Raw genomic sequence first — 461,373 nt, 5'->3', positions numbered from 1 at the left:
AATATCTATATTATTTTGATAGAAATTGACGTTTATATTTTAGTCACAGATGTTTATGTCTCAAATATTTACTTATTGATAAAGGTTTATGCATTAATTGACTTTAATAGATTAGCCATTTCAATTGCGCTAACTGCCGCTTCAGACCCTTTATTACCGGCTTTAGTTCCCGCTCTTTCTACAGCTTGTTCGATATTGTCAGTAGTTAAAATACCAAAAATAACAGGAATATCTGCTACGTCGTTCGCTTTAGAAACACCTTTTGAAACTTCATTACATACATAATCATAATGAGAAGTTGACCCTTTGATAACACAACCTAGAGTGATAACTGCATCGTATTCACCTTTTTGTGCTAACCTTTTAGCAACCAACGGAATTTCAAAAGCGCCTGGTACATATGCAACGTCAATATTGTTTTCCGGCACTTCGTGTCTAATTAACGTATCTTTCGCACCGTCTAATAATCTATTAGTGATAAAATCATTGAAACGACTGACTACAATTGCTACTTTTAAATCTGTGCCTATTAATTTACCTTCAAAATTCATACTTGCTTCCTCCTATAGTAAATGACCCATTTTAGTTTTTTTAGTTGTCATATAATTATGATTGTGTTCATTTTCAGGTACAATCAGTTCTATTCTTTTAGTGATGTTAATACCGTATTTTTCTAAACTTTTAAACTTTGTCGGATTGTTGCTCAATAGATTTACATTTTCGACGCCTAAATATTTAAGCATTGCAGCAGCGTCTTTATAATCTCGTAAATCTTCGTCAAATCCCAAAGCATTATTTGCCGTAACCGTATCATAACCTTGTTCGATTAATTCATAAGCTCTCAATTTATTAATCAAACCAATACCTCTACCCTCTTGGGGTAGATAAATTATTATGCCACCATGTTCCTCGATATATTTCATTGATTCCGCTAATTGTTCCCCACAATCACAACGTTGACTATGGAAAATATCACCTGTTAAACAAGATGAGTGGATACGTACATTTTCAGTTGTTCTTGGTTTGTCTTTAATGACTGCTACAAGTTCATCTCTTGAACTTGAAGTTGTAAAGCCAATCATTTTAAAGTCACCATATTCTGTTGGCATAGCTACTTCTGCTTTTGCCTCGATATGTGTTTCCTGAGCTTTTCTATATTCCACTAAATCATCTATAGAAATCATAACGAGACCATGTTCTTCACGGAAAGCTTGTAGTGAATCTCCTTTTGCCATAGTACCGTCATCATTCATTATTTCACAAATTAAAGCAGCAGGTTTTGCACCAGTTAGTTTAGCTAAGTCTACAGATGCTTCAGTATGACCGATTCTTTCCATTACGCCATTGTCCTTTGCAATTAATGGGAATAAATGACCAGGTCTGTTAAATGAACTCGCTTTAGCTTGTTCATCAATTAAAGCACGTGCAGTCAACATTCTTTCAGACGCACTAATACCTGTTGTTGTGTCTACATGATCGATACTAACTGTAAAATCTGTACCATACACGTCCGAATTATTTTTGACCATTGCATCCAATTCAAAATGATGCGCAATGTCATTACTAATTGGTGCACATATTAACCCTCGTGCATATTTTGCCATAAAGTTTACGGTATTATCTTGCATCCATTCTGTTACGGCAACTAAATCTCCTTCATTCTCTCTATCTTCATCATCTACAACAATAATACTTTTGCCACGTTTTAGCTCATCTAACGCTTGTTCGATATCATCTAAATGCATAAGACCCCTCCTAAAAGCCAAAAGCTTTTAATTTATCTTGTGTTAATGTGGAATTGTTGCTATTCATTATTTTATTCACATACTTAAAAAGCATATCTGTTTCTAAATGTACAGCATCTCCAACACGTTTATCATTTAAAATTGTTGATTTTCTAGTTTCTGGTATTAAATGAATATCAAAACTTTGCTCATTCAATTGGAAAATAGTTAAGCTTACTCCATCAACCGCAATTGAGCCCTGCTGTACCATTTCATTAATTGCTTGTGTCGTAGTTTTAATTGACACAATTTTTGAGTTATCAGTAGCTTTAATATTTGTAATAGTCCCTACTTCATCAACATGGCCTAATACAAAATGTCCTCCAAAACGACCGCTACCACTCATTGCACGTTCCAAATTAACTTCAGCGCCTTGATTCAACTTATTCAAGTATGTCTTATCTTCTGTGCCTTTGATTACTTGAACAGTAAAGCTAGCATTTGTAAATTCGGTAACAGTTAAGCAAGCACCATTAACGCTAATAGAATCACCAATGTGGATATCTTCTAATATTTTATGACAAGCAATCGACAGCTCAACAATTGTGCTTTTACTATTGCTTCGCTTTATCGTACCGACTTCTTCAACAATTCCAGTAAACATGTTAATTCACTTCTTTCGCAATTCTAATTTTATGTTGTCCTCAAGCATTCGAGAATTAACAATTTCAAAGTTTTGTACTTCTGATAATTCAAAAACATTGTCTGTTGAATAAAATTGATATTTACCAGAACCACCTATCACTTTCGGGGCATAGTAGATGATGAGGTTATTATATTCTTTAGCTTCTATAAACGTCGACGTGATTGTCGGGCCTGCTTCAACAAGCAATTTACCAATGCCACGACGATATAAATCTTCTAATATATATGTGATATCACAATCAGCCATGTAAACAATTATTACATTTGGCAACGTTGTTGTTAATGATTTATTTTCTGTATAAATCAATATAGGAGTTGAAACATCGTTAAATATTTGTAAATCAAAATCAATATTACCTGATTTTGATAGTATAACTTTAACAGGGTTTTTGCCATTCTCAATACGTGTTGTGTATTGTGGATTATCAGCAACTAAAGTTTCTCTGCCTGTAAGTACAGCATCATGTCTTTGTCTTAATTTAAAAACATCTTGCTTAACTAAGCTATTAGTTATCCATTGGCTTTGACCATTATCATTTGCCTGTTTACCATCAAGACTACATGAGACTTTTACTGTAATTTCAGGTTTGGCATGCTTTTTAGCTTTGAAAAAGTCATTACATAATTGTGCTGCTTCTTCATTATAACTAAATTCTACATCTATATCTGCCGCCATTAATATGTCGTCACTATCAGACATTAAAGTAGTATCTTTTACTGCATATACGACTTTTTTAATACCATATTCGATAATTTTATCGACACAAGGTGGCGTAGATCCATGGTGAGAACATGGCTCGAGTGAAACGTAAATTGTTGCTCCCTGAGCTTTGTCCTGCGCCATTTCTAATGCTTGTACTTCTGCATGTTTATCGCCATGTTTTAAGTGTGCACCTAGTCCGACGATACGACCGTCTTTAACAACTACCGCACCAACTGGCGGATTAATACCAGTTTGACCATCTACCATTTTGGCTAAGTCAACTGCATATTTTAAAAATTGACTCAAAAAATCACCTCATTAAAATAAAAACACACCTAAAAAGATAATTTTCAGGTGTGGGAATTTGTTTATAACTTTAAATAAGCATACTTATCCAATTTAAAAGTAGCTCAAAATAAACACTACGAGAGTGTTGTTATATATCATTCTTTCTCCCATCCAGACTTTAACTGTCGGCTCTAGAATCAAACTAGATCAGCCATAAATAAAAACAATATTTATGGGTCGCAGGCTTATATACTGCCGGTTAGGAATTACACCTTGCCCCGAAAGAATTTACTATGAAATTTTAATTAACGATTGAGTCATGTAACCTACATTTAAGTTACAAAATCATAATACTATATTTATTACACAAATACAATCCATATGAATTAAGTCAGGATTAAAATTTTAATTTCCTAAATTTTACGTCATACATTTCTATCAACAATTCGATGCTTATTAATGCTTAAACAACTGTTTTACTACCCCAACAGCTTGTTTAACAATCATCATAACACCATTTCTTGATTGATTAATCCCATTAGTTAGTTGCCCCAATGCATATACATCGTTTAACGTACCATATCTTGGGCTAATTACTTGATTAGTCTCGGGTATGATTTGAATACCACCTAGCGGATGCGCTTGAATTAATTGTCTGTTTTCTAAATTAATAACCAGTTGATCATCTGCATCTAAGTCTGCTAGATGTGTCTTTGAACCTGTTGCGTTAATTACAACATCATATTGTTCAAGTGTGTGCTGTGCATCATCAAATTGGAAATTAAATTTATCTTTGTCGTATGTTACATTTTTCAAATTAGGCTTAATGTTTATCAAGTTATTTTTAATTCCATGTATAATTAATTCTGCAGTTCTTGGTGGCATAGGATTTGAATTAGCTTTTAAAATACGTTGATATTTATTTAAAAATTCTATCTGATCAGCTCTAGAGAAACTATTCCAAATCCAATTCATATTTTCTTTAATGCCTTCTAATAAACTTTGAAATATACCCAATTCATCCGGATGATTTAAATCAAATTCTAATTGTTCGATGTGATTGTGTAGATTAACATCCAACATTTTTTCGACTTGAATATTATAATATTGGCACTCCAAATCAAACAGCTTCATTGCTTCTTCAAGTGGCACTGTCCCAAAATGTTGTCGTTTCAGTTCATTAAATTTATGTGGCGTCAGATATTTAAATTCAAGCTCCGGCATATTGCCTCTCACGCGTGGCAATATACCTCTTCTACTTGTAACAGTGATAGGTAAATTTGGATGATGTTCTGTCACATATCTGATTACATCTAAACTAGCTAGCCCGGTACCTATAACCGCAATACTGTCAGTGTCATCAACTTCATCTAAAGTATTATAAGTTGGATATGGAGATTGTATATATCCTTTAATCCCCTTTAGATTGTACGGGTCATGGTAAGAAAGCGTACCAATAGTCAAAAATACACAATCATATATACGACAAGAATTTATATCGTCAGAAGTGCAAATATTATATTTGAGTGCCGTTTCACCTATGTTTGATTCGATAAAAATTTCTTTAACTTCCTTTGATATTAAAGAAATATTGCTATATTCATTATGATACTTATTTAGATAGGATTTCATATAATGTCCGAATATAAAACGCGGTAAATATTCCGGATTCATATATTTAAATTCTTTTTGTTGTTCATACCATTCAAAGAATTCTTGTGGATTATCTAAATTTATAGACATTTGTCTTGCGGGTAAATTAATTAATAGTTGATCGCTATCATTTTGAAATGGTACACCTTGCCCCATATTGACAGCATTATCATATATATCAATATTTATATCTTTAAATTCTTCATATTTCACTATTTCTTTTAATAACGTTACTCCTGCTGTACCAGCACCTACTATTGCTATTCTCATTCATACACCTCATAACAATGTTAATTACTTATTTTTAAGATACTACATCTATAATATCATTTACTAACAGAATAATTTATTAAAAGTTAAAAAATTTTTTTAATGTATGATATTCTATATGAGTGATTAAATTAATAAACAGACTATTTCAACAAAATTTATTAGTTAAGAGGTTGAATTATGAAAGTTTTTAAATGTTTTACTTTGTTCCTAATATTTTGCTCAATTTTTTTAGCTGGTTGTGATTTACCCGGACTCAACGGCGGTCAATCTAAGAAAGATATAAAGATCACTGCCCTAGCAACAAGTGAGTCACAAATAATGGCTTATATGTTAAAAGATAAGATTGAACATGATTCAAATGGTAAATACACTGCCTCTATTATTAATAATTTAGGTTCTGCATCTATAGAACATAATGCTATCATTAATGGAAATGCAGAAGTATCAAGTACACGTTATACAGGTACAGACCTTATAGGTGCTCTAAATCATAAGCCGGTTCGAGATTCTAAAAGCGCAATGGATTTAACTCAAACATTGTTCAAAAAGAAGTTTAATCAAACATTCTTTAATTCTTATGGGTTTGAAAACACATTTGCTTTTATGGTAACTCAGGAAACTGCAAAAAAATATAATTTACATAAAGTTTCTGATTTAAAAAAAATTAAAGACGATGTCAAAGTTGGTACGGATACGACATGGATTAAGCGTGGCGGTGATGGTTATGGGCCATTCAAATCATATTACGGCTTTGGATTTAAACAACTAAAACCGATGCAAATTGGTCTAGTTTATGATGCATTGAAAAATAAAAAACTGGATGTCGCCTTAGGTTATACTACAGATGGTAGAATTTCTGCTTATCATTTAAAAGTGTTAAAAGATGATAGAAAATTCTTCCCACCATATGATGCTAGTCCACTAGCAACAAATAGTTTATTAAACAAACATCCAGGTGTGAAACAGTCTATCAAAGATTTAGAAAGTGAAGTTTCTACAGAAGAAATGCAAAAGTTAAACTACGAAGCCGATGGCAAAGGAACCGAACCTGCATTAGTTGCACAACAATTTTTAGAAAAACATCATTACTTTGATAAAAAATAGTACTTAAATATAAATTAAAATCATCTATAAGGGATGTGAAATAAATGAAATTTATTATTAAAGTATTCATTTCTACCTTACTACTATTTGCGTTAATTAATAATAAAAATAAAGCAAAATAATTTAAAAAGATTGTTCAAATCCAACGCATTTGAACAATCTTTTTATTGGGTAATTATAACAAAACAGAGGATAACCAAATAACGAATGGTTACCCTCAGCTATATAATATATAAATTATTATTTATCTTCGTCTTGATGCTTTTTATCATCTTTATAGACGAAATATTTATAATATTTACCTTCAGTCTTCATATTTTTATAAAAGTGTGCCATTAGGCTAGCATTGCTTTCAGCCCATTTAATGTCTGTTGCATATTGATGTTCACCTGGGTTTTGAGGATTCCATCTCATACTATACAGTGTATTTTGATCTTTCTTAGATAAGAAATGATCATGTATGAAAGCTGCGCCACCTTCAATTGCTTTTTCTGGTGAATCCCAACCGTGTTTTTTAGCATATTCCGATCCTGTTTTCACTGGTTCTTTGTCTAGTGCCCCAACACCGAAGAAGTTGTAATATTTCTTACCATCAATTTCTACACCGCTAGCTAATTCACTGTTTGCCGAACCCGTTTCTAAAATAGCGTGAGAAATTAAATATACTTCATTCACATGTTTATCTTTGGCTGCTTTAATAAAATCATTTGTGTGATTTAATAACATTGGATTATCAATCAACATGCGTTTAATTCTATTTTCATCAATACCTTGATACTTATCCAATTCTAAAAATTGATATTTTTGAGTATCACTATCAATAAATTTTTTACTGTCCATGGCACTTTTAATTTCTGTTGAAGACGCATCACGCCAAGATTTATTGTCCTTACTAGATACTTGCTGACTTGTATAATTATGTATTTGTTTTTTTGAAGCCTTTTCTAAAGTAACTTTTAAATTTTCAACTTTTTCTTGCTGTTTAACTTCTTTGAAAAATATTTGATCTGAAACCATTGAAAAGACTATACATGCAACAATACCTAAGATTATCAATAATCCAATTATTGATAATAGAGCGCCCTTTTTATGCTTTTTCATTTCTACACCTCTTAGGTTTTAATTGATTTATAGTTAATTTCTACATCTGCTAATAGAGTTTAACACTTATGATAGCAATGCACAATTTAATACAAACGTTGTTACAAATTCATAAAAAAAGTAATGAAATTTTAATTTCATTACTCTTGACTTTTATTGTAGTCCATCATTATAAAGCTTACTGCTTGCGATCTATTTTTATAATAGTAGCTGTTCAAATCGATGGAACCTTCAATTTCTCCATCTCGATAAAACATTTCGTTAGTCATGTTATTAATCATTACAAAATCTGATTTATCTTTAATAATATCTAAGTCATCGTGCCTAGAGAAAAAATGTTCTAAATTTAAATGCGCATAATCCATATTAACCCTCCTCTGTATTACAAACAAACTTTGACAAAATGATATATGTTTAAGTTAAGCAATTAATTTATGTGTATGTTGACATTATATTATATCTATTACTATTATTTAACACTTATTATGCAGATTTAGCAAATGAAAATTTCTCTTTTTTGAACTAAAATAAATATATCCGGAAATAAAAGTTGTAATTACACTAAATGAGGGTCAAAATGTTAAAAAAGGATGCACTTGCACAGCATCGGTATATTATTCATCATTTACTCCGTCGATACAACGTTACTTATGAATATGACGAATTTTTTCAATTACTGTTAATTCGTATGTGGCAACTTATCTTACAATACGATGCTTCTTTATCAACTTCTCTTCAATCATATTTATATAGCCGTCTAAGATACTATTTACTCGACTTATTTCGTATTTCCTCACGACAATTACTTACCACTGATATCACAACATGCAAAGATATACCATCAATTGATACTATCACTATGGTAGAAAATCAGTTATTGCTTAATCATTTTTTAACTACATTATCGTTAAATGAGCGTAAGTGGGTTCAACTAGCTTCTCAGGGTTATAAACAATATGAAATTGCCCAAAAAATGCACCGTTCTCTTTCTTCTATTAAATCATATAAAAAATCAACAAAAAATAAATTTTTTTCTTATTTTAATGATCGAAAGGAGTAATAAAAATGTCAGAGCATCAAGATTTATTATTTATTAAGACTAATGAAAGTAATAGTATGAGTACGCTGTGTCGTTATAAAACGCACGACTATATTTATCCTACAGTTATAAAAAATGTTTTATCTTACTATCTAGAGCTACACAATAAGTCTTTTACTACTCAAACCAAAATTGCTAAACGATTACTTAACATAAATAAATTGGTGCCTATATATATTCACAATCAACTAGTACTTTTCCCTATCAAACAAAAGCGCGCACCAATACAATATTATATTAATGCGCACTTTATCATCGGAATCAAAAGCAAACGCAATTTGCTTACGATTCAATTTGAAAACGGTCACTATTTAGTCGTCGATGAACAATTTTATACAGTTTTTAGAAAATGGCAAGAAAGTTGTACTTTAAAATCCTTACTAGCTCATAACATAGATAACTAATTATAAATTTCTGTTATGTCTATATTCTAATAATTTTTTAGTGAAATATGCCGTAACCTTGTGAAAACAATATAAACTAATAATAATTAGTAAAATAGACCCGATAAACGTTAGTATGACTATCGTTGTGGTTAATTGAACTTCTGGTTTTATAAAATATTGTACTGAAGATAAACTTGCCAAGAAGCCAAAAATAAAAACACCAATCAGCAATATATATGTGAATAATATACCTAATAGTAATGGGAGTAAATTATTAAATGACACGACCTTTTCTTTAAAAATGTATTCTTTTAAAAATTGATTTGAAAACCTTATTGGTTTGCGAGTATCAACTTGACTATCTCCGGTAGTTACCCTTTCCAGCACTTCGTTAAGTTCTTTCTTTTCTTTTTTAGTTAAAAACCACAATTGTTTTCTAACTTTCTGCTTAAAAATATTTACGCTCATTTTGTTACCTCTCTATTTAGCGAAACTTTCTCTCTTCTAAATCATATATTAAAACAATTTATGCTTCAATCTATATTTAATCAAATTTTGTGTACATTAATAATTTTTATTATTTTATAATTATAAAATCAACTTATTATTTCTTGATAATAAGCATCGATAATATCATAGATTTTGCTATCGTTGTGGTTAACTGTATATTGACGATACTTTTGGTTAACTAAAAATTCTGAAGGCGTTGTCCCCATTATGTTTTTAAAATCATTGAGAAAAGTCTTATATGAAGCATATCCATATTCACGCCATGTCGTGTCAGGAGAGCGATTTTCTAACAATTCTCTAGATACATTATAAATCTTCACTTTTTTAATGTATTTCATCAGCGTCATATTCATTTTACGCGAGAACTCACGAGATAAGTAACTTCGATTAACATAGAACAATTGAGCTAATGACGATAAACTTAATGGTCGTTTGTAATTTTCGTTAATAAATTGCACAATGTTTTTAATCAATTCACTAGATTGTGAATTGTTTTTTATTTCTTTTTGTTCAGTAGTTAATATTGACGCCGCACAGTTTATTAATTTAATCACACCAATATCACTATTAAAATAATCTTTTTCCATTACAGCTTTAAGTGTCTCAATATACGTTTTAATAACCAACGTGTCAGCATTTTCATTTTTAAATAGATTTTTACGATTAGCTAAAGAAAATCTATTATAGCTTTGATTGTTAATAGAGATACATGCTAAGATGCCATTTCTTTTGATTATGTAGTTGTCTTCGTAATCGAAAATAACGAAAACGTCACCTTTACCATAACTATTTTCCTCATAATATTTATTTAATTGTATCTGTCCCTCTATAACTAAAAAAACATTAACGCAATGAGGCGTGTTTAAATTATCCAATTCATCCTTGTTCATGTATATTTGATATAAGTAATTCACTCTCATCCCCTCCACTAAAAGTCATTAAATAAAAAATATTTTTATTTACCATTATGTACTAATTGTTTAATCTTAACATCTATAAATAAATGCTATAATTTTTTTATGTAATAAAAAAGCGCTAACTTCTTGAAGCTAGCGCTAAGTCCTTTTTTGATAATTATCAGCAACTGATTATTACAATTTATCATCTAATCATCAAAGTTATTATTCTAATAACCCTGTTTAATTATTCAGAGAATAATTAGTTTATAAGATTGATAATCCAGAAGCTTTTATATCTTTCGCAAAACCTTCTACTGTATCAACAGAAAGTTCATTAATGTCACGACCTAAATTATTGTTCACTTTTTTAACAACGTCACCAGGGCATGTAATAATGTCAGCACCAACTTCGTCTGCTTGGATGACATTGATTACTTCTCTACAGCTAGCCCATAGTAACTTAACGCCTTTTTTACTATGTGCAATTTCAACAGCTTCTTTAACCATTGGAATTGGATCTACACCAGTATCAGCGATACGTCCAGCAAAAACTGAAATGTATGTTGGCACACCTTCAGTTAACGCTTCAGTAATTTCTTTTACTTGGTCTAAAGTATAAACGGCAGTAATATTTAAACGTACATTATCTGCTGATAATTTTTTAATTAAAGAAATAGTGGATTCACCTTTAGTGTTAACAACCGGAATCTTAACAAATACATTATCACCATATTGTTTTAAGATTTCTGCTTCTTTTTCCATAGTTTCTAAATCGTCTGCAAAAACTTCAAAAGAAATAGAAGCATCAGGAATTTCTCGTACAGCCTCTTCAGCAAAAGCTTTATAGTCTGTTACGCCAGCCTTAGCCATTAAACTTGGGTTTGTAGTAAAACCATCAACCTCTTTGTTTTTGTACGCTGCTTTCATTTGTTCGATATCTGCACCATCTGCAAATACTTCAACATTTAATTTTGCCATTACTTATTCCTCCTGACTAAAATGATAATTTGAAAACAAATTATCTATAACGGTTTACTAACCATTTAAGTTATTTATACCATTAATAAGCCTAAAATTCTAATTTTTTGCTTATCTAATATCAAAATTATATTACAAATTCTTCGTTTATTATTAAGTATATATACCTTAGATATCTTTAACAAAACTACTATCCTCTTATTTAGTATATGATAATTACTATTCAATTTTAAGCAATATGTGTTATTATTAGCTAATGATATATAGTAGGAGGTAAATATGGCACGTTCAAAACTATATTTTTATTTATCTGCTGTGTTAATTATTATTAGTTTCTATTTCAATACACGTGACCCTTTATTAGGTCATCTATTTAATTCAATGATTAAATTAATTTTTGTTTGTAGTATTATCAATGCTGTTATACTAATCATTGCAATTATTTTAGCAGATAAGGCAATCAAACATTCCAAAGAAAGAACGGATTGGGTTAAAAAGCTTAGTAAATCACTGCCTTATATTTTATTAATCGTTATAATCATACATATTATAGCTGCATTAACTACATTTGGCATTATTTTCTAGTAAACACTACAAAAGTATAAATGCTTTTGTAGTGTTTATTTTTAAATGGAGGTATTTATGAAATGCAATATGTTTATATCTTTTTCGGGGGTGCGGTAGGTGCTCTATTAAGATATTTATTATCTCTTTGCAATAATAGCACCACTACGTTACCCATTGGAACTTTTATCGCTAACCTTATTGGTGCTTTGCTAATGGGCTTTCTTGGTACTCTTGCAATGGCTTATTTCCGTAATAACCCACAATTAAAAAAAGGAATTACGACTGGGTTTGTTGGTGCGTTGACCACTTTTTCTACTTTTCAATTTGAATTAATAACAATGTACAACCATCAAGCAATCGCTTTACTATTTATATATGGCATTAGCAGTTATATTCTTGGTATTTGTTTATGTTATGTTGGTGTTAAAATTGGAGGTAAATTATAATGTTGATAACATTATTGTGTGTATGCATAGGTGGTGGTATTGGTGCTGTAATTCGTGGTGGGATAACTGAAATATGTGTCAACAAGTTTCAAGGCCCTTTTCCAATAGCGACTTTTCTTGTTAATATACTTGGCAGTTTGTTTATTGGCATTATTTTAAGTCATTCTATGTATAATGCTTGGTTCAACACTTTTTTAGTTACAGGTATTTTAGGAGGATTAACCACTTTTTCTACATTAATATCTGAGCTTGTTAAAATGATTGAATCGGAAATTAATTTACCATTATTTATTAGTTATTCAATATTACAATATGGTGGTTGTTTTATATGCTGCTTAATAGGTTACAACTTATTTTAAAAAGCTAGTAAACTAATAACGTATGATTTATACGCTATAGTTACTAGCTTTTTTATTTACAACTATTAATTTTAGTGCCCAGAAAATTCGCTAGGGTTAGGACCGATACGTTTATCTTCGTTTAATTTATTTAATTTATTAATGTGATCATCATTAAGTTGAAAATCGAATACATCTAAGTTTTCTTCTATTCTAGAAGGAGTCACTGATTTAGGAATCACGACTACATCATTTTGGACATTCCAACGAATAATAACTTGAGCTGGTGTTTTACCTACTTCTTTAGCCACTTCTTTTACCACTTCATCATCTAAAATTTGAGCATTCATTAAGGGTGACCAAGATTCTGCCACTATACCTTGAACTTCTAAATATCTACGTAACTCATCTTGAGTCAAGTATGGATGAAATTCTACCTGATTAATTACTGGTTTGATAGACACTTGTGCTAATAGTGCTTCTAAATGCTGAGATGTGAAGTTACTAACGCCAATGTTTTTCACTTTGTCCTCTTTATATAAATCTTCCATGCCTTTCCATGTATCAATCATTAAGGCTTCATCAGTTCCTGGCCAATGCATTAAATATAAATCTAAGTAATCTAATCCTAATTTTTTAAGACTCGTTTCATATGCTTCTTGAACATTGTTACGCCCATAATCGGTTAACCACAGTTTAGAAGTAATAAATAAATCACTTCTATCTAACCCCGTAGCAGCTAAACCTTCAGCAATACCTTCTCCTACTTTATCTTCATTTTCATAAATCATGGCTGTATCAATACTTTTGTAACCACTTTTGATGGCATGTTTAACAGCCTCTTTACATTCATCGCTATTTTCAACTCTAAACGTACCTAAACCAAGTACTGGCATTTCATTACCGTTATAAAATTTTGTTGTTTGCATTATAATAACTCCTTCCAAGTTAAGTTACTAATATCATAATAAATTATGCCTTAATATCATATTAAAATGCTTAAAAAATAACTGAGCGTACAAGACGCCCAGTTAAAATATTAATTAAATGATTCAATTTTATCCATAATGTTCTGTAAATCTTCCACATTATATTGAATTCTACCGTGAAACACAAATTTATTGAAGAACTCATCTAGTTGTTCTGGCCCTACTAATACTTTACTACTTGACGATTGTGCATAATTAGAAATGGTAACTGCACCTTCATTTTTTGGATTAAAGTATAAAATAGTTGTTGGTGTGTATTTCAAGTCAAGTTGTCGTTGCAAATCACCGGCTAATTTTTCAACTGCTTCTAGGTGGTTAGAATAATTTACAAATGATAATGAATTTTTATCATCATTTTGGTCTAATACTAACGTTTGCGGTTCATTTTTGTCTAAATTAAGCGTATCAAATACTTGAGACATCATTGGTTGCTCTTCAAATTGCTGACTACTTATCCCACTGAAAACATGACCTTTTAATAATTGTGAATCGATAAGGTATAGACCTGTACGAGTCAATACTAAATGACTAATACGTTGTGCATCGTTGAATTCATTTCTTGGTAAAAAGATGTTAGCCATAATATGCATATCCTCAGGGCGAATACGTTTTTCATTTACTAAGCGTTCACGAATGCCAATAAGTCTCATATCTGTGACATATTCACTGTGATTTTTAGAGAATAATTTTAATGCATCTATTTCTCTGTCTTTAGAATTAACTGTAGCCTCATATTCTTCTTGTTGTTTAGTGACAGTCTTTTTATTCTCTATTCTTTCTTTTTCTAATTCCTCTGCGTGTTCATCATTCAATTTTTGTTGTTGTGATTGGTATTGTTCTTCTATTTTTTGTTGCGCTTTTTTCTTACTTCTTAAAGCAATTAAAAACAGAATAAAACAAATAATTGCTATTACGATAGCTACAATCAAACCGATTTGAATTGGCCCAAATGAATTCATAACAATTTCGCTCCTTTATATATCATTATTCTTCATTATATTAAAAATTGTTTAATCATTCGATAAAAATACAAATAAAACTGCAATGTATTTATTATACATTGACTGCATCTTTTAAGACGTTAACTTTATCTAATTTTTCCCAGGGTAATAATACATCCGTACGTCCAAAATGTCCGTAAGCAGCAGTTTGTTTATATATCGGTTGTTTTAAGTCTAGCATTTTGATGATACCCGCTGGTCTTAAATCAAAATGCGTTCTTACTGCTTCAACTAACTCAGTCTCACTTACTTGTCCTGTGCCAAAAGTATCAATAGATATTGATACTGGCTCAGCAACACCAATGGCATAAGCTAATTGAACTTCACATTTATCCGCTAAATCAGCAGCTACGATATTTTTTGCAACATATCTTGCTGCATAGGCAGCCGATCTATCAACTTTAGTTGGATCTTTACCACTAAAGCAGCCACCACCATGACGGGCATATCCTCCATAAGTATCAACGATAATCTTTCTTCCAGTTAAACCAGCATCCCCTTGCGGTCCACCTATAACAAAGCGACCTGTTGGGTTAATGTAGAATTTCGTATTTTCATCTAGTAATGCTTTAGGAACTGTTGGATAAATAACATGTTCTTTAATATCATTTTGAATTTGTGATAATTCTATATTATCGGCATGTTGAGTTGACACTACGATTGTGTCAATACGATTAGGCTGATCGTTTTCATCATATTCAACTGTTACTTGGACTTTACCATCAGGGCGTAAATATTTAATAATACCGTCTTTACGTGCATCAGACAATCGTTTAGCTAATTGGTGAGATAAGAAAATAGGTAAAGGCATATAAGTATCTGTTTCTTTTGTTGCATAACCAAACATTAATCCTTGGTCACCAGCACCTGTAGCTTCAATTTCCTCTTCAGAAATATCATTTCTATACTCTAAAGCCGTGTCTACACCTTGTGCAATATCTGCAGATTGTTCATCAATTGCCGTTAATACTGCCATTGTTTGACTATCATAACCATATTTAGCTCGAGTATAGCCTATGTTTTTAATCGTTTCACGGACTACTTTAGGGATATCAACATAAGTTGTTGTTGAAATTTCACCTGAAATAAGTGCCATTCCTGTTGTTACCGTCGTCTCACAAGCAACTCTTGCGTTAGGATCGTCTTTTAATATTTCGTCTAAAATTGCATCAGAAACTTGGTCCGCAATTTTGTCTGGGTGTCCTTCTGTTACTGATTCTGAAGTGAATAATCTTCTATTGTAAGTCATAAATTGCTCCTTTAGTTATTAAATTACGAAAATTCTCTTTTATGTGAGCTTAATAAAAAAAGAGCCTTCATCACTACAAAAATAGAGAGAAGGCTCAATACGTCCATTCGCTCTTATCGTTCAGACGATATATGTCTGCAAACGGTTTGGCACCTTCCTTCTTTAATAAATAAAGAAGAGGTTGCTGGGCTTCATTGGGTCCATGTCCCTCCGCCTCTCAGGATAAGAGAATCCGTTAGTAACTATACTACCTAAAGTGCATAATAATGTCAATTTTACAAAAACTAATTTTTTATAATAATTTTTATGGCATAATATAATGATTATGTTATACTCATTTAATGTAAAGGCTTACATAAAAATAGCGTTGGAGGGATTAAGTATGGCGATAGATACGTATACTTACACTAGTAAACTGGAAAATATTATTAATAAAACATCTTCTTTATTTCAATTATCGACTACAGAGTTATACTACAAGATGTTGGAAAAAAATGAAGGAGAACTAACTGAACTTGGTGCTATAAATGCCAGAACTGGTAAATACACTGGACGTTCCCCTAAAGATAAGTTTATTGTAACTGAACCTTCTTATAAAGATGATATCGATTGGGGTAATATCAACCAACCTATTGATGAAACAACGTTTTTAAATCTCTATACCAAAGTTTTAGATTACCTTGACGAACGTGATGAATTGTACATTTTCAATGGTTACGCTGGTAGTGACGAAGATTCACAATTAAATCTTACAGTCATTAATGAATTATCTTGGCATAATTTATTCGCTCAAAATATGTTTATTAAACCTAGCTCTAGCGAAGAGGCTAAAGAAATCAAAGCAGACTTCACTATCGTTTCCGCTCCTAGATTTAAAGCTGATCCAGAAGTTGACGGTACGAATTCAGAAACATTTATTATTACTTCATTCAAGCACAAGGTCATACTTATCGGTGGAACTGAATATGCAGGCGAAATGAAAAAAGGTATTTTTTCAGTAATGAACTATTTATTACCTAAAGATAATATTATGAGTATGCATTGTTCAGCCAACGTGGGTGAAAAAGGCGATGTAGCATTATTCTTCGGTTTATCAGGTACTGGTAAAACAACTTTATCTGCTGATCCTACTCGTAAATTAATCGGGGATGACGAGCATGGTTGGAATGACAACGGTATCTTTAATATTGAAGGTGGCTGTTACGCTAAAGCAATTAACCTTTCTAAGAAAAATGAACCTCAAATATACGATGCAATTAGATACGGTACGATTTTGGAAAATGTTGTAGTTGACAACGATGGTGACATCGATTTCGATGATAATTACTATACTGAAAACACACGTGCTGCATATCCAATCGATCATATTGAAAATATCGTTAAACCGTCTAAAGCTGCTCATCCTAATACAATTATTTTCTTAACAGCAGATGCATTTGGTGTACTACCACCTATTTCAAAATTAAATAAAGATCAGGCTATGTACCATTTCTTAAGTGGTTTTACTGCTAAACTTGCAGGAACTGAGCGTGGCGTTACTGAACCTGAACCATCATTCTCAACTTGTTTCGGTTCACCTTTCTTACCATTAGATGCAAAAGTTTACTCTGATATTTTAGGTGAATTAATAGACAAACATGAAGTTGATGTTTACTTAGTGAACACGGGTTGGACTGGCGGTAAATATGGCATAGGTCGTCGTATCAGTTTATCTTATACTCGTCAAATGGTTAACCAAGCTATTACGGGAGAATTAACTGAAGCTGAATATACTAAAGATGAAATATTTGGCTTAAATATTCCAGTAAGTGTTGAAGGTGTCCCTCAAACACTTTTAAATCCTATGAATGCTTGGAACGATAGCGAAGCTTATAAAGAACAAGCTCAAGATTTAATTGAACGTTTCAATCAAAATTTCGAAAAATTTGGCGCAGAGACAGCTGAACTTGCCGAAAAAGGCGGCTTCAAAAAATAATACATTTATATTAAAACAAGGCTATGATTAACCTCATAGCCTTGTTTTATGTTAATAGCTTATTATTCAATACGATAATCACAATTTAATTGATTGTTTTCGATATCTATCATCCATTGTTTAATTTGTGTTAATACTTTTTTTAATGCCATAGGTCTAGGCACATGTCCCTCTTTTTGTTGATAAACGATGCGATAATCGGCGCCTATTTGTGCTAATGACTGAGCTAAATATTGAGCTTGTTGAATATGTACCTGCTTATCTTGGTAACCATGTACAATCAAAATAGGTGGCGCATTATCCGTTATATTTTTAATGGCATCTCTTTTATCATATGCGCCCTTGTCCTTTTTAGGGTGACCCACCATTCTTCTCATCATGCCTCTTAAGTCTACGCGTTCTTTATACATTAAATGTATATCAGAGACACCGCCCCAAATAATAAAGCTATTTACTGGTAAGTCTTGGAAAGTTAATAAGCCTTGTAATCCACCACGTGAAAAACCAATCATATGAACGAACGCTTTAGGATAGCTTTGATTTAATATTTTCAGTAACGCAGTTACATCATTTAAATCATCACCGTAAAAGTCGTCTTTTCCTTCACTTCCATTATTACCACGATAGTATGGTGCAATCACTAAAGTCTCTGGGTCTGCAAATTGTAGTAAACGTGCTGCTCTCACCTTGCCTACCTGTCCTTTTCCACCGCGCAAATACATGACTATTCGTTTCACTTCACTCTTAGGTGTAGCCATTAATCCTTTTACACTGAAACCATCAACGAGATAGGTAATTTCTTCAAAAACATGTGAAGTAACATCAATAGGCATACGCTTTTTAGTTATAATATCCAAGTTCAATCACCCGTTCCAGACATTTTAATATTGTTGTGTCTTTAATTAAGAAACTTTGTTGGTGTTCAGGTATATCTGTAACAGCGCGATAAAGTTTGGGACCTTTAGTTTCTAAGTAATCTTGCTTTGTTTCTATATAATCAACTTTAGCAACATATACGTCTTTATAAAAGCTCGGTAAGTCATGTCGTTGAACGTAATATTGAGCAATATAATGCAATTCTAATACTACTGCCCCTGTTTCTTCATATAACTCTCGTTGTGCAGCTGTTATTGATGTTTCATTCGGCTCAATTTTACCGCCTGGAAACTCTATACCTCGACTACCATGGTACGTAAATAATAAATTATCTTTATAAATAGGTATAATTAGCACATGCTGCCCATTCGCCTTATCTTTATCTGTAGTAAAATTGAGAAACACCTTGTTATTATCTTTATCTAAATACTTAATAGTCATCAGACACCTCAAAATATGTTAAAATATTAATGCTTAAAACTCCATTGGAGGTCACATTATGAAAAAAGTTTTACTATTTCTTATTTATATTTATCAAAAATACATTTCTCCGTTAACACCAGCGACTTGTCGCTTCTATCCTACATGTTCAGCATATACTAAGGAAGCAATCGAAGTCTATGGTCCATTTAAAGGAAGTTGGTTAGGATTTAAACGAATTCTAAAATGTCACCCTTTTCATAAAAGTGGTTTTGACCCAGTACCTTTGAAAAAGGATCATAATAAAACTAATAAATAGCTGTTAATTTTGAGGCATTAATATGTGGAGGGTGAAACAATAACCTTCCATTTTTTACTATGCCCATATTTTCTGCAAAATCATGTGCAAAATAAAAACCCTCAGGTGTGATATCACTGGTATATGTTGCATATTGTGCTAACATAGCAGTAAAATATCTACTTAATCCGTATTCATACATGCCTCCTATAACAGTCCGCACGCCTAATTGACTCAATCTATCAATAGCGTCCAATACTTTATCGATCCCGCCTAAACGAAACGGCTTTAATACGACAACCCTAATATCATATTCTTTAATGATGTCTTCAATTGTTGCCAAAGATAAAGCTTTTTCATCTAATGCAACATTTAAAATATGTGTAATTGCCGTTTTGTCTATAGTTTGCAGTGATTTAAACGGTTCTTCGATATAAATAATGTTATAAGTGGAGACTTGTTCAAGTAGAGAAATATCGTTTAATGACAAAGATTCATTAGCATCAATAGCAACATCAAATCTAAACGGTAATAACATCAAATGCTCTAAATCTTGCAAAATATTTGTGGACCATTTCACTTTAATTCTTTCAGGTCTTGTTTCGGCAAGTTGCTTATACTTGATATTATTTAAACCACTAACAGTCGCACCATAACTTACACTTAACGCTTCTAATTTATTAAACATTTGAAAACATGCCATAATTATCGTACTTCTTGTAGCTGGATACTTATCAAGTCCTTTTAAAGTTAGTTTAATATCTTCGAAGGAATTTAACGTCATATCACGTACATTTTGGAACCATTCTTTAACTTTGCCAATTGCAACTGCTATTGTTTCATCAAAATACCAGTCGGTTTCAAAGGCATTACATTCTCCATAGAATCTTTGGTTATTGTCGGTCGTCAGTTCAATGATTAAGGCCTTGCGATGTCTCAAAGTAATTTTAGGCGTTACTATAGCTTGTTTAAAGTTTTCATCATAATAATAAAGCTTTAAATTGACTAATTTCATAGTTTAGCTCCTTACTAATCAGTAATTTTGCCTCTTTGTAATTTTCCAGTAGATGTGTACGGAAGTTTATCTACACGTTCATACCCTTTTGGTACTTTGTATTTTGCGAGATTACTTGCTAGATAATTGGCAAGCAAGTTATGATCGATTTCTTCATGAGCAACATAGTATAAATATGGTACTTGCCCCCACGTATTGTCTTCAATCCCTGTGCACATTGCATCTATAATGCCATCAAAATATTTAGCTTTAGATTCAATTTCATATGGGTAAATATTTTCTCCACCACTTATTATCAAATCTTTTCTACGATCATATACCATAACGTAGCCTTGTTCATCGATTTCCGCAATATCTCCTGTATTGAAAAAACCATCTTTAAAGACACCTTGTAATTCACTTGGGTATAGATAACCCTTCATGACGTTGTCGCCTTTTATCAATAATTCACCATGTCCCTTACTATCTGCATTTTTGATAGCCACTCGAACATTATCACTTGGTTTCCCAACCGTATCATAACGTTCGGCTAACATCTTAGGTGATGCCGTTAAAAATTGTGAACATGTTTCTGTCATACCGAAAGAATTATATATTGGTAATTCACATTGTAATGATTTATCGATTAATTGACGTGATAATTTGGCACCACCTAGTAAGATTTTTTCGATACTATATGGTTGAGTTAATCCTTCATCTAGTAGCCACTGCAATGTTTGTGGCACTAAAGAAAGATGTGTAGGTCGTTCATTGCGGATTATCTCTAGCATGTGTTGAGTGTCAAATTTTTGTTCAATACGTACCGTAAACCCTTGTATTATAGCTCTTAATATCACACTTAATCCAGAAATATGATAAATAGGTAATACAGATAACCATATTGTGTCATCATCGAAACCTAAACTTTGTTTACACCCTTGCGCACTAGCTAAATGATTGCCAAAAGTTTGAGGTACCGCTTTTTGAGGTCCAGTGGTACCAGATGTAAACATGATTGAAGCAATACGATTCAACTCAAATGAAGCTACTATATTATTTTTTGAATCATTTTTATTAATGATTTCATGTCCATCTATAATCATTATGTCATCTAAATCAAGCTCTAGCGTACTAACTATGATATCTACATCAATGGAAGCCATCTGATTTAAAATTTCATGCTTTGTTAGTCTTGTATTAATCATTGCTAATTCAATACCTGCTATCCAAGCAGCATTAATAATAATGACAGATTCTATACTATTGTTTATATATAATCCGATTCTTTTATTGTTAAGTTCAGTTAAATTTTTTGCTACTTTTAAAGCTAAATCATAAAATGCTTTAAATGTTAACTGCGTGTTCCCGTCATCAATAAAAATTTTATTGCCTTTGTTCTTAGCTTGTTGCTCTAACCAGAATTCCACTTTAACATACCTCCATATCTCTTATATTATAACTGTTTTAAGTTCAACTCGCAGTGTTTAAAACTAATATGTAATTATATTTATAAATGAGTTAACGAAATTAATTTACGACATACAGAAAACACTCTAACTATTAATTTCACTTTAATAGTTAGAGTGTTTTAAATTAGGTTTATTAATAGTACAGTCGCTTATTAATAAACACTGATAATTGAGCGTGGTAGTTTGGAAGGTAAACTACCATAACATATGCTAGTTTACTACAATGCACTACAATTGTAATGAACTATAAAAATTAATAAATAGCTCAGGAGAAAGCGAATATAAGAGAGAGATAAGTACATGTATTCTTGATGGGTAAAATTCAGTTTATTACTGAAAGTAGTCATGATGTTTATGTCTTACCTCACAACAAATATATACTGTTTTTTTTATAATGTATATACTCTTGTGTCTATAAGTAAAAAAGAGAATTCATAAAGTAAAAAACAACTAATTACTCCGTTTTTAATTTAAAAAAACAGGTTTAAGAAAATGCTATAACTAAATCAAAGTCGCTATTTTGATCTAGCATAGTGCAAAATTTCCTAAACCTGTTTCATACTAGGGAATATATTTTATGAAAATATTTATGTGTTCACCACACAAAACTATTGTAGCACTTTTATCCTTGCTTTAGAGTAATATCACTGACATAGTAAAAAAGTAAGATGATAAAGTAAAAAAGAGTCTTTTTATTATTAAACAGTTAAAAAGCTTTATAAACAAAGAAATAGAACAAAAGATATCATAAGTAGCTATACGATAAACTATTGTTCTAATTTCAAAAAATTATTAGTAGAGGTAAAATGGTGCGTTAACACCATAACTATATTATACTTTTATTTTCTTAAATATGTTAATTATTCTGTAATAAGTAAAATTCACACGAGATATTGTAAAAAATAAGTATTATATTAACTAACTGACTGTGATAAATAATTATTGCTATTTATACATTTCTATACTTATATTACTGTTATTGGTTAATAAATATTTTCTTATTTTTACTTATATGTTATTTAATTTTACTATTCCCTATATTTTATATAAAACCATATTTTCATTTGCTATAATTTTAAATGTCTTCTATTTATTGTTTTAGGAAGACGGAATGGTTTTTAGTACTATGCTTTCATAATTAAAAATAAAAAATTTGAAGTTATATTGGTTTATTCATACATTCATCTCAGTTCTACCATTAGCACCAATAAACCACTCAGAATTTTATTTTTTCACTAATCATTAGATTAGTGTTTTTTTTTTAAATAAGTTGTAACTATATTTTACTCTATATTGTCAATTTTTTGCTAATTCTCCAATGGAAATAGCAAATAGTATAAGAAGTTGATATAATCCATTTAGCTACTTTAATCAAATAGACTAGTAGTCATTTACTCTATGATATCTTACAGGGATGTTTTTATTCTCTTTAAACTTTTGAATATTCACTTTACATCTCCAAGTGAGCGCTAATTTAACCAATTAGCGCTTTTTTAATAACTTTGGCCGTAAAGTTAAATATTTTATATTTACAATAGAAAAGACATCTTAAATATGCTATAAGATGCACATAGTTCATAATTCTTCTTTTACTATTTTAAGTAAATAATTTACCACTTATCGTAAATTTCATGAACAATAGACGTGCTATCCTTATAATATAAACCTATTTTAATATGAAAAGAGAGATACTATGGATTACAATTATCAAATTCACGATTCTGATATTAATATAAAAGATAGCTTCAATAATATTCACATATTTTTTGTATTGTCAGGACATGTTTCATTTTATGACAAAGCTTATCTAGGTAAATTTCAAAAGCATGAATTTTTTATAATGGAACCCTATACCTCTCCTAATCTCCTTATAAATTCTGGTAAAGTTATAGAGCTAACTATAAATAAATTAAGTTTTAATAGGTTTTCATTATTTGGTTGGGACCAATTTTACCTTGATAAATCTAAAATTGAATATTATATCAAGAAAGAATTTCTTGAAACTGTTGTAGCAATTTATGAAAATGATCAATTCAATGCCGATATATGCATTATTAAATTAATTAACTATATTCGTTTAGGTAAATATTATAAAGAAAACACTTTAGAAAATGCTAACCCACTCATTAAAAAGGTATTAGATTACGTAAATAATCATTATAAAGAAGATATATCTTTAGCAGACATAGCCGATAACTTTTACGTTAATGCAAGCTATCTATCTAGAGTATTTTCAGAATCAATGAATATCTCTCTAATAAAATATATTAGAAAAATCAAAATATATAGACTAGCTGTAGAAATGTTAACGTCCAATTACAATGAATTATGGAAAAACTACGGTTATCGGTCACAGTCAACTTTTTTAAAAAATTTCCACCGTGTTTTCAATATGTCTCCTGATGAATTTGTTAATAAATATAAAACAACACAAACACCTAAAGAGTCTTTTCCAAATGAACTATATCTTCATTTAAAAGAATTAGTCTCTCATTATTCGACAGATTAAACCAAAACTGCCATATAGTCATGTGACTATATGGCAGTTTTTAATTATGACTATTTAGTTGCTTTCATTATCTCTTGAACAATGCTTATAACTTTATCTTGTTGTTGTAACGTTAAATCAGAACTAGATGGTAAACAAACACCACGTTCAAATATTGATTGCGCATTATCATTGTCTACAGATATGTAATCATATTTATTATATAATGGTTGCATATGCATTGGTTTCCATACTCTTCTCGCTTCTATATTATTATCAGCTAATTTATTAATAATTGTTGTAGGCGTTAACGTATTACTATTATTTGATAATAAAAATGCCGTTAACCATCTATTGGATTTTGTATTGGTTATTTCAGTTTGGAATGTAAGTACTTTAGACTTTAGATTTTCTTTGTATCTGTCAAAAATCGCTCTTCTAGCTTTAATTCTATCTTCTAGTACTTCTAATTGTCCTAGTCCAATACCGGCACATATATTACTTAAACGATAATTGTATCCCAATTCACTATGCTCGTAATAAGGAGCTTCATCCCTAGCTTGAGTCGCTAAAAACAATGCATGTTCCAATGCTTTACTATTATGAGATAATAGCATGCCTCCACCGCTCGTTGTAATAATTTTATTACCATTAAATGATAGTGTGCCAAAATCACCAATTATTCCACTCATCTTATTCCCATAACTAGATCCTAATGACTCTGCAGCATCTTCTATTAAAGGCACACCATACGCCTTACAAAGTGCTACTATTTCATCATATTGAGCAGTCTGTCCATACAAATTCACTACGATTACTGCCTTAGGTTTTTGACCCATTTTACTATATTTTTGAAATGCTTTTTCTAATGCTTTTGGACACATATTCCACGTAGCTAATTCAGAATCAATAAAAACTGGTTTAGCCTGTAAATATAAAATTGGATTAGCAGATGCACAAAAAGTTAATGTCGAACAGAATACGATATCATTTTTTCTAACACCACTTTCGATTAGTGCTAAGTGAATAGCTGCAGTTCCGCTGCTCAAAGCTAATGCCGCTTTAGCTCCGGTATATTTCTGTAACATTATCTCAAACTTGTTCACATTATCACCTAGAGGTGCTATCCAATTCTTTGCAAAAGCATCATTGATATATTCTTGTTCGCGCCCCCCCATATGTGGTCGAGATAAATAAATTTTGTCGTCTTTCATGATGTCTCACCTCTTAATTTTAGCTGGTGAACCATATACAGTACAATTATCTGCTATATGGTTAATAACGGTAGATCCTGCACCTACTGTCACGTTTTGGCCTATAGTAATATTTGGAATAACTGTCACACCTGCGCCTACTAAAGTACAACTATTTACGACTACATTACCTGTTAAAGTCGCATGCGGAGCAATGTGTACATAATGCTTAATATTTATATCATGTTCGATACAACACATCGTATTGATAACACAATGCTTACCAATACAAACGTCTGCATTAATCGTAACATTGGCCATTACAACAGTACCTTCATCAATACTTACGTTGGAACCGATAATAGCTGAAGGATGAATAATTGTTGCAAATTTAATGTCTATACTATCTAGTCGTCGAACTATTTGCTGTCGTGTCTTATTGTCTCCAATTGCGATAACAAAGTAATTATCTCGATTATATTTACTAATATTTTCTATATTATCGTATACCACATTATTAATATAGCCAGGTTGTGATATTGTATCATCAAGATAACCAGTAATATGGTAGTTGGGCAATCGTAAAATAATATCCTTGATTACTTTTGCATGACCACCATTACCTATCAACATAATATTGTTCATGATTTCGTACCTTTAAATTTATACATAGTTGTATGATTATATGCATTAACGTTTTTACGTAATAATACTTTTAAAATCGTTTTTACTATTATATATAAATCTAATTTCATAGATTGATTATTTACATACCACACATCATATTCAAATTTCTTTTCCCATGACAATGCGTTACGTCCTTTTACTTGAGCCAAACCAGTAATCCCAGGCTTTACACTGTGACGCTTTCTTTGCTCAGCATTATATAATTTTAAATATTCCATTAGTAGTGGCCTAGGTCCCACAATGCTTAAGTCCCCTTTTAAAACGTTATAAAGTTGAGGAAGCTCATCAATACTTGTACTTCGAATAAAGGAACCTATCTTTGTTTTGCGTAATTCATCAGGTAAAGGTACGCCATTTAAATCTTGTTGATTTGTCATTGTTCTAAACTTAATTAACGTGAAAGGCACTTCATTTTTACCTGGGCGTACTTGTTTATAAAATATAGGTTTTCCCATGGTGATTCGAATTAAAATCGAACATATTATTAATATAGGAGCTGTTAAAGACAAACCTACAACACTAATTATAATATCTAAAGTTCTCTTCCCCATTTCAATCACTCGCCTTTTTTAATTTTTTCAAAAATTTGTAATTGTTTAAGGACAACTTGATGTTCATCATAATATTCATGTGCTAAGTCATAACTTTTGGCTTTAAATTGGGCTAACAGCTTTGAATCATCAGCTAACGCCTCAATTTTAGTAGCTATATATTGGGGGGCATTTGTTGGAACTAAATATCCATTTTCATTATCAACAACTTCTTCTCTACACCCTCTTATATCAGTAGTGATAATAGCGTTTTTCATAGCCATAGCTTCAATAATAGATCTTGGCATGCCTTCTCTATATGACGGTAAACAAAAAATATCACTTAAGTATAAATAATCACGTATATTATCTAGTGCTCCTGTAAAAATGACGTTACTTAATTTTTTATAATTTTGGATAGCTTTATATGTTGATGTATCACGCTCACTATGATGAATGTCACCAATCATAAATACTTTAAAGTTTTTAAGTTTCAGCTTGTCTATTGCTTCTAATAAATCAATGATTCCTTTTTCTTCAACTAACCTACCAATAAAAGTAATAATTAAATCATCGTTTTTAATGTCATACTTTTGTTTGATTGATTCGATATCTTTATAATCCACTTTGTCATAATTAAATTTTCCTTCTAAATCAACGCCATTACTAATCCAGCGATAGTGATATGCATTTTTAAATGATAAGAAATGATTACGTGTCGCTAATTCATAATCTTCTCTACTTTGCGTAAATAAATAATCTGTACAAAATTTAGCCAAAAGCTTTTCTATTATAAAATAGAAGTAATAATATCTCTTTTTCATACCTTCATGAAAGTAAAAACCATGTGCCGTATAGATAATCGTGGGTACCTTAGCAATTTTAGCTGCAATCCTACCTAACACTGCAGCTATTGGTGTATGTACGTGTACTATATCCGGCTTAACTTGCTTTATTAATTTTATAAGTTGAAACAACGTAGTTATATTATTTTTTAAATTAATATTCCTATCGATATTTATATTATGATAGACAAGACCGTCACGAGTGACCATATCGAAATTTTTTTCCATTTTACAAACACAATGTACCTCGAAACCATTGTTAACGCACGTTTCATTTAACGCTTTTAACAGTTTGTTTTGAGTCATTTCAATAGCAGTAACTTGCATAATTATCATTGTTACAACCTCCAAAGATATTGAGTATCTTTAACATCATTGTCATCAATTATAGCTTTAACATCGCATATAACACCCTTATCTTTTATCAGATTTAAGTAACTTTGCTTTTGTTGTAAGTATAAATCATGTGCTACTGCAAATATAGCTACATCGGCTAGTGGAAGCACTTCAAAATCTATTAACTCAATGTTATAAATTTTTGCAGCCTCTTCTTTTTCTGCAACTGGGTCATGTGTATAAATTACTAAACCATATTCTTTTAGTTCTTTAATTACTTGAAGAACTTTTGTGTTTCTTAAATCAGGACAATTCTCTTTAAAAGTAAGACCATATACATTTACCTTAGCACCCTGAATCGCTATACCTTGCTTTATAAGTGCTTTAATAATATTTAAAGCGATAAATTTTGCGATATTATCGTTAATACGTCGTCCTGATAAAATAACTTCAGGATGATAACCTAAAGATTCTGCTTTGTAGGTTAAGTAATATGGGTCTACACCTATACAGTGACCGCCAACAAGACCCGGCTTGAAATTTAAGAAATTCCATTTTGTGCCAGCTGCTTTTAATACTTCTGCAGTATCAATATCTAATTGATTAAATATAATTGCTAATTCGTTCATGAGTGCTATATTGACATCTCGCTGAGTATTTTCAATCACTTTTGCCGCTTCTGCTACTTTTATTGAAGAAGCAGCATAAACACCTGCTTCAATAACCGAACCATACACCTCAGACATTACCTTTGTCGTCTGTTCATCCTGTCCAGCAACAATCTTTTTGATAGTTGTAAATCTATGCGTTGTATCACCTGGATTAATTCTTTCAGGCGAATAACCAACAAAAAAGTCTTCTCCACACACTAAATTAGAATGTTGTTCCAATATTGGTACACAAACTTCTTCGGTTGCTCCTGGATAAACTGTTGATTCAAATACGACAATCGAATCTTTGTTCAATACGTTTCCAACCGTTTCACTCGCTTTAATTAACGGCGTTAAATCCGGTTGATTATGTTCATCTATCGGAGTAGGAACGGCTACAATTATAAAATCAGCCTCAGTTAATTCATTTGGTTGATCGGTAAATTTAATATTTGCTTCTTTTAAATCATTTGTAGTAACTTCGTTTGTACAATCAATGTAATTTGTTAATTGTTCAATACGCTGTGTATTAATATCAAAACCTATGACTTTATTTTGCTTACCAAATGCGACAGCTACTGGTAGCCCTACATACCCTAACCCTACTACTGCAATATTCTTTTTCACTAACAACATCCTCTTCTTTATTTATAGTAATTTACGTACCAATCAATAAATTGACCTACACCTTCATCTACGCTTACTTGTGGTTTAAAATCAATATCCCGATATAAGTCGTCTACATTTGCATATGTTTCTGGTACATCACCCGGTTGTAATGCCATATAATTTTTAATAGCCTGCTTACCCAACTTACGTTCGATAGCCTCGATAAATTCCATTAAATTAACTGGTTTACTGTTGCCAATATTATATATTTTATATGGTGCGAATGATGTTGCAGGATCAGGTTTAGCACCATCCCAATCCTTATTGATGCTGGCCGGTTTGTTAACAAGTTTTGAGATTGATTCAACGATATCATCTACAAAAGTAAAATCACGCATCATTTTGCCATAATTGTATACATCAATTTTTTCTTCATTAATAATTGCTTGAGTAAATTTAAACAGCGCCATATCAGGACGTCCCCATGGCCCATATACAGTGAAAAACCTTAAACCCGTTGTTGGTAATTGGTAAAGTGAACTATACGTATGTGCCATTAACTCATTAGCCTTTTTCGTAGCAGCATAAATGCTTAATGGATGATTTACGCTATCATGGACGTTAAATGGTTGCTTTGTATTTGCACCATAAACTGAACTTGACGAAGCATAGATTAAATGCTCTATTTGATTATGTCGACAACACTCTAATACATTCATGAAGCCTTTTACATTAGCATCTATATATGTATGTGGATTTGTCAGACTATATCTCACACCAGCCTGTGCAGCTAAATTGATAACAACGGTAGGTCTTTCTTGTTTAAACGTATCATGTAGTTGTTCATAATCTGCGATGTCTTGTTGATAAAATTTAAAATTTTGTGTACCAATCATTTCTAAGCGACGCTCTTTTAAACTGACATCATAATAGTCATTTAAATTATCAATACCAATGACTGTCATATTTTTTGCTATTAACTTTTTTGCTAAGTGAGAACCAATAAAGCCGGCTACACCGGTAATTAATATGTTCATGTTATGTTACCTCCAATTTCTTTTTTGTTTTCATTGGCACGCCAGCTCCCAAATGCTGTGTTTTAAGGTTTTTATTCGCGACGGTACCTGCTGCAATTATTGTTCTGTCTTCTATGGTCACATTATTTAAGATTCTTGTTCCACAACCTATCCAAACATCGTCACCGATAATTACTGGCCCCTTATTAACAGCATTGTATTTAATCGGTAATAAGCTATCTTGCCAGGTATGTGACGAACTCAATATAGAAGAAGCATGTGCAATCGATACATCATTGCCTATCGTAATGCCACCGTAGCCATCTAAGTAGCACATATCATGAATACTTACGTTATTTCCGACTTCTATATTCTCTATATTTTTTAATGAAACATGCTTGCCAATAAAGACATTGTTACCCATCTTTTTACACAAGCTTGATACGATACAGTATCTAATTGCAAGTTGTATTTTAAAGTTTGTGCCTGTATTTAATTCATAGAGCATATACCGGAAGTCGACTGGAAATAACTTTAATACTTTGCTAATGGCTTTCAGAACTTTAAATCCCAAAAGTCTTACCTCCCCTTTTTGTAAAAAATGTAGTAATTTATAAACATCGTTAGCAACATCGCTACTTTATCCCTATGTCTCAAAGCAGTGCCATAATTGTATGTGCCGATAGCAAACGTAATAAACGTGCCATAAACCGTAATTAGAACTATTAAAATAGCTTTATTTTTAGTTTTCTTATATAAAACTAGCGCTAAAAACGTAGCCAATAAAATAACCCAAATATCAAACACCCCTATTACATCTGCTAACGTCTTAACTTCCCATGGAAATGGTTTTAACAAAAAATAAGTTACTTGCTTCATTTTAGTTTGTAGCCCATTAGATTCGTTGACTGAAATATAATCTGCCCTTGAGTTCAAATCTAAAGACTTGGTATGATCATCAGTATTAATAGTGTTTTGTACCTTTGCATCGTTAGAATTGAATATTACAACAACAAAGCTAGTGATAAATAACATCGCTAAAATGACCCTAGCTGACTTATATATATTTGATATAAAGATGAAATAACATGCTAACACTAACAACAATCCTAATAATCCTATATGAAAGATAGCACCAACTAATAAGGCAATTATGCTATAGAAAAAGTATGTTACATTTTTGGTTTTATGTAACTGTAATAAAGCGTATGTGAATAGCATAATAAACATGACAATGAACATTTCTCTCAATGTTATGACAGTGGTAAAGATATAGATCGGATATAAGGTATATAACGTGGCAGTTATCATTGACACTTTAGGATTATTAAAAACATTGTTACAAATTTTATATAGTAAAATAACTGTGATTGTATGGACTGAAATATTAACTAAACCCGGTATTAAAATATGAGGTTTCCCCAAAAAATAAATCATTGCTATAAATTGGGAATATGTTCTAGAGTTTTGAAATAGATCAATATTTGTAGAAAAAAGATAATGATAATAATAATTATCAGCTAACTTTTCAAAGCGTAAATCGTCGTTTCCAGAACCTGGCAAAATGTGTACATATTGGTGAATAATTAAGAAAATTACATATAACACCCATTGCACATAAACAAGTAATATCAACTTAGTATCATATCTTTTAACCAACATATAAGATAAAATTAATAAATTGAAAAAAATCAGAATTAAAAAATTACCATAACCTTGCAATAGAAAGACCATCAATAAAGCAAGTGACACTAAAGTAATAATTATTGATTTAATCCCCATGTTTAACTCCTCTAATGATAAAAATTGATATAAGTAGCTTCAAACTAACAACGGTAATTGCAAATAGTACAAATGCTAAAGTAGCACCAAATACTGAATAAACTGGTATTAACTTGACGCTGCTAAAAAGCACTGCTAGAACACTGATAATTTGAATAACAGTATTATACGTATATTTTTGAAAAGCATTGATAAATAAATCTAACAATATACTAGTATAAACAGCAAAACTGCTAGAAATAATAATAAGAAATTCCTTTTTAAAAGTTAAAAATTGTACGTTAAATAGGAGCTTAATTAACGGCTCTATGAAAAATGATACTAAAATTATTACAACGAACATTAGTATTGCGTTACTTGTTAATATCAAAAATAATAATCGTTTCAAAAATGGTTTGTTTAGTTTTTGATCTACAATACGTGGTAATAAAAAGTTATACATCGAAAAATAGAAAACATTTCCCACTGAGTAAATAATTATTAAACTACTAAACACACCTACATCGGCTAACGATTTATAATTTTCTAAAGCATATTTAGGAATATTCGTATTTAATGACGATAAAAATAGGGCAATGGATAGCGGAATTCCAAACTTTATTAATATTAAAAGTTGTCGCCAATTAAATGCTCTAATATTAAATTGTTTTCTATTGTTATAAGTCGCAAAAATAATAACAGTAATACTATAAATTAATAGAGGGAGGAATAAATTAACGCTAATGAAATATCCAACCATTATTAAACTAAGTTGAAAACATGAAAAGATGATTTTATAAAGTCCCACTTTCCAATGTAAATTTGACTTTATATAATAGCTATAATCAATTTCCATCAAGCTATCTGCAATTTTACTTAACGCTATTACAGCCATTAATTTATATAAATCACTCGTTATATCAGAAAAAAGATAAATTAACAAACCATATAACACAAATGTGAGTAACATATCGAACCATCTTGTAATATATATCATTGCTTTTTGTATATCTGGCTTAGTGACGATTAATGTGTTATATCCAAATGACATCAACAATAATATTGGTGCAATAACTGCAATACCATATGTATATGCACCAAGTTCAAACTTAGTACCCAATTTAATAATTAAGACGATTACGAGCCATTGTGTAAATCCAAAGACCAAATTACCTGATAAGTACAATAAAAATTTTTTATTCAAGATATGTCTCACTTCTTCTAGCAAAATCGATAATATCAATGTCACCTAATCCTATACGATCAATACACTGATATAGATTATTTGATTCATAGACCTTTGATTTTCCAATGTAAATTTTCTCGAATATTTGTTTAGGATGTATTTCATCTTCATTAAGTAATTCTTCAAATAACTTTTCACCAGGTCGAATGCCAGAGTATTCTATCTTAATATCGCTACTATTTTTACCACTTAGTTTGATTAAATTTTTAGCCAAATCGGTTATTTTTACTGGTTCTCCCATATCTAGTACAAAGATTTCTCCACCTCTTGCTAAAGCACCAGCTTGAAGTACTAACCTTGCGGCTTCTGGTATAGTCATAAAATAACGAGTCATGTCAGGATGTGTTACTGTCACTGGACCACCTTGTTCAATTTGTTTCTTAAACAAAGGAATTACCGATCCCCTAGAACCGAGTACATTCCCAAACCTTACTGCTACAAATTGCGTATTTGATTCCTCGTCATTAAGACTTTGCACTATCATTTCTGCTATACGCTTACTAGCACCCATTACGTTAGATGGGTTAACTGCCTTATCAGTCGAAATCATCACAAATTTTTTAACTTTTGCTCCTTTAGCAACTTCAGCAACATTTTTTGTACCAATAACATTATTTTTAAATGCTTCTTCAGCATTCATTTCCATTAATGGTACGTGTTTATGTGCAGCTGCATGATATATGGCATAAGGTTTATATTTGTTAATAATTTCGGTTATTTTTAACTTATTCTGAATGTCAGCTATAACTGGAACAATTTCTATTGTTTGAGCATGTTTATTGAATAGCTCTTGGTTTATTAAATAAATACTATTCTCACCATGCCCTAATAAAATTACTTTTTTAGGTTTGAAGTTACAAATTTGTCTACATATTTCAGAACCAATAGAACCACCTGCACCGGTAACTAATACAGTTTGGTTGGTTATGCCTTTAGCTATTTGTGCCATATCTAATTCCACAGGTTCTCGCCCTAACAAATCTTCGACGTCAACTTTTTTGAGTTGATTAACTTCAAGGTCGCCCGACAATACATCATTAATATTAGGCATCTTAAAAAGATCTATCCCAGCTTCATTACACATATCATTAATGGTAGCTAGTTTAGATTGTTCAAGTGACGGTATGGCTACAACTAACTTTTGAATTTTGTATTTATCAACTAACTCAGGAATTTGTTCAATTGTGCCTTGGACTTTAACTCCGTCTGTTAGCAACATTTTCTGTTTATTAAGGTTGTCATCCACTGCTAATATAGGTTCCATAGCCATATTTTTCATTTGTCTTAATAATAGTGAAGCACTTTGACCAGCACCGACGATAAGTGTTGGTTTCTTTTTTAATGGTCGACCTATAACCTTTTTATTATATATTCTCCAAAACATACGTGATCCACCAATAAAAATCAGGTGCAGCATCCATGTTATAAAGTACAGTCTTAAAAATAAGTGAGTCCATGTAATCAATGATAAAACTGCCACAGTAATTAATATTGATGTTGTAATTGCCCTAACAACAATCATTAATTCATTAATACTCGCATATTCCCAAGCTCTATGATATAAGCCAAAAAAGTAAGCCGTACTAAAATGTGAAACTAGTAAAATGAAAGAGCTTATAATTAATAAATTAAATGGATAACTTTCATAAAATGGTTCTAAAATAAAATAACCCAAAAATATGGAAAGTGAAACGATGAGTGAATCTATTGCAGTAAGAATGAATAAGCGTTGTCTAGTATTGAAATGTGTCATTCTATTCACCTCTACTTTTTGTCTAAATTTATCTCTGATTGGAAAAATTAATAGGTTGCTGCTTATCTATAGTTGAATTTTCAATTATTAATTGCGAATGGTTAAACATCGCTTCAATTTTGGGTTTCACTTTTTTTAATTTTCTATATTTAAATAATTTTTTAATTGCAAATGGTCTTAAAACACTATGATGCGCGTCGGAGGCAATAAAGTGTGTTAGGTCATAATGAATCATTTTTATTGAAATTTTTTGGATATTCTTTCCTGCATTTCCAAGTAATGAACCTGCAGTTAACTGACTTAAAGCCCCCATGTTTATTAAGTCATACAGAACATTCATATTATTAGCCAATACTTTATTCCTCTCTGGATGTGCAATAATAGGTATAAATTTCATCAATTGAAGTTCGTAAAATAATTGTTTGGTATATAAAGGAACCTCATTTGATGGAAATTCAATAAGTAAGTATTTCGAATCATTCAGCCCTGATATATTACCTTTTTCTATATCACTCACAATTTGATCTGTTAATCTAATTTCTTGTCCATGATATATATTTACACCAATTTTTTGAATTACTGAAATTTGTTGTACTTCTTTAATTAATGCCTTAACATCCTTAATATTATTAGTATATTTAGGACTTAAATGGTGTGGTGTAGCGATAATGCCTGTAACACCTTGTTCCTTAGCTTGTTGTAACAGCATAATTGTTTCTGTTATGTTTTTCGGTCCGTCATCTATATCGGGCAAAATGTGATTATGTATATCAATCATTGTTCATTTTTTCCATAGTAATAGTAGTAATGTGAAGTTTTATCTAAAGAAACTTTATTGAGTATAGCGCCTATAATTTTTGCACCTGCTGCTTCTAATAAATCTTTAGCTTTTTTAACTTCATCTCTATCATTTTTTTGAACATCAATAATTAAGATGCTATTTTGAGCTACTTGTGCAAATAGTTGAGCATCAGTTACTGCATTGATGGGCGGTGAATCAATTATTATAAAATCATAAACTTTTTCAAGTGTTTTAAAGATTTCAGTAAATCTTTTTGATCCAATCAATTCAGAAGGATTGGGAGGTACTACACCAGAAGTCAAAACATGTAATTTTTCGATTTCTGTAGTTTTAATCGCTTCTTCATAAGTTGCTTTTTTAATGATTAAATTAGACAGGCCCGCAGTATTAGATAAATTAAACACATAATGTTGTGATGGTTTACGCATGTCACCATCTATAATTAACGTTTTATAACCTGCTTGTGCATATGTTATACCAATATTTGATGATATTGTCGTTTTACCTGACAATGGTTTTTCAGAGGTGATTAACACGCTCTTTGTAGCATTAGAAAACATTATATTAGATCTAATCGTTTTGAACTTTTCACTAATTACGGATTTCGGATTATGTTGTACATATAATTTTGATGTATTAGTTACTCTTTTTTTAAACATTTTTGCCCTCTTCTCAATTATATTTTTGAATCAATCCAAGCACAGGAATATCTAAGTTTTCTTTTACATCTGCTTCATTTTTTATACGTTTATCAGTTATTTGCCTAATAATTACAATAATAATGGCTAGCATTATTCCACTTGTTAAGCCAATAGTAGTATTAATCAATAATTTAGGTGATACTTGTATTGCAGTATTATTTGCATTAGATAATATAGAAACATTATTTACATCCATAATCTTAGGTATTTCTTTTTGGAAAGTTTTAGCTACATTATTAGCGATTAACTCAGCCTCTTTTGCATCCTTGCTTTGTATAGCAATATTTAGAATTTGAGTATCCGTTTGATTAGTTACGGTTAACATTTTAGCTAGAGCATCCGCTTCGTATGATACGTTACTATCTTTAGCAACTTTCTCTAAAATTCTAGGGCTTTTAACAATTTCAGAATACGTATTTACCAATTGTAAATTTGATTGGATTTCTTGTACCTTATTATTAAAATTCAAAGGCTGTGATTGTTTTTCGTAAACTAATAATTGTGTTTTCGCTACATATTTATTATCAATAAAGTAATTCGTTACAATGATACTAATGATTAAGAAAAGCAATGGTAAAGTGATTAGCAAAACGATGTTCTTTTTAACTATTTTCCTAATTTCTAATAAATTTAAAGTACTATTCATATTGCCTCCTATAACTACAATTTAATGGTCATATTTGAGTTCTAAATTTATGTATCCAAACATGTCACACTCCTAACTTGCTTGTTGTTTCCATATATGCGAACATCGAATAAACATATTTAATTTCTAATTTAATTAATTAAAAATTAAATAGTAAATATAAACATAAAATATTTTAATGTTTATATACATTGGCATTATAGCACTATTTAAACTATGAAAATTAATTTTACAAAGCTAAGTAAAATTAGGTTATAAAAAAGTAAAAAAAAGGAAATGATTAACCGATATAGATAGTTAAAATGAGGCTTTATTTTAATAAAAGTGGCTGCAATTTTTAATTAATAGTAGGTGTAGTTTCAAACAAAAGTTAATGTTCATAATTGCTAAAAAGAGAGAAAAGATAATTACAATAATTGTATAAATTGAGTCATTGGTTAAATATTGATTAAATAAAAAAGACAATCGCAATAGCGATTGTCCCTTAACCCTATGTGTTACTAATGGAGATAAATGGTGTGTTAACACCTAAAATTATTATAACAACAATTTTTTCTTAAATGTTAAAACCTTTAATCTAAGCAAAAATTATATACATATAAGTAAAATATATACTTATGAATTGAGTATTTGTCGTTCTTCTTTTACTAATAAGCGTAAAGTTACGCACCATTATTTAATAAAGTTACTCGTTAAATAACTTATCTTGACCATTATTATTCATCAATCCCTTCAAAAATTCAACACCTACTGCGCTGATTCAGTTTGGATCTATAAATATCCCCCTCCCAAATAAATAAAAGAGCGGGAGATAAATCTACGTGATTATTTTAGATTATGCCTTCCCGCTTTATCAATGAATGTTAGATTTTTTCAAATTAGCACAAGTTCATTAGCAAATCAGTCATCCATTGCTTTGATCTTATATTTACATAAATTATTACTAAAGTCGTATACCCTTTATAACGTTACACTTCAGTTGGTTTTGTAGGTACGATAAATACACCTTGAATAATTGCGTCAGAAGAACCAGTACGGTTGTCCAATCTAAGAGCGACGTCTTTAACGTTCTCAGGTACAGTAACGTTATCTATAGAATATCTTCCTTCACTTGTTTTAGTAATTGCAGTAATCGTATTACCTAATTTATTTTTTTGGTCATGGAAGCCATATTCTAATTTGGTGTTTTCATCAACCTGACTTGTCATGACTAATATATTAAATTGTTTACCAGGTGCAAGTGCTCCTTCAGCTTTCAGGTTATAAAATAAATAACCTTTTGGTTTAAGTGTTAAAGAGCCATCTGCATTAAATGAATTAATTGGTGCTGTATTTAACGCTTGGAAATTTAAAAATTGTCCATCTTGGTTGTATTTAGCAAAATTCCCAATATGTTGAAAATTATCTGGTACAACTAACAAGTTTTCAGTTTTATTTTGAATACTATTTTCAGGTACTAACGTAAATAGTTTTACATGTGTATCAGTTGTACCTTGGCGATTATCTAAACGTAAAGCAAATTTCTTTGCACCTTGTGGAATAGTAAAGTTTTGTAATTTATATCGTCCGTCGTTTGTTTTAGGAATTTGCGTAATACCTACGATATAAGTATTATTTTCGCTCAGAACACCATATTCGAATTTAGTATTTTTGTCCACATTGTTAGCTACTAATGTTAAATTCACTCGCTTACCAGGCGCTAATTCCTTTTCAGTTTTCACATTATAGAATAAATAGCCATGTGGTTTTAATGTGACAGAACCGTCTGCATTAAGTGAATTAACAGGATCAGTATTTAATGATTGGAAACTTAAGAAATAACTATCATTCGATAATTTAGCATATTGGCTTAGATGTTCTTTATTAGATGGTACTGATAATAAACTGTTTTTTAGCGCAGATTGTGCAACTTCTTTAGTAAGATTATCTAATTGAGATTTTACCTGCTCAAATTGTTGCTCAGATAAATTATCAATGTTGACCGCTTCAAGTTTTGTTTTAAATCCTTCAGCATTTTCTTGAACAGTAGTTAATACTGGTGCTAATGTTTGAATATTATTGAGTAAATCTTGTTTTATATTAGTTACCGCTTGACTATTAAACTTACTTAATACTGAATCAAAGTTAATTTTTCCAAAACCTACATTAGCACCTGCTTTTGTTTCTAAATCTTTAGAATCACTAATGACATAACCCCATAATTTATCATTAGCTTTATCAAGAACTGCATCTTTCTTAAATGTTAATAAGAAATTCACTTCTCCACCAACTTTTGCTTTACCATCTGCAAATTTTTCATCTTCCTTGAACCAATAGAAACCTTTGCTATCTCTAACCAATACATCTTCGTATTCTTGACCATTCCAACGATATTTTGCTGTTACCTTATCTATCTTTCTATTTAGCGATTCGTTAGCTCTTAAGCCCCATTGTTCAAAGCGTTTTTGCCATTCCCACCATGCTCCATTATTATAGTCTGAAAATTGTAAAGTAGTTTTTCCTACTTGTATTTTTACAGTTTGTTGGCCGTTATTTTGTGTTACATTGTTATCTAACGTATACGTATTGTTTAAATTTTGGCTGGCTGAATCAGTTGTTAATTCTTTATATAGTTGGTCATTGTTACGACCTTCGATTAAATCATACATTGCCGTTAATAATTTGTTTAAACTATCAACATTGCTTGAACCAACCGTTCTACTATTCACATTCGCAGATATATTGTCATAATCTTTTCTATAAATATGATTCCAGTCACGTGAATGGAACCCCGAATGGCGTGTAACTTGACGTAGGAAGAATTTACGTTCTTCATCTGATAAATACTTACTGTTTTCTTCGATATATTTTAATACGTTAACATCTTTAGTATTAGCATTAACCGTTCTATGTTGAGGTGCACTCGGCCTAACTTCTTCTAAAGCGGTAGTAACACGTCGATTAATGTGTATTAATTTTGCTATTGCTTCAATGTATTGTTCTGGCGTAGTAATGCTCTCAGTCACTTGCGATAATTGACCTAAGTAATAGTCTTTACTCGTATCCTGAGCTGAGAAACCACGTATTTTATCATTAATTTTACTAGTTACATCTTGTTTTAACGTCGCTAGCGTACTAGCATTAAAATTTTGATCAAAATTTTGTTGACCTAAATTAAATTTCTTAAAAGCATAGTTGACGATTGCCATTGGGTTTTTATGTTCAGCATCGCTAAGTATGTAGCCCCAAACAGCGTCTTTACTCTTATCTAATACCGCATTCTTTTTAAGTTTAACAAGAAAATCTACTGCCCCACCTAAGTGTGCTTTAAAACCATGTTTTGCTTCTTCTTTAAACCAGTAAAAACCATCTTTATCTCTGTTGATAACTTCGTCATAAGATTTACCATTCCAACGATATTTTAATCTAACTTCTTTAATTTTATTATTCAAAGAATCATTCGTACGAATCCCCCAGTGATCAAACCTATGGTCCCATTTAAGCCACTTACCATTATGAGGATATGTTATTTGTACAATATTTTTACTTAGGCCTAGTTTAAGTGTTTGCTCCCCATCTTGTGTTTTTTCAAAATTATTATTTAACGTAAAGTGATTTAAATTTTTAGATATATTGTCATTTCTCAAATTAGTATAGTACTCATCACTATCTCTATTTGTAATTAAGCTTTGTAATGAGTCAGTTATATTTTTTATTTTTTGAACCTTTTGAGTTCCAACTTCACTTGTGTTCACATCATTAGTTACTGCAGAGTAGTTCTTGTCATAAATTTTTTGCCAATCTTTCGTCAAAATTGGCATTTCACGTGCTATTGCACGTAAATAAAATTGTCTCTCGTTTTCTGTTAAATGTTTACTATTTTGCTCTATATAATTAAATAAATCAATTTGCTTAGTTTGCGCATTGACTTGCTTTATTTCAACTTGAGTTTGTTTTAATACTGATTTAGAGGACTGTTGGCTTTGCTTTGTTACGTTCGTATTGTCTTGTACTTGATTTTTATTTTCTACAGGTGCTTGTGCAGTTTGTGGTTGATTAGCATTTGATGTCACTTGTGCACTAAGTTGCTTAACTTCACTACCTGTGTTGCTTTCTGTCAATATACTTTCAGAGCTTACTCTTTGCACATTCACAGCACTCACTGCAGAATCATTCACTTCCGACGAAGGTGTTTGTGCATCTGCGCTATTATTTTGTTGCATTGATACGTTATTTTGTTGTCCTTCTGCCGCCTGTACATTCTGTCCATAAAAAATGACACTTCCCACAACTATAGACGCAAGTCCAACACTAAATTTTCTAATTGAATATTTGTTGACCTTTCTTGATGCGTATTCTTGATTATATTCCAATTTAATCCTACTCCCTTTATTAAATTTTTGCCTAACTTAGGCAAATCAGAATTATATATACATTTAATGATTAATAAAAGATTCATTCGATGTTAAGTAAAATAATAGTGTGGAATAAGTAAAAAGAAAAAATACGTCACTATAAATATAACTAACAATTTTTATTATTTAAATTTGCTTAGGTGATTTTAAACATCAATTTCTCTTATATAAATGACGATATTAGTTATTAAATTATTTTTTGAATAAGGTATGTAAAATATTAATGTACTTTTTAGATAAATATATTAAGTTAATTTGGTAATAATTAAGCAACTGTAAATAAAAAACACCTATATTACCATAGGTGTTAATACAATTAAAATGCACTGCTAGCCAAACCTAGTGTGATAACCAATATACCAACAAACCAGTCTAATTGATTATTTTTACTTCTATAACTTTAGATAATCTTTTAATCTTATTTTTTAATTTTTAAATTTGTTATCATTTCTAATTACTTTTACATTCGTCTTCGTGCTTTCAAATAGCCCTACCGAAAATTTTGCGATCTTTTCATTAGAGAATGGTTTAACCTTGTCTAACGCTGTATCATAAAAATTTTGGTATTTTGTTGTTAGCATATTTAAGTAAATAATTAAATCAATAGCTAAGTCATCTATATTGCCATTATTCACTAAGTAACCATGATAGCCATTATCAATTAGATATGATGCTCCATTTTTAATATCATAAGCAATAACGAACGGATCATTAACAATACTTTCTTCAATTAAATTACTATTACAATCCCCTCAAATCTGGTTTTAAATGTATACTATGCGTCATAAATATTTATTCTGAACATCTAAAAGAAGTATTATTTTAAGTCAATTTAGTTGCTAAATTTGTAAAAACCAATATAATGTGGTTGATTAACATTATTTGAAATTAAATAGCATAAAATTTCTAATATTATAATTTAAATGAAGAACAATTTTTTGAATACAAAAACATAAAATCAAGGAGCTTAATCCAACATGGACTATGAAAAAGAAATTAAAAAGATGGGCTGGACAAGAAGAGAAGTAAAAAATAGAATCGCTGACATTACAGATGAAGAAATTGATGATGAAGATCTTAAACAACAAAATAAAAAAGATAATGCTCGCGAAAATGTAGCGGATGTTGTTGATTCATTTTTTAATAATGATAAAACATCTTAATTATTCTATAGATAAATCACATATGTATATATTAGTAACTGTACATAAAAACCATTGAAGTTATATTTGTAACTAATAACTACAATGGTTTTAATTTTATTTTTAAACTTATGTCTAAATGACTAATATTTTCAGTGTTAATTAATCTATTGTCTTTATAATTTGGCTTAGTATTTAAATTTGCTATAAAAATCTTTCAGTCATAATTCATATGAGTATAAATCTGACCATTGATATGTTTTAAATCTTTGTAAGTACCACTTTTATAAATTAATAATTTTCTAACTTTATTACCTTTCTCTTAAATCATAGTATGTGCTTTATTAAACTACATAATATGATTATTAACTACAGTGTAATCAGTGTCTCCAATAAATACATCCATGGGAAGATTTTATGTTGTGATGTTAAACTAATACCGCCCCTCTGTTCACCTCATATTTTACATCATCACAAATGCCATGACTTAAATCTTTAACTGCATGTACTTTTACTTTATTTCCGACATTTAACTTACTAAAATATAATGGGATCACTTATGTATGAAATTATTTTAACTTTACAACAATAATAAAAATTATATTCAAATAGATGTTTATGAAGATTAAACGTTCTTTTATTTATGCTCATTTATCCATTCATTTACTTCGGTCGTAATTGGTGCAAAATAAGTCGTAGTGCTCTGAGTATTAAATGATAAAATACCGATAAGTTCATCCGTATCTTTTAAGTATAAGCCACCTCCAGAACGACCTCCTTTAGAAGGTGATATATCAGTCCCTATTGTATCATGGTATTCGGCTACAATTTGACCGTCATATCTCACTTGATATTTTTCCCCTTTATTAAGCGGGTATCCTATTGTGTATACTTCACGACCAATATATTCCTCAATGTTGTCTATTGTTTTAATTTTAGGTGACTTGTCTTTCAAATAATAAAGCATACTTGTCGATGGCGATGTTCCTTTTACTAAGGCTAAATCCTTACCACCAGCTTTATTATTATTGTCATAATTAATACTTTCAGTAACTTCCATATAGGATAATGGATCTAAAATACCTGAATTAGCCGGGTAAACATAACCTAGAGATTCATTTTTACTTTCAAAGCCAACACAATGTCCCGCAGTTAAAAAAGTTTTCTCCGATAATGCTACAGCAGTACAATATCCATTATTTAATTGTAACTTAGACGTAAATAAATTATTTCCCTCAGTAGTATTAGTTGTTACGACACCCTGATTGTTAGCCTCAACTTTATTTCCAATAGAAAAAGTAAATGTTAATAAGATACACAAAATTATTAATTTACCTAAATTATTTATCATGATGTCACTCCTTGATGTTTTATTATATATATAATCGTTTTATATATTTTTATTTATATTTTAAAGTAAATAGTACACTTAATATATAAATACTGATAAACAAGTAAAGTATTGTCTGTCTAAAGTAAAAATAAAGCATACTTCGCATAGATTATGTCGTTCGCCTAACTATCAGATATCTTGTTATAAAGATAGATGTTGTATGTCACTAATAATAACCGAATATATTTCAAACCAAAAGATCACATGTATTTTCAAAATAAGAGGCTATATAGATATAAATTAACGACATATTAATACCAATAAATTAATAATTAGGTTTTTGTAAAGTTATTTATATATCATAGTCTCTTTGCTTTTGTGTTAATTTACAATATTTCGTTTTTTTAATATGCTAGTTGAACATCCATATGACTAATATTTTTTGCATTAATCAACTTATTATCACTATAATTAGGTTTCACTGATAAATCAGATATGAATATCTCTTCTCCATTCTTCATATGCGCATATATTTTTCCATTAGAATAATTTGAGTTTTTGTACAAATCTAATTTCTTAATTAATACTTTTCTTGTTTTATAATCAAGTTCTTGTATAGTTACATTTTCCCTATTAAATTGCATAATATTAGGTGCTGCTATCGTTTTACTTCCATCATCCTTAAACACTGTCAGTGGTATACTATAATTATCAACCATAGGTTCTTCAGAAGATATGGTCACCCCACCCTTTGTTTCATAACCTATACCTTTACATATTGGATAAGTAAACTCTTTTATAGCTTTAATATTAACTTTATCTCCAACATTTAATCTATCAAATAATTGCGAGTTATTTAAAAAAGAAGCAATCTTAACCTTTTGATTTTGATCTCCAGCTTCTATTACAATATTATCACCGTATTTTTTTATTATTGTTTGATCACTATAATCTAATAAGTCAGTGTTATAATAATTTTTTAAAACTTCTGATCTATATCTATTATTATCTTTTGCATGTAAGTCTAAATTATTAAACACAATAAATAAGCTTATTACAACAATTACAAACGAAAATTTATTTTTCATCTTCTACCTCCGATTCAACTGAGCTTTTTGAATAAATAATAAGATCTTCATAAACCTAACCATTAGTTGCAAGTATTTTATAATTATTTATTAGAATTAATCCATAAATTAACCCCAAATGTAATTGGTGCAAAACTTGTTTTTTGGCTACACTACCTGACAAGATACTTATCAATTTATCTGTTTCTATTAAATATAAACCCCTCTTTTATAATTTCATAGTTTTATTAAAAATTAAGTAAATAAAATAGAGTTTAAAGTAAAAAATAAATTATATAATATACGCCTACATATACATTGCTTTATTAGTATATGACACTAATTTAAGACAAATAATTTTTTAAAGTTTGTAATAAGTTAAAAATAATTACCCGAATATTAATACATTATTATAATAATTTTAGTTGTAATAGCAAAAAGTAAATAATCTTTTATTTACAAGTGAAAATTCTAGTAAATTAAACGTGTATAATTATTTGAGAAGATTCTTCTGTTATTCTTTTAACCTATAAATATTTAGTTTAGCTCATAAATGTGGTCAATATAAATTCAAGGGAACCTCCAGTGCCATATATTCACCTTTTTATGAGGAATACATGAATACCAATTAATAAACATGAAAATATGATTTTGTGATAAATTGAAAAAATTATAGAAAAATAGGATTCACTAAAAAAAATGATGCAATCGTAGCTAAGAATGACCTTACGAGGAAGTAAATAAAGATGTACACAAAATAACAACATGCCATAACGTGCCATTTATAAAGTGTTTTGATTCATAGATTAAGATTCACAAAGCACCTCACTTAACACTCAAAGCGTTAAAAAATTTATATGTATATGAAAAAAATAACCAATCAGTAACTAGCATGGTTAGAAAAATAGTTACTAATTGGAAAGCTTTATAAAAATCTATTTTTTAGTTCTCTTTTTTTGATAATAATTAGTTAGACTGATACCTGTAATAGCACAAGCTATCCCACTTAAAATTCTAGCAATCCAAATATTCAAAGATGTACTATCTAAAATCATTAATACAATATTACCAACAAAAACTGCAACACATATTAATAATAAAATTCTTAATGCAGACATACTAAACTCCTTCTTTTTTGAGCTACTAAACATATACAGATTACACAATTATATAACTTCAATAAAAACAAGAGTAAGCACCTTAGTGCCTACCCTTGCATTGTGTATGGCTATATTAAGAATAACAAAAGGGCAGGCATGGAACAATGCACCTACTCACTTCTTCATATGTATTTCTATATTTTGGCGAGCAATAGTAAGAATATTGTCTGCATCATTTATAACATAAAAAAATGACACCTCGTAAAGAGCTGTCTCATAATATAACATTAATTGAATCGATATTTTTCAAAATATAAGAATTATAAAATCTAATTTATGTCTAATAAGAAGCACTTGTGCAAAGCACAAGTGCTAAAGTTTTAATATAACTGAATTTTCAGTTATTTTTAAAGACTTTTAAGTATTAATTCAATAACATTTTCAATCATTTAAATCACCCCTTCGTTTAAAATAAAAAACATTATTCGATGTGATCAAAAACTAATTTCAAAATATTTTCTAATAAACCACCTAACATAATATCACCCCTTTGCATTAAATTATTTAATATGATAATATATTTAAATTAAAATTGCAAATATTTTAATTTTTAAAAAACAATTTTCTTCAAAAAAAATAATATTGTTATACAAATGAAAAAGCTTTAACAAAAAATAACATATAAATAATCTTTTCTAACTATTTACATGAACGTAGTTACAGATGGACAACATACATTTGCAAGATATCAAAACAAAATCTGTAGACCGTCCAATCATGATTCTTACAAAATAGCGGATAACTAAACGGATAAAATAAAATAAAATTAAAAGTGGTCAATTTGTCCGCTTGTTGACCAAAAAATATAGTGTTCACTTTTATTCATTTTTGACAAAATAAAAAGAACGCTGATATATCAACGTTCTTTCGATATCGAGGAGTATTCATTTTGATGTACTTTTACGACCTGGCAGAGAGTGAGAACATTTTCTTACTTTTTAACACAGTATAAAATAGTTTAACTAATTATAACTAAATTGACACGTAGAACATCCCGCCTATTAATTTAGGTGGGATTTTGACTTTCATATTTACTAAGTGCTATTATGAAAATGAATCTTTAGTTTCATTCATTTAATATACAATTTTTCAGGGAAAAAAATCATAAAAAAATAATGATAAATCTAATAATAACGGACAAAAAAATTAGCAATACCGAAACGAAAATGGATAATAGCCAGCAGATAATAAATAGTGCCGAGCATACAGGAACAAGAATTGTCCAAATTCAAAACAATGACACTAAAGTTATTGTATCTATTAACATCCAAACTTTTTACAAAAAAGACTTATCATTAGATTTGTCATCTACAAAACTAAAAAATAACCGATTCTTTTGTCGTAATCGATTTTGAAACAACTGGTTTAAATTATGATAACGATGAAATGATTCAATATGGTCTTGTAGAACTTAAATAAAGGGAAATTATTGATGAGTTTTCTGGTTATTTTAGGACAGTTATAGATAATATAGGCAAAAAATGGAGCTATTACGGAATTAAGTAATAAATATTTAAAGATAAGTCCATAATAAGTAAGAAAACTAAGGAACTTTTGAAAAACAAATAAAAAGATAAAACAATATTTAGTCATTATGGCCCTATTGATATTAAATTTTTGTTTTATAATCTATCAAATTTAGGTATTGAAAATAGTAAATTTAGAACGTTTGATACATTAAATTATGCAAGAAATTGTATGAATGAAACATCTAATCACAGATTAGAAACTTAAAAAAATAAATTCAAGTTAGACTCTGGACAACCTCATGATGCATTAAATAATGCTAGAGCTATAGGAAAACTTGCGTTATTACTACTGCTAGAGAAAATGAATAATTCTTAATGGGCATCCTATTATGTCTAATATATTTAAATTTAAGAGGTGCGATAATGATTACAATATTTTCAATACTACTCATATTAAGTTTTATATTCGCAATTTATAACATGTACAGATACTTTATGAAATCTAACGGACGTAACAAAGTTAATTTATATTGGTTAATTGGTTCATTATTATTATTGATAGTAATTGGAATTGTTACATTACAAGTAACTTAGGGCAGGCAACCCAACGGTGCCCTATATTTTTTTATCTTTATTAAGGTGAATTTGTAAAGTAGGTAATTCTATCATTTTTCACACTCATTAGTACTTTAGTAATTTTATCGTTCTCAATTCAATATGTAATCATTAATAAATCTATAACATCTTTCAATCCTTTATCTATAAGCATATCTGTAAGCCTTCTAACAACTCTTACTTTAAGTGTACATAGTAATATATTATTAATTGTTATGTTCTAATCATGATAATTATTCAAATGCTAGATGGAATAATAGGTCGATTCTATCAAAATAAATTAAAAATTTATTTCCTCATTTAGGAGGAATGACAACAAAAGCAATGCTTGGATACTAACGACACACCAAAAATACTTGCACGTTCAAAAACACAGAGCGATATATAATAAAACCCCGTCATAACAACATTTTTATAAATGTTGATTGACGAGGAATATCGAAATAGCGGAGAGTGAGGGATTTCAAAAACACTTTCACACCAATGCCTAAGGACTATTGGGGACGTTCCGAGGACGTTCAAAACAAACGCCCAAACCGGGATTATCCGTGTGAGTCCTTGGTTGGCCATCCGTATAATGAAAAGGAGTGATTAATATAACGCAACCATCGCAAGCAACCGTACAACGTATGTTTGATAATTTATGGAAGATTGGTGCGATTCAGCGAACTATAAAAAAGAAAGAGAAATTAAAATCAAAAACAAAATAACAAATAAAAATATACCCATCTATTAATTTAGGTGGTTTTTTTATTATTCGAAGTGATATTATACTATAGGTATAATTATCGAATAATATCTATAAACAATGTCTGTTATAGAAATCTGTAAATTAAATTTATATGGAGGAGTTATATGTCTCATAATTTTTTGATAGAAAATCTATATTCCTTATGGTGGATTATTTTAGCAGCAATGCTTGCGCCGATTTGTGCTCTTATAACGCGTAGATTTATACCTGATGTCATCTGGCTTTTAATATTTGGAATAATAATAGGTCCTTTTATGCTAGGATTTTCAGAATTCACAGAATCAATAGAAATAATACGTGAACTCGGTATGGGTTTTCTATTTTTACTAGCAGGTTTTGAAGTTAATACTTCTGATATGCGAAATAAGCAAGGAAAACAAGCTTTTCTTACTTGGATTATTAGTTTTTTATTTGCAATAGGTATTAGTTTTTTATTTACTAATGGTAATATTAATATTTCTATAGTTATTGCTATAGCTTGTACATCAACAGCGTTAGGTACGTTGTTACCAATTTTGAAAGACTCTAAAATAATAAATTCTAATTTAGGAAAATCTACAATAACTCACGGAGCGTATGGAGAGCTTTTACCGATTATCGCTATGTCATTATTACTTTCAGCATTTGCAACGTGGCAAGCTTCAATTATTTTAATATCATTCTCAATTATATCAATAATAGTAGTTGCATTACCTATTAGATTTATTCGTAAAACTCCTTTATTAGGAAAAGCAATTTTATCAGCATCAAATACGACTATGCAAACTACATTAAGAATGACAGTTTTTATTTTAATAACTCTAATGTTGCTTACAGCAGTTCTTAAGCTAGATATAGCCTTAGGAGCCTTTCTGGCAGGGATTTTGCTTAATGTAATTTTAAAGGCATTTTCTCCAAAGCAAGGTGAAGAAATTGCACATAAAATTGAAATAGTTGGTTTTAGTTTTTTAATCCCAGTTTTTTTCATTACTAGTGGAATGAACATTAACTTGTTAAAAGTACTTGGAAATTGGCAATTAGTTCTTATTCTATTTGCTTTCATTGCCATAACACGCGGGGCCATAGTTTATCTTAGGGAAAGATTTACAAATACGTATTCTAACCTAAATAGTAAAAAAGAACAGCTAGCTTTAAGTTTATACTCTGCTACTGGCTTGCCGATTATTGTAGCTGTAGCTGGAATAGCCGAAACTTCAAATCTAATTACCCCTGCCATATCAGGAGTAATGATTACAAGTGGTGCATTAACCGTATTAATCTTTCCACTTATAGCCAATCTTATTCTAAGACAAAAAAATTAAATTAAGTTACAGAACTAAGACTATAGTATAATAGATTTTTATAATTTATAATAATTAATATTATGGTTAAACACCCGCCTAGGATAGGCGGGTGTTTGCATATTTATATAGTGTTTTAGTAGTTTTTAATGTGAAGCCATCTATATCGTGTTTAAATTTTCTTAATAATTATAAAACATTTTACCTTATACTTATCTCTTTAATAACGAATGATATCACTTTGCATTAACTTAATAACTTAGTTACAACTTGCGCAACTTGTTTTGGAGATTGAGGGTTTTGTCCAGTAATTAGTCGGTTATCAACCTTCACATAGGGTCTAAATGGTATTTTTGATTTACTATAGCTTGCGCCGCGTTTTTTGAGTTGATCTTCTAACATAAATGGAACATTATTTTTACGATTAGCTAAAACTTCTTCTATATTTGAAAAACCAGTAAGTAATTTGTTATCTACAAAGTGACTTCCCTTATCATTTTTTACGTTTAATAAAGCAGCAATCCCATGACATACGGCAGCAACAATGCCACCGTGATTGTATACTTCATTTACGGCATTGTGTATGTGTTGGTTGTCAGGAAAATCAAACATAACACCATGCCCGCCTGTGAAATAGAGTACATCATATTCCTTAGGATTTGCGTAATCAATTGATTTGGAATTTTTTAATAAACCCATAAAGCGTTCATCTTTGTAATATTTTTTGGTCACGCGATCCAACATAAATATGTTTAGACTTACTGGGTCAATTGGTGTATTGCCACCTTTAATATTAAATAAATCCATTTGATATTCATCAGTGTTAAAGTAATCGTAAAAATGAACGAGCTCACCTAACCATAAACCAGTAGGTTTATCACTTTCTCCAAATTGTGCGCTGCTTGTATTTACTATCATTATCTTTTTCATTATTAATCCCCTCATAGTTATTTTAATAAAAGCGCCAAATGATTAAACATACTTGTAATAAGTAGAACTATTTTTTCGAGAATACTTTGTTGATACCTTCTTCAAATGTTGTGATTTCAAAATCAGGAAAACGTTCTTTAAATTTATTAGAATTAAATATATTATCATACTTGTAACGAGGCAGTAGTTCCATAAGCTCTTTAACTTGTTTATTGAATAGACTGCCTACTTTAAAAATCCACATTGGAACTACAGTATAGCTGACTTTTTTACCGGTAATCTTCTCAACTTTATTGACTAGACTTCTATAAGTAATATTAATGTCTGTAGGTAAATGCCATGTTTCTCCATATGCATCAGACGTATTTCCAAGTAATGCTAATGCACGACTAGCATCGGGTGTCCAAATAAGCGTACGTAAAACAGAATCACTTAACGGAACAATTGCTCGTTTGCCTTCTTTAACACGATTAAAGACCATAGAGTTTGTAATACTTTGTGTTAAATCTGGGCCATAAAACTCTGGTGCACGACCAATGACTGCATCTATTGATTCATCCTTCATAGCTGATAATAACATGTCAGCTATGTCTGCACGCACCTGTGATTTGCGTCCTCTTGGTATGAAAGGGCTATCTTCTACTTGAATATTATCGTTCTTTTCATACATATAAGTATTGTCAAAAAATGCTAATTTACTACTTGTTTCTTGGCAAGCTTTAATGACATTAGCCATAATCGTCGGAAATTGATTTTCCCACATTTCTGAATCGGCCGGTAAACCAACAGCAAAATAAACAATGTCACTGCCATCTACAGCTTTATAAGTATCTTCGTAGTTCATTAAATCAGCTGCTACTAATTCGTCTGATTCGTGAATCTTTTTTGGCTTTCTACCGACTAACCTAATTTCTTTAGTATAATTTTTATGAATTTCTTTTGCTATTTCTTGTCCAATTTGTCCATTACTTCCTAATACTGTTTGCATTATAAGTTCACTCCAAGTTATTAGTAATTAAATATAAAAAAAGTGAACCAACATACTTTGCTGGCTCACTTAACTACAAATTAAAGGTTATGTGTTAACCATACGTTGTAATATTAATGATTATTTTTCTTATTAATCCAAGATGTTGAAATGTCCATAGCTTCACGAGTTGCATTGGTTTGATCCAAATCATTCACCATAACAAAGTCATGAATCGCTCCTTGGAAACGTATTTGAGCTATTTCAACCCCAGCTTCTCTTAATTTATTTGCATAAGCTTCGCCTTCGTCACGTAATACGTCAGCTTCCGCATTTAAAATCATAGCAGGTGGTAATCCTTTAAGATCTTCAATAGAAGCACGTAGAGGAGATGCAGTGATTTCTGCTCTTTCTTCAGAATCCGTTGTATATTGATTCCAAAACCATTGCATACCTTCTTTAGTAAGATAGTAATTTTCAGCAAACTGGTTATATGATTCTGTATCAAATTCTGCATTTGTTACAGGGTAATATAACAGTTGTTGATTTATTGGTAACCCATCACGTTGTTTTGTCATGATAGTCATTATAGTAGCCATATTACCGCCAACTGAATCACCAGCAACTGTTAATTGGTTAACATCAAAATTTTTCTCTTCAGATACATCTATTAATTGTTGCAATACATCATAATTTTGTTCAATTGCTGTTGGATATTTAGCTTCAGGAGAGCGTGTGTATTCTGGGAATACTACTACAGAATTTGTTCTTACAGCTAATTCTCTTACTAATTTGTCATGCGTTCTTGCACTACCAAACACCCAACCAGCACCATGTATATAGTAAATTACTGGAAGTTTACCTTTCTCCCCTTCTGGACGAATAAAACGTACTGGTATGTCTCCCCATTTTTCAGTTGAAAAGGTTGTATCTTCAATATCTACATTATATTTATCAACGGGAGATGATTGTACTTCTTCTAGTAAATCTCTACCATCTTTAGGTTCTAATTCATAAATTCTTGGATGAGGTTTATTCACCTCACTAAATTCTTGTGCAGCCGACTCTAAAACTACTTTATTAGTCATAACAAATCTCCTTTACTGTTTAGATTATTATTCAATAATGGATAACACTGTTACATTATCCGTAAGTTTAAACATATAAACGTAACAATCAAAAATAAAGCTTATTTCTTACCTTTATTTCCAATATTTTTTCAAGAGAATAAGTAAGTCCTTTTAATCAATCTAAAGCACCTTCTAGTTCAGAAGCATAGTATCTCACAAGTTCTGTTTGGCTAACAGATAAAATACCTGTATCTAACATCAATCTTAAGTGATGAGAAACGGGTGGGCATGAAATCGGTAATAAATTAACCTTCATATATTGCATTTTTTACTTATTAGTTATTTCTATAAATCTCGTGATTTTAAATAGACGCTAAAACAAGTGATTACATAATATTATACTTAGCACTATACATTAATTGTTTTTTTAAACCCGTTACAATCTACGTTTATTGCAATGGAGTTTCTAAATTATTTAATTTTAATTATTTAAAGTTAATTCTTCAATAGTAGTTGGCGCGTGCGTTAATATTTCATAACCATCTTTAGTTACAAGAACAGTATCCGAATGTCTAAATCCTCCAATACCATCTAAATAAATACCTGGCTCAATCGAAATAACCATATTTTCTTGTAACACATCTTTAGACCCTTCGGCAATGAATGATCCTTCGTGATTATTAAGTCCTATACCATGGCCTGTACGATGACGTAAAGCATTTTTCAACCCATGATTATTTATCACTTCATTAGCTGCATTATCAACTTCTGCTGTTTTAACTCCAGGTTTAAGTTTTGCTAAAGCAGCTTCTCTTGCTTCCATCATGATTTGGAAAATTTCGCGTTCTTTATCACTAGGTTGTTCTACAAAAAATGTACGTTCATTCTCAGCTGCATAACCATCGACACGGAAGTAAGACATTGCAATATGAGGACCATTTTCCATTGTATCTTCTATATCTGGTACACCATGTGGCATAGCACTACCGGGAGCTGGCCATACTACTGTTAAAAGCTCACTTAAAATTGGATTGAATTTTTTCGCTTGCACCAATTCTTCTTGAATTTGGCCAGCAACTGCAAACATGCCTAAAATGTTATCCCCTTTTTTCGCTGAGTTTAACATATAAGCCATGGCGTCATCTGCAATTTTACATGTATGTCTAATTTGTTCAACTTCATACGGTGTTTTCACTTTACGCATTTCAGTAACTAAATCTAAAGAAATTAATTCGTTAGCTTCAATCTCAAAAAAGATACTTGCCTTAACGTTATTTTCAATACCTGTACGTGTGAAATCTTTGATAACTTGGTTAACATGATCAAACCAATTATCACCTTCAGGTGACGGATTATCCCAATAAGAAATTATATCAACATCGATATTACTTTCTTCGCCTAAATGTCTTTCTTCCATTTTTGGCACTACTAATTGAGGTTTACCTTCAAGTGGTACAATAATAAAGAATGGTCGCTCTTCAGGACTGTATGTGATATTGGTAAGATACCAAACGTCAAGCTCATCTGTAATAATATATGAATCTAAGTTATTTGCTTTCATTTGTTTGCGCAATTCTTGGAGTCTATTTTTCAATTCTTCTTTTACTATAATTATCACTCCTGTATATTAATTTATGATTACACATCCACATTATCGCTAATTATAATAATGAGTCAAAAATTTATATATTTATATGTAAAAAAATGACCATCCATCTGTTAATGTGAGTGGCGGAAAATTAATCGTAAAACTAATATAACTTTCTTAAATAGTAAAATAAGTAACCCTTTTTATTAACCCAAACCTTCAAAATATATAAAGCCCCCTACTAAAAGGAGGCAAATGTAATTAATAACTAAGGAGTTCGTCTAAACAGACACGTTTATTTCAACACATTTTTACGTGAAGTAAAAAAACCGCCACTTATAAAAGTAGCGTTACACACAATGCAGTTTCTAAAGTTTTACAACGTTTCTGTTTAAATAATAGGATTGGTAGTTATACATTGCACTCCATACGTCATACACACTGCTCAATGTTAATTCACGAAGGCATATCAATATATTATATTTCAAAACGCTTAGGACATGCAGATATAACTACTACCCTATCGACATATAGTCATTTATTAGAGGAAAGTCAAAAGCAAGAAGAAAGTAAAACGCTAGAAGGCTTGCGCCACATGTGATACAGAGATTTCATGTCAACAAAACCTTAATTTTGACATGGTTTTATTATTTTTTACGCCAATTTGACATGAGGATGACATTTTTTATGAAAGTCTGTATAAAGTAAAAACACCGAACCCTATTATAACAAGGTTTACGGTGTCTCAAGAAAGCTCAAAATATGTATTAGCGGAGAGTGAGGGATTCGAACCCTCGAGACGCTTGTGGCGCCTACACACTTTCCAGGCGTGCTCCTTCGGCCAACTCGGACAACTCTCCAAATATAAATATAAAAAAACAGAAGCGATTTTCACTTCTGTTTGTATGACCCCGACGGGACTCGAACCCGTGTTACCGCCGTGAAAGGGCGGTGTCTTAACCGCTTGACCACGGGGCCATGGCTCCACAGGTAGGACTCGAACCTACGACCGATCGGTTAACAGCCGATAGCTCTACCACTGAGCTACTGTGGATTAATATAAAATGGAGCGGGTGATGGGAATCGAACCCACAACATCAGCTTGGAAGGCTGAGGTTTTGCCATTAAACTACACCCGCTTTTAGCGATTATGGGCGGTTGATGGGAATCGAACCCACGAATGTCGGAACCACAATCCGATGCGTTAACCACTTCGCCACAACCGCCAAAGTTAAAAGTAATGGTTCAGGACAGAATCGAACTGCCGACACATGGAGCTTCAATCCATTGCTCTACCAACTGAGCTACTGAACCATAATGGCGGTCTCGACGGGAATCGAACCCGCGATCTCCTGCGTGACAGGCAGGCGTGTTAACCGCTACACTACGAGACCAAAATATGTAATTGCGGGAGGCGGATTTGAACCACCGACCTTCGGGTTATGAGCCCGACGAGCTACCGAACTGCTCCATCCCGCGATAATAATATTAATTTCTTGATTAATTGGCTTACCAAACTATAATACCATGTTTATCGCTATCAAGTCAATCATTATTTATTAATTATTTATAACAATAACCTGACTTGTTGGCTATAAATTTGTGCGATTTCTTAAGCCTTTTACAGTATATTAATATTCCGTCATATAGTCAATAACTTGCTTAAACTTTTTAGTGTAAAAAAGGATTATAACAATAATATTTTAATTTTAGTGGTTAATTTATGTTTTTTAAGTAAAATCGCTAGTTTTCAAAGCGTAAATCCTTAAAGTAATTACTATATTAAGTATTTCAAATGTTCTCCACTCTATTTGGACATTATTTTTTGGATGTGGTCTTGCAGTAAAATAAAAGTGGTAAATCCAGCATCAGCTATAAAGTGGCCACCATGTTGAGTTATTTTATAATTACCATTCAATGCTTTCATTAAGCGTTCGGTTTCTTTATATGAAATATATGCATCATCTTTTGCACATAATCCATAAAATTGTTTCGCTTTATTTTGAATAATGTCGTAATCAAGTCGTATATCATCAGATATTAAATTTCCACCACTATCTGACGCATCTTCTTTAAAACCTGAAATAATAAATACGCCCTCAATCTGCTCAATATCTTGTAATTCCAAATACTTTAGCGCAGCTAATGTACCATAGCCGTGCGTTACAAAATATGTGTCACCTTTATTAATATCCACTTGATCATCCATCTTATTTATCCATGATTGCAATGGATTGGAATAAGCGTCTTCCATATTAAATAATGTGACATTATATCCTTCTAATTGTAAATTATTACGTAACCATTCATACCAATGATTGGTTGCATTTCCTAGTTTTGAATGAACAATAATAATATCTGTCATGATATCCCCTTTTCAAATAAAATATGACTATTATGAATGTAAAAAAGTTGAAGTTGCCTATTATACCAAAAGTTATACGACAACCTCAACTTCGTTTTATAATTCTTCTAATATACTATTAACTGCTTCTTGTGCTTGCGCAACACAGTCTGGCAATCCTACCGCTTCAAATGGCGCTCCTGTAATGCGTAATCTTGGATATGTCGTTGCAATATGACTTTGTATCCCATTAATCTTATTAATATGACCTATATGATATTGTGGCATACTATTTGGCAATCTATTGACGATACTGAAATCAGGATCATCGTAAAATTTCATCATTTTACTTAAATCATTTCTAACGATGTCTACGATTTCTGAATCCGAATGATCTTGAACAACTGTATCTCCTGGTTTACCAATATATGCACGGATGAGCACCTTACCTTCAGGCGTAGTAAATGGCCATTTTTTACTTGTCCACGTACAAGCAGTGATACTTGTATTACTTGTTCGTGCAATTACAAATCCAGTACCTTCGTAGGTATTTTCAATATTTTGTTCATCAAATGCCATAACTACTGTAGCTACTGTAGTAGATTGCATTGTTTTAAAATAATCCAATGCCGGGTCTTCTTTAAACCAATTCATAAAGACTTCATGAGGCGTTGCAATTATTACCCCATCATAGTTTTTTTGATCATCGCCGAATACTAACTTATAATGCTGTTGTGACACAATGACATCATCTACAGGTGTTTTATATTGAATTTTAACACCCATATCCTCTACATAACTAGTTAATCCTTCAATAAAAGAGCTTAATCCATGACGAAATTGCTTAAACTGTCCTTTAGGTGAACCCGGATACAATTGACGTTGTTTAATTCGTTGTTCTTTTTCGTGTTTCATACCTTTAATTAAACTACCAAATTGTTCTTCCCGTCTTTTGAACTCGGGGAACGTGCTCATTAAACTTAAATCATCAATGTTTGTTCCATATATGCCGCCCATCAAAGGTTCAATTAAATTTTCTAATACTTCATCACCGAGTCTATCTCTAAAAAATGCACCAACTGAAATATCTTCACTCATTTTTGTTGGTTTTTTAATTAAATCTAAACTTGCTCGTATTTTCCCCTTTACCGATATTAGTTTTGTAGAGACAAAAGGTTTAATATCTGTAGGAATTCCCATAATAGAACCGCCAGGGATCGGATAAAGCTTATCTTTAGCGTAAATATATGATTGCCCTGTTTTATTAGTTATCAAGTCATCTTTTAATCCTATCTCTTCAGCTATCTCAGTCATTATTTTTTTACGACCTAAATAAGATTCTGGACCTAATTCAATTGTGTAACCATCTTTTCTATACGTTTGTATTTTACCACCTGCTCTATCAGTAGCTTCATAAATAGTTACGTCTATAGAAGGATTTTGCTTTTTAATAAAATATGCACTCGATAAGCCAGTGATACCAGCCCCAATTATCGCAACGCTTTTAACCACTAAAAATCACTCTACCTCTTAATATAAATTTTGTATTTCATCAACGATGGCACCAATAAACAATGGATTTGTGTCAGGCATTGCAGGTCGATAATAATTGGCACCTATTTCATCACATACTACTTTACATTCATAATCATTATCGAATAACACTTCTAAATGTTCACATACAAATCCTACCGGTGTATAGATGAAGTTTTTATAACCATGTTCTTTATATAAATCACGCGTTAAATCTTGAACATCTGGTCCTAACCATGGCGTACCAGTATTACCTTCTGATTGCCAACCTTCTGCAACATGTTTAATATTTGATTTTGAAGATAATAATTTTGCAGTTTCATGCAATTCATTTGGATATGGGTCATTTGATTTTTCAATCATTCCTTTAGGTAAACTATGAGCAGAAACAACTAAAACTGTTTCATCATGTTCTTCTTCAGGAATGTCATTTAATGTTTCATTAATTTTTTGAGTCCAATATTGTATGAATTTTTCTTGATGATAATAATGTTCTACATGCGTTAATTTAATACCATATTTGTCAGCTTCTTCTTTTGCTCTTTTATTATATGAGCCTACTGAAAAATTAGAGAAATGAGGTGCTAATACTACAGTGACAGCTTCATCAATGCCATCATCATGCATCTGTTTAACGCCCTCTTCAATATATGGTGTAATGTGTTTCAAACCAAGATATAATTTGAATTTCACTTCGCTATAAGTCTCATTCAATGCGTTACATAGTGCTTCTGCTTGTCTATCAGTCGTTCCAGCTAAAGGAGATAATCCCCCAATAAATTCATATCTCTCTTTTAAATCTTGTAGTTCAGCATCTGTTGGTCTCTTGCCATGTCTAATATCTGTGTAATAATCTTCAATATCACTATCTTTGTATGGAGTACCGTAAGCCATAACCAATAGTCCTACTGTTTTTACCATGCCTTATCATCCTTTGTATTAAACTTAAAAATTCATTTACCAATACTTATTTTAGATTATACCCTTTAACGGCGAGTATAATTGTGTACAAATTCCGTCACTTTTCTTAATGTTTCAGGTTTTACTTCAGGAAAAACTCCGTGACCTAAATTAAAGATGTGTTGGCCGTAATCCATTCCTTGATCTAATATATCTTTTAATCTACTTTCAATAACATCCCAGGGTGAAAGCAATAATGAAGGATCAAGATTACCTTGCAACGTTTTTGTTACATTTAAATCACTCGCTTCTTTTATTGATAATCTCCAATCTAGTCCTAAGACATCAATAGGTAAACTATTCCATTGATCTACTAGATGACTCGCACCTACGCCGAATAATATGACCGGGACATCATATTGTGACTTAATTCCTGAAATTAATTTAGTCATTGCAGGTTTTATATAGTATTCATAGTCTTGTACGTTTAATGCACCGACCCAAGAATCAAAGACTTGAATCAATTCTGCCCCCGCTTCAATTTGTGCTGATACGTATGAAATAGATACATTAACAAGATGATCCATTAAAGCGAACCATGTTTGTTCATCACTGTACATCATAGCTTTTGTGAAATTATAGTTTTTCGAAGGTCCCCCTTCAATCATATAACTCGCTAATGTAAACGGAGCACCAGTGAAACCAATTAATGGGACATTTAATTTTTCAGTCGTCAATAATTTAATTGTATCTAATACGTAAGGCACATCCCTTTTAGGATCAATGTGATTTAGCTTTTCTACGTCACTAAGTGACTTTATAGGATTATGAATCACTGGACCAATACCAGATTTAATTTCTACGTCAACACCAATGGGTTGTAGTGGTGTCATAATATCTTTATACAATACTGCGGCATCCGTATCATAATTATCTACGGGTAAATGCGTCACATAAGCACATAACTCAGGTTGATGTGTTATCTCAAATAAAGAATATTTTTCTTTTAACTTTCTATACTCAGGCTGCGACCTTCCTGCCTGACGCATAAACCATACCGGTGTGTGGTCGACTGGTTGACCCTTTATCATATTAAGTATTGTATTATTTTTATTATGCACCGTTAAATCCTCCTACATTATAATCATTCTTATTTATAATATCATATTGCGTAGCTGTCGTATTTCATTCTGCTTAAATGTCATAAAAATGCCATACTGTTCAAATTGTATAAATACAATTGCTTTGACTATTGTTTTCTTTTTTAAATCTATTATAATATTTACAAAGCATTATTTTTAAAATAATTAAATAAGTGTATTGTGTATATACCTTTTTTATTATAATCTTTAACACATGCTTATTAACTAAGGGGGATAAAAGTTATGAAAATGTATGCATCCTATGGTACTTTTGGTTATTTAAATCAAATTAGAATAAATAATCCAAACCATAATCTATTGCAATTTTCAACTTCCGATTCATCAGTAATAATTGAAGAAACTAATAATGAAACAGTGTTAAAAGAACCTATTGTTTATGATGTTATTGAATCTGAAGGTGAATTATATAAAGACGATTTTTATGCTGTTCTGTTCATTCCAACTACGGACGATCATGCATACCAATTAGAAAAAACGATTTTAGGTATATCTGCAGACTTTTCTCAGTTTGCTGGATTCAAATCTTACCGTTTCTTAAAACCAGGTGAAGGATTAACTTATAAAATATACTTTGGATTTAGTTCAAGAAGTGCTTACGAAACTTTTAAAAAGTCCACGCTATTTAATAAACACTTTGACAAAATATCATTAAGTCAATTTTTTGGTTCTAGTGGCCAATTTTCAAGTTATTTTGAACGTTTCTTATATCCTATTGATGACAATTAAAAAAGAAAATGTGGCTATTTATGATTTCGGCGTTATTCGCTTTAATCATAAATAGCCACTTTTTTAGTCTCTAAGTAACGTTTCTTGATATTTTAACTTCTTGATAACACTATTTATCGTTAACCAACCTACTATAAAAAATAGTATAGCCAAGTAAAATTGTGCAGGTTGTAAAACAATATACACAATACTATATATTATACCTACACCAATCATCAATCTGTACAGAAATTGTTCATAGCCTTTTATGACTTTACTGTCTGACACAGGCCATACTTGAGGCCATAAGCCGTAAGCTTGTTGTGTATAAAATTGTGCCATTTGTAAAATAATAATGTACATAAATAAAGCACCGATAATTGAAGTAATAAATATTTGATTTAACCAAACCATCAATACTAATGAAATAATAATTAATCTCAATATAATATTAAAGGCATCTTTTCCTCTAATAAAACTTCTATAAAATAAAAATAAATACATATGATTTTCATTAAAATATTTACTTTTCGGAATGCGTAATAATGGGTCTAAATAATTTCTTCTCACTGCAGTCTCTTTCAGCTGTTTTACATCTGTAAACATATTCACAAACTTGTAGTAATTCATACGATGTCGTGCTTCAGAATGTATCATTTTTTCCCAAGGATAAAGTTCTTTTTTATTAATATAGCGAATTATATATATCAGCGCGATTAAAATAATAATCGTCGCTATCGCTGAAAAACTTTTGATTTCTAATACTACATAATATCCAGATAGAAATATTATAAAGAGTAATAAGTGGATTGACCAACTTTCAAGTTTATATTTATACCATTGCCATTTCAAAACTAATCCAATAAAGGGATAAATTAATGCTAATAAAGCAAACATAATATAGAATATATAAGTTTGATGATTCAATACGTAAAACAATGGAAAGAACACAATAATCATTAATATTTGTAATGGTAAACGTAGAATATAACTATAAATTAAACTTTGTTGCATGTATTCAGACATATGTTTTTCAAACGGCAACAAGAACAACCTATCAGCATCTTTTAATAATGTTCTTATAGGAAATAAAGACGTAAGTGCTAATATAATCCCAACGATTAATGGAAAATTCAAATTTGAAGGAATTGACTTGAGAAACTGACCATAACCTAAAATAAATGCACCGAGTAAAATTAGTAAAAATATGCCAAAATGACCATTAAATATAAATTTATTATAATACTGTTTTTCTTTAGCAATTTCAAACTTTCTTGATTTGAAAAGCGATTGTGCTGAATAATTCATGATTGTTCCCCACCTTGAGTTACATGAATATAAATTTCATCTAAAGTTTTATCATGTAACCCAGTTTGTTGCCTCAATGATTCTAAGTCACCTATAGCTACTATTTTACCTTGATCTAATATAATAAATCTGTCGCAATATTTTTCCGCGGTAGCCAAAATATGAGTACTCATTAAAACGATTCTGTCTTCATTTTTCTTTTCAACCATCAAATCGAGCATTGATTGAATACCTAGTGGGTCTAATCCTAAAAATGGCTCATCGATAATATATAAATCCGGATCAACGATAAATGCACAAATAATCATCACTTTTTGCTTCATTCCTTTAGAAAAATGACTTGGAAAAATATTCAATTCATTTTCTAGACGAAATGTTTTTAATAGTGGTTGTGCGCGTTCCATTGCTGTTTCTTTACTTATATTATATGCCATTGCAGTCATATAAATATGCTCTTCTAATGTTAATTCTTCATATATTACAGGTGATTCAGGTATATAAGATAATTTTCTTCTATATTGTTCGACATCTTCTTTAATATTAATCTCAGAAATTGATAACTTTCCGTCCATAGGAGTTAATAAACCTAACATATGTTTAATTGTCGTACTTTTACCAGCACCGTTTAATCCTATTAAACCGACAATTTCGCCCGCTTGTAATTCAAAATTGATGTCATTAATTATTGGTTTTTTCCCGTAACCACCTGTTAAATTTTCAACTTTTACTGTCATTTGGCACCTCCATGCACTATATTGTATCAAAAATCACGTCTAAGTGATAAACATATAGATGATATATGACGTAGATTACCATAGAATGCTATAATAGTTCATAAGATTAATAAGAGGAGTGTAGATTTATGTCTGAAACAATTTTTAGCAAAATCATTACAGGAGAAATTCCAAGTTTCAAAGTATACGAAGATGACTATGTTTATGCTTTTTTAGATATTTCACAAGTGACAAAAGGTCATACTTTATTAGTGCCAAAAAAGCCTTCACCTAACATTTTCGAGACTGATTCAACAACAATGCAACACATAGGCGTAGCGTTGCCTAAAGTTGCTAACGCCATTAAAAAAGCCTTTAATCCAGACGGCTTAAATATCATTCAAAATAACGGAGAATTTGCAGATCAATCTGTATTCCATCTCCACTTCCACTTCTTGCCACGTTATGAAAATGATACTGATGGTTTTGGTTATAAATGGGAAACGCATGAAGAATCAATTAATGATGAGCAAAAAGCACAAATTGCAAAGGAAATTGCTACTCAATTTGACTAATTATGCTTAGTTCTTATAATTTAAGGGTAAGAGAAAAATATTAATAATTGAGATATAAGAAATGAGGAGAATATATATGAAAGCAACTCAAATTTTATTAGGGATTAGTGCTGGCGTTGCTACAGGTGTTGGTGTTGTACTAATGAATAGAGATAAACAAGACCACCAAAAAGGAGCTGGTATTGCTGGCCAACCTACTGGTGCAGAATCAGAACTGAATCGTGAAGTAAATACTATTAAGCAAAATGTTAATGATATCATTAACTATGTATCTCAAATTAAATCTGAAAGCACTGAATTTGGCAGCTCAATCGGAGATGAAGTTAAAGAATTAATTGGCAACTTCAAATCTGATATCAATCCAAATATCGAGCGTTTACAATCTCACATTGAAAACTTGCAAAATCGTGGCGAAGAAATTAGTCACGCATTCGACAAAGAAGATAAAGAAAACAAATAAATCACTTACTTTTAAATAGAGTTATAGACATTGTCTACTAGAGTTGTAATTGCTTTACGACCTTATCATTACGGTGTTTATAGACTCTATTTTTTGTTTTAAAATTACCTTGACGCAAGATCTAAATAGGTAGATAATACGTAAGTATAGTGAAGCAGTAAATGAATGCAAGGAGATAATGATGTATGTATTTATGTTCACGCCAAATTGATATTAACGCACGCTTTGGACTCCCAAGAATCGCATTTCTAAGCTTTGTGACCACAATAATCACATTCTTAGTAAGTTTCGAAATCATGCATTATTTTACAGATACGAGATTAACTGATAAATACTTTTTGATATTTTTAGTTATTGCGTTTATTTTATATCCAATCCATAAAGCAATACATTTAATATTCTTATTACCTTATTATAAATCTTTTAGAAAATATAAGCTTTTAAGACAAAAAAAAATTCCGTTTTATAATACTTATGTTAATACGCCTGTTAATAAATATTATTTTTGTGTCGATTTAGTAATGCCTTTTGTCGTAATTACAATTATTTGTACCTATTTGACATCTTTATTTCCACAATTTGGTCATTATCTTATGTTTATTTTGGCATTAAATATAGGTTATTCAGTAATGGATTTCTTATATTTAAAAATTATTATCTTTTCTAATGAAGGGTCATATATTGAGGAACATCAAACGGGTATTAATGTATTAAACTGGGTCGATACGAGACAAACTATGAAAGAAAGAAAATAAATCATTAAAATTAAGATGTTATGCAATTCTTCTCTCAATAAGATGCATAATATCTTTTTTATTGTCAACTTTCGTACTTTCCCCTAATACTATAGTCTTATATCTTGCCTTTATAATTGGTGATTATGCTATATTATGTTATATTTACGTTGTTATTATTACAAAAGGAGTTCCCAACTATGAAATCATTTAAAAAGATATTAATTCCTGTTGCTGCTAGTACAATCTTATTAGGTGCATGCGGTAATCATGCTACAGATTCAAAAGAAAATACACTTATTTCATCTAAAGCTGGTGACGTAAAAGTTTCAGATGTAATGAATAAATTGGGCGATGAGCAAATCGCTAACAGTTCTTTCCAAATTTTACTTAACAAATTATTAGCTGATAAATATAAAGATAAAGTAAATGCTCAAGACATTGATAAAGATATTAGCAAAGAAGAAAAACAATATGGTGGCAAAGATCAATTCGAAAGTATGCTTAAACAACAAAACATGACGTTAGACGACTACAAAGAACAGAAAAAATTGCAAGCCTATCAAAAACAATTACTTGCAGATAAAGTAAACCTTTCTGACAAAGAGATTAATGAAGATACTAAAAAGGGTTCTCATATTTTAATTAAAGTTAAAGAAAATAAAGACGACAAACAAGGTCTTTCTGATAAAGATGCGAAGAAAAAAGCAGAAGACATTCAAAAACAAGTGGAAAAAGACCCAGATAAATTTAGTGATATTGCTAAAAAAGAATCTCAAGACAAAACATCAGGTAAAAAAGGTGGTAGCTTAGGCTACGTTATTAAAGGTCAAATGGACAGCAAATTTGAAAAAGCCCTCTTTAAGCTAAAAGAAGGTCATGTTTCTAACATTGTAAAAACAGATTATGGTTATCATATTATTAAAGCAGATAAGGAATCTGACTTTAATAAAGAAAAAGGTAAACTTAAATCTAAATTAGTTCAAGAGAAAGTGCAAAAAGACCCTAAATTACTTACTGATGCATACAAGTCACTGCTTAAAGAATATAAAGTCGACTACAAAGACAGAGATATTAAAAAAGCGATTGAAGGATCAATATTAGATCCTAAAAAAATCAAACAACAACAGCAACAGCAGCAGCAACAGCAGCAACAACAATCAGCAGGTGGCGCTGCAGGTGGTACTGCAGGCGGCAACGCTACGATGTCTACAGGACAGTAAATATAGATAAATTAAATAAGACTACTTACTTCTATAATTAAGTAAGTAGTCTTATTTTTATGATAAAAAAAGAAGTGGCAGATACAATTATTATCTGCCACAATTTAATTAGTTATTAAGCTTTAGTCTAAAGATGTTGGTTTATAAAATTGACGATTTTCTAAACCAAAAATACGTTCAGTGAACTGGCCTTTGTCTGTCTTTTTATAAGCTTTTTCGAACATATTTATTTTAGCATCTATATTATCAATGAAGAATAATATTTCAGCCTCTTTTAAATGTGGTAATTTAGGCGAACCAAATTCCATTTTACCGTGGTGTGCTAAAATCATATGTCTTAATAATAATACTTCTTCGCCTTCAATCTTCAATTCTCTAGCTGCCTCAGCAACTTCCTCACTAGCAATTGATATATGCCCTAACAAATTACCTTCGACAGTATAAGTCGTTGCTACAGGGCCACTTAATTCTTTCACTTTACCTAAGTCATGTAAAATAATAGAGCTATATAATAAACTACGATTTAACAAAGGATAAATATCACAAATTGATTTCGCTACTTTTAGCATTGTTAATACATGATAACTTAAACCACTAGCAAAGTTATGATGATGTGAACTTGCCGCCGGAAATGTGAAAAATGCATCTTGATATTTACGAATTAAATGTCTTGTAATACGTTGTAAACTAGCATTTTCAATATCTAACATATAATGAGAAATTTCTTCTTGAATTTCGTCTGGTGTTAATGGCGCGCCATCAACAAAATCTTGCGTCTTAACGTTGTCTTCTTCTGTAGCTAATTTAAATTTATTGATTTTCATTTGCTTGCGACCACGATAATTAATTACATCTCCAGTTACATGTACGATTGTTTCTGGTATTAATAGTGCCATATCTTCTTTTGATACTGTCCAAAGTTTAGCTTCTATATCTCCACTTTTGTCCTGTAAATACAATGTCATGTAATCTTTACCTTGAGCTGTTACACCTTGCGTTGCTTTGTGAATTAGGAAGAAATGATCGACTGAATCTCCTGGATTTAACTTTTCTACATTTCGCATTATTTACCGCCTTCCTCTAATATTCCTCTAATTTGTTTAATGTAACGATCTGTTTAGATGATACACTTGAGTCTTTAACGCAAGTAAAGTATAAAATTTGATAACTTTGTGGTATTTTACGTAAGTAATCTATCATACGTTCTTTACGTTTTTTATCGAAATGAACAAATGCATCGTCGATAATGATTGGGAATGGATAATATGGTTTTAATGTCATTATTAAACTAAATCTTAAAGCGATATAGAGTAATTCTCTTGTAGATTGACTTAATTCAACCGGTAAATACATTTGACCATTTTGATGCTTAACCATTAAATCATCATTTGCATATGTGACTTGTACGTAACTGCCATTTGTTAAATGGTTGAAAATATTAGTTGCTTCCGTGATGACTTGAGGTAACCTTTTGTCTTTAATTTGTTGGATATGTTCGTCAACAAGTGTTTGTAAATAACTTAAACTAGCCCAGTCTTTTGCAGCATTATTTACTTTATTTTTTAAAATATGATATCTATGTCTTAAATCTGCTAACGTACTATCGGTTTCCATATGTGATATTTTCGAGTTAAGATCACTCACTTCAGCTTGCATACTTAAATATTGATCATTGTAATCGTCAACTTGTTTAGATAATACTTCGTCTTCATGTGCTAATTGTGCAGTCGTTTTCTGACTCAATTTTGAATTATCTTCGTAACTATAATTTTGGTTTTCAAGATATTTTGTGAGGTCATTAAAACGATTCAACTGTTGATGATAAATTTTATGATGTTCATGTTGTCTATAATAAGCTTCTTCGTCCGATACATTTACGAAAGCAAATAGTTCTGAAATAACGTTTTGATTTTCTTCTAAACGATGTTTTAATTGTTTGATTTCGTTGACAATTAAGTTAATTTGGTCGCTATTTCTAGTATACTTTTCAACATTAGTTCTTGCTGTATTTAACCACTGTCTGATGTCATGGAAGAAAGATAACGTATTAAACTGCGCTAGCTGATTTTTTGTAACTTCTTGGGCACGATTATAAAACGTATCTAATTCTTGTTTTAATTGTTGCTGTTGTTGTTTTAATTCTCCTACATGGTTATCAAACTCTTTTATTTTATTCATCGTATTAATACTATCTATGATTAATTCGTCCGAAATTTTATCTGATAAATATAAACTGGCTTTTACATCATTAATGTTTTGCTGAGCATTTTCAAAAGATTGTCTCGCTTGATCAATGCTATTTTTTAAGTAATATTCCTTTTTCTCAAGAGATTCTTTGTTTTTTACGGCGTTATGCCATTGATCTCTAATTCTGAACTGGTCATCTAAATCAAAGTCTAAATCATAATTATTTTCTAAATGATTGATTTGATACTCTAAATCTTTTATTTCTTTCGTAAATGTTTCACTATGATCAATCGTTCTTTGTTTAACAAAGAAAATTCCCACTATAAACACAACGGCTAATATTGCAAAAATAACACCAAATATCAGATTTGCGGAAACAAATGAAAAGATTGTCAAACCAATACTTATTAATGCTAATACGATTAAACTAATTCTCATCATGTTTTGCTTGCGTTGATTTTCTTGTTGTTCCACTTCAAAAGCATCTCTCATCTTTTGGAATAGATTATTTTTCTCTTGTAATTCAAATACTTGATGACTGTGTTGCTTTTTCTTTTCAAATGTTTCATCAGGTACGATATCAGATTCAAGTGCTGTAAGCTCAGAATTATTCGTTTCTGTATCAATTTTGTTTTCTTCTAAACTACGTTCTAATTGTTGCAAGTATGCAGATTGTTCTTGTTTTACTTTTATTTGGTCATTTACATGACTTTTCATTGCTTCGGAACTATCTACACCATGATAAACTTCTTGCCAACCTATATTAGATTTTAAGCCAATTTTTTCTCGTTCTTTGTCTTGAATATCTTTATCTATTGATTTTAAGTCCATTTCTTTTTGTTTAATTTCGTTTTCCTGTTGATACAGACTGTTAATCGCATCGATATCAGTTTGTTTTGCTACAGGAATATTATCATTCTCTTGTTCGAGTTGAGATAATTTTTCTTCTCTTAAACCGATATCTCTCTTTAAATTTTGAGTTTGAATCTTAGCAGCTTCATATCTGTCTATACCTTGTTCAGGGAACTTAATGGGTTCTATATTCAATGATGATTCTAAATATTTCCATTCTTGTGTTTGTTCATGAAGTGCTACTTCTTTTTGTTTTTCACTATGCATTTTCGATAATTGTGCTAAATTTTGCTTTAAATTATCTAAACGGCGTGAAGCTTTGTCTTTGTCATCTACATATCTTTTATATGCTGTTAATTTAGATTCTTCTTCACGAATTTGTTCTTCTAAATCACTTAATTGTTCAATTTGTTGATTTATTAAAGGATTACGTCCATTTTTTTTATAAATTTCATCTTTTTTCTGGTTTAGTGTTTCTCTCATACTCGTAAATTCTGTTGAACCTAGCGCCCCTGCCTGTAATAAATAATCTTGTAGTTGCGTTTCATTCATATTACGATGAATATCTTGTAAGCCTAAAACATTAAATGAAAATATACCTTGATATGTACGTTTAGAAATATAGTTTAATTGGTTTCTTAACCATTCTTCGTCTCTGATTGCACCATTAGGTAAATAGACTTTTACATCACCCGTAGCGCTACCTTTAATTCTTTCTACTTGTACTTCTGAGCCATCAGATTGTATTAATGTTAATTTACCACCATATTGGTTGCCTAACCTAGGCTCTAAACGTGGTTCATTTTCTTTTTTAGTAGGGAACCCAAATAATATCGAATGAATAAAAGCTTGAATCGTTGACTTTCCCGATTCATTCTCGCCGTATATTTCAGTAAAAGTATCATTAAAATCAATCTTACTCTCTATAAATTTACCGTATCCATATATTTCTAATGATTTTATTTTCAACTTATTCACCTCTCATATCGGTCTTTAATAGATTTTCGGCATGTTCAACTAGTGACCTTCTATCAAATTCATTGTAATTGTCGAGATACTTTGAAGCCTTAGGACTTAAATATAAATCTGACATTGCTTTTTCAAATACTGTATTATCTTCAATTAATTCTGTTGAAAATTCATTAACTAATGGATGCTTTTCTTCATAATTGTAATTCACTTCAAAATCTTCAATAAACACAAAATTGTGTTCGTTTTTTTCATAATCGGTAATCATTTCTTTAACTTGTACGAGATCTTGAGTAGGAACTGGCGTATCAGAGTTAATGTTAACCGTTAAACGATAGATTGACTTCCCTTGTTTTCTAACAGAGTCTTTAAAAGATTGGATAGCTTCATACAAACCTTGTTTGGATGTTTTATCAGTGTCTATTGTTGCTTCTTCAAATCTAATAAACTGTGTAGGAATAAATTTAGTCTCTAATCTAACGTTATCTCCTTCTACTAATAGAAAGCCCTTTTCTCCAAGCTCTTTAAAGTGTCTACCTTGAATGTTTCCTGGATATTGAATTTGAGGCATATCACTTAACTCTTGTCGTTCATGAATATGACCTAACGCCCAATATTGATATAACTTACTATTTAAATCTTCTAATATAAATTCAGTATAACGGTCACTCGCATTTGTTTTACTATAAGTGCCATGTAATATCCCTATATGGATACCTCTTTGACCTTGGCTAGTTGGATAAGCATCTATTTTATTTTCATAGCTCGCATCATTTTGATAACTAAATCCATGTAAAAATATTTCTTCGCCATTCTTTGTAATAGTTTGGTAAGTTTCCACATTTTCCGAAAATACAGAGACGTTTTCCGGCCATTCTGTGCCAATATTACTTGATAACGGATCATGATTACCATGGCATATGTAAACAAAAATTTGTTCTTTTTCTAACCTTTCAAATTGTTCTTTTAAAAATACTTCTGCTCTTAACGATCTATTTTCATTATCAAATAAATCCCCAGCAATAATTATAAAATCTACCGCTTCGTTTAAAGCATTATCGACTATTTTTCTAAAACTCTCATAAGCACTGTTCTGCATATCTTCAAATATTGACTGGCTTAAGTAACTTCTTGATTTAAATGGACTATCTAAATGTAAGTCAGCGCAATGAATAAATTTAACCATATAGTATAGTTCTCCTTTGTTCAAAGAGTGTATTTAAAGGTAACGTGTCAACAATGATATGTCGTTAACTTATGCTCACAGTTTGTTTTATCACGTACTTTTATCTTTATATTTTATCACACTATTTTCATATCAGTCGACACACAAAAAGCTACAATGCACAAAAGTGCATTGTAGCTTTAAATTAAATGTAATTTATCACTTAGTCAGCGTAAATTTCATCTAAAGGTTTAACGATAATTTGGTTAATTTCTTGGAAAATTTGGCTCATATTTTGTTCTGCAGCCATTAAATCAGAAATATTTGAATCATTTTCGATTTCTTGAGCTTGCTCTTGTGCTTTTTGAAGCTCTTCTTCACCGATTTCTTCACCTTGCATTTGTTTTTGTTGGAAACTTAATTGCGTTTCGCGGAATTCATCAAATAATTTTTTTGACTCTTCGTTTTCTTTAACTTTAGCATAAGCATTTTGGATTGCTTGGTATTCGTCGCTTTCTCTTAACGCTTGTTCTAATTGATTTGCATGATCGTATAAATTTACTGCCATTTATCTTCACTCCTTTTATATATATGTGTTTTAACCACATCGGTAATAACAATAACATACTTTATTAGGTTATACAAAAATAGCAATTACACCTTGTAATGCGCCGATAATACCACCTAGAATAAAGCCTAACAACATAATTAATTTTAGTTCTTTATTAGCAATGGCAATGATTAATCTCTCAATATAATCCAAATCAAAAGTATTTATTTGTTGCTCAACCATACCACTTAAATTAATTTTTTGCATGATTGGTGTAATATGACGACAAATGCTGTCTATAATACCGTTCGTTAATTTAACTGTAATATTATTTTCTAAATAGCTAATAAAGCCAGGCATCAGCTTATTTATAGGTGTATTAACTTGTTTATCAATATTGATATAATTAACAATTAGTGTTGCCATGGAGGCTTTCATACCATCAAATTTATTATCATCGAGTATTTCACTTAATTGCTGTTCTTTTAAACTTTCATATTCGTTGATTATAATTTCATACGCCATTGCTCTTGCTTTTGGATGACTTGTTAATCTAATTAATTCACTTTGGATACGTTCTGCTATACTTTCCTTCGACATAAACATTTGTAACATGCCTACAATCTTCCCTTTTTCATTAAAGAAGGTTTCTAACATAGAGGATATGTCCCGACTACCCTTTTCAGAATTCAAATAAATGTATGCACGATCAAATAACAATTCATGCAAGTTAGCGACTTTGTCATCGAGTAGCTGTTCAATTTCACTAGGAAGTAAATGAGATAGCTTTTCATTGTAGTTAGTTTGGTAATATTGCTTTAGTTTAAATGATATTAAGTCCACGGCTTTATCGTTAATAATCTGTGTATTATCTATATCTAATTTTAATAAAATATCTTGGATCGTAATATCATCACTTTTTAATTTGTATATTTGTTCTTTGATAAAATCTTCAATAGCTGTTCTTGATGATGGTGCATTTAATTTAGCATATATGACTTCTTCCGTTAATAAATGTTCTTCAATCACTTCGCCAATTTTAGACGCTATCTCTTCTCTTCTTTTAGGAATCAAACCTGGCGTAAATGGCACTCTTTTATTAAAAATATAATAAGTTTTAAACGGGTGAAATAACATTTTCACAGCAATGATATTTGTCACACCACCGATGAGTGCTCCTATGACAATCATGAATAAAATTATTAATAGTGCATGCATAAGTAATCTCCTTTTTTCTTCTCTTAAATAAGATTTGAATTAATCCTAATATTTGTACCACAATTTTAAAGAATTAAAAAACGTTACCACTTTTTAACTAGTTGTGGTAACGTCTTTTTACTAAATCATATTAAAAGTAATTTAGTCATACAATATCTACTGTGATTAAATTATTTAACATGGATTTTCGCAATATTGAATAATTCTTCTATCACAATTTTATTTTTATACGTGCATAAGTTCTTCTTTAGAAATTTTACCAAAATAAGTTTCAGCTTCTCTTAACTTAGAAGTACCAAATATAGGTTGCGTCTCTTGGTTTAATACACGATAAATATCGCTAACTTTGTTACTTTGTAAAATATAACCATTTCTACTATCTACAGTATTCCAATAAATATCACTAGTAGTAGAATGATTTGGATACGCACAATGACCTCTTGATATTGTTTGAACCATTTCTAAAGGGTCACAACCAAAAGCACTATTTAAGACGTCAGAATCTCTAAATAACGCACAAATTGATACACAAGTTGTCCAGTTTGGTAAAACACGCTCTTTTTCTATTTGAACTAATGTCTTTTTTGAAAGTCCGATTGTTTGGGCCATTGTATCTTGAGTATAACCCGCCTCAATACGTACCATTTTGAATTTTGTTTGAATCAAATCTGTAAAACTCTGTCTATCCATTTCTTTAATCTACCTTTCATAAAAGAATAATTTTATCCGGACACAAGAAATTGCAATAATACACGCTTCTTGAAACACAAATTACATCTTAATACATTATGAAACAAAATAAAAGAGTGAAATTTAATTTTCGTTATATTTTAATAATGTATGTGACATATGTGACGCTTAATCATATTGCTCTCATGCGTGAAATAATTAAAAATAACTGTGGTCCTATTTAAAATTTCATGTGATTTATTTTCTATCTCTTTACTTTTTACTCATTTTAACTAAAATAACTATCTATACATTATAGCGCATTATACAACACTTATCATTCAAAAATTTAAATTTGGCTATTTTTCATATCTGAGTGATATAATTTTACAGTTAGAATATTTTTACTTATAATTTGAATTACTTTGTAAATTAGGAGTGAAAGCAATGAATGACAAATTTATTTTATTAGCAACTTGTAAAGATAAAGTTGGTATCACTTCATTAATAGCGAACTTAATCGCTAAATATGATGCTAATATTTTACACTTAGATCATTTCACTGAATATAATAGTAACGATGATAATGAAGGTAAATTATATTTAAGATTTGAATTTAATAAGGTGCCAGAATTAAAACCAGAGTTAGAAAATGAATTGCATAAACATGGCATTGAATTTGAACTGTTTGATAGTTCAGTAAATACTAGAATTGCTCTATTCGTATCGAAAGAGGATCATGCGTTTAACGAAGTGTTATTAAGAATCGAACGCGGTGAAATACCCGCTGAAGTCGTATGCATTGTAAGTAACCATGAAAATAATCGTCGTTTTGCTGAAAATTTAAACATTCCATTTTACTATGTGCCAAACAATGATGAAAAATCAGTTGTCGAGGATAAAATATTAAAGATAGTTGCCGAGCATAATACAGATTTGATTGTATTAGCAAAGTATATGCAAATCTTAACAGACAATTTTGTTAGTCATTACAAACATAAAATAATTAACATACATCACTCATTTTTACCATCATTTATCGGTGCTAACCCATATAAACAAGCTTGGGAACGTGGCGTTAAATTTGTAGGTGCAACAAGCCACTATGTTACTTCTGACTTAGATGAAGGCCCAATTATCGAACAAGACGTTACACGAGTTAATCACCGCTACAACGTCAAAGATTTAAGAAAAATTGGCCGACATGTAGAATCAACTGTTTTAGCACAAGCTGTTGAATATCACGTACTACATAAAGTAATTGTGACAAATAATAATAAAACTGTAGTTTTCTCATAGGTAATATTATAAATAGCCTAACAGTAACATTTATCTGTTAGGCTATTTATATTTGCATAAATTATAGTTAAATCAATATATTAATTAAAGGTGTGCCGTTTGTGTTTTGCTATTTTTAATTTTCTTGTCTTCAGCTTTTGAAATGATTAATGCACATGCAGCATCTCCTGTTATATTCACGGAAGTTCTTGTCATATCAAGTAATCTATCAATCCCCAGAATAATACCAATTGCGGCAGGATTTAAATCAACAGCATTTAATACCATTGCTAACATAATTAATCCTACACCTGGTACACCCGCTGTACCAATAGAGGCTACTACTGCTATAACTACTACAGTAATTAATTGTAATACTGATAAGTGTGCACTAGAGATTTGAGCAATAAATATTGTAGCAACCCCTTGCATTATTGCAGTACCATCCATATTAATTGTGGCACCTAAAGGCTGAACAAAACTGGCTATTTCAGGTCTTACCCCCATCTTCTTCGTACAATTCATCGAAACTGGTAAAGCTGCATTTGAACTCGAAGCACTAAAGCCTAGAGTAATTGCAGGTAAAAAACCTTTAAAAAATGCCAATGGGCTATAATTACCTAAGAATTTCACAGCAGCACCATAAACTACAAAGAAATGTATTAATAATGCGGCTAAAACGATAACAAAATATAGCCCTAATTGCTTAATAGCTCCAAAGCCAGCACCTGTAAAGGCGTGAGCTACTAAACCAAATGTACCAATAGGTGCAAATAAATTCATAATCATTGTAATTATATACATTAACACCTCGTTCGATTGTTCAAAAAACCTATGAACTATCTGGGCTTTTGATCCAACCATAATAATACCTACACCAATAAAAATTGCAAAAGTGATTATTTGTAACATGTTTCCTTCAGACATAGCTTGCAGTGGATTTTTGGGAAATAAATTAATCAATGTTTGATCAAATGTTTGCTTAGCTGCAGAATCTTGACTCTCGTTTTGTTTATTTAACGTTTGCTGATATTTGGAAACATCTTTACTATTAAGTAAATCAGAATGACCATCACCAGGTTTGAAAATTAGAGCTAACGCTATACCGATACATATTGCAATAGCCGTAGTAGTTAAAAAGAATAATAGTGTCCTCACACCAATACCCCCTAGTAACTTTGGATCACCAACACCCACTACCCCTAGCACAATAGATACAAATACTACAGGCACTACTAACATAAATATTAAGTTTAAAAATATTTGTCCAACTACATTAAATACATATTTATCAATACTAGTTATAAAACTAGCTTGTGCATAAATATTACAAATAGAACCTACAGTTATACCTAAAATAAGTGCAATAACAATTTTAATACTAAGATTTTTTGTCTTCATTTCCAATCCCTCCTTGTTATTACCCCTTATTATATAGTAATTTTACATTTTTAACAGTATAAATATACGTATAACAAAAAAACCATGCATAAAAAATCAATACACGGTTGAATTATTTTATATTAACTTATTTTCCATCGCATAAATTGCTGCTTTTGTACGGTCAGTAACTTGTAATTTATTAAAAATATGACTAACATGCGTTTTAACTGTTTTTTCGGAAACGAAAAGGGTTGCCGCAATTTCTTTATTTGTCTTACCTTTGACCATCTCAGATAGCACTTCTATTTCTCTCTTAGATAATTTGTTCGTTACATGAGGTTTTTTATTCACGCTATCGATTACATTTTGCGCTTGAGGATGTATAATTTTTTCCCCTTTTAATACTTTATTAATAGAATTTATAAGTTGTTCAGGTTCTACATCCTTCAACTCATAGCCATCTGCACCTTTATTAATAGCTGATATTACATGTTCATCATCTATATAACTCGTTAACACTAATATTTTAATTTGAGGATATGTTGCTTTTAATTTTTCTGTAATTTCAATACCATTCATATTAGGCATTACTAAATCTAATAGTACAATATCAGGCAATTCATGCTCTTCTATGTAGTCTAAAAATGTTTGACCGTCTGAAAACCCCTCCATAACTTCTAATTCTTCTACTGTAGATAATAAAAATTCTAAACCCTGTCGAACGATATGATGATCATCTACTAGGATAATTCGATGCATATAAATCTTCCTTTCAGTCCACTTTAATTGGAATGATTAAATTAATTTTTGTTCCTTGCTCATAACTAGATTGAATATTAATTTTCCCATTTATCATTTTCACTCTTTGTCTCATATTATTAAGACCATGCGACACATGCTCTGTGTTGTGATTTATATTGAAACCAGACCCGTTATCTTCAAACTCTATATTTAAATAATTTTGCTGTTGTGATAGTTTTAAATATATTTCGTCAGTATGTGCATGTTTTTTAACATTATTAATTGCTTCCTGTAAAATACGATACACGTTTTCTTCAATTAAACTTGGCACGTTTATTAAACCATCAACCTGTACGTTTAAATTTAATTTCATCATTTCAGAATAGCTTGATAATGCGTTAATTAGTCCATGTTCTAACCCTATAGGTTTTAGTTGCCATATTAACGCACGCATCTCATTTACAGCTTGTTGACTAGTCGTCTCAATAGTATTAAATGCATTTTTAGACATTTCTTCTTTCGACATAGCTTTTGCTGCATGTGCGGTAAGTTTTACAGAAAATAACATCTGATTAACAGAATCGTGTAAATCACGCGCAAGTCTATTACGTTCGTTTATACGAGCCGCTTCTTTTTCCTGATCTGTTAGCCAAATGCGCTTAATTGCAGAACCGATTTGGAATGCGACAGACTCTAACAATTCTAAGTCCTCTTCACTATAGCTTTTCGTATAAGGTGTGGCAACATTTAATAAACCAAACTGCTCTCTACCAGATCTTAATGGTACTGTAGCATGATGAGTGATACCATCAGTTTCTTGATAATGTGCCTTAGTTGCCAAATTGATACGCGAGCAATTGATAATGTTAGATGCTTTAGTTAATTTTTCATTGCTGTATGCTTGTACACACCAACACGTGCCTTCTTGCATATATTGACAATTATTTTTTACTAGAGCTCCTGGCAGATTAGTATCAGAAACGAGCCCATGATTACCTTCATTATCTATGAAAAAAATCCATCCCGTAGTGAAGTCACTACCATCAATTAAAAATTTTAATGCGCCTTGCATCATATCATATGTTTCTGTTTCTTCATTTAAAAATTCGGCTATTTCCTTTAGTAACGCTAAACGCGTAGGTTTCTCCATTTTACCGCCCCAGTCATGAACACTTTTCAGTTAATTCATATTATACATTGTTAATTTTATTATTGAAAATAGTCCGTTAACTTTCTTATATATTTCCTGAAGTTAATTTTTTATACGATGTGAGTATGGTATGATAATAAAGAATATTGAGGAGGAAGTTATGAAATTTACAATCCCGCAAAGCTACAATAGCAAAACATTAAGAGAAATATTTCAAGAATTAAAATTACCAAAAAAAGACTTACATTTACTAAATATGTCAAAGAACATTACAATTAATGGTGAAGTGAGCAAGTTTACAACACATGTGTCGACTGGTGATAAAGTTGATATTCCCACGCCCGAAGAAAAAAGTAATTATCTACCAAGTTATAGATATGCTCAAATTTATTACGAAGATGATGACATCGCAGTGGTTATGAAACCAAAAGGGGTTAAAACGCATCCGAATGACTTAATGGAGAGTAATACATTAATGAACCATGTCATTTATACTATTGATAGTGATTATGTTGAGCCTATCCACCGTCTTGACCAAGAAACTGTAGGGTTACTTATCGTCGCTAAAAATCCAATAATTAAAAAAATATTAGATAAGATGCTTGAAGAAAATAAAATCGAGCGTATATACAAGGCCCACGTTCATAGTTTATTACCTATAAAAGCTCAAACTATCGATATGCCAATTGGTAAGGATAAGTTCCACCCTAACCGTAGAAGAATTTCCATTACAGGTCAACGTGCAATCACTCATATTATCGATTCAAAAATGATAGAAGAAAGTGTGTGCGAATTGGACTTAAAACTTGATACAGGACGTACGCATCAAATTCGTGTGCATTTAGCAGAAATTGGCCACCCTGTAATAGGTGATCCGCTTTATGGAAATTCGACTTTGAGACAATTGAAATTAAATAGTCATCAAATAGAATTTACACACCCGCTTACACAAGAATTTATTTCAGTCTCATTGGATGATAAATAAATTGTTCTATTAAAAACCGTTATCACATTGCTTAATGTGATAACGGTTTTACTTATCTATATAACAATTATTATTTGGGATTTACCATGTCTTCTGGTTTAATCCATTCTTCAAATTGTTCTTCAGTTACATAACCTGATTGAATTGCTGATGCTTTTAAAGTTAAACCTTCTTTATGTGCTTTTTTTGCAATTTGTGCAGCTTTTTCATAGCCAATATGTGGATTTAAAGCTGTTACTAACATTAATGATTGATTTAAGTAATTATCAATATTTTCTGAGATAGGCTCAATACCTACAGCACAATTATCATTAAACGTCTGCATTCCATCTGCTAATAAATAAATAGATTGTAATGTATTATGCATGATTACTGGTTTATAAACGTTCAACTCGAAATTACCTTGTGAACTTGCGATACCTACAGCTGCATCATTACCCATAACTTGAACGCCAACCATGGTTAACATTTCACATTGCGTTGGATTTACTTTACCAGGCATGATTGATGAACCCGGTTCATTTTCAGGAATTGAGATTTCAGCCAAACCAGCGCGAGGACCCGAAGCTAACCATCTAACATCATTTGCAATCTTAGTTAAATCAGCAGCTAAGGCTTTTAAAGTACCGTGTAATTGTACGACTTCGTCATGAGAAGTTAACGCATGGAATTTATTTTCTGATGACACGAAAGGATATCCAGTATTTTGTGAAATAAATTTTGCGACTTTATTACCAAATTCAGGATGTGCATTGATACCAGTACCAACCGCAGTTCCACCTATTGCTAAATTTAATATATGTGCTTTAGATTCATGTAATAAGGTTTCACATCTATCTAACATATATCTCCAACCACTAATTTCTTGGCCTAATCTAATAGGTGTCGCATCTTGTAAATGCGTACGCCCAATTTTAATGATTTCTTGGAATCGTTGTTCTTTATCTTTAAATGTATCTCTTAATGATTTCAAAGCTGGTTCAAGCTTCGTTTCAATTTCTGTATATAAAGCAACATGCATCGCCGTTGGAAATGTGTCGTTTGAGCTTTGTGATTTGTTTACATCATCATTAGGATGAATATCTGCTGCTTCATTTTGCTCTTCTAAGTATTGATTGGCAACATAACTTACAACTTCGTTTACGTTCATGTTACTTTGTGTACCACTTCCAGTTTGCCAAACAACTAATGGAAAATGTTCGTCTAACTCTTTATTTAAAATACGATCACAAGCATGCACAATTGCATCTTTTCTAACATCGGATAATTTACCTAATTCATGGTTAGCTAGAGCTGCACCTCTTTTTAATTGAGCGAAGCCATAAACAACTTCGATAGGCATACGTTCTTTACCGACAGGGAAATTTCTTTTACTACGCTCAGTTTGAGCTCCCCAATATTTATCGGCTGGTACTTCTATTTCTCCAAATGTATCATGTTCAATTCTTACAGACATAACGTGTCTCTCCCCCTGTGATTATCTTTATTCAGTCTTAGTATATCATTAATTAATTTAGTCGGGCAATGACATAATATAGCGTTTTCATAATACAAAGTAAATTATTTACTTTGTATAAAAAAACTAGCACAAGTTTGTGAAAAATAAATTTTCAAGTAACTGGTAACTAGTCAATTAGTTTTATTTAGTTTTTATCTGTTGCTACTGAATTAGCATAGAAATTTTTGGCTGCTTGAATAACACCAATAGCTGTTAATATTAACAGTATAGCCCCTATTATCATTGTTAAAGGACTTATTGTTATTAACACACCTAATATACCATCTAAATTGCTATAAAAGTTATTTAATGGTTTCATTAATAATACGGATATAACAATGCAACATATAACACTAATAATTACGCCTGTTTGATTTGATTTAATAAATGTTTTTGGGTTAACGTTATCTATTAGACCATTAGATAAGTTAATTTGCATTTTTATTACCTTGAATAAAATGGGTAAATATATCGCTCCAATTGCCATTGGAAAACCTTTAATTGAAATTAAATTAATAACGACAGCTGTAATCATTATGTATTTCCAATTTTTTGCTATCATTCTTATTTTCTCCTTAATCATAATAATGTTTTAATCATAACATATGCACAGCAAAATGATGACTGATTTTTACACTAAACAAAAACACTATTGATATAAGATCAATAGTGCTAAAAATTGGTTAGTCCATATCAGAACGCGTGTCTGCATCATGGGACTTATTGAGCTTGTCTTCATCATTTTCCTCAGAAATTTGTTCCATTTCTTTGCCTAATTCGACTAAATCTGAGTAATCATCAACCATTTCATTTTCGACGTTTTCATCGTCTTCATGTTGTTGATGTTTATTTTCATGAGTCATTATAATTCACCTCTCATAACTAACTCATTGTATTAAATTACGCAAATCTTGCAGTAAAATAATGACGTACGTCTTCAGGTAAACCTTCAGCAGCAGCTTCATCTAAAATAACATTAACCATTCTATGCGCTTTTAAATCTGCTGGTTCATAACTTGTTTTACCGTTTTCTTCATATAATTTATGCACCGCTTCTTTTTTATCGTTACCTGTAACAACTAAAAATACTTCACGTGCATTTAATAATCCTTGGCGAATACTCACATCTAAATTACCTGAACTATCAATTGAACCTACTTGTAAAATTAATTTACCTTTATTCTCTTTAGTTTTGATTTTATCGCCGATAAATGACTCTGTATCTTCACTAAATGAAATATTGTAAATTTGGCCTTCTGGTACGCCTAATGCATCATAATATGACTTAATGTCATCATAGTCTAAGATATTAATTTGACTAAAATCAACCGCATGTTTATCAACATTTTTCTTTAACTCGTCTAAAACAGGTGCATTATCTTTTGCAAGATGTATTCCAGCAATAGTTGTTGGATTATTATTGAATTGTTTTCTTAAAATATCTGCCACATATTCTGCTACGATATTTTCATTTTCTAAAACTTTAAAGTTCATTGCCATAGTGTTTACACTCCTTGTTATCCATTAAATATAGACGTTTACATTGCTTAACTAGTACCCTAGTTCATATTCAGATAAACGTATATTTTTTAACCGCCATTTATATCATGATTCCTTTTATCACTAAAGATAGCTTTATTATACAAGTCTTTAGTTCTCATTTCACTTATTTAGTTACAAGAATTACGTCAATTTAGGGAAATCTTGTTGTCTTAAAGCTTCATAGATTAAAATTGAGGCAGTATTAGACAAATTTAATGATCTAATATTGTCATTCATCGGCATTCTTAATGCAGTATCTTGGTATTTCTCTTTAACCCAATCAGGTAACCCAGTCGTCTCACGACCAAAGATAAAATAATGTTGTTGTTCAATATTTGAAAAATCAAAATTGGAGTACGTCTTTTCACCAAATTTTGTTAATAAATAATAATTACCTTCAGTTGCTTCGAAAAATGCTGAAATATTTTCATGATAAGTAATATTAACACTGTCCCAGTAATCAAGTCCTGCACGTTTTAACATTTTGTCATCTGTACTGAAGCCCAATGGTTTAATCAAATGTAAATGAGTATATGTTCCAGCGCATGTTCTAGCAATGCTACCCGTATTTCCGGGTATTTCAGGTTGAAATAATACGATATGGTTCGTCATATGGTTAACTCTCCTGTTCTAATCCTTTAATCATTTCTTGTTGAACTTCTTCTATTTCAGAAGCGTAATGTTCATTTATAAATTCAATCGCTTCTTCTCCTAATATTTGACCAATAGCCCAATAAGCTGTGCCTCTAATCATCGGTCTAGGATCATTAATGGCAACATCTTTTAAGTCAGGTATTGCCGTCGCTTCTTTAAAATGTGCTAATGCTAAAATCGCATTTCTTTGAATTGGCTTTTTACCCCTCCATGCACCAGCTAAATGTCCATAAGTATTTTTAAATTCTTTGTTATTCATTTTTAATAATGGTACTAATCTAGGCTTTAATATCTCGGGTTCTAAAACGATGTCGTCTTGTTGCGTATTAATGCCTTTATTTTTAGGACAAACCTGTTGGCAAGTATCGCAACCATATAATCTATTGCCAATTTTATAACGATATTCGTCTTGCATATAACCTTTGGTTTGAGTTAAGAAACTAATACATTTCTGACTATTTAGTTGCCCATCGCCAACTAATGCACCCGTAGGGCATCTATCAACACAAATAGTGCAATCACCACAACTATCTATCAAAGGATCGTCAGGTTCAAAAGGAATGCTTACTAACATCTCACCTAAATACGTCCATGTACCTAAATCAGGATTAATAACAAATCCATTACGCCCAGCAAATCCTAGTCCAGCTCTTTCGGCTACGGCGCGATCAGACAAGACACCCGTATCGACCATAGATTGAACTTCAACATCTGGCACCCTATCCTTTAAGTATTCGGCTAATTTATCTAACCTCTTTCTCATTATCGTATGATAATCTTGTCCCCATGAAGCTCTAGCAAACATGCCTCTTCTATCACCTTTTACGCTCTTAGGTGCGCCTTTTAGTTTGTTGGGGTATCCAACTGCAATGGCTATAATAGACCTAGCAGTTGGCAATGACAGTTTGGGTTCCGTACGTAAAGAAATATTTGATTCCTCAAAGCCAGAAGCATAACCTTTTTCATGATAATCTATAAGTTTTTGTTTTAATTCATCAAATGGATCTGCAGTTGTAAAACCTATACTATCTATACCTATCGAATGTGCATATGTAATGACATCTTGCTTTAATTGCTTAATATCCATTCACTCACTCCATATAAAAAACATACATATAATAGTGTAACACATCGTAAATATATATAGAATAAATGTATACATAGTTATCAGATAAAAAAGACATTAAAATCTTATGTTATATTCATAAGATATTAATGTCGTTATTAATAGCTAATTACAATACTCTCGCTAAGAAAGACTTTGTTCTTTCATGTTTTCTATTTTCAAACACTTCATTTGGTGTACCTGATTCTACTACAACACCATCTGCCATAAACACGACTTTATCACTTACGTCTTTTGCAAAGGACATCTCGTGTGTTACTACAACCATCGTCATGCCTTCCTTAGCTAAATCTTTCATTACCGCTAACACATCGCCAACTACTTCTGGGTCTAAAGCCGATGTAGGTTCATCAAATAACAATACTTTAGGGTTCATAGCCAGTGCTCTAGCTATAGCTACTCTTTGTTTCTGACCACCAGATAATTGAGCAGGATAAGCGTCTTCCTTATCTTCTAAACCTACTTTTTCTAATAATTTCAAACCTTCATTACGCAATTCATTCGTATTACCTTTTTTTAGTAATATTGGTGCTAGCAATACATTATCGATAACTTTTTTGTGTGGAAAGAGATTAAAATTTTGAAAGACCATACCCATTTTTTGACGCAATTGTTCTAATTGCGTATTTTTATCCATTAAATTATTACCTTCAAAAATTACTTCTCCACTTGTAGGCGTTTCTAATAAATTCATGCATCTCAACAAAGTACTCTTACCACTACCCGAAGGACCAATAATTGCGACTACTTCACCGCGTTCAACCGATAAATCTATACCTTTTAACACTTCATTTTGACCAAAGTTTTTCGTTAAATTTTTAATATTAATCACTAACTTTCAATCTCCCTTCAAAGAAGTACATTACACGAGACAATGTAAATGTAAGTACAAAATATAAGACCGCTGCTACTAATAATGGTGTGAATGGATCGAATGACGCACCTTGAACAACTTGGGCATTAAACATAATTTCACTTACACCAATTACTGAAATTATTGAAGATTCTTTTATAACCGTTACAAACTCATTACCTAAAGCAGGTAAAATATTTTTAATTGCCTGAGGTAAAATTACAGATTTCATAGTTTGACCGTACGATAAACCTAAACTTCTAGCCGCTTCCATTTGCCCTTTATCTACTGCATTTATACCTGCTCTAATAATCTCTGCTATGTATGCTGAACAATTAATAACGAGTGCAATCATCCCACAAATTAATGCCGATATATCAAGTCCAAGTACAGCGGTAGAACCAAAGTACACTAAAAATACTTGTACTAATAATGGTGTGCCTCTTAAAAATTCTATATATGCTGAAGCCAACCATTTTAGAGGTTTAAATTTACTCAATTTAAACAATGCAATAATCGCTCCAAATAAAGCGCCTAATACTACCCCAACTATAGATACTAAAATTGTATTACCTATACCTTTTAAGAAGAAACTACCATATTTAGTGAAGAAATTACCGTCATCTTTTTTCATAGCTTCTGCCGCTTTTTCTTTATATTCATCAATAAGATTGTTATCTTTCACCTCTTTGATCGTAGTATTTAATTGATTTTTCAAAGTTGGCGAATTTTTAGGTAATGCAATAGCAGTTTGCTTTTCTCCCTCTTTAAATTTCACACCGTTAGCAAATTTCAAATCTGGGTTTTGCTTTAAGTATGCTTCAGCAACAGGGCCTTCGATTACCATTCCGTCAATTTTACTACTTTTTAATGACATTATAACTTCCGGCACTCTTGTTAAGGATTGTACTTGTGCATTTTTGATTTCTTCATTTGCTATCGTTTCTTGTTGTGTTTGCTTTTGCGCACCAATTCTTTTATTAGTAAAGTCGTCTAAAGTTTTTAATTTATCCGCATTAGCTTCTTTAATAATCATTTTTTGTGTGACTGTCATATATGGGTTAGAAAAGTCAACTTCCTTTTCACGTTCAGGAGTCGGGGTCATGCCGGAAATAATCAAATCAATTTTCCCAGTTTTTATAGCTCCCAATAAACTATCAAATTGCATATTTACTATTTTTAACTTTAAATGATTATCTTTTGCTATTTTTTTAGCTAGTTCTATATCAATTCCTGCGTATTTAGTCTTACCATCAACATTATGTTCAAATTCATAAGGTGCATAATCTGCAGATAAACCTACTTTTAGCTCCCCTCTCTTTTTAATTTTATCCCACTGCTTATCTTCCGCAGCATGTGTTGTCGGATTAAGATAAAGATTTATGGAGCTTAATATTATTATAGTTGCCAACAAAATCTTCCCAATTACTTTCATAAGTAAAGACCCCTTTCTCAATTATTTTATTATTATACATAATAACGCAAATATATTCAATAACATTTTAAGTATCTTGTTTAACATGTCATAGGTTTTATAAAAGACTAGGCAGGTTATAGCTATAACCTGCCTAGTCTTTTATTGTTCTGGTATTTCAAATTTATACATTTCATCGCTGTATCGACTAATAAATCTTTTGCATAATTCATTGACAAAGAAACCTGCAACAAATGGAATAATGAAGTAACCAAAAACTAACAATATAATGTTCGTAGTAGCGTCTCCAGACATTCTATTGAAAGCGTTGATAGGCCCTACAAGACCAGTATAACCAAACCCGGCCGACATTGGTGTGCCTTGTATATTTATAAAATATGCAACCAAACCACATATAACACCATTTATTGTTAATGGAACGGCAATGATTAAATTTTTTAAATATACTGGAATCATCATTTTGGCAGCACCTATGATTAACACTAAATTTACACCAACAGAATTGACTCTTATTGAACCAAATAAAAAAGTGACACAAGCAGCAACGATACCCATATTCGCTGCGCCACTACCAAGACCACTCAAACCAATAGCTGTAGCAATTGCCACGAGTGAAATTGGCGTTACCATTAATAATGCATAAGTAACACAAATGAGTACCGACATTAACATTGGATTGAAGTCTGTAAAGGTATTAACAATATGACCAATCCCCTTAGTAATTTTTGACACATAAGGCAATGTATATAAACCTAAGATACCACTGACAACTGGAATTAACACTGGTAAAATGATCATTTCTAATGAACCTAATTTATTTTGCAATATTAAATATAAAAAACACGCTATAATTACCACAATAATTATATTAATAATATCTCCAATACCATTTAAAGATATGCCATCTCCTGAAAGTTTTATTGCACCACTACCAATCATGGCAGAAACACCCACTATCGTTGCACCTGCACCGCTAAATTTAAATTGATGGGCAGCTAATACACCAATAATGAATGCCATAAACGATTGTATAACTACGACAATTTCATAAGTTGTTTGTAATAGGTCGTTACCTTCTTTAAAGAACTTTAATAATTCACCTAATAAGGCGTTTGGAAGTAATGCTATAACTACACCTGCACCTACCGCATTTAAAATATTCATAAAAAATTGCTTTGGCGCAATATTTACTTTACTCATAAGTTTATCTCCTCTTTATGTAACTTAAAACTAATAATATTATATAACTTGTTAAACTACAATATTGAATTGTTTAGGTTATTAAAAGGTCTTTTGTACAAAAAAGCCCAAAGGCATCTTCAAATGCTTTGAGCTCTTTACTAAATTAAAAAGAAAGATTTGGTGGAGCTTTAGAGAAACATTTTGTGATATACAATAAATAAACAAAACCGACACAAGTCCATAATGAACCAAGAATTAACGCGTGTTTATCTAAACTAACAAATAAACTAATATCTAAAACGACACCGATGAATGGAATAATTAAATATGGTATCAATTTAACGCCGTTACGTTGTTTTAACTTTATGAAATAATGTGCGATAACTGCTAAGTTAACAAACGTAAATGAAATAAATGCACCAAAATTAATAAATGAAGTAGATGTGCTTATACTCATTAAAATACCGATAAGTCCAACTACCCCAATAAACATTAAATTAAATAATGGTGTTTGACTTCTTTTACCAACAAACCCAAAAATCTTCTTGTTTAAAACGCCATCTCTTCCCATTGCGTACAATAGTCTAGCTCCACTCGTTTGAGCAGATAGTCCAGAAGCAAATTGAGCTAAAATTAAGCCACTTAAGAATAGCGCTGATAAGAAGTTACCACCAACTATTTTCGCAATTTCAAAAGCTGCCGATTCAGTGTTTTGTATTGCATCGAAATTAGGTATCGTAATTGATAGTATATAGGCCACTACAATAAATAAAAATCCACCGATTAAAGTAATTAACATAATTGCACGTGGAATCGTTTTCTCAGGGTTTTTTGTTTCTTCAGCCAACGTCGTCACTGCGTCGAATCCTAAGAAGGAATAGCATGCGATCGAGGCGCCGGCTAAGACAGGTGTGATATGACTTTGTGGCAAGACAAAGACATTTTTACTCACTAGATGTCCTTCACCCATACCGTGTAATACGCTATAAACACATAAGATAATAAAAATAATAATAACTAATACTTGAAACACCATAATAAGTAAGTTCATAGTAGTCGTTGTATTAATACCTATAATGTTTATTAATGTAGTCACGATAATAAATATGACAATCCAACACCAGCTAGGTACTAATGGGAATGCAGTGCTTAAATATTCGGCGCCAATTAGCCAAATAACTAAAGGTAAAAATAAATAGTCAAGCAAAATTGTCCAACCAATCATAAAACCTAACGAATGATTCATACTTTTGGAAACGAATGTATATGCGGAGCCTGCTGATGGAAATGCTTTTGCCATTTGCCCATAACTAAATGCAGTAAATAACATAGCTATAGTTGCAAAAAAATATGCATATGGTACAAAACCATTAGTTGTTTCGAATAAAGTGCCATATGTTCCAAATACAATCATTGGTGCCATATAAGCTAAACCGAACATAATAACTTGATAAAGTGATAGAGACTGTTGTAATTTACCTTGTTCCATATTACACACGCTCCTTCGCTAGAGAGAGCTGTTCAAATATATTAGTATTTAAATTATTTACGTAATTCAAATCTGCATTTCTTTCAATATTTAAATTAACATCGACATGTTGTAATTGCGTTGAACTATCAAGTTTTAATAAAAACTTACCGTTATGGTCAACGACTGCACTGTGGCCAAAGAAGTTATGTTGTTTATTAATACCTACTTGGTTAGCTATCGCTACCGGCAATTCATTTTCGAGCGCTCTACTCATTAAATAGACATCCTGATGATGTTCATATGGTTGCATATTTGCTGTACAGATTAAAATCATTTCCGCCCCTTGAAGTTTTAATAAACGTGCAACTTCTGGAAATTCTAAATCATAACAAATCATCATACCTAGATAACCGAATTGAGTATTAAAAATTGGGTACTCTTCACCTTTACTAAATAGATTTTGTTCTTCCGCAAATAAATGTGTTTTTCGATATTTTGCTAAAACTTCACCATTATGATTTATGTATAACGAACTAATATAAAATGATTGACCGTTTTTTTCAGGAAACGAGATAACGGTATCTATATTATTTTTATTACAGCTTTGCTTAATTTTTAAAATTAAATCATCATCAACTGTAATTGCAGTATTTTCTAATGTTTGTTGATCAGTGACATATCCTGATAATGATAATTCTGGGAATAGTATAATCTTACTATCATTATTACTCGCATCTGTTAATAATTTACAAATATTCTTAACATTTGTAGTTAAATCCCCAACGTCAGGCTGTGTTTGTGCTAACGTTATTTTCATGATATTTCTCCCCTTTGTGTAAAAATAAAACTACCAATAATTAGTACAATCATCTACTTACAATTAATTTAGTGATTAATGAAATGCTTTAATTACTAAATTTTTAATTGTCTGAATTTTACTATAATTATTGGTAGTATAAAAAGAACCAGTTTCCCAAAAATTAAGGCACCAGTCCTAAGTATTATTTTTTTACACAACTTATTACTGTGCTTTCAAACCTAACTTTTCACGTAAAGTTCCTGTATGATATGACTTTTGAACTAGACCCCTTTCTTGTAAAATGGGTACTACTTTTTCAACAAATAAATTAAATTGAGTTGGTATTAATGGTGGCATAACATTAAACCCATCCGCTGCCCCTCTAGCAAACCATTCTTCCATATTATCTGCAATTTTCTCTGGCGTACCAACGATAATGTGGTGACCTCTAGCACCAGCCACCGATTTCATAACATCATCTAGTGTTAAGCTATGTTTTTTAGCATGCTCTTGTATAATTTCAATACGACTTTGGATACCATTTCCAGAGTCTAGATTAATTTGTTCAAATGGTATATTTAAATCATATCCACTAAGATCAATATCTCCTAAATAAGAAGATAATAATTTCAAACCAACTTCTGGTAATATTAAATTCTGCAACGATTCATAATTTGCTAAAGCCTCAGCTTCAGTATTACCAATTACTGGAAAAATACCAGGCATAATAACTACCTCTTGATCATTACCTCTCTCATGATGTACTTTTTCTCTAACATCATCGGCATATTTCACTGCCGCCTCTAAATCAGTTTGCGCTGTAAAAATAACTTCAGCTATTTTTGACGCAAATTCTATTCCTTTTTTAGAAGATCCAGCTTGAATCATTAATGGATGACCTTGAGGAGAACGTTCTATGTTTAATGGTCCTTTGACTTGGAAAAAATGACCATTATGATTTATTGCCTCTGGTTCTTCATCACTAATAAACTGTCCATTACTTTGATTTCTAGTAAATGTTACATTATCCCACGAATGCCATAATTTATGAGTTACATTAACAAATTCGGCAGCTTGATCATAACGTAAATCATGCTCCATATTTTGGGTGCCATTAAAGTTTTGAGCAGTATCATTTACCCCAGATGTTACTATATTCCATCCAGCTCTCCCATTACTAATATGATCTAAAGTTGAAAAATCACGAGCCAATGTAAATGGTTGAGAGAAAGTCGTAGAAGCAGTAACAATAAGACCAATATCTTTTGTTTCTCTTGAAATTACCGACATTAAATTAATAGGTTCATATCGGGTCATTAAATCCGGATGCGTTTTTTTATCAACGAATAACGCGTCAGAAATAAAAACAAAGTCAAAATTTGCGCGTTCTGCTGTCTTAACATTTTCGATAATATTTTCTAAGTCCATTGTGCCTTTTTTAGCTACATCTGGATGTCTCCAACTTGCCACGTGATGACCATAACCAGCCATGAAAAATCCTAACTTCATTCTTTTCAACTTTATTCCCCCTAAATCCTTACTATTCCGAGTTATTTAATAAAGTTTAAGGTACCATTTTCTAACCTATCAGTCAATATATTAATCAATGAGGAGTGAAAATTATAGAAAAATAACCTTTGACTGTATCGTGAGCAAGGTATCTGGTTTCAGAGAATTTAGAAGCTGCAATCTTTATTATTGGAAGCTTAAATAATATTTATCCTAACTTTCTTTTGCAAGTTTATCTAAATGCTGTTGTGAAGTAGGCGTCACTACTAAAATTTTTACGATAACTAGTTGATATTGTCATGGTTCACTAGCATCCAACTAAATAATTTAATGTGAGCTTTGCTTATTATTGTTCAATTTTCTAAATGTAGTGATAACGTCTCAGCCAATCTTTGAGAGTAAAGGCATTCAATGCATTTACACCTTCACTTGTTTTACTATACTGTTACTATTACTGAATTTAGCTTTCCTTTATACGCTTGTATTCAAATTTAGTGCTATCGCCAACATTGTCTGCAATGACTTTACTATTTATTTGCTTTTTAAATAGTAATTTTTCTATCGTTTTAAATTAAACAAAACACTTGGAAAAATAGTAACGTCTTTATACTAGTAAAAAACTTTATTTTTGAACTAATTTGAGTATTATATCATCTAATAACATAATAAATTAAACGTATCTTAATACTATTATTCAAATTAGCTGAAAATAAAATCTTAAACGTCCTGTTGACATTAAATAATATTAACTGTAATATAATTGAATATAAATTTAGAAAATTCAAAAACTTTAATCATTATAAGAACTCACCTATCATTACAAGTTATGAGTTCAATTTTTTTAAAATAAATCCTTAGTATTCTGATAGGGATATTAATACGTGTTATTTATTTTACTCAAAAGGAGTGTTTTTATGCAAAAAATTATTATATTTGCCCTAGCCGGTTTTCTAGCTGAATTGGTTGATGGTTCATTAGGTATGGGGTATGGTGCTTCAGCCTCATCCATACTACTAACATTTGGAATTACTCCAGCAATTGCATCTGCTACTGTTCATTTTTCAGAAATACTAACAACAGCTGCTGCGGGTACATCCCATTTGAAATTTAAAAATGTGCACAAGCCTTCTATTATAAAATTAGCAATACCAGGATCTATAACAGCCTTTATAGGTTCAATGTTTTTAAGTAATGTTAATAGTGATTTCATTAAACCAATAATCTCTACATTCTTATTATTACTTGGTGTCTACATAATTTATCAATTTTTATTTAAAAGTACTAAAAAACAAGGAAATGACTCAGGATTTAAGAAAATATCTAATTTTGTGCTATTACCACAAGCCGCAGTAGCAGGGTTTCTTGATTCCATCGGCGGTGGAGGCTGGGGACCTGTTAATACCCCGCTACTTCTTTCAAGTAAAAAAATTGAACCGCGCTATGTAATAGGTACAGTTTCGGCAAGTGAATTTTTTGTTACTCTATCATCATCACTTGGTTTTTTAATATTTCTAAATTGGGCTTCAATAAATTGGCTTTTAGTAATTGTATTAGCAATTGGTGGCGTTATAGCAGCACCAATATCTGCTTGGTTAGTTAAATTATTACCTATAAACATTCTTGCAATAGGTGTCGGCGGGCTAATAATTTATACAAATATTAGTTCTTTAACATCTATTTTTACAAATAATGCGAGTGCAATAATTACTGTCAAAATTATCGTCGTTATTACTTGGATATCATTAGTCTTAACTACAGCTTTAAGAAATAGAACTAAAGTTTCTACTACAAATTAACTAGTTATAAAATAACTTCAAATACAAAAAAGCCTCTTATATAGAGGCTTTTTGTATTTAAATATTAAAACCTCATATAAAAGAGGTTTTAAAGTAACAGTTTAATACCGATTTTCCAAATATATAATTGATGTAGATTTTATGCATACAAGGTTTCAAATTATGATTCTCAACTTAATAATTTTATATATCATTTTTAAAGTCACATTTTATAATACACTCGGTTACTTTGCACAGATAGCCTTATTTAAATAAGTCGTAAAATTCGTTAATAGCTTGTTTGTTATATTCTTTTGCTTCAAATGTCTCATAATCAGGGATTTCATTCTTAATAAATCTTAAAATGCTCTCCCCGATATTTTCAGGAGTATTTTCTGCTAACATACCGTAATCACCATATTTAAGTACAAACCTATTTGCAGGTATATCAGAAGCTAATACATTTACGTTTAAAGTCAATGCCTCTAATAAAACCATAGATTGCCCTTCATAGTGAGAAGTTAATACAAACAAATCACATCTTTTCATGATATTGAATGGATTAGATTTTTGACCGACTAAATAAACACTATCATCAAGATTCAGTTTATTTATTAAGTTATTAAGCAGCGCTTTTAAAGGCCCATCACCTAATATATATAGTTTAGCATTGGGATATTCTTTTACTACATCAGCAAAAGCTTTAATTAAAATATCAAAACCTTTTTCAGGTGATAATCTACCCATAGCCATGATGTTATAATTATCATCATTGAACTCGGCTGTTTTTATTGTATTATTTTGAATGAAACCTAGAACCTCTTTTCCATTTTGTTGGAAATAATCACTATTATCATTTACTAGATTACTAATTTTATCAAAATTTATTAAATTCATTGCTGAAGTAAATTTGTTTTTATCAGCAGCGAAACCAATATTTTTAATATTTATATCTTTAGTAACTTCCGAAACACTTACTAATTTATCGAACCTATGATACAGAGAAACAGCACCCTTTAAATTTGTATAGTGAGGTCTTCTACCACTTACAGTGCGTTGCATATCACTTTTTATATCACTGTGTAAGTAAATGATTTTTCTTTTTGCTTCAGTACCTAATAAAATTTTTGGCCAGAACATAGAATATCCACTATAATCAATAACGTAATCAAATTGCGAATTTCCAAATATTTTTCTTGATTCCCTTTTGTAGGAACTATCTGTATATAACAATTTTTCAATGAAACTGTTAAGTCCTCTGTTTTTTACAAATGTATCCCTATACTTTTCTGATAATGTAGCCAATAAAGGACCTTTACGAAGAAGAATTCTTACATTGTCATTTACTTCTTTTAAGTTAGTTAATATTTCTCTATCATTTGTATTGTTTAAAAAAATTGTAACATCGTATTTATCATAATCAATATTTTGTAATAAATTTATAGCAGCAGTAGTAATACCATTATTTTTCATACCACCAGGAAACATCAGTATATTTTCTTTATTTTTTAGAGTTTGATATTTTTTATCACTAAATATTTTATCTACTAAAACTTTAGTGACATTCCCATTTTCGTATGGTGTGTACGTAGATTTAAATAGTTCGTACTGCTTTTTATATTTATCTACTTCTTGGTCAATATTATTAATAGTTGTTATTAAATCATCTTCATTAGAAATCGAGGGACCTGGTAATTGATTTGGTTCTATATAAAATCCTCTATCATCTTCATATGTTTCATAATCAGGCACATAGAATACTATTGGTTTATTTGTGACTAAAAAGTCGAAGAAAATACTAGAATAGTCTGTTATTAACAAATCAACTATACTCAATAACTCATTTGTGTCAAATGTATCTGGTATCAAATAAGGTCTTAACTCATTATGTTTTATTGCATTATTATAAGTAAATGGATGTACTTTAATTAATATTTGATAACTTGTTGAATTTTGCATTTTTTGTAATAATTGGTAGATTTCTTCAATATCATCTTCTGCATTATGAACATCATTACCTCTCCACGTTGGTGCAAATAGTGCAACTTTCTCATTCTCAAGATACACATCATTATCTTTTAATTTTGCTATTATTTGCGCTTTATTAGAATTAATAGTTAAATCGATTCTAGGATATCCTATCTCAAATAATTCCCCATTAAGTAATCCATCTAATTTAAATGCCCTTTTAAAAATTTCCGTAGTATGTTTATTGGGACTTATTAATAAGTCTGAGCTCAAAAAATTTTTAATAATATTTTGACTTCCCAATAAATTATCCTCTACATCTAAGCCCATTAATTTTAAAGGAGTCCCATGCCATGTGTTTATGTATATTTGATCAGCTTTTTTTGTGAAGTAAGCAGGAAAAGTTGAGTTATTTAAAATGTATTTACTTTCTGTTAAATAATTTAAATATTCATCACTTTCCTTCACAATAAATTTTACATTTGAATAATTTCTAAATTCATTTCCAAACTTCATCTTTTTATCTTCCGTATCCACAACCCAAATGTGGTACAAATTTTTATAGGTAGCATTTTCTAATAAATGTAAAAAGACAGCATAAGGACTATCTGTCATACTCTGTCCGTCCCGGGATTGATATAAAACGTAATTACTATTTACTTTATTTGTCTTATAATATTTTGCATATTTTGTTATTTTCTTAACGTATGCACTTTTTTTAAGTGAGCCCAATGGTTCTTTGACAAATTTATATTTTCTCTTTATTTGATTTATTACTTTATTATTTTTAAAATTCAAAATATTACCTCACTTTCAGACAGAATAATTACCTAAAAACATTAAAAATACAATAATTTTTAGATAAATAACGATATCTATATATTAGCCTTATATTATTATAAAGTAAACAATATTTAAAATATTCGATATATTTAATTATGTCTACATATTAATTACTTTCATTTTTTACAATATATTAATATCAAAACAGTTCATTTTTAACCATGTTCCATTAGTGTTTCTTTGACCACAAAAAGAACAAAATATTTAAATTTAATGTTTTTATGAGGATAAAAAAAAGAAACCCTGTAATTACAGGGTTTCTAGAATATACTGATGTCTATAACACCAAAAGATACCGGTGGTCGGGTTTGAACCGACACTCCAATGAAGGAACGGGATTTTGAGTCCCGCGCGTCTGCCAATTCCGCCACACCGGCCCAATAAATAAAAAACTCCCAAATGGAAGCAATTATGGAGCGGAAGATAGGACTTACACCTATACCTTGTTCCGGGAAGGAACCTGTTCTAAGAGTTAAACTACTCCCGCATAAATTATAAAATTAAATGGAGCGGAAGATAGGACTTACACCTATACCTTGTTCCGGGAAGGAACCTGTTCTAAGAGTTAAACTACTCCCGCATAAATTATAAAAATTAAATGGAGCGGAAGATAGGACTTACACCTACACCTTGTTCCGGGAAGGAACCTGTTCTAAGAGTTAAACTACTCCCGCATAAATTATAAAAAATAAATGGAGCGGAAGATAGGACTTACACCTATACCTTGTTCCGGGAAGGAACCTGTTCTAAGAGTTAAACTACTCCCGCAAATCACATAGAGGCGGCAACCGGATTTGAACCGGTGATAAAGGTTTTGCAGACCTCTGCCTTACCACTTGGCTATGCCGCCAAATACTGGGCTAGCTGGATTCGAACCAGCGCGTGACGGAGTCAAAGTCCGTTGCCTTACCGCTTGGCTATAGCCCATTAATACTTAAGGGCGGCTGATGGGAATCGAACCCACGAATGTCGGAACCACAATCCGATGCGTTAACCACTTCGCCACAACCGCCATGGCAGGGGCAGTAGGAATCGAACCCACATCAAAGGTTTTGGAGACCTCTATTCTACCGTTGAAATATGCCCCTATTAAATTATAAATGGTGGAGGGGGGCAGATTCGAACTGCCGAACCCGAAGGAGCGGATTTACAGTCCGCCGCGTTTAGCCACTTCGCTACCCCTCCATATGATGCCGGCCAGAGGACTTGAACCCCCAACCTACTGATTACAAGTCAGTTGCTCTACCAGTTGAGCTAGGCCGGCTTGTTTGAATGGTTCAGGACAGAATCGAACTGCCGACACATGGAGCTTCAATCCATTGCTCTACCAACTGAGCTACTGAACCATAATGGCGGTCTCGACGGGAATCGAACCCGCGATCTCCTGCGTGACAGGCAGGCGTGTTAACCGCTACACTACGAGACCAAAATATGTAATTGCGGGAGGCGGATTTGAACCACCGACCTTCGGGTTATGAGCCCGACGAGCTACCGAACTGCTCCATCCCGCGATAATAATAAATAATTAATGGCGGAGGAAGAGGGATTCGAACCCCCGCGGGCCGTTAAGCCCCTGTCGGTTTTCAAGACCGATCCCTTCAGCCGGACTTGGGTATTCCTCCGTATTAATAAATAATTTTATTGAATTATAATGCTGAAAAAATAAATGGCGGAGGAAGAGGGATTCGAACCCCCGCGGGCCGTTAAGCCCCTGTCGGTTTTCAAGACCGATCCCTTCAGCCGGACTTGGGTATTCCTCCACAATTTAATGGACCTTGCAGGATTCGAACCTGCGACCGAACGGTTATGAGCCGTTAGCTCTGACCAACTGAGCTAAAGGTCCTAAATATAATTCATAATAAAATTTAGTGGCGGTGGAGGGGATCGAACCCCCGACCTCACGGGTATGAACCGTACGCTCTAGCCAGCTGAGCTACACCGCCGTTAAATATTTTCTTATATGGTGGAGACTAGCGGGATCGAACCGCTGACCTCCTGCGTGCAAAGCAGGCGCTCTCCCATCTGAGCTAAGCCCCCATATAGGTATTTTAATCGGGAAGACAGGATTCGAACCTACGACCCCTTGGTCCCAAACCAAGTGCTCTACCAAGCTGAGCTACTTCCCGTAAAATATATGAACGCGCCCGATAGGAGTCGAACCCATAACCTCTTGATCCGTAGTCAAACGCTCTATCCAGTTGAGCTACGGGCGCATATTTCACAAATGATGGTGCCGAGGACCGGAATCGAACCGGTACGGTAATTACTTACCGCAGGATTTTAAGTCCTGTGCGTCTGCCAGTTCCGCCACCCCGGCACAAAAGAAAAAATGGAGCAGAAGACGGGATTCGAACCCGCGACCCCGACCTTGGCAAGGTCGTATTCTACCGCTGAACTACTTCTGCATATGCGGGTGAAGGGAGTCGAACCCCCACGCCGTAAGGCGCTAGATCCTAAGTCTAGTGCGTCTGCCAATTCCGCCACACCCGCATGTAATGGTGAGCCATAGAGGATTCGAACCTCTGACCCTCTGATTAAAAGTCAGATGCTCTACCAACTGAGCTAATGGCTCATACATGGTGCCGGCCAGAGGACTTGAACCCCCAACCTACTGATTACAAGTCAGTTGCTCTACCAGTTGAGCTAGGCCGGCTAATATGTATAAAAGTAATATGGTGGAGAATGACGGGTTCGAACCGCCGACCCTCTGCTTGTAAGGCAGATGCTCTCCCAGCTGAGCTAATTCTCCGTTATATATTGCCTGGCAACGTCCTACTCTAGCGGGATGTAAATCCGACTACCATCGGCGCTAAGGAGCTTAACTTCTGTGTTCGGCATGGGAACAGGTGTGACCTCCTTGCCATTGTCACCAGACAATGATGTATAACATTTATACATTCAAAACTAGATAGTAAGTAAATATAAATCAACCAATCAAAACATTTAAAAATTGATTAAGTCTTCGATCGATTAGTATTCGTCAGCTCCACATGTCGCCATGCTTCCACCTCGAACCTATTAACCTCATCATCTTTGAGGGATCTTATAACCGAAGTTGGGAAATCTCATCTTGAGGGGGGCTTCATGCTTAGATGCTTTCAGCACTTATCCCGTCCATACATAGCTACCCAGCGATGCCGTTGGCACGACAACTGGTACACCAGAGGTATGTCCATCCCGGTCCTCTCGTACTAAGGACAGCTCCTCTCAAATTTCCTACGCCCACGACGGATAGGGACCGAACTGTCTCACGACGTTCTGAACCCAGCTCGCGTACCGCTTTAATGGGCGAACAGCCCAACCCTTGGGACCGACTACAGCCCCAGGATGCGATGAGCCGACATCGAGGTGCCAAACCTCCCCGTCGATGTGAACTCTTGGGGGAGATAAGCCTGTTATCCCCGGGGTAGCTTTTATCCGTTGAGCGATGGCCCTTCCATGCGGAACCACCGGATCACTAAGTCCGTCTTTCGACCCTGCTCGACTTGTAAGTCTCGCAGTCAAGCTCCCTTATGCCTTTACACTCTGTGAATGATTTCCAACCATTCTGAGGGAACCTTTGAGCGCCTCCGTTACTCTTTAGGAGGCGACCGCCCCAGTCAAACTGCCCATCTGACACTGTCTCCCACCATGCTAAATGGTGCGGGTTAGAAATCCAACACAGCGAGGGTAGTATCCCACCAACGCCTCCACGTAAACTAGCGTTCACGTTTCTAAGGCTCCTACCTATCCTGTACAAACTGTGCCGAATTTCAATATCAGACTGCAGTAAAGCTCCACGGGGTCTTTCCGTCCTGTCGCGGGTAACCTGCATCTTCACAGGTACTATGATTTCACCGAGTCTCTCGTTGAGACAGTGCCCAAATCGTTACGCCTTTCGTGCGGGTCGGAACTTACCCGACAAGGAATTTCGCTACCTTAGGACCGTTATAGTTACGGCCGCCGTTTACTGGGGCTTCGATTCGTAGCTTCGCAGAAGCTAACCACTCCTCTTAACCTTCCAGCACCGGGCAGGCGTCAGCCCCTATACATCACCTTACGGTTTAGCAGAGACCTGTGTTTTTGATAAACAGTCGCTTGGGCCTATTCACTGCGGCTCTCCCGGGCGTTAACCCTAGAGAGCACCCCTTCTCCCGAAGTTACGGGGTCATTTTGCCGAGTTCCTTAACGAGAGTTCGCTCGCTCACCTTAGAATTCTCATCTTGACTACCTGTGTCGGTTTGCGGTACGGGCACCTAATATTCTAGCTAGAGGCTTTTCTTGGCAGTGTGAAATCAACGACTCGAGGAAACAATTTCCTCTCCCCATCACAGCTTGACCTTATGAGTGCCGGATTTGCCTAACACTCAGTCTTACTGCTTGGACGTGCACTCCAACAGCACGCTTCGCCTATCCTACTGCGTCCCCCCATCGCTTAAAACGAATTTAGGTGGTACAGGAATATCAACCTGTTATCCATCGCCTACGCCTATCGGCCTCAGCTTAGGTCCCGACTAACCCAGAGCGGACGAGCCTTCCTCTGGAAACCTTAGTCAATCGGTGGACGGGATTCTCACCCGTCTTTCGCTACTCACACCGGCATTCTCACTTCTAAGCGCTCCACATGTCCTTGCGATCATGCTTCAACGCCCTTAGAACGCTCTCCTACCATTGTCCTACGGACAATCCACAGCTTCGGTAATATGTTTAGCCCCGGTACATTTTCGGCGCAGTGTCACTCGACTAGTGAGCTATTACGCACTCTTTAAATGATGGCTGCTTCTAAGCCAACATCCTAGTTGTCTGGGCAACGCCACATCCTTTTCCACTTAACATATATTTTGGGACCTTAGCTGGTGGTCTGGGCTGTTTCCCTTTCGAACACGGACCTTATCACCCATGTTCTGACTCCCAAGTTAAATTGATTGGCATTCGGAGTTTGTCTGAATTCGGTAACCCGATAAGGGCCCCTCGTCCAAACAGTGCTCTACCTCCAATAATCATCACTTGAGGCTAGCCCTAAAGCTATTTCGGAGAGAACCAGCTATCTCCAGGTTCGATTGGAATTTCTCCGCTACCCACAACTCATCCGCTCACTTTTCAACGTAAGTCGGTTCGGTCCTCCATTCAGTGTTACCTGAACTTCAACCTGGTCATGGGTAGATCACCTGGTTTCGGGTCTACGACCAAATACTCAACGCCCTATTCAGACTCGCTTTCGCTACGGCTCCACATTTCCTGCTTAACCTTGCATCAAATCGTAACTCGCCGGTTCATTCTACAAAAGGCACGCCATCACCCATTAACGGGCTCTGACTACTTGTAAGCACACGGTTTCAAGTTCTCTTTCACTCCCCTTCCGGGGTACTTTTCACCTTTCCCTCACGGTACTGGTTCACTATCGGTCACTAGAGAGTATTTAGCCTTGGGAGATGGTCCTCCCAGATTCCGACGGAATTTCACGTGCTCCGTCGTACTCAGGATCCACTCAAGAGTGTTATCGTTTTCGACTACAGGATTATTACCTTCTTTGATGCATCTTTCCAGATGCTTCGTCTAACAATAACTTTTGTAACTCCGTATAGAGTGTCCTACAACCCCAACAAGCAAGCTTGTTGGTTTGGGCTGTTCCCGTTTCGCTCGCCGCTACTCAGGGAATCGATTTTTCTTTCTCTTCCTCCGGGTACTAAGATGTTTCAGTTCTCCGGGTATGCCTTCAAACATGCTATGTATTCACATGTTGATTACACGACATGACTCGTGTAGGGTTTCCCCATTCGGAAATCTCTGGATCAACGCTTACTTACAGCTCCCCAAAGCATATCGTCGTTAGTAACGTCCTTCTTCGGCTTCTAGTGCCAAGGCATCCACCGTGCGCCCTTAATAACTTAATCTTTTTGGTTTTAAGTCAAACGCAACGTTTAACTCAAAACCCAAAATGTTATTAATCTGTGAGTGTTCTTTCGAACACTAGCGATTATTTTAGTTTGAATTCAAGCTTTTAAAAACTCTAATTCACTCGGTTTTGCTTGGTAAAATCTATTTTTACTTACTTATCTAGTTTTCAATGTACAATTTAATAAATGGTGGAGACTAGCGGGATCGAACCGCTGACCTCCTGCGTGCAAAGCAGGCGCTCTCCCATCTGAGCTAAGCCCCCAAATATTATGTGTTATTACTATAATGGTGGGCCTAAGTGGACTCGAACCACCGACCTCACGCTTATCAGGCGTGCGCTCTAACCAGCTGAGCTATAGGCCCATTTTCGTGTTGAAAACTCTATGAGCATTCAAAACTGAATACAATATGTCTACGTCATCCCTCTCATCTTCGTAGAAGATGTTCCGAATATATCCTTAGAAAGGAGGTGATCCAGCCGCACCTTCCGATACGGCTACCTTGTTACGACTTCACCCCAATCATTTGTCCCACCTTCGACGGCTAGCTCCATAATGGTTACTCCACCGGCTTCGGGTGTTACAAACTCTCGTGGTGTGACGGGCGGTGTGTACAAGACCCGGGAACGTATTCACCGTAGCATGCTGATCTACGATTACTAGCGATTCCAGCTTCATGTAGTCGAGTTGCAGACTACAATCCGAACTGAGAACAACTTTATGGGATTTGCATGACCTCGCGGTTTAGCTGCCCTTTGTATTGTCCATTGTAGCACGTGTGTAGCCCAAATCATAAGGGGCATGATGATTTGACGTCATCCCCACCTTCCTCCGGTTTGTCACCGGCAGTCAACTTAGAGTGCCCAACTTAATGATGGCAACTAAGCTTAAGGGTTGCGCTCGTTGCGGGACTTAACCCAACATCTCACGACACGAGCTGACGACAACCATGCACCACCTGTCACTTTGTCCCCCGAAGGGGAAAACTCTGTCTCCAGAGTGGTCAAAGGATGTCAAGATTTGGTAAGGTTCTTCGCGTTGCTTCGAATTAAACCACATGCTCCACCGCTTGTGCGGGTCCCCGTCAATTCCTTTGAGTTTCAACCTTGCGGTCGTACTCCCCAGGCGGAGTGCTTAATGCGTTAGCTGCAGCACTAAGGGGCGGAAACCCCCTAACACTTAGCACTCATCGTTTACGGCGTGGACTACCAGGGTATCTAATCCTGTTTGATCCCCACGCTTTCGCACATCAGCGTCAGTTACAGACCAGAAAGTCGCCTTCGCCACTGGTGTTCCTCCATATCTCTGCGCATTTCACCGCTACACATGGAATTCCACTTTCCTCTTCTGCACTCAAGTCTCCCAGTTTCCAATGACCCTCCACGGTTGAGCCGTGGGCTTTCACATCAGACTTAAGAAACCGCCTACGCGCGCTTTACGCCCAATAATTCCGGATAACGCTTGCCACCTACGTATTACCGCGGCTGCTGGCACGTAGTTAGCCGTGGCTTTCTGATTAGGTACCGTCAAGATGCGCACAGTTACTTACGCACATGTTCTTCCCTAATAACAGAGCTTTACGATCCGAAGACCTTCATCACTCACGCGGCGTTGCTCCGTCAGGCTTTCGCCCATTGCGGAAGATTCCCTACTGCTGCCTCCCGTAGGAGTCTGGACCGTGTCTCAGTTCCAGTGTGGCCGATCACCCTCTCAGGTCGGCTACGTATCGTTGCCTTGGTAAGCCGTTACCTTACCAACTAGCTAATACGGCGCGGGTCCATCTATAAGTGATAGCAAAACCATCTTTCACTGTAGAACCATGCGGTTCTACATGTTATCCGGCATTAGCTTCGGTTTCCCGAAGTTATTCCAGTCTTATAGGTAGGTTACCCACGTGTTACTCACCCGTCCGCCGCTAACGTCAAAGGAGCAAGCTCCTTATCTGTTCGCTCGACTTGCATGTATTAGGCACGCCGCCAGCGTTCATCCTGAGCCAGGATCAAACTCTCCATAAAAAATTATGATGTTTGATTAGCTCATAAAATACTAATTTGTGTGTTATCTCTAACACGTTTAAACCAACGATTATATCGTTGCGTTTGGAATTAACGTTGACATATTGCAATTCAGTTTTCAATGTTCATTTGTTGTGTTACAAGAAACGATTGTAACACTATTTTTTTATTGAGTCAATAATAAAATTATAAAATAATTTAAGTAATTTTATTCTGTCGTTAACTCAACATTTACAATTCTATATTGAATTCGTCTGTTACACAAGTACCAAATTTACACTAACAATCATTTTCTTTTTTTAAAATTCAAATCATTAAGCTGTACTTGTTTCGACGACTTTTATATAGTACCAATTTTACAAATCCTCGTCAATAAAAATGAAGAATAAATTTAGTTTATATTTACTTAATCAATAACCTATTGTAGTTAAAATGTAGTATCATATATTTTTGTGTAATAATATTATCTGTTTTCGGGGCTATATTGACTTATATCAAAAAAAAGAGAGGAATACATCCTCCCTCTCAAACTTATTATTAATAACCTTTATCTTGGCAATCTTTACAAACACCATAAATTTCCATGCGGTGATGTGATACATTAAATTCAGTTACGTGTTGAGCAAGTTGTTCAACTTCATCCAATTGAGGATAATGAAAATCGACAATTTTTCCGCAGTTTTCACAAATCACATGATAATGATTGTGTGTATTAAAATCGAATCTACTTGATGAATCCCCATAAGTTAATTCTTTTACAATACCTTTATCTTTAAAAACACGTAAATTATTATAAATTGTAGCAACACTTATATTAGGAAAATCTGGTGACAGTGCTTGATATATTTCATCAGCCGTTGGATGTGACTCTGCTGCAATCAAGAATTTTAAAATTGCTTGTCGTTGTGGTGTTATTCTTATGCCAGCTGTTCTTAATGAAGCAATTGAATCTTCTAATTGATGTTCAATGCTTTCCATTTCTGCACTCATTTTCCTCACCATCTTTCTATATAATAATTATTATTACTTAATACTAATATAACTGTTATAAGAGTAAAATGTCAATATTATTAGACTAATAAAGGTTAATATCCTTTGCTGATGTCTACTTCATTCTCAATTGTACCATCTTTATTGAGAAAAGATTTTAAATTATCTATAAATATATCTGTCACTTCATCACTATATTCAGTATTATTACCAGATATATGAGCCGTGATAGAAATGTTATCTATATCATAGAACTTACTATCTTGAGATAATGGTTCATTTTCAAAAACATCTAAATAAGCGTGTCTGATTATTTTATTCTGTAAGACTTCTATTATTACTTCATTTTTCACTACTGATCCACGTCCAACATTTATAAATAATGCCGTATCTTTCATCAATTCAAAATGTCTTTTTGACAATAGATGTGTCGTTTTTGTTGTTTGTGGCAAAGTATTAATAACTATATCCGCGTACCCAATCACTTGTTCAACTTCTTCCATATTATAAGTCTCATCGAAGTTATCGACTTGCTTGCCAGTTGTATTAACACCTATTATTCTTACGCCAAATGCTTTTGCTAACTGGGCAGTTCGCTGTGCAATGCTACCTGTTCCTAGGAACATAATACTTTGTCCTTTTAAGTTCTTGCCAGTAAGTCTACTATTATAATGTCTATTGATTTGGTTTTTAAATGAAGTACGCATGTTTTTATAATCTGCTAAAATATATCCAATGATAAACTCTGACATTTGTACTTCATGAGCACCTTTATTATTAGTTAAAATAATATTTCTACGTTGCAAATAATCCAATGGTAATTTTTCTACACCCGTGGCATACCAAGCTATCCATTTTAAATTAGGACATTCTTCTAAAAAGTCTTCTGTCAATTTACCTACTCCAAATAATATGTCTAAGTCTTTTTTATCTTGGTCAGCTATCTCATCTACCCCACTTGTAAAAACAAATTCAATATTAGGTAATCTTTCTTTTAATTTTTCTTCTTTTTCACCTAACCTTATTAAGCTTACTGCTTTCACTTATCTCACCCCAGTATGCTTTTTAATTCTTCCATTTGAGTTTTAACTTTAACCTTTCTGATGACATCTATAATTTCCCCATTTTCATCTATGATAAATGTTGTTCTGACTATCCCCATAGATTCTTTGCCAAACGATTTTTTTAACTGATATACACCGGTTGCTTTTGATAGCTTATATGCTTCATCTACTAATAAGTCAAAATTCAAATTATGTTTCGACTTAAAATTTAAGTGTTTCTTTTTAGAATCTCCACTTATACCATACACCTGTACATCTATATTATTAAATTCTTCTATATTATCTCTAAAGTCACAGGCTTCTGTCGTACAAGTTGGCGTATTATCACGCGGGTAAAAATATAAAATTGCCTTTTTACCAGCTAAATCCTTCTTTGAAATTGTAGTTCCATCTTGGTTTTCTAATTCAAATTCTGGAAATTGTTGTCCTTTTTGTAACATCTTCTCACCTATTTCTTTTAATAGTTAATTTTATGATACGATAATAGTTGAAAATATTAAATTAAAAGAGGTTGATATACATGAAATTCACAGAAAGCGAAAGACTTCAAAAATTCTCTGATGAATATATCTTAGGTGGTGTAAATTCACCTTCGCGTTCTTATAAAGCAGTCGGTGGTGGTGCACCCGTTATGATGAAGGAAGGTAAAGGTGCTTATCTTTTTGATGAGGATGGCAATAAATATATAGATTACCTTCAGGCTTATGGTCCAATAATTACTGGCCAAGCGCATCCACACATAACTAAAGCAATTCAAGAACAAGCAGCTAAAGGTGTACTGTATGGCACGCCTACACGTTTAGAAATTGACTTCGCTAAAAAATTGAGAGATGCTATTCCTTCATTAGAAAAAATTAGATTTGTAAACTCTGGTACGGAAGCTGTAATGACGACGATTCGTGTTGCACGTGCCTACACTAATAGAAATAAAATCATTAAATTTTCTGGTCAATATCATGGCCACTCTGATTTAGTACTTGTTGCAGCAGGAAGTGGCCCTTCTCAATTAGGCTCCCCCGATTCAGCAGGAGTACCAGAAAGTGTCGCTCGTGAAGTTATTACAGTACCTTATAATGACTTAGCTGCATATAAAGAAGCAATTGATTATTGGGGAGACGAAATAGCATGTGTATTAGTCGAGCCAATCGTCGGTAACTTTGGCATGGTAGAACCTCAGCCAGGTTTTTTAGAAGGCGTAAATAAAGTTTCTCATGATAATGGTACATTAGTAATATATGACGAGGTAATCACAGCCTTTCGTTTCCATTATGGCGCCGCGCAAGATTTATATAAAGTTTATCCAGACCTTACAGCATTTGGAAAAATTGTAGGTGGTGGCTTACCTATTGGTGGTTATGGCGGCAGACAAGATATTATGGAACATGTTGCACCTTTAGGTCCAGCATACCAAGCAGGTACAATGGCAGGTAATCCACTCTCAATGAAAGCCGGTATAGCATTATTAGAAGTTTTAGAACAGGATGGCGTTTACGAGCGTTTAGATAATTTAGGTAAACGATTAGAAGAAGGGTTATTAGCTCTAATCGAAAAGCATAAGATAAAAGCTACAATTAATAGAGTATACGGGTCACTTACTTTGTATTTCACTGATGAAAAAGTTACGCATTATGATCAAGCTGAAAATTCAGACGGAGACGCTTTCGCTAAGTTCTTTAAACTTATGTTACATCAAGGCATTAACTTAGCCCCTTCTAAGTATGAAGCATGGTTCTTAACAACAGAACATACAGAAAAAGATATTGACGCAACTTTACAGGCTGCCGATTATGCATTTAGTCAAATGAAATAAACTTGAATTTTATCGCTAATCATTGTATAACAAATATAATACATTAATTAAATATAATCCCGAAGGAGCGGTATTTTTGAAGTTAGGAGCTCGCGTTATAAAAACAGGTATAGCAGTTATACTTGCTTTGGCCATCGCTTCTTTTTTACCTAAAGAAGCAGGATTAAAATCCATTGCCGCTGTTAGTGCTGTTGTTGCCATGCAACCCAGTGTATACAGATCTATAAAGACAATTGCTGACCGAGCTAATGGGAATATAATCGGTGCTGTTTTGGCAGTACTGATGGTTACTGCTTTTGGTGACCATTTTGTCATTATGGGTGTTACTGTTGTACTATTAATTGCTATATTGTTCAGATTCAATCTAGCCCATGTTGCCACTTTAGCTAGTGTGACTGCACTAATAATTATGGGACAGCATACTGGTAACTTTTACGTATCTGCACTCTTTAGATTTATACTAGTTATGATTGGGGTACTTAGTTCCTCAATTGTAAACTTAATATTTCTGCCGCCAAAATTCGAGTCAAAGTTATATTACAACGCGTTAAACATTTCGACCGATATTTTTGTTTGGTTTAAATTAGTATTAAATGACACTTCAGAATATCACCAAATAAAAGAAGATAGAGGCTTAATAAGCAAACGTGTATTAAAACTCGAACAGATTTTTGAGTATTATGAAGAGGAACGGCCTTTCACAAAAAAACAACTTTATGCTCAAAATCGTAAAAAGATTCTTTTCAGAGAGATCGTACTCGTAACTCGTCAAGCATATTCAGTTTTAAAACGGATGAATCGTTATCAACATGACTTACACAGTTTAAATAATGAATTACTATTACAAATTAAATTAGATATTGATTCATTAACGGCATTTCACGAACAAATATTTGTTAGTTTATCTAAAAAAGCAAAATATGATGTAGATTTTGAAGATACTTCAGTAGAAAATCCTCAAAAGAAAGATTTAATGGATGCCTTTCAAAAACAATTAATTCAAAATCCTTATCAAACAGAATATTCGTACTCAAACATCATGCAAATAATCTCAGCCATAGAAGAATACCGTTACACACTAAGACATTTAGATAGATTGCGTATTAGTTTTTTCTCTTATCATCAAGACGACAATAAAATTGAATTATTGGAAGAAGATTTTGACTTATAAAAAAAGACTTCGATTTATTTCAAATCGAAGTCTTTTTTCTATAAATCTTGAATTTTATAAAGATGTTCATATGCGCCACGTTTGGCGATTAATTCTTTATGCGTTCCAGTCTCTACAATTTCTCCATTTTGCATTACAACAATTTTGTCGGCATGTGTAATAGTAGAAAGTCTATGTGCAACAATTAATGTTGTTCTATTTTCACTCAATACATTTAATGCATCTTGAATAATTGATTCACTTTCTAAATCGAGTGCACTAGTTGCCTCATCTAAGATAATAATAGGCGGATTGTTGAGGAATATACGAGCGATTGACACACGTTGTTTTTGTCCACCTGAAAGTTTAACCCCTCGCTCTCCAACTTCGGTATCGTACCCTTCAGATAAATTCATAATAAAGTCGTGTGCATTAGCCATTTTAGCCGCTTCAATCACTTCATCATCCGTTGCATTAGGTCTACCTAGTAATATATTTTCTTTAATAGTATCTGAGAATAATATATTATCTTGTTGAACCAGCCCTATTTGATTTCTTAGGCTTCCAGTAAGGTGATATTTTATATTAGTTCCATCAATCTCGATTGAACCTTCAGTTGCATCATAAAAACGTGGTATCAAGTTAATAAGTGTGGATTTACCTCCCCCACTCATTCCTACAAAGGCAACAGTTTGCCCTTTGTGAATATCTAAATTTATATCCTTCAATACTTTTTCTTCATCAGAGTTATACTTAAAACTCACTTGATTTAAACTAATATTACCTTGTTTAATTTCAATAGGCTGCGCACCTTTTTTATTTTTAATATCATAGTCTTCATCCATTAATTGGAACACACGGTCCATCGATGCAAAACTTTGAGTTAAAGTTGTGAATGAAGAAACTAATCTTCTTAATGGACCGAATAATTGTTCTAAATATCCCACAAACGCCGCAAGCGTACCAACAGTTATAGAACCAGTAATTGCTAAATAAGCACCTACACCTATAACTATAAGAGGTCCAATATCAGTCACAGTGTTAATTGCTGCAAATGAATTAGCATTCCATCTAGTATGTTTAAACGCTCTATTTAAAAAGTGTTTATTTCGTTGATCAAAATTTTTCGCTTCATTGTCTTCAATAGCGAAACTTTTAATAACAGACATTCCTTGAACACGTTCATGTAAAAACCCTTGTACTTCTGCTAATGCTTGAGATCTTTTACGCGTTAACTTTCTCAAACGACCAAAGAAGAAATATACTGTTAATATATAGAAAGGAAATATAACTACTGCAGCTAGTGTCAATTTAAAGTCTAATACGAACATAATTGATAAAGCGATAATGATTGTTACACAATCCAACCAAATGTTCATTAAACCGGTTAAAATAAAATCTTTAGTTTGTTCGACATCATTAATAACCCTCGAAATAACTTGCCCTACTTGATTATTCGCATAAAAACGCGCACTTAAAGCCTGTAAGTGATTGTATAGTTGCCTTCTAATATCATATAATATTTTGTTACTCGTCCATTGCGCTAAATACTGTCTTAAATATTCGATTGGTGGTCTAACAACAACAAATATAAATATCGCTATACCCATTGCGACGCCTAACCGCATAAACTTCTCATCATTCGTGATTGCTGAGTTATTAATAACATAGTCAATCACATATTTAATAAGTAACGGTATCAACATTGGTATACCGAATTTAAGAATACCTATTAATATAGTAGCAATGATTCGCCATTTATATGGTTTCACAAATGTCAAGTATCTGCGAATCATATAACATTCTCCCCCTTTATAATTACATAACAAATGAAAAAGCCTGAGTTGAAAACTCAACTAGGCTGATTCTAAATTTATAGAGCTATAAGTTTAGCTAGTGTAAATTTTAAATAACAAAAAGATTATATCAAACTTTGTTTTGTAAAATTTATAAACCCATAACACACTATAAAGGATATTAAGAATTTAAACATTAATTATGCTTAATAATTTCTAACTTTCTTATATCGTTCACGCCAAACTTTTATAAAATCAGGAGCAAACGGTCCTTTCTTTTGCTCAATCCACTGTTGCAAGATATCAACATTGCGACGCAAAATTTTATCAATATCTGACGAGTAGTTCATTTGATTCATATGTTGCTCATATTCATCTTCATCTAACAAATGATATTTGCCGTTAGGATAAACTTTTATATCCAAGTCATAATCGATATACTTTAACGCCTCTTCGTCGCATACAAAAGGTGAAGATAGATTACAATAATAATAAACGCCATCTTCTCTAAACATACAAATTACGTTAAACCAAAATTCTGAATGAAAATAGACAATTGCTGGTTCACGAGTAATCCAAGTACGACCATCACTTTCTGTTACTAAAGTATGGTCATTGCCACCAATTATCACATGATCCGTACCTTTTAATATAGTAGTTTCAGACCAAACACGATGTATATTACCGTCATGTTTATAACTTTGAATTTTTATTGTCTGACCTTCTTTAGGTATGGACTCTTTAACCATGCTCCACACCACCTTATCTTAATTTCACATTTTTGATTATAACATAACTGCTCACGGAACTCCGAATTTATCAATGTCCTTTTAAAAATTTATAAATCTTACTCATACTCACAGGAAAATTATATTGTTCTTTATCTTCAAATTTCATCCAATGCATACGTTCAGGCAAATTGACTTGTTGTTTATCAACTGTTGCTTCAGCCATAAATACTTCAATATCCCATTGTAAATGCGTAAACTGATGCTTTAATTTATAACTAGGTTTTGTTAAAAATGGAATATTCATACCCAATTCACTATTAACGTTAAATTGACTTGTAGCTTCATACATAGGAAATTCCCACATATTGTTCAATAGCTTTGCAGTACGTTGTTCTATAAGGTATTCACCTTGTTTATTTTTAACGATATAGACATGCTGTTTCACTGTTTTCTTTGAAACTTTAGTAGTTTTTACAGGTAACTCACTAACTGTACCTTTTTCAAATGCTTCACAATTATCCTGTACTGGGCAAAATAAGCATAGAGGAGATTTAGGCGTGCATACCATAGCTCCAAGTTCCATCATAGCCTGATTAAAGTCACCAGATCGTGCTTCAACATATGGTTGCAACTCTTGTTCAAATGCTTTCCGGGTTGACTGTAATTTAGTGTCTCTATCATCATTGTTCAATCTAGACCATACTCTAAAGACGTTCCCATCAACAGTTGCCAAAGGTTTATTAAATGCAATACTCATAACCGCGGCTTGCGTGTATGGACCAACACCTTTTAGTTTTCCGAACTGATCAGGATCATTAGGTACTTTACTATTATGATTTTGATAAACATCTTTTATAGCAGTATGGAAATTACGCGCCCTACTATAATATCCAAGCCCTTCCCATAGTTTGAGCACTTCATCTTCTTTCGCATCATTCAATGATTCAATCGTTGGAAAACGTTTAATAAATCTTAAATAGTAATCTATTACTGTTGCCACTTGTGTTTGTTGCAACATAATTTCACTAAGCCATATATAATATGGATTTTTAGTTTCCCTCCAAGGCATTTCACGTTGTTCAGCATCAAACCAACGTAATAAGTTATCTTTAAAAATTTTTTTATTGTACATTCATACACAACGCTTTCTATATTCTAATCGTTAGATTTTGGATTAATTTAAAAATCTGTTATTTTTAATAGTGGTAAACATTAATAATAGTATATAATAAAAATAAATAAGACACGAAATGAGTGACTTTTATGGATACAGGAACACATATCGTTATGGGGATTGGTTTAACTGCTCTTGCAACTCAAGATCCCGCAATGTCAGTATCTTTTGTTGCTACTGCTTCTACATTAATTGTAGGTTCATTAATACCAGATAGTGATACTGTTTTTAAATTAAAAGATAATGCCACTTATATATCAAATCATAGAGGTATAACTCATTCAATACCTTTTACAATATTGTGGCCATTATTAATAACATTAATAGTATTTACTTTCTTCAAACATCTAGATGCAACACATATTTGGATGTGGGCACAACTAGCCGTATTTTTACATGTCTTCGTTGATATTTTTAATTCTTATGGTACACAGGCTTTACGTCCTATTACAAATAAGTGGATACAACTCAGTGTTATAAACACCTTTGACCCAATCATATTTGTTCTATGGTGTATAGGTATCGCTTTATGGATTTTTGGTCTACACCCTTATATAGCTTTCTTTCCAATCTTCGTTATATTATTTATTTATTATATCGTAAGATTTCAAATGCAAAAAATCATCAAAGAAACAGCATTAAGACAAATTAAACAATCTCATAAGCCAGTAAAAATTTTCGTAGCGCCTACTATTAAATTTATGGAGTGGCGTGTTGCGATACAAACTGAAAACCATGACTACGTAGGTAGAAGTTATGGCAGAAACGTTGTGTTTAGTGATAAATCCGAGCATCATTCATTACCTAGCGATGAATTAATGCATTATGTTAAAAATGATAAAAACATCAAAACATTTTTAAACTTCTCTTCAATTTATCGATGGACTGCACAAAAACTAGACGATGGTTCAACGGAAATCAGATTAATTGATCTTCGTTATTTAAAAAATGGTCATTATTCATTTGTAGCTATTGTACATTTAAACAGAGACATGATTATTGATCATTCTTATATCGGTTGGGTATTCAGTGAAGAAAAATTACAGAAAAAATTATTTGCGAAATAAGTACATCATTAAAAACCACTTTTGTCATGTGTAGACAAAAGTGGTTTTTAATGATTATTTCTGAATTATCTCTTTTTCATTTTTCTTCGTAACATCAATGTTTTTATCTGGTTGGTTAGTTACATTATATTTCGCATATATAATCTTCCTTTTAAAAGCAAAAATGATAACACCTATAATACCTAGTGTGCAGTAGAAATATAGATGATAAGGAATATTATTCAAGCTTAAGGCACCAAAAACTACTGATTGCGATGAACCTTGAACTACATAAAAGACCGGATTTAACATTAATATATTCGTGAAAACAGATGTTTCTGATGACGGTATATATATAATTGGTAATAATAAGAACATGACAATAGCTAACACTATGAAAACATTTATAATTTTCCAGTTTAATAGCGTCATAAGACCTAACAATTTGCCAATTAAAACCATTAATATACCTAACATAATTACATAATAGAGCACCGCAAAAATAGAACTTTCGATATTTACTGGTGTACTAAAAATATAAATAATTAATATAATAAACAAAGAAGCAGTATAACTTAAGGCAATGCAAACTGTATCTATTAACGCAGGTGTATTAAACATTTTGCCAGTATAGTAACTTACGCCGTAACGTTGATATATTACATATACGCCTGTAAATAAAAATCCATACGTAATTAATGATACAAGCCTGTAGTACCAACGTGCTTGAACTAAATCAGGCGTTTTATTTAAATGAAACATCAAAATCATAATAGCTAGCAAAATTAAACTGGTAATGATTGGAATAACTAACCATTTCCACAGCAATTTCAATTGTGCAAATGAATGTTGAAGTAATTTCGGAAAATTTTTAAACAAGTAAATTAAATTATCTATCATTCTTTACACCTACAATTCTAAATATATCCATTTATTATTTTTAAAATCACCCATATAGTAGCCATTTCCTGATTTAGCTATCCAAAAATTACCTTGTATATCAAATTCTTTTTTTAATTTCTCTTGATTTTTCATCGGATAAACAAAACCTGTTAATTTATTACTATCGTCAAAAATCATTGAAATGGGCTGAGATGTAATGGGTACCACGAATCGATTATCTTTTCCTGTTTCAGGTACTAATTGCTCTGTTACTTTATTATGATTTTTGTGCAAATTACTATTGAAGAATTCATAATAATTTATGTAATTATTCTGCATATATGGCGCTAATTTTTTACCACTGTGCTTTTCGAAAAGACCAGCAGAATCAAAATATCGCAAATTATTTTTAGCAGTTTTATAATCTTTACCATCTACCACAATGCGATAATTATTATTATTTTCTCCTGTAATCGTTACAAAGGAATATTGTTTTAAATTTACCGTTCCTTTATGGTGCAAGCCTTGTAATTGAATTTTATTACTTAGAGCAATACCATAAGCTAATTTATCTTCATAAGGTTTTTTTTGCTCATTTTGAATATTGGCTTGGTCGACATTTTGAGCAAACTGTAATTTACCTAAATCATTAAACATCAACAAGGCCATAATAATGGCGCCGAATATTAAAGTAATGAAAATTACCCAGAATCGCCCTATTATTGCTGGCGCTTTGGCATGATTATATCTTTCAATTCGCTTAAAATTATAAGTTAGCTCAGGTATTTTGGACCTGCTTTTTTTCCAATCAACATCAAAACTTTCTTGTTGTTGCTTTGTTTCAAGTGAATTTCTATCTTTCTCATGCTCTTTAAATAACGGTACAACTTGATTGATGGATCCTTCTTTTCTTAATTGCCCATGAGATATCCAAGCAATATAGTTACTTGCTTGTTCAATTTTACTAATATCATCATCTATCATTACAATAGTTTGGTTATTATTTATGTATTCATCTGCTAAATCTAACGCCTTAATAAAGAATTCTTCGTTCAAATACTGCAATATTTGATTATAAATTAAAATATTCTTTTTAGAGAATTGGGATAAAGTAAATAATAACTGTGCATATTCGGCATCCGATAAGTCCAAAATTTTTGTTTGTTCTTTTTCTTGTAATTGTGCCTGTTCGATAATTTTTGCAGTGGTTTTATCTGTAACTTTATGTTGAAATAGCGTAATACGATGTTTAACAAACTCACTAACAAGAAATTGTTGTAATGGCTTATCAGCAATATCTGCAAAAAATATGTCAGTTTTACTTGCACGTTTGCCTTTATCAGGTTTTACCTCGCCACTAAGTATCCTCCCCACTAGACCTTTGGATGAATTTGGCTCACCAATAATTCCTAATGCTTCACCTTGATAGATGTGAAGACTAATATTGTTCAGCTCTATATCATCTGCGCCATAATTATAGGGCAAATACCATTTTTTATTCTTTTTATTTCTATAGTAATGTGTTACGTTAAGTAACTTTAAAATAATTGTACTGCCCATACTATCTTCTTCCTTCTACAATTTTAATAATGCAACTGGCAAACCTTCTTCTGGTTGCGTACTATTCAAACGGAACCCCCAAGCAAAGATTCCTTTTAATCTTTCTACTTTAAAATAATCGTCTGTGCCATCAACGAGTTTATAAATTTTACCCATTTCAATCTTTGAGCGATCAATAATATAACTCTCAGCGACAATTACTTTACTTTGATACACATCATATTCATTTAAAATACCATTCATTTCAGCTTTTCTCATTTTCTCTTTATAAATTTGAATTTCATGACGTAATTCTTGTTCACTCATTTCACTCAATTTCTTCTGTTCCATCTGAAATTCCACTCTCTTCTAATTTGTTTTTAATTTTATCATAGTTATAGCCTTTTCTCATAAGTGCTTCGACGGTTTTCATAACCACAGTACGACCATCGTATTTACGTCGATTTTTATTATAAACTTTTTCTAAATCCGCTTGCAATAATTGATCTATTTCATCATCTGATTGTGAAAAGTCTAGCTGTTTCATTACTTCATTAATTGTGTCGAAAGTATATCCTTTTTGCAATAAAGACTGCTTTAATTTATCTTTTTGTTTAATAATCGGCCCTTTTTTCTGTCGTAATATTTTCTCTGCTGTTTTTATAATTTGCTCAATAGATTGCTGTTCCTCAAATTTTTGCGTAAACTTTTCAACAATATCTTGCTCAATACCAAGTTGAGATAATTTTTGTTTATAGACCTCAGGACCTTTATCTGTAGTTTGTAACAGCGTATTTTTTAAACTTTCCGCATAATCCTCATGATTAATAAGTTTTTCTTTATAACAGTAATCAATGACATCTGCAATAACTGCTTCTGTAAATTCATTATCTTGCAAATACTTTACGATTTCTTGTTTTGTTCTCTTACGATATGAAATATATTGAATAGTTTTATTTAACGCTTGTCTATACTGCTCATACTTTTGAATTTGTTCCATATCAGACGGTTCTACTATTTGATCTTTTTTCAAATTAAAATGGACAAAAGTATCAATGTCGATACCCATTTCAAATTGTTCATCTAAATATAAATTAAACCGCTCTTTATTTTTCTTTTGAACTTCTATCCTAGTAATCTTTGGCATTGATTTTCACTCCACTATATTAGCATACCTTAAATTGTAGTGATTTAGAATAATTGTACTATAAAAGGTTTATTAACATAAGTACTTTGCTAACCATAAACATTAAAAATAAAAATTTTATTTTAGAATAAAAAGTGTCACTAAGAAAGATTAAAAAGCTTTCTTAGTGACACTTACTATTGTTGTATAATTTGATATATTTTATTAGACGCCAAGTTGTTGAATTGCTTCTTGATATTGATTGTTTGAAATGTAATCTTGCTGTTTCATTTTTTCCAGAGTGACCTTGACTCTATTTTTAAAATTATCCGACATATCATTAATATCATAAACGCTTGGAGCATTAATTTTGCTTGCTAACATCGCGCTTTGTAGCACTGTTATTCTAGGCAAGTTTTGGTTATTTACATTTGTAGTTGTACCGAAATAGTGATTAGCAGCACTTTCTACTGTGTACTCATTGTTGCCATAAAAAATATTGTTAACGTAAAAACTTAAAATTTGGTCTTTATCATATGTTTGTTCAACGCGATGTGCGATAAATAATTCTTTAAATTTTCTAGTAATACTTCTCTCATTATCAAAATAATGATTTTTAACTACTTGTTGTGTTATCGTACTTCCACCCTGAATACTCCTATCACTTAAGGTAGAAAATAAGGCTCTTGATGTGCCTTTAAAATCAAAACCTTTATGCTTATAAAATCTTTCGTCTTCTAATGCTATAAAAGCACCTTTAGTATAATTAGGCATGTCAGTGACTGATACGTAACTATCTTTATCTTTAATGGATTTTAAATCGTCTACATTAGAATTTAATGATAAAACATACATAACACCAATAAATATTCCAACAATAACAATTATCGTGGATGCTAATGTAAAAAATAAACTATTGCTCTTTTTTTTCTTTTTCTTTTTACTCACTGGTTCATAATAAGTGTTATGGTATGGCGTATTAGAAACTGGTCTTCTTGATCGCTTCATACTATTTTTATTCCGTTCGCTTCTTTTCATGCGCGGTCTCCTTTATTCATCTCACTCTATTATAAGTGAGTTTACCAATACTTTACATCTTTAGCTATACAAATCTTTAAAAATCAGTCCAAGGGTGTATTCGTATACCTGACTTCAATTGTAGTTATGTTTGTATAGGTAAAGGAACCTTAATATATATAAAATTCAATATGTTTTCACATCACTTATTTGTTTAACACTAAAAATTTTGAACTAATGATGTCACCTATTATCTTTAAGCAAAAATTATTATACACTAACTTTTTAGCATAAAAAAACAACCGAAATTAAATCATTTCGGTTGCTTTTCTTTAAGGTATTCAATTAAATATTTTTAGGTGGCTTATTTAAGTTGGTCTACAATAGCTTTATTAAAGTCATCTAAATCATCAGGCGTACGGCTAGTTACGATGTTTTTATCGACAACCACTGATTCATCTACAACTTGAGCACCTGCATTAGATAAATCTTTTCGCACATTTAATACTGCAGTTAACGTACGACCATTTAAATCATCTGTATCGATTAAAATTTGAGGTCCATGACAAATTGCAAATGTAGGTACATCATTTTTAGTAAAGTATTTAGCGAATGTACCATATCTTCCTTCTTCGTCACCTCTTAGGTGGTCAGGTGAAAATCCACCAGGAAGTAATAATCCATCATAATCTTCAGGTTTTGCATCTGCAATGCTTACGTCAACAGTAACTTTTTCACCGTGTTTACCAACAATTTCGCTATTTGCAGTGTCGCCAATAACTACTACCTCGTTACCTGATTCTTCAATTGCCTCTTTAGGGCTTGTATATTCTATATCTTCAAATTCATCTGTTAAAAGAACAGCTATTTTTTTTGCCATTAATAATCACCTTTCTCCTTCGTATGATATTTATATTATTACCAAGTAGAAAGAGTTTTAAACGTAATATTGTTGTTTATTTAAATTATTAATTTGATACTGATTTTACTTTCTCTTCAAGTTGGTCTAATAAACCAATCCATTCATCAATATCTTCAACCTTAACTTCATTAGGATTAACGTGGTCGATATCTTCCATAAATTTTTCAAGTCTTGCCTTAATTTGATCAATTGTTTGATTTTCATCCATGTTTAATTACTCCTTTATAACTAATAAATATATATTAACATGTGTTTGACAAATAAAGATATACTCTTAATAATATTAAGAGTATATCTTAGAGTTAAATAAGATTAAATATTATAATTTAACGTATTTTTATATGTATATTTATTTTATGCACCTTAAAATATAAATAAACCGTCGAAGGACTCTTTTAATTTAATGAATTATAATTCATTAAAATCTCAATCCATGCATCTACAAGATATAAAGAAAGAAGGATTTAAATGTCTACTTATTCAATTAATAAGAAACTTCCTATTGGTATAAATAACGACCCGTGGGAGCCTTATAATGATATAAATACGCACAATCAATTAACATTAAGTAATATTGAATTTACCACTACAAATTTATGTAATATGCGATGTAGCCACTGTGCAGTAGGATATACGTTGCAAACTAAAGATCCAGAACCTTTACCAATGGACCTAATTTATCGTAGATTAGATGAAATACCTAACTTGAAAACACTCTCTATAACTGGTGGGGAACCTATGTTTTCTAAAAAATCCATCAAAAATATAGTAAAACCTTTGTTAAAATATGCGCATAACCGCGGAATATACGTTCAGATGAATTCTAATTTGACGCTTCCCCAAGACCGTTATTTAGATATAGCAGCATATATTGATGTTATGCATATATCTCATAACTGGGGCACAATCGAAGAGTTTACAGACGTTGGCTTCGGTGCTATGACAAAACAACCGCCTTTAAAGTCAAAATTAAAATTGTATGATCAAATGCTAGATAATGCTTCTACTTTGTCGAAACAAGGTATGTTTGTTTCTGCCGAGACTATGCTAAACCAAAGTACGCTCCCCCATTTAGATAAAATACATAACGAAGTAGTAAAGGATATGAATTGTAGTCGACATGAAATTCACCCGATGTATCCGGCAGATTTTGCGAGTCAACTTAACGTATTATCATTACCAGAAATGAAGCGCGCCATCAATCATTTACTCGATATTCGTCACGAAGATGTATGGATGTTATTTGGTACTTTACCGATTTATCCATGTTTAAATGATGAAGATGATAAAATTTTACTTCAACGTTTAAGAAACGCTAATAATGTCACGACTAGAAACGATCCTGATGGCAGAAATAGACTCAATGTTAACGTTTTTACGGGCAATGTCATCGTCACTGATTTTGGAGATGAAAATGGTTCGATTTCAAACATTAAGAATGATAAATTGCCCGATGTTTTTGATCAATGGATTAATTCTTCATTAGCACAATCACTAAATTGTCATTGTTCTGAGTTTAGCTGTCTAGGACCAAATGTTTTAGTTAAAAATATGTACTATCCTACTACTGATTTCAAAGAAAAAGAAAAAGAGATGCACCAACTCTATCAAATGAAATAAACATCTTGAAAACAAATACAAAATAAATAGCCAATCTATGTTACTTTATCGTAAAAACATAGATTGGCTTGTTTATTTAATATAGAAATTGCTCTAATAGAATCAAAAGAAACATTTATGTATCTGTCCTCTTCTTGTTGGTCTTTCACATTCCAATAATATTATATTACCACACAATTATATCATTGAAATTTATTCATTATTTCTAGCTCCAGCTAAAAATTCAATTGATTGTTTGCTCTCTACACGTCTTTCTTTGCGTCTATTAACCCTAGCTGGCGCAGTTTCGTGGAACCAAACTTCTGTAGGCGTTTCAGGATAAACACTCGGAATGGTCGTTGGTTTCCCATCGTCATCTAGTGCAACGAAAGTTAAAAAACTTAATGCAGCTAATTGTTTTTCTTCTTTTATTACATCTTCGATAATAATTTGTACACATATCTCCATTGATGTACTGCCAGCATGAGACACCATTGCTTCGTATGAAAGTATGTCTCCTGATTTAATTGGTTGTAAAAAATCAACCGAATCAGTAGATGCAGTAACCACAGTAGTATTTGAATGTTTCATTGCACAAATAGCAGCAATTTCATCTACATTGGCCATTAATGTACCACCAAACATTGTATTTAAATGATTGGTATCTTGTGGAAATACTTGTCTCGCTTTGATACTTTTTGCTTCTGACATTGCCTTACTTTTTCTAGGTTCCATAAATATTCCCCTCATATTAACTATTTATTGTTATTCGGCCCAATTACCATTTTCAAAAACGAGTTCCTCGTCCCCATTTTGTTTAACACCATAAATCGTTAAATCACTACTACCTATCATGAAATCAACATGGACTAAAGAATCATTTAAGCCACTTGCTAGTTTTTCTTCAGTAGTCATTTCTGTACCATTTTCTATATTAAAACCATAAGCTGAACCTAGTGCAATGTGACAAGATGCATTTTCATCAAACAATGTATTATAGAAAATTGTATTTCTATTTGATATTGGAGAATCATCTGGTACTAATGCTACCTCTCCTAATCTTTTAGCACCTTCATCCGTATTTAATAAATTACGCAAAGCATCTTCTCCTTGCTCCGCTTTGTAATCAACAACAGCTCCATCTTTAAAAGTTAAAGTAAAACCATCAATGATATTACCATTATGACTAAGTGGTAATTTATTAGTTACATAACCTTCTACGCGATTACGATCTGGTGCGGTAAATACTTCTTCAGTTGGAATGTTAGCAACAAATGCTTGTCCTTTACCCGTATAACTAGTAGCATCGACCCACAAATGGCCTTTAGGTAACCCTATAGTTAAATCAGTACCTTCAGATTTGTAGCGAAGCGCACTATATTCTTTTTGTTGTAAACGTTGAGCATGTTTACTTAATTCTGCAACGTGTTGTTTCCAATTTTCAACTGGATTATTACCATCTACCCTAACAATATTTAATACTTCTTCAATTAATTTTTCATATGCTTCATCTTCGCTTAAATCTGGATAAACTTTTTGAGCCCAAGCTCTAGATGGATAAGCCGCAACAACCCATGGGTATTCATTTTTTTGTGTCGCTTCCATAACACCTTTTAATGCTTGTGAACTTTTTAATTGGAAAGTAGATATTTTTTTCTCATCAATGCCATTTAGTAGCTCTGGATCTTGTGTTATAAGTGCTAGATTAGCAGCATTTCTTCTAACATAATCCTTTCTACCTTCCACTTCATAAGATTTAACTTCATTATTCTCAAAATGTGTTATAGGTTCGTATTCAAATTTTAAACGTGTTAGCTTATCATCGCTATATATTACTTTAACGTCTGAAGCACCTCGTTGGTATGCCGCTTCAACTATGTATCGTGTTAATTCAACTGCATCGACGCTTGAGCGAATATAAACTGGTTGTCCTTCTTGCACATTCATACCAACCTCAACGAGTAATTGAGCATATTGTTGTAACTTATTTTGTAAATCAGACATTTAATCTACTCCTTATTTTCTAATTTGACCTAGTGCATCCGCGATAGCTGTTGCTTCACTTGGTGTGAATGATGACTTTGAAGTAACATATGCATGAATCTCTTTTACTTCATTCTCGTCAGCATCTTTAAATTGGGATGGGTCGATCACACTTTGGTTTACTAAATTTAATCTTTCCCTTATTTCTGTTATCATTTGTTCGTTATTTGATGCCATTAATTTCACCTCTTTATCAATTTATTTTATCAAAATATGGCACCTTGTAAAATTATTGGTCTATTAGTACTTTAGAAATACTAAAAAAACAGCTAAAATGGTAGAGTGAAGTAATTCTATGGAGGGAAATATATGGTTACAGTTGCATTTGTCTGTTTAGGCAATATATGTCGCTCACCTATGGCAGAAGCCATTATGAGGCAACGATTAAAGGACAGAAAAATCGAAGGCGTACGAGTAAAATCCCGTGGAACGGGTAAATGGAATCTAGGCGAGTCACCTCACGAAGGTACTCAACAAATTCTAGCAAGCCAAAATATTTCAGTTGATGGAATGATAAGTGAATTATTTACACATAATGACGACTTTGACTACATTATCGCTATGGATCAAAATAATGTAACAGACATCAAAAGAATTAACCCTAATATTCAAGGACAGTTGTTCAAATTACTAGAATTTAGTAATATGGAAGAGACGGATGTACCAGATCCATACTACACGAATAATTTTGAAGGTGTATTTGAAATGGTACAATCTGCTTGTGATAATTTAATTGATTATATCGTTAAAGATGCTAACTTAAGAGAGGGGTAACTCATAATGAACAATAAATTAATACCAGGAATTTTAATAGGTGCGTTTATCGGCGGAGCTGCTACACTAGCTGATAAATCAACGCGTCAATCTTTGAAACAATCTATCCAAGACGCTAAAGAAGGTAAACGTTCAAACGAACCTTCAGCAATTAGCAAAGTAAAAGACGAAGTACTATATTGGAAAGACGCTATTGAGGAAATCAGACGTAACAATCCTGAATTAGAACGTTCTCTAAAAGATGCAAAAGATACTTTTGTAGAGCGTAAAAATAAACGCTTAAACTAAGCAATGCATATATTATTAATATATGCCTAATTGATAATTAGACATATTAGACATAATAGTAACTAACGTTATCACATAAATGATTAATTTAAGTGGTAGCGTTTTGTTTTATAATTTACGGGATAATTAATGTGACTTTAAACTATTAACTTAGTTTTTCTATTCATTACATAACAGTCAGGGAATAGTTTTTTATTTTCAATGCTATTCAAATATGATTTTTACATATTTACCTCATTTTATTTTTAAAGTATATTATTAATTACAATGCAATATTAAAGGAGATTAGATATGTCAAAGAAAAAAGAAACCACTTCTAACTTTCTTAACTCTGTTAAAGAACAAGAGGACAAGAAACACCCAAAAGACAAGACAGAAAGTGGAAAATTAGAACAAGATCGTACATATATAGCACCTACAGAATTCCAATCGAAAGATACAAAAAAAGATAATCAAACCTTCTTTGTGTCACGTATAAACAAACCGGCGAAATATACTAAAAACCCAAACTTTTTTTCTTATTTGATTTATCGTATTGGTAAAGATGATGCGTCAGGATTATCTGCACAATTATCTTATTATTTCATGTTGTCACTTTTTCCAATGCTTATCTTCTTATTATCAATTGTACCTGTTGTAGGTGTTAAGCAGACAACAATACAAAAAATAATAAGCGAACACGTGCCATCTGATTATGCGAGTCAAGTATCATCTTTAATTGATGATATCATGGGCAATGCCAGTGGTGGTTTACTATCTATCGGTTTGATTTTAGCGCTTTGGTCTGCTTCAAATGGCATGACAGCGTTAATGAATTCATTTAATGTTGCATATGACATTGAAGATAGCCGTAATTTTATTGTCTCTAAATTACTTAGTGTTTTATTCACTTTAGCATTAGCAATTGTATTACCATTATCAATGGTATTGCCAGCATTTGGCGAACAGATAGGTTCTTTATTATTTGGGCCACTAGGCTTAGGTGGCGAAGTAAAATGGCTATTTGATTTATTACGTGTTATTTTACCATTAATCATTGTCTTCATTGCATTTATGTTGTTATATATGCTTGCACCAAATGTGAAAATTAAATTGTTATCTGTTATTCCAGGTTCAATTTTTGCTACCGTTGTGTTCCTAATCGGTTCTTATTTATTTGGTATTTATGTTTCTAATTTTAGCAATTACTCTAAAACTTATGGTAGTATCGCTGGTATCATTATTTTAATGTTTTGGTTATACATCACAGGATTTATTATTATTATTGGTGCTGAAATTAATGCTATTATTCATCAACGTAAAGTAATTCGAGGCATGACACCTGAAGAACGCTCTATGAAAGAAATTGAAGAAAATAAGAACAAAGAAGCTACTGAAAATTAATATCTTTCTAAATCAAAACACCCCAAACGACCATTGAAGTTGTTTGAGGTGTTTTGATATTTTATTGAATTAAATTATGTTGGAATGCGTAAATAACAGCTTGAGTTCTATCTTGTACTTCCAATTTGCTTAAAATATTACTTACGTGAGTTTTTACGGTCTTAATTGTAATGTGAGATGCACTCGCGATTTCTTGATTTGAATAACCTTTGGCGATGAGTAATAAAATCTCCATCTCTCTTTCAGTCAACATTTCATATAATTCTGCACGCTGTTTCATTCTATTACGCATTTTCACTAATACTTCTGCTTCAAAAACAGATTCATTATTTTGGGTCTTGCGAATGGCTTCGGCAATATCTTTAGCGCTCGTCGTTTTTAATATATAACTATCTACACCTGAATCTAAAGCACGATACACTTCATTATCCTCAATATAACTGGTTAACATCACAACTTTAATATAAGGTAAATCCTTTTTTACTTGAGCAGTAGCATCCACCCCATCCATATCATCCATTAATAAATCCATTAATATTAAATCGGGCTTTAGTTCATGCGCTAGTTGAATCGCTTCTTTACCTGATTTCCCTTCTCCTACTACTTCTATATCTGATTGTGTTGATAAATAACTTGATATCCCAATACGTACCATTTCATGATCATCAACAAACAACACTTTAATTGGCATCCAATTCCTCCTTGTCTAACGGTGCTTTTACTTCTATTCTTGTCCCTGAATCTGGTAGAGAAACAATATGGAATGTTGCACCTATCTCTAATGCACGTTCACGCATATTTTTTAATCCATAACTTTGTTCAGTATTTTCATCTACATTAAAACCTATTCCATTATCCTGAACACGTAATAATAGATAATCTGCTTGGTTAAATAACTCTATCGTAACTTTAGTTCCTTTTGAATGACGTAACGTATTAGAAATTGCTTCTTGCGTAATTCTGAATAAATGATCTTCGATTCCTTTAGGTACTGTAAAATCTTCGATATCATGTACGACCTTCATAGGAACTTTTTTTTGTAAATCGGTTACTAAATCTTTTATTCCCTCACCTAGAGATTTATCTTTTAAGCCTATAGGTCTTAAATGTAAGAGTAAAGCTCTCATTTCTAATTGAGAGTCTTGCACCATTTTTTCTAGAGTTGGAATTTGTTGATCTAACGGCGATGAGAGTTTAGTTTCTTTAATCGCAGATAACATCATACTAGCAGCAAATAGTTGTTGGCTCACAGAGTCATGTAATTCTCTAGCTAGTCGTTGACGTTCATCTTCAATGATTTTCTTAACTTTAACGTCATTCATATTATAAGATTCATTAGTTAAATTTTGTGTTTTCATTCTTAGTTTATGCACCTCTTGATTTAAAGGTACAAGTGTATGATATAACTCAATGGTTTCATTGTACAGTTCAATGTCTTGGTCGTTAATGCCGACAGTCTGACCCTCTATTGATCTTTCAATTTGTCGTTGTAACCAATGATTTTGTTGATTAATTTTATATGCTAAGACCGAACCGACGATAATACACAAAAATATAATAAGTAAGTTTAAAAATAAAAATACTGGTATCCCAAATATTTGTGTATAAAACATACCTTGAAAATACATAATATTAACAAAAACTTTGTCTATAAAAAAAAATGCAATTAGCGTACTATATACTAAGATCAACATCGAACCTATTGCTCTTATGTAGTGATTCATTTATAAATCACCTCTACATCACCAATAAATGTTGACAGATAAATGTTCACAGTATAGTTCTCTTCTTTAGTTTTTTCGACGATTTTGATGTTTTTATTTTCAACTTTATAAGATTGTTCATTTATAAAAGCATTACCATACAATGCAGTAAAGTGAAAATTAATATTATAATTTAAAGGCACAACTATTTGCGTACGACCTATAAGGTGTCTCACAACAATTGTATTATCTTCTTTAATGTTAGCGGCTTTAGTCATGTCAATATGGACATCACCTATACCATGTTGAATTTGTAAATCTTCCCATTTATAAACATATACCGGGGTATGTTGCTCTCCAAACCATTTTTGTTTAATAAAATCAGGAGAATCAACTTCCTCTTCTGCTGCAATAATCTTGAATGGTTTAAATTTATAGATTAAATATCTGATAATCAAAACAATTAAAAAGATAAATAAAATGATAATAGTATATTTATTGGATAATAAGGTAAAGGCTATTAACAAAGCCCCTATCCAAAAAGATAATAACCCTCTCACTTTGTGGAAATATACGTATCCTATATAAACTAAAATACACCCAAGTAAAAGCACAAGTAGAAAGCCAATTTTTTCAAAAAATATGTAGTAAAAATTGGCTATAATCATTAATGCTGTAAAAATTATTAACATTTCCGTCGATATATATTTGTGTGTCATGGTTCGCCACCCTTCTTTAAGCGACTAAACTTATGCGTTCTATAAAATCACATTCAGTTTCTGTATTGATTTTTTCTTCGGTTTGTTGTGATAAATTTGCTTCAATACGTGCATAGTCTGCTTCCATTTTATTAAGCATTACTTTTATTGAATCAATTTCATTATTTGCAATTTCTTGAGCACAATTAATATGCGTATAATCGATCATATCTATATACTTATTCTCTAGCTTTAGTGTCAAGCTGTCAATCATGTTACGTATACGTTCTTTTTTCTCAATTAAGTAAGCAATATAACTTTCTATACTTTCTAATTTTAAATCTAATCTTTCTTTGTAGGATTTTATCCCTACTTCATAAGTATTTTTACATATGTCATTTAAATAAGTCGTAATATAATTCATGAAACCACCTCATCATTGATTAGATTTCATTATAAAAAATTCCCGGAACCATTTTAATAGGCTCCGGAACCATCTTACATTAGGACTTTAGGCCTAAAATAGAAACTTAATCAATTTTGGTAGTTAGTAATGGGCCATCTTTTGTCACGATAACTGTGTGTTCAATTTGTGCTACAAAACTTTTATCTTTTGTTTCAAATGCCCACTCGTTTTTACCTTCAGATACATATGTAGCGTTTGAAGATATAAATGGTTCAACAGCTAATACTGTACCTTCTTTAAGTAATGTCTTATCTTTTGGATCAAAGTAATTCATCACATGGCTAGGTGCCTCGTGTAATGATTTACCAACACCATGACCAGTTAAATTTTTAATAACAGTAACACCATTTTTACGCGCAGTTGCATGTACTGCCCTTCCGATTTGGCTTAATTTTGTACCTGGTTTAACTTTTGTCATTGCTGCTTCAAATGCTTCTAGTGCTACATCGCACACTTTTTGTTTTAATGGATTATCTGCTTCTCCAACAACAAATGAAATACCAGTATCAGCATAATAGCCATTTTTAAGTGCAGATACATCAATATTGACTAGATCTCCTTCTCTTATCACTCTTTTACCTGGAATACCATGAGCCACTTCTTCATTGACACTAATACATGTTTGTCCTGGAAAGTTCTCGTCGTGTATTGGCGCAGATATCGCACCATGTTGTTCAAATAAATTTTTAGCAATATCATCAAGCTCTTTAGTTGTGATACCTACTACAGTTGCTTCTTGCATTTTATCTCTAACAAGCGCACATATGTAGCCAATATCTTTCAAAGCTGCTAATTCTTCTTCTGTTTTAACAATCATTTTATCCCGTTCCTTTTTTAAATAATTTATATTACTTATTATTATAGCAGAATTTTTTTGATATAATAATATACAGTATTTAAGCATATTTAGTTTAACATTAACGCATTTTAATTTACATACTTTGATAACAACTTAACTACATAATGGAGATTTTATTATGAATGATAAATGGTACAAAAGATTGGTTGGCGCAAGAACAATTAAAACAGGTTTGGCTACTTTTTTAACGGCATTATTTTGTATGCTCTTAAACTTAACGCCTATTTTCGCTATATTGACTGCTGTAGTCACAATCGAACCCACCGCAAAAGCTTCTTTAAAAAAGGGCTATAAACGTTTGCCTGCAACAGTTATTGGTGCATTATTTGCGGTAATTTTCACTTATGTTTTTGGAGATCAATCTCCTCTTTCTTACGCTTTTGCAGCAACACTTACTATATTGGTTTGTACTAAATTAAATTTACATGCTGGCACAACCGTAGCAACTTTAACTGCAGTTGCAATGATTCCTGGTATACATGAAGCTTATATTTTTAACTTTTTCTCAAGGCTCTTAACTGCTGTGATTGGATTAGGTACTGCTGCACTCGTTAATTTTATTATTTTACCACCAAAATACTATGATCAACTAGAAAAGCTACTACATGATACTGAAGAAAAAATGTATTCTTTATATAGTCAACGAATGCAAGAATTGCTATTAAGTCAATTTAAATCAGATACTTCAATTAAAAAATATAATAAACTAATAGAATCAACTCAAAAAATAGAATCTCTATTATCATTCCAATCCGATGAATTATCTTATCATAGATATGGTGAGGAAGAATGGATGAAGTTCAGAAAATTTCAAACATTAGCATCGACAGACAGATTATTTATTTCTCATTTATCTAATATTATCTACCTACCTAAAAAGCCAGTCATACATTTTGATAAAGATGAAAAGTTAGCAATGCTTAAAATTGCTAATAACATTAATCAAATTATTGCCACTGGTCATTTCGAAAGAGAAAAACAAAGTGCTTCTTTATTAAAAAATTCAGTTAAAAATTTAGATGAATTTGACGCCCTTCAACTTAAAAGTCATATAATATATGAGATATTGTTAATTTATCGTATTCTAGATGACAGGTACGCTTAACAACTATATTAATCAACTAAAAAGCCAAACAACGTTATTTAATACGTTGTTTGGCTTTTTTATATTTATTTATTTTTTTACTCGATCTACTATAACTTGTTTAGCCGCTTCTTCGATGTCATTATCGACTTCTACAGGTTCAAAGGGAATACTTTTACGTTCACAAGCCCTAGTTAATAAATAATCAGTTATTTCATGGTTTTTAGGTAAAATTGGTCCATGTAAATAAGTTCCTAATAAATTTTTATAATGAATACCTTCTTTACCATCATTATCGTTATTGCCAAAACCGTGCGTAACTTTGCCTAATGTACCAAAATCATGATAAGTTCTACCACCATGATTTTCAAATCCAACTATTGTACCGAACGTCTCGCTTTCAATAACGATATCGCCAGTCAATCTATCTTTTTGTGACTTAGTATAAAAGTCTAGAATGTTCAGGCCTTCTAATTCTGTACCATCTGGCGTAATATATTTACTACCTAAAAATTGATACCCACCACAAATAGTTAAACCAGGCATACCATCTTCAATAGCATCTTTAAGTATAGTTTTAATTTTACTTAATTCTTTTGTTGCAAGTGATTGCTCTCTATCACTCCCACCGCCGATAAAGAAAATATCACAATCATCTAGTGTTATTCCTTCAGTTTCGTTAATATCAATAACATTAACTTTTATATTTCTAAGTTTAGCTCTTTGACGAAGGGCAATGATATTGCCTATATCACTATATAAGTTTAATTTATCTGGCATAAAATGATATATGTTTAATTCATTCATACTATTTGTCCTCCTTAAATGAGCGGTTTAGTTGATCTAACATTGGTGATAAAGAGGTGTAGTTCGGTATGGCCACTGTGAAACTATTATAGTCCATAGACAGTGCAGTAGCCTTATAAATATCTTTTTCGACAATAATTGGCACTTCTACTGCAGCTAATTTCAATCGTAAATGTAGTTCTTCAGCTCTTGTACCTGTGACAATAATTACTTCGATAGATTGTCTAGAAAGCTTTTCAAAATCGGCGTCATAAATCCAAGAAGTGTCACGTCCATCAGCAGCATTATCATTTAAGCTTAAGACATAGACCTTATTGCCTTCAATTTGTTCACCAACTGATAAACTTGAATTCATACCAGCAGGGTTTTTAGCAAGATTTATCATCGCTTCTTTTTGTCTATTTTTAAAATACTGCATTCTACCATTATGTGACGTATAAGATTCAAAACCTTTACGAATTGATTCATCATTTAATCCTAATTCTTTTAACACAGAATATGCAGCTAATGCATTATAAGCATTGAAATCGCCAGCTATTTTCATGTCGAATTTAGCACTATTGACTTCCATATCAATGAACGGTGATAAATTAAAATTTGTAACTTCATACTTAGGTTGTTCACGCTTAAAGCCACATTCACAATGATAATGTCCTATTTGATTATAGTGTATATAATCATAGTGCAATAATCGTCCGCAATTAGGGCAATATTTACTTTCATTCATCGTACTTTGTTCAAACTCGTGCACATGCTTTTGCATACCGTAATATAATACGTTATCACTGGCTATTTTTAATCTACTTACAAATGGATCATCAGCATTTAACAATAATTTAATCCCCTTATTGCTTATCGCTTGAGCAATATTATTAACCATAATATCTATTTCACCAAAACGATCCATCTGGTCTCTGAAAAAGTTTGTCACTACCATCATTGTAGGGGTTACTTCACTTAAAACTTTTGGAATACTACCTTCATCTATTTCAATAATTGCTATTTTTGTATTTTTATTATTTTGTAAAATAAACGCCGAGGTAATACCAGCAGCCATATTGGCCCCTTCATTATTATGTATAATTTCGATATTATTTTCTCTTAACGTATAGCCTATCAAATTTGAAGTCGTTGTCTTTCCGTTGGTACCACTTATAAATACTATTTCATCTACTTTAGTAGCTAAAGTTCTTAATATGTTTTTATCTAATTTTCTCGCAACTTGTCCAGGTAAATCTGTGCCTTTTTTACCGGCAGCTCTACTAGCTTTACGTGCTAGTTTAGCTAAAGTTGTAGCTGTCCAATGTCTCATAAATAGCCTCCTTTTACTGCTCGCAAAAATATTATAACACGACTTTTTTTCTTTCTATACCATTCTCAATTAAAAAAATTTACCACAGACTAGATTATAATAATTATTATTTACTAATGAGAATAGATTTGCTATACTTAAAACAATTAAGTATAGGAGGCCTGTTACTTATGTTAAATAAAAAATTATTAGATGCATTAAATGAACAAATGAATCACGAATACTATGCAGCACATGCTTACATGGCTATGGCAGCTTATTGTGATAATAAATCTTACGAAGGTTTTGCTAATTTCTATATTCAGCAAGCTAAAGAAGAACGTTTTCACGGTAAAAAAATCTATGACTATATAAATGACCGTGGTGAACAAGCTGAGTTTTCAGCAATTTCTGCACCAAAATCGGAATTTAATAGTATTTTAGAAACGTTTGAAGATGGTTTAGCTCAAGAACAAGATGTTACTCGCAGATTTTATAACTTATCGGATATCGCAAATAAAGATAAAGATTATGCAACAATTTCTTTCTTAAATTGGTTCTTGGATGAACAAGTAGAAGAAGAATCTATGTTTGAAACACACATCGACTATTTGAAACGCATTGGCGATGACCATAACACTTTATATTTATACGAAAAAGAACTTGCCGCTCGCTCATTTGATGAAGAATAAAATTAATACATGTTCTAGTTGATAATTTTAATTAAGGCTGAACTTAGGTTATAGACTAAACTTATATGAAAATATAAGTAATTTACCTTGCCTATGTTCATCCTTATTTTTTATTATATAATAAATAACATGTTTTGCACTTGAAAATATAGTAAATCAATAAATGTTTTATTATATATTTACGAAAGGAAGTATTGTGATGATTGACAATGCATTTGTGGCTTTGGATTTTGAAACCGCTAATGGTAAAAGAACAAGTATCTGTTCAGTAGGCATGGTAAAAGTAGTTAATCACGAAATTGTAGAAACTTTTTATACTTTAGTTAATCCTAATGATTATTTTTCACAACAAAATATCGCTGTTCATGGTATTAAACCACAAGATGTCGAAGGTTCACCTTCTTTTACAGAAGTATATCCATATATGTTACATTTCATTGATAATTTACCTGTAGTCGCACATAACGCCGCATTTGATATGAATGTACTTCATGAAAGCCTAAAATCATGTGGCCAACAAACGCCTAATATGACTTATTTTTGTTCGTTACAATTAGCACGCCGAACGATAAATAATCATCGCTATGGCTTAAACCATATGATGCAGTTTTATAATTTAGACTTTCAAGGCCATCACGATGCATTAAATGATGCAAAGGCCTGTGCAATGATAACGTTTCGTTTGTTAAAACATTACGATGATTTAGCAACAATGCTTAACGTATACGGCAAACAACTTAAAGATAAAGATTAACTCTTATAGATAATCATATATTGTCATATTTTCATAAGTAGTTTTCTCTAAGTTTCCAACTGTGACCCCTACTAAACGAATAGGCACTTCTGGTTCTTTGAGATCTGTATATAAGGCGTAAGCAATATTATAAATATCTGTTTCTGAACGTACAGTTTCTCTTAAACTTTTTTGCTTCGAAAAAGTTTCAAACTTATACGTTTTAATTTTTACGGTGACAGTTTTTCCAGATTTGTGCAAATTAGCTAATCTGTTTGCCGTTTTCTCGCTTAATTCCCAGATTTTTTGTAAAATCTGTTCGTCGTCATTAACATCAGTAGCGAAAGTTCGCTCAGTACCTACAGATTTACGCACTCGAGTCTGTTTAACGGAATTATAATCTATGCCACGCGCTTTATTATATAAGCCATGACCTCTTTTACCAAATAATCTTATCAATTCACGCTCACTTTGATTATATAGATCTTGCCCCTTATAGATGTTATTTTCATGCATTTTTAGTTTTGAGGCCTTTCCCACCCCTGGAAAATCACCAATATCTAAATTCATTAGTATTTCATGTACATTATTGTAATCAATGACGGTTAAGGCATTTGGTTTATTCATGCCACTTGCTAATTTAGCCAAAAACTTATTATAAGATACGCCAGCTGAGGCAGTTAATCCCGTTTGTTCAGTTATATCGCGCCTTATATATTGCGCTATATGCGAAGCTGGCAAATCTTGTCGGACGAGATGTGTTATATCTAAATAAGCTTCATCTAATGATAATGGTTCAACTATTTCAGTATAACTTTTAAAAATTTCCATAATAATATTTGAGGCTTCCTTATATGCTTCAAATCTAGGTGTCACATAATAACCGTCGGGACATAATTTATGCGCTTGGGCCATTGGCATAGCTGAATGGACTCCGTATTTTCTCGCTTCATATGATGCAGTCGAGACGACACCACGACCACTTGCTTTGCCCCCTACAATTACTGGTTTTCCTTGAAGTTTTGGATTATCTCTCATTTCCACTTGAGCAAAAAAATAATCCATATCGATATGAATGATTCTTCGTTCATTCATTTGATTTCACCTCCCACATTTTTAAAATTTGCTTAATATTAGTATACTACTGCCTATTACAGTTCTAAACAAAAAAACTCCGCAAACGTCGTTATGACATTTTGGAGTTTCGATTTATATTTAACCTTAAATTTTATTTAATTTCTGCATTCACTTTAACTGGTGATTGAGTGTAATAATATATACCTTGCTCAGTATTTTCTACAAATTTAACGCTGCTATTTAATAGTCCAATTGTAAAGTATAAATCAAACATACAATATCCAATATGGAAACTACTGATAAAAATGATTGACGAATATGAGAAGAACATAAACGTAACTGTTAAAAGTAGAGTCAGTACAATTAATGGTGCTAACATAATAAGAATATATTGCCATTTTTTATAATATGTCTCGGGCATATGAGTTGAAATTAATCCATAATGATAATGGTAAGAAGGTTTTATCGCATTTTTTGCAAAAGTACGGAACAATATATTATGTATTAATTCATGGATGATAACGACACCGACTAAACCTAATATGCCGTAAATGATATTAAATAAAATATTTTGTTCAATGATGTGCGTATAGTAATATGCAATTTTATACGAGATTAAAATAGTCATCATAATTACAGCTACTTGCAAAATAACAAAACGTTCCATCATTTTTTTATTATCAAACAAACTAATTTTAAACACAATATATCCCTCCTAACATATTTATCAAATGTTTATACCTTGATTATAGATAGTGAATAAATAAAATTCAATCGAATATATTGCCTGTAATTCAATTTTAATAAACCCAGTTAATTTGCAACATTATACATATTTTGAAATATTTCATTATTTCAATTCAAATAAGGCAATCGTTTCTACGTGAGTCGTTTGTGGAAACATGTCTACAGGTGTAATTTCAATTAAATCATACTTTTCTTGTAACATTGTAGCATCACGTTGTTGAGTTGCTGGATTACACGAAATGTACACTATCCTTTGTGGCTTTAAAGTAAGTACTGTTTGAATAAAGGATTCATCGCACCCTTTTCTTGGTGGATCTACCATTACAACGTCTGGTTGAATTCCTTCTTGTTGCCATTTTAATATAGTATCCTCAGCCTTACCACAGACAAAAGTAGTATTTTCTAACTGGTTTAAAGTCGCATTTTGCTGTGCATCTGCAATTGCTTCGGGAACAACTTCGACACCATATACATGTTTAACTTGTGAAGCCATTGATAAACTAATAGTCCCAATACCACAGTATGTATCTAATACGATTTCGTTTCCAGATAGTTGTGCGTATTCAATTGCAAGTTGATACAATTTTTCAGTTTGGGCAGAGTTTATTTGATAAAATGAACGATCACTAATTTTAAATGTTACTTCAGATAAGCTATCTTCTATCTTATCTTTACCATATAACGTTATTGATTCATCCCCCATAATTACATTTGAATGCGTTTTATTTATGTTCTGTTTTATACTTGTCACATTAGGAAAAGCTTTTAGCAATTTTTCAATTATTGTTGGAGCTTGTTTAAACTTTTTACCATTAGTAACAAAAATAATCATTAAATCATCGCTATGATAGCCTGTACGAATAACTACATGTCGCATAAGCCCCTGTTTTTTATGCTCGCTATATATACTGACGTTTAAATCATTAAATAATTGCTTAACAACGTTCATCACTTGTTGATGTTGATTATCTTGAATCAAACATTCATCCATATCGATTATATCGTGACTACGTTGGCGGTAAAAACCCATTTTTACATTTTTGTCTTGAGTTAAACCAACTGGAATTTGAGATTTATTTCTATAACGCCAAGGGTTATCCATACCTACCGTATCGTGAATCGTTGTTTCTTTAAAATTACCTTTACGATGAAACAAATTAACAACTTGTTCTTTCTTCATTGCTAATTGCGCACTATAGCTCATATGTTGTAACTGGCACCCCCCACACTTAGTGTAATAAACACAAGGTGGCTCAATTCGCTCCTTACTTTCTTGTTTTACATTCATTAATTTACCAATAGCAAAATTCTTTTTAACTTTGATAATTTTATATTCAATTTCTTCGTCTATTAATGTATTAGGTACAAAAATGGGATAGTTATCAATTTTAACGACGCCGTGACCCTCATGTGTTAAATCAATAACTTTACCGTCTTTCACTTCATTTTTTTGAATAGTATTCAACTCATTCACTCCAAATTAAAAGAGGTTAGGCTGCAATGTGTTGTGACCTAACCTCAAATGATGATAATTTTTGCTTATTGCTCTGTTAATTCTTCATTTTTAACATCTTTCGGTGTAAATACTTCTATATGTTGTTTCAAATTTAAGAAATTACCTGGTAGCTTACCGCCATATTCTCCATCTACGTTCAATTGCATATCTGTAAAAGAAGAAATATTGATTGAGCTTGCCTTTTCATAATGTACTTTTGGGTGTTTTGTATGTTCTCCACGAGATGCCAATGTCATTATATGACCTAATTCTGCTAAATTTGCTTTTTCAACAATGATTAAAGTGAATTTACCGTCATCTAATTTAGCATCAGGGACTAGTTTTTCAAATCCAGCCATAGAATTTGTTAATCCTAATAAAAACAACATTGCTTCCCCTTGAAAGACTTCACCATCATATTCAATTCTAATATCTACGGCCTTCATTTGTGGCAACATCTCAAACCCTTTAATGTAGTATGCAAAAGGTCCTACAATTGATTTTAATTTACTAGGCGTTTCATAAGATACTTGTGTTAATTGACCACCAGCAGCCAAATTAATAAAATAACGACTGTTCATTTTACCTATATCTACCTTCGTAGAGTGTTGGTCAATAATTACATCTATAGCACTCATAATATCGCTAGGTAAGTGTAAGGCACGACCAAAATCATTAACTGTCCCCATCGGTATAATACCTAATTTAGGTCTGTTAGGTTGTTCTGCAATACCATTAACGACTTCATTTAATGTCCCATCGCCACCTGCAGCAATTAACACATCATATTGGCCTTCAAGTGAACGTTGCGCCTCAATTGTTGCGTCACCTATTTTTTCTGTTGCATATGCACTTGTTTCAAATCCTGCTTTTTCTAACTTTATTAGTACATCTGGTAACGTACGTTTAAATAGCTCTTTACCAGAAGTTGGATTATAAATTATTCTAGCTCTTTTTCTCATAGTTTATCCCTCAACTTAGTATACTCATCATCTATATTAAAGTATTTATAGTTCAGTTGAAAGCATTTAAATTATTCAATTTAATAATGCGTTGACTTTTTAATAAAATAAGTAACCTGCAAGCAATTTAAATTGCTTGCAGGCCCTAAATCTATCATTTAGTAACATTAAACAACTAACTAATATATTAGCGTTTATCTAGCTCTTGTTTTAATAGTTGATTGACTAGCTGTGGATTGGCTTGGCCTTTTGAGGCTTTCATAATTTGACCAACTAAGAAGCCCATAGCTTTGCCTTTGCCGTTTTTATAATCTTCTACTGATTGAGGATTATTATCTAAAGCTTCATTTACAAATTTAAGTAAAGTAGCTTCATCTGAAATTTGTACCAAACCTTTATCTTCCATAATTTGCTTAGCATCTCCACCATTTTCAGCCAGTTCAGGGAATACTTTTTTCGCAATTTTACTACTCATCGTACCGTCTTCAATTAACTTAATCATACCTGCTAAGTTTTCAGGTGTTAATTTAGTATCTTGTAGATCGATTTGATTTTTATTTAAATATTCGTTCACGCCACCCATTAACCAGTTTGAAGTTAATTTAATATCAGCGCCTTCTTTAACTGCACCTTCGAAGAAATCTGACATTTCTTTAGTCAATGTTAATACATGTGCATCATATGCAGGTAAACCATATTGAGACACGTATTTTTCTTTTCTTTCGTCTGGTAATTCAGGAATTGTCTGACGTACACGTTCTTTCCATTCTTCATCAACATAAAGTGGAACGATATCTGGTTCTGGGAAGTAACGATAATCATCTGAACCTTCCTTAACACGCATTAAAATTGTTTTACCGTTGGATTCATCAAAACGGCGTGTTTCTTGTAGGATTTCTCCGCCATTCAATAATTCTTCTTCTTGTCGTTTTTCTTCATATTCTAATCCTTTACGTACATAAGTAAATGAGTTCAAGTTTTTCAATTCAGCTTTTGTACCAAATTCTTTCTGTCCATACGGACGCAATGAAATATTCGCATCACAACGTAATGAACCCTCTTCCATTTTACAATCAGAAACACCAGTATATTGAATGATTGAACGCAATTTTTCAAGGTAAGCATATGCTTCTTGTGGTGAGCGAATGTCTGGCTCAGAAACAATCTCAATTAATGGCGTACCTTGTCTATTTAAGTCAACAAGTGAATAACCATCTTTGTGAGTTGATTTACCAGCATCTTCTTCCATATGCAAGCGTGTAATACCGATACGCTTCGTTTCACCATCAACTTCTATATCTATATATCCATTTTCACCTATTGGCTGATCAAATTGTGAGATTTGATATGCTTTTGGATTATCTGGATAGAAATAGTTTTTACGGTCAAACTTAGATTCAGTTGCGATATCCATATTTAAAGCCATAGATGCTCTCATAGCCCAATCAACAGCTCGTCTATTTACGACAGGTAAAACACCTGGGTAACCAAGGTCTATAACATTAGTGTTTGAGTTTGGTTTTGCACCAAAATGTGCTGGTGACGGAGAAAACATTTTTGAGTCTGTTTTTAATTCGACGTGGACTTCAAGTCCGATAACTGTTTCAAAATGCATTATTTCCACTCCTTATAATTTTTCGTATTTATCATGAAAGTTAAATTGTGTTTCATATTGATAAGCGACACGATATAACGTTTTCTCATCGAACGGTTTACCAATGATTTGTAAGCCAATAGGACGATTATTTGAAAGTCCACATGGTACTGAAATACCTGGTAAACCAGCTAGATTTACTGGAGTAGTTAATAAATCATTCGCATACATTGTTAATGGATCGTCAATTTCCTCACCAATATTAAATGCTGTAGTTGGTGTAGTTGGGCCAACAACAACATCATAATTTTCAAAGATACTATCAAAATCATTTTTAATTAAAGTTCTAACTTTTTGAGACTTTTTGTAAAAAGCATCATAATAACCAGAACTTAATGCAAATGTACCTAACAAGATACGACGTTTAACTTCTTCGCCAAATCCTTCACTTCTTGACATTTTATATAGTTCTTCTAAAGATTTTGCTTCAGTTGAATGGTAACCATATCTAATACCATCAAAACGAGATAAGTTTGATGATGCTTCAGATGATGCAATAACATAATATGATGGAATACCATATTTAGTATTAGGTAATGAAACTTCATCCACTGTAGCACCAAGTGATTTTAGCGTTTCAACTGCTTCTTTAACTGCAGATTTAACGTCCTCAGATACACCTTCGCCTAAATATTCTTTTGGCAACGCTACTTTTAAACCTTCAATATCTTTACCTATATCAACTGTATAGTCAGCTTCGCTTACAGGCGCACTTGTAGAATCATTTTCATCTACACCAGTGATGGCTTCTAATACTAAAGCATTATCCTTAACATTACGTGTTAACGGACCAATTTGGTCTAAAGAAGATGCGAACGCAACTAAACCAAAACGTGACACGCGACCATAAGTAGGTTTCATACCAACGATTCCGCAGTAAGCAGCTGGTTGTCGAATTGAACCACCAGTATCTGAACCTAAACTGAATGGTACTAAGCCTGCCGCAACTGCTGCAGCAGAACCACCTGAAGAACCGCCAGGCACTGCAGTGTGATCAAATGGGTTAACAGTTTTTTTATAATAAGATGTCTCTGTAGACCCACCCATCGCAAATTCATCCATGTTTAACTTTCCGATTAACACTGCATTTTCATTTTTTAATTTATTCATTACAGTTGATTCATAAATCGGTACAAAGCCTTCTAACATTTTACTTGCACATGTAGTTACTACACCTTCAGTAATGATATTGTCTTTGATACCCATAGGGATACCAAATAATTTACCTTCTATTTGACCTTTAGCTTGTAAGTCATCAAGTTCTTGTGCTTTAGCTAATGCATTTTCTTTATCAAGAGCAAGAAAAGATTTAACTGTTGGGTCTGTTTCTTCAATTGCGTTATAAATATCATTAACAATTTGTGATGGTGTTATTTCTTTACTTTCAATTAATTTAATTAGGTTTTCCACAGATTCGTAACGGATGGTCATTTTAAGCGTCCTCCTCATTCATGATAGATGGTACTTTAAACTGCCCATCTTCCGTTTCTTTCGCATTTTTTAATGCAAGCTCTTGAGGAATACCCTCTTGTGCTTTATCTTCACGTAAAACATTTTGTAAATCAAGTACATGATTTGTGGGTTCGATATCACTTGTGTTCGCTGAATCGATTTGATTTGCAAAGTTTAAAATTGTTTCTAGCGTTTCTTGCATTTCAGTTGTTTCATCTTCAGAAATTTGAAGTCTAGCTAAATTAGCTATATGTTTAACTTCTTCACGTGTAACTTTAGCCATTATATTAAAAAGCCTCCTTTTACTCATTCACTACAAAATTGTATCAAAATTTCACCTAAAAATCTAAATTTTTCGTTAAAAAGCGACGGATTATTAAAAGCTCAAAAACTTTATACAATTATATAGAAAAATATTAAACATAATTTTGTATATTACATTGAATATCTTAATATTTTAATATTAAAAACACGTCGCCACAAACTTTATGTGACAACGTGCCTATTCAGAAACTCTAATGCTTAATTACTATTTGTATAAATGTGAACTTTTGGCTTATCTTCGTCTTTAGATTTACTTATTAAAGCTTTCGGATTATTTCCATCTTTAATATGAATTTCGTATTCGTCAATATCATCAAAGTATTTATCCGCTTGTTGCGTAACATATTGTGTAATACCAATTGTTTCTGCTTTACTATAATAATCGATAGGTAAATCTACAGATAATGATTTTGCTTTTTTATTTTCAAATTTCACAGTTCCTACTGCTTGAGTGAAGTTATTAAAATAAGATTGTAAATTATCATTAAATTGTTTAAAGTTAGAATTTAAATTTTCATCAATATTACCAGCCTCATCTGATGGTAGTAATACAGATTTCTGACTAATATTTTTCCATTCATTAATACGCGTTTTACCTTTATCTGCAGTAGTCCCGGCAACAAATTCGCCAGGTATAATCGCATTCTCTCCAGATTGTTTATAAATTGCAAAGTGAATAGGAATGTTTTTCAAGTTTTTGTTTTCTCTTAATCTTGATAAAATCTCGCTAGCCATTTGTTTGCCTTGTTTTTTAATTTCATTATCGTCTAATTTCTTACTAAATGTATCCCCATCTTTTTCTTTTTGATAATAGTATGTACCATTCATCGCTAAACCAATTGTCATACCTTTTATTTTCTTACCTTTAGTATCGCCATCATCATAGAAGTCTTGCTCTAATATATTAGATAAATAAGCTGGAGAATTATTAGCAATTTTTTCAGGATTTGTTTCTCCATTATGAGATGGATTCAAACCTAAATTTTCACTTGCTTTTTTCTCTTTACGTTCAGAGCTGCTCATTTTATCAATTTCAGACTTAGTATACTTAGGTTTTAAATAAGCGTTTGTAGTGTCTTTATCTAAATATTGACCATCTTGATATAAATAATCTTTAGTTGGAAAGACTTGTTTACTCAAATCTAGCAAACCAGCTTCAAAATCCTCACCATTATAACTATTTGCCATATTATCTTGTAACAATCCACGGCTTTGGCTTTCTTTAAATGGCAATATTGTTCTGTAGTTATCGCCTTGAACATTTTTGTCTGTAGCTATCTTTTTAACTGAACCAGAATCATTTTTTGTAGCTTGTTTATTGTTTGTTGCATCTTTTTTCTCATTGTCATTAGTACCACATGCCGATAATAAAATTATTGCGGATAAAAATAATGTTAACGTCCGTTTCATGCAAGATCCCCTCTAATTAGAAATTTCATTTTGTTTATTTATAAAATCTTCTTCAGACCATACTGGAGTACGAAATTTTTCTGCTTTAGCTAATTTAGAACCAGCATCCGCACCTGCGATGACTAAATCGGTACGTTTAGTCACACTATTAGTCACTTTAGCACCTTGCAATTCTAACCACTCAGCCGCTTCGCTTCTTGTCATTTGTTGTAATTTACCTGTAAGTACAATCGTCTTATCTTTAAATTCTGGGTGCCCTTCTATTTCAGAAGTTCTTACTCCTTTGTATTCCATATTAACATGCTTTTGTTGTAATTTATCAATCAGTAAGCGAATATCATCATTTTCTAAATAAGTAACGATAGATTGAGCTAATTTATGACCAAAATCATGAATACCTACGAATTCTTCCTCGGTCACTTCAAAGAGACGTTCTATAGAACCATATTTTTCTGCTATGACTTGACTCGCTTTAACACCCAAATGACGGATGCCTAATCCAAACAACAAATGTTCCAAAGAATTATCTTTAGATTGTTCGATAGCTGAAAGTAAATTATCTACTTTTTTCTCACCCATACGTTCTAAAGGAAGTAAGTCTTCTTTAGTTAAATAATAAATATCTGCAACGTCCTTTATCTTATTATTTTCATAAAGTTGTTGAATAATCTTAGTACCTAAACCATCGATATTCATCGCTTGTCTAGAAACAAAATGAATTAATCCCTCAATCAATTGGGCCTGACATTTAGGATTGATACATCTTAAAGCTACTTCACCTTCAATTCTAACTAACTCATGGCCACAGCTAGGGCAATGCGTTGGCATATGGTAAGTTACTGCATCGTCTGGTCTTCTATCAATGATGCTGTGAATAACTTCAGGTATGATATCCCCCGCTTTTTTAATGACGACACTATCTCCGATTCGAATATCTTTCTCGTGTATTAAATCTTCGTTATGTAATGAAGCTCTAGAGACTGTTGTTCCTGCCACTCTAATAGGTTCTAAAATTGCGGTAGGCGTCACGACACCAGTACGACCAATGCTTAATTCTATATCTAACAGCTGTGTAACAACTTCCTCTGCTGGAAACTTGTAAGCAACAGCCCATCTTGGAGATTTTTGTGTATAACCCATCTCTTCTTGTTGCGATAAGTCATCAACCTTTATAACGATACCATCAATATCATAAGGCAATGATTCACGTTGCGTTGTCCAATATTCAATATAGTGTAATACTTCATCTATATTATTTAATTTTCTACGCTCTTGATTTGTTTTAAAACCTAAATCATCCAACTCTTTTAAAGCATCGTTTTGACTAACTGCAGCAAAATCAGTAAAATCATTAACGCTATATAAGAATACACTTAATTTACGTTTCGCAGCTAATCTAGCATCTAATTGTCTTAATGATCCTGCTGCGGCATTTCGAGGATTAGCAAATGGTTGCTCTTCATTTTTCTCTTTTTCTTCATTTAATTTAAAGAATGAAGAGCGTGGCATATAGGCTTCGCCACGTACTTCAAATGTTAATGGCTTATTAATTTTCAGTGGGATAGCATGAATCGTTTTTAAGTTCTCCGTGATATCTTCACCTGTAGTACCATCACCACGTGTTAATCCTTTGACAAATCTGCCATTCTCGTACTTTAGAGACACGGCTAGGCCATCAATTTTCAATTCACACATATAACTTACTTCGCCAATTTGTTCACGTATCCGTTGGTCAAACTTTCGTACATCTTCTTCGTTAAAAGCATTGCCCAAGCTTAACATCGGTGTATCGTGATTTACTTTTTCGAATGTAGATTGCGCTTTTCCACCAACACGTACAGTTGGGGAATCGTCAGTCTTATATTCTGGATGTTGTGCTTCAATATCAATTAATTCATGCAATAATTTGTCATACTCGCTGTCAGGTACGGTTGGATTATCTTTAACATAATACTCATAACTATATTGATTTAATAGTTTATGCAATTCATCCACACGCGCTTGAATATTTTCACCCATGCATTATTCCCCCTTTTTTTCGATTGGTGCAAATTGAGCTAATAAACGCTTAGGGCCTTCAGATTTGAAAATAATATCAAGCTCCACTGATCCATTTTTTTCTGAAACGTTACTCACCATGCCCTCGCCCCATGATTTATGGATCACTTTGTCTCCTACATTCCAACTAGTGTTACTTTGTTGTTTATTTGAGCGAACTTGTTTACTAAATCCTCTTTTTTCTGGCGTTTTAGTAGCGTTACTGAATTTACTAGATGCTTTACTCATACCTTTAACATCTTCTAATAGATTTTCAGGGATTTCTTTAAGGAAACGAGATGGTAAATTAGATTGAGAACGTCCAAATAACATTCTAGAAGTAGCATGTGTAATGTATAATTCTTCCTCTGCTCTTGTAATTGCTACATAGCAAATTCTACGCTCTTCTTCCATTTCATGATCATCGTCACTTTTTATAGCTCTAATATGAGGGAATAATGATTCTTCCATCCCCATTATAAAGACAACTGGAAACTCAAGACCTTTAGCCGAGTGCATTGTCATTAATGTCACACCATTTTCAATTTGTGTTTCATCAATATCAGCCACTAATGAGAGGTCAGTTAAGAAATTAATAAGGGATTGTTCTTCTAATGGTGTATTTTTTTCGTAATCTTTAGGTACAGACATAAACTCATCGATATTTTCAAGTCTACTACGAGATTCCAATGTTTGTTCTTTTTCTAACATTTCTCTATAGCCTGATTTTTGCATTATCTCTTCGACAATTTCACTTATTTCTAAAAATTCTTGTTCTTTAATTAAGTTTTGCATTAACTCATAAAAATTAATACATTCTTGCGTAACTTTTTTAGATAATCCAATGAAATCTACTTCGCCTAAAGCATCAAACATACTAATATCACTATCTACAGCATATTTCTGTATTTTTTCGACAGATGATGGACCTATACCTCTTTTTGGAACATTTATTATACGTTGTAAACTAATGTCATCGTTGCTATTAGCCACAATACGTAAATAACTTAAAATATCTTTAATCTCTTTTCTGTCATAGAACTTCTGTCCACCGACCATTGTGTATGGGATATTAGATTTCATAAATGTTTCTTCAAGTACACGAGATTGTGCATTTGTACGGTAAAGAATAGCCATATCTTTAAACTTTTTATTATTTTTTTGTTGTTTAATTATTTCTTTCACTACGTACTCGGCTTCATCACGTTCAGTCATCGCTTCATAGTAATGAATTTTTTCACCTTGTGTATTTCCTGTCCACAATCCTTTAGGCTTTCGTTCAGAATTGTTTTTAATCACTTCATTAGCAGCAGTTAGAATGGTTTTTGTAGAACGATAATTTTGTTCTAAAAAGATTGTTTTGGCTTCAGGATAATCTTCTTCGAACGATAAAATATTTTGAATATCAGCGCCACGCCATCCATAAATTGATTGATCTGAATCTCCTACTACACAAAGATTTTTAAATTTTCTTGCCAATAATTTTACTAATGTGTATTGTGCCTTGTTTGTATCTTGATATTCATCGACGTGTATATATTGAAATTTATTTTGATAATACTCCAACACCTCAGGTACACGTTCAAATAAATTAATTGTTGTCATAATTAAATCATCAAAGTCCAGTGCTTCATTACGTGATAATTGACGTTGATAACCTTTATAAACTGTGGCAACCATTTGAGAGTGATAATCGTTAGCTTCTTTTTGGGCATCCTCAGGTGTTTTTAATTCGTTTTTCAAGTTACTAATAGCGCCGATAAACATTCTTGGTTCAAAACGTTTACTATCGATATTTTCTGTTTTAAGTACGTCTTTAATTACTGATTTTTGATCTGTTGGGTCGATAATAGTGAAGTTACGTTCAATACCTATTCTATCTACATCCCTACGTAATATTCTCACACACATAGAGTGGAAAGTAGACATCCAAATAACTTGTGCTTCTTCGCCTACTAAGGTTTCGACTCTCTCTTTCATCTCACGTGCTGCTTTATTCGTAAAAGTGATCGCTAAAATATTATAGGGGGACACACTTTTTTCGTCTAATAAATAAGCAATGCGGTGTGTTAACACACGCGTCTTTCCAGATCCAGCACCGGCCATAATTAATAAGGGCCCTTCTGTAGCTCGAACTGCTTGGCTTTGTTCATCATTCATTTTATTTACTAACGCATTCATTTAGGTAACTCCTTTATTTTCACTGTTTTTAAAGCCTTTTTAATATCTTGATATATAATATCACCCACTATTATCGTATCGGCAATCTCCGCCATAGTGCGCGCTGAACTATAGTCCTCTATGCCACCACCATAAAATAACTGCGTTTCTGTCAGCATGTTTGCAGCAGCCTTTACCATATCTACATCACCCTGTTGACCACTGTACTCCAAATACATAACGGGTAATTTATACATTTCATTAACCATTTGTGCATAGGCTTCAATATCATCTGCTGTTAATGCAGTATTAGCTTGCGTTTTCTGTGCAACTTTACTGTCTTGATTTAATACGACATAGCCTTCAAACACAACTTCATCAAAGTCTATGACATGACCAAATTGTTTCAAAGCATTTAATAGTATGCCGTTATGATATGTAACATCTTGACTGTTCAAAACAGTCGGTACAAAATAAAAATCAAAGCCAGGCATGACACTTTCAATGTTTGAAATTTCTAATGCCAATGGCAAAGGGTATCTTCTAACTCGACTCATCAATTGAATGACGTTATCTTCAGTCACATTATCCGTACCACCTATCACTATGGCATCGGTATTTGACATACACAATTGTTCTAAATCCTCATCACTAATAGCTTTTGCAGGATCTAATTTAAATATATGTTTCCACTCTTTAATGTTATACATTATTTGTTACTCCTTCATATCGCATACATATAATTATATCATTTTTATTATTTGAGTTCTAAAATTGCTACAAAAAATCACCTTAATATTTAAGGTGATTTTCCACTTTTGATAATTATTTAATTCGTACGTTAATTAGGTATATTGTAATACGCTTCTATATTGGTATTCTCTTTTTTAAGAATTTTTGCTAACTCTGGTCCAACGTACCTAATATGCCATGCTTCATACGAGTATCCCGTTTCTTTTTCTTGACCTTTAGGATAACGAATAATAAAACCATATTCTGGAGCATGTTGTGCTAGCCATTTTCCTTCCTTAGACACGCCAAAATCTTTTTTAAAGTCTTTTATAGGCGCGTCAGTACCAACATCAAATGCTAATCCAGTTTGATGCTCGGAATGTCCTGGAATAGCTGTGTAATGTTTAGCTTGTTTCTCCCCTTCTTCTTTAACAAACTTTTTCATAATCTCTTGTTGTTCTTCATAACTCCTATATCCGCTCCGGAATTTTAAATCAATGTTCTCCTTTGTTGCAGCCGCTAACAATTTATTTAATTGCTTCTTAGCATGCTTATCTTCCCCCGGCTTATAGGAAGGAGGTAAAGCATAGTGTTTATTTACTATCACATGTCCATTAACCTTAGTAACACCGTGCACTTCTGTAATTATTGGCAAAACATTTTTAGATTTAACTATTTTATAATTTAAATTATTATCATCTACGTCTTGGCGAGTAAAGAAAAAGAAACAAACAAAAACAATAAAACTAATTATAAAAACGAGAGTCACGCCTCCAAAAAATTTCTTCACTACTGGAAACTTCCTTTCATAAATCGTACGTTATTTATCAAGCTAAATTATTTAAATTTAATATTTATAAAAATTGCTTACAATTATTATACGAAAAATACCATATTAAACAAGGGAAAAATAAATTTTTGTAAAATAAAAAACTGAGAGAGAAACTATGATTGTCCTCCCCCAGCTTTATAACGGTTTTGTTTAATTATATACAACCAACATCATTAGTAAGTTTTTATTTTACATTTAATATTGATTAATTAGTAGTTTCAATATTCATACGCTCTAATATCATCGTATATGCGTCATTACCCCATTGAAGTGATCTCTTCACACGTGAGATAGTTGCAGTAGACGCACCAGATTCTTGTTCTATTGTTGCGTAAGTATAGCCTTGCTTAATCATTTTAGCAACTTGTAATCTTTGAGATAAAGATTGTAGTTCATTGACAGTGCATAAATCATCAAAAAATTGATAACATTCTTCACGTGTCTCAAGAGTCAATATCGCATCAAATAACTCATCTAACGCTTGTCCTCTTAATTTTTCAATTTGCATAAAAACAACCCCTGTATATTTCAATTTAATCCAAGTTTAACGTACTAACGCATTAAAGTGTAGTAATTTCCCTTAAAAAATTAAAATAATCTCAAAAGCTTACTAAAATTACTGATATTAAGCTAATCCCGCTCTTTCGAAAATAGTATCTACTTGATTCAAATGATGTTTAGGATCGAAACAATCATCTAATTCTTCAGTAGTTAATAATTCAGTAATATCACTATCTTGTTCTACTAATTCTCTAAATGGTGTTTTAGTTTCCCAAGATTCCATCGCTTTAGGTTGAACCTTATCGTATGCTTCTTCACGAACCATACCTTTATTAATTAAAGCTAATAATACACGCTGAGAGAATATTAAACCGTAAGTTTCGTCTATATTCGCCGACATATTTTCCTCATAAACTGTTAATCTATCAACTATATTAGTAAAACGATTTAGACCATAGTCTAAGGCGATTGTTACATCGGGTAACATGATTCGTTCAGCGGATGAATGAGAAATATCTCTTTCATGCCAAAGTGGCACATTTTCGTATGCTGTAGTAATATAACCTCGAATAATACGTGATAAACCTGTGATGTTTTCTGATCCAATAGGATTACGTTTATGTGGCATTGCAGATGAACCTTTTTGTCCTTTAGCAAATGCTTCTTCTACCTCACGTGTTTCAGTTTTTTGTAAATTACGAATTTCTACAGCAAATTTTTCCATAGAGGTAGCAATTAATGCAAGTGTTGCGATGTAATATGCATGTCTGTCACGCTGTAAAGTTTGTGTAGAAACCGGCGCCGCTCCTATACCTAAACGTTCACATACATGCTCTTCAATTTCTGGAGGTATGTTGGCGAATGTGCCGACTGCCCCACTCATTTTACCTACTTCTATTTCTTCTCTAACACGCTTGAAGCGTTCTAAATTACGTTTCATTTCAGTGTACCAAAGTGCCATTTTAACACCAAACGTTGTAGGTTCGGCATGCACACCATGTGTACGCCCCATCATTAGAGTATATTTGTAATTTTGAGCTTTTTTAGCTAAAACATCGATAAAACGTTCTAAATCACTTTCTATAATTTCGTTGGCTTGCTTAATTACATAACTTAAAGCTGTATCAACCACATCTGTTGAAGTAAGTCCATAATGTACCCATTTACGTTCTTCTCCTAATGTTTCTGATACTTGTCGTGTAAAGGCCACAACATCGTGTCTTGTTTCTTGTTCTATTTCTTGTGCTCTAGCTACATCAACTTTCGCATTATCACGTATTTTTTGTACATCTTCTTGTGGTATGTATCCTAATTTGCTCCATGCTTCACAAGCCAAAATTTCTACTTCTAACCAAGCTTTATAACGGTTTTGATCAGTCCAAATATTAGACATTTCTTCTCTAGAATAACGTTCAATCATATTATTAAGCTCCAATCATTTATTATTTTTTAGTTACAAACAAGAAAACATGTACATTATAGAAAACTTTGCCTATAAAGTTCGTGTTTGTAAGTTCAATTTTAGTTTAACAGAATTAGTGACAAAAGTATAAAACTTTTAAGTTAACATTTCATAACAGCAAAAATGGCTGAGACACAAGAAATACGTTATCTCAACCATTAGCTGATTTAATTATTCTATTAGTTTACCGACAAATTCTATGTCTTGCCTTAAAACTTCAATATCTCCATTACTATTTTCTTTATAAACAGGTTTTTCAAACCGTTTAATAGGCATATATCCTAGTTCTTTCATACGCTGTAAGCAATCTTGAATTGTTTCATTATCTGCGACTTGAAATTTTTGTTGTTTTTTCATATAGATTCAACTTCATCCGTATCGTATTGTTTAAGTTTTTTAGTTTTTAAACCTTTAGCCCAGAAACCACCATGAATTGTACGTGGTTCATATGCAATAACGAAAGCTTTGGCGTCAATTTGCTTTATTGTTTCGATTAATTTAAATTCAAATTTTCTAGGCGTTAAAATTTGAACTACTAATCGATAACCATCTCTGCCATGTGCAGTGTAGTGTGTGACTCCATAGCCTAAATCTCTTAATTGTGTTGCTAAATCTAACTCATATTCAGAAGATGTTACATTGACGACTGTATAGCCAAGCGCCAATTTCTCTTCGATTTTCATTCCTACTATTATACCAATTGAGAAACCAAAAGCGTAAGCAACAATGTTTTGAATTTGATCTAAACTCGACATTACTAATCCTAACCCAACTACATAAACAAGTACTTCTACAAAACTCACGACCGCGGCAACGTAGCGATATCCTTTTAACGTTAAAATAGTACGCATAGTTAAACAAGTTACGTATGCAACATTTATTACAAATATTGCCAAAACCATTAACCATGGGTTTGATGCTATAACAGACATTAATCTTTCCTTCCTTCATCACATTAAAATCTAGATTATTTTATCAGCGTAATAATCATTTGTCACTATAAATTAATTTTTAGGCCAACTAAAACGCGTATATGCTAATTCTCTTTTATGTGCGTTTCTTACATAATGTTGCTCTATTATTTCTTTAGCATCACTAGACACTGTTCTATTTTCAAGGTAATCATCAATCTGTTCGTATGTTACACCTAGCGCTTCTTCATCTGGTAACTGTGGCTTGTCGTCCTCAAGATCAGCGGTTGGTGTTTTGTTATAAAGTTGCTTTGGTGCGTTTAAGTATTTTAATAATTGGCGGCCTTGTCGTTTATCCAGACCAAATAGTGGCGCAATATCAGCAGCTCCATCGCCATATTTAGTATAAAAACCAGTCACATTTTCAGCTGAATGGTCTGTACCAACTACAATACCTGATTGGTTTGCTGCAATTGCAAATTGAACCTTCATACGTTCTCTAGCCTTTTCATTTCCTTTTTGGAAATCTGTAAGAGTATAACCTGCATCTTTTAAAGAATTAATACCCTGGTCTACAGCCGGTTTAATGTTGACTGTAACAATTTCATCCGGTTCTATAAAATTAAGCGCTTCTTCCACTTCATCTGCATCTTTTTGTTGTCCATAAGGTAATTTCACAGCGATAAATTTACATTGTCTATGTTCATTTCTCAATTCAGTCACAGCTATTTGCAATAATTTCCCCATCAAAGTAGAATCTTGTCCTCCAGAAATACCTAATACGAGTGACTTTATAAATGAATGTGACTGCACATAATTTTTTATAAATTGTAAAATACTTCTCATTTCTACTTCATTATCAATTTCTGGCTTCACTTGCATTTCTCTAACAATAATGTCTTGTAAATTACTCATGTTCTTCCTCCATTTTTTTAACATGCTCTGCTACTTCAAAAATACGCTTATGTTTATTTTCCCAGCAAAGTGTACTTAAATCTACCGGATACTCTTGTGGATTTAGATAACGTTTATTTTCTTCCCAAAAATGAGACAAGCTATCTTGTAAATACGCTTGAGCCGTTTGTTCATCTGGTAAATTATATACTAATTCGCCATTTTTAAAAATATCATGATGTAAATCTTTAGCGATAAAAGACTTAATAAACTTCATTTTGTACGTATGTACTGGATGGAATAATTTCAATGGCGTTTCTTCATTAGGCTCTTCATTTTGTAATGTAATGTAGTCACCTTCAGCTTTTTGCGTTTTTTTATTTATAATTCGATAAACGTTTTTCTTGCCTGGTGTCGTTACTTTTTCAGCATTATTAGATAATTTAATTCTGTCTGAATAATTACCTTCTTCATCTTCAATAGCAACAAGCTTGTAAACGGCGCCTAATGCAGGTTGATCGTAGCCAGTAATTAATTTAGTACCTACACCCCAAGAATCTACTTTCGCACCCTGCGTTTTTAAACTAGAAATCGTTTCTTCGTCTAAATCATTTGAAACGATAATTTTAGCATTAGTAAAACCAGCTTCATCTAGCATGTTACGTGCTTCTTTTGATAAATAAGCAATATCCCCAGAGTCTAAGCGAATTCCTATAAAGTTAATTTTATCACCTAATTCTTTGGCTACTCTTATAGCATTGGGTACCCCAGACTTTAGGGTATGGAAAGTGTCCACTAAAAAGACACAATCTTTATGACGTTCGGCGTATTTTTTAAAAGCTACATATTCATCACCATATGCCTGTACCATAGCGTGTGCGTGTGTCCCAGACACTGGTATATTGAATAATTTACCTGCGCGAACATTGCTTGTAGAGTTAAATCCTCCTATATAAGCTGCTCTTGCTCCCCATAATGCCGCATCCGCTTCTTGGGCCCTACGTGTACCAAATTCCATCAAAATATCATTATTAGCAACATGTCTAATACGGCTAGCTTTGGTAGAAATTAATGTATGAAAGTTAACAATATTTAATAACATCGTTTCAATTAATTGTGCTTGAATTAATGGGGCTTCTACTCTAATTAATGGCTCGTTACCAAAACATAGTTCACCTTCTTGCATTGATCGTATGTTGCCGGTAAATTTTAAAGTTGCCAAATAATTTAAAAAATCCTCTTTATAACCGATTGATTTTAAATAATCTATATCAGTTTGTGAGAATTGAAAAGAATTAATATACTCAATTACACGCTTCAATCCATTAAATACTGCATATCCACTATTAAATGGCATATTTCTAAAATATAAATCAAAGACAGCGAGTCTTTCATGTATCCCATCATTCCAGTAAGTTTCTGCCATATTTATTTGATACAAATCATTGTGTAGTGTAAACGTGTCATCTTTATATTGGTACACGGGTAACCTCTCCAATCGACCTTTTTTCCCATTTTATCACAAACCAGGCCTTTAAAGCACCTTAATTAGTATAGATAAATGTAGCCGTTACCGTCACATATTTCCGACAAAATAATGACATTTTCTTTTATTATTATTTATCTTTTCTTACATGAATTATAATATGCTTGAGGTGTGAATATGTTAAACGAAGCAAAAAATTTTATTAAAACAATGTACACTGAATTAAATTTTAAACCTGATGATATTACACAAAGACTAATAGAAGTTGAAAACGAAATTAACAAAACTGGAACTTATCGTCATACAACACAAGAGCTTGAATACGGTGCAAAAATGGCGTGGCGTAATTCCAATCGCTGTATTGGTAGATTTTACTGGCAGTCGTTAACAGTAGAAGATGCTCGTCATATAGAAGAGGAAGATGATTTTATCGACAAAATAGAAAATCATATCATACAAGCTACAAATAACGGCAAAATTAAACCGTACATTACTATATTTCATCCAGAGCATCCACCAAAAATTTATAATAACCAATTAATACGTTATGCAGGTTATAATGATTGTGGTGATCCTGCAGAAAAAGAAGTCACTCGTTTAGCAGAACATTTAGGATGGACTAGTCAACATACACAATTCGATGTGTTGCCATTAATTTATAAATTACCAAACGGTGTCATGAACTATCACGACTATCCAAAAGAAATAATAAAAGAAATAAATATTGAACATGAACAATTCCCCAAATTAAAACAACTGGGTTTAAAATGGTATGCGGTACCAATAATTTCAAATATGGATTTAAAGATTGGTGGTATTACTTATCCCGCTGCACCATTTAACGGTTGGTACATGGTCAATGAAATAGCCGTTCGAAATTTCACCGACGTTTATCGCTATAATTTATTGGAAACTGTTGCACAAGCTTTTGAATTTGATACACTTAAAAATAATTCGTTCAATAAGGATCGTGCTTTAGTCGAATTAAATTACGCAGTGTACTATTCATTTAAACAGGCAGGCGTTTCTATTGTTGATCATTTAACTGCTTCAAGACAATTTGAAGTTTTTGAAAAAAACGAAGCAAAACAGCACAGAGAAGTGACAGGTAAATGGTCATGGCTAGTACCTTCGTTATCTCCAACGCTTGTTTCTAATTATCACCATGGTTATGCAAATGTTATGAAAGATCCAAATTTCCATTATAAAAAAGCACAATCATCCGGTTGTCCTTTTCATTAACACTATTTCATTGAACTTGAGGAGTAACAAATATGAATTTATATTATTTAGGGCCTAAAGGAACTTTTTCTTATTTAGCGGCTCAACAATATCAAACTGAAGAAGAAGCGACATATATTCCAAAATCTAATTTATACGAAGTTGTTAGTGCAGTATCAAAAGATAATAATGCCATTGCAGTCGTTCCAATAGAAAATTCAATTGAAGGTACGATTAACATAGTGGCTGATGGTTTAACTCATGAAAATATTTACGCTAAAGGCGAAATACATTTAGATATACAATTTGCACTTTATGGTAATGACCATGAAGATGCATCAAGCATTGAAAAAGTATATTCTATCGCCCCTGCAATAAGTCAAACAAGTAATTATATTCAACGTCATAACTTCGATTATAATTATGTGGATAGTACAATTAAAAGTTTGGAATATATCGCACCAGGTATTGGCGCAATCGCACCACTTGGAAGTGGTGAAGCTTATGGCTACTATCCTATCGAAAAAAACATTCAAGATTATCCACATAACGTTACACGCTTTTTAGTCGTAAGTAACGAGCCCCAACATATAGAAGATGCATCGGATACTATGTTACTTATCACGCCTGAATACGATAAGCCAGGTTTGTTAGCCAATATATTAAATACGTTTGCTTTATTTAATATCAACCTATCATGGATTGAATCTCGACCACTTAAAACACAATTAGGTATGTATCACTTTTTTGTTCAAGCCGACGTACCGATAGGGGCTAACTTGGATAAAGTTGTAACCATATTAACTACATTAGATTTCCAAGTAAAAATTATTGGTTCTTTCAACAAAATAAATTAAACTTAACCACAAAAAGCATGAGTAATTAAATTGAAATGAGAGTAATATAATAATACTTTAGTTGAATTCACAATATAGAGTTAAGACATTAAACATATGAATATAATGAATTATTGATTCTATTAATGAAATATACAAATCGGCTGAAGAGAAATTACAAAGGGATTTTTTAGCAACTTTGCATTCCTCCCCACTACGGTGTTATAATGTGATTAACAAGGAATCCAATATGGATACACCAATCCCCTCACTACCGCAAATAGTGAGGGGATTTTTTGGTGTGGCTATCTGTCGCCTATTTGTCTTTGCGATTACGCAGCCAATGCGTAAATAACGCAATAATACAACCGTTGATGACTGTGGTCATATTGTGAACAAGGATTTCCAACATGAATAACACCTCCTCCCACGTCAATTTGACGCCTGAGAGATAGGCGACTTCATTATTATATCATCTGTAATTACCCAGGTATATTTCATTGAGCGTGTACAAGAAATGATTATTTTATGCACACTCTTTTTTTATTAGAATTCAAAAAATAGACTACTTATCTCTTATTGAATTTAGGAAATGAGTAGCCTAGAAAATAGTGTTTTTATTAAATTACCTTTTTATAGAATCAGTGCCTAATCTAGCTTGCCTTTATTTTTGAAACCTAACTAATATTAATTCTCTTTATCGCCCGTTCATCTATATCTTGCATGATAAGTCGCTCAATATCTTCTGCATGAATTGTTTGCGATACTTCCGCAAAGTTATTTTGTACTATCGTCACATGCTTATGCTTCACATCATTATAATTTCTTACATGTACTGCGTCATATTTCATTTTGCCCTTAAATTCATTTTTATAAATATTTAAATTTTCCCCTGCTTGAGAAGGCTGCACTATTCCATCAAGATCTTTAGCGTTTTTACCGTCTTTAATACCTAAGTAACGTATGCCACCTTGGCAATTATCAAACAAGTTATGGTGAATATAAGTATCTTTGCATTTCAAAGGCGTTAATGCATAATGTTTTAAACCTTCAAAAACATTATACCGTATATGTACATTTTCATAATATTGATTATAACGACTTGCATGTGAGCCGATCGCACGATTCCATGGCTGCATATCATCAGTAGCTGAATTACCAAAATAACACTGTTCAATAATAACATTTTTGGTTATAGTTCCATCAGTGGCACCAAATTTGGGAAAAGCACCCTTAACTTGTATATCTAATTGGACCGCTTCAGAAAAGCTCCTATCTCCTTTTAAGTCGTTGAATCCGACAAAACGACAATCACTTATATGTAAACCATTAACACCACAGGCGTCTAAAGCATGTCCACCAACAACATCTTTAACTGTTACGCCATTAATTGTTATTTCTTGTGCATGACCAATACACATTGCCGTATTATTAAATGGACATGCTTTTCCATTCATATCTAAAATGCCTCCCTTTATCGTTATATAACTATTGCCATTATATCCATAATAACGATGAGGTCTTTTTCCGTTTTTTAATATCGCATCTTTACCTTGACGCTTTAAAACCGTATCTTTTTGCAGTTGTAAAGTAGTTCCCGCATAAATAACTAAAGCTTTCTTAATATAATATTCACCTTCAGGTACTGTAATTGTTGTACCGAAACGCTTTTTTGCAAAATTAAGTGCTTTTTGTAAAGCAGCTGTGTCTTTTTTAGCATTACACCCTTGTAAGCCAAATTCACGCGCGTCAATTTCCAAACCTAGCACCTCCCTATTTTATCTACCCAATTAACATTTCCTATTTTAACCGAAATAAACTCGATTATTATTACTATATGGGTTATGCTACTAACTATATTATTGTAAAACAATTTTAAATAATGAGGTGTAAATATTATCATGGCAAACAAGGCATTAATAGTAGTAGATTATTCAAACGATTTTGTAGCTGACAATGGTAATTTAACTTGCGGTCAACCAGCACAAAGATTAGAACCTTATATAGTTTCAAGAATTGATAATTATAATAATCAACAACAACCTATTTTCTTTATGATGGATTTACATTTTGAGGATAATCATCTGCATCCTGAAAGCAAACTATTTCCCCCACACAATATTATTGATACGCCTGGTCGTGAACTTTACGGCAAAGTAAATGACATCTATCAAAAGATTCAATTTAATGATTATGTACACTTTCTAGATAAGACACGCTATGATTCTTTTTGTGGCACACCATTAGATATAATGTTGCGTGAGCGTAATATTGACAGTATTGAAATAGTAGGTGTTTGCACCGATATATGTGTATTACATACTGCTATAACTGCCTATAATTTAGGCTATCATTTATTTATTTCATCACAAGGTGTCGCATCCTTTAATCAAACTGGTCACACTTGGGCATTAGAACATTTTAAAAATTCATTAGGTGCTCATGTAGAATATCAGTCTTAAATCATGCTAAAATGATAGAAACTAATTTTTTTAAGGAGAATTGATTTATGGCTAAAACTTATATTTTCGGACACAAAAGTCCAGATACTGATGCAATTTCATCAGCTATCATTATGTCAGATTTTGAAGCTCAAACTGGTAACAATGAAGCACAAGCTTTTCGTTTAGGCGAAGTTGGACCAGAAACACAATACGCTTTAGATTATTTTAAAGTTGAAACACCTGAACTACTTAATGATGATTTAGCAGATCAAAATGTTATTCTTGTTGACCATAATGAGTTCCAGCAAAGTGCTGACACTATTGCAAATGCTACAATTCAGCACGTGATTGATCACCATAGAATATCTAACTTTGAAACCGCTGCTCCTTTGTATTACCGTGCAGAACCAGTGGGTTGTACTGCAACAATCTTATACAAAATGTATCAAGAACGTGGCTTTGATATTAAACCTGAAATTGCTGGATTAATGATTTCTGCAATTATTTCTGATAGTTTATTATTTAAATCTCCAACATGTACTGAAGAAGACAAAGCTGCTGCCGAAGCATTAAAATCTATTGCTAATATCGATTTAGAATCATATGGCTTAGAAATGTTAAAAGCAGGAGCTTCTACGGTAGATAAAAGTGCCGAAGAATTATTATCGTTAGATGCCAAATCATTTAATATGGGCAATCATGTTGCACGTATTGGTCAAGTTAACACTGTTGATATCGACGAAGTATTCGACAGACATGAGGAACTTGAGAAAGCTATGTTAGCTGCAAATAATGAAGAAAACTATGACTTATTTGTACTTTTAGTTACAGACATTATTAATAGTAACTCTAAAATTTTAGTTATCGGTGATGATAAAGATAAAGTTGGCGAAGCATTTAATGTTACACTTGAAAATGGTACTGCCTTTTTACCTGGTGTAGTTTCAAGAAAGAAACAAGTTGTACCACAAATTACAGACGTATTGAGTTAATCATATTTATATTGTTTATAAATTCTGAATATGACTGGGGCATAGATATGTCCCAGTTTTTATAAATTTATACGTGTTATCTTATTTTCATACAGGAGGAATAATTTTGAACTCGGTCGAACAAACTTTTGAGCAAAGTAAGCAATATTTTAAAACGCATGCGACTAAAGATATTAAGTTTCGCAAAAAGCAATTAAAACTATTAAGCAAAAGTATTAAATATTTCGAAGCAGAGTTACTAGAAGCTTTTAATACTGATTTAGGTAAAAATAAAGTTGAAGCATACGCTACTGAAATTGGTTTCGTTTTAAAAAATATTAAGTTAGCACGCAAGGAGCTTAAAAATTGGACTAAGCGCAAGCAAGTAAATACTCCACTATTTATGTTTCCGGCAAAAAGTTACATTATGAATGAACCTTATGGTACCGTATTAATTATCGGACCTTTCAATTATCCTCTACAACTCGTAATAGAACCACTTATTGGTGCAATTGCTGCTGGTAATACTGCTATTATCAAACCGTCTGAATTTACGCCAAACATTACTAATGTCATTCGTAAAATAATTGAAGCAGTTTTTGATCCTGAGTATGTAGCTGTAATTGAAGGAGAAGCAGAAACGACAAAATTACTTACTACCTTACCTTTTGATTACATTTTCTTTACTGGAAGTGAGGAAGTTGGTCGTTCAGTATATCAAGCTGCTAGCCTAAATTTAACCCCTGTAACACTAGAACTAGGAGGCAAATCTCCTGTTATTATAGATGAATCTGCAAATATTAAAGTTGCAAGTGAGCGCATATGTTTTGGCAAATTCACTAATGCTGGTCAAACATGTATTGCACCTGACTATCTATTAGTCAAAAGGTCGATTAAGGAAGACTTAATAAATGCACTTAAAACGACTATCACTGAATTTTATGGCAAAGAAATACAACAGTCTAAAGACTTTGGTCGCATAGTTAATGAACGTCATTTTACAAGACTTACTACATTATTAAATGAGCAACAACATAATATTGTTTTCGGTGGTGATACCAATAAAGATAACCGCTATATTGCTCCAACAATTATAGATAATGTTGCTATTGACTCTAAAATTATGCAAGAAGAAATTTTCGGACCATTATTACCGATAATTACTTATGATGATTTTGACGCGGCATTGGAACTCATTCAATCTAAACCAAAACCTCTGAGCTTATATTTATTTAGCGAAGATGAAAATTCAACTGAACGCGTATTAAATGAATTATCATTTGGTGGCGGTGCAATAAATGACACATTAATGCACATTGCAAATCCCAACTTACCGTTTGGAGGCGTGGGAAACTCAGGTATCGGCCATTATCATGGTAAATATAGTTTTGATACTTTTAGTCATGCAAAATCTTATATTTTCAAAACAACGCGTTTAGAATCTAGCATTATCTTCCCACCTTACAAAGGTAAATTTAAATATATTAAAACATTCTTTAATAAATAACATTGAAACAAAACATAAAAATAGCAGCTCATGTAGAGCTGCTATTTTTATGTTTCAAGGATGACCTATTTCCTTCTTGAAATTATTCATTTTACTAACTTTATTGTAAAAATTTAACACATACCCCTTCTGCTGCTTCTGCATGATTATCAATTTGAGTTAATTCGCCTGTATTTTTATCTCTAGTGAATAATGTTAATGCATAGTCACCTTCTTGATGTGCACAAACTAAATAATCATCTGAGTTAGATATATTAAAGTCACGTGGGAATTCCCCACCACTATGCGTAATGTTAATTAATTCTAGAGACGAACCATCATTAGCTACTTTAAAAATTGCTATACTGTCGTGACCCCTATTACTTATATATAAAAACTGTTGATCTTGAGAAAGTCTAACTCCAGCTAATTTAGTATCTCCTGTAAAGTCGTCTGGTATAGTGCTGTGTCTTTCTACTTCTTTAAATTTTCCATCATGATAACTTACGACACTTACGATATTGGATAATTCATGAACGATATAAGCGTATTTATTATTACCATTAAATGTAATATGACGCGGTCCGTCACCAGGTTCAAACTGAGTCACTGCATATTCAGTTAATCCTTGTTGTCCATATTGATAAGTAACTACTCTATCAGATCCTAAGTCCATAGCAACTACATAATTATCAGGTGTTGTGTCTAATAAGTGTATATGAGGATGCTCTTGTCTTTCATTAGGACCTACAGGATAAGTATGCTGTAATTCTTGAATCAATTTGACTACTTTTCCTGAAGTTGTATCTAATTCATATATTCGAGCTAATCCTGCACCGTAAACAGATTCAAATAAAAATTGCCCATCTGGAGAAACTGACACATAACAGCCTGTACCAGCAGTAGATTCAAGACATTTATTAATCAAAGTTAATTTACCTTTATCGCCTATTTCAAAGCTTGCTACACCACAATCGTCTCCTTCACGTGTAATGGCATATAAATATGAGTTATATTGTACTAAGTATGTAGATGCTTCAATTTCATAGCCAGTTTCTGCTGTGGTAATTTGACCTTTTGCTTCATCTAGCTCAAAACGATAAATGCCTTTCCCTTCTTTTTTAGTATATGAACCAATATAACCTATTGTTGTCATGAAAACCCCTCCAATATTGATATAACTTCATTTTATTAAAGTTAGCTGAGAATAACAATTAATTAAATTTTATGTTTATCGTCTATCATTTATGATGCAACACTATGTTTTATCTGTTTATAGTAAATATCCGATGTTAAGCTGTGTAAGTTCAATTTTGTTAATGCTGATGATGCACTTATTTTGACGCCAATTGTTTTAGCTATCGCACATACTTTGGACTTAAATAAAAAAGTAATATTACCTATTTATCATTGCTAGTGACTTTATTGCAATATTTATAGCAATTGTATTCGTATTGTTAGCGCGCTAAACACCGCCTAGTACATACTAAAAAGTACTAAAAGAAGTACCGTATTTTTTTCCATTGAAGTATGCCTTTTCTTCTTTAATTTAGAAATTTTAGGTATTAATCACCTACTGGGTAATATACTTACATTTGCTGCTAGCCATAATTTACTTGTACACGTTATCGGTACTAGTTTCATGTCTAGCGTTTTTATCATCAGTGATAAATAACTTACACACTGTATTAATCGATTCGCTAACAATTAATCAAACCGACGTTTCTGAAAATACTCAAATAAGGCATGATTTATAATAGTGTAATTGGTTCATATTTAAGTCCTAAAATAACACCTATCGGCTCATTAGCTATTTACTGTGGTTGACATGTACTAACTAAAAATTCATTAAAATATCACAGTTGTCTTACTTTAAAACAGTTATTGTAATTACGCTACTAATATTATTTATCACTTTATTAAGCCGATACTTTACATTCATGCTTTTCGAACAGACTACACACAGACCAAGACATATCAAGATGTTTTGGTCTGTTTTTGGCAATGACTGATTATATAGAAATATGTATTTCTTTTTTATATTCATGTAAAAAATCACTTGCATTTAACAGAACATATGTTCTATTATTGTGTTGAGGTGATTTCGATGATTCCAGATCAATATAAACTAGAAAGCGATTATAGAAAAATCCCAAGAGAATATCTGTCTAAAGATATCCCTATGGGCAGAGGAATGGTTAAATGGGCACCCTTTGCCACATTGCCAGAACAATTTGAAACGATTCAAAACTATATAATTGATCAAAATAAAATAGACCGTCCCATTCTATCGGACGATCAATTAAATGAGTTAAATATACATTTGAATCAGTCTTTGCATAACGATCGACCTGTTCAGCTTGAATATTATCAAGAAGGATGGCTTAAATCATTATCGTTAACGGTGAATCATATCGATATGATAAATATGTATCTTACTGGGATAAAACATGATGACGGTGAAAACATTAAAATTTCTTTATTAGACATTACAAAAATTCAACAATTATAAATATTAATCAATATTAAACTTAATCAAACTCATATGATTTTAAATAGCCATGTAGGAGGAATAGAGTAGAGAATTGGCTTAGTGTATACGCAATTGCCTTAATGATTATAATGATAGACATTAAGATTATCGAAGACTTATACAAAAAAATAGAACACGTAACGTGTTCTATTTTTATAATTAATTATTAGCTTCAATATCTGATACGATTTCTTTTGTTTTGCTTTCGATGTCTTCAAAGTCTTTTTTGAAAATATAAGCAAATACCACTGCACCAACACCAGCTAAAAGTGATACAGTTAAGATTGTACCAAGTACAAATTTAATTAAACCTTTAATAAAATTCAACATTCTGATTCACCTCAATAATTTATTAACATCACTATCTTTAATGATAGCATACTTAAAAGCATCAATAAAAGTATACCTATTATTGGGAAATATATTCTAATAAAAAACATAATATTATATGATATGCTTACACTATTAATAATATACTTCTGTTAAAGATATAAGATTGAATACTTTATTTAACATTTATATAATATCATAATTTAAATGTGAGTGATATTATTAAAGATTTGAAGAACAATAAAAACGACTACTATACTAGTAGCCGTTTAATATTAGTAAGTTTTAGTTGTTCCACCATGCTGCGACTGCTGATTTAAATTGTTCATAATAATTACTCATAATATCACCTCATAGAGTTAATAATTAATTTATCATCGATGTTATAATCATCATATACACAACTATTAATAATAGCAATTAATATAAAATTACATTAAAGTTACAATATTGTTATATAAAGTGACATTAGGAGCGTTATCAATTATGCAAAATGTAAAATCAGATATAATGACCCACAGGGGTTCTCATTTTGACTTAGGCGTCAAAACTGCACAATGGATGCAACAAACCCCTCTTTTGAAGAACAGAGAAAAGGAATGGCGTAAACGTATGCCTCGGTTTGATATCCATATAAAAGAAACATACGAGATTTTTCAACATTATGCCCCTCATATTTGGGAAGAAATTATTGGAATGCAAGAAGTATTAAATTTGCCAACGAACCAAATGATATTAAACTTTGCACATTACCGTTTTACGCCATTAAAAAACAGTGGCTGTACCGTCTTTTTAGGTAATGATTACATGGTTCGCAATTACGATTACCATCCAGCAACGTATGATGCGCGCTATCTATTATTTAAACCGAATGATGGAGGGCTAGCACAATTAGGGCCTACTTCACGCGTAACCGGTCGCATGGATGGCATGAACGAGTCAGGATTAGTTATGGCATATAATTTTATGCATCGTAAACACCCTGGTGATGGTTTCGTATGCTATATGATAGGACGCTTAGTATTAGAATATTGCAAGGATGTTCCAGAAGCAATTCAATTATTAAAGTCATTACCACATAGAAGTTCTTTTAGCTATATTGTAATGGATAAAAATTTAAATCACGCTATTATTGAAGTAACACCAAGAACTATCGATGTGAGATATGATAAGACTTGCACTAATCATTTTAAGCTATTGACACATGAAAATAGAAATTATACGAAAGAATCAATTGAGCGTTTAGACAGATTAATTGCACAAGCTCCAGAACAAATTTCTAAGCACGAAGCCTTTAAACTTTTTAATAATCCTTCAAATGAAATATACAGTAAACTATTTAATAGCTGGTCTGGAACAATTCATACGAGTATGTATGAGCCACAATCCCTGTCAGCTTGGATTACATTAGGTGAAAATAAAGCGCCCACACAATTTAATTTTCAACAATGGCTAGAAGGACAGCCACTAGATCAGCATAGCTTTGAAGGCCAAATAGATACTAATCTAACTTTTGCAACATATTAATTAAAACATTATATTTAATCTACTATTCACTTTTCAATAAAACTGCTCTTTTCAAATTACACTTAGTCGTGTTTCCTTAGAAAAGAGCAGTTTTATATTTCATTTATTTAATAAAGATATTGCCATAGTCTGTATAAAATTCTAGAACATTATGGCTATTACCTACCTTACTATTTTTAAAGTATTTATTATCAACATGTGCTTTACCATTGTCAGGATTCAATTTCAGCAATGTGTCTTTAGGTTTCGTAGCATATGACATATGAATATTCCCTTTAGTCGTCGATGCTTTGATGTCAGATGTACTTTTCATTTCTTTTAAGTTAATACTCTTGTTTCGAGATAGTAGCACAGAATTTTTCATCAATGAGTTATTTACATCAATTTCTCTAGTTGTTTTAATATCACCATTTTTAATAATAGTGTTCCGCAAATACACTGGCGCAGATTTAGAACGATATTTTAAATTTTCAAACTGCGTATTTTTTATGTTCAAACCATCGCCACCATTGTAAGTAGTTTTGATGTTAACTTTACCTAATTTCAAGCCATTCATGTTGATCGTTTCAGAATTTAAATACATATTTAAGCGATTCTCCTGATTTTTAGGTACTGTAATAGTTAATTCACTTTCCATGCTTTTGAACGGGTTAAAGTTTAGACCATAATGATCTTCGTTGTTATTTTTTTCTTTAACAAATAATTTACCATCATGCTTATCAATTTCAACATCTTTTGTTCCTTTATAATTAATAGCCAATTTTTTACCGTGTATTACATTTACTTTAGCCAATTTTGTATTTACGTTTAAATTATTAATATCATTACCGTCAAGATTCTTATGTGCTTTATTGGTTTTATTATCTTGTTGTTCAAATGTAAACCATGAAATACAGGCAAATGAAAAACAGATGACAAATAAAACTAGTCCACTAATGAATAACTTCCTCATTTAGCCGCACTTCCCTTAATATTTTTTATATTCCAACGTAAATAACTCAAAATGATACGGTAAACTAATTCAGCTAGTTTTAAAATTAACACAAATAAGACGATGCCTAACCCTGTATACGAAAAAGCAAATAAATAATTACTTAAAGCCAAACTCACATTTCCATTTATCAAACCATGCACGATGAGTAAAATTGGTGAAATAAAGAATAACAGTGCAATTAATAATAATATAAACATAAAAAAAGCTACAAAAATCATTGGTATTAAAATAATGAGTAGCGATACAATACCCATACCTAATGATGCCATAATCGCTTTGAAAATCGTCTGAGCATTTGTTCTATATTCGGCATAACTAATAGCGTTTTGCGCCATTATTTCTTTCCCTAATGTTCTAGGAGATTCTAGTTCACCCACAATTTGGTACTCATTTTTCCCCCTTTGTTCCTCCTCAAAAAAGTATTCTTCATACTCATACATTTTATTGTCTCTAGCTTTTCTCGGTAAATGATTGAGTTCTTGTTCAAGTTCATTCAAAAAGGTAATTTTATCCACAATACCAACCGCCATTTAAATTTAGATTATATTTATATAGTTATATCTGATTAAGAATAAAAGTTAACTTCAAAGTTACTATGTAAATTACTTATTGTTTGTAAAACTCAAACTTTTTAATTTCCTCATGCTTAATAACCGCAGATAACTTAATACGATGCATTTTATCTATATATTGGATAAGTTTGTACCCTTTACCCAATTTACGTTCTGTATAATTACAGCCTAATTTACGCTTTAAATCCTCAAAAGAATCATTAATATGTACATTATCAATTGTTTTGATATCTTTATCTCCTGTGAGCGTAATACCCATAACAATCTTAGATTTCTTAGCGACTTTAATCACTAAATTAGGATGATTTATTTTATTATAAAAAGAATATCTATCAAGTTTTATTTTATTATTTTTCTCATATCCTAAGTGTTTAAATTTGTCTCCGACTGCAATATCATCTATTGTAAACGAAGATAAATCGGTCGATTTTTCATTTTTTATATGTACCCCAATCACTAATCCTACAATACTTAAAATAAGAAAAATTAAAGATATCGTTATTTTCATGTACAAATTCTTATTCATCAATATTTCACACTCCGACCTTATGTTTCAAATATAGCATAGCCCTTTTATTGTTGCATCCCTTAGCTCAACAAGTTAGTTTAAATCATTAATTTTTTAGGTAAAATAATTTCCCATAATATATTAATTTGCTATAATAACATCAATATCTAAAGGGGGTTACATAATGACAAGCTTAAAGACTTATTTTAATGATAGTCAGCCACTCAATGAGTATATTGAGCAAATGAGTGAAAATAAAGAAGATTTAATTACAATCTATAACTCTTTTTCACTTCCACAAGAAGATGATAGGCTGACAAAAATTAAGTCATTAAATTATAGTAAAGTGTTAGTTATAACGGAGGATTGGTGCGGAGATGCCATGATGAACCTTCCCATATTAAAAAGTATTACTGAACAATTAAATCTAGAAGTACGCGTGTTCCATCGCGATGATGATACTAATTTAATTGATCAATACTTAACTAATGGGACTGCGCGAAGTATTCCAATCTTTGTTTTTTTAAACGATGAGTACCAACAAGAAACGGTATGGGGGCCACGTGCTAGACAAGCACAAAAATTCGTTGAAGAAAGCCGCGCTAATTTGCCAAATAAAGATGATGCTTCCTATGAAGAGAAGTCGAATGAAGTTCATGCTATTATTACTAATCGTTATAAAACGGACTCACAGTTATGGAAAGCAGTTTATGATTCGATTGTAGAACAGTTACTCCATAAGTAACTTTCATAGCAATGCATCAAATAAGTATTATCATTTTCAAAATATAATAACAATAAAAAGACCCGTTAGAATATATAATCTAACGGGCCTCTTTATATTTAAATCTAAAATTTTTATATATCTTTTTTAGCCACATAAAATAAATTAATTACAAAAAGTATAATAATTGATGCACTAGAAATAAACCATTGCCAATGACTGAAAGTATAATCTCCAGACGTTGTTTTATCAGTTAAATAACTAAAAGGTATATATTTAAGTGAATCCTGAATATTATCCCCTATTTTAGGAATCATAGGTAAAAAAGGTTCAGCAAAAGGAACGATAAATACTAAAAAGATACCTAAAGTAAAGATTAATGCTGTTTTTGGCACAATTAATGAGAATAAGTATAACAATAATCCATAAAATAACTGGAAAATAATGTAGAAGACTAATAACTCAAAAAGCTTGTCAGTTTTTACATTTTTACCGTCACAAATATTTTGAATTACTAATACAAAAACAGTTAACAATGCCGTCATAATTATAGCAATTAAAATTATAGAAATAACTTTTGCTATTAAATAACTAATACGACTACTTTTCTTATTAAAATATAATTGAATTGTTCCTTGTGAAATATCACGTGTAATCGTTTTTATTACAAATAGTAAACCTACGATTGAGAAAAACCAACTTCCAATAGCTAAAATAGTATTCCCATTAACTTGATCTTGTTGTTGCATAAATAACGCTGTCATACCACCTAATGCAAGATAAGTTAATACAATAGCTAGATAAGTAAGTGGACTTCTCAAAATACTATAGATGTCATATTTTACCAATTGAATACTGTTCATTATTGGCCACCTTTCTGGTTAATATTAAAGTAAGTATCGCGTAACGAACTTTTACGTGTTTCAATATACGTTGGATACACTTCAATGCTCGCCAAACCTTTTAGTAATGATTGATAATTATTTTGTACTTTCAATATTATTTCACCTGTAGCTTGATCAGATTGAACGAAATCACTATGTTCACTAATATAAGATAAAGTGGTTTCAAAGTCAGAAGCATCTACTTTTACTACAGTTGAATCAGATGTTGTGCCCTGTTTCATGTTAACATCTTGAACAAATTGACCGTCTCTTAAAAATATAGCTCTATCACAAATCAACTCGATATCCTCTAATTTATGACTAGAGATGAGAATTTTCATATCTAAATCATTTACTAAAGATTGAATCGTGGTCAAAACATCAATTGAGCCATCTGGATCCATACCATTCGTAGGTTCATCTAAAATTAAATATTTAGGCTTGTTCATTAAAGAAACGGCGATTGCCAGTTTCTGTTTCATACCCATAGAATATTTTTTAACTTTTTTCTTAATATATTCGCGCATGCCAAAAGCATCTATAATATAATTGGCATACTGCTTATCAAATCCTTTACCTAGAACCTGAGCAAATAATTTCAAGTTATAGAGACCTGATTTATTATTGTATAATTTGGGATGTTCAATTAAATAACCTATATTTTCATCTCTAGCAGTATCAACTTGGCCTTTATAGTTAATAATATTGCCGTTCATAACTTTCATTAAAGTTGTTTTTCCGACACCATTTTTTCCTATTAAACCAACAATTTTACTCTCACCAAAATCAAATTCAATATGATCTAAGACATTGTTACTACCATAGGTTTTAGTTATATCTTGTAACTTCATAAGTTCCTCCTCGATGCATTGATTTGCTATTCAACACAGTTCACTATTATAAATTAAATCTCATTAATTTCAAATATACAATTAAAATTTATTAAAAAATTAATTGACTGTCTTACTTTCTGGCAATAATTTTTATCTGAATATACATACTATCATAAAAATAGTGCTAGCAATATAGAACCACTATCTTCTATATTATTAGCACCAGTTTTATTTTTTATTACGTTTTTTGAGTCGATCATTTCTTCTATTGATAAAAGCACAAATCATAAATAAAATTGCTGCAATAAGTAATTTTATACCTGAAGATTCATGTCCTGTAGATTGTAAATAATAACCTACTATAAAAACCACAATAGCGATGATGACAAATATTTTGGTTAAATGCTTCATTTTATTCACCTCAATCAACTTTATCTTATCAAATGCATTGATATTTTTAAAATGCAACAGCCAAAAAAAGATATGAGTTTAAAACGCTATTTAAATAAGTGAATTTCACCTAATGTCATATTTTATTATTTAGACCCATTCTTCTCAATATTGCCAAACTTCCAAATTAATGTGGAAATTAACCATGCAATGATAAATAATATGACTAATATATAGCCTAAATAGTCTAATTTGATTCCTTGTACATTAGACCAAAACGAATTATGTAAATGCAACTTATCAGCAATAATTTGCAATAATTCGATTAAACCAATGATTAATGCAGCAATTACTGAGATAGCGGTAATCGTAATATTATAGTAGATTTTGCGAATTGGATTATAAAAAGCCCAATTATAGGCAGACTTCATCAATATGCCATCTAATGTATCCAATAAACTCATGCCAGCCGCAAACAGAATAGGTAAAGCTAATATGCCCGCTAACGGTATGGCTTGTTGTGATGCGCCAGATGATAAAGCAAGCAATGCAATTTCACTTGCGGTATCAAAACCAAGACCAAATAAAAAGCCTAGCGGTAAAACATGCCAACTCTTACTTATAATTTTGAAATAAGATCCTACAAATCTCGTTATAAAACCTCTTGAAGCTAATAAGTCATCTATTTCATCATGTTTAATGCGCTGATATTGCATTTTCAAAAACAATTTAACTAATGAAATTAGGATGACTAAATTCAATATTCCTATTAGTAATAAAAAGAAACTTGATACTAGCGTACCAACCGTGCCTCCGATATCTTGAAAATGTGGCAATTCTTCTTTTGCCCATTTAACTGAAACACCTAATAGCACTGTCATTAAGAACACAACTGAAGAATGTCCAATAGAAAAATAAAATCCTACTCCAGCCGGATCTTTCTTTTGTTGTATTAATTTACGAACAGTATTGTCAATCGCTGCAATATGGTCGGCATCAAACGCATGTCTCAAACCTAAAGTATAGGCTAAAACGCCCATACCTATAAAAATTGGATATGCACTGCCGACACGCCATAAAATTCCAAAACCAATAATATGTAGTATTATGACTATTAATATATAAGGCAACCCGCTTAGATGATGATTTCTAAAACACTTCAAAAACGTTACCTTCTTTCTTATATTTATGTATTAAATGTCGCTAATATTATATATAAAAATTAAGCATAGCATTATTGTAATACGCCAATTACTTGTTCAACAAGTATTATTTTTAATTGTAAAATATTAATATAAAAGCCCTATTAAGACTAAGTTTAAATTAATTGTTTGCACTAGAATAAAAGTAATGCTACACTACAGTTGTATCCACAGATTATACTACACAAACCCCAAGTCTGATTGCGCCAGACTTGGGGTTTTTTGTGCAAGGCCACTACTTATCTTTCCATTTGTTTTCTAACCAAATTCGAAAAACAACTAGCACACTCCCTGATAATAAAGTTGCCATTGCATCTTGCCACCACGTCATATACTACACCTCCTACAAAATTTGACATGCAGGATTTCGATGGCCTATCCATATTCTAACACAAAAATAGAACATATGTTCGTATTTAAGGTGAGAAATTCTAAATTTTTAATTTAAATAGTGTGGACACTTTAACTTTAACTCATTTCAAGATAATATAAGTATTAAGAATGAAATAGTAAAAGAGAGGTTGAGTCCAACATGAATCCTTTAGCCTTAGACTTAAATGAACAATTATCTAATGCGAAACCGGAAATTGCAGATATGTTATCTGATCTTGGTAAGTTAATGTATTATCCAAAGGGTATTCTGTCGCAGTCCGCAGAAGCTAAATCAACACAATATAACGCTACAATAGGTATGGCTACATATAAAGACAGTAAAATGTATGCAGATACTTTAAATGATGTTTTTAACCATTTAGAGCCAGACGATATATTCCCTTATGCTCCACCTCAAGGTATAGAACCTTTACGTGATTTGTGGCAACAAAAAATGTTAAACGAAAATCCAGATTTGTCTCACACTTCAATGAGTCGTCCAATATTAACAAATGCTTTAACGCACGGTTTATCACTTATTGGTGATTTATTTGTAAATAGTCAAGATACAATTCTTTTACCAGAACATAACTGGGGCAATTATAAATTAGTTTATTCGACTAGACACGCTGCAGAAATCCAAACTTATTCTATCTTTGATGACGAAGGTCATTATTCAACAGAAGCTCTAGTTGAAACATTAGAAAACTATGACAAAGAAAAAGTTATCTTAATACTTAACTATCCAAATAATCCTACTGGTTATACGCCTACGAAAGATGAAGCTAATATAATAGTACAAGCTATTAAAAATTTGGCCGAGAGAGGCACTAATGTTATAGCTGTTGTCGATGATGCATATTATGGTCTATTCTATGAAGACGTATTTACACAATCTTTATTTACACCATTAACTAATTTACAATTAGATAATTTATTGCCAATTCGTTTAGACGGTGCGACTAAAGAATTTTTCGCCTGGGGACTACGCGTTGGTTTCTTAACTTTTGGCTTGCAAGACGAAAGAGCAAAATCTGTACTTGAAGCAAAAGTAAAAGGACTTGTCAGAAGTAATATATCAAGTGGTCCAATGCCATCTCAAAGTGCAATCAAATACGTTTTAGAAAATAACGAAAAATTTGATCAAGAAATTCAACACAATATAGATGTATTAGAGGAACGTTATAAAGTGACTAAAGAAGTTGTCTATGATGATAAGTATGCGACATCTTGGCAAGTTTACGACTTTAACTCTGGTTATTTTATGGCCCTAAAAGTACATGGCGTTGATCCAGAAGAATTACGCTTACGGCTTATCGAGCAATATTCTATTGGGATTATTGCGCTAAATAACACCGACATTCGTATCGCATTTAGTTGCGTAGAAAAAGACGATATTCCACACGTCTTTGATAGTATTGATAAAGCAATTAAAGATTTACAAAATGCTTAAATAATAAAAATACTGCGCTCAATGGTTATATAACCATTGAGCGCAGTATTTTTTATCTTTCTGATTTTAAAACTCTTGTCATTTCTTCAATTTTGCCCGCATGCAATGGTATATGAATTGCATTTAAAGTTAATAACTCATCTAAGCTATTACATCCAGCAATTGTTTCAGTTAACTTTTGTTCAAGTTGAACATCAGTTAAATTTTTAGCACGTTCAGGTAAATTTTTTATATTTTTAATAATTTCATCGATTGACGGAACATTCGAATTATCCCAATCTGCAGGACTAGTACCATAGCCAAATAGACTTGAATATAAAGCAACATCTACTTGGTTTTGTTCACTTAGTGATAAGGCCGATTCAAAAATAGTTAATACATGACCATATTGCCAGTGTAAAGTATTTGGAAATACGTCACTCTTATTATCAAGTACCTCTTCTACTCCCCACTTATCATATACAGATACTAAATAATTAACACCCATGTCGATTACATCATAAACTGTTTTATTTGTCATAATCTTGTCATCGTCCTTTCTGTAATTAGTAATTTTTAATAACACTAATTCTTATATTTCTTACAAACTTAATTCTACATCATATTAGTTTATTTTACCTTTTATAAAGTTTATAGCTTTATATATATTGTTAATTCCAAAGTTAAAATATATATTTGTGTAATATGTTTTGAATTATTATTAAAAAGATTATTACTTAACAATTAAGAAAATTGGATTTCCAAAAATTATTATGATTAGTAAGATATCATGAGCAATCATGTTCCAATTATTATCAAGATTATTGTTAAACCCTAAACCGTGCCTTATTTTATAAAATAGGCTTCTTTTTCACTTTTATTCTCCATAACATTTAACTCAATTACAGTGAATTCTATCATATAGATAATTATGAATCACATCTATACTTTAAGATGAACTTTACATATAATAGTTTGGATGGCAGTCGTCACAATTTATGACTTCAAAACAATGTTTTGCTCTACAAATACACGGATTTATATTTTACGACGCCGCTAAATTGGCATCAATAAAAAATTTGCTATCATAAACAAGTCTATAAATATTGCAGAAGTATTTTAACTTTTCTTTTGTAATCTACAATCAATCCCACAGTTCCATATCTATGGAGTGAAAATTAAATAAGCAAAGTACAATTCTGACTTATGACATTTCTTCTATTTTCTTTAGAAAAACAATATACATAAAGTTTCGTTTAATGTTCATTACTTAATAAAAAGCACTTTGAAAATAAAATCATTTCTAATTTCGGACATCAATGAATCGTGAATATGCTTCTTTTCATCACTATACCTTTATTTTATTCTTTTAATTTCTCCTTAGCTTTTTTAGGTATTTTAGATAAATGGACTTCTTTGTAATTTTTGACTTCTCCAACTTTATAATCTAATTCTAAGTAATGATTTCTTTTCAATTTTTTTGTAGCCATATATTTTAATTTCTTTTCTTTTCCATCCTTTTTGAATGCCTTACTTTTATATTTATATTCTTCAATTCCTTTACCCACGTTTTTTGTGCTTTCAGGGTAATCAATTTGAACATAATATTTCTCGTTTTTTATTAAAGGGTTAAAATTTGCAAGATTTCTCACGGTTTGATTATTTGTATGTGATTCAGCGTAATATTTCCACCCGTATAAAGCTAATAATATAATAATTATAATTGTTAAAATACTATAAAGTATTTTCATTGTTTAAACCTCCTAATGTTTTTCATAGTATCAAAATTAAAAAACTGTTTCCTTTGATTCATCTAACAAAATGGACAATAAATATGACATAATTGTCATGTTTTAAATACCAATTTAAAAAGCCCTCCACATTGGAGAGCTCACATAAAAATTAAAAATTATATTATTTTTTTGTAACTACATTATTATATTCTACTTTTCTAAAAATCCATCTTTATTCAAAAACGTGTTTTGAAAAGCAATAAGACTTTCTTTTACAAAATTACAATCTTTATCTTTGAAAAAAATTGCAGCTTCATGTTTTAACGGCAATCTATTTTTCAAAATTCCAATTCTATCTTTGAATAATTCTTCTACATTACCAAAAGTGATTATATCTTCATTTAAACAATCTGGTATTGTAAGAAGATCACTACCTATAAAGTAAGCAGCAAATAATTGATAAAAATCAATTTCATCAATTGAATCTAAGTATAGTAATTCTTTTCTTTTATCTCTTGGATTTTTAAATAAATTATAAAAGAACTTAGAAATGATATTTTTACGGTGATAAAATTTTAGTTCTGCTGACCTTTCATATGACAATAGTTTTAAATAACTATTTATATTTTTATTCAAATTCAAAAGTAACACCTCATTGATACACTTTACTTTTACCTACCCTTCTTTACCTTTGTTATAACTTATATGTTAGATTAACATGATTTTTTTATATTATTTAAATATGTAAAGCATGAATATCAATGGGAAAACTCCTATATTTTCAGTATTCTTCTATACATTGCATCGTTTTGTACCAAAACCCTATCCTCTATATGTATCTTTAATTTTAATATCATAAATAAAACGTTTTTTCTTACTTAACATCAAATATATGTAACCATAGGTCTCCTATATCCACATTATTATTAATCATAGATAGTAAATATTGATTACTTGTATCTAACACCTCTGGTAGTAAACTTTCAGATTCTGTACGAGCTCTTTCAATTGATTCCTCTTCCTCCAAATCACCACTTTTAACATGTTCTGCTGCATATTCAATCACACTTTATTCATAAAACATCTTTAAAGTTTGCTCTTTCATATTTTCTAAATAAGCACTCATAATTCATTTCCCTCTTATCTCAAAAATTCTTATTTTATGATATCATTATTTTTATTGATTGAATATTCAAATAATTATTATTAAGGAGTTTCAGACTATGATAAGAGCAATTTTATTTGATTTAGATGGAACAATTTTAGACAGACAATCTTCGCTAATAAAGTTTATTGATTATCAATATGACAAATTCATTGATCACTTAAATCATATTGATAAAAATGCTTTTAAAAGTAAATTTATTGAATTAGATCAAAATGGTTATGTTTGGAAAGATAAAGTTTACGCACAATTAATCGATATCTTTAATATTACTGGTTTAAGCGTTGATGATTTACTAGATAACTATATTAATAATTTTTGCAATCAGTGTTTACCATATCCTAACTTAAAAGAAACTTTAGATATATTTGCATCAAATGGTTACAAATTAGGCATTATCACAAATGGTAAATACCCCTTCCAATACAATAATATTAAATCGCTACAAATCGAACAATACCTGGATGTAGTTTTAGTTTCTGAAAAAGAAAGCATCAAAAAACCTGACCCTCTTATTTTTCAAAGAGCTGCTAAAAACTTAGATGTAGATTTATATGAGTGTCTGTTTGTTGGAGATAGTTTTAAAAACGATTATGAGGCATCTAGTTCAGCTGGAATGCATAGTATATATAGGTTAAACAATGAAAATGAAGTGCATAATGCGACTAATCACATTAAAAATTTGTATGAACTAACTGATATTGTAAAAAAGGCTAACGATCTTTTATAATATTCTCACCTTATAATATATTTCTACATAAAAATAACCACCTCAACGAGTAGCTGTGAAAAGTATGTTTTTATTAGATCGTAAATAAACATCTATTTGTCTATTTTAATATCCCAATTGTTTTTTAACGAACAAACAAATACGGTTAAGAATAAAAAAGCTACAATTAGGAATTATAATATTTTATTTATTGACGGTTATCTTAGTGGAGCATTAAGTATTTTAGGTCTTATTTTTATTACTTTAGTGTTACTATGCGCCACTATTTTATTCTCATATTTGATATTGAAGGGTGATTTCTCGCTTAAGGCTATTTTTTAAATATTAATTTCTATTGGTTTTATCATTGCAACATTATCTTTAAGCTCTGTTCCATTTATTGGCACTTTGATTGTCTTAGTAATAATTATTGTATTTATATCTTTCATTCTTAATTAAAGATAGTAACTTAAAAAGGACTGACAATCAGTTCTTTTTATTTACTTTAATATATTCAACAACTTATTAAACATCTCTCGAGTTATTTGTCTTAAACGCCAAATATACGTCCAACTTCTTTATAAGCCTTACCTTCTGCTAAAATCCAGAATATACAAAACTCTTTATCTGTAGCTACTTGTTCAACTATTGTTTCTAATTCATTTAAAAATATCGCAGCAACAACATTCATTTGCTCTATAGGCTTACTATCAACTTTGATATTCATATAAAAGAGATACAAGAAAAGTTACGCCATAAGGATATACAAACAACAATGAACATCTACAAAATCATATAAAAAAGACGCTTCCCAAAGGTTTAGTAACCTCATAGAAAACGTCTCAAAAGAATTGTTTTGAAATTGTTAGGTCATTCGAAAATGGTAAAAACTGTTAAATCAAAGTTTGACAGATATTTTACATCATACCTGGCATGCCGCCCATGCCTTGTTGTGGTTGTTCACTGTCACTTTTATCAGGAATGTTTGCTACAACTGCTTCAGTTGTTAAGAACATGGCAGCAACACTAGCAGCGTGTTGTAATGATGAACGTGATACTTTTGTTGGGTCAACAATACCTGCCTCAAGCATGTTTACCCATTCATTCGTAGCCGCATTAAATCCAACACCGACTTCTGCATTTTTAAGTCTTTCAACAATTATTGAACCTTCTAATCCAGCATTTTCTGCAATTTGTCTTACTGGCGATTCTAATGCTTTTAAGACGATATTGATACCAGTAGCAACATCACCTTCTGCCTCAATGTCATTTACTTTATCGTAAATATTCATAAATGCTGTTCCACCACCAGCTACAATACCTTCTTCTACTGCTGCTCTTGTAGAGTTTAATGCATCTTCAATACGTAATTTACGCTCTTTAAGTTCAGTTTCACTTGCTGCACCTACACGAATAACTGCAACACCGCCAGCTAATTTAGCTAAACGTTCTTGTAATTTTTCTTTATCAAATTCTGAATCAGTTTCTTCAATTTGTGATTTGATTTGGCTAACACGCGCATCAATGCTATTTTGATCTCCATCACCATTAACTACAGTTGTGTTGTCTTTAGTTACTTCTGCTTTGGTAGCAGTACCTAACATGTCTAATGAAGCTTCTTTAAGTTCTAAACCTAGATCATCAGTTATGACTTGCGCACCTGTTAAAATTGCTAAGTCTTCTAACATAGCTTTACGACGATCACCAAAACCTGGAGCTTTAACAGCAACAGCCGTAAATGTACCTCTCATACGGTTAAGTACGATGTTAGTTAAAGCGTCGCCTTCAACTTCATCTGCAATAATTAAAATTGGTCGATTTGATTGTACGACTTGTTCTAATAAAGGTAAAACGTCTTGGAATGAAGAAATCTTTTTGTCTGTAATTAATATATATGGATTATCTAATTCTGCAACCATTTTATCTGAATCTGTAACCATATATGGAGATTGGTAACCTCTATCAAATTGCATACCTTCAACGACTTCTAATTCTGTATTAAAACCATTTGACTCTTCAATCGTAATAACACCGTCGTTACCAACTTTTTCCATTGCTTCAGAAATGTATTTACCAATTTCTTCATCAGCTGCAGAAATTGATCCAACTTGTGCAATTTCGTTTTTATTTTCAACTTTTTGAGAGATATCGTGTAGTGCTTTGATTGCAACCTCAACTGCTTTATCGATACCTTGTCTAATACCTACTGGGTTTGCACCACTTGTAACGTTTTTTAAGCCTTCTTGAATCATTGCTTGGGCTAAAACTGTTGCAGTAGTAGTACCATCACCAGCTATTTCATTTGTTTTATTTGCTACTTCTTGAACTAATTTTGCCCCCATGTTCTCATATGGATCTTCTAATTCAATCTCTTTAGCAATTGTCACACCATCATTAGTGATTAATGGTGAAGTGTATTCTTTATCAAGTACCACGTTACGACCTTTTGGTCCAATTGTTACCTTTACTGCATTTGCTAATTTATCAACACCACGTAACATTGATTGACGTGCGTCTTCTGAAAATTTCAAATCTTTTGCCATAGTTTATTAAACCTCCGTCTTGTAAATAATTTATTTTGTAGTTACGCTTTATTTTTCAATAACAGCTAAGATGTCATCTTCATTTAAAATTAAATAAGTATCGTCGCCTCGTTTAACTTCCGTTCCAGCATATTGTTGGAATACGACGTTATCGCCTTCTTTTATTTCAGGAGCAACTCGAGTACCATTATCTAGTAATCGGCCTGCACCAACTGCAATTATTTTTCCTTCATTTGATTTTTCTTTAGCGCTATCTGTTAAGACAATACCACTTTTTGTTGTTTGTTCTTGTTCTACTTTTTCAATAATTACTCGGTTACCTAATGGTTTTAACATTATTTGTTCCTCCTTGTGTTTCATAACATTTAGCACTTATCTATATAGAGTGCTAATACAATTTTTATAATAATCAAATTTGGTCAATAATTCAAGTAAAAACTATTTCTTTATGCTTTATTTTGTGTAGCTCAATAATTTAAGCTAAAATAGTACATATTATTATTTTTGGAGGTTCACTATGTCTCGTTTATGGGTATCCATATTTACCTTAGTTATTTATGGACTTGCGCAAGTTGGTCCACTTATTTTAAAGGCTACAGGTGTTTTTGATAGTTTTAGTAACAAATCTCAAACTTACACTGTAATATTCAGCCAAGTTATTCTATTTATTATAGCTGCGATTATCATTACATTTTTACATAATAAAATTGCTAATCCAACTAAATTGGAATTACAAACTAAAGAACGTAAAAGATATATAGTCTTATGGGCAGTGGCTGGCTTTTTTATAGTCATGGTATATCAAATAGTTGCAGGTATGATTAATATTTATGTCTTAGGCGCACCACAGCAAAGCCCAAATACCGAAAGAATTATGGCTATTGCTAAAAAAGTACCATTATTTATCATATTAATTTCCGTCGTAGGCCCCATACTAGAAGAATATGTCTTCCGTAAAGTTATCTTTGGTGAATTATATAATCTCATTAAAGGAAATAAGGTAATTAAATTTATAATAGCCGGCGTTGTAAGTGCTACATTGTTTGCTTTTGCTCATAGCGATCCTTCATTCTTTATTATTTACTTTGGTATGGGATTAATCTTTGCAGGATTTTACGTCTATACAAAACGAATTTGGGTTCCTATTTTAATTCATGTATTTCAAAATGGTCTAGTAGTTATAATTCAAGTATTGATTGGCCCAGATAAAATTAAGGAAATGCAAAATGCAGCTTCATTTATCGTTCAATTCATTAATTAAAAAACATCTTAATTAATCCTTAATCGGATTAATTAAGATGTTTTTATTTTTTTAAATATTTATCTTTAGTTAATTTAACAATATAAGCAATGACGACACCAATAAAAATTATAGATATGGTTGCTACTAAAGCAAATAAAGCACGCTCAAACTTTAAATTATTTTTTCGGGCTTCACTTTCTTTTTTAGTTGTAGTCATTTCGTTGTCATCACTTTTTTGGTATTCATATGAACCCTGTGAGCGATTTTCTTTAGGTGATTTTAAATCTGGCATTGATCCAATTTCCCCTGTAATAAGTGCTAGTACTTGTTTATCTAAATTCTTATAATATGCATCAAATTTAATTGGATTAAAATATTGGAATTTAAAATAGTTTGTTCCTTTTTGTAATGAATTCAAGTATGAATTGTCCGAAAAAGTGTTTTTAGATACTACTTGATTAATTTGATTTTCTGAAACTGATTGTTTGTCTCTATCTAAACTTTTAACTTGCTTTACTACATATGGATTGTACTTAAATGATCCTGGAGCTTCTTTTTGAAGTTTATTCATGACGTTCTCATCATCTCTTTGATTATCGTATTGCTGGTTATTACTGTTCGGATTTGTATTGTTGTTTTTTTCATTATCATTATAATTTGAAGCACTATTATTGTTATACCAATAATAGCGTTGATTTTGGTTTTTATCTCTTTGTTGATTGTTATTATGCCAATGATAAGTTGTGTTGCCACCATTATTATAGTTATATGATGTATTATTGCCTGAACCATTATTTTTATTTTGGTTATTAGCTTTAGTATAATTTGAGCTATATCCTGATTGTCTATTATTATAATAGTTTTGTTCACTATTAGTGTTACGCCCATTTACATTATTATTGTAATTTGACTCTCCCTGGTAACTATTCCAGCTTGATTTACTTCCATAATTGTTTGAAGTCGCATTATTTGAATTGTTAGCTGGTGTATAATCAGAGCCATCACTAGTATTGGGATAACGATTTCCATTATTATTTTCAGGTGAACCTCCACCTGCTCCGCCACCGTTAGTCGGATTACTTCCTGTTGAATTATTACCTTGGTTGCCTCCTGATGAAGTATTGGAGGAACCTCCTTCACCAGATGCACCGTCGTCTACTCCACCACCTGCGTTATTATTACCAGTTGGATTGTTACCTTGATTGTCTCCCGCTGTATTATCTCCTGCTGAACCATTGGAGGCATCCTCTTCACCTGTACCTCCTCCTGCTCCGCCACCGTTAGTCGGATTATTACCTTGATTGTCTCCCGCTGTATTATCTCCTGCTGAACCATTGGAGGCATCCTCTTCACCTGTACCTCCTCCTGCTCCGCCACCGTTAGTTGGATTATTACCTTGATTGTCTCCTGCTGTATTATCTCCTGCTGAACCATTGGAGGCATCCTCTTCACCAGAACCTCCTCCTGCTCCGCCACTGTTAGTCGGATTATTACCTTGATTGTCTCCCGCTGTATTATCTCCCGCTGAAGCATTAGAGGCATCCTCTTCACCTGTACCTCCACCTGTACCAGCGTCATTTGCAGTATCACTATTCTCAGTAGCATCTTCGCTTTTGGCAAGATAATCAATATTATTTCGAGAATCTTCGTTGCTATCTTCTGCTACGTCGCTGTGATTGCTAGTATCACTATCATTATTACTCTTATTAGTACTTTTATCTGAATTGTTGTTATCTTGATTTTTGGGAGCAGTAGCATTTGAGGCATTACTGCTTGTATTCTCTACATTAGTGCCATCTGCTTGTTGGGTTTGGTTATTTGTGTTGGGATCTACTGAATTAACATCTGACAAGTTACTTTTAGTAGTGTTTTTACTATTATTTTCATCATTGGATAATGCCTTATTAGCACCATATATAGGCGAAGTGAACATTGATACACTTAAGCATAAAGCTACACTAGAAGTCATTAATTTTTTACGCTTATTATATTTCAACTCAATCACCTACCTATCTTTACAAGTTATTTAATACCAGTATATTAGAAATGCAGTTTATTTTCATCTTTAATTCGTAATTTGCAAAATAATATTAATATAAATGAAAATTAATGTAAAACATTATTTACTTTTATCAGTATATTTATTATACTAGGTATATATTATAAATAAAAATTAAGGAGCAATGAAACAATGGGAATTTTAAAAAACAATAAAAGTAACTTAACTTCATTTCAAAATGCAATAGAAAATAGACGTACTATTTACAATTTAGAACAAGAAATCTCAATATCAGATAAGCAATTAGAGGAAATTATTGCTCATGAAATTAATCATGTCCCTTCTTCTTTTAATTCTCAATCTACTCGAATCGTATTATTATTAAACGACAATAATGATAAGTTTTGGGAAATTGCAAAAGAAACACTTAAAAACAAAATGGGCTCTGACAGAGATTTCCAACCAACTGCGGACAAAATTGATAATTTTAAACATTCTTACGGTACGATTTTATTCTATGAAGATGAAGAAGTTATTGAAGGATTACAAAATCAAATGCCAAATTATGCAGAAAACTTTTCTGTGTGGTCTACACAAACAAATGCTATGCACCAATTTGCTATTTGGACAGCATTAAGTACAGAAGGTATCGGTGCTTCATTACAGCACTATAATCCTTTAGTTGATACTGCTGTAGCAAAAGCATTTGATATACCAAAAACTTGGAATTTAATGGCACAAATGCCATTTGGTAATATTAGACAAGAAGCAGGCGAAAAGTCATTTACTGATGTTGATGCACGTTTCTTAGTACGCAAATAATTATATATAGAGTACGAAGCCAAAACTCTTATTTAAGAGTTTTGGCTTTTTTGTTTATTATTTAAACACACAAGGTTGTCTTTTTGCATAAAGGGTAATTAAATAAGTATATTAATATACAATATAGCAAAGGGTGTAAATGATGAACATTAAAGTATTTCAACTTAAAATAGAACCAGCTGATGTAACTTATAATGAACAAAATATTAAATCATGGTTTAATAAACATATGCAACAAAATACAGATGTAGTCGTGTTACCAGAAATGTGGAATAATGGTTATGCATTATCACAACTTGATATTTTAGCTGATACTAATTTAAACCGTAGCTATGAATTTATTAAAAAATTAGCATTACAATATAATGTCGATATAGTAGCTGGATCTGTTTCTAACAAAAGAAATGGTCAAGTTTATAATACAGCATTTACCGTCCTCAAAGATGGTACTTTAGTAAATGTATATGACAAAGTACACCTTGTGCCGATGTTAAATGAGCCAGCATATTTAGCTCCTGGTGAAGCGGTACCAGAACCATACAAATTAAGTAATGGCGTGCAAAGTACACAAATCATTTGTTATGATTTAAGATTCCCTGAACTATTACGTTATCCTGCTGCTGAAGGTTGCGAAATTGCCTTTTATGTAGCTCAGTGGCCACAAGCAAGATTAAAACATTGGCAATCATTAATACAAGCACGTGCGATAGAAAATGATATGTATGTCGTAGGTTGTAATGCATGTGGTGACGATGGTAATACTCAATATGCGGGACATTCCATGGTTGTAAATCCAAATGGTGAAATTTTAGAAGAAGTTAGCGGAACTGAAAAATGTATTACTTTATCTTTAGATTTAGATAAAGTGAGACAACAGCGTAGTGCGATTCCAGTTTTTGAAAACAGACGAAAAGCTTTATATAAATAATAATAAAAAACCGTGAGCTTGGGAGGGACTCACGGTTTTTTTAACTTATTATTAAGGGAATGTTTTACAGTTATTTCTCTATCTATTTTTGGGGATGTTATTAATTATGAAAAAAATTTAGTGAATCTACCGTCAGTTAGAACGGCTTATTAAATGATGTTTACGATAGCTTACATGTTACTACTAAAATCGCCTCTGTTATAGGCAATTTAATAAATGACACTAGAATAAATTGTTTAATCAAAATAATAATGAATACAGTTCTTATAGGGAAAGCTTATTTTTAAGCGAAAATCAAACTGAGTCCAAAATTAATCCACTAAACCACCAATCGAGTCTATGATGTTTTTTGTCACAACAACAACTCCTTTAAACATATTACAAAGAATTAAAAATACTATCTAATCCATTGATAAATCTAATACTATATGAAGTATAATGATTATCAAGAATAGATTATTTACAAAACTTCTGCTCAAAAGCCTTGTAAATTCGAATAAATCACTAGTAAATATTATTCAAGTATTTAATATCTCTTTGTGATACAAGTACATTAAAACACGCTAGTACACTTTTGAGTTCAAAAATGCCCAACTCGTTATTTTTTATTCTTATCTGTTCATCATATGAATTTACATTAGTGCAAAATTTTTATGCTTACAGTTAGGCATATTTCTTAAACAGATAGGCATTATATCGCATAACACCTTTCTATGGAGTTATAATCAAATTAAGGAGAGAAGCCAAATGCTAAAGTCGATAGAAACCCGAATAGACACCTTTGCTAAGTACTTGCAAGAACGAAATAACTTAGATCACATCGCTTATTTAAAAATTCGCTTAGGCATGCAAGTCTTTGTCAGCAACATATTTAAAACGATTGTAGCATATGGTGTTTCAATCCTGTTTAATTTATTTTTATACACACTCACTGTTCATATAACTTATGCATTAATTAGATTTTTTGCGCACGGAGCTCATGCGAAATCTTCGTTATTATGTCACGTGCAAAATTTATTGTTATTTGTTTTTTTACCTTGGTTTGTAGTGTATACTCAAATAAGTGTTGAAATTATGTATTGTCTAGCAATAATTGGGCTCATTATCTTATGTATATATGCCCCTGCTGCAACTAAAAAGCAACCTATTCCAACTAAATTAAAAGGTAAGAAAAAAAGAAATACAGTAATACTTTCAGTAATTATTTTATTATTATCACTAGTTTTTATCGACCCTTATCAACAGCTAATATTATTAGGCATCATAATTATAGCTGTAGTACAACTACCAATATTTTTCCCTAAGGAGGAAGTTTAATTATGGATATTTTAAATAGCATCTTTTCATTTTTCGCGAAGTTTTTTGAAGTTTTAGGAGCTGTTTCAGGAGTTAACCCATGTAGTGGTTGGTTCGACGAACCTGAAGTACCAGAAGAACTTACAAAATTATACGAATAATTAACTGATTAGAGAGTGTGTATAAATATGACGTTTTTAAATTCGATTTATATCTCTATTTATCAACTTATAGTGTTATTTGGAGTTATTAAAATTATCGGTAATGTGACTTATAAAACAAGGGATTATATTTCTATTTTAGGAATTGTAATCCCTTCTACTTTATTATACTTTATTTTCAGTACACGAATTATACTTATACTTATAGTTTTCACCCTTATTTTTATGTACATAAGAAATAAATTTTTAGGTTTAATATTCGTTGTACTAACGTTTTTATTACTTTATATATCTAATTTTTTCTCTGTTTGGACGATGGCTTTATTAAAAAAATATAATTTATCAAGCTATCTTATGATAACTATTTACATAGTTGTCTTTACAATTATTGCTTTATTTTTAGCTATTATTACACGATATTTCATAAAAAAGTTGTCGCACTCGATATTATCTTTAAATAAGGTGTATTTGACTTTAATAGGAATAATTTTATTGGCTACTTTTTTAATCTTATATTTATATATGCCAAAAGAAGTTATTTCATATGGTGATTTTAAATACCTATCTGTTATTTATGTCATTTTAATAATTATTATTGCGATTCTTATTATTACAGTGTCATTCAGTATTGTGCGTGAAATTCAGTATAAAAGAAATATGAAAGAAATCGAAAATTATTATAAATATACGTTACAAATAGAGCAAATCAATAATGAAATGCGTAAGTTTAGACATGATTACGTTAATATTTTATCCACAATGTCAGATTACATTCGCGAGAATGATATAGACGGTTTGCGTAATTATTTCACTGCTGAAATATTACCTATGCAAGACAGTATGCAGATGAATGCCGTTAAGATTAATGGGATTGAAAATTTAAAAATCCGAGAAATTAAAGGCTTAGTAACAACAAAAATATTACAAGCGCAAGAAATGAACATTAGTATTAGCATTGAAGTAAACGAGCAAATAACCAAAATTGACATGCCTACTATCGACTTAAGTCGTATTATTGGTATTATAATCGATAATGCCATAGAAGCGTCAGAAAATATTGAAGAAGATCCGTTAATTCGTATTGCATTTTTAAAAAATAGCGACATTTCTGTTACCTTTATAGTAATGAATAAATGTGAAGATGATATACCTCGTGTCCACACCCTATTCCAAGAAAACTTCACTACTAAAAAAGGTAATAGTGGATTGGGATTATCGACTTTAAAAGAAATAACTGAATCTAAATCCAATGTATTATTAGATACGACTATTGAAAATAACTACTTTGTCCAAAAGGTTGAAATATTAAATACTTAATCATAAGGATGTGTAATAATGAAAATTTTCATATGTGAAGATGACACAAAACAACGTGAAAATATGACTTCAGTCATAAATAATTATATTATGATTGAAGAAAAACCTATGGAAATTGTTAAAGCAACAGGAGATCCTTATGAAATATTAGAAGAAGCGCGAAAGTTAGATGATATTGGATGTTACTTTTTAGATATTCAACTTGAAGCAGATATAAATGGAATTAAATTAGCAAGTGAAATACGTAAACACGATCCTGTGGGCAACATAATCTTTGTCACAAGTCATAGTGAATTAACTTATTTAACTTTTGTTTATAAAATTGCTGCTATGGATTTTATCTTCAAAGACGATCCAGACGAGTTAAGGACGCGTATTATAGATTGTATAGAAACAGCAGAAACGCGATTAAAACTATTATCAAAAGATAGCAATGTTGATACTATTGAACTCAAACAAGGTAGTAATTCTGTATATGTGCGTTATGATGAGGTGATGTTCTTTGAATCATCTTCTAAATCTCACAGACTGATCGCTCATTTAGATAATAGACAAATTGAATTTTATGGTAACTTAAAAGAACTTAGTCAACTAGATGACCGCTTCTTTAGATGTCATAATAGTTATGTTATCAATAAAAATAATGTCTCCGCAGTTAACACTAAAGACCGTATTATTTATTTTAATAATCAAGAGTTTTGTTTTGCTTCAGTACGAAACATTAAAAAGATTAAAAACACTTGAATTTACATAAAAAATCTTGTTTTCATCTGTTGAAAACAAGATTTTTTATTTACTATAACGCTTCACTATTATTAATTTCCGCTAAGGTTGGAATACTACCGATAGCACCATAATTTGTCGTTACTTTTGCTGCAACAAAATTACTAAATGCTAATATATCTTCACCTTGATGTTTCAATTCCTGAGTTAAATTTAAAGTCTCAAAGTTCAATATTTTGCTTAACATTGCACCTATAAATGCATCTCCTGCGCCTGTAGTATCAACTGCTTGTACTTTAAATCCTTCATGACTAATTTTAGTGCCATCCTTAAAGTATATTTCCGAACCGGCGGAACCTTTAGTATAAATTACAACTTCTACATCGTTTTGAAATAAACACGCTATCGCTTCTTCATCATTATTAATATCAGTAATGAAAGATAACTCCTCATCAGAAATTTTAATAATATTAGCATGTGGAATAAACTCTCTTATCGCAGCCTTGCATGCCTCTTCACTTTCCCATAAAGGTAATCTTACATTTGGATCAAAACAAATTATCCCTTTTTGTTGCTTAAATTTATCAATAATTGCTTTATGCGCTTCTTTCATTTCACTATCAACTAAATCTACTGAACAAAAATGTAAAATATCATTTTCATTTATCGGTAAATCTTTAATATTGTCACGATCATATAACATATCGGCAGAGGGTTTACGATAAAATGAAAAATCTCTTTCTCCTGACTTTGTTAGACTGACAAAAGCTAATGCAGTATTTGCTACATTTGTGCGTTTAATATAAGAAGTACCAACACCTAAATTATCCAGTGTTTCGACTATGATATCTCCGAAAGCATCTTCTCCTAATTGAGTTATCATTTCTGCTTGGCCACCTAATTTTTGAACCGTACTAGCCACGTTACATGGTGCCCCACCAACTTGTCTAGAAAATGTCTCTACATCTTTTAATTTAGAATCTGTAGTGTTAGGAATAAAATCGATTAAAGCTTCACCAATGGCATATAATTTACGCATAATTAACCCTCTTTCAATTCGTATTTAGTAAATTTCAAGTAAGCTTGACCTGACTCAGTAGAAGTCTTTATACCTGTTGCTTCATTATCCGGGAAAATTCTTGCAGTTAATACACGTTCGCCATTGTTACAAAAAATTTCTATACTAGAAGTATCAATAAAAATTTGTAATTGAGAAAGTTGTGTATCTAATATAGTACTTCTAGAAGTCCCCTCTACGGGAGAAGGTAATGGACCACTTTCACTTCTATCAAGTGTTATCATCTGTTCTCTTGTATTATATTTTATTAACGTAGATTGTTGACGTGAACTACGCAATTCAAAATATATTTCTGTCGCTTCATTTTCTAACACATCAATAATAAGTTCATATTGTCTTCCTTCATAAGGATGAAGCTGTCGCGTATATTTATTAGCGTAGCCTAATGCTGTTTCTTCATTAGAGCGTAATTGCTTTAATGTTTTAATAGGTCGTTGTTTTAATTTACCGTTTTCTATTGATAGTATTCTTGGAATTGTTAGACAATGTGCCCACTCTTCAATATCTGTAGGATAATTAATATCCGGCAAGCCCATCCAGCCTATTAAGATGCGTTGGCCATTTTCGTCGATAAAACTTTGTGGCGCATAAAAATCAAAACCATTATCTAATTCATTGAAATCAGCATGGTTCATAGTTAAATTTTCAACATCTAACTGACCAATTATGTATCCCGCTTGATAAATATTGTTGAATTTATGTCCGTCTGGCTCAATACCTTGAGGACAAAACATCAGTATGTCAAAACCATCTAAATTAAAATAATCTGGGCACTCCCACATATAACCAAATTCAGTCAATTTCGTTTCTAATTCACCCATAAACTGCCAGTGCACGATATCAGTTGAACGATAGAGTACGACCCTACCACTTTGCTGGATATTTTGGGCACCTATGATGGCGTAATAATCTTCTCCTCTTTTAAAGACTTTTGGGTCTCTAAAATGCTGCGTATAACCTTCAGGAGGTTGAGCAATTACAGGTTTGGGAAACTTGCTTAATGAGTTATCTTGATTAACTTTAGCAATCAATTGGCTAGCATGTCTTTGCCACGCTTCATCACGAGCATTACCTGTATACATATAGTATAAGTGATTATCATATTCAAAAGCACTTCCACTATATACACCGTGGCTGTCATTTTTAGTGTCAGGTTTTAATATTGGTCCATGTGGTTCAAAATGAACTAAATCTTTGCTTGTATAATTGTACCAATATTTCAAACCATGAACGGCCCCTAAAGGAAACCATTGATGTGAGATATGATATTCTCCATTAAAATAAATCAAACCATTAGGATCATTAAGCAATCCAGATTCTGGTTGGATATGAAAAGTTTGTCTATAGCTAGATTGTTTTACTTGAGCTTTTAATGCTTCTAACTTATCTTGAGGGACTTCCTCAAAATGTTGATAGCGCTCGTCTCTTGTCCACTCACGCATGGTAAGTTTGCCTCCTCAAAACAGAATTATCTTTATTTTATCATTCAAACGAAAATCGTCCCATACTAAAATCATTTATTATTTCATTAAAGCCATTTGTTATTTAAAGATAAAATAATTACTTCATATAAATTTATAAGTTAAATAGTACTTTTATTAGACTTGTTTATATTTATTAGACATATAGATACCGTAAAGTTATATAATATCATTCAATCAGACAATGGTGTTGTCTAAAAACCATTTGTTCATAATAATTAACTGATTAGAATACTATTTATACAAAATTTTACATTTACATTAGTGACAATTATGTACACTTTTAATTTATAGTGTACCATCATGGTTACACTTATAACACATGAATATAAAGAAAACCTGGTTATAAAAAATAACCAGGTCAATTGCTTATGCTTTTTGAATAGTGATTGTCCAAGAAGCATCATCTAATTGTTCATAGTTTGTTACTGGATAACCTTGTTCAGCAGCCCAATTTGGTATTGCTTCAGTTGCTTGAGTACAATCGAAATCAATTTTTAGTTCGTCTCCGTTATCCAAGGTTACCATTTTCTTTTGAGCTTCTATTAATGGGAACGGACAAACCATTCCTACTGTGCCTAATTCATGTACCATAATTTAATTTCCTCCTTATTATGTTGTTTGCGTTTGTCCACTTATATTGGCACTTTTTGCTGAGGTCGCTTGTGCCTTTTGAGCTTTTTTCATAGGCCTAATAAAGATAAAATAACTCATAAACCATGCACCTAGAATCATTGAAGCTAGAGCTATCCATCCTTGCCAAGACATTGTCGCAGTTGATACTAAACCATTACCAATTGAACAACCTCCTGCTACAGATGCACCAAATCCCATGAACGTACCTCCAAATACACTATTTCTAATTGTCTTTTTGTCCGGTAATCTCCATTTAAATTCTCTTGCACCTTTTGCTGCTATATATGAACCAAGGAATATACCTAAAACTAAAAATACGCCCCAGTCTAATAATTTAACATCTCCACTGACTAAAAATTGTACTAAATTAGCTGAAGGAGTCGTAATACCAAGTCCATCCATTCTACCTGTAGTTTCACTTACTGGCCAAGCCAACAACGCAATAATACCTACTAAAATGGCTGCTACGAAAGGATGATATTTCTTCTCAAATAAATAATAGCGTACACCTGTAAATTTACGTTTTAATGTTGGCACAGCAACTTTTGGCTTACGTAAAGTTTTCACTACGAAAAACAGTGTAATAATAACTAATAATAAAACCCAAACCCACATTGGAATACCGGTTGTTTGTGACATGCTAGCATTAACATTTGTTGGTTTGTTAATTTTATTCAATATAGGTAGTAATAAACCAAATTTAGTAACTGCTGAAGTGAACGCATATAAAGCTAAAGCTATCCAACTACCTATTAAACCTTCTCCGGCACGATACCATGTACCAGTAGCACATCCACCAGATAAAATCATTCCAACTCCAAAAATAAATGATCCAATAACCGTCCCTATTATAGGGTATGATTCTGTTGGTACTTTAACGATGCCTGTAGAAGTCAAAATAAGTAGTCCAATACTTTGTATGGATATGGCTATTAATAAGGCATAAAACATTTTATTACTCTTTTGAATATACATATCTCGGAAACCACCTGCTAAACAAAACCGTGTGCGTTGCATAACGAAGCCTAATAAAGCCCCTACGATGAGACCACTAAATACTAACCACACCAAATAAATCCCTCTTTTCCGATTAAATTAATAAGAATAATAATATTAGATTTGATCGTACTTTTCAAGACTATTTGTTTAATTGTAATAGTATTGTAATCAATTTTTTAGAATGGGTAAATTAGGTTGAAAAAATTATTGATAAATCATTACCAAATAAAAAAGCTACCTTTTTTAATGTCTAAAAGACAAAATCTCATAAGATAGCTTCAATATATTTAATTTATTTATCTCCATAATTACGCATAAAAAATAGTAATGATTGTAATTCAATACCTAAGTCTATATGATGTATTTGAACATCTGAAGGGGTATTAACTCTAGTTGGTGTAAAATTCAAAATACCTTTTACGCCAGATTGCACGAGTTGATCTGTTACTTGTTGCGCCGCATTTTCAGTAGTTGTAAGAATAACGACATCGATTTCTTCTTTTTTTAAAATGTTTTCTATATCGTTATAATGTTTTACCGTAACATTTCCAACTTTAGCACCTATAATATCCTCTCGAATATCAAAAGCCTCAGTAATTGTCATTTCATCGTGAATAGAAAAATTAAAATTCAACAATGCCTTACCTAAATTACCAACGCCCACAATGGCAATCTTAATTTCATTATTTTCATTTATTTCGTGTTTAAAAAAGTTCAACAGACTTTCTATATTATATCCGTATCCTTTTTTACCTAGTTCTCCAAAATATGAAAAATCTCGACGAATAGTTGCAGAATCTATATTTAGTCCTTCGCTAATCGTTTTAGAATTCACTCTGTCTATGCCTTTTGATTTTAAAGTATTCACAAATCTATAATATAAAGGTAAACGCTTTAATGTAGCACGAGGAATTTTATCACTTTGATGCGCCAAAATTAAGTCCCCCTATTATTACGAAAATATACAAAGCTATGAATGGAAGCAATTACTATAATATTATACATTAATAAAATATAAAAATAAACAATCGTAGTTTTATCTAACACTTATATAAGGTAAAATAGACATATTAGTGAGGTGCACAAAACATGATATTATTACAACTAAACGATATATCGAAATCTTTCGATGGTGAAGATATTTTTAATGATGTTAATGTAGAAATTAAGACTGGCGAGCGAATCGGTATTGTAGGTAGAAATGGCGCCGGAAAATCTACATTAATGAAAATCATTGCAGGTGTAGAGGGGTATGACGGCGGGCATATCTCAAAAATTAAAAATTTAAAGTTAGGTTACTTAACACAGCAAATGACCTTGAATACAACTTCTACTGTAATTCAAGAAATGTCCAAACCTTTTGAGCATATTAAAAAATTAGGCCAACAAATGAACCAAGAAACTGATTGGTTAGCGCAACATGCAGATGACTTTGATAGTGACAAATATAAAGTGCATCTTGAAAAATACGAAAGCCTATCAAATCAATTTGAACAATTAGAGGGCTATCAATACGAAAGTAAAATTAAAACTGTATTACATGGCTTGAACTTTGATGAAGCAGATTTTGACCGTCCAATAAATGATTTTAGTGGTGGCCAAAAGACGCGTTTATCATTAGCTCAAATGTTATTAAGTGAACCTGATTTACTGCTATTAGATGAGCCTACTAACCATCTCGATATGGAAACAACAGAATGGTTAGAGGGTTATTTAAACTACTTTAAAGGTGCTATTGTTATTATCAGTCACGACAGATACTTTCTAGATAAAATTGTTAATCAAATTTATGATGTGGCTTTAGGTGATGTCCAACATTACCAAGGAAACTATGCACAATTTATCGAACAACGTGACAAATATTATGCAAAACGAATGCAAGAATACGAAAAACAAAAAGCAGAGATTAAAAAACTTGAAACATTTGTCGATAAAAATATTGCTAGAGCCTCTACTTCGGGTATGGCCAAAAGTAGACGAAAGACTTTAGAAAAGATGCAAACTATAGATAAACCACTAATTGATGCTCGAAGCGCGAATATCACTTTTGACTTTGAGCGTAATACTGGTAATGATGTTTTTCATATTAAACAATTGGAAATTGGTTATGAAGAACCTATTACTGAACCTATTTCATTAGAAGTAACTAAGGGAGATCATATCGCAATTATTGGTCCAAATGGTATAGGTAAATCAACTCTTATTAAAACAATCGCCGAAAAGCAACACGCATTAGCCGGAGAAATAACAACTGGGGCCAATTTGAAGATTGGTTACTATGATCAAAAGCAAGCCGAATTTAAATCTACTAAAATGATTCTCGATTATGTATGGGATCAATATCCTACTATGAACGAGAAAGACATTAGGGCCGTTCTGGGCCGCTTCTTATTTGTACAAGAAGACGTTAAGAAAATGATTAACGATTTATCAGGTGGCGAAAAAGCAAGGCTTCAACTTGCGTTATTAATGTTAGAGCGCAATAACGTTTTAATCCTAGATGAACCTACTAACCACCTAGATATTGATTCGAAAGAAATGTTAGAACAAGCCTTACAAGATTTTGATGGTACAATTATTTTCGTCTCACATGATCGTTACTTTATTACTCAATTAGCTAATAAAATATTTGATCTAGATAGTGCAGGTGGCACTTTATATATCGGAGACTATCAGTATTACTTAGATAAAATCGCTGAAAAACATGCACTAGCTGCCCAACAAACAAACCTTGAACATACAAGTAACCAAGCGTTTGAAGCAAACAGTAATACTAATTCTTACCTCTCCCAAAAAGAACAGAAAAAAGAACAACGACAACGAGAGCGTAAAATAGCACAATATGAGAGCGATATTGAAACTTACGAAAATAAAATCGCTGAAATTGAGGAACAGTTACTAACACCAGAAATATACAACAACCCATCAAAATCAAATGAACTTGCGCTCGAAAAAGAAGAGACCGAACACAAATTAGAACATGCTATGAATAAATGGGAAAATTTACAGGAATCTTAACATATAAGTCACTTTATAAAAAATAGAGAAAATGAGTCACCTCATTTTCTCTATTTTTTTATCAACTTTTTTATTCACATCTTAACTACGTTAATAAAGGCTATCCACAAAGTTATCCTAGTTATCCACAATTAATATGTCACTATATATTTGCTACATTTTTCATTATTCCCCCTAATCCACAGCTTTTCCCATCACTTATCCACAGTTTATGCACTAATTGTTAATAAGTACGCACGTTCCCTATTGACATTCATATTATTATAAATTTCCTATAACCTTGCGTCAAAATATAATCAATGACACAATTAACCTATAGACTAGACATAAAAAAGGAGCAGTTACACCATGCCAACTATTCTTTGGCTTATACTCGCGTTAATAGTAGCTAGTATTTTATTAGTTATAATTACTGAAATTGTTAATAGCATTAAACTTAAAAATGAATTACCCACATTATGGGACAACATCAAACCGTTAGAAAAGTTTATCAGACCCAATAGCCGACATGATTATCAATATGAACTTTACAAAGACAATTATGATACAAACTTATTGATTGATGATAAAACTTGGAACGATTTAGATATGCCACAATTGTTTAGTATTATGAATTTTAACTTTACAGCAATTGGTGAAATGCGATTAGTATCTGCACTAAGACACATGAAAAAAATTAATAACGAAAAATTATTTCAAGTGTTTAATGAAAATGATGGTGTACGAAATTTTGTTGCTTATCATTTAGCTAAAATTGGTAAAACAATTTATCCAATTTTTCCAGATCAGCTTCAGCCAATAAAACGTAACTATTTTTACATGTTTTCTACATACTTGCCTTTAATAGCTATAATTATTACTTTATTAAATACTGGTTTAGGTATTATGTTACTAATATTAGTTTGTATATATAATATGGCCTTGAGTGGCATGTTAAAAAGAACTTATATAGAAGATTTAAATTCAATGTTTTATAATTCTTCCGTGGTCAATAAAGCTTATAAATTAAGTAAATCCGACGATTTACCAGACATCTCTGTAGATTTTAAACATTTTATTGTAGCGCGTCGTTTTAGTTGGCTACTGGGCAAGGCTTCTACTGACAATGACGCCTTTACGGTTATAGCATTTATTAAAATGCTTTTAATGCTCGATTATTTTCTGTTCCATTTAATTCAAGCGAGCTTTAAACGTTATGAAGACGAAGTACTAGCCTGTTATGACTATATTGCTATGTTAGATAATCATTATTCTGTTGCTTTATGGCGTAAGAGCTTAGACTCTTATTCAGTACCAAAAACAACTGAGGATAAGGTCGAATTTGACGATCTTGTTCATCCTCTTCTAAACAAAGCAGTACCAAATAGTTTAACTTTAGACTTTAATATGTTGCTTACAGGTTCTAATGCTTCCGGTAAATCAACATTTATGAAAGCTTTAGCCGTGAATTTATTATTAGCTCAAAGTGTTAATACTACTACGGCGAAGAAATTTGTCTATAAACCCGGTTTAATTTATACAGCAATGGTTAATCAAGATAGTATCACTTCTGGCGATAGCTATTTTATGAGTGAATTAAAATCAATTAATCGTCTCTTTAAAATTCCACAAAATCAAAATGTATATTGCTTTATAGATGAAATATTTAAAGGCACTAACACGACAGAACGAATCGCTGCCTCTGAATCAGTATTATCTCACCTCAATGACTCAGAGCAATTTACAATCATTGCAGCTACACATGATATAGAATTAGCAGATTTATTACAGCACAAATATCACAACTATCACTTTAATGAATCTATAAGGAATAATGAAATCCATTTTGACTTTACCATCAAGACCGGAAAAGCTGATACACGTAATGCGATAGAATTATTACGTATCACTGATTTCCCAGACTTTATTTACGAACGTGCAAAGCATAATGTTGGCAAAATATAAAATGAGTCCGTAACAAAAATATCATCGCCTGATAAATAAACGTCAATCGCTAATGAAATCATTTAGCAATTGACGTTTTTGTTGTTTTTATGAAATTTATAGCTCGTTACGGTACGCATTAGTTACCATTTTAAGGACTTATTTAGTATGAGAATTACGTTACGAAGTCTTTTACTTTACTTCTATTTTACCTATTCTGCGCTAATCATCCAAGTAACACCAAAAGGATCATTAAACAATCCGTATAAAGGGGACCATTCTGTTTCGCCTAATGGTATCGTTGCTACACAACCACCCTCAACTGCTTTATTGAAAAAAGCGATAGCTTTTTCTCTTTCTTCTATATTATTATAATCAAAATTAAATGCTACGATTGCACCACTGTTATTAATTTTCTTATTTTTCAACGTATCACTACAATAGAATGTTTCACCTAAAATCTCAAATGCAGCGTTCATAGTAAAATCGGCATAGACTTGATATTCCTCTGGTAAATCCCTAAACATTTCATGATCTCCACCAACGCGATTAATGTTTGTCGCACCTAAATGTTGTTCATAAAAATTTAAAGCAGCTAAGCTATTTTGAAAGTTAAAATATTGGATTGCTTTCATTGAATTTCGTCTCCTTCCAATAATAAATTAAATTTAATAATCACTAGTTATATAAATACCCATTTTAAAAAAATTTTACTTATAACTATGATTCTTTATTTAAATACTTATTAGACTTCGTCGACAAAATGTTCTAAGTCCAACCCACTATTACCATTTAATGTCATGTCTGCTCTAACGTTATTTAGATATAAATAATGCGCCGCCGCCCCTATCATCGCACCATTATCTGTGCATAATTTTGCTGATGGAATAGCTAAATGAATATTATGTGACCTACAAACTTTACTCAATTCTTTACGTAAACCGCTATTGCTAGCTACGCCTCCAGCTACGATTAACTCATTAACATTATATGTTTCACATGCTTGTACCGCTTTACCTACTAATACTTCCACTACACTATTTTGGAAACTGGTCGCCACATCTGCATCTATAATCGTTTCATTTTTTTGTCGTTGATTATGCAATGCATTGATGACTGCGCTTTTCAATCCACTAAAACTAAAATCGAAACTATCTTTTTCTAACCATACTCTTGGAAAATCATACGTATCGTTACCTGTATTGGCTAAGCGATCGATATGTGGCCCACCTGGATAATTCAAACCTAATGTACGAGCGACTTTATCATATGCTTCACCCACAGCGTCATCTCTCGTTTCGCCTATGATTTCGAAGCTTAAATGATCTTTCATATAAATAAGCTCGGTGTGTCCTCCTGAAACGATAAGTGCGATTAACGGAAAACTCATACCTTGTTCTAAATTATTAGCATAAATATGACCTGCGATATGATGTACTGGAATCAATGGTTTATTATAAGCATATGCCAAAGCTTTAGCAGCATTAATACCGACCAATAATGCTCCTATTAAACCTGGTCCTTGAGTTACTGCGATTGCATCAATATCATCCATTGTTACATGTGCTTCTTGTAAAGCGTTATCGATAGTAGTGGTAATCCCTTCGACGTGATGTCTACTTGCTACTTCAGGCACGACGCCTCCAAATCTCTTATGGCTCTCTATTTGGCTTAAAACTATATTACTTCTAATTTGATTGCCATTTTCTATGACACTAACGCTTGTTTCGTCACAGCTAGATTCAACAGCTAAAATTAATGTCTCGTTAGTCATTTAAATTCACCCACATCACTAATGCATCCTCGCCTTCTCCATAATAATTTTTACGCTTTCCACCATATTGGAAGCCTAAGTTTTCATATACATGTTGAGCTACATAGTTATCTACTCTTACTTCTAAACTTAAAGCTTCACATTTTTCTTCAACATAATCTATGACATATTTCAATAGCAATTGTCCTAAACCATATCCTCTATACTGTTCATCTATTGCAATTGTGGTGATTTGCGCATTATCTAAAACAACCCACAACCCTACATATCCTACTATACGTTCATCATATTCCATAACAAAATAAAATGCGAAATCATTTTTTTCTACTTCATAATAGAAAGTGTCTATTGTCCATGAACTACCATTAAAACTCTTACGCTCTATATCAAACACTTGTGGTACATCCGTCTTATCCATTAATCTAATATTTAACTTTTGTTCTGTTTCTCTAACCAATTACGTTCAGCCTCTGAAATTTTTAAATAATTTGGAACAAACTCATGAATATTAACGGGTGTTGAAATTAAAGATTTCATTACGTGTGCTTGAGGTAGGTTTGGGATAAAGTCACTGTCTATTAAATGCGCTAGTTTAGAAGTATCATTTCCAACAAAAACGTAAGGTCTTCCATATGAATGTAAGCAAGCTAGTAAATCCTCAATAGTTATATATTGGTCTTCCATAACAATGTTAAATTTATCATTATCATTACTATATACGCCTGCATATACCGCTTCTCGGCGAGCATCAAAGATGGGTACAATTAACTTATCTTGTTGTGTGACCGTTGCAGCTAATGCCGCTAGCGACGAAACACTATATAATGAAGCATTTAAAGCATAAGCAAGTGTTTTTGCCACAGTAACACCAATTCTTAGACCTGTATAAGAGCCTGGGCCATCTGCAACAACTATTGACTCAATATCATTTTTAGTCATGTTAGCCTCTTCTATAGCAGAAATGATTGCGGGCATTAATTGTACGGAATGATTAACTTTTTCATTATTATTAATTTCTGATAATATTTTATCATTATCCATAATTGCTACGGAAAGTGGTTGGTTAGATGTATCAATTAGAAGATAAATCACGTTCTACTGCCTCCTTAATTCGAGCATAATGAGTGCCACTTGCTTCAATAGTAATAGTTCGATCATCATTATTTGTAGTTTGAATATTAACGGTTAAATTATTAGATGGTAAATATGATGATATAAATTGACTCCATTCAATCACGGTAACGGCGTTATCTTCAAAATATTCGTCAAAACCTAAGTCTTCTTCAGATTCTTCTAGTCTATAACAATCCATATGATGAAACTTTAAATTCTTACCATTATAAGATTTAATAATGTTAAAAGTTGGAGAATTAATATTTCTTTTAACGCCTAACGCTTTTCCAATAAATTGACTTAATGTCGTCTTACCTGCACCTAAATCACCGTTTAGCAATATTATGTCGCCCGCGCTCAAATATCTAGTTAAACAATGGCCAAATGTTTCCATATCTTGTAAGTTATTAATACTTATCATGTCTCTACTCCTATTATTATTGTTACACTTGATTTATTAATATTTAATCTTCCTTTATGACAATATTTAGTTCAAATATTAGTACTTTTTATATTTAACTTCTACATTTTAACAAACTTTTCTTGATAATACTTTATTACTGACCAAGTTCTTTTTCATAAAAAATTGTGAGAATTGAAAGAAAATTGGCAACAATCATTGACACGACGTCTAACATGTAGTAAATTAAGTTTATCAAATTTTTAGATAATTCAAACAAATGATATAAAAACCATTCTTGAGGAAAGGAGCATAATAAAATGACTTATAATACAACAGTAAATCAACCAACAACAACAAATATTTTAGTCATTTTATTATGCTTATAGGACTGGAACTTTAGTATAGAAACTACTAAAAGTTTAAGTCCTATTTCTAGTTGAATGGGACTGGTAAGACGTCCCAATAATAATTGGGACGTCTTTTTATTTTCATTTTTTATGGGGGAATTCACATGAGAAGCGACATGATAAAAAAAGGAGATCAACAGGCACCAGCCCGAAGTCTTTTACATGCCACTGGGGCATTAGAAAAACCAACAGATATGAACAAACCTTTTGTAGCTATTTGTAACTCATATATAGACATTGTTCCAGGACATGTCCATTTAAGAGAGCTTGCTGATATCGCAAAGGAGGCAATAAGAGAAGCCGGTGCGATACCATTTGAATTCAATACCATTGGTGTTGACGACGGTATTGCAATGGGTCATATAGGAATGAGATATTCATTACCTTCAAGAGAAATAATTGCAGACGCTGCAGAAACAGTAATCAATGCACATTGGTTCGACGGTGTATTTTACATTCCAAACTGCGATAAAATCACACCAGGTATGTTGTTAGCATCAGTTAGAACAAACGTCCCTGCTGTCTTTTGTTCAGGTGGACCGATGAAAGCAGGATTATCTACAGAAGGTAAAGCTCTTACCCTATCGTCAATGTTCGAAGCTGTTGGAGCCTTTAAAGATGGATCAATTTCGAAAGAAGAATTTTTAGACATGGAACAAAATGCATGTCCCACATGTGGATCATGTTCTGGAATGTTTACAGCTAATTCCATGAACTGTTTGATGGAAGTATTAGGATTAGCTCTCCCATATAATGGCACTGCCTTAGCAGTCAGTGATCAACGTAGAGAGATGATTAGAGAAGCTGCATTTAGATTAGTCGATAATATTAAAAATGATATTAAACCTAAAGATATCGTCACTAAAGAAGCTATCGACGACGCATTCGCTTTAGATATGGCGATGGGTGGTTCTACAAATACTGTATTACACACATTAGCAATTGCTAACGAAGCAGGTATTGATTACGATTTAACACGTATTAATGAAATAGCTAAAAAAACACCTTACCTATCAAAAATTGCACCAAGCTCTTCATATTCAATGCATGATGTTCATGAAGCAGGCGGTGTTCCAGCAATAATTAATGAGCTCTTCAAAAAAGAAGGCACGTTACACCCTGATCGCATTACCGTAACTGGTAAAACATTGAGAGAAAACAACGAAGGGAAAGCAATATCTAATGCAGATGTAATCAGACATTTAGATAACCCTTATGATAAAGAAGGTGGCCTTTCTATCTTATACGGCAACCTAGCTCCAAAAGGTGCAGTTATTAAAGTCGGTGGTGTTGACCCTTCAATTAAAGTATTTAAAGGGAAAGCAATTTGCTTTAATTCACATGATGAAGCGGTTGAAGCAATAGATAATCACACTGTTCGTGAAGGTCATGTCGTCGTTATAAGATATGAAGGTCCTAAGGGCGGACCAGGCATGCCGGAAATGTTAGCCCCTACTTCTTCCATAGTAGGTAGAGGATTAGGCAAAGATGTTGCACTTATTACAGATGGTCGCTTTTCTGGCGCAACTAGAGGTATTGCGGTCGGACACATATCTCCTGAAGCAGCATCTGGTGGTCCAATTGGTTTAATAAGAGATGGAGATGACATCACAATAAACTTAATAGACCGAACATTAGAAGCTGAAGTGCCAACTGAAACTTTAGAAGCTAGAAAACAAGAATTAAACCCATTTAAAGCAAAAGTAAAAACTGGTTATCTTGCAAGATATACAGCATTAGTTACAAGTGCTAATACGGGTGGCATCATGCAAGTGCCTGAAAATCTCATTTAAGGAGTGAAGTAAAATGGCTAAACAAGCAGAAACGATTTACCAAGAGCAACCTGAAACTTTGGAACAAATCGAACCTAAAGAAGCTTATGAACAAACTGAGCTAGAAAACGAAACGATTACAGAAATGAAAACCGGTTCTGAATTGCTAGTTGACTCACTTGCCAACGAAGATGTAGATTTTATATTTGGTTATCCTGGTGGTGCGGTTTTGCCCCTATATGACACGTTTTATGATGCTAAAATTAAACACATTTTAGCAAGACATGAACAAGGTGCTACGCACGCAGCTGAAGGATATGCTCGTGTTTCTGGTAAACCAGGCGTTGTCGTTGTAACAAGTGGTCCAGGAGCTACCAATGCTATTACTGGAATTGCCGATGCTTATAGTGATTCCCTACCACTAGTAGTAATTACTGGTCAAGTTGCAACACCAGGGATTGGTAAAGATGCTTTCCAAGAAGCTGATTTATTATCGATGACTACACCCATTACAAAGCATAATTACCAAGTTAAAAATGTAAGCGACATTCCAAAGATCATTCACGAAGCATTCCATATTGCAAATACTGGTAGAAAAGGACCTGTAGTTATCGATTTTCCTAAGGATATGGGTATTTTATCTACAAATGCTGAACTATCTGAGGAACTTGATTTACCAGGTTATTCAATCCCTAATGAACCTAAATTTGATGAAATTCAAAAATTGCGTGACTATTTAAAAACAGCACATAAACCAGTTGTTTTGGCTGGTGCAGGTATTAACCACGCGAAAGCTAATGAGACACTTACAACATTTGTAAATCGTCATCAACTACCTGTTGTTTCAACTTTGTTAGGTCTCGGTTCTATACCATATGAACATCCCCTATTTTTAGGTATGGGTGGTATGCATGGTTCTTATGCAAGCAACATGGCGCTAACTGAATGTGATTTACTCATCAACTTCGGTAGTAGATTTGATGATAGGTTGGCAAGTAATCCTGATGAATTCGCACCTAATGCTAAAATTGTACATGTAGACATTGATCCTTCAGAAATCAATAAAATAATTGATACTGATCTCGGTATTGTTGCAGATTGTAAAGCAGTATTAGAAGCGTTATTGGCATTTGATAGTTATTCCATCAGACATGATGATTGGTTAAATACTTGTAATAGTAATAAAGCAACTCACCCATTCAAATATGGAGAAGAAGAAGATAACTTCTCTAAACCACAACGTACGATTGAGCACGTTGGCAAAATAACTGAAGGCGATGCAATTGTGACTACTGACGTTGGACAACATCAAATGTGGGTAGCTCAATATTATCCTTTTAAAACGCACGGTCAGTTAGTTACCAGTGGTGGCTTAGGAACAATGGGATTCGGTATTCCATCAGCAATCGGTGCTAAGTTAGCTCGTCCTGACAAAACAGTAGTTGCTTTTGTTGGAGACGGTGGCTTTCAAATGACTAACCAAGAACTTGCTATCTTGGGCGAATATAATTTAGATATTAAAGTTATAATAGTAAATAACGGTACTTTAGGTATGGTAAAACAATGGCAAGATAAATTCTTTAACCAAAGATTTTCTCATTCAGTATTTAATGATCAACCAGACTTTATTAAATTAGGCGAAGCTTATGGTGTTAAAGGTTATATGATAGATAACCCAAATAAATTAGAACAACAACTAGAAGAAGCCTTCTCACATGATGGTCCAGCTTTAATTGAAGTTAGAATCTCACCTGTTGAAGCTGTTACACCTATGGTCCCTTCTGGTAAACCTAATCATGAAATGGAGGGTTTATAATGAGAAGAACGTTTCGCACAAAAGTAAGAGATAAAGCTGGTACTTTGAATCGCTTAACAAGTATCTTTGTCAGGAGACAATTTAACATTGTCACATTGTCTGCCACACCAACAGTTGAAGAAGGCATCTCTGATATTACTTTCGTGGCAGAAGTGCCTGACAGTGACGTATTAAGAAATTTAATTACGCAGCTTGAAAAGCAAATTAATATTATAAGTGTTGAAGATATAACAGATACAAATACTTATAATAGAGAATTAGTACTCGTAAAATTACGCACACCTGATAACAATGAACAATTACAAAAGCTAATCCAACCGTATGATGCGCTAGTATCTATTCTGAAGGATGAAGAGCAATTTACTTATCTTCAAGCTTCAGGTCCACAATACACGATGGACAATTTAATAGATGACCTATCATCATACAACATAGAACAGATAGCAAGAACAGGTTCAGCAGGCATTATTTAATTTGTCTGAATATTGAGAAATTAATTTAACAAAACATGGAGGATTTTATTATGACAACAGTTTATTATGATCAATCAGTAACGAAAGATGTATTACAAGGAAAGAAAATTGCAGTTATCGGTTATGGTTCTCAAGGCCATGCTCATGCTCAAAACTTAAAAGATAATGGTTACGATGTAATCATCGGTATCCGCCCAGGTAACTCTTTCAATAAAGCAAAAGATGATGGCTTTGAAGTATATCCAGTGGACGAAGCAGCAAAACAAGCTGATGTAATCATGATTCTATTGCCTGATGAAATTCAAGGTAGAGTTTATGAAGAAGAAATCGAGCCTAACTTAGAAGAAAATAACGCGTTAGTATTTGCGCATGGATTTAATATTCATTTTAACGTAATCCAGCCGCCTTCAACAGTAGATGTATTTCTAATTGCGCCTAAAGGTCCAGGACATTTAGTACGTCGTACATTCACTGAAGGTAGCGCAGTGCCTGCCCTATTTGCTGTTGAACAAGATGCAAGCGGTGAAGCAAGAGACTTAGCATTAAGTTACGCAAAAGGTATCGGCGCAACACGTGCTGGTGTTATTGAAACTTCATTCGCTGAGGAAACTGAAACTGACCTATTCGGTGAACAAACAGTACTATGTGGTGGCGTAACAAAATTAATCCAATCCGGTTTCGAAACATTAGTAGAAGCAGGCTATCAGCCTGAAATTGCTTACTTCGAAGTATTACACGAAATGAAATTAATTGTAGACCTTATGTATGAAGGCGGTATGGAAAATATGCGTTATTCAATTTCAAATACAGCCGAATTTGGTGATTATGTATCAGGTCCACGCGTAATTACTCCTGACGTTAAAAATAACATGAAAGCTGTATTAAAAGATATTCAAGAAGGTAACTTTAGTGATCGATTCATTAAAGATAGCGAAAATAATTTTGAAGAATTCCATAAATTACGTGAAGAACAACATGGACATCAAATCGAGGCAGTTGGTCGTGATCTAAGAGAAATGATGCCATTTATTAAATCAAAAAGTATTCAAAAATAAGCAAGTATTACTTTAGTTAATTCGTAACTTCATCGTGACTATCACTTACTCACTAGAGTGTCAGTGATTAGTCATAGGTTATGAATTAAATATACTAAAAAGATCTTTTCGGGATAATAATATAGTTAGGAGATGTTTAAAATGAGTAGCCATATTCAAATTTTTGATACTACACTTAGAGATGGGGAACAAACACCAGGAGTCAACTTTTCTTTCGAAGAAAGGCTAAAGATAGCACAACAACTAGAAAAATGGGGCGTAGATATAATAGAAGCAGGCTTTCCCGCTTCCAGCACAGGAAGTTTTAAATCAGTTGAAGCCATTTCGAAAACATTAACAACTACAGCGGTTTGTGGTTTAGCACGTTGTGTCAAATCAGATGTTGATGCAGTTTATGAAGCAACTAAAGAAGCTGCAATTCCTAGAATTCACGTCTTCGTAGCAACTAGTCCAATACACCGTGATTCTAAATTAAAAATGACTCAAGATGAAGTGCTTGACTCTATTAAAGAGCATGTATCATATGCGAAGCAATATTTTGAAGTAGTACAATTTTCACCTGAAGACGCAACGCGTACGGAACCTGATTTCTTACTTAAAGCTGTCCAAACGGCTGTAGATGCTGGCGCAAGTGTTATCAATATACCAGATACTGTAGGATTCAGTTATCCAACTGAATATGGCAAAATTTTTAAAACATTATTAGAAACTATACAAAGTGATCATGAAGTCATTTACAGTGCACATTGCCATGACGACTTAGGATTAGCAGTTGCTAATAGTATGGCAGCCATTGAAAATGGTGCTAAACGTATTGAGGGTACTTTAAATGGTATTGGAGAACGTGCAGGTAATACGGCACTTGAAGAAGTTGCACTTGGCCTTTACGTTCGCCAAGATCATTATCAAAATCAATCAAAAATAAATTTAGCAGAAACGAAACAAACTTCTGATCTAATTGCACGATACGCTGGTATTCGAGTCCCTAAAAACAAAGCTATTGTCGGACAAAATGCATTTAGTCACGAATCTGGCATTCACCAAGATGGCGTTCTTAAAAACCCAGAAACTTATGAAATTATGACGCCTCAATTAGTAGGTGTTAAAACTACAGAACTCCCTTTAGGAAAACTATCCGGTAAACATGCATTTGCAGAAAAGCTTGATGTTTTAGGCTATGATGTTGAACCAGAAGAACAAAAAGTTTTATTCAAACAATTCAAAGAAATTGCAGATAAGAAAAAAGCTGTTACAGACAGAGATATTCACGCACTTATTCAAGGCACATCTCATGAGCAAAGTGCAAGTTATCAAGTGGAGACATTACAACTACAATTTGTCTCTAACGGGTTACAAAGTGCAGTAGTAGTTATTAAAGATAAAGATGGTAATACTTATCAAGATTCAAGTATTGGAACAGGCTCAATCGTCGCTGTGTATAACGCAGTAGACCGTATTTTCGATAGAGAAACTGAACTATTAGATTATACAATTGATTCGGTAACGGAAGGTTCCGATGCTCAAGCCGAAGTCCATGTTCAACTTAAAATTGGTGATCAAATTGTAACTGGCGTTGGTATTGATCATGACATCTTACTGGCTTCTTGTAAATCATATGTAGAAGCGCAAGCCAAATATGTAAATGAATCATCTAAGAAAGAAGGCATAAAGTCATGAGTTATAACATAGTTTCATTACCCGGAGATGGTATTGGACCTGAAATTATGAGTGGTTCGCTTGAAGTATTACAACTACTGAGCAAAAAATTTAATTTTGAATACACTATAGAGGAGCATGATTTTGGTGGCGTAGCCATTGATCATCATGGCTCACCTTTACCAGAAGACACATTAACAGCGTGTAAAAATGCCGATGCTATACTTTTAGGTTCTGTAGGTGGTCCTAAATGGACTGATCCTAATAATAGGCCCGAACAAGGTCTTTTAGGTATTAGAAAGACATTAGGTCTTTTTGCCAATATACGACCTACTACAGTAACTGATGGTACGAGTCATTTGTCCCCTATTAAAGAAGCAAAAGTAGCTGGAACAGATTTTGTTATAGTTCGTGAGTTAACCGGCGGTATTTATTTCGGTGAACCGAAACATTGGAATCAAGACCAAGCACTTGATTCATTAACATATACTAAACCTGAAATTGAACGTATCGCACATGTTGCATTTAAATTAGCTCAAAAGCGTAATAAAAAACTTACTTCAGTTGATAAGGAAAATGTTTTAGCATCAAGTAAATTATGGCGCCAAGTTATTAATAATGTTGCGCAAGATTATCCTGATGTGGAAGTAAATCATCTGCTTGTTGATGCTTGCGCAATGCATTTAATTACTAATCCTACTCAATTTGATGTTATTGTAACTGAAAATTTATTTGGAGATATATTGAGTGATGAAGCTTCAGTTATACCTGGTTCTCTAGGTTTATCACCTTCTGCTAGTTTTAGCGAACAAGGCACTAGACTTTATGAACCGATTCACGGTTCAGCGCCTGATATAGCAAACCAAAACAAAGCAAATCCTTTTGGTATGTTATTATCAGTGGCGATGTGTTTAAGAGAAAGTTTCGATGAAGAACAAGCTGCATCACACTTAGAGCGCGTAGTTTATCAACTTATAAAAGATAGCAAAACGACGAGTGATCTTGGAGGTCATTGTACTACTACAGAAGTCTTTCAATCTGTGAAAGCAAATATATAAAGGAGGAGATGTCATATGGGTAAAACACTATTCGATAAAGTTTGGAACAAACACGTTTTGACTGGGAAAGAAGGTTCCCCACAGTTATTATACATTGATTTACATTTAATTCATGAAGTTACATCTCCTCAAGCATTTGAAGGACTGAGACTTCAAAATAGAAAACTTAGAAGACCTGATTTAACTTATGCTACTTTGGATCATAACGTACCTACCGTTGATATTTTTAATATTAAGGATGAAATAGCAAATAAACAAATCACAACTTTGCAAGAAAATGCTAAAGCATTTGGCGTTCATATTTTTGATATGGGTTCTGATGAACAAGGTATCGTTCACATGGTTGGACCTGAAACTGGATTAACACAACCTGGTAAAACTATCGTTTGTGGCGATTCACATACTGCTACCCACGGTGCTTTCGGTGCCATAGCTTTTGGCATTGGTACAAGTGAGGTAGAACATGTTTTTGCAACTCAAACATTGTGGCAAACTAAACCTAAAAATCTTAAAATTGACGTTAATGGTAAACTTCCAACAGGTGTTTATGCAAAAGATATAATTCTATATCTAATTAATCAATATGGTGTAGATTTTGGTACAGGTTATGCTTTAGAATTTTCTGGAGAAACGATCCGTAACCTTTCTATGGAGGCACGTATGACAATTTGTAATATGGCTATAGAGGCAGGTGCAAAATATGGCATGATGCAACCTGATGATACTACTTTTGAATATGTAAAAGGTCGTCCATATGCTACAAATTATGAATATGATGTCGATGAATGGCGTGAGCTATATACTGATGACGACGCTCAATTTGATAAGGTTATTGAAATGGATGTTTCAGGATTAGAACCTCAAGTCACTTGGGGCACTAATCCAGAAATGGGTGTTAGTTTTAATACACCTTTCCCTGAGATTAAAAATGTTAATGATGAACGTGCTTATGACTATATGGGATTAAAACCAGGTCAAAAAGCCGAGGACATCGATTTAGGTTATGTATTTTTAGGCTCATGTACAAATGCTAGACTTTCTGATTTAGTTGAAGCAAGTCACATCGTGAAGGGAAATAAAGTTCATCCAAATATTACTGCTATTGTCGTTCCAGGTTCAAGAACTGTTAAGATTGAAGCAGAGAAATTAGGCATTGATAAGATATTTAAAGATGCAGGATTTGATTGGAGAGAACCAGGTTGTTCAATGTGTTTAGGTATGAACCCTGACCAAGTGCCAAATGGTGTGCATTGTGCCTCAACTAGTAATAGAAACTTTGAAGGTCGCCAAGGTAAAGGTGCCCGTACCCACCTAGTTTCCCCTGCTATGGCAGCAGCGGCAGCTATTAATGGTAAATTCGTAGATGTTAGAAAGGTGGTCGTTTAAGATGGATGTAAAACCGATAACAACTTATACTGGAAAAATTGTACCACTTTTCCATGACAATATTGACACTGACCAAATTATACCTAAAGTACATTTAAAAAGAATTTCTAAAACTGGCTTTGGCCCTTTCGCATTCGACGAATGGCGTTATTTAGATGATGGATCTGATAATCCAGATTTCAACCCTAATAAGCCTGAATATGAAAATGCCTCGATTCTTATAACTGGTGATAATTTCGGATGTGGTTCTAGTAGAGAGCATGCTGCTTGGGCAATCAAAGACTATGGTTTTGATATTATAATAGCTGGTAGTTATAGTGATATTTTCTATATGAATTGTACAAAAAACGGCATGCTACCTATAAGTTTAGATGAAGATGCTAGAAAACATTTAGCAACTTTCTCAGAAATCACCATAGATTTACCCAACCAAACCGTATCAACCCCTGAAAAATCTTACCATTTTGATATTGATGCTACTTGGAAAAACAAACTAGTCAATGGTTTAGATGACATAGCAGTTACACTGCAATATGAGGATGAAATTGCTGCTTATGAAAATGCAAAGACATTTCAATAAAGAAATTCAAAAGTAAAGGTGTGAAATTTATGACAGTTAAAACTACAGTGTCATCCAAAGATATTGATGAGGCTTTCTTAAATTTAAAAGATGTTGCAAAAGAAACCCCCTTACAAAAAGATCATTATCTTTCTCATAAATATGAATGTAACGTTTATTTAAAACGGGAAGATCTTCAATGGGTACGTTCATTTAAACTAAGAGGCGCTTATAATGCAATTATTGCTTTAAATGAGAAAGACCGACAAAATGGTATAACTTGCGCGAGTGCAGGTAATCACGCGCAAGGTGTAGCATACACAGCGAGTAAATTAAATTTAACTGCTGTAATCTTTATGCCTGTTACAACACCACTACAAAAAATAAATCAAGTAAAATTCTTTGGTGGATCTAATGTAGATATCGTTTTAACAGGTGATACTTTCGATGAATGTTTAAAAGAAGCACTCATATATACACAAGATTACGCAATGAATTTCATTGATCCTTTCAATAATATTTATACAATTGCAGGTCAAGGTACGATAGCTAAAGAGATTATTGAACAGTCTAAAAAAGATGACATAAACTTTGATTATTTATTTGCTGCTATTGGTGGCGGAGGCCTCATTTCAGGCGTTGGTACTTATTTTAAAGATCATTCTAAAGAAACATCGATTGTTGGTGTTGAACCAGCTGGCGCCAGTAGTATGTATGAATCAGTTGTCGTCAAAAACGAAATCGTCACATTACAAAATATTGAAAAATTTGTAGATGGTGCTTCTGTCGCACGTGTTGGAGAAATCACTTATGACATTTCACAAAAAGTTGTTGATGATTACGTGCAAGTGGATGAAGGTGCAGTTTGTTCTACAATTTTGGACATGTATTCTAAGCAAGCTATAATTGCAGAACCCGCTGGTGCATTAAGTGTATCTGCTTTAGAAAAATACAAATCTAAAATTAAAGGTAAGAATGTCGTCTGCATCGTAAGCGGTGGAAACAATGATATTAATAGAATGAAAGAGATTGAAGAGCGCTCATTACTCTTTGAGGAAATGAAACATTACTTCATTTTAAATTTCCCACAAAGACCTGGTGCTTTAAGAGAATTTGTAAATGATGTGCTTGGACCAAAAGATGATATTACTAAGTTTGAATACCTCAAAAAATCATCCCAAAACACTGGTACAGTTATTATCGGAATCCAACTATATAACCATAGTGACTTGGATAATTTAAAAACTAATGTTTCTGAATTTGATCCATCCAATATTTACATCAATGAAAATAAAATGCTTTATTCGTTATTAATTTAATTGAAAGGTTCTATATACGAAAGTGTATAGAACCTTTTTATATAGCGAAAGAATATATAATATAAGAAGATGCCATGAGACGCCATGAATATTAATTTTGTTTTATTCATAATACTTGCACATTCAATCAATTTTTCTGAGCCAAATACTTTTAATATTCTATTTACATTTTATATAAATAGACCTGTGGTCTTATAGTGTTTTAAATATTGTTATATGAGCTAAGCTTTTTAGATTGCTGAGTAACGTCTAAAGTTCCCCTCTTTAAGTTTAGTGGGACTTATACAGGTGTTATTCACCTGTGTTCCTTTATTAGCGGGATGTAAATCTGCTACCATCGACGCTAAGGCGCTTTTTGGGCTTGAGGCAAGCGGCTCGCATCTTTCCTCACTTGCATGCGTCGCTGACTTGCTTACCTCCTCGTAAGCGCGTGACGCGACGCCTTGAGTTCGTCAGCTTCAAACGCTTTCTCTACGCCAAAGTTTTAATATTCTATTTACATTTATATAAACAGACCTGCGGTCTTATAGTGTTTCAAAGATTATTTTGAGAAGTTAAGCTCCTTATTGGGCATAAAAAAAAAGAGACCTTTAGGTCTCTTGATTGCCTGGCAACGTCTAAAGTCCCACTCTTTAAGTTTAGTGGGACTTACACAGGTGTTATTCACCTGTGTTCCTTTATTAGCGGGATGTAAATCTGCTACCATCGACGCTAAGGCGCTTTTTGGGCTTGAGGCAAGCGGCTCGCATCTTTCCTCACTTGCATGCGTCACTGACTTGCTTACCTCCTCGTAAGCGCGTGACGCGACGCCTTGAGTTCGTCAGCTTCAAACGCTTTCTCTACGCCAAAGTTTTTAATATTTTATTTACATTTTGTATAAACAGACCTGCGGTCTTATAGTGTTTCAAAGATTATTTTGAGAAGTTAAGCTCCTTATTGGGCATAAAAAAAGAGACCTTTAGGTCTCTTGATTGCCTGGCAACGTCCTACTCTAGCGGGATGTAAATCCGACTACCATCGGCGCTAAGGAGCTTAACTTCTGTGTTCGGCATGGGAACAGGTGTGACCTCCTTGCCATTGTCACCAGACAATGATGTATAACATTTATACATTCAAAACTAGATAGTAAGTAAATATAAATTAACCAATCAAAACATTTAAAAATTGATTAAGTCTTCGATCGATTAGTATTCGTCAGCTCCACATGTCGCCATGCTTCCACCTCGAACCTATTAACCTCATCATCTTTGAGGGATCTTATAACCGAAGTTGGGAAATCTCATCTTGAGGGGGGCTTCATGCTTAGATGCTTTCAGCACTTATCCCGTCCATACATAGCTACCCAGCGATGCCGTTGGCACGACAACTGGTACACCAGAGGTATGTCCATCCCGGTCCTCTCGTACTAAGGACAGCTCCTCTCAAATTTCCTACGCCCACGACGGATAGGGACCGAACTGTCTCACGACGTTCTGAACCCAGCTCGCGTACCGCTTTAATGGGCGAACAGCCCAACCCTTGGGACCGACTACAGCCCCAGGATGCGATGAGCCGACATCGAGGTGCCAAACCTCCCCGTCGATGTGAACTCTTGGGGGAGATAAGCCTGTTATCCCCGGGGTAGCTTTTATCCGTTGAGCGATGGCCCTTCCATGCGGAACCACCGGATCACTAAGTCCGTCTTTCGACCCTGCTCGACTTGTAAGTCTCGCAGTCAAGCTCCCTTATGCCTTTACACTCTGTGAATGATTTCCAACCATTCTGAGGGAACCTTTGAGCGCCTCCGTTACTCTTTAGGAGGCGACCGCCCCAGTCAAACTGCCCATCTGACACTGTCTCCCACCATGCTAAATGGTGCGGGTTAGAAATCCAACACAGCGAGGGTAGTATCCCACCAACGCCTCCACGTAAACTAGCGTTCACGTTTCTAAGGCTCCTACCTATCCTGTACAAACTGTGCCGAATTTCAATATCAGACTGCAGTAAAGCTCCACGGGGTCTTTCCGTCCTGTCGCGGGTAACCTGCATCTTCACAGGTACTATGATTTCACCGAGTCTCTCGTTGAGACAGTGCCCAAATCGTTACGCCTTTCGTGCGGGTCGGAACTTACCCGACAAGGAATTTCGCTACCTTAGGACCGTTATAGTTACGGCCGCCGTTTACTGGGGCTTCGATTCGTAGCTTCGCAGAAGCTAACCACTCCTCTTAACCTTCCAGCACCGGGCAGGCGTCAGCCCCTATACATCACCTTACGGTTTAGCAGAGACCTGTGTTTTTGATAAACAGTCGCTTGGGCCTATTCACTGCGGCTCTCCCGGGCGTTAACCCTAGAGAGCACCCCTTCTCCCGAAGTTACGGGGTCATTTTGCCGAGTTCCTTAACGAGAGTTCGCTCGCTCACCTTAGAATTCTCATCTTGACTACCTGTGTCGGTTTGCGGTACGGGCACCTAATATTCTAGCTAGAGGCTTTTCTTGGCAGTGTGAAATCAACGACTCGAGGAAACAATTTCCTCTCCCCATCACAGCTTGACCTTATGAGTGCCGGATTTGCCTAACACTCAGTCTTACTGCTTGGACGTGCACTCCAACAGCACGCTTCGCCTATCCTACTGCGTCCCCCCATCGCTTAAAACGAATTTAGGTGGTACAGGAATATCAACCTGTTATCCATCGCCTACGCCTATCGGCCTCAGCTTAGGTCCCGACTAACCCAGAGCGGACGAGCCTTCCTCTGGAAACCTTAGTCAATCGGTGGACGGGATTCTCACCCGTCTTTCGCTACTCACACCGGCATTCTCACTTCTAAGCGCTCCACATGTCCTTGCGATCATGCTTCAACGCCCTTAGAACGCTCTCCTACCATTGTCCTACGGACAATCCACAGCTTCGGTAATATGTTTAGCCCCGGTACATTTTCGGCGCAGTGTCACTCGACTAGTGAGCTATTACGCACTCTTTAAATGATGGCTGCTTCTAAGCCAACATCCTAGTTGTCTGGGCAACGCCACATCCTTTTCCACTTAACATATATTTTGGGACCTTAGCTGGTGGTCTGGGCTGTTTCCCTTTCGAACACGGACCTTATCACCCATGTTCTGACTCCCAAGTTAAATTGATTGGCATTCGGAGTTTGTCTGAATTCGGTAACCCGATAAGGGCCCCTCGTCCAAACAGTGCTCTACCTCCAATAATCATCACTTGAGGCTAGCCCTAAAGCTATTTCGGAGAGAACCAGCTATCTCCAGGTTCGATTGGAATTTCTCCGCTACCCACAACTCATCCGCTCACTTTTCAACGTAAGTCGGTTCGGTCCTCCATTCAGTGTTACCTGAACTTCAACCTGGTCATGGGTAGATCACCTGGTTTCGGGTCTACGACCAAATACTCAACGCCCTATTCAGACTCGCTTTCGCTACGGCTCCACATTTCCTGCTTAACCTTGCATCAAATCGTAACTCGCCGGTTCATTCTACAAAAGGCACGCCATCACCCATTAACGGGCTCTGACTACTTGTAAGCACACGGTTTCAAGTTCTCTTTCACTCCCCTTCCGGGGTACTTTTCACCTTTCCCTCACGGTACTGGTTCACTATCGGTCACTAGAGAGTATTTAGCCTTGGGAGATGGTCCTCCCAGATTCCGACGGAATTTCACGTGCTCCGTCGTACTCAGGATCCACTCAAGAGTGCTATCGTTTTCGACTACAGGATTATTACCTTCTTTGATGCATCTTTCCAGATGCTTCGTCTAACAATAACTTTTGTAACTCCGTATAGAGTGTCCTACAACCCCAACAAGCAAGCTTGTTGGTTTGGGCTGTTCCCGTTTCGCTCGCCGCTACTCAGGGAATCGATTTTTCTTTCTCTTCCTCCGGGTACTAAGATGTTTCAGTTCTCCGGGTATGCCTTCAAACATGCTATGTATTCACATGTTGATTACACGACATGACTCGTGTAGGGTTTCCCCATTCGGAAATCTCTGGATCAACGCTTACTTACAGCTCCCCAAAGCATATCGTCGTTAGTAACGTCCTTCTTCGGCTTCTAGTGCCAAGGCATCCACCGTGCGCCCTTAATAACTTAATCTTTTTGTTTTTAAGTCAAACGCAATGTTTAACTCAAAACCCAAAATGTTATTAATCTGTGAGTGTTCTTTCGAACACTAGCGATTATTTTAGTTTGAATTCAAGCTTTTAAAAACTCTAATTCACTCGGTTTTGCTTGGTAAAATCTATTTTTACTTACTTATCTAGTTTTCAATGTACAATTAGAAGATGTTCCGAATATATCCTTAGAAAGGAGGTGATCCAGCCGCACCTTCCGATACGGCTACCTTGTTACGACTTCACCCCAATCATTTGTCCCACCTTCGACGGCTAGCTCCATAATGGTTACTCCACCGGCTTCGGGTGTTACAAACTCTCGTGGTGTGACGGGCGGTGTGTACAAGACCCGGGAACGTATTCACCGTAGCATGCTGATCTACGATTACTAGCGATTCCAGCTTCATGTAGTCGAGTTGCAGACTACAATCCGAACTGAGAACAACTTTATGGGATTTGCATGACCTCGCGGTTTAGCTGCCCTTTGTATTGTCCATTGTAGCACGTGTGTAGCCCAAATCATAAGGGGCATGATGATTTGACGTCATCCCCACCTTCCTCCGGTTTGTCACCGGCAGTCAACTTAGAGTGCCCAACTTAATGATGGCAACTAAGCTTAAGGGTTGCGCTCGTTGCGGGACTTAACCCAACATCTCACGACACGAGCTGACGACAACCATGCACCACCTGTCACTTTGTCCCCCGAAGGGGAAAACTCTGTCTCCAGAGTGGTCAAAGGATGTCAAGATTTGGTAAGGTTCTTCGCGTTGCTTCGAATTAAACCACATGCTCCACCGCTTGTGCGGGTCCCCGTCAATTCCTTTGAGTTTCAACCTTGCGGTCGTACTCCCCAGGCGGAGTGCTTAATGCGTTAGCTGCAGCACTAAGGGGCGGAAACCCCCTAACACTTAGCACTCATCGTTTACGGCGTGGACTACCAGGGTATCTAATCCTGTTTGATCCCCACGCTTTCGCACATCAGCGTCAGTTACAGACCAGAAAGTCGCCTTCGCCACTGGTGTTCCTCCATATCTCTGCGCATTTCACCGCTACACATGGAATTCCACTTTCCTCTTCTGCACTCAAGTCTCCCAGTTTCCAATGACCCTCCACGGTTGAGCCGTGGGCTTTCACATCAGACTTAAGAAACCGCCTACGCGCGCTTTACGCCCAATAATTCCGGATAACGCTTGCCACCTACGTATTACCGCGGCTGCTGGCACGTAGTTAGCCGTGGCTTTCTGATTAGGTACCGTCAAGATGCGCACAGTTACTTACGCACATGTTCTTCCCTAATAACAGAGCTTTACGATCCGAAGACCTTCATCACTCACGCGGCGTTGCTCCGTCAGGCTTTCGCCCATTGCGGAAGATTCCCTACTGCTGCCTCCCGTAGGAGTCTGGACCGTGTCTCAGTTCCAGTGTGGCCGATCACCCTCTCAGGTCGGCTACGTATCGTTGCCTTGGTAAGCCGTTACCTTACCAACTAGCTAATACGGCGCGGGTCCATCTATAAGTGATAGCAAAACCATCTTTCACTGTAGAACCATGCGGTTCTACATGTTATCCGGCATTAGCTTCGGTTTCCCGAAGTTATTCCAGTCTTATAGGTAGGTTACCCACGTGTTACTCACCCGTCCGCCGCTAACGTCAAAGGAGCAAGCTCCTTATCTGTTCGCTCGACTTGCATGTATTAGGCACGCCGCCAGCGTTCATCCTGAGCCAGGATCAAACTCTCCATAAAAAATTATGATGTTTGATTAGCTCATAAAATACTAATTTGTGTGTTATCTCTAACACGTTTAAACCAACGATTATATCGTTGCGTTTGGAATTAACGTTGACATATTGCAATTCAGTTTTCAATGTTCATAAAAATTATGATGTTTGATTAGCTCATAAAATACTAATTTGTGTGTTATCTCTAACACGTTTAAACCAACGATTATATCGTTGCGTTTGGAATTAACGTTGACATATTGCAATTCAGTTTTCAATGTTCATAAAATTTCTAAATGGAGCGGGTGATGGGAATCGAACCCACAACATCAGCTTGGAAGGCTGAGGTTTTGCCATTAAACTACACCCGCAAATATATAATTAATGTTTTTGATGCGGTCGAGAGGACTTGAACCTCCACGGGATTTCTCCCACTAGGCCCTCAACCTAGCGCGTCTGCCATTCCGCCACGACCGCTTGGCAAAACGGAAGTTATCAATTTAGAACATTATTAATTATACTGTAATTAAATGTTTATGTCAATAACTTTGTTGATTAAATTTTTGTAATAAGCAATTCTACTTTTTCGTAAATCGCTCTGTTTTTTCGACATTTATTATCATACGATATGACTCCCTTAAACGTCAATGTTTTTAAAATGATTTATTAATAATATTTTTCTTTAAAATTACTATATTACACATTGAGTGGTAAATTTATATATAATATAAAAAGATCCTCCGTAAAACAGGAAGATCTTTTGTATTTATTTCAATTTTTTTATTAACTCTAACTTACCTTTACACATACCGCATGCCATTTTTTTGTATTCACTTTTTTTATCCTCATAAATTGCTTACCACAATTCGTACATTGATATAAGTAATTTGCCCGTTCTTCATAATTTTTAGTTGGCGTACAATAACGCGGGGCCTTTACAGCAGAACTCAATATCTTAAAGTCTCTATCTATATGTTTGTATCCTTTGCCTTGTAAATGTAAATGATAGTGACATAGTTCATGTTTAATAATATCTTTAATAGCATCTATACCAAATTTCTCGTATTGTTTGAAATTTATTTCTATATTATGAGTGTCTAATAAATATCTTCCACCAGTAGTTCTAAGTCTCAAATTAAAATAGGCTTCATGATTGAACGTTTTATTAAAGTGAGTTAATGATAACTCTTCTACTAATGATTGTAATTCATCATTGTTCATTCGGATCAACCATTGATAATGATACTTTCCCTTTGTTTTCATCAATACCAATTATCCAAACGTCTACTATATCTCCTACACTTACAATTTCCATTGGATTTTTAACGAAGCGTTTTGATAATTTAGACACATGCACTAAACCATCTTGTTTTACTCCAATATCAACGAATGCTCCAAAATCGACTACATTTCTAACGGTGCCACTTAATTTCATTCCTTGATTTAAATCGTCTATTGAAAGAACATCAGATTTAAGAATTGGTGTATCAAAGTTATCTCTTGGGTCACGATTAGGTGCTATCAATGATTTCACTATATCTTCTAATGTAGGTAACCCAACATTAAGTCTAGATGCAACGTCTTGCTGGTCTATTTCATTTAATCTTGCTTTCAATTCTTGAGTACCTAGCTGGGATACATCAAAGCCAATTTCTTCTAATAGTTTATAAGTTACTCCATAACTTTCAGGATGGATTGAAGTATTATCCAATGGTTCTTCACCATTGGTAATACGTAGAAAACCAATACTTTGTTCAAAAGTCTTAGCCCCTAATCGTTTAACACTCGCTATTTCTTTATTATGTTTTATCAAACCATGCTCTTCTCGATATTTAATAATATTATCTGCAATGGTGCCTGATAAGCCTGAAACGTATTGTAATAAAGATTTCGATGCTGTATTAACATCAACTCCTACTTGGTTAACTGCTTTTTCAACAACGAAAGTAAGGGCACCTTCTAAAAACTTTTGATTTACATCATGTTGGTATTGGCCTACTCCAATCGATTTAGGGTCAATCTTCACTAATTCACTTAGAGGGTCTTGTACTCTACGCCCAATAGATACCGCGCTTCTTTCCTCAACTTGAAAATCTGGAAACTCTGCGCGTGCCACTTCTGAAGCAGAATAAACCGAAGCCCCTGCTTCATTTACAATGATAAATTGAACATTTAATTTATGTTGTTGAATTAAATTAGCAGTAAACTGTTCAGTTTCTCTGCTTGCCGTACCATTACCAATAGCAATTAATTCAATATCGTAATCATTGATAAACTGTAACATCGTAGTTTCTGCTTGTTGTTTTTTATTAACTGGTGGATGTGGGTATATGACACCTTTAGCTATAAATGTACCAAATGGATTAATAACTGCTAATTTACAACCTGTTCTGAAAGCTGGGTCCACACCTAAAATTTGTTTGCCTTTTAATGGTGGTTGTAATAATAAGTTGTTTAAATTTTCACTGAAAACATCAATCGCATGATTTTCAGCTCTTTCTGTTAAATCACCTCTAATCTCACGTTCAATAGATGGCATGATTAATCTTTTCAAACTATCTTGAATAGCTTCGTCTATAAGATAATCTACTTTATTACTTTTTTTCACTTCTTGTTGATAGATGAATTTATGTAAGTTTGCATGCTCCATATCTAGTTTAATGCTGACTATTTTTTCTTTCTCACCACGATTCATTGCTAAGACTCTATGATTTGCGATGCGTTTAATTGGTTCACTAAAGTCATAGTACATTTCAAATATTGCTTTTTCATCTTCGGCATTTTTTCTTTTTCGTGAAGTAATATTACCATTATGATATGTATCTTTTAGTATTTTACTACGATATTTGGGATTGTCAGATATTTGTTCTGCAATTATATCTTGTGCTCCTTTAATAGCGTCTTCAACAGAAGGAACCTCTTCGGAAATATATTGCTTTGCGGTAATTTCCAAGTCTTCTTGCGTAGGATTTTGTATCCAATGGGCTAATGGTTCTAGACCTTTACGCTTTGCCTCAGTTGCTCGTGTCTTTTTCTTTTGTTTAAATGGCCTATATAAATCTTCGACTCTTTGTAATTTAGTTTGATTTAAAATCTCTTGCTTTAATTCATCTGTCAATAAACCTTGTTCTTCAATATTATTAATGACTTCTTCTTTTCTTTTTAACAAATTGACCTTATATTGATACTCATCATTAATTTGTTTAATCTGAACTTCGTCTAGACCACCAGTTTGTTCTTTTCTATATCTTGCTATAAAAGGAACCGTATTTTTATCTTCTAACAATTGCAACACTGATGTTATTTGTTTTGTAGTGAAATTAAATTTTTGATGAATCGATTGAATTAAATTATTATCCATACTGTCCTCCACCTTATGTCTATATCTTAATTATATATTTTAACATATCATATAAATCTATAATATGTACGTTCCACATCGTCATAGAAAAACCCCTTTCACTAATCTACATTGTAAATTAAGAAAGGAGTTTTCATTATTTCTTTGCTGCATCTTGTAATTTTTTTATTGCTGTTCTTTGGAGGCGAGAAACATGCATTTGACTTAATCCAATGCGTTCCCCTGTTTCTTTTTGACTTAATCCTTCAATAAATGTACATTGAATGATCTCTCGTTCTCTTTCAGATAAAATGGGTAATATTTTTTCTAATATCATACGCTTTTCCGTTAAATCATAATTAGAATCTTGTTTGCCCATGATGTCTAATAAAGTAACCGTTGATCCATCTTTATCTGCTTCAATTGAATGATCTACACTAAGTGCATTATAACTTTGGCTCATTTCCATTGCTTCGAGCACTTCTTCATCACTTACTTCTAATCTTTGAGCTATTTCATCAATAGAAGGTGAGCGTTCTAATTCATTGGTTAATTCGTCACTGACCTTTTTTATGCGTGGCCCTATTTCTTTAATTCTTCTAGGAACATGAACGCTCCAAGTTTTATCACGGAGATAACGTTTTATTTCTCCAATTACTGTAGGCACTAAAAAAGCTTCGAATTTTCTATCAAAGGATAAATCAAAACGGTTTATTGCTCCAATTAAACCAACCATACCCACCTGAACTAAATCTTCGTGATGAGACTGACCTTTGGAATATTTGTAAGCTAATGATTCTATGAGTTTACGATAATGTTTAACTAACCTATCTTGAGCATCAGTATTTTCGTTGTTTTGATGCTCTTGTATCCATTTGTTGATCTGTTCAGGTGATACGTCATTAACCGATTTCGACTCTTTCGTCATCATTTCGCACCTGCTCTTTTTTTATATACTTTGTCATACTAATAGTTACCCCTGGATTTTTATCGACGGTAACTTCGTCCATTAATGATTCAATTAAGAATAAGCCTAAACCACCTTCTCTAAGAAAGTCAATATTTTCATTTTCTTGATATGGTCCAAGTTGTTCTTTTGTTTTTTCGTAATCAAAGCTTTCGCCTTGGTCTGAAATTACAATTCTAATTTTGTCATCAAAAATTTCAAAACAAAGATTAATCATACCTGTTTCAGCACCATCTTTATATGCATGTTTAACAGCATTAGTAACTGCTTCACTGACAGCTATCTTAGAATCTTCTATATCATCATAAGATGCACCCGCTCTAGAAAACACACCAGATAAAGTTAATCTTATTAAACTCACGTATTCTGCAGAAGCTGGTAGACGCATTTCAATATAGTCTTGTTTACTTTGCATGTTATTCAACCTCCGTTCCTTCATTAACATGCATTAAATCTTTTAACCCTGTTATATCAAACAAACGGCTAATACGATCAGAAGCACCGAATATATATAGTTCTTTATCATTTTGATTTAAGGCTTTTAACGTACCTACGAATAAACCCAAACCAGTGGAATCCATATAACTCACATTCTCTAAATTAACATGTATATCATGAGTGCCTTCTTGTCTTAGCGGCACTAAAACCTCTTCTAGTTCAGGTACTGTATATACATCTAATTCTCCGCCAACTTTAATCTCATAATGTTGTTCATGAGTTACTTTTTCAATATTAAGATTCATTATGCTACACTCCTAAAAATGTCTTATTTTGTTCTCTGTATACCCTTAGTTTACATTCACTAACCCAAAGTTATTCACTATTAATTGACTCGTTTAATAATTAAAATTGTTAAATCGTCGCGTTTCTTGGGATTTTGTATTTTTAAAATAGCTTCGTACAATAATTGCACAATATCTTGGGGATGCATATGTTTATATTTGTGAATCATATTTAATAAGTAACTTTTATCTAAAAATGTTCCTTCTTGGTCGCGAACTTCAGTAACGCCATCGGTAAATATTATTACTAAGTCATCTAAATAAACCGGTATCTCTTGTTGCTTATATCTTGTAAGTTGGCTAACGCCTAACACACGTCCTCGCACATCTATTTCTTCAAATTCTTGTGACTCTGCTCTATAGATATATCCAGGCTCATGTCCAGCCGAGCTACAATATAATAAATGATTCATCTCTTCATATAACCCATAAAACATAGTTACAAACATATTTTGATTAACATTTTTTTCGACAACTCGATTTAATCTTTTTAAACCATCACTCGGAAGTTGTGAATGACCATATGAGTCCATTCCGAACTTAATCATACTCATTGCTAGCGCAGCAGGTATTCCTTTACCTATCACATCAGCTACAGCAAAACTCATCGTACCATCTTTATGATCGATTAAATTGAAGTAATCTCCACTTACTTTTTGTGCAGCAACAGAAATAACACCTATTTGAATACTATCAAATTGAGGAATATCGGTTTTCAACATTGTTTGTTGTAACCTAGAGGCTAAATCTATTTCTTTGTCATGATATTGCATACGGTCAACGAGACGTTGATAATCTCTATAATTATAACCAAAACCTTTAACAATTTCTTCTAAAACTTCTAAAGAACCCAAAATTTCTGTTTGGTTTAAATCTAGCATGGTAATATATTCTTTGTGAATTTCAACGATTTCTTCTGGTAAAATATCTTTATTTACAACTTCATCAATATAAGAACTACATTCCTCAGCTAGTTCCTGTCTACCAGATGTTGTTAGACTTAAATCTATAAGATGTCTATACATTTTTTTAAATTCTTCCATGCTATTAAACCTCCTCTTAAACTTAATTTATTATGATGATAAATTCAGGTAATAAGCATATAGTTAATTAATTAAAAATAAATAGTGAACAAGAGACTCTTAAATATTAAAAAAGCTTTAGGATTTCCTAAAGCCTCATTACATAGACCCTTTTTAAGTGAAATTAACAGAACAATAATGGCTACTCATAAAATCGGTTTGATTTATACCATTTAACTTTATAAAAGGGATTTATTTGTGATTTCTAACATTATGTAATCCTAAACTAATATCAAGCGCATTATTGACTTCTTTCATTTTGTCTTCTGATAAATACGTTAATTTTTCTTTTAGTCTCTTTTTATCTAATGTTCTAATTTGTTCAAGAAGTATAACCGAATCCTTATCAAGTTTATACTTTTTCTTTTCTATTTCTACATGAGTCGGAATTTTAGCTTTATTAATCCTACCAGTAATCGCCGCGACAATTACGGTAGGACTATATTTATTACCAGTATCATTTTGTATAATGACAACGGGCCTTACTCCCCCTTGTTCAGACCCTTGAACTGGCGATAAATCAGCTAGATATACATCTCCTCTTCGCATCAATCACTAGTATTGTTCGAACTAAGAAAAGTTTCATTGCAATCACAAGCTTCACATTCAAAGGGAAAAGCTTCTGCTGCAAGGGAGAGATTCAAATCAGCCATTTGAGAATAGCCTTCTTTTAAAGATTGTTCTATATTATGGTTTCTACTTTGGTTAAAACTGGACATGAATAAAACCTCCGTATGACTTAAAAAATAGTTTAATTTGATTTGTGATTACATTAATAATAACAAATTTTAAAAACAGTGACTATACTATTTCAATAATTCATTGTGTATTTCTACACTACCGGAATCGTAATACACACGTGGCAACCTTCTACTTAAGTTACAAAGCACTTCATAATTAATCGTTTGTTGTTGTATAGCCAACATTTCAGCTGCTTGTGGAGAATCTGAGTGATGGTCCATCAAAATGACTTTGTCATTAACTTCTATATGATCAGGAATTTTAATTATTACTTGGTCCATGCATACTTTTCCGATGATACGACATTGTGTACCGTTAACATTTACATAAGCACCGGTCATTAAGCGTGCAAAACCATCTGCATAGCCTACAGGTAAAATACCTATTCTTGTATGTTCTGTTGCAGTATAAATGCTTCCATAACTAACTGAATCTCCAGGCTGTAAAGTTTTAGTTTGAACGATTTCAGTTACCCATTGTGCGCTAGGCTTAAGATGAACTTTAACATTTTCTTTAACATACGATGATGGATAATATCCATACAATGAAATACCAACACGGACAGCATTACAAAATTGTGTATCTTTCATTAATGCTCCAGCTGAATTTTGAGAATGAATATATTGTGGTTTATCCGCAGACTCTACCAGTTCTTCAAATTGTTGTTGTTGTTGATTCATTGAGTCTCCTGGTTCATCAGCACATGCAAAGTGAGTGAAAACGCCTTCGAATACTAAATTCGGTTCCTCGTTGATAGTTTCAATTGCATTGTTATATTCTTCTTTATCCTTTATACCTAATCTACCCATGCCAGTATCTAATTTGATATGCAACCATAATTCCTTTTTATTTTCATTTGAAATATGAGTAATAGCAGTTTTTAACCAACTTAGTGAAGGTACTGTTAAAGCTACACGATGCTGAATCGCTTTATTTATTTGTTCAACAGAAATCACACCTAAAACTAATATTTTGGCATTGACACCATGCATTCTTAATTCAATCGCTTCGTCCAATGTTGCAACGGCAAAAAATTCCACACCAATGTTCATTAGTTTTTTCGCAATTGGTATGCTCCCTAACCCATAGCCATTTGCTTTAACTACAGGCATGACTGTTTTTTTAGGATGTAATTTTTGAAAAATTTGATAGTTTGACGCAATTTCATTTAGGTTTACGTTCACATATGTAGATCGATAATATTTGTCCGCCATACATTATCTCCAACCTTCCCTAAGTTGATTTTTATACACTTATTAATTTAAGTTTATTAAAAATATAAATTTTTAGCCAAAGAACTGACTTTTAAATTTATATTTTATTTATATTCTAATATTACTTCACTCATTGCATAGGTCTCAGTATGTGTAATACTCACATGAACAACATAGTCTTTATGCTCAATACAAGGTTTACCTAAATCGTCATTAAAACAATCAATATCATGAAATGCTACCGTCTTTCCGAGTCCTGTACCTAGCGCTTTACTATATGCTTCTTTGCAAGCAAATCTACCTGCTAAAAACTCAATTTTACGTTTAGTATTAATAAACGTATTAAATTTTTCTATTTCTTGCTCTGACAAAATTCTATTAACAAACTTTTGTTGTCTTTTATACAAACTTTCAATACGTTGAATTTCTATTAAATCAATACCTATGCCATATATCATATAATAACGACCTACAATCTTTTCAATTTTATAAGTATTCTCGTGTAACGACTCTTATATGTTGCTTTATTATGTCTGCTTCTTGTTTCGTAACAAAATTTATTTCAGCGTTGCCAGCTGCAGTTGATAAGTTCACATTAGCTAAATTATACTTTCTCATAATGATGCCTTCATGGATATCAACATTTTGTATTCTAAATAAGGGTATATTTTTTGTAGTAATAAACCACAACCCTGTATGAACAACGATTTTATCATTATCTAATTTATATTTGAATATTAAAAATCGATAACGTGGTATTACTAAAGTACCAATGAGTATATTGAGTAGTAATACTATTATCCCAATGATACCAACCCACATAATCGTCTTCTTACTTAACCAATCTAACCACATTGTATCTACAATAAGTATTATTACTATTATTGCCAAAATAATAAAAGTTAGAATAGTTGATCGTAGCGCCATGACTCTTTTACCATTTAAATCCATCTGCTTAAAATCATTCATGCCACACACCTCTTAAATACCATTTTTTCAAACTTTGAACTGTGCTTGAATCTTCATATTTTAAACCAATCTTTTGCATTCCTGACGCCTTTGCAATAATGTATCTAAAAGTTGTCAGGTTGCTTCTTTTAAGGAAGGGTGTTTGAGTATTTTCCATACCTAAGATTTTGTCTCGTTTAAAATAGTTATTTTTAACACCTATTATCGAAACATTATGCACTACTATTTCTTCATTGTTTACTTTATATCCAGCATATTTCACATTTAATATTGCATTACTTATAAAGAACAATAACACAACACTCACAATAACAACTGACCAAGCAGACCAAAAATAAGTTCCAACAATCCCAATAATTAGTAATACGAAAAACTCTTTTATAAAGTAACGGTGCAAGCTTCTCAAAGGCATACCTTTTTCGGATTCATTAAACTCAAAATAAGGAACTAATCCTTTAATAATATTAAAAGCGTCTCTACGTTTAATAAATGGTAAAACCATTACTTTGCCATCGATAGTTTCATCGTCCAAATTTCTATCCATATCACTTGTAATTACAAAATGAATTGCAGTATAACCAAAAATTTTACGTAAAAAAGATTGATTTTCTATAACTGCTTGTACCCTATCTGTAGGAACAGTGATATTTTGAATTTTAAATAATCCATACGAAATATTAAGTTGGTTGTTCTCTTGAGTTAGCGTGTAATTAAAATAACGTACTATGGTAATGATTGTTCCAATAATATAACTTAATATAAGTATAGTAAAAACAATAATTATCACTATAATAGAAACCGCTTGTGCAATATGTTCTACCTTATTTGTAATAGCATTCCATGGGATAATATCTGAAAAACCACCTAAAATAGGCATTATAGCAGCAAAAGCTATACCGATTGCACCACTTGTCATCGCCATTAATAGTAAATTTTTAAAGCTTAATTTATAAAGTTGATCCGTTGAATTACTCGTAGTTTCAACATTATTGTCATTATCGCTCTGAAGTACTTCATCATTTACTACATTATCTTGTAGGCTCAACTGTTGCTGTTTAATGGCTTGTTGTATAAGTTGACTTTGTTTTTTAGAGACTGTATCTAATTCTATACCATCACTCGGTGTTTTTATTTGCAAGACAACTCCGCCAACGAGTTGATTGACTAATCCTTGAGTAGTGTCGACAGATTGAATACGTCGGATATTTAATTCTTTACGTTGTTTGGTAAAAACACCTGACGTTAATATAAAGTGATCTTTTTCAATCCAATATCTTGTCTTATAAACTTTTAATGAATGTATAATAAATGAAACTATAAAGATAATAGCTACTATGCCTGGATAAATATATGAAGTATAATTTTTAAAATCAAAGTCTTTTAAATTAAATACTAAGAAAATGATAACAAGGACAAAGTTTTGCTTTATCGCTTCTATAATACCTGAAATATAAGAAATTGGATGTAACTTTTGAGGTTTATACATCAAAATCTGCTCCTCTCAAATATGATAATATCGAAGTTTCAACTGTTTCAGCGTCCTTGTTTTGAATCAATGGTAAGTTAACAACATGACCTGCAGTGTGTATCGATGTTTTACTTAAACCTAATATATCTAGTACAGGATTACTTTTTCTATTAACTATTTGAGTTCTTTCAAATTTTACCAATTCAGTTTTCTTAAAGAAAAATTGCTTTGAAATTGCTACATAATCTGTCTCAATTTTATAAAAAGTGAATTTATATTTAATTACTGGTGTCACTACAAAATAAAAAACATCAACAACCATACCTACTATAACTATATAATGAATTGCATTCCACCAATTGTAATAATGCGTTAGTAAAATTAGGGCTATTCCTATAATGATACCAACTAATAGTAATAATCCTTCTGTTAAATAATAATATTTCAATACTTTTTTAGGGCTGCGATAATATATGTTATCACGTATCATTTTCTCAACTCTTTCAGCATGAATTTTGATTTTTATTATAACATAGTCATTAGACACCACTCACTACTCCTAAAAATTAATAACAAAACTATTTAATAAAAAAATCACCTCACATAAGTGAGATGATTAAACTTAAATTGCTATATATGATAAGTTAGACCTTATTTTTGGTGTTCGGCGAAAGTACGACCTTTCATCGGCTTTTTGTTGTCTTTTCTATCTGAAGTTCTATCTTTTTTACCTTTTTTATTAAACGCCGGTTTGCCACGACGACCTTTGTTGTCGAATTTGTTTCCACGTTTATTATTGTTGTTGTTGTTATTGCGACGTGGACCTTTAGCAGGGCGTCCTTTTCTTGCTAGTGGTTTTTCGAATGTAAGTTGCACTTCAACTTCATCGTTTGCTTCGACTAATTCTTGTAGTAATGAAGCAATTAATTCTACATCATTGTATTCTTCTAAAAGTTGACCAGCGATGCGTTGTAATCGAGGTTCATTGTCTTTAGACATCCAATTTTGTACTTTTTCTTTAATATCATTTTCACGCGCTTTTAATACTTCTTTACGATGTGGTGGACGTAAAGCATTCATTTGACGATCATTGGCTTGCTCAATCTGGCGGATATAATCCATTTCAATTGGGTTAACAAAAGTAACCGCAATACCTTCTTTACCGGCACGACCAGTACGACCTATTCTATGAGTATAACTTTCTGTATCTTGTGGAATATCAAAGTTATAAACATGACTTACGCCAGAAATATCTAATCCACGTGCAGCAACGTCTGTAGCTACTAAAATATCAATTTGGTCGTTTTTGAATTTTTTTAAGACTTCTAATCTTTTAGCTTGAGTAAAAATATCAATTTGGTCGTTTTTGAATTTTTTTAAGACTTCTAATCTTTTAGCTTGAGTAATATCACCATGTAAGCCTTCAGCTTTGTAGCCTTTAGATAACAATGCACTTGTTAATTCATCAACACGACGTTTAGTTCTACCGAAGACAATCGCTAACTCTGGTTGATGTACATCTAAGAAGTTAGTGAAAGTATCAAATTTCTCTAATTCTTTAACAATCGTATAATATTCATCAATTTGTGGATTTGACATTTTGTTGTCCATCGTTTTAACAATTTCAGGTGAATTCATAAATTGTTGTACTAAATTTTGGATGGCTTTAGGCATTGTAGCTGAAAACAACATAGTTTGACGTTGTTCAGCCGGTATTTTATCCATAATAAATCTCATATCATCAATAAAGCCCATGTTCATCATTTCATCTGCTTCATCCAATATTAATGTGTGGATACCAGTAGTTTTTAAAGTACGACGGTTTAAGTGGTCGATCACACGCCCTGGTGTACCTACTACGATTTGTGGCCCTTTTTTCAGAGCTTTAATTTGACGATCGATTGGCATTCCACCAAATACAGTAACTACTTGTACTTTTTGATCTTTACTAAACTCTTTTAATTGTTCAGCGACTTGCATAGCTAATTCTCTTGTAGGAGCTAAAATTAACGATTGAACGCCTTCTTTACCTACTACTTTTTCTATTAAAGGAATGCCAAAAGCTCCTGTTTTACCAGTACCTGTTTGAGCTTGTCCTAATACGTCTCTACCTGCTAAAGCAAGTGGAATACTATCTTTTTGAATTGGTGTGGCTTCTGTAAACCCCATTGATTCTAGGGTTTCTACTGTTTTAGCCGATATCCCTAATTCTTTAAAATTTTGCAATATAATTCTCCTTTATACTTCTATATTTCTCTTCATATATGTTCATTTAAGTTTCTTCAACTTCTTAATAGTACCACCTCAACAATATAATCGCAATAAAGCAAAATTACATAACTTTAATTAATTCATTATAGTGCTTCTTTCATTTTTTAAATTAATATTGCAGTTGTTGGGTTGTAAGCGGTTAATTATCTTTCTTATTTTCCTATCTAATTTCTTAAATATTTTTTTGAGGTTACTATTTATAATATTCATGAATAAATAAAAAATCACAACAGAATGATATTTCTGTTGTGATAAATATTATATTAAGGCTTCTACGACTTCTTCTAGCTTCATACCTCTAGAACCTTTAATTAAAATTTTGTCCTCGACTTGCACTATACCATTTAAATATTTAATTAATTGCACTTTGTCATCGAAATGTTTCGCCTGTTCTACTTTATTTTGGCCTTTATCATAAATATAAGCAGCTTCACTACCATAAGTAAATAAGAAACTAATACCTTTATTAGATAAATAACTGCCGACTTCTTCATGCATTAACTTACTGTCTTGCCCTAATTCTAATACATCGCCTAATACTAAAATCTTGCGTCCCGACATATTAGATAAAGTATCAATTGCCGCTTTCATACTTGTAGGACTTGCATTATAAGCATCGTTTATAACAACTAAGCCTTCGTCACTAATATGTTGTTCCATACGCATACCAGTGAGTTTTACTTGTTTTAAGTTATTATATATCGTTTCATAATCTAAATTTAATCTTTTTCCTACTGCTATAGCGATTGCTGCATTTTTCATATTATGTGTTCCTAGTATAGGCAAAGCATATTGTTCCGTGTCATTTATAGAAAAAGCAATACCTTCTGTAGCAAAGTCATCTATTTTACAAACATACGTATTGTTATTATCTAAACCTACGCTCGTCAATTTTACATCTTTCAATTTATCTACATGTGATTTTAATAATGGTTCATCACCATCATAAATAAACAAACCACCTTGCTTTAGTCCTAAAGTAATTTCAAACTTAGCTTGCGCGATACCTTCTCGTGAGCCTAAATCTTGCATATGTGATTCGCCAATATTTGTAATTATGGCAATATCGGGTTCTGCAATTTTAGATAATAGTTCAATTTCATGATATCCAGACATTCCCATTTCAAGAATGGAAATTTCAGTATCTTGGTCTAATTGCAAAATTGTAAGAGGCATGCCAATTTCATTATTATAATTACCGCGCGTTTTTTTAACTTTGAATTGAGGCTTTAACACACTTTCAATCATATCTTTAGTAGTGGTTTTGCCATTAGATCCTGTAACTGCAATTACTTGTGGGTTTACGTAACGTAAATAAGCTTGTGCTAGTTGTTGTAGAGCACTTAAAATATCATCTACCCAAATAATTGGACCGTTAATAGATTCATCAATAGCTTCACCTTTTTGATAAAAGCTTGCGCCTGCACCATCATTTAAAGCTTGTTTCACAAACTTATGACCATCAACGTTTTCTCCTTTAAAAGGAATGAATAACATTTTGCGCTCTATATGTCGTGAGTCTATCGTCACGCCAGTAATAGACTGATTTAAGAATTGCTTATCAATGTCACAATCAATCCATGCTTGTATTTGTTTTAATGTTACTTCGATCATAAATTATTCGCCTCAATTAATACTGTATTTATTTTTCTTCTTATCTTCATGTTTCTCTTTAGCTAACTCTATTAATTTTTTAATTAGGTCACCATATGGTACCCCCATGTTTTCCCATAGACTAGGGTACATACTAAATTCAGTGAAACCTGGCATTGCATTTGTTTCGTTGATGAAGACTTGATTATCTTCAGTAACGAAGAAGTCTGCACGTAATAAACCTGAACAATCAGTTGCTTTAAAAGCTTCTACCGCCATATTTCTTAATGTTAATTGTACTTCTTTATCCAAATCAGCAGGTATATCCAATCGAATCTTACCATCTTTATATTTAGACTTGTAATCATAAAATGCTACATCTTTTATAACTTCTCCAGGCCAAGTAGTTTCAGGGTAGTCATTTCCCAACACGGCAACTTCTATTTCACGTGCATCGATTCCTTGTTCGATAACAAGTTTGCGGTCAAATTGGAACGCTTCTTCGATACCTGTTTTTAATTCCTCTTCATTATTACATTTGCTTATACCTACACTAGAACCTAAGTTAGCAGGTTTAACAAACACGGGATATTCAAGTTTATCATGTACTAATTTTAAGATATTACCTTGGTACTTTTGGTATTCACTTCTTAAGAAGCTAACATATGGTAATTGAGGCAAACCTCTATGCGCAAATAATTGCTTCATCACTAATTTATCCATTGTACTTGATGCGGCTAATACACCATTACCAACGTATGGTAAATCTAATACTTCGAATAAGCCTTGCATAGTGCCGTCTTCACCATTGGGACCATGCAATAAAGGAAAGACTCCACTATATGGGCGTTGATTTTTTTCTGTGGATAGTAATCGAGATATATCTCCCGCTTCAGTGTCACTTAATCTTAAGTAATCTATGTCCGAAATTTCGTTAACGATATCTGTTTTCTTTTTCCATTGTCCATCGTTTGTAATATAAATGATATCTACGCGATAAACCTCTTTATCAATCGCATTCAGGACATTTTGAGCTGTTAAAATCGACACATCGTGTTCGGCACTTTTACCTCCATACAAGATACAAATATTTTCTTTAGCCATCTCTTTTGCCTCCAAATATTATTATTAAACTACATCATATCACGATTTAATATATCTTTGCATCGATTAAGTGAATAGTCATTTTTAAATTTAAATAATTAAATAATATGTAATTTACAAAGCTATACACGTTAAGATATATATAAATATAGTACAATAAATTTATTTAAACTTAACTACTGTTGTCCTAGCAATATAATAGAAAGTTAGGTAAAATCTAACTATATTACATAATTTAGAAATTATTTTAAGGAGTATGCAATGAGTAATTCACGTCGTTCAAAAGAACACAGTTGGTTGCGACGCGTCGATTGGATTTTAGTGGGCGTTATCGTGATATTAGCTATTATTAGTGTGAGTTTAATACATTCTGCTATGGGCGGAGGTCAATACAGCGCTAACTTTAGTGTGAGACAAATATTATATTATATATTAGGAGCTATTATTGCTGGCTTAATTATGATCGTCTCTCCTAAAAAGTTAATAAAGTACAGTTATTTATTGTATTTTATTTTATGTTTTGGATTGTTTGTATTGATTATCATTCCAGAAACACCTTTTACTCCTATAATCAATGGTGCCAAAAGTTGGTACAAGCTAGGTCCAATTAGTGTCCAACCTTCTGAATTTATGAAAATAGTATTGATATTAGCATTAGCCAAATTAGTAATGCAACATAATAAGTTTACTTTTAACAAATCGCTCGAAACAGATTTTAAATTATTACTTAAAATTATCGGTATATCATTATTACCAATGGCACTTATTTTATTACAGAATGACTTAGGTACTACACTAGTGCTTTGCGCTATCATAGTAGGTGTCATTATAGCTAGTGGCATTACGTGGAAATTATTAGCACCTGTCTTTTTAATAGTCATTACATTTGCGTCGAGTATCTTGCTAGCAATGATTTATAGACCTTCATTAATTGAAAGTTTATTAGGTGTTAAAACATATCAGTTAGGAAGAATAAGTTCTTGGTTAGATCCATATACTTATAGTAGCGGGGATGGTTATCATTTAACAGAATCTCTTAAAGCTATTGGCTCTGGTCAATTGTTAGGTAAAGGGTTTAATCATGGTGAAGTCTACATTCCAGAAAATCACACTGACTTTATCTTTTCAGTTGTAGGCGAAGAATTTGGTTTTATTGGTTCTGTCATTCTACTGCTTATTTTCTTAGGTTTAATCTTTCACCTAATACGATTAGCAACAAATGATGAAAATCCGTTTAATAAGCTATTCTTAATTGGTTTTGTCTCATTATTACTATTCCATATATTACAAAATATTGGTATGACAATTCAGTTACTACCTATTACTGGTATACCATTACCATTTATAAGTTATGGTGGTAGCTCATTATGGAGCCTGATGTGTGGGGTTGGTGTAGCACTCTCTATATATTACCATCAACCGAAACGATTTAATGAAGATACGACCAAGACGCCATTACGACAAAAAACTTCATAGGCAATAAAAAAAGGACTTAGCACTTCGCTAGGTCCTTTTTGACTATTTCAGTTCGTTAGTGGTCTTCACAGTAGTTGGTAAAGTATGCATAACTTCAAATCTTGATTTAGTTTTCTTTATGTTTACCCCTAATGATGATAATAGCTTAACTACGTTTTGTAATTTGTCGTTGTTCTTATTCATATCATCACTCCTGACTGTATGGCTTCTACTTCATCATACCCTATTTTATTATATGTTACTACACAAAATTGCAATTTTTTCCATTTTTTTGAATATTTTTTACAATGTAGTTCAATTTTTGTAAATTCTACAACATTTTAAAAGTTTATTGTATAACCCTTATCATATATTTCTTTTTCTATATTATTTAAATTAGCGGGCGTTTCAAAAGTAACTTGAACAGAACTATTTTGAACATCTACGTTAGTATGATAAACACCGATAATATTTAACAAATCTTTTTTTAATGCTGCTGCTTGTTCTAAAGTTTTTAAACCTGTAATAAAGATTACTTTTGTTTCCATCTTAATGCCTCTTTAGTCTTTCATTAATTTTTGAAAAGTAACTAGCAGTTCTTCCATAGCTGCTTCATTCTCACCATTTTCAATTTTTTCCATAATACAACTCTTCATATGATGATCCAATAATTTAGTTGCCACACTATTCAAAGCCGAACGCGTTGCTCTAATTTGGGTTAACACATCATCACAATAGACATCTTCATCTATCATACGATTAATTGCTTTTACCTGTCCTTCGATACGGTTTAAACGAGATTTTAAATTATTTTTAGTTTGTGTAGAGTGATGGGCTTGAGATACTCCAGTCATATTTACCCTCTCCTATTATATATTTAAGATTATCGTATACCCATAATGGGTATGAGTCAAATGATAAAAATTTCAACTCATGTTACAATGGCAAAGACTTTGTACGAATTAAATGTAATGTTACTTTGGGGGAATATATATGATGGAAACAACGTGGTCTATTGCACTTCATCATTCTAATGTCGTTTTAAACATTATATTTATAAGTGCATTTGCTTTAAATTTATTATTTGCTTTTACGATTATCTTTTTAGAGAGACGAACAGCGGGGTCCATTTGGGCTTGGCTGCTAGTACTTGTCTTAATACCTATTTTAGGTTTCGTCTTGTATTTATTATTTGGACGTCAAATACAGCGCAACCATATCTTTAAAATTGAAGAAAAAGATAAAATCGGTATCCAAATGATTGTTAATGAACAACTCGAAGCACTTAAAAATGATAATTTTTCAAAAGGTAATCATCAAATTGTTAAATTTAAAGACATGGTACAAATGCTACTTTATAATAACGCAGCCTTTTTAACGACAGATAATGATGTGACGATTTACACAGACGGCAGAAAAAAATTTGACGCACTACTTGAAGATATTCATAACGCTAAAGATTATATTCATATTCAATATTATATTTTCCGTCATGATAATTTAGGTAAAAGTGTTTTATCTGCATTAGAACAAAAACTAGATGAAGGTTTAGAAGTTAAAATGCTTTATGACGATATGGGATCAAGATCATTGTCAGTTAAAGATTTTAAAGCTTTTCGTAATAAAGGTGGACAAGTTGAGGCTTTTTTCCCATCTAAATTACCTTTAATTAATTTAAGAATGAATAATCGTAATCATAGAAAAATTGTCGTTATCGATGGCAAAATTGGTTATGTTGGTGGATTCAATGTAGGCGATGAATACTTAGGACTTAAAAAGAAATTTGGTTACTGGAGAGATACACATTTGCGTATTGTAGGTGATGCTGTCAACGCATTACAATTACGCTTTATGTTGGATTGGAACGCTCAGTCTACACGTTCTAATCTAAGCTACCAAGATCGTTATTTCCCTGATGTGAATTATGAAGGTAATATAGGTATTCAAATTGCATCAAGTGGCCCAGATGAAGAGTGGGAACAAATTAAATATGGTTATTTAAAAATGATTGCATCTGCCAAAAAAAGTATCTTCATACAAACACCTTATTTTATTCCTGACCAAGCATTTTTAGATGCAGTTAAAATAGCTGCGTTAGGTGGAGTTAATGTCAATGTAATGATTCCAGATAAACCGGACCATCCTTTTGTCTATTGGGCAACTTATAATAATGTTGCGAGTTTATTAGATGCTGGCGTCAATATATTTCATTATAGAGATGGATTTTTACATTCTAAGTGTGTCGTTATCGATGACGAAGTTGCCAGTGTCGGGACAACGAATATGGACCATAGAAGTTTTGCATTAAATTTTGAAATTAATGCATTTATGTATGATACATCACTCGCTAAACAATTACGCCATGCATTTGAAAAAGACTTATTAGTATCTTATAGACTAACGAAAGAAATATACGCGCAACGTAGCTTATGGATTAAGTTTAAAGAGGGCATCTCCCGATTACTGTCTCCTATTTTATAAATTAATGAGGTGAAGTATGTATGAAGCAAAAAGAAAAACTAAAAAGAGCACGCACGTTTATGACCAAATTTCATAGAAATGATTATTCTGGTCATGATATTGCACATATTCACAGAGTCGAACGGTTAGCACTATATATTGCAGACCGAGAACAACCTGTTAATACTTTTATAATAAACATGGCTTGCCTTCTACATGATACGGTTGATTCTAAGTTAACAAACATTGATGAAGCAGCTAAAAATCTTCGCACATTTTTAGCTTCGCTAGAAATTGAAAAAAATGAATGTGAAGCAATTTTACATATTATAAACAATATAAGCTATAACCATGCTCAAACTCATACTACGATGCTAACAAAAGAAGGCCAAATAGTTCGTGATGCTGATAGATTAGACGCTTTAGGCGCTATTGGAATTGCTAGAACTTTTCAGTTTGCTGGTGCGTTTAATGAGCCTATGTGGAGTAATGAAGTTGACTTCCCGTCCTTAATAAATGGTACGGTAAATTTAAATGATTTATCACCTTCTGCGATCAAGCATTTTTATGAAAAATTATTTAACTTAAAAGATTTAATGCATACTAAAACTGCAATGACACTAGCTAAAGAAAGACATAATTTTATGCAACAATTTGTACAACAATTTTTTTATGAATGGGAGTCATCAATTTAATATAAAAAACGTCTTTCAATTATTTGAAAGACGTTTTTTATAACGAAAGTATTATTTTTTCTTACCTTTTTTAGATACAACTTGTGTATTTTTAGCTTTATTGCCATCGCTACTGTTGTCATTTTTCATAGATTCTAACATTGGAGCTACTTCTCTTTTAGCAACTCTTGAATAATACATGTTTGCTAAATGTGTTTGGACAATTAAGAACGCGGCACTGACTGACCAGTATAGACCCAGAGCTGAAGCTGAACTTAATGAAATCCACACAATCATGATTGGAGAAATAACCATCATCATGTAACCCATTTGACGCTGTTCATTCGGCATGCTTAAACTTGATACATATGCTTGTAAGAAGTATAAAATACCAGCGATAACTGTTATCCAAATGTCTGGTTTTGATAAATCAAACCATAAGAAATTAGGATGATCAGTAAATCCGCCACCTGATGGGAACTTCAAGACAAAATATAATCCCATAATTACTGGCATTTGGATTAGAACTGGTAAACAACCCAACATACTTTTCATTGGATTCATATCATACTTTTTATAAACTTCCATCATTTCTTGGTTGGCAGCCATTTTCTCTTCTTGAGTACGAGAACGTTTAACCTTTTCTTGAACTGCATCGATATCAGGCTTAGCCACCTTCATTTTCTCACGCATCATATGACTATTTCTATAATTTGATAACATGAATGGTAATAAAACTAAACGAATAGCTACAACAATTACAATAATTGCTAAACCATAATCATTATTAAAATTCGTCCCTAACCAATGTATCAATTTATCCATCGGTTCAACAAATGTATTAAAGAAGAAACCATTTCTGTTGCTCGGTTTAGAGTAGTCACATCCTGCTAGAAAGACCATTACTCCCAAAAGTAAAGGTAATAGCGCTTTTTTCTTCATTTTTCCACCTCTAATGATATATTCACACAAAAATCATTTTATCATATTAGAGTATAAGTGAAAATCAAAAACATAATATTTTCACTATTAATCAATATATTGTAAAAATTGTCGAACTGTACTTTTTATATTGTTGCTTTTAGCTATAGCTGAAATCACTGAAACCCCGTTCGCTTTAGCTTTCATTACTTCTTTATAATTTTGTAATGAAATGCCACCAATACCAACCATTGGAAAATCTTTTAATTTTTCTTTTTCTCTGAGTTGAATAATCATTTCAGGTCCTACAGGTTCATTAGCATCCTCTTTGGAAAATGTTGGGAACATCGGGCCCACGCCTATATAATCAACATGTGATAAATCCGAATTATGATATTCATCTAAATTGCCAACACTTAATCCTATGATTTTATGTTTAAATTGATGAATAAATTTATCTATATTTTCATCGTCTTGTCCAACATGAATTCCATCTGCATCTATTGCCAACGCCAATGAAACGTCATCATTTACTATAAATGGTACATCATAAGAACGACATAAATTTTGTAACTTTACAGCGAGTTGCTCTTTGTCAGAACCAATTAATGCACCTTCACCTTTTTCTCTGAATTGAAACATTGTAATACCTGCATCTAGTGCTTCTTGTACAACATCCAAGATATTACGATTATCGCTTAAATCTTGTGTTCCACAAATAAAATATAGTCTTAAATCGCCTGGCTGAAACATTGTTTACACCTCTTCAATTTGACTTAGCTTTATATAGTCTGAATGATCAATACTGTATAATTTATCAATAAAGCGCGTTAAAAATGTTCCTGGCCCCTGTGCTATTACTTCATCTTCTGCTTGTTCAGCTGCAATGTTGTAAATTGATACTGCTTCTATCACATTATAGATATCTGGTGATAAACGTTTATTTAAAAAACTAGCGATAACGCCACCTAACAAACAACCAGCACCAGTAATCTTAGCTAAAAATGATGAGCCGTTGGATAACTTCACTATTTTATTTTCTTGGGCAATAATATCTTCTTTGCCTGTAATGACTATGGTCGTATTATATTTTTTTTGTGCACGTTGCGCAATATCTAACACATGTAAATCATCGTCACTATCTGTGCCTTTCATAGTAGCTCCTTCATCTATTAATGCTAATATTTCTGATGCATTACCTTTGATGACGGCTACATCAATTTTTGACAAAAACTGTTGACAAAATGACTTTCTAAAATTAGAAGCGCCTACTGCAACCGGGTCAAAGACTAGGGGTACCTCTGACTTATTAGCGATATGCGCTATTTTCAACATATCTTGACTTTGTGCCTTGTTAAGTGTACCTATATTAATTAACAATGCCGATGCAACTTTAAAGAAATCTTCGGCTTCTTCTGGTGCTTCGCTCATCGCCGGACTAGCTCCTAAGCTTAACAGCCCATTCGCAGTAAAGTTTTTCACAACATCGTTCGTATAACATACGACTAAAGGATTTTGTTGACGAATAGTATCCAAGTTATTCATCATCTAAGCCCTCCTTTTTCATATAAGCAAAGTGATTCACTGGACCCCGTCCTTCACCAATTTCAGGTGTATATTGTATGCTCATAGAAATAAATTTCTTCGCTTTTTGTACTGCATCATATATTGTTTTCCCTTTTGCTAATTCAGCAGTAATAACAGCTGAAAATGTGCAACCTGTCCCATGTGTATGAGGCGTATCAAAACGTGGTTCTGTAAATTTGTAAACTTCATCTTTTATAAATAAATAATCTGTAGAATTTTGTTCATCATCATTAGCATGACCACCTTTAATAACAACGCCTTTACTACCTATTTCATTTATAAAAATATGTCCAGCTTTGTATACATCAGTTTCATTTTTAATTGTTAATCCTGTAATTTCTTCTGCCTCAGGAATATTAGGCGTAGCTACAGTAGCAAGTGGTAATAAAATAGATTTCAAATTGTTTTTACCTTCGTCATCCATTAGTGAATCACCACTTTTAGCAAGCATTACTGGGTCAATTACATATGGAATTTCTGGGTGTTTGGATATATATGATTGTATTAATTCCATCATCGCTTTAGACGCAATCATACCTGTTTTTAAAGCTTGAGGTAATTCGTCATCATATACACTATCTAACTGTTCTTCCAACCATTGTGGAGTCAAATTGTGAATATGTTGAACGCCTTTTGTATTTTGCGCCACGATACTCGTTATAGCTGCCATGCCATATACACCACAGGCATGAAATGATTTTAAGTCTGCCATAACACCAGCGCCTCCCGTTGGGTCGGTTCCTGCAATCGTTAACGCTATCTTAGGTTTTTTCATATTTATTTACCTCCAAAATCCCATGATTCTTGAATATATGCCATATTAAAAAAGTTTTGTTCATGAACAGTACTTTGTAAATAACTTTCTTTAATACTATCTCGTTCTTGTTGTGATACATTTTCTGTTAATTTATCTAATAATTTATCAAAAACATTTACGAGTTCTTCCATTTCTGTACTATAAAATTCAAACCATTTTGCTAATATGCAATTTTTGTTTAAACTTTCATCTTTTAAAGCTTGGCGTGCGATATACTGATATACATAAGGGCAAGGTGCCATTGCTGCTATTGTGTGTGCAGCATTTTCTTTAACAAATGCATTATAATACATATGTTTAATGTAATGATCACCACTTGGTGGCCATACTTTCTCTTGCACTATTTCTTCATAATCTTCTCCAATATAATTAGCTATTATCTCGTGGGCTTCAACTTCACCATCTACAATAAATTGTATTTGTTCTACTAAAAATTTTACATCTTCCATAGTATTTACTTTAGGTATAAGTAATGCATAGATGTTTGCAAATTCTTTAAGATACGATGCGTCAGCTCTTAAGTAAAATCTTGCTGCTTCGGCTGATAAATCTCCAGCTAGCATGTGTTGAATGAAATTATCATTATATATATTTGCTAAAATGGGTTTAGCTGCTGTTCTTAACTCTTGTGAAAATGTCATTGCTAAAGTTCCTCCTAATAAAAAAAACTACATTCCTCGTAAGAATGTAGTCCTAACTAGGCGAAATTAAAAATTAAGCACATGTAGACTACTTTCCTACGTTGGTATTAACCAAATCAGGTCCTAAGGGTCTGATTTACATCATCTCAGCCAATGGCTCCCCTAGTAGTTTTATTATAATGTTTTCTTACTAAAGATAACAAATAGCCTTGAAATTTGCAAAAAATCAAGAAAAAAGCGCTACCTTTAATTAGGCAACGCTTAATATTATTAAATCATATTTTTTAATTTATAGGTAAATTATGCAGTTACCCATTGTGAAGCACCTTCAGTATTGTATAATTTCATTGCAGCTTTATCTTGTACTGATTCAGGTGCAGATGAAGCTGGTTGACCTTGATATTGAGAAGGTGCTACTGAGTCCCATGTAGTTTGTAAGAATTGATATTTACCTGATGCACCAGTTGATGCATTTGTTGCATGAATGTCGCCACCAGATTCACGTTGAGCGATTTGTTTTAAGTGACTGTTAACATTTACTGAAGAACCGCTGTCATCACTTGAACTTGAATCGTTTGAGCTTGAAGTAGATTCTTGTTGTGGCTGTTGAGTTTGCTCATTTTGAGGTGCTTGTTGTTGTTTAGGTTGTTCTTGTTGTTGAGTTTGAGCGCTTTGTTGTGATTGTTCTTGTTGTTGAGCTTGTCCACTTTGTTGTGGTTGCTCTTGTTGTTGAGCTTCTCCACCTTGTTGTGGTTGCTCTTGTTGTTGAGCTTCTCCACTTTGTTGTGGTTGAGCTTGTTGAGCATTACCAGCATCTTTATTATAACTCCAAGACCAGTTTTGACCATTTGAAGAAAATTGATAATTAGTATTATTTTGGTCAAAGTTTATATTATAAGAACCTTCTTGAACAGGTTTTGCATTTAATTCAGATGGATTATTTTGTGCTAAATGTGCTAAATGAGCATGGTTTGCTCCTGTTGTTTCAGCTGCATTTGCATGATGTCCTGTTGCTAAGCCTGTTACGCCTAATCCTAATGCTATAGTTGAAGTAAGTAATGTTTTTTTCATAATTAAAAAATCCTCCTAATAAGATAATTAGTTTTATCATCATTTCGCAAATACTACTCTAACATTCATAAAAATACTGTAGGTTACAGTGAAATAAAAAAAAAGGAGCATTTTTTACAACGCTATTACAACAATTTAGGAGAAATCAAAAACTTTAAAAGTTCAAATTTTCGCTCATGACAGTTTTGAAAATATACAGTACTTTATTTTAGTTGTAATTTTGACGTAATAAATCTGATTTTTCTGTATATAGTTTAGCCTCAGTTCCAACTTAAACAACGATAATTAAAGCTATTGCTATATTTAATTTTAAATAAGCAATAGCCTTTGCCAAGTATAATTAATAATAGGATTTGATGAGTTTAATATGATGGTTAATAAAATGATGGTTAGTTTAACAATGTGTTTGAAATTGAGGATAAATCATTTAAATTAAATAGATTAATTCAAGGAGAATATTAAATCAGCAGTTTCTTTATCATATAGTTCTACGTTTTGATTTTGATGATGCTTTTCTTTAGGAGACATAAATTTAATTGTTTCGATAATGATTTCTGTTCCATAATGCATTTGGCCGTCTTTTTCATATTTAGAAGATCGCATATGTCCAGTAATGCCTACGAGTGCTCCTTTTAATAAATATTGGTGGATATTTTTAGCATGATTACCAAAAGCCTTACAATATAAAAAATCACAATTTTGCTGTTCAGGCTTACGTTTATATGGCCTATCTACCGCGAGACAAAGTGTTGCATAATCTATTGTTTCTTTACTATAAAATTGTGGATCTTGTGTTAGTCGTCCTACGACAACTATATTATTTATCATGTTTCACCTCCTTGTAGTTATATCTTAGTTACATTAACGCTCAACGTCAAAATGCCGTTTTTTGTAAACGAAAGAAAAATAGACTACTATATTTTATAAAAATTGGCTTATCAAATTGAATTTACGTTATAATAACTACATAATCTTATTTATTGTAAAAGTTAAATTTGTTTAATGGATGTGAGGCAATGAAAACATTTAAAGCTGTCAGATTCCAAATTGTTTCAGAAAACGGTGGCGTAACTGAATACGAATTGGAAGATGGCGTAATTATTAATAAAGAAAATAGCGGTACTGGATGGTTATTAGAGCTTGTCATTCCAGATTATCACTACGACACAATGAAATCTTATATGGATAATGAAACTTTGTTAGATATTCGCGTAGTCATTACACGCCCATCAAATGATCCAGCTTTATTTGATGCGACTATTAAACATATCACGAAATTAAATGGGTCAATTTCAGTAGTTTTAGAATGTCATATTTATACTTTGAGACAAGTGTATGCTGAAAGTTTATTAGAACAATTAGTTGATGAAGGCCTAACTGGCGACGAACTTAAAACTTCATTTAATCGATTAATGCAATCTAAACCTCGTCTGAAAGACGAAAAATCAGATAAGCATTAATTAAAAATTAAATATAATTTATTATTATTCTCAAACAAAAAGAGCTTAACTTATAAAAAGTTAAGCTCTTTTTGTTATTTTGCGTCTTGCAATGCAAATGTTAATTCACAACTACATGCTACTTGTCCATCTACGGTTGCTTTAGCATTACCTTTACCGATAGGGCCTTTAATTTTAGTAATCTCTACTTCTAAAGTTAAAGTATCTCCAGGTACAACTTGGTGCTTAAAACGACATTTATCAATCCCTGCAAATAAAGCAAGTTTACCTTTATTATCTTCGTTATTTAACATCGCTACAGCTCCTGTTTGTGCTAAAGCTTCAGTAATAAGTACGCCAGGCATTACAGCATATTCTGGAAAATGCCCATTGAAAAATGGTTCGTTTCCGGATACTTGTTTAATACCAACACAACGTTTACCTTCTTCATATTCCACTACTTTATCAATTAATAAAAATGGTTGTCTATGTGGGATGATTTGTTTGATTTGATTATAATCGAAAATAGTTTCCATTTTATTAAATCCTCCAATAATCTATGTTTAGTTTAGTCGTTGACTCTTTCAATATTAGCGCCTAGCGAATTTAATTTACCATGTAAATTCACATAACCACGATCTAAATGTTTTAACTCAGTAACATGCGTAGTTCCTTCAGCAACTAATCCAGCTAAAATTAAGGCTGCCGCTGCACGTAAATCCGTAGCTTTCACTTGAGCGCCTTGAAGTTGGCTCTTACCTTGAATTTTTGCACTTCTACCTTCTACAGTAATGTTAGCGTTCATACGTTGGAATTCACCTACATGCATAAATCTATTTTCAAATACTGTTTCAGTCACAACTTTATTACCTTCTACCGTTAACAACAATGCCATCATTTGCGATTGCATATCCGTAGGGAATCCGGGATGTGGTAATGTTTTAACGTCTACAGGTTTTAAGTCACCTTCTGCGCTAACACGAATAGCATCATCAAAATACTCAAGGTTTACTCCCATTTCTTCTAATTTATATACTAAACTTGTCATATGTTCTTTAATAGCACCTTTAACCAATACATCTCCACGTGTGATTGCACCAGCTATTAATAAAGTGCCAGCTTCTATACGGTCAGGTATTATAGAATGTGTCACTCCATGAAGTTTATCTACGCCATTAATTGTGATTGTATCTGTACCTGCGCCTAAGACATTTCCACCCATTTCGTTAATGTAGTTTGCTAAATCAACAATCTCTGGTTCGCGTGCTACATTTTCTAAAACAGTTTTGCCTTTGGCTAATGAAGCAGCCATAATAATATTTTGGGTTGCGCCTACACTTGGAAAATCTAAATGTATTGTCGCACCTCTTAATCCGTTTTTAGCGTTAGCATAAATAAAGCCGCCATCCATATGGATATCAGCACCTAATTCTTCAAAGCCTTTGATATGTTGTTCTATAGGTCTAGATCCTATCGCACAACCTCCTGGTAAAGCAACTTTTGCATGACCTAAACGTGCTAATAAAGGTCCCATAACTAGAATGCTTGCTCTCATTTTACTCACATATTCATAAGGTGCTTCTTCAAATAAATCTTTAGTCGCATCAACAGTTACGGCTTCTCCATCTTTCTCATAAGTTACATCTGCGTTTAAAGTAGAAATTACATTATTAATCGTTTCTACGTCACTAAGTGCAGGGACATTATGTAATTGACTTATACCTTCCGATGCAAGTAAAGACGCAGTTAATACCGGTAATACTGCATTTTTAGCTCCTGACGCCTTTACTTCTCCTGTTAATCTATTGCTACTTTTTATAACTATCTTGTCCATCATTTATCCTCCACTTAAATTACAATTTCATCTCGTTTAATTTATGAATATTTTCTTTCATATAATTATATCTATATTCAAATTTAAATAACAACTATTTGGATTATTGCAACAAATATTTTACCTGTGTTGAAAATTGTAATAAATCTACAATAAAATTACTCACGGCTGTACCTAATAATATCGCTAAAAATATCATACATACTTGTACCTTTAAAGGTGCACCCTTTTTAAAAAATTGGTCCAATCTGAGTACATTTAGTGCCCAATAACTTAAACAAATACATACGACATGCAATATCAAATGTATAATTGCAAACTGACCTAAATACTCCATGTTAAATTCTCCTCATTCATCTCTATTAAAGTATTCTACACGAAAAATCCCCCAAAAGATACTTTTCATTTAAATAATATAGTGATTATTTTAAATATAACTTTAACCAATGATTTTATGCAAAGTCCACAATTTTTATCAATTTAATCTTTATAAATTTTAATGACAAAAAAAGAGAAGTTCCTGATTGGAACTTCTCTTGAATGAAATTATTTTAAGCTAGATACATAAAGTCTGTTATTTGCACGTTCTAGCGCACGTTCAGCTCTATGAACATCACCGCGATCTTGTTCACTATTTATATGCTCTTCGGCTTTTGTTTTAGCTGATTGAGCTCTTTCAACATCAATGTCTTTAGCAGCTTCAGCAGTTTGAACAATAATCGATAATTTATGTTGTCTTATTTCAACAAAACCTTCACTCACTGCGATAAATTCTGAACCATTATCAAAGTTAATTTTGACATATCCAGTTTTTAGCGCTGCTACGGTAGGAATATGGCCATACATGACACCAATCTCGCCAGCAGTAGTTTGTAATACAACTAACTCGACATCTTCCCTATCGTAAACTGAGCCATTAGGAGTGACAATATTTAGGCTTAATGTACTCATTATCCATACCTCCTAATTTTTTAAACTTCAACGCCCATATCTTTAGCTTTTTCTATTACATCATCCATACTTCCAACAAGTCTGAATGCATCTTCTGGAATATGGTCATATTTACCTTCAAGAATATCTTTGAAGTCCGCAACGGTACGTTTAACTGGAACATAAGAACCTTTTTGGCCAGTAAATTGTTCAGCAACGTGGAAGTTTTGAGATAAGAAGAATTGAATGCGACGTGCGCGTTCAACTGTTTGTTTATCTTCTTCAGATAATTCGTCCATACCTAAGATAGCAATAATATCTTGTAACTCACGATACTTTTGTAACGTTGATTGTACTTCACGTGCAACATCGTAATGCTCTTGTCCTACGATATTTGGTTCCAATGCCCTAGAAGTAGAAGCTAATGGATCAACTGCTGGATAAATACCCATTTCAGTTAATTTACGTTCTAAATTAGTAGTAGAATCCAAGTGAGCAAAAACGTTAGCTGGTGCTGGGTCAGTATAGTCGTCGGCAGGTACGAACACCGCTTGAATAGACGTTACAGATCCTTTATTCGTTGAAGTAATTCTTTCTTGTAATTGTCCCATTTCTGTACTTAAAGTTGGTTGGTAACCAACAGCTGAAGGCAATCTACCTAATAATGCTGATACTTCAGAACCGGCTTGTGTAAATCTGAAAATGTTGTCGATAAATAATAATACATCTTTACCTTCTTCATCACGGAAATACTCAGCCATAGTTAGTCCTGATAATGCAACACGCATACGTGCACCAGGTGGTTCGTTCATTTGTCCGAAAACCATAGCAGTCTTTTTAATAACTCCACTGTCGCTCATTTCAAAGTAAAGGTCGTTACCTTCACGTGTACGCTCTCCTACACCAGCAAAAACAGAAATACCACCATGTTCTTGTGCAATATTATTAATGAGTTCTTGAATTAAAACTGTTTTACCTACACCTGCACCACCGAAAAGTCCTATTTTACCGCCTTTAAGGTATGGTGCTAATAAATCTACTACTTTAATACCAGTTTCTAAAATTTCTACGTTTGTAGATAATTCATCAAAAGCTGGGGATTGTCTATGAATTGGGTCGCGACGAACTGAAGAATCAATCTCTTCATCCAAATCAATTACGTCGCCTAGTACGTTAAATACTCTACCTAATGTGGCGTCTCCAACTGGTACACTAATACTTCTACCAGTATCTTTAACTTCAGTACCACGTTTTACGCCTTCTGTTCCATCCATTGCAATAGTTCGAACTACGTCGTCGCCTAATTGAATAGCGACTTCTAATGTTAAAGATGTCGTTTCTTCGCCATTTTCAACATCTAAAACTAAAGCATTGTTAATTTCAGGCACTTCGTTATGTTCAAAACGAACGTCTACGACTGGCCCCATAATTTGGGTCACACGGCCTACTCCCATTTTTGTATCCTCCTTTAATTCTATTCAAGTGCAGCTGAACCACCGACAATTTCAGTAATTTGTTGGGTGATTTCTGCTTGTCTCGCTCTATTGTATTCTAATGATAAATCATCAATAAGATCTGATGCATTATCTGACGCATTTTTCATTGCAGTCATACGTGCTGCATGTTCACTTGCTTTTGCATCTAAGATTGTTCCGTATATTAAGCTTTCCACGTATTGAGGTAAAATTACGCTCAATATTGATTCTTTGTCAGGTTCAAATTCATAAGAAGACATTTGACCATGTCCAAGACTTGAATCTTCTGGAGATAATGGAAGTACCGTTTTCTTCGAAGGTTTATTTTCTAAAACATTGACAAAATGGCTGAAATAAATCGTTAATTCATCGATATCCTCATCACTATATAAATCAATCGCCTTTTCAGCAATGGCTTGAACGCTTTTGAAAGAAGGTTGATCTGGCACTTCCGTTAAAGAGTCATCAATGCGATATCCTTTATTAGTTAAAAAATCTACGCCAGTTTGACCTAATACCATTAATGAATAATCATCATTATCTTTATGATGTGAATCCATATCTTTAATTAGACTTTTCAATACATTGGCATTGTATGCCCCTGCTAAACCTTTGTCACTGGTAATGACTAAGTAACCACGTCTTTTAATTTCACGTTGTTGTAGCATTGGATGGTTTGAATGTTGATTTGCACCTGCTACTGCAGTAATTGCATCTTGCATTTTATCCATGTATGGTCTAAATAATTTTGTATTATCTTCCGCACGACGTAACTTAGAACTTGATACCATGTTCATCGCTTTGGTAATTTGTTTCATCTTTTTCGTGGATTTTATACGTGTATCAATTTCTTTAAGAGATCCCATTATCTCACCACCTTTTCATAACTCTTACTACTTATTCTGATTTACTAAAGCTTCTTTTGAATTCATTAATTGTTGTTTCAAATTTATCTGAATCAGGTAATCCACCAGTTGTTCTAATTTCTTCAAGTAATTCTGTTGCATTTGATTTTGCCCAAATGTTTAATTCACTTTCGAAACGTGTAATATCTTCAACTGGAATATCATCTAAGTGACCTTTAGTTAAAGCAAAAATAATTAATACTTGATTTTCTACAGGTAGTGGTTTGTTTTTGTCTTGTTTTAACACTTCTACAGTACGTTTACCACGTTCAAGCTTTTGTGCAGTATATTCGTCTAAATCTGAACCAAATTGTGCGAATGATTCTAACTCACGGAAAGATGCTAAATCTAAACGTAAAGTACCTGCTACTTTTTTCATAGCTTTAATTTGCGCCGAACCACCTACACGTGATACTGATTGTCCCGCGTTAATAGCAGGTCTTACACCAGAGAAGAATAAATCTGATTGTAAGAAGATTTGTCCATCAGTAATAGAAATAACGTTAGTAGGTACGTACGCAGAAATATCTCCTGCTTGAGTTTCAATAATTGGTAGCGCCGTAATTGAACCACCACCTAATTCGTCATTTAATTTGGCTGCTCTTTCTAACAATCTACTATGTAAGTAGAACACGTCACCTGGGTATGCTTCACGACCTGGTGGTCTACGTAATAATAGTGATAATTCTCGGTAAGCAGATGCTTGTTTAGTTAAGTCATCATAAACAATTAATACATCTTTTCCATCAAACATAAACTCTTCGCCAATCGTTACACCAGCATATGGAGCAATGTATAGTAATGGAGCCGGATCTGCAGCAGACGCAGATACAACGATTGTATAATCTAGAGCACCTTCTTGACGCAGTTTTTCAACATTAGCACGAACAGTTGAATCTTTTTGTCCAATAGCTACATAAATACAAATAGTGTCTTGGTCATGTTGATTTAAAATCGTATCTAATGCCACTGTCGTTTTACCAGTTTGACGGTCACCAATAATTAACTCACGTTGCCCTTTACCGATTGGTACTAATGCATCAATAGCTTTTATACCTGTTTGTAACGGTTGGTCTACTGATTTACGATCCATTACACCAGTAGCTTTTTTCTCTACGGGTCTTGTTTTAGTAGTATGGATTGGACCTTGTCCATCGATAGGTTGTCCTAATGGGTTAACTACTCTACCTATTAATTCGTCACCCACTGGGACTTCCATAATACGACCGGTGCGTTTTACTTCGTCGCCTTCTTTAATATCGTCATATGGTCCTAAAATAACAACACCAACGTTTGATTCTTCTAAGTTTTGAGCTAAGCCCAATACGCCGGTATTAAATTCTATGAGCTCTCCAGCCATTACATCGTTTAAACCATGAATTAAAGCAATGCCGTCACCAATTTGTAAGACTGTACCAACATCAGTTACAGACATTTCCGACTCATAATTTTCAATTTGTGAGCGTAGTAATGCACTGATCTCTTCAGCTTTAATGGCCATCTATGTCACTCCTTTGTTATTAATTAATGCACTTTTTTAAAATTTTTCTCTAATTGAGCTAAATCGTTCTGAATACTCGCATCCATTACCTTAGTCCCTACTTTCACACGTATACCACCGATTAATTGCTCGTTGATTTCGTTTTTAAGCAATACTTTAGATAATTTTGTTTGCTGTATTATTTTCTTTCCGATTTCATCTAATTCTTCATTTGATAAAGCATATACTGATTCTATAACTGCGTAATCTCGGTTATTGTGTTTATTATATAGATGGTTAAATGAACTATATACTTCACTAACCATTCCAAGATGTCTATTAGAAGCAAGTACTTTTAACATATTCAATAAGTAGTCATTTGCACTCGCAAATACCTTTTCAGCAAAATGAACGCGTTGTTCTTTATTTTTCTTAGGGTCAAGATCTAACTCTTTTAAAACTTGGATTTCAGATGAAACCGCATTTTCAACCTCAGAAAACTGTTCATAAACCACATCCAAATTATTAGCATCAAGAGAGGTGCCAAATAAAGCTTCAGCATATTTCATTGCTACTTTCGCCATTATTTATCCCCTGCCTCTTTAATGTACTTTTCAACCAATGATTTTTGGTCTTGTTCGCTGATTTCTTTTTGTAATACTTTAGAAGCAATAAGAACAGATAAATCCGACACTTGATTATTAATATCCGCAATAGCGCGTTCTTTTTCACTATTAATTTCATTTTGCGCCGTTTCGATCATACCATTAGCACGTACGTTAGCTTCATGAATAATTTCTTCATGTTGTTGACGTGCTTGAACTTTTGCTTCTTCTATCATTCTTTGAACCTCTTCTTGAGTTTCTTTTAACGTTTGTTTATTTTGTTCTTCTAACTTTTGTGCATTTAACTTAGCTTGTTCAGCGTCATCAATGTCTTTATTAATGTCACGTTCACGTTTGTCCATAACTTCTTTTAATGGGCCCCATGCGTATTTCTTTAATAATGCTAATAAAACAAGAAATGTTAATATAGTAACAAAAATAGTTCCCCATTGAACGCCATGTGCTTCAGCTGCACCAAGTACGAACGTATTTGTCGTAGCAGTCACTTAGCCTTACACTCCTTTCATGCATAATAACCATTTGCTTAATAGTAAAACGAAGGGCAAAGTCGTAACGACTTCGCCTATTTAAGTGTAATTACATGAACATTACAATGAATGAAATTACAAGACCAAGGATAGGTAACGCTTCAACTAAGCCGATACCGATAAACATAATTGACATTAATTGTCCACGAGCTTCTGGTTGACGTGCTACACCTTCTACTGTTCTTGAAACGATAAGACCATTACCGATACCTGCGCCTAATGCTGATAAACCAATTGCGATTGCTGCTGCGATTAAATTCATTTATAAATCCTCCTAAATTTTGTTTAAATTGTCTGTTAAATCAATTAATGGTCACTTTGTACTTTATGTGACATATAAACCATTGATAGCATAATAAAGATATATGCTTGGATAGAACCAATAAAGATTGAGAATGCTTGCCAAACAACTAATCCTGGTAAGCCAATAATCCAACCCCATGCCAAATGGTTTATTACTAACCCTGAAAGTAAAGTAAGTAATAACTCACCTGCATAAATATTACCGTACAAACGTAGACCTAACGTTAACGTTGAAGTAAACTCTTCGAACACGTTAATCGGTAATAAGAATATTGGCTTTGTATAATTGCCGAAATAGCTCTTGGTGCCTCTCATTTTAATGCCATAATAATGCGTCAACAATATTATGAGTGTCGAAAGTGTTAGAGTAACTGTTGCATCTGCAGTAGGTGATTTCCACCACAACGTATGTCCAGATACAACGGAAAATGGGAGTCCGAGCATGTTACTGACAAAAATAAATAATATCAATGTAACCGCTAGGAAGTGGAATTGCCCACCTTTCGACCAAGACATATTGCTCGATATAATACCTCTAACAAAGTCAAAAACCCACTCTATGAAGTTTTGCTTGCCTGTTGGTCGTTTTTGAAGATTACGCGTACAAATAATAGCTACTACAAATACAATAACCGCTGTAATAATCAACATCATTATGGATGATAAATTAAACACGATGTCTAAACCAAACACTTTCCAACTGACAAGAGGTTGCTTGTGTTGCATGCTTTTTTCACCTCTCTTAATCTTAAACTTTCTTCTTATGAATTAACGGTTTGAAAATAACTAAAACATAAGAAACTAACAAACCAACAATCACACCAAAAATATTAATATTATCTTTATAACAAGCCCATAATACACATGCTAAAATCGCCGTTAAATATCTCCAAATATTGCCCGTAGATATATGTATAGTTTCACTCTTTTTAGCCTTTGACAAATAATATTCGAAAGAAAAAGTATTTATTAGCGATCCTGCTGTCCCTATTATAAGTCCTAATATAAATGGTGAATTTGTGAAAAAAAACACAATAACCAATACAATAAGTGCATATATATAATATTTAATGTATTGATTGAAGATGATGTGAAAACGTTTCAATTTTGTGCCTCATTTCATTAATTCCTAATTTATGAAAACCGTTCCACTCATATAAATTTAATAATAATATAGCGCGTATAGCCTGTCAATTCTATTCAAATTGTTATTAAAAAATCTTAATTTATGTCATTGAATTGTCACAAATAAAGTTAAATATTAATATTTATATAAATGGTTCAGGCTTCTTATTTGTTAAACCAAAATAATATTTTATATTGTCACATATTCTTTTTGAAGCTTGACCGTCACCATACGGATTACGGGCATGACTCATTTGCTTATAATAACTCTCATCATCTAGCAACTGTACAGTAGCATTAAAAATGTGTTCTTCCTGAGTACCCACGATTTTTAAAGTACCAGCTTCAACGCCTTCAGGTCTTTCGGTTGTATCACGTAACACTAACACTGGTTTACCTAATGAGGGCGCTTCTTCTTGAACACCACCTGAATCTGTTAAAATTAAATACGCGTTATTAGCAAAATTATGAAAATCTATGACACCAAGTGGTTCGATTAATTCAATACGTTCATGATTACCTAAATACTGTTGTGCAATTGATCGCACCTTAGGATTTTTATGCATTGGATAAACAACAACAACGTCTTCGTATTGATCTACGACATTTTTGACCGCTTTAAAGATATGCTCCATAGGTTCGCCTATGTTTTCTCTTCTATGTGCAGTTAATAAAATGACACGCTTGTCTTTATGTTTTTGGATAATTTCCGAGTCGTAATCAACTTCAATCGTCGTATCCATTGCATCAATCGCAGTGTTACCAGTAACGACTATTGATGATTCATCTTTGTTTTCATTAATTAAATTACGGGCAGCATTATTGGTAGGAGCAAAGTTCAAGTCTGCCATTACTCCTACCATTTGCCTATTCATCTCTTCAGGGAAAGGTGCATATTTATTCCACGTTCTTAGTCCTGCTTCTACATGACCGATTGGAATTTGATTATACAATGCAGCTAAACTCCCCGCAAAAGTAGTCATAGTGTCACCGTGAACAAGAATCATATCTGGTTGTACTTTTTTAATGACACTTTCTAATTTCATTAACACCCTTGATGTGATTTCCGACAAAGTTTGTCCTTGCTGCATAATATCTAAGTCATAATCAGGTTTTATATGAAAAGTTTCAAGCACTCCATCTAACATTTCACGATGTTGTGCGGAAACTACAACTACGGGTTGTAACTGCTCAGTTTCTTTTAAAGTCTGTACTAGTGGTGCCATTTTTACTGCTTCTGGCCTAGTACCAAAAACAGTCATGATTTTTTTCATACCAATACACTCCCGGAGTTCTATTTTGTGCCAAATAAACGGTCACCAGCGTCGCCTAGACCTGGGATGATATATGCATGGTCATCTAATTTTTCATCTAATGCTGCGATATAAATATCAACGTCTTCATGAGCCGCTTTCATTTTTTCTACACCTTCTGGCGCTGCGATTAAGCACATAAAACGGATGTGTTTTGCTCCTCTTTTCTTAAGAGAATTAATTGCTTCAATTGCTGAAGAACCAGTAGCTAACATTGGGTCAACTACAACGATTTCTCTTTCTTCAATATCTTGAGGTAATTTAGCAAAGTATTCCACAGCTTCTAGTGTTTTAGGATCTCTATACAAGCCGATATGACCAATTCTGGCAGCTGGTACAAGGTTTAAAATACCTTGTGTCATTCCTAAACCTGCTCTTAAAATCGGTATGAATGCTAATTTTTTACCTGTTAAACGTTTCGCAATCATTTCAGTAACAGGTGTTTCTATTTTAACATCTTGTAATTCTAAATCTCTTGTAACTTCATATGCCATTAACATACCTACTTCGTCTACAAGTTCTCTGAATTCTTTCGTACCAGTGTGTACATCTCTAATGTAACTTAATTTGTGTTGGATTAATGGATGGTCAAAAACATGTACCTTGCCCATATTACATTTCCCTCCTATTTATTAATTATATAAAGGATATTTTGCTGTCAATTGTTTTACTCGATTTTTACCTTCTGATAATGCTTTTTCGTCTTCAGTATTATTAAGCACTAAGCTCATAATTTGAGCTACTTCTTTAAATGCTTGTTCATCAAAGCCACGAGTAGTCGCAGCAGGTGTGCCTAGTCTAATGCCACTTGTAACAAATGGTTTTTCTTGATCAAATGGAATTGTGTTTTTATTACATGTAATACCGATAGCATCAAGTGTTTCTTCAGCAACTTTACCTGTGATACCAATAGAAGATTTTACATCTACTGCTACTAAGTGATTGTCAGTACCTCCAGAAACTACACGGAAACCTTCTTTAGTAAGTGTATCTGCAAGTGTTTGTGCATTTTTAATAACTTGTTGCTGATACGCTTTAAAATCATCTTGTAACGCTTCTCCAAAAGCGATTGCCTTAGCTGCTACAACGTGTTCTAAAGGTCCACCTTGAATACCTGGGAAGATTTTTTTATCAATGTCTTTTTTATATTCTTCTTTACATAAAATCATACCGCCACGAGGGCCACGTAAAGTTTTATGTGTCGTTGTCGTAACGAAATCTGCATATTCAACTGGATTTTGATGTAATCCAACCGCTACTAAGCCTGCGATATGAGCCATATCTACCATTAACTTAGCCCCTACTTCGTCAGCGATTTCTTTAAAGCGTTTAAAATCAATTTCTCGCGAATATGCTGATGCACCCGCAACAATTAATTTTGGCTGATGCTTTTTAGCGATATTTAAAACTTCGTCATAATCAATTTGTTCAGTGTCTTTATCGACACCGTAATCAACGAAATTATAAAATTGTCCACTAAAGTTTACAGGAGCTCCGTGAGTTAAATGTCCGCCATGGCTTAAATTCATACCAAGTACTGTATCACCATATTCTAAAGCAACTAAATAAACAGCCATATTTGCTTGTGAACCAGAGTGTGGTTGAACATTAACATGTTCAGCACCAAATAGCTTTTTCGCACGATCGATTGCAATACTTTCAGAAACATCTACAAACTCACAACCACCATAATATCTTCTATTAGGATAACCTTCAGCATATTTATTAGTTAACACTGAACCTTGCGCTTCCATAACAGCTTCAGAGACAAAGTTTTCTGATGCAATAAGTTCGATATTGTTGTTTTGACGATTAAATTCGTTTTGGATTACTTCATAGATTTCTTGATCTTGCTTTTGGATAAATGACATTGGTATAGTTCCCTCACTTTTTAATTAATTGTATTTCGCTCGTTCGCCACCAATTTTTTTAGGTCTGGAAGATGCCACAGTCACAAAAGCCTCACCGACTTTTTTTGTATCAGTTCGCTCTGGTATAGCGACATGGTTAATATGCATGCCAATAAGTGTTTGGCCAATGTCAATACCTTTAGGTACAGAAATATATTCTACTACCATTGGATCATCTAATTGTTGATAAGCATATGTAGCCATACTGCCACCAGCATGAACATCTGGAACGACTGTAACTTCTTCCATCGTTAATGGGGTAAAATTAGACCGATCTATCGTTACAGCTCTATTAATATGTTCACATCCCTGATATACAAACGACACACCTATTTCTTGCTCAATTGACTTGAGTTGCGTGTATATCTTTTCAGCAACATCCATAGAACCTACAGAACCTATTTTTTCACCAATAATTTCAGAAGTTGAACAGCCTATGATACATAGTTCATTCGGTCTGAAAAAATTGCGATTTTTCAATTCTTCAAGTAACAATGCTAAATCCTGTTCCATTTTTACCCACCTCCTATAAAAGTAATATATATTTTCCCAAATCATACAACTTCAGAAAAAAAATATATAGCAAACTCGCTACACGTTAATATTATAACTTATTTTTCAGATAACTTATAGCAATTATACAAATTTATGCTTTCATTAATTTTTGTTTCAACTTCACTATTAATGCCGATAATTCATCAAAAATTGCTTCATAATCGTTTTTATTCCCACCAAAAGGGTCAGAAATATCGCCTTTTTCTCCCACAAATTCTTTTAAAGTATAAATATTTTTCTGCTCCCCATATTGATTAAATAATGAATTTTTATGCGTTTGCGACATTGTAAAAATATAGTCAGCCGCTAAATCATCACTTGTAAAAGATTGGGAGACACTACTTTCTGGCAAATGTTTTGCTGACAAAATCTCTTGGCTATTTTTAGAAATCGGATAACCATCTATAGCAAAAATACCTCTAGATTCAATGACACATCCTTCTATTTCTTGTTTAGCTATACTTTCTGCCAGTGGACTCCTACACGTATTGCCTGTACAAACAAAAATGATTCTCATAACTCATCTCCTTCTTTCTCTTGTTGGTTAGCTGCTTTCATTAACCTATTCATATAAGCATGGGATGCTTCTGTGTCGTCGAAACCATATATATAAGCTTGGCTGATGTTCGCATCATTATCAAGTCGATGTAAAATACTATATAAATTGTGATTAGCTTCTTTTAAATCTTCGCTATCAGCACAAAGTGAAATAAATGTTGCCGCTTTAGGTACTAAATCTTTCTTGTTTTCAGGCACTATAAAAGCCGTATGATTCCAATCGTTCAATTTTGTTGGCACTTTATTAAAATTCCGAATGATTGTAAGTGGTGTGTCTGGAGCATAGTGCTTATATTTCATCCCTGGCGCTATCGGTTTGTCACTATCGAAGTCGGCATACGCTTCTACGCTATTAGGGATTATTGTTTCAATCATTTGTTTAGTTACTGACCCCGGTCTAGCAATTTTAAAAGGGAACACGGTACAGTCTAAAACAGTGCTTTCTAGTCCTTCCTCACTTTGATCACCATTTATAATGCCGTCAACACGTCCATTTAAATCTTGATAAACATGTTCAAACAATGTTGGAGATGGCCTACCGCTTAAATTGGCACTTGGTGCTGCAATAGGTAAATCCACTTGCTGTAAGATATAACGCCCTACTGAATGACTGGGCATTCTTACTGCAATAGAAGCCAATCCACCGGATACGTGTTCACATAAATAGCCAGCCTTCAGAGGTACAATAAAAGAAATTGGCCCCGGCCAAAAATAACGCATTAACGTTAAAGTAGCTGCTGAAATATTTTCGGTAAAATTATCTAACTGTTTCATACTATGAATATGTACGATTAAAGGATTATCTGATGGTCTTCCTTTGGCTTCATAGATAGCTTTAACTGCTTTGTCATCTTTAGCATTGCCACCTAAGCCATAGACAGTTTCTGTTGGCAGGGCTATTAATCCACCCTCTTCATATATTGTCTTTATTTCTTGCATTTCTTCATTATTAGGTAAATGTGCATCAATATTTCTAAAATCCCATATTTTTGTATCCAACATTGTCACAACCTTTCAGGTTTATTTTAAAATAAAATAAAAAGTTATGCACCTACGTATGATACGCAGACACATAACTCTTACCAATTAAATGAAATGATCCTATCATTATTATTTATATCTTTAAAAACTTTAACGTCTATATTTGAATACATTGCTTTAATCATACTTTTTAGTGTTTCTCCTTGATCAAAACCTATTTCAAATACTACTTTAGCATTCTTATTTAATACTAAAGGTAAATCTTCTAAAATCGATTTGTATATTGCTAAGCCATTATCTTCAGCAAACAACGCACTATCCGGCTCGTATCTAACTACGGATGAAGTCATGATATTAACATCTTTTCTATCAATGTAAGGTGGATTAGAAATTAATCCATTTACGGTAATTTGTCGTTCAATTAATGGGGCTAAAGCATCCCCATGTAAAAATTTAACATCGGCGCGATGTTTATGCGCATTACTTTTAGCTACTTTTAAAGCTTCATAACTAATATCGGTAGCATAAACATCTAACGATTTATTTAACTTTTTCAGCATAACTGGAATATTGCCACTACCTGTGCCAATATCAACGATTTTGTCATTGTCATTTAATTCGTTTAAAAAATGCAACATGACTTCTTCAGTTTCAGGTCTGGGTATTAGACAATGTTTATTCACTCTAAATGTTTCACCATAAAAGCTTTGAAAGCCAACAATATACTGTATTGGTTCACCCTTATATAAGCGGTTAAAGGCATCTTTCATTATACTTCGTTGCGCAATCGTAGGCTCTTCATTATATTTCATAATCATTTCAGTACGATTCCAACCGAATAAATCCATTATTAACCAATCTACGCTTGAAACATCTAAATGCTTAGACTCACATTTCGCTTTAGCATCAGCTATAAACTCATTAAATTTCACCATTATTAAGTTCTTTCAATTTTTCGGTTTGCTCTGACATAGTTAGCGCGTCAATAATTTCATCTAACTTACCTTCCATAACTTGGTCTAATTTCTGTATTGTTAAACCAATGCGGTGATCAGTGACTCTGTTTTGAGGATAGTTATATGTTCTTATTCTTTCTGAACGATCTCCTGTACCAACTGCAGACTTACGTTCTGAAGCATATTTTGCTTCTTCTTCTTGTACTTTCATATCGTAAACACGCGCTTTTAATACTTTCATCGCTTTCTCTCGGTTTTTAATTTGAGATTTTTCATCTTGTGATGTCACTACTGTGCCTGTAGGCAAGTGTGTTATTCGTACCGCAGAGTCAGTAGTATTGACGTGCTGGCCACCTGCGCCACTTGAACGATAAGTATCAATTTTAATATCTTCATTACGTATTTCTATTTCTACATCTTCTGCTTCTGGTAGTACGGCAACAGTTGCAGTAGATGTGTGAATACGTCCACCTGATTCAGTTTCAGGTACTCGTTGAACTCGGTGTGCACCATTTTCATATTTTAATTTTGAATATGCACCCTGCCCTTGGATCATAACACTTATTTCTTTATAACCACCGTGGTCGCTATCATTCATTTCTACAACGTCCGTTTTGTATCCCAATGTTTCACTGTATCTAGAATACATTCTAAATAAATCACCAGCGAAAATAGCAGCTTCATCCCCACCTGCAGCAGCTCTGATTTCTAATATAACGTTTTTATCATCATTAGGGTCTTTAGGTATAAGTAAAAATTTCAATTCTTCTTCTAATTGAGGAATTCTTTCTTTCGAACTTTGTAATTCTTCTTTTAACATTTCAATCTCATCTTTATCTTTTGTATCATTTAACATTGTTTCAATTTCACCAATGTCTTCATTTACTTGTTTATAATCACGATAAACTTCTACAGTTTTTTGTAATTCCGCTTGCTCTTTGGAATAAGCTCTTAATTTTGATGAATCATTTACAACATCTGGGTCACTTAACAATTCATTAAGTTGTTCGTATCGTTCTTCTACTATATCTAATTGATCAAACACTATAGTTCCTCCTTATCATTATTGCTTGGGGCCACCACATGGTGAGCTCTACATCTAGGCTCATAACTTTCATTTGCACCTACTAATATTATTGGATCATCTATTTTAGCAGGGTTACCATCAATAAGTCTTTGCGTACGACTAGAAGAAGCACCACAAACAGCACATACAGCTTGTAATTTAGTAACAATTTCACTAACAGACAATAATTCTGGAATAGGCTTAAATGGTTTTCCTCTAAAATCCATGTCTAGGCCAGCAGTTATAACTCTATGCCCTTGAGACGCAAGTTGTTCCGCAATTTTCACTACTTCATCTTCAAAAAATTGCACTTCGTCAATGCCTATGATGCCTACGTCTGTCAAATCATGTCTTAATATTTCGGAAGCTGTCGAAATATTAAATGCCTCTATTGCATTCCCATTATGAGAGACTATTTTATCTTTATGATATCGATCGTCTATAGCAGGTTTAAAAACTACAACCTTTTGTTTAGCATATAAACCTCTACGTAAACGTCGTATTAATTCCTCTGATTTACCACTAAACATACTTCCAGTGATACATTCTATCCAACCAGAATGATAAGTTTCATACATAATGAGTCCATCCTTTTCAAAACATAATCGATTTATTATAGCATATTTTCACCACAGAAATCTGTACTTTAACAGTTGTTTTTTATTTATTGTTGAAAACTATGTTTAATTATTTAGTTATGTAAAATAGTAGAACCTTTCGATGACAAGGCTAACAAAAAAAGCACTCTCATATAGATATGAGAATGCTCTATGCCAACAATTATTCGTTGCTTGATTTGTAACCGAATTTCTTGTTGAAACGTTCCACACGTCCATCCGCAGCAGCGAATTTTTGACGTCCTGTGTAGAATGGATGTGAATCAGAAGATACGTCTAAACGAATAACTGGGTATTCATTTCCATCTTCCCACTCCATAGTTTCTGATGATGATTTTGTAGAACCACTTAAGAATTTAAAGTCTGTTGTAGTATCTAAAAAGATAACTTTGTGGTACTCAGGATGAGTATTTTGTTTCATAGTTTTCAGCTCCTTTGCCCTGAACCATCTGGCACAGAGTTGTTTGTGAGTTTTTTACCCAATACTAAATCATTATAATTGTTATACATGTAAAACGCAACCCTCTTTACAAAGTTTCATTTCATATGAGGACATAACAGCAATTAAATGATTTAAATAATAGGTTTCCCCGTCTTGGTACTTTCTTTTGCAGATTGCTGTAATTGTACAAAGAATTCATGATTATTATCAGTACGTTTCAATTTACGTATAAATCTTTCAGTAAAGTCTAATGAATCACTAAACATATTACGTAATTGCCATAACGATTCTAATTCTTTTGGCGAAATTAATAATTCCTCTTTTCTTGTAGAGCTTCGAGCTATATCTATCGCAGGAAAAATACGACGTTCAGCTAATTTGCGATCTAAGTGAAGCTCCATATTACCTGTACCTTTAAATTCTTCATATATCATATCATCCATACGAGAACCTGTATCAACAAGGGTAGTAGCTAAAATTGTTAAACTTCCGCCTGCTTCAATATTTCGCGCTGCACCAAAAAATGCTTTGGGCTTGTGTAATGAAGCCGGATCTAAACCACCAGATAAAGTTCGTCCACTTGGTGGTATGACTAAGTTGTATGCACGCGCTAATCTGGTAATGGAATCCATCAAAATAATGACATCTTTCCCAATTTCAACTAGTCTCTTAGCACGTTCTAACAATAATTCCGCAACTTTCACATGGTGTTGTGGTGGCTCATCGAATGTAGAATGGACAACTTCAGCAGATTCAACGGAACGTTCGATATCTGTAACCTCTTCAGGTCTCTCGCCGACAAGTAGTATGAACAATTCTGCATCTGGCTTATTAACTGCTATAGCATTTGCAATTTCTTTAAGTAATGAAGTTTTACCAGCCTTTGGTGGTGCAACAATTAACCCACGTTGGCCTAAACCAATAGGTGTAATTAAATCCATTATTCTCGTAGAATATTTAGTTTTTTCAGTTTCTAAAACTACACGTTCTTCAGGATATAAAGGGGTTAATGCCTGGAAGTGAGGTCTTTTTTTTACTTCTTCCGCATTTTCATCATTTACAAAGTCAACTTGTAGTAAACCATAATACTTTTCATTGTCTTTTGGTTTTCTAACCTTACCTGTAACTTTATCTCCGCGTTTTATTTCAAATCGTCGTATTTGACTCGCAGATATATAAATATCTTTTTCACCTTTTGAGTAATTAACAGTTCTTAGGAAACCATAACCATCCTGTTGGATGTCATCTAGTACTCCTTCCATATAGTAATTACCGTCTTTTTCCATTTGTGCTTCCATAATCGCTAACACAAGTTCTTTTTTATTTAATTTACTATAGTTTGTTAATTTTAAGGATTTTGCTTTTTGAGTGAGCTCTTTGGTAGTGTAATTTTTATATAATTCGTGGAATGACTCGTACTGAGGTGATGTACGTACTTTGTCAGGCATTATCTTGCACCCATTTCGTAAAAAAATTTATTTAAATAGCCTATTAGTTCACTATTCATCTAATCACTATAGCAAATTTTCTATTTAAATACAAAATGATTTTCAGTTATTGAAAAAATAAAAAGATATTGGGTCGAATAACAACCCAATATCTTTATTTACTATTTAGTTATAAAAACCTGCAATAGATTTAACTTCTAAGAATTCTTCAATACCATAGTCGCCCCATTCACGACCAATACCTGATTGTTTGTAGCCACCAAATGGTAGGTCCGGTTTACGGCCTGCTTCGTTAATTTCAACTGTTCCAGCTTCGAGAGAACGTGCAACTTTTTCTAATTGCTCTTTATCTTTACCAAAGATATAGCTTGCAAGACCATATTTAGTATCGTTAGCAATTTTAATTGCTTCATCTAAATTATTGTAACTAATAATTGACATTACTGGGCCAAAAATTTCTTCTTGGGCGATTGTCATTTTGTTATCAACATTGTTAAATACAGTTGGTCTAGCAAAATACCCTTTTTCTAAGCCTTCTGGTTTACCAGGGCCACCGAAGAATAATTCAGCACCTTCTTCAATACCTTTATCTATATATGATTGAACTTGGTCGAATTGTTTTTTACTAATAATTGGACCCATTTCAGTTTCAGCAGCGGTTGGATCCCCAACTTTAATTTGGCTCATTTTATCTTTAACAGCCGTTAAGAAGTCTGCTTTAATACTTTCCGGAACCAATGTTCTTGTACCAGCTGTACAAACTTGCCCTGTGTTACCGATAACTTTCTTAACAGCTGCGTCTGCAGCTTCATCGATATCAGCATCTTCTAAAATAATATATGGTGACTTACCACCTAATTCAAGTGATACTTTTTTGAAATCTTGCGCCGCTTTTTCCATAATTTTAGAACCAGTTCCGCCCGAACCAGTAAATGATACGATTCTAATACTTGGATGTTCACTAATTGGATTACCCACACCTTCACCATCACCATTTACAAGGTTGAATACACCTTTAGGTACGCCTACTTTATCAAATATTTCAGCTAAAATAATAGCAGCAAATGGAGTTTCTTCAGATGGTTTTAATACTACTGGGCTACCTGCAGCAAATGCAGCAGCTAATTTTAATGATGTTTGGTTAGTTGGAAAGTTCCATGGTGTAATTAAACCTGCAACACCAATCGCTTCTTTAACTACTAAATCATCGCCACGTCTTTCTTCGAATTCAAAATTATCAAGCGCATCACGCGCAGCTTCAAAATGATCTAAGCCCATTTGATAGTGTACTTTTTCAGCATTTGTTACTGGAGAACCTAATTCGTCTCTAATTGCAGCAACAATATCATCTTTTCTATTTTTATATTCTTGTACGATTTTATCTAAAAGATCGCGTCTTTCTTTTACTGGACTGTGTCTGAAGTCAATATATACATTTTCAGCAGCTTCTACTGCTTTGTCAACGTCTTCTTTATTACCTTTTGCAATTGAACCGATAACTTCTTCAGTTGCAGGGTTAACAACTTCAATTGTTTCACCGCTCGCGCTGTCTACCCATTCACCATTTATATATTGCTTAGTGAAGTTTCTCATTATATATTCACTCCTTAAATTTTTACTGTAGTTACATTTTAACAACATTATTTGATTATTAAACCAAAATGCTCATAATATAATGCTAAATCAATAAACGTTAAAATTAGATACAAAAATGTCACGAAAAACTCAATGATTTTCGTGACATACTCCCAAATTATAGTTTATATACAACATAAACGTTATTGCATTTTTTCTAGTTCGATATAATCCTGTGCCCACTTTTCCATAGGTACTAATGCTTGAGCAAGTGCATAACCTTTATCCGTTAACTCATATACGATATTTACCGGGCTAGTTGATACTATTTTCTTTTCGACGAGCCCCCAATCACTTAAATCAGTTAACTTTATACTTAATGCTCGAGGCGTTATAGTCTTCAAATCTCTTTTCATATCGGAAAAGTGTGCTGATTGGTTTGAACATCTAGATAAATAATTAATGATTAGTCCATTCCAACTTCTACCGACAATTTTAAAAGTTTCTTCAAGATAAGGACAAATCTCCATCATATTCACCTCTAATCAACTTCACTAAATTATACAGTCATAAGTTCCTCGTTCTTGATATAATTATTATACCACATTTTTTAAATTTCTTCAGTCCAAATATCTGCGCCCAATGTTGATAATGTCTTAACGATATTTGTGTAACCTCTATAAATATGTTTTACATTATAAATCGTTGTTATTCCTTCTGCTAAAAGCCCTGCAACAATTAAACATGCACCGGCTCTTAAATCACTTGCGTAAACTTCTGCACCTTTTAATCTTGATGGCTTAATCGTTGCCGTACCATTATCAACATATATATCTGCATCCATTTTTTGTAATTCTTCAACGTGTTTAAAGCGAGCTGGATAAATTGTTTCCGTTAAAAAAGAAACACCTTCAGTTAAAAATAATAGCGGTGTTATTGGTTGCTGTAAGTCTGTTGCAAAACCTGGATAAACAAGCGTTTTGATATCCACACTTTTATATGTAGGTTTACGTTTAATAAGTACGCTATCGTCTTCCATCGTTATATCAACACCTAGTTCTTTCATTTTTACTGCTAGAGGTTCTAAATGCGTTGGAATTATATTATTAATTTTCACTTCCTCGCCACAAGCAGCAGCAATACACATATATGTTCCCGCTTCAATTCTATCTGGTATTACTTGATGATTTGAACCTTGTAAATGAGGTACTCCCATTATTTTAATCGTGCTCGTACCAGCACCTTTTATATTAGCACCTAGTGATGATAAGAATGAAGATACATCCACTACTTCAGGTTCTTTAGCTGCATTTTCGATTATCGTTTGCCCTTCAGCACGTACTGCCGCTAACATAATATTAATTGTGGCACCAACACTTACTACGTCTAAGAAAATATTTGCACCGACTAATTTGTCTGCTACTAATTGCATCGAAGTTTCGCTAGATTCATCTATTTCTGCCCCTAATGCTTTAAAACCTTTAATATGTTGGTCAATAGGTCTAGGTCCTAATGGGCAACCTCCCGGCAAACCAATAACACATTTTTTAAATCTTCCTAACATTGCTCCCATCATATAATAAGAAGCTCTCAAAGATTCAACTTTATTATTAGGTAAAGGTGTATTTTTAATCTCAGTAGGATCAACTTTAAGCGTTGAACCTTCAAGCTCAGTATTAATATTTAAATCGCCTAATAAACTTACTAGTGTTTCTACATCAGATATTTCCGGTAAACCATTTATCGTCACTTTATCTTCGGCTAAAATTGCGGCGGGAATAATAGCAACCGCACTATTTTTGGCGCCATGATTGTTCACTGTACCTTTAAGTGTTTGTCCACCTCTAATTTTAATTACTTCTTGAGCCATACGCATGTTCTCCTTTTTTTCAATCACTCGAAATCAAATTTTACACAACACATGAATTATAAAATAAATCGATAATCAATGCAAAAACATATTCCCAAAAGTAAGTAAATTTAAATTATCTCTCTATTAATTTCACTTAGTATTACAATTCCCATTGGAAAGCAATTTAAATCATAATATTATAATATTTTCAAAAAGATTTATTTTGCCGAAATTATAAACGCATATTTTGATAATTAATGCGTTTATTATAACATAAAAAAAGCTATTATATTTTAATATAATAGCTTTTACTGTCTTAATTATTTAGCTTGGTTTGAAGTTCCAAACTCTCTAATCTTACCTTTAACTGTTTCTTTAATCGCTTCACGAGCAGGTCCTAAATATTTACGTGGATCATAAACGTCTTGGTCTGCATTTAATACATCACGAACAGCTTGTGCAGAAGCAATTTGGTTTTCAGTATTTACATTGATCTTAGCAGTACCATAAGGAATTGCTTTTTGAATGTCTTTTGTTGGTATACCTGTACCACCATGTAATACCAATGGTAATCCAGTAGAAGCACCAATTTCTTCCATTTCTTTGAAACCTAGTTTTGGTTCACCTTTGTATGGTCCATGTACTGAACCAAGAGCAGGAGCTAATGTATCAATTCCAGTTCTTTCTACTAATTCTTGACATTCTTTAGGGTCTGCATAAATAACGCCTTCAGCTACAACGTCATCTTCTTGTCCGCCAACAGTACCTAATTCAGCTTCAACTGAAACACCATTCTCGTGAGCGTATTCAACTACTTTTGAAGTAATTTCAATATTTTCTTCGAATGGAGAATGAGAAGCGTCAATCATTACTGAAGTAAATCCAGCATCAATTGCTTCTTTACATTTTTCAAAGCTTGAACCGTGGTCTAAGTGGATAGCTACAGGAATTGTAATATTAAAATCATTCAATAGTCCCTCTACCATTTTCACTACTGTGTAAAATCCACCCATGTAACGAGCAGCACCTTCAGATACACCTAAAATTACTGGTGCGTTCTCTTCTTGAGAAGCTTGTAGTATAGCTTGAGTAAATTCTAAGTTATTTAAGTTGTATTGACCAACTGCATAACCATTTTCTTTTGCATCGATTAACATTTCTTTCATTGAAACTAAAGGCATTAAAGTTCCTCCTTGGGTGCAATGTGCACATATTTTACTATTGTATTATATCAAAATTCACTAATGAATGCATGTAAATTCAATAATTTTAAACAAATTTCATTTACTTATTACATTTAAATATTACCACAAACAAAAGTATATGGATAATTGCATTATATAAGAGGTTTTTATACAATGAATTGATGTAAAAAGAACGGAGGATTACCATGTCTAAAATATTAAACACACAATTAAACGGTATTTTTAATAGATTAGAAGACCAATCTTTAGATATACAAATGGCTGCTCAATGCATCATCCAAGCTATCGGTGGCGAAGGTACTGTATATATAAAAGGGTACGACGATTTAAAGTTTTTCGAATCATTTATCGTCAATAGTTCTGAAAAATTGGAATCAAGTACTATTATGACTCAATCAATTTCTGAAACTTCAATAGATACAACTGATAGAGTACTTTTATTTGCACCCTTCTATAATAAGGACGTTAAAAGCGATGTTGAAGCTTTAATTGAATTAGATGCAGATTTTGTTCTAATTACCAACAAACCGAAAGAAACACATTTTCCAGATCACCTATTCCATTTTATTAACTTAAATACATCTAGACCTATTGTTTATACAGAAGATTACGATAAAATCATTGCACCTCATAGCATGTCATTTAATTATATTTATTATGAAATTTACACTCAGATGATTGAAATGTCGCGAGACTTAGAACTATAAGCTTAAAAAGCTCTAGAAGTATACCTCCTAGAGCTTTTTGCTATTTGCAATTGTTATTTTTGACTTTGTTTTAGTGCTGCCTCTATAAACGCTTTGAATATAGGTTGAGGACGGTTGGGTCTTGATAAAAATTCTGGGTGGAATTGACAAGCAACAAAGAAATCATTAGATGGTATTTCCACCATCTCAATTAATCTACCATCTGGACTAGTTCCAGAAAATACCATGCCATTATCTTCAAGTTGCTGACGATAATCGTTGTTAAATTCATAACGATGACGATGTCTTTCTTCTATATCAGTTGAATTATAAATTCTTTGTGCTAACGTATTTGGTTGAATTCGACATGGATATAAACCTAAACGTAACGTCCCACCTAAATCTTCGATATCTTTTTGTTCAGGTAACAAGTCGATAATTGGGTATGGCGTGTTAGGATCTAATTCTGCTGAGTGAGCACCGTCCAAACCGATAACATGACGAGCAAATTCGACTGTTGCTAACTGCATGCCCAAACAAATACCAAAGTATGGCACATTATTTTCTCTAGCGTATTTGATTGCAGAGATTTTACCTTCACTAGCACGGAAACCAAATCCGCCTGGAACTAAGATGCCATCTACATCTGCTAAATATTCACTTACATTTTCATCAGTAACCTCACTTGAATCAATCCATTTCACAACTACGTCCTTTTTAAATGGATAACCAGCATGTTTCAATGATTCAACTACTGATAAATAAGCGTCTTGTAAGCTCACATATTTCCCAACTAGACCTATAGTAATATTGCCATCTAGACTATTAACCGTATCAAGCAAATATTGCCACTCATCTAATTGAGTTTCATATTTAGGATTTAATTGTAAACGTTCAATAACAATATCATCCATATCTTGTTTACTTAATTGTAATGGAATTTCATATAATGAATCTGCATCACGACATTCAATCACATTGGCTTTATCAATATCACAGAACAGTGCTACTTTATCTTTTAAATCTTGAGTCATTTCATATTCACTTCTTACAACAATTAGATCTGGTTGAATACCTAAACCACGTAATTCTTTCACACTATGTTGTGTGGGTTTAGTTTTCATTTCACCAGCCGCTTTAATATAAGGTAATAATGTGCAGTGTACATACATCACATTTTCTCTACCTAAATCACTTCTAATTTGTCTAATTGCTTCAATAAATGGTAAAGATTCAATATCACCAGTCGTACCGCCTATTTCAGTAATGACTACGTCGGCATTGGTACTTTCACCGGCTAATAATAAACGTTCTTTAATTTCATTTGTTATATGAGGTATAACTTGTACCGTACCACCTAAATAATCTCCACGTCGCTCTTTCTTAAGAACGTGTGAATATACTTTACCAGCCGTAACATTTGAATATTTATTCAAATTAATATCAATAAATCTTTCATAGTGACCTAAATCAAGATCCGTTTCTGCACCATCATCAGTAACAAATACTTCCCCATGTTGATATGGACTCATTGTACCTGGATCTACGTTTAAATATGGATCAAATTTTTGAATTGTTACTTTCAATCCACGATCCTTTAATAATCTACCTAAAGAAGCTGCCGTAATACCTTTACCAAGTGAGGAAACTACACCACCGGTTACAAAAATAAATTTTGTCATTTCTAATCCTCCTGTTAATCAAACAACCTTTTAATATTGTATTTTACTTAGGGTCTAATTCCTTTCTGATAGGGGTGATACACTTTAATATTAATTCTCTAAAAAGGTGCACCAGTGCTTGCTCACTTTATATAATATGTATAAAAATATAGTGCAAACACTAACCTTTTTGCTTAAACCTAACTTTTAAAAGTTCATTTGAAAAATAAAAAAACGCTCCCTCTCACAAATTTGTAAGGGGGAGCGTATATAATTTATACACGTCGTCCTAATTAAAGGAGCCCGAATAAAATTTTATCACGTTCACAGAAAAAGTCAATTGAATATCAAGAATTACTCTTAAGATTCTTCTTCTACTTCTTCGTCTTCTGATTCGTCTTCTGATTCGTCTTCTGATTCTTCGTCTTCTAGTTCTTCATCATCATCCTCGATGACTATTTCAGATTCATTAATTTCTTCTTCTACTTCTTCGTCTTCTGGATCATTTAAACCTTCTTGATCATCAGTGGCGTTCGGGATGTTATCATCGTCATCTCTTTCGTCTTCACCTAATAATTTAAGGTTTTTATCTTCTTCATCATCTTTGTCTAAAATGTCGAATTTTTGAATAGTTGGTGCAATTTTTTCTTCAATGTCATCTACAGAATACCAATCACGTAATCCCCATACATTTTCACCTACATTTAAAAAACGACCATCAGTGTTTAAATCAGTATAGAATTGTACAATTCTGTTTTCAATTTCATTATTCTCATAATGACCAATTGCTTTAAATTCATCAATAATATCATATAAATTCATTGTATCTGCTTTTTCGTTTAGTAGACTATATGCCATATCGATAAATGATTTTTCGTCAACCATCTCTTTAGTATAATCTTGAATTTTCATAGCTCATTAACTTCCTTTCGCACGCTTTTCTCACATTTATAAACACATTTCACTTAATTAATAGTAACAAATCTAAATTATAAAGGACAAACAATGATTACGCAATCAGTATTAATAATTTATATACTTTTCGAATATAACAAAATCTTCCCCTTCTTCGAAAGCTACAAAATTACTATTTAAACATAGGGATTTCAATTCATTTCGCTCGCCATATAAAGTTATCGTAATTACATTTACACCGTCAAAACTTTTTCTAACAAATGTAGGTAATTGTCTTAAAGCGCTTTGTGCAATACCGCTCAAACGTTCAGAAGCATCTACTTCAATGGATGTAATATTTATTCTCTTGTTATGTTGTTCAACAGCAATAAATCCCACTTTTGAATCATCTTTAATTAAATCTATAATATTAATGCCATATCTATAGTCTCCTTCATTCATAACCAGCGACAGTGATGAAACATATTTAGCATCTAAATCTAAATAATATAATCTTTCTTTGCCAATTGGACCTTCTTCTTTAGTTGCGGTATGCATAAATCCAGCTCTTTCATATAAATTCCATGCTCCTTTATTTTCTGCATCTACAACTAAATACAAATGATTGAAATCTGGATATACCGTTTGCACATATTGAGGAATATACATCATTATCTGAGTACCATAGCCGCTACCTTGAAAGGCCTCATTAATAGATAGAGATCTTATATAAACGACTTGTTTAGGTGTGTCATAACCTTCATGTTGATAATATTGATGCAACACAAAAAATCCTATAACTTGATTGTCTTGATTTAACACGATATTTGCAATTCTATCATCATCGCTAATTGCTTCATCTAGCACATCCTTAGGCAAAGACGAATATATTTGTTGCCGTTCACTTAATTTAAAATCATATAGCGCTTGGCGATATTGTTCTTCAAATTCTTGAACTTTTATGCTTTTAAATTGTTTCCTAATAACCATAATTAAACCCCTATGCGTTTTATTTATTGCTTATTTATTACCACTAAAAGAATAAAATTAATCTTTTTAAAATAACTTAAGCTTTATTTTAAAAAGCAGTTCATTAACCAATTAATACCATATTTATCTATTACTTGCCCATGCATTGCATTAAAGAATGTTTTTTCTAAAGGCATATGAGGATTTCCACCTTCACTTAATGATTTATAAACATTTTCTTGTTCAGTTAAACTATCAAAAGTTAAAATCAAAGCCGTGTTTTCATTACTAAAAGCCTTACCATAATTATTTGATAAATGTAGTACAATCATATCAGATATATGCAATTCAGCATGTAATATACGATTTTTATTTTGGTTTAATATTTTTACTTTTCCATCAAATACTTGTTGGTAAAATGCTATAGCTTCATCAACATTCTCAACAGTAATATAAGGACTTAATTGAATCATTTAAACTTCCCCTTTAAGTTATATGTTATTTTTCATTATTTTATTATATTATTAGTTATAATGTAAATTTTTTAAGGGGGGGCACTGTAATGAAAATTGGTATTGATGCTGGGGGTACACTTATTAAAATAGTAAGACAATATGATAATTACAGAGAATACGAAACTGTACCTACTACAGAAATTGATAAAGTAATACGGTGGTTAAATAATCATAGTTGTGATGATATAAGTTTAACTGGTGGCCACGCTGCAACTATAAACCAACAGTTAAATTGCTCTGCTCATATATTTGTAGAGTTTGACGCAGCTGCAAAAGGGCTAAATATTTTGCTAAATGAACAAGGGCATGATTTAGATAATTATATCTTTACTAATGTAGGTACCGGTACTTCTTTGCATTTTTCAGATGGAAATACTCAATCTCGTGTAGGTGGAATTGGTGCCGGTGGTGGTATGATTCAAGGTCTTGGTTATTTATTAAGTGGCATTAAAGATTATGAAGAGTTAACCGATATAGCACAAAGTGGAAATAGAGAACTCATTGATTTAAAAGTAAAGCATATTTACAAAAATACCGAGCCTCCTATACCTGGCGACTTAACTGCTGCAAACTTTGGTAATGTATTACACAATATTGATGTAGCATTTACTGCTTCTGATAAATTAGCATGTGTTATTGGTCTCGTTGGCGAAGTGATTACAACTATGTCTATCACGGTAGCAAGAGAACATAATACTGAACATGTTGCATATATTGGTTCATCATTCCACAACAATTTTTTGTTAAGAAAAGTAGTTGAAGATTATACAATATTAAGAGGGTTCAAACCTTATTATGTTGAGCATGGCGCATTTTCAGGCGCGTTGGGTAGTATAATCTTACAATAATAAAGTTAATACTGACGTTAAAAATCCAAAAAAGTGGCAATCACATATTAAAAATAGTGTGAGCGCCACTTTTCATGTAAAAAAATAAATAAGACAGCTTAAATAGTAAGTTTATCAGATAATACTTGCGCAGATACCACTGTACCTATAACGCCAGGTTTTAAGTCAAGGGCAACTGCCTTATCATCGTCTCTTAAAATATCAAGCCAGTCTTCAAATACTTGGCCTTCAACTTCGATGATTCCACACTCTTCAAAGTCTTCATCTCTCACTTTTTCAGCTTGACTTTTCACACTCCATACTGGCATGATATTAGGTCTTTCATGTTCATCATCACTTATTAATATAAACTGTTTTTGTTGTTGCGAAGATAATCCATACACTGAATCTGTTTTCACAATTGTGTTATTAAATTCTTTAATACGAATGTTATCTAAATCAGTCATTAATTCGTCTGTACAAGTTGCGATTTCGACTAAGTCACCATCGTTATTAGATGTTGGATTTATAAGTACCTCTTCATGTTCATCAAAAATTTCATCCATTTCGTAAGTAACAAACTTATCAATATCTAACGTTTTTATTTCATCATATTCAGCGTTAGCCTTAGACAAATAATGCTCAGCTGTATCTTTACGAGTCCAGATTGCAATTACATTTTTACCTAAAATATCTTGTTTCACTATTTTATTTTTATTGATAGCTAAGTAAATTTTTTCTGTCACAAGTATATCTTGGTAAAAAGTATATGATTTGTAAGACATTTTTGCACCCCAATTCTTAATTAAGTTACATATAAAATATATCTTACCTGAGCCTCACTCGTCAATGACAGCGCCATTCATAACCTACTAAAGATTTTTAAGTTACTCAATTTCATTTAAAAATGCTTGCTCATATGCTTTTACCTGCTGTTTTGATTTTGCATGCCAAATACAGCCAAAACGAGATGACACGTTTCTATCTTTGTACCAATCCCCATCATAATAAGACAAAGGAAATAATACGCCCTTTTGTATATATTTGCAGATTGTTTGAAAAAATTGCTCATTATTATTAGGTGCAATATAACTATAAAATTTATGATACCCATCCGTTAGTGTAGGTTCTAAAAGTAACATGCTCGTCGAGCCGTTTTGTCTAAAATTTAAATCTATAGCGTAAACTTCACCTATATTATCTATTAATAAATCAAAGCCTGCAATGCCAATAAACCCTTCTTTAATACCATTACGCATTATTTCTTTTCCCGCTTCTATAACTACCTCAGGCACATGTTGCGCGTTTTGATTACCATTATAAAACCCATACTTATTAGTAAGTTGTTCTGCTGAACCGATATATTGTAATCCATTTTTTTTAGAATAAGCGAATTGTACACAATAGTTGGCTACCGCTTCAATTTTTTGTTCAATAATTAAACTATTAGTATCATCTTTTGCTTGTGCAACTCGCTTTTTAGCTTGTGCTAAATCTTCATTATTATAGCAAATCATAACGCCATAACCACCAGCAGTCGGTAATTCATCTCCTGGTTTAATAACAAACGGAAAATGCCATTGATTGACTGCATCTTCAAAATCTTGTATATCGACAACTTGCCTTTGTGGTAAAAAACGGCCATTAGTCCATTGTGGTATTTTAGCTTTGTTATTTAATGCCACAAAAACATCCTTATCAAGTGCATAATATGCTTTAGCAAGTATTTGTTCATCATGGATATATTGAAAAAATATCCTTTTGTCTTCTTCATGCGCTAGCTTTTGTAATAATAATTCATAAGAAGATTTGTCATTAAATTTATAAATATTATTAGGAATTTTAGTTCCTATCATTTCAAACAATTGAGCTAATTTGTCAGTAACACATGCTTCATGAACTATCACTGACATTTCATTAGCGATAAGTAATTCCCTGCCAGTCAAAAAATTAGATTGATGTTCTTCCGGTGCCAACCATGGATTAGAAACATATGAAGGTCTAGAAGTGTAAATTGTGTCATCATTGTAAAGATCGCTAAGTGTTAATTTAGTGCTAAGCGAACTTTTTTTCATCATAATCAGTGCCCCTTTGCATGTTGATGCTCTTCAACAATCTCTTTAAACAATTTATTATTTTCAATTAATTCTAAACCCATTAAGGCTAGTATTTTTCCGCCACGAATAAGTGCTTGATCACCATGTGAACTTGCCGCTGCTTCTCTAAAACGATGTGTATGCCCTACTAAGTTTTTAGACCCAATTTTAATATGAGGATGAATAGTTGGCACAACATGACTAACATTACCAGTATCTGTTGAGCCATAGCCAAAATCATCATCGCTTACATCTTCATCCATCTCAGTCGCATATTTAGCAAATAAATCATCTAACTTAGAAGTTCTAATAAATTCATTCACACCGTTTTGAATTGGTCCAAATTCATAATCACAGCCTGTTTGTATAGCTGCACCTTTCGCAATTTGACCTACTCTTTCAGTTAAGATATCTAATTCTTTACGTGTTGTTGAGCGTGTATAAAATCTAGCATGAGTATAGTCAGGAATAATATTTGCCGCTTTACCTCCATCTAAAATCACACCATGTACACGTTGACTCTTCGTAATATGTTGTCGCAATTGCGCTACACCATTAAAATAAGAAATCATTGCATCTAGCGCATTCAAAGCTTCATGAGCATTTTCTGAAGCGTGAGTACTTTTACCATAAAATTTAATATCTAAAACATCTACCGCTAACGTATTTATTGTTTTATAGGTCTCGTTACCTGGGTGTACCATTAAAGCAACGTCTATTTCATCAATGACGCCTTCATTCACGTACGAGGCTTTAGCACTGCCATTAACACCGCCTTCTTCAGCAGGACAACCTAACACGACTACTTTTCCACCAATATCATCTACTGTCTTGGTTAAAGCAGTACCCGCCAAAACACTCGCTGTACCTATAATGTTATGTCCACACGCGTGTCCTAATCCTGGTAACGCATCGTACTCAGCTAAAAATCCAATAGTTGGACCTATTTTCCCGCTATCATATCTAGCAATAAATCCAGTTGCATGACCTGCGATATCAGTTTCTATCTCAAAGCCTTGTGATTTTAAATGTTCAATTAAAGTTCTAGATGCGAATATTTCTTCGTTCCCAAGTTCTGGGCGTTGATGTATTTGATGACTCATTTCAATATAATTTAATTTTTCATTTTCTATATAATCTAATATAACTTGTTTATTTTCCATACTATCTCCACCCTTCTTTCACTGATTGTTAACATTATTTTGTCATTCTAATACTTTACAATTTGTGGTAAATTGAGTAATTAAATTGTACAAAATGATAACGAATTATTACTTATTCTATCGGTTTTATATATTTTTGTCATTATTTTTTCTTACTATTCAAAAAATAACTTCAGAGAATTATGTTTTCGAAAAAAGGACTCAATTGTAAAAGTATATTGCTCTTGTTACAATTATATTATTGACTCAATAGGAGGGATTAGCATGCCAAAAATGAATGTTGAAAGCTTTAATTTAGATCATACTAAAGTAGTGGCACCATTTATTCGCTTAGCCGGCACTATGGAAGGACTTAATGGTGACGTTATTCACAAATATGATATTCGATTTAAACAACCTAACAAGGAACACATGGATATGCCAGGATTACACTCATTAGAACATTTAATGGCTGAAAATATCAGAAATCATTCTGATAAAGTTGTAGATGTGAGCCCAATGGGATGTCAAACTGGTTTCTATGCTTCCTTTATAAATCATGACGATTATGATGACGTACTTAATATTGTAGAACAAACATTAAAAGACGTCTTACAAGCCACTGAAGTACCTGCATGTAATGAAGTACAATGTGGATGGGCAGCTAGTCATTCATTAGATGGTGCGAAAAAAATCGCACAAGCATTTTTAGATGAACGTCAACAATGGAATGAAGTCTTTAGTGACGCTAAATAAAATAGATTTTCAGATAGTAATAAAATAACCTGATGGATAGTAATTATATCCACCAGGTTATTTTTTATTTAGAAAAATCATTTAAAGTTTAGATATTGTTCTTATTAATACAAATTGTAAAGGTATACGTGCATATAATATCCATTGCGGCAATTGTTTGTTGCCTAATGGTAATGATTTACGCGCCATATAAATATTAGCAGGCATAACTGAAATTAAAAATAGATTTATTAATTTTTTCATTGTGTTAGTAGGTCTTTTAATAATTAAATAAATGCCGGTAATCATCTCGACGATACCTGTTAATAACACAGCTGTTTTTCTTAATGGCAAGTATTCAGGAACAATCTTTCTGAATGATTGTTCATCTTTAAAATGTAAAAATCCAGCGATTGAAAATATTGTCCCTAAAATTATTCTTAGTATTTTCATTATTTTTCCACCCCTAGTTCTGTTAAATAACTTCTACCATATTTAGGTAATGAAACATCAAAATTGTCTGCAATCGTAGCTCCTATCGAGCTAAATGTATCATCTTGTGCTAATTCATGATATTCAGTAATTTTCGGACTAAACATTAGTACTGGGATATATTCTCGCGTATGATCCGTGCCTTCTGCGGTTGGATCATTGCCATGATCTGCAGTTATAATAACTAAATCATCTTCTTTTAGCTTACTAATAAGTTCTGGCAAACGATTATCAAAATCTTTAATAGCTTGTGCGTATCCAGGTTTATCTCTACGATGCCCAAATTGCGCATCAAAATCAACTAAATTTAAAAAGCTTAAACCGTTAAAGTCTTGTTGCACAGTTTCAATGAGTTTATCCATACCATCCATATTGTTTTTAGTACGTATAGCTTGTGTTACACCTTCACCATCATAAATATCGTTTATTTTACCTAAAGCAATGACGTCATAACTTGCTTCTTTCAGTTCATTCATCACCGTCTTGCCAAAAGGTTTTAAAGCATAGTCATGACGATTAGAAGTACGAGTGAAGTTGCCTGGTTCACCTACATAAGGTCTTGCTATAATACGACCAATTAAATATTTAGGGTCTTTTGTAATTTCACGAACTTTTTCACAAATATCATATAACTCATCTAACGGTATAATGTCTTCGTGAGCTGCAATTTGTAACACAGGATCTGCAGAAGTATAAACGATTAGATCGCCTGTCTTCATTTGGTGTTCGCCCCATTCATCGATAATTGCTGTACCTGATGCAGGAATGTTTGCAACCACTTTACGTCCTGTCATTGATTCGATTTCATCTATTAATGCTTTGGGAAATCCATCTGGGTAAACTTTAAATGGTTGCATAATATTTAAGCCCATGATTTCCCAATGACCAGTCATTGTATCTTTTCCTACAGATGCTTCACTCATTTTAGTATAAAAACTTTCCGGGTTGCTTACTTTTTTAACTACAGGTAGCTTTTCAATGTTACCTAAACCTAATTTTTCTAAGTTTGGTAAATCTTGATCGAAGCCTTCTAACGTGTGTCTTAAAGTATGACTGCCTTCGTCATTAAATGCTGCCGCGTCTGGTCCTTCTCCAATGCCTACGGAATCCATAACAATTAGATGGATTCTTTTAAAAGGTGTAGTCATAGTTCCACTCCCTATTCAGTAATAATTTTATGAATCAACGTCGGATTATTGCCTTTTTCACTGATAGTGATACTATTGTTTAATTTTTCTTTAACATTATCAATATTTTCACTATTAGAATGAATCGTTAGTAAAGAGTCACCTTTCTTAACTTGGTCTCCGACTTTTTTGTTTAATACAATACCAACACTAAGATCGATATCGTCTTCTTTTGTCTGTCTCCCTGCACCTAACATCATAGATACCACACCAATTTCATTGGCAATAATTTCAGTCACTACTCCACTTTCTTGCGCAGGTAATGCTATTTGATATTTCGCTTGTGGTAATTTGGTTACGTCATCAACAACTGATGCATCACCATCTTGATTAGCTAAAAATGTTTTAAAACAAGCTAATGCCGTGCCATTATTTATCGCTTCTTTTAACATCATTTCCGCCTCATGCAAGTCTTTAGCTTTATTACTAAGTACGACCATCTGTGAGCCCAGTGTTAGCACTAGTTCGGTTAAATCTTTCGGACCTTTACCTTGTAATGTTTCAATTGCTTCTTTGACTTCAAGTGCGTTACCTACAGCATTTCCAAGTGGTTGGCTCATATCAGATATAATTGCCATTGTTTTACGTCCTACGTTATTTCCGATACTTACCATCGCATGAGCTAAAGCTTCAGCTTCTTCTATTGTTTTCATAAAAGCACCATTACCTGTTTTAACGTCTAACACAATTGCGTCAGCGCCTGCTGCTATCTTTTTACTCATAATCGATGATGCTATTAACGGAATAGAATTAACTGTACCGGTAACATCGCGTAAACCATATAATTTTTTATCAGCTGGCGTTAAATTACCAGACTGACCAATAACAGCAACTTTGGCTTCATTTACAAGTTGCGTAAATTTATCTTCTGTTATTTCGACATGAAAACCTTTAATTGATTCTAATTTATCAATTGTTCCTCCTGTATGTCCTAACCCACGACCGCTCATTTTAGCAACAGGTACACCGACAGAAGCAACTAATGGAGCTAACACTAATGTAGTTGTATCTCCAACTCCTCCTGTTGAATGTTTATCTACTTTAATACCTTCAATATTGGATAAATCAATGACATCACCTGAATTAACTATAGCCATCGTTAACGCTGCTCTTTCTTCTTCATTCATATCTTGAAAAAATATAGCCATCGCTAAACTTGAGGCTTGGTAATCAGGTATGTCTCCTTTTGTGTACCCGTCAATAAAAAATTCAATTTCATCTTTAGTTAAAGCATTACCGTCTCTTTTCTTTTCAATAATATCAACCATTCTCATATAAAAAGCCTCCCCTTCATGTTGTTTAACATTCCCCGAAAACAAGTTCTCAGTTAATTATTTCCCTTAATTAATAGTCTGAATCACTTTGCAATCCTTGAATAATTTGTACACCGGCGCTTGCACCAATACGTGTAGCACCTGCTTCTATCATTGCATTAAAGTCTTCTAAGTTTCGTACGCCACCTGATGCTTTTACTTCAAGGTCGTCACCAACTGTTTGTTTCATTAACTTAACATCTTCAGGCGTAGCGCCTCCTCCTGCAAAACCAGTAGAAGTTTTAACAAAATCTGCACCTGCAGCTTTACTTAATTCGCAAGCTCTAACCTTTTCTTCATCTGTTAATAAACAAGTTTCGATGATGACTTTAACTGTTTTGCCATTTGCAGCACCGATAACGCCTTCAATATCTTTTTGAACTGCTTCAAAACTCCCATCTTTTAGTGCTCCGATATTAATTACCATATCTATTTCGTCCGCGCCATTTTTAATAGCATCTTCAGTTTCATAGATTTTTGTAGCTGTAGTTGAAGCCCCTAAAGGGAAACCAATGACTGTACATACCATTACTTTAGTGTTTACAAGTTGTTGTGCAGCATAGTTTACATGCGTAGGATTGATACATACTGATTTAAATTCATAATCCCGCGCCTCGCTAATAATTTTATCAATTTGTTCTTTCGTAGATTCTGGTTTTAATAAAGTATGGTCAATATATTTTGCGTAATTCATAAAATCCTCCTAGTGTTTATAAAATGTAGCCCTAACAAAATCAAAACTATTATTTGTATATTAATGTCAGTTCATATTAATTTTATAATTTTACGACCTTAATAGCTACTAATTTTCCTTTTGGGCAAACAATTTATAAATGTTTATTCATATAATATTTTACAAAAAATAGCAAAAAATATAAACAAATGTTATCTTTATTTTAAAGAATGATATTAAAGGAGAAGATTAACTATGACTCAAGGGACACCACACATTCAACCTAATGGAAAAAAAATTGCCAAAACTGTTTTAATGCCTGGCGATCCACTTCGCGCTAAATATATTGCCGAAAACTTTTTAACAAATGTAGAACAATTTAATGAAGTACGCAATATGTTTGGCTACACTGGAACCTATAAAGGGAAGGAAGTATCTGTAATGGGTTCTGGTATGGGAATTCCAAGCATTGGCATTTATTCATATGAACTTTATAACTTTTTCAACGTTGACACTATTATTCGTATTGGTTCTTGTGGTGCTTTACAAAATAATGTAAATCTTTATGACATTATTATCGCTCAAGGTGCATCCACAAATTCAAGCTATATAGATCAATATAATATTCCTGGTCACTATGCACCATTGGCTGATTTCGACTTACTTTTAAAAGCAAAACAACAAGCCGATGCGTTAGGTGCAACAAGTCATGTCGGTAATATATTATCTTCTGACACCTTTTATAATGCAGACAGTACTTTCAATGATCAATGGCAACGTATGGGTATCTTAGGTATTGAAATGGAATCCGCAGCATTATATTTAAATGCTACTTACGCTAATAAAAAAGCATTAGGTATTTTTACAGTAAGTGATCATATATTAAAAGATGAAGCAACTACGGCAGAGGAAAGACAAAATTCTTTCACACAAATGATGGAAATCGCCTTAGAAATCGCTGAATAAGCGTTCTATGTGAGACTGGGACATATATCCCAAACAAGTAGCCCTTAAATTATTTCTGAGTTGAAATGATTTAAAGGCTACTTTTAATTTTATATAACTCGCTTTCTAGCAGAGGACCTTAGACTGTAATCTTCAGTTCTTCCTCTTCACTTGGTAATATCGTCAATAATGTTAAACTAATGTAATTAGTTCCCCTAGCCAAATATTGCTGGAACGACCCTAATTTCACTTTATCTATTCAAGTCAAATCACAAAATTACATAAAAGCAAAAAAAACGTCAATTACTATGTTTTTCCAACAGTAATTGACGTTTTTTATAATCAAAGTTATTTGTGTCTCGGACGCTTATTATATTTAATGAATTTAATTATTCGCCTAAATAAGATTTTAACATCCAGTTATGTTTTTCAATATTTGTTTGCATACCAATAAACATATCTTCAGTTACATCATCATCAGCATTTGAAGCAACTGCAATAGCTTCATCTAATTGTTTTGCAACGTTAGTAAAATCTTTTGATAATTCTTCAACCATTTCTTCAGCTTTATAACCTTTACCAGCTTCTTCAATAATTGATATTTCTAAACTTTCTTTTAACGTTGCAACCGGATTACCACCCACAGCTAAAATACGTTCAGCTAAATCATCAATATATTGGCTTGCTTCATCGTATAATTCTTCAAATTTAGTGTGTAGCGAGAAGAAATTAGGCCCTTTAACATACCAATGAAAATTGTGTAATTTAGTAAACGCTACCGTCCAGTTTGCTACTTGTTTATTTAATACTTCTACTACTTGTGTATTATTAGTCATTTATAATTGCTCCTTTGTTTGTATATTTATTTAACCACTTCATTACAATTACTATTATATTATAATTATTATAATCTGTAAAGATAATTCGTCTTTTAAATTATAATAATTACAATCTAAAGGGTTTCGATTACAAATATCCAACTATTTACTTTTCATTTCTTTACGATAAGGCATAGCACCTTGTGCACCGAGTCGAGTTACTGATAGACTACCTGCCTTATTGGCAAAGTCAATTGCTTCAGCTAAATTTTTATTCTCAATTAGAGCCACTGCTAATGCACCATTAAATGTATCACCCGCACCAGTAGTATCGACTACTTTTTGTTGATGACCAGCAATGTTACGAACAGCTGTGTCAAAATAAACTGCTCCTTGATCGCCTCTAGTCACAATTAACTTTTTCCGGTAATGTTCTAACATCTTTTCTAAATCTTTACCAAAAAGTAATTCATTCTCACTTTCATTTGGCGTTAAATAAGTGACTTTATCAATAGTTTGCTGAGCAATCGTTCTATATGGTGCTGGATTTAAAATAACTTTTAAATTGTTAGTAAAGGCATAATTAACCACCGCATCAACCGTTTCGGCAGGGATTTCTTGTTGTAGTAAAATAATATCGTCCTCATTAAAAAAATCTAATTTGGGTAGTACTTTTTGAGGAGTAATATAATTGTTCGCCCCTGGAATAACTATAATTCTATTATCATTATCAAATAACGTTATATGGGCAGTACCAGTTTCCACATCTTCTATGACATCCATAAAATCTGTATTAACATTATTTTCTTTTAAATTATTAATAACTCGAGTGCCATAAGCGTCATTTCCTACTGCACCTATCATATATACTTGGGAAGACAACCTCGCTGCTGAAACTGCTTGATTAGCTCCTTTTCCTCCTGGACTGGTAAAGAAGGACTCTCCCAATACTGTTTCTCCCGCGTCTGGAATTTTGTGCGTATTAACTATTAAATCTATTGATGAACTACCAACCACGATGATTTTATTCATAGTTTGCCTCCACTTAAAATTAATCTATAAAGAAAGATTGTTCATATTCATTAGGTTTATGCCAATGTGTTTTCCACATACTATTTCTGTTATTAGCAAATAGGTTGTAGCCAAAATCACGAATAAACCTAGGCGTTATTCTTATAAATAAACCTAACCATTTAAAAGTAGTTAGGGATGTAATTAATGTTGCGATAGCGTCTGATTTAAATTGTAAATTATCGCCCTCTTGTAATATCACACTGTCAAAACGTCTTGCCTCAGGATATTCTTGTTGTAAATGTTGACCTGCTGAACCTTTTAAAGTAGCAAATTGATAGCGCGTAGACAGTCCATTTTGTATTAACCAAATAGCAAAATTATAACAATACACACAACCACCGTCATAATAAATAATTGGCATGTTAAGCACCTCACTTTTTAATTACTTAATTATACTATATCCATAAGTATCGAATTTAAATCATTTTATCTATTATTTAATTTTCAGAAAACCGCTTAATTGAAATGATGTATTGATAAATCGATTTTATCAATACGCTTTTATATGGTTATCTCTATACTAAAATAGTAAAGCTAAACGCTATTACAACTACAAAAAGAGAGGCTGAAGCACCATGTTCTGCCTCAGTCTCTCATAATTTAGTTTATTAATCCTGGTTTACTTTAACGATACGAGTATACTTTAAAAATTGTTCAGAATAATGATTCTTTATCTCATTTAAACTCTCACAAGTGATACCAACAATGTGCCAATTAGGGTTAAAGTGATAGAATGAATCTTTTTTCCGAGACCATTTTATCATATTACCCTTCTTGTTATATCTAGGCATTGTTACCTCATAACCTTCTAAAACATTAATAAAGGCTTGGAAAATGTCCGGATCTATACGGTGAAAATTATCGATAACAAGGTAGCTTTTATCTTTTCTAGGCATTAATTCTGTAATAAAACCTTCTCTAAAATAGAGTGCGCCCGATTCATTAGGCAAATACTTTCCATAAAGCATGTCTTCTGTGAAATCAGGATGGCCCGTTGTAATTACAGGATGTGCATTAGTTTTTTGTAATAAGTCTTCGGCAGCTTTCAAACCGGGATCCCCTGGTTCAACTACTAACAAGATAAATGGTTTAAGTTCTTCATTTTGTTCTTCAATCAGTTGTTCATTACCAACGGCTTCAAACTGTGGTTTTAAACCATTATTTTCACTCATATCAACAATAGATTCAAATTGAGTTTCAGATAAACTAGCGATTGCTTGTTTTGTATTTTCTTGTAGAAAATATAAATTTTTTAATTTAGGATGCTTATTTAAAGTTGATAATGATACTGGTGAAATCTCTTTTTCATAGTACACTTCTATTGCTGTACTGTTTGTTCGTCCAGGGATAGGTGATTTTTCATGAATATGACGCGTTATTTCTCCTAATCCAATTACAGATTGATCTTGATTTTTATCATAGAATACAACTCTATCGCCTTGTTCAAGTTGTGTATAAAAATGATAGCCATTTCTTTTAATGCCATTATACGTATGGGTAAACAGGGTATATGTCTCGCCTGCTGTAAAGTCTTCTGATTCGGATAAAAAGAAATATCTTGGTACTTTTATTTCACCTTTACCTAAACTGACTATTAAATCAAACTCTTCCTTAGTAATTTGATTAAACAGAGTTTCTTTCATATTGCTCATTCTAAATTCTAAGCGTTCGCTTCTTTTCAGGTAGTCAGCGGTTAGTGGTTTTAATTGAGCTTTAAGTTCAAAATGTACACGAGTTTTATTTTGTGCACCAGTTTGCACGCTAGTTATTTCACCGTAACCTAATAATCCAGTGTCCATTTGTACTTGATAGAAGATGACTTGATCTCCGACTTTAGCTTGCTTAAATGCACGAAAGCCTTGTGATGGATTAAATTGAGCACCTGCCTCGAATAATGTAGTTTGACCTACGAGTGGTTCATTGTGATTCCAACGATTATAGCCACAATTTAACCAAAAATAGCTTGTTTCCTCTGACATTTATGATACTCCTAACACTGTAAAATTTTTATCTTTCCTATTATATTCGTATTGCATTGTTCAAACAACCATAAACTTAAATCATGTAACCCCTATAATAAATAAGGTCTTTCTTTATTATGTATTAAGCTTACGGTTAGCTATTTATCATTGTAAATGAACCCAGTAACGGCATAATATTGATTAATATCCCGCCTAACTTTAACATGCCACTTATCTCTTTATTAGGAATAGTAATTAATGTACTAATAATTCCTAATAAAGCAACTAACATTGGAAACATTAACGACGGGTATTTAGGTATATGCAAAAATACTCCAGCACCTGAAATAAGACCACATGCTAACGCTACATATAAAAATTTATACATTACAGCCACCTCTTAAATTTATATCTATAAGTAACTAATAATAATTTCAAACTCTCCTTCAAACACTGTATCTAAATCATCAGAAGTGAGTATAAAATTATTGCCCCCCTTAATATCATACATATAGCCATCGATAATTACTTGACCTTCACCTTTTAAAATTGATACGAGCACAAATTCTCTAGGTTTCATATAGTTTAAAGTGCCTGATACTACCCATTTAACGATAGTAAAAAAATCATTAGAGACAAGTTTAATTAATTTATGATTTTCTACCATCTCAGTATCTGGCGTTATATTGATATGCTCATTAAAAACTTCAATAACGTCTGTAGCTTTGTCTACTTGTAGTTGTCGATCTTCTCCATCAAGTGGCTTACGGCCATAATCATACAATCTATACGATACATTTGAAGCTTGCATCGTTTCATATGCAATAATCCCTTCCCCGATTGAATGAACTGTTCCTGCAGGAATGAAGTAAAACTCTCCAGGTTGCACTTTGATTTTATTAAATAAATTGCTAAAATCTTGCTCTGCTATTTTACTTTTAGCATCTTTTAGAGAATTAACGTTAAGACCATAAATTATCTCTGCATTTTCTTCTGCATCTATAATGTACCAACACTCTGACTTACCATACTGCCCATTTTCATTTTCATAAGCATAGGCATTGTCTGGGTGGACATGTATAGATAAAGGTTTGTTAGCATCCACAATTTTAGTCATCAGTGGAAAGTCCTTACTCGGAAAATCGCCAAACAATTCTCTATGATTTGTCCAAACATCATTTAAAGTTTCGCCCTTATATGGCCCGTTAATAATCTCACAATTACCATTTGGATGTGCAGAAATCCCCCACGCTTCTCCAATGTTGTGATTAGGTAATTTATAGCCTAATTGTTCTAAGTTGCTACCTCCCCATACTTTCGTATGAAAAACAGGTTGTAAAAATAACGGCATTGCTACACCTCCGAGAGTCATTCATTTTAATACATGTCGTAAATATATGGCTTAAATTGTATGTCACACGTTTCAAGCCTTATTTAACGATTTAAAAATGACATCTAAATTAATTCATTTAGTATTATATCAATAGTCGGTACACTTTAGTAGTATAATCTTAATATTCTCATCATTGACAAAGCGCTATACAACAAGTTTAGGTGTAATTTTAAACTATTATTTGGTTGAAAATATATTGTAAATACTATTATAATAAAACTATAGTTTAAAGCATTAAACTATGTGAGTCTTACGTATAAGGTAATTCATGATTAATAATTTGCTATTGGGAAGTGTGATGGCTTTCCAAAACTATAGAATTTGCTAGCCCAAACTTTTAAAGTTTGGGCTTTTTTATGTAATCACATCTAAATTATATAAACACTAAAGGTCGTTAGTTTTTTCATTAAAATTTGCTAAAGTCGTGCTTATTACCGTATTTAAGTGTGTATTCATGCATTCTGTTGCCTGTTCCTCATCTTGCTGTTCAATAGCATTATAAATTTTTTCGTGTTCATCTTGTAACTTTTCCATTGTTTTTTGTCTGCTATAAAGAAAGATTTTTCGTGTTTCTTTCATAGAATCTTTCATTAAATCTGAAATATTATTCATTAAGTCTACAAGTAACGAATTATTTGCAGCTTTAGCTATAGTTAAATGAAATTCTAAATCTGCTTCCTCACCTGAGGAACCATCAGACACTGCTCTTCCCATTTCATTTAAATATTGACGCATTACAGTTAAATCTTCGTTAGTACGTATTTCAGCAGCCTTCGCAGCTGTAGCGCTCTCGATTATTTGTCGTAATTCCAGCAGTTCTTTAATTTGGTCTAAAGAATTAAATTTATCACCTATCTCAAAGAAAGTGGGCTCTTTTTGTTTCACTACTGTACCATAACCTTGTTTTATTTCTATAACACCTATTGTTCTTAAAGCGTTAAGTGCTTCCCTAATAGATGCTACACTTACACCATAAGTAGATGCCAGTTTTTGAATTGATGGTAGCTTATCTCCAATCTCAAATGCATCTGATTTAATTTGTTCTAATAATAAATCAGCCACTTGTTCATAAATTTTTGAGTTTGAAATCTTCATAAAATACCTCCGCACGTTACATTCATCTTAATAAATAATTAAGCATTATTAATTGTTAACTCTATTTCTTTTATTTTACAAAAAAAAGCGAGTTAATTCATCTAATAAAAGAATTAACTCGCTAAAATCTCAATTTTTTAGATTATTTTTATTTATAATTTTTTAATGCATCAGAAATTGATGCTTTACCACTAATAATTTGGAACTCTGCATTATTATATCCATCATTCGTTACAATATCTTTTAATACTGATGCAACATCTTCACGTGGAATTGAGCCTCTTCCTTCAAAGAAAGAAGCCGCTTCTATTTTACTAGTTCCAGCATCATCTAACAATCCACCTGGATGTACGATAGTGTAATTCACACCTGAATTTTTAAGATATTCATCAGCATAGTGTTTAGCGATTGTATATGGTTTAAGATCACCACTAGGATCAAACGCTTCTCTGCGTGAATCATATGTTGAAACCATTACATATTTCTGTACATTACTTGCTTTACTTGCTTCTATTGTTTTAACAGCACCATCTAAGTCTACAATAATTGTCTTATCAGGGCCAGTACTGCCTCCAGAACCGACAGAAAATACCACATTGTCAAAACCTTTAAATTTATCAGTTAATGATTCTATACTGTCATTTTCAACATCTACTAAAATTGCATCAACATCTGCATTTTTTAATTCATCAACTTGCTCCTGTTTTCTTACACCAGCAGCGAATGATTCATTTGCATCTTTAAGTTGTTGCACTAAAATTCTACCAATACCACCATTTGCTCCAATAACTAGAGTACTCATATATACATCCTCCTTATCAAATACTTATATACAGAATATACCCTATGCTTCGTTATCAAAACGCATCGACACAACATTGACAATTATAGTTAAAAATATTAATATATGAATAAATGTTCATATATTAATATGAAAGGATACATAATTATGACCAATCAATTTCAAGATCTACAAACTGAAACAGTCGATGCTGTAACAACATTCTTCAAAGCTTTAAGTGATAGTAATAGATTACGTATCGTAAATTTACTTGCACAGGGTGATTGTAGTGTAGGACATATTGCTCATGTGTTAAATATTAGCCAATCCAACGTGTCACATCAGTTACGTATTTTGAAATCAGCTAACTTAGTAAAAGCTCATCGCAATGGACAGTCGATAATATATTCAATTGATGACACTCATGTATCTTCAATACTTAATCAATCTATAAACCACGCTGCACACTAACATTTAAAAGAGGTGTTTGAAATGTCACATAACCACGATCATAGCCACAGCCATAGTCATGGTCATGTTCATACTAATAATAAAAAAATATTACTATTTTCATTTATTATAATAACTGCTTTTATGATAGTAGAAATCATTGGCGGTTTCGTAGCTAATAGTTTAGCCCTACTTTCAGATGGGTTACACATGTTTAGTGATGCTGTTTCATTAGGGGTAGCGTTAGTAGCATTCATCTATGCTGAAAAACATGCTACTTTAAGCAAGACATTTGGCTATAAGCGTTTTGAAATATTAGCAGCATTATTTAACGGTGTTACACTATTTATTATAGGCATAATTATTATCATTGAAGCGGTACAACGCTTTTTCAAACCAATTGAAGTTCAATCCACAGAAATGTTTATCATAAGTGTCATTGGATTAATCATCAATATTATAGTGGCCATGTTAATGTTTAGTAGTGGTGATACAAAAGATAATATTAATATGCGTGGTGCATTTATTCACGTACTCGGTGATTTACTTGGATCATTAGGTGCAATTATTGCCGCTATTTTAATATGGGCATTCGGCTGGACTATTGCAGATCCTATAGCAAGTATCATCGTTTCTATATTAATTATAAAAAGTAGCTGGGGAATTACTAAATCTTCGTTAAATATATTAATGGAAGGTGCCCCATCAAACATAAATATCAATACAATAATAGGAACCATATTAGAAGAGCATGCCGTTTCTGCAGTGCATGATTGTCATCTTTGGACTATTTCTAATGATTTAAATGCTTTAAGTTGTCATGCCGTCGTGTCATCCGATATGACAGTTGAAGAGTGCGAACTACTTCTCGAACGAATAGAAGATAAATTATATCATTTAAACGTTAATCATATGACTATTCAGTTAGAGACAGATAAACATAAACACGAAGAACATACTCTATGTTCCTCAGTACAGCACACTCATTAAGCATAAATAGATGACTAGAATTGAAGCAAATGATTTGTGTACATGTATTTATTCAGTCAGACACTGCATTCATCTTATATGAATCTATTAACATCATAGCCTTATTTCAAATCATTACTAATAGTAAAGAGCCAGTAAACTAATATTGAATTAGTTTACTGGCTCTTTTTATTACTTATATAAATTTATCGAAGATTAGTTGTTTTCCTGGTACTTGTTTTTCGTCAAAACCTTTTAAGAATTCTTCATTATCATAAGCTACCTTTACCCGCTCAATATCAATGCCTCTTTCATCAATTGTTACTATACCGTATACAGCATTAGGGCCATTGTTTAAACCTACAGACCCAGGGTTAAAGTATATTTTATTTTTATCATCAAATAAATGTACTGTATGATTATGGCCAAATAAAATTAAATCAACATCTTTGTCTTTGAACAAAGATTGCATATTTGCTTCAGTTGGTGTTTCTATTGGGCTGAACGGCTGCAAATCGATAGTATCTTGTAGTTTATCATTAGCAATTTCATAATGGATACATAATACTTTTTTACCACATACTGTTCGCTCAATTACACGAGGTAATGCGTTTAATTTGTCGTAATAATCTTCATCTAAATGTTGTTGAATCCACAGATGATGTTCATAAAATTTATCTTTTAAGTCTTCTGGGTACGGCGTGCCATTAACCAGTGACATAATCGCTTCATCATGATTACCTGAAATAATTTCCATATCGTCACGCTCAAAAATATCATCCAATACTTTATTTGTTTCATGACCGACACCAATGTTGTCACCTAAATTATAAATTTTGTCGATATCACCTCTACGATCAATATCGTCTAATACTGTATCGAGAGCATCGTAGTTACCATGCACATCAGTAATAACTGCAAATTTCATGATGATATCTCCTTTCAATGAAATGTTATTAGCATATTCTAACATTTTATAGCCTTTTTGTTACCTATTAATTTTAAAATTATAATTTTTTTGATATTGTATTAATATCATCAAAAAGGAGTGCTTAAAATTTGTTTAAATATCATAAACTAGCAATACAAAACTTAAAGCCACAAAATGCGAAGACATTATTGTTTACAATTGTTGGTTTCATTATTGTAATGGCATTGGCTTACGCTGCCATTTTACCAGTACAACCTGCATTGTATAAATTTGCAATGGCTCAAGCTATACAACAACCTATTGGCTCGGCTATATTCATGCTTATATTGGCTATATTAGTTCCAATAGTAGTATATTTATTTGTCGTCTACCCAATAGCATCAGGCGTAATCTACACAATAGACAAAGCATTATCAGAAGATAAAATTAAATTTAGTAATATATTTTCAACATTTGCTAAAGGAAAATACTTAAAATCAATAGTTATGGCATTAATTACTTTAGTATTTTTCATTGTATTAATGGCTATTAATTTATTATTAGGTAAATTATTAAACTTCATAATTATGAAAGGTTTTGGTGCAGTTCAAGGAGCTATTAGTAGCTCATCACATGCATTAGGTATTTCATTAACGATTCAAATTATTGCAGCAACTTTGCTTGTATTTATTTTATCGTTCATCTATTGGTTATTCGTAATCATTATTGTTAATTATACATTGTCATTTACCAAAGACCCTAAGGCAGGCGTATGGCAAACTGTAAAACAAGGATTTAGTAAAATTAAAAATGGCCGTAAAACTTGGTCTAAACTTTATTTTGGTATATTACTTTTAAACTTAATCGTTATCGTATTAGCAAATCCTGTAAGTCAGCTTGCTAATATCTTTACAGGTAGTATTTCTCAAACTGTAGCCACTATAATCGTTTACGCGCTTTCAATTATTGTAGTAATTATTAGACTAGTTGTTTATTACATTAACTTATTGGCAATTATTCAATATCACCATGTAGATGGTGAACCTATTGATTCAGCTAAGCAAAGTAAAGTTAAAGATAAAAAATCTAGCGCGATTTCTTCTACGACAGACAATGTAAAGCATAAAGCAAACGATGCTAAATCAACAGCTCAAGAACAAACTAATAAGGCTCAATCAAACGTTTCTGATAAGGCTAAAGATAAATTTAACGACAGTTCTGAAACAGCTTCCGATAAAGCTTCGGACTTAAAAGATAACTTTAATAAAAAAGATTAATCGTAATAAGTTTAGAAATTCAACACGAAATTAATAGCCCTTAAATGATTTCAATGCAGAAATCATTTAAGGGCTTCTTTTATTTTAATACCGCGTATTATATGGATTGCTTTCTTACGTTACATCTATAGCCTTTAGCTTTGAGCTTCCCTACTAATATTAAACTAATTTGATTAGCCCTTTAGCACGTGCATTGTATGAGCCTCCTCCGCCTTACGTTATTTGTTAAAATTTACTGATGCAATTGTTATGTTGATAGTGCACCTGCTTGAAGACACATGATACTCCTGTGGACGTGTCACACAGTATACAACACTTACCTATACTTATTATAAATTATTCACTACAAAATTAAGGCACTTCTCATATTTTAATAACAACAAAGAAAACGTCAATCACTATAGTATTTTGATAGCAATTGACATTCACTTATAAGTCAGTGACAATGGTGATCGGACTCATATTTATATGCTTTATTAAGTTTTCATCATGAGCATTATAATATGATAATTTAACCTCATTATAAAAGTTTATCTTTCAAATATAATGCTGCCCCATCTTCTTCGTTTGTTAGTGCCGTAACATTCTGAGCAAGTGCTTGAATTTCAGGACGTGCATTTTTCATTGCAACTGTATAATGTCCAAATCCAAACATAGTTCTATCGTTGTCACTATCACCAATAACTAATGTTTCGTTTTGATTTATACCAAAATATTCTATCATTTCTTTTATACCAGTACCCTTATCAACATTATAAGCCATTGTCTCTGCATTATAACGTGATGAATTGGACACGGTTATATTTAATTCATCTTGATCTTCTAGTAATTGAGCTCTAAATTGTGTTATTACATCATAATCTGTAGTAAATAAGTATATTTTCGCAAAGCTTGCAAAATTAATATCGTTAACCCAATTTACTTTATGTTCTAATGCATCTTTTCTAGACGTCCATTCACTCTCTCCAACGTTTCCAGGTGGCGTATCTCCTTGAAGCAAGGCAGTAACCCATTTATAATCTTCTTTTAAAATTACACGTTGATCACCAAATGGAAAAACTTCATAATATATATGTTGTTGTTGCGCGCGTCTTACAATTTCTTTGACACTTTCCAACGATAAACTATGTTGGAAAATAATCTCATTGTGGACTATCCCTAATGTACCATTAGAGCTAATGATACCGTCTACTTCAAAATTACTTGGCACTAGATATTTTATTTCGTCATGCGATCTTCCTGTAGCTAAAAACACTTTATAACCTGCTACTCTTAAGTCACTAATGATTGATGCGCTTTGTTCACTCACTTGATTATTTTTATGTAATATCGTACCATCCATATCTAAAAAAATTGCTTTAACATCATTCATATTATGTTTTCCTCCAACTGTTTAGTTACTAATAATTATTTCAAAACTTTATTCATTCATAAATAAGGCATATCTATTATTTTGATAGGCAACTTGTACTTGTTTATTAAAGAAATCTGACAACGTCTCACTCGATAATATTGTATGTATTGGTCCACTTTTGTAACATTGTCCATCTCTTAATAAAAATCCATAATCAATATGTTGCGTTATTTCTTCTACAAAATGTGTCACATATATAACAGCTAGCTTAGGATTATCGATGTACATCTGTTCTAAAGACTGCAATACTTCTTCTCTAGCAATAAAATCTAAACCAGAAGCAGGTTCGTCTAGAATAAGTAACTGCGGCTTATCCATTAGAGCTCTAGCAATAAGTACACGCTGTCTTTCCCCAGTAGATAAATAACCATAGTACTGGTTTTCAAACTGGCTCATATTGAGTTGTTTCAATAATTTTTGGGCGGTTTTTACTTGATTATCTGTCACCTTTTGAAATATACCTATAGATTTAAAAGCTCCACTAATAACAACATCCAACACAACTTCACCGTCTTGAAATCTATCCATTAAACTATTGGATACAAAACCAATCTGATGCCTCACGTTATCTGCCGAGTACCCCTTTTTGCCTGGTTGCATACCAAATAATGTAAGTTGTCCAGAAGTATTTGGTTCATAAGCATTTAAGATATTCAATAACGTTGTCTTTCCAGCGCCATTAAGGCCATAAAGCATCCAGCGTTCACCTTCATGAATTTGCCAATCGATATCTTTCAAAATCGTTTTGCCTTGCTTTTTACGCGCTACATGACTTAATTCTATTAGCACCCTAATTCCACCTTTATCTCTATTCTTTAACACAAGTTTAAATTTAGTATCAGTTACCATAATAGTTAAAGTTTAACCTTAGCTTACATTACTTTCTCTAAAATTTAAAAGTTTATGCTTTTTAAAATTGTCACCATTTATGAGCTACTTATAATAATTTTTCCAAGTTAAACTTTCTGAAACTTAATATTTAGTTAAATTTTTAAGTGAGTTAACAAGCAATTGAAGGTTTGAAATATTATAATGAGTTCGTGTTTTTAGAGCCACCCATATGACTTACAATATTAAAAATTTTAATGCAATTGTAATTGAACACTTCTCATTAAAATAGTTAGGTTTATCCTTTATGCCTAACTAAAATCTATCCTTTATAAAAGAAATAGTATTAGACTTATATTAAGCTAGCGTATCAAATTGTCCTTTTATATTTATTCATAATATTTTAATTTTAGCATTAATTTAAGCTGAAAAAATAAGCAAAGCAAAGATTCATTTTCTTAAAGGATATATTGTTCGATAGTACGTAAAATTAGTTATTTAAACTATTATTGCAGCAAATAATCATAAAAGCTGAGACATATAATTATGCCTCAGCTTTTATCATATATATTTTATTATTCAACAGTTACTGATTTAGCTAAGTTACGTGGTTTATCAACGTCTAAATCTCTGTGCAATGCAGCATAATAAGAGATAAGTTGTAAAGCAACCACAGAAACTAATGGTGTTAATAATTCATGAACTGGTGGAATTACGTAAGTATCACCATCTTTATTTAAACCATCCATAGAGATGATACATGGATTTGCTCCACGTGCAACAACTTCTTTAACGTTACCACGGATAGATAAATTAACACTTTCCTGAGTTGCTAATGCTACTACAGGTGTACCATCTTCAATAAGCGCAATTGTACCGTGTTTTAATTCGCCACCAGCAAATCCTTCTGCTTGGATATATGAAATTTCTTTAAGTTTTAATGCACCTTCTAAACTTACATTATAGTCGATTGTACGACCAATAAAGAATGCATTTGGAGTTGTTCTTAGGAAATCAGTAGCTATTTGCTCCATAATATCAGCATCATCAACAACCGCTTCAATTGCAGTTGTTACTTTAGCTAATTCACGTAACAAATCAACATTAGTAGTAATACCATGTTCTTTAGCTACGATTTGTGACAGAATTGATAATACTGCAATTTGCGCAGTGTATGCCTTAGTAGAAGCAACTGCAATCTCTGGACCTGCATGAAGCAACAATGTATGGTTTGCTTCACGAGATAATGTAGAACCAGGTACGTTTGTAATTGTTAATGATTTATGACCTAATTTATTCGTTTCTACTAATACGGCACGACTGTCAGCTGTTTCACCTGATTGTGAAATATAAATAAATAATGGTTTCTTAGATAGTAAAGGCATATTGTAAACAAACTCTGAAGCTACATGTACTTCTGTTGGCACACCGGCCCATTTTTCAATAAATTCTTTACCTACTAAACCTGCATGGTAACTTGTTCCAGCAGCTATAACATAGATACGATCCGCCTCAGAAACATCTTTAACGATTTCCTTATCGACTTTTAATTCACCATTATCGTCTTGATATTCTTGAATGATACGTCGCATTACTGCTGGTTGTTCATGAATTTCTTTTAACATGTAATGGTCATAAACACCTTTTTCAGCATCAGCTGCATCGATTTGAGCAGTGTAAGCATCTCTATCTTGAACATTACCTTCAGTATCTTTAATTGTTACACTTTCGCGTTTCACGATAACAATTTCATGGTCGTGAATTTCTTTATATTTATTAGTAACTGAAATCATTGCTAATGCATCAGAAGCAATAACGTTAAAGTTATCACCTGCACCTATTAATAATGGTGATTTATTTTTAGCAACGTATATAGTTTCTCTATCTTGGCTATCAATTAAACCAAGCGCATAAGAACCTTCTAATAAAGAAACAACTTTGCTGAATGCTTCTTCAGTTCCTAAACCTTCATTAGAGAAATGCTCTACTAATTGCACGATAATTTCAGTGTCTGTGTCTGATAAAAATGCCACATCTGATAAGTATTCATTACGCAATTCTTCATAATTTTCAATTACACCGTTATGCACTAAAGTATAACGGTTAGTGCTAGATTGATGAGGATGTGAATTTTCATGGTTTGGTACACCATGAGTCGCCCAACGTGTATGACCAATACCCACGTTGCCATCAGTATCATCATTGTCAGCAACTTTTCTAAGTTCAGCAATACGACCTTTTTCTTTAAAAACAGTCGTACCTTGCTCGTTAACTACTGCAATACCTGCAGAGTCATAACCACGGTATTCTAATTTTTCTAAACCTTCTAATAATAATTCTTTCGCGTTATCATAACCAATATATCCTACTATTCCGCACATTTTATAAATTCCTCCAATGGTGTTTGTGTCAGATATATTCTGTTTTATTAAAGAGAAATTGCATACATAAATAAAGCTTGTTTGACGAATTAATCGTTAAAAAGCACAGAAATATCCCTCTACACATTATAATTATTAAATAAATATCGATGGCTAGCTTATTAACTTTGTGCACTAGGTTACCCTAATGTTTTACTTAATAAGATATCGGATAAGCCTCATCCGGGATAGCATCCGCCGAAAAATCGATAACTATCCTCCTCGTCTACAAATTTCTAATCATTGTCTATTAAAATTTCTGATTAAATTTCAAATGGTCAACAACTCATTTCATCACTTGTACAGGCGCTTTTATGAACTTTACTTATTAACTATCCTCCTTTCGTCATTAATAATAATTGTACAACTTTTTTATTACTCATTGCAAATTATTTATGAATAACATAACAACTTATTTTTTTCTTTTAATTATTCACATATTACAAACACTACGGACATATCTCTTTCATCATTGTCACTAAGTTTGTGACAAATTTACTTTTAGTAAATATTGGATATATAATTGAAAACACTTACAATAAAGGTAACAAATATATTTATAAAGAGGTGCAATTTATGTCACAATCTCAGGCTGAAGAGAAAAAAGGTATTGGTCGTAAAGTTCAAGCATTTGGTTCTTTTCTAAGTAGTATGATTATGCCAAACATTGGTGCTTTTATCGCTTGGGGGTTTATCGCCGCAATCTTTATCGATAATGGTTGGTTTCCAAATAAAGATTTATCACAATTAGCTACTCCGATGATTTCGTATTTAATCCCATTACTAATTGCTTATAGTGGTGGGCGTCTAATCCATGAAATGCGCGGAGGTATTATAGCTGCGGTTGCAACTATGGGTGTCATCGTAGCACTACCAGATACTCCAATGTTACTAGGCGCTATGATTATGGGTCCCCTAGTTGGTTGGTTAATGAAAAAAACTGATGAATTTATTCAACCTAGAACACCTCAAGGTTTCGAAATGTTATTCAATAACTTCTCTGCTGGTATTTTAGGTTTTATTATGACCATTTTAGGTTTCGAATTATTAGCTCCAATCATGAAATTTATTATGCACATTTTATCAGTAGCAGTAGAATTTTTAGTTCACGCTCACTTGCTGCCAATTGTAAGTATTATTGTTGAACCTGCTAAAATCGTATTCTTAAATAATGCGATCAATCATGGTGTATTTACACCACTTGGTGCAGAACAATCTGCTCATGCCGGCCAATCTATCTTATATACAATAGAATCAAATCCTGGCCCAGGTCTTGGTGTCTTAGTTGCTTATATGATATTTGGTAAAGGCACTGCAAAAGCAACATCATATGGTGCTGGTATCATTCACTTCCTTGGTGGTATCCATGAGATATACTTCCCTTACGTATTAATGCGTCCTTTATTGTTCATCGCAGTAATTTTAGGTGGTATGACAGGTGTAGCAACATTCTCAATGTTTGACTTTGGATTCAAGAGCCCAGCATCACCAGGATCATTTATAGTCTATATATTAAACGCTCCTAAGGGCGAATTATTATACATGTTACTAGGCGTATGCTTAGCAGCATTAGTATCATTTATAGTATCATCATTAATATTAAGATTTACGAAAGAACCAAAACAAGATTTAGAAAGTGCTACAGCACAAATGGAACAAACAAAAGGTAAAAAATCTAACGTTTCTTCTAAATTATCCCAAAGTGAAAGTGATAGTACAGCAACAGGTACTGCAACTCAAACTGAAGATAATAACGAAACTGAATCTGAAGAAGATTTATTAGATAATTATGATACTGAAAATGTTGACGCCCATGACTACTCTAAAGTTAACCACGTTATCTTCGCATGTGATGCAGGCATGGGTTCAAGTGCAATGGGTGCTAGTATGTTACGTAACAAGTTTAAAAAAGCAGGTATTCAAGACGTTGATGTTACAAACACCGCTATAAACCAATTATCTAAAGATGCTCAACTTGTAATCACACAGAAAAAACTTACAGATAGAGCAATCAAACAAGTGCCAAATGCTATTCATATTTCAGTGGATAACTTCTTAAATTCACCTAGATATGACGAATTATTAGAAAATCTTAAAAACGAACAAAATTAATTAATACATGTAAGCCTACTGGAGGATACGACTATGTTATTGAGTACACGTGAAAAAGATATTATTGACATGCTAATTAAATATTACGGTCAATTTGTCACTATTTATGATATTGCTCAGAACTTAGCTGTATCCTCTCGTACTATTCATAGGGAATTAAAATCAGTAGAAACCTCACTACAACAATTCGGTTTAACTCTAAGTCGAGTATCTAAAAAAGGGATTCAATTAGAAGGAAATAAACAGCAAATTAATAATTTAAGACAATATTTGTACCAACAATCCACTGTAGACTTATCTCAAGAAGAACAAAAAGTTATTATTTTATATGCGTTAATTCAAAGCGATGAATCAATTAAACAATATAGTCTAGCACAAGAAATCGGTGTTTCGATTCAAACATTAACAAAACTATTAGAAGAATTATCTCAAGAACTTGAAAAATACCAGTTAACGTTACTCAAAAAACGTGGTGAAGGTATTCACTTAAAAGGTGCCGAATCTAAAAAACGTGAATTATTAAGCCAACTTATGGTTAACAATCTCAATAGTACAAGTGTTTATTCTGTAATCGAAAATCATTTTGTGTATCAATCTATTAATCAAAACCAACTTTCAATGGTGGATATGGATAAAATATTCCAAGTTGAACGTATTTTAATGGACCATTTAGATCGCCTACCATACTCTTTGACAGAATCAAGTTACTTAACATTAACAGTTCATATCGTATTAAGTATTGAACGTATGCTAAAGGGCGAATATGTAACATTAAATAATGATATATATGATGATGTTAAAAGTACTTATGAACATGATATAGCTACTGCGTTAAGTCATCATTTAGAACATATTTATGGGGTAGCATTTAACCAAGCAGAAATTGCTTTTATATCGATTCATTTACGAGGAGCCAAACGTAAAGACTCGGAAGACATATTTAAGGATGATAAAGAAGAACTAGAGAAAATTGATTACTTTATAAATCTTGTGAGTCAGTCGACAAACTTTTCATTTAACAACAGAGAAACATTAAGTGAAGGATTAAAACTTCACATTGTACCAGCAATTAATAGGCTAAATTCAAATATTGAAACTTACAACCCGTTAACTGAAATGATTAAACAAGATTATCCAATACTTTTCGGAACGGTAAAGAATAGTTTACGCCAAGTTTGGCCAAACTTCGAATTTCCAGACAGTGAAATAGGTTTTATTGTATTACATTTTGGCGGCGCTATACAAAGACATAATGATGCTCCCTTTCATGCATTAGTCGTGTGTAGCAGTGGTATCGGCACCAGTCAAATACTTGCCACAAGGTTACAACAAACCTTTACTAAAATTACCGATACGACTCAAGCTTCGGTTGGGGATTTAACAAATATTACTTTAAATCATTATGATGCTATTATTTCAACAGTTGATTTGGATATAACTGAACCATACCTTACAGTTAATCCCCTGTTACCTGAAGCTGATATCAATCATGTCTCAGCCTTTATAAATGTTTCGAGACCTCAAAATACAACTAAAGAGAATACTCAAAATGATTTAACTATTAATACTATTAATCAAGAAAGTATTTTAAATTACATGCGTAAAGGTTTAGAGCTCATTGATTCGGTTTATATTGATTATACAGATACTAAAAACTGGACGAAATATTTAACTAAGTATTTGTATGATCACAAAGTAATAACCAATAAAAAGTCATTCGCTGATTTAATTCATCGCCGTGCATTGGAACAAAACTTTGTATTAGAGCCCTATCCTCTAGCAATACCTCATTTAAAAAATGATATGATATTAAAACCATTTATACTTGTATCTATTTTAAATGACCCAATCAGCTTTATGAATAATCAAAATGACTCACATGCAATTCAATATTTATTAAGTATATTTGTTCCTGAAGATGAAATTTCTGCTCGCATCGTCAGTAATTTCTCAAGCGAGTTAGTGAATCACCTTGATAATTTAACTGACTTAATGTCACATCCAGAACAGCTTACAAATATTTTGAAGCATAGTTATCTTCAACAATTACAAACTAAATTACAAAATGGAGTGAATACTAATGACTGAATTATTTAGTAATGAGAACATATTTATTAATGCATCTGTTAAGACTAGAGACGAAGCAATTGAAAAAGCAGGACATACCCTTGTATCTGCAGGTGCAGTAACTGAAGATTATATTCAAGCAATGAAAGACCGTGAAGAAGTAGTATCTACATTTATGGGTAACGGCTTAGCTATACCACATGGTACAGATGAAGCTAAAACGAGTGTTTTACAGTCTGGATTAACATTATTACAAATTCCAGAAGGTATCGATTGGGATGGAGAAGAAGTTAATGTAGTTGTAGGTATTGCAGGTAAAGATGGCGAACATCTAGACTTATTATCTCAAATCGCGATTACATTTAGTGAAGAAGAAAACGTTGAACGTATTATTAACGCTAAATCTGCTGAAGAAATCAAGCAAGTCTTCGAGGAGGCTGAAGCATAATGAAAGCTCTTCATTTCGGTGCTGGTAACATTGGTAGAGGATTTATTGGTTATATTTTAGCTGATAATGATGTTAAAGTAACTTTTGCAGACGTAAATAACGAAATAATCAATGCATTAGATCAAGAACATAAATATGATGTAATTCTAGCTGATCAAGACCGCACAACTACAAGAGTTCATAATGTTGACGCTATATTTTCTGGTGAACCTTCTGAAGCTTTGAAACAAGCAGTTTTAGAAGCTGATTTAATTACTACTGCTGTTGGCGTTAATATTTTACCTATCATCGCTAAATCTTTTGCGCCTTATTTAAAAGAAAAAGAGACGCCAGTTAATATCGTTGCATGTGAAAATGCAATTATGGCGACAAATACGCTAAAAAAAGCTATTTTAGATATTACAGGGCCTTTAGGGGAACATATTCATTTTGCTAATTCAGCAGTCGATCGTATTGTACCAATGCAATCAAATGATAATATTTTAGACGTTATCGTAGAACCTTTCTTTGAATGGGTAATTGAAAAAGATGCTTGGTACGGTCCTGAACTAGACCATATTAAATATGTAGATGATTTAACGCCATATATTGAAAGAAAGTTATTGACTGTTAATACAGGACACGCATTCCTTGCATATGCAGGTAGATACCATCAATTACCTACTATTTTAGATGCCGTTAAAGATACTAACGTTAAAGAAGGATTACGTTCAGTATTAGCTGAAACAAGTGCTTATATTACTAAAGAATTTAATTTTACAGAACAGCAACAAACACAATACGTCGATAAAATAATAGTTCGTTTTGAAAACCCTAATTTATCAGATGCAGTCACTCGTGTTGGTCGTGGTACTGTGCGCAAAATTGGTCCTCAAGATCGAATAATGAAGCCATTAAACTATTTATATCAACATAATTTAAAACATGACGCTTTAGTTAAATTAGCAGCATTATTATTAAAATATGATGATAATAATGACCAAGAAACGGTGGAGAAAAATGAATACATCGCACAAAAAGGTATTGCTTCATTTTTACAAGATTATGCTAATACAGATCAACAACTGACTTCTGAAATTGTTGATGCATATAAAGTGTTATAACATAAAAAAGAACGACGATAAATATCGTCGTTCTTTTTTATGTTTTATTTATCTAAGCCCATCTTATCTTGAACAACATCAGCGATAGTTTGAGCATAACGTTGCGCATCTTCGTCTGTTACCGCTTCAACCATTACACGAACAAGTGGCTCTGTCCCAGAAGGTCTAACTAAAATACGACCTTCACCATTCATTTCAACTTCCACTTTTGTCATAACTTCTTGTACATCGATATTTTCTTCTACTCTATATTTGTCAGTTACACGAACATTGACCAATGATTGAGGGTATTTTTTCATTTGAGATGCTAATTGACTTAGTTTTTTACCAGTCATTTTTATTATGGAAGCCAACTGTACCCCTGTTAATAAACCGTCACCAGTAGTGTTATAGTCCATAAGTACAATATGGCCAGATTGTTCTCCGCCAAGATTGTAATTTCCTCTTCTCATTTCTTCCACTACGTAGCGATCGCCTACTTTAGTCTTATTAGATTGAATTCCTTCATTTTCTAATGCTTTATAGAAACCTAAGTTACTCATCACAGTAGATACAATCATATTATTATTCAATTCTTGATTTTTAGCCATGGCTTGACCAATAATAAACATAATTTGGTCACCATCAACGATATTCCCTTCTTCATCAACTGCGATAAGACGGTCACCATCTCCATCGAATGCTAAACCAAAGTCAGCTTCAGATTCGACAACTGTTTTACTTAAAGTTTCTGGATGCGTAGAACCTACACCTTCATTAATATTATAACCATCAGGGTTACAACCTACCGTTACTGTGTTAGCTTCTAGGTCCCCAAATAAGAAAGGTGCTAGTGATGACGTAGATCCGTTTGCACCATCTAAAGCTATTTTCATACCATCTAAATCAACGTCTACAGTTGATTTCAAGTAACTTATATATTTTTGAGAACCTTCAAAGTAGTCAGAACAATGAACAATATCTTCACCTACTGGTCTAGGTAAATTAGGGTTCCCTTGATCTAACAATTCTTCAATTTCATTTTCTTGATCATCAGATAATTTAAAACCATCTGACCCAAAGAATTTTATACCATTATCGGCTACAGGATTATGTGATGCTGATATCATAACACCTAAGCTTGCTTCCATTTCACGTGTTAAGTATGCTACACCTGGTGTTGATATTACACCTAATCGCATAACTTCTGCACCAATTGATGTAAGACCTGCGATTAAAGCTGATTCTAACATTTCTCCTGAAACTCTTGTATCTCTACCTACTAAAACTTTAGGGTGTTTTTGCCCTTTATTGTGTGCTAAAACATAGCCACCATAGCGCCCTAGTTTGAATGCGAGTTCGGGAGTCAACTCTTTATTAGCTACACCTCTAACTCCGTCTGTACCAAAATATTTTGCCATTATAATATCTCCTTTTGCTCTATATTCCTATTATTTAACTGTAACTTTCGCAGTTGTATTATCGGGTTGGACTTTGGATATTTTTTTAGGTGGTTTAAAATATACATCTCTGTCAGTAGTATCGGAAATATCATCTAGATTAACCTCACCAGTGATAGAGTCAATATTTTGTAAATCTTCTCTATTACCAAAAATTTCTACTTCATCTTTATCCAATTTAATAGTGTCTAAATCTTTACCATTAGCTAAAGAGCCTGTGGTTTTCGTTTTTATTTTAACCTTTTTACTATAAGGTTTAACCTTAGTCGTTAAATTGACTTCATCAGGTCGAATTGAAACGTTTAATTTATTTAGGTTTCTATCAAATGCTGTAATGTTAGCTAAATCTGTCGTATTTTTAGCAATTTTGCTCTTATTTTTGTAATGCGCTTTTAAATAAGCAATTTTATCGATTTGAGTTTGTCCACCAGTCACTTTTACTTTTTCAGGTGATACACTTTGACTGGCTATCATATAGTCTGAATCGATATTATCTATACTTACGTCTGGATCAACTTTAATCTCTTTTGTAACTTTTTCCTCAAGATTGATAGTTGCTTCTTTTGGTTTAACTTTGTAATCAATATCTTTACTTAAACCACTCACTTTATATTGAGCTGTATGTTTGCCAGCTTTAGCACCAGATAAATCCAGTGATACTTTTATATTTTGACCATTTTCTGCCTTTAAAACTTGCGATTGTGGGCCAGATATATCTACATCTACTTTGCCAGGTACATTATTCGCGTACAATTTATCATTATCATATTTGGTTTCAACTGGCACGCTTTCAATAGTCTCTGTACTCTTTTGACTGAATTTATCCGCATTAAACATATTTCCAAAAACATTATTTGCCGATAAAAAGAAAAATACAGCCAAAGCTAAAGCTATAAGACGTAGCCCCCATTTACTTTCTAACATATTAATTCACACCCTTCTCTTGCAAGCGTGAGCCGAACCAATGTTCAGCAAGAAGTTCTTCAAATGCTTCAGTTGAAATATCTTTTCTTAATTTACCATCAAATGTGACAGATATTGAACCAGTTTCTTCAGAAACAACAACTGTAAAAGCGTCTGACACTTCAGAAATACCTACAGCTGCTCTATGTCTAGTACCTAAACTTTTTGCTATTTTCGCACTATCGGAAAGAGGTAAATAGCAGGCAGCGCTCGCAATCTTATTATCATGAATAATCATTGCACCATCATGCAATGGTGTATTAGGTATAAAGACGTTAGTTAATAATTCTTGTGAAATATTAGAGTTCATAGGTATACCAGTTTCTATGTAGTCTTGTAATCCAGTATCTTTTTCAAATACAATTAATGCGCCAATACGTCTTTTCGCCATATATTGTACAGCTTTCGACACAGCAGAAATTAATTTATTTTCATCACTATTAACGTTACTAGCATAACGTTTAAATAAACTTCCTCGTCCTAGTTGTTCTAAAGCTCTTCGTATTTCTGGTTGGAAAATAACAATGAGTGCTAATACACCCCATTGAATTACTAAATCAAACAAACGTGAAGTTGCTGTTAAACTTAGCATTTTACTAATCTGTTGTCCTACGACAATTACGAGTATTCCTTTTAACAATTGAATGGCTTTTGTACCTTTAAACACAGTTATGAGAAGATACAGTACATACCATACAATTAATAAGTCAAGCACGCTCGTTATAATTTTAACGGTGCTCCAATGTTCAAATAAATTGGATAAATCCATGACATCTCCTCCGGTATTCTAATCCCACTGTAAACATTATACCAATCTTCTATTATACTGTCATATTATGACTCAATAAATCTAAAAAATAAAAGATATTGAATTGTATATAAATATAAATTTCAAGAAAACTGTTAGATCCTTCACTTACACTGAGTAAAAAAATCTATGCCCAAATATATCAATTTGGGCATAGTTAAATTTTATATTATTCATTATAGTGTTATGTCTTTAAGTAGTAATTCATAAAACATACTATAGCAAAGTTTCACCAAAGAAACTTCCTACAAGTCCAACTGCCTGTTCTGCAGTATGATTATTTTTATCGATTAATGGATTAACTTCAACTAAATCCATTGAAGTGATAAGTTGAGTATTATGTAGAAGTTCTAATGCAAAATGGCTTTCTCTATAATTCAAACCACCTAAAACTCTAGTTCCAGTACCAGGTGTTTCGACTGGATCTAATGCGTCCACATCTAATGATAAATGAATGCCATCTGTTTTATCTTTAAGATGATCAATCGATTCATTAATAACCTGTTGAATACCTAATCTATCAATATCAGCCATTGTATATGTATTAATATTATTATTTTTAATATATTCTCGCTCACCAGTGTCCAAGTCTCGCATACCTATTAAAACAATATTTTCAGGTTTAACTTTAGGTGCATAATTAGAAATATTTACTAATCTATCATCGCCATCACCTGCTAAAATTCTTAAAGGCATGCCATGGATATTACCTGATGGTGATTCTTCAGGAACATTTAAATCTCCATGGGCATCATACCAAATGACACCTAAATTATCATAATGTTTACTTATACCAGAAATAGAACCAATAGCTATCGAATGATCGCCACCTAATATTAATGGAAAGGCACCGTCTTGTATACTGTCAGACACTGCATTACTCAAGTTTTCAGACACTTGTAAGATTTCGTCAATATTTCTTAATCCTTCTTGTTCTGAATTAAACTTGTCCAAATTGATTTCAGGAACTTTTACATTACCTTTATCTACGACTGTATAACCAATACGTCTAATACGATCAACTATACCTGCGTATCTTATTGCATCCGGTCCAAAGTTTACCCCTAATTTCCTTTGCCCAAATGTCGATGGTGCCCCAATAATATTAATGTTTTTCATAGATTTAAAACCCCTTTGCATTCATTTTAATCCTAGAATACGTTATTCAGATTAAACTTTCAAGCTAATCAAAGCCTTGTATTACAACGCATCAAGAAGATTTTACATATAAAAACATTAAAACGTTTGAACATTCATTATAGTCCTAGTTCTTGCATAAATCTCGTTTAAATTTGTATAAAGAAATTCATAAAAAAAAACACTTCCTAAGAAGTGTTTTACAAGTGAGCCATAGAGGATTCGAACCTCTGACCCTCTGATTAAAAGTCAGATGCTCTACCAACTGAGCTAATGGCTCAAAAATGGCTGGGCTAGCTGGATTCGAACCAGCGCGTGACGGAGTCAAAGTCCGTTGCCTTACCGCTTGGCTATAGCCCAATAATGGTGGAGGGGGGCAGATTCGAACTGCCGAACCCGAAGGAGCGGATTTACAGTCCGCCGCGTTTAGCCACTTCGCTACCCCTCCGTGCTTATTAAACTTAAATGGTGGAGAATGACGGGTTCGAACCGCCGACCCCCTGCTTGTAAGGCAGATGCTCTCCCAGCTGAGCTAATTCTCCAATATGTAATGACCCCGACGGGACTCGAACCCGTGTTACCGCCGTGAAAGGGCGGTGTCTTAACCGCTTGACCACGGGGCCATATGGCTCCACAGGTAGGACTCGAACCTACGACCGATCGGTTAACAGCCGATAGCTCTACCACTGAGCTACTGTGGAATAATAATATTGCCTGGCAACGTCCTACTCTAGCGGGATGTAAATCCGACTACCATCGGCGCTAAGGAGCTTAACTTCTGTGTTCGGCATGGGAACAGGTGTGACCTCCTTGCCATTGTCACCAGACAATGATGTATAACATTTATACATTCAAAACTAGATAGTAAGTAAATATAAATCAACCAATCAAAACATTTAAAAATTGATTAAGTCTTCGATCGATTAGTATTCGTCAGCTCCACATGTCGCCATGCTTCCACCTCGAACCTATTAACCTCATCATCTTTGAGGGATCTTATAACCGAAGTTGGGAAATCTCATCTTGAGGGGGGCTTCATGCTTAGATGCTTTCAGCACTTATCCCGTCCATACATAGCTACCCAGCGATGCCGTTGGCACGACAACTGGTACACCAGAGGTATGTCCATCCCGGTCCTCTCGTACTAAGGACAGCTCCTCTCAAATTTCCTACGCCCACGACGGATAGGGACCGAACTGTCTCACGACGTTCTGAACCCAGCTCGCGTACCGCTTTAATGGGCGAACAGCCCAACCCTTGGGACCGACTACAGCCCCAGGATGCGATGAGCCGACATCGAGGTGCCAAACCTCCCCGTCGATGTGAACTCTTGGGGGAGATAAGCCTGTTATCCCCGGGGTAGCTTTTATCCGTTGAGCGATGGCCCTTCCATGCGGAACCACCGGATCACTAAGTCCGTCTTTCGACCCTGCTCGACTTGTAAGTCTCGCAGTCAAGCTCCCTTATGCCTTTACACTCTGTGAATGATTTCCAACCATTCTGAGGGAACCTTTGAGCGCCTCCGTTACTCTTTAGGAGGCGACCGCCCCAGTCAAACTGCCCATCTGACACTGTCTCCCACCATGCTAAATGGTGCGGGTTAGAAATCCAACACAGCGAGGGTAGTATCCCACCAACGCCTCCACGTAAACTAGCGTTCACGTTTCTAAGGCTCCTACCTATCCTGTACAAACTGTGCCGAATTTCAATATCAGACTGCAGTAAAGCTCCACGGGGTCTTTCCGTCCTGTCGCGGGTAACCTGCATCTTCACAGGTACTATGATTTCACCGAGTCTCTCGTTGAGACAGTGCCCAAATCGTTACGCCTTTCGTGCGGGTCGGAACTTACCCGACAAGGAATTTCGCTACCTTAGGACCGTTATAGTTACGGCCGCCGTTTACTGGGGCTTCGATTCGTAGCTTCGCAGAAGCTAACCACTCCTCTTAACCTTCCAGCACCGGGCAGGCGTCAGCCCCTATACATCACCTTACGGTTTAGCAGAGACCTGTGTTTTTGATAAACAGTCGCTTGGGCCTATTCACTGCGGCTCTCCCGGGCGTTAACCCTAGAGAGCACCCCTTCTCCCGAAGTTACGGGGTCATTTTGCCGAGTTCCTTAACGAGAGTTCGCTCGCTCACCTTAGAATTCTCATCTTGACTACCTGTGTCGGTTTGCGGTACGGGCACCTAATATTCTAGCTAGAGGCTTTTCTTGGCAGTGTGAAATCAACGACTCGAGGAAACAATTTCCTCTCCCCATCACAGCTTGACCTTATGAGTGCCGGATTTGCCTAACACTCAGTCTTACTGCTTGGACGTGCACTCCAACAGCACGCTTCGCCTATCCTACTGCGTCCCCCCATCGCTTAAAACGAATTTAGGTGGTACAGGAATATCAACCTGTTATCCATCGCCTACGCCTATCGGCCTCAGCTTAGGTCCCGACTAACCCAGAGCGGACGAGCCTTCCTCTGGAAACCTTAGTCAATCGGTGGACGGGATTCTCACCCGTCTTTCGCTACTCACACCGGCATTCTCACTTCTAAGCGCTCCACATGTCCTTGCGATCATGCTTCAACGCCCTTAGAACGCTCTCCTACCATTGTCCTACGGACAATCCACAGCTTCGGTAATATGTTTAGCCCCGGTACATTTTCGGCGCAGTGTCACTCGACTAGTGAGCTATTACGCACTCTTTAAATGATGGCTGCTTCTAAGCCAACATCCTAGTTGTCTGGGCAACGCCACATCCTTTTCCACTTAACATATATTTTGGGACCTTAGCTGGTGGTCTGGGCTGTTTCCCTTTCGAACACGGACCTTATCACCCATGTTCTGACTCCCAAGTTAAATTGATTGGCATTCGGAGTTTGTCTGAATTCGGTAACCCGATAAGGGCCCCTCGTCCAAACAGTGCTCTACCTCCAATAATCATCACTTGAGGCTAGCCCTAAAGCTATTTCGGAGAGAACCAGCTATCTCCAGGTTCGATTGGAATTTCTCCGCTACCCACAACTCATCCGCTCACTTTTCAACGTAAGTCGGTTCGGTCCTCCATTCAGTGTTACCTGAACTTCAACCTGGTCATGGGTAGATCACCTGGTTTCGGGTCTACGACCAAATACTCAACGCCCTATTCAGACTCGCTTTCGCTACGGCTCCACATTTCCTGCTTAACCTTGCATCAAATCGTAACTCGCCGGTTCATTCTACAAAAGGCACGCCATCACCCATTAACGGGCTCTGACTACTTGTAAGCACACGGTTTCAAGTTCTCTTTCACTCCCCTTCCGGGGTACTTTTCACCTTTCCCTCACGGTACTGGTTCACTATCGGTCACTAGAGAGTATTTAGCCTTGGGAGATGGTCCTCCCAGATTCCGACGGAATTTCACGTGCTCCGTCGTACTCAGGATCCACTCAAGAGTGCTATCGTTTTCGACTACAGGATTATTACCTTCTTTGATGCATCTTTCCAGATGCTTCGTCTAACAATAACTTTTGTAACTCCGTATAGAGTGTCCTACAACCCCAACAAGCAAGCTTGTTGGTTTGGGCTGTTCCCGTTTCGCTCGCCGCTACTCAGGGAATCGATTTTTCTTTCTCTTCCTCCGGGTACTAAGATGTTTCAGTTCTCCGGGTATGCCTTCAAACATGCTATGTATTCACATGTTGATTACACGACATGACTCGTGTAGGGTTTCCCCATTCGGAAATCTCTGGATCAACGCTTACTTACAGCTCCCCAAAGCATATCGTCGTTAGTAACGTCCTTCTTCGGCTTCTAGTGCCAAGGCATCCACCGTGCGCCCTTAATAACTTAATCTTTTTGTTTTTAAGTCAAACGCAATGTTTAACTCAAAACCCAAAATGTTATTAATCTGTGAGTGTTCTTTCGAACACTAGCGATTATTTTAGTTTGAATTCAAGCTTTTAAAAACTCTAATTCACTCGGTTTTGCTTGGTAAAATCTATTTTTACTTACTTATCTAGTTTTCAATGTACAATCTTTGAATACTCTATGAGCATTCAAAACTGAATACAATATGTCTACGTTATCCCTCTCATCTTCGTAGAAGATGTTCCGAATATATCCTTAGAAAGGAGGTGATCCAGCCGCACCTTCCGATACGGCTACCTTGTTACGACTTCACCCCAATCATTTGTCCCACCTTCGACGGCTAGCTCCATAATGGTTACTCCACCGGCTTCGGGTGTTACAAACTCTCGTGGTGTGACGGGCGGTGTGTACAAGACCCGGGAACGTATTCACCGTAGCATGCTGATCTACGATTACTAGCGATTCCAGCTTCATGTAGTCGAGTTGCAGACTACAATCCGAACTGAGAACAACTTTATGGGATTTGCATGACCTCGCGGTTTAGCTGCCCTTTGTATTGTCCATTGTAGCACGTGTGTAGCCCAAATCATAAGGGGCATGATGATTTGACGTCATCCCCACCTTCCTCCGGTTTGTCACCGGCAGTCAACTTAGAGTGCCCAACTTAATGATGGCAACTAAGCTTAAGGGTTGCGCTCGTTGCGGGACTTAACCCAACATCTCACGACACGAGCTGACGACAACCATGCACCACCTGTCACTTTGTCCCCCGAAGGGGAAAACTCTGTCTCCAGAGTGGTCAAAGGATGTCAAGATTTGGTAAGGTTCTTCGCGTTGCTTCGAATTAAACCACATGCTCCACCGCTTGTGCGGGTCCCCGTCAATTCCTTTGAGTTTCAACCTTGCGGTCGTACTCCCCAGGCGGAGTGCTTAATGCGTTAGCTGCAGCACTAAGGGGCGGAAACCCCCTAACACTTAGCACTCATCGTTTACGGCGTGGACTACCAGGGTATCTAATCCTGTTTGATCCCCACGCTTTCGCACATCAGCGTCAGTTACAGACCAGAAAGTCGCCTTCGCCACTGGTGTTCCTCCATATCTCTGCGCATTTCACCGCTACACATGGAATTCCACTTTCCTCTTCTGCACTCAAGTCTCCCAGTTTCCAATGACCCTCCACGGTTGAGCCGTGGGCTTTCACATCAGACTTAAGAAACCGCCTACGCGCGCTTTACGCCCAATAATTCCGGATAACGCTTGCCACCTACGTATTACCGCGGCTGCTGGCACGTAGTTAGCCGTGGCTTTCTGATTAGGTACCGTCAAGATGCGCACAGTTACTTACGCACATGTTCTTCCCTAATAACAGAGCTTTACGATCCGAAGACCTTCATCACTCACGCGGCGTTGCTCCGTCAGGCTTTCGCCCATTGCGGAAGATTCCCTACTGCTGCCTCCCGTAGGAGTCTGGACCGTGTCTCAGTTCCAGTGTGGCCGATCACCCTCTCAGGTCGGCTACGTATCGTTGCCTTGGTAAGCCGTTACCTTACCAACTAGCTAATACGGCGCGGGTCCATCTATAAGTGATAGCAAAACCATCTTTCACTGTAGAACCATGCGGTTCTACATGTTATCCGGCATTAGCTTCGGTTTCCCGAAGTTATTCCAGTCTTATAGGTAGGTTACCCACGTGTTACTCACCCGTCCGCCGCTAACGTCAAAGGAGCAAGCTCCTTATCCGTTCGCTCGACTTGCATGTATTAGGCACGCCGCCAGCGTTCATCCTGAGCCAGGATCAAACTCTCCATAGTAAATATTCGCCTTACAAATTTATCATACAAACCAATGTTTTGTCAATCAAAATTAATTTGTTTCTTCACTTGTAAATTAAGAATACTTTATTTATTTTAAAATCTTATTTAAATTTTATCAAGAATAAATTTTACACTTTCAAGAAAAAAATTAATAAAATTTTTGTCGTTTTTGGCGACTTTTTTATATTATCAAATAGCGCTATCCAAGTCAACTACTTTTTAATATTTTTTATTGAGCAATAATACTTAAATTATTAATTAACTACTATTGGCTCACAAAGAATTATTGTACCACCATATCAAAAAATTGCAATAGAAAAGCACACAATAAATTGTGTACTTTTCTACTGTGTTATTGAGTTTTTTCAATGATCTGTTGCGCCATAGATTGATATATTTTACCTATGGCATCTTCTTCTTGATATATAGAAGGTGCAAAGTCTTGTGGATCCCAAGAAGGCTGTGCTAGTGGTAACTTACCTAAAAGGTCAGTTCTAAGTTCTTCAACTAACTTCTCACCACCACCTGTGCCAAATACATATTCTTTATTTCCAGTTTCTTTACTTTCAAAATAAGACATATTTTCTATAACACCAAGGATAGAATGCTCAGTGTGTTTAGCCATCGCACCCGCTCTCGCTGCAACAAATGCTGCTGTAGGATGTGGCGTAGTTACAATAATCTCTTTACTAGATGGCAACATTGTATGAACGTCTAATGCAACGTCTCCCGTACCTGGAGGTAAATCTAAAATTAAATAATCTAAATCTCCCCATCTTACTTCAGTAAAGAAATTGTTTAACATCTTGCCTAACATAGGACCTCTCCATATAACAGGAGCATTTTCTTCAACAAAAAATGCCATTGATATAACTTTAACCCCGTAACGTTCTACTGGTATAATTTCTTTACCGTCTACGCCTGGTCTTTCATTAATGCCCATCATATCTGGAATACTAAAACCATAAATATCAGCATCAACTAATCCTACTCTTTTACCTTCTCTAGCTAAAGATACTGCTAAGTTGGCCGCTACGGTAGATTTACCAACGCCACCTTTACCAGATGCTATAGCAATAAACTCAACCGGATTATCTTTAGATAATAAACCTTCTATTGTTTGTGGTTGATCACTAGATGAACCTTTATATTTATCTACAGTATCAGCAGGAAGTTCCTCAAATCTAATTCCTACAGTATTTGCCCCATTCTCTTTTAATGCTTCAACAATTTTCATTTGAAGGTCTAATTGAGGTTGCCCCCCTAATTGTGCAATTGCTACTTTAACACTTACATGCTCGATTTCTTCTTTTATAGAGACTTCTATAACACCATCATTTTCAGATAAAGGTACGTTTATTATTGGATCATTAATTTTTCCAACAAGCTCTTTAACTTGTTCAACTGTTAACACAGTAAATCCCCCTCAAATTGTTATTATTAATTTTATTCTAACAAAAAAACGCTACTATTAGCTATGTATAGTAATAATTAATTTAATGTAAGTATAAGTTTAAAGTGAAAATGAAAAAAGAAGTTAGCTCAAAATAAAAAATTTAAGAGCTAACTTCTTTTACAAATATACTAAATTTCTCTTGTATTCACATTCGTTCTGTCTTCTCTAACAAACCAAGCCATGATTAAACCTATAACTACTAATACAGACACAATTGCAAAAGCAAAATCTACTCCGCCTGCTATAGCTTGTCGTTGTAACAATGCTTTACTTTCATGTGCCGTCGGTTCTGGTGCAAATATTTTTGCGCCAACTGTCATAAACGTTACCATAAGCGCAGTGCCTAAAGAACCGGCCGTTACTCGTCCAAAGTTACTGATGGCTGTACCGTGAGAAATATCTTTATTTTTTAAAGAATTAATACCAGCTGTATTTAAAGGCATCATTAATAATGATACAGAAAACATTCTTAGTGCATATACAATAATTAAATAAGTATAAGATGTTTCAACAGTGAGGAAACATAATAAAATAGTGAAAATTAAAAACAGTGTAAACCCTGTTAAAATCAATGGTCGCGCGCCATATTTATCATAAAATTTACCAGTATATATGGACATAATTCCATTAATTATAGCAACAGGCATAATAACTAAACCCGATAAAAATGCTGAAAGGCCTAATGCATTTTTACATAAAGTGGTATTAATAATGCTGGTCCTACCATACCCATCATAACGATCATTGATGATGCAGTCGTTAAAGTAAACACTTTATTTTTAAATACGACTAAATTTAATAACGGATTATAAATATTTAATTGACGTCTAATAAATGCAGTAATAATAATAACACTGACAATAAGTGCAATTATGACAATAGGACTAGAAAATCCTAAATTACCCGCACTACTAAATGCATATAATAAAATACCAAAGCCTAAAGTTGAATAAACAACTGATCTCTTATCGAGTACTGTATCTTTCGTTTCGTTATAACTTCTAATGAATATTGCACCGAAAATAAAACCTAACAGCGCAACACCTACTACTATTATAAATGGCATTCTCCAACTAGTAGCATCGATAACTAGTCCTGATAAAGTCGGGCCGATTGCAGGTGCAAATTGAATAACCAATCCTGCTAAGCCCATGGCAAAACCTCGTTTACTCTTAGGGAATAGCATAAACAATGTAAATTGCATTAAAGGCATAATAATACCTGCACCCATTGCTTGAATTACACGCGCTAGCATTAAAATACCAAAATTAGGTGCTAGTGCAGCAACTACAGAACCAATTAAAAATATTCCCATAGCGATTAAATAAAGTGGGCGTGTCTTGATTTTATCCATTAAGAAGGCTGTTAAAGGTATCATAACGCCATTAACTAGCATAAAACCGGTAACTAACCATTGTGATGTGTTCTCAGAAATATTTAAACCTTCCATTATTTGAGGTAAGGCTGTATTCAATAACGTTTGGTTTAAGATTGCTACAAACGCACTTACAATCATTACCGCAACGATCATATTTCTTTGTGAATTTGATATAGACTGCGAGGGCATCCAGTCACTCCTTTCAGTAATATATCTAATATTACTGTTATTTTTTTTGATTTAAATCTTTACTATCTGGATAAAACACTTCTTTACAAATAAACAATAATCCCATAATGACTAAGATTACCCAGAATTCTATGTTGATATAGGCGTAGTGAATGTGGACGACGAAGTAAAAAAGTAAAGTCGTTACGATAAAAGTGATTAAATGGTATGTTAAACCTTGAAAATAAGGATTATTATTCAATTTCTTTCTAAAATAATCCATTAAATTTTCAATGGCAAATAAAGTAAAGTAACCAAAAACAATATAACTACCATAATATAATAAATTGTCGTAAAATCCTCTGTTGTATCCAAAATAGGCTAAATGAAAGTAAATAAGTATACGACTTAGTCCAAAAAGACCAAACCCTAAAAAAGTCAGGAAAATTGCACCTGATAATACAAAAATAGTGAGAACAATTAGCGTTGTAAAAAAGTATTTGACAAACTTCATAGCATCTTTGCCCTCCTAATTAAGCGCTACAATAAAAAACATTCAGGTACATTTCCTTGAAAAATTAGTACGGATATCATTTTATCCAATAAAAAGTAACTACTAATGATAACAATTATAATACTAACTAAGAAAACACTTCAATTCAATTGCAATATCATTGTCTATTATACGCGTTCTTTTCGTTGCGTAACTAACCATAGAATGACTAACACAATTAAGAAGATAAAGGTTAACATAATAACATTATAAATATTGAACTTAACAAATGGTAATGAGAAATAGTATACGTAACCCATTATTGTCGAACCAATAGAACTTCCTAAACTTTTAGTTAACGTATATAGCGACATCATTCGTTTCATGTGATGAGGACTAGTTTCTTCTTGAATAATAACACTGTCTTTCGTATATACTGTACCGAAACTAATTCCTGCTAATAATAAACTAAAAGCAATAAATACAGGTGCTTGTTTTACTATTAGTATTAATAACCCACAAATAATTAACAAGGTAAAGGCACATAAATAAAGTCCCTTTCTCGAAAATTGAAGCTCTAATTTACCTAATGAAAAGTTCAAAACTAACCATGCTATTGATATAGGAAATACAACAAAACCACTTTGCAACGGGGTTAAGTTTAATTGTTCTTGTAAGTACACAGGCATATAAATGTTATAACCCATCAATATCATTGCATAGATAAAATCAGTTATAAAAATAACTATTATAGTTTTATTAAATTCAGTAACTGGTATAAATGGTGAATTCTTTCCTTTTTCATAGCGATAAAGTGTATAACCAACCAATATAGTAATTATGATCGAGCTTATGTTTAACAACAAGTGTTCTTTATTCATAATCGTAAAAATAAAAGCAAATATCATTATGTAAAATAAAGTCATACCTTTGATATCCAATTTTCTATTAGTCTTCGTTTCACTTGTTTCATTTTTAAAATGGAAAGTAATTAACACAAGCACTATTGCAATTGCTGCAATAGGTAAATTAATAAAGAATAACCAATGCCATGATAAAAATTGCAAAATGGCACCACCTAATAATGGTCCCACAATACTTGATATCCCCCACACACTACCTACAGTTCCCATTACTTTATATCTAAGTGGAATGGAGAAAGCTAGTTTTGGAACAATTTGGCTTAACGCCATCATTACACCCGCGCCTAACCCCTGTACAAAACGAGAAATAATAAGCATTGTAAACGATTCGCTCAAACCAGAAAATAAACTACCGATTGAAAATAAAATCAAACCTACTATCGTTATATAGCTAATTTTTAATCGATCTAGCGCTTCTCCTACTATTGGATTAGCAATAACAATCGCTATAAAATAAACTGCAAATACTAAAGATGCTAACCCACCAGCATTGAAATTTTGTTTAATAGTTGGTAATGCTAAAGAAATAATGGATGTCTCAATCGCTGCCATAAACATTATTAAAATCAATGCGACAACAATTCCGATAGATTTTAATTTCATAATTTCACCGCTTCTTCCTAAAATTTATCACACACTACTTAACCATTTTTACTTACAACTGACAATAGTTAAATTCAAAATTACTACTGATGACCTATACAAAACATTAAAGCAGCACCCTAACTTTAAATTAAAGGATGCTGCATAGTTTATAATTAAATTTGTCATTGTATTTTTGCTCTTACATAAAAAATACAATACCTATAAAGTGAAACGCAGAAGCTAATACAATAAATAGGTGCCATATCATATGAAAATAAGATTTGTTTTTTTGTGCATAAAACCAAGCACCTACCGTATAAGCAATACCACCAAATAATATAAAAAGCATAAACGTTATGGAGGTATGCGCGATAATAGCTGGAACAAATATAATTCCAACCCACCCCATAACTAAGTACATAATCAAACTTAATTTATGGTTAACTTGTTTCGCTAATGATTTGTATAATATACCCCAAATCGTAATACCCCATAAGATAATCATGGCAGTCCAACCAATCCAACCACCAATAAGCGATAAACAAATAGGAGTATAAGTACCAGTAATAGCTACATATATCATACTATGGTCAATAATTCTCATAATATATTTATGAGCAGAATTATTAGCCATAGCGTGATACACTGTCGATGAAATGAACATTAAAAAAATGCTGATTACAAAAACTGAAACACTAAATGCAAGGAGTTCATCTCCATGTATATAACTGCGTACTGCTGCATAAGGCAACACGCATAATGTTATAAAGGCAGCGAAACCATGAGATGCCGCATTCCCTACCTCCTCACCAAACGATAAAGGGATAATATCTTTAAAAGTTTCCATAAATTTATGTTCATGTTTATCATTTGAAAATTCGTTCATTCAATCAATCACCCTTATTTTAAGATGTTCATACGTTTTAAATCTTGAGTTGCGGTTTCTACACTGTCTTTACCTTCTTTATTTTTAAGTGGTGAGAACTCTTCATTTCTATCAACTTGCACTGTAATAAAACTATTAGCATATTGGAAAATATCAAAATAGAACAATTCAAATTTAAGCGTTGGTTGTTCTATGACGCCAAAATCTTCATCTAATTGTTTTAAGTTTTTAATAGCAAGATGATATGGCAAGTCACGATCGACTACATTTTGTATGAATGAAAGCTTAAAGGCATGGATACCAATGTTCGCATTATTTAACTCATTGGCAGTTTCTTCTGTTAGTTCAGAATACTCATAGATTGTGTCTTTATGATCTACATTTACTAAACGGCCTACACTTTCACCTGATTTAGGTTGTATTGATTTAGTTGATACATCTTTGCCATGAGCATCTACATAACCTGCAAATGCAAAGTCTAATACTTTAACTAATACATTATCGATATTATTCATAAAGATATATTCTACTCCAGCTTCGTTCATATCATTTAAATATCCTGCTTTATCAAGTGATTTAAATACACCGCCATTGCCGTTTGGTGTTTCTAAAACTTTGCCGTTAACATCTAATACTAATTTGCCTTCTTCAGAAAGTGCCACTACATTGTCTTGAATAAAGAAATGAACATGTTCATTGTCATAGCCGAAATAATTTTTATCTTCAAAAAATAACCTTGTTTCTCTATCATTCATATAACTAGTCATAATGTACCATTCAACAGTAGTACCTGTTTTAGCTTGTAGCTCTAATAATTGTCGAGCCTGTAGTTCAAATAGACTTACACCTTCAATTTCAAAAGAACCTTTCGGACCTTTATAACCTAATCGCGTTCCTTGACCACCAGCCATAAGCACAACTGCGAATTTGCCATTTTTGATAGCTTGAATTCCTTGTTGCTCATAATTTTCCAACATTTGTTGAGTGAAGTCTGTTTTTTTTTCGTATTTTACTTCTTGAACTGAAGAAACATCTTCAATCACTTTTTTATTTAAATATAAAGATTGGTATAAATTTTGAATTTGTTCTAAATCAAGAGATTTAACCTTATCATTTAATTGGGACTTTTCATTTGAACTCATTAACTTTTCGAATTCTATCAAATGACCCTGATTAAATTTCTCTAGTTCTTTTTTATCCAACATCTATTCTCTCCTAACATTTCTAATCTAATAGAAATAACTTAACTGACTTGTATCCATTACAATAAAAAACACTGTTTGTACAATAAAGCATATCGATTCATATAACAACTAATAACTTATAAAATATTTAATTAAATCATCTACATTAGCTTTAAACAAAGTGTAAACACTTCCTATAATAAGTGCAGAAGCCAATGATAAATCCACTAAACCACCTGTTTTAAAAGTTATTGGCAATTTTACAGTTAGAGGTACAGGATATAATAACTTCACACCTTTTGGCGTTAACATATCTAGTATAACATGCGAAATCAATCCAGTAATTATTGTAATAAAATAATATTGTGGTGTTTGAATTAGATATAGACCTAAACCTATTATTGCTATAAATAAAATTGAATGTGTAAAGGTTCGATGTCCGAAAAGCAATCTAATAAAGAAGCTTAACACTTTAATTTTACGTCCAATTTTACTTTGCGTATGACAGATATCTGGTAATAAACTAGCAATGACTGCTAATACCACTATCGTTACTGAGGTAAATAAATCTGTCTTATAATATGTGATAGCTAACGCCCCTACTAAAATCCCACACGATGCATGCGTTTTCCCTGTCATTATCACTTCTCCTTAATGTAAATTATTTTATCATATACATTATTATTAAGCGAACATACTTTCGTAAATCCGTTTAAAGTATGACACATTTTAAAAAAGTATCACATAATTCCTTGAAAACGATTCCATTTTATTATATGATATAATCATAAATTATTTAAAGGATGTGTTCTAGATATGGCAATGACAGTAAAAAAAGATAATAATGAAGTTAGAATTCAATGGAGAGTTGCAGATATCAAAATTCCTAATAGTGAAATCAAAAACATTTCTCAGGATCAAAACATACATGCTGTTCCTAAATTAGACCGAGAAAAAGTTTATAGAATTGGTTCAACTTTCGGTAAAACAAACAGAGTTATTATCGATACAGCAGATTATGAATACATTATTTATACTCAAAATGATCAAAAGGTTTATGATGAATTAACTAAATAATATATAATAAGGGACGAAAGCTCACTCATAGCGATCGTCTCTTTTTATATGTCTTTTATATTGACTCTAAACATTGAACTTCTTATTATGAACTTATAGTTATATATTAAATCAATCATGGTGGTGGCTAATATGTATGTAGTAACAAATCGTATTGACGTAAAAAAAGGATTTGCAGCAAAAATGGCTAACAAATTTACTTCAGGGGGAAAAATACAAGAATTACCCGGCTTTAATCGCATTGAAGTATGGCAAATCGCTGATTCAGAAGATTTTGACCAAATGTATGTCAATACATGGTGGGAAAGTGAAGAAGATTTTAAAGGTTGGTTAAATAGTGATGCTTTCAAAGAAGCACATAGTAAAAAAGACGATTCAAATAAAGAAGAGTCACCCGTCTTAAGAAATAAAATAGTAAAAGCCAACGTGCTATCTACACTAGACAATAATTAATACAATTATATAAATATAAAAAAGTACGCGTCCATTCAAGGAGGCGTACTTTTATTTTGCGTAATTGTTTAATTGAAGTATAAATGAGCCATTAGCGCTATTATAGGTAAGGCAATAATGGTACGTATAAGGAATATAACAAATAACTTAAATATACTCACCGGTATTTTTGAACCTAATATTACGCCACCAACTTCTGACAGATAAATAAGCTGTGTAATACTAAGCGCGCCAACGACAAATAGTGTAATGTTACTATTTGCACCTTCAATTAATATTGAAGGTAAGAACATATCGGCGAATCCAATAATTATGGTCTCAGAAGCATGTGATGCCTCAGGAATTTGCAATAATTCTAAATATGGCACAAATGGTTTGCCTATTATCGCAAATAAGGGTGTGTAGTTAGCAATAATTGTTGCTAACGTACCTATACTCATAACAACAGGTAAAATTACAAACCACATATCTATAACCGTTTTAAAACCAGACTTAAAGAATGCTATAAATCCTGGTGCCTTAATACCAGTTTCTGTAGCCATATCAAAACCATGACCTAGTGCAGTTTTACCTTCTGGTAATTTCTCTGTACGCATCTCTTGAGGTACTTCTTTAGCATAGATATCTTTAACTGATCGCAATGGCCAAACTCTAGGCGTAATAACTGCTAATACTATACAAGATATAATGACTGTTAAATAAAAGTAAAAGAAATGATTTTGCATATGTACCGTTTGTGCAACGACGATAGCAAAAGTTAAAGATACGACACTAAAAGTGGTCGCTATAACTGTTGCTTCCCTTTTTGAGTAAAATCCACCTTCATACTGTTTACTTGTTATTAACACACCTACAGTACCATCACCTATAAATGAAGCTAAGTTATCTACTGTAGAGCGGCCAGGTAGTGTGAAAAGCGGTCTCATGATTGGTCTGAAAATTGGACCTAATAGTTCCAATAGACCATATTCCATTAATAATGGTAAAAATAAAGCAGCGAATAAAAATACAGTAACTAATGTGGGGAGTAGACTCGTAAATATTAACGCGCCAGTATCTTCAGAGTAAATGACTTTAGTTCCAACTTTTAAATATGTAATCCAAACAAAAACAACTGCTAATAATCTTAAAATTAGCCAAACCCATTTGACATTAAACGCATTGCACATTAGACCACTTGGATTTAACTTATTTCTATAAATTGTAGAACATAACAATGACAATATGCCCGAAAGAGTGATAATTAATACAATAATTAATGGCATTGCATCCCCTATTATATCTCTCAAAACACTCGCCAAATAAGCTACCGTTAGTGTTGTTTCTTTTTTACCGTCTTTAGTCACTGTTATGGGTAATAAAAACAGGATAATTCCAATAAGTGACATGATAATAAACTTTAAACGACCTTTTATAATTTGCGACCTACTATATTGATTCATTAGCTTCATCTCCCTTAGATGTCATCTATTTCCGTCATCTCCGTAATGCAGCAATAATTATAACTTGAAATGAATATTTATGTAAATAGTGTCATTTACATAAATATATATTCTCTATCATTGTAACGAAACATATACTATTAATGTTATTATACCCTACATTTTCCTTAATAAATATAAAAAATATGGTGTTCCAACTATTGTGACAATGACGCCTACAGGAATATCTAAGGGAGGGTGTATCCCTCGTGCTAACGTATCACTGACAACTAATAATAACGAACCTATCAAACCTGACATAGTAACTACATGAATATGTTTAGGACCGACTAAGGAACGAGCAATATGTGGTGCTAATAAACCTAAAAACGTAAGACCACCAACGACTGAAATAGATGCACCTGCTAATATAACAGCCAGTAGCAATAATATGACCTTCACATGTTTAACCCTTGCACCTAACGCCATCGCAACATCATCACCTAAATTGAGTATGTCTAGTTGAAAACTATAATAAAAAATAATAGGTAGTGTTAAGATAAACCAAGGTAAAAGCGCTACTACATTATTCATATTATGCCCATATAAACTTCCCGTTAACCACACTAATGCATTATTAGCATCAAGTGGGTTCCTTATTAACAAATATTGCACAATAGCTGTACATATTGCGCCAATTGCTAGTCCTATTAATGCTAACTTAGATCCTTTTACATTTAATCTAGTGATACAAAATGTTAATAATACACTTATTATTAATGCCCCCGCAAATGAGCCAAAGGGTAATATGAATAAAGGCGCTGATGGGAATAACATAATAATAATAACCGCAGTTAAGCTCGCACCTTTCGTTATACCAATTACATCCGGAGAAGCGAGTGGATTCCTAACTACACCTTGAATTAGCGCACCAGAAATAGAAAGACTGCTACCTACAATTAAAGCTAATATCATTCTAGGCATACGGTACTCGTTTATAATGAAATTACTGTGTGTAAATACATCTTTGACCACATCTATTGGGTTAATAAATACTGCTCCAACAGATAGTGAAAGAATTGTACTTAATATCAATAAAATGGTTACAGTTATGTAACGAAATAAAAATTTGTTTGTCATAGTCGATCTACTCCTCTAATTGTAATTGCTAAGAAGTATACCGCTCCTAAAAATGATGTAACGATACCAACTGGTGATTCGAAAGGAAAAGCAATTAAACGACTTAAGACATCAGAAAGCAATAATAAATCTGCTCCAATAATCATCGATAAAGGAATCATTAATAAATAATTTCTACTGACATAATGTTTAACGATGTGGGGTACGATAAGGCCAACAAATCCAATCGGACCAGCTATTGATACCGAAGTTCCTGCTAAAACAATGACTAGTATGCCAATCATAATACGTATTAATTGAATTTTCTGTCCTAATCCTTTTGCTAAATCTTCGCCTAACTCTAATATAGATAATTGTCTCCCCATCAATATAGTTACAACAAAAGCTATAATTAACCATGGCAAGATATTCATAATTTGAGCCCATTTTATAGTTGATAATGATCCAACAAGCCAAAACATGACTGTAGTAGTTGAATCTTCATTCAGTAAAATAATTCCTTGGGTTAAACTCGAGAAAAATAAATGCACAGCCATACCAGCTAGTGCTAATTTGATAGGTGTTATTTTCTGAGTTGAACCTGATAATAAATAAACGGTTAGCCCACCTATAAAAGCACCGATAAATGCTAATATCGTTGAAATAGATGATAGTGACGGTATCGCTAATGTAATTAGGACAATTACGAAAGAAGCACCTGAATTCACACCAAATATTTGTGGGGACGCTAATGGATTTCTCGTCATTGCTTGCATTAACAAACCAGCTAATGCGAGCGCCGCACCAATTAATAAGCCCCCTAGCATTCTAGGCATGCGAACATTGTGCACTAAAAATGTCGCTTTCGTATTAGTATGGCCTGTAAAGTAACTAAATATATCGTGAGTAGTAATATGCGAAGAGCCAATAGCTAAGTTTAAATACATTACGATAAAAAGCAAGCACGCACTCACAATAAATATGAGTGCTGCTCGCTTAGGCTTATCTTGTTTAATCTTAGTTTGGCTAAATACTTTTAATTTAGCCATTTTTTCCACCTTACTTATCTTGAGATTTACTTTCATTTTTTGAAACCTTAACTAATTCTTTAGCGATTTCTTCTGAAGAAATAATACCTCTAGCACGAGCCCATGTATTTCTATCAACTACTTCGACTCTATTATTCTTAACTGCATCTATGTCATTCCAAACTTTATCACTTTCTTGTTTTTTCAAGTCTGGATCGTCTTTACCTTTGTCTGTCATGATAAACATTCTGCCAGGATTTATGTCTGAAAGTACTTCAGAGTTTAATTGTAGATAAGGTCCTTTTAAATATTTAGATAAACTGTCTGTTTTAGTTTTGTTTAAAGCGTTATTGAAGCCTAAATCTTTTAATAGCTGTCCAACGTATGTATTTTCTGGATGTGCTAATAATCCTGATTTAGAAGCTACTGCAGGCAATACTGCTTCTTTTTTGTCTAATGTGATTTCTTTGCTGTATTTGTCCATTAATTTTTCGTGCTTATCAAGTCTTTCTTTCCCCTTATCTTCTTTACCTACTGCTTTAGCAATAGTCTTGAATGCTTCAATGTTGTCTTTATAATCACTATCAAAGCTAGGTAACATAATTGTAGGTGCTATTTTTTCTAAATCTTTCTTAATCCCTTTATGTCTATTACTATCTGCAATGATTAAATCAGGCTTTTGGTTACTGATTTCTTCTAAGTTAGGCTGTTTACGTGCCCCTACTGATTTATAGTCACCAATTTTATCGCGAATTGGTTCAAGCAATCTATTTTTATCGCCATCATCTGCAACGCCTACAGGTTTAACACCTAACGCTGCAAGTGCATCAACGAATGAAAACTCTAATGCAACAACTTTTTTAGGATTTTTCTTAACTTTAGTTGTGCCTCCATCATTTTTAATAGAAACTGTATCATTGGATTCGCTCTTGCTGCTAGATTTCTTAGAGTCATTATTGCTAACTGTCCCACATGCTGCTACTAATAACAATGATAATGCTAAAAACATAATACTTATGAATTTCACTTTATGTTTCATCATTTCACTCCTTAAATATGTATCACATCACACATTTAATTGTATTGATAACGATTATCATTGTCAATATAAATTTTCCTTTAATTAAAACTATTTAATTGCTGTTCTATGAAGTGCTCATTTATGAGTTGAATACCTGAATCTTCCACATATTTTTTAGGAATATTATCGGCATACATACTTTGTGCTAAAGCTCTATATCCTAGTGCAAAGTTTATAGTATCGCCTACTTGATAATGATCACAATTTTGTAAATCAACCATGACATGATCACTTGTAGCCCCTAATACTTGAATATTGTTGTTAAGCGGCACTAGTTCATCAGCGTATGTGTCTAAATATCCGATATCTAATATAGCCTGTAAGTAGTTTTTACCAGTAGCTATATCTAATCTTGGTTTTATTTCTACTATTTCTGCCTCCATAGTTATCGCATCTTGAAACAAAGTTGCAATTGGTTTATCAGTCGTAGTATCTGTGCCCCTAAATAGTGTCTCACCAATACGTAAATCATTAATCATACCTAAATTATTGTAAAACATTTGAGGCAACATACTTGAATTACCGCCTGATATGATTTTGAAATGAAAACCCGCTTCATTTTCAATAGAAGCTACAAATTGATTTATCATTTCTACGTCATTGTCATTTGGTGGAATTGCATTAAAACACATAAAGTTAAATGCCAAACCAGATAAACAAATATTATGCATCGTTAAAATTTCTTGAATGTAGTCTATAACGTCGTAGGTTAAAATACCTTCTCGAGCATCTTTCCAATCAATCATGAGTAGAATTTGATGTTTTTTATGATGCTTTTTTGCTATTTCATTTATTTGTCTAATCGTAGTAATTTCAGTTTGAATGCTCATTTTACTTTTAAGAACGACATCTTCTAACTCACTTTTATTCACCGTTCTTATCATCGTAAAAGATACATCCTCATCAATAGACTTGTTAATATTATCAATGCGAGCTTCAGCAAAATGTGTTAGTCCTATATGTTTTAAAACTTCAATAATTCTTTTATCTCCTGCTACGCACTTAATTACCGGTGTAAAATTAATATCATGCTCTGCCAGTGTAGACAATAACACTTTAGCGTTATATTGAATTTTAGATAAATTAATTTGTAGTTGAACCATTACTTTACACCTCTTTTCTTAATGGATTAGGTAATTCTGTAGTAACATATTTCTTTACTTTTTCTTCCATTCTCATTCTTAGAAGAGCTTTTACTGTAATTGTTTCACCAAATAAAATTTTTCGAAGTTCAGTGGCATGGCATTTATCATCATCAATTGCTTCGTCAACGATACGTTGCACAATATTAAATAATGCTTGTTCTTCGATGGCTTCATATTGACTAAAATGATGAATTAGTTCGGCAATTTGATTTTGTATTACGGCATGTTGAAATTTTTCTATAACTGTTTCTATTGATTCTCCAATTAAACTTGTATTATTAATTTCCACATTGGGCAACCGATTACACATAGTATTTAAGTCTATTCTTGAACCACCTAAATCTCTTACAATAAATGCCATTTGATAATCATTGCCTAAATTAACTACTGTATTTTGCATATGAGCCTCTAAAGCTATGCCATAATCTTGTATATAAGCAATAAGTGGCTTAATTAATGTTTCTGCATAATTAAATATAAATTTATCAACTGTATTTTTATTGACCCCATTATCTACCCATTCGAGGTAACTGTCGACAATATATTTATTATCAATTGGATTTTTATTTACTAAACTTGCCGTTACTATGGTTACACCATTGCGCACAAATATTGGTTTTCTTCTGACAATACATGCCAACTGTTTAGCTAAAGATTCTTCAGCATCTGCATAAATACCGTAAGGCTCCGTTGCCACGTGTAATTGCGGATATATCTCTAACATCGATTGCAATTCATAGCTAAGTCGGGGTCCGTCTATGGTTGTCACTGGTCCTACAGTTCTAACTGCACTAGTAGCTTGTACATTGACAGGCAATTTAATATGAAATGGTTTATTTATTAGTTCCATTGTTCTAAACGATAATGTCGCTTTAGAAGGTATTTCAAAAGGTGTAGGTAACAAATATTGATCCTTAATCCATGATTTAAATTTATGAACGATAACATGGTCATATTGCCAAGGATGTACTAAAATCACTTGATAATCTTTAAGTTTTAGATTATATGGCTCTAAAAATGCTTTCAGTCTATATTTATATTCTGGTAAGACACTATCTAATATAAAATGTTCATCATCTTCCATAGTGGTTGGTACAGCTTTATCGTTGTGAATTAACATAAGTTTAAGTGGTATGACCTTCTCAAACTCAGGCGCATACTTTTTCATTTCTTCTTGTGTCAAAGGTAATTTAGTTTTTGATAATGGGTGTGTTGGATGACCTTCCAAAACAAGACTTTCTGAATAACTTAAGTCGTTCATATCACTTTCAGCTGTAATATGTTGTAGCCATGCGAAAAAATTAATTATTTCTGGCATTCTTGTAAATCTTAAACTTGAATGTATATGTTTTTTTCTATTTTCGAAATTTTGATAAGTTAATTCAAAACCATCTCTGCTTGATAATAATTCTTCTTTTAATCGTTCTTGAATATTAATATCAAATTCATATGTCAATATATCTATTAATTGTTCAAGATTGGTGATTGAATACTGTATATTACCGCATTTATAAGTTGGATTGCCAATAAAGACAAATCGTTGCATTATACTTTTTCTATCAACTTCGAGTACAAGCGCTCGACCTTTATATTGCAAATTAACTTGGTTGTTATTTTCACTAAATAATAATCCTTCAGGAAAAATTTCTTCTTTTATTATTGCATTCATAACACGATGCTGAACGTTCAAATCCGCTAAGTCACACGCTGAACTAATCATATATCAGGTCCTCCAACTTCTTTCTTTTATTTATCAAGCTAAATATAAGTGCTATTGATATGGTACTTACTCCCATTATCATAAATGTTTGAATTATACCAAAATAATTTGCAAAAAAACTCATGACCATAGAACCCAGTGGTATCATTCCTCGATCCATCATTACTACACTTATTATCTTACCTCTATCTTCAGTACTTACACGTTCTTGGAAATAAATTCTATTAGTAGTTCTTGCCCATTGGCTAAATAATCCGATTAATAATATCGAAATAAATAAAGTATATGTATTAGAAATCATCGTCCCTAATAGAGCTATGCCAAATAATATTGAGCTGCCATAGTATACTTGAACGATTGAAAATTTATTTAAAATATTAGGCAAGATAATCGTAGAAATAATTCCACCAATTGCACTGCATGTCATTGCTGTACCAAATATGGCAGCTTGATCAGGAAAATTTTTATCCGTTAAAACAGGCAACAGTGTACTAAATGAAAATCCAGTTGCCATTATCAATAATGATGTTATAAAAATTCTTGCACCTACTAGATTGTCTTTAAAATAGTTAGTAACAACGCTTAAAGACATCGTTTTATTTAAAATCATTGGGTCTTCATTTTTTAAACTAATCGGTAAACAAACCAGTGCGGCTAACAAGTAACAAATGGCTTGAATCACAAATGAAACTTGTGAATTATATGTTGCAACAATAAAACCTGCGATTGCTGGTCCAATTGAACGACATATATTTATAATAAACGAATGATATGATACCGCTTGTGTCGTTGATAATTTAGAACTTAAATTAGGTAATGCAGCTTGTCTTATAGGTGTCTCTACTGCACTCAATATTCCTCTACCTAATGAATAAATTAAAAATATAATAATTGGTAATTTATCAATCGATATGTTGAGTATGCATAGTAAACTCGTTAAAATAAATGATAGCGAGATTGTTATTTTAATTAAGGTAGCTTTATTATATTTATCAGCTAAAGTACCAGCCCATAGACTTAAAATTAAAATGGGAATAAGTCTGAAAAAATTTATTAATCCCAAGTATATTGCATTATGGTATAAACTAAAAACATACCAATTTAACGTTATTTGTCCTATCCAATTTCCTAAGAACAACAGAAATGAACTCGGAAAAAAATACTTAGCCATGAAAATCCACCTATCTTTTCAATTGATAATAATTATCATTATCGATATTATGGATTATACAAATATTATATAAATTTGTAAAATAATTTTTTTAGAGGTGCATTATGAATCAGCAAATTGAACTAACCGAAGATGAACGTCATGCTTATGAATATTTAAACACTAGAAATGAAGCATGGGCGTCTAAATATAGAGAAACAGTTATGATGAGTCGTGATAAAATCACACAACGCTTTATAACATCAATGTATAGAGAAAATTTAGCACAATGCCATCTCTATAGTAATATTTTAAATGTTAATGATTTAAATTATGAAATAACAACAACACATACTAGAGTACTTGAAATTAATTATCCTAAAGTTAATAAAATAATTTTAGCTCCTATCTCAGGTGTTTTTGCATTTGACCGAATCGACGTGGAAGGTCCCTTTTATTTTATTGAAAATAATAAATGTTCACGTGTCTTACACCCTTCAGAAGTATTAGACTGTATTTTAACTCAGTTACCAGAGTTGAAAAATAATGCAAGTGAACAGTTTAATGCTGACATGATAAACAGTGCGGCAAATTTAGCACTTGCGATAAGTTTTCAAGCACACCATTTACATGATAATGATGAAGAACTTTGGCAATTAATTAAAAATGCGGAGGATAGCTATTTAAGATCTGAACAAGCTGTCATAGAAGGTCATCCACTCCATCCAGGTGCAAAGTTACGTAAAGGAATGACGGCACAAGAGACCCTCGACTATTCATCTGAATTTGCCAATCCAATAAAATTGAAATTTGCCTTATTACATAAAGATTTAGCAACAACACAATCACAAAATAGTTCATTTAATGATATGTTATTTGCTCAATTTGACGGTCTCAAATCCGCTGTGTTAAATCAAATTAACCAAAAAGAAGTTTCAAATTATCATGTTATTGTTATTCATCCTTGGCAATATGAACGCATTATAAAAGAACAATATACAGATTTAATTATAAGCGACAATTTAATCTTAATTAATTATGATGTTACTTACTATTCAGGCTTGTCTTTTAGAACATTAATGCCTAAACACCCTAACTTATTACCACATATAAAATTGGCTACGAATGTGCATATCACAGGAGAAATTAGAACACTGTCTGAACAAACAACCTATAATGGCCCGTTAGTAACAAATATCTTGAATCAAATATTAAATGAAGATCAACTGTTCAATAATATCCAATCAACTACAGTTGAAGAATTAGCAGGCATACATTTTTATAATGTGAATGATGGTGACAAACAACGTCAACGTAGTGAACAACTAGGGACATTATTCAGAAAAAACATCTATCAAATTACTGACGTTAGAGCCACGCCAGTTATCGCTTCTAGTTTAGTAAGTTCACATTACTACAACGATACTTCATCTTTAGAAACAGTCATTTCTGATTATATGCGAAATTATCATTTTTCCAGTTTTGATGAAGCAGCCCACGCGTGGTTAACACATTATGGTCAGCAATTGTTTCATTTAGTTATACCTTTAGTCGCGAAATATGGTATCGCATTAGAAGCACACTTACAAAATACTGTCGTTGTAATTAACCAAGACGGTTCTCTGAATACGATTTATATACGTGATTTTGAAGGTTTACGAATAAACAAAAACCAATTAAATCAAATGGGTTATAGCACAGCAGGATTTCATAAATCTTCGCTGATTCTCACAGACAAACAGCAAACAGTATTTAACAAAGCTTTTTATTCAACTGTTCAAAATCATTTAGGTGAATTTATATTAACAGTGGCAAAAGTAGCTAAAAATTCTAGCTTTGAAGCAAACGTGTGGACTGAATTAAGTAATATACTCGCCCAAAATATAGAAAGTATAGCTCAAACAGTGACAAATAAAGTGAATATTGAGGAATTTAAAAAGATTATATTTGCTAAGAATATAGATTATAAATGTGTGACTACTATGCGCTTAGTCGATGAATCCGATTATTATACTTACATCAAAGTATCTAACCCACTTCATCGCTCATATTAAAAAAACCACGATTAACAATTAAGTTAATCGTGGTTTTTTAATTATTCTAAGCCTTTTTCTTCTTTGTTTGAACTTTGGCTTTTTTCATTTTTTTGTTCCCATTCTTTCTTAGTCATAACATCTTCTACATGCATGTTAACTTCTACTACCTCTAAACCAGTAATATATTTAACTTGCTCTTTTACTATATCAGTAACTTTACGGAAAATTTTAGGTGCTGATTCTCCATATTCTAAGATTACTTTTAAATCAACGGCTGCTTGTTTTTCTCCTACTTCAACACTAACACCTTGTGTCACGTTGCCACTATTACTACTAAATGAATTTGAGATACTATCTACAAATCCACCTTTCATAGCTAAGATGCCGTTAACTTCACGTGCAGCTATACCTGCAATTTTTTCAATTACTTCGTCTGCAAAAGTTAATTTGTTAGAGAAGCTTTGTTGTTGATTTTGTTGCTGTTCTTGCTTTTGTTCTTGCTCTTTTTCGTTTACTCCAGTTTGGTTATCATATGCTTGCTTTGCTTTATTGTTATCTACTGCCATGTTAATTTCTCCTTTATTGTGAAATTTAAATTTTTAAAATACATTTTAACTCCATCGGTTTAAAAAATTTAAAAACTCTTGCTTACGGTCTTTCATATACCCAATACCAATACCAATTAAACACAATACAATTATTAATATTGTTTTCCAAAATCCTAGTGTTAGAAATAGTATTGCTATAATTAAGAATGCTAGAAAACCTATAATTCTCCACTTAAATGTTTTAAATAAATCAATCACTATTTGAGTGGAATCTTGTCCATTTTGATTATTATTGTTAGTCATGATTACCCTCCCTTACAACACACGTTGACCTGAGGTTTTTTGATCTCTAACATTGACCTCTAGTTTTTTTACAGGAATTTCTGTAAAATGTTCAACATTTTGCTTAATATCTTCTCTAATTTGTTCAGTTAATGATTTAACTTGTACTTCTCCAGGAACAAAGAAATCAGCTTTAATTGCAATATGTGAATTCTTCTTCTTGTTATAAAGTTTAGCCACTACGTTTGGCTGTCTAATTTGGTCATAACTTACTAACGTATCGTAAGCAGATTTTTCAACTGCTTTTCTTGATACATAAATATGTCCATCTTGAAAATCCTTATAAAGTCCCGGTTTTCTATACGTAGGTTTGAACAAGCTAAATACTAATATGAGACCAATTAAAATAAGAAATGCTGCTAATCCAATAAGTGTTGGTTTGAACCAATTAAATTGTAGTAGGTATTGTTGGTATTGAGTTATTCTTGAATCATCGATATACATGAATAATAAAAATCCAACAATGACAACAATTAAGAGTCCTAATATAAAGTTTTTTAAGCGTTTCACCCCGTATGACACCTCCTATGCATTTAAACTATGATTTTTAGTACTTTGCGTGATACAAAAATATACCCCATTAGTAATTTCCAAAAACATTTTTTAACTTTTCTTTCAAAAATAAATAAAAATTAGTTATCAAAAATAATATAACTTGAACAATTTTGAAATTTTATAATAGGTTGTACCTCTTTTAAAGTATATTTTATTATAACTACGTCTATTTACCCTTTTTAATGCTATTTAGTCATCTAAAATAAAAAAACAACCTCCATAAAGGAAGTTGTTTTAATAAAAATTAATTCGTTGAGTCTTCTAAATTTATAACTAATTTTCCGATCATACTATGACTTTCTAAAATTTTATGCGCTTCATAAAGTGAATCAGCTGATAAGCCTTGTATAACTTTATTCACTGTAGGCTTATATTTACCTGTTTCTAATTTTTCAGTAATATCAGTTAAATATTGATGATGAATATTTAAGTCCTCTGTTTCACACAAAGGTCTTGAATACATATATTCATGGGTAAATGTCACACTTTTAGATTTTAATAAGTTTAAATCTTGTTTTTTATTAAACTCAACTATTGTCGCTATTTTACCTCTAGGCTTTACAAGTTCTATCATTTTTTCAAAGTATAAGTCTGTATCAAATGTACAAAATATATAATCTACAGATGTTATACTATTTTGTTCAAACTCTTTACTTAAATCATTTTTATGGTTGATAACGACATCAGCACCCATCTCATCTGACCATTGTATCGTTTCTGGTCTAGAAGCAGTAGTTATTACTTTAAGTCCGTAATACTTAGCAATTTGTGTAGCTATACTCCCTACACCACCTGCTCCATTAATAATTAAAATTGATTTACCTTCATTCTTTTCAGGATGATGTGAAATACCAAAAACATCAAATAAAGTTTCTGAAGCAGTTAGTGAAGTTAGCGGAATACTTGCAGCTTCAACATCTGTAAGATTTGTCGGTTTTAAAGCAGCTAAACGTTCATCGACTAGTTGATATTCTTCATTTGAACCTTGGTAATTAGGTGAACCCGAGTAATAAACTTTATCTCCAACCTTAAAAGAACCTACTTTATTTCCAATTGCTTCTACAGTTCCAACAGCGTCAAATCCTAAAATGCGCGGCCCCTGTTCAATCGGACTTTGTCTTAACTTCGTATCCACAGGATTAACACTTATGGCATTAACCTTAACTAACAGTTCTTGATTTTGTGGTGTCGGTTTTGTTCTGTCAAATTCATAAAATAAATTCCCTTCGTCAAGTTGGAATCCTTTATCTGCTCCAATTGCTTTCATTTTTATACACTCCTCTTAAATATCATCTTCAACATTAACTACTTGTTTCCCAAAATTGTCACCACTGAATAAATTTCTAAAAGCATGTGGTAAGTTCTCAAATCCATCCATAATTGAAGTTTTAGTTTTAATTTTATTCTCTTCTACCCATTGAGCCAATTGCTTACTAGCTTGAGGGAAATCATTCGCATAATTACCCACAATAAAGCCTTGCATAAGTGCTTGAGATTTTATGAGTATAGGTTGTATTCTTGGCCCAAATGAAATGTCATTATCATTATAACCAGATATTGCACCACATACAGGTATTCTTGCAAATTGGTTTAGGTGCTTGAATACTTCATCGGCAATTTCTCCGCCTACATTTTCAAAATAAACATCTACGCCATCCGGAACGGCTTGAGCAAGATTTTGTGCAAAATTGCTGTCTTTATAATCTACCGCTTCATCAAAACCTAATTCATTTATAATATAATTAGTCTTTTCTTCGCCACCTGCGATTCCAACGACGCGTGCGCCTTTTATTTTAGCAATTTGTCCAACTACAGAACCTACTGCACCAGATGCAGCTGAAACTACAACTGTTTCGTTCGGTTGTGGGTTACCTATCTTTAATAATCCATGATATGCAGTTTGACCAGTTAAACCTAATACGCTTAAATATAAGTAAATAGGTATATCATGATTTGTTACTTTTGTGACTTCAGCACTATTCACTGTCATTTTCTTCCGCCATGGTAATCTACCAACCACAATATCATCTTCAGCAATATTATCATCTTTACTTTCTATTACTCTTGCTACGATGTGACTGACGATAGGTTCATCTAGTTCGAAAGGTGCCACATATGAATCTGAATCATTCATTCTACCTCTCATATATGGATCAACTGATATATATAGCGATTCTAGTAGTATTTCATTTTCTTGAGGCTTAGCTACTTCAATTGTTTCATATCTAAATACATCATCATTTGGTAGTCCTTCTGGACGTTTAGCTAGTACTACTTGTTCTGTTTTCATTTACATCACTCCTAGTAAATTATCATCTATATAATGATATTCCCACTATTACTCTAAATCAATCAAATCGCTTAATCAATTTACTCATGTTATGATTAGCGTAAAATTCTAAACCAATATTGGAGTGTTTAAGATGAAATTAAGCATATTAGACTACATACCTATATTTGAGAATCAGAACGCTACAGACGCCATAAACCATACGGTACGTCTCGCACAAATAGCTGAACAATATCAATTTAAACGTTATTGGGTTGCCGAACATCACCAAGTCTTCTCTGTAGCCTCTAGTGCTCCTGAAATGATAATGATGTCAATATTAGAAAACACAAATTCTATTAACGTGGGCAGTGGAGGTATCATGTTACCTCATTATAGTGCATATAAAGTAGCTGAACAGTTTAAAATATTAGAAGCGCGACATACGAATAGAGTAGATTTGGGTATTGGTAGATCACCAAGTTTTAACAATGTGAATAGTGCTTTAAACGAAGGCAAAACTGAGCAACTAAATTACGCAACACAACTTGCTGATTTGAGCACATATTTTAATGATGACAAAGGATTAAATAACAGGTTTCAACAACTATTAGCCACACCTATAATTCAATCTAAGCCTAATATGTTTTTATTATCTACCAGCATAGCAAGCACGAAATTAGCCGCAACAAAAGGGTTACCATTAGTTATTGCATTAATGGGTCAACCACAAGAAAAAATTGACGCAATGATAGACACTTATCGACGAACATTTTCTCAAAAGAATACTTATCGACAACCTTATATTATAGTGGCGACTTTTGTAATAACTGCTGATGATGAGACTACAATTAATGCATTGAAGAAAGCTTTTCATTTTTGGCTATTAAGGATTAATTATTTAGAACAACCGTCCTATTATGCTTCACCTACTTTTGTTGAAGAAAGAGGCTTTTCTGCAAGGGAACAAGAAAAAATAGCTAGTAATGAGAATCGGGTTATTTCAGGTGATATAGCAGAAGTAAAGCAACGTTTAACACATATTCAAAATTATTATGAAGCAGACGAAATTATGGTTCTACCACATGTTTACGGGGAATATCATAGAGAGAGATTGATAGAACTTATAGGAAGTATGTAAAATGAGGTTATGATCGTGACATAAATAAATAGATAAAAAAAAGCACTTTTCGATATTTCGAAAAGTGCTTTTGTAACGTAATAAAATTAACGTTTTGAGAATTGTGGTGAACGACGTGCTTTTTTAAGACCTGGTTTTTTACGTTCTTTCATACGTGGGTCACGAGTAAGTAATCCAGCGCGTTTTAAAGAACCTCTATATTCAGGATCAGCTTCTAATAATGCACGAGAGATTCCGTGACGGATAGCTTGAGCTTGTCCAGTGAAACCTCCACCTTGAACATTTACTAATACATCGTAGTTACCTTTAGTTTCTGTAACGTCGAAAGCTTGGTTAATGTCTAAGATTAATGATTCAAATGGTAAGTATGCACGTACGTCACGTCCATTAACTGTAATGTTACCTTCACCTGGTACCAAACGTACACGTGCTACTGAGTTTTTACGACGGCCTGTGCCTCTATATTCAACTTGTGCCAATGTAATTTCCTCCTTCTAATTAACCACGTAACTCGTAGTTTTCTGGTTGTTGTGCAGCGTGTGGATGTTCAGCGCCACCATATACAAATAATTTTTTACCTTGTTTTTCGCCTAAACGAGTGCTTGGTAACATACCTTTAATTGAAGTTTCAAGTAAACGTTCTGGATTATTTTCTCTTAACTCACCAGCAGTAACAGATTTGATTCCGCCTGGGTGATTTGAGTGACGATAATAAACTTTATCTTGAGCTTTATTACCTGTGAATTGAATTTTACCTGCATTGATGATGATTACATAATCACCAGTATCAACGTGTGGTGTATAAGTTGCTTTATTCTTACCGCGTAAAATAGCTGCTACTTCTGATGATAGACGACCAAGTGTTTGACCTTCTGCATCGATAACATACCATTTGCGCTCAATGTTTGCTTCATTAGCCATAAATGTTTGACGCATAATTAATGTCCTCCTAGTAAATGAATGGTTCTTTTGTTATTAAATAACTGTTACGATTAAAAGCTTCGATTTCATTTATTTGTTAACTGTTGCTCTACCTGCTTATATATCTTGTAACACAATAAGTTTCCGGGGCTTATCGTGGGGTGATATAAAACAATACCGTTGATAATCGTATAATTTTTATGCTCATTTGTCAATGTAATTTAGTCATTTCGCAACGTTTTTTTTCGATGTATTTTTATACCCTTACCAAAGTCTTGCATTAATGATTCTTCTGATAAATAAATATGTTCTAAATAAAGACCATCTGCAGCTGCTGTAAATGGTACATTACTGCGATTGCGCTCTTCTAATAGCGTTGATACCTCTTTAGGACTACGGTGCCCCTTTCCTACCTCAATTAAAAAAGCAACTAACACACGTACCATATTATATAGGAAGCCTGAACCTGTAACGACATAATCAAAGCCATCTTCTGTTTGGATAATTTCACTTTGATAAATTGTACGCACTTTACTTTCTACTTCAGTTTTTTGAGAACAGAAGCCAGTAAAATCGTATGTGCCTAAAAATTCAGCTGCAGCTTCTGCCATTTTAGCATAATTTAACGTATCTTTTATATGTGTTCTTAATCCACTTTGAAATGGATCACGTTCTGACGCTACATACACCTTGTATCGATATGATTTACCTACACAATCATATCTACAATGAAAATCATCATCAACAAATGATACCTTTTTTACTAAGATATCATTAGGTAATGCACTGTTCATTGCATAACGCCATTTGTCAGGAGTAATATTTAATTCCGTATCAAAATGAAAAAATTGTTCATTTGCATGGACGCCCCTGTCTGTTCTACTAGAAGGATGAATACGTACTGATCGTTTGTGCATTCTCTTTAAGATGCGTTCAAATTGTTGCTGAACGGTTCTTTCATGTTGTTGAATTTGAAAACCCATAAAATGTGTTCCAAGATATGAAATGTTAACTAACACACGCATGCTTTACACTCCTAAATATTTAAATACAAACAGTACAATTGCTATAGGAATAATTGATATTATTACAATTGTATCTTTATGTTTCCATTGTAATTCTCGATAACTTGTACGTTCCGTATTGGCATCATAACCTCTTACTTCCATAGCGATAGCCAAATCTTCGGCTCGTTGAAATGCTGAAATAAATAATGGGATTAACAATGGGATAAATGCCTTAATTCTATTCATTAATGTTCCGCTACTCAGCTCAGAACCACGTGATTTTTGAGCTAGTATAATTTTATCTAATTCATTCATTAACGTTGGTATAAAACGTAAGGCTATAGACATCATCATGCTAAGTTGATGTACTGGTATCTTTATTAATTTCAATGGATATAACAACTTTTCAAATGCATCGGTTAAATCGATAGGACTTGTAGTTAGTGTCATTACGGTTGAAATCATCATAATAAACATTAAACGGAGTACGATATATATTCCTTCTATAATACCCTTTGTGTCGATTGATACAAAGGCTATTTCAAATAGACGAATACCACCTTTAGTAACAAACAGATGCATAAGAAATGTAAAGACTAAAAATATCCATATAGGGGTTAACCCTTTAATTAAAAACCACGCTTTAATATGTGATAGTTTTACTATAATCATTATAAGAATGAATAACCATAGATAAGTTGCAAACGAATGTGCAAAAAATATTAAAATAACAAATAAAAACACAAAGATTAACTTAGATCTTGGGTCCAAACGGTGTATAACTGTATCAAGCGGTAAGTAACGTCCAATTATAAATTTATCTTTCATTACTGTTGCCACTCCTTATACATGTCCACAAACTCTTCTTCCGTTAAAGCAATTTTATCGAATTTAAAGTGATATTTTGCTTCAATATCACGTTGCAATTTAACTACTTCAGGAATATCCAATTGATATTTATGAACATATTCACTATTGGCAAAAAGGTCTCGTGGTGTTAAATCATCTATCAGTTCACCATTATGCATTAATTTGATTTCATCAGTGTATTTTGCGACATCGTTCATTTCATGAGTAATTAAAATAATTGTTTTATTGTTTTGTTGTTGCAATTCTTTAATTTTACTCATAATTTGCTTTTTACTTTGCGGATCTAACCCAGCAGTAGGTTCGTCTAAAATAATAATATCTGGATCCATAGCTAATATTGAAGTCAATGCGATTTTTCTCATTTGTCCCCCAGACATTTGGAACGGGGATAGTGTCATTATTTCTCTAGGAAATCCAAATTCTAATAACAATTGAAATGCCCTTTTTTTAACTTTTTCAATGTCCATACCAAAATTTTTAGGGCCAAATTCAATTTCTTTTTCAACACTATCTTCAAATAATTGTGATTCTGGAAACTGAAAAACAATACCGACTTTTTTGCGTATATCTCGTAGCAATTTATCTTTAGTCTTATGTTGTATAACTACCTCATTAAATATCATTTTTCCAGATGTCGGTTTTAACAAACCATTAAAATGTTGGATTAACGTTGATTTTCCTGAACCTGTCTGACCTATCACGGCATAATACTTACCATCATCAAATTGTGCAGTAATATCTCTCAAAGCATGGTACTCATATGGTGTACCTTGTTGATAAACATAATTCACTTGATTAAATTCGACCGTCATAACTTACTTACCAACCCTTCATATGAAATATATTCTAAGGGATTACCCAACAGTTGGTTAATACGCATTGAAAATGGTAAATCCAGTCCTATTTTTGATAATGCTTCACCTTTATCAAAAACCTGATTTGGGGTACCGGTGGTAAATATTTCTCCTTTATCTAAGACGATTAAATTATCAGCTTCAGCTGCTTCTGATAAATCATGCGTAATAGAAATAATCGAAACGTCTTTTTCATGGTTTAGCTTTCGAACTAAGTTAATCAACGCAGTGCGTCCGTATGGATCTAACATTGATGTGGCTTCATCTAAAATAATAACATCTGTATCTAAAGCTAATACCCCGGCTATTGCAACACGTTGTTTTTGACCACCTGATAGTGATTGAGGCTCTTTGTTAGCTTTATCAAGCATATGCACATCACTTAACGCTTTTGGAACAATCTCATGCATTGCTTCATAAGATACAGCATGATTTTCTAAACCAAAAGCAACATCAAACTCAACTGTTGAACCGACAAATTGATTTTCTGGATTTTGAAAGACGATACCAATACTTTTACGTAATACATGAATATTATGAATATCTATTTTTTGATTGTTATAGGTAATGTCTCCTTCATTAGCTTGTTCTATGCCTACCATAAGCTTGGCAAGTGTAGACTTTCCTGAACCATTGTGCCCAACAATAGAAGTCCACTTACCTTTTGGGATAGCAAATGAAACGTCTTTTAAAGCATATGGTTCATCACTTTTATATTTAAATGAAACATGATTAAATCTTATAATTTGATCACTCGTTTGCATTTGCATCGTCCCCCCTTAATGTATACTTTTCTATTTTACATGATTTTAATATTTATGTATATCCTCCTTTAGCAATGAGTCATGTAAAGGAAGTCAATTAAAAAAAGCTATAGGTTTAACTATAGCTTAAATAAAAAAGCGCGCACCCCATCAGATTTTTGAGTTCACGCTTTAAAATATTATTTGATTGATGGGGCACTCTGAGCTAGACAATATTTGTATGTGGCAAACATTATCGTTGCACTCATTTGCTTTATACATAGTAGTACGTATATTTATTTTAAAATTATACTAATTCGATAATTACTGATTCAGCACCGTCACCACGACGTGGGCCTGCTTTAAGGATACGAGTATATCCACCTTGACGTTCAGTATAACGTTCTGCAATCTCACCGAATAATTTTTGAAGAGCAGTTTGTGTAGATTCGTCTTCGTTTAAAATCTCAACATTACGTAATGTTTTAGCTGCATTACGACGAGAAGCTAAATCGCCTTTTTTACCTAAAGTAATTAATTTTTCTACAATACTACGTACTTCTTTAGCACGTGATTCAGTAGTTTCAATACGTTCACTAACGATAAGTGATGTAGCTAAGTCACGTAACATTGCTTTACGTTGATCAGAAGTACGACCTAATTTTCTGTAACCCATGAGTTAACCTCCTTTATATTAGTCTTCTTTTCTCAAGCCTAAGCCTAAGTCTTCAAGTTTATATTTAACTTCTTCAAGAGATTTACGACCTAAATTACGCACTTTCATCATGTCTGCTTCAGATTTGTCAGCTAATTCTTGTACAGAATTAATGCCTGCACGTTTTAAACAGTTGTATGAACGAACAGATAAATCTAATTCTTCGATAGACATTTCAAGTACTTTTTCTTTTTGATCTTCTTCTTTTTCAATCATGATTTCAGCATTCTGTGCTTCGTCAGTCAATCCAACAAAGATATTCAAGTGTTCAGTCATAATTTTTGCTGCTAATGAAACTGATTCTTGTGGCGTAATAGATCCATTAGTCCATACATCTAGCGTCAATTTGTCAAAATCACTACTTTGACCTACGCGTGTATTTTCTACTGTATAGTTTACACGTTCAACAGGTGAATAAAGTGAATCAACAGGAATTACTCCAATTGGTAAATCACTAGTATTATTTTGTTCTGCTAATGCGTAACCTCTACCCTTGTTTGCAACAAGACGGATTTTCAAATGTCCACCTTTAGAAACAGTCGCCAATTTCAATTCAGGATTCAAAATTTCGACATCACTGTCATGAGTAATGTCACTTGCAGTTACTTCGCCTTCATCCTTAACATCGATTTCTAACGTTTTATCTTCTTCTGAATAGATTTTTAATGCTAGTTTTTTAACGTTCATAATAATTGTAGAAACGTCTTCAACCACATTGTCTATCGCAGAAAACTCGTGAAGTACACCTTCGATTTCGATATATTTTACGGCTGAGCCTGGCAATGAAGATAGTAGGATACGACGTAAGGAGTTTCCTAGTGTAGTACCATAGCCACGTTCTAGTGGTTCAACAACGAACTTACCGAATTTAGCATCTTCACTAATTTCTATTGTTTCAATTCTAGGTTTTTCGATTTCTATCATTTGCAAATATCCTCCTTGACTACGTCGACTAGATTTATACTGTATTTCTCAGTGACCTGTGACAATATCAATAAAATTATACGCGACGACGTTTTGGTGGACGACAACCATTATGTGGTACTGGAGTAACGTCACGGATAGCTGTTACTTCTAAACCAGCTGATTGTAAAGCACGGATAGCTGATTCACGACCAGGGCCAGGGCCTTTTACTGTAACTTCTACAGATTTCAAACCATGTTCCATAGCTGTTTTTGAAGCTGTTTCAGCTGCCATTTGTGCTGCGAATGGTGTAGATTTTTTTGATCCTTTAAATCCTAATGCACCTGCTGATGACCAAGATAATGCATTACCAAATTCGTCAGTAATTGTTACGATTGTATTATTGAATGTTGAACGGATATGCGCTACTCCATTTTCAATATTCTTTTTCACTCTACGTTTACGAGATACTTGTTTACGTGCCATTTAAATTTTGCCTCCTTTACCTATTATTTTTTCTTGTTAGCTACAGTTTTAACTGGGCCTTTACGCGTACGTGCATTGTTTTTAGTTTTTTGTCCGCGTACTGGTAAACCACGACGATGACGGATTCCACGGTATGATGAAATTTCCATTAAACGTTTAACGTTTAAGTTTTGCTCACGACGTAAGTCACCTTCAACTTTATAACTATCTACTACTTCACGGATACGACCTAATTCGTCATCTGTTAAATCTTTTACGCGAGTTTCAGCTGAAACATTTGCTTCTTCTACGATTTTATTAGCTGTCGTAGTACCGATACCGTATACGTATGTTAATGAAATAACGATGCGTTTTTCACGTGGAATATCCACTCCTGCTATACGTGCCATATTTATTTACACCTCTCTTTAATTAACCTTGTTTTTGTTTGTGTTTAGGATTGTCACAAATTACCATAACTTTACCTTTACGTTTAATGACTTTACATTTTTCGCAAATTGGTTTTACTGATGGTCTTACTTTCATTTTTATACCTCCCTATATTATGGAGTGACGATTATTTATAACGATAAGTGATTCTTCCGCGAGTTAAATCATACGGAGACATTTCTACTGTTACTTTGTCGCCAGGTAGAATACGGATATAATTCATTCTGATTTTACCACTAACGTGTGCCAAAATCTCGTGACCATTTTCTAATTCTACTTTAAACATAGCATTTGGTAAAGTATCTAATACAGTACCTTCTAATTCAATTACATCTTGTTTAGCCATTTATTAACTTCCCCCTTTTTACTATAGTTGGTTATCGTCATTTATCAACTTTAACCATACGTGTCTATCAGTGCGTGTTAATAAGTCAACAAAAATAAAAGAATTACTTACGCTATATGTCACTCTTAAATTATTTTATTTTTTCAATACGTAGATACTTACTCAAATAGGATGACTGCAATACATAGACCGTATAAAGTTAATATTATTTCAAGCCATCTAAGATAGAAATAACGTCTTCTGTGACTTTGTTGATATCTTTTGAACCGTCAATGTTTTTCAATAAGCCTTTTTCATCATAGAAAGATAAAATAGGTTTTGATTGCTTAACATTAACGCTTAAACGATTAGCAACTGTTTCAGGGTTATCATCTTCGCGTTGATATAACTTTTCACCATCAAGATCGCACACGCCATCTTCTTTAGGTGGGTTGAAAACAAGATGATAAGTTGTTCCGCACTTAGGACAGATACGACGACCTGTTAAGCGGTTCATTAATTCTTCTTCTGGAACCTCAATATTGATAACAGCATCAATGTTTCTGTCTAGTTCGTTCATGATGTCGTTTAATGTTTCTGCTTGATCAATAGTACGAGGGAATCCATCTAATAAGAATCCTTTCTTTGCATCGTCTTCAGAAATTCTTTCTTTAACGATACCCACAGTAACTTCATCAGGAACTAATTCTCCACGATCCATGTATGATTTAGCTTCTTTACCTAAATCTGTTTCTTCTTTAATCGCTTTTCTGAACATGTCACCAGTAGATATGTGTGGAATCGGGAATTTCTTTACAATTTCACTCGCTTGAGTTCCTTTACCTGCGCCAGGTAAACCCATTAAAATGATATTCATAAAAGTGCCCTCCTACAATTTATCTACCACCAAAGCCTCTATATTCCTTCTGGCTCACTTGAGCTTCAAGGCTCTTCATCGTTTCAATAGCTACACCAATAACGATAAGTAAACTTGTACCACCAACCTGAATTGATTGAGGTAAATTCATTACTTTAGTCGCAATAATTGGCAAAATAGCAATAACAGCTAAGAAGATCGATCCAACGAATGTTAATCGATAGAGTACTCTAGTAATATATTTTTTTGTTTGTTCTCCAGGTCTAATTCCTGGAACGTAACTGCCTTGTTTTTTAAGATTATCAGCCATTTTTTCTGGGTTAACTTGTACAAAAGCATAGAAATATGCGAATGCAATAATTAATACTACATACACAATCATTCCAATGTTATTTGACGGGTTAGCCGCATCTGATACTTTTTGTGCCCAACCTGCATCAGGGAAAAATAATGTCAACGTTCTAGGTAATAAAAAGAACGCCATTGAAAAGATAACAGGAATAACACCTGCTGAGTTAACTTTTAATGGTAAATACGTTGCTTGAGAACCTAGTTGTTGTGCTGTTTGTTTCTTTGCATATTGAATTGGTATTTTACGAATTGCTTGTAATACGTAAATAGCACCAATAGTTAGTAATATCATTCCGATAATAATTCCAATTACTTTTAGCCAAGCTAAAGTAACATCGTCTTGTCCAACAAATGCTTGTTGGTAAAATTGAATTAATGATGACGGAAGCGTAGATAGAATACCTGCAAAGATAATAATTGAAATTCCATTACCAACACCAAATTGTGTTATTTGCTCACCTAACCAAATTAGGAACGCTGTGCCTGAAGTTAAGACAACTGCAATTAACAAATAACTAAAGATTGATTGATCCATGATCAATTGACCTTTTAAGTAGTTGTTAAATTGGAAAGCCATACCTATTGATTGAATGAAGGCAAGAATGATAGCAAAATAACGTGTAAAATTATTAAGCTTTTTCCTACCTGCTTCACCCTGTTTTGCCCATTCTGTGAATTTCGGAACAATATCCATTTGCAATAACTGCATTACGATAGACGCAGTAATGTATGGCATTATTCCCATTGCAAAGATTGAAAAGTTTTTCAAGGCTCCCCCACCGAATGTATTTAACAAATCAGTGACACCTTGAGAACCTTGATGACTGTCAAAGGCAGCTGGATTTACGCCAGGTGCTGGAATATAAGTACCTATCTTGAAAATAACTAACATTGCGAGTGTAAAAAAGATCTTGTTACGAACTTCTCTAGTTTTAAAGAAGCTCACAAGCGTTTGAATCATTAGATCACCTCGTGTGCTCCACCTTTTGCATCAATAGCGTCTGCTGCAGAAGCAGAGAATTTATGAGCTTTTACTGTTAATTTTTTCTCTAGTGAACCATTACCTAATACTTTAATACCAGATTTTTCACTTTTAACTACACCATATTCTACTAATAAAGCTGGAGTTACTTCAGTACCATCTTCAAATTTATTAAGTTGGTCTAAATTAACAATAGCATATTCTTTACGGTTAATGTTAGTGAAACCACGTTTTGGTAAACGACGGAATAAAGGTAATTGACCACCTTCAAATCCCGGTCTTACTTTACCACCTGAACGTGCTTTTTGGCCTTTTTGTCCACGTCCACTTGTTTTACCATTACCTGTAGCCGCACCACGGCCAACACGGTTACGTTCTTTACGTGAACCTTCAGCTGGTTTTAACTCATGTAATTTCATTTCGGCACCTCCTTAATTATTTTTCTTCTATAGTCAATAAGTGACTTACTTTGTTGATTTGCCCACGGATTGCAGGGTTATCTTCAACAACTACTGAAGAATTAGTTTTTTTCAAACCTAAAGCTTCAACAGTTTTACGTTGTGTTTCAGGACGACCAATAACACTACGAGTGAGGGTAATTTGTAATTTAGCCATAACTCTTTCCCTCCTTAATTATATAATTCTTCAACTGATTTGCCACGTAATTTCGCAACTTCTTCAGCATTTTTAAGATTTTTTAATCCATTTATAGTTGCACGAACCATATTGATTGGAGTATTAGATCCTAATGATTTACTTAAAATGTCAGTAATACCAGCTAATTCTAGGACAGCACGAACTGGGCCACCTGCGATAACACCTGTACCAGGTGCAGCTGGTTTCATGAATACGCTACCTGAACTGAAGCGTCCAGTAACTGTATGAGGAGTAGTACCTTCAACACGTGGTACAACAACTAAATCTTTTTTCGCTGCTTCAACAGCTTTTTTGATTGCTTCTGGAACTTCTTGAGCTTTACCAGTACCAAAGCCAACACGACCGTTCTTATCTCCTACTACTACTAAAGCAGTGAAACGGAAACGACGTCCACCTTTAACAACTTTTGCAACACGATTGATTGTAACAACGCGTTCTTCAAATTCTTTAGTTTCTTCTTCTCTACGAGCCATGTAATTTGTCCCTCCTTTAAATTAAAATTCTAAACCATTTTCGCGAGCTGCTTCAGCTAACGCTTTAATACGACCATGATATAAATATCCTCCACGGTCAAATACGATTGAAGTTACACCTTTATCATTTGCTTTTTTAGCGATTGATGCGCCTACTTTAGCAGATAAATCAACTTTTGTAGTTGATTCTGAAGCGATATCTTTGTCTTGAGTTGAGGCTTGAGCTAAAGTTTCACCTTTAACGTCATCGATGATTTGAGCATAGATGTGCTTGTTTGAACGATAAACATTTAAACGTGGTTTTTCAGCTGTGCCAGATAATTTAGTACGGACACGCGCATGTCTTTTTAAACGTACTTTGTTTTTATCAATTTTGCTGATCATTGCAATACTCCTTTCTATAGAGAGTTATTTATTATTTACCAGTTTTACCTTCTTTACGGCGAACGTATTCACCTTGGTAACGAATTCCTTTACCTTTATAAGGTTCTGGAGGTCTAGTTGAACGGATGTTTGAAGCAATAGCTCCAACTTGTTCTTTAGATACACCTGAAACTGTTACAGTTGTATTTTTCTCAACAGCGAAAGTAATACCATCTTCAGCTTTAACTTCTACTGGGTGAGAATAACCAACGTTAAGTACTAAGTCATTACCTTGCATTTGAGCACGGTAACCAACACCAACAAGTTCAAGAGTTTTTTGGAAACCTTGAGAAACACCAAGAATCATATTATTGATTAAAGCACGAGTTGTACCATGTACTGTTCTATCATCTTTAGAATCAGTAGGTCTTACAACTTCTAATGTGTTTTCGTCTTGTTTATATGTCATTCTTTCATTTAATGTTTTTGATAATTCACCTTTAGGACCTTTAACAGTTACTGTATTACCATCAAAACTAACTGTTACGTCACTTGGAATGTCAATAATTTTTTTACCAACACGACTCATGTTATCGCACCTCCTTATTTATTATTACCAAACGTAAGCTAAGATTTCTCCACCGATATTACGCTTTCTAGCTTCTTTGTCAGTGATTACACCTTCAGAAGTTGATACTAAAGCGATACCTAATCCATTAAGTACTTTTGGTACTTCATTAGCTTTAGCATATACACGTAAACCTGGTTTAGAGATACGTTTTAATCCAGTGATAACACGCTCATTGTTTTGACCATATTTAAGGAATAAACGGATTACACCTTGTTTATCGTCTTCTACAAATTCAACGTTTTTTACGAAACCTTCACTTTTTAAGATTTCGGCAATTTCTTTTTTAATGTTAGATGCAGGGAATTCTAATTTATCGTGACGAACCATGTTAGCATTTCTTACACGAGTTAGCATATCTGCAATTGGATCTGATAATGTCATTGATTGTTGCCTCCTTTCATACTCTTTTTATTACCAGCTAGCTTTACGAACGCCAGGAATTTGGCCTTTATAAGCTAATTCACGGAAACAAATACGGCATAATTTGAATTTACGATATACAGAATGTGGACGACCACAACGTTCACAACGAGTATATTCACGTACTTGGAACTTTTGTTTTTTTTGTTGCTTAGCAACCATTGAACTTTTAGCCACTTAATTAGCCTCCTTTTAGAGATTATTTTTGAAATGGCATACCGAATTGTGATAACAATTCACGAGCTTCCTCGTCAGTGTTAGCAGTAGTAACGATAACGATATCCATTCCGCGTACTTTTGATACTTTGTCGTAGTCAATTTCAGGGAAAATTAATTGTTCTTTAACACCTAAAGTATAATTACCTCTTCCATCAAATGCTGTTTTAGAAACACCACGGAAGTCACGTACACGTGGTAAAGATACAGCGATTAATTTATCTAAGAAATCATACATTCTTTCGCCGCGTAATGTAACTTTAGCTCCGATTGGCATACCTTCACGTAAACGGAAAGTTGCAACAGATTTTTTAGCTTTTGTAACTAATGGTTTTTGACCAGTGATTAATTCTAACTCTTCAACAGCGTTATCTAACACTTTAGAGTTTTGAACTGCATCACCTACACCCATATTTACAACGATTTTTTCAATTTTTGGCACTTCCATTACTGAACTATAATTAAATTTCTTAACTAAGCTTTCAGAAACTTCAGAGTTGAATTTTTCTTTTAAACGGTTCAAAGTGGATCCTCCTTTCAACTAGTTATTAATTATTAGATTTAATTTCTTCGCCAGATTTTTTAGCGATACGAACTTTTTTGCCATCTTCGAATTTATATCCAACACGAGTTGGTTCATTCGTTTTAGGGTCCAATAATTGTACGTTAGAAACATGGATTGCTGCCTCTGTTTCTAAGATTCCACCTTCAGGATTAAATTGAGTTGGTTTTTGATGTTTTTTGATTACATTAACACCTTCCACAACGACGCGGTCTTTTTTAGGTTCAGTAGAAACAACTTTACCTTCTTTACCTTTGTCTTTACCTGCGATAACTTTTACGTTGTCACCTTTTTTGATATGCATGCGTGGCACCTCCTTAAGCTTTTTATTAATAATTATTAAAGTACTTCTGGAGCTAGTGATACGATTTTCATGAAGTTCCCTTCACGTAATTCACGAGCAACAGGACCGAAAATACGAGTACCACGTGGGCCTTTGTCGTCACGAATGATTACACATGCATTTTCATCAAATTTAATGTATGAACCGTCATTACGACGTACACCTGATTTAGTACGTACTACAACAGCTTTTACTACTTCGCCTTTTTTAACAACGCCACCTGGTGTTGCATTTTTAACAGTAGCAACAATAACGTCACCGATATTAGCTGTTTTACGACCAGATCCACCTAATACTTTGATTGTAAGAACTTCACGAGCACCAGAATTATCTGCTACTTTTAAACGTGTTTCTTGTTGGATCATGAGTTAAACCTCCTTTATCTATATTGTGTATTATATGATTACTGATTCTTCAACAATTTCAACTAAACGGAAACGTTTAGAAGCTGATAAAGGACGAGTTTCTTGAATCTTAACGATGTCCCCTAACTTAGCTGAGTTGTTTTCATCATGAGTTTTGTATTTTTTAGAGTATTTTACTCGTTTACCGTACAATTTGTGTGTTTTGTATGTTTCAACAAGTACAGTTACAGTTTTGTCCATTTTATCTGAAACGACTCTACCTACATAAACTTTACGATCATTTCTTTCGCTCACTTTTGTAACCTCCTCTTTCGATTAATTATTGATTAGCTTTACCTTGTTCAATTTCTCTTTCACGAGCAACAGTTTTTAGACGTGCAATCGTTTTTCTTACTGTGCGAATACGTGCAGTTTCCTCTAATTGACCTGTAGCTAACTGAAAGCGTAGGTTAAAAAGCTCTTCTTTTGAAGATTTAATTTGTTCTTCGATTTCTGAAGTGGTTAAGTCTCTAATTTCCTTAGCTTTCATTTGTTTCACCACCCAATTCTTCACGTTTTACAAACTTAGTCTTAACAGGAAGTTTGTGACTTGCTAAACGTAATGCTTCACGCGCAACTTCTTCGTTAACGCCTGCGATTTCAAATAAAATTCTACCTGGTTTTGCTACTGCAACCCAGCCTTCAACAGCACCTTTACCGGCACCCATACGTACTTCTAAAGGTTTTTTAGTATATGGTGTATGTGGGAAGATTTTAATCCAAACTTTCCCGCCACGTTTCATGTAACGTGTCATAGCAATACGAGCTGATTCGATTTGACGAGATGTGATCCAAGACGTTGTAGTTGCTTGTAAACCATACTCACCAAATGTTACATAATTACCGCCTTTAGAACGACCAGTTGTTTTAGGACGATGTTGACGACGATATTTTACACGTTTTGGTAGTAACATTATTATTTTCCTCCTTCACTAGTGTTCTTAGTAGTAGGAAGAACTTCTCCACGATAAATCCATACTTTGACACCTAATTTACCGTAAGTAGTGTCAGCTTCTGCATGTGCGTAACCAATGTCAGCACGTAATGTATGAAGTGGAACAGTTCCTTCTGAATATTGTTCAGCACGAGCGATGTCTGCACCGCCTAGACGACCAGATACTTGAGTTTTGATACCTTTAGCACCAAGTTTCATAGCTCTAGTGATTGCTTGTTTTTGTACACGACGGAATGAAGCACGGTTTTCTAATTGACGTGCGATATTTTCAGCTACTAATTTAGCATCTAAATCAACCTTTTTAATTTCAATTACGTTAATGTGTACTTTTTTGTCTGTTAATGTATTTAACTTATTACGAAGCTTTTCAATTTCTGAACCGCCTTTACCAATGACCATTCCAGGCTTACCAGTATGAATAGCGATGTTGATACGGTTAGCAGCACGTTCAATATCAACGTGAGAAACTGATGCTTCTTTTAATGCGTTATCAATAAATTTACGGATTTTTAAGTCTTCATGTAAAAGTGATGCGAAGTCTTTTTCTGCGTACCATTTAGCTTCCCAGTCACGGATTACACCGACACGAAGTCCGATTGGATTAATTTTTTGACCCACAGTATTCCCTCCTTAAATAATTTATTAAGCTTCTTTAGCTTCTTCTTTACCGTCACTTACGACGATTGTAATGTGGCTTGTTCGTTTGTTAATCGCACTTGCACGGCCTTGTGCACGTGGACGGAAACGTTTTAATGTTGGTCCTTCATTAGCATAAGCTTCTTTAACAACTAATTCATCAGTATTCATGTCATAGTTATGTTCAGCATTTGCTAAAGCGGACATTAGTAATTTTTCAACAACTGGTGATGAAGCTTTGTTAGTTAATTTTAAAATAGCAATAGCTTCTCCAGCGTTTTTACCTCTGATTAGATCTAATACCAATCTAACTTTACGAGGTGCGATTCTTATTGTTCTAGCAACCGCTTTTGCTTCCATTCGGATTTCCTCCTCTACTTGTTAGAAATTATCTTCTTGTTTTTTTGTCGTCAGCAGCGTGTCCTTTGAATGTACGAGTTGGAGCGAATTCACCTAATTTGTGACCAACCATATCTTCTGTAACGAATACAGGTACATGTTTACGTCCATCGTATACTGCGAAAGTGTGACCGATGAAGTTAGGGAATACAGTTGAACGACGTGACCAAGTTTTTATTACTTGTTTTTTTTCGCTTTCGCCTTGAGCTTCGACTTTTTTCATTAAATGATCATCGACGAAAGGTCCTTTTTTAATACTACGAGCCATTGTGGCGCCTCCCTTCTTATTTAGCGCGTGCAGCGGTTAAGCCGCACACTCCAATAAGTTGTTGTTATTATTTTTTCTTCTTACGTCCACGTACAATAAGTTTATCTGATGATTTCTTACCACGACGTGTTTTCTTACCAAGCGTAGGTTTACCCCATGGTGACATTGGAGATGGTCTACCGATAGGAGCACGACCTTCACCACCACCGTGTGGGTGATCGTTAGGGTTCATTACAGAACCACGAACAGTTGGGCGAACGCCTTTCCATCTTGAGCGTCCTGCTTTACCAACGTTTACAAGTTCATGTTGGATGTTACCAACTTGACCAATCGTAGCACGGCAAGTAGAAAGAATCATACGAACTTCACCAGATCTCAATCTGATTAATACATATTTACCTTCTTTACCAAGTACTTGAGCACTTGCACCAGCAGAACGAGCAAGTTGTCCACCTTTACCAGGTTTTAACTCTATATTATGAATTACTGTACCAACTGGGATGAATTGAAGTGGTAAAGAGTTACCTACTTTAATATCCGCAGATTCACCACTCTCTAATACTTGACCTACTTGTAGGTTTTTAGGAGCAATGATGTAACGTTTTTCACCATCAGCATATATTAGTAAAGCAATGTTAGCTGAACGGTTTGGATCGTATTGGATTGAATCAACTTTAGCAGCAATTCCATCTTTATTACGTTTAAAATCAATAACACGGTATTGACGTTTGTGTCCTCCACCGTGGTGGCGAACTGTCAATTTACCTTGGTTGTTACGTCCCGCTTTTTTCGGTAGCGGTTGTAATAATGACTTTTCAGGTGTAGTTTTCGTGATTTCAGCGAAATCTAACGTAGTCATATTACGACGACCATTTGTAATTGGCTTATATTTTTTTAGAGCCATTGTCGCTTACCTCCTTATTGGTAATTTATTTTAGTTGAATAGATCGATAGATCCTTCTTTTAATTTCACTATTGCTACGCGTCTTTTTTTTGTATAGCCTTGGTAACGGCCCATACGTTTTTTCTTAGGTTTGTAGTTGATGATGTTAACATTATCAACTTTTACATCAAAGATTTCTTCAACTGCGATTTTAACTTGTGTTTTGTTAGCACGAGTATCTACGTCGAAAGTATATTTATCTTCAGCCATAGCAGCTGATGATTTTTCAGTAATTACGGGGCGCTTAAGAACGTCTCTTGCTTCCATTATCCGAGCACCTCCTCAACTTTTTTAGCAGCTGATTCTGTAATTACTACACTGTCAGCGCTTGTTATGTCTAATACGTTTAACCCTTGAGCTGTAGAAACTTGAACTCCAGGGATGTTACGAGCTGATAATTCAACATTTACATCTTCTGAATCTGTAACTACTAATACTTTTTTAGGTTGTTTTAAGTTAGAAAGCGCAACTTTAAATTCTTTAGTTTTTGGTGCGTCTAATTGGAACGCATCTACAACTGTTAAAGCACTTTCTTGAACTTTATAAGATAATGCTGAACGTAAAGCTAAACGACGCATTTTCTTAGGCATTTTATAAGCATAACTTCTAGGTGTTGGTCCGAATACGATACCACCACCGCGCCATTGTGGCGCACGAATTGTACCTTGACGCGCACGTCCAGTACCTTTTTGTCTCCATGGTTTACGTCCACCACCACGTACTGCTGAACGATTCTTAACAGCATGAGTACCTTGGCGTAATGAAGCACGTTGTAAAGTGATTGCTTCAAATAGAACGTCTTTGTTTGGTTCAATTGCAAAAACTGCATCATTTAATTCAACTGAACCTGATTTAGTTCCGTCTACTTTTAATACATCATAATTAGCCATTATGCTTTTCCTCCTTTCGTGATTTATTATTTATTACCTTGTTTTATTGAAGTTGAGATTTCTAATAATCCTTTTTTAGGTCCAGGTACGTTACCTTTTACTAAAATTACATTATTATCAGTGTCTACTTGAACGACTTCTAAGTTTTGTACTGTAACAGTATTTCCACCCATACGTCCTGGCATTTTTTGACCTTTGAACACTCTTGATGCGTCTGAAGCCATACCTATTGAACCTGGTGCTCTGTGGAAATGAGAACCGTGAGCCATTGGTCCACGTGCTTGTCCATGACGTTTAATTGCGCCTTGGAAACCTTTACCTTTAGATACGCCTGTAACATCAATGATGTCGCCAGTTCCAAATTTATCAACTGAGACTTCTTGACCTACTTCGTATTCATCAACGTTAACGTTTCTGAATTCACGAATGAAGCGCTTAGGTGCTGTGTCAGCTTTTTTAGCATGACCTTCAGCTGGTTTGCTAGCATATTTATTAGTTTTACTATTTTTCTTGTAAGCTTTTTTATCTTCAAAGCCTACTTGAATTGCGTTGTATCCATCAACTTCTTCAGTTTTCTTTTGTAATACAACGTTTTGGCCTGCTTCTACTACAGTTACTGGGATTAATTCACCGTTCTCTCCGAACACTTGTGTCATCCCGATTTTTCTTCCTAAGATTCCTTTGGTCATCGAAAGTCCACCTCCTAATTTTTCTATTATAATTTAATTTCGATGTCTACACCAGATGGTAAGTTTAAGCCCATAAGAGCATCAACTGTTTTTGGTGTTGGGTTAACAATATCAATCAAACGTTTATGTGTACGTTGTTCGAATTGTTCACGAGAATCTTTGTACTTATGTACAGCACGGATAATCGTGTAAACTGATTTTTCTGTTGGTAATGGGATCGGTCCAGAAACATCTGCTCCAGAACGTTTCGCAGTTTCAACAATTTTCTCAGCTGATTGATCGATTACTCTGTGATCATAAGCTTTTAATCTGATTCTGATTTTTTGTTTTGCCATAATTTTCCCTCCTTATTCGTCTACATTTAAGTGATAGACTTCTCCACGAAAACTATCTTACACAGCGCCATGGCAAAGCGGCCGGGTGTGTCAGTAACCTTTCGCTTCATCGCATTTCCTTAAAGTCCAACATTAGATATGTTACACGAAAAGCACTGATTTATCAAGCTTTTCTATAAAACTTTTCACTTTTTGTCTAACACATACTTTGACATTGTACTTGAAATTACTATGTTCTTCAACCTTTTTTAAGAAATTACTTAAATTGATACCCTTTAATATTATTTTGCTAATTTCAAATTAATATAAATGTACTTTAACTTGTTATATAATTGTATGTGTTAGGTGGTGATTATAAATGAAATCCGGAATTAGAAATATATTAATCGTATTGAGTATCGTTTTATTATTAAGCGAATTATTTTATGGTATCCCCTTCCTAGGTGGAAGTTTTATATTAGGTCTTAGTTGGCAACCCTTATTCGTAAATATGTTTTTATATTTAGTAATGATAATTATTTTAATAGTAGATAGACAAAATGCAATTAAACCAATGTCAGTTATTCCATTATTAGGTATTATCGGCTCCATAATAGCTTTCATTCCGTTTATCGGCATGATTGTACACTGGATACTTTTCTTTCTATTATTATTCTTTCTTCTTATTATACTGTCATCACCGATTTACGTGCCAAACAAAAATGCAAAAGTTATATATACAGAAGATAGACGTAACAAAAATCAATAGCTTTCTATCAATTGGTTTACAAAAACACCGGTCAATGCATAATTTATGCGTTGACCGGTGTTTTTTAACCGTGAACAAATATAAAGTAAAGAATGAATAATACCATTAAGCCATACATCATTGGATGTACTTCTTTATGTCTTTTAGAAATTAACATTGTAATAGGATAAAAGACGAATCCACATGCAATTCCCGTGGCAATAGAATATGATAATGGCATCATTATTATTGTGATAAATGCTGGTACAGCTACTTCAAATTTTTTCCATTCTATTTCGGCAAAATTAGCAGCCATTAGCACACCAACTACGACTAATGCCGGGGTTGTTACAGCACTAGTGACAACCTCAATAAGTGGGCTGAAGAAAATTGCGAGCAAGAAACAAAACCCTGTTATTATACTAGCAAATCCTGTCCTTGCTCCAACGGCAACACCCGCTGTCGATTCAATATATGAAGTAGTAGTTGTAGTACCAAATATTGCACCTACAATTGTTGCTAATGAATCTGAGAACAAAGCTCTACCTGCACGTGGCAATTTATTATCTTTCATAATGCCCGCTTGTGTTGCAACGGCGACAAGCGTACCCGCGGTATCGAAGAAATCGATAAATAAGAAAGTTAAAATTACTATTAAAAATTGTACAGTGAATAATTGTCCTGGATCTTTAAATGCCTCAAAAGCAGCTCCAAAAGTTGGTGAAATACTAGGAATTTTACCAACGACTCCTGATGGTGTATGTATTAAGCCTGTACACATCCCCAAAACCGAAGTCAAAATCATACCAATAAAAATAGCACCTGGTACTTTTTTAACATACATCACTACCGTTATTATAATGCCAAATATAGTAAGCAATACAGTACCGTCAGTAATATGACCTAATGTAACTAATGTTGAATTGTTCTTAACAATGATTCCTGAACTTTGTAGGCCTACAAACGTTATAAATAAACCGATACCTGCTGAAACAGCCAATTTCATTTGATTTGGTATGGCATTTATTATCGTTTCTCGTAACCCGGTCATAGTTAAAATAGCAAAGAATATACCAGAAAAGAGCACGCCCGTTAATCCAATTTGCCAAGGTATTCCCATCGTTAGCACAACGGTAAAAGCGAAAAAGGCATTTAAGCCCATTCCCGGTGCCAAAGCAATTGGATACCTAGCTATTAATCCCATAAATAATGAACCTACAAATGCAGCCAATGCCGTCGCAACAAAGATAGCGCCTTGGTCCATCTTCATATTTGATGTAGCGCCATTAACACCTGCTAAACTTAACACTTGTGGATTAACGGCTAAAATATAAGCCATAGATAAAAATGTAGTTAATCCACCTAAAATTTCTTTTTTAAAATTTGTGTTATGCTCTTTAAACTTAAAGTATTTTTTCACAGTTAAGTCTCCCTTTTATTAAAATACCTTAATATTTTAATATCCAACTCCTTAAAACACAATAGCAAATCCGAACTTTTATTACTTTTTTTTGGTTTAAGTTCGAAATAAGTTAAAATTTTAAGCCTTTCAAAGCATCTTGGAACGGGTTATTTTCAACACCCTCATCATTATTAAGATATTTTTTCATGTCTTTTTTAGAGACCTTTTCAGTTTTTTTACTTTTATAACGTTTATCCATTTGTATTTGAGTCTCAGTGTGACCACAAACACATCTGTATACTGCGTCTTTATTAGTACCAAAACGAGTCATTTTCTTATGACAATTAGGACAACGCGCGTTTGTTTTTGATTGTACGTTCTTTTTAGTTTTACAGTTTGGATCTTGACAAACTAACATCGATCCATTTTTAGTATTTACTTTTAACATAAACTTGCCACAAGTTGGGCATTCTGTAGTAGTAAGATTATCATGCTTATATTTTTGTTCACTATTTTTTATAGTAGTTATAATTTTATCAGTAAATGATTTAATTTCGTCCATAAATTTTCGTGAATCATATTTTCCTTGCTCTATCATCATTAATTTGTCTTCCCACTGTGCTGTCAATAATGGAGAAGTAAGTTGTTCAGGCGCTAATTCTAATATTTGTTGTCCTTTAGAAGTTACTTTTATTTTACCTTCTCTTGATTCAATGGCGTTCATGTTAAATAGCTTTTCTATAATGTCTGCTCTTGTCGCTACTGTCCCGATGCCACCTGCTTCTTTTAAAGTTTTATTATGTTTATGATTATTAAATTTGAAAAACTTTTGTGGACTCTCCATAGCTTTCAATAATGAACCTTCATTAAAATAAGACGGTGGTGTGGTTTCATGTTCGTTAATATTTACATTACTTACATTTATATTAGCACCTTGCTGCCATTTAGAACCTAAAATGAATGGTTTTTCTTCACTATTAAATAACGCTTTAAACCCTAGTTTTGTAGAGATTTTATCTTTATAAACAAATTTATAATCATTAATAACTAATTCTAATTCAATAGCTTCATATTCTTGGGGAGGCATTAAATTAGCTAAAAATCTTTGTGCTATTATCATATAAATTTTTTGTTCTTTAAGCGATAACGCTTCTATATTGGGTCTAACTTCAGTTGGAATTATCGCATGGTGATCAGAAACTTTATTATTATTTATATAATGGTCGTTCGCACTATAACTTTGACTCATTTGTGCCTTAGCAAAAGCTTTATATTCTGTGGCCATTAATGCTCTCAATCTATCTTTAATCGTACTTACCATATCGTCAGTTAAATAATTTGCATCCGTACGTGGATAGGTAACTAATTTATGTCGTTCGTATAGTTGTTGTAATGTATTAAGTGTTTCTTTAGGACCATAATGATAACGTTTGTAAGCTTCTTGTTGTAAGTCAGTTAAATTAAATAATTTAGGGGGAAAGGCTTTTTTGCTCTTTCTATTGATTGAATTTACTATTGCAGAGTGACCTTTTATGCTGTTAACTGCGTTTTCGTAGACTTCTTTTGTGCTTGATTGTTGCGGTGTAATACATTGACATTGCAATCCATCTACGTTGATATTCAAAGTATAATAAGTTTCAGGAGTAAAATTATTTATTTCTGACTGTCTCATTTCTACTAATTTAATGGTCGGAGTTTGTACTCGTCCTAAAGATAATTGCGCATCATATTTTGTAGTTAAAGCTCTTGTGGCATTAATCCCCACAACCCAATCCGCTTCACTACGAGCTAAAGCTGCTTCGTATAGATGATTAAACTGACGCCCATCTTTTAACTTTTTAAATCCATCTATAATCGCTTTTTTCGTTACGGAACTGATCCACAATCTTTTGATAGGTTTTTTATTATGTGCTTTATCTAATATTAACCGCGCAACTAATTCTCCTTCTCTTCCAGCATCAGTAGCTATAATAATATTCTGAACTTCGTTTCTTTGTAAAAGTCCTTGCACTGTTTGAAATTGCTTTTTAGTTTTACTAATTACCACTGTTTTCATTTTATTGGGTATGATAGGTAAATCAGCTAATTTCCACTCTTTATAATATTTATCGTATTGCTCAGGAGTTGCATTCGTTACTAAATGCCCTAATGCCCATGTTACAATGTAGTTATTATTTTCAAAATAACCATTGCGTTTTGTATTAATATTTAAAGCATTGGCAATATCTTTCCCTACTGAGGGCTTCTCAGCTAAAATTAAAGATTTCATAATTACGCCCTTTCAAATGTATAATATAGTTATTGTAACATGTATCCAGCACATCTTAACTTTCATTTAATGTAAAAAATACATATAATTAAAATAAATACTGGCAACTGTTTTTAATAACAAGGAGGTATTTCATGACTATAGTTAACGTTAATGATATCAATCAAATCAACTCTTTTATAGAATCTGCAAATTATGAAATGGCATCTTATTTGTATAAACTACCTCAAGCTCACAGCCAATTCGACGCATTCCTTAACGACGTTATTGATAACCCCGGGGTATATGCACTTCAAAATTCGGAAGATCAAATGACAATGATGTTATTGGCTTTCCCATATGAAACCAATAAATATAAAGTCATTGGGCCTTTAATCAATCCCAATACTCAATATAGTATTGAAGATTTCAACAGGCTTTTTAAAGCAATGACAAATGATCAACCTGATAGTACTAATTTTAATTTTTCATTTGAAAACTCACAGCAATACTTTTACTTACCCATGAAAACGATTGGTGCTTCGTACAGTTTTACAGATTATTATTTAGAAACTTCTACCGATGTGGGTGAAATTGGCACTTCACAAAATATTACGGAATATCATCCTGCATATTACCGTTCTTTTAACAAATTACATAATAATACATTTACGCATGACGTTATGACTTCTAGTGAAATCATAAATTCTCTACAAGAAAATAACCACTTATTCACCTTTATGTCAGAAGGTTTATTAAAAGGTTATGTCTATTTACAAGTGTCCAAAAACCATCAAACTGCAGAGATTAAATATTTTGCGTCACACGCAGATTATCGTTTTAAGGGTATTGCATTTGAGTTACTGAAATATGTACTTCACTTTGCATTCCAAAACTATGATGTTAAAAAAATCTACTTTAAAATCAGAAGTAAGAATAATAAACTTGTAGAGCGTTTTAATGAACTTGGTTTTAATGTTAACCACGAATTTAAAAAATACAAGTTCGTCAAAGCTTACCAGTAGAGAGCAAAACGACATATTCTATATACTTGTGATCACCTATCTTTATATACATGGAACTTAGTTGCTTATTATTACGCATACTGAGTTCTTTTTGTTTTCATTATATAAATATATTTACTTGAAGTAACTACTTTAATGTTATAAGTTGCTTTTAATTAAAACAAAATAAAATAAAAACGCTTTCACACAAAAAAATGAATCCGGTTTGATTTACTAGCTTATTAATTTAATTTATTATATTTAGTTGTAGCTATTTTAAATATATAGCTCCCACATAAAAATATTAGAGAGAGAAGTGAGTAGTAATATGGATTTTTTAATAGCCTTACTGCCTGCAATATTTTGGGGTAGTGTAGTATTAATTAACGTATTAGTCGGCGGAGGACCTTTTAACCAAATTAGAGGTACTACTTTAGGGACGTTAATTATAGGCGTTATTTTACTATTATCGGGACAAGCGCAATTCGATCACCCCATCGTTATTGTAGTAGGGTTAATATCAGGTGTATTCTGGGCATTAGGACAAGGTTACCAATTGAAGTCAGTTAATTTAATTGGTGTTTCTAAAACAATGCCTATTTCAACTGGTATGCAGTTAGTAGGTACAACATTATTTAGTGCTGTTTTCTTAGGTGAATGGAGTACTGGAACACAAGTTATTTTAGGCTTATTAGCCATGATTTTATTAGTTATCGGTATTGCTTTAACATCATTAAAAGGTAAAAACGAAGCAACTGGAAGTAATAGTAAATTTGGTAAAGCAATGGTTATCCTATTAATTTCAACGGTTGGTTATGTTGTTTATGTCGTTGTAGCTCAAATTTTCGGCGTCGATGGCACAAGCGCATTATTCTTCCAATCAATAGGTATGGCAATCGGTGGCTTTATCTTATCTATGAAACATGAGACTTCAATTAAGAGTACTACTTTAAATTTAATACCAGGTGTCGTATGGGGCATTGGTAACTTATTTATGTTCTACTCTCAACCTAGAGTCGGCGTAGCTACAAGTTTCTCATTTTCACAATTACTCGTTATCGTATCTACATTAGGTGGTATTTATTTATTAGGTGAACGTAAAGACAGACGTCAAATGATTGGCATATGGTCAGGTATTATATTAATCATTGTTGCTGCCTTTATTTTAGGAAATTTAAAAGCTTAACAATTTAAGGAGGACAATGGAATGTTTAAAGATTTAGAAAATAAAGTAGTCATAATCACTGGTGCAGGAAGCGGTTTAGGTAAAGCTTTCTCAGAAGAATTTGGTAAATGTAAAGCAAAAGTAGTCATGAACTATTTAAGTAAACAGCATATAGAAGATGTAAATAAAACTATTAAATTAATTGAAAATGCTGGCGGACAAGCAATTAAAGTTCAGGGTGATGTATCAGCTGAAGATGACGTTAATAACCTTGTACAAACGGCTATCAATGAATTCGGTACAGTTGATGTTATGATGAATAACGCAGGTTTCGAAAAACCTATCCCAACTCATGAAATGTCAGTAGCAGAATGGCAAAAAGTAATCGATATCAACTTAACTGGTGCTTTCATGGGCGCTAAAGCAGCAGTTAACCATTTCTTAAATGAAGACAAAAAAGGTGTTATAATTAACACTTCTAGTGTGCATGACACAATTCCATGGCCAAACTACGTTAACTACGCAGCAAGTAAAGGCGGCTTAAAATTAATGATGGAAACAATGTCAATGGAATATGCACAATATGGTATTCGCATCAATAATATTTCACCGGGAGCTATTGTTACAGAACATACACGCGAAAAATTCTCAGATCCAACTACACGTGCTGAAACTTTAGAAATGATTCCAGCTAAAGAAATCGGAGAAGCTAATCAAGTAGCTAATGTAGCACTATTCTTAGCTTCTGAATTCTCTGACTATATTCACGGAACTACTATTTATGTAGATGGTGGTATGACTAACTACCCTGCATTTATGGGCGGTAAAGGTTAAATATAATCTTACTTTAATATTATAATTCTCAGCTTCACTAGGCAGATGAAACACTTGAATCTATAAGTGTTTCATCTGTTTTTTTATATGTAATCGTAATATTTACATTAAAATAGATTTATTGTAAAGACTTATAAATAAACAGCACATCTATTTGCTACATGAAAATAAGAAAACCATACCCCTAAAAAAGCACAGTTCATTTATTTAATACATATAACCACTTGTTTAAATTATTACATGCCTGCTATAGTTCAAAATTAATCCCTAAAGACTAGAAGATTTTATATTTTGAGCAAGACTCCTGACAGAATAATAAGTGTCTCGAGTATTTCTTATAGTAAATCACTATTCAAAACACATTTTTAAATAAACAAAAAATGCGAACCCATATAGATTCGCATTTCATATTAAAGCTATTGACCCTTAATTTTATACAAAAATTGCCTGATACACATACAATATTATTATACTAATCACTATTGTTAAGTTGGTAACCATGCCAATAATTGGCAATGTTTTATATTTAAATTGAATCGCATACGGAATCACAGACACACCAACTGGTAACAACCATGCAACTTGCAATGTCGTTTTGATCATTTCATCATGTACTGGTAACAAATAATGAACTATTAAACCAGCTATTAATGCAATACCATAATGCAGACCTAAATACTTAGCAACAAGAGGTAAATAACGTTGTTCAATTTTAAAACTCAACATTAATCCTAATAAAATCATTGATAGTGGCATATTCGCTTTAGATAACGTTGAGAAGAAACTAATAACTGGCGAAGGAAAATGAATATTAGATAAATTTAGAATAAACATAATAATGTACGTCATTAATGGTACTGACTTTACAATATTTTTACCTAAATATTTAAAATCAAAATTGTCTGCCCCATTACTAAAATAACTACCTACGAAATAAGTAACACCAAACATTATAATGGCCCCACCTATATCAGCCATACCAAAATAAATCATACCTTTTTCAGGCCATATCGTCGCAACAAGTGGGTAAGCAAATAAACCGATGTTTAATGATGCCGTCATCATCCCCATTGTACCCCTGATTTGATTATCTTTATTCAGAAAGCACCAGATAACAATAATTTTAGAAATAATACCAAAACATATCATCATGATAGGCAATATAGATAATGAAATATCTAAATCCGCTTTATTTAAATTAACAATAACTAAAGAAGGAAGTGTGATATTCAATACCAATGTTGCAAAAATCTGACTATCGTTAGCTTTAAAGTAGTTAAGCCGCTTCAATATATAACCTAGTGCTATTAGTAAAATAATAATAATAAATTGTTGCGTCACAGTAATCCTTCTTTCATTCCGTTTTCATTACATTTTCATACTATAACATACTTACTTGTTATTTTAGAAGCTATCAATTTCATGTTATAATTTAATTAATATTATTAAATATTTTTTATTTATAAATAAGGAGAATCAGTATGGATTTAAATTCTAAATTAATGGAACTTAAAGATGATTATGTAAGATTACAAAACGATCTTGAAAAAAGAGAATCTTTAAATCAAGATATCGATCCTCTACACCGTCAACTAGCAAAAATTGAAGAAGAAATTGCTTCAGTCCGTTCAGAAATAAATAAACAATCTAAAAATTAGCATTCTAGTCAGAATATTACATTCATGCTAAGATTAGAACGAACTTCGAAAGGATGTTAAATCATGCAACTTTATCTTATCTTATTACCACTTCTTTATTTAATTGTTAGTTATATAAGCATCTATAAAATGAATACTATCTTTACTAAAATTTTAAGAATTATTATGGCTATCTTATTAATATTAGTAGTCGCATTGACTACATTATCCTTTGCTGCAGTAAACTGGTGGGTGTTCGTTATTCTTCTACTTCTTATTGGAAATGTTGAAATAACTGCATTTAAATATAATAAGCAAGATTCAAAAGCCGTTAATATCTTAAATATAGTCACGATCATTTTAATGGTTATATATATTATTTTAACGCTTATTTTATACTAAATCATACAACAAGCATCTTATTATGCCATAACGATGCTTGTTTATTTATGTTCATACACATTATATAGCAACATAAAAGGAGGTCAAAACACTTACGTTTTGACCTCTTTTTGTATTATCTATTGAACTTGCGCATTACTTTATTCTTTATAGTCATCAATATTTCATAAATAACCGGTACTACGATTAATGTTAATATCGTAGAAGAAATTAAACCACCTATAACTGTCGCAGCCATGCCTTTAGAAATTAACATAGAACTATCTTCACCAAATAACATCGGAATAAGCGCCCCTATCGTTGCTAAAGCAGTCATAAGTATAGGTCTTATACGTACGCCTCCTGCTTCTATCAATGCCTCTTTCATAGACATACCAGATTTCTCGTTATTTATCACTCTATCAATAAGTACGATAGCGTTAGTAACAACAATACCTATTAGCATTAGCATACCGATCATACTTGGCACTGATAAAGTTTCTCCTGTAATAACTAACGCTAGTACTACGCCTATAACTGTATACGGAAGTGAGAATAATATTGTAAATGGAGCTAACGCACCTTTAAACGTTAATACCAACACTAAGTACACGATAATAATAGCGGCTAACATCGCTAAAGATAATTGAGTGATTGCGTTGCCGATGTCATCATTAGCACCACCAACTTTGACTTTCACACTATTAGGTTTATCCATTTTATTCACTTTAGAAATCATTTGTTGAGAAACGCCGCCAACATTACTACTCGTTACTTTACCAGAAACCGTAGATGTATAATCACCGGCTTCAGTTTTAATTTTATTTGGCGTGGACGTTTTTTCTAAACTTGCTATATCATTTAGTTTAACTTCCTGGCCACTTTGTGAAGGTACTTTCGTATTTTCTAATTTAGATTTACTCCAATTCGTTACCTTGTCTTGTTTAATTTTGACATTAACATTTTTGCCACCATCTTTGACAGTGGTCACAGTTTGGTCAGGGGTATTTTGATTTAATGTCATTGCTAATTGAGAAGCTGTAATACCTTGTTTAGCAGCTTTATCATGATCTACTTTAACATTATATTGTTCGTATGTTTGCGATAAATCTGACTTCACATTAGCTATACCATTTTCCTTTTTCATGCTATTTTCAATTTTATTAACAGTACCTTTGATTTTGGCTAACGAAGGTCCAGTAACATCAATTTCAATTTTATTATTACTGCCACCTGTACCCATATCTTGGTTGCCCCATTCACCAGGACTATCATATTTACTAATATGTTTAAGTACTTTATCGGGTTCTTTATCAAAATTTGGTGTATTTGAATCATATTGAACCATTAACGCTAAACTATTCGTACTACCTGTCGGATCAGTAGGAGAAGCCCCCCCAACGGAATATTGCACTGTTTTAACTTTATTTTTAGAATTTAAATATTTTTGCACTTGTTCGGCATGGTCTAATACCTTACCTTCTGTTTCACCAGGTTTTGGCGTATAAGTCAATGCCATATATTTGTCATCACCTGTAGAGATATAACTCGTACCTATCTTAGCAACACCAAGTACAATACTGGCAATTAAAATGGCTGTACTCAATAACAATATAATCCATTTATGATTTAGCGACCATGACAATACTTTTCTATAATTTGAACTTATTATGCCAAGTGAATTTTCTTTTTTACGTTTAAGTCCTTTATTGAAAAATGTAGAGCCTAATGCAGGTACAATTGTTATTGATACTAATAAAGAAGCTAATAAACTAAATGTTATTGCCAATGCAAATGGTCTAAACATTTCTCCCACTGAACCACTAACAAATGCTAATGGTAAGAAGACAATGATTGTAACTATTGTAGAAGATAAAATAGGTTTAAACACTTCTTTTGTTGCACTTGTTATTAAATCATCTTTTACCAATTGTTCATTTTTATCTGCAAGTCTACGATAAATATTTTCTACTACAACTATCGAATCATCGATCACCCTACCGATAGCTACAGTTAATGCACCTAGTGTTAATATGTTTAATGATATATTCGACAACTTCAGTGCAATCATTGCAATTAATATAGACAATGGTATAGATACGATTGAAATAGTTGTCATTTTAATGTTTCTTAGGAATAATAAAATAACAATGATTGCCACTATTGTACCTAATAGCGCCTTCTCTATCATCGTGTGTAACGAGTCTTTAATTGGTTTAGCAGTATCCATAACGATATGAGATTCCATTTCAGGATTTTGCTTTTTAAAGTCATTAATTTTGTCTTGTACATCGTCAGCAACTTGGACGGTATTAGCATCTTGAGCTTTGGTAATTTGTACATTTAATGCATCTTTACCATTCGTTTTAGAAATACTGTCCCGTGTATCACCTAAATTAACATCAGCTATATCTTTTAACTTAACAGATGAAGATGAACTATCTTGGTCACTTGATTGAGACGACATCATTTTACTTGCTTGTTGTCCACCGTCTTCACTACTTCCACCACTAGCAGCACCTTGTTGTGGAATAGTTAGATTTTTTAGAGCATCTACAGATTTATATTTTCCATCAATGACGACTGACTTATCGGTATCATCAAATTGGAATAAACCTAATGGTGTTTCACTTGTAGCATTTTTAATATATTTCTGGACATCTTGTTCAGTTAGATGATTCTTTCTAAGCTTCGCTTCGTCAAATTTAATTGAAACTTCACGTTTAGTCTGTCCATTAACCTGTGCATTTTGAACACCTTTTACTTGCTGGAGTTTAGGTATTAAATGTTGATTTATTTTTTTAGTTGCATCTTTTAAATTATCTTCTTTATTGGTAAAAGAATAAGCTACGATTGGAAAGGCATCCATAGTGTTACGTGTTATTTCAGGTTCTTTAACACCACTTTTAAATTTAATTTTATCTAATTCTTTTTTTAAGTCGTTTTCAGCTTTATTCATATCAGTACCGTCTTCATATTTCACAGTGACCATAGACGAATTTTGAATAGATTCAGCACTAACATCTTTAACGTCTGCCATTGAGCGTATTTGATCATCAATTTTATCACTTATATCATCTTTCACCGCAGTCGGTGTAGCTCCAGGCATAGAAGTTTGAATAGTCATCGTAGGTGGCTCAACATCCGGTAATAACTCTTGTTTCAGTTTTACACTCGAATAAACACCACCGAGAATCACTAGTAACACCATCAGAAAGATAGCAAATTTATTACCAAGTGAAAACTGTAGCAATTTTTTTATCATTTAATTATACTCCCATCAAAATATGAATTTAATAATAATTTACCATAAATCTAACCATATTAAGTTCCTTATTATAAATTAATGCAAATAATTTTTGCACATTAGATTTAAGATTTATTAAATAGACATCTATTTATAACCACTGACTATATTACATGTTTACAATAATCTAAGTTATACATATATGGTTCTTTCTAAAAATATAAAAACTGTCGACAAAGCCTAATTTTGTCGACAGTTTTATAGTTATTACATTATTTTCTTTTTAGTTTTTTAGAAAGCTGTATTTTAGCTTTAGTTAATTTAGGTTTTACATTTTCAATGATTTGATAGAGAGGTTTATTTAAGACATAATCAAATTCACCGATTTTTTCACTTAAATACGTTCCCCATACCTTTTTAAATGTCCATAAGCCATAGTGTTCTGAATCTTTATCTGGGTCGTTATCAGTACCACCGAAATCATACGTTTTGGCACCATGATCTCTAGCGTATTGCATCATTGCAAACTGCATGTGATGGTTAGGTAAAAAGTCTCTAAACTCATTAGATGAAGCACCATATAAATAGTATGCCTTTTCACCTGAGAACATCAATAAAGCTCCTGATAAGTACATGCCTTCTGGATGTGTTGCTTCTAATTGTTCTAAGTCACTGATTAATGTCTGCGTTTTATCTTTTTTGTTACCTGCATCTTTAATTTTATTTAAGGTTTTTTTATCTTGTTTTTTCTCAGTTAATTTAACGATTTCTTGATCCAATTCTTCCATTTCTTGTCTTAATTCTTTTAACACTGGTTTAGGTTCAAGTTTAACTAAAATCAATTCTGCATCTCCGTCTTCATGTAATGCATCATAGATATTTTGGAAATATGAAATATCTCTCGTTAAAAAGCCGTCTCTTTCGCCAGTTACTTTCATTAAGTTTGCAAAAGTTTCTAAACCTGCTCTATTTGATATTTCAACTTTTGTACCACGTTTTAATGCTAATCTAACTTTTGAACGATTTCTACGTTCAAAAGTTTGTAATAATGATTCATCGTCTTTATCAATAGGTGTAATCATTGTCATTCGGGGCTGAATATAGTCTTTAGACAATCCATTTTTAAAACCTTTATGCTTAAATCCTAACGCTTTTAAGTTTCTTAAGGCGTCAATACCTTTATCTACTTCTACGTCTGGATCAATTTTAATTGCGTAGGCCTTCTCTTCTTTTGCAATTTGCATTGCATATTCTAATAAAGCTTCTAAGGCTAATTTATTTGAGTAATCAGTCACAAACCCTCTTGAGATGTAACATAGGGTATAAGGTAATTTTGGTACTTTTTTGAACAATAATTGCCCCACACCTACAACTTCACCATTTTCACCGACAGCGATACGCTTAGAATACCAACCTGTTAATTTTTTTGTTTCGGCCCATTTTGTTAACTGAAGTAAATCCCCATTTGGATGACTTTTCACAAATGCATCATGTTGTTGATTTGTAATATTCATCTTTTCCATATCTCTGTCTCCTTTATCTTTACAGTGCTTTAATTATACAACGCACAATTCAATCTTTCACGTATAACATAGTCTTTGATATAATAAAATAAATACTAATTAAAGAAGGTTTACCATGAGAATTATTATCCTTGGCTTATTATTTATCATAAATATCATTATCGTTGTTCATAGTTTAGCTAATCCTTTAACTATTAACAATTTTAGTTTGCGTGTATTACTTGTAGCGTTAACATTCGTATTATCTTTATTCTTTTTATTAATACGTTCTAATAAAGTGGCAACATACTGTGCCATTATAACACTTATTTTGGCCCTCTTGCATATATTCATCATTGCGCATAGTGCTTATCAATACATTTATTAATCTGCTTCGAAACAATAATTCAGACCTCTAATTATTAAAGTATATGACGCCTTAGTCTTGCTATCATGCAAGACTATTTTTTCATATTTAGGATTTTCACTATCATAAAATTCATAAATCACATTGTCATTTGGTAATTGCAACTCCGTGACGTCATCATCATCGTTGACGACAATCATTTCGTACCACTGTCTCCATTTAGCTGCAGTAATCTTTCTATTTTCGCATCCAATGCGAACTCTTTTAACTGTAAATTCATTTTGCCTATATGGTGCTAATTTCTTCTCTCTCACTTCATCCGGTTCATCCCATTGTATAAAAAATGGCGGTTTAACTTTTTCTTCTAGCTCATTGATGTACAATAGTTGCCATTCTATTTTATTCCCCTTTGCATCAACACGATTCATCTTAACTGGGCCAATAATATCAACGCCCTTAGATTCTAATTCTAACTTTAAATAATCAATATCATCCGTACTAAAAGCGAGTGTTTTTAGTCCTTGCTTGTAATTGTCATGGACTAATTTAGAAGGAAAGGCAACTCTACCCTCGTCTGTTTTAGATATTTTTAATAAAGTTTCTTTATTGTAGATATCTAACAATTCTATGTAAGCATTCGATATATAAGCGAGACGATTGAACGTACCAAAACGTTCATGACGTCCCCCATTATTTAATGTTAACAACTCCCCAGGATATTTAAACTCAGATAAATTATTTATATAGTGCACGAAATGATCAAGTTTAAGATTCATGGATAAAACCCCTTAATTTTATTTAATTCTATATTAACAAATGACTTCTCTCATTACTCGTATTTTACTAATACCCTAAAAACACCCATACTTATTTACAATTTATAGTAATTTCTCCTTCTAAAAAACATAATACTAATTTAATTAAAAATTTGTGTCTGGCTATTGATTTATTTTCAAATATGCATTAGAATGGTTAATGTTGTAAATAAAGTTAGCAAGGCTAACTATTTGAGAGGTGCCTATGAATACGAAAAAATTATTTGATAGTTTAACTGGTATGTATCGACCTTATGTAAAGTTATTTCAACCAATATTCGAAGAATATGATTTATTCTCAGCTCAATGGCTTGTTTTAAAAGATATTGCACTCAACGAACCAACAACTTTAGTCCAAATATCTAAAAGAAGAGCAATCGAAAAACCCACAACGCGTAAAATATTAAAAGTATTATTAGACAAATCATTGTTAACTATAAAACAAGGTAACGACAAAAGAGAAAGAATTTTAACTCTATCAAAGTCAGGTACTCAACTTTATGAAGATATGAGTAAACAATTCGACCGTATTCAAGAAGACATTGTCAAACGGGCGGGCATCACTTCTAAAGATGTTGATACGACAATAAACACTGTTTTAGCTTTACACGAACAATTATCTAACTCAGAGGAGGAATAGCAAGTGCAACAAGTAACGTCAGGCTCATTAAAATCACCTATTTGGACGAAGAGCTTTAATATTAACTTTATCACTAACTTCTTAGTTTACCTATGTATGTATTTATTAATAGTAATTATCGCGAGTTATACTAAATCAGAATATCATGCTTCAGACAGTATAGCTGGATTAGTTTCAGGTCTTTTTATTATAGGATCACTCATAGGTAGATTTGCCACAGGAAAATACGTTAATAAGATTGGACCAAAACGTATTTTATTAATCGGATTAATCTTTCTAATTGTTTCTCAATTACTATATTTTATCGAAGGTTCATTAACTGTATTAATGGTTACACGTATTATTAATGGTATTGCAACTGGGGTAGCAACAACTGCTACTGGAACAATAGCTGCTTATGTTACGCCACAATCACGTAAAAGTGAAGGCATTAGTTTATTCTCCCTAAGTTTAGTTTTAGGTGCAGCATTTGGACCGTTCTTTGGTTTACTACTAATTAATGCTTTCCCAGTAGAATTATTGTTTTTCATTTGTTTAATTTGTGGCATAGTAAGTTTAGCAATCTCCTTTTTTATTAACTTACAATTTGAAACTATAAAAGAAGATGCTACAAAAGTTACTCAAAGTAAAAAGAAATTTAACATTAATAACTATATTGTAAAAGAAGCCGTACCAGTTGCCGTTGTCATGTTAATTACTGGTTTAACTTACTCTTCAATTTTAACGTTTTTACAATTTTACGCCCAAGAAATTCATTTAGTAACATTAGCTAGTTACTTCTTTATTTTCTATGCTATCGCTTCATTAATCACAAGACCTGTTGCAGGCCGCTTAATGGATAATAGAAACGAAAATGTAGTTGTTTATCCAGCTTTTATTTGCTTAATATTAACGTTCGTTGCATTATGTTTTACAAATTCAGGTTGGTTACTTATCATAGCAGGCTTATTGCTTGGTTGCGGATACGGTAATATTTCTTCAAGTATGCAAGCTATCGCTATTAAAGTTTCCCCACCTACAAAATATGGTATCGCAACATCTACTTACTTTATCGGTTTAGACTTAGGTATAGGTTTCGGTCCATATGTATTAGGTTTCGTAACGTCTGCAGTATCTTTTGCTCAGTTGTATGGCATTATGGCTATACTTGCGTTCGTAACAGCAATTATTTACTTATTCGTACATGGCCGTAAAGTAAAATCTCAATATTAATATAAAAAGGTTAGGTATGTTTGAATGGAATACATTCATAATACCTAACCTTTTTATTAATTTGCCATTTGAGAAGTTTCAATAGCAGCTGTAATATGGCTTAGCAACTCACTTTGTTTATCATTGAAGTAATAAAATACTTGTCTTTCATCTGAATCAGAGCGAATTTTTGAAATGAGTTCTTTTTTATAAATTTTACGTATAATAACATCAATCTTACTTGTATCCCACAACATTTCAAAATGTAAAGTATCCCTCAATACTTTCCAACTAATCTTTTGTGCCTCATAAACTTTATACAGCACAACAAATTCTTCCATAGATAAACTTTGAGTCGTTTTAAGCCAATGTTTTAATTGACATATCGATCTTTCAGATTCGATGAATTGCTTTACTTTACTTTCCATATTTTGATCAAGCCTCCTATGTTTATTCTAGTTGTTGTTTTAATGTTTAAATGGATTTATATATAGTCTTATGCTTTTGAAATATTATATAACAATTCCTTCTTTAAATCTATAACTTTTAAGTTGTTATTTAAATTACTCATTTAGATTTTAAATTAAAGATATTAAAGATTAACGCTTATTTATCATTTAATTATTCTAAGTCAGTGTTTTTTCATTATCTTTAAAGTATTACTTTACTAGTTTTACATATAAAAATAAAAATCTCACAATAATTTATTGTGAGATTAAAAAGTTTATAGCATTGAAAGATTAGTCTTTTAACTAACCACCAATATAGTTCATATTAATTTTCTTACGTTTACGATTAGCAACAGTTTGTTCGGTACGTTCATCTGAATAGCGATCGTCTCGAATGTTCCATAATGCTTTAAATTGTTCTTTAAGTTCAAGATCGGTTGCACCTGAACGTAAAAATGATTTTACATTGAATCCATCGACTGAACTAAATAAACAACCATAAAATTTACCATCTGATGATAATCTTGCACGTGTACAAGTTGAACAAAACGATTGAGACACACTCGTTATTAAACCAAATTTAGCACCATTGTCTGAATGCCGATAATATTTAGCCACTTCACCATAATATTGAGGTGGCACCGGTACTATATCAAAATGTTGTTCTACAGTTTCTAACATTTCATCTTTAGTAACAACTTTACTAAAATCCCAACCATTATCATTACCTACGTCCATAAATTCAATAAAACGTATTTCAATGTCTCTATTTTTAAAGTATTCAATCATCGGAATAATTTGATCATCGTTAACACCTTTTTGAATAACCACATTTACTTTAACATGGAACCCAATACTAACAGCATAATCAATTTGGTCCAATATCGTACTCGCTTTAATATTACGATTATTTATATTTTGAAATACTTTGTCATCAATCGCATCAAGGCTAACATTAATTCTTCTTAATCCAGCATCGTATAGATTTTGCCCATGTTTTTTTAATAATAAACCATTCGTAGTTAAACCTATATCTTCGATAGCATCTATGTGTGATAACTGCTCTATTAACTTATATAGATCTCTACGTAACAACGGTTCTCCACCAGTAATACGTATCTTTTTCACACCGAGTTGTGTATAAACTTCGGCAATTCGTGCCATTTCATCAAAAGTTAATAATTCTTCTTTTGGGAGAAACACGAAGTCATCTCCAAATATTTCCTTCGGCATACAATAATCACAACGAAAGTTACAACGATCGGTAACTGATAATCTTAAGTCTCTTATCGGTCTACCTAATTTATCAGTTATTTGTTCAACCATTTAAAGGACCTCCTTATTTATTTAACACTTGTTCTAAAGAGTCCAAATCTTGTTGATAATTAATATTTTTAAACCAATATTCTGGTGCTTCAATATCTTCAACGTTTAACCAAGCATGATCTACATGGTTATAAACGTTTTTGAAGCTATAGTCATCAGAAATTAAAGCTTGTTCAATATGTTGTAATGTTTTAGGACTGTAAAATGCGATAGTTGGTATTGGATAATTATCTGCCATAAATCCAGCTATATCTAATTTATCTTCAATTAAATGTTCAATCATAAATTGATAAAGTTTGCTAATGGCTTTATTTGAAATCATTGGCGTATCTACTGATACTACGAAAAATAGTTCATCATCGTATTGTTGCATAACTGTGCAAAGACCGGCCAAAGGGCCTTTGTCTTTATAATGCGGTGCATCAACGACTACGTCATTGTAATCAAATTCAGGCGCTAAATCTTCGTTAGTGCTAATAATTATTTTATTAAACATGTTTGTTGCTTCAAGAACATCTACAATTCTTTGATAAAAATATTGTCCTTGTATTTGTGCGAATGCTTTTTGAGCGCCAAATCTTTCAGAACGCCCACCGGCAAGGATTATTGCTTTCATGTCTTTATTAACCTCCGCTAACTGGTGGAATCAATGCAACCGTATCATTTTGTTGTACGATGTCATCATCTTTTACAAATTCTTCATTTACAGCTATTTGATAAGTTTTATTTTTTAAAACTGGATATTGTTCTAACAAATTTAATTTAAGTTGTTCAACAGTAAGTGTATTATCTAAAGGTATTTCTTCGACTTGTTTTGCTAATAAGTCTTTTATTTCTGCAAAATATAAGACTTTCATGCTTAGCCTCCTTCAATTGCATCTTCATGATAACCACATTGATGGCCTTGCCACTCAGCGCCATCTTCCCATATTTCTTTTTTCCAAATTGGTACTATCTCTTTAATACGTTCTATGGCATACTCATTTGCTGCATAAGCATCTTTTCTATGAGGAGAAGATACTGCAATTAATACCGCTATGTCAGAAATGTTTAATGCCCCTATTCTATGGACAATCACCGTCATTGTTTCAGGCCAACGCTTCGCTATCTCTTCTCCAATTTGGGCAAGCTTTTTTTCTGCCATTGGGACATATGCCTCATATTCCAAGTATTCAGTTTTAATACCTTTCGTCCATTCTCTTACATGGCCGGTAAATACTACGACAGCCCCTTTGGTAGCATCAACTACAAATTCTCTGTACTGTTCAGTTTGAATTGGCAAGTTCGTTACTTCAAACTGCTTCATATAATCAGTCCTTTTACTTGTAAAAATGAAAGCAACCATGCTTCATATTGTGCGTAAGCGTTTCCCTCTGTTAAGTCGATACGATATTGAACATTAGATAATCCATTCAATTTAAGATAATCTTCTTGTCGATTATACACAATTATTTTATCGTATGGCGCTTCTTTAAATCCTTCTACTAATATGATGTCACTGTCTATTGTAACAGATTCATTTATGAGTTCATTAAGATTTTGTTTTGCTATGCTTGTAACTGTTTGTCGATAATTTTTGCTTTGAACGATACTTTGATCGGCACCTGCAGAGAAGTGTTTCATATGATCTACATCGTTATCTTGTAAAGTGATTTCTCCACCATGACCATGGTTTTTAATTGTGACAATGGATAAATCAAAAGTTTTTAACAACTTGATAGTGTGCGTCATCAGTGTGGTCTTACCAACATCTTTATACCCGACAATTTGCAAAATCATAATAATAATTCCTCTTCGTAACTTGATGATTCAGTCAAAATCACATCGACCGTACGTCCTTTTTTATAGCCTCTCGTACCACCGGGTAACATTATCATTGCATTACTATGTGCTATGGCTACGACTGCACCAGATTTATTAAAACCAGAAGGTACAGCTGTCATCTCACCACCTGTAAAGGTCGCTTTCGCTCTGATAAAACGGCTAAATGGGTTAGGTTTTGTAAAGTCTTCCATTAGTGTTGCTTTAACAATTTGGGGATAACAAGCGTTAGCACCTGTCATCTTGTTAAGTGCAGGTTTTACGAATAATTCAAAACCTGTAAAACAAGCAGATGGATTCCCAGATAAACCAAATAAATAAGTATTATCTGCTACGGCAACAGTCGTTACGCTACCTGGGCGCATTGCAACTTTATTAAATAATACCTTTGCATCCAATGCTTCATAAATCGCCGGTAAATAATCAAAATCTCCGACTGACACTCCGCCTGTAGTAATCACCATATCATGTTTGCTTTTTGCTTCTTTAACTACTTGAATACTGCTTTCTAAATCATCTTGTTGTATTTTATATGTTTCTATCTCTAGACCGACTTTAGTAGCTAAAGCTTGAATCATTGGTCCATTCGAATTACGAATCTTACCAGGTTCAAGTTCATCACTGACGTCCAACAACTCACTACCAGTAGCTATAATCGCGACGCTAGGTTTTTTATAAACAGTGACATTTTGATAACCATATGTAGCTAAAACAGCAATACCACCTGCATTAAGATGCTGTCCTTTTTTCAAAACAATATCGCCATCAGTGGTCTCTTCGCCTTTTAACGATACATTTTCATATGATTCAAACGGTTTTCTAATAGTAAAAGAACGTTCTTTTTCTACTGTTTGTTCCAACATAACTACAGCATCGGCGCCTTGAGGTAATTTGGCACCAGTCATTATTCTAACTGCCTCATTAGTCCCTAACTTTTTATTAGAAACTGACCCGGCTCCAATATGATCAATAACATTAAATTCAACACGATGCTCTCCACTTGCATTGACTGAATCTTCACTTCTAATTGCAAAGCCGTCGTAAGGTGATTTGTTGAATCTCGGTATATCATAAGTCGCTATAATATCTTGCGCTAACACATAATCTAAACTTTGTTGTAAAGGTACTTCTATAGTAGACATTGTAATGTCTTGTTTCATAACACGCGCAATTGCTTCTTTTACTGCGATTGGATTTCTTTTTTCTACTGTCATTCCTAATCCCCTTTCTTATTTGCTCCATGTTATACTATGAATTGTTTAGGAGGTATATTATGTCAAAATTTACACATATTAATGAACAAGGTAATGCAAAAATGGTAGATGTTTCGGACAAAAGTGATACGAAACGTACTGCTATAGCACATTCTAACATTACCGTTAATGCCGAGATTCACCAACAAATTGTTGAACATACAAACCAAAAAGGTAACGTCCTTAATACGGCTCAGATTGCTGGTGTCATGGCGGCCAAGAATACATCAACAATCATACCAATGTGCCATCCCTTACCTTTAAGTGGCATCGATGTTAGTTTTGACTGGGTTACTAACGACAATGACTATACACTTAATATTACAGTTTCGGTTTCTACGACAGGTAAAACTGGCGTTGAAATGGAGGCATTAACAGCCGCCTCTGTTGTAGCACTAACAATTTACGATATGACAAAGGCTTTAGATAAAGGTATGGTTATCGGTGAAACTTACCTATCCTCGAAAACTGGCGGTAAATCAGGTGACTATACGCGCAAACAATAGTATCTATATTGGGCAGTGTAATCATTTAAATAAAATGTTTACATCATGCCCAATTATTTTGTTAATTCGTGTACTAAATGATTCAATTCAGGCTTAATTAATTTATTTAGTGCTAATTTCACTGCTCCGGAAGAACCTGGTAGACAAAACATTAATTTATCATTTACCGTACCTGCTATAGCTCTAGATAATAATGCTTTTGTGCCTACATCTTCGGTATAACTTAAATATCTAAACAATTCACCAAAACCTTCTATTTCTTTCGTAAATAATGGTCTAACTGTTTCTATAGTAATATCTCGCGGTGATATACCAGTACCTCCAGTAGTTATAATGACGTCAACGTCAGACTTTAACCACAGTTCAATTTGAGACTTTATGGCTTGTGGTTCATCTTTGACAATTTTGTAAGCTTCTTCTCCTACTTCAACATTTTCTTCTGAAAGTAAAGACTTAATTAATTGACCACTTTTATCCGTCTTATAATCTCTCGTATCAGAAATCGTCAACACTGCACTTTGTATTTTTCGTGTTAATTTAATATCACTATGCATCAAAACTCCCCCGTTTTATCCAAATAATTTATTCATAAGTTTTGCCGCTTCACTCGCTTGTGTCATGTTATGAATGAGAAATCTACCATCCTGAAAGTTGACTAAGCGATATCCGTCATATTGAAACATAATAAGATAATCGTTTGTTTTATAATTTATTTTATTTTCTGCTAAAAAGTTTACTAACATTTCCTGGGAAATATTTTTGTTTTGATATTGCACCGTATCTCTACCACATAATGAAGCATACTCATGTGCTTGCTTATTTAAATGTAGGAATGTTGGCTCTGCTCCACATGTTAGACAATCTTTATCTGACATACGACTAAAACCAAACACATGATGATCTCCATTCCAAATATCTCCATAAGTATATTTTGCTGGTACATCATTACCCGTAATTATTTTAAGTGCATCTTTCAGTTGTAAGCTGGTTGTCATCGTAACAGCTGGTTGAATAACACCCACAGTATCACATGTTAAGTTAATTGCAGGAAGTTGTGGTAATAAGCAATTAAAGCAAGGTGTCTCCCCAGGTATAAATGGCGCTTCAACATAAGTGCTTTGTACTACGCCACCATATATCCAAGGAATATGATGTTTAAAGGCAAAATCATTGATTAACATTCTAGTATCAAAATTATCTGTAGCATCTAAAATTAAATTCACTTTACGACTATGTTCTTCTAAAAAAGCATAGTCAACTTGTTCAATAAATGTGTTAATCGTTACGTCCTCTCTAATAGCGTGCAATGCTTGTTCTGCTGCGATAACTTTAGGTAACGCTTCAAACGCATCATTAGCCGAATACAACGTTTGTCGTTGTAAATTACTTTCTTCAATATAATCTCTATCTACTATTGTTAATTCACCAATACCCGCTCTTACTATACCTTCAGCAAGATGTGAACCTAACGCTCCCATACCTATAATCGTGACATGCGCATTTTCTATTAATTTTTGTCCCTCTTCACCTATACCTTTGAACAGCATTTGTCTTGAATAGCGATTATTATTCAATGTTATTGTCCTCTCTTAAATACATTATATTCATTATAAATCTAACTATTATGAGTAACAATAAATTTCAATATTTTAATAGTTTTACTTAAATTAACTTTATTTCCAAATAGAAATGAATGACTATAAGATTAATCCGTTCATCTAAATGACTTTGTGAAAACTATTTAATCATGGTCAAATATGCATAAAAAGTTAATGACGCTTTAGAAACTTAATTTGACTATTAGTTCATTAATAAAAAAGTTCTACCACTATTTCTAATTATTTATTTTGTCGTTTATTTCATGATGCCGTTCATTGACTTTACAAACACTAAAAATAAGAGGTGATATTAATTACATACTAGAGTCAGAGCACAAAAATGGATTGTAGTACATCAAAAAGCCCCTTCACTAGAGCGATAGTAAAGGGGGTATATTTGTCTATACTTTATGCTATTTACCAAATGTAATGATTTCATGTGCCAATCGTGCTGCTTCATAATTTGAATGTGTCACGAATATAATAGGTATTTGCCATGCTTCAAATACATTTTTCACAATTTTGATGCTTTCATCTTTAGTATAGTCATCTAAACTCGAAAATGGTTCGTCCAATAATATTAAATCTGGTTTTGTACTCAATGTACGCGCTAATGCTACACGTTGAGACTCACCACCAGATAATGTATATGGGTATTGTTCAACTAAATGTGCTATGTTCAACTCTGACATTAAGTCTTCGATATGTCGTGAATATGGAGTCATAAAAGTTATATTCTTCAAGACATTCATATTAGGAAATAATTGATAATCTTGAAATAAATAACCTATATTACGTTGCTGAATTTTGACATTCAAATTAGCTTCAGTATCTGTTAACACATTATCATTCACTTTAATAAATGCTTCGTTAGGTTTTCTTAAGCCTGCAATCATATTTAATACAGTTGTTTTACCTATGCCAGACGGGCCTCTTAAAGCATATATTTTAGGTTCTTGATCATTAATATCAATCGTTATCGGAGTATCTTTTAGTTGATGTTTTAGTTTAATGGTAAGCATCTAATCACCCTCCAAATAACGTTCTTTGTTCAAGACGTTGATGGTGCCAATTATCGTTATTGCGAAGGCAACTAACACAAGCACCCATAACCAAGCTTGATTTTCTTTACCTTGTTCTACTAAGAAATAAATTTCTAATGGCAACGTGTTTGTCTTATTCGGTATGTAACCAGCTACCATCAATGTAGCCCCGAATTCGCCAATACCTCTAGCAAAACTCATCATTATGCCAGATAAGATAGAACGCTTCGATAAAGGTAATATAAGTTGTGTAAAAATTTTATTTTCACTTGCTCCCATTGTACGTGCAGTATTCAACATTTTTTTATCAATCCCTCTAAAACCTTGCACTGCGTGTTGATACATTAATGGAAAACTTACAATAATAGAGGCAATGATTGCACCTGTCATAGTAAACACGACAGGGATATGCAATACATGACTAAAGAAATGACCGACGGGACTTTTAGGTGAAAAAATAATAAGCAATATAAAACCCATCACCGTCGGAGGTAAAACAATAGGCAACACAATAATACTTTCCAGTAACCTAGCGACTATTCCATGTCTACTATACAACCATCTTGCGACTATAATACCGATAAAGAAAACGATGATCGTACTAATAACTGCTACTTTAATTGATATCCAAAATGGTGTTAAGTCGACCATCGCACAACCTCCTTCAGTTACTATTCTTCAAATTTGTATTTTTTCATGATAATTTTAGCATCTTTCGTTTTTAAGAAGTCTACCCATTCTTTAGCTGCTTTTTTATTTGATGTCGTTGCAGCTTTGTATGTAATTGGTGTTTTCAACTTAGCAGCATTGATTTCTTTAACTTTGTTATTACCATTATTTTGACTTTGTGCTAAATCTGTTTTATAAACATAACCTAATTGAGCATTTCCTTTTTCTACGTAGTTCAATACTTGGCGAACATCTTTAGCATATACCAAGTTTGATTTTACATCATTATATAGCTTTTGATCTTTTAAATACTGTTCTGCATATTTACCTGCAGGCACGGATTCAGCCTCACCTATTGCTAATTTATCGCCTTTTTTAATGTCTTTTACTGATTTGTAATTACTGTCTTTATCACCGATAAGCACTAGTTTATTTTGTGCATAATTATATGTATGTTTTGCTTTCTTATCTTTTACTAACATATCAACATCTTTTGTGTTGGCAGACATCATAACGTCACTTGGTGCACCTTTTTCAATTTGTTGTCTTAACGCACCAGAACCACCATAATTAAATGAAATCTTTGCATCTTTATGATCTTTTTTAAATGCTTTAGCTAAATCTTTGTTTACATCAGTTAAACTGGCTGCTGCAGAAACCGTGATATGTTGTTTTTTATTTGAATCACTCTTAGAACTTTCTTTATTCTTGTGGTCACTTCCTGAATTTGAGCAACCCGCTAACACTACACTCGCAGTAGTTATACCAACTAATAATTTTTTTATATTCATTTTATTACCCCCTATTTATTTTAATTATAGACTTGTAAAATACTAAAAAAAAGGATGAATTATCATCCTTTTTTAGAGTGTATTTAAAAATTGCTTAAATGCTTCATTCCCTTGCTTGTTATCTTTAAATACCCCTGCGTCTGCTAATACTCTTTTAAATTTAAGTCCTACTTCCTTGTCTATAATTTCATTTACATTCTCATTATCAATTTTATAATTTTGAGCAATCGTTTCTGCCCATTGTTTATGAGGTCCTAGTTCATTATAAGTTTTTCCAAGTAAATAGTTTTTGACATCGGCAAGTTCACTTTTTAATCTTCCTGGTAAAATCGCCATCCCCATAACTTCGATTAGCCCAATATTTTCCTTTTTAATATGTTGCACATCTTGATGTGGATGGAATATACCGTCAGGATACTCATTCGACGTTTGATTATCACGTAACACAATATCTATTTCATATTGCTCATTATGATAACGCACTATAGGCGTTACAGTATGATGTCTTGTGCCATCATCGCTATAAGCTTTTATATCAACACTACTGTCTGAATAATTGTTCCATTGATCCATAACATAGGTAGCAGCTTTAATTAATTGTGCGCTATTATTACTTTTCAACCTAATAACACTCATCGGCCATTTTAAAGTTGTAGCCTCGATGTCAGGAAATGAGATTAACTTAAAAGTTTCTTTAGTAGTAGCTCTATTCATTGGGAATTCATGTCGTCCCGCTTGATAATGATTGTGTGATAAAATTGATCCACCTACAATCGGTATATCTGCATTGGAACCTATAAAATAATGTGGGAATTGTTGAACAAACTCCACTAAATTTTCAAACGTTTGTTGATTAATTTCCATTGGTTCATGCTTACGTGATAATACGATGCTATGTTCATTAAAGTAAGCATATGGCGAATATTGAAATCCCCATTCGTTGCCTGCTAAATTCATGCGGATAATACGATGATTCGTTCTAGCTGCTTGTAATACTGTTCCAATATACCCTTCGTTTTCAAAGCATAGTGCACATTGCGGATAAGCACTTGCAGTCGCATTTTTTTCTTTAGCTATCTGTTTACCGTCTTTCTCTGGCTTTGATAAATTTATTGTTATTTCTATATCACCATAGTCGGTTGCAACATTATAACTAATATTTTTAGCGATAGCGTCTTCCTTAACGTAATGATTGCGCTTAGATAACTTATAAAAATAATCAGTTGCAAGTTTTGGATTTTCTTGATGTTGTCGCCAAAAATGATTATTTACAGTTGAAGGTTTTGGTGTTATTAAATCAAGTATTTGAGCTTCTACTATTTCTCTATTGTAAAGTTCACCTTCGATAGTGCCTGCCTTAACCGCTTCCTCAATCCACAATTGTGCGATATCATTTGGCGTCATCGACGATACAGTATCTATAGTTGTCTCATCTTCAATGCCATTAGCATTAAGTATAGCGATGAGTTTATTTTGTACGTAAATAGCATCTAATGTATCAAATTCGCCCATATCCACAGTGTACTTTATAAACTGATTTACGAGTTGTTTATTGAGTAGCATTGCTTAACCTTCTTCCTGTTTGTAGCCGTGTGGATGAGATTGATGCCATTTCCATGCATCTTGTATGATTTCTTTAATGTCATCATGTTGCGGAACCCAACCTAACAATGATTTAGCCTTATCACTTGATGCAACTAACGTACCTGGATCTCCCGCTCTTCTTTTACCGACTTCAGCTTTAATCTCTTTACCTGTTACCTCACGCGCCGCTTCTAATATTTCAATTACGGAATATCCTTGGCTACTACCTAAATTAAATGTGCCTGAAGCACCACCATTTTTTAAATAATCAAAAGCAAGAATATGTGCAGCTATTAAATCTTCAACGTGTAAATAATCTCTAATGCATGAACCATCTGGTGTATTGTAATCATCGCCAAACACTGTTAAATTGTCACGTTGTCCTAAAGCAACTTGTAAAACGATAGGTATTAAATGCGTTTCAGGTCTATGGTCTTCACCAATTTTGCCATCTGGATTAGCACCTGCCACATTAAAGTAACGTAATGCCGCAAAATTAATGCCATAGGCTTCATGACACCAACGCATCATTTTTTCCATAACTAGCTTACTTTCTCCATAGGGACTAGTAGGATTAGTCGTATCATCTTCTTTAATAGGAATTGAATTCGGTTCTCCGTACACTGCCGCTGTAGAAGAAAAGATGATTTTATCCACATTATAATCGTACATAACTTCTAAAAGCGTTTGTAATCCATGAATATTATTATTAAAATAAGTTAGTGGTTTTTCGACAGACTCTCCAACTAATGAATAAGCACAAAAATGGAAAACACCTTCGATATTTTCTTTATTAAACACTTCATCTAAAAATGTTTTGTCTCTAATATCGCCTTCATAAAATCGAGCCTGCGCATTGACCGATGCGTTATGTCCTGTACCTAAATTGTCGATAACGACAACATCATAACCTTTATCTATAAGTTGATGTACACAATGGCTACCAATATAGCCCGCTCCACCTAGTACTAGTACTGACATATTAATCTCCCTCTCACTGATAAATTAATTTAAACTTTTAACGCCGTCACTGATATTCACATGATAAAACGATGGTGCATAGCCAATTTTCTCTGTATAAGTTGCAGTAACTTCTTGTTCTAATGCTTTAACACTATCTTTATGTACTAAAGCAATAGCACAACCTGCAAAACCTGCGCCAGTCATTCTAGCGCCTAAAACGCCCTCAATAGATTGCGCAGTTTCAGCTAATGTGTCTAATTCCAAGCCTGTGACTGCATAATCATTTTTCAATGATTCATGCGAGTCATTTAATAATTGACCAAATGCTGTAAATTGATTGTTCGACAACATCTCATGTGCTTGTTTCGTTCTTTCATTTTCGCTAATTGCGTGACGCGCTCTCTTCAGGTTAGTAGTATTGTCTATTAAATGTTGATAACGCTCAAATGTAGCTACATCAATATCACATAAATGTTTAATCGTTAATTCTTGTTGCAATGATGCTAATGCTGCTTCACATTCGGCACGACGTTCGTTATATTTAGACTCCGTCAATGAACGACGTTTATTAGTATTCATAATTGATATTACATAGTCTCCAAAATAAGCTGGTACATAATCATATTTTAAAGTACCTGTATCAAGTAATATGGCATGTTCACTTTTACCTAGACCAATTACAAATTGATCCATAATTCCAGAATTAACACCAATATAGTTATTCTCAACTTTTTGTCCAATTTTCACTAAAGTCAATCTATCAAGCTCAAGTTCAAATAAACTTTTAATAAGCCAACCACTTACAAGTTCTATTGAAGCTGATGATGATAAACTTGCACCATTAGGTATATTTCCTTCATATAAAATGTCAAAGCCTTGATTAATAGACGGAAATGATGCTATCAAATATTTAATAACGCCTTTGACATAGTTAGCCCAATCGTGACTTTCATCATATGCCAAGTTATTTAAGTTAAAAGAAATAACTCCTTTTTCTTCAAAATTCAAAGAATAAACATTGATTTTATTATCTTCACGTTTACGCGCTAAACCATAAGTCCCTAATTCAATTGCTGCTGGAAATACATAACCTCCATTATAATCAGTATGCTCGCCAATAAGATTAATTCTTCCTGGAGCAAATGCATAATGTGTTGGTTCAGAGTCAAAAATCGTTGCAAACTTAGTCTTTAAAGATTCTAACATTTCTCCCACCCCTTAATATTTTAAAATCACGAAGAGTAAACACAATTAAAGTTTACTTGTTTACTTATTAACCTGTCAATATTTTATCATTGAGTATTAAAAGTTGTTCGTTCTATCAATCTTGCTTCGACAACAATATGTTGGGCAACTGATCTTAAATTATGAATTCTCTCTTCTGCCATCTTCACTGCACTACGTCCAAATTCATCAATTGCGATATGTACACTACTAATACTTGGTGTTACGTATTGAATTACTTCTAAATCATTAAAACTAATAAGTTTAATATCGTCGGGTAATTGTATTCCATGTTGTAATAACTGTTGAATAATGCCTATGGCTACCATGTCATTTCCAGCAATAAACACTTCCGGTAATTGTTCCTTTTCTATTAATGATTTTAATTGCTCAGCACTTTGTTCTTTATTCCATCCACATAAATATGCTTGTTGTTCAATATTATTATCGTTACACCATTTTTTATATACTTTGTATCTTGGGTCATTTTCGCTCATTGTTGCATTTCCAGTTAAATTTCTAATTGTATGTAGTCCTCCCATATAACCAATAGTTGAATAACCTGTGCTTTGTATTTTAGTTAATAAATTATGCATTGCATCTTCGATATTAGAATACACTGCATCTATATATTGTGGTGTTTGTGGATTATTAATAACGACTAAATTGGAATTAATTGCATATAGTTGTTCCAAAGCTTCAACTGAAAAGTTGCCTATTACTATTAAAGCACCTGCTTTAGCAATTTTTTGCTCATCAAGCGCTTGCGTTGTGCCATCAATACGTATCGTCTTTTTCAATGATAACTTTAACCGTTTTACTTCCGATTCTATAGCTAGACGTATCTCTCGATAATATGGATCGGACATTTCGCGTTCTTTTGATGCATACGTAATTAATTGAATACTTTTATTTGTGCGTGTCACTTTTTCATATCGAAGTTTTTCAGCAATTGAAAAAATTCTTTCTCTAGTGTTTTGAGCTACAGAGATAGTTGGATCATTATTTAAAACGCGCGAAACAGTACCGGGGCTAACATTTGCCTCACGTGCTATATCTCTAATACTTGCCATTTTAGAACCTCACTTTGTTTACTTAAGTTTACTTATTTACTTCTATTATAGTTTACTCACACCACGTTACAACATATTTTTATTTTCTTAGCTAATACCTAATCATTTATCTACCGTGCAATGTACGATAAAATAACAATTAAGATAAAAAGGAGTTGGGTCACATGAATGAAGATGTTTTAAAAGACCAACCTATTGTACGTTATGAAAATGGTGAATTGGTAAATACGCAAGATAGTTACGTCACAGAATTTCCTTTAACAATTATGGTTAATGGTGAAGAATTTGCTACAATTATTTGTAGTCCAAACAATATAGAAGAATTAGCTTTAGGGTTTCTTGCATCTGAAGGTGCTATTTTAAAATATGATGAATTAAAATCCCTACAAATCGACGATAGTAAGGGTTTTGCTCATGTTGAATTAACAAAACAATTAGGCACCCGGTTTCAGTATTCAACAAAGCGTATGATTGCTTCATGTTGTGGTAAAAGTAGAGAATTTTATTTTCAAAATGATGCTGCTATAGCTAAAACATCAATGTCTAAAATTACAATAGTCCCAGAACAAATTCTTTCGATGATGTCACAACTGCAAAATGCCAGCGCTTTATTTAAACAAACAGGTGGTTTACACAATGGTGCAATAAGTGATGGTCAAGACTTTTTTGAGCATAGACAAGATATTGGTCGACATAATGCTTTAGACAAACTATATGGATATTGTATTAAAAACCATATCCCCGTCCGTGACAAAGTATTAATCTTTAGCGGTCGTATTTCATCCGAAATATTAATTAAAGCAGCCAAAATAGGTGTTGGCGTTATATTGTCAAAATCTGCACCTACTACATTAGCTGTTCAGTTAGCTAATGACTTAAATATTACTGCCGTAGGTTTTATACGAAATGGAAACTTCAATATATATAGTCACCCAGAAAGAATAAAAAGCTGTTAATTCTACTATTCTTTAGTCATAGTAGAATTAACAGCTTTTTTAGTTTATTTGTTCTTTGAGTACATTGTAACTATAGCTTATGTAGACATAGCCTTGTTTTATATACATATCTTTAGCGGTATCTTCACCATCTGCAACTAAAATAATTGTTCTATCATTTGCAACCTCAGCCACAAAATTTTGCATCGCTTTTCCTATACCCATACGTTGGTATTTAGGTAAGACTCCAAAACCATCAATCTCAATAGTGTCTTCCGCTAAAATTAAGTTTAATATACCTACAGGAATTTTGTCTTTATATGCAATAACTCTTTGTATAACCTCATCAGCAAAACGATGTCTAATTAGTTCAGTACTTTGCTGAACGTAATCATTGCCAAAAGATTCGGCAAACACTTGATGAACGTCTAAGTAATCTTCTATGCTATCCCGTGTTACAAATTGAACGTCTATGTTGATGGTTTCAGCAGACATTAATTCTGCTGGACTTATCGCATAAAGTTCTAAATAACTTAATTCAAAAGACTTATTCTTTATTTCTTTACGTAATTGTTCGTTAGGTGTTTCATCCTCTGGAAAGGTAAAAGACAAATGATTTGATCCTTGAGCACGATGCATTGTAGACTGTGTCTCAATATCTGCTAGCCATTGTTCTAGCGATGGCATTGCCTTGTATATCCAATTGTTTGAGGAATATACAATAGGTTCACTAGGCGTTAGATAAATTAACTTTTTATTATCTTCAAAATCTAAATGACCAGTTTTATAAATGTCACTCATAGCAATAGAACTCATAAACTCTTATCCCCTTTATTAAGAATCCTTCATCAATTGTTTGAATCTACTATGGTTTAACATCACATTGCCAATGATACTAGCTAGAATTGCTTTTACAATATCACCTGGCATAAAGACAAATGCTAAACTAACTGACTTAGTAATTGGTAAATTCGTTATTAATCCCATAATAATTGTCCCTAATATATCAAGTAATAATACGCCAACCAACAATGTAACAATGATTAGCACTGTAAAATTAATTTTATTGAAATATTTATCTCTCACTAATCCAATTAAAAATGTAACGACAGGATATAAGAATAAAAACCCTGCAGAAGGCCCTACAAAGACGCCGATACCGCCTCTACCGCCTGATAACAAAGGTAAACCTGTAGCAACAAGTAATAAAAAAACAATGACACTTATTGTTCCATATTTTCTACCCAACAATATTCCTGCTAAGAAAATACCCGTATTTTGAAAAACTATTGGTACAGGCATAAAAGGAAGTGGAATTGAAGGTATCACTCCCATAACTGCAATGATTGCAGTCATTAACGCCGTATAAACTAAATTTTTTGTAGACATATAATTTTCCTCCTCACATGAGCAAAATTATATCACAAATGTTAACTTTTAATAATAGTTAGTTAACATTATTTTTTTACATATTACGCTTTCTTTTTTACCAATAAAAGAATTTGGGATATAAATTCCAAATTAATAGGTCTTAAATGATTAATTGTAATCATTTTACTATCACTTATATAAACAACTCTCTTTATTATAGAGCTTGCTTTCCTAGAGGACAAGCTCAGGCATTTCACTATAAGTTCCTTACCTTTCTTTTATTAACTTTTACTTTTGTATGACTCGCTTTCCTAATAATATGAAAGCTATTTAGGATTTCACTCGAATGTTGATTATAATCAATTATTTGTTTAATTATATCTCAATTGCATAAACATAAGAAAAATAGTAACGCATTAAATTACAAAATTTGATAAAAAAAGCGTCAATTTCTATATTATTTCGATAGAAATTGACACTTTCTCTGTAATCAGAGATGTTTATATACTATACTCTCGCTTTTCCCCATAACAACTCACTGATAATTCATTTATTTAATATTATTTTTCTAAAAGTTTTTTCTTCAAATCTTTACGCATGAAATCTAAAGTGTATGGATCATTATACCAATAAGATGTTGCGTCTACACTAATGACTTTGTCTTGTTTAACTGCAGGTATATTTTTCCATAAGTCTGTTGATTCGTAACTTGGTTTAGCTTTTCCTTGTCGTGTTGAAACAATATAATCACCAGCGTAATCAGCTAGTTTTTCTTGTTTAACTTCTGCCCAACCTTCTTTTTTCGTTAACTCATCAACTTTGGTAGGCATTTTCAATCCGAAGGCTTGATATAAAACTTCGCCACCTCTACCCCAGTTATCGCCATAAGTATAAAGTTTTTTGTCAAATTCATCAAAAATTGATACTGTTGCATCTTTACCAATATGTGATTTAATTTCTGCAGCATCAGTTTTAGTTTTTTCTTTCCAATCTTTTTCCCATTTTTGTTCTTCTTTTTCTTTACCAACGATTTTAGCTAATTCTTGTTGCTGGTCTAAGTATTTGTGTTTATTAAAATCAAAGACGATAGTTGGTGCAATTTTTTGATATTTTTTAATATTTTTATCAGTAGAATAGACAATGATTAAATCAGGTTTTGTTTTAGCCACTTTCTCTACGTCATTATCCCCAACTCTAGTAACACCTTTAAATTTATCTTTAATAACACTACTTTGATCTACTTGGTTACTTACTGCAACCAAGTTTGCTCCTAAAAATTTAAGCCCTGGTGCGTATGTAGGTGCAACTGAAGCTACACGTTTCGGATCTTTAGGTATATCTATTTTCTTGCCACTATCTAATGTATAAGATTTAGTAGCTTCTTTTTTACTTTTATCATCACTATCTGATTTATTACCACATGCAGCAAGAATAAGCACTAGAGCAATTAACGGCAATAATAATTTTTTCATAATCCAACCTCCATTGAAAATGATTATCAGTACCAATTCATTATAAAAAATTATTACTCCTTTTACAATAAAAATTTTAAGAATTTCACAATATTTTTTAATCGCTTCAAACATAAAGCTTTTTTTATAAAAAAAACAAGCTTAAAAGCTGTTTAATTCGCTCTTAAGATTGTTCTAATTTTAATTAACAGCCTTTTTAAAAAAGACCAAGTACAGATTTAGCAATATTCGTATAAGCCATGTCTTCCATTGGGGGATTGTGTAATCCTGCACGCATGTCTCTATAATAGCGCTGTAAAGGTCTGTTCATTTCTAAACTTTTAGCTCCAACGATACGCATTGCTAAATCAATAACTTCTATGCCTTGATTCATAACTAACGTTTTACTAGCTGAAGTTTCATTCCAAATATTCGCAGCATTTTCAGAATCATTATAAAGCATAGCCGTGCTCCATAAAAATTGGCGCGCTGATAATAATAAAGATTCCATTTTACCAACATTTTGTTGTACCGTTGCGATTTCACCGATTGTACCATTTATACTATTTGGTTGATAAGTTTTAGCAAAATCAATAGCATAGTCTCTTGCTGCTTGTGCAATGCCTAAATAAGTACTAGGTATGTGTAATATCCAACCATTTGGTCCTTTAGCACCAGCCGCTCTCGTTTCGACAAAATTCTCTTTAGGCACATGCACATCATTAAGCACTAAATCATGGCTTTCTGTCGCTCTCATGCCAATCATATCCCAATTATTAGCAATTTCGACGCCTGCAGTGTCTTTATGCACAAGATAATAGCCAATTTGATTAGTCTGTTGGTCAAAGGCACTTACGATAAAATGCGTTAATCTCTTACTCATAGATGTAAACGTCTTAACGCCATTTAAAGTATAACCATCATCTGTTGCAACTGCATTTGTAGCTGGTCTGCCACCTCTTGTTGGGCTACCAGTTTCCGCTTCGCTGATAGCTCTATTAACTAATGCACCATTTACAATTTCACGCGCATAACTATCTAACATAGATTGTTCCCATAATTGTTGTTCATATAACTGTCCAACAACGCTAATATGCCATCCTATTGATAATGCAGTAGCACCATCTATTGATCCTAAATATGTTTGCAAAATAACCATGTCTTCAATGGTGCCACCCTCTCCACCATATTTTTTAGGTAGTGAGATCAAAGTGTAACCTTCGTCAATGAGCCATTGTATATTTTTATATGGAAATTCAGCATGCCTATCATTGTAATCGGCATTTCGTTGAAATTGATCTTTTACACTTTCTAATTTCTTAATCCACTTCTTTTGTATTTCTGAATGTATCATAGCAGAAGTATTCAAAATTATTCACCTCATTGATAATGATATTACGCAATCATTCTTAGTTTAACACTCGCCATTATGAAACAAAAGATTTCACTGCTATATATTCAATTATGTTGTTACGTTACTACTATTATAAAATTATATGTCAGTAAAATTCATAAATAAAAAAGTTGTCCATAAAGTGAAGAACTTTATGGACAACTTCAAAAATATATTTACAGTATCACATACACTGTATACGTATTTTAATATATTGTTATTGTTGTTAATGCATTATTTTGTAAATTAATAAAAGTGTTTGTTCAATGCATTAATTGTGTATGCTATTTTAGCTTTTTCTTGGTTGCTAATAAATACAATAACCGTTCTTTCATCATGTTCACTTCGTTTTTTATTTAAATACCCCATATCTTTTAACTTTTGCAATGCTTTAGTTATGTAATATGGTTTTAAGTTGGTTTTTTGTGCTATTTCCTTAGCTGTTACCTCATAGCCATTGCAATTATTTAAAATATTCAAGATGTATATTTCTTCAAAATTAAGTTTAAATTGATTTTTGATTATTTTAAAAAAAGATTTGACTTGATGATTGATAGTAAAAAGTTCATCTATTGATTTAAATGCTTTTTCTTCCATAGTATCACTCCTGTTGTGTTATTCTTAGATGTCAGTACTTAAAAATATAATTATTTTTGTAAATATTATAATATTTATTCTATAACACTTTAGCATACAAATCCAATATATATTGAAAAACAATACAGTAATTCAAATTCATGTGTCATATTTAACTTAGCGGTTATCTTCATTTATTATAAAGAATTATGTAGGTGAACACACTACATGTAAAAAAATGAAGGAGCATCATTAAAATATGATTTCCTTCATTGTGTATTTTCAGGAAGAAGCTTATCCTGTAAAATATTATTTATTTTTACAATCTAAAGTGTCTAAGAAACTTAAAGCAGCCATACCAGATAAATCAAGAGCATGTTTAGCGCCTTCTTTACCGTGTCCTGCTTCAAAGTGTTTATAAGCTGCAACACCTAAAACAGCAATTGTTAATAATGAGCCTAAGCGAGATAATTTTTTACTAGCAAAGCTTAATACAAAGAACAATGCACTTAATGCTTCAACTGCACCTGCCAAAGGTACAGATTTTTCAGGTAAACCAAATACATCAACGAATGTGTCCTTCATAGATTGGTCACCTTTTAATTTAGGTTGAGCTGCGTTAAATAATTCTTTCGCTAATTTTAAATTAGCCAAATAACGTAATATCATTACTATCTCTCCTTATAATAAATATTAATTACTAACTAGTTATTTCTCTTCAAATCAATTTTATTTTAATTAAGAGCAGAAAATACGCTACTAAACAAGCTATCTTGCAGCATTTTTAACTAGTTTTATTGCAAATACTTTGTAATTATAGCATATGTTTTTTATAAACCTAATTCACTTGCTCACAAATTTTATTATTACTTTTCTATTGTTAACACTACTCTTTTTGATTATTTTAATTTCCAACAAAGTTAATAAAAGTGTATGATTTTTTGTTGCAAATTTTCTGTTATTTTACAGCTTTGTAATAAAAATTAATGTAATATTATCCTACGTTTCGCAAAAATACCTTGCTGACAGACTTTAGTATTTTAATTAATTAAAGGTATTTGTTACAAATATCTACTTTTTATTAGAACTAAATTACAAAACTATAACATTGCGCACAAATGCAAATTTTTCTGCTATATTAATTCTTGTCGTTTTAATCACCCTTTTGAGGCGTGATATTGGGAATAATATATTATTTAAAATTTTTAGGAGGATATTTTTACAATGAAAAAAATCGCTACTGCTACAATCGCTACTGCAGGAATCGCTACTGTTGCTTTTATGCAACATGATGCTCAAGCTGCTGAAAACAACAATGGTGAGTACAATCCAAATGACCCAACGTCATACAGCTACTCATACACTATAGATCACCAAGGTAACTATCACTATGACTGGCAAGGTAACTGGAATCCAAGCCAAGCTAGCCACAATAACAACAATAGTAATGCTAACTATTCAAACAACGCTAAGTCATATAATAACGCGACTCAATCATATACAGCAAACAATAATACAACAGGCGGAAGAGGCGCAGCATCTAACGCAACTGCTAGCAACAATATCAAAGTAACAACTCAAAGTGCACCATCTAGCTCTTCAAACTCAATTGCTAATACTTCAGGTTCTTCAAGCAACTTATACACTGCTGGTCAATGTACATATTATGTATACGATAAAGTTGGCGGTAAAGTAGGTTCAACTTGGGGCGACGCTAGAAACTGGGCAAGTGCTGCTGCATCTTCAGGTTACACTGTTAATAACACTCCAAAAGCAGGTTCAATTTTACAATCATCTGCTGGCGCTTACGGTCATGTTGCATATGTTGAAAGCGTTGGAAGCAATGGTTCAGTTCAAGTTTCTGAAATGAACTATGGTCATGGTGCAGGCGTAGTATCTTCTCGTACTATTTCTGCTAGTGAAGCTTCAAGCTACAACTACATTCATTAATAAAAAAGCAACCAAAAGGTTGCTTTTTTATTTTCTACAAAATTCAGAGGCACTTAGCAAAGTATCATCACTTTTGCTAAGTCCCTCTTCTAATAATATTAAATAGATCTATTGACACAGCCCATTGAAGTTAATGGGTAAATACTTAACACAAACATTATTAATAGACTAAGTTCATAAATGCTTAAAAATTAAAATAAAGTTATAATAATATTCCAGCACACAAAGTCATTAAAGTAGCTTTTCTGAGTATATTTCGGTTATTAACGCAATCAGTTTTGTATTGTACAATCGCTACAAAAGAATACAATACAAAACCGATTATCGAAAAAATAATTGAAGGATATTTTTTCTTATGAAAATTTCATTTGAAATATTGATGTATTCCAATATAACATAGTAATATCGCTACAATGATTACTACATCTTACATGAAATCACCTCATCCATATTATTATTCTATCCGTTTCGACATCTGCTAAAACTTAAATTTTAAAATTAATGATATTTTTTTCAACATTAATTTTAAAACTTTGTTTTTAAGGTCTCTTTATACAGATAATTGTTTGTCCTCTTGCTGGTGATTCGCCTTCTTAATGCCAATGCCTGTAAAGCCATAAATTAGAGCGAAGACTATGCATAAATAACAAGGAACCGTCCAAATAAAGAATTTATCAACGGTTACGCCTAATTGTTGCGTATAATATATACCAGAAGTCCCCCATGGTATTAATGGAATCAACATTGTACCCGAATCTTCCAATGTTCTAGATAAATTAGAGCGATCTAAATCCATCTTGTTGTACATATCCATCATTAAAACACCTACCATGATGATAACTACAGAAGCAACACCTGCAGCCAGTACCATAATGATACCACCAACGATAGTAGCTAAAATCAGTTGTCCTACAGAATTTATATTTTTGGATATTTTCTCTAAAATTACATCTAAACAACCAGCTTTTTCGACTATTCCTGCGAAGGCATAACCAGTAAAAATAGTTACAATAATTTCCGTCATGCTCATCATTCCGCCCTGTTGTATCAACGCAGTTGTTTTTTCAGACAATCCACTACTATGTACTAACATAGTATCTTTAAAACCATCAAAAGTAGCCTTAAAGCCATCTACAATTTTGAATTGATTGTTAAACGTACCTACTAATATCGCACTTAAACTTGAAGCTAACATTGCTGGAACTGTTGAAACTTTAAATAATAAGCATACCACTATGACTATAATAGGAATCCAAACGAAGAAATTAATATTATATATATGTGCAATTTCGGATAGTAATCGCTTCATTTGCGCTGTATTATTATTACCTTTATACCCCATACCTGCAAAAAACCATACGATTAATCCAACTATAGATGCAGGTACTGTAGTCCAAATCATCGCCCTAATGTGATTGAAAATATTTACTTTAGTCACAAGTGCTGCCAAATTAGTGGTATCTGATAAGGGAGACATTTTATCTCCAAATACAGCACCCGCTATAATTGCACCTGCTGCCATACCACTATCAATATGTAATTGCGTGGCAATAGCCATTAATGAAATGCCTGCCGTGGAAGCTGATCCCCAAGCAGTACCTGTTGCTACAGAAGTGACTGCACTAATAATAAACGCTGAAACTAAGAAATAATGAGGATTTAAAAATTCTAAACCGTAATATATTAATGAAGGGACTGTACCAGAAAACATCCAAGTCCCTACTACAATACCTACAGCTAAAATAATGAATAATGCAGGCATAGCTGTAGCTAATCTCTGTGTGATACCCTCTTCTAGATCTGTCCATGATAAACCGACTCTTCTAGCGATCCAAGCTGCATAAGCAGATGATAAAATCAAGAGTGCTTGGATAGGTATATCAAAAACAACAAACCCCGTCACAACAATTACAATCATTACCAATATTGTAGAGATAGATTCTAAAAAAGTTGGTTTTCTTGACATCCAATTCCCCTTTACATAATATTATTTAATTAATCTAGTCCTAATTTTTCGAGACCTAATTCTTCAACTGATAGCCCTTCTTCAAAGAAATCTCGTTCCAAAATAGTAGATGCGATAACGATGATAGCATCAATATTTGGCGTTTCGACATCTAACGTTCGGCCTAAACTTGACCATAATACAAGACCATAAGCTATATCTTCAGTTAAATAGCGATTTTTAACTTCATTTGGCCCTTTTATTTGTGAAAATACTTCACTTGAATTAAACAGACGATGTAATGGCAAATCTTCATCTTCTTCAGAAAGATAACCTCGCTCAATTCTAGCACCTTTAGCAGTGTTTAATTCGAAGCCTAATTTTCTCCCTAAAGTTAGCCTTTCTAATTCAACAGCATGCAACAATTTAACAGTATGCAATGTTATACCCTCTTTATATAATGCAAACTCGTCTGCATAATCTATGCGTCCAACATTTAATAAAGTTGGTCCAGGATGTACTTCAGGGTTACCATTTTCAAGGTTTGTTTTCCATAAACTTTCTTCTTTAACGATATAAGGATAAATCGATTCAACTAATTTAAAACTCTCTGACAAATATGATTTATCGTAAGTAGAAAAATGAACTTTTCTTACATTTAAAGACAAATTAACTTCAGCATTATCGAAATCGACTCTTGTACCATAAGTTAAAGTATTTACTTCACCAAATTTTGGCATTGTGTCGATATGCATGTCTTCAAGTACATTAATAAACCTAATTGAGCCCATAGCTGCTGCCATATTAAACAATATCAATTGATTATTCGTTAGAAATTCTGCCATTGTTTTAGCATAATGTTCAATAAAAGAAGAAGGTATGATTACTTGAATAACTTCGGTATCTTTTAATACATATTCCATGTCATCACTTATATTTGTAAATTCAACAAATTGTTCCTCACCTTCATTATTAAAATGAAAGCCACCATTGTTAATTGCCGTTTCAAATTTATGGATCGACTGGTTCCTACAATATAATTTTACGTCATGTCCTTTTGTCACCATATCAAGTGCAGCAGTCACTGCACCATTTCCTGATCCTACGATTGCTATTTTCATGTTTATCACTTCTTTCTTTGATAGGATTTTTCTCGCCGCAGTTCAATTTAGTATATAAACCACTTCATTGTAAACTATCATAATCACAAAGTATTTGCTACACAATATATTAATTAATTCAATAGTTTGCTATAATCGGCTCTAAAGGAGGAATCATATGTCTACTAATGATGAGTATCAATTTGATAACAAAGATACTAAACAAACTATTAACACTACGAGTGAAGACCGTTTAATGGTTATGTTAATCTATATTTTAAGTTTTTTTACTTCTTTCATAGGTCCTTTAATAATATGGCTAGTTAAGCGTGATGTGTCTCCATTTGTTGACCGTGGGGGCAAAAATTATTTTAACTTTTTAATTTCTTATATAATATGGACAATTGTCTCTTCAATTCTTATGTTAATAATTATAGGTTTTATATTATTACCAGTTATAGCTATCTTAAATTTAATTTTCACAATCATTGCTATAGTTAAAGCAAGTAATGGTGAAGATTATTTACCACCTTTGTCTATTCGTTTTATTAAATAAGCAAAACACAATATTATGAAATTTTACAAAGGACTGTAATAAATTATTACCACTAATTCACAAAAGTATTATTGTTATCGTCTTAAAGCACATTAATGAGCTGATACGATTTTGTAACTTCATGTAGCGTTTATTACAACGATATGTGAGGTTTTTTTAATTCCTTTACAAATCAATAACAAACCACACAAACTCTATTTCTTCTGATAAAGTGATACTTGTCGTAATTGCTCACAGTATTAATACGACATTAGAATAAAGACAATTTAAGTCAATCGCTTTAGAAATATAGAAATGAAAATTTTGGGAGGATATTATTATTATGAAAAAATTAGTAACAGCTACAACATTAACAGCAGGAATCGGTGCAGCAATCGTAGGTTTAGATCACGGAGAAGGACATGAAGCACACGCAGCAGAAACTGCTAATGCTCAACAATCTACACAATCATCTAGTACACAAAGTGCTGGTGGCAATTTATACACTGCCGGACAATGTACTTGGTATGCATACGATAAAGCAGGTGGAAGTATTGGTTCTACATGGGGAAATGCTAATAACTGGGCTTCTGCAGCTTCTGCAGCAGGATATACAGTAAATCACTCACCTTCAGCAGGTTCAATTTTACAATCTAGCGAAGGCGCTATGGGCCACGTTGCATACGTTGAAAACGTAAATAGTGACGGTTCTGTTGAAGTATCTGAAATGAACTATAATGGCGGACCTTATTCAGTAAGTAGCCGTACTATTTCTGCTGACCAAGCTAGTTCTTATAACTACATTCATGTAAAATAAAATATAACTTATTATTAAAATATTGATAACAAATGGCATATGCCATTTGTTATTTTTTTGTCTTCAAGCAATTTCATTGAATAACAGCATTGTTTTTGAGAAAATAATGAAGTTTGTTACATATTTAAGGAGGTCTACTATGCAGTGGCTTAAAGTATTTTTAGCAGGTTTAGTCGAGGTAGTTTGGGTAACTGGTTTGAATAAAGCAGACTCAATCGCTGCTTGGCTCATCGTCGCTATATTTATAGTTTTAAGTTTTTATTTAGTTATAGCTGCTTGTAAAACTTTACCTGTAGGTACCGTTTATGCTGTTTTTGTAGGCATGGGGACTATCGGTACAGTTTTAGTGGATATATTTTTTTCCACGAACCTTTTAGCTTTTTAAAAATATTATTAATGACTTTACTTATTATTGGAATTGTCGGACTCAAATTAACTACGAATGAAGGTGAAGCATGATGTCATGGTATATATTAGTGGCAGCAGGTTGTATGGAAGTCGTTGGTGTAATACTATTAAACGAACTTACGAAAAGAAATAGTAAAATGCTAATTATTGCCCTTGCCATTGCTTTTATTTGTAGTTTTAGTACGTTAAAAATTGCTATGTTACATATTCCTATGGCTACCGCATACTCTATTTGGAGTGGTATTGGTACAGGAGGAGGCACGATTATTGGCATGTTATTTTATAAAGAATCTAAAAGTATAGCTCGGATTTTCTTTATAGGATTAATTATCGCGACTGTCATTGGATTAAAATTAATAAGTTAAACCGTTACGATTTGTGACTCTTTACAATCTTTATTATACTAGTCATAAAGGATGTGAATATCATTGTCAAAAGTATTTATTGCTGGAGCAATTCCTCAAGTAGGTTTAGATTTACTGGAAAAACATTTTGAAGTATCCGTTTATGAAGGTAATGGTATTATTGATCAACAGACTTTAAAAGATGGAGTTAAAGATGCTGATGCTTTAATTAGCTTACTTTCTACTAATGTTGATAAAAACGTTATCGATGCTGGTAAAAACTTAAAAATCATTGCAAACTACGGTGCTGGATTTAATAATGTTGATATTGACTATGCTAGACAAAACAATATTGATGTTACTAACACACCCAAAGCTTCCACAGATGCCACTGCTGAATTAACGATAGCGTTAATTTTATCAGTGGCAAGAAGAATCACGGAAGGCGATAAATTGTGTCGCACAACCGGTTTCGATGGCTGGGCGCCTTTATTCTTTAGAGGACGTGAAGTTTCGAAAAAAACTATTGGCATCATTGGTTTAGGTGAAATTGGTAGTGCTGTTGCACGTCGCGCTAAAGCATTTGACATGGACATTTTATATACTGGACCACATCAGAAAACAGAACAAGAACGTGAAATTGGCGCTAAATATGTTGATTTAGAAACATTACTTAAAAATGCAGATTTCATAACTATCAATGCTGCTTATAACCCTTCGCTACATCATCAAATTGATAAAGAGCAATTTAAAATGATGAAGTCAACAAGTTATTTAATTAATGCGTCTAGAGGACCTATCATTAATGAACAAGCACTTGTAGATGCATTAAAAGCCAAAGAAATTGAAGGTGCAGCACTAGATGTATTTGAATTTGAACCTGAAATTAATGACGAGCTAAAAACATTAGACAACGTCGTTATAACGCCACACATAGGTAATGCGACATTCGAAGCACGGGATATGATGTCTAAAATCGTAGCGAATGATACAATCAGTAAATTATCAGGTGAAGAACCACAATTTAAGGTAAATTAATATTTCGGACCATTACAAAAACGCAATTTCTATCTTTACATGATAGAAATTGCGTTTCTTTTGAGTACAAATTTAGCTGTTATATTTATTTGTTAATTTTTTGAAATTTAACGTGACCGTTATCAATTAAAGCTTCATGCTGGAGCTGGTTTCTAGGAAAGGAAGTTGTCAATTTAAAATAGTTAAAAAACAACCAACATATCTAAATTTCAAACATGCTAAATTGACTATTTACTTAAATTTAAGGGTCCGTGTATGCTATTTTATTTATCTTTAGTTTTATAAATAAATTTACTTTGATTTGATATTAATTTATTAGGAATCACTTTAGAAATTAAATCTCTCACTTTAATCACTATAGTATTTGAACTTTGAGCAATTTTTCCTATAGCTCTTGATTTTTTTATTACCTTCTTCGTATGCGCGACACGTAACGAATCATAGCGAGATAATGCATTGTCAAAATCATAAGTTTTAAGACAGTTTGCTAGCACAATTGCATCTTCCATTGCTTGTCCTGCGCCTTGTCCTAAATTAGGAGTGGTTGCATGTGCAGCATCACCTAACAATAACGTACGTCCATAAACAAAAGTTTTAAGTGGTTTTAAATCATAAATATCATGCAGTAGAATACCAGTTTCTTCTTGTTTATCTAATACTTTTCGTACTTCTTCTGGTAAATGATTAAATCTTGCCTGTAAATGAGGCTTGGCATATGCTTTGAATTTTTCATCATTTTCTTTTGCGTTAACAGAAATAAACCAGTAAGCTTCATTGTTTATTAGTGGTACAACACCAACACGCCCTTGCTTTGTCCAATATTCTTTCGCCACGTGAGGATCTTTTAAATGAACATCCTGCACTAAGCCTCTAAATACAGTATAACCTTGATAGATAGGTTTACTTTCCGACTTCACGCTTGCCCTAACTTTAGAATGTAAACCGTCTGCGCCAATACATAAGTCGAATGCCTTTTGTTCTTTGTTTTCAAATTGTACGATAACTTTATCATTATCATTATCAATACGTGTTACTTGATGATCAGTATGAATTGCAGTAGGTTCAACATATGATTTAATGACATCAAGCAACGTTTGACGACGTAGCGTTAAATTAATAGTATTTTCTTTTAATGTTGCAGTCGATAGTGTTTTACCTTTATTGTCAAGCACCTGCATTGCATGGATTATCTGCCCTTCATTTTTAATACCCTTGGCTAAATCATGCCCTGTTAATTTAGAAAGTACATTTCCTCCAATACCTATCCCTGCACCTAATTCTTGTACCGAACCATGTTGTTCAAATACCTCTATTTCATGTTCTTGCTCTTGTAATAAAGCTGCAGCAGTTAATCCGCCTATTCCTGCACCTATGATTGCTATTTTCAATTTCCTTGCACCTCAAATCCAAAATTGATGAAATAAAACAAGGAATCACGAAAATTAAATTATTACGTCATCCCTTGTGTATTGATTAACTATAAATAATGACGTTTGTGAATATGATCTTTTTTGATACCTAATTTATCATAATAATGTTTCATTACTTGAGCAATATTATCATCCCAGTTAATATCACTTGCGTATTGATGTTTACCCGGGTCCGCCGGATTCCATCTCATTTGATATAAAGATAATTGATTATTATCAAAATAGTTTTTACGCACAAACTTTGCGCCACCTTTAATCGCTTTATCAGGTGAATCCCAGTTTTCCTTTTTAGCATAACTATTACCATGGTGTAAGGCATTTTCATCAAATGCACCTATGCCAAAAAAGTTATAATATCTTTTACCATCGTCCTTCAAGCCTCTAGCTAAGTTTGATTTACCATTACCGGTTTCGACAAGTGCATGACTGATTAAATAAATTACATTTACATCATATTTATCTTGTGCATCTAAAAATGCTTGTCCTTTATTTTTAAAAACACCTTTATCACGTAACATATGATTAACTTCTTTTTTTGATAATGCAACTTTTTCAGTGATTTGCATATGATTTATAGTATCGTTTTTATCATCTACTTTCATAGCCTTACTAACATCTGATTTAGAAGCATTTACAAAACCATTCTTACTAGCTTTAGTATTTAATGCACCATTACCTACTTGTTTGTTAACCGCTTCTTTGAAAGTATAGTTTCTATCATTATGAAATAAATTAGTTTCATTAACTATTAATAAAGTAGCGAAAATAACTAATATAACTATTAAAATTAATGCTGGTATACGCTTTTTTATGCGTTTGTCCATCTTATTTAAATCCCCCTACAGGTTTTATTAGCTTAATATTTTATATGCTATAACAATAACAAATATAACAATGACAAATGAAACATTTATTACGATTCTCATGCCTTTTTTGTCTCTGAATAAAGCATTAAAAATAACTAAACTAATCGCTAATGACGCAACAAACATTGCTATAGCAAGTATTAGCTTCATTAAAATTAACAAAACAATTCCTATGACTAAGAATATATTAGAAAATACAGCCATTATTTTGATGATATTTGGATTGATAAGCAGTTCACTCCTTTATCTGTTTACACGTCTTACTTTGACGCAACAATTCAAATTGTACCATAATTTAAATGAAAGCTATATGACAATAAGCCAACAAAAATAGCATACAGTATTTAAGCACGTTTAATAGTGCCTAAATACTGTATGCTCTTAATAATTATATTAATCTCTAGACATCCCACGTAACATATTCAACATATATGTGAGACTTTTATTCATTTCATCATCTCGTAAAACGCCTAACATACCTGTAATAGAAGTTTTTTGATTTGGATTTGCTTGATTTGCAACGCGTAAACCTTTTGTCACTTTGTTTAGCATCATTGTTAAATCATCAACATTTAAATCACCTAGTAAAAATACTAAAGATGCCATGTTTGAAATCAAACCAGTATATTGTTCTTTATTGAGTTCTACAGCAAATTTATTAGCAATAACTCCTCTACCATTGATTGCACCAGACATAGCATCTAACAACTTAGCATCATCTAAAGAACGAACTAAGTTTATTGCTTTCAAGATACTATCTTTATTTTCAGCTATGGCATCAGTCACTTCACTAAGACTTTCTGCTTTAATTTCTTCTTCTGACTTTTCGATACGATTAATTTTACTAATTCTTTCAGCCATTATTTATCCACCTGATTTCCTGGGAAAATATAGTCATCACGTTCCCATTTTTTCTGTACTTGAACGCTAAATTGAGGTTTGCGTTGTTTATCTACACGGAAATTAGTTGGGTTTAATGGTGACTTACCGCGACGTGTTTTCACTTCCATACGGCAACTTGTACGTTTGTATGATGGTGTATCAGTGTCTTTGTCAACATCACTATTTGTTAGTAAATTAATAGCACTATTATCACCATGAATCATTGCATTATTATTTAGTGGTATATAAATCTCTTTACCTTTAACTCGGTCAGTAACATGTACTACAATCTCAACTTCACCAGTATCGGAAATTAACTTCACTTCAGCACCTTCATGAATACCACGATCTTCAGCTAATTCAGGTGAAATTTCTACGAAAGTATTAGGCATTTTATATTCTAGTCCAGGTACTTTATAAGTCATATTACCTTCATGGAAATGCTCTAATAACCGACCGTTATTTACATGTAAATCATAAACTTCATTTTCTTTGAAGAAGTTATCGAATGATAACGGGAAAAACTTCGCTTTTTTATTATCAAAATTAAAACCATCTAAATAAAGCAGTGGTTGGTCAGTGCCGTCTTCAGCGACAGGCCATTGTAAACTATTATAGCCTTCTAAACGATCATAGCTTACACCAGAATATAATGGTGTTAATCTAGCAATTTCTTTCATAATTTCACTTGGATTTTTATAATTCCAATCATAACCTAATGATTTAGCTACAAGTTGGATAATTTGCCAATCTGGTTTAGAATCACCTTTTGGCTCAAATGCTTGATATAAACGTTGGATACGACGTTCAGTATTTGTAAATGTACCTTCTTTTTCGAGTGAAGGACTTGCTGGTAAAATAACGTCGGCGTAGGTAGCTGTAAAAGTAAAGAACTCATCTTGTACAACTAAGAAGTCTACTTTTTCCAAAGCTGCCTGTACGAAATTAATATTAGAATCGACGATACCTGTATCTTCACCATATAAATAGAGTGCAGCAATTTCATCATTATGAATGCCTTCCATCATTTGGTGATTATCTCTACCGGCTTTACTTGGCAATTCTTTACCATATTCTTGCTCGAATTTAGCGCGAATTCTGTCGTCTGTAACTAGTTGATAACCTGGGAATTGATCTGGCATGCTACCCATATCACTACAGCCTTGTACATTATTGTGACCACGTAATGGATAAGCACCTGTTCCTGGTTTTCTGTAATTACCTGTTGTTAGTAATAAATTAGAGATTGATGTAGAGGTGTCACTACCTATATCTTGTTGTGTAACACCCATAGCCCAACAGATTGAAACTGATTCTGAATCTACAACTTGATGCGCAAATGCGATTAGATCTTCTTTAGGTATACCAGTTGTTTCTTCAGCAAATTCCATTGTATATGGTGCTAAAGACTCGTGATATTCATTGAAATTATCAACCCATTCATCAATAAAGGCTTGATCTTGTAATCCTTGATCTATAATATATTTCGTTACCGCAGAAATCCATACTAAGTCCGTCCCTGGTTTAGGTTGATAGAAGTAATCTGCACGTTCAGCCATTTCATGTTTTCTGATGTCGAATACAGTTAAGTTATTGTTATACAATTTATGCCCACGTTTTATTCTAGATGCAATTACTGGATGGGCTTCGGCAGTGTTAGTACCAACTAAAACGACCATACTTGCTTTTTCTAAATCATCGATTGAACCTGAGTCTCCACCATGACCGACTGTTCTAAATAGTCCCTTCGTAGCTGGCGCTTGGCAATAACGAGAACAGTTGTCGACGTTATTCGTTCCAATGACTTGACGTGCAAGTTTTTGCATTAAATATGATTCTTCGTTTGTTGCCTTGGAAGAAGAAATAAATGCTAAGCCATCTGCACCTTTTTGATCCTGAATCTTTTTGAAATTGTCAGATACTACTTTTAAAGCTTCATCCCATTCCACTTCATAAAATTCACCATCTTTACGTACTAAAGGTTTCGTTAAACGTTCGTCAGAATCAACATAATCCCAACCAAATTTACCTTTAACACAAGATGAAATTTTATTTGCAGGAGATTCTGGTTGTGGTTGAACCTTTATGACTTCACGGTCTTTTGTCCATACATCAAATGAACATCCAACACCACAATATGTACATACTGTTTTAGTTTTTTGGATGCGTTCTTTACGCATCGCCGCTTCAGAATCTGACACAGCAAACAACGGACCATAACCCGGTTCTGCTTTCTTAGTTAAATCAATCATCGCAGCAAGTGAACCTGGCTCCATATCTGTCATATAACCAGCGTTGCCTTCCATATTCACTTCCATCATTGCATTACATGGACAAACCGTTGCACATTGGCCACAACCAACACAAGATGAGTCATTGATAGTCGTATCATTGTCCCAAATTACTCTCGGTTGTTGGCGTTCCCAATCAATCGTTAATGTTTCATTGACTTGAACATCCTGACAAACTTCTACACAACGACCACATAAAATACATTGACTAGGGTCATAGCGATAAAACGGACCATAATCTTTTTCGTATGGTTTTTCTTTATATTCATAAGTTTGATGTTCGAGACCCCATTGGTCCATCGTATTATGAATTTCACAATCTCCGTTATTATAGTCACAAACGGTACAGTATAGTTGGTGTTTCTCTAAAATTCTGTCTAACGCTTCTTTTTGACTTGTTTGGACTTTATCATTTTGTGTGTTTACAACCATAGGTTTATTAATTGTTGTGCTACATGCACGAGCGATTTCTCCGTCTATCTCTACAGTACATGTATCACAAGTTTGAATTGGACCTAATGATTCGTTGTAACAAATAGATGGTACAAAAGTGTCTTGAGATTTAATAAATTGAAGTAAGTTTGTACCCGGTTCTACTAAATAATCCTTCCCATCTAGCGTAATAATTAAATGCGTTTGCATTACAACAGCCCCTTTTATTATTTGATGCCCGACTGACAAAGGTGACGTATATCTATCTTCAATAAGCCCCACACTTATTGAAGATAGAATTATATTTAGTGTATACCCAATAAACTAAAATGTTAAGATATTTCACAATATTTTTCTCATTATTTTATATTGTAAATTATTGCATCAATTAGTCTTGCATTAATATATTTATTAAACATAATGAAGTCGTCTTTTATCAACGCTCCAAACTTTTTTACTATCCAAAAAAGACTTTCTATTAGTAACTAACAGAAAGTCTTTTAAAAATATTTGAGTTCCTTTGAACTAGAATGCTATATGATTCGAAAGATTATATGCCCAAATTTTTATCGATAGCTGATTTAATACTATTTAAAGAATCATCGCTAGGAACGAAATAATACAACCCATCATCTTGGATGCCACCTTGACCATCTAATTGATGTCTATGCACTGTGTCGTTAGCCTTTTTATATTTACTTCTAATTGTATTAATATCACCTATTGATAAATCAGTTTTAACGTTATCTTTCACGTGGTTTGTTAATGAATTAAAGTGCGTTACAGATTTGACACTCGTTAATTTATTGGCTAAAGCTTCCATAACAATTTGTTGTCTTTGTTGTCTACCAAAGTCTCCGCCTGCGCCACTTTGCTTTCTACTTCTAATAAATGCCATAGCTTGTTTACCATTTAAATGCATTTTTTGACCTTTCTCGAAACTTTGGCCATCATATGAGAACGTACTGTTACTTACAACCGTAACGCCACCCATGGTATCAATCATTTCTTTCATGCCGTCCATGTCGATAGTTGCATAATGATCAATTGGAACATTTAATAGCTTTTCTAAAGACTTCACACCCATATTAGCACCACCATATGCATAGGCATGGTTAATTTTTTCAGTGGTACCTCTACCCACAATTTTAGCTTGTGTATCACGAGGTATACTCACAATTTCTGAAGTTTTTTTCTTTGGATTCATTGATACAACCATAATTGAGTCACTTCGTTGACCACCATTATTAGCTGCACGTTTAGCGTCAGAATCCACACCGAAAAAGGCAATCGTGAATGGATCACCTTTCTTTAAATTAACATCATTACTTCTTAATGATGACTTATTTCTGTCTAATGGGTTATGTATTGCATTTCCGACTGAAAATATTTTAAACCCTAAATAAATTACAGCAACAATCGCTAATATCACTAGTATAGCAATAATCCATAAAACAACTTTTTTCGGAGCACTCATCTTTTTCTTTGTATAGTAATCTGAGCGGTTCACTCACATCACTCCTATTCTATTATTCTTTTTTAATGACTTATCAAATATTATATATTAAGCATCGTATAAAAGCATAGTGCTTTAGACCTATATTTTAATTTATATAGAAATAATTAGTTAAAATATTTCATAACCATTACCACTATTTAATATTTTCAATATTTCCTCATGACAACCTTTATTGCTAATAATAAATGGTCCACTAGTAGCAAAATCGAGTTCCTCATTGCTTAACGTAGTCATTTTCAAGCCTAATTCTTCCGCTAATAAAAATTGCGCAGCAATATCCCAAGGCTTTGGATTAGTATTAATATGAGCACCAAATTGACCATGAATGACTCTCACCGAATCTAGACCACATGATCCTATGAAACGATAACTAAACGCTGCATCATAAAGTGCATTTATTGTGTCATTATTCATTACTTGCGAATTAAACGAAATAATTAAATCTTTTAGCGGTTGGGATTCTGGTTGCGGAATTAACTTACCATTCGTATAAGCCCCATGTCCTTTTATGGCTTTATGTAATGTTTGCTTGGGATAATCATATATGTATGAAAGTGTCGGGACACCATCGACAAAATAACCTAAGATAATACAGTAATCTGTCTGTTGTTTAACTAAATTCGTTGTACCATCAATTGGGTCCATAATCCATACGTGGCCTTCTCTTGGTTTAACTTCGTCATTATTCTTTTCTTCAGCAAAAAGTTGATGTTGCGGATAATGTTGCTTTAAAAATTGTTCGAAATGGTATTGGATTGTCTTATCGACGTTTGTAACTAAATCAAATCTATTTTGTTTAGTAGTCGTTTTCATTTCAGCAATTAATTGTGGTATAACATCATCTAGTGTACTTAACCACTGTCTAATATTTTCATCTATATGAAGTAAGTCTTCTTTTTCCATTATTACACCTCTCAAAGCTTTTTCTGACCATTGCATAATTTTCTTCATTCTACCATATATACTCTCAGTCAACTATCATACATTAATCTTGGCTTAAAGATGACATAAAAAAACCGGCTAGTTTGGCTAGCCGGCATTAGAAAGGAAAGTAAGTAATAAATATTGAAGATGTTTGCATAGTAACTAAAGCGATTAAATATTTAACAAAACTATATGTAATAGTACCCCTTTGTTTTTCTTTAACGCTATCCCCTTTGTTACTGATTTAAATACTAACATAACTTTTCAAATAATGTAAGCGTTTTCTTAATATTTTTTAATAAAACCTCTAAGAATATCGTCATCATCGTATTTATGCTATACTAAATGTAATATGTAATGATTTGGGAGGTGACTTTCTTTGAATAAACGTGAAAGACAAAATATGATTGTAAATGCAATTCACCACAACAAACAAATTACTGCGGCCGAATTGGCACACAATCTCAAAGTTTCCAAACGTACTATATTAAGGGATATACAAGATTTAGAAGATCAGGGCGTTAAAATATTAGCTAAACATGGTAAATTGGGTGGCTATCAATTACAAGAATCGCAACATAACTACGCAATTGAACTGACAGAAAGTCAATTATCTGCTCTGTTTCTTGTGCTAAATGAAAGCCAATCAATTTCTACGTTACCATACAAAGAAGAAATATCAGCAATTATCAAAAAATGTTTAAATTTGCCTTATAGTAAAATGAGAAAGACACTAAAACGCTTAGACCGCTATATTAAATTTGAACAACATGACCATATAGCATTACCTTCCTTATTTTCAGATTTACTGATTTATTGTACCGAACGTAATGTGATGGCAATGGAATATTTTGATGACGAACAATTATTTACAGAAAATGTAATTTTCATTGGATTAATTTGTGAAAATGGAATTTGGAAAGCAGTGGTTTTTGAGATAGGCCTAGGCGGTACGAGTGAAATTCCTATTGCAAATATTCAAGATATAGCTTATTCGTTTGAGAAAAAAATAAAAACGCAAGATATATCTATTAAGAACTATCATGAATTTTTAAATCCAACTGAAGTCTAAACTCCAGTTGGATTTTTCATATCTTTATTTATATTCACATTAAAATCGTAACGATAAACGCTGATAAATTATTCAGCATATGTAAACATACGCTTACGCCTAGTTTTTTTCCAGATTTTAAATAAGCGTAAACGATACCTATGGCAATGATACAATAACTGCCAAATTCTAAAGGTGATGCTGCACTAGTAACATGCATCATACTAAAAGAAATGACAGAAATTACGCCCATTACTTTAAAATTAAATTTCTTCCCTAATTCACCAATTAATAAATGTCTAAAAAACAACTCTTCTATAAATGGTCCCGCAATCACAATTAATAAGAATGTTATAGGTAGAAAAAAAGGTTTGCTAAAAATCCCCTGTATCGCTATTTCATTTTGTGTTTCTGAAAAGGCTAAATCTCCAGGTAAATATTGAACACCAGAATTATATAAATAAGAAAGAAAATATGTGACCACAAAGACAATCATAATAAATTTCCAATGTGCTTTTATGTAATTATAATTACTATTTAATTTAGTCACAAATTCATTTCTTTTTAATAGCCAATAACATATTATTGTCGTAACGTACGCAAGCAATTGAACGAAAGCACCTAACATCAAGTGTTGACTTTCAGTTAAATGCCCCATTATAATGCCAGAATAAAATTTTCCTAATAAGACGAAGACAATCATAGCAATAATTAGTATTGGTATGACTAAAAAATCTATTTTATTTATTTTAACTTTTGTATACCTCGTACTTCTCCACATAGCTTTACCTCGCTCTATAATGCATAGCTCTTTTTACATTCATCTTAAAGATTTAAATTTTTGAAAGGAATGTTTATATTTAATGATACTACAACAATTAATCCAATTAGAACAACAAATCAACACCTTGTTAAACAATATTGAACTTTTCAAATATGCATACATAACTAACGACCAAAAACTTTCAGATTATCAACAAAGCGTTAATAAACATGTTCAGAAATTTTATAGCGATTTATATGACCAACCAATCATCACAACATCTTTACTTCACCATAAATTTTTCAACTTCTTAACTGACTCCTATCATAATCCTATTGAACCTTTAAATAACGGCAATACTAAAGTATATATAGAAGACATTCAAAAACGATTGCTATTATTACATGAAAGCATCATGTTTATATTGAAATAATATTTCAAATATTATAAATGTACTCTATCAAATTGTAATACTTTTTCACATGTTGTATAATGTAACCGATTCCAAAAGAATGGAGGGCTCATATTATGCATGGCTTTTCTGTCTACCTAGGACAAGATATTAGCAAAAACTATGTTCAAAAGATGATTGATTTGAATTATGATACTATTTTCACTTCGATGCAGATTCCTGAAGAAAATGACAGCACCAAAGTTCAATATTTAACGTCACTTTTAACTTTTTTACAAGATAAAAGCATTACTTATATTGTAGATATTAATCCAAAATTATTGAATGCAGCATTGTATAATGCGTTGTCATTTCCCAATGCTGATATCGTTATACGTATAGATACCGAAACATCTATAGAAGTTGTGAATGATATTATTCGTCATGGCTTTAAATGTTGTCTAAATGCAAGCACTGTTACATACGACCTACTTAATGACTTAGTTCATTCAGTATCAAATTTTAAACAACTAGTTTTTTGTCATAATTATTATCCTAGACCAGATACTGGTTTGGATCACCATTTTGTAACTTCTCAAAATGATTTGATTTTTTTGTTTAATCACAATGCCACTATTTATGGATTTATACCAGGTAGTACAAAGAGAGGACCATTATATAAAGGTTTACCTACATTAGAAGAGGCACGATATGGGAACCCTATTGTTAATGCCCATGATTTGCTTGAGACTGGTATAAATAATGTGATTATTGGGGATAATGTCCTAAATAATAGTGAGGCTTATAGTTTGAGTGATTATTTGCATAATCAACACTTTACTTTAAAAGTATCGTTGCTTGATACTCAATACGAATCAATTTTTCGGCACCAACATACTGCCCGTGCCGATAACCCATCGACTAGCGTTCGCTCTCAAGAGGCAAGGTCTTATCTACATAACAGTATAGCGCCTTTAAACACTGTTAATAGAAAAGTTGGCGACATTACGATTGATAATCATTTAAACGGCAGATATGAGGGGGAATTACAATTGATTAAGACTACCTTACCTAGTCATAATCATGTCAACGTTGCGGGTCACATTATTGAAAGTGATATTGAATTACTACATTGTATAAAAGGCAACAATACATTTTCATTCAACATTAATTAGAGGGGATGGTTACTATGAATCATTTATCAACAGAAAAACGAAACGCCTCGACACAAAATCTCGACGAAATGTCAATTCAAGAAGCGCTTGCAGTAATGAATAAAGAGGATCAAAAAGTAGCTTTATGTATCGAGCAATTGTTACCACAGCTTGCTGAAGTGGTTACAATTACTACACAACAATTTAATAATGGTGGAAGAATAATTTATATTGGTGCAGGTACGAGTGGACGTCTAGGTGTACTAGATGCAGCTGAATGTGTACCTACATTCAATACTACACCTCAAGAAGTCGTTGGGATTATAGCAGGTGGTCAAGAAGCTATGACTAAAGCAGTTGAGGGTGCCGAAGATAGTGAAATCGGGGCAGAAAACGATTTAAAAAACATTAATTTATCATCATTAGATGTTGTTATTGGCATTGCGGCTAGTGGTAGAACACCTTATGTTAAAGGAGGGTTAAAATACGCACAATCTCTCAACGCCCGTACTGTTTCTATTGCTTGTAACACTAATGCAGAAATCAGTAATTTTGCACAATACCCTATCGAAGTAGATGTTGGTCCTGAAGTGTTAACAGGTTCTACTCGATTAAAGTCAGGCACTGCTCAAAAATTAATCTTAAATATGATTTCCACAATTACCATGGTAGGTGCTGGAAAAGTTTACGGCAATCTTATGGTGGATGTGAAGCCTACAAATAATAAGTTAAATGAAAGAGCAATAATTATTATTCAAGAAATATGCAATATCGACGCTCAACTTGCACAAGACCTCTATGACAAAGCACAACAAAATTTAAAAGTAGCAGTAGTCATGTACTTATGTGATTTAGATGCTAATGAAGCACTAAATAAATTAAATAATAATAATGGGATTATAAAAGAAGCTATCAAATAAATAAACAGTAAGGTGGTTAATCATATGTCAAAAGAACAAAAATTAGCCAATGAAATTATCTCTGCAGTTGGTGGAATGGACAATATAGATAATATTATTAATTGTATGACAAGAGTACGTATTAAAGTCATCGATGAAAATGACATAGATTATGATACTTTAAAGTCAATTGAAGGTGTACTGGGAGTCGTTAACGATGACCGAGTCCAAGTCGTTGTAGGTCCAGGGATTGTTAACAAAGTAGCTAATCATATGGCGAGACAAAGCGGTGTGAAATTAGGAGATGACATTCCTCATCATGAACAATCGTATAGAGAAGCAGCTGAATCAAAAGCTACACAGAATAAAACAGAATTTCAAAGTAAACAAAAGCATGGTAAATTTAATAAATTACTAAAAACGATTGCCAATATTTTCATCCCTTTGATACCCGCATTTATTGGTGCAGGTCTTATAGGTGGTATTGGTGCAGTATTAAGTAACTTAATGCAAGGTGGTCAAATATCAGGAGAATGGGTTACCCAACTAGTCACTGTCTTTAATGTCATAAAAGATGGTATGCTTGCCTACTTAGCAATCTTTGCAGGTATTAATGCAGCTAAAGAGTTTGGAGCTACACCAGGATTAGGTGGCGTAATTGGTGGTACAACATTATTAACAGGATTAACTGACAAAAATGCTATTACGAATATCTTTACTGGTGATCATTTACAAGCAGGACAAGGCGGTATTATTGGAGTTATTTTTGCAGTTTGGTTACTTAGCTTAATTGAAAAAAGATTACATAAAATCGTACCAAATGCTATAGACATCATTATAACGCCGACTTTAACACTCTTAATTATTGGTTTAATGACTATATTTATCATTATGCCTTTAGCAGGGTTTGTCTCATCAGGTCTTGTTTCTGTTATCAATTGGGTTATTGGTATTGGGGGTATCTTTAGTGGCTTTGTTATAGGCGCTTTTTTCTTACCATTGGTTATGTTAGGATTACACCATATATTTACCCCTATTCATATTGAAATGATAAATCAAACAGGCGCTACATACTTGTTACCAATTGCAGCAATGGCCGGTGCAGGACAAGTTGGAGCTGCTATTGCATTGTGGTTTAGATGTCGAAAAAATAAAACTTTACGTGATACAATTAAAGGTGCTTTACCTATAGGCTTTTTAGGTATCGGCGAACCACTCATATATGGTGTTACTTTACCATTAGGCAGACCGTTTTTTACTGCGTGTATAGGCGGAGGCATCGGTGGTGCCGTAGTTGGAGGCATCGGACACATAGGTGCTACTGCAATTGGACCAAGTGGAATTTCTCTTTTACCATTAATATCAAATCATATGTATTTAGGATATATTGCAGGACTACTCGCAGCATATATAGGTGGTTTTGTATTCACTTACCTCTTTGGAACAAACAAAGCCATGCGAGAATCTGATCATTTAGGTGATTAATTATGAAAAATGTACTTCATCAAATAGAGAGTAAATATCAAGAATTCACAAAAACTGAGAAAAAAATTGCTGATTTTATAATAAAATGTCCTCACCTTATTATAAAAATGTCAGTTCAAGATTTAGCCAAAGAAATAAATACGAGCACTGCTTCTATCGTACGTTTCAGTAGAAAAATTACAAATCAAGGTTTCCAAGAATTAAAAATACACATCTCTCGTTATTTACCTTCAGATACGACAAAAAATAATTATATGGAAATTATTGATAATGAAGCCGTCGATACATTAAAAAGCAAAATGTTGACTAGAGCTACCGACACAATGACTTATACGGCTCAACAAATTGACAATGATACGATTGATGAAGTCTGTGATGTATTGAAAAAATCGCGTACTATCTTTCTATTTGGTTATGGAGCGTCTTCAATAATCGTTAACGATTTATTTCAAAAATTATCGAGAATCGGTTTAAATGTCAGAATGATGGAAGAAGCTCATTTGTTTATGACTACTCTAGCAACACATGATGCCAATGATTGTATTATCCTTGTTACTAATCAAGGTTATCACAGTGAACTGCAATCCATGGTCAAGGTAGCAAATGATTATAAAATACCAATTGTCACTATAACAAGTACACGTTCAAACCCTATAGCAAAAATGTCTAATCATACAATTGTCTATGGCTCAACAGATGAAAATGAATTACGTATGGCAGCGACTACTTCATTATTTGCGCAACTTTTTACTGTCGACATTTTATATTATCGCTATATATCACTACATTATCATGAGTCACTTGACTCTATTACGCAATCTAAAATGGCTTTAGATAACTATCATAAACATCTATCTAATATTAAATTCAAGCATTAAAATAAAACACTTCATAGTAAGCTAATACAGCCTTAGCCATCTAACTATGAAGTGTTTTTATTTTGAAGATACAAAAAGCACGATCCCAATAAACATGGGGTCGTGCTTTTTAGTTTAATTAACCAAATTAAATTTGATCTTCTTTATTTAATTTATGGTAACCTTTTACGAAATAGAAAATTGTCATAAATACTAAAAATACAATCCCAATCAATACTGATACAACTGTCTCTTTGTTAAATAACATACCAATCAATACTACAACAAAGAACAAGATAGTAATATAGCTAGCAAATTTTCCACCCGGCATAGTGAATGGGTGTCCTTCTGCTTCTTCAGGATGTAATTTTCTAAATCTTAAATGACTAATTAATATCATAAACCATGGCACCATTCCGGGTAAGATTGAAGCACTATAAACATATACAAAGACACTATCTGCACCTTTAATAAATAAAGGTAAGATTACGTTTAATAATGCACCAATTAATATACCAATAGAAATTGCAATAACAGTATATGCTGGTACGCCATTTTTCATTATTTTCAAGAATACTTTTGGCATTTGACCTTTTTGAGCTAATGTGAAAGTCATCCGACTCGCACTGAATATCCCTGAGTTACAGCCTGACATTGCTGCCGTTAGTACTACAAAGTTAATAAGTCCTGCAGCGAAAGTAATACCTACTTTTGCAAATGTAGCTGTGAACGGACTACCAATATTACCAAGTTCATCCCAAGGATAAACGGTAACAATAACGAAAATCGCACCTAAGTAGAATATTAATATACGCCATATAATGCCATTAACTGCGCTCTTTATATTTTTCTGAGGATCTTTTGTCTCACCAGCAGAAATACCAATAAGTTCTACCCCTTGATATGAACCGATAACAATTGATAACGCAAAGAAAAATCCTAGCCAACCATTTGGCATGAAGCCACCATTAGACCATAAATTAGACAATCCGATAGCATTACCACCATTACCAAAGCCAAAGAATATTAGTCCTAAACCTGCAACAATCATTAAAATAATTGTTACAACTTTAATCATAGCAAACCAGAATTCAAATTCGCCGAATGCCTTTACGGAAACTAAGTTAGCTGCTGCTAATAATAAAACAACTATAACGCCTGGAATCCATTGAGGTAAGTGAGGGAACCAAAAGTTCATATATTCACCGACGGCTATAACCTCACTCATACCGACGACTATCCACTGGAAAATATTACTCCAAGCCGTCAAATAACCTGCAACTGGATGTATGTAATCACTTGCAAAGTTTGCAAATGAACCTGTAGTTGGGTATAGATAAACCATTTCACCCATTGCACGCATCACTAAAAATAAAAACAAACCTGCAATTAAATAGGCAAATATAACTGAAGGTCCAGTCCATTTAATTGTACTCGTTGCCCCCATGAATAGTCCGACACCGATAGTTCCACCAAGTGCGATCATTCTAATTTGACGCGCACTCAGCCCCCTATGTAATTCTGTTTCATCATTCATTTAACCTAACCCCATCTCTCTCTCGAAAATAAACGACATTAATAATGTTATATCTTATTATTATACAATAAATATTTAATGAAAAATACACTTTTCATAATGTAAGGGCTTTCAAAACCCATTGTACATTTTATGATATTTTCAATAAAATTGCAAAAAGTATTTTCTTGTTAATTTCAAATATCATATTGCTTAATGGTAAGTTACTTTAGCGTGCCATTATATTCTTATTATAATAAAATAAAACTATATGCTATAATTTTCCTTATATTTACATAAAGGAGTTCGCTATGAATAAAAATTTATTACGACGCACAATTACAATAACAATAATTTTCGGTATCTTGTTTTTTATACTTAATTATTTTGGTCAACATGATAAAAATGTTCCGTACCTCGTTGGCAAATCTATTTTAGCAGCGTTCGTATTAGGCGTACTATACTTTACTTTATTTGCTATGATGCATACACCTGATCTTAAATACAAATTTGGAACGACGATTCCCATTGCGATGCTTATTTGTATCATTATTGGTGGTATTGTATCAGCAATGAAAATAGCTATTATTGTCGGACTTGTTTTTGGCATTATAGCAGGCTATATATGGGTGTATATCGATAAGAATAAACAAGGAGGTGGCCCTAAATGACTATCTTCCTAGGCGTAGTTATTATAATTTTATTGTTGGTTAGCTTAATACCAAATATTAGAGCTGCTAAAAAGAATAAATTAGCTGGTCAAAAAAGCACTCGCTTCAATATTATGATAGGCATTGATGCAATTTTACTTGTTTTAGTTATTGCAACTTTACTTTTTCAATTTCTTAAATAATTAACTACTAAAATAAAAAACAGATGATTGCCTTGAATAACATAGGTAATCATCTGTTTTATTGTTATGTTAGAACTTACTGGATAAAAAGAAATGATATAACAGACCCGCACAAATTAAATAAATTACGCTACTCACTATAAATGACCTTACTTGAATTCTAAAAGGTATTCTCTTATTAAAAATTGGGCCCAATACAAGATTACCTATAGCTAAAATAACTGGACCAGCTAAAAAGAATAATATTAAATATATAGACATGTCATGTACCTATTCACTTTCTATGATTCAAAATATTTAGCAATAATACTTTCACTATCAACATCTTTACTTACATAAGCGATATTGGCAAAATTTTGTTTTTCAGTCATCGCATTTGTATTTACAATAACATCAAGTCCTGCGTTTATAGCTGCCGTCGCACCGTTAACAGAATCTTCAATTGCAAGACAATTAGCAGGATTATAATTTAATGCTTGTACTGCCTTTAAATAAAGTTCAGGATTAGGTTTAACTTCACTTACATCTTCCCTACCTATGACTGCATCAATATAATTTTCTAATCCTAATTTTTTAAATGTAGGTTCAATAGAAGTTCGATAACTACTGGTTGCTATAGCCATTGGAATGTGGCGTTTTTTTAAATACTCCATTAATGCCTTTACCTCATCAAATATTGGTAAATTTTTACTTGTTTTATGATGTTCTATATACATTTGTTCTTTTTGTTCCTTGCCTAATTTATCTTCTAAAAACTGGTGTAAATCTTCAGCCGCTCCACCTATCGAATCGGTATAAAATTCTAACGACATTGGCTGATGGTTATGGTCAATTAAATGCTTATTAATTATTTCATATAAATGCTTCTCTGTATCAATAATTGTGCCATCAAAATCAAATACTACTGCTTTATACATCAATATCCCCCGTACTTTGTTGTTATTATAAATTTTAATTCAATTAATTACCTCACATTTTATCATATTATAATTTTAAAAGTCATAAAGAAACTGAGACACATCATGTATCTCAGTTTTAAATGTTATTATCTTTTAGCCCAATATCTAGCAAGTATCGGTCCCGTAATATTATGTACTAAACTGAACACCGCTCCAGGTACAGCGGCCAACGGATTAAAATGCACTGTAGCTAATGAGACAGCTAACCCTGAATTTTGCATACCAACTTCAATAGACACGGCTTTTTTATCAGCTCGTTCTAGTTTTAGTAGTTTAGCTAACATATAGCCTAAAGTATAACCTATTACATTATGTAGAATGACTACTGCAAAAATTAATAAACCTGTTTGTAATATTTGAGATTTACTTCCCCCTACTACAGAAGACAAAATTAATGAAATAGCTATTACCGATACGATAGGCAATGCAGTAGCAGATTTAGTTGCAAAGTTTTTAAATACTTTTTGTAAAATAAAACCAATGATGATTGGAATTAATACTACTTGCACCACTGACCATAACATACTACCAAAAGAAACTTTCAACCATTGGTTGGCAAACAAGAAAATTAAGGCCGGTGTTACTATAGGCGCTAATAACGTAGAAACACTAGTAATTGCCACTGAAAGTGCAACGTTTGCTTTTGCTAAATAACTCATAACATTACTTGAAGTTCCACCCGGGCAACACCCAACTAAAATAACTCCTATAGCAATCTCAGGCGGCAATTGAAAGACCTTGGCGATGACAAAGGCTACGATGGGCATAATCGTAAACTGTAAAATAACGCCAATAATAACAGAACGTGGCGCTTGAAAAATAATTTTAAAGTCTTTAGGATCAATTGTTAATCCCATACCAATCATCACGATGCCTAATAAATATGGCACATATTTACTTATTTGTGCTAATTCATTTGGAAAAATAAACCCAATAACAGCTGCGACTAACATCCACAATAAGAATGTGTTTGTTGCAAATCTACTTACTTTTGTTAACATCTTTAAACACTTCCTCAATCTCGTAATAAAGAAAAATGTATCACACTTTAGTACTGACCTCAATGTATTTTCAGAAAATTCTAAAGATTTTTGTATTTATTTTTTTAATTGTAAAAATGCCGCGACTTCATTCCAAAGACCTAGTGCTATTTCAAAAAAAGAGTGGTACAATTTAATAGATTTAGACAATGCCTAACATTAACAGCGACAAAATAACGCTAAAATTTACTTTATAGAATGGGAGGACTCAGATGTTTATTGATAAAACAGAAACGTTTATTTTAAATATTGGTGGTTTAAATAAACGTAAAAACCGTAAACAGCTCTTAAAATTATGTCGTCAAATTAAATTTTGTAGCTCAATAAGCTACTCATTTTCAAAGTACAATCAGATATATGCTTTGGAAATCACTTTACCAAAACAGCAATTACCTTTCTTATTAAGTTATTTAAGCTTTAATAACTACACGCTTTATCAAGTAATTAAATCTTCTAATATTGTTTCACTTATTGATTCAGAACAACTACCAAAAGCATCTAAACGATTTGAAATTTACATAGATGGTCTAAGCGATGCTTTTATTAAAGATAAAATTATCGACATAATAAACATGCTTGCAACTTCTGAGTCTATCGTATATACACTATCTAAAAGTACAATTAATGTTAATTGTTCGGTAACTACTTTTGCTAAGCTTATCTTCCATTTAGCAACAAAAAATGTAGATATACTTAAAGCAGAATATTGTCCTAAGCTAGCCAATATTCGTAAAGAACGTATATCTTAATTACACTTATGAGTATATTAATTTAAATTAAAGCACGCGCTAAGATGATTAACATCACTTAACACGTGCTTTTTATTATCGCTGTATAAATTATTATTTATTCAACAAACCTTCAAAAGCCTCTCTAACCTGTGGCACAGACATACCGACTATAACTTGTACATTTTTCCCACTTTTAACTAATCCATGAGCTTGTTGATTATGAATAAAGTAATCATTACCCTCGACTTTTTCTGGATCATTAACGGTTAAACGAAGTCTCGTCGCACAATTAGTTACATCTTTAATATTTTCAGCGCCGCCCAATCCATTTAAATAATAGATTGCTTTATCTTCATATTCATCACCTGTAGATGAAGAAGCCGATGCAGTCGCTTCACCTTTACTTTCTTTATAGTCATCTTTACTATAAAGTTTAACATTTTCTTCATCTTCTTCTTTTTTACGCCCTGGTAAAGGTATATTAAATTTCAAGATTAAAAATCTGAAAACGACAAAATAAATACCTGTAAATATTAAACCAATGATAATTTGTATAAGATATGTCATCCAATGATTTTGTCCTAAAGGTATCCAGTTAGTAGCAAAGAAATCAATTAATCCACCACCGAAGTTACCTACTAATCCAAAGCCATACATTACAGTATCCATTGTAGCCGATAATATAGCGTGAATAACGAATAAATATGGTGCTATAAATAAAAATGTAAATTCTAAAGGTTCAGTTATACCTACAACTGCTGCAGTAAGCGTTGCTGGTATTAATAGTGCAGCAACTTTTTTCTTATTTTCTTTAGGCGTTGTTGAATACATAGCCAGTGCAATACCGATTGCACCAAATACCTTCCCATTACCTTGTAACATAAAGCCATAATGAAATTGATCCTTTAATGGTTTAGTACTATTTGCAAACTCATTTACATGTTTAAACCATTCAGCTTTAAGACCATCATTGACTACTACTGGTCCGACTTCAACTGGTGCATATATAAAGTGATGTAAGCCAGTCGGTATGAGCACTCTTTCTAAGAAGTGATACAACCAAACGCCTACATAACCGGAACCTATAATAAAACCTTGAAGCGAAGAAATGGCATCCTGTACCGTAGGCCATACGATACAAGTAATCAAGGCAATTGGTAACATTACAAAAAACGAAATTGTTACTACAAATGTTAACCCTTGGAAAATACCTAGCATTTCCGGTAACTTTTTACTGTAATATCTATTATGTATCCAAGTCACAATACTCGAAATAATAATGGCACCTAAGATATTTGTATCTAACGTATCAATACCTGCAATAGATTTTAAACCTGTAACATTTTCTACCCCTTTGTTAAAGTTCGCGCCAAAGGTATGTGGCCATTGCGTTAATATCGCATTGATGAACGTATTGAACATTAAATATCCCATTAAAGCAGCTAAAGTGGCATGACTTGATGCTTTTTTAGCAAGAGAAATCGGTAAACCGACTACGAAAACAATTTCCATATGATTGAAAATAGTCCACCCACCAGATTCAACTACAGTCCAAACTTTAGTCCAAATCGTACCATTATCTGCAATGCTTCCCATTATAGCAGGGTTCTTGAATAAAGTCGCTAACCCTAAAACTATACCGAAGAATGCAAACATAAGTACGGGTACAATCATTGCGCTACCAAATCTTTTAATTGTATTCATATATACACCCCAATACATTTAATGAAAATTGAACGTATTACTGCTTAATAGCTAATGGATCATTCAATTTTTTACTTAACCACATGTTATAGTAAACGCTTACATTTAAACAACAGTTTGACGGCATTTTGAAATGTTTTGTATAATCAGATTATATTTTCAAAAAGCGAAAATATTTTCAAGTAAAAGAGGTGTTAATTTGTTTCTAGATGAACGGCTAAATAACAATTTTGATAAACTTAATGATAATGATTTACACATCGCTCAATACATAAACACACATATTCACGCATGCAAATCAATGAAAATACAAGAACTCGCGTCACATACACATGCTTCAAATGCTTCAATTCATCGCTTCACTAAAAAATTAGGATTTGATGGGTATAGTGATTTTAAATCATACTTAAAATTCGAAACCGAACAAGTTCAACAACTTCCTTCTGATTCAATCGAAGGATTTCAGCAAGAAATAAAAAATACATTCGCCTACTTAGAACGAATTGATTACAATTTAATCACTGATAAATTATTAGAGGCAGATACAATTTATCTTTATGGTACTGGGTTAGCGCAATTGAACGTCGCTCAAGAAGCACAACGTGTATTATTAACAATCCATAAAAATATAATAGTTCTACACGATGTCCATGAGCTAAAAATGATATTAAATAAGTCGACACCTCAAGATTTATTCTTTATTATTTCTTTATCTGGTGAATCCTATCAAATTAATGAAATTACGAACGCATTACAGCTAAAACAGCAATATTTTATATCAGTCACAACTTTAAAAGATAATAACCTAGCTCAAAAAGCTAACTATAACGTTTATGTTTCTAGTAATACATTCTATTTACATGATGGTACTGACTATTCCAGTTTCATTAGCTATCACATCTTTTTTGAAACCGTTGTAAGAAAATTCAACGAACGAATCGAATTCGGTCATATATAAAAAAGCTAGGCTGAAATTTTATTTCAGCCTAGCTTTTGTTTATTACTTATTTAATTAATTTGAGCCATTTTCACGTTCATCGGCAACGACTTGCTGTAATTTATCGAACATTGTTTCGAAACCATGAGCAGTTGAATCATGATATTCTTTTTTCTGTTGCTTATATTCTAAATTCGAAAGTCTTCTTTCTTTAGGAACCACAGCATTATAAGTAAATATCATCTGCGTAATACCGGCTTCTCTTTCAAAAATTTCTATAGTTATTTTATCTTCAGTCTCACTAATTTCAGGCATACTTATTGTCATTTCAATGTATGCATTTTCTATTAATGACTCAAATTGGCCTTGAACTTTATTCTCTTTTCCTTTGCGTATATCTATAATTTCATAAGAACCTTGTTCTTGGGCATCAATATTAATAAGTTGGTTCGTTCTTTCTGAAGTCATAAACCAGCGTTTAAGTATGCTTTCATCGGTCCACGCACGGTATAACAGCTCTGGAGAAGATTTAAATAACCTTTCTAGGCGTACATTTACGTTGTCATTTTCTACATTATATTTGGCCATATTCGTCACCTACTTTCTCTCTTATCTTAATATTAACCTATTATGTGAATATCCTAAACAATTATTACTTTAATTATATAAATTATACTTGTTTAATAAATTTTATGGTCAATCTTAACGATAGTCAATATACTTAAAGATTATTCACATAAACAAATTAATGCTACCTTTTGATATTAATGAACTGTTTTATTTTGATTTTTATGGTTCAATTTCGGTAATTTGAAAAATATAGCTATTAAACCACAGATACCTAACAAAATAGGATAAAAACTATAACCCATTAATGCAATTGGCGATAAATTAGCTACACCTGCTGCAGCGATTAATTGAGGGCTGTATGGAACAAAACCTTGGAAACAACTAGCAAAAATATCTAAAATGCTAGCTGATTTTCTAGGATCTACATCAAATTCATCTGAAATATCTTTTGCTAATGTGCCAGCCATTAAAATTGATATCGTATTATTTGCTGTAGCAATATCGGCAACACTTACAAGCCCAGCGATACCAAACTCAGCATCTCTTTTAGATTTCACTTTGCTTCTAATGAAATTTAGCAACCAAGCAATACCGCCATAATATTCAATCAGCGCTACCAGTCCCCCTATTAATAAAGCTATCATAGCAATATCTTCCATACCTGTGATACCTTTAGAAATCGATTTTAATAGCTGTGTCCAATTAAATGAGCCATCTATTAAACCTATAATCGCCGATAACACTGTACCACCAATCAATACAAGTATTACATTAACACCCACAAGCGCTAATATTAATACTAATAAATAAGGGATGACTTTAATAATATTAAAGTCATAATTTTTCGTACTGTCTATATGTGTACCATGCGTCATAAACCACAATACAATAATTGTAAGAATAGCACCTGGTAAGACAATTTTAAAATTAACTTTAAATTTATCGCTCATCTTAGTCTTTTGTGTACGTACGGCAGCAATAGTCGTATCAGAAATCATCGATAAATTATCGCCAAACATTGCACCACCAACTACAGTAGCCATCGTTAATGCAGTAGGAACGTCTGTTGCTTGGCTCAATCCAAATCCTACCGGGGCGATAGCTGCCACTGTACCTACAGAAGTACCCATAGATATAGAAACAAACATACAAATAATAAATAGTCCGACAATCAATAAATTTTCTGGTATTAACGTCAAGCCCAGATTAACAGTCGATTTAACACCACCCATGTCTTCTGTAGTTTGAGAAAATGCACCTGCCAAAATAAAGATTATCATCATTAATACAATATTTGAATGACCTGCACCTTTAGTAAATACCTCGACTTTTTTTGTAAATGGTTCTTTCCTATATAATAGCAAGCCAAATATTGAGGCAATCACTATAGCAACGTTAAGAGGCATTGTTGTAAAATCACCAGTAACTAACCCTACACCTAAAAAAAGTAAGACAAATAACACCAATGGAGATAATGCCCACACACTACCTTTTTGCGTCTTTTTCATATTCAATCTACTCTCCTAAAAATAAAAAACTCTTTTCTTGATGTTGAAGAAAAGAGTGTATAGTTAATTCTACTCATCCGTAATAGCAACACTATTCACAACTGAAATTGGCATACTTAAATACATATTGCTAAGTATTGAAACTATCGTTATACCATTTCTATAAATAAGTTAAATAAATTCGTATATACGTTACAATATTTATAAGCACAAGTCAAATCGTCTCTAATTACCTGTTATTTAAAGGTGTCATGATTTTTATTCAGTTGGTCGTTGAATGGTAAATTTTTCACCTAAACGAGCGTAATCATTACCAGATAGTCTACCGACTGGTTGTAAGTGATTGGCATTAATTTTACTATCGCCAAAATATACTTGATCATCTACATGAAACATTACAACCTCACCAATGATTAAATCTGAACCTTCAAGTTCGTCTCCCAAATGAATAATTTGTGCTAATTTACATTCCATACGTACTTTCACCTGTTTAACACTTGGTGCGTCAACAATAGTTGAATTTATAAGCTCCATTTTAGTACGTTCCAGTTCATTTTGACCTTTTTCTAAAGGTGCCGCTGTCAAATTAATGTCTTCAACATTACTATCGTCAGTAATATGAACAACAAAATTTTCCGTTTCTTCTATATTTAATGATGTGTCTTTACGTTTACCATTATTTCTGGCAGTTGAAATCATGATCATTGGGGGTGCACTATTAACGACATTAAAAAAACTAAACGGTGCACCGTTAACATTTCCCGCTCCATCTTTAGTTGTAACAAAAGCAATAGGTCTAGGAATAACACTGCCACTTAATAATTTATAGTTTTGCTTTTTTGATAAGTTTTCTGGTTTAAATTGTTTCATGATCATACTCCTTTACATATTAAAGGAGCAAGACATAAATCTAATAAAAATTAGGTTTCATTGTCCTGCCCCAACAAAGTTAACTTGAGTTTAAAAAACAAATACTCGAGTGTATTTTCAATTCAGTCAGCTACTGTCATTAAAGTTCTTTGCGATTTCATGCCTTAACCTTACTAAGTATAAGTAGTTTAGTAAAGCTATAGCGACTGCTCAAAACATACATTAATGTTAAAGCGTAACCGCCACTCAGTTTATTATAAGTCTATTAATCTAATTGCGTACCACCAGTAACACCATAAACTTGTCCTGTCGTATAACTAGACTCTTCAGCTGCTAAATGTACATAGGTGCCGGCTAGTTCTACTGGTTGTCCCGCTCTACCTAATACTTCTTTTTGCCCAAAATGAGGTATCTTTTCTTGAGGTTGACCACCAGAAATTTGTAACGGTGACCAGAATGGACCAGGGGCAACACAATTAACCCTAATACCTCGTCCACCTAATTCCTCAGATAGACTTTTTGTTAATGATATAATTGCGGCTTTTGAAGCTGCATAGTCGTGTAAAATCGGACTAGGATTGTACCCCTGTACTGATGAAGTTGTTGTAATCGTAGCGCCAGGATTTAAGTAATCTACTGCTTTTTGAACTAACCAAAATATAGGGTATACGTTGGTTTCAAATGTTTCAGTAAATGATACTGTATCGAAACCTTTAATATTGTCATGGTACTGTTGATGCCCTGCTACAATTGTTAAATTATCTAAACCGCCTAATTGATCATGTGCTTGTTCAATTAACTCGTAATTAAAATGTTCATTTCTTAAATCACCTGGAATTAACACAGCCTTCCTTCCGGCTTGTTCAATTACTTGCTTAACTTGTTGTGCATCTTCTTCTTCGGCAGGTAGATAATTAATAGCTACATCTGCCCCTTCTTTCGCATAAGCGATAGCTGCGGCACGACCTATAGCCGAATCTCCACCTGTAACTAATATTTTATAATCTAATAATCTATCATGACCCGTATATGATGTTTCTCCACAATCGGGTTGAGGATTTAATTTGCTCTGTAACCCTGGGATAGGTTGTTCTTGTTTAGGAAAATCTGCGTTAGAATATTTACTTCTTGGATCTGTATTTGGCATAATTAAAACTCCTTTAAATCAAGTTATAATATTAAATACCCAAGAAGGTCTATATGTTACACATTATTAACGATAAATTATATCTCATCGAATAGTTTATTAATAAAAGTAATAAAATAATCAGGTACAGTTTCTAATATTCTTTCATCGGGATCAAATTTAGGATGATGTAAATCATATTGACTATTTGAGCCGATAAACGCAAAGACACTAGGATAATATGTTGAGTATCCAGAGAAGTCTTCACCTATAGTCAAAGGTGAATCCATTATTGTTACGTCGTAACCCACTTCTTTCGCAACTTCAACTGCATCATTAGTAAGTTTAGTATCATTACTTACGGCTGCCGTAACGCGATGATAAAATGTTTCAATTTCTAAATCAAACGCTTGTGCTAAACCGTCACCTATTTGCTTCATTCTATCTTCAATTTTTTGACGGACTGTTTGATCAAATGAACGTACAGTACCTTGTACATAAGCTTCGTCTGCAATTACATTCCACGTATTACCTGAAGAAATTTCACCTATAGTTACTACGGCATTGTCAAACGCTGCCAAATTACGACTCACTATCGATTGAATACTGTTAATAAGTTGTCCTAAAACAATGACTGGATCCTTACCTTGTTCAGGTTTTGCAGCATGTGCACCTTTGCCTTTAATCTTGAACTCGAAACGATCAACGGATGATGTTATCGGTCCAGATTTAACCATAAATTCTCCTATATTTAGAGTTGGAAAATTATGATAACCAAGAACCGCTTTAACGCCTTCTAATGCACCTGTTTCTACAAACTTCAATGCACCAAACCCAACTTCTTCAGCAGGTTGAAATAGTAACCTTACTCTACCTTTTAGATTAGCTTCTCTTTCCTTAAGCTTTGTTGCTACAGCTAAAACACTAGCCATGTGTATATCATGACCACAAGCATGCATTGCGCCATTATTTGTTGATTTAAAAGCATGGTCAACTTGTTCTGTGATTGGTAATGCGTCAATATCAGATCTCACAGCTACAAACGCTTCACCTTGGCCCACTTCAGCTATCAAACCAGTCTCAAGTGGTAAATCCAGCACTTTAATATCGTACGATGTTAAAATTTCTTTTAACTTTTTAGTAGTTTCATGTTCATTTTTAGACACTTCAGGATATTGATGAAAATGTCGTCTCCATTGTACGTAATCTTTAAAATCAGGCATTACGTGTCACTCCTTTTAGTTTCGAATATATAATTTATAGTATAGTAAAAAGCAGTACCAAATAAAACACCGTAAGCAAGATTATTACTTGCTAATATAATAGCCATCGTCACTATTATTACGGTACCATTTTTAATTGGTGCTGATTGAATATATGACTTAGTACGCCTGTCAAAAGTAGTTAATGAAATAGTTATCAATACTGTAGCTAACACTGACATTGGGATTTTTCCAATTATATTACTGAAAGCGAATAAACTTACAAATAAAAAAACACCTGTAACAAGTGTCGTTATTCTAGAAGTTACGCCCATCGATACAATAAAGCGAGACTGTCCTACTAACGCACTGCCTCCGATACCACCAAATAAACTTGTAATTAAAGTGGCAATACCTTGTCCAATAGATTCTTTATTTTTATTGCTATTAGTTTGACTCAGTTCATCAATTAAGCGTGCCGTTAAAGTAGTCTGCACAGTAGCAACAATTGCCATCATTAGACCATAAAATAGAATAGTACCAATGCTATGTATATTTAATGCATGTAAAGGTAAAAATAACTTGGGTAATAAGATATGAACTTTAGAGAGGTCTTCTACATATTTAATATCGGGATGAAAATACCAAGCACATAAGGTTAACACGATAATCGCAATTAAGGGTGAAGGTACTATTCTAGTGAATTTAGGCATGAGCCAAATAATTAAAAATGACATTCCTACAAATACATAAGTCATTGTTGAAATAAAAAAAACATTGGATAATTGAGAAGTAAATAATAATATCCCTAACGCGTTCATAAAACCAATAACTACCGTGTTAGGTATTAAGTCTAACAATTTATTGATGTGGCATAAGCCAAAGATGATTTGAATTATACCCATTGTAAAAGTGGCTAATAATAAATAATTTAAACCATGATGAGCGACTATCGGGGCTGCCACTAATGATACTCCACTACTTGGCGCTGTTACCATAAATCTACGATTACCAGTTATACTGATGACGAGCATGATAATACTAGTACTTAATAATCCTATCGCAGGGCTAACTCCCGCGATAAAAGAAAAAGCGATAGCACCAGGTAGAAGTGCTAATGCTAATAAGATGCCTATAATAATGTCATTACTATAATATTTTGCTTGCCATTGTCTCAAATATTTATGACTCATCATTAACCATCACTCCCTTAAGAACGCCCGTTTAGCTATATCGTATCATAATTTTCTGAATTTTTAAGACAACTCAATTTGCACAATAAAAATAGGCCCGTATATAGGCCTAATTTCATTATTTAATCTATGAATTGCTTGCTGAAAATGCAACTGCATTATCAAAGATAACTTCGCCATCTTTAATGACCTTATCAGCATGATTGATACCAAAATGATATAAAATATATTCGTAGTTCGGTGCATCCCAAATGACGATATTTGCCTTGTCACCTTTATTAATTGTGCCTGCATTACTATCAATAGCTTTTGCGGCATTCACAGTCACTGCATTCCATATTTCATTCGAAGATAATTTTAGTTTAAGTGATGCAATAGCCATGACAAGTTGTAAGTTATTCGTTACACAACTACCAGGGTTAAAGTCAGTAGCAATCGCAATGGCACCATTATTATCTATCATTCCTCTTGCGTCCGCATATTTATCTTTACCTAGATAGAATGTCGTACCTGGTAAAATAACAGCAACTGTATCACTATCATATAATTTTCGCTTACCTTCATCGCTTGATGCGACCAAATGATCGGCACTGATTGCATCTTCATCGATTGCTAATTCTAAACCACCCAACGGATCAATCTCGTCAGCATGTATTTTCACTCTAAAACCTGCTTCTTTAGCAGCTTCCATATATTTTTGAGACTCTTCAATTGTGAAGACGCCTGTTTCACAAAAAATATCAGCAAAGTCCGCATATTGTTTTGCTTCCGGTAACATCTCAATCATTTCATCTAAAAATGCTTGGTTAGATACAGCATTTTTAGGAATGGCATGAGGCCCTAAAAATGTATGTTTCATTTCTATATTATATTTTTCTGCTAATTGATTAGACACACGTAATTGTTTTAATTCGTTTTCTTTATTTAAACCGTAACCACTTTTAGCTTCAACTGTAAGCACACCATGTTGCATCATAGTTAGCAATTGTTTCTCGGCTTTTTTCAATAAATCTTCTTCTGCAGTATTACGCGTAGCTTCAACAGTTGAAAGTATTCCCCCACCTTGCTCTAATATTTCAAGATAAGATACACCTTGTCTTTTTAAAGACATTTCATGCTCTCTTGAACCACCATGAACTAAATGCGTATGCGCTTCAACTAATGCTGGCGAAACAACTCTATCACTACCGTCAATTGTTTCTTTCGCTTCATATTCATCAGTATATGCACCTGAGTAAACTATCTTACCGTCATTAACTACAACAGTTCCATTGTCAATCGTCGTCAATTCATCTAATTCTTTGCCTTTTAAAGGGCGATCGGTAGATTTAGGTAAGATTAGTTGTTTAATATTTTGTATTATTAAATCATTCATTATTGATCACCTTTTCTATCTATCATTGGAATTTTGACACCTTTTTCTTTAGCAACTTTAACCGCAGAGTCATAACCAGCATCTACATGTCGTGCAACACCCATACCTGGATCTGTAGTTAACACTCTTCCTAAACGTCTATCTGCGCGTTCTGAACCGTCAGCAACGACAACCATACCAGCGTGTAAAGAGTAGCCCATGCCTACACCTCCACCATGGTGGAATGAAATCCACGATCCACCAGCTGCTGTATTAATTAACGCATTAAGTACAGCCCAGTCTCCAACTGCATCCGAACCATCTTTCATACCTTCTGTCTCTCTATTAGGACTAGCTACAGAACCCGAGTCTAAGTGGTCACGTCCAATAACGATTGGCGCTGAAATTTCACCGTCACGTACTAATTTATTTAACGCTAATCCCATTTCTGCTCTTTCTCCATACCCTAACCAAGCGATACGAGAAGGTAAACCTTGGTATGCAATTTTCTCTGAAGCTAAATCTAACCATCGATTGAGTTTTTCATTATCTGGGAATAGCTTTCTCATTTCTTCATCTGCACGTTCAATGTCTTTAGGATCACCACTTAATGCTGCAAATCTAAATGGGCCTTTACCTTCACAAAATAGTGGTCTAATATAAGCTGGTACAAAACCTGGGAAATCAAACGCATTAGTCACCCCGTTATTATATGCAACTTGACGAATATTATTGCCATAGTCGAATGCAACCGCACCCTGTTTTTGAAATTCTAACATTAATGATACGTGCTTAGCCATTGAGGATTCAGACTCTTTTACATATGCTTTAGGATCATTTTCACGATATGTTTTCGCTTCTTCAACCGTATATCCTTGCGGTACGTAACCATTTAATGGGTCATGTGCACTTGTTTGGTCTGTAATAATATCGATTTTAAATTTTTTGTCTAAAATTTGTTGATGAACATCTACGGCATTACCTATAACTCCAATAGATAACGGACGACCTTCACTTCTAGCTTCATCAGCTAATTTCAATGCTTCATCTAAATCATCCGTCTTAACATCACAATATTTCGTTGCGATACGTTTATCAATTCTTGATTCATCAACATCAACCCCGATTACGACACCTTCGTTCATCGTTACAGCAAGCGGTTGCGCGCCTCCCATACCACCTAACCCTGCAGTTAATGTCACAGTCCCAGCTAGGCTACCTTCATAATGTTGATTCGCTAATTCTCCAAAAGTTTCGTACGTACCCTGCACAATACCTTGAGAACCAATATAAATCCAACTACCTGCCGTCATCTGACCATACATCATAAGCCCTTTTTTATCTAATTCATGGAAATGATCCCAATTTGCCCACTCTGGGACTAAGACAGAATTAGATAATAAAACTCTAGGTGCCTCTTCATGTGTTTTAAACACTGCAACTGGTTTACCAGATTGAACTAACATAGTTTCATCCGCTTCTAAATCACGTAACGTATTTTCTATGGCTTCAAATGCTTCCCAATTTCTAGCAGCTTTACCAATACCTCCATATACTACTAAATCTTCAGGTCGTTCAGCTACTTCTGGATCTAAATTGTTATAGAGCATTCTTAGTACTGCTTCTTGTTCCCAGCCCTTACACTCTAATTCTAATCCTTTTTTTGCTTGTATTTTTCTCATTAACAATCACTCCATCCCTTTGATTAATTGCTATTATCTATACAGTGTTTACACTATAACTAGATTTATTCCAAATTTACTAAACTAATTTGGTATTTGTTTACGTTATAGTGTAATTATATTATGCTTATTTATAACTTACCAATATAAATAAACTAATTATTTATAGCTTCAAGCTATAAATAATAAATGGGGCTTATTAATGAAAATCATTCAATTAGAATACTTTATCGCCGTAGTTAAGTATAACAACTTTACTCAAGCGGCTAAGTTTTTACATATTAGTCAACCTTCCTTAACGGCAACTATTAAAAAAATTGAAAGTGACTTAGGCTATGATTTGTTTACACGAACAACCAAAGATATAAAGATTACAGAAAGAGGTATTCAATTTTATAATTACGCTATAAAATTAGTACAAGAGTACCATCAAACTATGGAAAAAATGTATGACTTAAAAATGAGTGAATCTCCCAAAGTCAAACTCTCTATTTTAGAATCAACAAATCAATGGGTCTCACAAGCTATCGCAATGCATCGTAAGCAGTATGATGATCAAACATATTTAATTTCAGAAATACATAATCAAAATGATATATTGGCACACTTATTAAATTTTGAAGAGCACATTGCCTTATCAAACGAAAAAATTACACACGAAGCGATTCAATCTACGCCATTATACGAAGAATCTTATATGCTACTCGTACCTAACAATACTTTTAGTGAGCAACACATTACTATTAATGATTTGCCTTTAATATTACCTAAACAAGGTTCACAGGTTAGACTGCATCTTGATGATTACTTTAAACGCATGAATTTACATCCAAATATCGTATTAGAGGTAGATCGATTCAAAGCAGCCACAAATTTTGTACATAAAGGTTTAGGTTATGCCATTATACCTAGATTTTATTATCAATCGTTTAATGCTAGTCAATTAGACGCCATTAAGTTCGAACCTAACTTAGGACGCACCATATATATCAATTATTTAAAAAAAAGAAAGCACTCTTCAAGAGTACTTTCCTTAATAGATGTATTTTTAAGTTATTGGGATATCAATGTAAAAAATGATGAATAAAGTTAGCCGTTAATTTTGCGGTTCTATCATCAATATCATAAGCCGGATTCGTTTCAGCAATGCTTATTGTTGAAACTTTATCGCTAGGTATAATACGTTTGGCTAATTCTAGAACGATATTTGGATATAAGCCCAACACTGCAGGAGCACTTACGCCTGGTGCAAAAGCACTATCAACGACATCCATACACACCGTGAACATTATAACATCGTGATCATGCACAAATCGTTCGACTAAATCTTTTATTGGTGGTGACACTTGATGTAATAGTTCGTCTGAAAACACGTAGTCTATATTTCGTTGTTCGGCATAATCAAATAATGCTTGTGTATTACCGCCTTGTTGTATGCCTAAAACTAAATAAGCCGCATTATCGTCTTGCTCTAAAATTTGCCTGAAACTTGTACCTGAAGTAGAACCTTCAGCGATGCGTGTATCAAAATGCGCATCAATATTTATTACGCCAATAGATGAATCAGGATATGCCGCTCTAACTCCTAAATATTGAGCATATGCTATGTCATGACCGCCACCTAATAAAAATGTTTGCTTGTGGCGCTTAATTGATTGAGTAACTAGTTTTGCAAATTCTTCTTGTGTCTCTTCTAATGTTTCGTGATCATGAACTATATTTCCGTAATCAAATATTGGGCTGGAACGTAACACTGGTAAATTAGCAAATGCACTTTTTATAGCATTTGGTCCATCTTTAGCTCCTAAACGTCCATTATTTAATTCTACTCCTTTGTCCACTTCATAACCGAGTATACCTACACCTTCAGGTTGTGACTTAGCTGCCTTATCATTAAAATTGCCGAATTGAATTGTTTGAAAATGTCGAAACTGATTACTATCCGTTTCACTGTCAATTCTACCTGTCCAAAGCTCAGCATTTGGTAAATTATGCATACTCTTCCCCCTTTACCTAATTGAACACTTAAAGTATACGCTTACATTTTTGTGAATTCAATTCATAATCATTTAGTACCCCATTATTTATAAATTAATTAGTACACAATATATTAATATCTCAATTTTAGTGAAATTTAACCCTAAACTATTACAATTCAATGATATTTACTGCATTTAATTTATTTCTAGATATGTTAAATGTATAATTAGATGCGAATGAAATATTTAAAACCTAAATGGAGGTTACGTACATGGATAAGCAACGTATTCCAGGTTTTAGATGGGCGATGATGATTTTTATTTTTTATATCATTTCCTATGCATTACCTACGATACTTAAAGATTTTCAAGGCAAATTGCCATATAAATCTTTTGTTTTTGACTTAACTTATATTGCACCTTTTGTTGCAGTATTTGTATGTCTTATAATATTTGGAAGTAAAAGAGTCCAATTAAATGGTTTAAAATTCACGCTTGGACTGGATACAATTGTTAGACTTTTATTAGCTTTAATTATTCCACTAGTGATTTTTATTGTAGCAATGACTAGCTTTAATGTCTTTGCAGATAGTTTTATCTTATTACAAGCTGAGGATTTATCGGTGTCTATAACTACTGTAATTGTTGGGCAACTGGTTATGGCATTTTTAATAGAATTCGCGTTCCGTTCTTATTTACAAAACATAGTAGAAAATCGCGTTTATAATTTATTCGCATCAATTATTGTAGGCTTTTTATACGCATTGTGGAACATCAACCTAAGTTTCGGTTTAACATTTGCAATGTATAGTTTTCTATACGGATTTGCGTTCTCTCTAATTGTGGGTGAACTTATACGTGGTATGAAAGGACGTACAATTTATATAGCGACCGTTTTTCATTTTATTATGTCATTCGGACTCGTTTTCTTATTTAATGAAGAATTGGGCAATGTCTTTGCAATGAAAGTTGTCGCCTATTCGACAGTAGTAGTAGGTATAGTTTACTTAATATTAAGTATGATTGTACGAGTTATTCTTTATTTCTTCACCAGACGTAATTTTGATGAGATTGAAGAAAATAATTACATGGACCATCTAAATGATGAAGATGAAGTTGAATCTACCAAGGGTCATAAGACATCACATGACAATCATCACGATAAAGATCCAACAACTGAAACAGACAACAGAATAGAAGCACAAGTTACTAATGTAGATAAATTCGAAAGAGAAACAACTGCCACTGAGCAAATTACTACATCTGAAAGTGAAACATCACCTATTGTTGAAGATAATGTCACATCTGAAAGTGAAACATCACCTATTACTGAAGACACGCTTCAAAGAAATGATGTTTCGGTTGCTAAGGACGCTTCTAGAACTCAAGATGGGTCAGTAACACAAAATAATTTTATAGATAGCCAAGTCGATTCAGAACTTGACGCTTCTAATGATATTGATGATAGTCGAGTAACTTCAAATACTACAGAAAAAAAACATGAAACTGAGCACATTGAGCATTCGAACCTAAATCAAAATGTTGCAAATGATACTGAAACTACTTCATCAAAACATTTAAATAATGATGCACAAATGGATAATAATACGTCTAACTTGGACGAAGCACAATCAAACGAGCAAGAAGATTCAGAGCATAACGGTTCAACTAATGAATATCATCGTACTTCGTTCTTAACAAAACTTAAAAATCGTAATAGAAGATAAAAATAAGTTTTGTATATAAACATCTTTAACTAAAAAGTAAGCGTCAATTTCTATTAATATAATATAGAAATTGACGCTTTTCTTGTTTTTATGGAATTTGGTAACACATTGAGTTCCTATTTTTCTTATGTTTAACACCATTAAGACAAATCCAAGTTTATATTGGATTCTATTTATGCCTCAAACCGACATTCGAACAAAACCCAAAACAGGTGCTACAGCCATTATTGTACTTTGACCATAGCATTTTGCGTTTCTAAAAGCTTTTGATTAATTTGATATTTAATATTTCCCAATCGAAATGATTTATTCTAATACTCGTTTTTTCAGTTATGCGATCTAACAACAAATTGCTTATCAGCTTACAACATAATTTTTATACCTAAGGAACCTCGGTAATTTAGTCTAATGGCATTTATTAAATTAAAAGAAAGTGCCTTATTTTTTTGTAGTAAAAATCTATTAAAGTAAGCTAGGTTAGACTCAAGTTATGCCAGTAACGAGGGAACAAATTAATACAAGGCATTAAAATAAAAGTAGTACTAAAGTGATTTCAAAACAAAAATCATTTAAGTACTACTAATTTCGAATTTATGTACTAGACTCATTTTATTATTATTTATTTATAACTTTTACACCATTTTGAGTACCAACAATTACTTGATCAGCAATATCAATAAAATATCCTGTTTCAAGTACGCCTATTAAATGAATTAAATATTCATGAAAATCAGATGAGTTAATGTCATTATGTAATACGACATCTAATATATAATTTCCATTATCAGTAATAAATGGTACGTCGTCTACCATTCTACGCGTAACTTCGAGATTTCCATATGCTTGGATTTTTTTAGCAACGAGCAACCAATTAAATTTATCAACCTCGACAGGCAATTTAAAAGTTTCACCTAAGTAATCAACCATTTTAGATTCATCTACTAGAACTACAAACTTGTTGGCCATAGCATCAATAACTTTTTCTCTAAATAAAGCACCACCGCCACCTTTGATAAGATTTAAATTCGGATCCACTTCATCAGCACCATCAATAGCTACATCAATGCTAGTAGCATCATTTACTTCTATCACTTTGATACCGTGATTTTTAGCAATATATGCAGTTTTATTCGAAGTGCAAACACCTGTTATATTTAGTTGCTCCGATTTAATTTTTTCAGCTAGCTGTGGAATCAATAATTCAATTGTAGAACCTGAGCCAATACCAATAACCATACCATCTTTTATTTGTTGCAATGCATCGTTAAATGTAATTATTTTTAACTGTTTCTTATCCATAATGCTGCCCCTTTGTAACTATAATTGTAATACCTTTATTGTACATGAGAATAAAAAAAATATATAGCTAAAGTCATTGTTATATTTAATTATAAAAAATCACTATACTGTGGATTTACCCATATCAATCTCTTCATTAATACAAACATTTCATATATAATGAGCGTAAACTATTGATTGGAGAACAACTTATGATTTATGAAGTTGAAGCAATTTGTACAGGCAAAGTTGTAGATTTAAATTATAGCAGTAAACGACCAATGCGTTCCGCACTGAATAAGACACCTTTTACAGGTTCTATTTGGTTATCACTAACTGGCTTTACTCAAGATGAGCAAGAATATAAAGACCATGGTGGTCCTGATAAGGCAGTTTGTTTATTTAACAAATCAAACTATAGTATGTGGAAAGATGATGTTGACCAACTTCCTACTTATGCCATGTTTGGTGAAAATTTAACTGTGACTAACTTAGACGAACGTGAAGCCTATTTTGGTAATCAATATCAATTAGGTGAAGCAATAATAGAAATATCCGAAATTAGAGAACCATGTTGGAAAATTCAAACTAAATATCAAATTCCTGATTTAGTTAAACGCATGTCAACATCTGGCAAAACTGGTTTTTATTTCCGTGTTATTCAAGAAGGCTATGTTACTGTCGAGGACAATCTAAAACTTATAAAAACAGCCGAAAAAGAAACTAAATTATCTGTATACGAACTGAATGACATTTATTATAATGATCGTAAAAATGCATCGCGCCTTCATTACGCAATTAAAAACCCCTATATTACTAATAATAGAAAAGAAAAACTCCAACGTTTACTATCTCGTGCACAACAACATTAAAAAGTATGAACTTAGTGAACACCACTAACTTCATACTTTTTGTTTATATTTCTTTTTCAAAAATCTTATAAGATGTTTTAGAGTAAAATGGCTTATTTGCGTCAATTATCGATTGGGCATTTTCACCTACTAAATTAATATCATTTGGTATACATTGAGTTTCAAGCGTAAATCCAGAATGCGGTTTATAAATGTTAAAATTACTTTGCCAACTTGAAGTGTCATTGAATGTAAAAACAACAACGTTTGGCATATCTGTTTCGACTTTTAATAAAAAGTGCTTATTTTCTATCGTCATTTGACCTTCATCAATTTCAAAAGGATGGTCTAAACCTTTATAGCGATTCATTTGCCGTTGTAATACAGGATGATCCGCTTCGAAAATATCTTTAAACTTAATTTTGTTATTGCCAAAATACTGTTTTAAGTCAATTGGCTCTAAACTACTGACTAAATTGTCATCGCCCAATGGATACATGGCTAATTTATCGCTATTGATATAATGATTATCGATAATATTATTATCTCTATTTAAATTAAAATAAACATGATTCATTGGATTGAATAGTGTTTTTTCTGAAGCAACTGCTTCATATTCAATCGTCCATTTATGTTCCACATTATATGTATGTGTGACCTTTAATTCTATATTACCTGGGAAATTATCTTCTTCACTTGTAATAGTTGTTGTAAAAATGATTTTGATTTGACCAACTTGTTCAACAATTTCATACTCAAAAAATCTACTATCAAGACCATTAGGTCCACCATGAATATTGTTAGACTCATCATTTTGATCTAATGTATAGGTTTTGCCATCTAATTCAAAAGTAGCATTGGCAATTCTACCACTGTAACGTCCTATTGTAGCACCAAATTTAAATGGGTTTTCTTGATAAAATTCATCTGCTTCAACAATGTTCCCCAAAACTATACTATTATCATCAAATTTCCATGAAACAATACGTGCACCATAATTAGAAAATACAATTGTGGTTTCTTGGTTGTCAATTTTTATCAATTCTATACCGTTACGCTGTTTTTCTACTTTTGCAAACATGTTTAATACTCCCTTTCACACTAATCACCTTCATCAACAAATATTTTTGTTAATTAACAATTATACCGATGAATAGATAATTGATATACCGCATATTTTTAAAATGCTTCAATATAATAATATACAACACGAGGCAACTATTAAGTTGTTCTTACTTCTTTTTACTATTCCCTTATACATACGTCTTTCAATTAAAAAACATACAAGCAATAAATAACTTGTGGTGTATGCCTGTATGTTTTCATTTTATATTTATAAGTAACATTGTAACAATTTTACTAAAAATAAATCTATACATTTTATAAATTCACACAAATATTTAGCCTCGGTTAAATAAACGTTTCATAGATGCTTTAACACTTCTATCAAAACTTAAAATACTGTCCTTATAACTTCGAATCGCAATCCATAATAGTATTACGCCTGTGATCAGTGATATTATTACACTCAAGACAATTTCCCATATTTCAACGTTCGGGGATGATGAACGTACAAACATAACGAATGGAGATAACATCGGAATAAAACTAGTAATTTTAGTTATTAACGCATCAGGGTTCCAAACACTATATAACGATACATATAAGCCAATCATACTAAGCAATGACATTGGCATAATCGATTGGTTAATATCTTCAATTCGTGATGTAATTGCACCTAATATAGCTGCTAAGAAAACATAAGAAAGTACGCCTACTATTAAATTAATAATACCTACTATTATAATTTGCGTAGTTAACGTGCCTGGATGTACATCAAATCCATCAAACATTTCTTTAACGTCAAATGCAATATATGAAATTAACGCAACAATAACGAATATGGCTATCTGCGTTAATGCCACTGCTATAACGCCAGCTATTTTAGCTAGTATATGCGTCATTGGAGAAACGCTTGTTATAATCATTTCGATTACTCGAGATGTCTTTTCTGTCGCAATTTCCATTGCTATTTGGTTGGCATAATTGATAATGATAAAGAACAATAACATGATGCCAGCATAAACGACTATCATATTAAATGTTTTTTGTGCTTCTGATAAATTCTTATTGTGTTGTTGATCAGATATCATCTGAGTAGATACATTACTCTGAGCTTGTAAAGATTTTAACTCTGAAGGCGACAAATTCAAATTAGATGCCATGATTTGAGTTTGTATTGTCGACAAAACAGCTTGATACTTTTGTTCTTTTTGCGCAGATACTGTGTCACGACTTAAAATTTTACCGTTTATTTTATTATCTGATAAATTTGCAACATAGGCTTCATCCATTTTTTTATTTCTTATATCTTTTTTAGCTTTATTTTTTGATACTTTTTGGAATGTAGCATCATCATCAAGTTGTTTTTCTTGTGATTTAACAGCTTTGTATAGATTATCATTATTTGTAACAATACCTATTTTATTTCCACCATTATTAAATAAATCAATAATTTTATTAATGTTTCCTGCTGCCAAGATTAATATCACAACAATACCAGTAAAAATTAAAAATGATTTTGCTTTCACTTTGTTTCTGTAGGTTAATGCAAAAGTAGCAAAAAATCTATCCATTATAATCACCTACTTTATCTATGAAAATTTCATTTAAAGAAGGTTCTACAACTTGAAAACGCTTAACAAAACCATAGCTTACAACTACTTGGTAAATGTTTTCAGCTATATTTTCATTTTCTATCGTTACCTTAATTTCACGCTTATTGCGTTCCACATTTAATACGCCTTCTATTGACTCTAGTTCAGGCATTTGATGCGAACTTTCTATCATAACACTCTTATTACCGTGATTTGCTTTTACTTCATCAATTTGGCCTGCAACAACTAATTGACCATTATTTAAAATGCACACATCGTCACATAATTCTTCTACATGTTCCATTCTATGAGAACTATAAATAATAGTAGTACCTTGGTCGTTTAATTCCTTAACTGCAGATTTTAATAGTTCGACATTGACCGGATCTAAACCACTGAAAGGTTCGTCTAAGATTAATAATTGTGGTTGATGTATCATACTAGCCAATAGTTGAATTTTTTGTTGATTCCCTTTTGACAAAGCCTCTATTTTTTTGTCTCTATTCTGAACGATATCAAATCTATTTAGCCAATAATCAATCGCTTTTTTAATATCTTTTGACTTCATTCCTTTTAATGTAGCTAAATAAAATAACTCATCATACACTTTCATTTTAGGATGTAATCCACGTTCTTCGGGTAAATAACCAACGTAGTCATATTGTTTTTTATCAATTTTTTTTCCTTTATAAGTAATTTGACCATGAGTTATCGGCGTTAACCCTAAAATCATTCTAAATGTCGTTGTTTTACCTGCACCATTTCGCCCAAGGAAACCGAGCATCTTACCTTCTTCTAACGTCAAAGAAACACTGTCGACAGCTGTAAATGCTTTATACTTTTTGGTAACGTCTTCTATACGCAGAGTCATTACACATCTTCTCCTTATATATCTATTTATAATTGTCTTGAAATTAATTATGTATTTATTCTGCTTAAACTAATTACATCATAGCACTTTCAAGTAAACAAAAGAATAGTTTACTGAAATTTTACGAGTTGTACAACTTTACAGTATCAAATGTAAGCACTATCATTAATTTACAATCTTTATTTTAATTTTAATTATTTACCCACATAAGGAGGATTTACCCGATATGAGTTACAGTATTGGTATAGATTATGGTACAGCTTCTGGAAGAGTATTTTTAGTAGATACTTCTGACGGAACTATAGTTTCTAGTTACATTAAAGAATACCCTCATGGTACAATTTCCAGTTCATTAAACGGTAAAAAATTGCCGCAGAATTATTTTTTACAACATGCGGAGGATTATACTCAAATTCTAGAACAAGGTGTAACTCATGTGTTAAATGACAGTAATGTTGATCTTGACGAGGTTATTGGTATAGGCATTGATTTTACAAGTTGTACAATCGTTTTTTTAGATGACAATTTCCAACCTTTACATACTAAACCAGAATTCGAAAACAACCCACATTCATATGTTAAATTGTGGAAACATCACGGCGCACAAGAGCAAGCAGATATGATGAATGAGGTCAGTGCTCAATATAACAAACAATGGCTAAATAACTATGGTCATAGCGTAAACTGTGAATGGATGATTCCAAAAATATTAGAAGTTAAACAACAAGCACCTGAAATTTTAGACGCAACTTCATATATAATGGAGGCTGGGGACTATCTGGTTTGTTTATTAACAAATAATAATTTGCGTTCTAATTGTGGTATTGGCTTTAAAGGATTTTATAATGAACAAGATGGCTTTAATTATGATTTCTTCAAAGCAGTTGATAATGAATTACCTCAAATCGTGAAAGAAAAATGTGAAGCTCCAGTAATTAAAATTGGAGAAAGTGCTGGTTCACTTAGTAAGTATTATCAAGATCTATGGAACTTAAACTCTAACGTACAGATTTCTCCTTACATTATAGATGCACATTCTGGTGTCTTAGGTGTAGGATCAATCCACCAAGGTGAATTCACACCAGTAATTGGAACGAGTACTTGTCATTTAATGTTAGATGCTAAACAAGCACCTATACCTGCAATAACAGGTTCAGTCAAAGATGCTATTATACCTGGTTTATATGCTTACGAAGCCGGCCAAGCAGCTGTGGGTGATTTATTTAACTATTCTGCTCAACATGCGCCAAAGTCTATTGTTGATGAAGCAGAACGCCAAAATATTTCAGTATTAGAACATCTTGAAAATTTAGCTAGTGATATAGATATTGAAGACCAACATGTTACCGTTTTAGATTGGCACAATGGTAATCGCAGTATTTTAAGTGACAGTCAGCTAACAGGGAGCATTTTCGGTTTGACGTTACAAACGCCATTTGCAATGATTCACCGTGCACATATAGAAGCTACTGCATTTGGCACAAAATTAATCATGCAACAATTTGAGAATAATGATATTCCCGTGCATACAGTGTTTGCTTCAGGAGGGATTCCTAAAAAAAGCAACCTTCTTGTAGACATTTACGCCAATGTTTTAAATAAAGAAGTTGTCGTATTAGATTCAAGTAATGCCACTGCATTAGGTGCTGCAATGCTTGGAGCGAATATTGGGGGAGCTTACCCTGACTTAGAAACTACAGTTCAAAATATGAAGCAAGCAGTGCTATATCGCAAACAACCTGATCCAGAAAAAGTAACAGCATATGAACGTTTGTTTAAAAAGTACAAATCTTTACATGATTTATTAGGAAGACAAAACCCAACATTATCTTATATTTAGTTTCATACAGTAACTTTAATAATTGTTAAAAGACCTAAATATCTTTAATTAACACGTAAAGGTAATTGCTATCTAAACATGATAGACATTGCCTTTTTACTTTATACCTGAATTCAATTTTCATTCTATCGTTTAAATTACTGATGATAAAATTCTAAGAAGCCATTATCTTTAAAAAGAGCAGCATACTTCATATAGCATTGAAACAAAAACACCCAATCAATATGCCCGTTTTTTAACACATTGATTGGGTGTTTACATAAAATATATGCTTATTGACTTTTTACTTTAGTAATAATTGTTATCTCGTTTATTTAAGTTTTCTTCATTAGGCGCTTTGCTTTGAATATCAGCAGCGTCTTCATTATATTTTGTACTTGGTCCATATTGATTGTGTTGACGTTCACTGTCAAGACAACAAATCACGATTTGATATACAGTTAACACGAAAAATACTAAATACAAAATTAAAGAAATAATTGAACCCGTTAAACTATTGTTATCCGAAAGTTGAACAGAAATGACCGAAGGAACAACGTTAATAACAATAGAAAATACAAATATTATTATTGGAATGAGCATGGTACGACCTGTATCATGAAACCTTCTAATTAGCAGCGCATAATTCGGAATGAATGTCGCAAGCCCATAAATCGCTAAATATATCCATCCAAAGATAAGACATATAGCACTTATACCAGAAGCACTTGCACTACTATTAATCAGAGCAAAAACTAAACCTATTATACCACCAACTAGTAGTAATATACCTGGAATACAAACTATAATATGCCATAAAAACGTATACCAATATTCACTCCTTCTCGATCGTCCAGTAAAGTTAACGTAGTTTTTCCAAAATAACTTATAAGCAGTACCAAAGCCTACTTTTGACGTCATATTGTTCAACTCCTTTATTATGTTATATTTTATATGTAAACTATATGTATAAATTAAATAACTCTACAACTTATATATTAAGTAGTTTACCAAAACAATGTAAATATATAAAATAATACAAAATTAACTAAATGAGTTAATTTTGTATTATTTTTAGGAGGCATATAAAACGTGGATTTTTTACAACGCGATACTACAGCGATTGCTAAAGATTTACTAGGTGTAAAAATTATTTATCATGATACACATCAAACATTTACGGGTTATATTGTTGAAACAGAAGCCTATTTAGGATTTGATGATAAAGCAGCTCACGGGTTTAATGGCAAACGCACGCCTAAAGTAGCATCCTTATATAAACAAGGTGGTACAATTTATGCTCATGTCATGCACACTCATTTACTAATTAATTTCGTTACGCAACAAGCCAATATACCTGAAGGTGTATTGATTCGAGCTATCGAACCAGAAGAAGGTATAGAAACAATGTCTGATCGTCGTGGCAAGACAGGATACGACATTACGAATGGTCCCGGAAAATGGACTAAAGCGTTTAATATACCAAGACATATAGATGGCTCGAGACTAAATGAAGGTAATTTATTAATCGATACTAAAAATAGAAAGCACCCTAGATCAATAGAAGAAAGTGGTCGCATTGGTATACCTAACAAAGGTGAATGGACGTACAAGTCTTTACGCTATACGGTTAAAGGTAACCCTTATGTATCTCATCTTAAAAAATCTGCTATAATACCACCGAGTGAAACTTGGAAATAATATCAAACAATAAAACGCTACGATAACATATTCATGCTATCGTAGCGTCTTTCCATATTTAATTTCTATTATTTATTGTTAACTTTCTTTTTATTTAACAGCCCGAACTGAATTGTTATCATTGTGCAAATAATAAATATTACTGGATAGTATGAATATTTTAAAACATCTAAGTATGAGACATGGCCATATTGCTCAACCATTAACATACCACTATCATGCGGCAATACCATTAAAGCACAACAAGCAAAAATATCTAGTAAACTCGCCATTCTTTTAGGCGGAACTTTATATTCATCGCCAATTTCTTTAGCTATTGGGGCCGAAATAATAATAGCTAACGTATTATGCGACAATGCTGCCGATAAAATACCTGACATAAAACCTATGACATATTCCGCACTTTTACGCCCTTTTGCTTTAGCCTTCATTGCTTGAATAATCCAATCAATACCGCCATAGTAACGAATTAATGCCACTAGACCAGATACTAAAAAGGCTACTAAAAAGATTAAAAACATACTTTGCATGCCATCGCCTATTGCCTTAGTAAATTGGAAAATGCCCATATTTCCTTGAACTATACCTAATAAACCTGCCATTAAAATTCCGATAATTAAAACTAATATAACGTCTAATCCTGCAATAGCAGCTATTAGTACAAATAAATAAGGCAAAATATTAATAATGTTAAAGCTTAAATCGCCTTTAACTGTGCCAGTACCTCCGACAATGCCATAACAAACTGCCGTTAAGATGGCAGCTGGTAAAGCAATCAATACATTCATTTTAAATTTATCCTTCATTTTAGCGCCCACACCATTTGTAGCAGCTATCGTCGTATCTGAGATAATAGATAAATTATCACCAAAATATGCACCGGCAATGACAGCTGCACCTGCTGCCGCGATACTTAAATCTGCCGCTTGAGCAACTGCAACGCCCACTGGTATAAATGCTGCTTGAGCACCTGTAGAAGTGCCAAGCGTTAATGCCGCGAAACCACTCATTATAAAAATTCCAGGGATTAATAAACTGGGTGGGATAACGGATAAGCCCATGTTGACCATTGCGTCTTTACCGCCCATGTCAGATGTCACAGTAGAAAATGCACCTGCAAGTAATAAGATAAGTCCTAAATTTACAATACCTGAATTACCGGCATTTTCTGTAAATATTTGCACTTTTTTCGCAAACTTTGTCTTTCTATCATAAAAAGTCCATGCAATGACAATACCGATAAATACTGCAACATGTCGTGGTAATTGATCAAATGCATCCTCTTTACCCATAATTGTAAATGTTATACCTACGCCGATATATAACACTAAAAATATGACTAACGGTAATAATGCTAATGCACCATATTGTTTTTGGCTGCGTAGTGAATTTTCCATGACATTACCCCTTATCTCTATCAATTTACTCGTGATTACATAGTACCTAAAAATAAATATAAAGTCATTAATTCAAACTTATTCTAATTAGTCTGAAAAAATATTTAATGTGTATATCTTTATATAATCTATGTAATAGTCATTGCAATTACTCCCTCATAGAATATATAATGCCCTTTAGGTGTTTTTGTAAACGATTGCTATAAAATGTTATTAAAGGAGGGAAATTTATGTTACACATTGATGCTGTCACGACGCTTGCTCTAGCAAGCATCTTATACTTAGTCGGTGTCTACATCGTTAATCATGTTTCAATATTAAAGAAATTATGTATCCCAGCTCCTGTTATAGGTGGGTTATTATTTTCAATCTTGGTTGCAGTTTTACAGAGTTTAAACATTGTGACTATAAAACTGAGCTCTGACTTTTTACAAAATTTCTTTATGTTAGCTTTCTTTACCACTATCGGTCTAGGTGCTTCACTAAAATTATTAAAATTAGGCGGCAAGGTACTTATTTTATATTTTATTTTTTGTGGCATTTTAGCAATATTGCAAAACGTGATTGGTGTTTCTTTGGCAAAAGTGCTAAATATACCACCGTTGCTCGGTATTACTGCTGGTTCAATGTCGATGGAAGGTGGACACGGTAACGCTGCGGCATATGGACAAACTATTCAACAGCTTGGTTATCATTCAGCACTCACAGCAGCGTTAGCAGCTGCAACGTTAGGTCTAGTTGCTGGAGGACTTATTGGTGGACCAGTCGTTAAATACTTAATAAATAAATATAATTTAAAACCTTCTCAAGCAGAATCTACAAAAGAAGATTATAGTACTGTATCCTATAACGAAAATTTACATAATAAAATGGAACCGACAACTATTTTCTTATTACAATTTACTATCGTTGCGGTATGTATGGCTATAGGTAGTTATATTGGTAATACTTTTACAGACTTAACTAATATCAATATTCCAATGTATGTTGGTGCCATGTTCGTAGCTGTCATCATAAGAAATATCTCTGAATACGGTAACTTACAAATCATAGACATGAAAATCATCGACAAAATTAGTGACGTTTCATTAAGTCTATTTTTATCTATTGCATTGATGAGTATAAACCTAACAGATATTTATAAATTAGCTATTCCATTAATTATTATAGTTATCGTACAGATTATTTTTATCGTCTTGTTCTCAGTGTTTGTTGTTTTCCGAGGATTAGGCAAAAATTACGATGCTGCAGTTATGATTGGCGGTTTTATTGGACATGGACTAGGAGCTACACCAAATGCAATGGCAAACCTAGATGTTATCACGAAAAAATTTGGCGCCTCTCCAAAGGCATATTTAGTAGTTCCTATAGTAGGTGCCTTTTTAATCGACTTATTAGGTGTCCCTATCGTAACTTCATTTATTAACATTCTAAAATAATATAATTAAAAAACGTTAGTAATAAGTACTTAAACTTGATTACTAACGTTTTAATTTACAAAATTTTAAATTGTTAAACCTCTTTGTTCCATCCATGAAATTAACTCAGGGTTAAATACAATTTGTGTTTGTTCCAACTCTTTAATCGTTCGTACATTTAACATAGTCATAATTTTTTTCATTTGGTCGATGAATTCCTCGACATAATCTAACGTAGAAGTAATACCATAGTTTTCAATATGATTTAAAAATGGTCGTGACATACCTACTGCGTTTGCCCCTAGTGCCAAACATTTTACAGCGTCTAATGGTGTTCTAACTCCCCCACTCGCTAATACATTAATATCTTGCTGGAATTTAGTACTTTCTAATAATGATTCAACAGTAGATTGGCCCCAAGATGATAAATAGTTCATATCTTTTAAAGAACGGCGTTCATTTTCAATATCAACGAAATTTGTACCACCTTTACCACTGACGTCAACATATTTTACACCTATTGCCTGAAGGCTTTGAATTGTTTCTTTACTCATACCAAAACCGACTTCTTTAACGATAACAGGTACGGGTACACGCTCTACAATCAACGCTAAATTATCTATCCACGTTGAAAATTCTCTATTTCCCTCAGGCATAACTAATTCTTGAGGAGAATTAACGTGCACTTGCAATGCTTGTGCATCTAATAGTTTAACCGCTTCTTCTGCTTTTTCAACAGGTACATCTGCACCAACGTTACTAAAGACTATACCACTTGGGTTCGTGTCGCGTACGATACTAAAAGAAGATGCCATATTTGAATTACGTAACGCTGCATGTGTTGATCCAACTGCCATAGCTAAACCTGTTTCACGTGCTACGACTGCTAATTTTTCGTTTATATTTTTAGTCCATTCACTACCGCCCGTCATTGCATTGATATAAATTGGATAGTCCAATGAGAAATCAGTTAAATGACTACTTAAATCAATATCACTAACATCTATGTCTGGTATTGAATGATGTACAAATCTAATTTTATCAAAATCTGATTGTGGGGCATCTGTTTGTGCCATTGCTATTTCCACATGATCATTTTTTCTTTGTTCTCGCTTTGAATCGCTCACTATTGTCCCTACTTTCATTTTTGTTAAATTTAGTTAAACACAGTTAAAACCATTTTTTCTTTTTAAAATACCAAATACAAATAATAGAAATAATTAACATTATGATTAACACAGCGAAATAACTGTAGTGCCAATTTAATTCTGGCATATATTTAAAGTTCATACCGTAAATACCTGTAATTAACGCTAATGGTGAGAAAATCACAGATACAAGCGTCAATATTTGCATTATATTATTCATTTTATAAGAACTATACGATTCATAATTCTCTCTTATTTCATTGGTCATCTCGTCAGAAGTTTTAATACTATTTTCTTGTTTAATCATATGATCTTCAATATGTTGAATATATAAATAGTCTTTATGACTATTAAATAGCGTTTGACTATCTTTAAGTGTCACTATAAGTTCATGCATCGGAAAGACTATCCGTTTTAATTTTATGATATCCGAACGCAACTTAAAAACGTCATCCATAATGACCTTACTCGTAGTATCATTTACGTGTTTATCTTCAAAATCATAAACTTTTTCTTCTATACCATAAATATAATCAAAATAATAATCTACAAGTTGATCTATAGTATAAAGCATGACGCTGCTGGCAGTTAAACGGTCGGTCGTGTGTTCACTTAAAGTATTATTAATATCTGTAATAGCTTGTTCATGTGTATGATGATATGTAATTAACACATTATCTTTTATAAAAAAGTTAATTGCAGTCGGTCTGTAATCTTCATCACGTATGCCATGAACAACAATATATTGATATGAAGCATATTTTTTATATTTTGCTCTTGGTGTACCGTTAACTGTATCATCAATTTCAAGTTTATTAAAATTAAAATCATTTTGTAATTGATGATTTTCTAATGATGTTGGATTTTCGTAATCATACCATATGAAATCAGCCTCATCGGGTAAGGCTTGTTCATCACCAACTTGTTGAAGTGGATGGTCGCCAATTTGATATTTTATCGTTAGCCCCATAAAATTTCCTCCCCAACTATTTTCTTTTATTTTACCATGAATCATGACAGATGTATGTTTAAACTATATTTAGTAATATAATTGTAGACGGTATCAATCAATAAATAGAAATTCAGGAGTTGAAAGGACAATGACTACAATTTTTACAGTCTCACAGCACGTTTCATCCGACATGATTGACCACAATAATCACATGCATGATTCACATTATAATCATATATTTAGTGATATTATCAATCAATTTAATTACGCACATGGCTTGTCCCTTAAAGAAAGAGAAATACTAAACTACACTATGTTTACAGCTGAAGAACAAACAAGTTATCTTCAGGAATTAAAGCTCGATGAAACATATACAGTTAAATTATATTTGTATGACTATGATGTCAAAAGAGCACACTTTTTTGCATTTATGTATAAGCAAGATGATTCGCTTGCCGCAACTAACGAAGCGATGATGTTAGGTATTGATAGAAATACGAATAAAGTAAGTCCTTTCCCTCAACAATACTACCAACAATTAGAACAATACTATGCACAACAACCGACTATAAAGTGGCCTAAACAACTTGGCCATCGTATCGGCATACCAAAATAAGGAGTGAAACATATGTCTAATTCACTAACAGTAATTATTCGAACACAATTATACGATTATCACGACACAACTAAAGCTGCTTTAAGTGAACTTAATCAAAGCAAATCATTAGTTATAAATGGTCCTGATGATCAGTTAATTGATCGAGGGCTTAATATTAGTTTTTATCGTGGACAGAAAAAAACGATAAATGCCGTTAATTCACTATTAGATGCCTATGAAGATGATGAAGTATTTCGCAACCACTATGAACAATATGCACAAAATATAACAGAAGATTATAACAAAGCGGCACAAAATTTCGCTCAAATGAATTTGCCAGACGATGACTTTGCGACAGTTATTTCCTATTTATTTACTTTAAAAGGACAAAAAATAATAATAGATTCTATAAATACACTAGTTACTAGTAACTAATTTAAAAAGCCGTCATTATCTTATAATGGATAATGACGGCTTTTGTTTGAATTATTGTATAGTAGAGTACAATTATTAAACTTTTAAGGATTGGACAATTTGTCTTACTACTTTATGAGACTGTCTAACTGGATATAAAGGAAACCCATGAATCATTCTTTTATATGGATAAAAGTGTATCGGCAGTTGATATCCTTCTCCCAATTTGACCAACTTTAACATGTCTGGATAATAAACTTCTTGCGTACTTCCAAACACATAAATAGGCGGTAAATGCTTTATGTCGCCATTTATCGGAGAAATTTTAGCATCTTTTAATGCATGGTCACTAGACCAAACATTCATCACATCACGCACACCTTCAATATGAACTAACTTGTCTTTATTAATTAAATCATCTGTAATTTGTTCATTTTTTAATTCTGCATCTAGTAAAGGAGACAGCAAGTAAACTTTCTTAGGTAGTAGATGACCTTCAGCATTTAATTGTTGCACAAAACTAAGTGCTAAGCTACCTCCAGAACCATCCCCCATAACAACTATATTCTCTTCACCTACTTCGGTAACCAATTGTTGGTACAATGCATGAATTGCTTTATAAGTATCTTCTACATTGTTTGTCGGAGCTTTAGGATAAATGGGCATAACTATTTCATATAACGTATTTAATGCTAGTTTGTCCATAAATCGCCAATGAAAAATTGATGGTTGTAATACATTATAACCACCGTGCAAATATAATATCTTTCGCTTGTTATTATGTCTGAAATTAAATCTAAACACTTGCATATCTTCGAACATTTGTTTCTCTAAATTAGACTTAATATTTAAACTTTCTGGTTGTTTATGTTTTTGGGCATTAAGTTTTTCACGCTCGTTCATAAATTGTTGAAGTTGTTTTTCATCATCAAAGTTAATCGTTCTAACGGGGACTAAATATTTATTTATTAAGTAATTCATTATATTAAAAGTCATGGTTAACCAACCTATTCTTTTTATAGATTTAAAAACAATATAAGTCTTATAATATTTATTGTATAAATTTTCCCACTTAAACTAAAAAAACAGTTATAATAAATTATAAATAACTATTTTATTACCAATATAATATGAATATTTAGCATATCATTATTTAAATACTAACATAAAAATTTTGGGCTTTAAAAAATATGTCTGTTTAAATTGAAAGGAGTATTTATGGCTGAACAAGATCACAGATTCAAAAATTTTGAACATACGTTAACAACCGCCCCGATGCATCGAGGTGCAAAGTTAGGTAAAAAAAGGTTCTCTTGGTTTAATCTTATAATTCATTTAATTGTGGTTATTTTGACGGCAATAACTGGCTACAGCATGTATAAACAACCTGTATTTAATTTAGAGATAGTTAATAAACCTATTACTTTTCATCAATTAAACCATTTCCAAGAAACTTTAAATAATATTTCTAATCTCAATATTAATATTGATAATATCGCAAATCTGCAATCGCGTATTGATTCACTTATACTAGTCTTTAACATATTTTTCATTGCGGTGATTGTTAGCTTAGTTTTATCAATATTTACTATAATTTTCAACCGCACGGTACTAAAAATTATAAACCTATTCACATTAATTATTATGTTAGTCATAACTTTTGGATTTTCAATTATTCTACAAAATATTGCCTCACGTATAGCTAATAGTTTGAGTCAATATTACGTATCTATTAAACCAGACCAAGTACTAACACAAGCAGATGCAATAAACAATGCGCTTATTCTATTAGTATGTAGTTTAGCATTAGTATTTATTAGTCTTTTCTTTAGAAATAAACGTAAACGTATCAACACAATTTAATATTCACACCAGAAAGTACTATTATTCATAGTTTTTTTATATAAAAAAGGAGGACTACTAACTCATTGAGCTAGCAGTCCTCCTTAAAATTTTCAGGCTATTTTATAGTTATTTTTCTCTAGAAATATAGTGCTCTTTGCCTTTTAAGAATAAACTTAAAATAAATGCAAGTAAACTTAATCCTGTTGCAACTAAGAAGGCACTGTTAACACCATTTATTGATGCAAGTTTCTGAACAAAACTTAGAATTTTTTGAGTTGCCATATCTTGTCCACCCATAGCTTGTGCCATTTGTTGTAAATGGTCTTTAAGGAATGGGCTAGTCTTATCTAAATCTTGAGCATACGTAGCTGAATATTGCGTTGTTTGGTTTGACATTACTGTTACAAGTATTGCCGTACCAATCGAACCAGCTAATTGTCTCAATGTATTAGATAACGCATTACCATGCGGAATTAATCTTTGTGGTAATGAGTTCATTCCTGCTGTCATAATAGGCATCATAATGAAGCTCATACCAAATGAACGTATTATATAAATTAACATTAAATGACCGTAAGTGGTATTCATATTAAGTTTAGTTAGTTCATAAGTAGCATAAGTCATAATCGCAGTACCGATGATTGCTAGTGGTTTAATACCAATAGTATCAAGCAGGCGTCCTGAAATTGGTCCCATAACACCCATAATTAATGCACCAGGCAGTAATAATAGTCCAGATTGTACTGGGGTGAATCCCCTTAAGTTTTGTAAATATAATGGTAATAAGATCATACCACCAAATAAACTCATAGTAACAATCATGTTAATCACTGTTGTCAAAGTAAACCCAGAATATTTCAATACTTCTAAATTAAGCATTGGTATACGCATTGTCATTTCACGAATAACAAATGCAATGATAAAAATCACACCAATGATAAATGAAACAATAATTACTGGTGAAGACCAGCTTTTATTACCTGCTTCACTGAAACCATATAATAAAGCACCAAAACCTATAGTACTAAATATTATTCCTGGTATATCTGCTTTAGGATTACTTGTAACTTGATATACACGGAACCAAATATACGCGATTAATAATGCAATTAAACCTATAACAAACATACCGTAGAACATAACGTTCCAGTGGTAATTTTCAACAATATAACCTGACAATGTTGGTCCAATTGCTGGGGCTAAGATCATTGCAATACCTAGTGTACCCATTGCCGCACCACGTTTTTCTGGTGGGAAAATCGTCATAAAGACATTCGTACCTAATGGCATAAGCACACCGGCACCAATAGCTTGAAGTACACGTCCTACCATCATAATTGCAAATGAACCTGATACACCACAGACGAGTGAACCTATTGTAAATAATAACATCGCTACTAAGAATAGTTTACGATAAGAATATTTATTGAAAAGGAACGCACTGATTGGTATTAAGATACCATTGACAAGCATAAATCCAGTCATTAACCATTGCCCAGTGTTTGCTGAGATATTAAAGTCCGTATTAATTTTAGGTAAGGCTACGTTTAACAATGTTTGGTTTAAAATCGCAATAAACATACCAAAAATCATTGCTAAAAGTACTTTCATTTGAGTAGTGCCTTTACCGAACATAAATGAACTGTGTTCTTTTTTAAGTTTTTCATTAACCCTAGATTCTTCTGAATCAGGATTAATTTTATCAAAATCCGAATCCTTCGCTTCATTATCTTGAATTGCCTCTTCAGAATGCTCTTGCGAAGAATCAGAAGTAAATGATTGAGTATCTTCATTATCTACAGAAGCTGCAGCAGCCTTCTCTGTAGAATCAGTGTTAGATAATTTATTGGACTCTGCCGTATCATCTTTGTCTCTTATGTTAAATTTAGATTGATAACTTTGACTCGACGAATCATTGTTATAATTTTTCTGTTCCAGTTGTCTTTTAGTTGATTTCTTGTTTCTTTTTGAAACAAACAAGTTCAACAACCCGACAAGAATGATCGCTATGACTACATAAATTATAATGAAGGTCGCTGTCATTTAAAGACCCCCTTAGTTTTTATGAATTTTAACTTCAGCGTTCATTCCTGGAACAACGTTTTTAGATGGTTTTGAATCTAATTTGATTTTAACAGGTACTACTTGAGAAACTTTAGTGTAGTTACCGTCACTATTAGATGAAGGCATCATTGAGAAACTAGAAGCAGTTGCTTTACCTACTTGTTTAACTTTACCTTTAATGTTTGCATTTTCACCATCAACTTTAATGTCTACGTCTTTACCTTTTTCTACATCTGCAACGTCTTTTTCATCAACGTTTGCAGTTACGTTTAAATCATCTAAATTATAAGCATAAGCAATCGGTGATCCAGCTTGAGCTACTGAACCTTTCATGCCGTCAGTTTTTACGATAGTACCGTCTTTAGGCATTTTGATGTCCATAGATTGAGGTGCGCCACCACTTTCGCCTTTAGCAGCGATTGAAGCAACTTTGTCACCTTTTTTCATATCGTCATTTTCTTTCGCGTCGAAAGATTTCAATTCACCTGACGCAGGTGCAGATATTTTAATTTGGTCGCCATCAACTTTAGCGTTGTCTGTCGATACATAGCTTGTAGCTTGATTGTAAAAATGGAAGCCAACTACTCCAATAATTACAAGAACTACAATAGTAATGACATTAATTAATATCATTTTTTTCATTATTGTTTCCTCCTATTTGCTTTTAAATTTCACTTTATCTATTATAGAGAGATGAGCTAAAAAAAAATACCAACACTTAAAAAAAATGTGTCGGCATATATAAAGAAATCTTAACGTGGGTGTATTAATGATGAAACAAAAGGCTAAATTTAGAATTATTCGCAATATGATAGTATTACTCGAGGAGTATCCTTTTGAAAATATTACTATTAAAATGGTATGTGCATATAGTAATGTAAATAGAACAACATTTTACGATTATTTCCTTGATAAATATGATTTAATTACACAAATTCAAAAATATCATTTAACTAAGTATCAAGCTTTATTAAAGGCATTTGATACAAGTTTAGAGAATGCACCAAGTAACCAAGTGAAACTATATAAATTTTTCAAGATAATATTGACTTATATTAAACGTAACTATGGTTATTTCCATGCGATTATGGTAACACATCCAAACAAAAATCTTTTTTCTGAATATATGACTGTTACTAAAGATGCTTACAAAGAAATTCTCGACAAACATAGTAAAGTTAAAAATAAAAAACAATTTGTCATTTATACTATTGGTGGCCAAATTGGAATTGTTTATTTTTGGATTAGAGAAAACTGCGAAGAATCTGTAGATTCGCTCGCTCAAATCTTGCTTGCTAATACAATTAAACTACAACGTTAGTCCATTCATTTTCATATTATATAAAAAGACTACAAACGTCATTTAAGTTAAATTAAATACATTTGTAGTCTTTTTTAATTTGTTTTAGTACGAAACGCAAAATAGTTAAATATTTGTAATATTGTTAACACGACACCACTCGTACAGATAATTGTTATATAAGGTATCGTACTGAGTTCACCCGCTAATCCTACTAGTGGTGTAACAAGTCCTCCAAATAAAGACTGTACTAATCCCAGTAGACTCGAAGCACTACCGCTACCACCCGTTTTCTCATTCATAGCAATAGAGAATGCTAATGTTGCGACACCAGTTACAGGTGCAACCAAAATAATAAATCCAATAATTAATACAATGACGTGTAAATGTCCTATTAGTGTCATCGTTACCCAAATAACACCTATTATTTGGATAATTGTTAACACTCTTAATAATGTTTGTTGATGAATATAGTCCACAAGTTTACCCGTCAATTGACTTGAGATAATCAAAGTAATCCCTACACCAGCAAACATCCAACTAAAGTGTAACGCAGATAAATGATATATACGTTGCGTAATAAATGGCGATGCCGAAATGTAGCTAAATAACATTATAAAAGTAAATCCTTGAATTAACATTGGTAATAAAAACCTGGGTTTATTAAACAGCAAACCGAAATTTTTAAAAATAGCCCCAATATGCGCTTGTTCCCTACGTTCTAATGGCAAAGATTCATTGATTTTAAATAGTGAACCAAGTACCATACAAACACCAAATATAGTAAGAATAATAAATACCATACGCCATGTAGAAAACGATAATATTATGCCACCAAGTGTAGGTGCTAACACTGGTGCTATACCATTAACTAACATTAATACTGCCAAAAACTTTGTTAGCTGTTTCCCACTATATAAATCACTTGAGATTGCACGTGAAATCACCGCACCAGCACCACCGCAAAACCCTTGAATAAACCTTAAAAACACCATTACCCATATATTTGTAGTAAAGACTATAGCTATACTTACTATAGTAAAAATAATCATGGCAATAATAAGCGGCCCTTTTCTTCCTATTGCATCCGAAATAGGACCAATAAATAAATTACCCAACGCTAAACCTATCATAAATAATGATAATGTGAGTTGTGCATTGGACGTTGTAGTATTGAAATCGGAACGTAATTGCGGTAATCCAGGCAAAAACATATCGATAGATAAAGCTCCAATCGCTGTTAATGCACCCAATATAATAACGTATAAAATAGAAGGTTTTGAATTTTGTTCGTAATCAGTCATCTATATAGCTCCTAAAATAAACTTTTTATGTATTATTTAAATAGTAACATTAATAATAATAAAGTATCTATTGAATTAATAAAAGAGAGCGAGACTGAAGTCTAATTTTAACTTAGATCTCATAGTCTCGCTCCGACATAGATGACTAGAGTAAAAAGTATGTTATACACATTTTCAATTTAACCAGCCACTGCTATTTATTTTGCTCTTGATTGATAGTGTCTATGTTTATGTTTTACGTTTTAGTTATGATCACTCACTATAATTTGTTACTTTTAAATCATTTCCACTATCGTTACCCTCTAAAGTATATTTAACTTCACCATATTGACCATTTTTTTTAATGCCATAACCATCAACATAAAATTTATTACCAACTTTAATGATTTCTGAAATTTGAGGCACTTGCATAACACTATAACTTTGTGAACTTATGTCACTTTTAGTACTTTTATAATTTGACGAACCTTTTTTCAAGTAATTAGACACGATATCAAAATTGTTTTGTCCGTATGCGGTATTTAATGCTGTCGTGTAAGTATTAAAAAAATTAGTGATTTTTGAACGGAAACTGTTTTCTTCTTTTTCTTTCTTCTTAACATAGTCATTTATTTTATCTTTATCAAAAGGTACCTTAACATTAGTATTATCTTTTAAACTATCTGGTTGTATAGTGGTTTCACTAGATTTAAAAGTTCTCTTTTTAGCTTCACCACTTGCTGAAACTTTAATTTGTTCATTTTTAGGATACGGTCCATATGATTTAGAGTCTTCATAATCATATAACTTATCGTTTATCTTCAATTTAATAGAATTATCATCTAATTTGTCGGCACCAGATAAATTAATTCGTAGATATGCTTCATCAAAGTTTTCTGCGACATCAACAGTTTCGTTATTACTATTGTTGAAATTAAAGTTCAATTTACCACTGAATTGACCGTTTTGGGTTGTTCTTTTGGCGTCAATACTATAATCACCCGGAATGAACTTGCCTAATGAAGTTGTTTGGCCTTTAGGGGCTTCAATTGTACGTTGCTTGTCATTAGATCTAAATTTGTATTTCGCATCAAATTTTGGCTTAACAATAGCTTCTTTTGTAGGTGCCGTAAAATTCATATTGCTAAAAATTAAATATCTACGTCCATTTTTAGTAACCTTTAATATTTTTTCACCATTTCGCGCAGTGACATACTTAGAGAGTTGTGCGTCATTTTCATTTAATGAAGCAATTTTTGCTCTAACATCCTTAGTGAAGTTTTTCATACCTATTTCATTTTTAATGTATTTTATATAGGCTTTCGCTTCATCTTCGTCGACATTATTGTTTTGAGTACTTAATACTGTTGATAATTTTTGTGTGTCATTATTATCTATAGCATTAATCAACAATTCGGATTGAGATTCTGGCGAATTAAAGTTTTTTAATAAGAAGAAAATAATTACTATTAAAACGATGATAAAAAATGCAATTCCCCATGGAATAATTTTGCGAACGTTAGTATTTGAAGCTTTATTTTGATTATTTCTTGATTGTCGTTTTAATAAATCATGTCCACAATTAGGGCACACTTTGTCATCATCATGTACCTCTGCTCCACAGTTTGGGCACTTGTGCATTTATATCACCTCTTACTAAAAAATTTACAACTATTTTACTATAATATCATATTTTTAGTTGAACTTATATGCAAGGATTAGTTTCCTTTTTAATCTGCTAACACAATCTCATAAATATCAGTTGAACTTAGCTTTTATTATATTGATCTCTCAAATTTATTAATATACATAATTAGTCCAACTATTGTAGAAAATTATAATCATCCACCATTAGTTGACATGTATCAACCAAAATGATATACTATTCAAGTAAAAATTTCCAAGGAGGCTATTATGAAATCAATATTAAAATTTAGATGGCTGATTTCCATTATAGTTGTGATAGCTATTGCTTGCTCGATTGCGTTTGCACCTAACCTTTCAAAGTTAGCTAGCGATAAAGGGGACATTGTGCCACCAAATGACACAACTTCACAACAATACAAGCAAATGTTAAAAGATGTAGGGGCCAATTCTAATAGTATGAGTGCCGTAATTAAACTGGATCACAAGGTGGACAGTTCATCTAAAAAAGATATCAACAATTACGTAGATAAAATTAAAAAGATAAATAACGTAGAAAGCGTTGTCTCACCTTTTGACTCTAAAGAAACTGAAAAGAAACTTGTTTCAGACAATAAAAAATCCGTTATGATACCTATCGTATCTTCCGATAATAAAAATAAAGCTTTAGACGCCAAAAAGGATATCCAAAATATTAA

452 protein-coding genes, 45 tRNA genes, 9 rRNA genes, 5 pseudogenes and 3 riboswitches (1 of these 514 cut by a window edge) are annotated in these 461,373 nt (G+C 32.8%); of the genes and pseudogenes, 118 read left to right on the top strand and 393 right to left on the bottom strand.

All coding sequences use genetic code 11. The features are described from left to right. Positions 1-86: 86 nt before the first annotated feature. The 5 genes from ribH to ISP02_RS05065 form a co-directional block, all read right to left on the bottom strand. Positions 87-551: a 6,7-dimethyl-8-ribityllumazine synthase gene (gene ribH, locus ISP02_RS05085; RefSeq protein WP_195720508.1), complete on the bottom strand. Its 465-nt coding sequence runs from the start codon at positions 549-551 to the stop codon at positions 87-89. A gap of 12 nt (positions 552-563) precedes the next feature. Further along, entirely contained in the window at positions 564-1,745 is a 1,182-nt protein-coding gene (gene ribB, locus ISP02_RS05080) for a 3,4-dihydroxy-2-butanone-4-phosphate synthase (RefSeq protein WP_195720507.1), read from the bottom strand. Positions 1,746-1,755: 10 nt separating this feature from the next. Continuing rightward, positions 1,756-2,388, bottom strand: coding sequence for a riboflavin synthase (gene ribE, locus ISP02_RS05075; protein ID WP_195720506.1), 633 nt, complete (start codon positions 2,386-2,388; stop codon positions 1,756-1,758). Between the two features lie 6 nt (positions 2,389-2,394). Next, entirely contained in the window at positions 2,395-3,438 is a 1,044-nt protein-coding gene (ribD, locus tag ISP02_RS05070) for a bifunctional diaminohydroxyphosphoribosylaminopyrimidine deaminase/5-amino-6-(5-phosphoribosylamino)uracil reductase RibD (RefSeq protein ID WP_195720505.1), read from the bottom strand. 137 nt (positions 3,439-3,575) lie between these two features. Next, a riboswitch (FMN riboswitch) is annotated at positions 3,576-3,710 on the bottom strand. Between the two features lie 166 nt (positions 3,711-3,876). Beyond that, a complete protein-coding gene (locus ISP02_RS05065) occupies positions 3,877-5,343 on the bottom strand; it encodes an FAD/NAD(P)-binding protein (RefSeq protein ID WP_195720504.1) in 1,467 nt (488 codons plus the stop codon). Positions 5,344-5,523: 180 nt separating this feature from the next. On the opposite strand from ISP02_RS05065, the gene ISP02_RS05060 reads away from it, so the two are divergent. Beyond that, positions 5,524-6,450, top strand: coding sequence for an osmoprotectant ABC transporter substrate-binding protein (locus ISP02_RS05060; RefSeq protein WP_195720503.1), 927 nt, complete (start codon positions 5,524-5,526; stop codon positions 6,448-6,450). A gap of 240 nt (positions 6,451-6,690) precedes the next feature. Here the strand turns inward: ISP02_RS05060 and ISP02_RS05055 are convergent, their stop codons facing one another. Then, complete coding sequence (locus tag ISP02_RS05055) at positions 6,691-7,551, bottom strand: N-acetylglucosaminidase (RefSeq protein WP_195720502.1); 861 nt, start codon at positions 7,549-7,551, stop codon at positions 6,691-6,693. 140 nt (positions 7,552-7,691) lie between these two features. Further along, positions 7,692-7,916 carry a hypothetical protein gene (locus ISP02_RS05050; protein ID WP_195720501.1) on the bottom strand — a complete coding sequence of 75 codons (225 nt, stop codon included), beginning with the start codon at positions 7,914-7,916 and terminating at the stop codon, positions 7,692-7,694. Positions 7,917-8,128: 212 nt separating this feature from the next. On the opposite strand from ISP02_RS05050, the gene ISP02_RS05045 reads away from it, so the two are divergent. Next, entirely contained in the window at positions 8,129-8,611 is a 483-nt protein-coding gene (locus ISP02_RS05045) for a sigma-70 RNA polymerase sigma factor region 4 domain-containing protein (protein ID WP_195720500.1), read from the top strand. A gap of 5 nt (positions 8,612-8,616) precedes the next feature. Next, positions 8,617-9,054 carry a competence protein ComK gene (locus tag ISP02_RS05040; protein ID WP_195720499.1) on the top strand — a complete coding sequence of 146 codons (438 nt, stop codon included), beginning with the start codon at positions 8,617-8,619 and terminating at the stop codon, positions 9,052-9,054. Here ISP02_RS05040 and ISP02_RS05035 read toward each other — a convergent pair whose 3' ends face one another. The 3 genes from ISP02_RS05035 to ISP02_RS05025 form a co-directional block, all read right to left on the bottom strand. Beyond that, positions 9,055-9,504: a hypothetical protein gene (locus tag ISP02_RS05035; protein WP_195720498.1), complete on the bottom strand. Its 450-nt coding sequence runs from the start codon at positions 9,502-9,504 to the stop codon at positions 9,055-9,057. It lies immediately after the preceding gene. Between the two features lie 128 nt (positions 9,505-9,632). After that, complete coding sequence (locus ISP02_RS13205) at positions 9,633-10,460, bottom strand: helix-turn-helix transcriptional regulator (RefSeq protein ID WP_195720497.1); 828 nt, start codon at positions 10,458-10,460, stop codon at positions 9,633-9,635. A gap of 249 nt (positions 10,461-10,709) precedes the next feature. Then, positions 10,710-11,423, bottom strand: a complete 714-nt coding sequence (locus tag ISP02_RS05025) for a transaldolase (protein ID WP_195720496.1) — start codon at positions 11,421-11,423, stop codon at positions 10,710-10,712. 279 nt (positions 11,424-11,702) lie between these two features. Between ISP02_RS05025 and ISP02_RS05020 the strand changes: the two genes are divergently transcribed. The 3 genes from ISP02_RS05020 (at position 11,703) to ISP02_RS05010 (ending at position 12,795) form a co-directional block, all read left to right on the top strand. Next, positions 11,703-12,008: a hypothetical protein gene (locus tag ISP02_RS05020; protein WP_195720495.1), complete on the top strand. Its 306-nt coding sequence runs from the start codon at positions 11,703-11,705 to the stop codon at positions 12,006-12,008. A gap of 62 nt (positions 12,009-12,070) precedes the next feature. Continuing rightward, on the top strand, positions 12,071-12,436 hold the full coding sequence (gene crcB / locus ISP02_RS05015; RefSeq protein WP_195720494.1) for a fluoride efflux transporter CrcB: 366 nt from the start codon (positions 12,071-12,073) through the stop codon (positions 12,434-12,436). Continuing rightward, positions 12,436-12,795, top strand: a complete 360-nt coding sequence (locus ISP02_RS05010) for a fluoride efflux transporter FluC (protein WP_195720493.1) — start codon at positions 12,436-12,438, stop codon at positions 12,793-12,795. Before crcB ends, ISP02_RS05010 begins: the two co-directional genes overlap by 1 nt. Positions 12,796-12,866: 71 nt before the next feature. Here the strand turns inward: ISP02_RS05010 and ISP02_RS05005 are convergent, their stop codons facing one another. The 3 genes from ISP02_RS05005 to metK form a co-directional block, all read right to left on the bottom strand. Continuing rightward, positions 12,867-13,703: an aldo/keto reductase gene (locus ISP02_RS05005; RefSeq protein WP_195720492.1), complete on the bottom strand. Its 837-nt coding sequence runs from the start codon at positions 13,701-13,703 to the stop codon at positions 12,867-12,869. A gap of 110 nt (positions 13,704-13,813) precedes the next feature. Next, positions 13,814-14,722: an NERD domain-containing protein gene (locus ISP02_RS05000; protein WP_195720491.1), complete on the bottom strand. Its 909-nt coding sequence runs from the start codon at positions 14,720-14,722 to the stop codon at positions 13,814-13,816. Between the two features lie 94 nt (positions 14,723-14,816). Next, positions 14,817-16,013 (bottom strand): methionine adenosyltransferase, encoded by a 1,197-nt coding sequence (metK, locus tag ISP02_RS04995; protein WP_195720490.1) that lies wholly within the window; start codon positions 16,011-16,013, stop codon positions 14,817-14,819. A 110-nt stretch (positions 16,014-16,123) separates the two neighbouring features. Then, a riboswitch (SAM riboswitch) is annotated at positions 16,124-16,242 on the bottom strand. A gap of 153 nt (positions 16,243-16,395) precedes the next feature. Between metK and pckA the strand changes: the two genes are divergently transcribed. After that, a complete protein-coding gene (gene pckA, locus ISP02_RS04990) occupies positions 16,396-17,988 on the top strand; it encodes a phosphoenolpyruvate carboxykinase (ATP) (protein WP_195720489.1) in 1,593 nt (530 codons plus the stop codon). Between the two features lie 62 nt (positions 17,989-18,050). Here pckA and ISP02_RS04985 read toward each other — a convergent pair whose 3' ends face one another. Then, a complete protein-coding gene (locus ISP02_RS04985; protein WP_195720488.1) occupies positions 18,051-18,845 on the bottom strand; it encodes an alpha/beta hydrolase family protein in 795 nt (264 codons plus the stop codon). Further along, a complete protein-coding gene (gene ytkD, locus ISP02_RS04980; protein ID WP_195720487.1) occupies positions 18,829-19,305 on the bottom strand; it encodes an RNA deprotection pyrophosphohydrolase in 477 nt (158 codons plus the stop codon). The genes ISP02_RS04985 and ytkD overlap by 17 nt, the downstream gene beginning before the upstream one ends. Positions 19,306-19,360: 55 nt before the next feature. On the opposite strand from ytkD, the gene yidD reads away from it, so the two are divergent. Next, on the top strand, positions 19,361-19,603 hold the full coding sequence (gene yidD, locus ISP02_RS04975; RefSeq protein ID WP_195721830.1) for a membrane protein insertion efficiency factor YidD: 243 nt from the start codon (positions 19,361-19,363) through the stop codon (positions 19,601-19,603). Here yidD and menC read toward each other — a convergent pair. Together menC and menE are read right to left on the bottom strand one after the other, a co-directional pair. Beyond that, on the bottom strand, positions 19,593-20,597 hold the full coding sequence (menC, locus tag ISP02_RS04970; RefSeq protein ID WP_195720486.1) for an o-succinylbenzoate synthase: 1,005 nt from the start codon (positions 20,595-20,597) through the stop codon (positions 19,593-19,595). The genes yidD and menC overlap by 11 nt on opposite strands. A gap of 14 nt (positions 20,598-20,611) precedes the next feature. After that, positions 20,612-22,003: an o-succinylbenzoate--CoA ligase gene (menE, locus tag ISP02_RS04965; RefSeq protein WP_195720485.1), complete on the bottom strand. Its 1,392-nt coding sequence runs from the start codon at positions 22,001-22,003 to the stop codon at positions 20,612-20,614. Between the two features lie 1,735 nt (positions 22,004-23,738). Between menE and ISP02_RS04960 the strand changes: the two genes are divergently transcribed. Then, positions 23,739-24,554, top strand: a complete 816-nt coding sequence (locus tag ISP02_RS04960) for a helix-turn-helix transcriptional regulator (protein ID WP_195720484.1) — start codon at positions 23,739-23,741, stop codon at positions 24,552-24,554. A 50-nt stretch (positions 24,555-24,604) separates the two neighbouring features. On the opposite strand, the gene ISP02_RS04955 is transcribed toward ISP02_RS04960, so the two are convergent. The 15 genes from ISP02_RS04955 to ISP02_RS04885 all read right to left on the bottom strand — a co-directional run bounded on the left by ISP02_RS04955 (position 24,605) and on the right by ISP02_RS04885 (position 42,337). Continuing rightward, a complete protein-coding gene (locus ISP02_RS04955) occupies positions 24,605-25,747 on the bottom strand; it encodes a DegT/DnrJ/EryC1/StrS family aminotransferase (protein WP_195720483.1) in 1,143 nt (380 codons plus the stop codon). Positions 25,748-25,753: 6 nt separating this feature from the next. After that, positions 25,754-26,371: an acetyltransferase gene (locus ISP02_RS04950; protein WP_195720482.1), complete on the bottom strand. Its 618-nt coding sequence runs from the start codon at positions 26,369-26,371 to the stop codon at positions 25,754-25,756. Next, a complete protein-coding gene (locus ISP02_RS04945; RefSeq protein ID WP_195720481.1) occupies positions 26,368-26,964 on the bottom strand; it encodes a sugar transferase in 597 nt (198 codons plus the stop codon). Before ISP02_RS04945 ends, ISP02_RS04950 begins: the two co-directional genes overlap by 4 nt. A 5-nt stretch (positions 26,965-26,969) precedes the next feature. Then, complete coding sequence (locus tag ISP02_RS04940) at positions 26,970-28,124, bottom strand: glycosyltransferase family 4 protein (protein WP_195720480.1); 1,155 nt, start codon at positions 28,122-28,124, stop codon at positions 26,970-26,972. A gap of 2 nt (positions 28,125-28,126) precedes the next feature. Further along, entirely contained in the window at positions 28,127-29,401 is a 1,275-nt protein-coding gene (locus ISP02_RS04935) for a nucleotide sugar dehydrogenase (protein ID WP_328806023.1), read from the bottom strand. Positions 29,402-29,418: 17 nt separating this feature from the next. After that, positions 29,419-30,420: an NAD-dependent epimerase gene (locus tag ISP02_RS04930; RefSeq protein WP_195720478.1), complete on the bottom strand. Its 1,002-nt coding sequence runs from the start codon at positions 30,418-30,420 to the stop codon at positions 29,419-29,421. Between the two features lies 1 nt (position 30,421). Next, on the bottom strand, positions 30,422-30,973 hold the full coding sequence (locus ISP02_RS04925; RefSeq protein ID WP_195720477.1) for an acyltransferase: 552 nt from the start codon (positions 30,971-30,973) through the stop codon (positions 30,422-30,424). A gap of 5 nt (positions 30,974-30,978) precedes the next feature. Next, positions 30,979-32,181: a glycosyltransferase family 39 protein gene (locus ISP02_RS04920; protein WP_195720476.1), complete on the bottom strand. Its 1,203-nt coding sequence runs from the start codon at positions 32,179-32,181 to the stop codon at positions 30,979-30,981. Beyond that, on the bottom strand, positions 32,171-33,364 hold the full coding sequence (locus ISP02_RS04915) for a lipopolysaccharide biosynthesis protein (protein ID WP_195720475.1): 1,194 nt from the start codon (positions 33,362-33,364) through the stop codon (positions 32,171-32,173). The genes ISP02_RS04920 and ISP02_RS04915 overlap by 11 nt, the downstream gene beginning before the upstream one ends. Then, the gene (locus tag ISP02_RS04910; protein WP_195720474.1) at positions 33,357-35,159 is read right to left on the bottom strand and encodes a polysaccharide biosynthesis protein; all 1,803 of its coding nucleotides are present in this window, start codon (positions 35,157-35,159) and stop codon (positions 33,357-33,359) included. The genes ISP02_RS04915 and ISP02_RS04910 overlap by 8 nt, the downstream gene beginning before the upstream one ends. 28 nt (positions 35,160-35,187) lie before the next feature. Continuing rightward, positions 35,188-35,937, bottom strand: coding sequence for a tyrosine-protein phosphatase (locus ISP02_RS04905; RefSeq protein ID WP_195720473.1), 750 nt, complete (start codon positions 35,935-35,937; stop codon positions 35,188-35,190). After that, positions 35,934-36,620, bottom strand: a complete 687-nt coding sequence (locus ISP02_RS04900; RefSeq protein ID WP_195720472.1) for a polysaccharide biosynthesis tyrosine autokinase — start codon at positions 36,618-36,620, stop codon at positions 35,934-35,936. The genes ISP02_RS04905 and ISP02_RS04900 overlap by 4 nt, the downstream gene beginning before the upstream one ends. Before the next feature lie 13 nt (positions 36,621-36,633). Continuing rightward, positions 36,634-37,308 (bottom strand): Wzz/FepE/Etk N-terminal domain-containing protein, encoded by a 675-nt coding sequence (locus ISP02_RS04895; protein WP_195720471.1) that lies wholly within the window; start codon positions 37,306-37,308, stop codon positions 36,634-36,636. A 968-nt stretch (positions 37,309-38,276) separates the two neighbouring features. Next, positions 38,277-41,660 carry a YSIRK-type signal peptide-containing protein gene (locus ISP02_RS04890; RefSeq protein WP_195720470.1) on the bottom strand — a complete coding sequence of 1,128 codons (3,384 nt, stop codon included), beginning with the start codon at positions 41,658-41,660 and terminating at the stop codon, positions 38,277-38,279. A gap of 467 nt (positions 41,661-42,127) precedes the next feature. Then, on the bottom strand, positions 42,128-42,337 hold the full coding sequence (locus ISP02_RS04885; protein WP_195720469.1) for a hypothetical protein: 210 nt from the start codon (positions 42,335-42,337) through the stop codon (positions 42,128-42,130). Between the two features lie 342 nt (positions 42,338-42,679). Between ISP02_RS04885 and ISP02_RS04880 the strand changes: the two genes are divergently transcribed. Beyond that, entirely contained in the window at positions 42,680-42,865 is a 186-nt protein-coding gene (locus tag ISP02_RS04880) for a hypothetical protein (protein WP_195720468.1), read from the top strand. Between the two features lie 616 nt (positions 42,866-43,481). On the opposite strand, the gene ISP02_RS04875 is transcribed toward ISP02_RS04880, so the two are convergent. The 3 genes from ISP02_RS04875 to ISP02_RS04865 form a co-directional block, all read right to left on the bottom strand. Continuing rightward, positions 43,482-44,195 (bottom strand): trypsin-like serine peptidase, encoded by a 714-nt coding sequence (locus ISP02_RS04875; protein WP_195720467.1) that lies wholly within the window; start codon positions 44,193-44,195, stop codon positions 43,482-43,484. A gap of 386 nt (positions 44,196-44,581) precedes the next feature. Next, complete coding sequence (locus tag ISP02_RS04870) at positions 44,582-45,265, bottom strand: exotoxin beta-grasp domain-containing protein (protein ID WP_195720466.1); 684 nt, start codon at positions 45,263-45,265, stop codon at positions 44,582-44,584. Positions 45,266-46,179: 914 nt separating this feature from the next. Continuing rightward, positions 46,180-46,362, bottom strand: a complete 183-nt coding sequence (locus ISP02_RS04865) for a hypothetical protein (RefSeq protein WP_195720465.1) — start codon at positions 46,360-46,362, stop codon at positions 46,180-46,182. Between the two features lie 1,934 nt (positions 46,363-48,296). Between ISP02_RS04865 and ISP02_RS04855 the strand changes: the two genes are divergently transcribed. The 3 genes from ISP02_RS04855 (at position 48,297) to ISP02_RS04850 (ending at position 50,540) form a co-directional block, all read left to right on the top strand. Further along, on the top strand, positions 48,297-48,467 hold the full coding sequence (locus ISP02_RS04855; RefSeq protein ID WP_195720464.1) for a hypothetical protein: 171 nt from the start codon (positions 48,297-48,299) through the stop codon (positions 48,465-48,467). A gap of 608 nt (positions 48,468-49,075) precedes the next feature. Further along, a complete protein-coding gene (locus ISP02_RS13120) occupies positions 49,076-49,198 on the top strand; it encodes a hypothetical protein (RefSeq protein WP_268933170.1) in 123 nt (40 codons plus the stop codon). Between the two features lie 145 nt (positions 49,199-49,343). Further along, positions 49,344-50,540 (top strand): cation:proton antiporter, encoded by a 1,197-nt coding sequence (locus ISP02_RS04850; RefSeq protein ID WP_195720463.1) that lies wholly within the window; start codon positions 49,344-49,346, stop codon positions 50,538-50,540. A 225-nt stretch (positions 50,541-50,765) separates the two neighbouring features. On the opposite strand, the gene ISP02_RS04845 is transcribed toward ISP02_RS04850, so the two are convergent. The 5 genes from ISP02_RS04845 to ISP02_RS04825 form a co-directional block, all read right to left on the bottom strand. Then, positions 50,766-51,449 carry a type 1 glutamine amidotransferase domain-containing protein gene (locus tag ISP02_RS04845; RefSeq protein ID WP_195720462.1) on the bottom strand — a complete coding sequence of 228 codons (684 nt, stop codon included), beginning with the start codon at positions 51,447-51,449 and terminating at the stop codon, positions 50,766-50,768. A 67-nt stretch (positions 51,450-51,516) separates the two neighbouring features. Next, positions 51,517-52,437: an NAD-dependent epimerase/dehydratase family protein gene (locus tag ISP02_RS04840; RefSeq protein WP_195720461.1), complete on the bottom strand. Its 921-nt coding sequence runs from the start codon at positions 52,435-52,437 to the stop codon at positions 51,517-51,519. 113 nt (positions 52,438-52,550) lie between these two features. Further along, positions 52,551-53,504 carry an alpha/beta hydrolase gene (locus ISP02_RS04835; protein ID WP_195720460.1) on the bottom strand — a complete coding sequence of 318 codons (954 nt, stop codon included), beginning with the start codon at positions 53,502-53,504 and terminating at the stop codon, positions 52,551-52,553. Positions 53,505-53,661: 157 nt separating this feature from the next. Continuing rightward, complete coding sequence (locus tag ISP02_RS04830) at positions 53,662-53,811, bottom strand: hypothetical protein (protein ID WP_195720459.1); 150 nt, start codon at positions 53,809-53,811, stop codon at positions 53,662-53,664. Positions 53,812-53,967: 156 nt separating this feature from the next. Continuing rightward, entirely contained in the window at positions 53,968-55,104 is a 1,137-nt protein-coding gene (locus ISP02_RS04825) for a M24 family metallopeptidase (protein WP_208455771.1), read from the bottom strand. A gap of 319 nt (positions 55,105-55,423) precedes the next feature. Here ISP02_RS04825 and ISP02_RS04820 point away from each other — a divergent pair. Beyond that, a pseudogene (locus tag ISP02_RS04820) lies at positions 55,424-55,675 on the top strand (tyrosine-type recombinase/integrase); the annotation flags it as partial. A 170-nt stretch (positions 55,676-55,845) separates the two neighbouring features. Here ISP02_RS04820 and ISP02_RS04815 read toward each other — a convergent pair. The 12 genes from ISP02_RS04815 to hemE all read right to left on the bottom strand — a co-directional run bounded on the left by ISP02_RS04815 (position 55,846) and on the right by hemE (position 60,972). Next, positions 55,846-55,934 (bottom strand) — tRNA-Ser (locus ISP02_RS04815). A gap of 46 nt (positions 55,935-55,980) precedes the next feature. Continuing rightward, positions 55,981-56,052 (bottom strand) — tRNA-Glu (locus ISP02_RS04810). Between the two features lies 1 nt (position 56,053). Continuing rightward, positions 56,054-56,128: transfer RNA gene (locus ISP02_RS04805), tRNA-Asn, on the bottom strand. 11 nt (positions 56,129-56,139) lie between these two features. Then, positions 56,140-56,213, bottom strand: a tRNA-Gly gene (locus ISP02_RS04800). Between the two features lie 14 nt (positions 56,214-56,227). After that, positions 56,228-56,300, bottom strand: a tRNA-His gene (locus ISP02_RS04795). A 15-nt stretch (positions 56,301-56,315) separates the two neighbouring features. Next, positions 56,316-56,388, bottom strand: a tRNA-Phe gene (locus tag ISP02_RS04790). A gap of 4 nt (positions 56,389-56,392) precedes the next feature. Beyond that, positions 56,393-56,468 (bottom strand) — tRNA-Asp (locus ISP02_RS04785). Between the two features lie 11 nt (positions 56,469-56,479). Then, positions 56,480-56,553 (bottom strand) — tRNA-Met (locus ISP02_RS04780). Between the two features lie 328 nt (positions 56,554-56,881). Then, positions 56,882-57,439: an RBBP9/YdeN family alpha/beta hydrolase gene (locus tag ISP02_RS04775; RefSeq protein ID WP_195720457.1), complete on the bottom strand. Its 558-nt coding sequence runs from the start codon at positions 57,437-57,439 to the stop codon at positions 56,882-56,884. 96 nt (positions 57,440-57,535) lie between these two features. Further along, the gene (hemY, locus tag ISP02_RS04770; RefSeq protein ID WP_195720456.1) at positions 57,536-58,930 is read right to left on the bottom strand and encodes a protoporphyrinogen oxidase; all 1,395 of its coding nucleotides are present in this window, start codon (positions 58,928-58,930) and stop codon (positions 57,536-57,538) included. An 18-nt stretch (positions 58,931-58,948) separates the two neighbouring features. Beyond that, positions 58,949-59,872 carry a ferrochelatase gene (hemH, locus tag ISP02_RS04765; protein ID WP_195720455.1) on the bottom strand — a complete coding sequence of 308 codons (924 nt, stop codon included), beginning with the start codon at positions 59,870-59,872 and terminating at the stop codon, positions 58,949-58,951. A 65-nt stretch (positions 59,873-59,937) separates the two neighbouring features. Beyond that, complete coding sequence (gene hemE / locus ISP02_RS04760; RefSeq protein ID WP_195720454.1) at positions 59,938-60,972, bottom strand: uroporphyrinogen decarboxylase; 1,035 nt, start codon at positions 60,970-60,972, stop codon at positions 59,938-59,940. Positions 60,973-61,236: 264 nt separating this feature from the next. Between hemE and ISP02_RS04755 the strand changes: the two genes are divergently transcribed. Continuing rightward, positions 61,237-61,740, top strand: a complete 504-nt coding sequence (locus tag ISP02_RS04755; RefSeq protein WP_195720453.1) for a signal transduction protein TRAP — start codon at positions 61,237-61,239, stop codon at positions 61,738-61,740. 63 nt (positions 61,741-61,803) lie between these two features. Here ISP02_RS04755 and ecsB read toward each other — a convergent pair whose 3' ends face one another. Beyond that, positions 61,804-63,027, bottom strand: coding sequence for an ABC transporter permease EcsB (gene ecsB / locus ISP02_RS04750; RefSeq protein ID WP_195720452.1), 1,224 nt, complete (start codon positions 63,025-63,027; stop codon positions 61,804-61,806). Next, complete coding sequence (gene ecsA, locus ISP02_RS04745; protein ID WP_195720451.1) at positions 63,024-63,761, bottom strand: ABC transporter ATP-binding protein EcsA; 738 nt, start codon at positions 63,759-63,761, stop codon at positions 63,024-63,026. Before ecsA ends, ecsB begins: the two co-directional genes overlap by 4 nt. 128 nt (positions 63,762-63,889) lie before the next feature. Between ecsA and ISP02_RS04740 the strand changes: the two genes are divergently transcribed. The 4 genes from ISP02_RS04740 to prsA all read left to right on the top strand — a co-directional run bounded on the left by ISP02_RS04740 (position 63,890) and on the right by prsA (position 66,732). Continuing rightward, positions 63,890-64,315, top strand: a complete 426-nt coding sequence (locus ISP02_RS04740) for an HIT family protein (protein WP_195720450.1) — start codon at positions 63,890-63,892, stop codon at positions 64,313-64,315. A gap of 76 nt (positions 64,316-64,391) precedes the next feature. Continuing rightward, positions 64,392-64,775, top strand: a complete 384-nt coding sequence (locus ISP02_RS04735) for a YtxH domain-containing protein (protein ID WP_195720449.1) — start codon at positions 64,392-64,394, stop codon at positions 64,773-64,775. Positions 64,776-64,960: 185 nt separating this feature from the next. Then, on the top strand, positions 64,961-65,530 hold the full coding sequence (locus ISP02_RS04730) for a DUF3267 domain-containing protein (RefSeq protein ID WP_195720448.1): 570 nt from the start codon (positions 64,961-64,963) through the stop codon (positions 65,528-65,530). Positions 65,531-65,709: 179 nt separating this feature from the next. Further along, positions 65,710-66,732 (top strand): peptidylprolyl isomerase PrsA, encoded by a 1,023-nt coding sequence (gene prsA, locus ISP02_RS04725; RefSeq protein ID WP_195720447.1) that lies wholly within the window; start codon positions 65,710-65,712, stop codon positions 66,730-66,732. Between the two features lie 122 nt (positions 66,733-66,854). Here the strand turns inward: prsA and yhaM are convergent, their stop codons facing one another. From yhaM to xdrA, 6 genes are all read right to left on the bottom strand, one after another. Beyond that, on the bottom strand, positions 66,855-67,796 hold the full coding sequence (gene yhaM, locus ISP02_RS04720) for a 3'-5' exoribonuclease YhaM (RefSeq protein WP_195720446.1): 942 nt from the start codon (positions 67,794-67,796) through the stop codon (positions 66,855-66,857). Positions 67,797-67,812: 16 nt separating this feature from the next. Next, on the bottom strand, positions 67,813-70,740 hold the full coding sequence (locus ISP02_RS04715; protein ID WP_195720445.1) for an ATP-binding protein: 2,928 nt from the start codon (positions 70,738-70,740) through the stop codon (positions 67,813-67,815). 1 nt (position 70,741) lies between these two features. Next, positions 70,742-71,926 (bottom strand): metallophosphoesterase family protein, encoded by a 1,185-nt coding sequence (locus ISP02_RS04710; protein WP_195720444.1) that lies wholly within the window; start codon positions 71,924-71,926, stop codon positions 70,742-70,744. Positions 71,927-72,128: 202 nt separating this feature from the next. Next, a complete protein-coding gene (locus tag ISP02_RS04705; protein WP_195720443.1) occupies positions 72,129-72,473 on the bottom strand; it encodes a YlbF/YmcA family competence regulator in 345 nt (114 codons plus the stop codon). A gap of 69 nt (positions 72,474-72,542) precedes the next feature. Then, the gene (locus ISP02_RS04700; protein ID WP_195720442.1) at positions 72,543-73,673 is read right to left on the bottom strand and encodes a DUF445 domain-containing protein; all 1,131 of its coding nucleotides are present in this window, start codon (positions 73,671-73,673) and stop codon (positions 72,543-72,545) included. A gap of 225 nt (positions 73,674-73,898) precedes the next feature. Next, positions 73,899-74,363, bottom strand: a complete 465-nt coding sequence (xdrA, locus tag ISP02_RS04695) for an XRE family transcriptional regulator XdrA (protein WP_048792918.1) — start codon at positions 74,361-74,363, stop codon at positions 73,899-73,901. 426 nt (positions 74,364-74,789) lie between these two features. Between xdrA and purU the strand changes: the two genes are divergently transcribed. Next, complete coding sequence (gene purU / locus ISP02_RS04690; RefSeq protein WP_195720441.1) at positions 74,790-75,641, top strand: formyltetrahydrofolate deformylase; 852 nt, start codon at positions 74,790-74,792, stop codon at positions 75,639-75,641. Between the two features lie 84 nt (positions 75,642-75,725). Here the strand turns inward: purU and ISP02_RS04685 are convergent, their stop codons facing one another. The 3 genes from ISP02_RS04685 to ISP02_RS04675 all read right to left on the bottom strand — a co-directional run bounded on the left by ISP02_RS04685 (position 75,726) and on the right by ISP02_RS04675 (position 78,894). Then, on the bottom strand, positions 75,726-77,021 hold the full coding sequence (locus ISP02_RS04685; protein ID WP_195720440.1) for a dicarboxylate/amino acid:cation symporter: 1,296 nt from the start codon (positions 77,019-77,021) through the stop codon (positions 75,726-75,728). Between the two features lie 117 nt (positions 77,022-77,138). Next, positions 77,139-77,762, bottom strand: coding sequence for a response regulator (locus tag ISP02_RS04680; RefSeq protein ID WP_195720439.1), 624 nt, complete (start codon positions 77,760-77,762; stop codon positions 77,139-77,141). 13 nt (positions 77,763-77,775) lie between these two features. Further along, on the bottom strand, positions 77,776-78,894 hold the full coding sequence (locus ISP02_RS04675) for a GAF domain-containing sensor histidine kinase (protein WP_195720438.1): 1,119 nt from the start codon (positions 78,892-78,894) through the stop codon (positions 77,776-77,778). A gap of 160 nt (positions 78,895-79,054) precedes the next feature. Between ISP02_RS04675 and ISP02_RS04670 the strand changes: the two genes are divergently transcribed. Continuing rightward, a complete protein-coding gene (locus ISP02_RS04670) occupies positions 79,055-79,879 on the top strand; it encodes an RluA family pseudouridine synthase (RefSeq protein ID WP_195720437.1) in 825 nt (274 codons plus the stop codon). A gap of 70 nt (positions 79,880-79,949) precedes the next feature. Here ISP02_RS04670 and fumC read toward each other — a convergent pair whose 3' ends face one another. The 12 genes from fumC to ISP02_RS04610 form a co-directional block, all read right to left on the bottom strand. After that, the gene (gene fumC, locus ISP02_RS04665) at positions 79,950-81,335 is read right to left on the bottom strand and encodes a class II fumarate hydratase (protein ID WP_195720436.1); all 1,386 of its coding nucleotides are present in this window, start codon (positions 81,333-81,335) and stop codon (positions 79,950-79,952) included. 187 nt (positions 81,336-81,522) lie between these two features. Continuing rightward, positions 81,523-81,939 carry a hypothetical protein gene (locus ISP02_RS04660; RefSeq protein ID WP_195720435.1) on the bottom strand — a complete coding sequence of 139 codons (417 nt, stop codon included), beginning with the start codon at positions 81,937-81,939 and terminating at the stop codon, positions 81,523-81,525. Positions 81,940-82,060: 121 nt separating this feature from the next. Further along, entirely contained in the window at positions 82,061-82,240 is a 180-nt protein-coding gene (locus tag ISP02_RS04655) for an SAS053 family DNA gyrase inhibitor (protein WP_195720434.1), read from the bottom strand. A gap of 37 nt (positions 82,241-82,277) precedes the next feature. Further along, entirely contained in the window at positions 82,278-82,877 is a 600-nt protein-coding gene (locus ISP02_RS04650) for a 6-phosphogluconolactonase (protein ID WP_195720433.1), read from the bottom strand. A gap of 183 nt (positions 82,878-83,060) precedes the next feature. Beyond that, the gene (trmL, locus tag ISP02_RS04645) at positions 83,061-83,531 is read right to left on the bottom strand and encodes a tRNA (uridine(34)/cytosine(34)/5-carboxymethylaminomethyluridine(34)-2'-O)-methyltransferase TrmL (RefSeq protein WP_195720432.1); all 471 of its coding nucleotides are present in this window, start codon (positions 83,529-83,531) and stop codon (positions 83,061-83,063) included. 4 nt (positions 83,532-83,535) lie between these two features. Further along, positions 83,536-84,660 carry a tRNA epoxyqueuosine(34) reductase QueG gene (gene queG, locus ISP02_RS04640; protein WP_195720431.1) on the bottom strand — a complete coding sequence of 375 codons (1,125 nt, stop codon included), beginning with the start codon at positions 84,658-84,660 and terminating at the stop codon, positions 83,536-83,538. Positions 84,661-84,808: 148 nt separating this feature from the next. Then, on the bottom strand, positions 84,809-85,531 hold the full coding sequence (locus ISP02_RS04635; protein ID WP_195720430.1) for an amino acid ABC transporter ATP-binding protein: 723 nt from the start codon (positions 85,529-85,531) through the stop codon (positions 84,809-84,811). Continuing rightward, positions 85,524-86,987 (bottom strand): ABC transporter substrate-binding protein/permease, encoded by a 1,464-nt coding sequence (locus ISP02_RS04630; protein ID WP_195720429.1) that lies wholly within the window; start codon positions 86,985-86,987, stop codon positions 85,524-85,526. The genes ISP02_RS04635 and ISP02_RS04630 overlap by 8 nt, the downstream gene beginning before the upstream one ends. Positions 86,988-87,128: 141 nt before the next feature. Continuing rightward, positions 87,129-88,187 carry a PTS transporter subunit IIC gene (locus ISP02_RS04625; RefSeq protein WP_195720428.1) on the bottom strand — a complete coding sequence of 353 codons (1,059 nt, stop codon included), beginning with the start codon at positions 88,185-88,187 and terminating at the stop codon, positions 87,129-87,131. Positions 88,188-88,332: 145 nt separating this feature from the next. Then, entirely contained in the window at positions 88,333-89,658 is a 1,326-nt protein-coding gene (locus ISP02_RS04620) for an APC family permease (RefSeq protein WP_195720427.1), read from the bottom strand. A gap of 1 nt (position 89,659) precedes the next feature. After that, the gene (locus ISP02_RS04615; protein WP_195720426.1) at positions 89,660-90,457 is read right to left on the bottom strand and encodes a carbon-nitrogen hydrolase family protein; all 798 of its coding nucleotides are present in this window, start codon (positions 90,455-90,457) and stop codon (positions 89,660-89,662) included. A 204-nt stretch (positions 90,458-90,661) separates the two neighbouring features. Further along, positions 90,662-91,948 (bottom strand): LLM class flavin-dependent oxidoreductase, encoded by a 1,287-nt coding sequence (locus ISP02_RS04610; RefSeq protein ID WP_195721828.1) that lies wholly within the window; start codon positions 91,946-91,948, stop codon positions 90,662-90,664. A 914-nt stretch (positions 91,949-92,862) separates the two neighbouring features. Here ISP02_RS04610 and ISP02_RS04605 point away from each other — a divergent pair. Beyond that, on the top strand, positions 92,863-93,744 hold the full coding sequence (locus ISP02_RS04605) for a sulfite exporter TauE/SafE family protein (RefSeq protein WP_195720425.1): 882 nt from the start codon (positions 92,863-92,865) through the stop codon (positions 93,742-93,744). A 243-nt stretch (positions 93,745-93,987) separates the two neighbouring features. Here ISP02_RS04605 and ISP02_RS04600 read toward each other — a convergent pair whose 3' ends face one another. The 36 genes from ISP02_RS04600 to bcp form a co-directional block, all read right to left on the bottom strand. After that, positions 93,988-96,489, bottom strand: coding sequence for a CDP-glycerol glycerophosphotransferase family protein (locus ISP02_RS04600; RefSeq protein ID WP_208455770.1), 2,502 nt, complete (start codon positions 96,487-96,489; stop codon positions 93,988-93,990). A 338-nt stretch (positions 96,490-96,827) separates the two neighbouring features. Further along, positions 96,828-96,911 (bottom strand) — tRNA-Leu (locus ISP02_RS04595). 35 nt (positions 96,912-96,946) lie between these two features. Continuing rightward, positions 96,947-97,021 (bottom strand) — tRNA-Gly (locus ISP02_RS04590). 18 nt (positions 97,022-97,039) lie between these two features. Further along, positions 97,040-97,114: transfer RNA gene (locus ISP02_RS04585), tRNA-Gly, on the bottom strand. A gap of 19 nt (positions 97,115-97,133) precedes the next feature. Next, positions 97,134-97,208, bottom strand: a tRNA-Gly gene (locus tag ISP02_RS04580). Positions 97,209-97,227: 19 nt separating this feature from the next. Then, positions 97,228-97,302 (bottom strand) — tRNA-Gly (locus tag ISP02_RS04575). 11 nt (positions 97,303-97,313) lie between these two features. Beyond that, a tRNA-Cys gene (locus tag ISP02_RS04570) sits at positions 97,314-97,384 on the bottom strand. 5 nt (positions 97,385-97,389) lie between these two features. Beyond that, positions 97,390-97,461: transfer RNA gene (locus ISP02_RS04565), tRNA-Gln, on the bottom strand. Between the two features lie 12 nt (positions 97,462-97,473). Further along, positions 97,474-97,546, bottom strand: a tRNA-His gene (locus ISP02_RS04560). Positions 97,547-97,548: 2 nt separating this feature from the next. Next, positions 97,549-97,622, bottom strand: a tRNA-Trp gene (locus ISP02_RS04555). Between the two features lie 13 nt (positions 97,623-97,635). Then, positions 97,636-97,719: transfer RNA gene (locus tag ISP02_RS04550), tRNA-Tyr, on the bottom strand. A 6-nt stretch (positions 97,720-97,725) separates the two neighbouring features. Further along, positions 97,726-97,798: transfer RNA gene (locus tag ISP02_RS04545), tRNA-Thr, on the bottom strand. A 9-nt stretch (positions 97,799-97,807) separates the two neighbouring features. Beyond that, positions 97,808-97,880, bottom strand: a tRNA-Phe gene (locus ISP02_RS04540). Between the two features lie 4 nt (positions 97,881-97,884). Next, positions 97,885-97,960: transfer RNA gene (locus ISP02_RS04535), tRNA-Asp, on the bottom strand. Positions 97,961-97,971: 11 nt separating this feature from the next. Continuing rightward, positions 97,972-98,045: transfer RNA gene (locus ISP02_RS04530), tRNA-Met, on the bottom strand. 18 nt (positions 98,046-98,063) lie between these two features. After that, positions 98,064-98,156: transfer RNA gene (locus ISP02_RS04525), tRNA-Ser, on the bottom strand. Between the two features lie 45 nt (positions 98,157-98,201). Continuing rightward, a tRNA-Ser gene (locus tag ISP02_RS04520) sits at positions 98,202-98,294 on the bottom strand. A gap of 9 nt (positions 98,295-98,303) precedes the next feature. Beyond that, positions 98,304-98,377 (bottom strand) — tRNA-Ile (locus ISP02_RS04515). A 26-nt stretch (positions 98,378-98,403) separates the two neighbouring features. Beyond that, positions 98,404-98,477 (bottom strand) — tRNA-Met (locus ISP02_RS04510). An 18-nt stretch (positions 98,478-98,495) separates the two neighbouring features. After that, positions 98,496-98,571 (bottom strand) — tRNA-Ala (locus ISP02_RS04505). A gap of 15 nt (positions 98,572-98,586) precedes the next feature. Beyond that, positions 98,587-98,660 (bottom strand) — tRNA-Pro (locus ISP02_RS04500). Between the two features lie 13 nt (positions 98,661-98,673). Continuing rightward, a tRNA-Arg gene (locus tag ISP02_RS04495) sits at positions 98,674-98,747 on the bottom strand. A gap of 15 nt (positions 98,748-98,762) precedes the next feature. Further along, positions 98,763-98,851: transfer RNA gene (locus tag ISP02_RS04490), tRNA-Leu, on the bottom strand. Positions 98,852-98,864: 13 nt separating this feature from the next. Next, positions 98,865-98,939: transfer RNA gene (locus ISP02_RS04485), tRNA-Gly, on the bottom strand. Between the two features lie 3 nt (positions 98,940-98,942). Further along, positions 98,943-99,024, bottom strand: a tRNA-Leu gene (locus tag ISP02_RS04480). A 6-nt stretch (positions 99,025-99,030) separates the two neighbouring features. Beyond that, positions 99,031-99,106: transfer RNA gene (locus ISP02_RS04475), tRNA-Lys, on the bottom strand. Positions 99,107-99,111: 5 nt separating this feature from the next. Beyond that, positions 99,112-99,187 (bottom strand) — tRNA-Thr (locus ISP02_RS04470). Positions 99,188-99,207: 20 nt separating this feature from the next. After that, positions 99,208-99,283, bottom strand: a tRNA-Val gene (locus tag ISP02_RS04465). 10 nt (positions 99,284-99,293) lie between these two features. Continuing rightward, positions 99,294-99,408 (bottom strand): 5S ribosomal RNA (gene rrf / locus ISP02_RS04460). 76 nt (positions 99,409-99,484) lie between these two features. After that, positions 99,485-102,407, bottom strand: a 23S ribosomal RNA gene (locus ISP02_RS04455). Between the two features lie 190 nt (positions 102,408-102,597). Continuing rightward, positions 102,598-102,673 (bottom strand) — tRNA-Ala (locus ISP02_RS04450). Between the two features lie 24 nt (positions 102,674-102,697). After that, a tRNA-Ile gene (locus ISP02_RS04445) sits at positions 102,698-102,774 on the bottom strand. A gap of 99 nt (positions 102,775-102,873) precedes the next feature. Then, positions 102,874-104,425 (bottom strand): 16S ribosomal RNA (locus ISP02_RS04440). Together the 16S, 23S and 5S rRNA genes with 29 tRNA genes alongside form the textbook arrangement of a ribosomal RNA operon. Positions 104,426-104,962: 537 nt before the next feature. Further along, complete coding sequence (gene perR / locus ISP02_RS04435; protein ID WP_195720424.1) at positions 104,963-105,415, bottom strand: peroxide-responsive transcriptional repressor PerR; 453 nt, start codon at positions 105,413-105,415, stop codon at positions 104,963-104,965. Positions 105,416-105,510: 95 nt separating this feature from the next. Continuing rightward, entirely contained in the window at positions 105,511-106,458 is a 948-nt protein-coding gene (locus ISP02_RS04430) for a phosphoglycerate dehydrogenase (RefSeq protein ID WP_195720423.1), read from the bottom strand. A gap of 5 nt (positions 106,459-106,463) precedes the next feature. Next, positions 106,464-106,919 (bottom strand): thioredoxin-dependent thiol peroxidase, encoded by a 456-nt coding sequence (bcp, locus tag ISP02_RS04425; RefSeq protein ID WP_195720422.1) that lies wholly within the window; start codon positions 106,917-106,919, stop codon positions 106,464-106,466. Positions 106,920-106,999: 80 nt separating this feature from the next. On the opposite strand from bcp, the gene ISP02_RS04420 reads away from it, so the two are divergent. Both ISP02_RS04420 and ISP02_RS04415 read left to right on the top strand, forming a co-directional pair. Beyond that, the gene (locus ISP02_RS04420; protein WP_195720421.1) at positions 107,000-108,289 is read left to right on the top strand and encodes a glutamate-1-semialdehyde 2,1-aminomutase; all 1,290 of its coding nucleotides are present in this window, start codon (positions 107,000-107,002) and stop codon (positions 108,287-108,289) included. 76 nt (positions 108,290-108,365) lie between these two features. Then, positions 108,366-109,460 (top strand): FUSC family protein, encoded by a 1,095-nt coding sequence (locus tag ISP02_RS04415; RefSeq protein ID WP_195720420.1) that lies wholly within the window; start codon positions 108,366-108,368, stop codon positions 109,458-109,460. Positions 109,461-109,498: 38 nt separating this feature from the next. Here ISP02_RS04415 and ISP02_RS04410 read toward each other — a convergent pair whose 3' ends face one another. The 3 genes from ISP02_RS04410 to mutY all read right to left on the bottom strand — a co-directional run bounded on the left by ISP02_RS04410 (position 109,499) and on the right by mutY (position 113,098). Next, a complete protein-coding gene (locus ISP02_RS04410; RefSeq protein WP_195720419.1) occupies positions 109,499-111,235 on the bottom strand; it encodes an ABC transporter ATP-binding protein in 1,737 nt (578 codons plus the stop codon). Positions 111,236-111,441: 206 nt separating this feature from the next. Then, positions 111,442-111,984: a nucleoside tri-diphosphate phosphatase gene (gene ntdP, locus ISP02_RS04405; RefSeq protein ID WP_048793226.1), complete on the bottom strand. Its 543-nt coding sequence runs from the start codon at positions 111,982-111,984 to the stop codon at positions 111,442-111,444. A gap of 70 nt (positions 111,985-112,054) precedes the next feature. Next, on the bottom strand, positions 112,055-113,098 hold the full coding sequence (gene mutY / locus ISP02_RS04400; RefSeq protein WP_195720418.1) for an A/G-specific adenine glycosylase: 1,044 nt from the start codon (positions 113,096-113,098) through the stop codon (positions 112,055-112,057). Positions 113,099-113,229: 131 nt separating this feature from the next. Here mutY and ISP02_RS04395 point away from each other — a divergent pair, with 131 nt between their 5' ends. Continuing rightward, on the top strand, positions 113,230-114,207 hold the full coding sequence (locus tag ISP02_RS04395; protein ID WP_195720417.1) for a metal-dependent hydrolase: 978 nt from the start codon (positions 113,230-113,232) through the stop codon (positions 114,205-114,207). 54 nt (positions 114,208-114,261) lie between these two features. Here the strand turns inward: ISP02_RS04395 and ISP02_RS04390 are convergent, their stop codons facing one another. From ISP02_RS04390 to ISP02_RS04360, 7 genes are all read right to left on the bottom strand, one after another. Further along, positions 114,262-115,086 carry a sugar ABC transporter permease gene (locus ISP02_RS04390; RefSeq protein WP_195720416.1) on the bottom strand — a complete coding sequence of 275 codons (825 nt, stop codon included), beginning with the start codon at positions 115,084-115,086 and terminating at the stop codon, positions 114,262-114,264. A gap of 9 nt (positions 115,087-115,095) precedes the next feature. Then, entirely contained in the window at positions 115,096-116,628 is a 1,533-nt protein-coding gene (locus ISP02_RS04385; RefSeq protein ID WP_195720415.1) for an ATP-binding cassette domain-containing protein, read from the bottom strand. Positions 116,629-116,643: 15 nt separating this feature from the next. Next, complete coding sequence (locus ISP02_RS04380) at positions 116,644-116,958, bottom strand: YfhH family protein (RefSeq protein ID WP_195720414.1); 315 nt, start codon at positions 116,956-116,958, stop codon at positions 116,644-116,646. Next, positions 116,936-117,754, bottom strand: coding sequence for a recombination regulator RecX (gene recX / locus ISP02_RS04375; protein ID WP_195720413.1), 819 nt, complete (start codon positions 117,752-117,754; stop codon positions 116,936-116,938). Before recX ends, ISP02_RS04380 begins: the two co-directional genes overlap by 23 nt. 204 nt (positions 117,755-117,958) lie before the next feature. Continuing rightward, complete coding sequence (sgtB, locus tag ISP02_RS04370) at positions 117,959-118,771, bottom strand: monofunctional peptidoglycan glycosyltransferase SgtB (RefSeq protein ID WP_195720412.1); 813 nt, start codon at positions 118,769-118,771, stop codon at positions 117,959-117,961. A 343-nt stretch (positions 118,772-119,114) separates the two neighbouring features. After that, positions 119,115-119,630: a type 1 glutamine amidotransferase domain-containing protein gene (locus ISP02_RS04365; protein ID WP_195720411.1), complete on the bottom strand. Its 516-nt coding sequence runs from the start codon at positions 119,628-119,630 to the stop codon at positions 119,115-119,117. A gap of 88 nt (positions 119,631-119,718) precedes the next feature. After that, positions 119,719-119,880, bottom strand: a complete 162-nt coding sequence (locus ISP02_RS04360; protein ID WP_152906104.1) for an SE1561 family protein — start codon at positions 119,878-119,880, stop codon at positions 119,719-119,721. 260 nt (positions 119,881-120,140) lie between these two features. On the opposite strand from ISP02_RS04360, the gene yfkAB reads away from it, so the two are divergent. Beyond that, positions 120,141-121,292: a radical SAM/CxCxxxxC motif protein YfkAB gene (gene yfkAB / locus ISP02_RS04355; RefSeq protein ID WP_195720410.1), complete on the top strand. Its 1,152-nt coding sequence runs from the start codon at positions 120,141-120,143 to the stop codon at positions 121,290-121,292. A 192-nt stretch (positions 121,293-121,484) separates the two neighbouring features. Here the strand turns inward: yfkAB and ISP02_RS04350 are convergent, their stop codons facing one another. Genes ISP02_RS04350 through ISP02_RS04340 form a run of 3 tightly spaced genes read right to left on the bottom strand, consistent with a single transcriptional unit; the run spans position 121,485 to position 123,491 of the window. Beyond that, positions 121,485-122,006 carry an acyl-CoA thioesterase gene (locus ISP02_RS04350; protein ID WP_195720409.1) on the bottom strand — a complete coding sequence of 174 codons (522 nt, stop codon included), beginning with the start codon at positions 122,004-122,006 and terminating at the stop codon, positions 121,485-121,487. A gap of 30 nt (positions 122,007-122,036) precedes the next feature. Beyond that, positions 122,037-123,275, bottom strand: coding sequence for an aminopeptidase (locus ISP02_RS04345; protein WP_195720408.1), 1,239 nt, complete (start codon positions 123,273-123,275; stop codon positions 122,037-122,039). A gap of 12 nt (positions 123,276-123,287) precedes the next feature. Beyond that, positions 123,288-123,491 carry a DUF1128 family protein gene (locus tag ISP02_RS04340; protein ID WP_195720407.1) on the bottom strand — a complete coding sequence of 68 codons (204 nt, stop codon included), beginning with the start codon at positions 123,489-123,491 and terminating at the stop codon, positions 123,288-123,290. 132 nt (positions 123,492-123,623) lie between these two features. Between ISP02_RS04340 and ISP02_RS04335 the strand changes: the two genes are divergently transcribed. The 3 genes from ISP02_RS04335 (at position 123,624) to ISP02_RS04325 (ending at position 125,759) form a co-directional block, all read left to right on the top strand. Continuing rightward, complete coding sequence (locus ISP02_RS04335; protein WP_195720406.1) at positions 123,624-124,088, top strand: low molecular weight protein-tyrosine-phosphatase; 465 nt, start codon at positions 123,624-123,626, stop codon at positions 124,086-124,088. Positions 124,089-124,094: 6 nt separating this feature from the next. Further along, positions 124,095-124,376 carry a YtxH domain-containing protein gene (locus ISP02_RS04330; protein ID WP_195720405.1) on the top strand — a complete coding sequence of 94 codons (282 nt, stop codon included), beginning with the start codon at positions 124,095-124,097 and terminating at the stop codon, positions 124,374-124,376. A gap of 291 nt (positions 124,377-124,667) precedes the next feature. Further along, positions 124,668-125,759 carry a YihY/virulence factor BrkB family protein gene (locus tag ISP02_RS04325; protein ID WP_195720404.1) on the top strand — a complete coding sequence of 364 codons (1,092 nt, stop codon included), beginning with the start codon at positions 124,668-124,670 and terminating at the stop codon, positions 125,757-125,759. Between the two features lie 61 nt (positions 125,760-125,820). Here the strand turns inward: ISP02_RS04325 and vraR are convergent, their stop codons facing one another. From vraR to map, 5 genes are all read right to left on the bottom strand, one after another. After that, a complete protein-coding gene (gene vraR / locus ISP02_RS04320; RefSeq protein ID WP_195720403.1) occupies positions 125,821-126,450 on the bottom strand; it encodes a response regulator transcription factor VraR in 630 nt (209 codons plus the stop codon). Then, on the bottom strand, positions 126,440-127,483 hold the full coding sequence (vraS, locus tag ISP02_RS04315) for a sensor histidine kinase VraS (protein WP_195720402.1): 1,044 nt from the start codon (positions 127,481-127,483) through the stop codon (positions 126,440-126,442). The genes vraR and vraS overlap by 11 nt, the downstream gene beginning before the upstream one ends. Then, on the bottom strand, positions 127,480-128,181 hold the full coding sequence (gene vraT / locus ISP02_RS04310; protein ID WP_195720401.1) for a cell wall-active antibiotics response protein VraT: 702 nt from the start codon (positions 128,179-128,181) through the stop codon (positions 127,480-127,482). Before vraT ends, vraS begins: the two co-directional genes overlap by 4 nt. Positions 128,182-128,197: 16 nt before the next feature. After that, on the bottom strand, positions 128,198-128,584 hold the full coding sequence (locus ISP02_RS04305; RefSeq protein ID WP_195720400.1) for a hypothetical protein: 387 nt from the start codon (positions 128,582-128,584) through the stop codon (positions 128,198-128,200). Positions 128,585-128,690: 106 nt separating this feature from the next. Further along, positions 128,691-129,443: a type I methionyl aminopeptidase gene (map, locus tag ISP02_RS04300; RefSeq protein WP_195720399.1), complete on the bottom strand. Its 753-nt coding sequence runs from the start codon at positions 129,441-129,443 to the stop codon at positions 128,691-128,693. 160 nt (positions 129,444-129,603) lie between these two features. Here map and ISP02_RS04295 point away from each other — a divergent pair, with 160 nt between their 5' ends. Beyond that, entirely contained in the window at positions 129,604-130,590 is a 987-nt protein-coding gene (locus ISP02_RS04295; protein WP_195720398.1) for an FUSC family protein, read from the top strand. Positions 130,591-130,659: 69 nt separating this feature from the next. Here ISP02_RS04295 and gatD read toward each other — a convergent pair whose 3' ends face one another. Continuing rightward, complete coding sequence (gatD, locus tag ISP02_RS04290; protein ID WP_195720397.1) at positions 130,660-131,376, bottom strand: lipid II isoglutaminyl synthase subunit GatD; 717 nt, start codon at positions 131,374-131,376, stop codon at positions 130,660-130,662. 1 nt (position 131,377) lies between these two features. Next, positions 131,378-132,688 carry a lipid II isoglutaminyl synthase subunit MurT gene (gene murT, locus ISP02_RS04285; protein WP_195720396.1) on the bottom strand — a complete coding sequence of 437 codons (1,311 nt, stop codon included), beginning with the start codon at positions 132,686-132,688 and terminating at the stop codon, positions 131,378-131,380. 170 nt (positions 132,689-132,858) lie between these two features. Between murT and ftnA the strand changes: the two genes are divergently transcribed. Then, positions 132,859-133,359: an H-type ferritin FtnA gene (ftnA, locus tag ISP02_RS04280; protein ID WP_195720395.1), complete on the top strand. Its 501-nt coding sequence runs from the start codon at positions 132,859-132,861 to the stop codon at positions 133,357-133,359. Positions 133,360-133,558: 199 nt separating this feature from the next. After that, entirely contained in the window at positions 133,559-134,113 is a 555-nt protein-coding gene (locus tag ISP02_RS04275) for a 3'-5' exonuclease (RefSeq protein ID WP_195720394.1), read from the top strand. A gap of 3 nt (positions 134,114-134,116) precedes the next feature. Here the strand turns inward: ISP02_RS04275 and dinB are convergent, their stop codons facing one another. The 18 genes from dinB to ISP02_RS04185 form a co-directional block, all read right to left on the bottom strand. Further along, positions 134,117-135,187, bottom strand: a complete 1,071-nt coding sequence (gene dinB / locus ISP02_RS04270) for a DNA polymerase IV (RefSeq protein WP_195720393.1) — start codon at positions 135,185-135,187, stop codon at positions 134,117-134,119. A 133-nt stretch (positions 135,188-135,320) separates the two neighbouring features. Beyond that, positions 135,321-135,872, bottom strand: coding sequence for a DUF3267 domain-containing protein (locus ISP02_RS04265; protein ID WP_195720392.1), 552 nt, complete (start codon positions 135,870-135,872; stop codon positions 135,321-135,323). Between the two features lie 147 nt (positions 135,873-136,019). Then, a complete protein-coding gene (gene rlmD / locus ISP02_RS04260) occupies positions 136,020-137,381 on the bottom strand; it encodes a 23S rRNA (uracil(1939)-C(5))-methyltransferase RlmD (protein WP_195720391.1) in 1,362 nt (453 codons plus the stop codon). A 74-nt stretch (positions 137,382-137,455) separates the two neighbouring features. Further along, a complete protein-coding gene (locus ISP02_RS04255; RefSeq protein ID WP_195717423.1) occupies positions 137,456-138,373 on the bottom strand; it encodes a diacylglycerol kinase in 918 nt (305 codons plus the stop codon). 187 nt (positions 138,374-138,560) lie between these two features. Next, complete coding sequence (gene gatB / locus ISP02_RS04250) at positions 138,561-139,988, bottom strand: Asp-tRNA(Asn)/Glu-tRNA(Gln) amidotransferase subunit GatB (protein ID WP_195720390.1); 1,428 nt, start codon at positions 139,986-139,988, stop codon at positions 138,561-138,563. Between the two features lie 12 nt (positions 139,989-140,000). Continuing rightward, positions 140,001-141,458 (bottom strand): Asp-tRNA(Asn)/Glu-tRNA(Gln) amidotransferase subunit GatA, encoded by a 1,458-nt coding sequence (gatA, locus tag ISP02_RS04245; protein WP_195720389.1) that lies wholly within the window; start codon positions 141,456-141,458, stop codon positions 140,001-140,003. 1 nt (position 141,459) lies between these two features. Then, entirely contained in the window at positions 141,460-141,762 is a 303-nt protein-coding gene (gene gatC / locus ISP02_RS04240) for an Asp-tRNA(Asn)/Glu-tRNA(Gln) amidotransferase subunit GatC (protein ID WP_061855621.1), read from the bottom strand. Positions 141,763-142,001: 239 nt separating this feature from the next. Further along, positions 142,002-143,213 (bottom strand): CamS family sex pheromone protein, encoded by a 1,212-nt coding sequence (locus ISP02_RS04235; RefSeq protein WP_195720388.1) that lies wholly within the window; start codon positions 143,211-143,213, stop codon positions 142,002-142,004. Positions 143,214-143,225: 12 nt separating this feature from the next. Beyond that, entirely contained in the window at positions 143,226-145,232 is a 2,007-nt protein-coding gene (gene ligA / locus ISP02_RS04230) for an NAD-dependent DNA ligase LigA (RefSeq protein WP_195720387.1), read from the bottom strand. Between the two features lie 3 nt (positions 145,233-145,235). Then, positions 145,236-147,431, bottom strand: coding sequence for a DNA helicase PcrA (pcrA, locus tag ISP02_RS04225; protein WP_195720386.1), 2,196 nt, complete (start codon positions 147,429-147,431; stop codon positions 145,236-145,238). Then, complete coding sequence (pcrB, locus tag ISP02_RS04220; RefSeq protein ID WP_195720385.1) at positions 147,428-148,120, bottom strand: heptaprenylglyceryl phosphate synthase; 693 nt, start codon at positions 148,118-148,120, stop codon at positions 147,428-147,430. Before pcrB ends, pcrA begins: the two co-directional genes overlap by 4 nt. Before the next feature lie 131 nt (positions 148,121-148,251). Next, positions 148,252-148,932: a M15 family metallopeptidase gene (locus ISP02_RS04215; protein WP_328806020.1), complete on the bottom strand. Its 681-nt coding sequence runs from the start codon at positions 148,930-148,932 to the stop codon at positions 148,252-148,254. A gap of 247 nt (positions 148,933-149,179) precedes the next feature. Further along, on the bottom strand, positions 149,180-149,482 hold the full coding sequence (locus ISP02_RS04210; protein WP_195720384.1) for a YerC/YecD family TrpR-related protein: 303 nt from the start codon (positions 149,480-149,482) through the stop codon (positions 149,180-149,182). A 117-nt stretch (positions 149,483-149,599) separates the two neighbouring features. After that, positions 149,600-150,895: an adenylosuccinate lyase gene (gene purB / locus ISP02_RS04205; protein WP_195720383.1), complete on the bottom strand. Its 1,296-nt coding sequence runs from the start codon at positions 150,893-150,895 to the stop codon at positions 149,600-149,602. Positions 150,896-151,108: 213 nt separating this feature from the next. Further along, entirely contained in the window at positions 151,109-151,294 is a 186-nt protein-coding gene (locus ISP02_RS04200; RefSeq protein ID WP_195720382.1) for an NETI motif-containing protein, read from the bottom strand. After that, a complete protein-coding gene (locus tag ISP02_RS04195; protein ID WP_195720381.1) occupies positions 151,291-151,869 on the bottom strand; it encodes a DUF2179 domain-containing protein in 579 nt (192 codons plus the stop codon). The genes ISP02_RS04200 and ISP02_RS04195 overlap by 4 nt, the downstream gene beginning before the upstream one ends. 72 nt (positions 151,870-151,941) lie before the next feature. After that, positions 151,942-152,763 carry an ammonia-dependent NAD(+) synthetase gene (nadE, locus tag ISP02_RS04190; RefSeq protein WP_195720380.1) on the bottom strand — a complete coding sequence of 274 codons (822 nt, stop codon included), beginning with the start codon at positions 152,761-152,763 and terminating at the stop codon, positions 151,942-151,944. Further along, complete coding sequence (locus ISP02_RS04185; protein ID WP_195720379.1) at positions 152,756-154,225, bottom strand: nicotinate phosphoribosyltransferase; 1,470 nt, start codon at positions 154,223-154,225, stop codon at positions 152,756-152,758. Before ISP02_RS04185 ends, nadE begins: the two co-directional genes overlap by 8 nt. Positions 154,226-154,405: 180 nt before the next feature. Here ISP02_RS04185 and ISP02_RS04180 point away from each other — a divergent pair, with 180 nt between their 5' ends. Together ISP02_RS04180 and ISP02_RS04175 are read left to right on the top strand one after the other, a co-directional pair. Beyond that, positions 154,406-155,470: a nitric oxide synthase oxygenase gene (locus tag ISP02_RS04180; protein ID WP_195720378.1), complete on the top strand. Its 1,065-nt coding sequence runs from the start codon at positions 154,406-154,408 to the stop codon at positions 155,468-155,470. 32 nt (positions 155,471-155,502) lie between these two features. Continuing rightward, on the top strand, positions 155,503-156,306 hold the full coding sequence (locus ISP02_RS04175; RefSeq protein WP_195720377.1) for a prephenate dehydratase: 804 nt from the start codon (positions 155,503-155,505) through the stop codon (positions 156,304-156,306). Between the two features lie 295 nt (positions 156,307-156,601). Here the strand turns inward: ISP02_RS04175 and ISP02_RS04170 are convergent, their stop codons facing one another. Together ISP02_RS04170 and ISP02_RS04165 are read right to left on the bottom strand one after the other, a co-directional pair. Continuing rightward, positions 156,602-156,697, bottom strand: coding sequence for a type I toxin-antitoxin system Fst family toxin (locus ISP02_RS04170; RefSeq protein WP_195720376.1), 96 nt, complete (start codon positions 156,695-156,697; stop codon positions 156,602-156,604). 265 nt (positions 156,698-156,962) lie between these two features. Continuing rightward, positions 156,963-158,045, bottom strand: a complete 1,083-nt coding sequence (locus ISP02_RS04165; protein ID WP_195720375.1) for a glycosyl hydrolase family 28-related protein — start codon at positions 158,043-158,045, stop codon at positions 156,963-156,965. Between the two features lie 141 nt (positions 158,046-158,186). On the opposite strand from ISP02_RS04165, the gene ISP02_RS04160 reads away from it, so the two are divergent. The 3 genes from ISP02_RS04160 (at position 158,187) to ISP02_RS04150 (ending at position 161,207) form a co-directional block, all read left to right on the top strand. Further along, positions 158,187-158,747 carry a cysteine hydrolase family protein gene (locus tag ISP02_RS04160; protein WP_195720374.1) on the top strand — a complete coding sequence of 187 codons (561 nt, stop codon included), beginning with the start codon at positions 158,187-158,189 and terminating at the stop codon, positions 158,745-158,747. 47 nt (positions 158,748-158,794) lie between these two features. Continuing rightward, positions 158,795-159,721 (top strand): manganese-dependent inorganic pyrophosphatase, encoded by a 927-nt coding sequence (locus tag ISP02_RS04155; protein ID WP_195720373.1) that lies wholly within the window; start codon positions 158,795-158,797, stop codon positions 159,719-159,721. 106 nt (positions 159,722-159,827) lie between these two features. Further along, on the top strand, positions 159,828-161,207 hold the full coding sequence (locus ISP02_RS04150) for an aldehyde dehydrogenase (RefSeq protein WP_195720372.1): 1,380 nt from the start codon (positions 159,828-159,830) through the stop codon (positions 161,205-161,207). A 100-nt stretch (positions 161,208-161,307) separates the two neighbouring features. On the opposite strand, the gene pglS is transcribed toward ISP02_RS04150, so the two are convergent. Continuing rightward, the gene (pglS, locus tag ISP02_RS04145) at positions 161,308-162,342 is read right to left on the bottom strand and encodes a 6-phosphogluconolactonase (protein WP_195720371.1); all 1,035 of its coding nucleotides are present in this window, start codon (positions 162,340-162,342) and stop codon (positions 161,308-161,310) included. A 590-nt stretch (positions 162,343-162,932) separates the two neighbouring features. Here pglS and ISP02_RS13255 point away from each other — a divergent pair. After that, positions 162,933-163,013 carry an ArsB/NhaD family transporter gene (locus tag ISP02_RS13255; RefSeq protein ID WP_195721825.1) on the top strand — a complete coding sequence of 27 codons (81 nt, stop codon included), beginning with the start codon at positions 162,933-162,935 and terminating at the stop codon, positions 163,011-163,013. A 280-nt stretch (positions 163,014-163,293) separates the two neighbouring features. Next, positions 163,294-163,698: a YolD-like family protein gene (locus ISP02_RS04135; protein WP_195720370.1), complete on the top strand. Its 405-nt coding sequence runs from the start codon at positions 163,294-163,296 to the stop codon at positions 163,696-163,698. 180 nt (positions 163,699-163,878) lie between these two features. Here ISP02_RS04135 and ISP02_RS04130 read toward each other — a convergent pair whose 3' ends face one another. After that, on the bottom strand, positions 163,879-164,049 hold the full coding sequence (locus tag ISP02_RS04130) for a hypothetical protein (RefSeq protein WP_103295289.1): 171 nt from the start codon (positions 164,047-164,049) through the stop codon (positions 163,879-163,881). A gap of 486 nt (positions 164,050-164,535) precedes the next feature. On the opposite strand from ISP02_RS04130, the gene ISP02_RS04125 reads away from it, so the two are divergent. Continuing rightward, positions 164,536-165,576 carry a C45 family autoproteolytic acyltransferase/hydolase gene (locus ISP02_RS04125; protein ID WP_195720369.1) on the top strand — a complete coding sequence of 347 codons (1,041 nt, stop codon included), beginning with the start codon at positions 164,536-164,538 and terminating at the stop codon, positions 165,574-165,576. Positions 165,577-165,679: 103 nt separating this feature from the next. Here the strand turns inward: ISP02_RS04125 and ISP02_RS04120 are convergent, their stop codons facing one another. From ISP02_RS04120 to ISP02_RS04110, 3 genes are all read right to left on the bottom strand, one after another. Then, positions 165,680-166,528, bottom strand: a complete 849-nt coding sequence (locus tag ISP02_RS04120) for a DUF4097 family beta strand repeat-containing protein (protein WP_195720368.1) — start codon at positions 166,526-166,528, stop codon at positions 165,680-165,682. Then, positions 166,525-167,085 (bottom strand): HAAS signaling domain-containing protein, encoded by a 561-nt coding sequence (locus tag ISP02_RS04115; RefSeq protein WP_195720367.1) that lies wholly within the window; start codon positions 167,083-167,085, stop codon positions 166,525-166,527. The genes ISP02_RS04120 and ISP02_RS04115 overlap by 4 nt, the downstream gene beginning before the upstream one ends. Before the next feature lie 91 nt (positions 167,086-167,176). Continuing rightward, entirely contained in the window at positions 167,177-167,671 is a 495-nt protein-coding gene (locus ISP02_RS04110) for a hypothetical protein (protein WP_195720366.1), read from the bottom strand. 163 nt (positions 167,672-167,834) lie between these two features. Between ISP02_RS04110 and ISP02_RS04105 the strand changes: the two genes are divergently transcribed. Next, positions 167,835-168,395: a thioredoxin family protein gene (locus ISP02_RS04105; RefSeq protein ID WP_195720365.1), complete on the top strand. Its 561-nt coding sequence runs from the start codon at positions 167,835-167,837 to the stop codon at positions 168,393-168,395. A gap of 113 nt (positions 168,396-168,508) precedes the next feature. On the opposite strand, the gene pmtD is transcribed toward ISP02_RS04105, so the two are convergent. The 5 genes from pmtD to ISP02_RS13250 all read right to left on the bottom strand — a co-directional run bounded on the left by pmtD (position 168,509) and on the right by ISP02_RS13250 (position 172,014). Next, the gene (gene pmtD / locus ISP02_RS04100; RefSeq protein ID WP_195720364.1) at positions 168,509-169,237 is read right to left on the bottom strand and encodes a phenol-soluble modulin export ABC transporter permease subunit PmtD; all 729 of its coding nucleotides are present in this window, start codon (positions 169,235-169,237) and stop codon (positions 168,509-168,511) included. Beyond that, entirely contained in the window at positions 169,237-170,109 is an 873-nt protein-coding gene (gene pmtC / locus ISP02_RS04095; protein WP_195720363.1) for a phenol-soluble modulin export ABC transporter ATP-binding protein PmtC, read from the bottom strand. Before pmtC ends, pmtD begins: the two co-directional genes overlap by 1 nt. Positions 170,110-170,319: 210 nt before the next feature. Beyond that, positions 170,320-170,502, bottom strand: coding sequence for an SE1626 family protein (locus ISP02_RS04090; protein ID WP_195720362.1), 183 nt, complete (start codon positions 170,500-170,502; stop codon positions 170,320-170,322). Positions 170,503-170,627: 125 nt separating this feature from the next. Next, a complete protein-coding gene (locus ISP02_RS04085; protein WP_195720361.1) occupies positions 170,628-171,644 on the bottom strand; it encodes a HoxN/HupN/NixA family nickel/cobalt transporter in 1,017 nt (338 codons plus the stop codon). Positions 171,645-171,918: 274 nt separating this feature from the next. After that, positions 171,919-172,014 carry a Trp-rich small protein gene (locus tag ISP02_RS13250; RefSeq protein ID WP_407697222.1) on the bottom strand — a complete coding sequence of 32 codons (96 nt, stop codon included), beginning with the start codon at positions 172,012-172,014 and terminating at the stop codon, positions 171,919-171,921. Between the two features lie 201 nt (positions 172,015-172,215). Between ISP02_RS13250 and ISP02_RS04080 the strand changes: the two genes are divergently transcribed. Then, complete coding sequence (locus ISP02_RS04080; protein ID WP_195720360.1) at positions 172,216-173,508, top strand: aminotransferase class I/II-fold pyridoxal phosphate-dependent enzyme; 1,293 nt, start codon at positions 172,216-172,218, stop codon at positions 173,506-173,508. Between the two features lie 52 nt (positions 173,509-173,560). Here the strand turns inward: ISP02_RS04080 and ISP02_RS04075 are convergent, their stop codons facing one another. The 4 genes from ISP02_RS04075 to ISP02_RS12965 all read right to left on the bottom strand — a co-directional run bounded on the left by ISP02_RS04075 (position 173,561) and on the right by ISP02_RS12965 (position 176,286). Then, a complete protein-coding gene (locus ISP02_RS04075; RefSeq protein ID WP_195720359.1) occupies positions 173,561-174,028 on the bottom strand; it encodes a DinB family protein in 468 nt (155 codons plus the stop codon). A gap of 820 nt (positions 174,029-174,848) precedes the next feature. Beyond that, the gene (locus tag ISP02_RS04070) at positions 174,849-175,238 is read right to left on the bottom strand and encodes a YxeA family protein (RefSeq protein WP_195720358.1); all 390 of its coding nucleotides are present in this window, start codon (positions 175,236-175,238) and stop codon (positions 174,849-174,851) included. Between the two features lie 192 nt (positions 175,239-175,430). Continuing rightward, positions 175,431-175,862 (bottom strand): hypothetical protein, encoded by a 432-nt coding sequence (locus ISP02_RS04065; RefSeq protein WP_195720357.1) that lies wholly within the window; start codon positions 175,860-175,862, stop codon positions 175,431-175,433. Between the two features lie 232 nt (positions 175,863-176,094). Continuing rightward, entirely contained in the window at positions 176,095-176,286 is a 192-nt protein-coding gene (locus ISP02_RS12965) for a hypothetical protein (RefSeq protein WP_235980492.1), read from the bottom strand. A 157-nt stretch (positions 176,287-176,443) separates the two neighbouring features. Here ISP02_RS12965 and ISP02_RS04055 point away from each other — a divergent pair, with 157 nt between their 5' ends. Continuing rightward, the gene (locus ISP02_RS04055) at positions 176,444-177,115 is read left to right on the top strand and encodes an HAD family hydrolase (RefSeq protein WP_195720356.1); all 672 of its coding nucleotides are present in this window, start codon (positions 176,444-176,446) and stop codon (positions 177,113-177,115) included. 529 nt (positions 177,116-177,644) lie between these two features. Here ISP02_RS04055 and ISP02_RS04050 read toward each other — a convergent pair. Continuing rightward, positions 177,645-177,821 carry a hypothetical protein gene (locus ISP02_RS04050; protein WP_195721890.1) on the bottom strand — a complete coding sequence of 59 codons (177 nt, stop codon included), beginning with the start codon at positions 177,819-177,821 and terminating at the stop codon, positions 177,645-177,647. On the opposite strand from ISP02_RS04050, the pseudogene ISP02_RS04045 reads away from it, so the two are divergent. Beyond that, positions 177,813-177,954, top strand: a pseudogene (locus tag ISP02_RS04045) (site-specific integrase); the annotation flags it as partial. The gene ISP02_RS04050 and the pseudogene ISP02_RS04045 overlap by 9 nt on opposite strands. A 57-nt stretch (positions 177,955-178,011) precedes the next feature. Here ISP02_RS04045 and groL read toward each other — a convergent pair. Both groL and groES read right to left on the bottom strand, forming a co-directional pair. Beyond that, entirely contained in the window at positions 178,012-179,637 is a 1,626-nt protein-coding gene (gene groL, locus ISP02_RS04040; protein WP_195720355.1) for a chaperonin GroEL, read from the bottom strand. Positions 179,638-179,685: 48 nt separating this feature from the next. Beyond that, entirely contained in the window at positions 179,686-179,973 is a 288-nt protein-coding gene (gene groES / locus ISP02_RS04035; protein WP_195720354.1) for a co-chaperone GroES, read from the bottom strand. 181 nt (positions 179,974-180,154) lie between these two features. Here groES and mroQ point away from each other — a divergent pair, with 181 nt between their 5' ends. After that, the gene (gene mroQ / locus ISP02_RS04030; protein WP_195720353.1) at positions 180,155-180,898 is read left to right on the top strand and encodes an intramembrane glutamic endopeptidase MroQ; all 744 of its coding nucleotides are present in this window, start codon (positions 180,155-180,157) and stop codon (positions 180,896-180,898) included. A 43-nt stretch (positions 180,899-180,941) separates the two neighbouring features. Here mroQ and ISP02_RS04025 read toward each other — a convergent pair whose 3' ends face one another. Beyond that, positions 180,942-182,876: an SdrH family protein gene (locus tag ISP02_RS04025; protein WP_195720352.1), complete on the bottom strand. Its 1,935-nt coding sequence runs from the start codon at positions 182,874-182,876 to the stop codon at positions 180,942-180,944. Positions 182,877-183,071: 195 nt separating this feature from the next. Here ISP02_RS04025 and ISP02_RS04020 point away from each other — a divergent pair, with 195 nt between their 5' ends. The 6 genes from ISP02_RS04020 to agrA all read left to right on the top strand — a co-directional run bounded on the left by ISP02_RS04020 (position 183,072) and on the right by agrA (position 188,147). Further along, positions 183,072-183,701 (top strand): nitroreductase family protein, encoded by a 630-nt coding sequence (locus ISP02_RS04020; RefSeq protein ID WP_195720351.1) that lies wholly within the window; start codon positions 183,072-183,074, stop codon positions 183,699-183,701. 142 nt (positions 183,702-183,843) lie between these two features. After that, complete coding sequence (locus ISP02_RS04015) at positions 183,844-184,629, top strand: carbon-nitrogen family hydrolase (protein WP_195721824.1); 786 nt, start codon at positions 183,844-183,846, stop codon at positions 184,627-184,629. 747 nt (positions 184,630-185,376) lie between these two features. Further along, positions 185,377-185,946, top strand: coding sequence for an accessory gene regulator AgrB (locus tag ISP02_RS04010; RefSeq protein ID WP_195720350.1), 570 nt, complete (start codon positions 185,377-185,379; stop codon positions 185,944-185,946). 2 nt (positions 185,947-185,948) lie between these two features. Further along, positions 185,949-186,086: a cyclic lactone autoinducer peptide AgrD gene (gene agrD / locus ISP02_RS04005; RefSeq protein ID WP_061855583.1), complete on the top strand. Its 138-nt coding sequence runs from the start codon at positions 185,949-185,951 to the stop codon at positions 186,084-186,086. Between the two features lie 27 nt (positions 186,087-186,113). Further along, positions 186,114-187,403, top strand: a complete 1,290-nt coding sequence (gene agrC / locus ISP02_RS13245; protein ID WP_195720349.1) for a quorum-sensing sensor histidine kinase AgrC — start codon at positions 186,114-186,116, stop codon at positions 187,401-187,403. Positions 187,404-187,421: 18 nt separating this feature from the next. Next, positions 187,422-188,147, top strand: a complete 726-nt coding sequence (agrA, locus tag ISP02_RS03995) for a quorum-sensing response regulator AgrA (RefSeq protein ID WP_195720348.1) — start codon at positions 187,422-187,424, stop codon at positions 188,145-188,147. Positions 188,148-188,199: 52 nt separating this feature from the next. Here the strand turns inward: agrA and ISP02_RS03990 are convergent, their stop codons facing one another. The 5 genes from ISP02_RS03990 to ISP02_RS03970 form a co-directional block, all read right to left on the bottom strand. Further along, positions 188,200-189,165 (bottom strand): carbohydrate kinase family protein, encoded by a 966-nt coding sequence (locus ISP02_RS03990; RefSeq protein ID WP_195720347.1) that lies wholly within the window; start codon positions 189,163-189,165, stop codon positions 188,200-188,202. Between the two features lie 2 nt (positions 189,166-189,167). Next, entirely contained in the window at positions 189,168-190,646 is a 1,479-nt protein-coding gene (locus tag ISP02_RS03985) for a sucrose-6-phosphate hydrolase (protein ID WP_195720346.1), read from the bottom strand. A gap of 408 nt (positions 190,647-191,054) precedes the next feature. Further along, on the bottom strand, positions 191,055-191,279 hold the full coding sequence (locus ISP02_RS03980) for a sulfurtransferase TusA family protein (RefSeq protein ID WP_048793301.1): 225 nt from the start codon (positions 191,277-191,279) through the stop codon (positions 191,055-191,057). Between the two features lie 18 nt (positions 191,280-191,297). Then, positions 191,298-192,392 (bottom strand): YeeE/YedE family protein, encoded by a 1,095-nt coding sequence (locus ISP02_RS03975; RefSeq protein ID WP_195720345.1) that lies wholly within the window; start codon positions 192,390-192,392, stop codon positions 191,298-191,300. 220 nt (positions 192,393-192,612) lie between these two features. Continuing rightward, positions 192,613-193,254: a redox-sensing transcriptional repressor Rex gene (locus tag ISP02_RS03970; RefSeq protein ID WP_195720344.1), complete on the bottom strand. Its 642-nt coding sequence runs from the start codon at positions 193,252-193,254 to the stop codon at positions 192,613-192,615. A gap of 155 nt (positions 193,255-193,409) precedes the next feature. On the opposite strand from ISP02_RS03970, the gene ISP02_RS03965 reads away from it, so the two are divergent. Then, positions 193,410-195,338 (top strand): ABC-F family ATP-binding cassette domain-containing protein, encoded by a 1,929-nt coding sequence (locus tag ISP02_RS03965; RefSeq protein WP_195720343.1) that lies wholly within the window; start codon positions 193,410-193,412, stop codon positions 195,336-195,338. 348 nt (positions 195,339-195,686) lie between these two features. Next, positions 195,687-197,282, top strand: coding sequence for a MutS-related protein (locus ISP02_RS03960; RefSeq protein WP_195720342.1), 1,596 nt, complete (start codon positions 195,687-195,689; stop codon positions 197,280-197,282). Between the two features lie 191 nt (positions 197,283-197,473). Here the strand turns inward: ISP02_RS03960 and ISP02_RS03955 are convergent, their stop codons facing one another. The 5 genes from ISP02_RS03955 to tsaE all read right to left on the bottom strand — a co-directional run bounded on the left by ISP02_RS03955 (position 197,474) and on the right by tsaE (position 200,569). Beyond that, positions 197,474-197,896: a VOC family protein gene (locus tag ISP02_RS03955; protein WP_195720341.1), complete on the bottom strand. Its 423-nt coding sequence runs from the start codon at positions 197,894-197,896 to the stop codon at positions 197,474-197,476. Positions 197,897-198,006: 110 nt separating this feature from the next. Further along, positions 198,007-199,035 (bottom strand): tRNA (adenosine(37)-N6)-threonylcarbamoyltransferase complex transferase subunit TsaD, encoded by a 1,029-nt coding sequence (gene tsaD, locus ISP02_RS03950; protein ID WP_195720340.1) that lies wholly within the window; start codon positions 199,033-199,035, stop codon positions 198,007-198,009. Then, positions 199,028-199,453, bottom strand: a complete 426-nt coding sequence (rimI, locus tag ISP02_RS03945) for a ribosomal protein S18-alanine N-acetyltransferase (protein ID WP_408020145.1) — start codon at positions 199,451-199,453, stop codon at positions 199,028-199,030. The genes tsaD and rimI overlap by 8 nt, the downstream gene beginning before the upstream one ends. Positions 199,454-199,464: 11 nt before the next feature. Next, the gene (gene tsaB, locus ISP02_RS03940; RefSeq protein ID WP_195720338.1) at positions 199,465-200,127 is read right to left on the bottom strand and encodes a tRNA (adenosine(37)-N6)-threonylcarbamoyltransferase complex dimerization subunit type 1 TsaB; all 663 of its coding nucleotides are present in this window, start codon (positions 200,125-200,127) and stop codon (positions 199,465-199,467) included. Next, positions 200,108-200,569: a tRNA (adenosine(37)-N6)-threonylcarbamoyltransferase complex ATPase subunit type 1 TsaE gene (tsaE, locus tag ISP02_RS03935; protein WP_195720337.1), complete on the bottom strand. Its 462-nt coding sequence runs from the start codon at positions 200,567-200,569 to the stop codon at positions 200,108-200,110. Before tsaE ends, tsaB begins: the two co-directional genes overlap by 20 nt. Positions 200,570-201,062: 493 nt before the next feature. Here tsaE and ilvD point away from each other — a divergent pair, with 493 nt between their 5' ends. The 9 genes from ilvD (at position 201,063) to ilvA (ending at position 212,052) form a co-directional block, all read left to right on the top strand. Further along, complete coding sequence (gene ilvD, locus ISP02_RS03930; protein WP_195720336.1) at positions 201,063-202,751, top strand: dihydroxy-acid dehydratase; 1,689 nt, start codon at positions 201,063-201,065, stop codon at positions 202,749-202,751. A gap of 13 nt (positions 202,752-202,764) precedes the next feature. After that, complete coding sequence (gene ilvB, locus ISP02_RS03925; RefSeq protein WP_195720335.1) at positions 202,765-204,546, top strand: biosynthetic-type acetolactate synthase large subunit; 1,782 nt, start codon at positions 202,765-202,767, stop codon at positions 204,544-204,546. Continuing rightward, on the top strand, positions 204,546-205,019 hold the full coding sequence (gene ilvN / locus ISP02_RS03920; protein WP_048793313.1) for an acetolactate synthase small subunit: 474 nt from the start codon (positions 204,546-204,548) through the stop codon (positions 205,017-205,019). Before ilvB ends, ilvN begins: the two co-directional genes overlap by 1 nt. A gap of 50 nt (positions 205,020-205,069) precedes the next feature. After that, on the top strand, positions 205,070-206,074 hold the full coding sequence (ilvC, locus tag ISP02_RS03915) for a ketol-acid reductoisomerase (RefSeq protein WP_195720334.1): 1,005 nt from the start codon (positions 205,070-205,072) through the stop codon (positions 206,072-206,074). A 141-nt stretch (positions 206,075-206,215) separates the two neighbouring features. Beyond that, positions 206,216-207,751, top strand: coding sequence for a 2-isopropylmalate synthase (locus ISP02_RS03910; RefSeq protein WP_195720333.1), 1,536 nt, complete (start codon positions 206,216-206,218; stop codon positions 207,749-207,751). Then, positions 207,748-208,788 (top strand): 3-isopropylmalate dehydrogenase, encoded by a 1,041-nt coding sequence (gene leuB, locus ISP02_RS03905; protein ID WP_195720332.1) that lies wholly within the window; start codon positions 207,748-207,750, stop codon positions 208,786-208,788. Before ISP02_RS03910 ends, leuB begins: the two co-directional genes overlap by 4 nt. Before the next feature lie 15 nt (positions 208,789-208,803). After that, complete coding sequence (leuC, locus tag ISP02_RS03900; RefSeq protein WP_195720331.1) at positions 208,804-210,174, top strand: 3-isopropylmalate dehydratase large subunit; 1,371 nt, start codon at positions 208,804-208,806, stop codon at positions 210,172-210,174. Position 210,175: 1 nt separating this feature from the next. Then, positions 210,176-210,754, top strand: coding sequence for a 3-isopropylmalate dehydratase small subunit (leuD, locus tag ISP02_RS03895; protein ID WP_195720330.1), 579 nt, complete (start codon positions 210,176-210,178; stop codon positions 210,752-210,754). Positions 210,755-210,783: 29 nt separating this feature from the next. Then, positions 210,784-212,052 carry a threonine ammonia-lyase IlvA gene (ilvA, locus tag ISP02_RS03890; RefSeq protein ID WP_195720329.1) on the top strand — a complete coding sequence of 423 codons (1,269 nt, stop codon included), beginning with the start codon at positions 210,784-210,786 and terminating at the stop codon, positions 212,050-212,052. Positions 212,053-213,025: 973 nt separating this feature from the next. Here ilvA and rrf (ISP02_RS03885) read toward each other — a convergent pair. The 21 genes and pseudogenes from rrf (ISP02_RS03885) to ISP02_RS03785 form a co-directional block, all read right to left on the bottom strand. Next, a 5S ribosomal RNA gene (gene rrf, locus ISP02_RS03885) occupies positions 213,026-213,140 on the bottom strand. A gap of 76 nt (positions 213,141-213,216) precedes the next feature. After that, a 23S ribosomal RNA gene (locus ISP02_RS03880) occupies positions 213,217-216,139 on the bottom strand. Positions 216,140-216,348: 209 nt separating this feature from the next. Further along, positions 216,349-217,900, bottom strand: a 16S ribosomal RNA gene (locus tag ISP02_RS03875). 272 nt (positions 217,901-218,172) lie between these two features. Next, positions 218,173-218,246, bottom strand: a tRNA-Gly gene (locus ISP02_RS03870). A gap of 23 nt (positions 218,247-218,269) precedes the next feature. Further along, positions 218,270-218,352: transfer RNA gene (locus ISP02_RS03865), tRNA-Leu, on the bottom strand. A gap of 289 nt (positions 218,353-218,641) precedes the next feature. Beyond that, positions 218,642-219,096 (bottom strand): annotated as a pseudogene (locus ISP02_RS03860) (SprT family protein). After that, positions 219,086-221,236, bottom strand: coding sequence for a Tex family protein (locus ISP02_RS03855; protein WP_195720328.1), 2,151 nt, complete (start codon positions 221,234-221,236; stop codon positions 219,086-219,088). Before ISP02_RS03855 ends, ISP02_RS03860 begins: the two are co-directional and overlap by 11 nt. A 136-nt stretch (positions 221,237-221,372) precedes the next feature. Then, complete coding sequence (sigB, locus tag ISP02_RS03850; protein WP_195721823.1) at positions 221,373-222,143, bottom strand: RNA polymerase sigma factor SigB; 771 nt, start codon at positions 222,141-222,143, stop codon at positions 221,373-221,375. Next, positions 222,118-222,597, bottom strand: coding sequence for an anti-sigma B factor RsbW (rsbW, locus tag ISP02_RS03845; protein WP_195720327.1), 480 nt, complete (start codon positions 222,595-222,597; stop codon positions 222,118-222,120). The genes sigB and rsbW overlap by 26 nt, the downstream gene beginning before the upstream one ends. A gap of 1 nt (position 222,598) precedes the next feature. Beyond that, positions 222,599-222,925, bottom strand: coding sequence for an anti-sigma factor antagonist (locus tag ISP02_RS03840; RefSeq protein WP_195720326.1), 327 nt, complete (start codon positions 222,923-222,925; stop codon positions 222,599-222,601). An 80-nt stretch (positions 222,926-223,005) separates the two neighbouring features. Then, positions 223,006-224,007 carry a SpoIIE family protein phosphatase gene (locus ISP02_RS03835; protein WP_195720325.1) on the bottom strand — a complete coding sequence of 334 codons (1,002 nt, stop codon included), beginning with the start codon at positions 224,005-224,007 and terminating at the stop codon, positions 223,006-223,008. A gap of 231 nt (positions 224,008-224,238) precedes the next feature. After that, positions 224,239-224,598, bottom strand: a complete 360-nt coding sequence (locus tag ISP02_RS03830; protein WP_061855667.1) for a type II toxin-antitoxin system PemK/MazF family toxin — start codon at positions 224,596-224,598, stop codon at positions 224,239-224,241. Continuing rightward, positions 224,595-224,765: a type II toxin-antitoxin system antitoxin MazE gene (mazE, locus tag ISP02_RS03825; protein WP_195720324.1), complete on the bottom strand. Its 171-nt coding sequence runs from the start codon at positions 224,763-224,765 to the stop codon at positions 224,595-224,597. The genes ISP02_RS03830 and mazE overlap by 4 nt, the downstream gene beginning before the upstream one ends. A gap of 87 nt (positions 224,766-224,852) precedes the next feature. Further along, a complete protein-coding gene (alr, locus tag ISP02_RS03820) occupies positions 224,853-226,001 on the bottom strand; it encodes an alanine racemase (RefSeq protein WP_195720323.1) in 1,149 nt (382 codons plus the stop codon). 104 nt (positions 226,002-226,105) lie between these two features. Next, entirely contained in the window at positions 226,106-226,459 is a 354-nt protein-coding gene (gene acpS, locus ISP02_RS03815; RefSeq protein ID WP_195720322.1) for a holo-ACP synthase, read from the bottom strand. Positions 226,460-226,487: 28 nt separating this feature from the next. Next, a complete protein-coding gene (locus tag ISP02_RS03810) occupies positions 226,488-226,970 on the bottom strand; it encodes a PH domain-containing protein (RefSeq protein WP_195720321.1) in 483 nt (160 codons plus the stop codon). After that, entirely contained in the window at positions 226,963-228,456 is a 1,494-nt protein-coding gene (locus ISP02_RS03805; protein ID WP_195720320.1) for a PH domain-containing protein, read from the bottom strand. The genes ISP02_RS03810 and ISP02_RS03805 overlap by 8 nt, the downstream gene beginning before the upstream one ends. Continuing rightward, the gene (locus tag ISP02_RS13195) at positions 228,449-228,985 is read right to left on the bottom strand and encodes a PH domain-containing protein (RefSeq protein ID WP_195720319.1); all 537 of its coding nucleotides are present in this window, start codon (positions 228,983-228,985) and stop codon (positions 228,449-228,451) included. The genes ISP02_RS03805 and ISP02_RS13195 overlap by 8 nt, the downstream gene beginning before the upstream one ends. 104 nt (positions 228,986-229,089) lie before the next feature. Then, complete coding sequence (gene cshA / locus ISP02_RS03795; protein ID WP_195720318.1) at positions 229,090-230,664, bottom strand: degradosome RNA helicase CshA; 1,575 nt, start codon at positions 230,662-230,664, stop codon at positions 229,090-229,092. Positions 230,665-230,967: 303 nt separating this feature from the next. Continuing rightward, the gene (locus ISP02_RS03790) at positions 230,968-232,323 is read right to left on the bottom strand and encodes a UDP-N-acetylmuramoyl-tripeptide--D-alanyl-D-alanine ligase (protein WP_195720317.1); all 1,356 of its coding nucleotides are present in this window, start codon (positions 232,321-232,323) and stop codon (positions 230,968-230,970) included. Between the two features lie 12 nt (positions 232,324-232,335). Next, on the bottom strand, positions 232,336-233,406 hold the full coding sequence (locus tag ISP02_RS03785; protein WP_195720316.1) for a D-alanine--D-alanine ligase: 1,071 nt from the start codon (positions 233,404-233,406) through the stop codon (positions 232,336-232,338). A gap of 261 nt (positions 233,407-233,667) precedes the next feature. Between ISP02_RS03785 and ISP02_RS03780 the strand changes: the two genes are divergently transcribed. After that, positions 233,668-234,882 carry an FtsW/RodA/SpoVE family cell cycle protein gene (locus ISP02_RS03780; protein ID WP_195720315.1) on the top strand — a complete coding sequence of 405 codons (1,215 nt, stop codon included), beginning with the start codon at positions 233,668-233,670 and terminating at the stop codon, positions 234,880-234,882. A gap of 42 nt (positions 234,883-234,924) precedes the next feature. On the opposite strand, the gene ISP02_RS03775 is transcribed toward ISP02_RS03780, so the two are convergent. The 3 genes from ISP02_RS03775 to csoR form a co-directional block, all read right to left on the bottom strand. After that, on the bottom strand, positions 234,925-235,065 hold the full coding sequence (locus ISP02_RS03775; protein ID WP_103295720.1) for an Lmo0850 family protein: 141 nt from the start codon (positions 235,063-235,065) through the stop codon (positions 234,925-234,927). A 137-nt stretch (positions 235,066-235,202) separates the two neighbouring features. Then, entirely contained in the window at positions 235,203-235,409 is a 207-nt protein-coding gene (gene csoZ, locus ISP02_RS03770; protein WP_195720314.1) for a putative copper chaperone CsoZ, read from the bottom strand. 12 nt (positions 235,410-235,421) lie between these two features. Further along, a complete protein-coding gene (gene csoR, locus ISP02_RS03765) occupies positions 235,422-235,715 on the bottom strand; it encodes a copper-sensing transcriptional repressor CsoR (protein WP_195720313.1) in 294 nt (97 codons plus the stop codon). A 142-nt stretch (positions 235,716-235,857) separates the two neighbouring features. Between csoR and cls the strand changes: the two genes are divergently transcribed. Together cls and ISP02_RS03755 are read left to right on the top strand one after the other, a co-directional pair. Further along, a complete protein-coding gene (gene cls / locus ISP02_RS03760; protein WP_195721822.1) occupies positions 235,858-237,342 on the top strand; it encodes a cardiolipin synthase in 1,485 nt (494 codons plus the stop codon). A 20-nt stretch (positions 237,343-237,362) separates the two neighbouring features. Next, complete coding sequence (locus ISP02_RS03755) at positions 237,363-238,016, top strand: HD domain-containing protein (RefSeq protein ID WP_195720312.1); 654 nt, start codon at positions 237,363-237,365, stop codon at positions 238,014-238,016. A 51-nt stretch (positions 238,017-238,067) separates the two neighbouring features. Here ISP02_RS03755 and yidC read toward each other — a convergent pair whose 3' ends face one another. From yidC to ISP02_RS03720, 7 genes are all read right to left on the bottom strand, one after another. Continuing rightward, on the bottom strand, positions 238,068-238,937 hold the full coding sequence (gene yidC / locus ISP02_RS03750) for a membrane protein insertase YidC (RefSeq protein WP_195720311.1): 870 nt from the start codon (positions 238,935-238,937) through the stop codon (positions 238,068-238,070). 87 nt (positions 238,938-239,024) lie between these two features. Next, positions 239,025-239,669: a thiamine phosphate synthase gene (gene thiE, locus ISP02_RS03745; RefSeq protein ID WP_195720310.1), complete on the bottom strand. Its 645-nt coding sequence runs from the start codon at positions 239,667-239,669 to the stop codon at positions 239,025-239,027. Positions 239,670-239,672: 3 nt separating this feature from the next. Continuing rightward, entirely contained in the window at positions 239,673-240,461 is a 789-nt protein-coding gene (thiM, locus tag ISP02_RS03740) for a hydroxyethylthiazole kinase (protein ID WP_195721821.1), read from the bottom strand. Beyond that, positions 240,454-241,278 (bottom strand): bifunctional hydroxymethylpyrimidine kinase/phosphomethylpyrimidine kinase, encoded by an 825-nt coding sequence (gene thiD, locus ISP02_RS03735; RefSeq protein WP_195720309.1) that lies wholly within the window; start codon positions 241,276-241,278, stop codon positions 240,454-240,456. Before thiD ends, thiM begins: the two co-directional genes overlap by 8 nt. Before the next feature lie 2 nt (positions 241,279-241,280). After that, positions 241,281-241,961, bottom strand: a complete 681-nt coding sequence (tenA, locus tag ISP02_RS03730) for a thiaminase II (RefSeq protein ID WP_195720308.1) — start codon at positions 241,959-241,961, stop codon at positions 241,281-241,283. A 76-nt stretch (positions 241,962-242,037) separates the two neighbouring features. Further along, positions 242,038-242,135: riboswitch (TPP riboswitch) on the bottom strand. 126 nt (positions 242,136-242,261) lie between these two features. Then, positions 242,262-243,032, bottom strand: coding sequence for a transglycosylase family protein (locus ISP02_RS03725; RefSeq protein ID WP_195720307.1), 771 nt, complete (start codon positions 243,030-243,032; stop codon positions 242,262-242,264). 441 nt (positions 243,033-243,473) lie between these two features. Beyond that, on the bottom strand, positions 243,474-243,860 hold the full coding sequence (locus ISP02_RS03720; RefSeq protein WP_195720306.1) for a single-stranded DNA-binding protein: 387 nt from the start codon (positions 243,858-243,860) through the stop codon (positions 243,474-243,476). A 188-nt stretch (positions 243,861-244,048) separates the two neighbouring features. On the opposite strand from ISP02_RS03720, the gene ISP02_RS03715 reads away from it, so the two are divergent. Then, positions 244,049-244,492 (top strand): YwpF-like family protein, encoded by a 444-nt coding sequence (locus ISP02_RS03715; RefSeq protein WP_195720305.1) that lies wholly within the window; start codon positions 244,049-244,051, stop codon positions 244,490-244,492. A gap of 74 nt (positions 244,493-244,566) precedes the next feature. Here ISP02_RS03715 and fabZ read toward each other — a convergent pair whose 3' ends face one another. From fabZ to fdaB, 27 genes are all read right to left on the bottom strand, one after another. Next, positions 244,567-245,007, bottom strand: a complete 441-nt coding sequence (fabZ, locus tag ISP02_RS03710) for a 3-hydroxyacyl-ACP dehydratase FabZ (RefSeq protein ID WP_195720304.1) — start codon at positions 245,005-245,007, stop codon at positions 244,567-244,569. 32 nt (positions 245,008-245,039) lie between these two features. Then, positions 245,040-246,305: a UDP-N-acetylglucosamine 1-carboxyvinyltransferase gene (murA, locus tag ISP02_RS03705; protein ID WP_195721820.1), complete on the bottom strand. Its 1,266-nt coding sequence runs from the start codon at positions 246,303-246,305 to the stop codon at positions 245,040-245,042. Between the two features lie 103 nt (positions 246,306-246,408). Further along, positions 246,409-246,642 (bottom strand): DUF1146 family protein, encoded by a 234-nt coding sequence (locus ISP02_RS03700; protein WP_195720303.1) that lies wholly within the window; start codon positions 246,640-246,642, stop codon positions 246,409-246,411. A gap of 209 nt (positions 246,643-246,851) precedes the next feature. After that, entirely contained in the window at positions 246,852-247,256 is a 405-nt protein-coding gene (locus tag ISP02_RS03695; protein ID WP_195720302.1) for a F0F1 ATP synthase subunit epsilon, read from the bottom strand. Positions 247,257-247,276: 20 nt separating this feature from the next. Next, a complete protein-coding gene (gene atpD / locus ISP02_RS03690; protein WP_195720301.1) occupies positions 247,277-248,689 on the bottom strand; it encodes a F0F1 ATP synthase subunit beta in 1,413 nt (470 codons plus the stop codon). Positions 248,690-248,709: 20 nt separating this feature from the next. Continuing rightward, positions 248,710-249,576, bottom strand: a complete 867-nt coding sequence (atpG, locus tag ISP02_RS03685) for an ATP synthase F1 subunit gamma (RefSeq protein WP_195720300.1) — start codon at positions 249,574-249,576, stop codon at positions 248,710-248,712. Between the two features lie 31 nt (positions 249,577-249,607). Further along, positions 249,608-251,116: a F0F1 ATP synthase subunit alpha gene (atpA, locus tag ISP02_RS03680; RefSeq protein ID WP_195720299.1), complete on the bottom strand. Its 1,509-nt coding sequence runs from the start codon at positions 251,114-251,116 to the stop codon at positions 249,608-249,610. A gap of 23 nt (positions 251,117-251,139) precedes the next feature. Continuing rightward, positions 251,140-251,679: a F0F1 ATP synthase subunit delta gene (locus tag ISP02_RS03675; RefSeq protein WP_195720298.1), complete on the bottom strand. Its 540-nt coding sequence runs from the start codon at positions 251,677-251,679 to the stop codon at positions 251,140-251,142. Next, the gene (locus ISP02_RS03670; protein WP_195720297.1) at positions 251,679-252,206 is read right to left on the bottom strand and encodes a F0F1 ATP synthase subunit B; all 528 of its coding nucleotides are present in this window, start codon (positions 252,204-252,206) and stop codon (positions 251,679-251,681) included. Before ISP02_RS03670 ends, ISP02_RS03675 begins: the two co-directional genes overlap by 1 nt. Positions 252,207-252,297: 91 nt before the next feature. Further along, entirely contained in the window at positions 252,298-252,510 is a 213-nt protein-coding gene (atpE, locus tag ISP02_RS03665; protein WP_002510315.1) for a F0F1 ATP synthase subunit C, read from the bottom strand. A gap of 44 nt (positions 252,511-252,554) precedes the next feature. Continuing rightward, positions 252,555-253,277 (bottom strand): F0F1 ATP synthase subunit A, encoded by a 723-nt coding sequence (gene atpB / locus ISP02_RS03660; protein WP_195720296.1) that lies wholly within the window; start codon positions 253,275-253,277, stop codon positions 252,555-252,557. Positions 253,278-253,299: 22 nt separating this feature from the next. Then, positions 253,300-253,656 (bottom strand): ATP synthase subunit I, encoded by a 357-nt coding sequence (locus ISP02_RS03655; protein ID WP_195720295.1) that lies wholly within the window; start codon positions 253,654-253,656, stop codon positions 253,300-253,302. 163 nt (positions 253,657-253,819) lie between these two features. Next, positions 253,820-254,950, bottom strand: a complete 1,131-nt coding sequence (gene wecB, locus ISP02_RS03650) for a non-hydrolyzing UDP-N-acetylglucosamine 2-epimerase (RefSeq protein WP_195720294.1) — start codon at positions 254,948-254,950, stop codon at positions 253,820-253,822. A gap of 20 nt (positions 254,951-254,970) precedes the next feature. Continuing rightward, positions 254,971-255,600 carry a uracil phosphoribosyltransferase gene (gene upp, locus ISP02_RS03645; protein ID WP_195720293.1) on the bottom strand — a complete coding sequence of 210 codons (630 nt, stop codon included), beginning with the start codon at positions 255,598-255,600 and terminating at the stop codon, positions 254,971-254,973. Between the two features lie 21 nt (positions 255,601-255,621). Next, positions 255,622-256,860, bottom strand: a complete 1,239-nt coding sequence (locus ISP02_RS03640; protein WP_195720292.1) for a serine hydroxymethyltransferase — start codon at positions 256,858-256,860, stop codon at positions 255,622-255,624. Between the two features lie 24 nt (positions 256,861-256,884). Then, positions 256,885-257,412, bottom strand: a complete 528-nt coding sequence (locus tag ISP02_RS03635; RefSeq protein ID WP_195720291.1) for a TIGR01440 family protein — start codon at positions 257,410-257,412, stop codon at positions 256,885-256,887. A gap of 133 nt (positions 257,413-257,545) precedes the next feature. Continuing rightward, positions 257,546-257,971 carry a low molecular weight protein arginine phosphatase gene (locus ISP02_RS03630; protein WP_195720290.1) on the bottom strand — a complete coding sequence of 142 codons (426 nt, stop codon included), beginning with the start codon at positions 257,969-257,971 and terminating at the stop codon, positions 257,546-257,548. Then, positions 257,968-259,011, bottom strand: a complete 1,044-nt coding sequence (locus tag ISP02_RS03625; RefSeq protein ID WP_195721819.1) for an L-threonylcarbamoyladenylate synthase — start codon at positions 259,009-259,011, stop codon at positions 257,968-257,970. Before ISP02_RS03625 ends, ISP02_RS03630 begins: the two co-directional genes overlap by 4 nt. A gap of 80 nt (positions 259,012-259,091) precedes the next feature. Then, positions 259,092-259,928 (bottom strand): peptide chain release factor N(5)-glutamine methyltransferase, encoded by an 837-nt coding sequence (gene prmC / locus ISP02_RS03620; RefSeq protein ID WP_195720289.1) that lies wholly within the window; start codon positions 259,926-259,928, stop codon positions 259,092-259,094. Beyond that, positions 259,915-260,994, bottom strand: a complete 1,080-nt coding sequence (prfA, locus tag ISP02_RS03615; RefSeq protein ID WP_195720288.1) for a peptide chain release factor 1 — start codon at positions 260,992-260,994, stop codon at positions 259,915-259,917. Before prfA ends, prmC begins: the two co-directional genes overlap by 14 nt. Beyond that, complete coding sequence (locus ISP02_RS03610) at positions 260,994-261,593, bottom strand: thymidine kinase (RefSeq protein ID WP_195720287.1); 600 nt, start codon at positions 261,591-261,593, stop codon at positions 260,994-260,996. Before ISP02_RS03610 ends, prfA begins: the two co-directional genes overlap by 1 nt. Before the next feature lie 202 nt (positions 261,594-261,795). Then, positions 261,796-262,053 (bottom strand): type B 50S ribosomal protein L31, encoded by a 258-nt coding sequence (locus tag ISP02_RS03605; protein ID WP_195720286.1) that lies wholly within the window; start codon positions 262,051-262,053, stop codon positions 261,796-261,798. Positions 262,054-262,205: 152 nt separating this feature from the next. Further along, positions 262,206-263,522, bottom strand: coding sequence for a transcription termination factor Rho (gene rho / locus ISP02_RS03600; protein WP_195720285.1), 1,317 nt, complete (start codon positions 263,520-263,522; stop codon positions 262,206-262,208). Between the two features lie 165 nt (positions 263,523-263,687). After that, complete coding sequence (locus ISP02_RS03595) at positions 263,688-265,115, bottom strand: aldehyde dehydrogenase family protein (RefSeq protein ID WP_195720284.1); 1,428 nt, start codon at positions 265,113-265,115, stop codon at positions 263,688-263,690. A 185-nt stretch (positions 265,116-265,300) separates the two neighbouring features. Then, on the bottom strand, positions 265,301-265,627 hold the full coding sequence (locus ISP02_RS03590) for a winged helix-turn-helix transcriptional regulator (RefSeq protein WP_195721818.1): 327 nt from the start codon (positions 265,625-265,627) through the stop codon (positions 265,301-265,303). Positions 265,628-265,707: 80 nt separating this feature from the next. After that, positions 265,708-266,967: a UDP-N-acetylglucosamine 1-carboxyvinyltransferase gene (locus ISP02_RS03585; RefSeq protein WP_195720283.1), complete on the bottom strand. Its 1,260-nt coding sequence runs from the start codon at positions 266,965-266,967 to the stop codon at positions 265,708-265,710. 302 nt (positions 266,968-267,269) lie between these two features. After that, on the bottom strand, positions 267,270-268,130 hold the full coding sequence (gene fdaB / locus ISP02_RS03580) for a class IIb fructose-bisphosphate aldolase FdaB (protein ID WP_195720282.1): 861 nt from the start codon (positions 268,128-268,130) through the stop codon (positions 267,270-267,272). A gap of 209 nt (positions 268,131-268,339) precedes the next feature. On the opposite strand from fdaB, the gene ISP02_RS03575 reads away from it, so the two are divergent. Then, positions 268,340-268,861 (top strand): DUF2529 family protein, encoded by a 522-nt coding sequence (locus ISP02_RS03575; RefSeq protein WP_195720281.1) that lies wholly within the window; start codon positions 268,340-268,342, stop codon positions 268,859-268,861. A 53-nt stretch (positions 268,862-268,914) separates the two neighbouring features. Here ISP02_RS03575 and ISP02_RS03570 read toward each other — a convergent pair whose 3' ends face one another. The 4 genes from ISP02_RS03570 to ISP02_RS03555 form a co-directional block, all read right to left on the bottom strand. Then, on the bottom strand, positions 268,915-270,522 hold the full coding sequence (locus ISP02_RS03570) for a CTP synthase (protein ID WP_195720280.1): 1,608 nt from the start codon (positions 270,520-270,522) through the stop codon (positions 268,915-268,917). A gap of 339 nt (positions 270,523-270,861) precedes the next feature. Beyond that, entirely contained in the window at positions 270,862-271,413 is a 552-nt protein-coding gene (rpoE, locus tag ISP02_RS03565) for a DNA-directed RNA polymerase subunit delta (RefSeq protein WP_195720279.1), read from the bottom strand. A gap of 111 nt (positions 271,414-271,524) precedes the next feature. Continuing rightward, positions 271,525-272,385, bottom strand: coding sequence for a GNAT family N-acetyltransferase (locus ISP02_RS03560; RefSeq protein ID WP_195720278.1), 861 nt, complete (start codon positions 272,383-272,385; stop codon positions 271,525-271,527). An 83-nt stretch (positions 272,386-272,468) separates the two neighbouring features. After that, a complete protein-coding gene (locus ISP02_RS03555; RefSeq protein WP_195720277.1) occupies positions 272,469-272,837 on the bottom strand; it encodes a VOC family protein in 369 nt (122 codons plus the stop codon). An 89-nt stretch (positions 272,838-272,926) separates the two neighbouring features. On the opposite strand from ISP02_RS03555, the gene coaW reads away from it, so the two are divergent. Continuing rightward, positions 272,927-273,727: a type II pantothenate kinase gene (coaW, locus tag ISP02_RS03550; RefSeq protein WP_195720276.1), complete on the top strand. Its 801-nt coding sequence runs from the start codon at positions 272,927-272,929 to the stop codon at positions 273,725-273,727. A 98-nt stretch (positions 273,728-273,825) separates the two neighbouring features. Here coaW and ISP02_RS03545 read toward each other — a convergent pair whose 3' ends face one another. From ISP02_RS03545 to ISP02_RS03535, 3 genes are all read right to left on the bottom strand, one after another. Continuing rightward, positions 273,826-274,491, bottom strand: a complete 666-nt coding sequence (locus ISP02_RS03545) for a DUF2750 domain-containing protein (protein ID WP_195720275.1) — start codon at positions 274,489-274,491, stop codon at positions 273,826-273,828. A 102-nt stretch (positions 274,492-274,593) separates the two neighbouring features. Beyond that, positions 274,594-275,781 (bottom strand): L-aspartate--L-methionine ligase LdmS, encoded by a 1,188-nt coding sequence (gene ldmS / locus ISP02_RS03540; protein ID WP_195721817.1) that lies wholly within the window; start codon positions 275,779-275,781, stop codon positions 274,594-274,596. A 5-nt stretch (positions 275,782-275,786) separates the two neighbouring features. Continuing rightward, positions 275,787-276,965 carry a M20 family metallopeptidase gene (locus tag ISP02_RS03535; protein ID WP_195720274.1) on the bottom strand — a complete coding sequence of 393 codons (1,179 nt, stop codon included), beginning with the start codon at positions 276,963-276,965 and terminating at the stop codon, positions 275,787-275,789. Positions 276,966-277,229: 264 nt separating this feature from the next. Between ISP02_RS03535 and ISP02_RS03530 the strand changes: the two genes are divergently transcribed. Further along, entirely contained in the window at positions 277,230-277,700 is a 471-nt protein-coding gene (locus tag ISP02_RS03530) for an S-ribosylhomocysteine lyase (protein WP_195720273.1), read from the top strand. A gap of 81 nt (positions 277,701-277,781) precedes the next feature. Here the strand turns inward: ISP02_RS03530 and ISP02_RS03525 are convergent, their stop codons facing one another. The 4 genes from ISP02_RS03525 to deoC form a co-directional block, all read right to left on the bottom strand. Next, a complete protein-coding gene (locus tag ISP02_RS03525) occupies positions 277,782-278,132 on the bottom strand; it encodes a DoxX family protein (protein ID WP_195720272.1) in 351 nt (116 codons plus the stop codon). Further along, positions 278,132-279,319 (bottom strand): phosphopentomutase, encoded by a 1,188-nt coding sequence (deoB, locus tag ISP02_RS03520; RefSeq protein ID WP_195720271.1) that lies wholly within the window; start codon positions 279,317-279,319, stop codon positions 278,132-278,134. Before deoB ends, ISP02_RS03525 begins: the two co-directional genes overlap by 1 nt. An 11-nt stretch (positions 279,320-279,330) precedes the next feature. Then, the gene (locus tag ISP02_RS03515) at positions 279,331-280,632 is read right to left on the bottom strand and encodes a pyrimidine-nucleoside phosphorylase (RefSeq protein ID WP_195720270.1); all 1,302 of its coding nucleotides are present in this window, start codon (positions 280,630-280,632) and stop codon (positions 279,331-279,333) included. A gap of 70 nt (positions 280,633-280,702) precedes the next feature. Beyond that, positions 280,703-281,365 (bottom strand): deoxyribose-phosphate aldolase, encoded by a 663-nt coding sequence (gene deoC / locus ISP02_RS03510; RefSeq protein ID WP_195720269.1) that lies wholly within the window; start codon positions 281,363-281,365, stop codon positions 280,703-280,705. Positions 281,366-281,599: 234 nt separating this feature from the next. On the opposite strand from deoC, the gene deoD reads away from it, so the two are divergent. Beyond that, on the top strand, positions 281,600-282,310 hold the full coding sequence (gene deoD / locus ISP02_RS03505; RefSeq protein WP_195720268.1) for a purine-nucleoside phosphorylase: 711 nt from the start codon (positions 281,600-281,602) through the stop codon (positions 282,308-282,310). A gap of 368 nt (positions 282,311-282,678) precedes the next feature. Here the strand turns inward: deoD and ISP02_RS03500 are convergent, their stop codons facing one another. From ISP02_RS03500 to ISP02_RS03465, 8 genes are all read right to left on the bottom strand, one after another. Continuing rightward, entirely contained in the window at positions 282,679-283,125 is a 447-nt protein-coding gene (locus tag ISP02_RS03500) for a Dps family protein (protein ID WP_195720267.1), read from the bottom strand. Between the two features lie 144 nt (positions 283,126-283,269). Beyond that, positions 283,270-284,139 carry a ribokinase gene (gene rbsK / locus ISP02_RS03495; protein WP_195720266.1) on the bottom strand — a complete coding sequence of 290 codons (870 nt, stop codon included), beginning with the start codon at positions 284,137-284,139 and terminating at the stop codon, positions 283,270-283,272. Positions 284,140-284,158: 19 nt separating this feature from the next. Beyond that, positions 284,159-284,542, bottom strand: coding sequence for a thiol-disulfide oxidoreductase DCC family protein (locus ISP02_RS03490; protein WP_195720265.1), 384 nt, complete (start codon positions 284,540-284,542; stop codon positions 284,159-284,161). Between the two features lie 247 nt (positions 284,543-284,789). Then, a complete protein-coding gene (locus ISP02_RS03485) occupies positions 284,790-286,160 on the bottom strand; it encodes an EVE domain-containing protein (RefSeq protein ID WP_195720264.1) in 1,371 nt (456 codons plus the stop codon). Between the two features lie 136 nt (positions 286,161-286,296). After that, a complete protein-coding gene (locus ISP02_RS03480) occupies positions 286,297-286,530 on the bottom strand; it encodes a hypothetical protein (RefSeq protein ID WP_195720263.1) in 234 nt (77 codons plus the stop codon). A gap of 24 nt (positions 286,531-286,554) precedes the next feature. Further along, the gene (locus ISP02_RS03475; protein WP_195720262.1) at positions 286,555-287,493 is read right to left on the bottom strand and encodes a type I phosphomannose isomerase catalytic subunit; all 939 of its coding nucleotides are present in this window, start codon (positions 287,491-287,493) and stop codon (positions 286,555-286,557) included. A gap of 426 nt (positions 287,494-287,919) precedes the next feature. Further along, on the bottom strand, positions 287,920-288,630 hold the full coding sequence (locus ISP02_RS03470; RefSeq protein ID WP_195720261.1) for a FadR/GntR family transcriptional regulator: 711 nt from the start codon (positions 288,628-288,630) through the stop codon (positions 287,920-287,922). A 148-nt stretch (positions 288,631-288,778) separates the two neighbouring features. Next, positions 288,779-289,432, bottom strand: a complete 654-nt coding sequence (locus tag ISP02_RS03465; RefSeq protein WP_195720260.1) for an SDR family oxidoreductase — start codon at positions 289,430-289,432, stop codon at positions 288,779-288,781. A gap of 147 nt (positions 289,433-289,579) precedes the next feature. Here ISP02_RS03465 and ISP02_RS03460 point away from each other — a divergent pair, with 147 nt between their 5' ends. Together ISP02_RS03460 and czrB are read left to right on the top strand one after the other, a co-directional pair. After that, positions 289,580-289,882: an ArsR/SmtB family transcription factor gene (locus tag ISP02_RS03460; RefSeq protein WP_195720259.1), complete on the top strand. Its 303-nt coding sequence runs from the start codon at positions 289,580-289,582 to the stop codon at positions 289,880-289,882. A gap of 21 nt (positions 289,883-289,903) precedes the next feature. Beyond that, on the top strand, positions 289,904-290,851 hold the full coding sequence (gene czrB, locus ISP02_RS03455) for a CDF family zinc efflux transporter CzrB (protein WP_195720258.1): 948 nt from the start codon (positions 289,904-289,906) through the stop codon (positions 290,849-290,851). Between the two features lie 175 nt (positions 290,852-291,026). Here czrB and ISP02_RS03450 read toward each other — a convergent pair whose 3' ends face one another. Further along, positions 291,027-291,758 carry a metallophosphoesterase family protein gene (locus tag ISP02_RS03450; protein WP_195720257.1) on the bottom strand — a complete coding sequence of 244 codons (732 nt, stop codon included), beginning with the start codon at positions 291,756-291,758 and terminating at the stop codon, positions 291,027-291,029. 131 nt (positions 291,759-291,889) lie between these two features. Between ISP02_RS03450 and ISP02_RS03445 the strand changes: the two genes are divergently transcribed. Beyond that, positions 291,890-293,017, top strand: coding sequence for a hypothetical protein (locus tag ISP02_RS03445; protein ID WP_195720256.1), 1,128 nt, complete (start codon positions 291,890-291,892; stop codon positions 293,015-293,017). A 520-nt stretch (positions 293,018-293,537) separates the two neighbouring features. Here the strand turns inward: ISP02_RS03445 and ISP02_RS03440 are convergent. From ISP02_RS03440 to glmS, 3 genes are all read right to left on the bottom strand, one after another. Next, positions 293,538-294,389, bottom strand: coding sequence for an HAD family hydrolase (locus ISP02_RS03440; protein WP_195720255.1), 852 nt, complete (start codon positions 294,387-294,389; stop codon positions 293,538-293,540). 48 nt (positions 294,390-294,437) lie between these two features. Beyond that, complete coding sequence (locus ISP02_RS03435) at positions 294,438-295,220, bottom strand: ABC transporter ATP-binding protein (RefSeq protein ID WP_195720254.1); 783 nt, start codon at positions 295,218-295,220, stop codon at positions 294,438-294,440. Between the two features lie 614 nt (positions 295,221-295,834). Further along, positions 295,835-297,640, bottom strand: a complete 1,806-nt coding sequence (glmS, locus tag ISP02_RS03430) for a glutamine--fructose-6-phosphate transaminase (isomerizing) (protein ID WP_195720253.1) — start codon at positions 297,638-297,640, stop codon at positions 295,835-295,837. A gap of 615 nt (positions 297,641-298,255) precedes the next feature. On the opposite strand from glmS, the gene ISP02_RS03425 reads away from it, so the two are divergent. Genes ISP02_RS03425 through ISP02_RS03410 form a run of 4 tightly spaced genes read left to right on the top strand, consistent with a single transcriptional unit; the run spans position 298,256 to position 303,409 of the window. After that, a complete protein-coding gene (locus ISP02_RS03425; RefSeq protein ID WP_195720252.1) occupies positions 298,256-299,791 on the top strand; it encodes a PTS mannitol transporter subunit IICB in 1,536 nt (511 codons plus the stop codon). Between the two features lie 33 nt (positions 299,792-299,824). Further along, positions 299,825-301,879: a BglG family transcription antiterminator gene (locus tag ISP02_RS03420; protein ID WP_195720251.1), complete on the top strand. Its 2,055-nt coding sequence runs from the start codon at positions 299,825-299,827 to the stop codon at positions 301,877-301,879. Beyond that, positions 301,872-302,306, top strand: coding sequence for a PTS sugar transporter subunit IIA (locus tag ISP02_RS03415; RefSeq protein ID WP_195720250.1), 435 nt, complete (start codon positions 301,872-301,874; stop codon positions 302,304-302,306). The genes ISP02_RS03420 and ISP02_RS03415 overlap by 8 nt, the downstream gene beginning before the upstream one ends. Further along, positions 302,306-303,409, top strand: coding sequence for a mannitol-1-phosphate 5-dehydrogenase (locus ISP02_RS03410; protein WP_195720249.1), 1,104 nt, complete (start codon positions 302,306-302,308; stop codon positions 303,407-303,409). Before ISP02_RS03415 ends, ISP02_RS03410 begins: the two co-directional genes overlap by 1 nt. A 44-nt stretch (positions 303,410-303,453) precedes the next feature. On the opposite strand, the gene glmM is transcribed toward ISP02_RS03410, so the two are convergent. From glmM to ISP02_RS03310, 20 genes and pseudogenes are all read right to left on the bottom strand, one after another. Beyond that, a complete protein-coding gene (gene glmM / locus ISP02_RS03405; protein WP_195720248.1) occupies positions 303,454-304,809 on the bottom strand; it encodes a phosphoglucosamine mutase in 1,356 nt (451 codons plus the stop codon). 30 nt (positions 304,810-304,839) lie between these two features. After that, entirely contained in the window at positions 304,840-305,772 is a 933-nt protein-coding gene (locus ISP02_RS03400) for a CdaR family protein (protein ID WP_195720247.1), read from the bottom strand. 1 nt (position 305,773) lies between these two features. Next, a complete protein-coding gene (gene cdaA / locus ISP02_RS03395) occupies positions 305,774-306,580 on the bottom strand; it encodes a diadenylate cyclase CdaA (protein WP_195720246.1) in 807 nt (268 codons plus the stop codon). 255 nt (positions 306,581-306,835) lie between these two features. Next, the gene (gene rocF / locus ISP02_RS03390; RefSeq protein WP_195720245.1) at positions 306,836-307,738 is read right to left on the bottom strand and encodes an arginase; all 903 of its coding nucleotides are present in this window, start codon (positions 307,736-307,738) and stop codon (positions 306,836-306,838) included. Positions 307,739-307,963: 225 nt separating this feature from the next. Continuing rightward, positions 307,964-308,036, bottom strand: a tRNA-Lys gene (locus ISP02_RS03385). 5 nt (positions 308,037-308,041) lie between these two features. After that, positions 308,042-308,116 (bottom strand) — tRNA-Gln (locus tag ISP02_RS03380). Positions 308,117-308,120: 4 nt separating this feature from the next. Next, positions 308,121-308,204, bottom strand: a tRNA-Tyr gene (locus ISP02_RS03375). 18 nt (positions 308,205-308,222) lie between these two features. After that, a tRNA-Val gene (locus ISP02_RS03370) sits at positions 308,223-308,298 on the bottom strand. A 9-nt stretch (positions 308,299-308,307) separates the two neighbouring features. Further along, positions 308,308-308,379 (bottom strand) — tRNA-Glu (locus ISP02_RS03365). A 3-nt stretch (positions 308,380-308,382) separates the two neighbouring features. After that, positions 308,383-308,457, bottom strand: a tRNA-Asn gene (locus tag ISP02_RS03360). 11 nt (positions 308,458-308,468) lie between these two features. Further along, positions 308,469-308,583 (bottom strand): 5S ribosomal RNA (rrf, locus tag ISP02_RS03355). A gap of 76 nt (positions 308,584-308,659) precedes the next feature. Next, a 23S ribosomal RNA gene (locus ISP02_RS03350) occupies positions 308,660-311,582 on the bottom strand. Between the two features lie 274 nt (positions 311,583-311,856). Next, positions 311,857-313,408, bottom strand: a 16S ribosomal RNA gene (locus ISP02_RS03345). Between the two features lie 355 nt (positions 313,409-313,763). After that, on the bottom strand, positions 313,764-314,825 hold the full coding sequence (locus ISP02_RS03340; RefSeq protein WP_195720244.1) for an Mrp/NBP35 family ATP-binding protein: 1,062 nt from the start codon (positions 314,823-314,825) through the stop codon (positions 313,764-313,766). 170 nt (positions 314,826-314,995) lie between these two features. After that, positions 314,996-316,434: pseudogene (locus ISP02_RS03335) on the bottom strand (MDR family MFS transporter). A 37-nt stretch (positions 316,435-316,471) separates the two neighbouring features. Beyond that, positions 316,472-316,927: a SepA family multidrug efflux transporter gene (locus tag ISP02_RS03330; protein WP_195720243.1), complete on the bottom strand. Its 456-nt coding sequence runs from the start codon at positions 316,925-316,927 to the stop codon at positions 316,472-316,474. Between the two features lie 167 nt (positions 316,928-317,094). Next, positions 317,095-318,432 (bottom strand): multidrug efflux MFS transporter SdrM, encoded by a 1,338-nt coding sequence (sdrM, locus tag ISP02_RS03325; RefSeq protein WP_195720242.1) that lies wholly within the window; start codon positions 318,430-318,432, stop codon positions 317,095-317,097. 181 nt (positions 318,433-318,613) lie between these two features. Continuing rightward, complete coding sequence (trhA, locus tag ISP02_RS03320; RefSeq protein WP_195720241.1) at positions 318,614-319,300, bottom strand: PAQR family membrane homeostasis protein TrhA; 687 nt, start codon at positions 319,298-319,300, stop codon at positions 318,614-318,616. A gap of 14 nt (positions 319,301-319,314) precedes the next feature. Beyond that, positions 319,315-320,505 (bottom strand): UTP--glucose-1-phosphate uridylyltransferase, encoded by a 1,191-nt coding sequence (locus tag ISP02_RS03315; protein ID WP_195720240.1) that lies wholly within the window; start codon positions 320,503-320,505, stop codon positions 319,315-319,317. Between the two features lie 108 nt (positions 320,506-320,613). Beyond that, positions 320,614-321,123, bottom strand: coding sequence for a metal-dependent hydrolase (locus ISP02_RS03310; RefSeq protein ID WP_195720239.1), 510 nt, complete (start codon positions 321,121-321,123; stop codon positions 320,614-320,616). A 177-nt stretch (positions 321,124-321,300) separates the two neighbouring features. Here ISP02_RS03310 and ISP02_RS03305 point away from each other — a divergent pair, with 177 nt between their 5' ends. Further along, positions 321,301-321,561, top strand: coding sequence for a SunI/YnzG family protein (locus tag ISP02_RS03305; RefSeq protein ID WP_195720238.1), 261 nt, complete (start codon positions 321,301-321,303; stop codon positions 321,559-321,561). Positions 321,562-321,693: 132 nt separating this feature from the next. Further along, on the top strand, positions 321,694-322,014 hold the full coding sequence (locus tag ISP02_RS03300; RefSeq protein WP_195720237.1) for a heme oxygenase: 321 nt from the start codon (positions 321,694-321,696) through the stop codon (positions 322,012-322,014). Between the two features lie 68 nt (positions 322,015-322,082). Here ISP02_RS03300 and ISP02_RS03295 read toward each other — a convergent pair whose 3' ends face one another. The 7 genes from ISP02_RS03295 to ISP02_RS03265 form a co-directional block, all read right to left on the bottom strand. Then, positions 322,083-323,456: a YjiH family protein gene (locus ISP02_RS03295; RefSeq protein WP_195720236.1), complete on the bottom strand. Its 1,374-nt coding sequence runs from the start codon at positions 323,454-323,456 to the stop codon at positions 322,083-322,085. Between the two features lie 156 nt (positions 323,457-323,612). Next, positions 323,613-324,575, bottom strand: a complete 963-nt coding sequence (locus ISP02_RS03290) for a FecCD family ABC transporter permease (protein ID WP_195720235.1) — start codon at positions 324,573-324,575, stop codon at positions 323,613-323,615. Further along, positions 324,572-325,603, bottom strand: a complete 1,032-nt coding sequence (locus ISP02_RS03285; protein WP_195720234.1) for a FecCD family ABC transporter permease — start codon at positions 325,601-325,603, stop codon at positions 324,572-324,574. Before ISP02_RS03285 ends, ISP02_RS03290 begins: the two co-directional genes overlap by 4 nt. A 10-nt stretch (positions 325,604-325,613) precedes the next feature. Continuing rightward, positions 325,614-326,621 (bottom strand): ABC transporter substrate-binding protein, encoded by a 1,008-nt coding sequence (locus tag ISP02_RS03280; RefSeq protein WP_195721816.1) that lies wholly within the window; start codon positions 326,619-326,621, stop codon positions 325,614-325,616. A gap of 80 nt (positions 326,622-326,701) precedes the next feature. Beyond that, positions 326,702-327,766: an alanine racemase gene (locus ISP02_RS03275; RefSeq protein ID WP_195720233.1), complete on the bottom strand. Its 1,065-nt coding sequence runs from the start codon at positions 327,764-327,766 to the stop codon at positions 326,702-326,704. Positions 327,767-327,770: 4 nt separating this feature from the next. Beyond that, complete coding sequence (locus ISP02_RS03270) at positions 327,771-329,528, bottom strand: IucA/IucC family protein (RefSeq protein ID WP_195720232.1); 1,758 nt, start codon at positions 329,526-329,528, stop codon at positions 327,771-327,773. After that, a complete protein-coding gene (locus ISP02_RS03265; RefSeq protein ID WP_195720231.1) occupies positions 329,521-330,699 on the bottom strand; it encodes an MFS transporter in 1,179 nt (392 codons plus the stop codon). The genes ISP02_RS03270 and ISP02_RS03265 overlap by 8 nt, the downstream gene beginning before the upstream one ends. A gap of 104 nt (positions 330,700-330,803) precedes the next feature. On the opposite strand from ISP02_RS03265, the gene ISP02_RS03260 reads away from it, so the two are divergent. After that, positions 330,804-332,732 carry an IucA/IucC family protein gene (locus tag ISP02_RS03260; RefSeq protein ID WP_195720230.1) on the top strand — a complete coding sequence of 643 codons (1,929 nt, stop codon included), beginning with the start codon at positions 330,804-330,806 and terminating at the stop codon, positions 332,730-332,732. Positions 332,733-332,773: 41 nt separating this feature from the next. On the opposite strand, the gene ISP02_RS03255 is transcribed toward ISP02_RS03260, so the two are convergent. From ISP02_RS03255 to ISP02_RS03235, 5 genes are all read right to left on the bottom strand, one after another. Continuing rightward, positions 332,774-333,280 (bottom strand): Asp23/Gls24 family envelope stress response protein, encoded by a 507-nt coding sequence (locus tag ISP02_RS03255; RefSeq protein WP_195720229.1) that lies wholly within the window; start codon positions 333,278-333,280, stop codon positions 332,774-332,776. Positions 333,281-333,325: 45 nt separating this feature from the next. Next, positions 333,326-333,565: a DUF2273 domain-containing protein gene (locus ISP02_RS03250; protein ID WP_195720228.1), complete on the bottom strand. Its 240-nt coding sequence runs from the start codon at positions 333,563-333,565 to the stop codon at positions 333,326-333,328. A 12-nt stretch (positions 333,566-333,577) separates the two neighbouring features. After that, positions 333,578-334,114 carry an alkaline shock response membrane anchor protein AmaP gene (gene amaP, locus ISP02_RS03245; protein ID WP_195720227.1) on the bottom strand — a complete coding sequence of 179 codons (537 nt, stop codon included), beginning with the start codon at positions 334,112-334,114 and terminating at the stop codon, positions 333,578-333,580. 289 nt (positions 334,115-334,403) lie between these two features. Next, on the bottom strand, positions 334,404-335,426 hold the full coding sequence (locus ISP02_RS03240; protein WP_195720226.1) for a zinc-binding alcohol dehydrogenase family protein: 1,023 nt from the start codon (positions 335,424-335,426) through the stop codon (positions 334,404-334,406). Positions 335,427-335,441: 15 nt separating this feature from the next. Further along, the gene (locus tag ISP02_RS03235; RefSeq protein WP_195720225.1) at positions 335,442-336,449 is read right to left on the bottom strand and encodes an NADP-dependent oxidoreductase; all 1,008 of its coding nucleotides are present in this window, start codon (positions 336,447-336,449) and stop codon (positions 335,442-335,444) included. Between the two features lie 133 nt (positions 336,450-336,582). On the opposite strand from ISP02_RS03235, the gene ISP02_RS03230 reads away from it, so the two are divergent. Beyond that, positions 336,583-337,569, top strand: a complete 987-nt coding sequence (locus ISP02_RS03230; protein ID WP_195720224.1) for an LLM class flavin-dependent oxidoreductase — start codon at positions 336,583-336,585, stop codon at positions 337,567-337,569. An 86-nt stretch (positions 337,570-337,655) separates the two neighbouring features. Here ISP02_RS03230 and rpsI read toward each other — a convergent pair whose 3' ends face one another. From rpsI to rpsJ, 35 genes are all read right to left on the bottom strand, one after another. Continuing rightward, positions 337,656-338,048 carry a 30S ribosomal protein S9 gene (gene rpsI / locus ISP02_RS03225; RefSeq protein WP_048792945.1) on the bottom strand — a complete coding sequence of 131 codons (393 nt, stop codon included), beginning with the start codon at positions 338,046-338,048 and terminating at the stop codon, positions 337,656-337,658. A gap of 19 nt (positions 338,049-338,067) precedes the next feature. Further along, on the bottom strand, positions 338,068-338,505 hold the full coding sequence (gene rplM / locus ISP02_RS03220; RefSeq protein WP_195720223.1) for a 50S ribosomal protein L13: 438 nt from the start codon (positions 338,503-338,505) through the stop codon (positions 338,068-338,070). 206 nt (positions 338,506-338,711) lie between these two features. Then, positions 338,712-339,515, bottom strand: a complete 804-nt coding sequence (gene truA, locus ISP02_RS03215; RefSeq protein ID WP_195720222.1) for a tRNA pseudouridine(38-40) synthase TruA — start codon at positions 339,513-339,515, stop codon at positions 338,712-338,714. 3 nt (positions 339,516-339,518) lie between these two features. Next, positions 339,519-340,325, bottom strand: coding sequence for an energy-coupling factor transporter transmembrane component T family protein (locus tag ISP02_RS03210; protein ID WP_195720221.1), 807 nt, complete (start codon positions 340,323-340,325; stop codon positions 339,519-339,521). After that, positions 340,325-341,179 carry an energy-coupling factor transporter ATPase gene (locus ISP02_RS03205; RefSeq protein ID WP_195720220.1) on the bottom strand — a complete coding sequence of 285 codons (855 nt, stop codon included), beginning with the start codon at positions 341,177-341,179 and terminating at the stop codon, positions 340,325-340,327. Before ISP02_RS03205 ends, ISP02_RS03210 begins: the two co-directional genes overlap by 1 nt. Beyond that, positions 341,176-341,985: an energy-coupling factor transporter ATPase gene (locus ISP02_RS03200; protein WP_195720219.1), complete on the bottom strand. Its 810-nt coding sequence runs from the start codon at positions 341,983-341,985 to the stop codon at positions 341,176-341,178. The genes ISP02_RS03205 and ISP02_RS03200 overlap by 4 nt, the downstream gene beginning before the upstream one ends. Before the next feature lie 286 nt (positions 341,986-342,271). Continuing rightward, a complete protein-coding gene (rplQ, locus tag ISP02_RS03195; RefSeq protein WP_195720218.1) occupies positions 342,272-342,640 on the bottom strand; it encodes a 50S ribosomal protein L17 in 369 nt (122 codons plus the stop codon). Positions 342,641-342,658: 18 nt separating this feature from the next. After that, entirely contained in the window at positions 342,659-343,603 is a 945-nt protein-coding gene (locus ISP02_RS03190) for a DNA-directed RNA polymerase subunit alpha (RefSeq protein ID WP_195720217.1), read from the bottom strand. Between the two features lie 76 nt (positions 343,604-343,679). Continuing rightward, positions 343,680-344,069, bottom strand: coding sequence for a 30S ribosomal protein S11 (rpsK, locus tag ISP02_RS03185; RefSeq protein WP_029378524.1), 390 nt, complete (start codon positions 344,067-344,069; stop codon positions 343,680-343,682). A gap of 23 nt (positions 344,070-344,092) precedes the next feature. Further along, positions 344,093-344,458 (bottom strand): 30S ribosomal protein S13, encoded by a 366-nt coding sequence (rpsM, locus tag ISP02_RS03180; protein WP_195720216.1) that lies wholly within the window; start codon positions 344,456-344,458, stop codon positions 344,093-344,095. A 22-nt stretch (positions 344,459-344,480) separates the two neighbouring features. After that, positions 344,481-344,594 (bottom strand): 50S ribosomal protein L36, encoded by a 114-nt coding sequence (rpmJ, locus tag ISP02_RS03175; protein ID WP_048792955.1) that lies wholly within the window; start codon positions 344,592-344,594, stop codon positions 344,481-344,483. Between the two features lie 31 nt (positions 344,595-344,625). Then, positions 344,626-344,844 (bottom strand): translation initiation factor IF-1, encoded by a 219-nt coding sequence (gene infA, locus ISP02_RS03170; protein ID WP_001118443.1) that lies wholly within the window; start codon positions 344,842-344,844, stop codon positions 344,626-344,628. Positions 344,845-345,049: 205 nt separating this feature from the next. Next, entirely contained in the window at positions 345,050-345,700 is a 651-nt protein-coding gene (locus ISP02_RS03165; protein WP_195720215.1) for an adenylate kinase, read from the bottom strand. Between the two features lie 19 nt (positions 345,701-345,719). Further along, on the bottom strand, positions 345,720-347,012 hold the full coding sequence (gene secY / locus ISP02_RS03160; protein ID WP_195720214.1) for a preprotein translocase subunit SecY: 1,293 nt from the start codon (positions 347,010-347,012) through the stop codon (positions 345,720-345,722). Next, a complete protein-coding gene (gene rplO, locus ISP02_RS03155) occupies positions 347,012-347,452 on the bottom strand; it encodes a 50S ribosomal protein L15 (RefSeq protein WP_195720213.1) in 441 nt (146 codons plus the stop codon). The genes secY and rplO overlap by 1 nt, the downstream gene beginning before the upstream one ends. A 16-nt stretch (positions 347,453-347,468) precedes the next feature. Continuing rightward, a complete protein-coding gene (gene rpmD, locus ISP02_RS03150; protein ID WP_195720212.1) occupies positions 347,469-347,648 on the bottom strand; it encodes a 50S ribosomal protein L30 in 180 nt (59 codons plus the stop codon). Between the two features lie 14 nt (positions 347,649-347,662). Then, a complete protein-coding gene (gene rpsE / locus ISP02_RS03145; RefSeq protein ID WP_195720211.1) occupies positions 347,663-348,163 on the bottom strand; it encodes a 30S ribosomal protein S5 in 501 nt (166 codons plus the stop codon). Positions 348,164-348,184: 21 nt separating this feature from the next. Continuing rightward, positions 348,185-348,547, bottom strand: a complete 363-nt coding sequence (gene rplR / locus ISP02_RS03140) for a 50S ribosomal protein L18 (RefSeq protein ID WP_195720210.1) — start codon at positions 348,545-348,547, stop codon at positions 348,185-348,187. A gap of 31 nt (positions 348,548-348,578) precedes the next feature. Then, on the bottom strand, positions 348,579-349,115 hold the full coding sequence (rplF, locus tag ISP02_RS03135; RefSeq protein ID WP_195720209.1) for a 50S ribosomal protein L6: 537 nt from the start codon (positions 349,113-349,115) through the stop codon (positions 348,579-348,581). 24 nt (positions 349,116-349,139) lie between these two features. Then, positions 349,140-349,538 (bottom strand): 30S ribosomal protein S8, encoded by a 399-nt coding sequence (rpsH, locus tag ISP02_RS03130; RefSeq protein WP_195720208.1) that lies wholly within the window; start codon positions 349,536-349,538, stop codon positions 349,140-349,142. 30 nt (positions 349,539-349,568) lie between these two features. Beyond that, positions 349,569-349,754: a type Z 30S ribosomal protein S14 gene (locus ISP02_RS03125; protein ID WP_046208421.1), complete on the bottom strand. Its 186-nt coding sequence runs from the start codon at positions 349,752-349,754 to the stop codon at positions 349,569-349,571. Between the two features lie 22 nt (positions 349,755-349,776). Continuing rightward, positions 349,777-350,316 (bottom strand): 50S ribosomal protein L5, encoded by a 540-nt coding sequence (gene rplE / locus ISP02_RS03120; RefSeq protein WP_195720207.1) that lies wholly within the window; start codon positions 350,314-350,316, stop codon positions 349,777-349,779. 25 nt (positions 350,317-350,341) lie between these two features. Next, a complete protein-coding gene (gene rplX / locus ISP02_RS03115) occupies positions 350,342-350,659 on the bottom strand; it encodes a 50S ribosomal protein L24 (protein WP_048792964.1) in 318 nt (105 codons plus the stop codon). A gap of 35 nt (positions 350,660-350,694) precedes the next feature. Next, on the bottom strand, positions 350,695-351,063 hold the full coding sequence (rplN, locus tag ISP02_RS03110) for a 50S ribosomal protein L14 (RefSeq protein WP_048792965.1): 369 nt from the start codon (positions 351,061-351,063) through the stop codon (positions 350,695-350,697). Between the two features lie 30 nt (positions 351,064-351,093). Next, a complete protein-coding gene (gene rpsQ, locus ISP02_RS03105) occupies positions 351,094-351,357 on the bottom strand; it encodes a 30S ribosomal protein S17 (RefSeq protein WP_002509268.1) in 264 nt (87 codons plus the stop codon). A gap of 25 nt (positions 351,358-351,382) precedes the next feature. Further along, on the bottom strand, positions 351,383-351,592 hold the full coding sequence (gene rpmC / locus ISP02_RS03100; RefSeq protein ID WP_002482620.1) for a 50S ribosomal protein L29: 210 nt from the start codon (positions 351,590-351,592) through the stop codon (positions 351,383-351,385). Next, on the bottom strand, positions 351,582-352,016 hold the full coding sequence (rplP, locus tag ISP02_RS03095; protein WP_048792966.1) for a 50S ribosomal protein L16: 435 nt from the start codon (positions 352,014-352,016) through the stop codon (positions 351,582-351,584). Before rplP ends, rpmC begins: the two co-directional genes overlap by 11 nt. A gap of 2 nt (positions 352,017-352,018) precedes the next feature. Next, positions 352,019-352,675, bottom strand: coding sequence for a 30S ribosomal protein S3 (gene rpsC / locus ISP02_RS03090; RefSeq protein WP_061853479.1), 657 nt, complete (start codon positions 352,673-352,675; stop codon positions 352,019-352,021). A 24-nt stretch (positions 352,676-352,699) separates the two neighbouring features. Further along, positions 352,700-353,053, bottom strand: coding sequence for a 50S ribosomal protein L22 (gene rplV / locus ISP02_RS03085; RefSeq protein WP_048792968.1), 354 nt, complete (start codon positions 353,051-353,053; stop codon positions 352,700-352,702). Between the two features lie 28 nt (positions 353,054-353,081). After that, entirely contained in the window at positions 353,082-353,360 is a 279-nt protein-coding gene (gene rpsS, locus ISP02_RS03080) for a 30S ribosomal protein S19 (protein ID WP_002509273.1), read from the bottom strand. 67 nt (positions 353,361-353,427) lie between these two features. Then, on the bottom strand, positions 353,428-354,264 hold the full coding sequence (gene rplB / locus ISP02_RS03075) for a 50S ribosomal protein L2 (RefSeq protein ID WP_195720206.1): 837 nt from the start codon (positions 354,262-354,264) through the stop codon (positions 353,428-353,430). Positions 354,265-354,294: 30 nt separating this feature from the next. Next, positions 354,295-354,570 (bottom strand): 50S ribosomal protein L23, encoded by a 276-nt coding sequence (gene rplW, locus ISP02_RS03070; protein WP_195720205.1) that lies wholly within the window; start codon positions 354,568-354,570, stop codon positions 354,295-354,297. After that, positions 354,570-355,193 (bottom strand): 50S ribosomal protein L4, encoded by a 624-nt coding sequence (gene rplD, locus ISP02_RS03065; RefSeq protein WP_195720204.1) that lies wholly within the window; start codon positions 355,191-355,193, stop codon positions 354,570-354,572. The genes rplW and rplD overlap by 1 nt, the downstream gene beginning before the upstream one ends. Before the next feature lie 26 nt (positions 355,194-355,219). Beyond that, positions 355,220-355,882 (bottom strand): 50S ribosomal protein L3, encoded by a 663-nt coding sequence (gene rplC / locus ISP02_RS03060; protein ID WP_195720203.1) that lies wholly within the window; start codon positions 355,880-355,882, stop codon positions 355,220-355,222. A 26-nt stretch (positions 355,883-355,908) separates the two neighbouring features. After that, complete coding sequence (gene rpsJ, locus ISP02_RS03055) at positions 355,909-356,217, bottom strand: 30S ribosomal protein S10 (protein ID WP_001118667.1); 309 nt, start codon at positions 356,215-356,217, stop codon at positions 355,909-355,911. A gap of 358 nt (positions 356,218-356,575) precedes the next feature. Between rpsJ and ISP02_RS03050 the strand changes: the two genes are divergently transcribed. Further along, positions 356,576-356,965 (top strand): hypothetical protein, encoded by a 390-nt coding sequence (locus ISP02_RS03050; RefSeq protein WP_195720202.1) that lies wholly within the window; start codon positions 356,576-356,578, stop codon positions 356,963-356,965. Between the two features lie 64 nt (positions 356,966-357,029). On the opposite strand, the gene ISP02_RS03045 is transcribed toward ISP02_RS03050, so the two are convergent. Continuing rightward, a complete protein-coding gene (locus tag ISP02_RS03045; RefSeq protein WP_195720201.1) occupies positions 357,030-358,364 on the bottom strand; it encodes an NCS2 family permease in 1,335 nt (444 codons plus the stop codon). A 112-nt stretch (positions 358,365-358,476) separates the two neighbouring features. Then, positions 358,477-360,615, bottom strand: a complete 2,139-nt coding sequence (locus ISP02_RS03040) for a DNA topoisomerase III (RefSeq protein ID WP_195720200.1) — start codon at positions 360,613-360,615, stop codon at positions 358,477-358,479. A 134-nt stretch (positions 360,616-360,749) separates the two neighbouring features. Between ISP02_RS03040 and ISP02_RS03035 the strand changes: the two genes are divergently transcribed. The 3 genes from ISP02_RS03035 to ISP02_RS03025 all read left to right on the top strand — a co-directional run bounded on the left by ISP02_RS03035 (position 360,750) and on the right by ISP02_RS03025 (position 363,597). After that, the gene (locus ISP02_RS03035) at positions 360,750-361,619 is read left to right on the top strand and encodes a GNAT family N-acetyltransferase (protein WP_195720199.1); all 870 of its coding nucleotides are present in this window, start codon (positions 360,750-360,752) and stop codon (positions 361,617-361,619) included. A gap of 307 nt (positions 361,620-361,926) precedes the next feature. Beyond that, entirely contained in the window at positions 361,927-362,784 is an 858-nt protein-coding gene (locus ISP02_RS03030; RefSeq protein ID WP_195720198.1) for a GRP family sugar transporter, read from the top strand. Positions 362,785-362,805: 21 nt separating this feature from the next. Next, complete coding sequence (locus ISP02_RS03025; RefSeq protein WP_195720197.1) at positions 362,806-363,597, top strand: glucose 1-dehydrogenase; 792 nt, start codon at positions 362,806-362,808, stop codon at positions 363,595-363,597. Positions 363,598-364,029: 432 nt separating this feature from the next. Here the strand turns inward: ISP02_RS03025 and ISP02_RS03020 are convergent, their stop codons facing one another. Beyond that, positions 364,030-364,938: an AEC family transporter gene (locus ISP02_RS03020; protein ID WP_195720196.1), complete on the bottom strand. Its 909-nt coding sequence runs from the start codon at positions 364,936-364,938 to the stop codon at positions 364,030-364,032. A gap of 140 nt (positions 364,939-365,078) precedes the next feature. Here ISP02_RS03020 and ISP02_RS03015 point away from each other — a divergent pair, with 140 nt between their 5' ends. Together ISP02_RS03015 and mspA are read left to right on the top strand one after the other, a co-directional pair. Continuing rightward, positions 365,079-365,255 carry an SE1832 family protein gene (locus tag ISP02_RS03015; protein ID WP_195720195.1) on the top strand — a complete coding sequence of 59 codons (177 nt, stop codon included), beginning with the start codon at positions 365,079-365,081 and terminating at the stop codon, positions 365,253-365,255. A gap of 63 nt (positions 365,256-365,318) precedes the next feature. Further along, positions 365,319-365,636 carry a membrane stabilizing protein MspA gene (mspA, locus tag ISP02_RS03010; protein WP_195720194.1) on the top strand — a complete coding sequence of 106 codons (318 nt, stop codon included), beginning with the start codon at positions 365,319-365,321 and terminating at the stop codon, positions 365,634-365,636. Positions 365,637-365,751: 115 nt separating this feature from the next. Here mspA and ISP02_RS03005 read toward each other — a convergent pair whose 3' ends face one another. The 4 genes from ISP02_RS03005 to ISP02_RS02990 form a co-directional block, all read right to left on the bottom strand. Further along, on the bottom strand, positions 365,752-368,880 hold the full coding sequence (locus tag ISP02_RS03005; protein WP_195720193.1) for an efflux RND transporter permease subunit: 3,129 nt from the start codon (positions 368,878-368,880) through the stop codon (positions 365,752-365,754). Positions 368,881-369,134: 254 nt separating this feature from the next. Then, complete coding sequence (locus tag ISP02_RS03000; RefSeq protein ID WP_195720192.1) at positions 369,135-370,385, bottom strand: lipid II:glycine glycyltransferase FemX; 1,251 nt, start codon at positions 370,383-370,385, stop codon at positions 369,135-369,137. A gap of 168 nt (positions 370,386-370,553) precedes the next feature. Next, positions 370,554-370,682 carry a hypothetical protein gene (locus tag ISP02_RS13190; protein ID WP_328806014.1) on the bottom strand — a complete coding sequence of 43 codons (129 nt, stop codon included), beginning with the start codon at positions 370,680-370,682 and terminating at the stop codon, positions 370,554-370,556. 66 nt (positions 370,683-370,748) lie between these two features. Further along, positions 370,749-371,507, bottom strand: coding sequence for a VOC family protein (locus ISP02_RS02990; RefSeq protein ID WP_195720190.1), 759 nt, complete (start codon positions 371,505-371,507; stop codon positions 370,749-370,751). Positions 371,508-371,751: 244 nt separating this feature from the next. Here ISP02_RS02990 and ISP02_RS02985 point away from each other — a divergent pair, with 244 nt between their 5' ends. Beyond that, entirely contained in the window at positions 371,752-372,186 is a 435-nt protein-coding gene (locus tag ISP02_RS02985; RefSeq protein WP_195720189.1) for a MarR family winged helix-turn-helix transcriptional regulator, read from the top strand. Positions 372,187-372,189: 3 nt separating this feature from the next. Further along, a complete protein-coding gene (locus tag ISP02_RS02980; RefSeq protein ID WP_195720188.1) occupies positions 372,190-373,398 on the top strand; it encodes an MFS transporter in 1,209 nt (402 codons plus the stop codon). A gap of 56 nt (positions 373,399-373,454) precedes the next feature. On the opposite strand, the gene ISP02_RS02975 is transcribed toward ISP02_RS02980, so the two are convergent. The 7 genes from ISP02_RS02975 to ISP02_RS02945 form a co-directional block, all read right to left on the bottom strand. Beyond that, on the bottom strand, positions 373,455-373,805 hold the full coding sequence (locus ISP02_RS02975) for a transcriptional regulator, SarA/Rot family (RefSeq protein ID WP_195720187.1): 351 nt from the start codon (positions 373,803-373,805) through the stop codon (positions 373,455-373,457). Between the two features lie 324 nt (positions 373,806-374,129). Beyond that, a complete protein-coding gene (gene moaA / locus ISP02_RS02970) occupies positions 374,130-375,152 on the bottom strand; it encodes a GTP 3',8-cyclase MoaA (RefSeq protein WP_195720186.1) in 1,023 nt (340 codons plus the stop codon). A 13-nt stretch (positions 375,153-375,165) separates the two neighbouring features. Then, the gene (gene mobA / locus ISP02_RS02965) at positions 375,166-375,768 is read right to left on the bottom strand and encodes a molybdenum cofactor guanylyltransferase MobA (protein WP_195720185.1); all 603 of its coding nucleotides are present in this window, start codon (positions 375,766-375,768) and stop codon (positions 375,166-375,168) included. 7 nt (positions 375,769-375,775) lie between these two features. After that, entirely contained in the window at positions 375,776-376,009 is a 234-nt protein-coding gene (gene moaD / locus ISP02_RS02960) for a molybdopterin converting factor subunit 1 (protein WP_195720184.1), read from the bottom strand. Positions 376,010-376,011: 2 nt separating this feature from the next. Next, positions 376,012-376,458: a molybdenum cofactor biosynthesis protein MoaE gene (locus ISP02_RS02955; protein WP_195720183.1), complete on the bottom strand. Its 447-nt coding sequence runs from the start codon at positions 376,456-376,458 to the stop codon at positions 376,012-376,014. Further along, positions 376,455-376,931, bottom strand: coding sequence for a molybdopterin-guanine dinucleotide biosynthesis protein B (mobB, locus tag ISP02_RS02950; RefSeq protein WP_195720182.1), 477 nt, complete (start codon positions 376,929-376,931; stop codon positions 376,455-376,457). Before mobB ends, ISP02_RS02955 begins: the two co-directional genes overlap by 4 nt. Then, a complete protein-coding gene (locus ISP02_RS02945; RefSeq protein WP_195720181.1) occupies positions 376,928-378,187 on the bottom strand; it encodes a molybdopterin molybdotransferase MoeA in 1,260 nt (419 codons plus the stop codon). The genes mobB and ISP02_RS02945 overlap by 4 nt, the downstream gene beginning before the upstream one ends. Positions 378,188-378,246: 59 nt before the next feature. Between ISP02_RS02945 and moaC the strand changes: the two genes are divergently transcribed. Then, complete coding sequence (moaC, locus tag ISP02_RS02940) at positions 378,247-378,732, top strand: cyclic pyranopterin monophosphate synthase MoaC (protein ID WP_195720180.1); 486 nt, start codon at positions 378,247-378,249, stop codon at positions 378,730-378,732. Between the two features lie 53 nt (positions 378,733-378,785). Here the strand turns inward: moaC and ISP02_RS02935 are convergent, their stop codons facing one another. The 9 genes from ISP02_RS02935 to ISP02_RS02895 form a co-directional block, all read right to left on the bottom strand. After that, positions 378,786-379,286, bottom strand: coding sequence for a MogA/MoaB family molybdenum cofactor biosynthesis protein (locus ISP02_RS02935; RefSeq protein WP_195720179.1), 501 nt, complete (start codon positions 379,284-379,286; stop codon positions 378,786-378,788). A gap of 15 nt (positions 379,287-379,301) precedes the next feature. Then, positions 379,302-380,279: a ThiF family adenylyltransferase gene (locus ISP02_RS02930; RefSeq protein ID WP_195721815.1), complete on the bottom strand. Its 978-nt coding sequence runs from the start codon at positions 380,277-380,279 to the stop codon at positions 379,302-379,304. Between the two features lie 464 nt (positions 380,280-380,743). Beyond that, positions 380,744-381,352, bottom strand: coding sequence for an ATP-binding cassette domain-containing protein (locus tag ISP02_RS02925; RefSeq protein WP_195720178.1), 609 nt, complete (start codon positions 381,350-381,352; stop codon positions 380,744-380,746). Beyond that, positions 381,353-382,024, bottom strand: a complete 672-nt coding sequence (modB, locus tag ISP02_RS02920; protein WP_195720177.1) for a molybdate ABC transporter permease subunit — start codon at positions 382,022-382,024, stop codon at positions 381,353-381,355. Between the two features lie 20 nt (positions 382,025-382,044). Then, positions 382,045-382,833 carry a molybdate ABC transporter substrate-binding protein gene (gene modA, locus ISP02_RS02915; protein ID WP_195720176.1) on the bottom strand — a complete coding sequence of 263 codons (789 nt, stop codon included), beginning with the start codon at positions 382,831-382,833 and terminating at the stop codon, positions 382,045-382,047. Between the two features lie 72 nt (positions 382,834-382,905). After that, positions 382,906-384,396, bottom strand: coding sequence for a UDP-glucose--hexose-1-phosphate uridylyltransferase (gene galT, locus ISP02_RS02910; protein ID WP_195720175.1), 1,491 nt, complete (start codon positions 384,394-384,396; stop codon positions 382,906-382,908). A 3-nt stretch (positions 384,397-384,399) separates the two neighbouring features. Continuing rightward, a complete protein-coding gene (gene galE / locus ISP02_RS02905) occupies positions 384,400-385,398 on the bottom strand; it encodes a UDP-glucose 4-epimerase GalE (protein WP_195720174.1) in 999 nt (332 codons plus the stop codon). 24 nt (positions 385,399-385,422) lie between these two features. Beyond that, complete coding sequence (locus ISP02_RS02900) at positions 385,423-386,586, bottom strand: galactokinase (RefSeq protein ID WP_195720173.1); 1,164 nt, start codon at positions 386,584-386,586, stop codon at positions 385,423-385,425. An 86-nt stretch (positions 386,587-386,672) separates the two neighbouring features. Then, the gene (locus tag ISP02_RS02895; protein ID WP_195720172.1) at positions 386,673-387,677 is read right to left on the bottom strand and encodes a LacI family DNA-binding transcriptional regulator; all 1,005 of its coding nucleotides are present in this window, start codon (positions 387,675-387,677) and stop codon (positions 386,673-386,675) included. Positions 387,678-387,841: 164 nt separating this feature from the next. Between ISP02_RS02895 and fdhD the strand changes: the two genes are divergently transcribed. Further along, the gene (gene fdhD, locus ISP02_RS02890) at positions 387,842-388,633 is read left to right on the top strand and encodes a formate dehydrogenase accessory sulfurtransferase FdhD (RefSeq protein ID WP_195720171.1); all 792 of its coding nucleotides are present in this window, start codon (positions 387,842-387,844) and stop codon (positions 388,631-388,633) included. A gap of 39 nt (positions 388,634-388,672) precedes the next feature. On the opposite strand, the gene ISP02_RS02885 is transcribed toward fdhD, so the two are convergent. The 6 genes from ISP02_RS02885 to ISP02_RS02860 all read right to left on the bottom strand — a co-directional run bounded on the left by ISP02_RS02885 (position 388,673) and on the right by ISP02_RS02860 (position 394,072). Further along, on the bottom strand, positions 388,673-389,428 hold the full coding sequence (locus tag ISP02_RS02885; protein ID WP_235980490.1) for a GNAT family N-acetyltransferase: 756 nt from the start codon (positions 389,426-389,428) through the stop codon (positions 388,673-388,675). A gap of 18 nt (positions 389,429-389,446) precedes the next feature. Then, positions 389,447-390,001 (bottom strand): biotin transporter BioY, encoded by a 555-nt coding sequence (locus ISP02_RS02880; protein WP_195720170.1) that lies wholly within the window; start codon positions 389,999-390,001, stop codon positions 389,447-389,449. Between the two features lie 542 nt (positions 390,002-390,543). Next, a complete protein-coding gene (locus ISP02_RS02875) occupies positions 390,544-391,455 on the bottom strand; it encodes an ABC transporter substrate-binding protein (protein WP_195720169.1) in 912 nt (303 codons plus the stop codon). 196 nt (positions 391,456-391,651) lie between these two features. Continuing rightward, complete coding sequence (locus ISP02_RS02870) at positions 391,652-392,803, bottom strand: acyl-CoA dehydrogenase family protein (RefSeq protein ID WP_195720168.1); 1,152 nt, start codon at positions 392,801-392,803, stop codon at positions 391,652-391,654. Between the two features lie 270 nt (positions 392,804-393,073). Next, positions 393,074-393,424, bottom strand: a complete 351-nt coding sequence (locus ISP02_RS02865) for a transcriptional regulator, SarA/Rot family (protein WP_195720167.1) — start codon at positions 393,422-393,424, stop codon at positions 393,074-393,076. A 288-nt stretch (positions 393,425-393,712) separates the two neighbouring features. Beyond that, on the bottom strand, positions 393,713-394,072 hold the full coding sequence (locus ISP02_RS02860) for a DoxX family protein (protein WP_195720166.1): 360 nt from the start codon (positions 394,070-394,072) through the stop codon (positions 393,713-393,715). Between the two features lie 555 nt (positions 394,073-394,627). Here ISP02_RS02860 and ISP02_RS02855 point away from each other — a divergent pair. Then, a complete protein-coding gene (locus ISP02_RS02855; RefSeq protein WP_195720165.1) occupies positions 394,628-395,353 on the top strand; it encodes a CHAP domain-containing protein in 726 nt (241 codons plus the stop codon). A gap of 550 nt (positions 395,354-395,903) precedes the next feature. On the opposite strand, the gene nhaC is transcribed toward ISP02_RS02855, so the two are convergent. Further along, complete coding sequence (nhaC, locus tag ISP02_RS02850; RefSeq protein ID WP_195720164.1) at positions 395,904-397,319, bottom strand: Na+/H+ antiporter NhaC; 1,416 nt, start codon at positions 397,317-397,319, stop codon at positions 395,904-395,906. 29 nt (positions 397,320-397,348) lie between these two features. After that, positions 397,349-398,419 carry an NAD/NADP-dependent octopine/nopaline dehydrogenase family protein gene (locus ISP02_RS02845; protein ID WP_195720163.1) on the bottom strand — a complete coding sequence of 357 codons (1,071 nt, stop codon included), beginning with the start codon at positions 398,417-398,419 and terminating at the stop codon, positions 397,349-397,351. Between the two features lie 235 nt (positions 398,420-398,654). Here ISP02_RS02845 and ISP02_RS02840 point away from each other — a divergent pair, with 235 nt between their 5' ends. The 5 genes and pseudogenes from ISP02_RS02840 (at position 398,655) to ISP02_RS02820 (ending at position 401,540) form a co-directional block, all read left to right on the top strand. Next, positions 398,655-398,954: a DUF4870 domain-containing protein gene (locus ISP02_RS02840; protein WP_408020144.1), complete on the top strand. Its 300-nt coding sequence runs from the start codon at positions 398,655-398,657 to the stop codon at positions 398,952-398,954. 322 nt (positions 398,955-399,276) lie between these two features. Further along, the gene (locus ISP02_RS02835) at positions 399,277-399,750 is read left to right on the top strand and encodes a CHAP domain-containing protein (protein ID WP_195720161.1); all 474 of its coding nucleotides are present in this window, start codon (positions 399,277-399,279) and stop codon (positions 399,748-399,750) included. 139 nt (positions 399,751-399,889) lie between these two features. Then, a pseudogene (locus tag ISP02_RS02830) lies at positions 399,890-400,209 on the top strand (DMT family transporter). Then, on the top strand, positions 400,209-400,523 hold the full coding sequence (locus ISP02_RS02825; protein ID WP_195721813.1) for a DMT family transporter: 315 nt from the start codon (positions 400,209-400,211) through the stop codon (positions 400,521-400,523). The pseudogene ISP02_RS02830 and the gene ISP02_RS02825 overlap by 1 nt, the downstream one beginning before the upstream one ends. A gap of 63 nt (positions 400,524-400,586) precedes the next feature. Continuing rightward, the gene (locus ISP02_RS02820) at positions 400,587-401,540 is read left to right on the top strand and encodes a 2-hydroxyacid dehydrogenase family protein (RefSeq protein ID WP_195720160.1); all 954 of its coding nucleotides are present in this window, start codon (positions 400,587-400,589) and stop codon (positions 401,538-401,540) included. A 263-nt stretch (positions 401,541-401,803) separates the two neighbouring features. On the opposite strand, the gene ISP02_RS02815 is transcribed toward ISP02_RS02820, so the two are convergent. From ISP02_RS02815 to ISP02_RS02785, 7 genes are all read right to left on the bottom strand, one after another. Then, positions 401,804-402,928 (bottom strand): FAD-dependent monooxygenase, encoded by a 1,125-nt coding sequence (locus tag ISP02_RS02815; RefSeq protein ID WP_195720159.1) that lies wholly within the window; start codon positions 402,926-402,928, stop codon positions 401,804-401,806. A gap of 89 nt (positions 402,929-403,017) precedes the next feature. After that, on the bottom strand, positions 403,018-403,794 hold the full coding sequence (locus tag ISP02_RS02810) for an N-acetylglucosaminidase (RefSeq protein ID WP_195720158.1): 777 nt from the start codon (positions 403,792-403,794) through the stop codon (positions 403,018-403,020). A 27-nt stretch (positions 403,795-403,821) separates the two neighbouring features. After that, positions 403,822-404,040, bottom strand: a complete 219-nt coding sequence (locus ISP02_RS02805) for a hypothetical protein (protein ID WP_195720157.1) — start codon at positions 404,038-404,040, stop codon at positions 403,822-403,824. A 189-nt stretch (positions 404,041-404,229) separates the two neighbouring features. After that, entirely contained in the window at positions 404,230-404,697 is a 468-nt protein-coding gene (locus ISP02_RS02800) for a DUF1641 domain-containing protein (RefSeq protein WP_195720156.1), read from the bottom strand. After that, complete coding sequence (fdhF, locus tag ISP02_RS02795; protein ID WP_195720155.1) at positions 404,697-407,651, bottom strand: formate dehydrogenase subunit alpha; 2,955 nt, start codon at positions 407,649-407,651, stop codon at positions 404,697-404,699. The genes ISP02_RS02800 and fdhF overlap by 1 nt, the downstream gene beginning before the upstream one ends. A gap of 340 nt (positions 407,652-407,991) precedes the next feature. After that, positions 407,992-408,918: an LCP family protein gene (locus tag ISP02_RS02790; protein WP_208455815.1), complete on the bottom strand. Its 927-nt coding sequence runs from the start codon at positions 408,916-408,918 to the stop codon at positions 407,992-407,994. A 150-nt stretch (positions 408,919-409,068) separates the two neighbouring features. Further along, a complete protein-coding gene (locus ISP02_RS02785; RefSeq protein WP_195720153.1) occupies positions 409,069-409,863 on the bottom strand; it encodes an inositol monophosphatase family protein in 795 nt (264 codons plus the stop codon). 400 nt (positions 409,864-410,263) lie between these two features. Here ISP02_RS02785 and ISP02_RS02780 point away from each other — a divergent pair, with 400 nt between their 5' ends. Beyond that, positions 410,264-410,956 (top strand): helix-turn-helix transcriptional regulator, encoded by a 693-nt coding sequence (locus ISP02_RS02780; RefSeq protein ID WP_195720152.1) that lies wholly within the window; start codon positions 410,264-410,266, stop codon positions 410,954-410,956. A 34-nt stretch (positions 410,957-410,990) separates the two neighbouring features. Here the strand turns inward: ISP02_RS02780 and ISP02_RS02775 are convergent, their stop codons facing one another. Then, a complete protein-coding gene (locus tag ISP02_RS02775) occupies positions 410,991-411,716 on the bottom strand; it encodes a CPBP family intramembrane glutamic endopeptidase (protein WP_195720151.1) in 726 nt (241 codons plus the stop codon). 82 nt (positions 411,717-411,798) lie between these two features. Here ISP02_RS02775 and ISP02_RS02770 point away from each other — a divergent pair, with 82 nt between their 5' ends. The 5 genes from ISP02_RS02770 (at position 411,799) to ISP02_RS02750 (ending at position 416,505) form a co-directional block, all read left to right on the top strand. Further along, positions 411,799-412,131, top strand: a complete 333-nt coding sequence (locus ISP02_RS02770) for a hypothetical protein (protein ID WP_195720150.1) — start codon at positions 411,799-411,801, stop codon at positions 412,129-412,131. Between the two features lie 95 nt (positions 412,132-412,226). Further along, the gene (locus ISP02_RS02765; RefSeq protein WP_195720149.1) at positions 412,227-413,264 is read left to right on the top strand and encodes a MupG family TIM beta-alpha barrel fold protein; all 1,038 of its coding nucleotides are present in this window, start codon (positions 412,227-412,229) and stop codon (positions 413,262-413,264) included. Positions 413,265-413,278: 14 nt separating this feature from the next. Then, the gene (murQ, locus tag ISP02_RS02760; RefSeq protein WP_195720148.1) at positions 413,279-414,163 is read left to right on the top strand and encodes an N-acetylmuramic acid 6-phosphate etherase; all 885 of its coding nucleotides are present in this window, start codon (positions 413,279-413,281) and stop codon (positions 414,161-414,163) included. A 24-nt stretch (positions 414,164-414,187) separates the two neighbouring features. Continuing rightward, a complete protein-coding gene (locus ISP02_RS02755; protein ID WP_195720147.1) occupies positions 414,188-415,627 on the top strand; it encodes a PTS transporter subunit EIIC in 1,440 nt (479 codons plus the stop codon). Between the two features lie 2 nt (positions 415,628-415,629). Then, positions 415,630-416,505: a MurR/RpiR family transcriptional regulator gene (locus ISP02_RS02750; protein ID WP_195720146.1), complete on the top strand. Its 876-nt coding sequence runs from the start codon at positions 415,630-415,632 to the stop codon at positions 416,503-416,505. A 127-nt stretch (positions 416,506-416,632) separates the two neighbouring features. Here the strand turns inward: ISP02_RS02750 and ISP02_RS02745 are convergent, their stop codons facing one another. Further along, on the bottom strand, positions 416,633-418,021 hold the full coding sequence (locus ISP02_RS02745; protein ID WP_195720145.1) for an amino acid permease: 1,389 nt from the start codon (positions 418,019-418,021) through the stop codon (positions 416,633-416,635). A gap of 290 nt (positions 418,022-418,311) precedes the next feature. Between ISP02_RS02745 and ISP02_RS02740 the strand changes: the two genes are divergently transcribed. Together ISP02_RS02740 and ISP02_RS02735 are read left to right on the top strand one after the other, a co-directional pair. Continuing rightward, the gene (locus tag ISP02_RS02740) at positions 418,312-418,671 is read left to right on the top strand and encodes a hypothetical protein (RefSeq protein ID WP_195720144.1); all 360 of its coding nucleotides are present in this window, start codon (positions 418,312-418,314) and stop codon (positions 418,669-418,671) included. After that, complete coding sequence (locus tag ISP02_RS02735; RefSeq protein WP_195720143.1) at positions 418,668-418,853, top strand: hypothetical protein; 186 nt, start codon at positions 418,668-418,670, stop codon at positions 418,851-418,853. The genes ISP02_RS02740 and ISP02_RS02735 overlap by 4 nt, the downstream gene beginning before the upstream one ends. 69 nt (positions 418,854-418,922) lie before the next feature. Here ISP02_RS02735 and ISP02_RS12950 read toward each other — a convergent pair whose 3' ends face one another. From ISP02_RS12950 to ISP02_RS02725, 3 genes are all read right to left on the bottom strand, one after another. Continuing rightward, a complete protein-coding gene (locus tag ISP02_RS12950; protein ID WP_235980489.1) occupies positions 418,923-419,114 on the bottom strand; it encodes a hypothetical protein in 192 nt (63 codons plus the stop codon). Positions 419,115-419,134: 20 nt separating this feature from the next. Further along, entirely contained in the window at positions 419,135-419,770 is a 636-nt protein-coding gene (locus tag ISP02_RS02730; RefSeq protein WP_195720142.1) for an HAD family hydrolase, read from the bottom strand. Positions 419,771-419,898: 128 nt separating this feature from the next. Beyond that, entirely contained in the window at positions 419,899-420,813 is a 915-nt protein-coding gene (locus ISP02_RS02725; RefSeq protein ID WP_195720141.1) for a bile acid:sodium symporter family protein, read from the bottom strand. Positions 420,814-421,064: 251 nt separating this feature from the next. Between ISP02_RS02725 and ISP02_RS02720 the strand changes: the two genes are divergently transcribed. Then, a complete protein-coding gene (locus ISP02_RS02720) occupies positions 421,065-421,601 on the top strand; it encodes a hypothetical protein (protein ID WP_195720140.1) in 537 nt (178 codons plus the stop codon). A 93-nt stretch (positions 421,602-421,694) separates the two neighbouring features. On the opposite strand, the gene ISP02_RS02715 is transcribed toward ISP02_RS02720, so the two are convergent. Continuing rightward, positions 421,695-423,287: an alpha-glucoside-specific PTS transporter subunit IIBC gene (locus ISP02_RS02715; protein ID WP_195720139.1), complete on the bottom strand. Its 1,593-nt coding sequence runs from the start codon at positions 423,285-423,287 to the stop codon at positions 421,695-421,697. Positions 423,288-423,486: 199 nt separating this feature from the next. On the opposite strand from ISP02_RS02715, the gene ISP02_RS02710 reads away from it, so the two are divergent. Then, the gene (locus ISP02_RS02710; protein ID WP_195720138.1) at positions 423,487-424,245 is read left to right on the top strand and encodes a MurR/RpiR family transcriptional regulator; all 759 of its coding nucleotides are present in this window, start codon (positions 423,487-423,489) and stop codon (positions 424,243-424,245) included. A 54-nt stretch (positions 424,246-424,299) separates the two neighbouring features. Here the strand turns inward: ISP02_RS02710 and ISP02_RS02705 are convergent, their stop codons facing one another. From ISP02_RS02705 to hutU, 8 genes are all read right to left on the bottom strand, one after another. Beyond that, positions 424,300-424,812, bottom strand: coding sequence for an SRPBCC family protein (locus ISP02_RS02705; protein ID WP_195720137.1), 513 nt, complete (start codon positions 424,810-424,812; stop codon positions 424,300-424,302). Between the two features lie 176 nt (positions 424,813-424,988). After that, the gene (locus ISP02_RS02700) at positions 424,989-426,302 is read right to left on the bottom strand and encodes a Na+/H+ antiporter NhaC family protein (RefSeq protein ID WP_195720136.1); all 1,314 of its coding nucleotides are present in this window, start codon (positions 426,300-426,302) and stop codon (positions 424,989-424,991) included. Positions 426,303-426,560: 258 nt separating this feature from the next. Then, entirely contained in the window at positions 426,561-427,172 is a 612-nt protein-coding gene (locus ISP02_RS02695) for a flavin reductase family protein (protein ID WP_195720135.1), read from the bottom strand. 265 nt (positions 427,173-427,437) lie between these two features. Beyond that, a complete protein-coding gene (locus ISP02_RS02690; protein WP_195720134.1) occupies positions 427,438-428,319 on the bottom strand; it encodes an SDR family oxidoreductase in 882 nt (293 codons plus the stop codon). Positions 428,320-428,396: 77 nt separating this feature from the next. Beyond that, positions 428,397-429,521, bottom strand: a complete 1,125-nt coding sequence (locus ISP02_RS02685) for an amidohydrolase (RefSeq protein WP_195720133.1) — start codon at positions 429,519-429,521, stop codon at positions 428,397-428,399. Beyond that, a complete protein-coding gene (locus ISP02_RS02680) occupies positions 429,521-430,696 on the bottom strand; it encodes a SulP family inorganic anion transporter (protein ID WP_328806013.1) in 1,176 nt (391 codons plus the stop codon). The genes ISP02_RS02685 and ISP02_RS02680 overlap by 1 nt, the downstream gene beginning before the upstream one ends. Positions 430,697-430,820: 124 nt before the next feature. Further along, entirely contained in the window at positions 430,821-432,068 is a 1,248-nt protein-coding gene (gene hutI / locus ISP02_RS02675) for an imidazolonepropionase (RefSeq protein ID WP_195720132.1), read from the bottom strand. After that, the gene (gene hutU / locus ISP02_RS02670) at positions 432,068-433,729 is read right to left on the bottom strand and encodes a urocanate hydratase (protein ID WP_195720131.1); all 1,662 of its coding nucleotides are present in this window, start codon (positions 433,727-433,729) and stop codon (positions 432,068-432,070) included. The genes hutI and hutU overlap by 1 nt, the downstream gene beginning before the upstream one ends. 202 nt (positions 433,730-433,931) lie before the next feature. Here hutU and ISP02_RS02665 point away from each other — a divergent pair, with 202 nt between their 5' ends. Further along, positions 433,932-434,816 carry a LysR family transcriptional regulator gene (locus ISP02_RS02665; RefSeq protein ID WP_195720130.1) on the top strand — a complete coding sequence of 295 codons (885 nt, stop codon included), beginning with the start codon at positions 433,932-433,934 and terminating at the stop codon, positions 434,814-434,816. Here the strand turns inward: ISP02_RS02665 and hutG are convergent. Continuing rightward, on the bottom strand, positions 434,794-435,726 hold the full coding sequence (gene hutG, locus ISP02_RS02660; protein ID WP_195720129.1) for a formimidoylglutamase: 933 nt from the start codon (positions 435,724-435,726) through the stop codon (positions 434,794-434,796). The two genes, ISP02_RS02665 and hutG, sit on opposite strands and share 23 nt — an antisense overlap. A 254-nt stretch (positions 435,727-435,980) precedes the next feature. On the opposite strand from hutG, the gene ISP02_RS02655 reads away from it, so the two are divergent. Further along, positions 435,981-437,435, top strand: coding sequence for a CPBP family intramembrane glutamic endopeptidase (locus tag ISP02_RS02655; RefSeq protein WP_195720128.1), 1,455 nt, complete (start codon positions 435,981-435,983; stop codon positions 437,433-437,435). A 615-nt stretch (positions 437,436-438,050) separates the two neighbouring features. Here the strand turns inward: ISP02_RS02655 and ISP02_RS02650 are convergent. Continuing rightward, positions 438,051-438,737 carry a ribose 5-phosphate isomerase A gene (locus ISP02_RS02650; RefSeq protein WP_195721811.1) on the bottom strand — a complete coding sequence of 229 codons (687 nt, stop codon included), beginning with the start codon at positions 438,735-438,737 and terminating at the stop codon, positions 438,051-438,053. Between the two features lie 191 nt (positions 438,738-438,928). On the opposite strand from ISP02_RS02650, the gene ISP02_RS02645 reads away from it, so the two are divergent. Further along, positions 438,929-439,585: an MOSC domain-containing protein gene (locus tag ISP02_RS02645; protein ID WP_195721810.1), complete on the top strand. Its 657-nt coding sequence runs from the start codon at positions 438,929-438,931 to the stop codon at positions 439,583-439,585. 43 nt (positions 439,586-439,628) lie between these two features. Here the strand turns inward: ISP02_RS02645 and ISP02_RS02640 are convergent, their stop codons facing one another. From ISP02_RS02640 to ISP02_RS02630, 3 genes are all read right to left on the bottom strand, one after another. Next, complete coding sequence (locus tag ISP02_RS02640; RefSeq protein WP_195720127.1) at positions 439,629-440,645, bottom strand: aldose epimerase family protein; 1,017 nt, start codon at positions 440,643-440,645, stop codon at positions 439,629-439,631. 319 nt (positions 440,646-440,964) lie between these two features. Beyond that, positions 440,965-442,200, bottom strand: a complete 1,236-nt coding sequence (locus tag ISP02_RS02635) for an ABC transporter permease (protein WP_195720126.1) — start codon at positions 442,198-442,200, stop codon at positions 440,965-440,967. Continuing rightward, on the bottom strand, positions 442,193-443,092 hold the full coding sequence (locus ISP02_RS02630; protein ID WP_195720125.1) for an ABC transporter ATP-binding protein: 900 nt from the start codon (positions 443,090-443,092) through the stop codon (positions 442,193-442,195). Before ISP02_RS02630 ends, ISP02_RS02635 begins: the two co-directional genes overlap by 8 nt. Before the next feature lie 226 nt (positions 443,093-443,318). Between ISP02_RS02630 and ISP02_RS02625 the strand changes: the two genes are divergently transcribed. Continuing rightward, positions 443,319-444,932 carry a ribulokinase gene (locus tag ISP02_RS02625; protein ID WP_195720124.1) on the top strand — a complete coding sequence of 538 codons (1,614 nt, stop codon included), beginning with the start codon at positions 443,319-443,321 and terminating at the stop codon, positions 444,930-444,932. Positions 444,933-445,220: 288 nt separating this feature from the next. Here the strand turns inward: ISP02_RS02625 and ISP02_RS02620 are convergent, their stop codons facing one another. Next, positions 445,221-445,832: a DUF805 domain-containing protein gene (locus ISP02_RS02620; protein ID WP_195720123.1), complete on the bottom strand. Its 612-nt coding sequence runs from the start codon at positions 445,830-445,832 to the stop codon at positions 445,221-445,223. A gap of 171 nt (positions 445,833-446,003) precedes the next feature. Here ISP02_RS02620 and ISP02_RS02615 point away from each other — a divergent pair, with 171 nt between their 5' ends. Continuing rightward, positions 446,004-446,612 carry a DNA-3-methyladenine glycosylase gene (locus ISP02_RS02615; RefSeq protein WP_195720122.1) on the top strand — a complete coding sequence of 203 codons (609 nt, stop codon included), beginning with the start codon at positions 446,004-446,006 and terminating at the stop codon, positions 446,610-446,612. Positions 446,613-446,680: 68 nt separating this feature from the next. On the opposite strand, the gene ISP02_RS02610 is transcribed toward ISP02_RS02615, so the two are convergent. Beyond that, entirely contained in the window at positions 446,681-448,009 is a 1,329-nt protein-coding gene (locus ISP02_RS02610; protein WP_195720121.1) for a Na+/H+ antiporter NhaC family protein, read from the bottom strand. A 230-nt stretch (positions 448,010-448,239) separates the two neighbouring features. Here ISP02_RS02610 and gltS point away from each other — a divergent pair, with 230 nt between their 5' ends. After that, on the top strand, positions 448,240-449,448 hold the full coding sequence (gltS, locus tag ISP02_RS02605; protein ID WP_195720120.1) for a sodium/glutamate symporter: 1,209 nt from the start codon (positions 448,240-448,242) through the stop codon (positions 449,446-449,448). A gap of 65 nt (positions 449,449-449,513) precedes the next feature. Here the strand turns inward: gltS and fni are convergent, their stop codons facing one another. After that, positions 449,514-450,554 (bottom strand): type 2 isopentenyl-diphosphate Delta-isomerase, encoded by a 1,041-nt coding sequence (gene fni, locus ISP02_RS02600; protein ID WP_195720119.1) that lies wholly within the window; start codon positions 450,552-450,554, stop codon positions 449,514-449,516. Positions 450,555-450,597: 43 nt separating this feature from the next. Next, positions 450,598-451,545 (bottom strand): magnesium/cobalt transporter CorA, encoded by a 948-nt coding sequence (gene corA, locus ISP02_RS02595; protein WP_195720118.1) that lies wholly within the window; start codon positions 451,543-451,545, stop codon positions 450,598-450,600. 130 nt (positions 451,546-451,675) lie between these two features. Here corA and ISP02_RS02590 point away from each other — a divergent pair, with 130 nt between their 5' ends. Then, positions 451,676-452,143: a thioesterase family protein gene (locus ISP02_RS02590; RefSeq protein WP_195720117.1), complete on the top strand. Its 468-nt coding sequence runs from the start codon at positions 451,676-451,678 to the stop codon at positions 452,141-452,143. Positions 452,144-452,155: 12 nt separating this feature from the next. After that, the gene (locus ISP02_RS02585) at positions 452,156-452,560 is read left to right on the top strand and encodes a hypothetical protein (RefSeq protein WP_195720116.1); all 405 of its coding nucleotides are present in this window, start codon (positions 452,156-452,158) and stop codon (positions 452,558-452,560) included. Between the two features lie 75 nt (positions 452,561-452,635). Here the strand turns inward: ISP02_RS02585 and ISP02_RS02580 are convergent, their stop codons facing one another. Next, positions 452,636-453,535, bottom strand: a complete 900-nt coding sequence (locus ISP02_RS02580) for an alpha/beta hydrolase fold domain-containing protein (RefSeq protein ID WP_195720115.1) — start codon at positions 453,533-453,535, stop codon at positions 452,636-452,638. 222 nt (positions 453,536-453,757) lie between these two features. Here ISP02_RS02580 and ISP02_RS02575 point away from each other — a divergent pair, with 222 nt between their 5' ends. Continuing rightward, the gene (locus tag ISP02_RS02575) at positions 453,758-454,402 is read left to right on the top strand and encodes a hypothetical protein (protein ID WP_195720114.1); all 645 of its coding nucleotides are present in this window, start codon (positions 453,758-453,760) and stop codon (positions 454,400-454,402) included. A 108-nt stretch (positions 454,403-454,510) separates the two neighbouring features. On the opposite strand, the gene ISP02_RS02570 is transcribed toward ISP02_RS02575, so the two are convergent. Both ISP02_RS02570 and ISP02_RS02565 read right to left on the bottom strand, forming a co-directional pair. After that, positions 454,511-456,427 carry a DHA2 family efflux MFS transporter permease subunit gene (locus tag ISP02_RS02570; protein ID WP_195720113.1) on the bottom strand — a complete coding sequence of 639 codons (1,917 nt, stop codon included), beginning with the start codon at positions 456,425-456,427 and terminating at the stop codon, positions 454,511-454,513. Positions 456,428-456,439: 12 nt separating this feature from the next. Then, positions 456,440-457,090 (bottom strand): HlyD family secretion protein, encoded by a 651-nt coding sequence (locus ISP02_RS02565; RefSeq protein ID WP_195720112.1) that lies wholly within the window; start codon positions 457,088-457,090, stop codon positions 456,440-456,442. Positions 457,091-457,220: 130 nt separating this feature from the next. Here ISP02_RS02565 and ISP02_RS02560 point away from each other — a divergent pair, with 130 nt between their 5' ends. Beyond that, positions 457,221-457,769 (top strand): TetR/AcrR family transcriptional regulator, encoded by a 549-nt coding sequence (locus tag ISP02_RS02560; protein ID WP_195721809.1) that lies wholly within the window; start codon positions 457,221-457,223, stop codon positions 457,767-457,769. A 74-nt stretch (positions 457,770-457,843) separates the two neighbouring features. Here ISP02_RS02560 and ISP02_RS02555 read toward each other — a convergent pair whose 3' ends face one another. Both ISP02_RS02555 and ISP02_RS02550 read right to left on the bottom strand, forming a co-directional pair. After that, positions 457,844-459,052: a multidrug effflux MFS transporter gene (locus ISP02_RS02555; RefSeq protein ID WP_195720111.1), complete on the bottom strand. Its 1,209-nt coding sequence runs from the start codon at positions 459,050-459,052 to the stop codon at positions 457,844-457,846. 252 nt (positions 459,053-459,304) lie between these two features. Further along, positions 459,305-460,672, bottom strand: coding sequence for a TcaA NTF2-like domain-containing protein (locus ISP02_RS02550; protein WP_195720110.1), 1,368 nt, complete (start codon positions 460,670-460,672; stop codon positions 459,305-459,307). A gap of 273 nt (positions 460,673-460,945) precedes the next feature. Here ISP02_RS02550 and ISP02_RS02545 point away from each other — a divergent pair, with 273 nt between their 5' ends. Continuing rightward, positions 460,946-461,373, top strand: the start of a protein-coding gene (locus tag ISP02_RS02545) for an MMPL family transporter (RefSeq protein ID WP_195720109.1). Its footprint extends 2,053 nt past the window's final position; the window shows 428 of its 2,481 coding nt (coding positions 1-428); its start codon is at positions 460,946-460,948; its stop codon lies beyond the right edge, outside the window.

This window comes from Staphylococcus durrellii, assembly GCF_015594545.1.
GTDB lineage: Bacteria > Bacillota > Bacilli > Staphylococcales > Staphylococcaceae > Staphylococcus > Staphylococcus durrellii.
Note: the sequence above shows the minus strand (reverse complement) of the source record. Positions and strands in the feature narration are given on the sequence as shown.

Excerpts from the sequence above, each read along its gene's own strand:
- ISP02_RS02750 (WP_195720146.1), top strand. The coding sequence starts at position 415,630 with ATGAAAAATGTACTTCATCAAATAGAGAGTAAATATCAAGAATTCACA.
- deoB (WP_195720271.1), bottom strand. The coding sequence starts at position 279,319 with ATGACTACACCTTTTAAAAGAATCCATCTAATTGTTATGGATTCCGTA.
- cdaA (WP_195720246.1), bottom strand. The coding sequence starts at position 306,580 with ATGGATTTATCCAATTTATTTGAACATTGGAGCACCGTTAAAATTATA.
- ISP02_RS04830 (WP_195720459.1), bottom strand. The coding sequence starts at position 53,811 with ATGCAATATATGAAGGTTAATTTATTACCGATTTCATGCCCACCCGTT.
- ISP02_RS03000 (WP_195720192.1), bottom strand. The coding sequence starts at position 370,385 with ATGGAAAAGATGAATATTACAAATCAACAACATGATGCATTTGTGAAA.
- mutY (WP_195720418.1), bottom strand. The coding sequence starts at position 113,098 with ATGTACAATAAAAAAATTTTTAAAGATAACTTATTACGTTGGTTTGAT.
- ISP02_RS13250 (WP_407697222.1), bottom strand. The coding sequence starts at position 172,014 with ATGACGTGGTGGCAAGATGCAATGGCAACTTTATTATCAGGGAGTGTG.
- ISP02_RS03440 (WP_195720255.1), bottom strand. The coding sequence starts at position 294,389 with ATGAATGATGTTAAAGCAATTTTTTTAGATATGGATGGTACGATATTA.
- deoC (WP_195720269.1), bottom strand. The coding sequence starts at position 281,365 with ATGAATTACGCAAAATATATTGACCATACTTTATTAAAACCAGAATCT.
- pcrB (WP_195720385.1), bottom strand. The coding sequence starts at position 148,120 with ATGTATAACATTAAAGAGTGGAAACATATATTTAAATTAGATCCTGCA.
- ISP02_RS03835 (WP_195720325.1), bottom strand. The coding sequence starts at position 224,007 with ATGGAAGAATTTAAAAAAATGTATAGACATCTTATAGATTTAAGTCTA.
- ISP02_RS02930 (WP_195721815.1), bottom strand. The coding sequence starts at position 380,279 with ATGCTGTTCAAAGGTATAGGTGAAGAGGGACAAAAATTAATAGAAAAT.
- crcB (WP_195720494.1), top strand. The coding sequence starts at position 12,071 with ATGCAATATGTTTATATCTTTTTCGGGGGTGCGGTAGGTGCTCTATTA.
- vraS (WP_195720402.1), bottom strand. The coding sequence starts at position 127,483 with ATGAATCACTACATAAGAGCAATAGGTTCGATGTTGATCTTAGTATAT.
- ISP02_RS04075 (WP_195720359.1), bottom strand. The coding sequence starts at position 174,028 with ATGACAAATAAAACAGTTTATGATGTAATCGACATGGGTGTTAATTAT.
- ISP02_RS04675 (WP_195720438.1), bottom strand. The coding sequence starts at position 78,894 with ATGGAGAAACCTACGCGTTTAGCGTTACTAAAGGAAATAGCCGAATTT.
- ISP02_RS03785 (WP_195720316.1), bottom strand. The coding sequence starts at position 233,406 with ATGGCTAAAGAAAATATTTGTATCTTGTATGGAGGTAAAAGTGCCGAA.
- ISP02_RS05050 (WP_195720501.1), bottom strand. The coding sequence starts at position 7,916 with ATGGATTATGCGCATTTAAATTTAGAACATTTTTTCTCTAGGCACGAT.
- csoZ (WP_195720314.1), bottom strand. The coding sequence starts at position 235,409 with ATGGAAACAAAAGTAATCTTTATTACAGGTTTAAAAACTTTAGAACAA.
- ecsB (WP_195720452.1), bottom strand. The coding sequence starts at position 63,027 with ATGAATTATTCAGCACAATCGCTTTTCAAATCAAGAAAGTTTGAAATT.
- tsaE (WP_195720337.1), bottom strand. The coding sequence starts at position 200,569 with ATGATAAGTATTAATAACTTACAAGATATGGAAACATTTGGCCATTGT.
- rpmJ (WP_048792955.1), bottom strand. The coding sequence starts at position 344,594 with ATGAAAGTAAGACCATCAGTAAAACCAATTTGCGAAAAATGTAAAGTC.
- ISP02_RS04955 (WP_195720483.1), bottom strand. The coding sequence starts at position 25,747 with ATGAAAGACGACAAAATTTATTTATCTCGACCACATATGGGGGGGCGC.
- ntdP (WP_048793226.1), bottom strand. The coding sequence starts at position 111,984 with ATGGTTAAAGAGTCCATACCTAAAGAAGGTCAGACAATAAAAATTCAA.
- ISP02_RS03240 (WP_195720226.1), bottom strand. The coding sequence starts at position 335,426 with ATGAAAGCAATTGGAGCAGATAAAGGATTCCAACTTGACGAAGGGAAT.
- vraR (WP_195720403.1), bottom strand. The coding sequence starts at position 126,450 with ATGCCAATTAAAGTGTTGTTTGTTGATGATCATGAAATGGTACGTATT.
- ISP02_RS04680 (WP_195720439.1), bottom strand. The coding sequence starts at position 77,762 with ATGCATCGAATTATCCTAGTAGATGATCATCATATCGTTCGACAGGGT.
- ISP02_RS03295 (WP_195720236.1), bottom strand. The coding sequence starts at position 323,456 with ATGAATCAATATAGTAGGTCGCAAATTATAAAAGGTCGTTTAAAGTTT.
- ISP02_RS03035 (WP_195720199.1), top strand. The coding sequence starts at position 360,750 with ATGACTATAGTTAACGTTAATGATATCAATCAAATCAACTCTTTTATA.
- ISP02_RS03050 (WP_195720202.1), top strand. The coding sequence starts at position 356,576 with ATGAAATCCGGAATTAGAAATATATTAATCGTATTGAGTATCGTTTTA.
- map (WP_195720399.1), bottom strand. The coding sequence starts at position 129,443 with ATGATTGTTAAAACAGAAGAAGAATTAGCAGCTTTGAAAGATATTGGC.
- ISP02_RS02565 (WP_195720112.1), bottom strand. The coding sequence starts at position 457,090 with ATGAAAAAAATGATATTAATTAATGTCATTACTATTGTAGTTCTTGTA.
- ligA (WP_195720387.1), bottom strand. The coding sequence starts at position 145,232 with ATGGGTGAAAATATTCAAGCGCGTGTGGATGAATTGCATAAACTATTA.
- ISP02_RS04660 (WP_195720435.1), bottom strand. The coding sequence starts at position 81,939 with ATGATAGCAAAAAATTGGAAATACATAATGATTACAGCTGTCGTTATT.
- rpmD (WP_195720212.1), bottom strand. The coding sequence starts at position 347,648 with ATGGCTAAATTACAAATTACCCTCACTCGTAGTGTTATTGGTCGTCCT.
- ISP02_RS05060 (WP_195720503.1), top strand. The coding sequence starts at position 5,524 with ATGAAAGTTTTTAAATGTTTTACTTTGTTCCTAATATTTTGCTCAATT.
- ISP02_RS02880 (WP_195720170.1), bottom strand. The coding sequence starts at position 390,001 with ATGTCTACAAAAAATTTAGTTTATACGGCGTTAATGACTGCAATCATT.
- ISP02_RS04900 (WP_195720472.1), bottom strand. The coding sequence starts at position 36,620 with ATGTTTAAAAAAAGAGTAACTAATACATCAAAATTATATGTACAACAT.
- ISP02_RS02925 (WP_195720178.1), bottom strand. The coding sequence starts at position 381,352 with ATGCTTACCATTAAACTAAAACATCAACTAAAAGATACTCCGATAACG.
- ISP02_RS02625 (WP_195720124.1), top strand. The coding sequence starts at position 443,319 with ATGAGTTACAGTATTGGTATAGATTATGGTACAGCTTCTGGAAGAGTA.
- ISP02_RS03300 (WP_195720237.1), top strand. The coding sequence starts at position 321,694 with ATGTATGTAGTAACAAATCGTATTGACGTAAAAAAAGGATTTGCAGCA.
- ISP02_RS02665 (WP_195720130.1), top strand. The coding sequence starts at position 433,932 with ATGAAAATCATTCAATTAGAATACTTTATCGCCGTAGTTAAGTATAAC.
- ISP02_RS03585 (WP_195720283.1), bottom strand. The coding sequence starts at position 266,967 with ATGGCTCAAGAAGTAATTAAAATTAGAGGTGGACAAACACTTAAAGGT.
- sigB (WP_195721823.1), bottom strand. The coding sequence starts at position 222,143 with ATGACGAAAGAGTCGAAATCGGTTAATGACGTATCACCTGAACAGATC.
- ISP02_RS04395 (WP_195720417.1), top strand. The coding sequence starts at position 113,230 with ATGGATACAGGAACACATATCGTTATGGGGATTGGTTTAACTGCTCTT.
- ISP02_RS03200 (WP_195720219.1), bottom strand. The coding sequence starts at position 341,985 with ATGCAAACGAGTGATCAAATTATAAGATTTAATCATGTTTCATTTAAA.
- ISP02_RS04735 (WP_195720449.1), top strand. The coding sequence starts at position 64,392 with ATGAAAGCAACTCAAATTTTATTAGGGATTAGTGCTGGCGTTGCTACA.
- ISP02_RS03420 (WP_195720251.1), top strand. The coding sequence starts at position 299,825 with ATGTTATTGAGTACACGTGAAAAAGATATTATTGACATGCTAATTAAA.
- rplQ (WP_195720218.1), bottom strand. The coding sequence starts at position 342,640 with ATGGGTTACAGAAAATTAGGTCGTACTTCTGATCAACGTAAAGCAATG.
- rbsK (WP_195720266.1), bottom strand. The coding sequence starts at position 284,139 with ATGAATAAAATCATCGTGGTTGGTAGTTCATCAATAGATTTAATAGTT.
- deoD (WP_195720268.1), top strand. The coding sequence starts at position 281,600 with ATGACTCAAGGGACACCACACATTCAACCTAATGGAAAAAAAATTGCC.
- ISP02_RS04910 (WP_195720474.1), bottom strand. The coding sequence starts at position 35,159 with ATGACACATTTCAATACTAGACAACGCTTATTCATTCTTACTGCAATA.
- ISP02_RS04625 (WP_195720428.1), bottom strand. The coding sequence starts at position 88,187 with ATGAGTAAAGTAAATATTGCGCCAAAGCAATTTTTTATGAATATTTTA.
- rpsS (WP_002509273.1), bottom strand. The coding sequence starts at position 353,360 with ATGGCTCGTAGTATTAAAAAAGGACCTTTCGTCGATGATCATTTAATG.
- ISP02_RS04340 (WP_195720407.1), bottom strand. The coding sequence starts at position 123,491 with ATGGCATCAAATAACGAACAAATGATAACAGAAATAAGGGAAAGATTA.
- ISP02_RS04070 (WP_195720358.1), bottom strand. The coding sequence starts at position 175,238 with ATGAAAATACTTTATAGTATTTTAACAATTATAATTATTATATTATTA.
- ISP02_RS04620 (WP_195720427.1), bottom strand. The coding sequence starts at position 89,658 with ATGGAACAAGGTAAATTACAACAGTCTCTATCACTTTATCAAGTTATT.
- ISP02_RS04835 (WP_195720460.1), bottom strand. The coding sequence starts at position 53,504 with ATGACTAATAAAGTAGTTTTAGAGTCGGCTGCACAAGAATTTAGTGAG.
- ISP02_RS03755 (WP_195720312.1), top strand. The coding sequence starts at position 237,363 with ATGAAGCAAAAAGAAAAACTAAAAAGAGCACGCACGTTTATGACCAAA.
- pglS (WP_195720371.1), bottom strand. The coding sequence starts at position 162,342 with ATGACAACAATAGGTTATATTGGTTCATATACTAAAAAAGAAGGGAAA.
- ISP02_RS04350 (WP_195720409.1), bottom strand. The coding sequence starts at position 122,006 with ATGGAACCTAGAAAAAGTAAGGCAATGTCAGAAGCAAAAAGTATCAAA.
- cls (WP_195721822.1), top strand. The coding sequence starts at position 235,858 with ATGGAAACAACGTGGTCTATTGCACTTCATCATTCTAATGTCGTTTTA.
- ISP02_RS04945 (WP_195720481.1), bottom strand. The coding sequence starts at position 26,964 with ATGGGGAAGAGAACTTTAGATATTATAATTAGTGTTGTAGGTTTGTCT.
- fdhD (WP_195720171.1), top strand. The coding sequence starts at position 387,842 with ATGAATGAAGATGTTTTAAAAGACCAACCTATTGTACGTTATGAAAAT.
- ISP02_RS02770 (WP_195720150.1), top strand. The coding sequence starts at position 411,799 with ATGATACTACAACAATTAATCCAATTAGAACAACAAATCAACACCTTG.
- ISP02_RS04255 (WP_195717423.1), bottom strand. The coding sequence starts at position 138,373 with ATGAGAAAAAGAGCTAGAATAATTTATAATCCAACTTCTGGTAAAGAG.
- ldmS (WP_195721817.1), bottom strand. The coding sequence starts at position 275,781 with ATGAAAAAAAGTTCGCTTAGCACTAAATTAACACTTAGCGATCTTTAC.
- trhA (WP_195720241.1), bottom strand. The coding sequence starts at position 319,300 with ATGAACGAATTTTCAAATGATAAACATGAACATAAATTTATGGAAACT.
- ISP02_RS03030 (WP_195720198.1), top strand. The coding sequence starts at position 361,927 with ATGGATTTTTTAATAGCCTTACTGCCTGCAATATTTTGGGGTAGTGTA.
- moaD (WP_195720184.1), bottom strand. The coding sequence starts at position 376,009 with ATGAAAGTCTTATATTTTGCAGAAATAAAAGACTTATTAGCAAAACAA.
- vraT (WP_195720401.1), bottom strand. The coding sequence starts at position 128,181 with ATGACACACAAATATATATCGACGGAAATGTTAATAATTTTTACAGCA.
- ISP02_RS04125 (WP_195720369.1), top strand. The coding sequence starts at position 164,536 with ATGCAAAATGTAAAATCAGATATAATGACCCACAGGGGTTCTCATTTT.
- ISP02_RS02570 (WP_195720113.1), bottom strand. The coding sequence starts at position 456,427 with ATGACAGCGACCTTCATTATAATTTATGTAGTCATAGCGATCATTCTT.
- nhaC (WP_195720164.1), bottom strand. The coding sequence starts at position 397,319 with ATGTCAAGAAAACCAACTTTTTTAGAATCTATCTCTACAATATTGGTA.
- ISP02_RS05035 (WP_195720498.1), bottom strand. The coding sequence starts at position 9,504 with ATGAGCGTAAATATTTTTAAGCAGAAAGTTAGAAAACAATTGTGGTTT.
- ftnA (WP_195720395.1), top strand. The coding sequence starts at position 132,859 with ATGTTAAATAAAAAATTATTAGATGCATTAAATGAACAAATGAATCAC.
- ISP02_RS04380 (WP_195720414.1), bottom strand. The coding sequence starts at position 116,958 with ATGGAACAGAAGAAATTGAGTGAAATGAGTGAACAAGAATTACGTCAT.
- ilvB (WP_195720335.1), top strand. The coding sequence starts at position 202,765 with ATGGCTAAACAAGCAGAAACGATTTACCAAGAGCAACCTGAAACTTTG.
- ISP02_RS03720 (WP_195720306.1), bottom strand. The coding sequence starts at position 243,860 with ATGATAAATAATATAGTTGTCGTAGGACGACTAACACAAGATCCACAA.
- pckA (WP_195720489.1), top strand. The coding sequence starts at position 16,396 with ATGGCGATAGATACGTATACTTACACTAGTAAACTGGAAAATATTATT.
- ISP02_RS02715 (WP_195720139.1), bottom strand. The coding sequence starts at position 423,287 with ATGAATACAATTAAAAGATTTGGTAGCGCAATGATTGTACCCGTACTT.
- ISP02_RS03775 (WP_103295720.1), bottom strand. The coding sequence starts at position 235,065 with ATGAATAAGAACAACGACAAATTACAAAACGTAGTTAAGCTATTATCA.
- ISP02_RS04710 (WP_195720444.1), bottom strand. The coding sequence starts at position 71,926 with ATGGTTAAATTTATTCATTGCGCTGACTTACATTTAGATAGTCCATTT.
- ISP02_RS02725 (WP_195720141.1), bottom strand. The coding sequence starts at position 420,813 with ATGTTAACAAAAGTAAGTAGATTTGCAACAAACACATTCTTATTGTGG.
- ISP02_RS03280 (WP_195721816.1), bottom strand. The coding sequence starts at position 326,621 with ATGAAACATAAAGTGAAATTCATAAGTATTATGTTTTTAGCATTATCA.
- ISP02_RS02975 (WP_195720187.1), bottom strand. The coding sequence starts at position 373,805 with ATGGAAAGTAAAGTAAAGCAATTCATCGAATCTGAAAGATCGATATGT.
- ecsA (WP_195720451.1), bottom strand. The coding sequence starts at position 63,761 with ATGACAGTAAAAGTTGAAAATTTAACAGGTGGTTACGGGAAAAAACCA.
- ISP02_RS02685 (WP_195720133.1), bottom strand. The coding sequence starts at position 429,521 with ATGCCTGATTTTAAAGATTACGTACAATGGAGACGACATTTTCATCAA.
- ISP02_RS02740 (WP_195720144.1), top strand. The coding sequence starts at position 418,312 with ATGAATAAAAATTTATTACGACGCACAATTACAATAACAATAATTTTC.
- rpsH (WP_195720208.1), bottom strand. The coding sequence starts at position 349,538 with ATGACATTATCAGATCCAATTGCAGATATGCTAACTCGTGTAAGAAAT.
- ISP02_RS04875 (WP_195720467.1), bottom strand. The coding sequence starts at position 44,195 with ATGATAAATAATTTAGGTAAATTAATAATTTTGTGTATCTTATTAACA.
- ISP02_RS03635 (WP_195720291.1), bottom strand. The coding sequence starts at position 257,412 with ATGGAACAGGATTTAGCATTGTTACTTGAAGAATTGAAAAATCGCAAT.
- metK (WP_195720490.1), bottom strand. The coding sequence starts at position 16,013 with ATGACTTACAATAGAAGATTATTCACTTCAGAATCAGTAACAGAAGGA.
- mobA (WP_195720185.1), bottom strand. The coding sequence starts at position 375,768 with ATGAAAGCAATAATCCTTGCCGGTGGGCGTTCTGAAAGATTTGGCGCT.
- ISP02_RS03990 (WP_195720347.1), bottom strand. The coding sequence starts at position 189,165 with ATGCGTAAATTATATGCCATTGGTGAAGCTTTAATCGATTTTATTCCT.
- ISP02_RS04730 (WP_195720448.1), top strand. The coding sequence starts at position 64,961 with ATGTATTTATGTTCACGCCAAATTGATATTAACGCACGCTTTGGACTC.
- ISP02_RS03265 (WP_195720231.1), bottom strand. The coding sequence starts at position 330,699 with ATGGCTAAGTATTTTTTTCCGAGTTCATTTCTGTTGTTCTTAGGAAAT.
- ISP02_RS04385 (WP_195720415.1), bottom strand. The coding sequence starts at position 116,628 with ATGGGCAGTACAATTATTTTAAAGTTACTTAACGTAACACATTACTAT.
- ISP02_RS04655 (WP_195720434.1), bottom strand. The coding sequence starts at position 82,240 with ATGACTCATGAAAATAAACATCAACAACATGAAGACGATGAAAACGTC.
- ISP02_RS04235 (WP_195720388.1), bottom strand. The coding sequence starts at position 143,213 with ATGAAACGGACGTTAACATTATTTTTATCCGCAATAATTTTATTATCG.
- ISP02_RS02700 (WP_195720136.1), bottom strand. The coding sequence starts at position 426,302 with ATGAAAAAGACGCAAAAAGGTAGTGTGTGGGCATTATCTCCATTGGTG.
- ISP02_RS03290 (WP_195720235.1), bottom strand. The coding sequence starts at position 324,575 with ATGACAAACAAATTTTTATTTCGTTACATAACTGTAACCATTTTATTG.
- ISP02_RS02935 (WP_195720179.1), bottom strand. The coding sequence starts at position 379,286 with ATGCATAGTGATATTAAATTAACACGAAAAATACAAAGTGCAGTGTTG.
- ribH (WP_195720508.1), bottom strand. The coding sequence starts at position 551 with ATGAATTTTGAAGGTAAATTAATAGGCACAGATTTAAAAGTAGCAATT.
- ISP02_RS04420 (WP_195720421.1), top strand. The coding sequence starts at position 107,000 with ATGAAATTCACAGAAAGCGAAAGACTTCAAAAATTCTCTGATGAATAT.
- ISP02_RS03530 (WP_195720273.1), top strand. The coding sequence starts at position 277,230 with ATGCCAAAAATGAATGTTGAAAGCTTTAATTTAGATCATACTAAAGTA.
- ISP02_RS04200 (WP_195720382.1), bottom strand. The coding sequence starts at position 151,294 with ATGAAAAAACAACAAAAATTTCAAGTCGCAGATAATGAAACAATTCAA.
- ISP02_RS04090 (WP_195720362.1), bottom strand. The coding sequence starts at position 170,502 with ATGAAGCATTTAACCAAAATATTTGTCATCATCGCTATTGTGGTTTTT.
- ISP02_RS03450 (WP_195720257.1), bottom strand. The coding sequence starts at position 291,758 with ATGAAATTTGCAGTTATTACTGATGTGCATGGTAACTACGATGCTCTC.
- ISP02_RS02630 (WP_195720125.1), bottom strand. The coding sequence starts at position 443,092 with ATGACTCTGCGTATAGAAGACGTTACCAAAAAGTATAAAGCATTTACA.
- bcp (WP_195720422.1), bottom strand. The coding sequence starts at position 106,919 with ATGTTACAAAAAGGACAACAATTTCCAGAATTTGAATTAGAAAACCAA.
- ISP02_RS02945 (WP_195720181.1), bottom strand. The coding sequence starts at position 378,187 with ATGACAGTAGAAAAAAGAAATCCAATCGCAGTAAAAGAAGCAATTGCG.
- corA (WP_195720118.1), bottom strand. The coding sequence starts at position 451,545 with ATGGGGCTAACGATAAAATATCAAATTGGCGACCATCCACTTCAACAA.
- agrC (WP_195720349.1), top strand. The coding sequence starts at position 186,114 with ATGACGTTTTTAAATTCGATTTATATCTCTATTTATCAACTTATAGTG.
- ISP02_RS04940 (WP_195720480.1), bottom strand. The coding sequence starts at position 28,124 with ATGATAATTATGCAAGTTACTGCTATTGAAATGACTCAAAACAAACTG.
- ISP02_RS04700 (WP_195720442.1), bottom strand. The coding sequence starts at position 73,673 with ATGCATGCACTATTAATAATTTTATTCATGATTGTCATAGGAGCACTC.
- ISP02_RS02790 (WP_208455815.1), bottom strand. The coding sequence starts at position 408,918 with ATGAGTGCTCCGAAAAAAGTTGTTTTATGGATTATTGCTATACTAGTG.
- ISP02_RS04755 (WP_195720453.1), top strand. The coding sequence starts at position 61,237 with ATGAAAATGTATGCATCCTATGGTACTTTTGGTTATTTAAATCAAATT.
- ISP02_RS03235 (WP_195720225.1), bottom strand. The coding sequence starts at position 336,449 with ATGAAAACAGAACAAGTAGTACTAGCTAAACGTCCAGAAGGACTACCA.
- ISP02_RS03410 (WP_195720249.1), top strand. The coding sequence starts at position 302,306 with ATGAAAGCTCTTCATTTCGGTGCTGGTAACATTGGTAGAGGATTTATT.
- ISP02_RS03570 (WP_195720280.1), bottom strand. The coding sequence starts at position 270,522 with ATGACAAAATTTATTTTTGTAACCGGTGGTGTAGTTTCCTCACTTGGT.
- ISP02_RS03840 (WP_195720326.1), bottom strand. The coding sequence starts at position 222,925 with ATGAATCTTAATATTGAAAAAGTAACTCATGAACAACATTATGAGATT.
- rplX (WP_048792964.1), bottom strand. The coding sequence starts at position 350,659 with ATGCATATCAAAAAAGGTGACAACGTAAAAGTTATCGCAGGTAAAGAC.
- atpD (WP_195720301.1), bottom strand. The coding sequence starts at position 248,689 with ATGGGAGTAGGCCGTGTGACCCAAATTATGGGGCCAGTCGTAGACGTT.
- ISP02_RS04630 (WP_195720429.1), bottom strand. The coding sequence starts at position 86,987 with ATGAAAGTAATTGGGAAGATTTTGTTGGCAACTATAATAATATTAAGC.
- ISP02_RS04365 (WP_195720411.1), bottom strand. The coding sequence starts at position 119,630 with ATGGCAAAAAAAATAGCTGTTCTTTTAACAGATGAATTTGAAGATATA.
- menC (WP_195720486.1), bottom strand. The coding sequence starts at position 20,597 with ATGAAATTAGTCAATTTAAAGCTTTATTATTATGATGAAAACTTTAAA.
- thiD (WP_195720309.1), bottom strand. The coding sequence starts at position 241,278 with ATGAAAAAACCTAAGATAGCGTTAACGATTGCAGGAACCGACCCAACG.
- ISP02_RS04950 (WP_195720482.1), bottom strand. The coding sequence starts at position 26,371 with ATGAACAATATTATGTTGATAGGTAATGGTGGTCATGCAAAAGTAATC.
- recX (WP_195720413.1), bottom strand. The coding sequence starts at position 117,754 with ATGCCAAAGATTACTAGGATAGAAGTTCAAAAGAAAAATAAAGAGCGG.
- ISP02_RS03675 (WP_195720298.1), bottom strand. The coding sequence starts at position 251,679 with ATGGCGAAAGTAGCAATGAAATATGCTGAAGCTTTATTTGGCACCTCT.
- ISP02_RS03310 (WP_195720239.1), bottom strand. The coding sequence starts at position 321,123 with ATGACAGGGAAAACGCATGCATCGTGTGGGATTTTAGTAGGGGCGTTA.
- ISP02_RS03250 (WP_195720228.1), bottom strand. The coding sequence starts at position 333,565 with ATGACTAACAATAATAATCAAAATGGACAAGATTCCACTCAAATAGTG.
- ISP02_RS02955 (WP_195720183.1), bottom strand. The coding sequence starts at position 376,458 with ATGAAGCAGTTTGAAGTAACGAACTTGCCAATTCAAACTGAACAGTAC.
- perR (WP_195720424.1), bottom strand. The coding sequence starts at position 105,415 with ATGAGTGCAGAAATGGAAAGCATTGAACATCAATTAGAAGATTCAATT.
- rpsK (WP_029378524.1), bottom strand. The coding sequence starts at position 344,069 with ATGGCACGTAAACAAGTATCTCGTAAACGTAGAGTGAAAAAGAATATT.
- prsA (WP_195720447.1), top strand. The coding sequence starts at position 65,710 with ATGAAATCATTTAAAAAGATATTAATTCCTGTTGCTGCTAGTACAATC.
- ISP02_RS04930 (WP_195720478.1), bottom strand. The coding sequence starts at position 30,420 with ATGAACATATTAATTACCGGTGTAGCCGGCTTTATTGGTTCTCACTTA.
- gatD (WP_195720397.1), bottom strand. The coding sequence starts at position 131,376 with ATGAATGAATTAAACATATATCATTTTATGCCAGATAAATTAAACTTA.
- ISP02_RS02580 (WP_195720115.1), bottom strand. The coding sequence starts at position 453,535 with ATGACTTTTAATATAATGAATTACTTAATAAATAAATATTTAGTCCCC.
- ISP02_RS02745 (WP_195720145.1), bottom strand. The coding sequence starts at position 418,021 with ATGAATGATGAAACAGAATTACATAGGGGGCTGAGTGCGCGTCAAATT.
- ISP02_RS04295 (WP_195720398.1), top strand. The coding sequence starts at position 129,604 with ATGAATGATAAATGGTACAAAAGATTGGTTGGCGCAAGAACAATTAAA.
- rpoE (WP_195720279.1), bottom strand. The coding sequence starts at position 271,413 with ATGAAAATTCAAGATTATACTAAAGAGATGGTTGACGAAAAATCATTT.
- csoR (WP_195720313.1), bottom strand. The coding sequence starts at position 235,715 with ATGACTGGAGTATCTCAAGCCCATCACTCTACACAAACTAAAAATAAT.
- ISP02_RS04670 (WP_195720437.1), top strand. The coding sequence starts at position 79,055 with ATGAAATTTACAATCCCGCAAAGCTACAATAGCAAAACATTAAGAGAA.
- ISP02_RS04180 (WP_195720378.1), top strand. The coding sequence starts at position 154,406 with ATGTTAAACGAAGCAAAAAATTTTATTAAAACAATGTACACTGAATTA.
- ISP02_RS03490 (WP_195720265.1), bottom strand. The coding sequence starts at position 284,542 with ATGCCAATTATTTATTATGACGGTGGTTGTGTGTATTGTTATAATTTT.
- ISP02_RS02635 (WP_195720126.1), bottom strand. The coding sequence starts at position 442,200 with ATGGATAGATTTTTTGCTACTTTTGCATTAACCTACAGAAACAAAGTG.
- ISP02_RS05020 (WP_195720495.1), top strand. The coding sequence starts at position 11,703 with ATGGCACGTTCAAAACTATATTTTTATTTATCTGCTGTGTTAATTATT.
- ISP02_RS03415 (WP_195720250.1), top strand. The coding sequence starts at position 301,872 with ATGACTGAATTATTTAGTAATGAGAACATATTTATTAATGCATCTGTT.
- ISP02_RS02895 (WP_195720172.1), bottom strand. The coding sequence starts at position 387,677 with ATGGCAAGTATTAGAGATATAGCACGTGAGGCAAATGTTAGCCCCGGT.
- ISP02_RS02835 (WP_195720161.1), top strand. The coding sequence starts at position 399,277 with ATGAAAAAATTAGTAACAGCTACAACATTAACAGCAGGAATCGGTGCA.
- glmS (WP_195720253.1), bottom strand. The coding sequence starts at position 297,640 with ATGTGCGGAATAGTAGGATATATTGGTTATGATAACGCGAAAGAATTA.
- gltS (WP_195720120.1), top strand. The coding sequence starts at position 448,240 with ATGTTACACATTGATGCTGTCACGACGCTTGCTCTAGCAAGCATCTTA.
- ISP02_RS04105 (WP_195720365.1), top strand. The coding sequence starts at position 167,835 with ATGACAAGCTTAAAGACTTATTTTAATGATAGTCAGCCACTCAATGAG.
- ISP02_RS02775 (WP_195720151.1), bottom strand. The coding sequence starts at position 411,716 with ATGTGGAGAAGTACGAGGTATACAAAAGTTAAAATAAATAAAATAGAT.
- moaC (WP_195720180.1), top strand. The coding sequence starts at position 378,247 with ATGTCAAAATTTACACATATTAATGAACAAGGTAATGCAAAAATGGTA.
- ISP02_RS03790 (WP_195720317.1), bottom strand. The coding sequence starts at position 232,323 with ATGATCGAAGTAACATTAAAACAAATACAAGCATGGATTGATTGTGAC.
- atpB (WP_195720296.1), bottom strand. The coding sequence starts at position 253,277 with ATGCAACACAAGCAACCTCTTGTCAGTTGGAAAGTGTTTGGTTTAGAC.
- agrD (WP_061855583.1), top strand. The coding sequence starts at position 185,949 with ATGGATATTTTAAATAGCATCTTTTCATTTTTCGCGAAGTTTTTTGAA.
- ISP02_RS03190 (WP_195720217.1), bottom strand. The coding sequence starts at position 343,603 with ATGATAGAAATCGAAAAACCTAGAATTGAAACAATAGAAATTAGTGAA.
- ISP02_RS02640 (WP_195720127.1), bottom strand. The coding sequence starts at position 440,645 with ATGTTTGCAAAAGTAGAAAAACAGCGTAACGGTATAGAATTGATAAAA.
- ISP02_RS04840 (WP_195720461.1), bottom strand. The coding sequence starts at position 52,437 with ATGCAAACAGTATTAGGAAGTAATGGACAAATTGGACAAGAAATAGCA.
- leuB (WP_195720332.1), top strand. The coding sequence starts at position 207,748 with ATGAGTTATAACATAGTTTCATTACCCGGAGATGGTATTGGACCTGAA.
- rplV (WP_048792968.1), bottom strand. The coding sequence starts at position 353,053 with ATGGAAGCAAAAGCGGTTGCTAGAACAATAAGAATCGCACCTCGTAAA.
- ISP02_RS03040 (WP_195720200.1), bottom strand. The coding sequence starts at position 360,615 with ATGAAATCTTTAATTTTAGCTGAGAAGCCCTCAGTAGGGAAAGATATT.
- ISP02_RS03330 (WP_195720243.1), bottom strand. The coding sequence starts at position 316,927 with ATGAAGTTTGTCAAATACTTTTTTACAACGCTAATTGTTCTCACTATT.
- ISP02_RS04175 (WP_195720377.1), top strand. The coding sequence starts at position 155,503 with ATGAATTTATATTATTTAGGGCCTAAAGGAACTTTTTCTTATTTAGCG.
- ISP02_RS03480 (WP_195720263.1), bottom strand. The coding sequence starts at position 286,530 with ATGTATAAATTTTTATATGTAGCGTTAGCATGTGGTCTTATTTCAGGT.
- ISP02_RS03315 (WP_195720240.1), bottom strand. The coding sequence starts at position 320,505 with ATGTTGGATAAAAAAGAACTAGAGAAATTTAATCAGGGTCATTTGATA.
- ISP02_RS02695 (WP_195720135.1), bottom strand. The coding sequence starts at position 427,172 with ATGAAACAATTTAAACCAGAAAACTTATCAAAAAAGCAAAACTATAAA.
- ISP02_RS02900 (WP_195720173.1), bottom strand. The coding sequence starts at position 386,586 with ATGTTAGAATCTTTAAAGACTAAGTTTGCAACGATTTTTGACTCTGAA.
- pmtD (WP_195720364.1), bottom strand. The coding sequence starts at position 169,237 with ATGAACAGTATTCAATTGGTAAAATATGACATCTATAGTATTTTGAGA.
- ISP02_RS04960 (WP_195720484.1), top strand. The coding sequence starts at position 23,739 with ATGGATTACAATTATCAAATTCACGATTCTGATATTAATATAAAAGAT.
- ISP02_RS03640 (WP_195720292.1), bottom strand. The coding sequence starts at position 256,860 with ATGTCATTTATCCAAAAGCAAGATCAAGAAATCTATGAAGTAATCCAA.
- hutU (WP_195720131.1), bottom strand. The coding sequence starts at position 433,729 with ATGAGAAAAATACAAGCAAAAAAAGGATTAGAATTAGAGTGTAAGGGC.
- purB (WP_195720383.1), bottom strand. The coding sequence starts at position 150,895 with ATGATTGAACGTTATTCTAGAGAAGAAATGTCTAATATTTGGACTGAT.
- ISP02_RS03460 (WP_195720259.1), top strand. The coding sequence starts at position 289,580 with ATGACCAATCAATTTCAAGATCTACAAACTGAAACAGTCGATGCTGTA.
- ISP02_RS03715 (WP_195720305.1), top strand. The coding sequence starts at position 244,049 with ATGAAAACATTTAAAGCTGTCAGATTCCAAATTGTTTCAGAAAACGGT.
- ISP02_RS02590 (WP_195720117.1), top strand. The coding sequence starts at position 451,676 with ATGACTACAATTTTTACAGTCTCACAGCACGTTTCATCCGACATGATT.
- ISP02_RS04135 (WP_195720370.1), top strand. The coding sequence starts at position 163,294 with ATGATTCCAGATCAATATAAACTAGAAAGCGATTATAGAAAAATCCCA.
- rplO (WP_195720213.1), bottom strand. The coding sequence starts at position 347,452 with ATGAAATTACATGAGTTAAAACCAGCTGAAGGTTCACGTAAAGAACGT.
- ISP02_RS05055 (WP_195720502.1), bottom strand. The coding sequence starts at position 7,551 with ATGAAAAAGCATAAAAAGGGCGCTCTATTATCAATAATTGGATTATTG.
- atpG (WP_195720300.1), bottom strand. The coding sequence starts at position 249,576 with ATGGGATCTCTTAAAGAAATTGATACACGTATAAAATCCACGAAAAAG.
- ISP02_RS05025 (WP_195720496.1), bottom strand. The coding sequence starts at position 11,423 with ATGGCAAAATTAAATGTTGAAGTATTTGCAGATGGTGCAGATATCGAA.
- gatA (WP_195720389.1), bottom strand. The coding sequence starts at position 141,458 with ATGACCATCCGTTACGAATCTGTGGAAAACCTAATTAAATTAATTGAA.
- ISP02_RS02680 (WP_328806013.1), bottom strand. The coding sequence starts at position 430,696 with ATGATGAGTCATAAATATTTGAGACAATGGCAAGCAAAATATTATAGT.
- ISP02_RS02730 (WP_195720142.1), bottom strand. The coding sequence starts at position 419,770 with ATGTATAAAGCAGTAGTATTTGATTTTGATGGCACAATTATTGATACA.
- ISP02_RS04850 (WP_195720463.1), top strand. The coding sequence starts at position 49,344 with ATGTCTCATAATTTTTTGATAGAAAATCTATATTCCTTATGGTGGATT.
- alr (WP_195720323.1), bottom strand. The coding sequence starts at position 226,001 with ATGGCGGACAAATATTATCGATCTACATATGTGAACGTAAACCTAAAT.
- gatC (WP_061855621.1), bottom strand. The coding sequence starts at position 141,762 with ATGGCTAAAGTTACACGTGAAGAAGTTAAACATATAGCTAATTTAGCT.
- rsbW (WP_195720327.1), bottom strand. The coding sequence starts at position 222,597 with ATGCAAAGTAAACAAGACTATATTGAAATGCGTCTACCAGCTTCTGCA.
- ISP02_RS04390 (WP_195720416.1), bottom strand. The coding sequence starts at position 115,086 with ATGATAGATAATTTAATTTACTTGTTTAAAAATTTTCCGAAATTACTT.
- ISP02_RS04325 (WP_195720404.1), top strand. The coding sequence starts at position 124,668 with ATGTCAAAGAAAAAAGAAACCACTTCTAACTTTCTTAACTCTGTTAAA.
- ISP02_RS04905 (WP_195720473.1), bottom strand. The coding sequence starts at position 35,937 with ATGATTGATATACATAATCACATTTTGCCCGATATAGATGACGGACCG.
- ribB (WP_195720507.1), bottom strand. The coding sequence starts at position 1,745 with ATGCATTTAGATGATATCGAACAAGCGTTAGATGAGCTAAAACGTGGC.
- ISP02_RS03305 (WP_195720238.1), top strand. The coding sequence starts at position 321,301 with ATGGCAATGACAGTAAAAAAAGATAATAATGAAGTTAGAATTCAATGG.
- ISP02_RS03470 (WP_195720261.1), bottom strand. The coding sequence starts at position 288,630 with ATGAAGATTTCAAACTCAAAAATTTATGAACAAGTGGCTGATTTATTA.
- ISP02_RS04880 (WP_195720468.1), top strand. The coding sequence starts at position 42,680 with ATGGACTATGAAAAAGAAATTAAAAAGATGGGCTGGACAAGAAGAGAA.
- ISP02_RS05010 (WP_195720493.1), top strand. The coding sequence starts at position 12,436 with ATGTTGATAACATTATTGTGTGTATGCATAGGTGGTGGTATTGGTGCT.
- ISP02_RS04895 (WP_195720471.1), bottom strand. The coding sequence starts at position 37,308 with ATGAATAGTACTTTAAATTTATTAGAAATTAGGAAAATAGTTAAAAAG.
- ISP02_RS03575 (WP_195720281.1), top strand. The coding sequence starts at position 268,340 with ATGTCTAAAATATTAAACACACAATTAAACGGTATTTTTAATAGATTA.
- ISP02_RS02885 (WP_235980490.1), bottom strand. The coding sequence starts at position 389,428 with ATGAGTTCTATTGCTATGAGTGACATTTATAAAACTGGTCATTTAGAT.
- ISP02_RS02735 (WP_195720143.1), top strand. The coding sequence starts at position 418,668 with ATGACTATCTTCCTAGGCGTAGTTATTATAATTTTATTGTTGGTTAGC.
- rocF (WP_195720245.1), bottom strand. The coding sequence starts at position 307,738 with ATGAAAAACATTAATATTATTGGGGCACCATCGACATTTGGGCAAAGG.
- ISP02_RS03015 (WP_195720195.1), top strand. The coding sequence starts at position 365,079 with ATGGATTTAAATTCTAAATTAATGGAACTTAAAGATGATTATGTAAGA.
- ISP02_RS03810 (WP_195720321.1), bottom strand. The coding sequence starts at position 226,970 with ATGAATGATTTTAAGCAGATGGATTTAAATGGTAAAAGAGTCATGGCG.
- mobB (WP_195720182.1), bottom strand. The coding sequence starts at position 376,931 with ATGATTTTGCAAATTGTCGGGTATAAAGATGTTGGTAAGACCACACTG.
- ISP02_RS04410 (WP_195720419.1), bottom strand. The coding sequence starts at position 111,235 with ATGATTCGCAGATACTTGACATTTGTGAAACCATATAAATGGCGAATC.
- ISP02_RS02855 (WP_195720165.1), top strand. The coding sequence starts at position 394,628 with ATGAAAAAAATCGCTACTGCTACAATCGCTACTGCAGGAATCGCTACT.
- groL (WP_195720355.1), bottom strand. The coding sequence starts at position 179,637 with ATGGCAAAAGATTTGAAATTTTCAGAAGACGCACGTCAATCAATGTTA.
- ISP02_RS03545 (WP_195720275.1), bottom strand. The coding sequence starts at position 274,491 with ATGTCTTACAAATCATATACTTTTTACCAAGATATACTTGTGACAGAA.
- coaW (WP_195720276.1), top strand. The coding sequence starts at position 272,927 with ATGAAAATTGGTATTGATGCTGGGGGTACACTTATTAAAATAGTAAGA.
- ISP02_RS02800 (WP_195720156.1), bottom strand. The coding sequence starts at position 404,697 with ATGGCTGAAAGAATTAGTAAAATTAATCGTATCGAAAAGTCAGAAGAA.
- galT (WP_195720175.1), bottom strand. The coding sequence starts at position 384,396 with ATGCTACTCAATAAACAACTCGTAAATCAGTTTATAAAGTACACTGTG.
- ilvN (WP_048793313.1), top strand. The coding sequence starts at position 204,546 with ATGAGAAGAACGTTTCGCACAAAAGTAAGAGATAAAGCTGGTACTTTG.
- ISP02_RS04020 (WP_195720351.1), top strand. The coding sequence starts at position 183,072 with ATGGGAATTTTAAAAAACAATAAAAGTAACTTAACTTCATTTCAAAAT.
- mspA (WP_195720194.1), top strand. The coding sequence starts at position 365,319 with ATGCAACTTTATCTTATCTTATTACCACTTCTTTATTTAATTGTTAGT.
- ISP02_RS03285 (WP_195720234.1), bottom strand. The coding sequence starts at position 325,603 with ATGGCTAAATTAAAAGTATTTAGCCAAACTAAGATTAAACAAGATAAG.
- agrA (WP_195720348.1), top strand. The coding sequence starts at position 187,422 with ATGAAAATTTTCATATGTGAAGATGACACAAAACAACGTGAAAATATG.
- rplB (WP_195720206.1), bottom strand. The coding sequence starts at position 354,264 with ATGGCTCTAAAAAAATATAAGCCAATTACAAATGGTCGTCGTAATATG.
- ISP02_RS03805 (WP_195720320.1), bottom strand. The coding sequence starts at position 228,456 with ATGTATAAACCTCAAAAGTTACATCCAATTTCTTATATTTCAGGTATT.
- hutG (WP_195720129.1), bottom strand. The coding sequence starts at position 435,726 with ATGCATAATTTACCAAATGCTGAGCTTTGGACAGGTAGAATTGACAGT.
- ISP02_RS03910 (WP_195720333.1), top strand. The coding sequence starts at position 206,216 with ATGAGTAGCCATATTCAAATTTTTGATACTACACTTAGAGATGGGGAA.
- glmM (WP_195720248.1), bottom strand. The coding sequence starts at position 304,809 with ATGGCAAAATATTTTGGTACAGACGGAGTTAGAGGTGTAGCTAATAAA.
- trmL (WP_195720432.1), bottom strand. The coding sequence starts at position 83,531 with ATGACGAACCATATCGTATTATTTCAACCTGAAATACCCGGAAATACG.
- fdhF (WP_195720155.1), bottom strand. The coding sequence starts at position 407,651 with ATGCAAACGCATTTAATTATTACGCTAGATGGGAAGGATTATTTAGTA.
- galE (WP_195720174.1), bottom strand. The coding sequence starts at position 385,398 with ATGTCAGTACTAGTACTAGGTGGAGCGGGCTATATTGGTAGCCATTGT.
- ISP02_RS04335 (WP_195720406.1), top strand. The coding sequence starts at position 123,624 with ATGGTTACAGTTGCATTTGTCTGTTTAGGCAATATATGTCGCTCACCT.
- ISP02_RS02555 (WP_195720111.1), bottom strand. The coding sequence starts at position 459,052 with ATGACTGATTACGAACAAAATTCAAAACCTTCTATTTTATACGTTATT.
- ISP02_RS04120 (WP_195720368.1), bottom strand. The coding sequence starts at position 166,528 with ATGAGGAAGTTATTCATTAGTGGACTAGTTTTATTTGTCATCTGTTTT.
- ISP02_RS04055 (WP_195720356.1), top strand. The coding sequence starts at position 176,444 with ATGATAAGAGCAATTTTATTTGATTTAGATGGAACAATTTTAGACAGA.
- ribE (WP_195720506.1), bottom strand. The coding sequence starts at position 2,388 with ATGTTTACTGGAATTGTTGAAGAAGTCGGTACGATAAAGCGAAGCAAT.
- ISP02_RS02550 (WP_195720110.1), bottom strand. The coding sequence starts at position 460,672 with ATGCACAAGTGCCCAAACTGTGGAGCAGAGGTACATGATGATGACAAA.
- ISP02_RS04050 (WP_195721890.1), bottom strand. The coding sequence starts at position 177,821 with ATGAATATCAAAGTTGATAGTAAGCCTATAGAGCAAATGAATGTTGTT.
- leuC (WP_195720331.1), top strand. The coding sequence starts at position 208,804 with ATGGGTAAAACACTATTCGATAAAGTTTGGAACAAACACGTTTTGACT.
- mazE (WP_195720324.1), bottom strand. The coding sequence starts at position 224,765 with ATGTCCAGTTTTAACCAAAGTAGAAACCATAATATAGAACAATCTTTA.
- leuD (WP_195720330.1), top strand. The coding sequence starts at position 210,176 with ATGGATGTAAAACCGATAACAACTTATACTGGAAAAATTGTACCACTT.
- modB (WP_195720177.1), bottom strand. The coding sequence starts at position 382,024 with ATGGTCGACTTAACACCATTTTGGATATCAATTAAAGTAGCAGTTATT.
- ISP02_RS03605 (WP_195720286.1), bottom strand. The coding sequence starts at position 262,053 with ATGAAACAAAATACTCATCCTGAGTACCACAAAGTTATCTTTTTAGAT.
- ISP02_RS04610 (WP_195721828.1), bottom strand. The coding sequence starts at position 91,948 with ATGAAGTTAGGATTTTTCATGGCTGGTTATGGTCATCACGTGGCAAGT.
- rplP (WP_048792966.1), bottom strand. The coding sequence starts at position 352,016 with ATGTTACTACCAAAACGTGTAAAATATCGTCGTCAACATCGTCCTAAA.
- rho (WP_195720285.1), bottom strand. The coding sequence starts at position 263,522 with ATGCCTGACAAAGTACGTACATCACCTCAGTACGAGTCATTCCACGAA.
- ISP02_RS03535 (WP_195720274.1), bottom strand. The coding sequence starts at position 276,965 with ATGGAAAATAAACAAGTTATATTAGATTATATAGAAAATGAAAAATTA.
- dinB (WP_195720393.1), bottom strand. The coding sequence starts at position 135,187 with ATGAATGAACGAAGAATCATTCATATCGATATGGATTATTTTTTTGCT.
- atpA (WP_195720299.1), bottom strand. The coding sequence starts at position 251,116 with ATGGCCATTAAAGCTGAAGAGATCAGTGCATTACTACGCTCACAAATT.
- truA (WP_195720222.1), bottom strand. The coding sequence starts at position 339,515 with ATGCGTGTGTTAGTTAACATTTCATATCTTGGAACACATTTTATGGGT.
- ISP02_RS03700 (WP_195720303.1), bottom strand. The coding sequence starts at position 246,642 with ATGGAGTATTTAGGTCAGTTTGCAATTATACATTTGATATTGCATGTC.
- ISP02_RS03980 (WP_048793301.1), bottom strand. The coding sequence starts at position 191,279 with ATGGTACATGAATTAGGCACAGTAGGAATGGTTTGTCCGTTCCCATTA.
- ISP02_RS02720 (WP_195720140.1), top strand. The coding sequence starts at position 421,065 with ATGTTTATTGATAAAACAGAAACGTTTATTTTAAATATTGGTGGTTTA.
- ISP02_RS05045 (WP_195720500.1), top strand. The coding sequence starts at position 8,129 with ATGTTAAAAAAGGATGCACTTGCACAGCATCGGTATATTATTCATCAT.
- ISP02_RS03005 (WP_195720193.1), bottom strand. The coding sequence starts at position 368,880 with ATGATAAAAAAATTGCTACAGTTTTCACTTGGTAATAAATTTGCTATC.
- ISP02_RS03985 (WP_195720346.1), bottom strand. The coding sequence starts at position 190,646 with ATGCGTGAGTGGACAAGAGACGAGCGCTATCAACATTTTGAGGAAGTC.
- ISP02_RS03025 (WP_195720197.1), top strand. The coding sequence starts at position 362,806 with ATGTTTAAAGATTTAGAAAATAAAGTAGTCATAATCACTGGTGCAGGA.
- ISP02_RS02860 (WP_195720166.1), bottom strand. The coding sequence starts at position 394,072 with ATGATATTACGTTATTTGGCTAATTTAAAATTAGCGAAAGAATTATTT.
- ISP02_RS03590 (WP_195721818.1), bottom strand. The coding sequence starts at position 265,627 with ATGGAGATTTGTCCTTATCTTGAAGAAACTTTTAAAATTGTCGGTAGA.
- ISP02_RS02575 (WP_195720114.1), top strand. The coding sequence starts at position 453,758 with ATGGCTGAACAAGATCACAGATTCAAAAATTTTGAACATACGTTAACA.
- ISP02_RS03725 (WP_195720307.1), bottom strand. The coding sequence starts at position 243,032 with ATGAAAAAAACATTACTTACTTCAACTATAGCATTAGGATTAGGCGTA.
- rplC (WP_195720203.1), bottom strand. The coding sequence starts at position 355,882 with ATGACCAAAGGAATCTTAGGAAGAAAAATCGGGATGACACAAGTGTTC.
- gatB (WP_195720390.1), bottom strand. The coding sequence starts at position 139,988 with ATGCATTTTGAAACAGTTATCGGACTTGAAGTCCACGTCGAATTAAAA.
- rplW (WP_195720205.1), bottom strand. The coding sequence starts at position 354,570 with ATGGAAGCAAGAGACGTTCTTAAGCGCCCCGTAATTACTGAAAAATCA.
- ISP02_RS02985 (WP_195720189.1), top strand. The coding sequence starts at position 371,752 with ATGAATACGAAAAAATTATTTGATAGTTTAACTGGTATGTATCGACCT.
- purU (WP_195720441.1), top strand. The coding sequence starts at position 74,790 with ATGAATGACAAATTTATTTTATTAGCAACTTGTAAAGATAAAGTTGGT.
- fumC (WP_195720436.1), bottom strand. The coding sequence starts at position 81,335 with ATGTCTGTAAGAATTGAACATGATACATTTGGAGAAATAGAAGTACCA.
- ytkD (WP_195720487.1), bottom strand. The coding sequence starts at position 19,305 with ATGACTATTAAGTATTTAGATAAAGATAATAACAAGGTGTTTCTCAAT.
- ISP02_RS02610 (WP_195720121.1), bottom strand. The coding sequence starts at position 448,009 with ATGGAAAATTCACTACGCAGCCAAAAACAATATGGTGCATTAGCATTA.
- rimI (WP_408020145.1), bottom strand. The coding sequence starts at position 199,453 with ATGGATAAGACGGATGTACCACAAGTGTTTGATATAGAGCGTAAGAGT.
- ISP02_RS03270 (WP_195720232.1), bottom strand. The coding sequence starts at position 329,528 with ATGATTAGTTCAGCGTGTGACTTAGCGGATTTGAACGTTCAGCATCGT.
- rpsJ (WP_001118667.1), bottom strand. The coding sequence starts at position 356,217 with ATGGCAAAACAAAAAATCAGAATCAGATTAAAAGCTTATGATCACAGA.
- tsaD (WP_195720340.1), bottom strand. The coding sequence starts at position 199,035 with ATGACTAACGAGACATTAATTTTAGCTGTTGAATCTAGCTGTGACGAA.
- murQ (WP_195720148.1), top strand. The coding sequence starts at position 413,279 with ATGAATCATTTATCAACAGAAAAACGAAACGCCTCGACACAAAATCTC.
- ISP02_RS04080 (WP_195720360.1), top strand. The coding sequence starts at position 172,216 with ATGAATCCTTTAGCCTTAGACTTAAATGAACAATTATCTAATGCGAAA.
- ISP02_RS03165 (WP_195720215.1), bottom strand. The coding sequence starts at position 345,700 with ATGAATATCATTTTAATGGGTTTACCTGGCGCAGGTAAAGGAACTCAA.
- murT (WP_195720396.1), bottom strand. The coding sequence starts at position 132,688 with ATGAGACATTGGACAGCTACAACTTTAGCTAAACTAGCACGTAAAGCT.
- ISP02_RS04605 (WP_195720425.1), top strand. The coding sequence starts at position 92,863 with ATGCAAAAAATTATTATATTTGCCCTAGCCGGTTTTCTAGCTGAATTG.
- ISP02_RS04015 (WP_195721824.1), top strand. The coding sequence starts at position 183,844 with ATGAACATTAAAGTATTTCAACTTAAAATAGAACCAGCTGATGTAACT.
- ISP02_RS03965 (WP_195720343.1), top strand. The coding sequence starts at position 193,410 with ATGATATTATTACAACTAAACGATATATCGAAATCTTTCGATGGTGAA.
- ISP02_RS03595 (WP_195720284.1), bottom strand. The coding sequence starts at position 265,115 with ATGAGAAACTTCACTAAGCAATATATAAATGGTGAATGGGTAGACAGC.
- yfkAB (WP_195720410.1), top strand. The coding sequence starts at position 120,141 with ATGTCTACTTATTCAATTAATAAGAAACTTCCTATTGGTATAAATAAC.
- ISP02_RS03255 (WP_195720229.1), bottom strand. The coding sequence starts at position 333,280 with ATGGCAGTAGATAACAATAAAGCAAAGCAAGCATATGATAACCAAACT.
- ISP02_RS03485 (WP_195720264.1), bottom strand. The coding sequence starts at position 286,160 with ATGTCAGAGGAAACAAGCTATTTTTGGTTAAATTGTGGCTATAATCGT.
- ISP02_RS04865 (WP_195720465.1), bottom strand. The coding sequence starts at position 46,362 with ATGTCTGCATTAAGAATTTTATTATTAATATGTGTTGCAGTTTTTGTT.
- ISP02_RS03400 (WP_195720247.1), bottom strand. The coding sequence starts at position 305,772 with ATGTTAGAAAGTAAATGGGGGCTACGTCTTATAGCTTTAGCTTTGGCT.
- ISP02_RS04160 (WP_195720374.1), top strand. The coding sequence starts at position 158,187 with ATGGCAAACAAGGCATTAATAGTAGTAGATTATTCAAACGATTTTGTA.
- ISP02_RS02705 (WP_195720137.1), bottom strand. The coding sequence starts at position 424,812 with ATGGCCAAATATAATGTAGAAAATGACAACGTAAATGTACGCCTAGAA.
- xdrA (WP_048792918.1), bottom strand. The coding sequence starts at position 74,363 with ATGGATAGACAGAGTTTTACAGATTTGATTCAAACAAAATTCAAAATG.
- ISP02_RS04685 (WP_195720440.1), bottom strand. The coding sequence starts at position 77,021 with ATGAAGACAAAAAATCTTAGTATTAAAATTGTTATTGCACTTATTTTA.
- ISP02_RS03960 (WP_195720342.1), top strand. The coding sequence starts at position 195,687 with ATGCCAACTATTCTTTGGCTTATACTCGCGTTAATAGTAGCTAGTATT.
- thiM (WP_195721821.1), bottom strand. The coding sequence starts at position 240,461 with ATGAATAACTTGGATACTATTCGTCAACAAAATCCTTTAGTCGTATGT.
- ISP02_RS04845 (WP_195720462.1), bottom strand. The coding sequence starts at position 51,449 with ATGAAAAAGATAATGATAGTAAATACAAGCAGCGCACAATTTGGAGAA.
- ISP02_RS03205 (WP_195720220.1), bottom strand. The coding sequence starts at position 341,179 with ATGACGGTCGAATTTAATCAAGTGAATTATGTTTATCAACAAGGTACA.
- ISP02_RS05000 (WP_195720491.1), bottom strand. The coding sequence starts at position 14,722 with ATGAATTCATTTGGGCCAATTCAAATCGGTTTGATTGTAGCTATCGTA.
- rplF (WP_195720209.1), bottom strand. The coding sequence starts at position 349,115 with ATGAGTCGTGTTGGTAAAAAAATTATTGACATTCCAAGTGACGTAACA.
- pcrA (WP_195720386.1), bottom strand. The coding sequence starts at position 147,431 with ATGAATGCGTTAGTAAATAAAATGAATGATGAACAAAGCCAAGCAGTT.
- rplD (WP_195720204.1), bottom strand. The coding sequence starts at position 355,193 with ATGGCTAATTATGATGTATTAAAAGTAGACGGAACTAAATCAGGTTCA.
- rpsE (WP_195720211.1), bottom strand. The coding sequence starts at position 348,163 with ATGGCTCGTAGAGAAGAAGAAACTAAAGAATTTGAAGAACGCGTTGTT.
- acpS (WP_195720322.1), bottom strand. The coding sequence starts at position 226,459 with ATGATATATGGCATAGGTATTGATTTAATAGAAATTCAACGTATTGAA.
- ISP02_RS03465 (WP_195720260.1), bottom strand. The coding sequence starts at position 289,432 with ATGAGTACTCTAGTTATTGGAGCAAATGGTGGTATTGGTAGAATTTTA.
- ISP02_RS02755 (WP_195720147.1), top strand. The coding sequence starts at position 414,188 with ATGTCAAAAGAACAAAAATTAGCCAATGAAATTATCTCTGCAGTTGGT.
- moaA (WP_195720186.1), bottom strand. The coding sequence starts at position 375,152 with ATGGTTGAACAAATAACTGATAAATTAGGTAGACCGATAAGAGACTTA.
- ISP02_RS04920 (WP_195720476.1), bottom strand. The coding sequence starts at position 32,181 with ATGGGGATTAAATCAATAATTATTACTTTAGTGTCACTTGCTTTATTG.
- ISP02_RS04705 (WP_195720443.1), bottom strand. The coding sequence starts at position 72,473 with ATGGCAGTAAATTTATACGATCATGCAAATCAATTAGAACAAGCGTTA.
- ilvA (WP_195720329.1), top strand. The coding sequence starts at position 210,784 with ATGACAGTTAAAACTACAGTGTCATCCAAAGATATTGATGAGGCTTTC.
- ISP02_RS05005 (WP_195720492.1), bottom strand. The coding sequence starts at position 13,703 with ATGCAAACAACAAAATTTTATAACGGTAATGAAATGCCAGTACTTGGT.
- thiE (WP_195720310.1), bottom strand. The coding sequence starts at position 239,669 with ATGTTTCAGCCAGGCGATTTAAGACTATATTTTATTTGTGGAACACAA.
- ilvC (WP_195720334.1), top strand. The coding sequence starts at position 205,070 with ATGACAACAGTTTATTATGATCAATCAGTAACGAAAGATGTATTACAA.
- ISP02_RS03560 (WP_195720278.1), bottom strand. The coding sequence starts at position 272,385 with ATGGTTATTAGGAAACAATTTAAAAGCATAAAAGTTCAAGAATTTGAA.
- rpsM (WP_195720216.1), bottom strand. The coding sequence starts at position 344,458 with ATGGCACGTATAGCAGGAGTGGATATTCCACGTGAAAAACGCATCGTT.
- ISP02_RS04650 (WP_195720433.1), bottom strand. The coding sequence starts at position 82,877 with ATGGCAATGAACTTTAAAGTTTTAGAAAATGAAAATATCGTAGCAGAA.
- fabZ (WP_195720304.1), bottom strand. The coding sequence starts at position 245,007 with ATGGAAACTATTTTCGATTATAATCAAATCAAACAAATCATCCCACAT.
- ISP02_RS04740 (WP_195720450.1), top strand. The coding sequence starts at position 63,890 with ATGTCTGAAACAATTTTTAGCAAAATCATTACAGGAGAAATTCCAAGT.
- ISP02_RS04195 (WP_195720381.1), bottom strand. The coding sequence starts at position 151,869 with ATGTCTGTTATAGCATCAAACCCATGGTTAATGGTTTTGGCAATATTT.
- ISP02_RS02560 (WP_195721809.1), top strand. The coding sequence starts at position 457,221 with ATGAAACAAAAGGCTAAATTTAGAATTATTCGCAATATGATAGTATTA.
- ISP02_RS02585 (WP_195720116.1), top strand. The coding sequence starts at position 452,156 with ATGTCTAATTCACTAACAGTAATTATTCGAACACAATTATACGATTAT.
- ISP02_RS02990 (WP_195720190.1), bottom strand. The coding sequence starts at position 371,507 with ATGAATCTTAAACTTGATCATTTCGTGCACTATATAAATAATTTATCT.
- nadE (WP_195720380.1), bottom strand. The coding sequence starts at position 152,763 with ATGAGTAATTTACAAGACATTATTGTTAGAGAAATGCAAGTGAAGCCA.
- ISP02_RS12950 (WP_235980489.1), bottom strand. The coding sequence starts at position 419,114 with ATGTCTATATATTTAATATTATTCTTTTTAGCTGGTCCAGTTATTTTA.
- upp (WP_195720293.1), bottom strand. The coding sequence starts at position 255,600 with ATGGGCAAGGTACATGTTTTTGACCATCCATTAATCCAACACAAATTA.
- mroQ (WP_195720353.1), top strand. The coding sequence starts at position 180,155 with ATGTCTCGTTTATGGGTATCCATATTTACCTTAGTTATTTATGGACTT.
- ISP02_RS03555 (WP_195720277.1), bottom strand. The coding sequence starts at position 272,837 with ATGATTCAATTAAGTCCTTATATTACTGTTGAGAATGTTGATGAAGCT.
- ISP02_RS03210 (WP_195720221.1), bottom strand. The coding sequence starts at position 340,325 with ATGAAAGATAAATTTATAATTGGACGTTACTTACCGCTTGATACAGTT.
- rplR (WP_195720210.1), bottom strand. The coding sequence starts at position 348,547 with ATGATCAGCAAAATTGATAAAAACAAAGTACGTTTAAAAAGACATGCG.
- ISP02_RS04870 (WP_195720466.1), bottom strand. The coding sequence starts at position 45,265 with ATGAAAAATAAATTTTCGTTTGTAATTGTTGTAATAAGCTTATTTATT.
- ISP02_RS03695 (WP_195720302.1), bottom strand. The coding sequence starts at position 247,256 with ATGAGTACATTAAGCCTAAATATTGTCACTCCTAATGGCTCAGTTTAC.
- ISP02_RS02765 (WP_195720149.1), top strand. The coding sequence starts at position 412,227 with ATGCATGGCTTTTCTGTCTACCTAGGACAAGATATTAGCAAAAACTAT.
- ISP02_RS03275 (WP_195720233.1), bottom strand. The coding sequence starts at position 327,766 with ATGGTTCAACTACAAATTAATTTATCTAAAATTCAATATAACGCTAAA.
- ISP02_RS04170 (WP_195720376.1), bottom strand. The coding sequence starts at position 156,697 with ATGTTGGAAATCCTTGTTCACAATATGACCACAGTCATCAACGGTTGT.
- ISP02_RS03515 (WP_195720270.1), bottom strand. The coding sequence starts at position 280,632 with ATGAGAATGGTTGATATTATTGAAAAGAAAAGAGACGGTAATGCTTTA.
- czrB (WP_195720258.1), top strand. The coding sequence starts at position 289,904 with ATGTCACATAACCACGATCATAGCCACAGCCATAGTCATGGTCATGTT.
- ISP02_RS04155 (WP_195720373.1), top strand. The coding sequence starts at position 158,795 with ATGGCTAAAACTTATATTTTCGGACACAAAAGTCCAGATACTGATGCA.
- queG (WP_195720431.1), bottom strand. The coding sequence starts at position 84,660 with ATGGATATTAAGCAATTAAAGCAAGATGTCATTACATATGCACATTCG.
- groES (WP_195720354.1), bottom strand. The coding sequence starts at position 179,973 with ATGTTAAAACCATTAGGTAACCGAGTAATTATTGAAAAAGTAGAACAA.
- wecB (WP_195720294.1), bottom strand. The coding sequence starts at position 254,950 with ATGAAAAAAATCATGACTGTTTTTGGTACTAGGCCAGAAGCAGTAAAA.
- ISP02_RS03425 (WP_195720252.1), top strand. The coding sequence starts at position 298,256 with ATGTCACAATCTCAGGCTGAAGAGAAAAAAGGTATTGGTCGTAAAGTT.
- fdaB (WP_195720282.1), bottom strand. The coding sequence starts at position 268,130 with ATGCCTTTAGTTTCAATGAAAGAAATGTTAATCGATGCAAAAGAAAAT.
- ISP02_RS04360 (WP_152906104.1), bottom strand. The coding sequence starts at position 119,880 with ATGGATGAAAATCAAACAATTGATCAAATTAAGGCAAGACTTGAAAAA.
- ISP02_RS02805 (WP_195720157.1), bottom strand. The coding sequence starts at position 404,040 with ATGGCTGTATTTTCTAATATATTCTTAGTCATAGGAATTGTTTTGTTA.
- modA (WP_195720176.1), bottom strand. The coding sequence starts at position 382,833 with ATGAATATAAAAAAATTATTAGTTGGTATAACTACTGCGAGTGTAGTG.
- hemH (WP_195720455.1), bottom strand. The coding sequence starts at position 59,872 with ATGGTAAAAACAGTAGGACTATTGGTTATGGCTTACGGTACTCCATAC.
- ISP02_RS03955 (WP_195720341.1), bottom strand. The coding sequence starts at position 197,896 with ATGAAAGCAATCCAATATTTTAACTTTCAAAATAGCTTAGCTGCTTTA.
- ISP02_RS04010 (WP_195720350.1), top strand. The coding sequence starts at position 185,377 with ATGCTAAAGTCGATAGAAACCCGAATAGACACCTTTGCTAAGTACTTG.
- rplM (WP_195720223.1), bottom strand. The coding sequence starts at position 338,505 with ATGCGTCAAACATTTATGGCTAATGAAGCAAACATTGAGCGCAAATGG.
- ISP02_RS05040 (WP_195720499.1), top strand. The coding sequence starts at position 8,617 with ATGTCAGAGCATCAAGATTTATTATTTATTAAGACTAATGAAAGTAAT.
- hutI (WP_195720132.1), bottom strand. The coding sequence starts at position 432,068 with ATGAATGATTTAATAATACAAAATATTAAACAACTAATCTTACCTAAA.
- rpmC (WP_002482620.1), bottom strand. The coding sequence starts at position 351,592 with ATGAAAGCTAAGGAAATTAGAGACTTAACCACTTCAGAAATCGAAGAA.
- ISP02_RS03475 (WP_195720262.1), bottom strand. The coding sequence starts at position 287,493 with ATGCCGTTATTTTTACAACCTGTTTTTCATACGAAAGTATGGGGAGGT.
- ISP02_RS02845 (WP_195720163.1), bottom strand. The coding sequence starts at position 398,419 with ATGAAAATAGCAATCGTAGGATCAGGAAATGGTGCAGTGACTGCTGCA.
- ISP02_RS03855 (WP_195720328.1), bottom strand. The coding sequence starts at position 221,236 with ATGGATAATAATTTAATTCAATCGATTCATCAAAAATTTAATTTCACT.
- ISP02_RS02825 (WP_195721813.1), top strand. The coding sequence starts at position 400,209 with ATGTCATGGTATATATTAGTGGCAGCAGGTTGTATGGAAGTCGTTGGT.
- rplN (WP_048792965.1), bottom strand. The coding sequence starts at position 351,063 with ATGATCCAACAAGAAACACGTTTAAAAGTAGCAGATAATTCTGGTGCT.
- ISP02_RS02690 (WP_195720134.1), bottom strand. The coding sequence starts at position 428,319 with ATGCCAAATACAGATCCAAGAAGTAAATATTCTAACGCAGATTTTCCT.
- ilvD (WP_195720336.1), top strand. The coding sequence starts at position 201,063 with ATGAGAAGCGACATGATAAAAAAAGGAGATCAACAGGCACCAGCCCGA.
- sdrM (WP_195720242.1), bottom strand. The coding sequence starts at position 318,432 with ATGAAATTAAAATCTATCGGAATTGTTGTCGCATTGATTTTAATAATG.
- ISP02_RS04775 (WP_195720457.1), bottom strand. The coding sequence starts at position 57,439 with ATGACAGATATTATTATTGTTCATTCAAAACTAGGAAATGCAACCAAT.
- ISP02_RS03525 (WP_195720272.1), bottom strand. The coding sequence starts at position 278,132 with ATGAAAATACTAAGAATAATTTTAGGGACAATATTTTCAATCGCTGGA.
- pmtC (WP_195720363.1), bottom strand. The coding sequence starts at position 170,109 with ATGAAGTTACAAGATATAACTAAAACCTATGGTAGTAACAATGTCTTA.
- ISP02_RS13255 (WP_195721825.1), top strand. The coding sequence starts at position 162,933 with ATGATTTATAATAGTGTAATTGGTTCATATTTAAGTCCTAAAATAACA.
- ISP02_RS04305 (WP_195720400.1), bottom strand. The coding sequence starts at position 128,584 with ATGAATTATATTACGACTTATTTAAATGACATATGTAAAAATACTTAT.
- ISP02_RS04855 (WP_195720464.1), top strand. The coding sequence starts at position 48,297 with ATGATTACAATATTTTCAATACTACTCATATTAAGTTTTATATTCGCA.
- ISP02_RS03630 (WP_195720290.1), bottom strand. The coding sequence starts at position 257,971 with ATGAGAATCATTTTTGTTTGTACAGGCAATACGTGTAGGAGTCCACTG.
- ISP02_RS04210 (WP_195720384.1), bottom strand. The coding sequence starts at position 149,482 with ATGCAAATTGAAAAATTAAGAGGACAAGCGTTAGATGAGTTATTTGAT.
- ISP02_RS03780 (WP_195720315.1), top strand. The coding sequence starts at position 233,668 with ATGAGTAATTCACGTCGTTCAAAAGAACACAGTTGGTTGCGACGCGTC.
- ISP02_RS02620 (WP_195720123.1), bottom strand. The coding sequence starts at position 445,832 with ATGACGTCAAAAGTAGGCTTTGGTACTGCTTATAAGTTATTTTGGAAA.
- ISP02_RS04345 (WP_195720408.1), bottom strand. The coding sequence starts at position 123,275 with ATGTCTGATTTACAAAATAAGTTACAACAATATGCTCAATTACTCGTT.
- ISP02_RS02875 (WP_195720169.1), bottom strand. The coding sequence starts at position 391,455 with ATGAAAAAATTATTATTGCCGTTAATTGCTCTAGTGCTTATTCTTGCT.
- infA (WP_001118443.1), bottom strand. The coding sequence starts at position 344,844 with ATGGCTAAACAAGATGTAATTGAATTAGAAGGTACTGTATTAGATACT.
- ISP02_RS04330 (WP_195720405.1), top strand. The coding sequence starts at position 124,095 with ATGAACAATAAATTAATACCAGGAATTTTAATAGGTGCGTTTATCGGC.
- ISP02_RS04615 (WP_195720426.1), bottom strand. The coding sequence starts at position 90,457 with ATGAAAATAACGTTAGCACAAACACAGCCTGACGTTGGGGATTTAACT.
- ISP02_RS02840 (WP_408020144.1), top strand. The coding sequence starts at position 398,655 with ATGGTTATGTTAATCTATATTTTAAGTTTTTTTACTTCTTTCATAGGT.
- ISP02_RS02865 (WP_195720167.1), bottom strand. The coding sequence starts at position 393,424 with ATGGAAGAAAAAGCATTTAAATCAATAGATGAACTTTTTACTATCAAT.
- ISP02_RS03260 (WP_195720230.1), top strand. The coding sequence starts at position 330,804 with ATGAATCAGCAAATTGAACTAACCGAAGATGAACGTCATGCTTATGAA.
- secY (WP_195720214.1), bottom strand. The coding sequence starts at position 347,012 with ATGATTCAAACGCTTGTGAGCTTCTTTAAAACTAGAGAAGTTCGTAAC.
- ISP02_RS13190 (WP_328806014.1), bottom strand. The coding sequence starts at position 370,682 with ATGGCACAGTATGTTGCCACTTTATTAGAACGTATTAATAAAAAGAAT.
- ISP02_RS04130 (WP_103295289.1), bottom strand. The coding sequence starts at position 164,049 with ATGTTGAATTTTATTAAAGGTTTAATTAAATTTGTACTTGGTACAATC.
- ISP02_RS03230 (WP_195720224.1), top strand. The coding sequence starts at position 336,583 with ATGAAATTAAGCATATTAGACTACATACCTATATTTGAGAATCAGAAC.
- sgtB (WP_195720412.1), bottom strand. The coding sequence starts at position 118,771 with ATGAAAAGAAGCGAACGGAATAAAAATAGTATGAAGCGATCAAGAAGA.
- ISP02_RS02655 (WP_195720128.1), top strand. The coding sequence starts at position 435,981 with ATGGATAAGCAACGTATTCCAGGTTTTAGATGGGCGATGATGATTTTT.
- ISP02_RS03610 (WP_195720287.1), bottom strand. The coding sequence starts at position 261,593 with ATGTATGAAACTTATCATTCTGGTTGGATAGAATGTATCACTGGAAGT.
- ISP02_RS03500 (WP_195720267.1), bottom strand. The coding sequence starts at position 283,125 with ATGACTAATAATACACAAGTAGTAGAAGTATTAAATAAACAAGTAGCA.
- atpE (WP_002510315.1), bottom strand. The coding sequence starts at position 252,510 with ATGAATTTAATCGCAGCAGCAATCGCAATTGGTTTATCAGCATTAGGC.
- murA (WP_195721820.1), bottom strand. The coding sequence starts at position 246,305 with ATGGACAAGATAGTTATAAAAAGTAGCAATAGATTAACAGGAGAAGTA.
- yidC (WP_195720311.1), bottom strand. The coding sequence starts at position 238,937 with ATGAAGAAAAAAGCGCTATTACCTTTACTTTTGGGAGTAATGGTCTTT.
- yhaM (WP_195720446.1), bottom strand. The coding sequence starts at position 67,796 with ATGCGAAATGTAGAAAAGTTAAATCCAGGAGATTCAGTCGATCATTTC.
- ISP02_RS05065 (WP_195720504.1), bottom strand. The coding sequence starts at position 5,343 with ATGAGAATAGCAATAGTAGGTGCTGGTACAGCAGGAGTAACGTTATTA.
- prmC (WP_195720289.1), bottom strand. The coding sequence starts at position 259,928 with ATGGTGAAATTTAATGAGTTTATAGCTGATGCTAAAGCGAAATGTGAG.
- ISP02_RS02810 (WP_195720158.1), bottom strand. The coding sequence starts at position 403,794 with ATGGACAAACGCATAAAAAAGCGTATACCAGCATTAATTTTAATAGTT.
- ISP02_RS04275 (WP_195720394.1), top strand. The coding sequence starts at position 133,559 with ATGATTGACAATGCATTTGTGGCTTTGGATTTTGAAACCGCTAATGGT.
- tenA (WP_195720308.1), bottom strand. The coding sequence starts at position 241,961 with ATGACATTTTCACAAGAGTTAAGAACAGCAGCTAAACCCATTTTAGCA.
- ISP02_RS02785 (WP_195720153.1), bottom strand. The coding sequence starts at position 409,863 with ATGGAAAAAGAAGACTTACTTCATATAGATGAAAATATTAGACAGTGG.